This is a genomic window from Synechococcus sp. WH 8109, assembly GCF_000161795.2.
Classification (GTDB): domain Bacteria; phylum Cyanobacteriota; class Cyanobacteriia; order PCC-6307; family Cyanobiaceae; genus Parasynechococcus.
Genome location: NZ_CP006882.1, coordinates 393,577 through 831,126, shown reverse-complemented (window position 1 = coordinate 831,126; position 437,550 = coordinate 393,577). Strand labels below are relative to the sequence as shown.

The window sequence follows — 437,550 nt, the reverse complement described above, 5'->3', positions numbered from 1 at the left end:
ATGGCGTCAGAATGTTGCTCCCGGCGAAGCAGCATGGAATGCAGCTGCAAGTTACGTTGCTGACGGCAACGAAGGTGCTGATTCCAGCTCCAAGAAAGGTATGTTCGGTGAGGACACCGACGGCCTGTTCCTGAGCCAAGTTGGTTATGGAAACAGGAAGTGGTACATCTCCGGCCTCTATGCCCACAAACATGGCAGTGGTGGATCTGATCCCGCGGAAGGTTACTCAACTCCTGCCGTTAACAAGGATGATGCCGCTCTGAATGCCTTTGGTGTCCGAGGCTATTGGTCACCGGAGGAAACCGGCATCGTACCGACAATCAGTGCAGGTATTGACTTCGGCTTCAATGACGCAAAAGCCGATGGTCAAGTTGAGGAAAGTTTCGGCTGGATGGTCGGCCTTAACTGGAAGAACGCTTTCGTTGACGGCAACAAGCTTGGGGTGGGCTTCGGTTCATATTCAAGCTACGCAACATCAATGAAAGGTGACAGCAGCCCCGATGACGAGAACTTCGCTTTCGAGGCTTATTACGATTACCAGGTCAGTGACAACGTTACGGTAACTCCCGCAGTGTTCTGGGTTCAGGATGCTGATGGAAATGCATCAGTGGATGGATCTGACACACTTGGCGCATTGGTTAAAACCACCTTCAAGTTCTGATCAACTACTGGTCAAAACAAAAGCGCCCCTCGGGGCGCTTTTTTCTTGGATAAAGAGAGGGGATTGCCCCCTAGAATTGAAACAGCAATAGTTACCAGCAGTTCTCACCTTCCCCAATAGGAACACAGATATCCTCTTGCTCTGCCTTTTTCTTCAAGGCAGCGGCGTCAGAATCCAATACACTTTCCTCATCAACACCTTGATCTGTGGTCCATTCCTTAAGGCCACCCGCATCCTGGGCGTGCAGAGCTGGTGCAGATGCAACAAGAAGCGACGTCGCAGCAACGAAAACTGAGATAGCAGAAGGCTTTGTCATTTGGATGAAGCTCAACTAATCCAATTGTAATGAAGATACAGCCACAAAATACCAGCGGTGACCATATCAAAAGCTACAAATCAGTTCGACAAGCGTCGGACAGCGTTCGTATAGCTTTGAAAGATCAGATCAAGTTCATCCGATCGGCCATGGCGAGCCAATAAACCACGAGCGCCAGCATCGATATTGAATAGAATTGAGCGGTCTTCTGGCGCCTTGACATAGCTTTCGATCCAGCCGACACATACATATCGAACACCGCTGACAACGGGTTTAACACAATGAAGGGTGGAAGAAGGATAGAGAACAATTTGCCCAGGTGGCAATCGAAATTCCTTCGTTTCCTCACCGCCTGTTTGGGTCAATAAAGATCCACCCTCGTAGGTATCTTCATCGCTCAGAAAGCAGGTGAAAGACAAATCACGGCGACCATGGCGGGAAAAAGGATTATCAACATGCCATCCATAAGAATCTCCGACATTGGACCTAGAAATCAACAAACTGTGAACCTTCCGTACAAGTGAAAAACTCTTGACCAAGGGATCACTCGTTAATGCTTTAGTGATGCAGTTGGTAATCAAAATAGTGAGCTCAGCATTTGGATCGAGCTGATGATTAGTCTTCACCAATGCAGCCTGATCCCCGGCAGTCAATCGGCCATCTCGCCAGGGTAGGTCGCGAGCACAGAGGCGTTGCTGAAAGTCGCGAACTACAGGAAGAGGCAAAAGAGAATGCGTCAGAAAGTCCATCGATCAGGGAATTTCAAGAACAAAAAGCCTTCACCAAATGCTACAGAATGGTACGTCAAAAGCAGATGAAGACTGGAGTCACTGGAGTAATATAAGAGGAATTATATCTAGAAGCATGTGTAGGTTCTTTGCAGCGATGGGTATGGTGGCAACAATTGCTGTCCTGCCTTCAGTGGAGGCAAAGGAAGTAAGGGTGTACTCAGGCCGGCATTACAACACTGATCGTGCTGCCTACAAACAATTCAGTGAAGAAACTGGAATCAAAGTAAGACTTATTGAGGCCACAGGGATATCGCTAGTTGAACGTCTAAAACGAGAGGGAGAAAATTCAAAAGCTGATGTGATCATTTTGGTTGATGCAGCGAGGATAAACAATGCTGCAGAAGCTGGTCTTCTGCAGCCCGTGTCCTCGCAGGAACTCCAGTCGAATGTTCCTTCACGCTATCGGGATCCATCAAATCGATGGTTTGGTTTCACGAGGCGCGTAAGATCGATCATTGTAAATCCCAATATCGTTAATCCAAATACGATTAAGACCTATTCCGATCTTGCAAATCCAGTTCTTAAAGGAAAACTCTGTCTGCGTAAAAGGAAAAACGTCTACAGCCAGTCACTTGTAGCCGACCAAATCATAATGAATGGTCAAACTGCTGCTTCGGCTTGGGTTGAAGGGATGGTCGATAATGTAAGCCAGCCGTATTTCGGTGGTGATGTATCACTAATTCGTGCGGTTGGACAAGGCAAATGTGGTGTTGGACTTGTCAATCATTATTATCTAGCACGAATGCAGGCAGGTGCGAGCGGAAAGAACGATCAGAAAGTAACATCGAACATTAAATTAGTTATGCCAAATCCAGCCCATGTGAACATAAGTGCCGCAGGAGTCGCAAAGTCGGCCAAAAATAAAACAGAGGCGATCCAATTTATTGAGTTCATTTCGTCACCAAAAGGTAGTCGACTCATTGCAGGCCCAACCTTCGAATATCCACTGAAAAATCTTGGTACATCGAAAGAATTAAAAGCATTTGGAAAATTTACCCCAGACAATGTTTCTATTAGTGCTTTAGGCGCAACTCAGAAAACCGCAATCAAAGTGATGGCAGATGCTGGATGGCGTTAAACCAAAGAACTCAACAAACGACCGAAAAAATTCAAGATTTCAGATGCTTTTGATAATGACTCTCATTTAACTTGGTGCAAATAACACACCTTGCGAGCAATTTGACTTGCATATGCGTATCATTTGGACATCAACAAGTAAAAAATGCTGAGCACAAACAATTCGATCTCCGCTTCATCTATCGCTTGCGGACCATCAGGTCGTGCAATTGCAGAAGCGATTGACTCTGATCTTCTAAGCGCGATCCAAGCCCACCTCAACATGGAGAGGCAAGCCCATGCCTCTTATTTCGCTGCAGCAATCTGGTTTGCCGAACGAGAGTTGAGGGGATTTTCCCGATTCTTCCGAGACGAATCCAACAGCGAGCATGAGCATGCTGCAAAATTCGCGGAATACATCATTGCTCGAGGGCAAAGCGTTGCACTACAAGTGGTCGATGCTCCCTTGCAGAACTGGGCATCCCCTGTAGATGTGATGGCAACCGCATTTCAAATGGAGGTTGACGTCACAGCTTCGTTGCAACAGCTGTATTCAATGGCAGAGAGAGTGAGCGATACGCGTACCACGGTGTTTCTCGACCCGATGGTGGAAATGCAAACCCAGTCAGAACACGAATTTGCGCACCTTCTTGGACGGGTGAAGTTTGCAGATAATCAAGCAGCGGCTTTATTGCTCATCGACAACGAGCTAGACCAAGGAAATAACAAACCTGCATCTCTTCAGGGTTAATTCACTCACGACAAGAACGTTGATTAACACACATCAACTTTCTGATGTCACATATTTAGCCCTTGTGGGTCGATTACGAAACATTTTATATCCCGCATTAACGATTTCGGCGACACTTCCAAGTATTCAGAAATAAGCCGATGCGACCAGCCTTGGCTTCTTAATGCCATTGCAATCTTCAGTCGTTTTTTACGCCAACCATTCGGAGATCCTAAATAGTGTGAAACTCTTGAGGGTAAGTTTGAATTCATGGCATAAGCCCTTACTTTGAGGGGTAATATAAATTAAAGCACGCAGGTCAGTTCAACAACAATTGAATGTTGCCAGCTAACATTATATAAGTAAGACTGGTAAATAGCTAACATCAATCTGGAACGTATCCAATGATGCGCAAGCGAGATACATATACGAGCAGAGGAGACTAATTGAAGTTATTGTATGATTTTAATTGGAGTGATGACCTCATTCAAGGTCGAATTAAGAATGCCGGATGGAGTCAAACACTTCGAATGTCCTGATGATGAATACGTTCTAGAGGCAGCAGAGCAGGCTGGAATTGATATGAGTTATTCATGCAGAGCTGGAGCATGCAGCACTTGTGTAGGGAAGATCATCGAAGGAACAGTTGATCAATCTGATCAAAGTTTTCTCGATGATGAACAAATTGAAGACGGCTACTCACTTCTATGCGTAGCTTATGCAACATCAAATTTGATCGTAAAGACTGACTGCGAAGAAGAGCTTTGGTGAGAATAGTAAAAAGAAAGAAACGTCTCAAAATGAATACGCAAAGAGGAAGAGAAATTGATCTGGTTGATCAGTATCTAAATGCGTCCTGTTTCAACAAAATAAGCGACAGAACCTATCAGAACATGCTGAGTTACGAGTCAAAGGCCGATCCAATCGAAAAAAAATTGATTAAAAGGATCAAAGAACAAGTAAGGCACGGAAAGGTTGTGCTTTCTTCTGAATCAAAGGTGAAAGCTTGATCAGCCTGGATGTGATAAAGAATACAGCCAGTCGTCTTCTCTGAGAGAAAACATAATCAAAAGCATCAGAAAATAAGAAAAATAAAATCAGATGAGCACCAGTCAGATACTTTGGATTGATCTCCAGCCATCACTGTATTGCCTTTTCAAGCGAACAGCGCAAAGCTTGGGTCAACATTTTGAAGTCAAAAGATGGTCATTCGAACATGATCTTGATGAATCATGTGATGTTGAAGTCGTCCACAGCCTAATGAGACACACGATAGAAAACTCTTTAAATCCAGTTCATCTTGTAGGCCACGGTATAAGCGGTACAATTGCATATTTATTTGCTCAAAAATATCCCAACAACATATCATCAGTTTCCGTGCTATCAGTAGATACTCACTCGACAAATCAATGGACTAGTCATTATCAGAGTATGCGGAGACAATTACCCTGCTCAAGATTTCATATTTTAAGTCATCTAGGCCGACTATTGGTCGATAGAAATACTGAAAAAGTGGTCAATATCATGGCGCGACTGTTAGCAAAATGTTTGGACAATGATTTAGTATATGGATCTATTGTCAATAGCCAACCAATCACGAATCTAAACAAAGCTGAGGTTCCAATACTGGTGATTAATGGTGAAAAAGACTTTGTTGTTGATGAGCAGAGTGATATCAGATGGAGACACTGCCTAAAACCTGGAGACTGCTACCAAAAAATTTCTAACGGACGCCATTTCTTCCCATTTACAGAGTGGGGTCTAACTGCAAAAATGATCGAATCATTTGTCAGGATGGTACCTGAGCAACATCAGAACCAATTCCCTAATAGCTGCAAAAATCTGAGTATTAGTAAATACTAACTCATGAATCAAATGAATATCTTTGACGTCATCATCATTGGTGGAGGACCAGCGGGTTGTTCTTGTGCATTGTATACAGCAAGGTCAAATCTATCGACAATTATCCTTGACAAAAATCCAGCTGTTGGTGCACTTGCTATCACTCACAAAATTGCAAACTATCCGGGTGTAGAAGGAGACACATCAGGTGAGGAATTATTAAAAACAATGAGAGTTCAAGCAATTAACTATGGAGCGGAATACAAGCAGGCTCAAGTTTATGGAATCAGCATGACTGATTCAGAGAAGACTGTATATACACCAGAGGGAACATTTGTAGGCAAAACATTGGTTCTTGCAACAGGTGCAATGGGTAGAGCATCAACACTTCCCGGTGAGAACGAGTTTCTTGGTAAAGGGGTCAGTTATTGTGCAACTTGTGATGGAGCTTTTTATAAAAATCAAGAAGTAGCTGTCTATGGATCAAATCATGAAGCCATTGATGAGGCACTTGTACTCACAAAATTTGCATCAATAGTACATTGGATTACCAATAATAAGCCAAACGCAAATTCTCCGGCAGTAGAAATCCTTCTCAATTCTAAAAATGTGAAGCACTGGAAGCGCACTAGGCTCACCTCCATACAAGGAGATGACCAGGGAGTAAATGCTATCAAAGTTCAATCATCTGGAGGTCGTGAAGAGCAGATAATCCAAGTTCAAGGTGCTTTCGTCTACTCCACAGGTTCTCTGCCCATCACCGATTATCTACAAGCACAGGTACCGGTCAACCCAAATGGTGGAGTTCGAGTGTCCAGCGACATGATGACAAATCTCGAAGGAGTCTGGGCAATCGGCGATATCCGCAATACACCCTTTAAACAGGCTGTTGTTGCTTGCTCTGATGGATGCATTGCAGCGATGGCAATTGACAAGTATTTGAATCAACGGAAGGACGTCCGGGTGGATTGGGTGCATCGATAAAAAAAGCGCCCTCTCGGGCGCCTACAGTTCAGTAATAAATTACGTTCAGGCCTCAGCGTTTATTTGCTGAACCCAGGCCTGCAAACGTTGATCTGTCAATTCAGACTCATTGTCTTCATCGATTGCAAGTCCGCAGAACTTACCATCAATAATGCTCTTTGAGTCATCATAGGTATACCCTTCTGTGGAAACCTTACCAATCAACTTGGCACCAGATTGAAGAAAAGCCGTATACAGTTCCTCCATGGCATCACAGAAAAAATCCGAATAACCGGAGGAGTCACCAAGGCCTACGATTGCGACTGATTTACCGGCAAAATCCTTGTCAGGAATTTCCTGAACCAGATCATCCCAGGCTGTTCCTGACCGTGCTTCATCAGCGCCTGTATTCCAGGTTGGAACACAACAAATTAACGACTCAGCTGCAACCAACTCATCAATTGAGTCGATGTTGTCAACATCCTTCGCTTCTGTTCCAGGAAGAAGCTCCTTGAGTCGATCAGCCACATCCTCAGTTTTACCAGTAGATGTGGCAAAAAAAATAGTGAAAGTCATGCAAAAGAAATCACCAATCAAGAATCGCAAATCATCGCTCTCCCGAATTAACGCTTGTTTCAACTGCAGGTGAAATCAGTTACATCCAGACACCTCATCCACCTCGTTCTGCCAGACAAATTCTTATCTAAGACTGTCTAAGGCGATTCAAAGACTCACGATACTCCGATAATGCCTGATCAAATCCTGTCTCACGGATACGTTTGAGCCAACGGAGACGAACCAAGTCATCCTGTTCAATATGGTCAATGAATTCTTCGAGTATGGCTGATCCAACAAGCATGTCGAACATTGAAGACCAATGCCAAACTTTAAATAATATTTTGAACGGCGATCAGTCAAATGATTCTTTTGACTCGATCTTAAGCAAGACTGCATTAAAGCAAATAAAAGCAAAAATGATACACTCTCGGAAAATTCATCAAAAGAAATCCTCATTCGATTCTTTTTGAGAAGAAAGCTAACAAATCAACAAGATCATCAAAAGATACGCAACAATGAATGACAAAAAACTTTCCAAACTACGTACACTCTAGGCAATAAATATTCTATTGGACAACCGTTAAGGCAGCCTAGAAACACTAGAGAATCAGTTCAAGAAAGGTGATATGTGAGTTGAGCTGTTAACAGGCAACGAGACAGTAATTCTTCCAGCAAACATTTCTGTGTGGACTGAGAATCAAGAGAATGACTAATCACAACCAAAGAGTCTTTCATAGCCAAACATCTCGTACGGTAAAAAGATATTTCTGCAACGAGGCGGTCTTTAAGCTGAGGATGCTGACAATGCTGTATTGAACGACTCGCACATTGAATTCGCATCCGCATCCATTCAGCCTCTCTGCAGAGATCGCCAAGAACACCAAAGGAATTCACGATCTTCAAAATTGGAGTGGTGAAGAGTTGATGAGGTCAGGTGCAATACGCATCGTGACATCACCAGACGACATGGCGATCATGTCGGCTTGACGCCATTTCGAGAGAAGACGGGTTGTCGTCACCCGGGTAGCACCAATCAACTCACCAAAACGATCATGGGTAAGACGGAAGGGAAGCTGATAGGCATCGCTGCAACGAAGTCCAAGCCGGTTGACCAGGAGGGCCAGAAGAGCGTGAAGCCGCTGTTCAGCCTGACCCAAATGACGGACTCTTAGGAGCTGCAAGGTCCACTCATTGACTGCGTCAATGCCGAATTCGTCCGTGGAGACGGAATCACGACGAAACTTAAGCGCCGTGAGTGCCTCAACACAGGCCCCGTCACTGCACATGCGATCAGTGCGAAGCCTGTCGCCTGACTGCAAAAACGCCAAGGTCATTCCCTCGGTTTCCTCACAAGGGCAATACACCCGGCAGACACCCTCCAACACTTCCAGAACGGTGGCCTGGTCTCGACCGGCAGGGTCCAGCAGAACGGTTTGAAGCCTTGGCATCGACAAAGGTGCCGCTGGATCATCCGGCAAGAAACGGTAGGCAGACGTCGTCACGAACTATCGCGATTGAGAATTACTCGCAACAGTACAGACTCCTTGTCGATATTGCAAGTCATTCTCAATAAGACCCTCAAATTGAGATTCTTTCTCAATACGCTGCAGGCCAACTCCATCCGTACTCAGAAGAAGTGAGCGGAGCAGCTGAGCATCGCCCTGAATTCGAAGCATCGGCTCGATGTGGATATGGCCCAGTACACCTCGCTAACTGAGTGACCAATGGATCGCTTACAACGCTGAGGCGTTCTTATTGAGCGTTTCCGCTGTATTTCCTTATCAAAACACAAGGAACGCAGCTTTTGTTGTGATCAGCCTCCCCCGGCTGCTGCAATGGGAAAAAGCTCAGCATTTGGACGGTACAGATAAAAGCAAGTCAAGGAACGGCTGATGCTGCTGGGGTCCACGAAGGAGAGCCACCTCTTGGCTATTCGAGAGTCATCAGGTGTATGAACAGCACACTGGTCAATCCCATCAACGAACCAACCCATAACCACTACTGAATTGCCCTCAGAAAAGAGGGGTGGGTGGTGTCACCAACCGCTACCTTGCCACCTCTCAGAGGGTCGCCATCATCTCCTCATCAACACAGCGATCAGCCAATCACAAGTGAAATCATTGTCACGGAACCTCGAGTACCCCACTAAGTGGTTCCTCCATTGACCGTTGGGCGCTTGTTCAGGGTCTGAATGCTCTTCACAAGCGGGGGGCTCGATCAGCGATTTGGCTTGCGACAACATTCGGGTGACTCATTTAGCCATTGCCACCAACTCATCTGTATCGCGTCTCATTCCCAACAGGGGTGATTGTGTCTAAGGAGTCCCCAAACCTCCATCCAATGGCTTTAACCCTTGCCATTGGGCGCTGGAGCGACCTGACTCCCTCTCTGGCGAGCGGGGAGTCAGTTCAGCGTTTGACGGGTGACTTGAACACGCAAAACAAAATCTCGGAGTTGCTGGAATTGGTCGCCGCGATTGTCGGCACAGCAGGGCTGGTTGCCGGAAACCTTTTGCTGTATTCACCTTTGCAGGTGGACAACCGGATAAAGCTCTAGGCCCTCCAACTCAACCTGGGACAGCAGCTCGTCCAGTGTTCTTGTGAACAGTTGTGGACGTTGGCGAGGCTCATTTGATCACTGCCAAACGCTCTTAAGAGCAGTCAGTAGCAATGGACGGTGAGATTGTGGTTTCGGAGGCTCACCTCCATCCAATGGCAACTGCATGACCATTGGGCGCTGATAACCGTACTGACTCTCCCTTTCGCAACCGGGGGAGTCAGTTCAGCGTTTTGACTTCCCAAAACATTGTGACGACTCATTTGGCACTGCTATCGCCTCATCTGTATCGCGGTGTGCACCCGACGCGGTGATTCTGTCTTAGGAGTCCACAAGACCTCCATCCCATGGTTTTTGTAGGGACCATTGGGCGCTGTCCAGAAAAGCTGACTCCCTTTCTTGGCTGACGGGGAGTCAGTTCAGCGTTTGACGGGTGACTTGACCTCGCAAAACAAAACCACTGAGATGCTTGAAGTAGTTGCTGCGATTGTTGTCACAGCAGGGCTGGTTGCCGGAAACCTTCTGCTGTTTTCGCCTTTGCGGATAGACAACAGGATTAAAGCTCCAGCCCCGGAAGATCAACCAGTGAACACAACTCGTCCAGTGTTTTGGTCAACAACTGTGCACATTTGCGCGGCTCATAGGATCCCAGCTATCTGTTCTTAAGAACAAGCAGTAGCCATGGTCGGTGAGATTGTCACTTTGGAGGACCTCCACCATCCAATGGAGTGATGACCATTGGGCGATAAGTGTCAGCTGACTCTTCTTCTCAACCGGGGGAGTCAGAACAGCATTTCTACCGTCTAGACAGAGAGCAACCGGCTGACATTTCTTTTGAGGGGAACGAGTCGGTTCAACATTTTGCCCCCAACAACCTTCCAAAGGCTCATTTGATTCACCGGTCAGCATCATCTTGATCAGCAGAATCCATATATCAATCCATAGTGATCGTGGATTTTCCGTCGCAGGAAACCTCCAACCAATGGTGGGGGCAATCACCATTGGGCGCTGATAACACCACTGACTCCCTCTCTGACGATGCGGGGAGCCAGATCAGCGTTATTTCATTCCAAAAATGTCAAAGCTGATTTGACAGGCAAATTAACATCATCTGGCGTGAGCCGTGAAATGGATTGAGACTAGTCAGACAAATCCACGCATAACATCTGCATGAATGGTTGTATCCAGAGCTATCTCAGTCTGTTCACACTACTGACTCCTCTCCTATAAGTGGACAGGCGGCGAGACTAAAGGCACAGAGGAGAAGAAACCAATCATCGATTCATTTGACGGGTGAAATTAGATGGTTTGTACGCGCACTCTGAGAAAACCCAGCCAATATGCATTTGAAGGTTCTCGCGAGGCACCTTCATCCGATGACTAATCCGGGTCATCGCACTGGGGTTACAACTGGCTCCTCTACTCAACCAGGGGGGTCAGTCCAGTTGCTTGCTCCTAGAAATGGAATGAAACATTATGGCCAAAAGCAAAGGCGTTCGCATCGTTGTCACACTGGAATGCACCGAATGCAGAACAGCGACTGCTGCTGAAAAACGCAGCCCTGGAGTCTCTCGCTATACAACAACTAAAAACCGAAGAAACAATCCTGAAAGGCTCGAATTGATGAAATTCTGCCCTCAACTCAACAGGATGACACTTCATCGCGAGATAAAATAAGAGATAAATATTTAATACTCAAAGACGTTGCTCAACAAATGAGACCGCTTCAAAAGCAAAATTTAGTTATCTAAAATGTTAGATCTAAACATGCTCAAGTCCATTACTTGAGAAAATCATTTTATGCCAGAAATACCAAAAGCAAGAACCAGATGTAGAGCAACGAACGAAACAGATCACTGAGGCATCACAAATCAATCAATACCAACATCGATCAGTAGAATTTGGGGCAGAAATTGATCCCAGCAGTAGCTAGCTTACACAAAGCAGCAATCTATTCGTGACCAACATTGAGGCCTTCGCGCACATCATTGACCTCGCCAACAGAACGACTGACACTACCACTTACGAGTATTTAATGAGAGAAGCGCAGGAAATAATGCTCGACAAAAACACGAAAGATATAGATTATTGTGATTTCAGACAATTGGTGAAAGAGCGGCTCGAGAATCAAATACTTAAAGCAAAAGAGCAAGGCCACAAATAAGTAGAAAAGAGCAAACATTCATTAGCACTATCTTGCGACCGATGAATACGGTGACATAGTCAGAAAGCACACTTTTACGGGATAATCAAGGTACTGTAATGCTATAGATCGTCATCTTCCCATTAATTACAAACTTTAGACTTTTTCAAAAATAGCATCACTTACACGGGTGTGCATCAATTAAAACGTGCTACTGCAGCATGTGAAAGACAAGAGCCAGTTCACAACGCGATAATTAGATAGGACAGTTCACTTCAGCCGGAGCTGTTCAAACAATGATTCTGATGATGTCAGTTTCATTGGGCGTCATCTGACTCTTCTTCCCTCCAGGTTCAAGAGCCAGAGTCTCGCTTTAACCAAACCAGAACAGTTGATTGGTCTTATCTTTGCCCATCAATAACTGGCGTTGATGTTTTCTACTTCTCACCATCAACACAATGTCTCAAAAAACATCCCGGTTTTCAAAACTTGATGCATCGGTATTAGAAGCACAAATCCGCTGCGGAACGGAATGGCCGATAGGCCTTGTTGATGCAATTGCAGAAGCCCATCGGACCACAGTTCAAAATGTCATTGAGCGTCAACGTGTTTTAAGGTCAACGTAACCACACGATCATAAATTAAACGTTTATTTTTGAGATTGTTTAGTTTTCCCATGTCCTTATCAGGATTCGAAATTTCTGTAGGTGGAATCACATCAATTCCACTAACAAGCAGCTTGATTCTGCTTCTCTACAAAGCATTTGGCGAAAAACGACTGGATGCGAGCAAACTCAAACCAAAAAAGTAGCAACCAAAGCAATGCCTTCAACTCCTGAAAAAGAAAAAGGTGTCGACAAAACTATAGATTCACTGAAAGACAAATAAGCATCTCAACCACCGATCTCGTGCCTAAAATTCTTATTTCATTGTTCACTGGATTACTTTTGAGTGCATGCAGTCTGAATGGAGAAACTGGTTCCTCCTCCAATGGTGGTCAGGCTGAAAACCCAGCGGACCAAAACACTAAAACACAAGTCATTGGCCTAACTTCAGAACCGAGTAGTGAGAAATCAATGTTGCTGGATTCCATCAAGGATGGAGGCTATGTCATTTATTTTCGTCATGCAACCACGGAGAGGGATTACGCAGACCAAGCTGATCCTCTGATGAGCCTCGATGATTGTAGTTCTCAGAGAAAGCTGAGCACTCAGGGCATCAAAGAGTCCCACGAAATTGGCGTGGCGTTTGCTTCAAAAGGAATCCCAATCGGTGAAATTATTGTTAGTGAGTATTGCAGGTCATGGAAAACAGCAAACCTCGCATTTGGGGAATGGACCCAAAAAGACTCCCGATTAAATTTTTTACCTTATAAAGATTACACCGAAGATCACATTGCACTGATGAAAAAGAATGCCATGCCTTTATTAACACGCCCACCTCTACCAGGAACCAACACAATCATTATCGGACATGATGATCCTTTTGAGGCCGCAACAGGAATTTATCCTGAACCGCAAGGAATCGCATTTATCCTCCAGCCCGATGGGGGAAAAAGCTTCAAGATCATCGGTAGTGTGTTGCCTTCTGAGTGGGCAACACACTGAGGAAGACAGCCACTCTGATCCTTGATCATTTGACTTGAAAGATGTTCAGGATCTAACATTCGCTTGCTAAGTTTCCAACACTCAAGGGAATACACAGCAGGATAATTGAATTGTCGACCTTGGACGGGTTTCGACAAAATCAAAGTGATCTATTTCTCGTTAGGAATTTCGGGAGGTAGATTTTTTTTGACAGTAGATCTTTAAAGAACTAGAGATGTGTAGCTGAAGCATGTCTTGCCCAAACCTGCAAATCATGCAAACTCAAGCACAATCTAGAGAGCACTGCATTGCTTAGGCGGGTATATTTGATACAACTTCTGCGCTCAATTGGCTGCAATCAGACATCAAATTGGCCAGCTTGCCAGAGCAAAGAATTTTTATCAAGCAGCTCATAGCTTTCAATCCAAAGAATCAAATGTTCCAAATTAATTACCCAAAAGATTGAACAAAAAATTCTTAAATCAAATGACTCTTTGAACGGTTAAATATGACTTACCCCTGCAAAGCTATGTAAAAGCAGATTTATTCGATAGACAGCACTCATTATGTTTTTCATGCCGCATCCTTTTGAAAATGCAGTCTTACGGAAGTTCATCAGTCAGTTATGACTGGTGGGCTGGAAATGCAGGAGTCGCGAAGCGCAGCGGTTCTTTCATTGCAGCCCACGCTGCCCATGCAGGTTTAATCATGTTTTGGGCAGGTGCATTCACCTTGTTTGAGTTGGCCCGTTATGACGGAACACTGCCAATGGGAGAACAAGGGCTGATTTTGATTCCACATCTCGCCGGCCTTGGCTTCGGCGTAGGGGAAAGCTCTGTAATCGTTGACCAACAACCCCTCATCGCGATCGCAGCATTCCATCTGGTTTCATCCGCTGTTCTTGGAGCAGCTGGAATCTGGCATACACTTCGAGCGCCCAAGGACCTTTCAGAAGCTGAAGGCCGCGCCCAAAAGTTTCACTTTGAATGGAGTGATAGCAAAAAGCTCACGTTCATCCTGGGGCATCACCTGATTTTTCTTGGCCTCGGAGCCATTGCCTTCGTTGAATGGGCAAAGCGCCATGGAATTTACGACAGCGCCATCGGAGCTGTTCGACGGGTTGAACCAAATATTGACCTCAGCATGGTGTGGGGTTATCAGGCTAATTTTCTCTCTATCAGTAGTCTTGAAGACGTGATGGGTGGCCATGCTGTTTTGGCTTTCATTCTCACGATTGGTGGTGTTTGGCATATCATCTCCAGCCCTTTCGGACCCTTCAAAAAGATCTTGATCTACAACGGCGAATCGATCCTGTCTTACTCGCTTGCTGGTGTAGCTCTGATGGGATTTGTGACCGCCATTTGGTGTGCTCAAAACACAACAATTTACCCCGTTGAGTTGTATGGCGATCCATTGAAATTGAACTTCGGCTTCTCTCCCTACTTCAGCGACACAACTGCTCTTGAAGGTAGTGACCACTCAGCCCGAGCTTGGCTGGCCAATACGCACTTCTACCTTGCATTCTTTTTCCTTCAAGGACATTTTTGGCATGCCTTACGCGGTATGGGCTTTAACTTCAAGCGTGTTTCTGAAGCGCTTGAAAACATGGGAAATTCCAAGGTCAGTGCCTGATTAATCTGCCTTTTCTGATTTACCCCTCATCTCATTGAGATGGGGGGTTTCTTTATTGGTTTCGTCATTAAGGCAAATATCCACCACAGCAGCCCCACGCATGAAAACGGTAAGAGGGCGCAGATCAACAAACCGATGGCAGGAGTCAGCCTCGGTTGACCTCGAATCAAGCGAAAGACCCCTCGGATCAGAACACAAATATCGTTTTGATCAGGCCGCCCAGTTGCTGGAAGGTTGAACCCTCCGGTGTGAGCTCACCCATCGGTCGCGACAGATAGAACAGCGCCGGGGTGATGCTGATGTTGTCGGTCACTTGGAACTGATACCACCACTCCCAGATGAACTGACCATCAGCAGGGGTGTCGCCACCACGAAGATCGGTCGCAAAAACGGGCTGGCCCACAGCCATTCCGGCGTTGTTCCCCGCCGCCAACACATCGTTCCACTGCAGCCCAGCCCTCCAGGACTGACTGGTTCTCACCTGGCCTTTGCGCTGGGTGTCGGACTGATTGATGCCCCAACCGAGCGACAGCGATGGAAGCCAGCCGCTCTCCAGTGGCTGCCAGAAAGCACCCAGGGCATAGGCGTGAGTCACGCCCAGATCACTGAAGCGATCCCTCACGAAGGGCGAGACATACACGATCAGGTCTTTACCGTTCTGGACTTTGGAATACAGGGCAGCAACACCCCAGTTCTCACCCTCCCAACCCAACTGGAGGGTGCCGGTGCCGCCCGCCTCGTCGGTGTCGAAGCCACCGAGGCGGGTGTCGCTTGATGCACCATTGGCTGCCACATAGTTGGCCGACGCGCGGGCTCCGCTTTCCGCTGCCCAGCTGATGCCAACGCCCGCACCTTTGTTTTTGTTGTATGCCCCCGGCGCTCCATTCACCGTGAGCACATCGAGGATCGGATCACTGGGATAGACGCTCGGCCAGATCGCGAGCATGTCTTCCTGGCCAACAATCGGGCCGGTGGTGATGGTGATCTCATCCCCCAACGGGAAGGAATAGAAAAGTTTGTCGATCACCAGTTGATTCGGTTCCTCACCCTCCTGGAACGCGGTTTCCAGGGTGGCCAGACCCGACCGCCCTCCACTGCCGAATACATTGTCGTCACCGTCGAAGTTGCCAGCACGCAGAACGGTGGTCAGCTGATCTTTACCACTGAAGGAGGTCTCCAGAGCCAACTGCAGGTCGACATTGAAAACAGTTCCACCGAACTCGGCATTGCTATCTGCGCGAAGTGGGTTCGCTGAACCCTTGAAGCGATTCGCTCCGACAACAAAAGTCGCCAAGCCAGAGAGCTTGGTGGTGGTGGAGAACTGGATTGCTTCCAGTTCTCCAACGCGGGCCTCGAGGCCGTCAACACGACCCTTAAGGATGGCCAGCTCGGTTTCGAACTCAGCCATCAGGCGACGCAGCTCGTCGGTCACTTCGGTGACGCGGTCGAGGCAAGCGTTCAGCAGGGCAGCCGCTTCGTAGCGGGTCATGGCCCGGTTGCCACGGAAGGTGCCGTTGGGGTAACCGGCCACGCAGCCGTAGGTCTCAACCAAACCAGCCAGTGCCTGATAGGCCCAGTCGGTGGGGTAGACGTCAGAGAATTGGGTGACACTGGTGACCTGATCAACGGAAGCCGCGTAATCAGAAACGCCGTTGATGTTCAGCTCGGCGGCATTAGCTGCTGGGCTTTTGACAACAGCCAAAGGGGCTATCAGGCCAAGGGTTGCGGGAGCCACCAGCAGTTGCTGGACAAACTTCATGACTGTGAAGAGAAAAAAAACCCAGAGGTGATCCCTGGGGTCAGAAGCTGTGAAAAGGCGTGCTCGTGATCAGTCGATCAGGGCTACCCAAACAAAGGCCATACCGATGCCCATCCAGATGCCGGCACCAAGCCGTTGCCCCTGGGAGCCGAGGCGCTCAACCAGGGTCTTGGACCAGTTGCTCACAACCACCAGCAGCGCGCCTTGGCCAATCAGCAGACCCAGGAAATAGGTGAACAGCGGGGTGGGTTCCGCTCCAACAATGGTGCTGCCGAGCAGAAAACCGTGCAGGGCCACCAGCGGCAGCAACCAACGGGTGGAAGCCACGGTGAGAGCCATCAAACCCTCCACCACCAGGCTGAGGGAGACCATGGCCTCCGCCCAGGGAGCCATGGTCTCCGGCAGGGGGATGAACTGCGACAGAACACTGCCGCCCAGGCCAGCAGCCAACAGAGGAATCACCCAGGCGCGAGGTCTTTGCAGGCCGATGAAGGCGATGGCCATTAGAAACAGAAGATGGTCAGGACCCAACAGCGGGTGACCAATTCCACTGAGCAATCCCTGCAGTGGGCTGAGAGCAGCGCTGTCGCCCATGCCAAAAGGATGGTGGGCGAACGCCGGACTGGCCAGAAGAAGAACCGCCAGAAACGAAGGGCCTGCGATCTGAAGAGGCCTGCGCAGGGCCAGTGGCAAAGAATTCAAAAGTCGATCCTCGTCGGTTTGATCTGGCGGGCGTTCTGACTGACGTAGGCGGAGGGCCGACGTTTCACAGCTGCGGGACAGCGGCAGATTTTCACTGCTCTTTCCCCGTTTCCTCCAGCGGCTGCTCCCCGCTGAAACCAGCACACCACCCTACCGGCGCCTACTCAAAGCGTCAGTTCGAGGCTTACTCGGCCTGTGGCGGTGCATCGGCAAGGTCGGTGGAGTGAAAATTCCAACGATCTCCATCCTCAAGCCAGAGCTCCCAGGCCAGGCGGCGGCCGCTCCGTTTCAGTCGCAGCTGGCCGCCAAAACCAGCCGGAGACGGCTGATAGAGCTCGGTGATGTCGTCAACAGGGGCTCCATCCCGGGTGAACACCTGCTCCACCTGCTCACCAAGCCGGGCCGTCAGATCGCTGCGCAGCTCATCAACTGTCACGCCTGCTGACTCGAGAAATCGAGGACAAGATCGCCGACGTCATCGCGGCTGATCTGAAATCCGAAGCCATCAACGGTGCCGGTCCACAGGCCTGCATCGAGATCCGCTTCGATCCCCTCCAGCTGCTCCACCCTGTGATCGAAGAGCAAGCCGAAGCAATGGGCGGCGACCTGCGCGGCCTGGGATGCATCCATTTCATCGAGTTCGTGGGCTTCCACTGGACATCCATCGAGCAGCTCGGCATCGATGACGTTGCCGGACCCGACGTCCTCCACAAGAGCTTGCAATCCAGCCAAATCGTTCATTGCCTTCGCTGTTAAAGCAACACACCTATCACCATCATCCCTGGGCCAGAGCGGTGGTGAGAGCCGTGTCGACGCTCAAGGTGCGTGATCCCAGATGCACGGGCTGGGCGATTACCGCCTGGGCCAACTCCAGTTCAAACGGCACAAAACCGCCCTCCGGCCCCACCATCACTACGGCAGCCCCAGCAGGGGTTTCGCGCAACGGGAGGGCGGCCCCCATCTGGGCCATCCAGCAGGGCCGTCCGGCACAGAGATCCTTGAGTTGGTCTTCGACAAAGGGTCGAAAGCGCCAGTGCTGATGCACCCGGGGCGCCACCGTGTCGCTGGCGCGCTCCATCCCAGCAAGCAGCGCATCGTTTACCTTCTCGGGTGCGAGCAAAGGCGACTGCCAATAGCTCTTTTCAACCCGGGCGCAGTTGATTAGGTGAAGGTTGGCCACGCCGTACTCGGCCACGGTGCGGAACAGACGGCGCAGCACCTTGGGCCTCGGCAAGGCCAGAACAATGTCGAACCGATGGCGGGGCGGCGGTGGCTGGTTGAGGTCCACCTCCAGCACCACGGCATCTTCATCCAGCACGCAGATGCGGCCCTGGCCCAGATCGCCATTCAGCTCACCGACCCGGATGTTGTCGCCCACTGCTGCACGAAGCACTGAACGGATGTGATCCGCCCGGCGATCCACAAGACGAACCTTCCGCTCATCCAGCCAATCCGAACGGTTGAGAACGACGATGTTCATGGCTGGATCTCTGGGATCAACAGCACTCCGCCACTAATAGATCCGTCAGTTCAGCACAACCATCCCCGCGGCCCACAATCCTCAGCAGTGTTCGAACACCCCTGGGATCAACTCCCGCTCGCGGCGAGCCTGAAACTCAGCGTCGGCAGCACGCAGCGCCGCGGGATCATCCTGGAACCAGCAGCCATAGAGAAGATTCAGGATCCGATCAACATCGAGATCACGATCAGCCACGTCCTGCCAGAGGCGTTGGCTTAATTCGGCATCAGCCAGCTTAAATTGAGCCTGGGCCAGACGCCTGGCTGCGTCGAAGTGGACCTGTTGCAACTGCCGCGACGGTGAGTCGTACTGAAGCAACCGTCCCTGGATCGTTTGAAGCAAACCCATGCCATCAGCTTTGCTGCATTCAGATTGAATCCGCAGATGCCGATCGACAATGGGTCGTCATGCTGGTTTTCAAACAGCAGCACCAAAGCCGATCACTAGAAAGGGATCAACACTGATCAAATCCCAAGAGGATCTTGTCCTGCAAGCCAGCGTGATTGAGGCCAGGACGGTGCAATTGCAGGGCCGGAAGAAGATCGAGCACAAAATTGTTGGCCCGGCGGGATTCAACGCAAACTCCAACGCGATCCCCCACGGAACGGGCCAGACGGATCTGATCCATCACCAGCTGCAACTGGAACACCCGCTGGTCGAGGCTTCTGGCATGGGCAGCCCAGTTGAGGCTGCAGCCCAGCAGCACGCTCAACCACCAACCCTGTGATCGCATCGGCATCACACCACCTGAAGGCATCCCCCCTCAACGTCCCATGCCGCCTCCCCCTGGGGTGAGCATGCGAATGGCCTCGCCCGCCTGAAGCTCCAGCTGCACAGCACCGGGTAGGGGATGGGCCACCCCCTCACGATCCAGCCGCAAGTTCTCGCCACAGGCACCACTGGCCCCACCGTTGAGACCGAACGGGGCAACCTGCCGCGAGCCACTGATCAGCGACACACTCATCGGCTCGAGGAAACGGATCGTGCGCTCCAAGCCGTCGCCCCCGGGCCACCGACCCTGGCCGCCACTGCCGGAGCGCACCGCAAAGGATTCCAAGCGCACCGGATAACGGCTCTCCAGCACCTCGGGATCCGTCAGCCTTGAATTGGTCATGTGCAATTGCAGCCCCACCGATCCGGCAAAGCCCTCACCAGCGCCGCCACCACCGGCCACTGTTTCGTAGTACTGGCAACGGCCATTGCCGAAGCTGACGTTGTTCATCGTTCCCTGGCCGGCCGCCTGCGCGCCGAAGGCCGCAAACAACAGATTGCAGAGGGCCTGAGACACCTCCACGTTGCCGGCCACCACAGCGGCGGGGGGCTGCGGATTCAAAAGACAGCCCTCCGGGACCACCAGATCGAGCGGCGCGAAACAGCCCTCGTTCAAGGGGATGTCGCTATCGAGGAGACAACGGATCACGTACAGCACAGCCGCCCGCGTCACCGCCAGGGGGGCATTGAAATTGCCCGGTCGTTGCGGAGATGTTCCGCTGAAATCCAAACGCAACCGTTGGCGGTTGGAATCAAGGCACACCTGCACCACCAGGTAGGAGCCGTCATCCAGGGCCAACTGATGTCGGGCGTCCGTCAAGCGCAACAGCAGCCGTTGAACACTGCGGGCTGCGTCCTGCTGCAGCAGGGTCATCTGCCGTTGCACCAGGGCCTGACCCTCTCGCTCAACGAGGGATTGCAGCGCCACAACTCCCGCCTGATTGGCCGCCACCTGCGCCTGCAGGTCGGCCAGCAGTTCCGGAGGGTTGCGGGGCGGCGTCGCCATGCCGCTCCACACCGCTTCCAAATCAGCGGCATGAACCCGGCCATGGCGCACGAACAGCTGGTTACGCAGCAGCAGCCCCTCATCGGCAATGGTGCGACTGAAGGACGGCATCGACCCGGGAGCAATGCCACCCACATCGGCGTGATGGCCACGGCTGGCAACAAAGAAGCTGGGCTGATCCCCATTGCAGAACACCGGCGAGATGGCAGTGATGTCGGGCAAGTGGGTGCCGCCATGGAAAGGGTCGTTGCTGAGCAGCGTGTCGTCGGGCTGCAGCGGTGCGACATCACCATTCGCCACCTGGGCCAACAGGTCGCGAACGCTGTCACCCATCGATCCGAGGTGCACCGGAATGTGGGGGGCATTGGCCACCAGGGCACCCGTGGCATCGAACAACGCACAGGAGAAATCCAGGCGCTCGCGGATGTTCACGGAGCGACTGCTCTGCCGCAGCCGTTCACCCATCTGTTCAGCGATCGCCATGAAGCGGTGGCGAAACAGTTCCGCCTGCAATGGGTCATGGTCACTGGCCTGTGCCAGCAGCGGTGATCCGTCTGCGGGATGCGAGCGCTCCAGCAACAGCGTGCCCCCCTCCGCCACCCGGGCCTGCCAGCCCGGCTCCAGCACAGTGCAGCCAGTGGCTTCGGCGATCAGGGCCGGACCTGCAATCCGCTGATCCGGCGCCAGGGCACTGCGGTTTAGCAACTGCACCTGCGTCCAGCCGCTCGACTCCAGGTGCATCGACACCTGCGGCGATGTCTGCACCTCTCGCGTTGGTTCGGCCATCTCAGCTGCGGCTGTTGCTTTAGCTGCGGTTGTGGCATCGAACTGTTGGGGTGCTGTGACCTCAACATTGAGCTGTTCGACGATCAAAGCCTGATCGGCATCAATGCAGTAGCCGTAGCGTTGCTGATGGCTCGCCTTGAAAGCCGAGATCACGGCATCAACGCCTTGCTGGGCGAACCAGGTGAGCACCAGGGTCTGCTCGGTAGAGGGATAACGCAGGGCAAGGCTGACCCAGACCTCCGGCTCCCCCGCATCGGCATCAGCGCGATCCCCCTGGCGACGCAAGGTCTCCTGCGCTTCACCCTTCAGCCGCTCAACTTGATCCTGCAAAGCCACCAACAGATCAGGCGAGAGGGCAGCACCGAGATGCACCTGCCGCCGGCAGCGCTGGCGGGCCTGACCCATTCCAAAGGCGGAGAGAACGCCGGCCATGGGATGCAACAACACTGTGTTCAGCGCAAGTTCATCTGCCAGGCGACAGGCGTGCTGACCACCAGCTCCCCCGTAGGCCACCAACACCCCGCCGCGAATGTCCTCACCGCGATGCAGCGACACCCGTCGGATCGCAGCAGCCATGGTTTCCACCGCCAGTTGCAACGCCCCAGATGCCACCCGCTCCGGGGTCTGCCCCAGAGCTGCCGCAAGCTCGGCGAAGCAATGCCGCACCACCTCAACATCCGGTGGAAGATCCCCGGACGGGCCGAACACCGCCGGGAAGCGGTCCACCTGAAGCCTCCCCAGCAGCAGGTTGGCGTCGGTGATGGTGAGCGGTCCGCCGGCGCGATAACAGGCCGGGCCCGGTTGTGCTCCGGCGGAGCGGGGCCCCACCCGCAGCCGCTCCCCCTGCAGCTCCAGCACTGATCCGCCACCGGCCGCCACGGTTTCAATCGGCAGGCGAGGGGCCAGCAACTGCAGGCCTGCGATCTCGGTCTGCTCCTTCACTTGCCGCAAGGCCTGTGCATCGGCGCAAGCCACGCAGAACACATCCGTCGACGTGCCCCCCATGTCGAAGCCCAGCACCGGCACCCCGTCAAAGCCAGCCATCCGCGCCGCGGCGATCGCACCAACCATCCCCGCCGCCGGACCCGAAAGGATGGTGTCTTTGGCCTGCAGCCTGTCTGGAGCCTGCAAAGCTCCGCTGGAGGTCATCACCCGCAGTGGTGTGGCGGCACCCAACGCCCCCTGCACCTGCTGCAGGTAGCCATCAAGCACCGGACGCACGGCGCCTTCCACCAAGGATGTCTGCCCCCGCGGCACCAGGCGGGGCATCACACTCACCTGATGGGAGCAGACCACGGTGCGAAAACCAAGTTCCCGCAGCAATGCAGCGCAGCGCTGCTCATGGGCTGGGTTGCGCTGGGCATGCAACAACGCCACCACGGCGACGTCCAGGCCGGAACAGCGCAGCTCCTCGAGACGCCGCCGCAGCAGCTGATCCAGCACCAGGGGCTCAACCTCCTCACCCCGGGCATCGAGCCGACCGGCCAGCTCCAGCACCGTTTGCGCCAGAAAGGGGCGCTGGGGCTGCTCAAGAGCGAACAGATCTTCGCGATGTTGATCGCCGATCCACAGCTGATCCCTCAGCCCGGCATTGGTGAGCAACAGCAGCGGAGCACCAGCCCCCTCCAGCAACGCATTGGTGGCCACGGTGGTGCCGAGGCGCACGTCGTCGACGTCCCCCAGCTCCACGGGTGGAGAAGCCGACGCCAACATCGCTTCCATGGCCGACACCGCAGGGTCTCCAGCACCGGCCTGCTCCGAGAGCACCTTGCGCACGTGCAGCTGGCCTTCTGAATCACGACCGATCAGATCGGTGAAGGTGCCACCGCGATCAATCCAGAAGCACCACCCCATCTCAGGCCCTGGCCAACGTCATCCCAGCCTGCCGCGCAAGCCGATCAACAAACCATGTCAACGCCCCCCGATGGGCAAGCTGAACTGAGAACGTTGAAAGGCAACTGCCGCCCGAACGCTTGGACAAGCTCGCCACGGCCTGGGCGATCTTTCAGGGGTTACTGCTGGAAGCCGTTCCATTTCTGCTGCTCGGCGTTGCCATCGCAGGGCTGGCCCGATGGGTGGTGCCACCGGGTGCCTGGATCGAGCGGCTCCCGAAGAATCCTTTGCTGGCTCCGATCATCGGGGCACTGATGGGCTTTGCCCTTCCGGCCTGCGAATGCGGCAACGTTCCCGTCGCCCGCCGTCTGCTGGCCAGCGGTGCACCGATGGGTACGGCGTTCGGCTTTCTGTTTGCAGCTCCGGTGCTGAATCCCATCGTCCTGGCCAGCACCTGGGCCGCGTTTCCTGATCAGCCCTGGCTGCTGGTGGCCCGGCCGCTGGGGGCCTTCCTGCTGGCGATTCTGCTGAGTTTGTCGCTGGTGCAACTGCCCGAAACGCAGCTCCTGGCCACTGCGCTTCTGGAGGAACGCCGCATGAGCCAGCCCCTCAGCAACCTGGGGCTGCTGCAGCGCAGCAGTGGTGTGATCGGCGGATCACCCAGCAGCCCACGATCCCTGAGCAGCCGGCGCCTCAAGGCCTGGCAGGTGCTGGACCAGAGCTGCCGCGAATTTCTCGATCTGCTGGCTCTGCTGGTGCTTGGGTGTGTGATTGCGGCCCTGGTGCAGACCTGGCTGCCGCGCAGTTGGCTTTTGGCCGTGGGGGGGTGCGCCGACAGCATCGATCCTGGCCTTGATGCTGCTGGCGGTGGTGTTATCGGTCTGCTCCAGCGTGGATGCCTTTCTTGCGCTGGGGTTTGCCGCTCAGATCACCCCAGGAGCCCTGCTGGCCTTCCTCTTGCTGGGGCCCGTTGTGGATCTCAAACTCGCAGGCCTGTTCACCGTGCTGATGCGGCCAAGGGCGATCCTGATCACGGCGATAGGTGCCAGTCTTGGCGTGCTGCTAATCGGTCAGTGGATCAACCTGTGGCTGCTGTGAGGGGCCGGTCGTGTTGAAGCGCGGAACACTGCTGCTGCTCTGGGGCCTGACGTTGTTGTGGAGCTTCCACAGCGGACGCCTCGATCTGCTGCTACGCGGTGTCTTCCATGGCCTGGTGGGGGTCACCGGCCTGGTCTTGCTGATGCTGGGCGTGGCCCTTCTGCTGAAAAAAGAGAAGCAAAACGAACGCTGGCACCGGCCCTGGCTGCTCAGCGGCGTGATGGCTGCGCTGGTGCTGGTCCTTCCGCCGAGTCCCTCCTTCAGCGATCTGGCCAGCAACCGCCCCCAGGGCCTGCCCGATCCACCGGAGTTGGCCTTTGTTCTGCCCCCCGAACAACGCAGCCTGACGGAATGGGTGCGCTGGCTGCGCAGCCAGCCCGATCCCGACCTTGTAGCCGGCAATCCTGTTCGCATCAGCGGTTTTGTCTGGAGGCAACCCCAGGGCCCACCGCTAATCGCCCGGCTCACAGTGCGCTGTTGCCTGGCCGACGCCACGCCCGCTGGCCTGGCCGTGGAGTGGCCGGAGTCGTTCATCCCCCAAACCAACCAGTGGTTGGCCATCGAGGGAACGATGAGCGTGCAGACGCGGAACGAACGACGCATCCCCGTCGTGATTCCTCAAAACATCACGCCGATTGCGAGGCCCGAGCGGCCCCTGGAACCATGACACGGCGGCCCTTGCTGCTGATGCTGATGGCCTGCGCCGCAGTTCTGGCGCAGCAACAACTGCTGTTGCGAAAGCCTCCGCGGCTGCTGCGCCTGGTGCCCCAGCAGGTGCAAAGCGGCAGCGCGGCCCTGGATCTGCAGTTCAGTCGCCCAATGGATCGGCCCCAGGTCAACGAGGCCACCAGAATCACCCCAGCCGTGCCCCATCAGTGGCTGGGGGAGACGACAGCACTGCGGATTGTGATCGATGCGGATGCCGTGCTCACGGCTCCGCTCGAGCTATCGATCGCAGGGGACGACCAACGCGGGCTGCAGCTGGGGCAGCAGCAATGGTGGTGGGATCCGAGACCCTGGCTGATCGCAACACGGCCTGTGCAGGAAGGCGAACAAGTTCAACTACAGACGCGATCGGGAGAGTGGATGCCGATCAGTCGGCTATGGCCCGCCATCCCCAGCGTCGTCCCCCTGGGAAATGGTCGGGGTATTGCCCTGGTGGGACGCGATCAGAACGGCACCGAACAGGTGTGGTGGGGCCAACTGACACCCCGCAGCACCGCCAACCGCCTGGCGGGCTTGGGGCCACCAACGCTGAGCCGCACGGAACCCCTGTTGAAAGGGGAGGTGCTCTTTGCCCATCTCAGCAGCAATCTCAATGGTGATCTGCTGATTCAGAGCGGTGGGTTCCAACCGGGCAGCGACCAGGCCCTTTTGCTGCAGGCCGATGGCAAACGCAAGGCTCTGGCACTGAAGCCCTCCGGGCCGATGCAGTTGCTGCCGGCTGGAGGGGGCGTGGTGATGCCCAACAGCAACGGCCTGAGCCTCCGGCCCCTGCAAGCAACCGAGCAAAAGCAACAGATGCTGCCGGGCAGCAGGGAGCTGGGGGCCTTCTGCGGTGCCTCAGGACGGGCCGTGCTGATCCGGCACTGGCCGGATTACAGGCGCTCAATCGAGCTAGTGATTCCAGGGCAGGCACCGAAGCAAGTGCACCTCGGTAATCAGGCGGTGCTGGGGGTGGCCTGCGACAACCGCGGAAAACGGATCTGGGCTGTTCTGGGGCGATGGGAGCAGCAACGGGGCAATCACGAACTGATGCTGATCAGCGACGCGGGAGAGGTGACACAACGCAGGGCCCTGGAACCGTGGACGCTCAAGGCGGGCAGCCCCATCCAGTGGAACCCAGTGACGAATCAATTGCTGATGACGCTGACGCGGCCTATGCAAACCCATGCCCGTGCCGGCCTGATCGATGGCGACAGCCTGAATCTCATCAAGGTGATCAACACACCCATTAGTGAAGCTCAGTGGCTTCATGCAGGCTGAGCAAAATACTTAACACCTTTAAAAATCAAACAATAAAAAGCCCCGCCAATAAATTGGCGGGGCATACTCAAAAACCTTAACTCACAACTTATATGTAATACCGGTTCCAACATGATGTTGATACCCACGACCCCATCCTTCCGTCTTATCCCAAGAATAAACTACTTTCCAGTGCGCAAAAAATTCAATATCTTCATTGACTGGTCGGGAGATGATGATCTCGCCTGCAAAGTCAGTACGGGAATCAAGATCGCTGGCATAGCTACCAGGAGTGTAATACCGAGGACCGGCTTCTACCTGGAAAGATGTTTCGCCGTAATTAAAACCAACTCCGAGACGAGGATCAGTGTAATTTCCAATAAAAACTCCATCCACACCCCAACCTTGCCGATGATCAACTGATACATATGCACCATCGATCAGGTCAGAGACAGAATCTCCAAGACCGAAGTCAACATCTCCATCGCCGAATGCATACTTAACCTTTGCACCCAACTCATTCTTAATACCCTTGGATTCAAATTTCTCCCATTCATTTTCCTCAGCATGGAATTCTAGTTCGTCACTTGTAACTAGATATGGGTTCCAATAAGCCTGCAAACTAAGTCTATCCGAATGCTTGTAATTAGCCTCCAGATAAGCCTTAAAATCAACCCTTGAGCGAGTCGGATGAGCCTCATGCTCTTCCTCACTATGATCCTCTGCGTGGATTTCACCGTAGAAGTGCTCTGCTCCACCTCTGACCAAAGCAGGTCCCACGAAAGCACTTAGAGAAAACTGCTTAGCATTACCAAGACCCCAAGCAAATTCGCCACCTATTAAAAAGTCGGCTGCAATGTGCTTTTCTGGAATTTCAAGATTATCATCAAATCCAACATGACCCTCAACGGTCAAAAGGGGAGTGAAATCAAATTCACCAGCTTCCAATTCTGTACCGCCTCCATGTGAACCATGTGCATAGGCTGGAGACATGGAAGCAAAGGGACTCAAAAGTAGAGCCAGGAGAAGAAGACGAGTACGGATCATGGAATAGAAAGAGTGGAAATGGAAGTTGAATAGAGAGATGGTCAACGAATAGAAGACCATTCAGCATTTAATGTATTGGCACTTGTGATATCGCAAGAACCACCCTGACCATTAACAATCGTGCAGGCATTCATAGTCGCAGTTGAAACAGCATTACGACCTGCAGCAATTCCTTCTCCGTAGAGCGGAGTTTTCGAGATAGGCAAACCAGTACTCTTGCTGATGCGCTTTAGGGTTTTATTCGGGGATGCAGCAGGAGAAAAGATTGTTTTTGCACCAGAAGACTTCACCTCCTCAGTAATTTTTTTGAGACTGGAGGGACGCAAGACTCCACCTGTTGTGTGGCTGTCCAACATCGCAATCTCCACAATTCCAAAGCGATCGGCGAGATGGCTGTAGGTCTTGTGATCGGTCACTATGACCCGCTGCGCCGAGGGCAAAGAACTGAACTGCTTTTCTTGCCATATCTGAAGAGCCTTGAATACAGCTACAGCCTTAGCTGTTCGTTGCCGCAAAGCCGAACGATCGCTGTCCTGCAAAAGAGGCTCTAAAGAACCAGAGACAACCCGAATCATCCCAGCAGAATGTGCAGGATCGTGCCAGATGTGAGGGTCACTACCGCGATACGACGGGAGGGCGATTTCACCCACAGCCACAACCATTCCTGGTGAATTGAGCTTGGTGGCAGAAGGTGTGAGCCCAAAACCGATATGGAAAATGAGATCGCTCTTTGCGATCACTGCACGGTCACTAGGCTTTAATCGATAGGAGTGTGGATCACCACCCGGGGGGATCAGACAAGTCACCGAAGCAGCATCTGCAGCCAAAGTCTTGGTGAGATCGCACAGCGTGCCGTCGACGGCAACCACCACAGGTTGAGCCGCATTGGCCGGAACAACGGAAGCGCCTATTGCCAGAGCAACACACACCCCTGCAGATTGAGCCAGGGAAGGACGCATGGCCAACCAAGTGAGAATGATTATCATTCTGTCGATCGCCAGATCGGTTGCCACCATGGGGTGTGCAAAACAACAAGAGGCCCAAGTCAGACCACCAAGGGGTTGATGAACGATTCGCTTTCTGTGCTGAGCACAACCGAACTGAGCTTCAGCTACGGGGGCCGCAACACCGTCGACAGAGTCAACCTGGAACTTCAAGCGGGAACTCTTACAGCGCTGGTAGGTCCCAACGGAGCCGGCAAGTCAACGCTGTTGCACTTGCTGGAGGGGCGACTGACACCCAGCCAGGGAACGGTCAACTCCAGCAAGCCAATTGGCCTTATGCCCCAGCGGGCAGCCATTGACTGGTCGTTTCCGATCACCGCTCGCGACATGGTTCAGCTGGGGGCGCCCAAAAAGGGCAAAGCCACAACAAAGAACCACTGCGAACAGCTGCTGGAACGCGTCGGCATGGGAGCCACTGGATCACGACGCCTCAACCAGCTCTCCGGCGGCCAGCAACAACGCGTTCTGCTGGCCAGAGCTTTGATGCAGCAGACCGAGATCCTGCTGCTGGACGAACCCTGCAGCGCAATCGATCCACCTACGCGAGACCATCTGCTCAAAGTGATGCGGGATCAGGCGGAAGCAGGCCAGACGCTGCTGGTGAGTAGCCACGATTGGGGCAGCGCCCTCGACAGCTACGACCAGGTTGTTGTTATGGACGGCCAGATCCTGGCCAACGGATCACCCAACAGCGTTCGCGAAAAATTAAGCGACCTGACTTGCATGATGGGGAGCCATTGCTGTGGTTGAACCCGATATCTGGTGGCTTCTACCACTGACGATTTCGTTATTGATCGGCGCCATCTGTCCAGCCACTGGAGCGTTGTTGATCACTCAACGCCGGGTGTTGCTGGCCAACCTGATGGCCCATTCCGTTCTGCCCGGCTTGGTGGTCGCCCTGGCCATCGGCATCGACCCAAGCATCGGCGGCCTAATCAGTGGACTGCTTGGCGCACTGGTGGCTGAAAGCCTGAACCGGCGCTTCAAGGACAGGGAAGTAGGCGCCATGAACACCGTTCTGGCCGGCTTCACGGCCCTGGGCGTGCTGTTGGTTCCCCTGCTGGACGCCCGGGTAGACCTGGAAACGATTCTGTTCGGCGACTTGCTTGCCGCCAACACAACAGATCTGCTGCGAACTGCTTTTGCAGCCGTAACCCTATTGGCGATGTTGATTTGGGGCTACCGCGACCTGGTTTTCGTTGGCATCGACCCTGAGGGGGCAGCCATCGCCAAACGACCGGTGCTCTTGATTCGGCTGATCTGCAGCCTGATCACCGCCCTGGTGGTGATCAGCGCCATCACTGCCGTGGGTGTGATTCTGGTGATTGGCCTGCTTTGCGCTCCGGTTCTGATGCACGTGGAAAACAGCCGAAGCCTGAAGGAGCTCATGCTCCGCAGCGCAAGCACGGGGCTGCTTCTGTGTGGTGGCGGAATGATGCTGGCGATTGCTGTTGACCTACCCCCGGGCCCGCTGATCGGAACATTGTGCTTGGCTCTTCTGTTCACTTACAGGACCAAGACCGCAGAGCAACAGTGATGGGGAAGCCTTTTTTATGGCTTTTGCTTCAGGAACATCCGATCAAGGCGGCGGCGCATTCTCCGCATCAAAGTGCGTTCCTGCTCCAGGCGGAAGGTGCGGCGAAAGGCAAAGAACAACACAGTTAGCGTTGAGGCCATCCCCAAGCTGAACAGGGCGATCAGGCTTGCATCGCGCATGGCTCCATTCACCCCGCTACTGAACAACGGCGAACCAACCACCAGCCAAAGCTGCAATCAAGCCGCATGCGACCGCTTGGAGCACAAATTGGCCTGAATCTTTCTTGTCCCAACGATCAATGGCCTTCGATGCCGTCACAAACGGTTCTTTGTTCCTGATCAACTTATCGATGTACTGCTCGATGAAGTGATCATCGAGATCGAGCCGCCGCAGCTTGGAACGAAGCTGGTTAAGTTCAAACTGATTCATTGCTCAAAATTCCGAAGTGTTGCAAACTATTCATCATTGGAGATATATTTTAAGAGGCCTAATATTTAATGATACAGTACCTTAGCGAGGCTGCTCCCTCAACGTGACCCTTCCGTAAAAAAAGATAACTGCGGTTAGCTGAATCGAACCCAAGCCGATCAATTAACAGCACATTGAACAAAACGTCTAAAAGCCTTTGGCACTGCTTCGTCGCTTCGGTTGCATCACCTCAATTATTTTTGGGCGTGTCTTACTGAAATACCAAACGTGTTGCGCTTCTTCGTAGCTCTCGACATCCTTGAACGACCCATCACACAACCAAACGCGGTAGTGGTGACGTTCATAGGGTTTGGAACTTGTTTCGGTGAACTGTTTCATGAAGCTAAATAAAGATCGTGACGAGTCAGGCCTGCTGGTCAATCAGATCCAATCCTGGTGAATGCAGCGCGACGAGGATCTCGATACCGCTCCGCCACATGCTTGCCCCATAACCCTTCCCAGTAGAAGAAAATCACGCCATGACCGCGTTGGCGTGCCAGGCGGACCTTTTGCTCCAGAACGGCCATCGAGGTGGTGCGTTTGCCGAATCCCGCCAACACGCCAATCTGCGTGGGGATGCCCCAGCTGCGGGCTTTGCGCAGCGCCGGCTGATCCAGGTCTTTGGCAAATCCTCGAACCGAATAGGCATAGTTCTGAACCACCAACTCTTCAATCAGCCCGCCCAAAGACCAGAGCTCCCAGTCCTGCAGCCAGAGGTTGTAGGCCGAACGGAAGGGGCCAGGAGACAGGCTGATTTTTGTGGAGAGGCGCTCCTGCTTGAGACGTTGCCGTAGCTCACGCAAGAGAGAGGTGAGTTGATTGCGGCGCCATTTCATCCACTGCCGATTGCTGTGATCCCGAGGAGGTGCCAGTCCCGTTTCCTGCCGGTACAGAGCCACGGTCGTGGGGTCATAACCGAACTGCACCGGCCAGGCGAAGTGGTCGTCCAGTTGAAGGCCATCCATCGGACAGCGCTTCAAGGTTTCCACCACCAAGCCGATGAAGCGGGCACGAACCTCCGGATGGGCTGGATTGAGCCAGGCCATCCGATGGTTGCCATGCATCGCCATCCAACGCTGGCCATTGGCTTTGGCCAACACCCAGCTTGGGTTGTTGCTCACAACGGAAGAATCGGCCGGCTCCATCAGGCCGTACTCAAACCAGGGCATCACCTTGATGCCGCGGCGCCGACCTTCCGCCGCAAGGGTGCAAATGGGATCAAGAGCAATCCCAGCCTTCTGCAGCGGCGGCTCCACTGGAGCGAAGCGGCTGCGATGAAACGTGGTGCCGCGGCTCCAGACGTTGGGCACAACGCGATTGAACCCCGCATCCTGCAGCTGCTTCATTGCAGTGCTGATGAGCTTCCGGTCGTAATAGAGCTGACTGGGGCTATTGGTCAGCCACACCCCCATGATGCTGCGGTTTCGGAGCAAACGGTCCAGTCGGGACTCGGCCATCAGAGGTGACGGAAGCCACGCCATCAGACTGGCCAGAGCGACACCAAACTGAGGCCTCCACCGCTGAGCCAACGCCGTTGCAGCACCGGGCTTCAAGGATGGCGCGGATCAACCGTGATCAAGCCGAACCAAGCCCGCTCATCCAACAGTCCATGGCCCGCAAGCCAACGATCAGCGGAACATCGAGCTCACGGAGCTCTCTTCGTGGATGCGCCAGATGGCTTCGCCCAGCATGTTGGCTACGGAGAGCACCTTCAGCTGAGGGAAGACCCGATCCTGCGGAATCGGAATGCTGTTGGTCACCACCACCTGCTCAAACAGGCCTTCAACGGACAGACGTTCGCTGGCGGGGGGAGAGAAGACGGCATGGGTGGCGCAGGCCAGCACCCGCTTGGCCCCTTGCTCCCGCAGCAACCGTGCCCCCGCACAGATCGTGCCGCCGGTGTCGATCATGTCGTCGATCAGGATCGCAGTCCGCCCCGCCACATCACCAATCACAGTGAGGCTTTCGGCCATGTTGTGGCCGGTACGGCGCTTGTCGATGATCGCCAGCGGAGCATCATTCATCTGCTTGGCAAAGGCCCGGGCCCGCGCCACGCCCCCAACGTCAGGAGACACCACAACCACATCTCCCAGATCCTGCGTGGTGAGGTAATCAACCAGCACGGGAGATCCGTAGATGTGATCGCAGGGAATATCGAAATAACCCTGAATCTGGGCTGAGTGAAGGTCCATCGCCAGCACGCGATCAACGCCCGACGTCACCAGCAGGTTGGCCGTGAGCTTGGCGGTGATCGATTCACGACCAGCGGTCTTGCGGTCGGCTCGGGCGTAGCCGTAGTAAGGCACAACGGCGGTGATCTGCCGTGCGGAAGCCCGTCTGCAGGCGTCCACCATGATCAGCAGCTCCATCAGGTGGTCGTTCACCGGTGCGCAGGTGGGCTGTATCAGGAACACATCGCAGCCACGGATCGACTCCTGGATCTGCACGTAGAGCTCACCGTCGGCAAAACGCTTGCAGACGCGAGGACCATCTGGGACTCCAAGATAGGCGGAAATCTCCTTGGCCAGAGCGGGATTCGAGGTACCGCTGAACAGACGCAGACGGCGACTGTCAGGTGTCATCTGCTCCTGTTCGGCACGGGCTGCTGTCAGGAAACTTGTCACGGCGCCCGCGGAACGAATTCTGCTGTAATCCGATGGTAGAGGTGAGCAGTGCCCCCATGTCCACAGGTTTCCCACTGCTGGTGGGTGCGGGTCCGCTTCCTGAGCTCAAAATGCGTCAGGCCTGCGAAGCCCTGGCACGGGCTTGCCGATGCCCTCTCACCACGGTGGCCAGTGGTGCACCACCAGCTGAGGTACTGCAGACCAACCCGGCGGCAACAGGGCTGGTGCGGCTCAGCGGCGACGCAGCCCGGCCGACCCCGCAGGGTGATATCAGCTGGCTCCAAGCCCTGGCCGACTGGCGTCAGCCGGTGCTGCTGCTGACCACTGCAGAACAGGACGGTTCAATCTCTGGCGCCGCCGCGGCCTACGCAGCGCTCTGCCGGGAACTGCAGGTGCCGCTGCTCGGCCTGGTGCAGCTCCAGGGCCCCTGGAACGGCCCAGCGCGACGCCGGGACGGCCTCAGCTGGCTGGGCTGGATTCCCGATGAACAGCATCCGGATCAGACGGAATGCGTCGACGCCCTTGCCCGGAGGCTGCAACTCCGCAGCCCCGCCTAGCGCTGGGGCCACAGGGGAAGGCTGACGCCGGCGTCGATCTGGCGCAAGGTCTGCTCACCGGCCCGCTCGGCCAGGGGGAGGCGGCTGATCCGTACGGGTTCAGGGCTAGCGATGATCGCCGCGGCCAGGCTCAACTGCTCCGAACGACTGAGGTTGGTCTCCACCTCAGTGTTCAGTTGGTTCACCAAACCAGGGATCACTTCGATGCCACTGGGGGCCTGTACCTTTTCGATGAGCCCCTCAACAAGGATGTTTTGGCGCTGGCGACGCTGGGGGACAGCCTTGGGATCGGGCAGATGGCGCACCAGCTGTTCCGCCTGGGCACCGTTGAGACGCTGTCGTCCGGCCTGGAGCATGACGGTGTAGTTCTGCGTCTTGTCCTGGCGTTTGTAGGAGTCGCTCAACACCACCTCCACCTCGCCCAGACCATCCACCAGGCGGCGTAGGGCGGCACGGGGCATCACCACATAGCGCTTCGGATCACCCTGCTGAAGACCAACAATGTCGCGGATGGCATCGCTGAGGAGACTGACGCCACCCCGTCGCCACAACTGCGCCAAGCGACCCGGATTCTCTTCACCAGGGAGTTGAACACCGAGCTCCGTGGGGATCTGGAGCACCTGAAGCGGCTCCTGGGCGGCAATGCGAAGCAGCAGCAGCGCATCGGCATTGGGAGGGCCCTTGGGCGCGGCCTGATTGGAGGCGGCACCCAGCCGATCCGCATCAACACCGATCACCAACACCGTAACCGGGACCTCCGGGAAGGGGGCCAGAGTTTCAGGTTGATTAGCACTTAGCGGAGCGCCCGCGGCAACACGATCGGGTTTTGGCCAGAGGGTTGCCATCAACCACCCGGTCACACCAATCCCCATCACGGCAGCACTTACACACAGCGCACCACGAACTCGGGGTGGCGACAACCAGTTCATTTCGCTGGACGAACCGCAACGGCGCTTAGTTTCGCCCAGATCTCCAGTTCCTAGCCTGGGCCCCGTGAAGCCGTCATCGATGTCCCTCCGCCACGACTACCGCAGCCGACCACCCGAACAGGTGCGCGTGGTGGTGTTCGGAGCCACGGGCTACATCGGCCGCTTTGTGGTGAAAGAACTGGTGGAACGGGGCTACCAGGTGATCGCCTTCGCCCGCGAGCGCAGCGGCATCGGTGGTTGCCAGAGCAGGGACGAGGTGATCGCCGATTTCCCTGGAGCTGAGGTGCGCTTCGGGGATGTCACCGATCCAGCCTCGATCGCAGCCGAGGCATTCGATCAACCCACGGATGTGGTGGTGAGTTGCCTGGCGTCCCGCACCGGCGGCCGCAAGGATTCCTGGGCGATTGACTACGCAGCCACCCTCAACACCTATGAGCAGGGACGGGCGGCCGGGGTGGCCCATTACGTGCTGCTCTCGGCCATCTGTGTGCAGAAACCGCTGCTGGAATTTCAGAAGGCGAAGCTGGCCTTCGAAGCCGTGTTGCAGGCGGATGAGGCGATGAGCCACTCCATCGTTCGCCCCACCGCCTTTTTCAAAAGCCTGGGCGGACAGGTGGAAAGCTGCCGCAAGGGCGGCCCCTACGTAATGTTTGGAGGTGGAACCCTGGCCAGCTGCAAGCCGATCAGCGAAGACGATCTGGCCCGATTCATGGCGGACTGCATCCATGACGAGTCCAAACGCAACCAGGTGCTGCCCATTGGGGGGCCAGGTCCGGCACTGAGCGCCCGTGAGCAGGGAGAGATGCTCTTCCGGGCTTTGAACAAACCCGAACGGATGCTCTCGGTGCCAATTGCCCTCATGGATGCGCCGATCGCCTTGTTGGACGCCCTGGCTCAACTGTTCCCAGGAATCAACGACACGGCGGAATTTGGTCGAATCGGCCGCTACTACGCCAGCGAATCGATGCTCGTTTGGGACGAGCAGAAGGAGTGCTACGACGCGGATGCAACTCCGTCCTATGGAACCGACACGCTGGAGCAGTTCTTTGAGCGCGTGGCCCGGGAGGGCATGGCCGGGCAAGATCTGGGGGATGCGGCGCTGTTCTGAAGCCGCCATCCTTGGGTTACCAAGGCCCCCCCATGGATCAGTCCACCGTTGACCCGGCGAAGGCCGGGAGGGGGCGCAGCACCGGGGTGCTGCTGCATCCCACCACCCTGCCGGGCAGCCCCGTCTGCGGCAGCTTTGGAGAGCCCTGCCGCCGTTGGCTCCAGCTGCTGGCCGATCACGATATCGGCGTCTGGCAGATGCTGCCCCTGGCCCCGCCGGATCCCACAGGCTCGCCCTACAGCTCTCCCTCCTGCAATGCCCTGAACCCCTGGTTCCTCGACGGCCAGGACCTGGCCAACGAGGGGTTCATCGACGCTGACAGCCTCAGGAGCGCGCCAGGAGCTAATGCACCGCTGGAGGGTGCGGAGCGTGTGGAGTTCAACCTGGCCCAGCAACGGGCCAGTGCCCTAGGGGATGCCCTGCTTGACGCCTGGCCTGAGCAGGATCCAGTGCGACATGCCGCCTTCAAGCGCTGGGCACAACGGCAGCGCAGCTGGCTGCAGGAACATGCCCGTTTCCAGGTTCTGCACGATCAACACAAGACCGCTTGGTGGGAGTGGCCTCTGCCGCTGGCCCGGCATGACAACAAAGCCCTCAAGGCCTGGGCGAAGCAACACAAGGTCGCGTTGCTGCGGGAACAGCTGATCCAATGGCAACTCGACCGGCAGTGGCAGGCGATCCGCCACCAGGCGACCAACCTGGGCATCCAGCTGTTTGGCGATCTGCCCTTCTATGTGAGCAGTGACAGCACCGATGTCTGGAGCAACCGTTCGCTCTTCACCGTCAAGGAGAACGGCCAGCTCACCACCCAGAGCGGTGTTCCGCCCGATTACTTCTCGGTAACCGGACAGCTGTGGGGCTCACCGGTATACCGCTGGGGACAGCATCGGATCACGCGCTTCCGCTGGTGGCGGCAAAGAATTGCACGCCAGCGGGAGATGGTGGATCTGCTGCGCCTGGATCACTTCCGGGCCCTTGCGGCCTTCTGGGCTGTCCCCGGTGGTGACAGCACCGCAGAGAACGGACAGTGGCAACCCTCCCCGGGTCACGCCCTGCTGCGCCAACTGCGCAGGGATGCCGGTGGCTCCCTCCCCTTGATTGCCGAGGATCTCGGCGTGATCACACAGGATGTGGAGAAACTCCGCGACGCCTTCCGGTTGCCGGGCATGAAAGTGCTGCAGTTCGCGTTCGACGGCGCATCCGACAACCCCTATCTGCCAGAAAACACTAATGGGCATCGCTGGGTCGTCTACACCGGCACCCACGACAACCCCACAACGCTGGGCTGGTGGAACGCGTTGGATGCTGACAGCCGGGGCCGCATCGCCACGCGGGTGAATGGTGAGATCAGTGCCCCGGCCTGGCATCTGCTCGACATGGCCTTTGCCACAACCGCAGGCCTGGTGATCGCCCCATTGCAGGACCTGATGCACCTCGACGACCGGGCCAGGTTCAACACCCCCGGCACCTGCGAAGGCAACTGGAGCTGGAGGCTTGGCAGCTTCGATACCGCGCTGAGGAATGCCTTGGGCGGCTACGGAAGCAGGGGAGCGGTCTGGGGACGGTCGCTCTCGGGAGCAGGCAATTTGTTAACCCGATAGATCCCCGGCCGCTCTTGATCCACAAGCAGAGGCTCTCCATTCCAGAGCACCTGATCCTCAGCACCAGCCGGGGGGTCCAGGCGCACCTCGATCGGGGCCTGCAACTGCAGAGCCAGCGTGCCGGCGCTCGTTGCGAATTGAACCCGATCTCCCCCACCGCTGGAGAGCTGCAGCTCTCTTGGCTCAGCCACAACAACCTCCAGCACCCCCTGGGACTGCGGCAGGGCACCCCGCACCAGATCAAGCCACTGCTGAGGCGTGCGTTTCTGAACCTGTTCCAGGGGGCGCAGGGCCGCGATGCCTTCGTCTGAACCCACCGGGTTCGAGCCACGGGTGATCGCCTCCACATCAGCACGCACGGGCTCGAGGCTGAGGCTGTTGCGGAGTGCCAGGTCCTGTTGTTGACGGTTGATGGCCAGCAGGCTGATGGCGATCACCGCGGCGTAAACGACCGTTCCCTGCCAGGTAGTGAACACATCGATGTTGCCCAGGGTGAAGCGACCCAGACCCGCTTTGGCGGGTCCGCGGCGCATCAACACCGGCGGGGGAAGCAGGGGGTCGAGGCATCCACCGGGCAGGGCCAGGCGACGCTCGATCTGAGGAAGCATCGAACCGAGATAGGCCCGCTCGGGCAGGCGATCACGCCAGCCCCGCTCCAGGGCCTCGATCACTGGGGTGGTGATCCGGGTCTCATTGGCCAGATCACGAAGCGAGAGGCCCAGCTCCTCGCGGCGCCGTCGCAGCAGCAGTCCCAGATCCTGACGTTGCTGCTCCTGGGCCTCAACCGTTCCGGCATCAGGGCTGGAGCCCTTGCACGGACGTCGCCACCAAAGTCCTGGACGCTTTAGACGCATGGGCTGTTGGGCCAATCCATCGGGTCAGCCCGCTCGAGCAAGGGCTCCCATTCTCCCTCGCTCAACCAGATCCAGCACCCCTCGGCCAGATCACCGAGCGGCAACCCAGCTATGGCCGTGCGCTGCAGGTCCAGCACCGGATGGCCCAGGGCTTCTGCCATTCGGCGGATCTGTCGGTTGCGCCCTTCCCGCAGCTCAATCTCCAGTAGCGAGCGGTCACCCCAGGTCCGCAACCGGCGAACCCGAGCGGGGCGGGTCAAGCACCCATCCAGGGGCAGACCCCGACGCCAGCGATCGAGGACCGGCTCCGGTGGCACACCCTTCACCCACACCCGGTAAGTCTTGGCGTGGCTGTAACGGGGGTGGGTGAGTTTCAAGGTGAGCTCACCCAGATCGGTGAGCAGAAGCGCGCCATGGCTGTCGGCATCCAGACGTCCAACGGGGTGAAGACCAGCCCGATGCTCCGGGGGCAGCAGGTCAAGCACCGTGCGGCGACCCTGCGGGTCATCGCAGCTGCAGATCACACCCACCGGCTTGTTCATCAACAGCACCCGCGCGACACCACGAGACGGCAATGGCTGACCATCCACATGAATCGTCTGCTGCTGCGGATCGGCCTGGTCGCCAACGCTGGCGACCAGGCCGTCTACCGTCACGCGGCCGGCCTGCAGCCATTCCTCAGCCCGGCGCCTAGAGCAGAGGCCGGCAGCAGCGATCAGTTTCTGCAGGCGCTGGCGCGTCATTGCAGGGGCTCCCGGGGCAGGAGCAAATCCATGCAGGCACCACCGGCGGGATGGTTGCGGGCTTCAGTGCGGCCGCCATGGTTGACGGCGATCTGCTGCACGATGGCTAGTCCCAGGCCACTGCCGCTGCGATTGGAGCGGGTGCGGGAGGGATCCCCCCGATAGAAGCGTTGAAACATGCGCGTGAGATCGGCCTCACTCAAGCCAGGGCCATGGTCACGAATGCTGAGCAACCACCAGCCGCCGCTCTGGCGCACGGACACTTCGATGCTGCTCTCATCAGGGGAGTAGCGCAGGGCATTGTCGAGAAGGTTGAGCACCGCACGGTGCAATCGAAGCTGGTCACCATTCAGGGGGCCGGATTCGCTGCGATCCAGCTGCAGCGTCACCCGCCGTTCCTCCGCGATCGGGCTAATGGATCCCCAGGCGCTGTCCACCAGATCCTCCAGGGTGAGGGGCACATGCTCGCTGTCGTCATGAGGCAGACTGTTCTCCAACCGCGACAGCTCCAGCAAGTCTTCCACCAGCAGCTGAAGACGCCGGAGTTCCTTTTGCAGCCGTTGCACCAGAGCCGCGTCGTGTTCCTTGACGGCCAGTTCCAGCCGATCGCTCACCAGCATCAGGGCGGTGAGGGGGGTCTTGAGCTCATGGGCCACATCACTCACCCAGCGTTCCTGTTGCTGCTGCTGGGCTTCGAGGGACTGACGGCTCTGGATCAGCACCAGCCAGCATTCGTCACTGCCCGGCAGAACAACCGCCTCCAGCGGGGTCCCCTGTTGATCCCATTCACATCGTTGGGAACGCAGCTGATAGGGGGTGCTGAAGATCAACTCCTCCAAAACAGGAATATCGAGGACATCCCGGAGCTTCATGCCACGAACCAGGCGATTGGAGGGGATGCGCAGCAGCCGTTCGGCCCGGTCGTTGATGTAAGCGATGGAGTGGTCCGGGGCCAGGATCATCCAGCCCTGGGTGGCCGCATCAATCCAGGCCAGCAGCTGGGGAGCGTTTAAGACGATGGAGCGCTCCTTGGGCTTTCGCTTGGACGCCAGAACATGGCGTCGACGCTGCAGCAGAAGCGTGATCCCGATGCCAGCTGCAAAGCCGAGTGCGGCAGAGATCACCACAACGCCCTCAGCCGAAGCGATACCCGAAACCGCGAACCGTAAGGATCAACTGAGGCGATGAAGGCTCCTGCTCAACCTTTTCCCGCAGCCAGCGGATGTGAACATCCACGGTTTTGGTGTCACCGATGAAGTCAACACCCCAGATTTTCTCCAGCAGCTGATCGCGACTCCAGACGCGCTTGGGGTTCTGAATGAACAGCTCGAGGATCTTGTATTCCTTGGGGGAAAGGGTCAGATCCATGCCATCCCTGGTGACCCTGCATTCACTGGGAAACAGGCACAGGTTGGCGTGAGTGAAGGAATGCGGTTGAGGGGCCGACGTCTCCGATTGACTAGATCGCCGCAGCAAAGCCCTACAACGTGCCACCAGCTCGCGCAGCCCAAAGGGTTTGACCAGGTAATCGTCGGCGCCCACCTCCAGCCCGAGCACCCGATCGGTCTCACTGTCACGGGCACTGATCACCAGGATCGGGGTGGTGTTGTTGATGCGACGGAGCTCGCGGCAAAGGTCAAGCCCTCCCAAGCCCGGGAGCATCAGATCGAGCACGATCAGATCCACCGGATCTGAAGTTTCAGCGGTGATCAGATTGAGGGCTGAAGCGCCATCGGCGCAAGTTTGGACCTCGAAACCTTCCGCGCGCAGTACCTCTCCGACTGTTTCCCGGATGCTGTCGTCGTCTTCAACCACGAGGAGACTACGGGTGGAGATAGCCGCAGACAGGGTTGTCACATCCATATGGCGGGAGCAAATCCATTCTGCCCGGGGTCGCATACCGACTAAGCAGATCAGCGGCTTCGCTTAAGGGCCCAGATCACTGATGAAGAGGCCAGGCAAAACAAGGCTCAGAAGAATTCGTCGAAGTTGTCGAAATCAACCGCTTTGAACTTGCCCGCTTCCACCTGCTGCATCAGGCGCTCCAGCTGAGAGAACAAAGCTCCACCGGTCAGCAGCGAGAGCAGCAGGGCCACCAGCAGGGCAGCGCCTGAGGCAAACCCGAAGATCTGAAGGCAGCAGCCGATGAACAGGGTCACCCCAATAAGGGTGCCGGCGTAGCTGAGGTTGATCTCGGCAGTCCCCAGGGGCATCAGGGGGAGCCGGTCCTGTTTCCAGCCATCCAGTTTGTTCTGTACCTGACGGCCGAAGGTAAGGCCGCAGAGCACACCCATCAACAAACCGATGCCTGCCAGCAGGTAGGGGGGCTGGGGCAGAGTCATCATCTGGAGCAGCTGCTCAAGCTCCTGGGCGCTGATCTCCTCAGGCATCGACGCCGATCTCAAAGAGCTGAGACCTTAGCGGTGGGTTCGACAATCTCGCTGGAGTCGTGATCTCATGATCACGCTGCCGCTAACGGGTTGAGACGCTGCAACAGGCCGCCGGCCAGACGCCCAGGGCCGAAGTTGCGTCCGAGCAAGCCGACTAGGGCACGCACGTCGTCGGTGTGCAGACGATCGTCACGGATCAGCGTCATCAGCAGACGCTTGCGCAGTTCAGCACCATCTCGGCTGAGCAGCAGCCGCAGGCCCGCTCCGGCCACAGGGATCAGTTCCTTGCCCGGAGCGGGAGCGTCCTGACCCACCACATCCAGCAAATTTTCCAGCCGATCCAGGCGCAGGCGACCTGATTCATCAAAGATCACCTCCAGCAGCTTTTCGCGCATCTCGCTGGTGTCTCCCGCCAACAGTCGACGGGCCACGTACGGATAGGCCACAGCAATGATCCGGAAGTTCGGATCCAGCCGCAAGGCAAGACCTTCCTGGCTGACGACGGCCCGAATGATCAGAGCGAAGCGCGCCGGCACCCGGAAGGGGTAATCGAACATCAGCTCCGAAAAGCGGTCGGTGATCGCCTTGAAGTTGAACGATCCAACCGAGTCGCCAAGGCTGCCGCCGAGCACCTCTTCTAGGGCAGGAATGATCGGCGTAAGATCGGCCGTGGGGCTGAGAAACCCGAGGGATTGGAAGTCCTTGGCCAACCCGGAGAAATCACGGTTGATCAGGTGCACCACAGCACCGGTGAGGGTGAGCCGGTCGCTGTCGCTGATGGAGTCCATCATGCCGAAGTCGACATACCCCACATGGCCGAGATCGCCGGTGCGACCCGGTAGGGCGAAGAGGTTGCCGGGGTGGGGGTCGGCGTGGAAGTAGCCGAACTCCAAGAGTTGCTGCAGACCGCAGATCACGCCGGTGCGGATCAACGCCGTTGGGTCAAGACGCTGGGAACGCAGCTGTTCGCTGTCGCGCATCTTGGCGCCATCGATCCATGTGGTGGTCAGCACCCGGGTGGAACTGAGCATCCGCTCCACCTTGGGGATGTAGACAGCGTCATTGTCCGCGAAAAGCGCCGAAAACCGCTCGGCATTGTCCGCTTCTAGAGCGTAATCGATCTCCTCGAACAGGCTGCGGCCGAACTCATCAATGATTCCGCCCAGCCCGAAACCAAGGTTGAGCGGCAGCAGCGGCGCCGTCATCACCCCCATAGCTCGGATCAACACCAGATCACGCCGCAGGATGAAGGTGAGATTGGGCCGCTGCACCTTCACCGCAACCCAGTGCTGACCCTGCAGACGGGCTTTATATACCTGGCCCAGGCTGGCGGCTGCGATCGGCGTGTCGGGAAACTCCTCAAACAACTCCTCGGCCGGAGCACCGAGTTCCTCGAGGATGCAAGCCAGGGCTATGGCATGGGGAAAGGCCGGCAGATCGTCCTGAAGGCGTGTCAGTTCCTCCAGCCAGTCCCGACGCACCAGATCAGGTCGGGTGGAGAGGGCCTGTCCCAGTTTGATGAAGCAGGGCCCCAGACCCGTCAGGGCGTTGAGAATGCGACGCGCCAGCCCCTGCTGAACGGCTGGGTCATTGCTGCCTCCACGCAGCAGCAGCACCAGCACCAGCCCCGCCAAGGACCACAGCACCTGAACAAGGCGCGGAATGGCGACCCAGGGACGCAACAGCAGCCAGCCGAGATCCCGCCCGGGGTCGTAACGCATCGCATCGCGCTTAGTACAGAGAGAGACTTTAAGGAGATCAGGGGGATTTGATGGCTCTTCTGCCCCAACTCACCCGTCGCCTCGGTCAGCCCCTCTTTCTGCCGGCCCACGGACGGGGGGCTGCCCTTCCGGATGGACTGCGTCAATTGCTGCGACGCCGCGCCGGCGTCTGGGACCTGCCGGAACTGCCAGCCCTTGGCGGTCCGCTGGAGGCGGACGGCGCCATCGCGGACAGCCAACGCTCCGCCGCGGCAGAGATGGGGGTGGCGCGCTGCTGGTACGGGGTGAACGGGGCCACGGGGTTGCTGCAGGCCGCACTGCTGGCCATGGTCCGGCCCGGAGAGCGGGTGCTACTGCCCCGCAACGTCCATCGCAGCCTGATTCAGGCCTGCGTTCTTGGGGACCTGCGCCCGGTGCTGTTCGATCTCCCCTTTCAAAGCGACCGGGGCCAGCCGGCACCGGCGGATTCGGCCTGGATCGAACGGGTGCTTCAGGCCCTGCCCCGCGATGGAGCACCCATCCGTGCTGCGGTTCTGGTGCATCCCACCTACCAGGGCTATGCCAATGACCCAACGGCGGTGATTCAACGGCTGCAGCAACAGGGCTGTTGCGTGCTGGTGGATGAAGCCCACGGCTGCCATTTCGCCGCTGGGGTGGACCATCCCCTACCCCCCAGCGCCCTGCACTGCGGCGCTGATCTGGTGGTGCATTCCCTGCAGAAGTCGGCTGCAGCACTGGCGCAAACGGCGGTGCTCTGGCTGCAGGGGGAGCGTCTGGATCCCGTGCGCGTGGAACGCAGCCTGGGCCTGCTGCAAACCACCAGCCCCAGCGCGCTGCTACTGGCCTCCTGCGAAGAAGCCCTTCAACACTGGCAACGACGCAAGGGACGCCGTCAATTGCTGCAGCGTTTGCAGGAGGCTGCAGCTCTCGCCGATGGCCTGCGTCACAGCGGCGTGCCTCTGCTGAGCAACCAGGATCCGCTGCGCCTGATCCTGCACACGGGGCAGGCGGGCATCACCGGCCTAGATGCCGACGATTGGTTCCTCCCCCGCGGGTTGATGGGCGAATTGCCGGAACCAGCCAGCCTCACCTTCTGCCTGGGGCTGGCATGCCACCGAGGGCTGAAACGACAGATGCGAAACCACTGGCAGAACCTGCTGCGGCACTTCCCCGATCGCCCTCCCTTGCCGGCGTTCGAAGCCCCACCGCTTCCGCTGGTCACCTCCACAGCCCAGTCACCGACCCAGGCCTGGACGGCGGAGCATCAGCTGGTGGGGTTGAAGGATGCGGAGGGGTGCATCGCGGCTGAATTGCTGTGCCCTTACCCACCGGGCATCCCCCTGCTAATTCCGGGCGAACGCCTCGATCGCCAGCGGCAGCGCTGGCTTGAACGCCAGCAGCTGTTCTGGGGAGACCAGATCCCCGACGCACTGTCTGTGGTGAGCGGGGGCTGATCTGGGACGGCAAAGGTGTCCTCAAGCCTCGAGATCACGACCAACAGCGATTGATAGTGTGAACCCAGGACGCCTCCAATCAGCGTGATCCGTGAGGTTGTCCTCGAACAGAGCCAAGCCCCAGCAGCCCGAGCAGCCCTGCGCAAGCGGTTGATCAGTGGCCTCGGTGTGGGCGGTTTTGGCCTGCTTGTCGTGAGCCTGGGGGGGTGGTGGTTCACCGCCGCGCTGGGGGGAATGGTGCACCTTGGCCTGCTGGAGTTCTTCCGGATGGCGCAATTCAAGGGAATTCGCCCCGCCACCAAAACCACCCTGGTGGCCTGCCAACTGCTTCTATTCACCACCCAGTGGGCGATCCAGGGCGGGCTGCCAGCTGATGTAGCCCATGCTGTTCTGCCCCTCTCTGGAGCCGCCATCTGCGGTTGGCTGCTGCTGCAACCGGTGACGGGTTCCATCGCCGACATTGCGGCATCGATCTTCGGGCTGTTCTACCTCGGGTTTTTGCCCAGCCACTGGCTGAGTCTGCGCGGTTTGGAAAACGGTCTGGAGATCACGCTGTCGGCCTGTCTGATGATCGTGGCCACCGACATCGGCTCCTGGGCAGTGGGACGGCGCTACGGGAGACGGCCCCTCTCACCGATCTCCCCCGGGAAAACCATCGAGGGGGCGATCGGGGGATTCATCTCGGCCATGCTGATCGGCCTGGTCTGCGGCCAGCTGATGGGCTGGGCGCTGCATGGCCTGCCGGGCCTGCTGCTGGGGGCACTAATCGCTCTTTTTGCCCTGGTGGGAGACCTGACGGAATCGATGATGAAACGCGATGCAGGCGTGAAGGATTCCGGTGACGTACTGCCCGGCCATGGCGGGATCCTGGACCGGATCGACAGCTATTTGTTCACCCCTGCTGTGGTCTTTTACGCGATCGCTCTGTGCCAACCGCTGTTAGCCCCATAAGCAGCGCTAAGGGGTGACGCTGGCCTGGCCTTTGAGAGCCAGCTGGCCACCCGCCAGCTGCACCTGCTCGATTCGAATGGCGGGGTCCATCGGCAGCAAGATGCGCGGTTCATCGGAGGTCTCCGGCCGGAAGCACAACGTTCCCTTCTCAGCATTGAGGCGGAAGCGACGGCAAACAGGGTCTTGATGGGCAGCGACGGGCACCTGTAATTCGAGCAGAGCCACGTCAATGCGAAGAGCCCCCAACGGGCTGAGCCCCATCAGCTGCTCAGCCATCCAGTCTCCGAGCCAGCGCCAGGGTTCGGCCAGCAAAGCGCTGTTGAGCTGAGGGCCGTTGAAGCTCACCTCGCCCGCCACCTGGAACGGCTGCTTCAGAGCCAGCATCTGACCGGGACTGAGCAGCTTCATGTCCACCGCAATCGGACCGCTGCGCAACTCAACGTGCTTCAAGGGCAGCCCCTGGAAACAGGCATCCCTCGCCGTGAGGGTCACACCATCCAGACGCCCCCGCAGCAAAGACCAGCTGGAGCCGTTCAGGGCCAGTTCGAGGCTGCCGATGGTGTCGCATTGGCTGCGAATCCACAGGCGCAGGGCCCCTGCCAGCAGATTGAGAACGGGATCAGCCATGGGTCAACAGCGCCTGACACCGTTCAGCCACCTTGCTGGGCTGATCGATATGGGGGAGATGGCCGCAGGAGGGGAAGGTCTCCACAGGCTGATCCAGCAAGGCCTGAAGCGCCTGCTTCTGCGGAGCACGCAAAATCCGATCCTTATCACCCCAGATCACGTGCAGAGATTGGGAGGGCAGGGGAGTCCCACATCCAGCGAAACCACCGCTGCGGGCGAAGGCCGCCAAGGCCTCAGCCCAGCCGGGGCATTGCAGGTGCAACGAGGCGATTTGCTCTTCCGGAGCACCCACATCCGCATCGGGATCAGCGAATGCCTGGCGACACAGCCCCCGCCGCACGCCAGGACGCCCCAGGAACCAGGCCCCAAAACGATCCAGCAAGGGGGGAACAGGCATCGGACGCCCTGTGAGACCGGCAGGAGCCAGCAGCAGCAGAGAAGCCACACGCTCGGGATGACGCCGGGCCAACTCAACGGCCACGGAGCCTCCCATTGAGGCCCCGATCAGGCCCAGGGGAGCATCGGTGGGAAGCCGCTCCAGCAGGGCATCAAGATGCCGCAACACAGCCTCTGGCCCGTAGGAGAGGCCCTGGGGACGCGGCGAAAAACCAAAACCAAACAGGTCGGGGATGAACAGCTGAAAGCGATCTGCCAGGAGGGGAGCCAGGCGCCGGTATTCGAGAAAACTGCTGTCGAAACCATGCAGCAGCAACAACGGAGAGCCCTGGCCGAGCATCGCCACCGGGAACGGATCGTCCACACCCAGAGCCGGCAACTTCAACCACTGCACCTCAGCGGACAGAGACTCGGCCTGCGGGTCAAGCAGAGCCGGCCGCAATTGATCCAGAAGCGTCTTCAAAGGCTGCTGGGGCTGAATTCCGCAGCACCCACAAGGGCTTCCAGCAAAGCACCAGGCGTCACAGCGAAGGGCAAATGATGCAGATCGGAACCATCACGGCAGGCGAAGCGACACACCTCCTGCAACTCACTGAGACTGGCCTGCGCCAGACCCAGATCATCAAGGCTGACAGGCAAACCAAGCTGCCGCAGCAATGGCAACAGCTGGCGGTGCGACTGGCCTGCAAGCCGGTTGCCGCCCAGACGTTCCTCCAAGCGAAGCTGCACAAGAATTCCGAAGCCCACCTTCTCGCCATGCAGAACGTGGTGACAGGCCTGCATCTGGGAGAGGCCGTTGTGAACGGCATGGGCCGCAACAGTGCGGCAACGGGCACCGCCCAGTCCTCCCATCACCCCAGCGGTGAGAGCACAGGCTTCGGCGATGCGCACCCAGGCTTCACTGTCTGGATCCTTCAGCGCCGTGAGGCTGTCGATCAGCAGTTGATCCCGCAGCACCCGTGCCATCTGTACTGCCTGCTGCACCAAACCATCGCTGCTGTCGCCGCTGCTCACCGAGGCTTCGTACCACTTCGCTAGGGCATCAGCGACTCCACTGGCCAGCGTGCGGGGTGGGGCTTGGCGCACCAGGCCGTGATCGAAGACAAGAAGATCAGGGCAGCGATCGAGGGCCACATCCCCTTCGAAAGCACCCTGAGGGGAATAGATGTTGGAGAGAGCCGTCCAGCCGGCACAGGTGGAGGCGCTCAGTGGAACGGTGATGCAGGGCAGGGAAAGGCGATGGGCAAGCAACTTGCCGGCGTCCAGTACTTTTCCGCCCCCTGCGGCCAAAACGGCGTCACAGCCCTGGGCTTCCGCAGCCACCCTCTGGAGATCCTGCTCACAGCAGTCGAACTGAAGCTGAGCCTGGAAAGTTTTAAGCCCCTGGGCCAGAAGATCCGACACTAAGCGCTGTCGCTGAACCGCAGTGGAAGCACTGCGACCCAGCACGAGCGGACGTGAGCAGAGAGATTTGATTTGAGGCAAGGACTCATCCCAAGCTCCATCCCCCCGCAAAACTCTGGCGGGGGCAATGGAGTGGGACGAGATGGATCGACCCATCAGACGCTGGCACCGGCGAGTTGCGGTGCCGTGTCCACCTGACCTTTGTGGCGGACCACCACCTTCTTGTTCTCATCAACATCTACTTCAGCGTGGTCGCCGTCCTTGATCCGACCCGACAGCACCTCTTCGGCGAGGGAATCCTCGAGAAGACGCATGACGGCCCGACGCAGCGGACGTGCGCCATATGCAGGGTTGTAGCCCTCCTCCACCAGGCGCTCCTTGAACGCATCGGACACGGTGAGGGTGATGCCCTTCTCGCCCATGCGGCCAAAGACCTCTTTGAGCATGATCTCGGCGATCTCCTTCACCTCGTCGCGGTTGAGCTGACGGAAGACGATGATTTCGTCGAGACGGTTGAGGAATTCAGGCCGGAAGTACTGCTTAAGCTCCTCATTCACCAGGGAACGGATACGGGTGTACTGAGACTCCTCAGCGCTTTCACCGGAGAACTCGAAGCCGAGGCCGCCGCCACCCTTCTCGATCACCTTCGAACCGATGTTCGAGGTCATGATGATCAGGGTGTTCTTGAAGTCGACCGTGCGGCCCTTGGAATCGGTCAGACGGCCGTCTTCCAGAAGCTGCAGCAACAGGTTGAACACATCGGGGTGTGCCTTTTCGATTTCGTCGAAGAGCACCACGGTGTAAGGCCGGCGACGCACCGCCTCGGTGAGCTGACCGCCTTCGTTGAAACCTACGTAGCCCGGAGGCGAGCCGATCAGCTTGCTGACCGTGTGGCGCTCCATGAATTCCGACATGTCGAGGCGGATCATCGCCTCCTCGCTGCCGAAGAAATAGGTCGCCAGAGCTTTGGTGAGCTCGGTTTTGCCCACACCGGTGGGGCCGGAGAAGATGAAGCTGGCGATCGGGCGGTTGGGGTTCTTCAAGCCGACACGAGCACGGCGGATGGCCTTGGACACCGCCTTAACGGCTTCGTCCTGACCAATCAGACGCTTGTGGAGGGTTTCCTCCATGTTGAGCAGCTTGACCGACTCGCTCTCGGTGAGCTTCTGCACCGGAACACCGGTCCAGGAGGCAACGATCTGGGCGATGTCCTCTTCGTTCACCATCGGTGAGCTGTCTGAAGCAGACGATTCGGCTGAAACTGTTTCACCGGATCCAGAGGTTGCGTCAGCCTTAACCTCATCCTTGTTGGCCTGAAGCAGAGAGCGGATCTGCTCCCGCAGTTCCACTTCCTTCTCGCGCAGTTCACCGGCCTTGGTGAAGTCCTGATCGCGGACGGCATCCTCCTTTTGCTTCTGGACCGAACGCAATTCCTTGTCCACTTCCTTAGCTGCGGGGGGCAACTTCGAATTGAGCAGACGCACGCGGGAACCTGCTTCATCGATTAGGTCGATGGCCTTATCGGGCAGGAAGCGATCCGATATATAGCGATCGCCAAGGGTTGCGGCCGCAACAAGGGCGTCGTCGGTGATCTTGAGGCGGTGGTGTTGCTCGTAACGCTCGCGCAGGCCGCGAAGAATTTCGATGGTGTCGTCGATGGACGGCTCACCCACATTCACCGGCTGGAAACGGCGCTCCAGGGCGGCATCCCGTTCGATGTGCTTGCGGTACTCGTCCAGGGTGGTGGCGCCGATGCACTGCAATTCACCGCGGGCGAGGGCCGGCTTGAGGATGTTGGCCGCGTCAATCGCCCCCTCAGCAGCGCCGGCACCGATCAGGGTATGCACCTCGTCGATCACGAGGATGACATTTCCGGCCGCCTTGATCTCCTCCATGATCTTCTTGAGGCGCTCTTCGAACTCACCTCGGTACTTGGTGCCGGCCACCAACAAACCAATATCCAGGGTCAGTACGCGCTTGTCTTCAAGGATGTCGGGAATGTCGCCCTGCTGAATGCGCTGGGCCAGGCCCTCAGCGATGGCGGTCTTACCGACACCCGGCTCGCCGATCAGAACGGGGTTGTTTTTGGTGCGGCGACCCAGGATTTGGATGACTCGGTCGATTTCGTTGTGACGCCCCACCACCGGATCAAGCTTCGCTTCGGTGGCGAGCTGGGTGAGGTTGTTGCCAAACTCGTCGAGGGTAGGGGTTTTGGTGGATCCCTTGGCACCACCGCCACCTCCACCGGCGGTGACTTCAGCGGTTTCACCCAGCATCCGAATCACTTGTGTGCGCACCTTGGCCAGATCGACACCGAGGTTCTCCAGCACGCGGGCAGCAACACCTTCACCCTCACGGATCAGACCGAGCAGTAGGTGTTCAGTACCGATGTAGTTGTGACCAAGCTGACGGGCCTCTTCCAGAGACAGCTCAAGAACACGCTTGGCGCGGGGAGTGAAGGGGATCTCAACAGCGACAAAGCCGGATCCACGTCCGATGATTTTCTCAACTTCAACCCGGGCATCCTTGAGGTTGACGCCCATTGACTTGAGGACCTTGGCGGCAACCCCTGTTCCCTCGCCGATCAGGCCGAGGAGGATTTGTTCGGTACCAACGAAGTTGTGACCAAGTCTGCGAGCCTCTTCCTGGGCCAGCATGATCACCTTGATGGCCTTCTCGGTGAAGCGTTCAAACATCGCTGGGCCAATGCAGTGATGTGACCAAGCTATCAGGGTTGAGGGACTGCTGCGAGTGTTCGGTTTGTTCGGTCACTTTCCAGTCTGAGACTGGCCTGACGCGCAAGAAAAATAACAATGAATCCCACAAGATTCACCGTTTTTTTTGTCTCCCAGGGACGGGAAACCGAACAACTTCAAACCGCCGACGTGGGCGACGGCGCTGACGAGATGCGACACCACTGAATAAGTGCGTCGCGACCATCGGAGTAGTACTCGGAACGGGTGCCTGCGGTGCGGAAACCGGCTTTGGCATAAAGCGCCAGAGCGGCAACGTTGTCGCTGGCCACTTCGAGGGTGGCGTGCACGGCACCCTGCTGTCGTGCCCGTTGCAACAGTGCTTTCAAAAGCACACCTCCATGGCCGCTGCGACGCCTGTCGGGATCCACAGCCACCGCAGTGATGTGCAGTTCATCGGCCACCATCCAGCCGCAGGCCACCCCCAACAGGGCTTCTGGCTGCACCAGACCGATGCAGAGGCGCCGGGGGTCGTCCAGCTCACGCCGCCATTGCTCTGCGGTCCAGAGGCCGTTGAGCGCCCGTTGATCGAGTGCCAGACAGGCTTGCTGCCAGGACGGGTCTAGACGCAGGATCTGCGCTGTCGGTATGCCCCCTGCAGGGTCGATTCCTAGATTGCCTTTCGACGCCGCCACTCCGTGACCCAAACCATCACCAGTCAACGGCCCTTCGAGGCCAACCGGGATGCGGAGAGCCCCAATCGCAACCTGACCCCGATCACCACAGAACTCGACGGCACCGACCGTCTTGTTGTAGGCGGGTGTCGTCTCAGCGATCTGGCCGAGCGATACGGCACACCGTTGTATGTGCTGGACGAAGCCACCGTTCGGGCCACGTGCCGGGCCTACCGCCAGGCCCTGGAAAAGCATTACGCCGGGCCATCCCTACCGATCTACGCCTCCAAGGCCAACAGCTCCCTGGTGATGAGCAGCCTTGCGGCCTCTGAGGGGCTGGGTCTAGATGCGGTGTCAGCCGGTGAACTGCTGACCGCACTGCATGGGGGAATGCCCGGGGAGCGCATGGTGCTGCACGGCAACAACAAATCCGACGAGGAGCTGCTGCTCGCCTACGCCAACAAGGTGACGATCGTTGTGGACAACCAGCACGATCTCGATCGCCTCGCCGAACTGGTGCCCGCTGGAGCCGAACCGGCTCGCCTGATGCTGCGCTTCACCCCCGGCATCGAGTGCCACACGCACGAATACATCCGCACCGGTCACCTGGACAGCAAGTTCGGCTTCGATCCTGACCAGGTGGAACCCGTACTCCGCAGCCTGGTGGGACAGCCCTGGTCTCAACTCACCGGGTTGCACGCCCACATCGGATCCCAGATTTTTGAACTCGAGCCCCACCAGGATCTGGCGGCGGTCATGGCCGACAAGCTGAAGCTGGCCCGTGACCTGGGGCATCCCGTGAGCGACCTCAATGTGGGCGGTGGCCTGGGCATTCGCTACGTGGAGTCAGACGACCCCCCGAGCATTGAGCAGTGGATCCAGGTGGTGGCCGAAGCCGTTACCAGCGCTTGTCAGGAACGGGGACTCGAGCTGCCGCGGTTGATGTGCGAACCGGGCCGTTCCCTGGTGGCGACCGCCGGCGTGACCCTGTATTCGGTGGGCTCGCGTAAAACGATCCCGAATGTGCGCACCTACGTGGCCATTGACGGTGGCATGAGCGACAACCCTCGCCCGATCACCTACCAGTCGCTCTACACCTGTTGCCTGGCCGATCGCCCCCTGGCCAAGCCAGACGAAAGCGTGAACCTGGTGGGAAAGCACTGCGAATCCGGCGATGTGTTGCTGAAGAACCTGGCCCTGCCTACCACTGAGAGCGGTGACATCGTCGCCGTGTTTGCCACCGGCGCCTACAACGCCTCGATGAGTTCGAACTACAACCGGATCCCGAGGCCCGCTGCCGTTCTGGTGCACGACGGAGCAGCTGAACTGGTGCAGAAGAGGGAGCAGCCGGATGACCTGCTGCGCTATGACGTTTTGCCAGAACGATTCAACGCGTTACGTTGACAGTAGTGATTAAAAGGGCGGAGTGAACGTGTTGGCGGTGGTGGATCCGCTCCTGGTGCTCGACGTTCTCTTTGCCTCTTCCATCGGCTTTCTGCTTTTTTCCCGCGTCAACGAGCAACGCACCCTCTGGCTGCTTCGGGGTTGGTTGTTTTTAGTGGCGATGGCCTGGTTCGTCCAGCGCTTCGCCAACCTTCCCCTCACCACAAAGCTGGTAGACGCGCTTGTCATGGCCTGTTCGCTCTCCTTGGCCATCCTTTGGCAGGGGGAGCTGCGGCGCCTGATGGAGCTGCTCGGGACCGGTCGTCTGGCCGTGTTGCTGGGCAATCCCCAGAAAGAGTTCAGCGCTTCGGCAGGCACCGTCAGCCAGATCACCGAGGCAGCAGGCCGGCTGTCGCAGTTGCGGCGTGGGGCCCTGATTGTGGTGGACCTGGGAAGCGACCTGAGGCCTGAAGACTTTCTCAATCCCGGCATCCCTATTGGTGCTGTGTTGAGTCGCGAGCTGATGCTCAACCTGTTTGCCGCCGACACCCCCCTCCACGACGGTGCCGTGCTGGTGCGGGGCAATCGCATCGAGTCGGCGGGGGTGATTCTTCCCCTTTCGAGGGACAGCGTGAGCCGTTTCGGCACCCGCCATCTGGCGGCCCTCGGGATTACCGAACGCTTCGATCGCTGCATCTGCATTGTTGTGTCGGAAGAAACTGGAACGCTGTCTCTGGCGAACCAGGGCAAGCTGGAACGACCGATCACCAGTTCTCGCCTCCAGGAACTGCTCAGGGAGCTGTTCAGCACCGCCGAATCGATGCCGCCAGCACGGCGTACGGTGGGTAGCGCTCCGTCCGAATCGCTGTCTTGAGCCGCCCTCCGGCCACCAGCACTGACACGGCCGATCGTTCGCTTCTGCCTGCGGACCTCGACCCGGGTCGGCTCCCGCAGCACGTGGCCTTGATCATGGATGGCAATGGTCGCTGGGCGAAATCCCGCGGTTTGCCCCGCGTGATGGGGCATCGGGCTGGGGTTGAAGCGCTGAAAGCCACCCTGCGACTGTGCAGCGACTGGGGGATCCAAGCCCTCACGGCCTACGCTTTCTCCACAGAGAACTGGTCGCGCCCAGGGGAGGAAGTGAACTTCCTGATGACCCTGTTCGAACGGGTGCTGCAGGCCGAACTGCAGGCGCTCGAGGCCGAACAGGTGCGGATTCGCTTTCTCGGCGATCTGAAGGCCCTGCCCCAGAAACTGCAGGAGCTGATTGCCGATGCCACGGCCAGGACGGCGGGCAACAACGGCATTCACTTCAACGTGTGCACCAACTACGGCGGACGACGGGAGCTGGTGCAAGCCGCTCAGCGTCTGGCCCAACGCGCTGCTGCCGGGGAGCTGGACCCCGACAACATCGACGAGAACAGCATCGCCGCCGAACTGTTCACGGCTGGCGAACAGGATCCCGATCTGTTGATCCGCACCAGCGGCGAACACCGGATCAGCAATTTCCTGCTCTGGCAACTGGCCTACGCCGAGATTCACGTCACCGATGTGCTCTGGCCTGACTTCAATGCCGATGCACTGAAAGCCGCCCTGCTCGATTTCCAACGTCGCCACCGCCGCTTCGGCGGTCTTGATCCGATCCGCCCATGACCCTCAGCATCCGCCACGACTGGACCACCGAGGAGATCCAGACCCTGCTGGAACTTCCGTTGATGGAGCTGCTCTGGCAGGCCCAAACCGTGCATCGGGAAGCCAACCCGGGCTACCGGGTGCAGCTGGCCTCATTGCTGAGCGTGAAAACGGGGGGCTGCGAAGAAGACTGTGCCTACTGCTCTCAGTCGATCCACAACAGCAGTGACGTGACGGCCTTTGAAGCCCAGATGCAGGTAGAGCCGGTGCTTCAGCGGGCCCGGGCCGCCAAGGAAGCCGGAGCTGATCGCTTCTGCATGGGCTGGGCCTGGCGGGAGATCCGCGATGGCGCTCCCTTTGAGGCGATGCTCGAGATGGTGCGGGGGGTGCGCGGCATGGGGATGGAAGCCTGCGTGACCGCGGGGATGCTCACCGACCAGCAGGCGGAACGTTTGGCCGAGGCCGGCCTCACGGCCTACAACCACAACCTCGACACCAGCCCCGAGCACTACGACCGGATCATCTCCACACGCACCTATCAGGAGCGACTGGAAACCCTGCAACGGGTGCGCAAGGCCGGCGTCACCCTCTGCTGCGGCGGCATCATCGGTATGGGCGAAACCCTGCGGGACCGCGCCTCCATGCTGCAGGTGCTGGCCAGCATGAACCCCCATCCCGAAAGCGTTCCGGTGAACGGTCTGGTGGCGGTGGAAGGCACCCCCTTGGAAGAGCAGGCTCCCTTCGAACCGCTAGAGCTGGTGCGGATGGTGGCAACAGCAAGGATCCTGATGCCCCATGCCCGGGTGCGGTTGAGCGCCGGCCGTGAATCGATGAGCCGGGAAGCGCAGATCCTCTGCCTCCAGGCGGGGGCCGATTCGATCTTCTACGGCGATGTTCTGCTCACCACCGGCAACCCGGACGTGGAGGCCGACCGCCAACTACTCGCCGATGCGGGGGTGACCGCCAACTGGCAGGAGGGCGCGGCGGCTCCGGCCAGCTGCTCCCCCCGCTGATCAGCCGCATCCATGTAACGATCGCCCCACTGGCACACAGGCTGAGTGGGCGCAGGGCTAGACCAGAAACAGCCCTTCGATGAGGCGCCGTGATTGATCCCGTCGTCATCCCCTCGCTGCTGGGTTTGTTTGTTCTCTCAGTGATTCTTGAAGCGATCAAGGACGACAAGCAGCGTCACCAACATCACCGCTATTGAGATCCAGCCGGACAGGTCCTGCGCGGACCATCCCGACTGTCACCAACCGGAAACACTGCACAAAACACTCATTGTGGGTGGCATCCCGGTTGAGCTACACCGTGCTGGTCTGTGGCTCAGCCATGAAGATCGACAGCGCCAACGCTCAACCCATGGGAAGCCTGATCTTTGAAGGAGGGCACAAGCCCTTCCATGCCCTGGCCTGTCCCCTGAAGCCGGCTTCGGTGCGCATCAGCAAGAAGGCTTGACGACGAACCACCGGGGGCAGGTCCCGGCCTGATGCAGGCTGGAGGACTGTTGAACCGATAACAGCGTGAACCCGAGCGACCTGGAGCCTGGGCTGGCGAACGACAGCCGACTCTTGGTGGCGGCGTTTTATGCCTTCACGCCCCTGGATGACGAGCGTCGGGAGACATTGCTGAGCAGCTTGCCGACCCTGGCCCGCAATGGCAGCGTGCTCGGCTCGGTGTTGGTGGCCCATGAAGGGGTGAACGGCACGATCAGTGGACCGGAATCAGCTGTTGATGCGGTGCTGGATCATCTGCGCGCTTCCCTGGTGCTGGGTGACGACCACTACGCACGGCTCGAGGTGAAGCGCAGCTGGGCCAACAAACCGGTGTTCCGCCGCTTCAAAGCCCGGCGCAAAAAGGAGATCGTGACCATCGGCGTGGCCAGCGTGGACCCCAGCGCCAGCGTGGGTACCTATGTGGAGCCCGAACACTGGAATGCCCTGATGGATGATCCCGACACCCTGGTGATCGACACCCGCAACAGCTACGAAACGGCGATTGGCACGTTTGAGGGGGCCATCGACCCCAGCACCGAGAGTTTCCGTGAATTCCCGCAATGGGCAGAGTCCACGCTGCGGCCCCTGATCGAACAGCAGGGCAGCAAGCGCATCGCCATGTTCTGCACCGGTGGGATCCGCTGCGAAAAAGCCAGCAGCTACCTGCAGCAAAAGGGTTTCGGGGAGGTGCACCACCTGCGCGGCGGCATCCTCAAGTACCTCGAGCAGGTGCCAGAGGCCGAGAGCCGCTGGCAAGGGGAGTGCTTTGTTTTTGATCAACGGGTGGCGTTGAACCATCGGCTGGAACCTGGAGAGCACAGCCTTTGCCACGCCTGCGGTCTGCCGGTGTCACCCCAGCAACGTGAACTGCCGAGCTACATCAAAGGGGTGCAGTGCGTGCACTGCGTGGTTCGCTTCAGCGATGCCGACCGGGAACGCTTCGCCATGCGGCAACGCCAGATCGACCAACACAACATCGACCAGCAGCAGGCCTGAGCAGTCAGTCCGCATCGGACAATCCCTGCCAGGGACCACCCCGATGCCGTGCTGCCGATCCTTTACAGCTTTCGACGCTGCCCCTACGCCATGCGCGCCCGCTGGGCGCTGCTGGAGGCAGGACTGTTGGTTCAGTGGCGGGAAATCGCACTGAAGGCCAAACCGGCTGAGATGTTGGCGGTCTCCCCTAAGGGCACCGTGCCCGTGTTGGTGCTGCCGGATGGCCGCGTGATTGAGGAAAGCCTGGCGGTCATGCACTGGGTCCTGGATCAGGCGGACCCTCGCGAGCTACGCAACGCCGGCGATGCCTCAGCGCTGATCCAGCAGAACGACGGCACGTTCAAACATCATCTCGACCGGTTCAAATACACCGACCGCTACCCCGGCACCAATAAAGAGGAACAACGCGCCGCCGGGCTGGCCATCCTTCAAAACTGGAACCTGAGGATCGCTGATCAGGGTTGGCTGCTGGGCGAGCGCTGCTCGCTGGCGGATGCCTCGCTCTGGCCGTTCGTGCGGCAGTGGCGCATCGCCGATCCCGAGGGATTCGACAACGACAACAGCCTGGAGGCGCTCCGCCACTGGCTACAGCGTTTCCTCGAGGATCCCCGCTTTGAGCGGCTGATGCAGCGGGCCGACCCCTGGAGTGCCGGGGGGCAACAACACCACTTCCCCGCCGATGCCGTGGCGGTGCCCCTGGATCAGCCCCTTTTTCACCTGGCCCTCAAGGCCGACTGGCAGGCCGCCCAGGCCAGCGACAGCTACCGCATCTCCACCCGGGGAATGAGCTTGGAGCAGGTGGGCTTCATCCACTGCTCCTGGCAGGAGCAGTGGCAGGCCACCTTTGAGCGGTTCTACGCCGACGCCGGCGAGGTGCTGCTGCTGGAGATTGATCCCGCCGCCGTGAACGCTCCCCTGCGGGCCGATGCCATCCCCACCGGCGAACTGTTCCCCCATCTCTACGGGCCGCTGCCTTTGAAGGCTGTGCGCTCGGTCGGCACCGTGCCCGCGGCAGCATGACTTGACGACCATGACCATGGCCAGATCCCGATAGATGCTTGAGCAACTGGAAGCCGAAGCCCGCGAACGGGACCTGCTGCTGAGGTTGCAGGTGGGCCGCCCCCTGGGGCTGTGGAGCCTGCGGCTGGTGGTGGCCCAGCAAGCCTCCAGCAGCAGCCTGCTGCTGCTGGGGGAAATGAAGGGATGGGCCTATCCATCCGCCACGGGCCTGCAGCTCGACACGATGCGGGTGATGCCGAAGACGCCTGCCGGCGTGGGTGATCTGATCTGGGCGGCAACCATGGCCTGGGCCCAAGAGGCCACCCCCTGCTCACGGGCCAGGTTGCTGGCCATCCGAGACGACGAGCAGCAGCACCGCCGGCTGGTGCGCTACTTCCGCCAACGCGGTTTCAGCAAAACTCGCGATGTGGAAGCGGCGCTCTGGGATCTGCCCCTGCGCATGGTCTGGGGCGGCGCCGGGGCCCTGATGAGCGGTGATCTGGGCACCGTGCTGGAGCGCAGCCTGCGGGGCTGGCGTCAGTCGGCGGCGTGATAACTGCTGCGCACCAGCGGACCACTGCGCACCTGGGCAAAGCCCAGCTCACGGGCCACCTCCGCCAGCTCATCGAACTCCTGGGGCTTCCAGTAACGGGCCACCGGAATGTGAACCAGCGAGGGGCGCAGGTACTGCCCCAGGGTGATCCGTTGGCAATCCACGGCACGGAGGTCGTGGAGGGTGGCGATCACCTCCTCGCGGCTTTCGCCCAAGCCGAGCATCAGGCCACTTTTGGTGGGGATCTCCGGTGCCAGCTCACGGGCGGCCGCTAGTAAACCGAGCGACCGCGCATAGGTGGCACCGCGACGCACCTCCCCCTGCAACCGCTGCACCGTTTCCAGGTTGTGGTTGAAGCACACCGGTTGGGCAGCGAGCACCGTGGCCAGCCGCTCCCGTTGAGCCGCCAACGCCTGATCGTGATTCGCCACGCCCCCCCAGAAATCGGGGGTGAGCACCTCAAGGGCGATCAGCGGATTGCGGGCTCGGATCGCCGCCATGGTGCTGGTGAACAGGCTGGCGCCGTGATCGGCGAGATCATCGCGGGCCACCGCCGTGAGCACCACATAACGGAGCTGCATCGCCTCCACGGCATCGGCCACCCGCTCGGCTTCAGCGGCATCCACCGGCATCGGGGCCTGGCCCTTGTCCACCTGGCAGAAGGAACAGCTGCGGGTGCAGATCGAGCCACCCAACAGGAACGTCGCAGTTCCGGCGGCGTAGCACTCGCCGCGGTTGGGGCAGCGCCCCTCCTCACAGATGGTGTGGAGGCGGTTCTGCTTCACCAACCCCTGCACCCGCTCCAGTTCAGAGGCATTGCCGATCGGCCGCCGCAGCCAGTCCGGCAGTCGCTCGGCAGGGGGGATGGCGCTGTACTTGCTCATACCGGCCGGCGCCCTTCCAAGGCCCTGCTCAGGGTGACCTCATCGGCGTATTCCAGTTCACTGCCCATCGGCAGGCCGTAGGCGATCCGGCTCACCGAGCAGAAGGGCTTGAGCAACCGCCCCAGATACAAGCTGGTGGTGTCCCCTTCCACGCTGGGGGTGAGGGCCAGGATTACCTCACTGATCTCCTCGTTGGTGATGCGCTGCACCAATTCGGTGACGTGCAGCAGCTCCGGGCCGATGCCGTCCATGGGTGAAATCAGACCTCCGAGCACGTGGTAGCGCCCCTGAAATTCGCGGGTGCGCTCCAGCGCCAACAGATCGCGGGAATCGGCCACCACGCAGATCACGCCGTTGCGGCGCTCGGGATTGCGGCAGATCTCACATTCGGGATCCGCGGAGAGGTGGAAGCAGGTCTGGCACTGGCCCACCTGGGTGCGGGCTGCCAACAGGGCATCAGCGAACTGATGGATCTGCTCCTGCGGTTGATTCAGCAGGTGCAACGCGAGCCGCTGGGCCGTGCGCGGGCCGATGCCAGGCAGACGCTCGAACTGATCAATCAGCCGAGCCAACGGTTTGGTGAAGCCGCTCAGGGATCTGCCGCCGATGCAGGAAATGTAGGAGTTGCAGAGATCATCTGCCGCAACAGTGGTCACAACCCTCAGGCCACAACGGCAGAATGGCCCGTGGATTGATCGCCCCGCTGATGCAGCTCCTCCAGTCTCTGAGTCGCGTGATCCTTTGCGGCGTTCTGGCACTGGTGCTGGGGGCCTGCGCGGCGGGACCAACGGCAGGGCTGCAGTCGTACCAGAGCCCGGATGGCCGTTTCGCCTTCCTCTATCCAACGGGTTGGACCGAGGTGCAGGTAAGCAACGGACCCCGGGTGGTGTTTCACGACCTCATCCACAGCGATGAAACCGTGAGCCTGATGATCAATAAGGTGAACGAAGACGACGAGCTGAGTGAACTGGGCAGCGCCGTTGCCGTAGGAGAGCGCCTGCGGCGTGAAGTGATCGCCACAGCCGGCAGCGGCCGCACCGCTGAGCTGGTGGAAGCGCAGGAGCGTGAAGTGAATGGCCACACTTTCTACGACCTTGAATACGCCGTGCACCTGGAAGACCGCGACCGCCACGAGTTGGCGACCGTCGTGGTGGACCGCGGCCGGCTCTACACCCTGGCCACTAGCGTCAACGAAGACCGCTGGGACAAGGTGGGTGACCTCTGCGGCCGGGTGGTGCGCTCACTGACCCTGCTGATCTGATCAGAACAGGAAGCGGAAACGCCGGCCGTTGGGGTCATCTGAATCGGCGCCAGTGCTCGAGTGCGCCGGCCACTCCGTATCCAGATAGCTGATGCCGTCGGCATCGAACGGAACCGCCCTCAGGCTGGTGGCCTTCAGCTCGGTGGTGCCCATGGCGGTGACCAACCCGCCCAGTTCCATTGGCCCCAGATCCGTCTCCAACGCCTGCCCCGCCGCAGTGATCAAGGCCGGCAGGCGGATCAGATTCTGCGGTTGTTTCATCTGCTCAAACAGCCCCTTCAGCGCCAGCTGCTGCCGTTCCAGCCGGCCGAAATCGCCGCGGCCGTCGTTGCGCCAACGCAGAAAACCCTCCAGATCCTTGCCTTTCAACAGCTGGGGTCCTGGCTGCAGATCGATCAACAGGTTCTGACTGCGATCGACGTAGTACAGGCGCTTGGGAACATCCACTTCGATGCCCCCCACCAGGTTGGCCAGGGTTTCAATCGCATCCAGGCGCACCACGATGTGATGACGGATCGGGCGGTTCATCAGGCGCGACAACTCCCGCTCCACCGCCTCCACACCGCCGTAGGCCATCAGCGCATTGAGCTTGATGCCGCCGAAGCCCTCGGCATCGATGTAGCTGTCGCGGGGGATCTGGGTGATCGACGTGGTGGTGCCATCCACCCGCACCGTGAAGATCACATCGGTGTTGCTGCCGGTGCGGTCCCGGCCCAGCACCACCACCTCCCTGGCCCCGAAGCCGGTCCACCCGGTAAACGGGTTGGCCAGCGGCGCGGGCTGAGGCAGGGCGAAGGGTTGATCTGCCGTGCTGGATGGCGCCGTGATCAACCGGCTCAGCGGAACCGAAAGAATCAGACCACCGCTGAGACCCGCCACCACAGCAGCAACCACCGGCCAATTGATGGCCTCAGATGACGCCTTAGCAGGGGGGGCTTGTGGCATGGAACACGTGCTATGCAGCATCTTGGCGTGCTCGTCCCATCTCGGGTAGAGGGGCAGACCTCTGTTAAACCAACGGATCGCTGATCACCATCGAGGCGCAGGGGAGCTGACGGATCAATTTGCTGGTGCGATCACTGCCGGGAATCGGCAGACCGGCAACCCGCCTGCGCTGGGTGCGCAGGATCACCAGATCGTGTTCGCGACTGAGGCGATGAATGGCCCCGTCGATGCCGGGCCCCCGCACGATCACGATGTGGAACCGCTCCTCCGGAATCCCCGGTGGGCGCCAGCGGATCAGCTGCTGTTCCATCCAATGACGGTCCTGGCCGCTGAAGCGGGGGTCGTGTACATGCAGCAGGGTGATCCGCACGCGCTGATCCTCCGGGGCTGAGTTGATCACCCGCAGCGCCAGTTCGAACTGCTCGCGGGCACTGGCGGAGAGATCTTTGATCGGAACGAGGATCCGGCCCAGGCCGTTATCGGTCTCACGGCCCAGATTCACCACCACCACCGGACAGTGGGCCGTGCGGCAGACCCCATCAACGATGTCGCCCATCAGCCAGGCCCGGAGCTGATCGCTGCGGGCTGCACCGATCAGCAACAGATCCGCAGCCTGCTCCAAGGCTGTGCGGCTCATGCCGCCGGCGATGTCTTCATCCAGCCGCAGCAGGCTGCGGGTGGGCACAGCCAACTGGGCGCCGATGCTCTCCGCCGTGCTGAGGCGTCCGCGCGCTGCCGCAACGGCCCGGTTCAAGCCACCGCGCATCTCCTCGAGGCTGGGATTCACCATCGCCAGGGGCAGCAGCACACCTTCAGCCCCCGATGAGCCCTGCACCAGACGAGCCGCCATGCTCAGCAACCCTTTCTCGGTGCTGGGGTTGGCCACCGGCACCACGATGCGCAGGGGGCGCTGCACCACCTCATTAACGCCATCCAGCACCGCCGCTTCTTCACCGAAGCTGACCGGCACCGCATCGGGGCTGGGATCCTTGAGCCGGGTCACCGACTGCTCGGTGAGGATCGGTCCCAGGGTGGCCGTCACCACCATCACCGCCAGCACGCTGTTGAGCACGGTCTGATTGAGCAGGCCCGCCTGATAGCCAATGAAAGCGGTGGCCAGGGTCGCCGCCACCTTGGGCATCGTCAGCGACCACATCATCAGGATCTGGGCGCGGCGATAACCGAACAGCCGACCGCTGAACCACGACGCCAGGCCCTTGCCGCCGATGGCGCCCACCAGCATCAGCGCGGTGAACTGAAAGTTGCCCAGGCTTTCGCCAAGGCTGCCCAGATCCAGCAGCAAGCCCAGATCGATGAAGAAGATCGGGATGAACAGCACGCCACCCACAAAAATCACCTGCTCCTTCACCCGGCCCTCGGGCAACACGGAATTCACCGCCAGACCAGCCAGGAAGGCGCCGACGATCTTCTCGACGCCGGCCAGCTCAGCCCCGAGGGAGGCCAAGAACAGGGCCACCAGAACAGCGAGCACCATCCTGTTTTCATCGCTGATGCCCCTCAGCACCAGGCGCCGGCCCAGCCAGCGGATGCCGATCACCACCACCAGAGCGAAGCCACCGATCTTTAGCAGCAGCAGGCCCAGCCCCAGTCCGCTGAGGCTGCCCTGGCCCAGCCCCAGCCCCACCGCCAGCAGCAGCAGAGCCACGATGTCGGTGAAGATCGTGCTGCCCACGCTCACCACCACCGACTCATCCTTCTGAGCGCCATAACTGCGCACGATCGGGTAACCCAAGGGGGTGTGGGTGGCCATCAGGGCGCCGAGCAACAGGCACGACACCGAGGCGAAGCCCGCCATCAGGCCGATCGACACTCCCGTGCCCACACCGATTAACAGGATCAGCAGGCCATAGATGAACGAGCGGCGTTTGACCCGGTTGAACTCCTCGAGGTCGATCTCCAGCCCCATGGTGAACAGCAGATACACCGCCCCGAGATCGGAAAGCAGCCGCACCGTTTCGCTGCTGCTGTCGACCCAGTTCAAGGCATGGGGGCCCACCACCACACCAGCCGCCAGCAACCCCACCAGGTCGGGCAGACCCAACCGCCGAATCAAAGGCGGCACAGCCGCACTGATCGCCACCAACATCGAGAACACCCCGAGGGGGTGATGCATGACGTGGCTGATCGAGGCCTGCATGGCCATGGCTGCACCGCCGGCTTGCGGACCCAGCATGGTCGCGGGATCTGCCGGCAACAACAGCTGCTTCAGGAAGCGATAAGCCCTTCGCCGGCCTGGACCTGCCAGAGGTTGGTGTAGATCCCGCCCTGGTCCACAAGGCTGTCGTGGCTGCCCTGCTCCACAATCCGGCCCTGGTCCATCACCACAATCCAATCGGCATGGCGCACAGTGCTGAGCCGGTGGGCGATTACCACGGTGGTGCGGTGCTGAGTGATCTGTGCCAAGGAGCGCTGGATGGCGGCTTCGGTGTCGTTGTCCACAGCAGCGGTGGCTTCATCGAGCACCAGCACCGGCGCATCCTTAAGGATGGCGCGGGCCAAAGCGATGCGCTGACGCTGTCCGCCGGAGAGCCGCTGCCCCCGCTCCCCCACCAGGGTGTCGTAACCCTGGGGCAAGGCGTCGATGAAGCCAGCGGCTTCCGCCAGGCGAGCGGCCTGCTCAATAGCCACCGGATTGGGATCTGCTACGCCATAGGCGATGTTTTCGGCCACAGTGCCATGGAAGAGGTAAACGTCCTGACTCACCAGGGCGATGCAGCGGCGCAGGTCCTGCAGTTGCAGGGTGTCGATGGGGACTCCATCCAGACAGATGCGTCCGCCATTGCGCTCATACAGCCGCAACAACAGCTTCACCACGGTGCTCTTGCCAGACCCCGTCGCCCCCACGATGCCGAGGGTCGATCCCGCTGGCACGGTGAGATCGAAGCCCTGCAGAAGCGTTGATCGGCCGGCATAGGCGAAATCCACCGCTTCAAAGCGAATCTCGCCCAGGAGCCGCTGCGGATCCACCGGCACCGTTCCTCCCTGGATTACCACCGGCGTATCGATCAGATCAAGCACCCGTTGCGTGGAGGCCATCGAGCGCTGGTACTCATCGAGGGTGCGGCCAATGGCGGTTAACGGCCAGAGAAGCCGCTGGGTGATGAACACCAGAACGCTGTAGGTGGCCACAGGCAGTTCCCCGGCCAGGGCCTTGAACCCACCGATTAACAGAATCGCCAGGAAGGCGAACAGAATCGCGAAGCGAATCAAGGGAATGAAGGCCGCCGAGAGACGAATCGCCCGGGCATTGCTCTGGCGGTAGGCCAGGCTTTCCGCCCGCAGCCGCTCCAGTTCCAGACCCTCAGCGGTGAAGCTCTTGATCGTGAGCATCCCCCCCAGATTGTTGGCGAGCCTGGAGGCGAGGTCGCCAGCCCGGGCCCGCACCTCCCGATAGCGCGGCGCCAGCTGGCGCTGGAAATGCAGCGATCCCCAGAGAATCACCGGAATCGGCAAATAGGCGAACAGGGCCACCTCCGGCGCCACCATCGCCATGCCGATGCCCACCACCAGCACGGTGGTGATCAACTGCAGGATCTGGTTGGCACCCCGATCCAGGAACCGTTCGAGCTGGTTGATGTCGTCATTGAGCACCGCCATCAGGCGACCGGTGCTGTCCTGCTCGAAAAAGGCCAGCTCCAGCTTCTGCAGATGGTCATAGGCCTCGAGCCTGAGGCTGTGCTGGGTGGTTTGCGCCAGGTTGCGCCAGAGCACGTCGTAGAGGTATTCGAACAGCGACTCCGCCGCCCAAATCAAAAAGGTGAGCAGGGCCAGACCCCACAGTTGCTGGCCGGCGGTCCTCAGACCGAAACCCGCCAGCACAGATTGCTCCTTGAGTAACACCACATCAACGGCCAGGCCAATCAAGATCGGTGGGGCCAGATCGAACAGCTTGTTGAGCAGGGAGCAGATCACCGCTGCAACCACCAGGCGGCGCTGCGGCGCCAGATGGCGCAACAACCGCATCAAGGGGGAGCGATTTGCTGAAGCTTTCCTGAGGGTTCGTTCCGACACGGTTTTCACCCCTGAAGACGCACTACAACGGAACCACAATTGAAGGAGGTGCCATGAGCCGATCAAGGTCGTTCAACCGCTTTCACCGCTACCTGGCGCGGCAGAAACGCCGTGGACTGCGGGCTGTCTTGCCCCAGTTCCAGGACGCCCGTGAGCATCAGGAAAGCCCAGCCAACAGCAGCGATGGTGTGCTGCGTCGGCTGAGCTTGCGTGAAATGGAATTGGACCTGATGGAGGCCGAGGCCTGAGCCTCAGCCGCGGTAACCGCCGCCGCCACCACGGGGGCCGCCGGAGCGCTCCCGAGGGGTGGCTTTGCTCACGCGGATCATGCAGCCCATCCACTCCACGTCCTGAAGGTCATCGATGGCTTTCTGCTCATCGGCATCGTTGACCATTTCGACGAAGGCGAAACCGCGTTTGCGGCCGGTCTCACGATCCAGGGGCAGGCTGCAGTTCTTGACCTCGCCGTACTCACTAAAGAGATCGAAGAGGTGCTCCTGCTCCGCCTGGAACGAAAGATTGCCGATGTAGATGGTCATGGACCGTGGAACCGTTGAACGTGCTCAGTCGCTTGAGCTGGTTCCGAAAGCTCGGAAAGGGCCAGTGCTCAAGCTTGAACCCGATGACGTTACAGGGCAGTCGCACGAATCAACACAAAAAAAAGAAGCAATTGCGAAGACTCGCCAGCAACCGAGCCATTCACTCCATTGTCAGAAGTCCCTGACGCAGGAGAGAGATGACATTCGACAGCCTTTGTTTCCAGGTTCTGAGCTGGACCGCCGATGGAGAGCTGGATCCAGTGGACAAACTTGTGCTGCTCAACAACTTGATCCGGCAGGGCACGCCGAGCGAGCAGATCGAGTTGATTCAGGTGGTGGAGAAATTGGCGCTGCTTCAGCCCGAGGCCACCGTTCAGGTGAGCTATCTCTGACGGTTTTTGATCCCCGGGGATCAGAGACCGTAGGTCTCGGCAGCCTTGGCCTTGCAGGTGGCCTGGGCCGTCTGGATCCCCGCCCCGTTCTGCACTTCGGCGAGAAAACAACGGCAGGTGTGATCCACCATTCCCTCCGGAGGAACGGTCCCAGCCCTATGAAGCTCGGCCTTGACGGCCGTCTTGCAGAACTGGGTGATCAGGCTGTTGTCCGTGGCTGAAGCAGCCAGGGGAGCCGACATCAGACCAACGGCCAACAGCGCACGCATCAAGCGGCCTTGCTGATTTGCAGTTCGCGGTTCATCACGCGCAGGCGTTGAAGGCTGTTGAACACATCTTCCGGCATGCCCTTCGGAAGATCCACCAGGCTGTGATTGTCAAAAATCTGAATGCGACCGATCATCCTGCCCTGCAGACCGGTCTCGCCGGCGATGGCACCCACCAGGTTGCCCGGCTTGACCCGATCGCGGTGACCTACCTCAACTCGGTAGCGCTGCATGTTCTCCTCAGGAGCCCGGGCCGGACGCTCGCGCCGCTCACGGCGGTCCCCTGAATGGCGATCGCGGTCGCGGTCATTGCGACGGGTGTTCTGAATCCAGTCGTCGTCGCCCTTACGCAACAGCGCATCGGGGCCGATGGCCAGGTTGAGTGCCGCCATGGCCAGCTGGTCGGGGGTGAGCTCAAGTTCCGTGGCCACCCGCTGCATCAATTCCTGGAGCAAGGCCGCTTCATCGGCGTCAGGGCGTTGGGATTGAGCCGCATCACTCAAACGCTTGCGCAGGCGGTCCAGCCGTCCCTGGTTGATGGCTGTGTTGCCGGGCACCTCCATCGCTTCAATCGGTTGGCCCGTGGCCCGCTCGAGGTTGCGGATGAAACGGCGTTCCCGTGGAGTCACGAACAGAACCGCTTCTCCGGTGCGTCCAGCCCGGCCCGTCCGGCCGATGCGGTGCACGTAGGCCTCGCTGTCGAACGGCATGTCGTAGTTGATCACCAGGCCGATGCGCTCCACATCGAGACCCCGTGCTGCAACGTCGGTGGCCACAAGGATGTCGACCGATCCACTGCGCAGCCTCTCCACGGTGCGCTCCCGTTGGTTCTGGGGAACGTCGCCATTGAGCACCGCCACCTGATGGCCACCGGCCTCAAGGGTTTCGGCCACGGTCAGGGTGATCGCCTTGGTTCGAGCAAAGATGATCACACCCTCACCCCCACAGGCGTCGAGAACCCGCTGCAGGGCCTCAAGCTTGTGCGGCATCGGCACCGTGATCGAACGCTGGCGGATCCGCTTGCCTTCCTGATCCTTGGTGCGGATCGTGACCTCGGCCGGATCCTTGAGATAACGCTTGGACAGGCGACGGATCTCAGGAGGCATCGTCGCGGAGAACAGCACCACCTGTCGCTGCTCCGGAAGCTGGTCGAGAATCCACTCCACATCATCGATGAAGCCCATGCGGAGCATTTCGTCCGCTTCATCGAGCACCAGGCTGCGCAGACCGCTGGTGTCGAGTGTGCCCTGACGCATGTGGTCCATCACCCGGCCGGGGGTCCCCACCACCACATCAACTCCGCGCCTGAGGGCACTGATCTGAGAGCGGAAATCCGTGCCGCCGTACACCGCCAGCACCTTCAGATGGGGATGGCCGGCGGAATAGGCCTTGAACGATTCGGCCACCTGCATCGCCAGCTCCCGTGTGGGGGCGAGCACGAGGGCCTGGGGTGTTTTCTGGCCGCTCTCGAGGCGCTCGAGCAACGGAAGGGCAAACGCTGCTGTTTTGCCGGTGCCGGTCTGGGCCTGACCCACCAGATCGCGGCCGAGCATCAGCTCGGGGAAGGCCGCCTTCTGAATGGGGGAAGGTTCGCTGTATCCCTTGTCCGCCAGGGTGCGGAGCAGAGCCTCACTGAAACCAAAACCGGCGAAACCTGATTCCGGCTCAGCCGATGTGATGGTGGTGGTGAACACCTCAGCATTGGAGTTGGATGCCGGCAGGTCGGATGCAGAAAGATCCACTGCGCAGGCGGAATCGTCGCGCTGCTGTTGCTGTTCAGTCATGAAAGGTGGCTTCGCCTGATTGATCTCTGAAATCAGGCTCACAACCTCCCTGCAACGTAAGAGTTGCGCTCTGGTTGTGTTGCCTACGCTTCAAAGGTTGATTATCAATTTATCACCCGGCCGTAATCATCCTGCAGCCGTTCGATGTCGTCTTCCCGCAGATCATCACCGTGCTGAACTTCCAGAATCAGTAGATCTGAACCGTCTGCACGGGCGCGATGCACAGCGCCGCAGGGGATCGAGAGCATGACGCCCGCGCTGGCGGGATGCCAGGTGTCGCCGCAGTGCAGAGCCCCCGAGCCGGACACCACGGTCCAACTTTCGCTGCGATGACGATGCCGCTGCAGCGACAACTGCTGCCCGGCACGAACCAGCAGCCGTTTGACCAAATAGTTGTCCCCCTGGGTCAGCGTTTCGTACCAGCCCCAGGGACGCTCAACCCGCATCAGTCCGCCCGCGTCAGATCAGCGTCACCAGGTCAAGGCTGGCACGGGCACGGGTGATGGCTGTGTACAGCAATCGGCGTTGGTGTTCTGCAGCCGGGCCATCCTCAAGGGGATCTGGCCAGAGCACGATCACCCGATCCGCCTCACTGCCCTGGGCCCGATGGATGGTGAGCGCAACCGCCGGCTCCAGACGCCGCAAACGGGCTGGATGCAAACGGCGCACCTCGAGCCGGCCTTCAGGGTCCACCACCTGGAACAACAGACGTCGTTCAGAGCCTGCCCCGATCACCACCCCGAGGTCACCATTGGCCAAGCCCAGTTCGGGTTGATTGCTGCCGCAGATCACCGGCAAGCCGATCGGCCAACGCTCGACCTTGCCGGCGGCATTGGCCCCCAGCAGCGTGCAGTGCACATCATCAAGACTCCACGGCCCCCGGCGACGTGGACAGAGCAACAGCTCCTGCTCGAGCAGCGCAAACAAAGGCCGGGATGCCGCCATCAGCTTCTGCTCGGTGCAGCGGTCGAGATCAACCGTCAGTGCCTGCAACTGCTGGAGGCGCTGAATCCAGCGCTGCCGCACCAAGGCAGGGAAACGACGCAGGGGCCAGGGATGCACCTGAAGATTGGCCTGCTCAGGCAGGGCGGCCAGATCCGCTGCAAAGGCCTCCAGATTCCCCTGGCGCAGCTGTTGCGCCAACTGCGCCAGGGCACCGCGGTTGCGGTAGGTGCGCTCCAGATGCACGGCGCCGGCACCGAAACGACCGCGCACGTCCGACTGCTGCAGCCGATGCCAAACCGCTCCACTCCCCACAGGCGGCAACTGAGCTGGATCCCCCACCAACAGCAGCCGGCAACCACTGGGCAACGCCTCCAACAGCGCCTGGGTCAAGGCCAGATCTAGCATCGACATCTCGTCGATCACCAGCAGATCCAGCTCCAGGGGACGCTGGCGGTGCCTGCCGAAGCCACGGCTTCCGGCCTCCAACCAGCGGTGGAGGGTGCTGCAGGGCAACGGAGCCCGCTGCGCCATCACCGCCTCCCCCAGGCGCCGGGCCGCCTTGCCGGTGGGGGCCGCCAAACCGATGCGCAGGCCGGGATGGCGGGCTTCCGCCCGGGCCAGAATCTCCACCACCGTGCTGGTTTTGCCCGTGCCCGGACCACCGCTGAGCAGCACAACCGAGGCCTGATCCAGGGCGCGCACGGCGGCGCACTGGTCAGCGTTGAGACGATCCGACAGCTCGGGATCGGCAGCCTCGACGGGTTTAGGAAGCGGAGCATGGGCCCGCTCCACCAGCTCGGCCACCACCTGCTCCATGGCCTGCGACCAGCGGCGCCAGCCCAGCCGATCACCCTGGAGCAGCAGGGGGGAGGCATCCCCCTCCAGCCATCCACTGGCTTGGGCAGCGGCCAGCCGCTCCGGCGTCAGCGCCACAGTCAACACCCCCTGCTCCAAGGCCAGCACCAGATCGCGGCTGAGCTCCTCCAAGGCGGGACCATCAGCCTTGGGCGGGATCCGTCGCCTCAGGGCGGCATGGAGTCCGGCCGTGAAGCTGGAGGGCCAGGTGCTGGTTCCCTGGGGCAGCAGCTCCGTCACGCCAGCACCTCCCCCAGGGCTCGATCCAGGGCCGCGATGCGATTGAGCGGCACGGGTTCAACGATGCGCCCCGGCCCAACAGCATTTTCCGGAGAGGCAATCACCGCTCCGGGCATCCCCCGCAGGAAGCAGTAGACGTAGCCCCCCAGATGCTGTTCCGGGTCGTAATCCGGCAGCCGCCAACGCAGATGGCGATGCAGAGCCACCAGGTAGAGGTGGGCCTGCAGGGGGTAGTGGTGGTGCAACATCTGCTCCTCCATCGCCTCCTGGGAGTAGTGATGCGGACCGCAAAGCCCCGGCTCAGCACCGGTGCGCCGTTCACCGATCCAGTTGCTCTTCCAGTCGAGAACCCACCAGCGTTGGTGCCGGGGGTCCTGGAACACCAGATCGATGGAACCGGTGAGAAACCCGCGGCTGTTGATCGAGAGCGATGCCAGCGCCGGGCTATAGGTGCGGCCAAAACGGGCCTCGGCATCACAACCGAAGGCGGCCACCAGATCGGCCGTGCGCACGTGCTGCACCGGCAGATCAAAACTGAGTTCGGGCAGGCGCTGGTGCGGCCCTAGCCGATCCAGCGATAACGCACCCAGCGCCCCCCCCAGGGGGGTCTGCAACACCTGCTCCAACCCCGTCAACACATCGTTCTGTAGATCGGGATCAAGCCCGGCCCGGCGCAACTCGGCGGCGATCAGCTCGAGCCGTTGGCGGGGCTCAGAGGCCTCCGCCGCAGAGAAAGGGAACTGTTCGAGGATCCGGTGCAGGCAATCACCGGCCCCGGCCCCACGCGGGAAGGCCGTCAGCGGCCCCGTCTCGGACCATGCCGGTTCTGCCCTCGCCGCCGTCGATTTCAACGTCAATTCCTCGGCGCCGGGATCGCGATCACGACCCTGTTCATGCAGCTGAACGTCGTCGGATGAGGCAATCCAGGCCGAGTAACTGGCCCGGCCCCAGCTCCGGTCGATCCGCTTGGGGATGGAACCAAGGGCCAACGGCTCGGCCAGCAGCGGAGACCGCCATCGCTTGCCGCTGGGCAGGCTCTCGACCAGGCCATCGATGCTGATCGCAACCTGTCGCTCCGCCAGGGCTTGGCTCAGCCGCTCATCGGTGAGGCTGTCGATCGCATCCCCAGCGGCCTCAGCACCGAACAACCAGGCGGGCAAGGGGGAATCCTCCTGGCCGTTGGCCCTGGCCCAAATCAGAACCAACTGGGATTGGGCTCGGGTCACCGCCACATAGGCCAGCCGCTCGGCCTCGGCCGCAGCCTCCCTCTGCGCCTGTTGCGCCGCCTGCCAGCCCTCCCCCCAGTGGACATCCAGCCGCACCAGGCACTCTCCGGAGCGGGGGTCACGCCAGAGCGGACCGGACACGGCTGGGGGGGCCTGCCAGAGGTAGGGGCAGATCACCACCGGATATTCCAGACCCTTGCTGCGGTGGACCGTAACCACGGCGATGGCGCTGTCGGCCTGATCGCTGTGGGGCTGGCGAGCCTCAGGCACCGGCTGGCTGGGGTGCAACCGCTCCCTCCGCAACCAATCCGCCGCGGTTGCCACATCAAGCCCCTGGCGGTGCATCGCCTCCTGCACCAGCCGCGCCGCCTGCTGCAGATCCCCCAGCATCCGGCCCCGTTCCGACAGCCCCGCCATCTGTTCACCCCTTAGCAGATCAGCCAGCGCCCCGAGCAGGCCCAGCCGCGGCATCGCCTCAGCCAAACCGCGCAACTGCAGCGCCAGCTGATCCAACAGGGCCGGCTCCAGGGCATCGGGCGCGATGGTCATTAGTCCCGAGCAGGCCAGCAGACGCAAGCGAGCGTCATCGCCCGGTTCCGCCAGGGCATCGAGAAACCACTGCAACAGCAAGGCAGCCTCACTTTCGAGCACATCCCCCTGAGTCACCAGGCGGGTGGGGAGTCCGCAGACCCCAAGGGCGCGGCGCAGGTCTTCCGCCTGTTGATGACGACTCACCAGCACGCAGAGATCTGCGGGGGTGAGGTCGTCCCGTTGCTGCAGTTGCTCCAGCACCATCGCGGCGAGCCGCTGGGGCAGCTCTGCTTCCAGGGCACTACGGCTGGAGGGCGCCTCGGTGGAGAGCAGCAGCAGTTGCAACGCCGGGGCATCCTGCGGTGGAGCGGCGGAGCTGCGGGGCTGCACCGCGGGCACAGGCAGTTCAGATCGAGGGAGACCCGGAGCCATCAAACGGTTCAACCCCTCCATCAGCGGTGCCGTTGTACGGAAGTTGTCGAGCAGGTGATCGATCCGCTCCACCTGATCCCGCGCTGCCATGTAGGTGGCCAGATCACCACCCCGGAAGCGGTAGATCGCCTGCTTGGGATCCCCAACCATCAGCAGAAGGTGGCGTTCACCACCACCGAAGGCGCGTTGCAACAGGCGCCACTGCACGGGGTCTGTGTCCTGAAACTCATCCACCATCACAGCCCGGTAGCGCTGTTGCAGAGGGGCAAGCCAGGCAACGTCGCCATCGCCGGGGTCCATGGCAGCCAACAAACCACCAAAGGTGATCACCCCACGGCGGCGACGGCGGCGGTCCAGCTCCTGCAAGCCCCGTTCGAGCAGGTACTGCCAGGTGCGCTCAATCGGTGCATCCCAAAGCGCCGCAACAGCGGCCTGCAGAGCCGGCGTCACCAGGCTGGGGTCGGTCTCACCGCACTTGCGCGCGACCTTGCACCAACTGCCTGGGTGGAAGTACTCCTTCAGCGGCTTTTCATGGGCGGCAATCTCCAGCAGTGAAGGAACTGTGGTCTGCCCATGCAGCCACTGGTTGATCTGCGCGCAGCGATCGCTCTTGGGCTTGGCCGAATAAGGGGTGGTAGCTCCACAGCCCTGAGCTTTCCACTGCTCGGCCGCCTGACGGAACCCAGCATCCAGGGCGGCATGGTCCCGCTTCCAGAGCGGCACGAAGTCGTCCCAAAGCTGCGCCAGCCAGTGCTCCAGCTGTGGGGCGAGGGGCTGGTGGAGATCAATCGCCCCATCAACGGCCCTGAACCGCGGCTGCTGTTCACCATCGAGTTGCGCCAACCCCCTGCGCAGGGTCTGGGGCGAGAGGCCGCGTTGACGCAACGCCTTGAACTGATCCGGCGGCAGGCTGAGCAGCTCCTGCTGCCACAGGTCCTGAACCACCTCGGCTTGGAGCGCGGAGGCGTCGGTGTCCAGCTGAGGCTCCATCGCCGCAGCGTTGCTCAGGGCCAGACGGCGCAGGCTGCGGCGGCAGAAGCCGTGGATGGTGGTGATGTCGGCCCGGTCCAGCTGCTCGAGGGCCACCAGCAAGCGCCGAATCCACCGCTGACGTGCCTCCCCTGGCTCAGAACCCGACAGCCAGTCCGCCAGGACGGTGTCTGGAGCGGAAGCCTCCATCCCCTGCTCCAGCCGCTCGAGGCCCTGCAACGACTGTTGCAGCCGTTGGCCGATACGGGAGCGCAGCTCTTCGGCCGCCGCATCGGTGAAGGTCACAACCAACAACGCTTCGAGGGCGTAGTCGGCCTCCGTGATCAGCCGCAGGCAGAGATGCGCCAGGGCGAAGGTTTTGCCGGTGCCAGCGCTGGCCTCAAGCAGGCGGACCCCAGGGCCGAGGGGGTAAGTGTTGGCATCGAAGCGCTGGGCCATGGATGGAGTCTGCTCAACTTCGACCTCAAAACCAGTGTTAACTTCCATGAAGCAGCCGGCGAAAGCTGCGAACTGGACTGGGAGTAGTCACATCCCAGAACAGAAGACGACCTGAGCGGGGGCCTGAAGAACCCTCGCTTTTTTATGGGCTTGTGAACGGATGCAACCCAACCCTTGAGAGAACAGGGGCTTGTGCGGGTGCGGTTCCATCAGGCCAACACGTTGGTGAAAGCCACCGGCCTGTTGTGTCCCCCGAACGTCGTCAGAAATTGGCCCAGCTGCTGGTGCGCAAAGCCGCAGCTGTTGAAAGCATCAACCAGGAACATCGGGCCTACTTTTTCCGCCGTCAGGCCGGCGAGCCCATGGTGATTTCCAACGAACGCATGCGCGAAATGCTCGACGAGCTGTTCGACTAACGCAGCTGGGCCAGAAGCGGGCCGTACAGCAGCTGACAGGCCTCCTGGAATCCGGCCTGATCCATCAATTGCTCCGCAGCGATCTCAGTGCCGAAGCAGAGCTGCATCACCGGGGTGGCCCCTTCGTCCTGCCAGGTCTTGCGGAAATCCTGAGGCCCCTCCCCCGGTTTGCGCCGGTCTTTGGACACCATCTGCCAGCCGCTCTTCGGGGGGACCGGCCAGCACCGCTCCAGCCCCTGTTGCGCCAGCCGCGCCAGCTGCTGCAGCTGGTCCTCGGCTGCAGCAGTCGGCAACGCCGACCAGCGCAAGTGCACCTCGGCGCCGGCAACCCGGGTGCTGCGGGCCACCACCGCTGAGCCGGCACCAGGAGCCAACCCCTCAGCGCACAGCAACAGGTGCTGCAACCAGCCGCGCATCACCGCCGCGGCCGTGAGCATGCCGGGCTGCACCACCACCTGGGTGTCACCGGCGTAGAGCAGGGGCATCGGCAGGCCGGCGAGCACAGGCACCTCCCGGCGGCAGGGACCAAGCGATGCCAGCTGCCGTTGCAGGGCCTTCCAACGCTGCTGCAATTCCTCCTGCTCAAGGGCCGCACCAGCCCCCGCCGGCAGCACACCCTGGCCCGCCAGCGACGCCGTCCAATCCGGAGCCGATCCAAGAATGAAGTGCTCCTCAAGCTCGTGGTTGAGCAGCAGATAGCGCTGCAGGCCCTCCAACTCGAGCGCCTCGAGATCCTCCACCGCCTCAATGCCTTCCCCAGGCCGCAACCCCCGTGCCTGCAACCAGGCCTTCTGGGGCTGCTGCATCCAGGCCAGCAACGCTTCAGGGTCCAAGGCCAGGTCGTCTCGGTCACGTCCCTCGGCCTCGTAATGGGTCAGGTCTTGCTGCCAGAGCGATACCCAGGCCAGCCCCTCGTCCTGGGCCGATGCCGTTGCACGATCCAGGCAGCGCCTGGCATCCAGCTGGCGGCGATCACAGCTGAGCGGCGCCTCGGGCCGGAAGTTCTCTCGGGAGAGGGGGTTAGCCGCCGGCGTGATCAACAACCCCTCCGTGGAGGCACCGGCCCGTTGCAACTGCTCCTGCAGCACGGCAAGCCACTGTTCCACCGGCGCAGCAGGCGGCTGGGACTCACCGGTGCGCTCCAGCCGCCCGCACCAGCTGATCAGCAGATGACGGCGTGCCGACATCAAGGCCTCCAGCAGCACATAGCGGTCCTGGTCGCTGCTGCGGGGATCCCCCAGGCGCCGTTGCTGCTCGAGTAGATGAAAGCCAGGGCGGCGGCTCGGGCGAGGAAAGTCGGCGCTATCAAGGCCCATCAAAACCACCACCTTGTGGGGGATCGCCCGCATCGGCTCCAGGGCACTGATGGTGAGGGCGCCACTGCGGTGACCGAAGCGACCGCTGTCCACCGACAAGGCCTCCTGCAGCACCTCCAGGGCCACAGCTGCATCAAGGTCCAGGGGGCAGTCATGAGCCCGCAATCGCCACTCCTCAAGGGCCGCCGCCCAGCTCTGCGACTCATCGGCCCAGGCCCCACCCTCAGCGAACAGCTCCTGCAACAGGGACCGCAGCAGCTGCACCCAGGCATGGCACGGCCGGGGCTGTCGCAGGCGATCGAACATCCGCGCCAAACGGTCCAGCAGCGTCCACCAGCGCACCAGGCGATCGGGATCCAGCTCCTGCTGGAACGGAGCCGCCCCTGCTGGAGCCAGGCCCGGCTCCACCGGCAGCACCAGGCCCAGCAGCCAACGGTCGAGACACCAACGCAGGCTGTGCACCTCGTCCCCACCCCGCTCGCGGCCATCCAAGCCCCAGCGAAAACCGCTGCGTTGCAGCGTATGGGTGATCAGCACCGCCTCCTCCGGCGTGAGTCCCTGCTGGCCCTGCAGGGCCGGATTGGCCAGCAGACGTTCCAGCCCCGTGGCGGTGAGGCGTGTGGCAGCCAGCTCCAGCAGCGTGAACATCGCCATCGACAACCCCGGACTGCCCTGCTGACTGCGATCGGTGAGGCGCCAGGGCAAATCGACACCGATGGCCGCCGTGTCGTTGAACACGGAGCTGAGCAGCGGTGCATAGCGCTCAATCTGCGGCGTCATCACCAGCACGTCACGGGGCGCAAGATCGGGATCGGCCGCCAGCCACTGCAGGATGCGATCACGCACCAGTTGCACCTCCCGCCAAGGCCCCGGTGCCGCTTGAAACAGCAGCGACTGATCGGCTGAGGAACGTTCCAGTGCGGGAACACTGTCGGCATCCACCAGCTGCTGCTGAAGCTGATCGAGCAGGGTGGGCTGGCGCTCTTCCGCTGCGGCAATCTGCAGGGAACCTGCAAACAGATCCCCCTCGCTTCGCTCCCCCAGCTGCGCTTCACCGGAGCCCTCCAGCAACTGCTGAAATTCGGCACCCATCCGCCCAAGAACGGCCTCCAGGCGCGGCGCCTCCGACAACCACCCCCCGTCTGGCGGAACCAGCCAGTCATCCCCGAGCGAGGCACGCCGACTGCCGCAGCGCTGCCACAGATCCGGACACGGGGTGAGCAGGTAGATCTCCACCTCCAGCAGGCCGGACAAAGCCTGAATCAGATCCACCTGCACCGGTGCCAGGGCACTGATACCAAACAGCCGCAGCCGCTGCGGCAGCAGGGCTGGATCAACGTCTCCTCGCCGGAGACGATCGACGGCCTCACGCACCTGCAGGCCAAAGGGAGCCCGGGGAAGCCTTTGGGCCAGAAGTCGCCAGAGCACGGGCTGCCAGTCGTCATCGGGCCGGGCCCGTTTCCACTGCTCCAGTTGATCGGGGCGGTAGAGGGCGTAATCGTCCATGGCGTCGGCGATGGTGCGTGCCAACTGCCAACGGTCCCGCGTCAACCCTGAGGCGGTTCCTTCACGCTGGGTGAGCCAGATCCGTAGCGGGTGGGCGACGGGCTGCTCCAACAGCTCCGGCAGCAGCTCGAGCACAGCCCACACCAGCTGGCCCGCCCGCCAGGGATCGTCCTCCTGCGCGGGGAGATGCAGCACCTGGCGCACCAGCTGCCGCAGGTGACTGCCCGGGAAGGGGAACCGCACCAGGGAACTGATGCCGTTGGCCGTGGCCAGCTGTTCCCCCAACCATCGGCTGGTGGGCCAGGTGTTGACCATCACCTCCACCGTCTCAAGGGGTCCCGGCTGCTGCTCGATCAACTGACGGGAGAGCAAGCGAGCTAGAAATTCAGCCCTGTTGCTTCGGTAAACCGTCAGCAAGGGCCAACTCCAGCCAGCACGGCATCGGTTGCAGCTCCTTCAACCTGAACGATCGCATCCGTTTGTGGGCAGTAGGCCGATAAACAACCGCCGTAGACCGCACCGGTGTCGATCAGAACGATCGCGCCAAGACGTTCCACCTGGGGACGTGGCGTATGGCCTACAACAACCTGGCCAAAACGGCCGTCATAGGACGCCCAGAAGGGATCACGAATGGAGAGATCTGGTTGGCCTGCTGCGTCGAACCCGGCATGGGTGGCGCACCAACCGTCACCGCGATAAACCAGCGGAAGCTGTTGCAGGTGCGGCAACCATTGGTGAGCGCTGCTGTCGCCCAACTGGGCATAGGTGGCGTGTTGACTCAGGCCGTCCTGGGATTCCAGGGCATCAATGAGGTCTTGCTCATGGTTCCCGCGCAGCCAAGTGGCACGGCCGGCCTGGACCAGATCCCAGACCAGATTCATCGTTGCGGGAATGGCCTCACCACGGTTGATCACATCCCCGCAGAAGACCAGATGGTCGTTCGGCGGCAGGGTGGCGAGCAGATGGCAAAGGGGCTGATGGCAGCCATGCACATCTCCAATCACCCAGTGCCGGCGGCTGTGCAGGTTCAAAGCAACAACCTGGAGATGCGTCAATTCTGATGCTCAGCCAAGCAGCGCCAAGAATCCGTAATGCAGATCAGAACAAACCAAGAAAGCGCTTGCGTTCCTTGGGTTGGCTCGGGTCTGACTTGGGCTTTTCGGGGGTTTCGCGACGGTAGCGGGGCTTGGCATCACCAACGGTGACCAGGGGGTCGTTGTTCTTGAACCAGATCCAGTCGCGAATCGGCGGCGTCTCCGTGAGATCCCGGCGGGTCAGCCCCAACCCCAGCTTGGCCGAAGCCCCCAGCAGGATGTCCACCATCGCGTCCCCGTCGGGACAGGTGGCCAAGGCCTTGTTGGTTTTCTCCGCACCGTCTAGAGCTTGTACCAGAAGTGCAATGCGCTGCTGAACGGGAAGGGAACTGGGATTCATCAGACGGCACCGGCAAGGGCATCGGGAACCTCTGCGGACGGTGCTTCAAAGGTCCCCACAGCCACGTACTCCAAACGCAGTTTGAGGAAGGTGATGAAGGTGGGATCAGTGGACACCACAGCGGCAGCGGGCTGGGGAATGGTTGCCTTGAGCTCAGCCAGCTCAAGAGAAGAGAGGAAAGCCGGTTGCTTCACCAGCCAGAAATCGATGGTCTTGCCGGTTTCGGCGTAGTTGCGTTGGCGCTCCCGGAGCACTTCCTCCAACGGCTCCTCCACGGTGAGGAAGCGCTCGCTGGCTGCAACGAAGTGATAAGTGGTCATCCGGGCGCCTGTCCGAAAAGGGGATCAAAGCGGGGATTCTGAACCAAGACCTTCATATCCCGCACAGCCTGTTGCAGTCCTACGGCGACAGAGCGGGCCACGATCGTGTGGCCGATGTTGAGTTCTTCCATCCCAGGGATGGCCGCGATGGGCTCAACGTTCTGGTATGTGAGGCCATGGCCTGCATTGACCCGCAGACCGAGCTGCCGGGCGATGGCCGTGCCCTCCTGCAAGCGCGCCAGCTCCTGGGGCTGGGTGCTCCAATCGGCATCGGCATAGCTCCCCGTGTGCAATTCCACCCAGCAGGCCCCCGTTGCTTTGCAGGCCTGGAGCTGGGTGGCCTCCGGATCCACAAACAGGCTCACCGGAATCCCGGCGGACTGAAGGGTCTGCACCATGCCCCCCAGGGAAGCCTCTTGTCCGGCCACATCCAGGCCCCCCTCTGTGGTGACCTCCTCCCGCCGTTCCGGCACCAGGGTGACCATGTCGGGCTTGATCCGCAGCGCAATCGCCACCATCTCCTCGATGGCGGCCATTTCCAGATTGAGGCGGGAGCGCACGGTCTGGCGAAGCAACTCCACATCCCGATCCTGAATGTGACGCCGGTCTTCCCTCAGATGCACGGTGATCCCATCGGCCCCACCGAGTTCGGCCAGCAGGGCCATTGACACCGGGTCTGGCTCGACGGTCCGCCGCGCTTCACGGATGTTGGCGATGTGGTCGATATTGACGCCGAGGCTGGCCATGACGGGGCAGTCGTTAGCCGGATCCTATGCAGCTTTGCCTGAGGGATTTAGGTTCTCAGGCATCGAATTCGATCCGCCCGTTGCAAGCGGCCCTGGCGACCCGAGAAAACAGCCTGCGTGTCGGCATCGACAGCTTTTGGGCCCCCCTGGCGATGTTCACCACCCAGGATCTGGCGCTGCGCTTTCAATTCCGTGAGCGGCTGGTGCTGAACCCAGAGCATCTCCCCCATCAGGGCCCTGTTCTTCTGGCACCGACGCACCGCGCCCGCTGGGATGCCCTGATGCTGCCGATGGCCGCTGGCCGTCGGGTCAGTGGCCGCGACTGCCGCTTCATGGTGACCACCACCGAAATGCGGGGGCTGCAGGGCTGGTTTCTGCAACGTCTCGACTGCTTCCCGGTGGACCAGGGACGACCCTCGATGACCACCCTGCGTCTGGCCATCGACCTATTAGCTGACGGACAGCAAGTTGTGATGTTCCCCGAAGGCAAGATTCACCGGCAGGACGCGGCGCTTGAACTGCGCCCCGGCCTGGTGCGTCTGGCCCAACTGGCCCAGAGCCGCGGCGTGACCGTTCCGGTGGTTCCCGTTGGCTTGGGCTACAGCCAGGCCCCACCACGGCCCTTCAGCCGGGCAGCGCTCTGTTTCGGAGCACCGCTCAGCGTGCCAGCCAAGGGAGATCGAGAAGCGACCCGGCAGTTCAACAGCGAACTCGCTGCGGCGATGCATACGGCTGAAGAAGCGGCCCGTGCTGCCGTTGGCCGACCGCTCCAAAGCTTCTAAAGTTCGCCCACGTTTTTATGCTGGTCTCATGGGTTGTCGCGCATTGCTGACGACTGCTGCACTGGTGGCAACCCTGGGCGTCACCACAGCTCCCGGCATCACCCAAACATCATTCGAGAACCGCGTTCTGGCTCAGAGCCAGGGTGGATTCAACCCGACGGCCGTTCGGTCAATACTGGCTAAGGGCGACGCAGCTGCCAGCCGGGGAGACCTGGCCGAGGCGCGGGCTGATTACGACAAAGCCCGCAAAGCCTCCAAGCAACTGCTGGCGTTCTATCGCGACCTAAGTGGTGCCTTCCGAGGTCTTGATGCTCGGATCCCGCGTGAGATGGACACCAAGGGCCGTGATGCCCTGGAACTGCTGGCGGAAACCAACCTCCGCCTGGCAGCCCTGTTCCGCCGTCAGAACCAGCCCGAAGTTGCTGTTCCTGTGCTGGTCGAGGTGGTGAAGTTGATGACACCGGCCACACCCCAGTTCCAGAAGGCCTATCAGAGCCTCCTGGAACTGGGCTTCGTTGAAACCGAATTCCGGGGTGCATCGGCTGCCGGCCAATGAGCCAGTCTGTCAGCATCTGAGCCAGTCCCCTTTTGCACAACCGCCGCCATGGTGCAGCCGGATGCCGTTGAAGCCGCGATCCAACACGTCATTCCCGACGCCAACGTCACCGTTGAAGACCTCACCGGTGGCGGTGATCACCTCCAGGTGACGGTTGTGTCGTCTGCTTTTGCAGGCCTTTCGCGCATCCGTCAGCATCAAATGGTGTACGGCGCTCTGCAGCAGGAATTGGCCAGCGAAGCGATTCACGCCCTTGCCCTCAACACCTCAATCCCTTCGGACGCTGCGTCCGCTTAACGCCAACTCACGCTCAACGATGGACCCCTCCACAAAAGCTCGCATCGAAACCCTGGTCGCTTCAAGCCCGATCTTCGTGTTCATGAAGGGCTCCAAGCTGATGCCCCAATGCGGTTTCTCAAACAATGTGGTGCAGATCCTGCACTCCCTCGGTGTGGCATTCGAGACATTTGACGTTCTCTCTGATCCAGAGATTCGCCAGGGAATCAAAGAGTTTTCAAGCTGGCCCACCATCCCCCAGGTGTATGTAAAAGGGGAATTCATCGGCGGCTCCGACATCCTGATCGAGATGTACAACTCCGGCGAACTTCGCGAAAAGCTTGAAATCGCCCTAGCCAGTTAACTCAATAGCCCTGGGGATGGTGCATGTACAAGGTGCTCACATCCCCGTCAGGGCCTATAAAGCTGGATGGGTCCAGGATCCAGCGATCGATCAATTGTTCGAGGCGATGCTGAGAGCGGGGGTCAAGAGACCCTGACTTCCGCAAAGCATGCAGGCAGCCGTCGGAATACAGCCGCAACTCAGACGGGGTGTGATATCTCGTTGTCAGCTCCTGACAGGCATCACAGAGCGATTGAAAATGACGGATGGCTTCAGGGTCGTCGAGTGATGTCATGAGATACAACAGCAGCCCCTGCTACCAGCCTGCCAGGAATTTCGGCTTAGCGTAGGCGTGCCCGGGCCGATCCAGTGACCTCCACTCCCCACGACCTCACGGCGGAAGCATCTGCAACCAGCTCCGATCCGGTGGTGATGCCAAGCGCAAGCACAGGTCAGGAACCTTCGCGAGTGTTGGTGGTCGAACCGCACCCAACCCTGCGCACTGTGCTGGTGCAGCGGCTGCGTCAGGACGGTCACCTCACCGCAGCAGTGGCCAATGCCGCTGAAGCTTTGGAGGTCTGTCAGGAACAGTCACCCGATCTCCTGGTGAGCGCGGAACTGCTGGAGCGCAGCTCCGCCCTGCGCTTGGCTGAACAGCTGCGTTGCCCTGTGATTGTGCTGACCGCACGGGCCGGAGCCGAGCCGGTGGTGGGCCTGCTGGATGACGGTGCCGATGATGTACTTCGCAAACCCTTTGGCCTCGAGGAACTGGCCGCCCGCTGCCGCACCCTGCTCAAGCGGGGGCACAGCGGCCTGCAGGAGCGGGTCACCGTTGGTCCTCTGGAGGTTCATCTGCTTCTCCGCCAGGTGACGCTACGGGAGCAGCCGGTGGAGCTCAGCCCCCGCGAATTTGCCTTGCTATGTGCGCTGTTGATGCCGCCTGGGCTGGTGCGCAGCCGACAGGAACTGCTGCGGATGGCCTGGCCTCCCTTCAGCGGTGGCCCCCGTTCGGTGGACACTCAGGTGCTGACCCTGCGCCGCAAGCTGGAGCAGGCCGGTCTTGGCGAGGGCGGTGGAATCACCACCGTGCGTCAGCGGGGCTATCGCTTCAGCCTGGACAATCTGCCGGCCAGCTGAGTCAAGTGAATTCATTCCAGTCAGCGACTGGAATTGTGGGGTTAGCGCCAATCAAAGTCCACCCCCACCCAAGCCATTGCCTCGAGCCCTTTGAAGAGGTCTTAATTTGTCTTGTGGTGACGAAGAGCCTTCTTCAGTTGCTCTTCTTTTGGCGGGACCAGATGGTGCGAGGTCACCCAACCCAATTCACAAAGGTGATTCGAGCAGACTTTGAGCTGAACCGTTCCGCAGGGGAGGTTGGTGAGTTCGGTTGTCATCCGATCGGAACAACTGGGTCGATTCCAACGCCTGAACGACAGATGGCAACGCCAGACATCTGGACAAAATCAAGAGTTGTCCAGAGAGCCGTCCTCATTGCTTGATCAGGGCAAGCCGGTCAAGATGGCTCTGTCGACACCCGGGAGCCCCCGCCGTGATCGGATTAACCAGGCTGTATTGCAACCAGGGAGATAGATTTCTCCTCATCGATGTTGCTTCTGAAGAGGCTTCGAAACGGGCCGAAGAGCTGCTCAACGACGGCTGGGAGATCGAAGCGGCAATACCGGTCTAAATGTCCCGGACATCCACCTACTTCCTGGCATCTCAATGGAGCAACGGAGCCTTTCGGTCGTATGCCCTCACGAATGGAAGCCCAAAATGATCTAGCCCTAGACGTTCCACACTTAAGGAACATAGACAAGAAGCCTTGATAAAACTGGTTTGATTCAGCCTGGATAACCCGCCGGCAAACTGATCCAGCCCTGAGCCAGCGCCAGAGACGTGACCAGTTCGCCGGCGATCATCACAACGGCCAATCCAGCCAAGAGCTGATATGTCCAGGGCGGGGTCAGTCGCCCGATGCCCTTGGTCGACACAGGGGTGTTGGCTGCCAGCAGCTCGAGGAATCGATCAAAGCGCTCGATGCGTTGCGGCAAGAGCTGGTGGCGCAGATCGGCTGCCTTCACGTAATACACCGTTCCCCCCTGACTGGTGCCAACGGGAATCAGAGCACGAATGTCCTTCCAACGCATGGACCAGCCGCGCCGCAGCAACCAGCTGATCCAGGCGGGGTAACGCACCTGAATGCCTTCTGCATCGATCTCCAATCGTTCACTCAATAGACCGATCACCAACACCAACCCCAACAGCAGCCCTGCCACCATCAGCCAGCGCGACTCCGCAGGGGCAAGCAATGGCAAGGGAAGCACCAAGGCCCCATAAAGGCTGAGCAGGGTGAAGCGGATCAGGGGCGATAACCCGAAACGTTCGATGCCATTCATCGGTCGTCTGGTGAACCGGGCAGCGGTTCAATCAGTTCAGACGGTTGGTAAGTGCCAACAAAGACCTCCTGTTCACGCCCCTTCCAGAACTGACCGAGCCGAATGAGATCGGCATGGGCCTCCTGCACCTTCTCGAGGTACAACTGAGGATCCATCGAGTCCTTGGCTTCCTTGATCTTCTTGAGCCGCAGCATCTGCAGATTCCAGGGCTTGGTCAGCTCGCCCCTCTGCTCGAGGTAGCGGGCCAGATCGTCCGACGACGGCTGAAACTCAGGCGGCATCCCAACTCCTATGGATGATCACGCTAGGAAGAAGATCAGGCCGGCAGCGCCCAGGGGTTCAGGCCGAGGTCGGCCCCAACCCGATGGGCACAGGCAAACCCACTGAAGGCAACAGCGTTGAGTCCCTGGCCGGGGAAACAGGAATCACCCACGCAGTAGAGGTTTTTCAATCCCGTGCGGTTGAACGGCATCGGCAGCAGTCCTGGCAGTTGCATCGCCGGAATCGGGCCGTAACTGCCCTGAAAGCGACCCAGAAAACGCCGGTGGCTGCGGGGCGTACCGATCTCCTTGTGGGTGATGGCATCGGCGAGGCCGGGAAGGATCGACTCCAGGCGCTGGATCAACCGTGCCGCATCCGCCTCCTTTTTCTCGCGGTACTGGCTGGGGGTCAGTCCTTGCCAGGCCTCCATCGATGAGGGCGTGAAGGTGTGAACGATGTGATGCCCCGCCGGGGCCAGATCCGGATCCAGCAGCGAGGGCATCGACACGAAGATCACCCCCTGTTCGTCCTCCATCCGGTTCCAGTCTTCGAGCAGAAGGTGATGGCAGTGGGTGCCGGCCGGAATCAGGTCAGCCCGAACCCCCAAATGCAGCGACAGGAACGAGGGGGAAGGCACATAACGCTTCCGCCAGAACTGCTCTTTGCCCGGCGTGTGGGCAGCATCCACCAGGGCCTGGCCGGAGCGGCGCTGATCATCACCCACTCCCGAGAAGGTGTCCCAGCGGGTTGCATTGGAGATCACACGCTTGGCGCGAATGACCTCGCCATCGGCCAGCTTCACGCCAACCGCCTGATCATTCTCGATCAACACCTCGGTGACTCGGGCCTTGTAGCGAATGGCGCCGCCGTGACGCTCCAATCCCTTCACAAGCTTTTCAGCGATCACGCCGACGCCTCCCTTGGGGTAGTTGATCCCGCCCGCATGCCGATCGGAAAACACCATGCCGGCATTGATCATCGGCGTGCGGTCCGCCGGCATCACCGACCAGCAGAAACACTCGATGTCAATGAACTTGAGCAGCTGCTCGTCCTTGATGTGCTCGCGGGCCACCGCACCGACGTTGAACGGCAGCCAGCGAGCCAGCCCCAGACAGGCCAGTGGTGCCTTGAAGAACACCTTGGTGAGATAAGCCGGATCCTCCAGTGAGAGAAGCGGCATTGCATCGAGGCAATTGAAAACTTGCCAGCAGGTGTCATAGAAGCGGCGAATACCCTTCGCCTCATGGGGAAACCGCGCCGTGAGATCGGCGATGAACTGCTCGTAGTCGCGATCCACGGCGATGCGCAGCCCACCGGGCATGTGGTACTCGAGCTGGGCGGGGTCAGGGATGGTGTCGCAGTGCTCCCCCACATCAGTAAGGGCCCGGGTAAGCAGGTTGGTGAAACCTTTCTTGCCGAAGCCGAAGATCATCGAGGCCCCCACATCAAAGGTGTAGCCCTCGCGTTTGAAGGCACCACCACTGCCGCCGGGGATCAGATAGCGCTCCAAGACGAGAGTCTTGGCTCCCTTGGCCGCCAACTGACTGGCGGTGACCAAACCACCGATGCCGGAACCGATCACAACGGCATCCCACTGCTGGTTCTCGCTCATGGCATCGCTTCTTTGGGGGTGACGCTAAGGGGCCGTCTGCGGCCTTGGATCCTGGCGGTGAATCGGCGGCATCACCGTGAGGATCACCTCAGAGCGCACCGGACGTCCGAGTTCGGCACTGCAGCGGGCATCGATGTGATGGCGCAACCCATCAATCACCCGACTTTCCTGGGGCTGCAGCGGATTGATGTAGACCACGACAAAGGCCGTGCGGCCCAGCTGCTGCACCGTGAAATCCATCATCTGCAGCTGAAGCCCCACCAGCTCCTGCATCAACACCAATCGCGTGCGCTGGAGCACATCCGGGTCGGCGGCACAGCCCGCCGCCTGGGTCATGGCATCCCGAAGCGCCGCCAGCGGTTCACGCAGCAAGGCCAGGCTCACCGCCAGCACCAGCAGGGCATCGGTGATCGGCGCAAGGGCAGACAAGGGCGTTGCCAAGAGCAGCGGCGACGCCAGCAGGGCCAGACCGGTGGCCAAGGTGATCACAGCATCGATCCGGGCATTGCGGGCCTCTGTGAATAGCAGCAGCGACACCCGACCCGTGCGGCGCCAATCCCTGCGGTGCCGCCAGGCCAGCAGTCCACAGAGCGCTGTCATCAAAGCGGTGTAGAGCGCCACCGGCTCCAGATGCAGCGGCGCAATGCTTATTCCCCGCCACCAATCGATCAAGGTGGAGCAGGAGCTGCCGACGCCAAAGCCGATCACCCCGAGCAGCACCAGGGAGCGAAACAGCACGTACAGGGCTTCCTGGCCCTCGTAGCCGTAGGGCCAGGCTCGATCCGGCGGCCGGACCACGTTGAGGCTGATGCGACTGGCAATCAAGGACGACCCCACCAACACAGCGGAATAAAGGCCGTCCAAGAGCAGGGCCGAGGATCCGGTGAGCACATGGGCGGAAAACCCAGCCAAGGCCATCACTGCGTTGGCTCCAACCCCGAGGCGCAGAGAGCGCTGTTCGATCCGGCGAGCCTCCGCAGGGGTTGTCATGCCGTCACTGTCTGGGGTTGGAGAGCCCGCATCGGCTCAAGATCCTGGAGGGCACGATCCCGGTAGGCGCCATAGCGCGCTCGCTTGTCGCGAATACGTTCTGGCAGCTCGGGCAACAAACCGAAATTGGGGGGCATCGGCTGGAACTTGGCCGTTGGTGCCTCGCTGACGAAATGAGTGAGGGCTCCACTCATGGAGGTGGCCGGCAGATCAATTGGCTCCAGGCCCAGGGCCAACCGAGCCGCATTGGTGCCGGCCAACCAGCCACCGGCCACGGCGGCGGCATAGCCCTCGGTGCCTGTGATCTGGCCTGCTGCCAGGAGGTTGGGGCGCTGGAGGAACTGCAGGGTGGGCTGCAGCAGCTGCGGCGACTCCAGGAAGGTGTTGCGGTGCATCACCCCAAAGCGCACGAATTCCGCCTGGCCTAGCCCAGGAATCATCTGCAGAACTCGCTTCTGCTCACCCCATTTGAGATTCGTCTGGAAACCCACCAGATTCCAGAGGCGCCCGTCCTTGTCTTCCTGCCGCAGCTGCACCACGGCGTAGGCGCGCTTGGCCCGGCGCACATCGCGATCGTTCACATCACCCCAACGGGGATCCCAGAGCCCGATCGGCTTCAGGGGGCCATAACGCATGGTGTCTTCACCACGACGTGCCAACTCCTCAATCGGCAAGCAACCCTCAAAAAAGGTGGCATCGTTTTTGTCGAAGTCTTTGAGTTCAGCCTGTTCCGCCTCCAGCAGGGCCTGGCGGAAGGCCAGGTACTGCTCCTTGTCCATCGGACAGTTGATGTAGTCCGCATCCCCCTTGTCGTAGCGGCTGGCGAGGAAGGCCACCGACAGATCGATGCTGTCCCCATGCACGATCGGACTTGCCGCATCAAAAAAGTGGCAGTCGGCACGACCGGTGAACTGGCGCAGATCCTCCGCCAACGATTCACTCGTGAGCGGCCCCGTCGCCAGAACGGTGATCACATGCTCCGGCGGTAGAGCTTGCTGCTCCCGTCGTTCAATCGTGACCAGGGGATGCTGGTCGAGAGCCTCGGTGAGGGCAGCGCTGTAGCGACCGCGATCAACGGCCAAGGCTCCGCCGGCAGGCACAGCGTGGGTATCGGCCGTGCCGATCACCAAAGAGCCAAGCCTGCGGAGCTCCTCTTGCAATAAGCCAGCAGCACGGTCGCTGCTCAGAGCGCCAAAGCTGTTGCTGCAGACGAGTTCAGCAAAGTCACTGCTGTGGTGTGCAGGGGAGCGTCGAATCGGACGCATCTCCACCAGGGTGACCGCAACCCCTGCACGGGCGATCTGCCAAGCCGCCTCAGTGCCGGCAAGACCGGCACCAAGAACGGTGACATGGGGAGATTGAGACAACCAGCTTTATAAGCAGCCTTCAGCTTACGAAGCTCGCTTGCCTTGATTAGGCGCGGCTGCGCTTCAGCATCAGCTGCAGCTGGCCCACAGCCGCACGGCCGATGTTGAAAGCAGCCCAGCTGACAGCAGCGAGGATCGGGGCAACCACAAGGAACAGGCGGGCATCGATACCCAGAACCTGGCCCGTGGTGATCACGCTGAAGGCCGAGTAACCGACGATCACCAGGATGAGGACCAGACCGATGGCAACTCGGACCATTCTTGAAAACGGAAATCTGTGTCGCCGATCTTACGGACTTCTTCGTTGATCCCACGACCTTCCTTGAAAGCTGATCGAATTCGCAGCAATCAAGGAGTGCGTTCAAGGCCTGAACTGGGCTTGGGATGCCGCCAATTGCGCGTAGCGCCGAGCATGGCAGCGCTGTTCATCAATCGCCTCAGGCGACAACTCCCGCTTCACCGAAGCTGGCATGCCCATCACCAGGGTTCCGGGAGGCACATCCTTGGTGACAACAGATCCAGCAGCCACCAGAGCGCCTGCACCGACGGTGACGCCATTGAGAACGATGGCCCCAATTCCCACCAGGCATCCATCCTCGAGCGTGGCGCCATGGATGACAGCCCTGTGCCCCAAGGTGACATCGGCACCGAGGCGAACCGGCTGTCCCGGATCCCCATGGAGCACGGCACCGTCTTGAACATTGCTGCCTGCACCGATGCTGATCTGCTCGAGATCACCGCGCGCAACGGCCATGGGCCAGAGGCTGCTGCCCGCTGCCATCTGCACATTTCCAATCACGACGGCGGATTCAGCAACCCAGGCGTTGGCATCGATCTGGGGATCGGGCCAGGGCTTGGAGCCAGTCATGGCCATGGTTCAGCAGCCACCAGTCTCCTCGGCGACCTGAGTGATAACCTCACTTGGTGCCGAAACGGCATGCCCAAGCGGGCACGGGTCGCTAGCTCAGCGGTAGAGCATCCGGCTTTTAACCGGCTGGTCCTGAGTTCGAATCTCAGGCGACCCATATCTTCAATTAATGTCGTCTCGTGACTCAACAGAGCCGACGACCGAGCGGCTGTTAGAAAGCCTGGAATCTCTGATCAGGCCAACAGTTCAGATGGCGTATTTCGCATTCTTTGGCGTAACGATTCTTCTGGCATTGCTAGGTGGTTTGTTTTCTCGAGTGGCCGCAGAGCGCTATTGGATGTGATCCGCGACAGACGCTTCAGCGAAGGTGGCTGAGGTTGATCTCGCCGTTATCGGTGCAGGACTGGCTGGCTGCAGCCTGATTGGCCGGCTCCAGCAGCTGGGATCTGATCTCAACATCGCTGTGATTGAAGCCGGCAGGGGGCCAGGTGGACGCATGGCAACCCGCAGGAGACGCGATCAAAGCGTCTGGCTGCTCAACCATGGAGCACCGGGCTTGACTCTCAGTGAATCCATACCAGATGAAATGAACGCGCTGCTGGAGCCGTTGCGGGCAGCGAGTGTTCTTCAGCGGGACAAGCGAGCTGTGCTCTCGCTCGACGCCCAATCAGGGTTATCACCCGCCAACAGCCCCGACGCCTGGCCAAATGGTGGCTGGTGGCATGGTGTTCCCAGCATGGCCAGCATCTGCGAGGCGCTGCTCGAGACTGCTGGCTTCGCGCAACTGAGCCGTCAGTTCGAAACGCGTGTGCGCTGGTTGGAGCGACGCCGGGACCATTGGCTACTTGAGAACGAGGATCGAAGCTGGAGCCTCAGGGCCAAGCGCCTTGTGCTCAGTGGAACCCTGCTGGCCCATCCCCGCTCACTGAAGATGCTGGCCTGGGATGACGTCCCCCTGCGCACAGCCGTTGCAGAGGGCGTGGATGAAGACCTCGACAAGGCACTGAGCCTGCTGCAACACAGCCAAGCCGAGGTGCGCTGGAACCTGATGGTGGATCTGGGCGTACTCGCACTCAACGCTGAGGAGCTGCCTGCTCAGATCTGGTTGAACGACGCCGCCAAAGCGCGCTGGAAAGTGGAACGCCTCGTGCTGCAGCCGCAAAGCGATGGTCGCTGGGGGCTTGTGGTGCATGGCTTGGATTCCGGGCAAGCAATCACGCCCGAAAGCCAGCGGTGCCTGCTGGCACAGGAGCAACAGCGTCTGTTGGAGCTGTTGCCCGAACTGCTGCAAGCCCTGCCGGTTGTTTCAGCTACGTTGAACCAAGCGACCCCGTTGGGTGTGATGCGCTGGGGCGCCTCACGGCCTCTCAACAACCCCTTGCCACAAGAGCTGCAGTGGTGCCCCACCAGCGCCGTGGGGTTTTGTGGCGACTGGATCGCAGGGCCCGGCTTCGGCAGAGCGGAGGGAGCGATCAGCAGCGGCGTCAACCTCGCTGAACAGCTGCACGCTGACCGCTAATCTTTGTTTGCGCCGGGGAGTGGCGCAGTTTGGTAGCGCGCTTGCTTTGGGAGCAAGATGCCGCAGGTTCGAATCCTGTCTCCCCGACTGCAATCTGAGCGATTCCCAAACCGCTCATGCCAACCCGGTGCCAAGCGGCATCGGGTTTTTTCATGCCTTCGGCACGACACCGCCTGCGCAAAGTCCCAATCAAGGCGACGAGTGGTGGACCCCCAAAGAAAGCAACAGGTTCAGCACCTCAAGAAGCGCTGCAATCTCTGGGCACCCACCTGTCAGAAGGAAGTGGGTTGGGCTCCTGAAGCGGGTTGAGCCTGCGAGTTGCACCTAGTCATCAACCCCAAGTGGCCAAATCACAGCCTGGTCGCAAGACTTTGTGAACTTGAGGTCGTCGAGAAGAGCTGCACCCCTGCTTTTTTCGGAAGGTTTTTGCATAGCCTTAACCCTATTCGTCTAAAAGCTTTGGTTGGGTTATTCACAGTTAACTCCTCTTACGCTATGCGAATAGAATCTTCATGAGACTCTATATACCTCTCTGAGATTAATTTACCTCATAGTAACGCAATCGAATGGGTCTAAAGCGCGAATAAATGACAAATCCAATCCATTGAGCAATTGTCCAAAACGTTCCAAAGAAAAAACTGAGAAAGAATGCAAGACCAATCGCAGTTATAAAAGCAGTGAATCCATGCACATATTGATCATTGATAGAGACGATATCAGCACCTGAGATCCATGCGTAACTCCCCACAACAAAGCCTATAAGCATCATGCCAACCGAGACGACAATGCAGTTCAACTTCCAAAGAGATCTGAAGCAGAGACGGTTAATAACAATTGATAGAGAAGACATGTAGGCAGCTCTTGAATTAATTTCTATCTCTAGAGACGCCTCTACTAATAGCAACCTATTCAACTTATTTCTTAATTTCTAGGCGCGGTGGATCAGCTGCCAATCCTCCAGGGCTTATCGCTGCAGCAGGGGAACTGAGCCCGTAGGGCTTCGAGGGATAACTCTTCTCCCAGCAGCTCATCAATTTCTTGTTGGGCGGACTTGTATGCCGCCTGAGCGGGAACGGGGCCGCATAGGGCCTGAAGGCGACGAGTTTCTGCAGCGTTGCCATCGCGTGCAGCACGGTTCAAAGCTGCGATGAGAGATGACTGATCCATCAGCGACTCCAGGCGCATGATGTGCGTACTTCCGGTAAATGTCGGCATGGCCGGTGGAGACCAGCTGCTGCTGGACGTTCGAGCCATCGACGAACAACTCGGCAACGGTGCGACCGTATCGATCAGTGGTGATGCGGCGGATGCCAAACGTGCGACCGACGACCAGTGATCGGAGATGGTCGCGTGGACATCGGCGTTATCAACTGGATCAACGCTGACCTGGTCACCCACATCTCTCCAAGGGTCTGAATTGAAATTCCGCCTGTTAAGCCATCCAAGGATTTGTAACCATTGGAACCCTTTGTCTCGATTTGCCTAGTCGGGACTCATTTTGCTGCCTATCTGTTGGATGAGCAGCGATCAAGAACATGAAAGGAACCAATACCAGACTCACCACCGCTCCAGAGGGCTTCGAGTACTACAGGGTTTGCGACCAAGAAGGTGTCTGCCAGGTCGTCAGAGGCATGTGGGCAGCACAGCACCTCACAAAAGACATACGCGAGCTGAGCGCAACCAAGACAAAGTATTCAGATGATTGGGTTTAGGGCTCTGAACTACCACCCTTTTGTCCCCATCCAAGGGCGTTGGCACACGCCAAAAAGAGGAGATTGATCAAGTCGAAAGATCACTGCCAGCTCTGACGACCACCAAGGAAAGGTCCAGAACTGATCTACAGAGATTTCATCTTCGTGACGAAATCATCCCTGGTGCCGTCACTCTCCAGGTTTTTTCTGGCTCATGCCAGTAATGAAACCCGCGCCGTTGGTGGCTCAGATGATCTCTTTACGGCCAGCCTTGATCTTGGCTTTAGCTGAAACAAGACCAAAAATCAGCAGGATCAGAAGGCCCGCGATCACACTAACGAAAAACATTGTGTCCATGACTTCAAGATGGCTTTGCTCGTCATAGGGACATCAAGCACAACAGCCCATCGGTCAAAAGACTCATTCAGCCCCGAAGACAAATGAAGCCTTGGACTGAACTTGGGAGATCTGGCGAGACCAGCTACAGCTGCCAATCGCCATTGCCATCGACATCAGCGCAGTCCTTCCCCTGCAGCTGTTGCAGACGCGCCAAGAGCTCTGGATCACCCACAATTTGCCGGCGACATCCGTCTTCACCCATGTAAGTCAGATGCCCATCGGCATCGATGATCAGAGCGGTCATGGGGGTAACTGAAGACGTCTCGTCGATGGCGATGCACTCCACGTTCAGATTCACCCAGTCTGCGTCCTCTCAGCGAAAAAGCCCGAAGCCATGACCAAACAGAACAAGGGTGGCCACCTGCAAGGGCCGCGTTCCTCTATGAAAGGTGCGATGGACTGGATCATTTCCGAACCCATGACTGATCAACAAGGCAAAGACAGGGCCTACTGGATTGATGAGATCGCCTTCCTGGAAGCACGCTTGAACGGCAGTCAGGGTGATATCGACAGCGAAGACCGAGCTGCTTGCGAGGAAGCCCTGAAAGCAGCGAAAGCGAACTTGGCAGCCTCTCGGTGAACCCGGGGCTGACGGAGGCCCGAGCCACAACTAGGGTTTGAAGGTGAGAGGGAGACCTCTTCGGGCGTGGTTGCTTGATTTGGTGGGTGGTGTCACGACCTACTGCCTCTCTCACACCTCTTGGTTAAGGCTGAACCAGGCCCCTTTCCTTGGCATAACTCTTGTAGTGATTGGGAAATTCATCGGCAAGCCGAGCAAGTACGTCACTTGACGATCCCATTTGCTCGTTCACTTCATCAAAAACCGAGGCAAAACAGCTCTCACACCTGATTTCAAGACAAAGCTCTACCCAGGTCGTTCCTTGTTGATTAAAACTAGCCACAAGCTCTTTAAAGGTCACGATTAACAAACTGTTCTGGTTCGGACAAGCTTAGAGGCAATTGCATCAACCAATTTGATGCCAAATGAAATCGGGATTGCCATAGCCTTATGGCTCAAGGCTTTGATGAGCCAACATTGAAGGATGAAACGATTGCTGCAACTGCTTCGGCGATGGGCTGGCAAACGGGAGAAACCCCCGTTGCATACACCCGAAGAGTTGGAGTGCTTTAAAACAGATGCGATAGACAATCGCGGCAAGCACTACTGATGCAGGGGGCAACTGAACTGGCACTACTCGCCCTGGCGTTTGTAGGGCTCCAGCTCTGGTGGCTCAGCAAGGTCTTTTTGAATCGACCCCGGCAGCCAAGGCCGCTGGGCAAACCCATGCGGGCAAATTCGCTTCAAAACGAGCGAACTGCCCTGCAAAAGATCTTTGATCAGTCCTGATCACCGCCAACCTTTGGGATCGGACTAGGGACAAACACCGATGCCTGATGCGATCTGAACAATCAGCTTGGTGCATCAGCAACAACAGCCATGGCACTGATTTGTTGTGCGCACTGTGGTCACATGCACTCGAGCCTGAGAGGGGACTGCCCCCAGTGCCATAAACAGAGGCGTCTACGGTCTCCCCAGGCGTTGTCAGAACGGATCAAGCCAACGCCGACAAAACCAAGGAGTGACCACCATGGCCTTTGAAGCCCCCCCAGCAGAGGGGCGTCAGTGCATCAGCTGCGGTGAAATCAAGCCTCTGAATTTCTTTGGTTTGGATCAACAGGAGTGCCGGAACTGTGAATCAAGACGACGCCAACAGGCAATCAAACAAAACGCCAATGATTCAGTCGAGGAGGCTTGAATCAAACGGAGCCTCAATAAGCATATGCACCAATGTTCAATTGATATCCATGGGCTATCACATGGGTAGCATTGCAAAGAGGTGTCATGGGCAAGGTTCTTTCAGCAGCAAAGTGGTCGTTCGAACTACTTGGCCAACGCATCACCTCACTTCGTCTTAAAAAGAGCTTTTCAGAATCAAGGATTTACAGCGACTGGGCTTATGACGAATCACAGATGAAAGAAGCCAATTCTGGCAAGCGTGAGCAGAAATCTCATCTCGAATACGATTGCTGAAGTCACAAGCTGGTTCATCAAAACCAAAGCCAGCGGCTTAACAGGCATCTAACCAAGGCATTCAATGGCGGACTGACCAGCCTGAGATGAAGGTTGGCAATTTGAGTCCAAGTCCCCTAGAACGCTGTTCAGCATCTTTGTTGTGATGGCCTTGATTCCACGCTGGCAGTACATGACTGACAGCAACAAAGCCATGGTGAAGCGATCTGCGATCACACTTGTGGTAGTCCTGATTGGATTAACACTGCTGCGCGCAATCTTTCCCTCGATCCTGCTCGGCCTTGCCCTCTATGGTGCCTGGTGCCTATTGAACCGGAAATAACCGATGAGCGAAGACTTAACCCAAGCCAGACGCACGCTCTATCTCTGGGCTCTTGGCCTCAACGTTGTCGCTTGGAGCGGATACCTCGTTCTAACCAAAGTGATGGGTATCGATTTTGAATCGATTCGGCAAGCCAGATTGGCTGGTTGAGGTCCCATCCCCCCAAGATCGATCTCACTGGTTCGACCACTGCGTTATTCCGAGATGCCCGCGTGACCGGATAAGAATCCTGATTCCCCCAGCACAAATCCACGAGATCGCTTCATAACCTCTTCCTAAGGAGAAGGCTGCTTCGTGAAGCGCTCCGTAACGCACGGCTTCGAGGCTGATCCGTCCCCAGAAAAGAGGCGATCCGAGAGCTTGACCAGAGAAAAAAACGGTGCAGCGGATCTGCCGCCAGGCCCTCGTGTGGTTTGGAATAGCTGTTCACGGGGTCTCTCTTTATTAATTCACCAGCACTTTTTGGCTTGATGCTTCCCCTTGGCCTGAGTTGCAACGTGATAGAGCTGGCTTGATCTTGGTCGCGGCAGGACGATTTTTTCGAAACTCAACATTCATAACAAAACTGCTGTCAGAAAATAATCCTTCAGCACGCGCACGACGCGCCTTTCTCATGCTCACCCTTACATCATTCGTCATCGGCTGCATTGCTTTACTAAAACTTGCTGTTCAGGACATTTATCGCTACAAACGCCTGCTTGGCGAAAGAGGAATTCTGGAGTATTCACAAGCTTTGATTCTTTTTATATCCGCGTGGATAGGGTGGCTCTTCTCCAAAGATTTCCTGAAGCGCTTGTCCATGCGCCTGCATTCAGTGGTTTACGCGAATTGCTTTCGTCATGCTGTTGGTTGGCCTGGAAGAGATTGCCTGGGGGCAAATCCTGTTCGGCTGGACAACACCTGAGAAAATCGCTGCAGTCAACGCCCAAAACCAGATAACTCTCCACAACCTTGAGTTCTTCCAGAATTAGCTCGACCTCAATCTTTTCCTGGTTTCGGTCTTGCTTTTGGTGTTGGTGCTGTGGCGACCTTCAATCCGATTGATGCGCACAACGATCCTGGATGGAAGTCCGATTCCCAACAGCAACTTTAATTACCGCGATACTTCTGGCCCCTCTTCTTCTGTGCGGCATTTCTGTCTTACTTTGTGGCGAAAGAGTCGGGAACAGAACTTGTTATCAATATCGATCAGGAGTGGGCAGAATTTTTCCTCTATCTAGCTGCTGTTCTTAACTTCTTGAGAGCCTACATCCTTCTTGGCCACGAACAACCACAAACTACCCATTAAACAACTGCTCAATTCGCCCGGCCTCCGCCTTGAAACTCTCCAAGTAAGGGTCACAGGTGCAGACGCACAGCTGACCTGATCCAGCCTCAGCGGACTTGATCCACGGGTCACCAAGGGTATAAATCGTACGGTGCAGAAAAAAAAACCGCTCCATCCCTAGAGCGGCTCAATAGCCAAGGCAATCCCCATCACCCGGCGATCTGCACCAATCTTGATGCAATAAAAAAATAATACTCACCAAACACCAGATGTAGTGGATGTCAACACTCACTTAAGACTCTGGTGAACATGCTTGAAGAGGCCAGACCATGCAACAGCAGCACTGCATCTAGTGCCGGGGAGACTGCTTTTGGGAGACACTAAATCTAGAGCAGGAGGCTTTAACCCCTAGGAATTACGATGCTTCATGCTGAAGACATCCTTAAAGGAGAAGCCATGATTTCTGGCCCATCCTGCCCATTGCGGTTGGGAGTTCTCGACAGTCCCGACTATTGGACTGATGACGCACTCATTTCTGCAGTGCGTCCATTGAATCCAGAGGAACTTCACCACCTGGCCGTTGGATCCCAACAACGAAGGAATCAACAACGTGGTCCTCGCTACACCCGTTAATTCAATTCCGCCGGCTGAACGCAGCCAAGAGTTGATGAAGCGGCGCGAACAGCCTGTCGACCAAGGCGTCTGAGCGTCGACCAGCAGGCCTCTGCAACGCCGAGGAATGCAACATCGGCCCGTTGGAGCCATACCCCTCAAAAGCAATCAAGGCGTCTTGGGCTCCCTGCAGCTCCTGGTCGATTCGACGGGAGGAGAAGCGACTGTGGGCTCGGTTTCGAGATGTTGACATGACTGTATGGAATGCGCCTACATCCGGTCTGGCTACGGACCGAACCGCTTGGCAGCAGTTGGTGATGCTTCTTAGGGAGCCGAAGCGCCACCCATTTACAAACCGTTACAGAGGCCTTAACATTTCGCAACTAATCATTCACTGATGGCCTCTTCAACTTCAAACGACGAATGGTTCCAAAGCGCCGCAGCAGCTCAAATTCGCAGTGAGCGTTTCGAGCGAGCAGAGCTCCTCAATGGCCGTGTTGCCATGATCGGTTTTGTGGTGGGCGTGCTGACGGAAGCCCTGACGGGACATGGGATCGCCAGCCAGATCACTTTTGGCGTGTTTGGCTGCAACTGAATCGATCAGCGGCCAATGGGGCAGGCAGTGCAATTGAGACACTGCACTCCTCAACCATTTGGCCGACGCCAAGCTCTGACAAATCCCCTGTTTCAGTTGAAACGCTTGATGTTGCAGGCGTTCTGCGATAGAAGGTTATGAATCGGTTATGGAGAGATGAAGACAAGCACCGCCCACTCACGCCTCGAGTCCCTCCAGCTCGCCGCTGAGGAGTGCCTGACCCGCGATGAGGCTCAGAAGATTCTGGAGAAGGCAGACAAGGCCCACGCCAAGCTCGAGTCTTCCGCAGCCCCCTTCCACCGCCCCAAGAACTAATAGGCAATTCAAGCCTGCAACAGACAAAGGAATAAACCCTCTTAGTCATTGGCTGGAGTGTGTCCATCCACTCCGACGCCCCTCAAATCAACTCAGGATGGCTTGGCTCCCCTCTATTGGTTCTTTGATTCATGTGCTGGGTTGGAGTCAGTCCTTCCCATCAACAGGACGGTTGCCATCCTGTTGATGGGTGGAGCTGCCGGGCAAAAAGACTGAAGGGTGCAGATCGATCGTGGGCGATCTGCTGCCATGCCATCCAGTTCTCGCCAGAACCGGACACCAGCTCAATCAAAGAAGACGGAGATGGCTCGAAACCTTTGCAACGGGTCTCATCGCCTACCCGATGTCGAGCAGATAGTGCATGACGGCAACCCGATGGGACACAGCAATGCCTTCGGGGGAGTCGGGGCCGATCAACGCCTCGGGAACACGATGGCCAGACAGGCAGCGAAATTGTCGGACAAAAGCACATTGATCCGTTCACGAACATCACGTTCGTCAATACCGGGAACCATGTCCTCGCGAGGTGTTTCACCCGTCAATTGCCAGCAGCGAATGGTAACCGCGTCGTGTTGGCTCACTTTCTGCGGGTGAGATCACCGAAATCATCGTCGTTGGGCTGGAGAAACTGCCAAACGACAGGAACTGTTAGGGCGACCGTCAGGCCAATGGTGACCCAGATCGCTGTCGTGTAGTCACCCATGCCATGACCCCATTCCTGCAGACCTTAACCAGTCCAGGGTGAAGAAGCAGCGAACACGCCAGTCACACCTGGACACGCCCTCACCAGAACCTGGTCATCCTTTACAAGGCCGCTGCCATCACACTTCATTCGGGGAATGAGACACCCCTCACACACGGACCAGGGCTGCCGGATGCTCCGGCAGCCCTTTTCAAGACCCCACAATGGGTCCAGCACGCCTCATCGTGAGATAATGAAGTAATCCTTAAGGGCTGCCCAATGGGTCACTTCTCTAAGCAGCTCAGCGCGCAGGAGATAAAGCAGGGCTATGCACTGCTCAACCTGATGGAACATCTCGACCGCGAGATGGACCTGCTCAATCAGCAGCGAATCCGCGTCGGGCCAACAACCCAGGAAGGACAGCGACTCACCCAGATCAAGCAGAGCCATCTGCGCAAACTGCAGAGCTGCATCAGCGAACTGAACACCAGTGGCTTCAACGACTGGTTGCTGCACCAGCAGCCTGCCTGACCCTTGAATGGGGCTGAGCAATCCCGGTTGAGACAACCCTTTGCCGCTTCCGGTCGTTTACCACCCGCACTACTCCGCGCCGCTGCCGAGCACCCATCGCTTTCCGATGGTTCTAGAAGTTATAAATCCCGTCATTGCAGTCGATCTTAGAGAAGTGTCCTTCGAGAAATCACAACGCAAACAACAACACACTCGGACAGCTCACACCTTGAACAAGGGGAGAGGGGCTCCACATGAGGTGGCATGGGGACTTTCAGGTTCATGCCTGTACGAAAGGTCTCAGAAATTTCTGCTGGCAATTGCAGCTCTTCCGGAGCGCAATGCCGCATTGAACTGGAAGCTTGCAAGCTCTTGGCACTGAGCCGTCAGGAAGAGATGGGTTGGGCACCTGTAGTGGGGTGCGGGATCAAGCGGACCGAAAGGAAGAAAGCCTCGCCAATTGTGTTGAGTCCCTAACAAGATTTGTGTTTTTTTGATCCCGCAATGGAAAAACAACGCCAATGTCAGTTGACCCAATACGGAGGGTCACATGTCTGTCGGACCAAGAAAACCTCTCGATTGCACCCTGAACACCTGCATGAAGTGGGGTGGCGATGGCAGCCTTTCACCTCACGATCAAGAAGGCTTGATGCGCCACCTTTGCTCTACCGATCCAACATTGGCTGAGAGCGAGGCTTGCAAGCTTTACAAAAACGACAGCTAGGCGCCCAAGGCCCTCATGCGCGCTCCCCTGCCAAGGCAGGGGTTTCTTTTCACCTGTGAGTCCGCCGACGCGGCCAAAGATCCGAGGTCGCTGACAATAGATATCTCTGCTCGGTGGTCTGCCGCCTGTGGCTCCTTATGGTTCGCCAGTCTTCTGATCTGTAGGCCCCCTTTCGACAGCACTAGGCCCTGAGCCTCTCGCTGTTGGAAACGCCAATCGATGACTGACCACACCCTCAGGATCTACGTCGCTCTGCGTGAAGCGCAGCTACAGCGTCTAGAGGCTTCTCTGGCTTCAAAGTCAGCAGCCAAACCTCAGCCTCAGGCGGAGGCACCCAACGACAAGCACGAACCAGTTCGCGACTGACCGTTAACGGTCGCTCTTTAGCCCTTGATCAGCACGCCATATTTAGGACATCCAGCTCCGGCTGATGTTCTCTGAAGACTTGTTGTGGAGGCGCTTGTCTCGATAGCTCTGGGCGTCTTGCTCGCCTGGTTCAGCACCCGGCTGATTATTTGGTTTTTCAGCCCTGATCGGTATCGGCGTGATCGCAGTTCAGAAGACTGAATCGCTTAAGAAGCAACGGCTACCAATCGTCCCCAATGGGTGAATTGAGTCGATAGGGACGCCTTCTATTAGGTCTATCTCTCTTGAACCGTCATCCGAACATTGCCTTCTTCGGTGGCACCGTGATCATCTCAAGCATGGTTATGGCTGCTTTCGCCAACGTCGCTAACGCTGGCGGTTGCTCTTACAGCAAGTCCAAATCAGCTGAAGCAACCACTGAAGAAGTCAAAGAGACGGTCGACAAAAAGGCTGAAATTGAAGCTTGAACGACTACTCGACAGCGATCACCGCTCTGGTCATCGTCACCGTAGTTATCTCTGCGGCTGTCGTTTACGTCCTGGCTCAGCCCACCGACCTGCCGATATACAGGGAGAACGATCCGAGATCTAAGGAAAATGACAGCTGAACTTTCAATACGTTTGGCGGCCCATGGCTCTGACAGCTTCTTCTATCGGTTGGGCTAACAGCCGCTTAGCGATATAGGTGAGAAGAGCTGCGGAACCGCGAGGAGAGCACCCTCTCCCCGAGCGATGCGGTATCCGCTTGAACAAGTTCGTCGCCATACAAGACCTTGGTGCAAATGCACTAACTCTTTTCAGAGACCTGAAGAGCGCAGAAAGCTCTCCATGACAATCGCTCGTGCCATGGAGGCTCTGCCAGATACCAGGTCGCTCTCCCGGTGCTGCCTAGACAGTGACGTATTGGCTGTCTGGACACTAAATATGAGGGCAAGCTTCGATTTTGGCAGCGGTTTGTCCAGGATTTCTCAGTTCCCGGAAATCTCAGTTTGAAATTAGCTGCTTTATGTCGCTGACACCCGACGAGACGCCTACCAGCCTGCGCGCAAGGGCCACAAACGTCGATCACGTCAGGAATGCGGTACAGCCTCACCCAGCTCTACGGGCGGGAAATCACACAGGGAAATGGACGGGGCTCCCCAGCCAATGGAAGTTGTCGCGATTCATGATCCCTGACTAATGGTGAAGATGAGACGAGTCGGCCAGATGTGGGGCGGACTTGGCTCGGGTGAACCGCACAGAGCGAACACGCGGATCACCCTGCCTGCGATTCGGTAGTAAGTGACTCGCCTTAGCCGTGATCAGGAGGGTTACGACTGAGTAGCTTCGGCTCCGGGCAAAGGAAACGAGGCGGCGGAGCCACACCCCATGCAACCGTGGCTCCGCTTGTCTCGAAATAGTTACGGGGCTGGCGCTCAGCCATCACGAAGGCAGCAGAAAGCCAGTCAAAACGGCCTAAGTCACTGAGTAAGAAGCAGATACAGCAACAGCAGTAGTCGCGAATAAAAAGAGGCGGGCCCCTCAGCCCACCCCAAACAGTTGCATTAGAAGCAGCTCTGCCTCCAGAACAACAATATCAATTGCTAGGCATTACTACTTAGCGGGAATCATTCTCGCTTGAGTCATAGTTCGGCTGACGCGAGCAGCTCTGCAAACGCGTTGGGAGATGGAAGTGCATGCAGCGGGTTTCCCTCGACCCGCTTCTCCCTCATTTTTCATCGCACAAGCGGAGGGCAGCGTCTCCAGCCAATGATCTAGTCGGGATTCATGATCCGTGGCTAGGGGTAGAAGTGAGACGAGATGGCCTTGGAGAGTTGGCGGTCTTGGCTCGGGTGATCTGTCCGACGGCTGGCCGGATCACCCTGTCTGCGATTTGGTGGCAGTTCACACACTTCAGGCTTGATCAGGACGGTTACGACTGAATTGCACACCGCAAGTGAGAGAGCTGCGTGTGCGGCGGAGCCACCATCGCTCGGGGCTCCGCTCAAACCCAAATGGTGTAGGGCCCCGTTCTCAGCCATCACAAAAGCAGCAGCAAACCAGTCAAAACGACCTGAATCGCTAAGTCAGCAGCAGATGGAGCAACAGCAGTAGTCAGAGGCAAACTGACTGAATTCTTGATTCGCTGATGGAGCTGAAAATTAATGGGCTACGACCTCATCTGATCAGCGCACAGGCGGGGGGCAGAGCCTCCACCCCGTCTTCTGCATCGTCTGCCAAACCTCAATGGCGTTGTGCCGCAGCATCCGCCGACGAGTCACTGGCTCAGGCGGGCGGGGCGGAACGTAGCTGTACGTCCTGAGAGCTACTTGACCGTCGCCGTGTTGAGCTTGCAGCAACAGAGCTTCTGCTGCTGCACCGTCCCTTGGAGCACTTCTGTCGTGATCCTGGTCGGGATTCGTTCACTGCATCAGTAGCTAGTGAACTGTTCATTTCTAAAGTCCGATCAGAACAACCAGACCCCCAACAGCACACCTGTTACCAGACCTTTAAGCCAGAGCAACGCAGCCATCTGGTAGTCAGAGAGACCGAGCTTGTCCTTGATCCAGAAAAAGACCTTTTTATCTGCGAAGAGAAGAGTGTGGACCGGTTTCCACGGAGCAAGGCCATGTCGAAACCAGTTCATCAGCCATAGACAGCAGATACGACTTGTCTAGCAGCGTTCCTCACAAATTCTCGACTTGGAAAAGACAGGAACCTCCTTTTGATCGAACGAAGCCACCATCTGCACGTAGGTGACTCCGCTGCCCTGGCCGATGCAAATCACCAAGGGCACCTTCGTCGTAACTCTGTCGAGGAAGCTGGCGACGCATTACTGGCTACCCATTCCTCGATGCATGTCCTGAAATGATCAAAAGAAGATACACAACCGCTATACGTATCTACTTTTTGGCTTCAAAGCAAGAATCAAGCTCGGCATGTATTTCGTCGAACGCCGAGGGGTTGGCCGTCAATGGATCAGGGAACTGAACTATAAAAATGAGCTCAAGGCTTGGATAGGCGCTCGTCGCAAGGCAATTGCAACCTTGGATACATACCGTGTAGTCCATGAACTCTTTCCAGATGAAGTGGTCTACTGCGTTGAGGGATCTGAACTGGTCAAGGACTAGTCAATAGGGATTGTGGTGTGGCCTACTCCCGACTTGTCGCTTGCCGCTCGTGTTTCAGCACTGCTGGCTTTAACGGACAAGCCAGTGCACGAAAAGGCTTGTGTCGACCATCAAGGATGAGTTCACCGAGTGATTGAGCGTGGTGAAGATGAATCTCCATCAGATCTCCTACCAACATCCTTGGTGTAACCAGACAGCGACAATGGTCAAGTGATATTTGATGCCTTTTCGCCATTACTTCGGGTTTCCTCTTATCGAAAGTGGTCGATATGTTCCTCAAAGGCCCATGTCACTCAATCTCGATCCCCCTCAAGCTCTCATATGCGATGAGAATGCAAGCGGCTGGACGTTTACGCGGGGAAATCAGCAAACTGTGAGCTTCGTTACACCATGACTCCCTTGACCGAGGCCATAACCAAGAAGTGTTCTCAAAAACAAAGTGGCATCAGTAGAGCTGATTACTCAAACTCCACGTGGCTCATCCATACAAAGAGTCGAAAGCGGCAAGTTTTTGGTTTGCGATAGCGAGCAATCGTGTTTCGTCGCATGCAGCCTCTACTTGGCTGAAGAGCAGCTTGAGGAAATGGAGCATGGATACAGCTTTCCCTACTCAACAGGCTTCCGCATAGCCCGGACAGACTGAAAGGCTTGTGCGGCTAGGCAACAGAGCCCTGCTGAACGGCATAAAAACCTATTGATTTTGTATCGGTTACTACTAAAATATGCGCAGATGTCGAAGTGATCTATGGCGACGCTGCAGTCAGTAGGAAGAAAAATCCTGACCTACATTTCGCCGAGCGCGAAGGAGCAATCTGCTTATTTTAAAATTACGAGGGATATTTCCGAAGCGCAATTCTATCTTGGAAATAGATTCCAGGAAATTTATCTATGGCAAGAGGTTGCAGATCGCGACATGGACGTCTCTCGAATAGAGAATCTCTTATATGGATGCTCTTTCCATGATGACGAAGTAGCCATGACCGAAGCCGATGATGACTTTATGAGCAAAAAGTAAAATCACCCAGGCAAGCATCACCAGGATTTCTGCTGCTTATTTTAGCCGTTTAGCCGAGTTGGGAAAGATTAGCGCTTAAGCAAATACGCCGCCCAGCAAAAAGTGCAGCAATATACAGAAAACAGCTCCGATTGAAATTGCAGGTATAGTAAATAGCATTTCTAACTTTTTTCTTGAACTTCTACATGCTAATGGATGTTTCGCGAGCCTTTGTTATATTAAATACACAAAAATCACTAAGAGCATTTATACGCACTACTAGGTATTTGCAGTAGTAAATACTCAATGCCGAGATTTGGTGATACTTGGTACATAGTCTTCATGGCAGTCAAAAGCATGCTGTCCGCAGCAAGAAGTTGAATTATTCATGGACGACCAAAAGAACGAATGTCAACAGCTGAACAAACAGCTTTCTGTCTATCGCGCATTTAATAATCAGAGTGCAATAGCAGCAATTCTGAGGCAGATGGCTGTTTCACATTGCTCCATCGCTGCATCTCAGCCTGAGTAAAAGGACAAAGACGGATAAATCAAAGCAGGAATTCTTGGGATATGGAACATCTCGACCGCGAGATGGACCTGCTCAATCAGCAGCGAATCCGCGTCGGGCCAACAACCCAGGAAGGACAGCGACTCACCCAGATCAAGCAGAGCCATCTGCGCAAACTGCAGAGCTGCATCAGCGAACTGAACACCAGTGGCTTCAACGACTGGTTGCTGCACCAGCAGCCTGCCTGACCCTTGAATGGGGCTGAGCAATCCCGGTTGAGACAACCCTTTGCCGCTTCCGGTCGTTTACCACCCGCACTACTCCGCGCCGCTGCCGAGCACCCATCGCTTTCCGATGGCGAAGTTCCGGCTGCTGCATCAACTCCTGCTAGAGCAGGGGGTCGTCCAGGCCGACGAGGTGCATCGGCCCCTGAGCATCGCCCGCAGAGATCTGGAGAGCGTTCATCCCCGCAGATATCACGAAGCCTTCAGCCGTGATCGCCTGACCCGACCGGAGCAACGTCGCATCGGGCTTCCGGCCACACGGCCTTTGGTGCAGCGCACCTGGCTTGCCGTGGGCGGCACCCTGTTGACGGCACGACTGGCTCTCAAGCGGGGCTTGGCCTCACATCTGGCGGGCGGCACCCACCACGCCCACCCAGGCTTCGGGAGTGGTTTCTGCATCTTCAACGACTGCGCTGTCGCCGCACGGGTGTTGCTGGGAACAGGAGAGGTGAGGCGGATTCTGATCGTGGATCTCGATGTGCACCAAGGGGATGGTTCGGCAGCCTGCTTTCAACACGACCCCAGGGTGACCACCCTTTCGGTGCACGCCGCCAGCAATTTCCCCTTGCGCAAAGTGGACGGGGATATCGATATCCCCCTCGCCGACGGCACCAACGACGACGACTATCTCGCTGCCATTGCCGACCGGTTGCCCGATGCCTTGGACACCATCGCGCCGGACTTGGTGCTCTACAACGCGGGCGTCGACCCCCATCGCGATGATCGGCTCGGCCGGCTCGACCTCAGCGATGCGGGATTAAACATGCGCGATCGACTCGTACTCGATGCCTGCCTGCGCCGCAGGATTCCAACCGCAACGGTGATTGGCGGCGGCTACGACGCCCTCGCCCCCCTGGTGCAGCGCCACGCCATCGTGGTGCGTGCTGCTGCCGAGCAGGCTCGCTTGTTCGACCTTCCATGACTGAGGGAATCACTGGTGCCATCACTGAGGCCATCCCCCCCTGGAGACCTCTGCTGCGCGCAGCCATGCAGCGGGAGGGACGCTCCGTTGCCGCCCGCTGGGTGCAATTGGCCACAACAGGACGCGATGGCGCACCCCGGGTGCGAACCCTGGTGTTCCGCGGCTGGGCCGGTGCAGACCAGCTCGAACTATTCAGCGATCAGCGCAGCGAGAAAGTGACGGAACTCGCCAACGATGGAGCAACTGAACTGTGCTGGTTGTTCCCCAAAGCCCGCCAGCAGTACCGCCTACGGGGAAAAGTGAAGTTGATCACAGCCACTGAACAACCTGAGCTCTGCCAACAGCGCTGGCAAAAGCTCTCCAACACAGGACGGGCCGTCTGGGGCTGGCCTACCCCGGCATATCCGCTGGACTCCACGGCGGCGTTCCCCGATCAACTGGCTGAAACTGCACCGCTACCTGAGCATTTCGTGGTGCTGAGGCTGCAGGTGATCAGCGTTGAGCGACTCAACCTTGGCCCCCATCCCCATCAACGCACGCGTTGGAACGCGGACACGCTCTGGCAAGAGCAACCGCTGAACCCCTGATCACCACCAGCGCTCAACGCGACCAACGGAGGGCCGGCCCGGTTCACTGGGCACCGTCACCACCGACAGCCGCTGCAGAGCTCGGCGGTAATCAAAGCGGCAGAAGCCAACGCCGATGCCAGAACAGGCCGAAAGGCTTTCGAGAGCAACAGAGGCCCAGCGCCGCTCCTCCGGCGTTGGCCTTTTTCCCGGAGCAGGACGCCAGCCATCAGCAATCAAGTGGCGATTCGCCTCAAGGATGGTTTGCCTGGCGCTGAGCTGCGGCTCAGGTCTGGCCAAAACAGACCCGCCCACCAACCAAGGCAGCAACATCGACAAGACAACACAACGTGCCATGGAGAGGCCCATCCCTCTCTGACCTAGCCATGAATTCGAGCACTGACCACAGGGGTCAGCCTGCGGTGAGCTGAGCGAGGGGCTGAATGCTGAGGGCGATCACCACACTCACCACAAAACCAACGGCGGCTTTCCAGAGATCCGTGCCAATGACCTTGGCCAGACTGCCCCCCTCCCGATTGATGAACACGACGTCTGATGTGTGTTGCTTAATCCGCAAGGCCAACTCACGGCCGCCGATCAGGCCTAGAAACACCCAGGTGGTGCTGAGGGGGAAGCTGGAGAGGAAGGCCTTGTAGAGCAGGCAAAGACCGAACAACAGATCGATCAGCGTGGCCGAGTGCAAATCAGAACTGTTTGTCTTGGTGCGAAGCACGGCCTGGATCGGCCCACCCCCGGTGGCCACCAGTACACAAAGGCCCACGCAGAGCACCATCGTGCAGATGAGCATCGAAACGATGTCCAACTGGCGCGGCAGGAACACGAAAATGTTGGCCAGGTCCTGTACTAGCCAGATGCACCATAGAAAGCCTGTGGTGAACCACTGCAGGCCGTACCAGACCTTGCTGGGGTCTTTGCCGTCCTGGGAACGACAGAACACCCAGCGCTCCAGCGACCACAACCCCAGGCCATAGGCGGCCAGACCCACGCCGAAGGCGAGGCCATACCCCGTCAGCGAGCTGCTGAGCAGCGTGCCGATGTTGGCTGGCATGAACGATGACAACACCAGAAACGAGGTGCTCACCGGTGCTCCCCACTGGGTCAAACCCACAACAACGAGCGGTGGAAGCACGTAGATCCAGGTGAACGGCTCGGGCCAAGGAAACTCCTTGCCAGGCACACTGAGGCGGCCCCAGGTGGGATCACCGTTGTTGAGGAACCAGCCCAACAGCAACACTCCACAGGTGAACGTGCAGATGAACAGCATCTGCACCGGCTTCGGCGTGCGTTTCCGGTTAGAGGAGAGATAGGTGCCGAGGGTCTGGAGCGAGTCGTTCGCCACCACGGAATAGGCCGCCAGCAGGAATCCGACGAGCATCCAGATGCTGACGTCGATGAATCCGATCAAGCCGATGGTTTGCCTTCCTTATATGGAGCTCTAGGGAACGTCGGTGCTCCAGGCCACTCGGACGTATCGTGGTCGAGGAATGTTGTGTGGTCGACGGTGATGCACCACCGGAGCGATTCGACCACAAATGCACGTTGACGGACGAATCGGTATTTAGGGATACACACCCAAATGTCTTAAGAACGAACGGATTTGACCTCAGCACCAGCCGAAGCCAAATCACAGTTCTCGTCGGGCATCGCTCGACCCGGCTTCCAAGCCCCTTAGCGACTTGGCTCAAGCATCATGAGCCGAAAAGAACGAGATTGCAGGGCTGTCGGCGACGATTTTTCGACATTCACAAATTCCGTTCGAGACCGAATTTGGGACTGCTGCACGTCAAGGCTGTCCCATCAGTTCACCACCTTCAGACTGCGAATCCCAGTTGCCTTGACCCAACTGGCGAGCGCATCGATATCAGCCCGCTCGGGAATGCATATGCAACCGGTGCCGGGATAACAGCGGTGAATGCCCAGAGCACTTCGGGTGGTGTCGAAGCGAGGGGTCAGGTCAAACCACAGATCAATCCCCCACGGTTCCGGACGCCCCAGGCTGTACTCACCAGCGGGCAAAGGGGCTGCATTGCCGGGGCTCCAGCGGCGATCAGCACTCTGGCGCCGGGCGACACCGCTGGCCGCTGGCCAGCTGGCCAGCAAGCGCAGGCCGCTATGCAGTTCAACCTTCCAGATGCGGTTGCCGTCCGGAAACAGTTCGGCCGTACGACGGGTGCTGAGCTGCAGTGGGCCGCCCTGCAGCAACGCTGTTGTTGGACCTTGTTGCCCAGGGAGATCAGCGGCCGTTGCAGCAACGCAGCTCCCCAGCAGCACAGGCAACAGGAAAGCGTGGCGCAGCATCTGGATCGTCATGAACGGCGCACCCACTTTGGGGCTGCCACGATGGCCTGCAACAGCCCAAGCCTTGGTGGACGTTCTCGATCTGTTTCCCCGATCCATCCTTCGAGGCACCCTTCCGGATCCTCTGCTCCAACAGCTGACTGCGCTGAGCGAAAGCGTTCTCGCCCATCCCGAGTCCAGCCCCGATGCCTCCGCGAAGCTGGCGGGTCAATTGCGTCAGCAGCGCGAATTGAGGCCTGATCAACCCGGCGTGCAGGAGCTCAGCCACAACCATCTACTGCCGGCCTGTGATCGTTGGATCCGCCATGTGATGGACCGTCAGCCTCCCCAGGGTCGCGGCCCCTGGGTTCCCGGTCGCTACCGCCTGCAGATGATTGATCTCTGGCTCAATTGCCAGACCGCTGGGGACTACAACCCCACCCATACCCATGGCGGCAGCTTCTCCGGAGTAATCTTTCTGAAGGTGCCACCGCAGATCAACGCCAACGGTTTTGATGGCCAACTCTGCTTCCACGGCCCGGAAGATTGGCACATTCAGTCGTTCCGCACCGGCATGGCGCACTACGTGCTGCCTGTACCCGGTGAGTTCTATGTTTTCCCGGCCTGGCAACCCCATTCGGTGATGCCCTTCCGCGGGGACGGGGAGCGCTGGTCGCTGGCGTTCAATGTGGTGGCGGCCCCCGGTGTTCCACCCACAGCAATGCAGCAGCCCGCCCCCCAGCAACAACCTCTGGGCAACGTCTCGCTCTCGAGTCAGCGACCCACGGCCAAAGGATTCTGAGGAGAACTGTCAGAGTCTTCCGATTGCATCTGTTCAGGATTCATGGGTGACTCCGAGCCGCTCCAGCAGGCCAAAGAGATCGCATCGGCGCTGGAGCAGTTGGCAGACCAGCTGCGCCCTGAGGTGATTCGTGCGGCACGGCTAGATGACGACGGGCGCCGCGATCTCGACCGGATCGAATACGCCCTTGGGACCATCGGCAAGGCCTTGATCCTGACGGACTATTCCATCGACGAAGAAAAGGACATCGACAAACTCAAGGCCTTCCGCGAGTCGCAAAAGGGAATGGGCTGAATTCAGACGCTGCTCCAGCGCAGCACGCGGTGATGAACGGCTCCATCAGGCCTCAGATCGAGCAGCCTGCCTCCCGGATCATCGGCGCAACCCAGGGGGCAGAGCTGCACCGCTTTGAAACTGCAGAGCGTGGATGGGCATCCGAGAAGCAGCACGTCAGGCCGCGTGGCCCAGGCCCCCTGCCAATGCTGATGGATGTGTCCAAACAGCACCGCCCGCAGGGCCCGATGGGGACGCAACAGCTCCTCCAGACCTGCCTCATCAAGGAGCCTGATCGCATCCATGCCGGCATCACCTATGGCGATCGGTGGATGGTGAAGGGCGACCACCAGGGGCAGATCACGGCGCTCCGAGCACTGCAGGCGCTGCGCCAGCCAGTGGAGCTGAAGCGAGCCAAGGGCACCGGCAGCTGAACCCACCCGATGGCTGCTCAGCAGCAGCACTCTCACGCCTTGCACGAACAAATCAGCTGGAGCCGTCGTCCAGCGTCTCCCCAGCACCGCATCGAGCAGCATCGGGTGATCATGGTTGCCGGGCAGCAGAGCCACCGAGCAGCGCACGTGTTGGCTCAGGGCTCGCCGCAGCCGGGCATAGCCACCCCAGCTTTCGTCCTGGCAAAGGTCCCCCGTCACCAGCACCAGATCGGGGTTCAAGGCCCCACCAAGCTGGAGAGCTCGCTCGAAGTGAGCTAGGGCAGGCCGGCCGCGCACCATCCCCTGATCAGCGGCCACCAGGTGTGGATCACTGAGTTGAAGAATCCTCATCTCTCTCCGGAATGGACTGCCATCCGCTGCTCCAGCGGGTTGGATCCTTGAGCTCACTCCAGAGCACCCGCTCGCGATGCGACGGAGCCAGCACAGCCGCCAACTCAACCCATCGCAGCGGACCACGCCCGCCTTGCGTGATCAGCTCGAAATGGCGGTAACCGGCCACCGGGCGCTGGCTGGTCCAGGCCCGGGCAGGACGCCAAGCCATCAGCTGGCGACGAACACCTGACTCACGGTGCTCTCAATCACGTGCCCCGAAGCCGCGATCACGTCGGTGTTGTCGGCGATGAATTGCTCCATCACCCCGGGAGAAGCTTGCATCACCGCGCAGACCTTGCTGGGGTCGTCCTTGCTGACACCCCGGTAGAGCGAGGTGATGCCAGCAATTTTCTGAAGCGGCAGGGATGCGTCATAGGTAGCGACCCATTCGGCAAATGACTTGGTGATGGTGAAGGTGAGGACGTGGGTTTCCATCGACCAGAACAACAGCGTCGGCGGACGCTATCACCAACTTTCATCGTCCTCATCGGCAACCGATGTGATCCGATGAGGGGCCTGATCCTGAGGGCGAGACATCACTCTCATTAAGGCCTACTCTTGAGAATAAGCGAGGAGAAGCTGTGACATCGTCCTCCGCGCCTGCCGCAACGGACATCACCCTTCAGCAGGGGCTGCATCAGGACGGGCGCCGTCTGACCCCGCAGCGCAAACGGGTTCTTGAGCTGTTCGAGCGCTGTGGGTCCGGCTGCCACCTCAGTGCCGAGGAGGTGCACCAGCAGCTGGCGGCACTTGAGATGAAAGTGTCCTTAGCAACGGTGTATCGCACCCTGCGCCTGCTGGCCGATATGGGTCTGCTCCAAGAACTGGAGCTCAGTGAAGGGGGTCGACGCTTCGAGCTTGCCGTTGACGATCACCGCCAACATCACCATGTGGTGTGCATCCGCTGCGGCCGCACCGAGGAATTCGAAAGTGAACCCGTGCTTGCAGCAGGAGCTGCCGCCGCCGCCCATGTTGGTTTTCAGTTGATTGAATCGAGCCTGAACGTGCGTGCGATCTGCCCCAAATGTCAGGGATAGATCGCAACACCTGAATCATTCGGCGCGAAATTCCTTGTCGTAGAGATCAGCCACCAGAAGCTCAATCAGCTGGACAGACACCAGTTCCTTTTCGCGTCTCAAGGTGTTCAGCAAGATCTGAACCTGGCGGTGATGCATCAATGACACTTCACCCATCTCCAACCATCGGGCACTGAGCAGGGTTTGAAGACGTTGGCGTGGCGACGATGGTGACATCAGATGCGCCCTGTTTCGCACACTGAAGCCAGCAGCACAGCCACTGAAAAGGCGTGAGCAACAGAAGTCTTCCGAAGCTTTTGTGAAGCTGACGCGCGGGCTGCTTGCTGAGGATGCTCGTTGCAGGGCATCCAGTAGCGATCGCCCATGCGATGCACACCCTCACAACCCAATTGGCGCGCCTGTTCCTCCGCCTCTTCGCGACTGGGATAGGCCAGATAGCGGGGATTGGTGGTGGAGCGGATCTGAATCAAGCCCATGCTCATCGGGCCGGCCGTAATCACCCCCATGGTGTTCACACCAACCGCCACCAATCCCATCCCAACGATGGCGGCATTGATCACGCCCATCGCCACTACACCAATCGAAACCACACCCATCGGCACCACACCGATGCAGATCACTCCCATCGGCACGATGCCGATGGAGATGGTGCCGAGGGGAGCCACGCCGATCGCGATCCGCTTCGGCTTGCTGCCGCAATGCCCGCCTTCAGTCATGGATCAGTGGGCTCCCTGGTGATCCGCATCACCGTGCTTATCGCAGACCATCCACATCTCGCCCATCTGGTGAGCCCCAGTGCAGCCAAAAATTGGGGCCGCCGCCTCAGCTTCAGCCTGCGTTTTGAACATCGCTTGCTTGGGCTTGCCGTGGGATCCGGCCATGGCCGTTGTAACCGTGAGCATCAACGCGGCGATAGCAAAACAGATGCGTTGCAACGGGATGGCCTGTCAAGAGATCAACCCATTATGCCCATAACGCGCTGATCAGCCCTGAAGCGCCCCGCCACAACTTGAGCCGGCGCCAGCCGTGCAGCCAAAACAATGCGGGGCCGTGTGGATGGACTGATCAAGCGGAACGGCCTCAAGGTGGATCAGATCACGAAGGTGACGCACCTCACCTGGGCAGGGCAGGCCGAGCTGCTGATTGAAATCACAGTCGTAGAGATGGCCCTGCCAATCCACACTGATCAGCTGTCGGCACATCACAGCCCCCAGATTGTCCGGATTGTGCGAATCCTCAAGAAGGGCCTGATAGCGCTGCAAGTCGCCACTGCGTTCCAGTTGCTTGGCGAAACGTTGGATGGGCATGTTCGCCAACGTGAGCAGACGATCAAAGCGAATCCCCAACCCGCCCAACACGTCCTTGTAATCCGCCTCCAAGGCTTGCTGGGGAGGAGGCAGAACCGGACCCAGCGGGTTGTAAACGAGATCCAGCTGCCGGTTTGGATCGCCCGTTCCGTATCCAAGGGCATTGAGCTGGCGAAGTCCGCTGATGCTGCGCTCAAACACGCCATCGCCCCTCTGTTGGTCAACGTTCTCGGCGCTGTAGCAGGGCAAGGAGGCGGTGATGCAAACGCCCTGCTCCGCCAGGAATTCAGCCAGATCGTCCTGGCCGGGTTCACTGAGGATCGTGAGATTGCAGCGGTCAATCACTGTGGTGCCGCGTGAGCGTGCCTGGCGCACCAAAGCGCGAAAACCCGGGTGCAACTCCGGTGCTCCCCCCGTGAGATCGAGGCAGGGAATGGAATGCCGTTCAAGGATCTGCGGAACCAACGCCAGCAGATCCGTACTCATCATCTCGGTGCGCGTGGGCCCTGCATTGACATGGCAGTGGGCACAGCTCTGGTTGCAGATGTAACCGAGATTGACCTGCAATGTTGTGAGTTGTCCGCGCTTCAGGGGCGGGAAAACGGTCTCAACAACAGCCACCGGCTCCATGCGGATAGGGCTGATTCTTCCAGACAGAACGTATCCAGGCGGGAGAAACGGATGCTCCCACTGCTGCGCAGCTGATCAACCCACCCGGCGACGTTCGGAGAGCTTTCGGAACCAGGCGATGTACTGCTCCGGGCCATCGGGCATGAGCGCGTCAATCCGCAGGGGATCCTGCGGATTGGTGATGCCCTGCAAGTTGCCATCGGCATGGCTGGGGCGATCCACTTCTCCATGGCTGCTGTCGACTAGGACAACGCGATTGGATTGACCGCACCAGGCACCGAGGTCCTGCAGCAGGTTGAGGAAACCGCGATCACTCCCACCCCGCAACCAGCCCGTGCCATCAGCCGATGCAGTGGATGTGACCGTGTCTCCCACACCCACCAGCAACGGCATCCGCTGCGCGGGAATGCGCTGCTGCACCAACGCCAACAGCGCTTCGGGATCGTGGGGAGCCGTTCGCACATTGAACGTCTCACCCAAGGGAGATTCACCCCAACGGCGCTGGATGTGATGATTAAGCAGTACCAGAAGGCCGGCCTCCTTGATGGACCCGGTGAGCATGAATTGAATGTCGGTGGTGCCCACATCACCTGCAGCAGCGGGCTTGATCCGTTCCTGACCTTGCGCATCACGGCCCAGGTTGGGAGCCACATGCAGGAAGAACGATTCCTCCAGGCCCTGGTCGGCAGCCTCAGCAAGCAACTGATGCATCAGCTCCGAGAGCATCGTCTGCAGGGCCTGCTGGGTGGTGACATCAGCAGGGACAAGTTCAAAAATCCCGTTGAGATTGATGGTGGGTGAAACCTGGGTGTCCAATACCGCGGCTTTGGCCACCTCGGCCAGATAATCCACACCCACCTGCGGCAGCAGGCCCGGCAATCGCTCCATCAGAAGAGCTTCCATTCGGATGGGGGCTGCAGCGAGGAAAGCCATTTCCGCCGGCGAGACCCCGGGATGGCTCAGGTCGCCAAAGCGATCCTGCAGCTGCACCCCTCCAGCCGCCAGGCCTGGCAGATAACGACCCTCACATCTGGGGAGATCGGAATCCCCCAGGGCCTGCTCCACGAGGCGGTTCACCCCGCGCCGCCCTTCGTGCTCACCATTGGTCAAGACAGCGAATTCACCATCCAGAGCGGCGACCGCATCCACATAGGACGGGTCTATGCGCCGCGTCAGTGGATCCTTGACCAGTTGCATGCAGACGCCGTCCAGGTCCTGCACGATCAGTAGATCTTCAGCACAGGTGAGCTCTTGCAGCAACTGATCGGGCGTCAAACGGGACATTGAGGTTCAGAGAAGTCGCTGCAACCGACGGAACAGCGGTGCACTTTCGTCGCGCAACTCCTTAGTGCCAAACCCGTAAGAAGTCCAGTGGGGGGGAGGCAGTCAGAAGCACGGATTACAAACGAAACAGCGCAGCCAAGCCATCCGGCCAGCGAACATGACGGCCTTGATGCTCCTGCCATGCACCCCACCTGGACAGAACAGTGGTGGCCGATCAGCTATGTGCAGGACCTCGACCCCAATCAGCCGAGCCGCTTCACACTGCTGGAGAGGGATCTAGTGATCTGGTGGGATCGCGCCGCATCGAGCTGGCGGGTCTTCCCGGACGTCTGCCCCCATCGTTTGGTGCCCCTCAGCGAAGGGCGGATCAACGAGGAAGGGCTGCTGGAATGCCCTTATCACGGCTGGAGTTTCGACGGCGGCGGCCAGTGCCAGCGTGTGCCGCAGGCTCTCGACAACACACAGCCCAACAACCGTCGATCCCGCTGCGCCAGCCTTCCCACAGCCACGGGGCAGGGGCTGCTGTTCGTCTGGATGGGGGCCCCGGATGCCGCAGACCCCAGTCAGCTCCCCCTTGTGCCAGCCCTGGAGGACAACCCCGACAGCTGGACGGTGCAAGACACCTTCCGGGACCTGCCGATGGATGCAGTGACCCTGCTGGAGAACGTGCTGGATGTGAGCCACGTTCCCTTCACCCACCACAGGACCGTCGGCAAACGGAAGAATGCCGCGCCGGTGGAAGCTTCAATTACTGGGGAAGACGCCAGCGGCTTCACGGCCTACTGGGAGGAGGGGCCGCGTCGGGGCAAACTCGGCGCCCAATCCACCACCTTTAATGCCCCGCAGCTGATGTGGCATGACCTCACCGCCAAGGGCTTCGGGCGAATTCTCACTGTGGTCTACGCCGTTCCGATTCGCCGCGGTGAGTGCCGCCTCTTCGCCCGCTTCCCCTTTCAGTTTCAATCCGCCGTCCCCCGGCTGCTGATCGGATTAAGGCCCCGCTGGTTGCAACACATCGGCAATCACAAGGTGCTGGAAGACGATCAGGTGTTCCTGCACTGGCAGGAGCGGGTACTGGAGCGAGCAGGCGGCAGCTCCGCCGTGGAACGCAGTTTTTTCATGCCCACAACGGCAGACGTCTACGTCGCGGCTCTGCATCGCTGGTTGAACGCCAACGGCGGCGAGCCCTTCGCAGGACAACCCTTACCTCCACGGCAAACCACCACGGCGCTGATGGATCGACACAACAGCCACACCATCCATTGCCGCAGCTGCTCGTCGGTGCTGAGGAGAATTCGTGCGGCACGCCCCTGGGCCTGGGCCCTAATCTGGGGGTCAGCCGTGCTTATAGGAATCCAGCAGGGCAGCGGCTGGAGCAGCACCGGCTTGGTCACCGCCGCACTGTCGGCACTAGCACTGCGGCAACTCAACCGCTGGGAGCAGGGGCTGACCATTGGCAGCGGCGAGGCCCCCCGCAACCGCTGATCAGAGCCCCGGCACGGAAAGCAAGGTCGGCTTCACCTTGACCTGGATCTCGACCTGGCCGCCGATGGTGACTTTGTTGTCGACAGACACGTCTGCCGTACCGCAAGCGGGTCTTCAGCTGTGACGGACAAAGCTCCTTCAACCGCCAGGGGCGCAGCTCCACCAATAGTGACCTGCTCCTGCACCACGACCGGCAAAGGGGTGTTGGAGCGGATGGTGACACTGGGCGGAAGCACCAACTTGTTGACCTGCAATCCGCCTTAATCGCGATGAGGATGGGCCGACTCAACAGTTTGGCGGCCGTGACCGCCAGAACCAGGCTGGACAACACAATCGCCGCAGGCCAGCGGTACGCCATCCAGATAACTGCTGGTCACAGGCCTCTGGTCAATGGTTTGAGCGCACTACAGCATGTTTGAACCGGTCCTGCCCGTGATGACACCCGCACAGCCAGATCAGGCCGCTATCGACCGGATATTTTTGCTTTCACGCCGACGCAACAGATTGACACGTCACATTTCCAGCACAACTAGATCCCGATCAGTGCATCCAACATTGACATCAAACCTGACCAAAGCTTGCACCACGCAACGACACTAGTTCATCCCAATGGATAGATTGGAGAAAGTTAAAAGTCAGTGATGACGCTTTATCTCTACGGCGGCCCCAAGACCCGCGTTTCAATGCCGAAATGGTACTTGGCAGAAAAAGAAATTCCCTACGAATACGTCAACATTGACCTGGCATCTCGCCATAATCTCGCTGCGAGCTATCTGGAGATAAATCCTTTCGGAAAACTGCCTGCCATCAAAGATGATAGCAATGGTTTGGTGCTGTTTGAGTCGGGCGCCATTCTTCAGTATTTGTCTGAGAATTACGCCAACGAAGTTCATGACGCCTCAGCACGCGCCTCGATCAGCCAGTGGATTCTTTTCGCCAACTCCACACTGGCAATCGCTTTGTTCGTTCCCTCCAATAAGGAGCGGGAGTTCCCCAGGCTGATGGCAACTCTGAATGACATCTACACCAAGAAACAATTTCTGGTGGGGGATTGCTGGACCGCAGCAGACTGTGCAGTCAGTGCATACCTTGGCTATCTCCCCATTTTCTATCCCAACGAAGACCTCTCCGCTTATCCCGAAATCCAAGCTCTCAATGAGCGAACACGCTCCAACCCGAATTACAGAACAATCATGGAACTTTGAATGATTCAATTGCCATTGAACTTTCACGTCTTTCTTTCATTCAATTTTCCGCCCTGCTCGGTGCTTCCCACTCAGCCAAAACAGTCTGCATCAATCAAGACCGATTGAATTGGGTCAACACAGAGCACGCTTCTTGACGAAACTCCGCATCACCCAAGGGACTTGCGTCTGTCTGCCGTGAGCAGTCCCATCGGAAACGCTGCTTAGTCTTGCCGGCATGCGCAATTCCTTCTTCGATCAGAGCCTCGACGCCGGCGCAATTCGCCGGCGCGTGAAGGAGCTCTCGACCGGCAAGTTGGGGTTCTACAGCGTCGGGCTTTATCCCGCCTCGCTGGCCTACAACTGCGCCATGCAGAACGCCAAAGGGCGTCTGCTGCTTGCCCCTCGCCCTGGCCGGGACCTCCTGGGAGCCTTCCCCCAGAAGACTATTGCAACAATGGACGATGAGCACGTGGAGACCATGCTCAACATGGGCGGTCACCGCATCGGAGGTGAGCTGGTTGCCAACACCCTGAGCGATCTGATCCAGCGCTGCGAGCTTGTGGTGCTCAGCGCCAACAGCAACCACATCGAAGAAGACCTCCAGGAAGCCTGCCGCCTGCGCAAGGAGCTCCATCGGGAGCAGGTGGTGCTGGCCTGCCTGGCGGGATCCTTCAGCCATGACCCGATCAGCAACAGCGCGTATGTGCTGTGCGAACAACAGCCTGAGCTCGCCTTCTTCTCCGGCTTCCACCGTCATGGGGCTCTACGTAACCCCTTCGACAGCTTCACCGCCAACTTCTGCCATCCCAATGCCCTGACGGCCATGTTGGGGGCTCAACTGATGGATCAACTGTCCCCGAACATCCAGGTCTCCGCCGGTGTTCACAACGTGGAGGGGCAGTTCATCAAGGCCGCCAAAAACATGGCCTCGGTGTTCGCCGGCTTCGGCTATGGCTTCCATCAGGACAACCCCGGGGTGTTGCCAACGCTGCTGACCCTGCTGCTGAACCAGTGCCTGGACCAGGCGGCCACCGTGTCGATGGCACGCCCCGACCGTCAACGGCTGTACCACCGGCAGCCCTTTCCCCTAACGGAACTGGGCTACGCCGTCCCCAGGATTGAATCCACCCTGGTGCGCGATGGCGACTTTGAGCGGGTGCGGGACCACACCTTCAGCCAACTCACGGCGATGGTGGCCGATGTGCGCGGCAGCATGATGCTGCCGGTCTCCGGCAGCCCCACCCGCAACTTCCAGGCCGGGCAAGTGATGGCCGAAGCGATGCGCGATCAAGGCCGCTGCCCCCATTCCATGGAGGAATTGGAGCAGTGGTGTGAAGCCGCAGGCCTGCGCAAAGGTGGACTGGAGGGGCTCAAATCCCTGCGGTACTGGCCTCAGATCGCCCGCAAGTACGCCATCCCAGCCAACGACGCCTCGATGGTGAACCTGCTGTACATGGCTATTTACGGGCGGGCAGGCGTGAAGGAGACCGCCTACCGGGTGATGACGGAAAGCCGTGAGCTCTCCAGTTACTGCCAGGAATCCGTGCGGCCCAGCCACAGCCGACGCTACGCCGAGGCACTTCAGAACCTCGATGTTCCCAAAGCCCTCGAGCTGGTGGTGAACGCCGTGATTGCCGACAACGCCAATCAGGCCATGGGCAGCAAGATGGCCCTGGACGAGAACGGTGAGACCGGGGTACCGGCCTACCTGGAGCTCATGGATGTGATTGAAAGCCAGCTCGACGCCTAGTCGGCTGTAGTTCTGCACACCTGAACGGGGAAGAGCACCGGAAGAACGGCAAGGTGCCATGTGAGACCCATGCGACCGTTCATGAACGAGGCCCTGGAAGCCATCGCCGATCGCTTCCATCCTCGCGAGGGGATCAAAGCCATCCGTTCCCTTGGTTCGGGCAACGTCAACGAAACATTCCTCGTGACCCACGATGGACAGGACGGCGCCTTCGTCATGCAACGCCTGAACACAAACGTGTTCGATCGGCCTGACCTGGTGATGCAGAACCTGCAGGCCCTGGGCGACCACATGGAACGCCGTCTCGCCTCTCCACCCCCACAACTTAAGGGGAGGCGCTGGGAAGTGCCCAGGGTGGTTCCCTGTCGGCGAGAGGCCTCCCCATGGATCGAACAGAACGGAGAGTTCTGGCGCTCTATCACCTACATCGGCGCAGCGACCACCAGCGATGTCATCCGGGACAGTGCCCACGCCCAGGAAGTGGGGTACGGGCTGGGAATGTTCCATCACCTGATCAGCGATCTGCCCATCAATCAACTGGCGGACACACTCGAGAGTTTCCATGTCACGCCGGCCTACCTCCAACACTTCGATGCGGTCGCCAAAGCCACAGACCGCCTGGGGCCTGCCGAACGTGACGCCTGCGAGTTCATCGAGGCACGTCGTCAGGGCGTCGATGTACTGGAAGCAGCGCTCAGCCGCGGTGAACTCCATCACCGCCCCATCCATGGAGACCCCAAGATCAACAACGTGATGATCGATGAGGCCAGCGGCCAGGCGATCGGTCTGATCGATCTGGACACCGTCAAACCAGGGCTCGTTCACTACGACATCGGCGACTGTGTGCGCTCCTGCTGCAATCCAGCCGGTGAGGAAACCCTCTGCCTCGACGATGTGAGCTTCGATATGGAGCTCTGTGAGGCGATCCTTACTGGCTACCTCTCCGTTGCTGGTGGGTTCCTGAGTGACTGGGACCTGCACTATCTGCCCCACTGCATCCGCCTGATCCCCCTGGAGCTTGGCCTGCGCTTTCTCACGGATCACTTGGAGGGCGATGTTTATTTCCGCTGCGATCGACCTGGGCACAACCTGCAACGGGCCCTGGTGCAGTTCCGACTCACCGCAGCGGTGGAGCAGCAGTTCAACGCCCTGGAGCAACTGGTTGCGCAGCTGAAGCAGCAGCCAAGTCCAAGCCTCTGAGATGGCGCGTTCAGCCGTGATGCTGCGTCAGGCCTGCCGCCTGATTCCCTTTGAACGGTCCATTCCAGCGGGGGTCCAGATCAGCGCTGAAGTGGTGTGGAGGCGCGAGGGTTGGCTGGAACTCAGCTACGGGGTTCTAGCCCGCGCGGCCAAGGGCATTGGCGTCCTGAAGCTGCCGGCGGGGCTGAACGATGGGGCCCAACAGGGGCAGCGCAAAGATGAGCTCTGGACCACAACCTGCTTCGAGGCATTCATCGCTGCCCCCGGAGAGCAGCATTATTGGGAAGTGAATCTGGCTGCCAATGGCGATTGGGCGCTCTATCGCTTCGATGGCTACCGCAGTGGACAAACGCAACAGGAGCTGAGCACACCCCCAACGGTGCGGCTGCTACGCGGGTTGCACCAACTGCGGCTCGACGCCCGGATTGCATTGGAGCCCTGGTGGACACCAGACGTCTGCCCAGACCTAGCACTGGCGGCCGTGATTGACCGTGGAAAGGAGGGGCTGAGCCATTGGGCCCTCTGCCACGGCTCTAAGGCCGACTTTCACGACCGCAGCACCTTTCTTGCCGCCTGAATCGCACCGTTAGGGTCAATACAGCGTCCCTGCCCAACCATGCGCAGCCGCAATGTGCTTGTTGTCTCGGCCATCACAGCAAGCCTGCTGACAGGGCTGTGGCTGAGACCAAAACAGCCGCAGGCCGCAGCCGAAGCGGTTGTTTCCAAGCAAGCTGTTTCCAAGCCAGTGGTGACTGAGCCAATGGTGAGGGCGCCTGTGCTGCTTCCTGCCCAGGCCAGCCAACCGAGAACCAAAGACGGCCGGCAGTATCCCCTTGTGCCAGCTGAGCCAGCCGAGCTGGCAACACTGCTGGCGGCCATTGAACAGGCACTGAGGGATCCCGCCACAGCGGCCGAGGCCATGCCCGATCTCGGCCATCAACAACAGGTGATCTACCGGGTCTTGTCGACGGACCAACCCAGATCTCAGCAGGTCATCAAGGCTCTACCTCCGCGCTGGCGCAGCGTGGCGGAACGCCACCTGGCAGCACGGCGTGAATTCGTTCGCATGAGCCGCGGCCGCGGACCGACGATGCTCCCCGCCTGGCGGATCATTCAGCCCGAACCAGCGGCGAATCTGCTCAGCTATTACCGCAAGGCCGAGGCAGCGACAGGGATCGAATGGGAGGTTCTGGCGGCCGTGAACCTCGTGGAAACCGGAATGGGACGCATCGATGGCATCTCCGTGGCCAATGCCCAGGGCCCGATGCAGTTCCTGCCCACCACCTGGGCCGAACCCGGAATAGGCACCGGGAACATCCGCGATCCCCACGACGCCATCCAGGCAGCAGCGCGTTACCTAGTAAGGCGGGGCGGACTGCAGGACATACGCCGCGGCCTCTGGGGCTACAACAACAGCGATTACTACGGCAGCGCCGTGCTGCTCTATGCCTCACTGATGAAGGAGGACCCCGCGGCCTACACCGGCTTATATCACTGGGAGATCCACTTCAATGCAGCGGCCGGTGATCTTTGGCTGCCGGTGGGCTACAACCAAGCGCAGCGCATCACGGTTGAGCAGCATCTGCAGGCCAATCCCGCCAGCAGATCACCAAACGGGTGAGCATCGACACCTACGCTGAGACCTACGTGATCCAAGAAGCGGGTGTCTAAGGAAACCTCCCATCGCGGTGATGAACTAAAGGGTCTCGGCTGGTCCGAGGCTGATGTAGCTCGCTACGTCGAGCTGTGGGAATACCGGCAGCGCTGGGGGGCCATGAATTTGGAACGGGAGGATCGCCTATTCCTGCGCAAAGCCGAAAAAGCTCTGCCGGCGATTGTGACCGGACGGGCCGCCGCCAAGAAATCAATCAAAGACAAGACCTACTACCGCTGGCTGCGCTTCAATCTTGATGCGATGACCGAAGCCGAGGCGGGGATGGACCTTGGCGACGGTGAGCGCGGAGCATGGCCGGTGCTGCTGGAGGCTGAACTCCGCCTGCTCGACCATTACGAGCCCGTTCTCGGCTTGCCCGACACGTTGAAGGCCAAAGCCCTCAGCCCTGTGCGTGAAAAGCTCACGGCCAAAGTGGCTGCTCTTGGCAACACCAAGGCCTACGACTTCCAGGCGCCCCTGATTGCGCTGAAAGCAGAAGACAGCAGCAACCGCTGGAAACACCTGCGCGAGGTGGATGCTAGTGATCGCACCTATCCCCTGCTCAAAGCCGATGGCGTGGCTGAATTCCGCAGCGAGGCGCACCGCGACATTCAGGCGGTGATCCGCAGCACGTTCCCTTCTTTGGCGGAAACCGACAAACCCGAGCTCTCTGACGACTAGAACTGGGGCAGTGGCCCCGCCGAAGACCATGTCTCACCGCTTCGAGACCCTGCAGCTGCACGCCGGGCAGTCCCCGGATAGTGCAACCAACGCGCGGGCGGTTCCCATCTATCAGACCAGCTCCTACGTCTTCAATGACGCCGAACACGGAGCCAACCTCTTCGGTCTGAAGGAGTTCGGGAACATCTACACCCGCCTGATGAACCCCACCACTGACGTGTTTGAAAAACGCGTCGCAGCCCTTGAAGGCGGGGTGGCCGCACTGGCGACAGCCTCAGGCCAGTCGGCTCAGTTCCTGGCGATCACCAACTGCATGCAGGCGGGAGACAACTTCGTTTCAACGTCTTATCTGTACGGCGGCACCTACAACCAGTTCAAGGTGCAGTTCCCGCGCTTGGGGATCGACGTGCGCTTTGCCGAAGGCGACGACGTCGCGAGCTTTGCAGCACAAGTCGACGTCAACACCAAGGCGCTCTACGTGGAAGCGATGGGAAATCCCCGCTTCAACATTCCCGACTTTGAGGGTCTTGCAGCGCTCGCCAAAGAGAAAGGGATCCCCTTGATCGTCGACAACACCCTGGGAGCCTGTGGAGCTTTGCTGCGACCAATTGACCACGGCGCCGATGTGGTCGTTGAAAGTGCGACTAAGTGGATCGGGGGCCACGGCACCAGCCTGGGGGGAGTGATCGTGGACGCCGGCACCTTCAACTGGGGCAATGGCAAGTTCCCGTTGATGAGCCAGCCCAGCGCGGCGTATCACGGCTTGGTGCACTGGGATGCTTTTGGCTTCGGCAGTGACGTCTGCAAAATGCTGGGCCTGCCGGATGATCGCAACATCGCCTTCGCCCTGCGGGCCCGGGTGGAGGGCCTGCGGGATTGGGGGCCGGCAGTCAGTCCGTTCAACAGCTTCCTGCTGCTGCAGGGCCTGGAAACCTTGAGCCTGCGCGTTGAGCGCCACACCGAAAACGCCATGGCCCTGGCCACCTGGCTGCAGGACCATCCCGCCATCGCCCATGTGAGCTATCCAGGTTTGGCCAGTGATCCTTACAACGATGCCGCGAAGAAATACCTGACAGGCCGTGGCATGGGATGCATGCTGATGTTCTCCCTCAACGGTGGCTACGACGATGCGGTTCGCTTCATCGACAGCCTCAAGCTGGCCAGCCACCTTGCCAACGTGGGCGATGCCAAAACGCTGGTGATCCACCCCGCGTCCACGACCCACCAACAACTCAGTGAGGCGGAACAAGCCTCGGCTGGCGTGACCCCCACGATGGTGCGGGTCTCCGTCGGACTCGAGCACATCGACGACATCAAGGCCGACTTCGAACAGGCCCTCGCCGTTCTCAGCTGAATGACGTCCCAGCTCCCATGGCGCTGATCCTTCCTGGCAGTTACCACAAAATCGCCGAGGTTGAACGCAACCGGATCTCCTGGATTGAGCCTGAACAGGCTGAACGCCAGGACATCCGGCCCCTGCGTATCGGCATCTTGAACATCATGCCGCTGGGCAAGCAGTACGAGTTCAACCTGCTGCATCCGCTGGGCCTATCGGTGCTGCAGATCGAACCGATTTGGATTCGCCTCAACTCCCACGCCTACAAGAGTTGGGATCAGAACCATCTCGACCAGCTCTATGTGAGCTGGGATGAGGCCTTGTCCCAGGGTCCTCTGGATGGGTTGATCATCACCGGTGCCCCCGTCGAACACCTGCCCTTTGAACAAGTCAGTTACTGGAACGAACTGGTCCAGTTGATCGAGGAAGCGCGCAGCACCTGTGCCAGCACCCTCGGACTGTGCTGGGCCGGTTTCGCCCTCGCCTACCTTGCGGGCGTCGACAAGGTGGCCTTCCAGCAGAAGCTGTTCGGGATCTACCCGATGCGCAGCCTTGTGCCGGGCCATCCATTGATGGGAACCCAGGACGACCATTTCGTCTGCCCCCAAAGCCGTCATGCCGGACTGTCGGATGCCGCGATGGAAGCCGCCGAACGGGACGGACGTCTTCGTTTGCTTGCCCATGGCGAACAGGTGGGGTACACCATTTTCGAGACACCGGATCAGCGGCAGCTGATGCACCTTGGCCATCCCGAATACAACGTGGGACGGATCCTCGGAGAAATGGAACGCGACCGAGCCCGCGGAGATGTTCCTCCACCCGAAAATTTCGATGCGGCCCAACCCCAGACCCTCTGGCGCTCCCACCGGAACCTTCTGTTCCAGCAGTGGCTCTGGTTTTGCTATCAGCGGGTCAGCCTGAAGGCCTGATCAGGCTTGGCTGCAGCAGCACCCCTTAACCTTGTCGTCTCGGAGTGGGTTCCAGATTGGGCGAGGGCTCCTGAGCGACGGCATCTGGACGCTCAGCGGATTTGCGATTGAGTTCCCGCTCCAACGAGGCGATGCGTCTTTCGCGAAGGCAATGACGGCATCCACCCAGGGTTTGAAGATGCTTTTCCGGTGTGATCGTGATCGGTTGAACCGGATGGTCGTTGCAACGGATCTGAACCGGACTCTTGTAACTGCGCCAACGGATCAAGCTGTAGTCGAATTGATCACCAAAGCGCTGCACGGCGCGCTTGAGGAATTCGTCTTGGGTGATTCTGGCTCCCATGCAACCGAATGTATGGGACAGTCTCGAGATCGAACCGACCTCGTCATCCGACGTCACGAATGACCATCCATCCAGCTGCAGCTGAAACGGACTGGTCCCTGCATGAGGGTTGGCTGAAGCCAGATCTTGCCAGGCACTGGCAAACACAGCTTGAACACCAGCTCCAGTGGGAGCAGCCCGTCGTTCAGGTCTATGGCAAGCGCCACCCGATCCCCCGAATGACGGTGTTTCTTGCCGATGAAGGAATTCACTACCGCTACAGCGGTGCCATTCACACTGGTGATGGCTGGCCTGCATGGTTCAAGCCATTGCTGCACCAGGTGAATGAAGCCTGTGAGACCATCTTCAACGGATGCCTGCTCAATTGGTATCGCCATGGCGATGACCGCATGGGTTGGCACGCCGATGACGAACCGGAAATTGATCAGCGGGCTCCGATTGCCTCCCTTTCACTCGGAGCAACGCGGGATTTTCAGCTCCGCCACCGCAAAACTGCACACCTAAAAAGGTCTCTGCCGTTGGCCGATGGTGACCTTCTGGTGATGCACCCGGGCTGTCAGACCCGATGGATGCACAGTGTTCCTCAGCGGCGCAAAGTGCAGAGCACCCGAATCAACCTCACCTTTCGCCGTTTTCAAAACTGAGATTGCAGCAGCACACCCCATGCAGGTGCTGTGATTAAGGCCAGCAACGTGCTCCAAAACACCAGCCCTGCAGCCTGCTCCTGATAAGCACCAACAGATTCTGCGATGAGCAAAAGAGAGATTGCCGTCGGCGCGGCTCCTTGCAGAGCAACCGCCTGAACCATCAAAGGCTTGAACTGCAGCAGAGACGCCAGAAGCCAAAGCAGCAACGGGTAGAGCAGCAGCTTGGCCACCAGTGGCTTAAGCAGCTGCAGAGGACGTGCCTCCGGCGCAATGCCCTGGCGATGGATGCTGCCCAGGCGCATGCCCACCACCATCAGAGCAAGCAGAATCACGCAGCGTGAAGGCCACCAAAGTGCATCGGCCACCGACGCAGACCATGGGGTCGCCTGAACCAGCAAAGCGCCGGTGAGCCCTCGGGTTGCCGGACTCCCAGCAACGCTGCTGAGCAACCCTCGCAACCGTTGGGAACCATCCACCTGCCCCCCGATCAGCAGCGGTCCCAGGCTCCAGACCAGCAGAGTCGCCCCGAGGTCGTAGCCAATGCTGATGGGCAGAGCCTCATCGGGCAGGAAAGCCAGGGCGAGAGGAACCCCGAAATAGGCCGTGTTTCCGGTGCAGCTGCCCAGCCGCAGCGTGGGAGACGCCAGCTCAGCCAATCCCGGCAAGCGCGCGGCCGCCACCAGAACAAGGCCAATGGCAAGCACCGCAAGACCTGCGGCCTGCAACATGTCGCCGCTGAGGCCACCTTTCAACAGCAGGCCCATCACACTGATCGGCACACCGAACCGCACCAGCGGTGCGGCCAAGTGGGTGGACAGGGTTTCCTGGCGTCGACCAGCCCAGAACCCAATCAGAAGGGAGGGCACCAGCTCCAGCAAGAACCGAAGAATGGACACCTCCATCAGATCAATCGACCCTAGAAAGCTGTGGTGACTGATGCCTCAGTCCCAGGCTTAATCTGACTTTTGATTGGCCGCGTGGATCCAGCTGATGCAACCAGCTTCACGCCATCGCATCGTGCGAAGTGATCAATCAGAAGATCTGCTGACACGGCAGCGCTTTGACAGCTACAACGCTGCCTACGATGAACTCGAGCGTTACTACGGGGATTTTTGCTGCTCTGATGATGATCGTGTCGAGTACACGATCATTTCTGAACCCTCAGACAGTGCTGAGGTTTAAACCACTGAGGACGCCTCAACATCAGCCCGCAAGCTTCATCTCAGGAGAGCAGTCTCAAAATTCAGACCACAGAGACGCATCCCTAGATACCAACCTTTCAAAGCACTGAGCCTTGGCAATATCGGCTCGATTGATTGACATCCAGCCAGCCAACCAGTTATGAACTATGTATCCATTGAGACGCATTTAAAATGCTGACCGGTTCCGAGCTGCTTGCCAAGGTCAAAGAACTTGGAGATGTTTCCAAATCCGATCTTGTGAGAGCTTGCGGGTACGTCTCTGACAAGAAAGATGGTGGCGATCGCCTCAATTTCACAGCGTTCTACGAGGCCCTGCTCGAGGCCAAGGGCGTGAATCTGAGCAGCGGTGGTGCTGCGATTGGCAAAGGTGGTCGCAAACTGAGCTACATCGCCAAAGTTCAGGGCAATGGCAATCTGCTGATCGGCAAGGCTTATACCGCCATGCTGAACCTGGAACCCGGTGACGAATTTGAGATCAAGCTTGGCAAGAAAGCCATCCGTCTGATCCCCACGGGTGCAGCTGCGGAGCACAGCGAAGCTGCCGACCAGGTTGACGAGTGATCAACCGATCCATCACCACAAGCTGAATCCCCTACAGCCCCTCCCCTACCTGGAGGGGCTTTTTTGCGCAACGAAGCAACCCAGGCCTTGACGCAACCCCAATGGGGCTGGCATCACAATTATTGCTCGGTAATGTGATCAGGATTGGCGCGACAAAGTTGAAATCCTTCAGGGCAACCGTCGCTTCGCTCCTGAGCAATTCGTTTCTGTTGGGGGGCTCAGTCGCCCTATCCATCCATATCGTGCTGACCTTTTTTCGGATGCACGGACTGGCGCTGACCCTTGCTTTTGTGGCATTTTGGCTGATCTGCGTGACGGCCTACTTCCGTTGGCAGGACAAGCAGTGGATGCCTCGGACGGTCAGAAAAAATTCAATGCAGGAAAAGCACAGCCGAAAGCCCACTGAGGCTTGGAGAGAACGACAATCGGCCTGAAGTACTTCACGAGGTTGTGCAAACCGTTTAATGCTGCATCTGATTGAGGAACCTGCGGCTGCGTGCCTCCCTGGCATTGCTGAAAAAGGTCTCTGGATCTGAGGTCTCCACCACCTGGCCCCGATCCATGAACATCACCCGATCCGCTACCTCACGGGCAAAGCCCAGTTCGTGGGTGACCACCACCATCGTCATGCCGCCTTTTGCCAACTGGCGCATCGCATCCAACACCTCCTTCACCCGCTCCGGGTCCAAGGCACTGGTGGGCTCGTCGAACAGCATCACCTCAGGATCCAGAGCCAGAGCCCGAGCGATCGCCACCCGCTGCTGCTGACCACCGCTGAGCTGCGCCGGGTACTTGTAGGCCTGCTCGCGAATGCCCATCTGGTCAAGGAGATCCATTGCCCGCTGCTCGGCAGCCGCCTTGGCACGCTGTTGCACCTTGATCGGGGCAAGGGTGATGTTGTCGAGGATGGAAAGGTGAGGAAAGAGGTTGAACTGCTGAAACACCATCCCCACGCGCTTGCGGATCTCCCGCACCTGACGTTCTTCATGGGTGGCGTCCAAGCGAACCCCAAGCACATCCAAGGCGCCGCCATCCAGCGACTCCAGACCGTTAAACGTACGGATCAGCGTGCTCTTGCCGGAGCCGGAAGGCCCCATCACCACCAGCACTTCGCCGCTGTTCACCTCAAGGGTGACGCCATCGAGAGCTCGAACCCCTTGGGAATAGCTCTTGACCAGATCAGTGGCACGAATGGCGACAGTCATGAAGCGGAGCGAGCAGGGTCAAGCTGAACTTCCAGGTGGCGGGCCAGCAACGCCATGGCTGTACACGCCAGCCAGTAAACCGCAGCAAGCCAGAGGTAGACCTCCAGATAACGGCCGATGAAAGCCGGATTCGCCAACAGGCTGCGGCTGATGCCCAGCAATTCCACCAAACCGAGAATGGCCATCAGGCTTGTGTTTTGCAGCAGACCCACCGCCTGGTTGGTGAGCGATGGAAGTGCAACCCGCAGCGCCTGCGGCAGCACCACCAATTGCAACACTTGGCGTGGCGACAGCCCCAGCACGGCTGCAGCTTCCCGCTGGGTGGGCGGAATCGCCTGGAGGCCACCGCGCACATCCTCTGCGATGTAGGCCGCTGCAAACAATGCGAAGGCCACAACCGCCCGCAGAACCCGATTGATCTCAAGCCCTGGCGGCAGGAACAACGGGATCAGCAGTTGTCCAAAGAACAGAACCGCAATCAACGGCACAGCCCGCATCAACTCGATGTAGGCGGCGCTGCTCCAACGCAACACCGGTAGCTCACTGCGCCGGCCGAGGGCCAGGAGGATCCCCAACGGAAGCGCCAAAGCTCCACTACCTCCCGTGAGCAGCAGCGTGAGCGTCAGACCACCCCAACTGCGTGTTCCCACCGGCAGCAGGCCCAAACCTCCGGCCAACAGCCAGAGCCCCAGCGGTGCCATCGCGATCCAGACCAACGGCAACCAACGGCGAACCCAGCCACGCTTCGGACCAACGAGGGTCAGCGGCATCAGCGTAATGAGTGCTGCCATCCACAGCAGCGGACGCCAGCGTTGATCCGCAGGGAAACTGCCCACCGCATACAGCGGGAGATTGGTGGTCACCACAGACCAGTCGGCTGCAACCAGCAGCCAATGCAGCATTGACCAGCCAGCCCATCCGAGCAGAGCCAGCAGCAGCAGGGTGATCCCAAGATCCAACCAACGGTTCATCAGCGGCTCCTGTTCAGACGACCCAGCACGGCACGGTTCAAGGCAGCCATGCCTCCGCTGATCAACAAATTCAGCAGCAAAAAGCTGAGCAACAGCAGCAGGAAGCCCTCAATGGCGCGGCCGGTTTGGGTGATGGTGGTGTCACTGACGGCGTAGAGATCGGCGTAGCCCACGGCAATGGCCAGGGTGCTGTTCTTGGCGAGATTGAGGTACTGGCTCGTGAGTGCAGGAAGAATCGCCGGCAGGGCCTGCGGCAACACAATCCGACGCAGCCCAAGCCCTTCTCCAAGCCCAAGGCTGCGGAAGGCCTCCCACTGGCCCCGTGGCACCGCGTTGATGCCACCACGCACGATCTCTGCAATCGACGCACCCGTGAACACAGTGAGCCCCACAAGAACCGCACAAAATTCAACGCTGAGGTTCAGGCCCAACAGCTGAATGCCCTGATTCGAAAGCCGGATCAACCCACCGATCGGCATCGACGGAAGGCCAAGGAAGGCAACGAAATACCAGAACAGCAACTGCAGGAGCAGAGGAACCTGACGAATCAAGGCCACATAGCCCCCGGCCAGGCTGCGCAGCAGACGGTTGTTACCACCGCGGGCTGCACCGGCAGCCACACCAAGGCCGGTGGCCAGCACAAGGCCAGCCGCGATCACCTTGAGGCTGTTCAGCCAACCGATGGTCAGGGCCCAGAGATAGCTATCGGATGGGGCATAGGGGAGAGCTGTTTCCGCTAGAGCAAAACCAGCGGGTCGGCCCAGCCAGCCAAAACCCAGTCCCAAGCCCGTTCGAATCAGGTTGACCGCCAGATTGTTGACCAGCAGAGCCAGAAAGCCCAGCAGTACGGCGGCGACACCAACCTGAACCAGGAGACGACGCTGCCGCATCAGGTGAACGGTGGGGAAATCATCAAACCACCTTCACCGGCCAGCCGGTTCGCCCCCCGTGGAATCGCCACGGCACTGTCCGGTCCGAGATGGCGGTTGTAGATCTCGCCGTAATTGCCGGTGGCACGGATCACCTGAACGACAAAGTCATCGGCGAGTCCGAGTTTGCGACCCAAGCCTGGATCCACACCCAAGAAACGCCGCAGAGCGGTCTGGGAGGAGTCGGCTGCGGCTTGCTTCACCACCGCATCAACATTCGCTTGGGTGATGCCCCGTTCCTCGGCTTCGATCAGGCCGTTGATCACCCAGGTCATGGCATCACCCATAGGCTGATCCCCCCCCACCACAGCTGGAGATAGGGGCTCCTTGCTGATCCGGTCGTCGAGAATCTGATGCGCCTCGGGATCACTGAACCCTGAGCGTGCAGCCGCCAGTTGCGAGCGATCAGACGTCATGGCTGCGCAGCGCCCCTGGAGGTAGCCGCCCACCACCTGATTGAGATCTTGATATTTGATTGGTATGTAGGGAAGACCCTTGGAGGCGAAGGCGTCGTTGAGGTTTTGCTCGGTTGTGGTGCCCGATCCCACGCAAATGGACTTGCCGCTTAAGTCAGCCAGCGAACGCACTCCGCTGGCAGCATTCACCATCAAGCCCTGTCCGTCGTGGAACACCACAGGCCCAAAGCGCAGCCCATTGCCCCCCACCGCATCGCGGCTGAGGGTGTGGGTGGTGTTGCGAGACAACAGATCGATCTCGCCCGATCGCAAGGCCGTGAACCGCTCGGGCGCGGTTAAAGGCCGGTATTGAACCTTCTCAGCATCACCAACGAAAGCAGCAGCCATGGCACGGCAGATGTCGACATCCAGGCCGGTGTAACGCCCGTCAGAACTGAGAAAACTGAAGCCTGGAATCTTGCCGCTCACCCCGCAAAGCAACTCGCCTCGCGCTTTGACCAGATCCAGACGCGAGCCAGCTGCACTATCCAGTGACGCGCAGGACGCCAGGAACGAGGACAACCCGGCCAACGCAACGATCAGAACACGTGAACTGGATCGGAACATCAGCGTTGGTACGGATCGGGTGGGATTGTCCCAGATCCCCAGCACATACCTCACATCCGACCTACTTTCACGGCAATCAGCCTGGCTGCAATGAAGGTCTGGGCCTGCCTTTTGGCCGGACTGATCGCTGGAAGTACGACTCCCGGTGCTGTCGCGCGGGACGAGCACGACCGTGGTGCTTACAACAACAAGATGGCGCTGTTGGGCTTTCTTCTAGAGAGTGCTCAGCAACGGGCCGGACGTGATGTTCAAACCCTTTGCCTGTTGATGAGCATCAGCAACGACGTCACCGAGCGGTACGTGGCAACCAATCCTGGAGACATGCAGGTTCAGCAGCGGCTCATGGCGATGCGCCAAGACCTCAGGGCCTGTCTTGCCAACCAAGCAGAGGCTCATGCATGGGCTGATTCCTGACCGCCGATCCGCTCAAACAGATCAAGGCTTTCCTCGTTCAGGCCAATCACGCTGACAGCAGATCCACCGCTGCGATATTTCCGGATGACTTGATCCAGGGCAGCCACGCCGCTCTGGTCCCAGATATGGGCCTGGGAGAGGTCAATCGTGATGCGCTCGGGATGGTCGTGAAGATCAAATCCTTGGAGGAAATACACCTTGCTGACAAAAAACAGCTGCCCCCTAACGCGGTACATCCGCTCATGATTGCTGATCTCAACGGCCTCCACCTGAATCACCTTGGCCACCTTGCGGCTGAACAGAATTCCTGCCAGCGCAACGCCAGCCAACACGCCAAGGGCGAGGTTGTGAGGGGTGGTGAGCATCGTGATGGCAAAGGTCATCAGCATCACCGAGGTATCGCTCTTGGGGATGCGACTCAGGTTGCGCAGACCATTAATGTCAGCGGTGCTGACAGCGATGCTGATCATCACGGCCACCAGGGCAGCCATCGGAATCTGCTTGATCAAGGGGCCGGCCAGAAGGATCATCGCCAGCAAGCTGACGCCGGAGAACAGAGTGGACATCCGAGTGCGTCCACCATTGTCGATATTCATCACTGATTGCCCCACAAGGGCACAGCCGGCCATGCCGCCGAACAAAGAGGAGACGATATTGGCAATGCCCTGACCCCTGGCTTCAACGTTCTTGTCAGTGCTGGTGTCGGTCTTGTCATCCAGGATGTCCTGGGTGAGGAAGGTTTCCATGAGGCCCACCAGCGATATCGCCAGAGCGGTGGGAAGAACTAAACCGAGCGTGTCGAGGCTGAAGGGCACGCCCCCTTCACCGAAGGGAAGGCTGAAGCTCGGCAATCCTGCAGGCAGCGTCCCCAAGCTACTGACGGTGGGGATGTCAAAGCCGAAGCCGACTCTGAAGCTGAGCCATCCGTCAGGCGACGTCCCCAGGGTGCTGAAAATGGGGATGTCAAAGCTGAAGCCGCTGATCAGTGTCAGCACAACGATGGCGATCAGCTGAGAGGGCACGACACGCGTCAGCCGAGGCAAGCCGTAGATGATCGCCAGACCCAGCAGGACAAGACCCCAAACGATTGGAATCTGGCCACCGTGGGGCAGCAGCGAGGTTCCTTCGCTGTGATGAAGGTCTAGACCCAGTTGCGGAAGCTGTGCCTGAAAGATCAACAAAGCCAGAGCATTGACGAAGCCGCTCAACACCCCTTGCGGAACAAAGCGCATCTGATGAGCAAGACGTAGATACCCCCAGAGGATCTGCAGCAGTCCCGTCACCAGCCCCGCCACCATTAGGTACTGGACGCCCAGCCCTGGCCCCCGGGCTTCACCGGATGCTACGAGACCTGTCATCAACAGGGCCGTGGAGCCCGTGGCTGAGGTGATCATTGCCATGCGACCACCCACGACGGCGATGGTCAGCGACAGGCAGAAAGCTCCGAACAGGCCCACTTTGGGATCCACCCCAGCAATCCCCGAGAAGGCAATGGCCTCGGGAATCATCGCGAAAGCCACCACCAGACCCGAGAGCAGATCTTTGCTGGGGTTGGCCAACCACTGATTCACCAGGGTTGGGCTGGATCGTTTGGCCATCAAAGGATGCCGGTTAGGAGCGACCGTAAATCAGAGCGTCGGCAGGATGCCTGCTGGATCCAAGCGCTGTTTCAGCTTTCGCAACTCTGGCAACCAGGGGCCGAATGCTGCCTCCAACTCCTTGTGATGAAAGGGCAAATGGTCATGAAACTGCGCCAGATGCACACCAGGACAAATCGACTGAAGGACCTGCCAGACCTCCTCCAACCAAGCAAGACTGCGCCTCTGGCCCGGGACATCCCCAGGAGTCCAGGCGGCGGTGATCCACGGTTTCCACTCGGCAGTGCGGTGCACGAACGAGCTGGCCTCCACGGCAGCCTTTTGCGTCGCCGCCCCCAGCTGCTGACAGGCCAGGCTGCAGAACGGATGAGGACGATGCTGCAGCAAACGGCATAAATCCGGCATCACGGCCCCCCAGAGCTCAGCAGCTGCCGGCCCCAGCAAGCCAACCACCTCAGCGTGAGATCGCGAAGGCATCGGAGCCGATCCCCGCAAAGGAGGGAGCTGGTGCAGCCCTTCGATCTTCTGCGCACCGGCCCAAGGGGCATCGGCAATCCGGAGCAACTGCACCGCGTCAGCCCTCTCCCAATGCCACTGCAGGCTGGTGCTGGCGTTTGACGCTTCCGCCTGGAGCATGAGCTGAGGCAGTTGATCCGGAGACACCACGCATTGCTCCACCCACAGCGGCAGAAGCGGCTGGGTGGCCATGCGCAGCGCGCTCACCACCCCCAGAAACGGGGCTGCACCGCAGAGGCCCCTCCACTCCAGCGAACCGGCATCGTCAGCCCGAGACAGGGCAAAGGGGCTGCCATCACCCCAGACCCCATGGATCTCGCGCACTTGATCCACAGCAAGCCCCACCTGCCGGCTCAGTGGCCCCATGCCCCCCGTGAGCACATAGCCAAGCCCAGGCAGACCCGACAAACCAGCTGCCACGGTTCGGCCGTAGGGACGCATGGCCTCCAGCACGTCTCCCATGCGGCAGCCCGCTCCAATCCAGACCGACTGATCCGCGGGCTGCCACTCCACACGTTGGAAATGGGTTTGCAGGTCCAGGGTCCAGTGGTCGGCCACGGCGGCCCGAGATGTGGTGCCCCCGCCACAGAGACGCAGCGGCCTGGGACCGGACCAGTTCTGAACCAAAGCCGCCAACTCCGCTGGTCGAGGGGAGACCAGACCGGATCGCCTCGCATCAGCCGCCTGCGCATTAAAGAAAACGGGACGGTCTGAATCCATTGCGATGCGACCGATATCGTCAAACCATTGGAACAGCAGAGCGACCTTTTGGCCGAACAGCACGCGGAAACCGGCAACGAGCGTCTTGGCGTTCTGATCTGCGGCCACGGGAGTCGCAACCGACTGGCCGTTGAAGAGTTCGCCCAGATGGTGGATGGCCTGCGGCCTCGGCTCGCCCCGATGCCGGTGGAACACGGCTACCTGGAATTTGCCCGCCCCATCCTTCGGGATGGTCTTGAAGCACTCCGCGAGAAAGGCGTCACCAAGGTGCTGGCCATTCCAGCCATGCTTTTTGCAGCGGGGCATGCCAAGAACGACATCCCCTCTGTTCTGAACACGTACACGGCCGAAACGGGTTTACCGATCGATTACGGCCGGGAGCTGGGGGTGGACCGATTGATGGTGTCAGCCGCCGGGGCTCGCGTTCGGGAGTGCCTTGATGCGGCGAAGGACGACGTTCCATTGGCCAAAACCCTCCTGGTGGTGGTAGGTCGAGGCTCCTCGGATCCAGACGCCAACTCCAACGTGGCCAAGGTGACGCGGCTGCTGGTGGAAGGATTTGGTTTCGGCTGGGGAGAAACGGTGTATTCGGGCGTGACCTTCCCCCTAGTGGAACCGGGTCTGCGTCACGCCGTGAAACTGGGCTTCCGTCGGGTGGTGGTGGTGCCCTATTTCCTCTTTTCAGGGGTTCTAGTGAGCCGAATCCGCCAACACACCGAGCTGGTGGCTGCCGATCATCCCGAGGTGGAGTTTCTCTCTGCGGGCTATCTGGGCGACCACACCCTGGTGGTGGACACCTTCAAAGAACGGGTCGAGGAGGTGTTGCGGGGGGACACCGCCATGAACTGCTCGCTCTGCAAATACCGCGCCCAGGTGCTGGGCTTCGAACAGGACGTGGGACGCGCCCAGGAAAGCCACCACCACCATGTGGAAGGCCTTGCGGAAAGCTGCACGCTTTGCGAACTGGAGTGCACGGGTGCCTGCCAACCCGACGGCATCCCGATTGGTCATGGCCACAACCATGGGTCAGACCACAGCCATGACCACCATCACCCCCCTTATCCCCACGCCGACCATCCCCTGGGCCCTACCACGCTGAAGCGCAACAACAGCGCGGCTAAGGATTGATTCCATGGATCCAAAGAGAACCTGCTGATGGCTTGTCGCCAATGACACGGTTCTCGAAAGCGACAGCAGCGACGAAACAAATATCAGGTTTTCTTATCAAAATTGCTTCGCCAAGGTTCACCCCCTTTTTCCACACAAAAAAAACGTCGTTTTCCACAGGCTGAAGTTGGCTCGCCGGCTGTGACGGTCAACCTGTGAATTTCCGAGGGAATCGCACAACCGGGTTGACAGACCGTCTATTCGGCCTAGAGCAACCGCACCTCGTCAATTCCCGTACTCTCAAACCCAGTCACAGACTTCTGTCTCATCTCGTCTCAGCCGCAATTCAACAAATGTCGACGGCTTTGACGCAAGCGCCGGTTGTGTGGCTTTCTTGGTGAGCGTTGGACAGGGAAAAGCTGGACGGAATGGACCGAAATCACCTCGAGCGATGCCACGACATGGGAACCACGGAGCGCGGGACTGCTTCAAAAGCCAGCTACGTGAGTCTTGAGACGGAAATCCCAGAGGTGCTCTATCGAGGCATGAAGGATTTCATCGGAGAGCACCCCAACTGGGACCAATACCGCGTGATGAGTTCTGCTCTTGCCCACTTCCTGTTTCAGAACGGCTGTGTCGACCGCTCCGTGACCGAGCGCTATCTCGACGATCTGTTCATCCGCCCCGATCACTGAGGGCCAGCAGGCAGGCCCGACGGCTCAGAGCCATCATCGTCAGCGTTGGGCTCTGCCAGGCCGACGTTGGCCAACAGGCGCCATCCACCACAAGAACGTTGGGAGCGCGCCAAAGACGGTTGGAGGAATCAACGACGCTGCTGGTCTCGCTTCCCCCCATCGCAGCCCCTCCCACCTCATGGATGTAATACCCCGGGGGGGCTGCACCTTCAGACAGAGCAACAGCTCCCTCCAGGAAAGGTTCAACCAAGGGGAGGTGAAAGAGGTCTTTGATCGATTTGGCATCGCCTCCGGCGGCAGCGATGCAGGCCTGGATCGAGGCGCGCATGTGCCTAACCATGGCCAGTTCATTGCTACTCCAACTGCAGGCAATCGAGGGAACACGCACGCCCCAGCGATCCGTGCGCTCACTCAGGGTCACCCTGTTGTCAGCCCTGGGAAGAACTTCGCCGTGACCAATCAGGAACCCGGTGATGCTTGAAGGGCGACGCCGTAACCATCGCGGCGGATCAAACCGTCCAATGCCACCCCAAAGGCCATAGCCGCCCTGAAAATCAGCCGATGGCAGGTGTCGGCCAAACGGAACGAAAAAACTTCCAGCGCCCGTGAGCATGGGCTGTTCCCCCTGAACAGGCTCGGGGAAGGCAAAAAACTGCGATGTGGAGACATGGTCCATCAAGCGTGTGCCCAGTCGTCCTGAAGGGTCGTCCAAACCGTTGCTCTGTTCGCCACGACATGAGCGCAACAGGATGGAGACGGTCTGAATCGTGGAAGCAGCCAGGACCACGAGATCCGCCCTCAACTCCCTGCGGTTGCCATTGGATTGGTCAACGGCAACCACACCAATGGCTTTATCTCCACCGGCATCCATCAAGAGATGCTCCACCAAATGCGCAGAGAGCAGCTGGGCGCGTCCTGTGGCCATGGCGCGAGGAAGGCTGCTGCCGCGACTGCTGGAGCGAGGCCAAGCGGGATCCTCTCCCTGCGGCGCCGGACCAAACCCCCTTGAGGGGATCACGGGATACCCCAACCGTTGCCGCACAGCTTCAGCAAAACGCTCTTCCGCCGGTGTCGCCGCCAGAGGCGGTTGTGTTTCACCGTCCGGCAGATGATCCAAACCATCGCGCCCACCATGAACGCCCAGCCAGCGCTCCAGTTCGGCGTAGTGAGGTGTCAGCTCACCGCTGCGCAACGGCCACTTGACCTGTTCACCCTCCACATCTACACCGCCCAGATCCTCATCCGAAAGACGCAGAGTGATGCCACCCCAGGTGAGGCTGCGGCCGCCAACCTGCAGGCCTCGCGTCCACAGAAACGGCTGATCCGCCGGGTGCTCATAGGGATGCAGACGCTCGTCGGCATACAGAAGAGGGTTGCCTTTCCAGTAGCCGGGATGCTGGGACTGCTGGCGATGGCTGCCGCTGGTCAGGCCCACGATCCGACGCAGCAGATTTCCCGGTTCAGCCCCGAAGGCTTGCGTGCTGTTGAGGCCAGGTCCTGCCTCCACCACAAGCACCCGAGCTCCTGCTTCAGCCAGGGTCATGGCGGCCACTCCGCCACTCGCTCCCGAGCCAACAACAATGGCGTCCCAGGGGCCATCGCAGTTCATGGAGCGACTGCTCATGGAGGTACGACAGACAAAAAAAAATCTCCCGAGAGGGAGATTGTTGATTCAATCAGAGTTGGTGGCGGGGGGGAGATTTGAACTCCCGACCTTCGGGTTATGAGCCCGACGAGCTACCAGACTGCTCTACCCCGCGTTGACCCAAAAATCATACATGTCGGTGTCGCAGGCGACAGCAAAGTCAGGACTGCAAGGCACCGGACACGCTGAGCTTGACACTCGGGTTCACGACCAGCACCTGCTCATCGAGCTCGTCAAGCCCCATGGGTGTGAGCCACTCGAGTTGACGCAACAGATGCAGAGCAACCGCTTGCTTGGCACGACGGGAGCCGTCTTCCACCTTGATGGCTACCCCAAGACCTTCACCAACGCGGCTGAGGCATTGAATGCCCTCTGCACCGCCCTTGCTCAAGACCTGACCGTGGCTGCGCCGCATCAGCTCGGTGTCGAAACGACCCTCACCGGCCACAAGGTCGGAGTGACTCAGCATCGCCCGACTGATCTGCTCGAGTTCGGCATGTTGTGAGGCACCGAGGTGGGCATAGAGCAAGGCCATCTGAGCCAACTGCAACACCAGGGTGGGAGCGCCACAGTCATCCCGTTCGGAAACCAATTCCTCAGCAGGCAAGCCGATCAGTTCAGCGACCCTGCGGTTCACTTCGACATGCAGAGGGTGGTCCTGCTCGAGATAGGTCTCGATCGGCCAGCCCATCTTTCGGCTGGTGGCCAGGAAGGCAGCATGCTTGCCGGAACAATTGTGCTGAAGCGGACTATCAGCCCCATTCGGCACAGGGCATTGAAGTGATGAGCTATCTAACTCCGCTTTCCAGAGCAACCGGAAGGCTTCCCGGGCGTGGGCATTGGTGCCCGCATGGGACGCACAGCTGATGGCGATGCCCCGTTCATCAACATCCAGCTGGTCGGCGGTTCCACTGCTGAGAAACGGCAGGGCCTGAAAGGGCTTCAGAGCCGAACGAATGAAACTTTCAAAGCCGGGGTTTCCTGCCGACATCAACACCCGTCCTCGGCCATCACAGACCACGGCATGAACGCGATGCACCGATTCCGTGATCGATCCGCGCCGCAAGCGGACCTCAAGGGGGGATGACCCGGACCGGGCTGCAGGGCTGAAGCCCGAGGGCAAAGTCATCGGAACCCCGATTGGTTCAGAGAGCCTGACAGAGACTGGCACCGGCCAGCATCAAACCCGCTGAGGTGGCCATGGCCCGTCCCAAACGACCCAGGATCGGACGAACCTCATGCCGGGCCACCAACAGGTCGCGCTCCCGCCAGGACAGAGGCTTTTCCCAGGTCTGCCCGTCGTACCAACCGGATTCTTCGTAGTCGACGGACTCACACAGAAGCCGCTGCATGACGTAGGTCCAGCCCAGCCATTGCCGCACCAGCAACAGCAGGGGGAGCACAAGAGCGGCCACAGCGGCTGCGGCCAGGAGACGGGGCGGATCCTGCTTCAGGGTCCAGCTCCCACTTGCGATCAGGCTGCACACCGGCAGCATTAGCAGCCAGAAGCCTGCAAGACGTTTGCTCAGGCGAGGTTCCTGACCCGCTGGCCAGGAGAAGAACCATGACTCGCAGAGCTGTTGAAACTCCTCAAGAGGTCGCTGCTCCGGTGGAACGGGGCAGGACACCGCTTCTGGCATGGATCAAGCGGCTACTGGACTGACGGTAAGAAGGTTCGGCTTTCGCCGTGACTCCAGAACGCCTCAAGGTCGTAGTAGCCGCGCTCATCGGGCATAAGCACGTGAACGATCACATCGCCGTAATCAAGAAGCGCCCAGCGCCCCTCGTTCAGCCCTTCCTTGCGCAAGGGAAGCAGATCTGCCTCAGTCTCCAGGCGGTCTTCAACAGACCGGGCAATTGCACGCACCTGAACATCGGACTGACCGCCTGCGATCACCATCCAATCCGCCAGGCTGGACACCTCATCGACACGGATCAGACGGATGTCGGTGGCCTTGCGATCATCGCAGGCATCGGCCACCAGTTCAGCAAGCTTTTCGCTATCCATAAACGTTCTCGCTGGTAACGGAGCTGCTTGAGCCCTCCTGTTGGGCCATTTCAGCTCTGGCCTTGCTGGCACTCTTGCGGAGCGCCTCAAGCCGGTCTTCGTAGTAGCTGCGACGGCGCTTCTTGCGGGTATTTTCGACCAGCTCCTTCAACGCGCCCCCAAGACTGCGATAAGCGTTCGGCACGCTGTAACCAAATCGGCAGGCAAGATCGATCGCACGCTCATCGGCACTGATGGCGTCCTGCAGGCGTTTTTCGGAATTGTTCTTCAGATAAAGCCGATACCCCGCAAAGCCGGATAGGCCGAGGGCCATCAACAGCAGCAGCCCGTCCTGAACCCACAATTCACCGATGGCACCGCCAAGACCGATGGCCAGAGCAGCCATCTCCCAACCGTCCCGGGGAATCGTGTCGTTCTGGATCCGACCAACTTCATGCCAGAACAGCAAATTGCGGTGATCCAACGCGAGGGCATCCCATTCGTCGAGATTCACTTGGATCTCCACTTCATCCCGGCCGATTTCCTCAAGGGTGATCAATGGAGGATCGACTGCAGCAGCTGATTCCACAAACACCCAGCTCTGCATTTCCGGTGGCAGCAGCCCCTTCAGGCGCTGGAGCTCACTCATTGCAACTCTGGTGCTGATCTCCCTTCACCGTAGCGAGGCCAAGTCCCCCGGTTGTGGCAAGGCCGCGTGAGAGGCTTGAACTGTTTGGCCAAGGACGATTTCCCATGCCGAGGCGGTCTGATCTGCGTCGCATTCTCCTGCTGGGATCTGGTCCGATCGTGATCGGCCAGGCCTGTGAGTTCGATTACTCCGGAACACAGGCCATCAAGGCCCTCAGAGCCGAGGGATTCGAAGTCATCCTGATCAACTCCAATCCGGCGTCGATCATGACCGACCCGGAGATGGCGGATCGCACCTACATCGAGCCGCTTACTCCGGACGTCGTGACCCGTGTGATCGAAAAAGAGCGGCCGGATGCTCTGCTGCCGACCATGGGCGGACAGACCGCGCTCAACCTGGCGGTCACCCTGGCGGAAAACGGCACCCTCGAACGCTTTGGCGTTGAGTTAATCGGTGCCGACCTTAAAGCAATCCAAAAGGCGGAAGATCGTCTGCTGTTCAAGCAGGCCATGGAGCGCATCGGGGTGAAGGTCTGCCCTTCGGGCATTGCCTCATCTCAAGAAGAAGCCGAAGCCGTCGGGGCCGCGATCGGAAGTTTCCCCCGGATCATCCGGCCCGCCTTCACCCTGGGGGGAAGTGGCGGGGGCATTGCCTATAACCCCGAGGAATACGCAGCAATCTGCAAGAGCGGGCTTGAGGCAAGTCCGGTGTCTCAGATTCTGATCGAGCAATCGCTCCTGGGCTGGAAGGAATTCGAGCTCGAGGTGATGCGTGATCTGGCGGACAACGTTGTGATCGTCTGCAGCATCGAAAACCTCGACCCCATGGGGGTGCACACGGGGGATTCGATCACGGTGGCTCCGGCCCAGACCCTCACAGACCGGGAATACCAGCGGTTGCGCGACCAATCGATCGCCATCATTCGGGAGATCGGTGTCGCGACGGGCGGCAGCAACATCCAGTTCGCGATCAATCCCGACAACGGCGACGTTGTGGTGATCGAGATGAATCCCAGGGTGAGCCGATCGTCGGCCTTGGCCAGCAAGGCCACCGGCTTCCCAATCGCCAAGATCGCCGCACGCCTCGCCGTCGGTTACACCCTCGACGAAATCCTCAACGACATCACCGGCAAGACGCCTGCCTGCTTCGAGCCGACGATCGATTACGTCGTCACCAAAATTCCGCGCTTCGCCTTCGAAAAATTCCGAGGCAGTCCGGCGGTGCTCACCACCTCAATGAAATCGGTGGGCGAAGCAATGGCCATCGGCCGTTGTTTCGAAGAGTCGTTCCAGAAAGCCATGCGTTCCCTGGAAACCGGGTTCTCGGGCTGGGGAGGCGACCGGGAGGAACCGGAGCTCACGGATGGTGAGCTGGATCGTCAGCTGAGGACCCCCTCTCCGGAGCGCATCCTCAGCGTTCGAACGGCGATGGTGCGCGGACGCAGCGATGAGGAGATTCATCGGATCAGCAGGATTGACCCCTGGTTCCTGGCCAAACTGCGACGGATCATTGAGGCGGAGGCAAGGCTGATCAAGGGCAAAAGCCTGGATCAGCTGGATGCAGACAGCTTGCTTGAAGCCAAGCAGCTGGGTTTTTCAGACCGACAGATCGCCTGGCACACCAAAAGCGACGAATTGTCGGTGCGTCAGCGGCGCCATCAGCTCGATGTTCGCGCCGTCTTCAAAACAGTCGACACCTGCGCAGCGGAGTTCGCTTCCTCCACTCCTTATCACTACTCGACCTACGAGCGTCCCTTGCAGACCCTGCAGGCCGACGGGTCCCTCAAGCCCCTTCCCGCCTCATCCGAGGTGAGTCGTCGTGACGACGGCCGCAAGATGATGATCCTCGGTGGTGGACCCAACCGAATCGGGCAAGGCATCGAATTCGACTACTGCTGCTGCCATGCCTCCTTTGCAGGGCAGGATCAAGGGATCACCACGGTGATGGTGAACAGCAATCCGGAAACGGTGTCCACCGATTACGACACCAGCGACAGCCTCTACTTCGAACCGCTCACCCTGGAGGATGTTCTCAATGTGATCGAAGCTGAGGTTCCGGATGGCGTGGTGGTCCAATTCGGTGGACAAACTCCTCTAAAACTCGCGATTCCACTCCTGCGCTGGCTGGACAGCGATGAGGGGCGCGCCACGGGCACCAGCATCTGGGGCACCTCCCCTGAATCGATCGACCAGGCTGAAGACCGCGAGCAGTTCGAAGCCATCCTCCGCAATCTGAACATCCGCCAACCCCGCAACGGCTTGGCACGCAGCGAAGAGGAAGCACGGGCCGTGGCCACAAGAGTGGGCTACCCGGTCGTTGTGCGTCCCTCCTACGTCCTGGGCGGACGGGCCATGGAAGTGGTGTTCGACGAAGAGGAACTCAACCGCTACATGCGCGAAGCCGTGCAGGTGGAGCCCGACCATCCGGTGCTGATTGACCAGTACCTCGAAAATGCTGTTGAGGTGGACGTGGACGCCCTCTGCGATCACACCGGTGCTGTGATCGTCGGTGGTCTGATGGAGCACATCGAACCGGCGGGGATCCATTCCGGAGACTCAGCCTGCTGCTTGCCCGCGGTTTCCCTCGGCGAGGCGGCACTGAACACGATTCGTGATTGGAGTCGCTCCCTGGCGCAAACGCTCGAGGTGCGGGGTCTGATCAACCTCCAGTTCGCCGTGCAGCGCAACACCGATGGCTCGGAAGTCGTCTACATCATCGAAGCCAACCCCCGCGCCTCCAGGACGGTCCCCTTCGTAGCCAAGGCCACAGGTCAACCTCTCGCTCGCCTGGCAACCCGACTGATGGCGGGCGAAACCCTGACCGACATCGGCATGACCAGCGAGCCGAAGCCGCCGCTTCAGTCGATCAAGGAGGCGGTGCTGCCGTTCCGGCGCTTCCCGGGGGCCGACACGGTGCTGGGGCCAGAAATGCGCTCCACGGGAGAGGTGATGGGATCTGCCGACAGTTTCGGCATGGCCTACGCCAAGGCTGAACTCGGCGCTGGAGAAGCGCTGCCCACCCAGGGGACGGTGTTCCTCTCCACCCACGACCGCGACAAACAGGCTCTGGTGCCCATCGCCGCTCGGCTGATCGAACTCGGGTTCGATGTGACGGCCACATCAGGCACCGCTCAGGCGCTCGCCAACGCGGGATTGAAGGTGCAATCGGTGCTCAAGGTGCACGAAGGGCGCCCCAACATCGAGGATCAGATCCGCTCCAATCAGGTGCAATTGGTGATCAACACACCGATTGGCCGCCAAGCTGCCCATGACGACAAGTATCTGCGTCGGGCAGCGCTCGATTACGCCGTTCCAACGGTGACGACCCTCGCGGGAGCACGGGCGGCGGTGGAGGCGATCTCTGCACTCCAGCAACAGCCGAGGCTCAGTATCCATGCCCTCCAGGACGTTCACGCCATGCAGCGTTAGGCCACCGGTAGGGTTGCGGAAGCCACCTCAACGCTTTGACAGCCTCCGTTCCCGTTAAGCCTGGAAGCGACGTGCGTGATGACTTCCGTCGCGCCTACGAGAACCGCTACACCTGGGCGCCTGGATTCTCCGGCTATCGCGGACGCTGCATCTGGCAACAGGGCGATCAACGGGTCGAGGGCACGTTTGAGATTGGTGCCGATCTCAAAGCCAAGGTGGAAGGCATTGAAAACGAAGAGATCCTCAAGGCGGTGAATTCCCAGCTCTGGGAAGTCGCGATCCATCGCGTGCGTCGCAGCTTCGAGCAAACCCACGGTGAAAACACCTTCACCGCTGGTGACACCAACGAGGTGGGAACCGAAGTGCTCGTCGGTGGCAAGGGAGCCGGGGATAAATACCGCATCAAGGATGACGTGGTGACCATGGTTCACCGCCACATCCACGGCACCGTCGTGACGATCTACACCACCGATGTCACCGACACAGGTGCGGGCTACCTCAGCCACACCTACACCAGTCAGTACGCCGACCCGGCAACGGGAGAAGCCCGTGGCGGCCGCAGCAGCTTCAAAGACAGCTTCGCTGCTCTTCCTGGAGATGGAGCCTGGGTGCTGACCGAGCGGGTCGTGACCATCGAAGCCCATGGCGATACCCCCGCCGGAAGCCAGACCTTCCGTTTTGAAGATCTCGAATCGCTCTGAGTTGATTGCCGGTACAAGCCGGCTATGAGACCATCCGCCCAAACCTGTTGAAAGGCATGGGCGGAGTCGAGTCGACCATTCAGGCCATCAATGGCCCAATCAACAGCATCGTCTGGGGATGGCCCACCGTCCTTTTGATTGCAGCGACGGGCATTCTTCTGATGGTGGGCCTGCGGTTCATGCCGCTGCAACGGCTGAGCTATGGCATCTCGATGATGCTTCGGCCGGCTGCATCACAAACGGAAGGGGAGATCACCCCCTTCCAAGCGTTGATGACGTCGTTGTCGGCCACGATCGGCACGGGGAACATCGCCGGTGTTGCGGGGGCCATCGCCGTTGGTGGACCTGGTGCTGTCTTTTGGATGTGGATCATCGCGATCTTCGGCATCGCAACCAAATACGCCGAAGCGGTGCTCGCGGTTCAGTTCCGCGAAACCGATGGAGACGGCAACCACGTGGGTGGGCCCATGTACTACATCCGCAACGGACTCGGAAGCGGCTGGAACTGGATGGCGGGCCTGTTTGCCCTCTTCGGCATGTTGGCGGGCTTCGGAATCGGCAATGGGGTTCAGTCCTTTGAGGTGTCGTCTGCCTTGAGCCTGATCGGCGTCCCGAAACTGGCGACCGGAGTCGTTTTGGCAGCCCTGGTTTTCGCTGTCGTGATCGGGGGCATCAAACGCATTGCCCAGGCGGCCTCAGCCATCGTTCCGTTGATGTCGATTCTCTACGTCGCTGCATGCCTTCTGGTGTTGCTGGCCAATCTGGGCAGCGTGCCTGAAGCCTTCGCCACGATTTTCTCCAACGCCTTCTCCGGCCAAGCCGCAGCCGGTGGTGCCCTCGGTCAGGTGGTGCTGATGGGCTTCAAACGGGGCATTTTCTCCAATGAAGCGGGCCTGGGCAGCGCTCCGATCGCCCACGCCGCTGCCAAAACCGATGATCCCGTGCGCCAGGGCACGGTGGCCATGCTGGGCACCTTCATCGACACCCTGATCATCTGCACGATGACTGCCCTGGTGATCATCACCACCAAAGCCAATCTGATCCTGGATGCAGCCGGCGACAAGCTCAGCGGCGCAGACCTCTCCATCGCTGCCTTCAACACCGGCATCGCCGGCAGCGGCATGGTGGTCACCCTGGGATTGGTAGTCTTCGCCTTCACCACCATTCTCGGTTGGAGTTTCTACGGCGAACGCTGCACCACCTACCTGTTCGGTGATTCCGCCGTGCTGCCCTTTCGTCTGACTTGGGTGGCTGTTGTCGTAATTGGTGCTGTCGCCGGCGACCGTGGAGTGATCTGGTCGATTGCCGACACTCTCAACGGCCTGATGGCTCTCCCCAACCTCGTGGCCTTGATCCTGCTGTCCGGAACCGTGTTCAAACTCACCAGGGCCTACAGCTTCAGCGACTGAGCAGAGCGGCGAGCAATAAAAGGCGAGCAATAAAAAGAGGGGGCTGTTGAGCCCCCTCTTTTTATTGGCAGGCAATCAACCCTGATCGGGCAACGGAGTCACGGACTTGAGCTTTTCATTGAGCTCTGTGGCCAGGCTCTGACGGCCCACCGCCAGAACCTTGAGGGTGTCTTCATGCATCCGCAGCTGAGCGTCGGCAACCTGCATGCCACGCACAAGCTCCTTGAGCTCATTGGGAAGCGTATTGAGGTCGTAGCGCTTGCCCTCAAAGGTCAAGACAGGGTTCTGGGCTGCAGAGTCAGTCATCGTTCATCGCCGGGATGGCGGTGTACCGGCGGCCAGATCGTAGAGGGATTCAGGACTTTTGCCGATCTCGAATGAACTGTCGTTCGCACAGTTCGCGGTAACGCCCACCACGCTGCATCAAGTCGTCGTGGGTTCCTCGATCGACAACGGCTCCTTGTTCCAGAACCACAATGCGATCGGCCTCCTGCACCGTGGCCAGACGATGGGCGATCACCAACACCGTTCGTCCCTTCATCGCCTGCTTCAGACCGAGTTGGACCGCAGCCTCGGCTTCAGCATCGAGGGCACTGGTGGCTTCATCCAGTAGCAACAGCGCTGGATTGCCAAGCACCGCGCGGGCAATGGCGATCCGCTGCAGTTGTCCACCGGAGACATTGGTTCCCCGCTCCTCGAGCTGGGTCTCATACCCATGGGGCAAAGCACGGATGAAATCATCCGCATTGGCCAACCGAGCTGCGTCGCGAACCTCGTCATCCGTCGCGCGACGCCCGAACCGAATCGCTTCGGCAATGGTTCCGGAAAATACGGTTGTGCGCTGCGGAACCAGGGCCACCTGCTGACGCAGCTCACGGGCGCGCATCAAGCTGATGTCGGTGCCATCGAGACGGATCTCGCCCTGTTGCACCGTTTTGAAACGGAGCAGGAGCGATAGCAGGGTACTTTTACCCGCACCGGAGGGGCCAACAATGGCCAGCACCTGGCCCGCATCCACTCGCAGATTCAGCTGATGCAGCACCGGCTGGGCTGGGTCATAGCCAAAGCTCACCTGATCAAAGACCAGATCACCACGGAGAGCACCGATGGATTGCGCCTCGGCTGGATCAGCAGCCTCCTGAGGCTCTCGCTCGATCTCCCGCAAGCGTCGCAGCGACGCTTGACCCTGTTGGAATTCGTTGAAGTTGTTGGTGATGTGGGCAATGGGATCGATCAGCACGATCAGCCCCGTCAGGTAACTGCTCAGCCCGGCAATGCTCAGATCACCGCTCTGAATCCGCCAGGCTCCGAGGGCCAGCACGGCAAACAGACCAACCACCTCGATGATGCCCACCACCGGATGCTGCAGCGCCACGAGGCTGTAAGTGCGGTGGCGGGCCTGCCGGTGCTGATCGATTTCTGTCTCGAAGCGGTCCTGCAACCAGGGCTCAGCAGCGAACGCACGCACGAGGGGCAAACCTTCAATGGCCTCACCCAGCAGACCGGCCAGTTCACTCACCTTTTTCTGACTGCGTTCCGTGGCGGCCATCACGCGCGCACCAAACAGACTGATCAGCCAGACGATCACCGGGGCCAGCAGCAGGATGGCCAGCGTCAGTTTCCAGTCGAGCCAGAGCATCATCCCCAGCACCGCGACAAGCTGCAGCACGCTGGGAACCGTGTCGTGGATGGTTTTGTACAGCACCTCGCTGACGCGATCGGCGTCTTCGGTGAAGCGGTAGGTGAGATCACCGGCCGAGAGCTTCTCCAGCGCCCCTAGCTCCACGGTCTGCAAACGGCGGAACAGATCACGCCGTAGGTCCTGGCTCACCAGCAATGCAGGCCCTGCAAGAAGCGAGTCCTGACCGAACTGGGCGATTTTCTGAACAGCAAAGATCAGCAATGCCAGCCCGATCAGCTGAAGCACGCGAGCCAGATCACCCGATCCCAGCGCGGGGAACAAGTCTCCGGCCAGCTGCACGAGCAACGGATAGCTGCCCACGTAAATCACCATGCAGCACCCCCCCCATAGCAGTTCCCGCAGGTGGGGGCGAAGCAATGGCAGCAGCCGGCGAAAACCGGCCTTGGATGGGGTCAGCATCGCGGCACAGTATCAATGGTGAGCTCAAAACTCTGCCCAATGAAGCTGGATCAGTTCCTGAAATGGAAGGGTTGGGTCTCCACCGGCGGTGAGGCGAAGCAACGCATCCAGATGGGAGAAGTGGAGGTCAATGGGAGCGTTGAAACCCGACGGGGACGTCAGCTTTCCCCGGGAGATCGGGTTGTGCTTGCTGGGGAGGAGTCCGTTGTCGGCAGCGAAAACGCGACCGGGCCGTAAGTTAGCTCCCACATTCCATGGGGAAGCAAGGCGTGCGCAGACCGGTGATCGCTGGCAACTGGAAGATGCACATGACCTGTGCCCAGTCGCGGGAGTTCATGGAAGCCTTCCTGCCATTGCTTGCTGACACCCCAGACGACCGCGACCTGGTGCTGGCACCACCCTTCACGGCGCTATCGACCATGGCGGAACTCAGCCAGAACTCCCGCGTCTGCCTGTCGAGCCAGAACGTGCACTGGGAAGGCCAGGGAGCCTTCACCGGGGAGATCTCCCCAGCCATGCTCAAGGAGCACGGGGTGACCCACACGATCGTGGGCCACAGCGAACCGCGGAAATACTTCAGTGAAAGCGACGAGCAGATCAACCACCGGGCCCGCTCCTCACAATCCAACGGTCTGATTCCGATCGTTTGCGTTGGAGAAAGCGATGAACAGCGCGAGCGGGGCGAAGCTGAACGGGTGATCCGCCGTCAGATCGAGCAGGGCCTGGAGGGTCTCGATGCCGAGAAACTGGTGGTGGCTTACGAACCGATCTGGGCGATTGGCACAGGCAAGACCTGCGCAGCCGAAGAAGCCAACCGCATCTGTGGTCTGATCCGAAGCTGGGTGGGCTCCCCCGATCTGGTGATTCAGTACGGCGGCTCCGTCAAACCCAGCAACATTGATGAGTTGATGGGCATGAGCGATATCGACGGGGTGCTGGTGGGAGGTGCTTCCTTGGAGCCCGAAAGCTTTGGACGGATTGCCAACTACCAAACGGCTTGATTCAGGCTGCTGGCCCCAGGGTTGGGGCCAACGCACAGCCGTGATGGGGGTGATCAACGTCACCCCGGATTCCTTCAGCGACGGAGGGAGATTTCTGGCGAGTGAACGGGCCCTTGCTGAAGCTCAGCGGCAGCTGAGCCGTGGTGCGGACGTATTGGATCTCGGGGCGCAAAGCACCCGACCTGGAGCGGAGGAGGTGGGCTCCGAAGAGGAGTTGCGGCGGCTCCTACCAGCGCTGAAGAGCATCCGGGAGCGCTGCCCAGAGACGCTCATCTCCATCGACACGTTTCTGGCGCCGGTGGCCGCCAAAGCACTGGAAGCAGGGGCCAACTGGATCAATGATGTGAGCGGTGGCCGGCGGGATCCCGATTTGCTCCGGGTGGTCGCCGATGCGGGCTGTCCGGTGGTGCTGATGCACAGCCGCGGTGACAGCAAAACCATGGATCAGCTCACGACCTATGCCGATGTCGTGGCAGATGTGAAAGAGGCGTTACTGGAGCGCAGTGAAGCTGCGATTCAAGCCGGCGTTGATGAAAGCCAAATCATCTGGGATCCGGGTCTCGGCTTCGCCAAGACTCACGAGCAGAACCTGCAGCTGCTGCGGGATCTGGAACAACTCACTGCAGGACCGCGACCGGTGCTGATCGGCCCTTCACGCAAACGCTTCATCGGCGACGTGCTCGATGAGCCCAGGCCCAAAGCTCGTCTCTGGGGAACAGCTGCCGTGGCCTGCCGCTGCGCCCAGGCGGGTGCTGCCGTGCTGCGGGTGCACGATGTAGGCCCCATCAGCCAGACGCTGCGAATGGCGGCTGCACTCTGGTGAGCTCCACGATCTTTGTTCAGATCGCGGCTTACCGGGATCCGGATCTCCCGGCCACACTGCACAACCTGATCGAGCGGGCGGCCCAGCCCGAGCGGCTGCGCTTCGGCATCTGCCTGCAACTGGCCGCTGATGACCCGCCCCACTGGGGAACAAGCGCGTTTCCGGATCATCTTCAACTGAAGAGCATCAGATTCGATGCAACTGAAAGCCGCGGAGCCTGCTGGGCCCGACGACAGGCTCAGGGTGTCTACGGCGGGGAAGACTTTCTGCTGCAGATCGACAGCCACATGCGGGCTGTGGAGCACTGGGATGACCTGTTGCTGACGACCTGGAAGGAATGCAGCGATGAGCGTGCCGTTCTCAGTGTTTACCCGAACGGCTTTCAACAGCCGTGCCGTTTGCAGACATCAACCCTGCCTGTGATGGCAGCCGCCGGTTTCGATGCCTACGGCATCCTCAAGCTGCGAGGCATCAGCCGTTTCCAACTTCCAGAAGAACAACCTGATCGACCCATCCCCGGGGCGTTTATCGCCGGAGGCTTCCTGTTCGGCCCGGGCTCAATCGTGAGCGAAGCGCCCTACGACCCCGAGCTCTACTTCTATGGAGAAGAGATTGCCATGTCGGCACGGCTGTGGACTTCGGGTTTCAACATTTACGCCCCGAATCGCCTACTGCTGTTTCATCTTTACAAGACAGATCATATAGATCAAGAGCATGCAGCCACCCATTGGGGCGATCACAGCAATTGGCATCATTACAACCTTCGCGCAATCAAACATGTACACACACTGCTCGGCAGTCTTAACAACGCACCGGCATCAATCCGCTGCTTGAATGATGCGCATGGCGAACTTAAACCCTTTGGATTAGGGAGAAAACGTAGCCTGCCTCTGTATCAACAGTGGGCTGGAATTGATTTCAAAACGGCAGAGATCAGCCAAGCCGCAAGACATGCAGAATTCAAGACTCTGAAAGCCTGAGTTGCACAGCATTCATCGCCAATAAAAAAGCCAGAGTCCGTCAGGGACTCTGGCTTTGATGTTCAACGTTCGGTCGACGATCAGTCGGTGACAACACCCTCAATACGATCCTCAACCTCCTGATACAGCTCCTGCAGCTGCTCGATGTTTTCATCCGAGGTCTCCCAGTATCCGCGGCCATGCACCTCAAGCAGAGTGCCCACGATCTGGCGGAAGCTGTTGGGGTTGAGTTCCAGCAGACGCTTGCGCATCTCTGGGTCGTTAATAAAGGTTTCGTTGGCTTCTTCGTAGACGAAGTTGTCAACGGCACCGCTGGTGGCACTCCAACCCAGCGTGAAGTTGAGGCGCTTGGCCACCTCACGCACACCCTCGTAGCCGGAGTCGAGCATGCCTTCGTACCACTTGGGATTCAGCAGCTTGGTGCGTGAATCCAGGCGGATCGTTTCACTCAGCGAACGCACCTGCGCGTTGGCCGTGGTGGTATCGGCGATGTAGCTGGTGGGAGCTTTGCCGTCATCACGCAAACCAGCGATCAACTTGGTGGGGTCGGAGTCGAAATAGTGGCTGACATCTGTGAGGGAGATCTCAGCCGAATCGAGGTTCTGGAAGGTGACATCCGCCGTCTTCATCACGTTCTCGAACACCTCCCGCTTCTGATTCATCTCACCTGGATTGTCGGCATTGAAGGCGAAGGTCTTGCGGGAGAGGTACATCTCCTGCAGCTCACCTTCTTCCTCCCAGGTGCTGTTCTCGACCGCGAGGTTCACGTTGGAGCTGTAGCTGCCGCTGGCGTTGGAGAAAACACGGCATGCCGCATCCCTCAAGCTCGTGCCTTCTTTCTCCGCCTGTTCAAGGGCGTGCTTGCGAACGAAGTTCTGCTCTAGAGGCTCGTCTGCCTCAGCAGCCATCTTCACGGCCTGATCGATCAGCGCCATCTGGTTGATGAACAGATCGCGGAAGACACCGGAGCAGTTCACCACCACATCAACGCGGGGTCGGCCGAGTTCCTTCAGAGGGATCAGCTCAAGCTTGTTCACCCGACCGACGGAGTCAGGCATCGGCTTGACGCCAACGAACCAGAGGATCTGAGCCAGAGATTCACCGTAGGTCTTGATGTTGTCGGTTCCCCAGAGCACGCAGGCGATGGTTTCGGGCCAGGTGCCCTGCTCCTCGCGCTGACGCTCAATCAACTTGTCGACAACACTCTTGGCTGCAGCCACCGCGGCACGGGTGGGAATCGCCTGCGGGTCGAGGGCGTGAATGTTCTTGCCGCTGGGCAGCACACCAGGATTCCGAATCGGATCACCACCGGGGCCTGGAAGGATGTATTCACCATCAAGAGCCTTGAGCAGACTCTCCATCTCCATGTCTGCACACACCTGCTCAAGGCAGAAGCGCAGATAGGCAAAGAGCTTGTCGAGCTCGGTGGCATCGACCTGCACGAAGCCGGCACTGCAGCAGGCCCGCAGCCAAGGAGAGGGAAGCTTGAAGCCAAACTTGGCCAGCAGGTCGTAGAACCAACCGAAGCTGTTTCGCAGGCTGACACGACCATCACGGCCGGTAAGCGTACGAACCATGGCGCCAATGGCAGCACGGGATGTCTCCGTGATAGTGCGGTTGAGCTCTACATCGGCGAGTACGCCCTCGTCGTTTCCTTTGTAGATGTCTTCGATCGAGCGGCCCATAGCCTCAGCCAGCAGGCCGGGGAGTGAGCGCAGCCCATCCTCCTCACGCTCGAGAGCAGCGATGTTGACCAAGGTGGCAACGGCTTCCTCTGCGGTGGGAGGCTTGCCAATGGTGTGCAGGCCACAGGGAAGGAGACGGCTTTCGATCTCCATCAACTGGCGGTAGACGGCACCCACTAGGGCATCACGTCCCTCAAGTTGGAGGGTCGAGGCGTCCTCCTCAGGAAGGTCGACATCCTTATCGAGGTTGCACTGACGTGCCGTCTCAATGATCGTGTTGACGATCTGAATTCCGCGGCCACCCTCACGCAGCTGCTGGTAGGAGCCCACCAGCTCACCCAGTTCCTTCAGGCCCTTGTAAAGGCCGGCATTCTCAGCCGGAGGAGTGAGGTAGCTGATGGTGGAGGCATACCCCCGCCGCTTGGCGATGGTGGCCTCGGAGGGGTTATTGGCGGCGTAGTAGTAGAGGTTGGGGAGCGCACCGATCAGTGAATCGGGATAGCAGGTTTCGCTCATGCCCATCTGCTTGCCAGGCATGAACTCGAGAGAGCCGTGGGTGCCGAAGTGCAGCACCGCATCAGCCTTCCAGATCTTCTGGAGATAGGTGTAGTAAGCGGCGAAGCCGTGGTGGGGGCTGGCGCTGCGGGAATAGAGCAGGCGCATCGGATCACCCTCGTAGCCGAAGGTGGGCTGAACGCCAACGAAAACGTTGCCGAAGTGGCGACCGAAAACCAGCAAGTTCTGGCCATCGCTGTTGAGGTTGCCGGGGGGCTTGCCCCAGTTCTCTTCAAGCCGATCGGAATAAGGCGTCAGACGCTCGTACTCCTCAACGCTCATCCGATGGGCGATCGACAGCTCAGGAGAGCCCTGCATGGCATCGGCGTCGTTGATGACAGCCTCCAGCAGCTCTCGAGGTGTGGAAGGCAGGTCCTGCACGTCGTAGCCCTTCGCCTTCATCTCCTGCATCACCCGATGGATGGAGCCGAAGACGTCGAGGTAAGCCGCCGTACCGACATTGCCTTTGTCGGGAGGGAAGCTGAACACGGTGATCGCCAGCTTCTTCTCGCTACGGGGCTTGATCCGCAGCGATGACCAGCGGATGGCCCGCTCAGCAATGGCATCAACCCGGTCTTGAAGAGTGTGAGCCTTGCCAGTTGCATCGTCGCGACCCGAAAGAACGATGGGCTCAATGGCGCCATCCAGTTCCGGAATGGCAATTTGCAAGGCCACCTGCACCGGGTGCAGGCCAAGGTCGCTTTGTTCCCACTCCTGGGTGGTCTGGAAGACGAGGGGAAGCGCCACCATGTAGGGGCGATTGAGCTTCTTCAGCGACTCAATCGCCTTGGGGTGGTCCTGACGGGCCGGGCCTCCGACCAGCGCAAAACCGGTAAGGGAGACGATGCCGTCTACCAGGGGCTGCTCGGGATTGAGAGGGTCATAGAAGAAAGCGTTGACCGGCTTGGAGAAGTCGAGACCGCCGCAAAAGATCGGAATCACCCGAGCGCCACGAAACTCCAGCTCTTGGATGGTGGCCACGTAATGGGCATCGTCACCGGTAACGATGTGGCTGCGCTGAAGCACCAAACCGATCACCGGCCCTTTGCGGGCTTCCTCGGAGAGGTCGGTGCGGCTGGAGGTCCAGTTCAGGTACTCCTTGAGATCCTCGAACATCGAGGGAGCCAGGGGGTGCCAGATGCCGAGGTCGGGGAACACTTCTGGCTCCGCCACCTCCATTGCTGGACGTTGCTCCCCTTCTGCAGCTGGGAAGACGTACTTGTCCGCCAGCATCAACAGGAAGTTGCGCAGGTTGTCAGGGGTTCCACCTAGCCAGTACTGGAAGCTGAGCATGAAGCTGCGTGCATCCTGCGCCTTCTCAACCGGCAAATACTTGAGAACGGTGGGCAGCGTGTTTAGCAGCTTGAGCATCGCGTCCTGGAAGCCAGCACCTCCGGCTTCCTTCCGCTTCTTCATGAAGCCTGCGATGGCGCTCTTGCTCTGACCGAGCTGGGCCATCGAGAAGCTGCCCAGCTTGTTCAGCCGCATCACTTCAGGCATGGACGGGAAGACCACAGCCGCCTTGAGTCGATCGCGGTGCGGGGCTACGGCGTCCACAACCTTCTGCGCCAGATCTTCGATGAAGATCAAGGAGGCAACGAAGACATCAGCCTCAGCCACGTCGGCGCAGAAGCCAGCGTAGTTGTCGTCGTCGCGGAGTTCTTCAATCAGATAGCCGCTCAGCTCGATCCCAAGATCGCCACCCGATGCATTGAGAGCCGTCGCTGCCTGGGTAAGGGCGTTTTGGTACTGGGGCTCCAGAACTACATAAACCGCCTTCATGACGGACTTATGGTTCTGGCCCTCCACAGGAGCAACGCGGCGATCGGCGGAGCGGACCTGTGTGAACATCAGCGCGCTTTGAGCAGTGTGAAGAACCTTACGGCGACTGGCCCTTAGGGCGCGAGGATTTCTGATTGGCCGTTACACGAACCGACCCATAGGCTTTAAAACGTCTGCTGCGCTTTCATGACCGCTCCGATTCCCGTCGTTGTTGCCGGTGCACTGGGGCGCATGGGCGCCGAGGTGATCAAAGCTGTGGTGGGAGCCGAAGACTGCAGCCTGGTTGGAGCCATCGACAACACTCCTGGCAAAGAGGGGGCAGACGTGGGTCTGGAGCTGGGCCTGGGAGAGCTGGAGGTGGCCGTGACGGCTGATTTCGAAGGCTGTCTCTGCGCCGTTAGCCAATCCGTGCGGGACGGCGGCAGCGGCGCCGTGTTGGTGGATTTCACCCACCCTTCGGTTGTTTATGAGCACACCCGTGCAGCGATCGCCTACGGCGTTCACCCCGTGATCGGAACGACAGGGCTCTCGCCTGAACAACTCAACAACCTCACCGAGTTTTCGGCCAAAGCTTCCGTGGGTGGGGCCGTAATCCCCAATTTTTCTGTTGGCATGGTGCTATTGCAACAAGCCGCAGCAGCAGCGGCGCGGTTCTACGACCACGCGGAACTGACGGAGTTACACCACAACCGCAAGGCGGACGCCCCCAGCGGCACCTGCATCAAAACCGCTGAGCTGATGGAGGAGCTGGGCAAGAGCTTCAATCCCGAAGAAGTGGACGAGCACGAATCCCTGGCAGGTTGCCGCGGCGGCCAGCGGGACAGCGGCCTGCGGCTGCACTCCGTGCGGCTACCGGGCCTGGTGGCTCACCAGGAAGTGATGTTCGGTGCCCCCGGGGAGAGCTACACCCTCAGTCACAACACCATTGATCGCTCCGCTTACATGCCCGGTGTGCTGATCACGGTGCGCAAGGTGGGCAGCCTCGGCAGCCTTGTGTATGGCCTTGAGCGGCTGATTTGAAGGCGACACCATGCTCATTCCCCTCCGCCCCGGTGAACTGCAGCGGCTGATCCCCGCCGTTGCCACCGGCAACCAGTTCCGTGTCGCCCTTGGCAACCCCCAGGAAGTGTTGCAGCGCCTGATGATCGCCGCCATCGGTGGGGTGATCACGTTCCTGATCTACAACCAGGCGCAGCTCGGCAGCCGCTGGGGCCCGGTATGGCTGGTGATCAGCGTTGTGTTCTTCCTGTATGTGCTTTGGGGCCCGATCGTTCAGGCCGGCCAACGCAATGCCACCTTGCGGCGTTATCCCGCGGCTGCCTTGTTTGAGGGCGAGGTGGCGGACGTGATCACGCGAGAGCGGGTGGAAAACCGGCACGAACAGGCCGACAGCCGCGGGCGGCTGGAACTCGTGGAAAACCGACGCACCTGGATGCTTCTCGAACTCGAAGACGAGGAGGGTTATCTCGGCAGGGTGGCCTTTCCGGTGGAGAAAAAGCACCAGTCGATCCGCCGCGGCAGCCTGATCCGCTGCTTGGTGCTGAGCGAGCGCAAGGATTTCTCAAAGATCGGAGCCCTCAGCGATGCCTGGCTGCCGGGCATGCGGATGTGGGTTGGTGAGTACCCGTTCCTGCTCCGTCCCGCCTTTGAGGAGCTCTGCCAACTCCGCCTGAACAGCAGGCGCTGAAAAGCAACTACTGAACATTTCTTAAACCTGGTTTACACTTCTTAGCAATCAAGCGGCAGCATCTATGTCCCAGTCCTCTCCCACCACCCCTGTCGTGCGCGGTGCACAGGTCACCACGGAAGACGGCGGCCGCCTCAACGCCTTCGCCACGGAACCCCGCATGGAAGTGGTTGAAGCAAGCCAGGGTTGGGGTTTCCACGACCGCGCCGAAAAACTGAACGGCCGCATGGCCATGCTCGGTTTTATTGCGCTTCTGGCTACTGAGTTGGCACTGGGCGGCGAATCCTTCGTTCACGGGCTGCTCGGCCTGGGCTGATGGCCTCGCGCTGGATCGGGATGGCTGGCCAGACTCCCTGAATGGTTCCATCCCCTCCAGAGATTCATGTTTTGGGCGCTGGTCCCACCGGCGCCCTCACAGCTCTTGCCCTCGGCCACCGTGGTCAGCGCGTGGTCCTGTTTGACCCGCTGACGGCATCGGAACTCCAAGCCAGAAGCCGGGCGTACGCCATCACCCACTCCAGCCGCAGGTTGTTGACAAATCTGGGCCTGTGGCACGACCTGCGCGATGCCTTGGTGCCTTTCCGAGACCTGGATTTGCGGGACGTGGCCACCAACGCCCGCGTTCTTTTCGGTCTGGAAGACCTGACATCAGCCAATCGACACCATGACGGCATTGGCTGGATCCTCGATCACCGTCCCTTGATGAAGCTGTTGCTGGCTCGGCTGATGGCCAACGGCAACGTGGCCATGCACCTGGCCGAACCATCCCCTAATCCAAGTCCTGACGCCCTGATCGTGGCGGCTGATGGACCACGCTCCCCCACACGAGAGGCCTGGGGCATCCGTCACTGGGGCATCCGCTATCGCCAGGGGTGCCTCACCGCCAAAGTTGCCCTGCGGGGACTCCCCCACGACAGGGCCTGCGAGTTGTTTCGCCCAGAAGGCCCTCTCGCTGTTCTGCCCTTGGGGCAGGGCACTTTCCAGGTGGTGTGGAGTGCACCGTGGCAGCGTTGCCAGCAGCGCAGCACGCTGCAGCGCGGTGCGTTTCTCGATCAGCTGGCCGCTGTTCTGCCGGAGGGGATTGAACCGGATTTCCTTCTGGATCAACCCCGAGCCTTCCCACAGCAATGGCTCCTGGCTCGCCGCTTCCATCACGGAAGGGGCTTGCTGATCGGCGAAGCGGGCCACCGCTGCCATCCCGTGGGAGGCCAGGGGCTCAATCTCTGCTGGCGTGATGTGGATGGTTTGCTGCGCGCCGTGGAGCGGGGCGGCAGCGCCGCAACAATCGCTCGGCGCTATGGGATGAGCCGCTGGCTTGATGTGCTCCAGGTGGGTGTGGCGACGGATCTTCTGGTGCGGGTGTTCTCCAACCGCGAACCGCTGTTGCTTCCCCTACGGCGCTTGGCCTTGCTTCTGTTGAAACAGTTCTCTGGGCTGCGCCAACTCAGCTTGCAGGCCATGAGTGACGGTCCCATGCAGCTCTGGCGGACCTTGCCAAACTGAGCCAAGCGCGGGTAGCGACCATGGTCATGTCTAGCCAGCGGCAACCCCCAGCTACGGAAGCGCTGCTGCAGTTTCTTCAGCGGCGTTTGGGGTTGAGTCCAAGCGCCCTGGAGCTGGGGCAACGCCAGGCGGAACTGGAACAAGCCCCCCTTCCGATCGTGCTGTGGAGCTTTGGATTGTTGAGTTTGCAGCAGTTGGAAGACGTCTTCGACTGGCAGAACAGTCAGCCGTAGCGCAGCAACACTTCTACGGGTCGACCGGCAGGCAAGGCCTGACGGCCTCCGAGCCCCTCCAGCTCGATCACAAAGGCAAAACCCACCAAGCAACCACCGGCCTGCTCCACCAATTGTCCTGTCGCTGCAGCTGTTCCACCGGTGGCCAGCAGATCGTCCACCACCAGCACACGGGGTGAATTCTCAAACGCGTCGGCTTGAATCTCGAGCCGATCGTTGCCGTACTCCAGGGCGTAATCCAGACCCACCACCTCACCGGGCAGCTTTCCAGGCTTCCGCACAGGCACGAAGCCAAGCTGTCGATCGCTGGCCAAGGGTGCTCCAAAAATGAATCCCCGGGATTCGATCCCCACGATCAGATCAGGCTCCACCTGGTCACACACCTGACCCAGCTGGCAGATCACCTCGGCCATGGCGTCGGGCGACCGCAGGAGAGGGTTGATATCTCGAAACAGAATTCCAGGCTTGGGAAAATCTGGAATTGAACGAATGTGCGACTGAAGATCCAAATCCAGGTGACGCAATGGCGGTGCCCCTGGCATCATCGCAGCCATGAGGTTTGTCAGGGCTTAATGCGTTGCAAACACAGGGTCATGACTGGGTTCTAGGGGAGTATTACCACAAGGTTCAACGAGAGTTAAACGACAGCAGAACTGTGAAGGGGGGTATGGGGGCTGCAGCGTCTTTCTTACTTAAAAGGGCTTCAGAAATTTCTGTGAAATCTGAGTAGGAGGTTCGGTTCACACAGCCGTGACAGGTCGGGTTCGCCTATTGATTGAGAAGAGGCAAGAGGAGCAAATGGTTGGCGACTTCATTCTTGACCTGGCATTGATCCAGCTGGGTGCTGCAACTTCAATCACAGCTGATTTCGTAGGCACTTTGTTTTTGATCTATCTGTAGGCTGCCGATCAGAGCCCTGAAAATTGCTGTGGTGTCGAAAAGTAGCCCCAGGCAAGGGAAGAAGCTGCAGAAGAGATGCAGATCAAGTTGATTGGAGTAGAAGGTCTTGCTGCGTATGCAGCAAGCACATCAGTCGAGACTGGAATAGCCGTGGAGAGAGCACGGAGATAGAACTAACGAGTAGAAACCCTGGCATCCAAAGCCGAAGACGACTACAAAGCGGTTTGATACTAGAACGCCTCGATGGCTTGGGACAAGCAGGAAACAATGACGAACGAAAGTCAGCTCATGGTCAAGAGGGCAAAAATCAACACCACAGATTCAACAAAATGAGGGCCTGGACAATTCCAATCTTTTTTTTGGTTGCTGCCACAATGCAGGGAATCAGCATCCGATCAATAAATGCTCAACCATCAAGAGCAGATCAGATACCACTAAAAATCACTGTCGAAAAAGTCAAAATCACTGACAAAGACATTGACCAAGCAGCAAAGTTTTGCTTAATCAAAGAAGGCAGACTGAAAAAAGGATCAACAATTAATGAGAGACCAACACCAGCACAAACAGTTGTGATGACAAATATGTGTCCATAGCATAAAAATTAGCCGGCAAACAGCCGTAAAGAATAATTACGCAAGGTTGCGCACCACAAACCGGCTTTTACTGTCTGCGAAGCATATCAAGCAAGCCATGAGTGGATCGGTGTCATTCAAACTTGCTTTTAGCCTCATCGCTTCAGGCCTAACACTCCAGTGCCTGCCAGCTAGCGCGGAATCAACCCAGAAGAATTTCACTGAGCGTGGTAGCCATAGTCTTTACAGCTCTCACAGCAAGGGTATTTGGCATGAATCTCCATTGGCAAGTCGGGTAATCGACAAGCTTTTGATACGCAATTGGACGTCATTAAATAATAAAAATGGAATTGAGTGGAGCAATCAGATCTCAAATCTCGCGCTTAACTTGGCCTCCAATAAGTTATCTGATTATGCAACAAAGACAATTCAAAAATACCCCTTCGTCTTGGGGGCTTCCGTTAATTTTGACATAAGGACTGAAGGAGCTACTAATATTGGGGGTGATGTTCTTTTCAAAATCGCAGACTTTGGACTAAAAGATGATGAAAGTCGAGATGGAATTGCCTTTCTCCACACAAAATACACCGGCAGTCTCTCAAACGACTCCACGTGGAATGCAGGATTGGGTCTTCGTCACTTAATCGGGGAAGAGTTGCTGGCTGGCGTTAACGGTTACTGGGATTACAGAACTACCAACTACAGCACCTCGCACAGTCGTTTTGGCTTAGGTGGAGAGCTGTTTTGGAAAACACTGAGCCTTACCAACAATTGGTACATCGCTGGTACAGGAACAAAAACCATCAGTACTAACAACACCGATTACTACGAAAGGGTTGTTCCTGGCTGGGATTTTGAACTCGGCTACCGTCTTCCTTCCAATCCAAATATTGCATTTTTTGCACGAGGATTTCGCTGGGACTACCGAAATCGTAATGACAACACCGGCTTTCAAGGAAAAGTTACTTATCAGATGACGCCACACGTGCGATTGGATTCCTGGATATCCAACGAAGTACCTGCAAATCAAACTCAAACCAATGGGGAATTGGATAATAACGACATCACTATTGGATTGAATTTCACCCTGACCGCAAACCCAGTAACTTACAAAACAAATAATATCAAACAAATACTTCAACAGGAAATGGTGAAGCCAGTTCGTCGTCGCTACGACGTGTTGCTTGAGCGCTGGGCTAAAACAAATACATTTACAAATAGCGTGGGAGGAGCTTAATGCTACGGAATCAAAATTACTCACACAAACCATTCTATTTTTCTAAAATGCTCAAAATTTCATCCGCTTTAGTTTCCGCAGCTCTCACCATTTCTGGTATTGCATTAGCGGAAGGATTCAATCCAAATTTTGTATCAGCACAAGCATGTGATGCTTCTTTGTGGGATGATAAAGATGATTGGGGTTCTAACCAGGGATTCTGCAGCGGCACTCCGAGCACGTACGGAGTTACCGTACATAAGATGGGATTTTGTACTAAAAACCCATTTACATCAGCTGGAGTCGCAGTCAATTACTCATCTTGCACAATTACTTACGAAAGTTCTGCCGGAGCACCAATGTCTTTTGCTGCAGGTACAACTCTCTCACTTCCGAGAGAAGGAACTTCAATACCAGCAATAGGCGACTACAGATTTGCCGTTATCGAACTTGGTAAAACTTTTACCATTGCCGCAGAAATGGGACCCTTTAAAGATGGGACTACTTACTACTCAACCAATTCGTGGACAAGTTCAGGATCCCCTGGGAAAACAACGGGATCAGCTGAGGAATTTGATGCAGAAATGACATCTTTTGATCCGAACACTTCATGTCAGGCTAAAAGTGATCCAGTAGCTATTAAAGGCGCGACATTAACAGGCTACTTGATAGGCAGCAGCGCAGCACTAATTGCAGATAACACGTCGGTCCTAAACTGTTCAGGTGTTAATAAAATTGTTGGAGTAGCGCGATTAGATTCCAACGTAACTATCACGACCGCAACTACAGGCCTGACCGCGACCTTCACAGTCACTAATAATGGTTCATCTGTTTACTGTGATAATAGCGGACCAGGTTGCAGTAATGTCATGTTTGACTCAGGACCGTTCAATGTCTCATTCACTGTTGTAGAATAATAATAGTTACCGTAAAATAATAATAGCCTTTACCTGTGAATAGTTGAGCAAACAGCACCCTTAAGCCAATCCCATACCTTTGCATGTATATATACAAATAGCAATCATTGATTTCTTCTTTACATATAAACACTCCTTTAACCAGGACTCACTTCTCTTTGGACAAGCTCAGATCACATGCAACGCAGTGGTTTTCAAAGAGAACACCAGAAAGCTTTAGTCATACCCTTAGTCACGGAATTTGGTCTCCATGATCGACCGATCAAACCCCGAGCCATGGCACTCATGAGGCTTGTCAAGGCCTAAAGCGTTGCAAACACAGGGCTGACACTGAACTATCCAGGTGTATTGCGACAGTGTTCTACGAGAGTTAAACGACAGGCTGGGACCAGGGCAGGGACCAACCAAGACGGTGCGGGGGAACTAACAACCAGCTCATAAGCCTGGCTGGTCTGACTGCACTCTCAGCGGGTGCCGCTGTCGAAGCAGGCTTGGCGGTGTAGAAATCGCGCTCAGTGGACTAAGAAGCACTTCTCCGCTCCCCAAGGCCCGTATCCACGTGTGCAGGGACGCTGCAGAGCAGCTGTGGAAGGAGTTGCGCTGTACGCTAGGCAGCCCGTGGATCCTTGCTGGGTAGCCTCTGCAGAGACGTAGAGCTGCAGGGAGGGACTATGGGGGAGTTAGTGCCGTGATTGGTATGGAATTAGGGCTAGGAAATTTCCGTTGGAATTTCTGATTCAGTGCAACCTCAGGCAAAAGCAGCTGCAGAACGGTAGGCACCTAAAGAATTGCTGCAAGCTATGGGCACTACGTGACAGAAAGAAGTGGGTTGGGTGCCCGAGGCTGACTAGCTCTCAATTTGGAAGGGGTGATAGCGATAACTGAGGCTGCTAAATCAATCGACAACTTCTATTTGTAGTAAATCAATAGGAGGAACAACGAATGCAGCTAGTACTACTGCCATGGACGTCGCGAAGCACATAATTAAGATAAATGCATAGACATTCAGATTTTGTCCCTGCTGTATTTAGTTAAATGGCCATATCTATTCCAGATTCCGATATATCCTTGGCCAGATATTGCGTCAGCAATAGGTCGTATACCCGCCCAAAACAATACAGAAAAGGAGGCACTCAATAGAAAGGCTCCTTGCACCAGTTATCCCTTTGATGCAAGCATTGTCGTCTTTGCCTATAGTAGTGAAAAGACAAAGCCTGTGGCTATTAATTCGGGGTTCATCAGCTCACCGCTGACACGTCTATTTTTAGCTCATGCTGGCATAACCGCAAGAGTGCTTTGCTTAAAAATCGAATATCTATAGGGATTTAAAGCTGCCTAAATGAGTCATTGATATCTGAGTAAATTTTGTATGTTTGATCGTTGTCATATCCGCTCACTGAGTACGTAGCCGTGCCGTCGCCGCTGCTGCACTTAATTACAATTGAAATCTCACCAGTTTTGTGAGTAGCGTACAGAGTTTTAAGCTTTCCATCGTTGTATTTTGTAAGCTATTGGCCATAAGTGAATTGGTGCTTCCTGGCAATTGTGTAAGCGTCGTCGACACACTCTGACATTGAATATTTAAGTATCCAGCTTGCTACATACACATGAGGTGCACTTTGAACGGGAATTGCGATCGCAAACTGCGCCACAAATAAGCAGAGTAAAACTTTAATTGAGTCTTTGGTCATAATTCCCATCAAGCACTCAATTACTTCTAACAGCCTAGGCTTTGCCTTGTTTTTTGCGGTACCTGGAGCGACTTGCATCGTGCCGCGCTCCAAATCGAAGTCCTCACGCTTCCGCTTTCTGACCTCACTAATCCGCGTACCGCAATAGACCTGAATCAAGACAGGGATGAGCTGTCTATCGAGGAGCTTCGGCAAAAGACCCGACAGATCGCGGTAGTCCCGTTCGATTGCTGTGTAGATGTGGTCGACCTCCCCAGCGCTGTAGTCGGCAGCATCGAAAGGGTTCATCGCCATCCCGTGCAGCAACCCAGACTTCATGCACTTGGAGGCCAGCGACGAGAGCAGTGAGCACTCGCTGTTGATGGTCAGACCACTAAGTCCTGAGTCCTGCATTTGATCGATCCACTCCCTGATTGCTTCTGGAGTGGCTTCAGCCAGTTCGAAAGGACAGTGCGTAAGGGCGATACCCACGTTTCGGTGCCAGCTGGCTGACAGGGGCGACTGGTCCTTCCTTTTGCGGATCCGCTCCACCTCACGAATCAAATCGTTCCAGACGACCGGAACCTGCCTCTCGTAGAGCGCCTTAGCAAGTGCATGGAGTTCTGGTCCAAGTAATCCCTGTCGCCTCGTCTCGCTCCTGCTGGCCCGTGTATCCCTCTGCGGTAGTTGGGATGTCGACAACATCCGCCAGATCAAGCAGGTGCGCGAACTCCTTGGATTCTCTCCACCTGGTCGCGCCTTGCTGCCGGGCCTTGTGCTCAGCCTCGAGTTCTGCCATTGCTTGGCCTGCTCGGAGGTGAGCGACATCAATGTCTTCGGTCTGCAAAGAACGCATCACACGCCTGCCATCCAGGTGCAGCTGAACGCAATACACTCCGTTCGACCTTCTCTGTATTGGCTTCTTCGGTCTGCCCATGGCATCAGTACTGCGAGCGTTCTGCGACAGAGAACTGCGAGAGAGTCGTAAAACCCTCGAGACATCCTGTCTCCGACTGACTTCATTGTCATCGCAGCCATGACTGAAGCTCCGGCCCCCAGCGCACCCACAGACGGCGCGCGTCTCAGCCGGCGGGGCGTTGAGCGTCTCGACCTGTTGCTACTGACCATTGAGGCTTTGGATCTCAATGGTGGCGAGGCGATGGTCTGGACCAGCCAGCAGATGGGCCTCCAAGCGCAATTCCCCAACCGGGTTGAACTCTGGAAGCGGCGCTGTCATAACCCGCTTCGGCGCACCACACGGCGGGACCAGCTCGACCCGGTGGACGCCGAATCCCTGATCTGTCTGGTGTGTGCCATGGCAAATCGGCTCTACCCCATGCTCCACCAACTCCTCTCGAGCCGCGAACCGGAACAGCTCACCCAACAACGTTGGCAGTTGTTCCATGAGCGCCTGCGGGACCTCATCGAAGAGCGGATGAATCAGCGCCGGGAAGCCGTTGTTCGTCTGCTCACCATGGAGCCGGCGGGCCCTGTGCACCGTCAGCTGATCAGCACCCTGGCGTTCTGCGCAGGCCCAGGTGGCATCGATCGACTCCGCGCAACCCTGCTCGACCCCACGCCCTAGGCCGACCATGTTGAAAACAACGTACCAATACGAACAGACCGCAGCACGGCTGGTGGTGGAAGGCTTTCCCGACCTCTCCGCCGGACAGTCCAATGAGGCGATCGGCATCCTGTCGTCCTGGCGGCTGCAATTGATCGGAGCACCGGAACTGGAAGGAACCCGAGATCATCTCGAGGCTCTGATGGCAGCGGTGATGCCCTACGCCAGACATCGCTTGTCCGGCGTGCAACGCAGGTTTGGTCAGGAAAGCGGTTTTGTGAGCATCGCGCCGGATCAGTCCAACCATCGGCTGGAACTGCGCAGCAGCCGAGAGGGCGTTGAGCCGTTGCAGCTCAAGCTCGATGACGCCGAACTGGCCGATCTGGTGCGTTGCCTCGATCGCTTGCGGCTCGACAACCGGGTCAAGCTGACCTGGACGTTCCCCGAGGACCGCCCTTTGAAGCGTCATGAGATCGTCGATCGCATTCCTCTGCAGAAACGCCTGGGACCACCCCTTCTGGCTGGGGTTGCTCTGGCGTGCAGCATCTCCGCCGCATGGCTTGTTCCTCTGCCTCAGGAGACCAAGGAGACATCGCCGGCAGCGGCACCAGTGGACAAGACTGAAACTCAGTCCGACCGTTGACGTTCAGGAAACACGCTTCAGAATCGCCGCAGTAACGGCACCCTGATCACACCGATGCCATGAGGAAGGCGCGCCGGAGCAGCAAACGAGATCAACGACGGGTCTTCCGCCCCCGTCGTCGCTTCCCCTATGGCTCCGTCCTGCGTCAATTGACGTTCGTCGCGCTGATGCTGGCTGCTGCCGCAGGGATCGCTTTACTGCTGAGTCAGCTGCCCCAGCAGGTGGACATCATGCTGCTGCTGAGCAAGGCCATTGATGACCTGATTGGCGGCGTTCAGCAACTGCTGGAAGCCATGCTCGGGCTCGCCGCCATCGTGCTAATCGCTGCCATAGCGCTCCTAGCGGGCATCCTCTTGCTTGGTGCGCTCTGGAGGTTGATTCGTATCATCCGCCTGGTGGTCTCTCCACCCACTCAAGGCAGGCGCTGAGGGGGCGACAGCGAGCGCTTGAATTGCCTGCGCCACATTCTCAGCAGGGTGCCCTATGAAGACATGACACCGCCACCCATCAAGATGCCGAAGCACCCGAAGCAAGGAAGCTACAAACGGCCTCCCCTCGACGAGCAATTCTTTGTACCCAACAACTACCCCTACAAGGGCTAAGAAACCACTCCAAAAAAAGGAAAAAGCAAGACTTCAGATCAACTCTTGACTTTGGCTGCTTCAATCAAGCAACCCTTTTTCATACAAAAATAATGATTATTTTGACGTTCATTCCCTCAATAAAAAGATAGCCGACACGTAAAAATAACCTTGCTTGGCTTGAGTCCAGACAGCAGCACGCTTTAAGGTGGTCGACCATCAAGTTCTGCAGACTTTGCTCGGTTCCTGGCAAGTCCTAATGCGGTGTATCGCCAGCGCACTGTTCCTGGTGGCCCATGGCCTGCTGGTGCTAGAGCACATCACCATTGGAACGGCACTGCATGGGATTGCGGAGTTGTTCCTTGCCCCCTGGGCCATCCGCCACAAAGCTTGGGACATCATCGTGATCGGACTGATTTTCTGCGTCTTCGACCTGTGGGGAACGCTGCGTCTGACAGGCGTGTTGGTCTAAAGACCTTCAACCACTCAGCCGCTGGGACCAAAAACCAAATAGCTGCCACGACGACCAAAGGAACATCCCGAGGAAGACCCAGTTCAGCCAAGCCGGACGTCGGTCGTTTTCAAACATCTCTCAAGACAGCGAAAGGCGACACCTGACCTTATCGGTGTCAACCCAATCACTTCGCCGAAGAACTCCAATCGGCGGAACGAAACGACACATTGGCGCCACCACTGCGTTTCAGGTCGTGCATGCCCTCCAGCTGGTTGTACACCGACAAAAGCTGCCGGCGCATGTGGTCGGTATGGGGCAGGTCAGAGATCAAACGCAGCACATCCTCCAGGGATCGCTTGGCATCGATCACCAAACGACAATCGGGGCTGCCAGGCTCGTCACGCATGGAATCACAATCGATTTCATCCATTCAGCAGAAAATCTTGGCTCGAGGGTGTCTGAATCCATACCAACGCGGCGATATTCAGCAGAAATTCAGAGTTTGGCCCCAACCGGCAGTCTGAGGCTGCTGAACCACGACAACAACACCAGCAGGGATGAAGCCCAGAGACAAGCCTGCATGCCCGCGGATTCGGTTCGGCCGAGCATGAACACTGCCCCCGACAGCAACGTGCCCACCAACCGTCCGGCAGCGTTGGCCATGTAATAGAAGCCCACATTGAGGCTGACGCTCTCCGCATCGGTGTAAGCCAGCACCATGAAGGAGTGGATCGACGAATTCATCGCGAACACCACCCCAAAGGCGGCAAGGCCTGCGGTGATGGCGACCGCCACATCCACCTGGCGCCACAGCGCCACCGCGATCAGGGAGGGAATGGCGGTGAGCAGAGCACTCCAGAACTGCACAGCAGATGCTCCCGGGGATGTGGTCTGCCCCCAGAGCCGTCTCAGAACAGGCGCTGATCCCTGAACGATGCCGTAGCCAATCACCCATAGCCCCAGGAAGCCACCGATCTCCCAGAAACTCCAGCCCAGGGAGGCCTCAAGGAACACGGGCAAGGCCACGACGAACCAAACATCCCTGGCACCAAACAAAAAGAAGCGCGCCAGCGACAGCACGTTGATGCCCTGGGATTTGGAGAACAGCGACGAGAGGGCCGGCTTGGCCTTCATCTTTCCGATCTCCCTGGGCAGCACCAGCGTGAGCAGGAAGGCCAGGGCAAGACCTGCCGCCATCCAGCCCACGGCAGCATTGAAGCCAAAGGCGGTGAGCAGCACCCCACCAAGAAAGAAACCCACACCCTTGAGGGCGTTCTTAGAGCCCGTGAGGATCGCCACCCACTTGAACAGCTGCTGCTGCCCCTGCTGCTGATCCTCCGGAGTTTCCGATACCACCGTCTTGATGGCGCTCTTGGCGCTCATCTTGTTGAGATCTTTGGCAATACCGCTAATGGCTTGGGCGGTCATCACATAGATCACGCTCAACAGTTTCGGCCAACTGGCGGCGACGGGCATCAGCATCAACAACGCAACAATCTGCAGCAGCGTCCCCACCCAGAGGGTGAGCCGAAGCCCGTAGCGGGCACCGATCCAACCGCCGTACAGGTTGGTGAGCACCCCAAACAACTCATAAAAGAGAAACAGGAACGCGATCTCGAGGGTGGTGTAGCCGAGTTGATGGAAGTGGAACACCACCAACATCCGCAGGGCCCCATCGGTGAGCGTGAAGGCCCAGTAGTTGGCGGTGACGATGCCGTACTGATGCAGAGGGGAAAGCGTCATGCGTCCAGCCCAACCACGTGGCAGGTGAGATCGGCCATGCGGCAGCTGTAGCCCCATTCGTTGTCGTACCAGGCAAACACCTTCAGCTGGTTGCCATCGACAACCATCGTCGAGAGGGCATCGACAATCGAGCTGCGGTTGTCGTTGGTGTAATCGCAGGACACCAACGGGCGTTCCTCGTAACCCAGGATTCCCTTCAGAGGTCCTTCCGCAGCAGCTTTGAACGCAGCATTCACCTGCTCCACCGTGACGCTCTGCTTGAGCTCGAACACCGCATCGGTGAGCGATCCATTCAGCAGGGGAACACGAACGGCATGACCGTTGAGCTTGCCCTTCAGCTCAGGGAAGATCATCGCGATCGCCTTGGCCGAGCCGGTGGTGGTGGGGATGAGTGAGGTGAGCCCGGAGCGCGCCCGGCGCAAGTCGCTTTTGAAGGAATCGATCGGCACCTGGGTGTTTGTCATGTCGTGAATGGTGGTGATCAGGCCGTGCTCGATGCCGAAGCTCTCGTGCACCACCTTCACCACAGGCGCCAGGCAGTTGGTGGTGCAGGAGGCGGCCGTCACCAACTTGTGGCGCGCCGGTTCATAGAGGTGGTGATTAATCCCATAAACGATGTTGAGCGCGTCCTCACCGCCAACCACACCCTTCACGGGACAGGCCACCACTACCCGTTTGAGGCCCAGCTGATCGAGATAGGGATTGAGCGTCTCCGGGGTTTTGATCTTGCCGCTTGCTTCAAGCACCATCTCCACCCCCCGATCGCTCCAGGGCACGGCGGCGGGGTCTTTCTCGCTGGACCAGGTGAGTGCGGATCCCTCCACGCTGAATCCATTAGCACTGCTGCTGATTCCTCGATCCCAGCGACCATGCACAGAATCGAACTCCAGCAGGTGGGCCGCCGTTGCTGCATCGCCAGCGGGATCATTGACATGCACCAGTTCGATACCAGGCCGTCCCCAGAGGGCCCGGAACACCAGGCGACCAATCCGTCCAAAGCCATTGATGCCGATCCGCATGCCAGCTCCCTTAATTAATCAAATTATGTTGATCCAAACAGAACGGGGGACGCTGCTCTTGTGATCCAGAACACCCTGAACAGGGAGCAGTCGAGGCAACTGCTCAAAGCACTGGCCGAACCGATCCGTCTCGACGTGATCCATGCGCTGGCGCAGGGCGAACGATGCGTCTGTGACCTCACCGGTGATCTCAACCTCTCCCAGTCGAAGCTCTCGTTCCATCTCAGGGTGCTGCGAGAGGCGGGGCTGCTGACGGATCGGCAGAACGGCCGCTGGATCTACTACCGCCTGCAACCGGATGCCCTGGCAGCACTGGAAGCCTGGCTGGCCGAACTGCGCCGACACTGCAGCAAGAGCGCTACCCACTGCCCGAGCTGACGATGGACCAACGGCTTTTCTTCCCGGCCACGGAACGGAACCGCGGCCCGATAGGAGATCTGCTGAAGCAACTGTTGCCTGCCTCAGGAACCGTGCTGGAACTGGCCAGCGGCAGTGGTGAGCACGCCGTCTACTTTCAGCAGCGCTTTCCCCATCTGCGCTGGCAGGCCAGCGATCCGAATCCTGACCATCGCGCCAGCATCAACGCCTGGATCCAGCACCAGGGTCTGAGCCAGGTGATGCCAGCAGCCCTCAACCTAGATGTTGAACACCGCCCCTGGCCCCTGCCCCAGAACCTCCAAGGGGCCGTGAAGGCTGTTGTTTGCATCAACCTGCTGCACATCAGTCCAGCCTGCTGCACGGATGCCGTGCTCGAGGAATCCGCCCTGTTGCTGCCCAACGGCACCCCCTTCATCATTTATGGCCCATTCAGGCGCAATGGTGCTCACACGAGTGCAAGCAATGCCGCCTTCGACCAATCCCTAAGGGAACGCAACCACCAATGGGGGTTGAGGGAGCTGAATCAAGTGACAGCCATCGCCGCCAAGGCTGGCTTCAAAACCGAAAACGTGGTCTCCATGCCCGCCAACAATCTGATTTTGGTGTTTCAGCGCGCTTAAGACCCACCTCGCTTGCCAGCTTCTGGAAGGCCACCGACAATCACGCGGTATCTCCGGTGTGAGCGATGGATCTGACTGATTTCATAGCGAAGCTACTGATCGGTTCAGCCATCACCCTGACCCTGTCGTTCCTGTGCAAGACAGTTTTTCCTCGGTTCACGAAGCGAAGCAAAACCGACTTCGACGACTTTGTGCTCAACGCCTTCGCCGCTTCGGTGGTGCCTTTCGGCTTAGTGGTCACCCTTTTCCTTGCTCAGGACGATTTGGGCTTGCCCAACAACATTGCAAGGGCCTACGACACATCGCTGCGCGTTGTTGGCACGATCATTCTGATTCGGTTGGTCAACCGAATCGGAGCGCGATTCCTTTTCAGCTTGGTGCGCCGTGCAAGCGCGGATGATCTTCAACAACTCCTCGAAAGCCTGCTCCCGCTGCTGAAAACCGTGGTGTGGGCTATCGGCTCCTTGGTGCTACTGCAGAGCCTGGGCGTGAAGATGACGGTGATCTGGGGTTTGCTCAGTGCCGGCGGCATCGGCATTGGCTTGGCCCTGAAAGAACCGGCCCAGGAATTGTTCGCCTACCTGATGATTCTTCTGGACAAGCCTTTCACCGTTGGGCAATTCATCACAGTGGGCTCCACCTCAGCAACGGTAGAACGCATCGGTGTTCGCTCCACCCATCTGCGCAGCCTGCGCGGCGAACAAGTGGTGATGAGCAACTCATCCCTTACAGGATCCACCATCCTCAACTTCGCTGAAATGGCGCAACGCCGGATGATCTATTCGATTGGCGTGACTTACAGCACATCGGTCGAGCAGATGAAGGCAATCCCGACGATGGTTCAGGCCGTGATCGACGCTCAGGCCCACAGCACCTTCAACCGCTGCCACTTCACCGAATTTGCTGATTCAAGCTTGAATTTTGAACTGGTTTATTACATCGATACTCGAGATTTCACGGTCGCTCTGAACGAACAGCAAGCCATCAACCTCGGAATCATGGAGGCCTTCGCCCAAAAAGGAATCGACTTTGCCTTCCCGAGCAGGACGCTCTACTTGGAGGGAGATTCACTCGCCGGCAAAGCCTCCTGAGCTGTCGGCACAGCAGAGCGCCAAACAGCACCACCGATCAACAGGGCCAAGGCCGCCACAGCGGCGGTGAAGGGAATCAGGCGACGACGATCAGGACTAGGAGCAAGGGCGATCTGGCCGGAGATGTTGTCGCGTCGTGACGCCAGAAATGCCCCCTGCCGGCAGCGGGTGCACACCGTGTTGGTGACGCCTGCACTCTTCAACTTGAAGCCGTAACGACCAGGGATCTCAACGGGTGTTCCACAGCTGGAACAAGGGAGAGAAAAAACTGCCATTGGGTATCTGCCCTCAATTCAGATCTATCACCCCGATTTCACTCCAATGGAACGTCACCCGTGGCACAAACAGAACCCCAACAGACGCTGTGGTCCGCCGTCCAGAAGGGTTGCACCTCCCGCCAGTCCTCGCCCTCACCAACCCGCATCATCATCTGGCCGCTGACGTCATGGACAAATTCGACGCGCTGCTGATTCCAGGTCAACACCCAGCGATCTCTAGGACTGGAGGCCACCATCCGACAGGGACTCCAGGCCTGCTGCGCGATCCTGCAACGCATCGAAGCCGCTGCTGCTGAGCTTCCTATCTGCAGAGCTGCCAATCAGCAGCAGAACAGCGGTCCAGATCTGAATGCGAAACACAGTCACTGACTTGGCAGCACGGTGGCGACAGGCCTCCTTTTCACCATGGGGCCGGGCGATGGTCACGCCATTGAGGCGCACCGGATCTCTTCAGGGTTTGGTGTCTGTCAGGATTTGATCAGACCAGTTGCTGATCGTGCCGCGTTTTCAAGCCCGCGTCCTTGTGCGTCTGCGCCCCTCCGTACTCGATCCAGCCGGAGAAGCCGCGCGTGGTGCAGCTGAACGACTTGGGGTGGAAGGCCTCAGCAAGCTGCGGATCGGTAAAGCCGTGGAAATGGAGCTGGAGGCTCCTGATGAGGCCGAGGCCCGCCGCAGGTTGGAATTGCTCAGTGATCGCTTGCTGGCCAACCCGGTGATCGAAGACTGGAGCCTGGAGCTGGAGCAGTCATGAGCATCGGGGTCATCGTTTTTCCCGGCTCCAACTGCGACCGGGATGTGCAATGGGCAACCGAGGGTTGCCTTGGAATGAGCACGCGTCGGGTCTGGCATGAGGAAACCGACCTCAGCGGCTTTGACGCCATCGTTCTGCCGGGCGGTTTCAGCTACGGCGACTACCTGCGTTGCGGCGCAATTGCCCGCTTCGCACCAGCTCTGCAGTCCTTGATCGACTTTGCAGCCAAGGGCGGTCGAGTGCTAGGCATCTGCAACGGATTTCAGGTGCTTACAGAACTGGGCCTGCTCCCCGGTGCCCTCACCCGGAACCGGGATCTGCACTTCATCTGTGAAGACGCACCCCTCAAGGTGGTGAGCCAGCGCACGGCCTGGATGCAGGGGTACAACGACGGGGCCCTGACCCTGCCGATCGCCCACGGTGAAGGCCGCTACCAGTGCAGCGATGACACGCTCAAGCAGCTTCAGGACGACGACGCCATCGCCCTGAGCTACGGCAACAACCCCAACGGGTCGCTGTCCAACATCGCAGGCATCACCAATGCAAGCGGCAGCGTTCTGGGCCTGATGCCCCACCCCGAGCGGGCCTGTGATCCGGCCACGGGAGGAACCGACGGCCGCCGCATGCTGGAAGCCCTGCTGGGCTGATGCCAACCCGCCGGACGCTGCTGATTTCAGGGGCATCCACGATCATCACGGCCCTGCTCTCCTCCAGGGCCATGGCGGCCCAGCGCAGGCTGAAACCCTTGAAGCCTGGATCACGCATCCGCGCCGTGAACCCCGGCACCTGGATGGATCCGGACACGGATCTCGAAACCTTGCGCGAACGCTGTGATCAACAGCAGTGGCATCTGGAGATTCCCGCAGCCGTCACCCGTCAATGGCACTACTTCTCGGGAACCGACCAGGAACGGGTTGAGGACCTGAGATCAGCCTGGAACGATCCAACGGTGGATGCCGTGGTGACCCTTGGCGGGGGCTGGGGGGCCGCCCGCGTTCTCGAAGCCGGTTTTCGTTTTCCGCGCCATCCCAAATGGAGCCTGGGGTTCTCCGACACCAGCTGCCTGCTACTGGCCCAGTGGGCCGCTGGCCTGCCGGGGGCCATCCATGGATCCAGCGGCGGCACAGAGGCGCAATGGCAACGCACGGTGGACTTGCTCTGCGGACGTCCTGTGGCGCCCCTGCTGGGCGAGCCACGACGGCGGGGAATCGCGCGCGGACCCTTGGTGGTCACCAACCTGACTGTGGCGACCCACCTGATCGGCACAACCTGGCTTCCATCCCTGAAGGGGGCCATCCTGGTGCTGGAAGACGTGGGCGAAGCGCCCTACAGGGTTGATCGGATGCTGACCCAGTGGCGCAGCGCAGGCCTGTTGCAGCAGCTGGCGGGGGTGGCCTGCGGCCGCTTCAGCTGGGCTGAAGACGACATCCTTCCAAACGATTTCACGATGGAGGAGATCTTGGAAGAACGCCTTGGCGATCTGGGCATTCCACTGGTGCTGAATCTGCCGCTGGGCCATGGACGGCCCAACCAGGCCTTGCCCCTGGGAGCGCAGGCACAACTGAACGGCAAGCACGGCCTGCTCAGCCTGATGGCCTGATCGGAGAGGGACGCTGCTCACCGATCGAGAAGCCCCACAAAAAAGGGGCCTTTCGGCCCCCGGGGATGGATCAATTGATCGTGAGGATCAGGCAGTAACGGCAGCCTTGGGGTCAAGAGCACCCTTGGCGTAGAGGCCGGCGTAGTAGGTGATGCTCTGCTGCTGGATCTTGCTGGCGTTGCCGGCAGCCCAGAACTGCTGGTAACGGTCCAGGCAGACCTGCTTCATGTACTTGCGAGCCGGCTTGTTGAAGTGGCGGGGGTCGAAGTTGGAAGGATCGGCCATGGCAGCTTCGCGCACAGCAGCGGTGAAGGCGAGACGATTGTCGGTGTCGATATTCACCTTACGCACACCGTTGCGAATGCCTTCCTGGATTTCCTCGACGGGAACGCCGTAGGTCTCGGGGATGGCACCACCGTGCTTGTTGATCATCTCCAGCCACTCCTGGGGAACGGAGGAGGAGCCGTGCATCACCAGGTGGGTGTTGGGGATGGCTTTGTGGATCTCAGCGATGCGGCTGATAGCCAGCACTTCACCCGTGGGCTTGCGGGTGAACTTGTAAGCGCCGTGGCTGGTACCGATGGCGATGGCCAGGGCGTCGCACTTGGTCTTGGCAACGAAGTCGGCAGCCTCTGCGGGATCGGTGAGGAGCATGTCCTTGGACAGCTCGCCCTCAAAACCGTGGCCGTCTTCTGCTTCACCCTTGCCGGTTTCCAGGGAGCCCAGGCAACCCAGCTCACCCTCAACGCTCACACCCACGGAGTGGGCGAAGTCCACCACCTGCTTGGTGACGTTGACGTTGTAGTCGTAGCTGGCGGGAGTCTTGGCGTCGGCTTCCAGGGAGCCGTCCATCATCACGGAGGTAAAGCCGTTGATGGCAGCGGAATAGCAGGTGTCAGGGGCGTTGCCGTGGTCCTGGTGCATCACCACAGGGATGTGGGGATAGGTCTCGGTCGCGGCCAGGATCAGGTGACGCAGGAAGATCTCACCGGCGTAGCTGCGGGCGCCGCGGGAGGCCTGGAGGATCACAGGGCTGTCGGTCTCGTCAGCCGCTTCCATGATGGCCTGGACCTGCTCCAGATTGTTCACGTTGAACGCAGGAATGCCGTAGCCGTTCTCAGCGGCGTGGTCGAGCAGGAGCCGAAGCGGAACGAGCGCCATGGATAAATCCTCGGAGGGTTTGGGTCGTCAAAGACGAATCGCCGGCAATTTTACCGCGTGTTACGCAAGATCCAATGTGCCGCCTGCTGCTTGATCGCAGGCCACACGACTGGCCACGCCCTCGGCCAGTCCAGGCAGCATCGGTTGCCCACTGCGAATGCTCTCGGCCCACCAGCCCAGCACCCGCACCACAGGGGCGATGCGGCCATCCGACCAGGTTTGCGGGAAGGCGAGGTCGGCATCGGGCTCCACCGCGCGGAAGGGCTCACCGAGCGGGGCGTGCTGCAGCTCAAAGCCATGGACGTAGTCCTTCTGATTAGTGCTGCTGAGCAGCAGCGATCCGGAGGACCCCACCACATCCAGGCAGAACCCGCGACCGTTGCGCGATACGGAACTGAGGCTGACCTGAGCCGGCACCTTCAGATCCTGCCTGCCCTGCCAATGGGCAACGGTCTGCAGCAGCGACACATCGGGGGCATCCACAGCGGCCAGACCACCATCGGGGTGGGGGCGTTGCTTGATCGAAACGCTGTTCAGGGCCTGGACGGCCCCAAGGGGACCGATCAGCCAGCCCAGCATGTCCATGGCATGGGTTGCGAGGGCTCCGATCACGCCGCCTCCCTGATCCGCCTGGGCATACCAGTTCCAGCCGCGCTGGGGATCGGCACGGCTGCCCATCAACCAGTCGAGCTTCACCAACCAGGGGGTGCCTACAGCACCGGCCTGCAGAAGGCGTGCGGCCTGCATGAACAGTGGAACGGCTCGGTACTCGTAATCCACAGCCACCGACAGTCCCCGTGCCAGGGCCAGCCGCTGCAGCTCCCGGGCTTGATCGGCATGCAGCGCGATGGGCTTCTCCAGCAGCAGGTGCTTGCCCGCCTCCAGGGCCCGGCGTGCCAGGTCAAAGCGGGGTGCCGGGGGGGTGGCGATGATCACCGCGTCCACCGCGGGATCGGCCAGCACAGCGTCCCAGTCGCTGAATCCCTTCAAACCATGGGCGGCCGTGGCGGCATCCAAGCGCTCCTGGCGCGGGTGCCAAAGCGCCACTGCCTCAAGCTCAGTCGCTGCCGCAAGGGCTGGCAGGTGCACCTTCTCCCCAAAACCGAGACCGGCTACAGCAACACCAATGGGTTGTGGGGACATCTCAGCTGGAGAGGGGTTCGGTGCAGACAGCCTCAATCACGGAGGTGATAAGCCCGTCATCCCCGGCAGGCTGCCATTGGGCACGAAAACGCGGCAAACCATTCACCTGTTTGTCGCGATACAGCTCCTGGGAGCAGTCCAGCTGCATCACATAGAGCTCGCCGGAGGGCTGATCTCCATCTTCAGTGGCCGCTGGGGCGAACCGGCTGAGCACGGTTCGGTATCCGTCCCGATCGATGCGCACACTGCCGCGGTCCCACCACTGCTGGCCCGCGTCGGTGGCAGGCACCTCAATCCATTCCACGGGGCCCGCCAGCACGGGAGCGACCCAAATGACCAAGGCCAGGATCAGAACACAACCAGCTCGGATCATGCTCTGGTGAGCTCCATCGGTTTGCAGCCGTGCAGGCGCAGGAGATTGGCCAGGGTGGAGCGCAGCTGGGTGCGGGGAACGATCGTGTCCACGAAGCCGTGCTCCTGCAGATATTCAGCCGTCTGGAAATTGTCAGGCAGCTTCTCCCGCAGGGTCTGCTCGATCACCCGGCGCCCAGCAAAACCAATCAAAGCCTTCGGTTCCGCCAGGATCAGATCGCCCAGCATGGCGAAACTGGCGGTCACACCTCCCGTGGTGGGGTGGGTGAGCAAGGGCATGTAGAGCAGCTCAGCTTCGCGGTGGCGTTCCAGCGCGCCGGAGATCTTCGCCATCTGCATCAGGCTGAGCATCCCCTCCTGCATCCGGGCACCGCCGGAGGCACAAACGATCAGCAGAGGCAGCTTGCGGGCGGTGGACTCCTCGATCAGACGGGTGATCTTCTCCCCAACCACCGAGCCCATCGATCCACCCATGAAGCGGAAGTCCATCGCTGCAAGGCCCATGGGGATGCCTTCCACCCGGCAGAGCCCGGTGACCACACCATCCCGCAGCCCCGTCGAGGCCTGACTTTCCCGCAGCCGGTCGGCATAGGCGCGCCGGTCTTTGAATCCGAGGGGATCCACCGGTGACAGATCCGCATTCAGCACCTGGAAGCTGTCGGGGTCCGCAATCAGTGCGATGCGTTCAGCACTGTCGATCCGGTGGTGATGGCCGCAGTTGGCGCAAACACTGGCATTGAGTTTCAGGTCTTTGAGATAGACGACCTGACCACACTCCGGGCATTTGCTCCACAGCCCATCACCTTCATCGGGTTCCTGCTTGACGTTGGCGACGTACTGACCCTTACGGCGATCAGCAAACCAATCGAACAGAGACACACAGGGCCGTCAGCTCACACCATTAAAAGCCGGCCCGGTGAAAGACGCTGGGGAATCAAGCGCCCAACAGCATCAACCAGGTGCTCCACCAGCACTGCGGACCGGTCAACCAGACCAGCCAAATGCCCAGTGCAATGAAGGGACCGAAGGGGAACCGTTCCCTGGGGCCCAACCAGCCACTGAGGCGAGCGGTGCTTCCGACCACGGCTCCCGAGACAACCGCAAGGGCCATCGCCGATGCGATGCCTCCGTGGCCCAGCCATGCCCCACCCAGCGCCGCCAACTTGGCATCGCCAAGGCCCAGCGCAGGCTGTCCCAACAACCCTTCGGCCAGTGCACTGAGACCTTCCAACAGCAGCAAGGCCAGCACCGCAACGATCAAATGGCTAGCCAGAACAGGAATGCCAGCAGCCGTGCTGACGAGCAAGCCCAGCACCACTCCACAGCGGCACAGGGGCTCCGGCAACCAAAGGTGATCCAGATCGATCAACACCAGCGGCAACAGCAGCGCAATCAGGGGAAGTCCAGCCCAGGGGAGCCAGAGATCAGGCAGCCCCCCCCACCAGCACAAGGCCGCACTTACAGCGCCGAGATCCAGAGGCCGGCACTCAGGGCCTCCACGGCGGGGGAACGCCAGCTGATCGCTGCATCACAGTCGCGGCAGCGGCCCCTCAGCAGCAGCCAACCCAGCAACGGGAGATTGTCATGCCAGCGGATGGCATGGCCGAATTTTGGGCAGTGGCTGCCGGAAAACCACCGATTCCTGGCGGGGCAAGCGCCAGGCCACCACGTTGGTAAAGCTGCCGAGGCCGGCTCCCAGCAGGCCGGTCCAAGCCAGGATCAACCCTTCCATCGCGTCCGACCACGGCTCGTGCGCCCCCGGATCAGATCGATGGCAATGAACTCTTCGTCCGGCAGAAGAACAGGGGTCTCGAAGACCACGCGGCCATCGGGCTCCTTCGGATCAACCACCACACCGAGAGGCTCCTGCCCCGCAGGGGTGCTGGAGAGATAGGCGAAATAAATGCGTCGTGCCTGGGCGATCAGCGAGCGGCTGTCAATGCGGTCCCAGCGGGGAGACGAGGGCACCCCCGAGGCTCCGCGGATTTCAAAGGAGGGCGTTGACAACGAATTAGAGCCCACCTGATCACTCAGATGAGCCCATTGTAGAGACGATTGTTGGTAGGGGAAGCGATCAGCTGAGCTTGTTCTTCTCTTCGATCATGCGGTGAATGATCGGAGTGAGGATCAGTTCCATGGCGAAGCCCATCTTGCCGCCATTCACCACGATGCTGGTGGGGCTGGACATGAAGGAATCGTGGATCATGCTCAGCAGGTAACCGAAGTCGATCCCCCACTTCTCACGAGCACCCTTGCGGAAGTGGATGATCACGAAGCTTTCATCCGGGGTCGGGATGTTCCGGCAGATGAATGGGTTGGAGGTGTCCACGGTGGGAACCCTCTGGAAGTTGATGTCTGTCTGGCTGAACTGCGGGCAGATGTGATTGATGTAATCGGGCATCCGGCGCAGGATCGTGTCAACGATCGCCTCAGCGGAATAACCACGCTCAGCGTTGTCGCGGTGGATCTTCTGAATCCACTCGAGGTTGGTGATCGGCACCACACCCACCAGCAGGTCGGCCAGGGCAGCCACGTCGTAGCCCTCGCCCTTCACACCGCCGTGGAGGCCTTCGTAGAACAGCACGTCAGTGCCTGAAGGGATGTCTTCCCAAGGCGTGAACTGACCCGGCTCGAGGTTGACGCCAAGACGGGCGTTGTGCTCAGCCGCTTCTTCGACGCTGTGGAGGTAGTAGCGCTTCTGACCAGCACCGGTTTCGCCGTAGGTGCGGAACAGTTCCTCGAGCTTGTCGAAGAGGTTGGCCTCAGGGCCGAAGTGGGAGAAGTTCTCACCCTTAGCCAGGGCATCAGCCATGGCCTGTTTCATGGGCATCCGCTCGTAGCGGTGGTAGCTGTCGCCTTCCACCACTGCAGGGGTAATGCCTTCCCTCGCAAAGATGTGCTCGAAGGCGCGCTTGACGGTGCTGGTTCCAGCTCCGGAAGAACCGGTAACAGCGACAACCGGATGACGCTTCGACATCGACGCAGGGACTACGGGCTCGGCGATCCTGCCAGATCAGGGCCCGATTGCACCAATCTCTGGCTCACAGAGCTTTGAGCAATTGCTCACCCATTGCGCGACATCCCAGCTGGGTGCAGCCTTCTGCCATCAGATCACCGGTGCGGTAGCCACTGGCCAGAACGGCATCCACAGCGGCCTCAAGATCATCGGCAGCCGCGGCCTGTTTCAGGCCGATGCGCAGCATCATTGCGGCCGACAGCACCATGGCCATGGGATTGGCCTTGTCCTGACCGGCGATGTCGGGGGCTGAACCATGCACAGGCTCAAACAGACCAGGACCCTCACTGCCAAGGGAGGCCGAGGGCAGCATGCCGATGGAGCCGGTAAGCATCGCCGCCTCATCGCTGAGGATGTCGCCGAAGAGGTTGCCGGTGAGCAGCACATCGAACTGGCGGGGATCACGCACCAGTTGCATCGCCGCGTTGTCCACATACATGTGGCTCACCTCCACACCGCCATAGCTGGGCGCCATGACATCAACACGATCCCGCCAGAGCTGGCTCACATCAAGCACATTGGCCTTATCCACCGAGCAGAGCTGGCCCCGCCGCTCCTGGGCGAGCTCAAAGGCCACCTTCGCGATCCGATCCACCTCCGAGGCGGAGTAGGTCATGGTGTTGAAGCCGCGCTCGTCTCCCTCGGTCTCGATGCGTCCCTTGGGTTGACCGAAATAGATCCCCCCGGTGAGTTCCCGCACCACCATCAGGTCCACCCCCTCGATGACCTCACACTTGAGGCTGCTGGCAGCGATGAGGGCCGGAACAATCTTCACCGGCCGCAGATTGGCAAACAGCTCCATGCCGGCGCGCAAACCAAGCAGGCCGGTTTCCGGCCGTTTCTCGCGAGGAAGGCTGTCGAAACGGGGGCTGCCGATGGCGGCCAGCAACACCGCATCGGCTGACTTACAGGCTTCGAGGGTGCTGGCGGGCAACGGCTCACCGGTGGCATCGATGGCGCTGCCGCCGATGGGCTGCTCCTCAAAGCTCAGTGAAAAGCCATGGCGCTGGCTCACTACCTCCAGCAGCTGACGGGCAACAGCGGTGATCTCGGGGCCGATGCCATCACCGGGCAGGAGAACAACGCGGTGCTGAGCCATGACGATGCAGTGCGGCAGGTCGACCGCTGAGGTTACTGAGGGGTGTCCCGTTTGAGCTCCCGCAGGGTCTTGGCCATCTCCGGCAGCTTGCTGAAGGTGGCGGCACATCGCAGCCAGAGACGATTCGGAATTGCGGGAAAACCACTCACCACCTCGCCGGGATCCACATCACCGTGAATACCGGTCTTGGAGCTGGCGATGACGCGGTCTCCCACCACAACACGATTGCCAACCCCCACCTGGCCCGCAAGGATGACCCCCTGACCGATCCGGGCACCGCCGGCGATGCCCACCTGTGCCGCGAAGGCACAGCCACGCCCGGTGCTGACCCCATGGCCGATCTGCACAAGGTTGTCGATCTTGGTGCCGGCACCAATACGGGTCTCCCCAACGGAAGGGCGGTCGATGGTGGTACCGCTACCCACCTCAACGCCGTCTTCAAGAACCACCTGGCCGGTCTGCGGCATTTTTCGCCATCCCTTGGCCGTCGGCACGAAGCCGAACCCTTCGGAGCCGACAACGGCATTGGAGTTCACCACACAGCCACGACCGAGACGGGTGCCGGGGTGGAGTACGGCATTGGCGTGCAGCTCGCACCCATCACCCACCACCACGTTGTCGTAAATCACCACCCCTGGATGAACGATGCAGTCGGCACCAAGACAGCTTCCTTCCCCAATGCAGACCCGCGGGCCCACCGCCGTGCCGGGGCCCACCACAGCCCGTTCATCGATCACCGCCGAGGGGTGAATCTCCGCCAAGGGCCGGCGGCGAGGATGCAATTGATCGAGAGCTTCAGCAAAGGCCAGACGCGGATCAGCGAAGACCGCAAAGGCGATGCCACGCTGCGATGCCAGATCAATGAGATCCTGTTGGTCTGGCAGCAACAGGGCACCCACGCCACTGGTGCCCAAAGCCGCCATCAGGGCGTTGCCCTTCTCCAGAAAGCTGAGCTGCGCGGCTGAGGCCTGATCGAGTGAAGCGGCACCCTCAAGCGATGGGTCCAAGCCCGGCTGGCTCCATCGCAGGCCTGCATCACCGGTCTGCAGAACCTTGATCAGGGTGCTGAAACGCATGGAGGCCAGGGCAGTCCGGCGGATCGTAGACGTGGTTAACGGCTGCGAAGCACAAGACCATCGCGATGCACCACCACCGGGGATGACTCCCCCGGTGGTGGGTCATTCATCGCGGCCCGCAGCTGGTCGCTGGCCATCGAACAGAGGCCACGACCCAGATCCTCTCCATCGGGGTCCAGCAACTGAACGGGTTGATTGGCGGCGAAGTCACCCCGCACCGCCGTCACACCCACCAGCAGCAGAGACGCACCACGATGCTGAAGCGCAGCACAGGCCCCTGCATCCAGCTGCAGTTCACCCTCGGGCCGAAGCACGTGGGCTAGCCAACTGCGTCGATTGCCCAGGGGTTCGGGGTGAGGATGGAACACCGTCCCCCCCCGTTCCCCCTGCAACAAAGCCTCGAGACGAGCGGGGTCGCGACCATCAGCGAGCTGCACGGTGATGCCACTGGCGGTGGCAATGCGGGCTGCCGCCAGCTTCGTGGTCATGCCCCCGGTGCCCCAGCGCCCCCCGTCGCCGGCCCCCTGTTCCAACGAGTCCAGCTCCCGGGGGTGGCAAACATCCGAGATCGGTTCGGCGTTGGCATTAACCCGCGGATCCGAGGAATAGAGGCGATCAACATCCGTGAGCAGGATCAGTTGCTGCGCTTCAACGGCGGCGGCCACCAACGCCGAGAGGGTGTCGTTGTCGCCGAAGCGCAACTCCGCCGGCGAGAGGGCATCGTTCTCATTGATCACCGGCAGCACCCCCCAGCTCAGCAGCTGCCGCAAGGTGCCCGAAGCGTTCTGATAACGACGGCGATCGGCCAGGTCGGAGCGGGTCAGCAGCACCTGCGCCACGGAACGACCATGGCGTTCCATGGCCCGTTCATACAGCGCCATCAGCGCGCCCTGGCCGATGGCCGCAGCTGCCTGCAGGGCCACCACCGTGTCGGGTCGGTTGGTGAGGGCCAACTTCTGGCAGCCCAGCCCGACGGCACCACTGGTGACCAGCAACACCTGGTCACCGCGGGCCATGGCCCCTGCGAAGCAGCGGGCGTAGCCATCAATCGTGGTGGTGGTCTCCCCCCGAAGCAGGCTGGTGCCGATTTTCACGACCCACAGGGTCATGCTGAAGGCGCCCCCATCACGCGGGCCATGGCACGTTCAAACCGCTGCACCCGGTCATGGCGGCAGGGCTTGCCGTCGTCTCGAACCGGTCGAACCAACACCGTGTAAAGCCCCATTCGGTTGCCGCAGAGCACATCCGTGAACAGGCGGTCGCCGATCATCGCGATCGCCTCCGGGGGCAGTGCGAGATCACGAACCACGCTGCGCAGGGCGCCACGGCGGGGCTTACCGGCAGCAAAGGTGAAGCTGACCTGCAGCTGGTCAGCCACGGCAGCAATCCGGTCGCGGGAGGGGTTATTGCTGAACAGATGCAATTGCAAGCGACGGCCGGCATCCACCAGCCAGTCGCGCACCGGGCCTGGCAGGGTCACGTCACGACCGGGCAGAAGGGTGCGGTCGACATCTATCACGGCAGCCTGCAGGCCGTGGGCCGTGAGGTGGGGCAGCGAAAGCTGGGCAATGGTGAGGTGGGGATCCCAATCGGGGGTCAACCATTGCTGTGCCGTCAATCCGGCCATTCACGCTCCTCCAGTTCCGCCTCAATCAGTGGTTGAACGCGGTCGAGCTCATCGTCGCTCAGCAGCACCGCCTGGCCATCCACCATCCGTACCAAGACCAGGAACGGGTCGAGGGGGATGTAGAGGCCGTATTCCTCCGCGTCGACCATGAAGCTCACCAGCAGTTCAAAGGTCTCGGCGTCCTCATCAACGTCGTCGTCTTCCAGCTCATCGAGCTCATCCTGATCCGGCTCCTCCAATTCACCACTAACGGTGAGGGTGATCGCCGATCGCACCAGGACCAGGTCGTGCTCCTGGAGCACCACATCAGCCACCGAGAGAATCGGCTCGCTGCTGGCAACTTCCGTGATGGGCACCGGCTCTGCATCGTCGTTGAGCCGAAACAGCGACACCGGTGTGTCGACCGGCGAAAGCAGGGCGTAGTCCTGCCCCTCGATGGGGATCAGATGCTCGAGGAAGCACAGCAGATCGTGGCCCTCGCGGTCGCAGACCAGCAGGGTGGGGTGATCGCTGCTCTTACCGGGGCCCGACTCAGACATCGACGCGGCTCTGACTGGGCTCAGGATCCACCATCGCCCGCCCCGGCGCCCGACCTTGACGCACTCTGTTGGGCCGGTTTGAGCTCCGGACCCTCCGCCAGCCATTGCTCCAGCAGCAGGGCAGCGGCTGCACTGTCCAGACGTCCGCTGCGATCACCCGTCAGCCCGAACTGTTCACCGGCCGCCCAGGTGCTGCTGTGCTCATTCACCCAGGCCAGGGGCAGATCGAGGGCGGCAGCCAGCCGCAGGCCGTAACGCTGGCAATGCTCCGCTTGGGCCGTGGGCTGACCCGCGTCATCCAGGGGGAATCCCACCACAAGCCCCTGCACCGACCGTTCACGGCAGTGGGCCCGCAGAACGACCAGATCCGCATCAAAGCGACCACGACGCAGGGCAGCGAGGGGCGTAACGCTGATGCCCAGGGCATCGCAGCCAGCCAGACCGATGCGCCGCCGGCCCACATCGAGGCTGAGGATCGAACAGGGACGCGGCCGCATCAGTGCCGATCACCCAGACATGGTGTGGGCAAGGGTGTGCCCTGAGGCCGCAATCGGCCCAGCACCTGATCGAGCGATCGGGTCAGCTGCAGGTTGCGCTGGGGTGACTGACGCCGCCACATGCTGCGTCCGAACAGCAGCTGCTCGTCGCCGCGGGTCCAGCCCTCCGCCTCCAGGATCCGGCTGAGGGGGGCATCGTCAAAGGCCGTGAGCAGCCCGCGAGGGCGGCCGCGCTGAAGGATCCCGTTCAAAACCTGGGGAAGGGCCTGATCCAGCCTGGGATCCCAGGTGACGTCGCGCATCAGTTCCAGGAACCCAGCCTCTCCGGCATCGGGAAGGCGGATGCATCCTGCCAACACAGCATCTCCAGCCATGAGCACGCCGCAGCCGAGGCCGTTGCGGTCCAGCAGATCCAGCCAATGGCGGTCGGTGATCTGACGCAGGTGGCTGTGGCTGCCGCCCTGCTCGATCGGCCAGAGCAACTGCGCGGTGCGGCGGTTCAAGGCCGCCCAGCGCAGACCCCCTGGCAATGGATCGCTGCTTGGTGGCTCAACCCCGGGGCCTGGTGGACACCAACATTGATACGGACGAAGCGGTTGAAAGCCCAGCTCCCGCAGCAGGGCAATGGCATCGGCATCGGTGGCCGGACAGCGGATCACCCAGCTGCAGATCTGGGCGGTCCAGGACTGCAGAGCCTGCTGAAGCAAGGACTGCTGAATGGCGCGATGGCTGTGATCGTCCAGCGGGCCCAACAGCTCCGGCAAATGAAGGATCCAGCAGCTGCCGCGGCGGTTGAACGGCCGGGCCACCACACTGGCCACTGGGCGATCTCCCACGAGGGCCATCAGGCAACGGGGCGAGCGGCTGGGGAGCAGATCGGGGAAGCGTTGCTCAACTCTCGAGAACCATTCACCGATCAGAAAGCCCTGAAAACGTGAGAGCTGATCAAGCGGCGCGTCCTGAACCCACTTCGCCAGGTGGGCTGGATTGAGGGGCTCAATGCGGATGGTGGTGGTCTTGGGTTCTGTCACCGGACACCCTCCATCCCCAACTATTCACAATGTATCGCTCATTCCAGGCCTGGCCGCACCAGGACCAGAGGGGTGCGCTCATTGGCATTGCCAGCAGGATTGGGACGCAGAGCCCGGCCCAGCAAGCCCTCATCACAGCCGGGGCTGGAAGCCAGCACCTTCACACGGCCGAGGTCGTTGACGTCGACGATGGCAATGTCGACCCCGAGTTCGGCAGAGGCATCACGACAGAACTGTTCAGCCCGGGATGGCCCCAAAACAATGGTCTGGTCGTAGGGCGGTGTGGTGCCGGTGATGTCGTCGATCAAGCGGGCCTGGTCACCGGCGAGGCGATAGAAGCCACCGGGGATGCCCACCAGCTTCATCAGCAGACCCCCCAGCCAGGCGGCAAGAACCCTGGTGGGCCCCACCAGATCGATCAAGGTCTGCATGCCGCAGGCCGTGGCCAGGCTGCTGGTGGGGTGAAACACACGGCAGGCCAGGCGCGCCACCATGCCGGGTTCCACCTCACTTGGATGGCGATATCGACCCTGGATCACAGCCACGGGGGTTTCGCCGATGGTGAGGATGTCGCCGGGCTCCACCAGATCGGCGGCGTAGGTGCGCAGGACGTCAATGCAGTCATCCAGGGGGCCGAGCAGGTGGGTGCGCAGCGGCAAAACGCGGCAGCTTTCCCCCTGGCGGAAAGGGGCTTGATCGGGCTGCAGGGGTTGAGGACGGCTCAAGGGAACCAGCACGCCCTGACGACGCTGCAGGCGACCGAAGGGTCCATAATTCACCCAGTGGGTATCCACCCAGAGGCTGTCGACCCGAGCCGATGTCATCGGGCCAGTGATCTCGATCGAGACAAGGGCACGCGTGGTTTTGCGTCCTTTGACGATGTAGGCCGCCCAGTAGCCGTCTGCGCGGGTCTCCTCGTCGGGATGGTCGGCAATGATCCGCGTTTTCACTTCCAGGCCGGCGGGATCAGAGGACCCCAGCAGCACGGGCTCGACCCGCAGCTCCGGCACAAAAACCTCCATGCGGGGGTGGGGGTTGCTGATCTCCAGCACACCCTCGATATGGAGCCGCCCGCCCAAATCATTAACGCGCCAGTCGCGAGGGGTCATCCGCAACGGTGAGGCGGGTCTGAGGCGATGGCGGAGCTCCAGCCAAGCCACAGCAAGTCCAAGGCCGAGCGGAGCAAGCAGCAGCGACACAGCGGATCCGGCTCAGCGACCGGGACAACTGGCCGGCAGCGTAGGCGCCATGGCGGTTAGCGTCTCAGTTGGCGGTGACTTCGATGTTGACTTCGTTGAAACTGCCTCCCTGATCAATGCGTCCCAGATCTGGAGCGGGAAGACCGGTGGAGGCGCTGATGGCGTCGTTGATCGCCACGAGTGGAACCTGACCGTTCTGATCAAGCACAATCCGGCCATCGGTGCCGATCACCACCACCTGCGGAATGGTTCCAGACCAATAGGTGGCTGGATCACCGGCCCCCAGCGCTTCACGGCCCTGCAGCGGATCGGTGGAAAGCGGCAGCAGATCGATGCTGCGGCCCCAAAGCCGTTGCAGTTCCGACACCACCGGAGCGAAGCGTTTGCTCACGGCGCTGTCATCCAGGTAATAGACGATCACGGCTGTGCGTCCCTCAGCGAGGGACTCCTCCAGGGTGCTGGCGGGAGGCACCAACGACCCATTGCCAGCGTAGAGGGCATAGATGTTGCCGTCGTAGCTGTCGCTGTTCAACACAGCGGCGGCTGGTGCGACATGGAGCAGCAGCGCGATCGAAACGGTGATCAGACAGCGCACCAAAGCAAGCATCAAGCCGAAGCAGCGGATCGCCATTGTGGACCCAGGGGCCTAACCGCGGCCGAAGCTGCGTCCCATGCCCTGGGCAATGCCCCGCCCCACCAGACCGATGGCGCGCCCCAACACCTGGGTGAGCAGGATCACAGCAAGGTCGCCGATGCGGCGAACCAGTGCCTGCACCTGGGGTGCGAGGGCATCCCGGGCTTCCAGGAGCAAGGCCACCTGCCGCTGCCACCAACCCAGCTGATTGAGCTCCTTGTCGCGGGGCTCAGTCAGCAGCATCGGTTCGATGCGACCAGAACGCAATTGAAACAGGGTGCGCTGGCTTTCGTAGAGCTGAATGGGGCGCTCCACCCAATCCGCCCAGCGAAGCTGTGTATTCAAGCGGTTCCTGAGCCGGTCGAGTTCCCGGGTCGCCAGGAGGGGGTCCCGCAGCAGGTAACGGCGCAGCTCCGGCCAGTCACCACAGGCATCAAGCAATTCGGCACCAATCAGTTCCGCCGTCCTCACCAGCCAATTGCTGACCAGGGTTTCCAGTTGCAGGAAGGCCCTGGGGTCATCGGCCGGCAGCAGCAGGCCGTTCACCAGCATCGGTTGATCGGCCACCAGCGGCGCCAGCATTCCGATTGGATCGGGCAGCTCTACGTCTGCACCGGTGAGATCAGCACGGCTGAGCAGCGAAGCCACCACCGGCTGCAGCTCGCCGTCGCAGGGGATCTGGACATAACTGCCGGCCAGGGCAGTGAGGGCCTGCTGACGCAACTCTGGCTGCAACGAATCCCAGGCCTGGGCCATCGCAGTGCCGTCCTGGCGGCGGCGCAGGCGCTGCAAGACCTGATCAAGCTGTTGCAACAGGGCCAGCAGCAACTCCCGGCGGCGATCCGGGTGCAGACCCTCAATTGCCAGCAGACGGCCGGTGGAATTGGTCAATCCAGACTGAACTGATGAATCGATGCGGTCGCGGATGGCATCCCATACGGCAACGGCATTGCGTTCGCGCAGGCTGATCGCCGTAGTGGTGGGTGATCCATCGCTGGACACGGAGGGGGCCAGGGGTTCTGCATGTTCGAGGCCCAGGTGCAACGGCCCCCAGAGCCAGAGCAGAAAGCCCTTGGCGAAGCGCAATTCGCGGCGGCGCCCCTGCAGCAGCAGAAACAGCAACGGCTGTTCCGGGGGTGGATTGAGCAGGGCCTCCACCCGTTGCAGGTCGCGGCTCACCTGCTGCAGGCCACTCACAAGCAACCACTGTCCCAGGCCCATGGTCTGCTCCTGGCTTTGCGTCTCCGACGCAGCCTCCAGGCGAATGTCCCTGCCGCCCTGCAGCAGGGTTTCGATAGCGTTCTGAAGCCCCTGGGCATCGACGTTTTGAAGTAGGCCGGCCGCCGGCAGCTCCAGCAGTTGTTCCCGCGAAAGATGTAGCTCGCTGGGCAGCAGCAGCAGCACAGGGGCGGGCTGCCAGCGCTCCTGCAGGGCGAATAGCTCCTGCTGAAGCGACGCCAATGAGGCCAAGGTGTCGATCGACCAGATCACCAACGCCGGGGCACCCGTCAGGCGCTCAGGGCGAAGCACCACCTCCCAATCGTCCCGGGCGGAGGTGAGTTTCAGCGCCAGCGACTCCCCGAGAAGATCCGGAGCGAGCAGCAACATCCGCACCGGCGAAGGGGAGACCAAGGGTTGAACCCGAAACAGTTGGGCTCAAGGTAACGACCTTCTGCTCAGTTCTCCAGGGTGCGCCTGCCGTTCAATTGCAAGGTGTACGACTCGATGCGGAAGCCGGTGCGCTGTTCGATCTCACGCAACAGGTCGTCAGGAAGAACAACGTCGATGTCATCGATCGAACCGCTGTCCATACAGGTGAGATGGCTGTGAGGATCACTGCGGTAGCCGTAGAGGCGACCACTGGCGCGATCGAGACACTCAATCACCCCAGCCGACTGCAGGGCTTCGAGGTTCTGATACACCGAGGTGTGGCCGATGCTGCGACCCCTCAGATTCAGCTGTTCAAAGATGTCGCGAGCGCTGAGGTGGCTCTTCTCGCTCCAGAGCAGGTCAAGAACCATGCGCCGCTGACGGCCGAGACGCATGCCCAGCCGCCGGTACTGCTCAAACACCTCCTGCAAACTGCCCGCGGGGGACTGCGTGCTGCTCTTTCCAGCGGCTGCTATTACCACAGAAGGTGCCTGCTTCTTCAACCATAAGTCCCTAGGCCAGCTCAGGCGATGTCTGCCGCCACGGCGGTGACGTCTTGAAGCCTTGCCTCACCCAACGCAGCGATGGCCTCCGCCAGGTCGACACGGCCGTCGTAGAGGGCTCGGCCAACGATCACTCCCGTCACACCAAGGGGCTCCAAGGGCAGGAGTGAGAGGAGGTCGGCCATGCAGCCAATGCCTCCGGAGGCGATCACCGGAACAGCGCAGCACTGCGCCATGGTTCGCAGCGCCTCCAGGTTGGGGCCGGCGAGGGTGCCATCGGTGGCGATATCGGTGGTGATTATCGCCGCGATGCCGGCGACACTGAACTGCTTGGCCAGATCGGTGGCCAGAACATCGCTCTGCTCGATCCAGCCCCGGGTGGCCACCCGGCCATCGTTGGCATCAATGCCCACCACGATGCGGCCGGGATGGCGTTGGGCCAACTCCTGAACCAACTCCGGCTGTTCAATCGCCACCGTGCCGAGAATTACCCGATCCAGGCCACAGGCGATCAACTCTTCGGCGCGCTCGAGCGAGCGCACACCACCACCGAGCTGAACAGGGATGTCGAGGGCGGCGGTGATGGCCCGCACCGCTGCGTCATTGATCGGCTCACCCCGTTTGGCGCCATCGAGATCCACCAGGTGCAGACGGGTTGCCCCCTGGCTCTGCCAGCTGAGGGCCTGCGCCACAGGATCCTCACTGAATCGGGTCACCTGGTCGTAATCCCCCTGGTGAAGCCGGACGCAGGCTCCATCGAGCAAATCAATGGCGGGAATGATCTCCATCAGGGTCGGACCAGAGACCCTCCATCCTGCAGCGCCACGCTTCAATAGCTGCGCTTTTCGGGCCCAAGTGCATGAAGATCCTGGTGATGGGGGGAACCCGCTTCGTGGGCCGGCCCTTGGTGGCCCGCCTGCAGGCCCAGGGCCATGCACTCACCCTGTTCACCCGCGGTAAGAACCCCGTCCCCGCTGGCGTGGAACACCTTTGTGGCGATCGCAGCAGCGATGAAGGCCTTAGCGCGCTGCAGGGCCGCAGCTTCGATGTGATCGTCGACAGCTCGGGACGCAAGCAAGAGGACAGCAGCCGCGTGGTGGCCATCACCGGGTCCCCCAGCCATCGCTTTGTGTACGTGAGTTCAGCCGGGGTGTACGCCGATTCGGAGCTGTGGCCCATGGATGAATCCAGCCCCACCGATCCGCAGAGCCGTCACGCCGGCAAGGCCGACACCGAGGCCTGGCTGCGCAAGGAGGGTATCCCCTTCACCAGCTTCCGGCCCACCTACATCTATGGCCCTGGCAACTACAACCCGGTGGAACGCTGGTTCTTCGATCGCATCGTTCACAACCGCCCGATTCCGCTGCCCGGTGACGGCAGCACGATCACCCAACTGGGCCATGTGGAAGATCTGGCGGAAGCAATGGCCCGTTGCATCGACGTGGATGCTGCAGCAAATCGCATTTACAACTGCTCCGGCAAGCAGGGCATCAGCTTCCGGGGCCTGATCCGCGCCGCAGCCGTAGCCTGCGGCCGCGATCCCGATGGCCTAGAGCTGCGCAGCTTCAACCCCAGGGATCTGGACCCCAAAGCCCGCAAGGCCTTCCCGCTGCGGCTCAATCACTTCCTCACCGACATCACCCGGGTGGAACGCGAACTGGCCTGGCAACCCAGCTTCGACCTGGCCAAGGGCCTGGCCGACAGCCACAGCAACGACTACGCCCTGAACCCAACCGCAGCGCCAGACTTCAGTTCTGACGAGGCACTGATCGGGGCGTGATGTAGCCCAGAGCTGAGCTCAGAGCCAGGGCGAGGGAGGGCCAGAACATCCACCATCCCAGGCTCTGGAGCCCGGCAGCAGCGATCCAGCCGGAGGGCCAGAGCATCAGCAACAGGCTGAGGAACTGAAGGATCGTCTTTGCTTTGCCCGACAGCGAAGCCGGCCCGCCATCACTGGCCTGGGATCGCCAGCCCGATATCAGCAATTCACGGACCAGCAACAACCAGACCGCCCAGAGCGGCAGCACAGCCGACGACGCCAGCCAGAGCAACGGTGCCGCGATCAGCACTTTGTCGGTGAGGGGGTCAATGCGAGCGCCCCAGCTGCTGCCACCCCCGGCGCGCCGGGCCAGCCAGCCATCGGCCGCATCACTGAGCCCGGCCAGCAGCAGCAAACACCAGGCCCAGCCCTGCCAGCCGAACTGCAGGGCAAGGATCAGCGGGAAACCGGCAACGGCTCGCGCCACGGTGAGTCCGTTGGCAATCGAACGCAAAGACAGAAACAACGCTCAGAATGCGAGGAGCTGAATCTCGATCATGGTCCTGCAGCTGACGGTGGCTGATGTGATGACCCAGCCGGTGCTGACGGTCACGCCCGACACCCCGTTGCAGCAGGCCGTGCAGATGATCAGCGACCACCACGTGAGTGGTTTGCCGGTGGTGAATGTAGAGGGTCGTCTGATCGGCGAGCTGACGGAGCAGGATCTGATGGTGCGGGAGAGCGGTGTTGATGCCGGCCCCTACGTGATGCTGCTGGACAGCGTGATCTACCTGCGCAATCCCTTGAACTGGGACAAGCAGGTGCACCAGGTGCTCGGCACTAAGGTGAGCGATCTGATGCGCAAGGACTCCCACAGCTGCAGGACGGAGTTAGCGCTGCCCAAGGCGGCATCCCAGCTGCATGAGCGGGGCACGCAACGCCTGTTCGTGCTGGATAGCAACCAATGTCCTGTCGGCGTGATCACCCGAGGCGACGTGGTGCGTGCCCTGGCCTCCCATCAAGCCGGCTGATTCAACTGATCGTTCGTTCTCCCTTTCCAGGCCAATGCTGCGCTCCTTGATGGTTGCCTGTGTGCAGGCGGTTGTTCCCCTGCTTGGGCATGCCAACCCCACGGCCGAGACCGAGACCGAGGGAATGGATTTCCTTGACCTGGTGGATGGCGAGGGCAACGTGCTGATTCAGGCCCACGGTGTTGATGCCGTTAACGCCGAAGCCCGGGCCCAAATCCTGGCCTTTCCTGCCCTGGGGTACTGGTCTGATGAGGGTCACTGCTTTGTGAAACCTGCTCCAGGCGACTGCAACGGCATGTTCAAGAGCTAGGGGCATTCCGCCGTTTGCGATGCCGGAGCAGGCTGCATGAGGCGGTTGTCCACGCGCAACGGCGAAAACAGCACGAGGTTTCCTGCCACCAAGCCCGCGGTGACAACAACAGCCGCGAGAACCTCTAAGCCTTCCGATGTTTTGGCTTGCATGGCTCGAGCATGCGCCGGTGGGTTGCCAACGGCGAGGCCTTGTTTGGCTTTCAACGTGTGGGAAGAAACGGAGTCAGTTGATACTTCAACCATCAAACCGAGAGAGTTACGAAAGAGCAGTTGATGCGCCCAGCCCTGTGTCGCTCATCTCACGATTTCACGACGACATGGGTGATGTGCCTCCGATCAAGTTCGAGACCGGACATCAGGGGAAGGAGGCAGATCGCCTGACTCGATTCATCTGGAATCAAGTGATTCAACTGCTGTTGGCCGGCAAGGAGTTAGAAGCCAACTCGCTGTTGGAAGAATTTGATGAACCACCCCTTTGGGACGACCCACTCGACTGAAAGGGCATGGGAACGCCACTCACGCAATGGCTTCAGCTGGTGGGCTGGGTGCTGCTCGCCACAACCCTGATTTGCCTAAGCGCAACCGGGGTTTTCTGAGATGAACGGTTGAACCAACCCCCCTCAGCAGCAATCAATCTGACCAACAAAATCAGTGATCAATAACATCAAAATCAATCCGGTATGACTTGCCACATCGATCCCGAAGTCTTCCTTGAATGCATCAGCAGCAGCATCCAATTTGATTTTTGATTGATGCGTGCATTGATTAAACCAATGGCTTCGTATCAAATCACGATCACCACATCGGAAGGCTCCTCCAGCTTTGCCTGTGCCGACGATCAGTACATCCTTGATGCTGCAGAGGAAGCTGGTGCTGATCTGCCCTATTCATGCCGAGCTGGTGCCTGCTCCACCTGTGCAGGCAAGCTCTCGAGTGGCTCTCTGGATCAGTCGGATCAGAGCTTCCTGGATGACGAACAAATCGCCAAAGGCTTTGCCCTGCTTTGCGTGGCTTACCCGACAAGTGATTGCCAGATCAAAGGAGAAGCAGAAGAAGACCTCTAAAAACTGCTCTGGCTCTGCCCAGCGAAGCGGCCCGTGTAGTGCTCTTCACCATCCATGCACTGGAAGATGAACTGACAGATCAGAGTGCCCGGCACCACCGCCAGTGGAGCCGGGCCGAAGTTGCTCATTTCCAGAACCTGCTGACTGTCGATCCCTGGCCCCATGAACGGTGCACTGATATGCACCATCAGCCCCAGGCGAGCAAAGCGGCTGCGGCCCTCAAGCCAACCGCAAAGGCCTGGCCCGAGCCTGACGCGTTCACTGGTGATCCCCAGCACGGTCTCCCCCGGCATGATCAGGATGTACCCGCCCTCTGGGATCTCCAGCTTGTCAGTGAATTCGCGGTAGTCGGTGTGATCGCGAACCTCGATCACTTCATGCACTTTGCGGAACACCCGAAACGTGGTGCCAAGGGTCAGATCCACCGATGCAGGCCCAACATGGTCGGCATTGAAGGGTGTAATTGCGATCAGGCCGTTATCAACCGCCTGAAGAATGGCCTGACGTCCGAGCACCGCCATGGGTCAATCCCTCGCTGGGCCATGAGTATGGACGCCTCAGACGCCTGGGTGCTCAAACAAAACCGTCGACAGTACTGACTCGCTCAGCTCGGCAGTGTCTTGCTTCTGAGGCTGCTTAAGCGGTGGAGCGTCGGGAAGCCGGAAGGTTTTTTCGAGGTCTGTCTCGCTGGCATCAAAGGGGCAGGTCATAAAAGAGAGGACTGCCCACAGGGCCGTCGCAACGACTTAACAACGCATCACTGCGATTCCGTTACATTATTCAACAACGCTTTGTAACGAGAGTTTTGACTTTTACTACCCAAGACCTGCTCATCGCGTTCGGCAGCTTCGGCATGGCCCTGTTCGCCTTGAACCTCTACAAACTGACCAAGCCCGCCAACGGCTGATTAAACCGGACACTTGAAAACCCTGAGTAGGCGCCCCTCATCCGTGTGAACGTGCCCTGATTGGACGCAACCTAGCTCTGCTGGAGGTAGCCGAGAACCAATGTGGGTTGTGAAACGCTCGGTGCTCTTAACCCCAGTCGCTATCACCAAGGCGAAAGCCGCGAGCGAGAGAAGAGCCCTGAAATACACTCGCATTCGTAGGCAGCAGAAGTATTCAAGTCTGATAGGAAGAACCCGTCGGTGGTGGTCCTCGAAGCAGAAACCCCTTCTTAGGCTTGGCGAGGGAGAGCTAGCCAATGGACAACACCAGAGAGCCGGTTAGTCATCTCAGATCGATCATCGGGATCGGCCTCTTGCTCATTGGCCTCGTTGTCTTTGGAGTGGTCCAACAAAAGGCCTCAAGCCATCAAACGGAACTCACCCAAAGCTTCAAGGCATGCATTGAAAGCGCACCCTTCAAACAGTCTCTAAGGGTGCCGAGGCCAGAGACTGTGCTCACTGACGAGCAACTTCAAAACCACTTTGACGCCTTTGATCAGATGCTCAAAGAGACAGGTTTACCGCCAATCTGGAATGGCAAAACCTTGGTGCCCTGGAAGGAGTACCACAAAAACTCGATTAAATTTGCAAGGCAATGCCATGGCCAGCTGAGGATCGATGAGCCTCAACGACAACTGAAGGGCACCTACGCCAAACCCGTCTGGGATCCCAACTCTCCCATCTGGCGGAAGGCTGATTGATGAGCACGCGTCGGTTCAAAGGGCTCTACCTGCAAGCCACCGGTGATCCCTACTGCTTTTCATTTGTAACCTATACACCACAAACTATAGAACAAATGCTGGCTTGTGGAGACCTAAATGCAAGCGAAGAATATTTCAATCCAGTGATTTTTGATTTTCTGTTGTTCGCATCAGAAGCTGCTCTTGGAGCACCAGCCGGCGACTCATTCCCCATCACCTACGACGACGTCTTGATCATCACATCACGACAAAGAGGATCAGGCATTCAGCACGAATACCTGATCAGGCTCTCAGTCCACGACTGGAATAATGCAAAGCAGCTTGCGGCTGATCAACTCCAAGACGTGTTATCGAGTGAGCGATGGAATGGAGCTCGGCTGACGGATTTGCGCGATTGAAACAGCATCAAACCGCCGACAGACAGCCGAGTCCTTTAGCTTGCCGGCTTCAACAGTCCTTCCCATGATCCCAGAGCCCCACGAGCCCTTTGATATCAATCGAAAGGACGACTCGATCTTCCTGTTGGGTTCAATGTTCACTGTGTTCTTCCTCTTCCTTCTTTAAAAGAGAAAGGTCCGATCCTCAGAATCAACCTCTAAGCATCTGTTCAAGACGAACAGGTGCTTTTTCGCTATTAATTTGATATCAAAGAACCGTTGGTTAGCAGTTAAACCTCAGCGGCGCGGGAGGCTGACTTGATACATCGTGTCTTCAGCAGGTTTCCACTGCACAAGATGAAGCCGGTCGATCTTGTTATTGTCCAAACAATCCCAGATTGTAGTTCCAGACAGTGTTGCCATCGACCACACATCGCCCTGACTCATCATCTGCTTGCGATTGCGATCTTTCCATTCCGTCCAGTTGATTTTTGGGTATGAGCCAACCTGCTCACTCAGAATCACTACCGTGAATTCCACCGAACGCGAACCAAAACCGGCCGAAACTCTAAGTTGTTGAACCGCAATTGCCTGTTTCAGGCCACGGGTTTGCGCCAGATCCGCCACACCAGCCAGCCCGTCACCCCGAGCCAGAGGAACGCCACAGCCGAAAGGATCGGAACGGCGATCAGATAGCTCCACACCCCCAGGGCCACCCAGGCGAGCAGAGACGTGATCAACGACTTCTGAAAGTTGTTGGCCTTGGCGAGACGTTGCTGAAAAAGAGATCTCACGCTGTTGCTCGATGCTCCGTCCCTTCCTCTAGCCACGGATGCCCTCAGCGACCGCAACGCTGAAGCCCTCCTGGGTCCAGAGGTAGAGGGAATAACGCGAACCATGCAGCCATGCCGCGGCCCCGTCTGGAGCAATGGTCACGTTCGCCAGTCCGCCGCCCAGCCCTAAACCCGCTGCCTTCAATACAGCCTCCTTCGCCGTCCAGGCCTGAATCAGCGTCCAATGCTCCAGGCAGTCCGTCGCTTCAGCGGCTGAAGCAAACATGCGCCGCTTCAGTAGTTCAGACGCCAAGCGCAACGGCCGGTCCAGCACTTCCACATCAATGCCAATCGGATCTGGCCCCACCACTCCGATACTGAGGGATCCGGTATTGGAAATGCTGTGGTGCAGCGGGGAATTGCGCAGCTGCGGCTTGCCGTAGATCGTGCGGCCGATGTCATCAGCAGTAACCATCTGGCCTGCATCGGCGAACATCCGGCAGGTGAGACTGTCGCTCAAGGCCCGCTGGTCAGCACGCGTCGGGGGTTGAGTGATATGGGCCACCAACACCCGACGTTGCGTGCTGGGGATCGACCACCAGGACCAAACGGCGTCCAAAGCTCAACCCTGAATAGGCGGCACGGGCACCGGCTGCAGAGGCGGCAGAGCTGGCGGTGGCATCACCGATGAGGCTGGCTCATCCAGCAGAACCTCGGCGGGGTTGAGCATCGGCTCATCGAGCACAATCGGCGGCGGCAGATCGGGGGGCAACGGCACAAACGGCTGCGGCTCTGTCCAGCTGTCATCGGAATCGAGTTCAGCTGGCTCCGGCTCCCGGATCACAGCCGATGGCTCGCGCAACACCAAAGGATCCGCCGTGATCGGGGGTTCCCTCAGGGGTGCACGGTCCAGATCGACGCTGCGGTCGTCGGCATCCGCGGGCAAACCCGGCTTGGTGAGGTTGTTGGAGGGCCCCCAGATCATCCGGGCCAGGGGTTCCACGCCCTGTTCCATTACCCGGTTCAAGCCCACCAGAGCGCGATCGGCGAGCTGATTGCTTAAAGAGGACACACATTCGAGCGGGCCATCGCAACCCTTATCCAGCACCAGCTTGGGCGTCAGCGCGGCGATCAAATTGCCCTGCAGGGGGATCTGGCGGGGGCTCAACCGCAACAGATAAGGCACATGCACAAAGCTGGTGGCACCGCCGCTGATCCAGTTGGCGTCTTCTTCAGTGAAGCCCTTCACCCCAGGGATAATCAAACGACTCTTCGAGGCATGGTCGGGCATGTAGGCCGCCAGATAGCCCCGGCGACGGGCGAGGTCTTTGGTCTGCTCGAGGGTCAGGCCATCTCGGCTCATCAGCACCTCCATCTGGCCGTCCTGACGCAGGCCCATCACCATGCGGATCCGCGGCAGGTAGTAGCGGATGCGCTGGCCCATGCTGATGCTGTAGGCCCCCTTGTAGCTCTCCGGCGGAGCCTCGATGTCGTTGTAGAGGCTGTGCAGGCCGCCGATGAAGGTGTCGTAGGCGCGGCTGCGCTCATCAGTCAGCTCCCCGTAGCCGAAATCAATGCTGCCGTTGTGGCGGATGCCTACGAAGGCCCGTTGGCGTGAAGCCGAGCGATTACGACCGCGCCAGACCTGCTTGCCGAATTTGAGATCCCCCAGGGGGACCGTGATCTCGCGGCCATCGTCGTCCACATGGCGCTCGTACATCGGGCCGGACACGTAGGCCAGGGCAGAGCTGTCCTGGTAGGCGTCCTGTTCTCGATCCCAACCCTCCAGCAGCCCGAAACGCACCCGCCGTGGATCGAGCTCCAACGCGTACACCTCATCGTCGGGGATGTAGCGGAACGGCTTGGCATCCCGGCCGCGGAGCTGGGGCGAAAGAACAGCTTGATCATGCAGCTCGGAGCGCTCAGGAGCCACAGGCGCCAAGGCGACCAAGCCGCCGAACACCACAAACGGCATAGCCAGCAAGAGCCAGCGCTTGCGCAGACGGATCCTGCGCTTGGGTCGGGGCCTGGGTCGCGGCACAGCAGGCTGAGTCACGCGACCTTTCGCTCTCGGTTGTTGGGGTTTGTATCGAACCAAGGAACGATGGAGCCTTCGGCCACCAGCCATTGCTGGTAACGCTCGCCGCAGTCATGGCCTCCCGTCAACTGCCCGAACGAAGGAATAACCAGACGCGGCCCCTCCGGATCAAAGGCGAAGCAGGGCAAACGCAACTGATCGGAACGGCTGCGAATCCGGGTGGTGGGGTGCAGGTGACCGCACACGTTCAACAACCCCGGCTCCGGCACCCGTTCGGGCATGTGGCTCAACCAGAGATTGCCCAGACGTTGAGAAGGCTGCTGGGGCAAGCCTTCAATCCAGCTGTCCTGGTCGTGGTTGCCACCGATCAGCACCACCGGGCAACCACAGAGATCGGGCAGCGCCAGCAGGGTTTCGCGCAGGGGAGCGGTGATGCCGATCCGGGCATGCACGAGATCACCCATCAAAAACAAGCGCTGAGGTGACCAGGCATGGCAGAGCTCCAGCAGCGGATTCAGGGTTCCTTGATCCCCATCGCTGGGAATGGGGATGCCATGGGCCTGGAACACCTCGGCCTTGCCGAGATGCAGATCGGCAACAAACAACTCCCGCCCCTCAAGCCGCCACAGCGCTCGCTGGGGCAGGAACGTGAGTGGGCTGTCGCCCCAGGACCACTCCAAAACGGTCATGAACGGTGCAGATCGCAGATCTGTAGCGCTGGCTGCATTGGATGGCTGACGTCGTGCCGCAAGCTTCAGGGGGCCCCAGAAGACTCATTGTGGCGCGGAGCAATGGCCTCCACCAGGTCGCTAGTTCAACCCTGCACACGCTCGAACAACGCCTGAGCGTGCTGGAAGACGAAGGCCGTTTCGAATGTGCCTACGCCCTGAGAATGGAAGTGGCCGACTGGCTGCTCGGGGTGAGGGATGCCAACCTGGACGCACCGCTGACCTGACCCTCCATGACCATTGCCCTGCTTATAGCGCTGGCGGGTTCCCTGGCGGCAATGGCCGTGATCGTGCGTCGTCTGGAACACCGCTGATGCAAAGGGTCCAGCGCTGGTCCGTCGTCCTCGCGCTCGCCTGCTTCGGCAGCACACTGCCCCTGCAGGCCAATCAACTGAAGGTGGGGATCAGTGGATCGGCCCCCTTCGTGATCAAGAACGGCGATCAGCTCAGCGGCATCAGCCTCAACATTTGGCGCCGCGTCGCCGAAGACAACAATCTCAGCTACGAACTGGTTGAGCAGCCATCCCCCAAAGCCGGGATTGAGGCGGTGGATGACGGTGAGATCGACGTGCTGGTGGGCCCGATCAGCATCACCTCACGCCGGCTGGCCATCCCGGGCATTGACTTCACCCAGCCCTACTACCTGGGCAAATCTGGGGTGTTGCTGCCGATGCGCCCACCGTCAATCCTAAGCCGCGTTCAGGTGTTCTTCGGCTGGGCGGTGATCTCCTCGGTGCTTGTGCTGATCAGCGTTCTGCTGGTGGTGGGCAGCCTGATCTGGCTGGCGGAACGCAACCGCAACAGTGAGCAGTTTCCGCAGAACTGGCTACCGGGCATCAGCAGCGGCATGTGGTTCGCCCTGGTGACCTTGACCACGGTGGGCTACGGCGACAAGGCTCCGATCACACGAACCGGCCGGGGCATCACCGGTGCCTGGATGGTGATCTCCCTGATCGCAGTGTCGTCCCTCACAGCCAGCCTGGCCTCGGCGTTCACTCTGTTCCTCTCCGGTGCAACAGAAACGGCCATCAGCGCTCCTGAGCAACTGAACGGACGTCGAGTTGCTGTGGTGGAGGGCACCAGTGGCATGGAGCTGGCCCAACGCGGCGACATGCGGATCGTTAGCGCCACTAACCTCAGGAGCGCAGTTCAACTGTTGGTTAATCAGCAGGTCGATGCCTTGATCTTTGATCGACCGGCCATTCGCTACCACCTCAAAAACAATCCCGACCTCGCCCTGCGCCTCGCCTCCTTCACCCTGTCGGAAGAGACCTACGGCTTTGTGATCAAACCGGACAGCCCAATGCGCACGCCCATGGACGTCTCCATCCTCAAATTGCAACGGCAGGGAAAGGTGGCAGCCATTGCCAACCGGCTACTGAATTGAAACTGAAGCCTCAACCCACTCAGCCCAGAGGGCGATGGCGGCGCAGGGCCTCCTCCAACAGATAGGCGGCCAGATTGCCGCAACTGCGCCCTTCAGTGAGGGCATGACGCTTGAGGTCATCCATCACGCCGCGGGGCAGGGTGACGTTGATGCGCTCGGAACCAGCCGCATCCGCCACCGCAGCCGTGCTGGGAGCCGCGGCCTGGCCTTCAATCCGCTGCTGCAACTCTTGAACCAGATCCTGGAGGAGAGACACGATTTCGTGAGAATATGCTTACGTTGAATAAACGATATCGTGCTAAACAAGATTGCGTAATGTTGGACACACTTTTTGAGGCGCCATGCAACCTCTGCCGCTGAAGCTTGCTCCCGGCAGCGATCTACGCCTCAGCCTCGAAGAACTGGCTCAGCGGGACGGCATCAGCGGCTTTGTTCTCGGCGTTGTCGGCAACCTGACCAAGGCGTCGTTCCAGTGCCCCGGCCAGGCGGAGCCAACCGTGCTGGAGGGCGATCTTGAGGTGATCACCCTCAATGGAACCTTTTCCCCTGAGGGCGTGCACCTGCACCTGAGCCTCTCGGATGGGGCCTGTCAGGTGTGGGGAGGCCACCTTGAGCCCGGCACGATCGTGCAGAAGGGCGTCGATCTCCTGGTTGGCGTGCTGGAGCAACGCGAAGGCCGCCCCGCGCGTCAGACCGCAGCAGCAGCACCAAGGATCGAGATCGCCGTGCTGCCGGGATGCCCCTGGTGCAGCCGCGCCCTGCGCATCCTGAGAACCCTGGATCTGCCCCACAACGTCACCACCGTCAACGACGACGCAGCCTTCCAGGCTGTGCAGCAGCGCAGTGAGATGACCACCTTCCCCCAGGTGTTCATCGACGGATCAGTGATTGGTGGCTACGACGATCTCGCCGCCATGCACGCAGCTGGTGAACTCGACGCCCTCCGCTAAACCGCCGGAGCAGCCACCGTTCTGGTCGCTGAAACCCTGGTGGTGCCAGCCCTGGTCCATCATCTGCACGGGAGTGCTGATGGTCAGCGGGTCCTGGACGCTGCTGCACCGGCTCTGGATCAGCCTTCCCCTGGCCATAGGCGTACTGGCCTGGTGGCTGATGTTTCTGGTGCTCGTGCCCGCCGTCTACCGGTCGGCAGCGGAGCCGAATCCATGACGTCCTCGCCCTTTCGCTGGATCGCACCGCCCGTCGATCATCCTTCGGCCAACTTGATGTCCCGCAAACGGGCATCAATCGATGCGAGGAGTTGCACTGCGAACATCGGCGTCTCCTGAACCGCAAACAGGAACTTGTCGCGGTTCATGGCAATCAAACGGCAATCACTGGTGGCCATGGCGGTGCTCAATCGCTGATGGTCCTCCATCACCAAGGCCCCCGCGCCGAACACATGACCCACAGGGATGTCCTCATGTCCCTCATGGCCTGCTGAGTCGATCCAGGTGAGCCGCACCGATCCCTCCAGCAGGCCATACATGCAGGTGCCGGTTTCGCCCGTACGAAACAGCAAGTCACCCTGGTTGAGGTGAATCACTTCGGCCTTGCTGGCCAAAGCACGCATGGTGTCGAGCGCATGCATGGAACCAGCTCAACTCAGACAGAGGTCAGAGTCAGAGCTGCGCCAAAGCCTTGGCGCACGTCCTCCTGAGAGATCAGACCGTCGTGGTCCTGATCGAGGGCATCAAAGATGGCATCACTGCCGAGCCATTCATCACGGGTGATCGAGCCATCGCCGTTCATGTCGTTGAGCATGAAGATCTCAGAAACGGCGTGGCGGAAGGCGGATCCACCCTCCAGTTCAGCCAAACGATGGGCCAGTTGATGCTCCAGCGTTTCAATGGCCTTGCTGAAGCCCTTAATACCCTCAGTGAGTTTGTCGCTGGCCATCCGATCGTCCTGCATCTGTGCATCAAAGGTGGCGCGATCGACGTGGATCTTGGCTTCGCCATCGGTGGGATGGGTGGCATCCAATTTCTGGGTCAGCACAGCTTCAGTCTCACGGAGCTGATCCAACAACTTCGGTGAAATCGTGAGCAGATCGCAACCGGCCAACTCCGTGATCTCATCGATGTTGCGGAAGCTCGCCCCCATCACCTCCGTGCCGTAGCCGTGGGTCTTGTAGTAGTTGAAGATCTTGGTCACCGAAATCACACCCGGGTCCTGAGGTCCGGGGTAAGAGTCGCGACCGGTTTCAGCCTTGTACCAATCCAGGATGCGCCCCACGAAAGGGGAGATCAGAGTGACGCCGGCTTCAGCACAGGCAACGGCCTGACCGAAACCAAACAGGAGGGTGAGGTTGCAGTGAATCCCCTCTTTCTCCAGCACCTCGGCGGCTTTGATGCCTTCCCAGGTGGAGGCAATTTTGATCAGAACGCGATCGTTGCTGATGCCGGCATCGTTGTACAGACGAATCAGCTTGCGCCCTTTTTCAATCGTGGCGTCGGTGTCAAAACTCAAACGAGCATCCACCTCCGTTGACACACGACGGGGAACAATCTTGAGAATCTCCTTACCGAAGATCACACTGATCTCATCGAGAGCTTCCCGCACCACGTCTTCCACCGCTGCGTCGCTGCCCATCAACTTGCGCGATGACCGCAAAGCCTCATCAATCAGGCTCTGGTAGGCCGGAATCTGTGCAGCAGCCAGGATCAACGACGGGTTGGTGGTCGCATCCCGAGGGGTGAACTTGCGGATCGCCTCCAGATCACCCGTGTCGGCGACGACCACGGTCATTTGTGAAAGCTGATCGAGCAAGCTGGCCATGATGTAAGACGGCTCAATACTCGTAACGTAGCCGCGCTTTTTGATGCGTCAGCTGTTCAAAAGCTTGTTCAATTCAGCAGGTTTTGAAGGGGCGATACGCTCCACAACCAACAAGGCATCAATGATCTGCTTGGCGACAGGAACGGCCACGGTGGAGCCATAGGCGTGTTCACCCTGGGGCTCATCCACCACCACAAAAACCACATAACGGGGATCCTCAATCGGCAAGGTCGCTATAAAGCTGCAGATCTTTGCTCCTGGGAGATAGGTCCCATTCAGGGCCTTCTGCGCCGTCCCTGTTTTGCCACCAATTCGGTAGCCGGGTGTTTTCACCCCCTTGCCACTGCCCTGATCCACCACAGATTCCATCCACTGGAGCACCGTGCGCGTGACCTCCGGGTTCAGCAACTGCTGACCACTGGGTGCCGCCGCCGGAGCCAAGGCATCACCCGAGCGAAAGCCACGGGTGATGTGGGGACTGATCAACTTGCCACCGTTGGCCAGCATTCCGTGCAGCTGCACCAGCTTGAGCGGTGTGAGCGAAAACCCCTGACCAAAGGCCGTCGTCGCCGGCTCGATCGGCTGACTGGTGAACTGCTTCTTGCTCTTGAGCTGACCAGCCACCGCTCCAGGGAGGTCGGTGTCAGGACGCTGATTGATGCCAAGACGCTCCATCCAGTTCCAGTAGGCGTCGTCGTCAAGACGGCGCATGGCCTGGACCATGCCGACGTTGCTTGACACCTGCAGAACGGTGGCGAAATCCACCAAACCATGGGCTTTTTTGTCGTGGTTATTGATCGGCCAACCACCGACCATCAGCTTGCCCACATCATTGACCCGATCCGTGGCCTGAATGGCGCCGTCCTGGAGGGCCAGAGCCAGGTTGATCGGCTTGAACGTCGAGCCTGGTTCATAGAGATCCTGAACGGACCATTCACGAAAGCGCCCCGTGGGGAAGTCCCAGTAGCGGTTGGGGTCATAGGTAGGTGTTGATGCCAGCACCAACAACTCACCGTTAGTGGCATCCATCACGATTGCGGCGCCCTTCTGGGCTTTCCACTTGGCAACCTGCTCAGCAAGAGCTTTGAGTGCCACCTGCTGGAGCCTGGAATCCAACGTCAGCTGCAGGCGCAAATCATCGCCATAGAAGGCTCCCGGGGCGAGGTTGGCAGGCAATGGCGTGCCATCAGCACCCCGGCGGAGGTATCGGGTTTGCTCATGGCGAGCCAGGTCCCCATCCCGGCTCTGCTCAAGACCCGCTTGAGGTTGTCGCTCCGCATTGAGAAAGCCCACCACATTGGCGAACAACGACGCCTGGGGGTACACCCGCTGGGGATAGGCCTCCAGATCCAGGCCGCTGATTCCAAGTGCCCGGATGCGATCGGCCGTTTCCGGATCCAGCTCCTCAGCCAATTTGATTCCCGAGGCCTGGGTTCCCATGGCCTTCAGCAGAGCAGGCGCAGGACGAGCCAAGGGATCTGCTAACACCGCCGCCACATCGTCGGCAGGGCGGACGAGGTTGGGGGAATCTCCCGGCATGTTGAAGTACCGGGGATGAGCCCAGAGCCGGAAACGCTTTTCATCCATCGCGACCAAACGGCCGGTGCGATCGACGATCGGACGGCGTTGCCCCAAGGGTTGGGTGCGCTGAGTTTGCAGCTGACGGGCACGCTGCTCCAAGTCGGGGGCTTGCACCAACTGCAGCCATGCCATGCGACCCACCAGCCCCAGCAAGCCTGCCGCCAGGATCCAGAAAGTGATCCAGAGCCGCTTGGGGGGAACCTGGATCAGGGGAACGACCCGCGTGCGGGAGCGGCGCGAACGGATGGGTCGATGCCCTGACACCCGCGTCATCAGTACCCCGCGCGGATGGGCTGATTCCCCAGGGCCTGGAGCGATGCCACGGGAGACGAGGCGGAGGCTTGCAACGAGCCCAAATCAGGGCGATCAAGATGCACCAGATTGGCCACCTGCGTTGGCACCAGGCGGTTGGGCTGCTGAGAACGCAGCAACAGATGCTGTTCCATCACTGCGGTTGATTCCGTCAACCGGTGCGCCTGGGTGCGAGTTGCCTCCAGCAGGCGGAAGGCCACAGTCCAGCGATGCTGCCAGTGCAGCGTGAGACCAGCAAGAACGGCAACCGCCGCAATCAATCCCAGCAGCGTGCCATCCATCAGGCGATGGAGCCCCCCAAGGAGAGGAGAGCGTCGTGCAATGCGTCCGGAGGACAGTGACCCTTGAATCAGCTCGAAAGCCGTGGTCGATGCACGCTGTTCCGGAGCGGCAACCACCGGTATCACAGGCGAATAAGCCAGTGAACCATCTGCAGAAAGGCGGGGCAAGGTTCAGAGCAGCAGCAGGTTCAGGAACGTCACGGCGTTCCAGAGCCCATGCATCAGTACCGAGGGCCACAGGCGTCCGCTGCGCAGCCGCACCAAACCAAGCCCAATTCCCAACATCGTGAGCGGCGCCAACTCGCCAACACTGATGTGGGCCATGGCAAACAACAGGCCACTGAGCAGGACCCCCGGGATGGGACCGAGTCGGGTCGCCAACACCGGCAGCAAGGCACCGCGGAAAATCGTCTCCTCGAACAGCGGGGCCAGCACAACCGCAGTGAGCGCAAGCAAGGCCAGGGCAAGCGGATCACGGCTGCCGAGCACCAACTCCAACAGCGGGTTGCTGCCCCCGGGATCACCGACCAGGCGCACGAGCAACCACCCCGTAAGCATCACCACCGGCGTCACCATCAACCAGCCCGCCAGTGCATCCCGCAGAGCTGAAAGCAGCGGACGCAATCGCCACTGCATCCACCCCCCCAGCGGTGCCCTCTCCCTGGGCAACGAACGGAGTTGCCGCCACAGGATCAGCAGGCTCGGCAGGGCCATCACGCCGTAGTTGATCACCACACTCACGGCTTCACGACGAGGACTGCCCAGCCCAGCCGTCAGTGCACCCACCAACGGAAACGCCACCAGCGGAACGCCAACGGCACTGATCACCACAAAGCCACCGGCCACCAGCAGGGCCATATCAACAAGGGTCAGCTCCGGCCCCTGAACATCGGGCGAGGCCATCAGCCGACCGCGCAGCAGACGCCAGGCCTGACCGAGCAGCAACAGTCCACCGAGCAGGGCCGTCACCAGTGGCAGCACCGTGCTGAGGACCAAACGGAACGCCGCTTGCCCTGCGGCTGCAGCATCGATGCAGAGCGTCGGATCAGAGGCGCCCGCTTCGCAATACAGCTGCTGGAGCAATGGGTCGTCGTCAAGGCGTTCGAGCTCCGCTAATGCGGAACCTTGGCCCTGCAACAACAGGAACATTTGTTGCTGACGCTCATTGCGCTCCTCTGGGCTGATTCCCTCCAGGGCCTTTAGCAGCGCATCCCGCGGCGACTCCCCCAGGAGAGCGTCCCGCAACGGGGGCGGCACCGCTGGTTCAGCAAGAAGCGTCAGATCCTGCTGCTGAAGGCTCAGGGCCGGTGCCACCGAAGGTCGCGAGAGGCTGTCCATCAAGCCCGACAACCAGATAAAACCGGCCAAAGCGAGGGACAAGGCCGCTAGAAGTCCCTTCCAGCGCGGGGAAACCGGGTGAGGGGAACTGGGCACCAGCGGGCTTCAACTGCCCACGATTGTCCCCCCGAACGGCCGCTTCCATACGATGGCCGCGCCCTGACGCTGAACCGTGCCCCTTCGTCTACTTCTGGTCCGCCACGGTCTCAGCAGTTTCAACAAGGAACGGCGGATCCAGGGCCGCGATGATCTCTCGAACCTCAGCGAGGAGGGGCATGAGCAGGCCCGGGCCCTGGGCCGCTCGCTTCAGGACGTGCGCATCCAAGCCATCTACAGCTCTCCTTTACAGCGGGCGGCCGCGACGACGGCGAGCCTGCTGGAGACCCAAGGCGGCCAGACCCCAGATCCCGACTTTGATGACGGACTACTGGAAGTGGATCTTGAGCCCTGGTCCGGCCAGACCATCGACGAGCTGATGCAAGGCTCAACGGAGGCCTACAAGATCTGGAAGCAGCGGCCCATGGAGCTGGAGCTCCAGCGTCGTGATGGTTCGAGCTACAAGCCACTGCCTGAGCTGATGGAACAGGCGCGGGGCTTCATCAGCAAGCTGTTGGAGCGCCATCCCGCCAACGGCAACGACACGGTGCTGGTGGTGGCCCACAACGCCATCCTGCGCTGCCTGATGCTGGTGTTGCTAGGGGAACCCAACCAAGGCTTCCGGCGTCTCCGCGTAGACAACACCTCCCTTTCGGTCTTCAACATCCGGCCAGGAGACAACGGCCCCCAGGTGCAGATCGAATGCCTGAACAGCACCACCCACCTGCAACCGCTGCCGGAGAAGAGCAAAAACGCCAGACTGATTTTGGTGCGACACGGCGAAACCGACTGGAACAAAGCCGGGCGCTTCCAAGGGCAAATCGATATCCCGCTGAATGAGAACGGTCGCCGTCAAGCCGTGGCTGCCCGCGATTTCCTCAAAGACATCTCCATTAATCGGGCCTGGAGCAGCACGCTGTCGCGTCCAACCGAAACGGCCCAAATCATTCTGGAGGCGCATCCCGATGTGCCCCTGACCCAGATCGACGGACTGGTGGAGATCGGACACGGAGTCTGGGAAGGCAAGCTCGAATCCGAAATCAGAGAGGACTGGTCGGAGCTGCTGGACACCTGGAAACGGGCTCCGGAAACCGTGCAGATGCCCGAGGGGGAAACCATCCAGGACGTGTGGGCCCGTTCCGTCCGGAGCTGGGGGGAGATCGCTGACGAGCTGAAGCCTGAGGAAACGGTGCTGGTGGTGGCCCACGACGCCGTCAACAAAACGATCCTCTGCGATCTGTTGGGGCTGACCCCGGCCGACATCTGGGCCGTCAAACAAGGCAACGGTGGTGTCACGGTGGTCGACATCGCCGCCGATCCAGGCCAGCCTGCAGTGGTGACCTGCCTCAACCTCACCTCCCATTTCGGAAGCGTGATTGACCGCACGGCAGCAGGCGCTCTCTGACGTCATGAACGACACCTTGCTGCTGGATCCGGTGCGCGTCCTGCGTGGCCCCGGACATTCAATACAGCTCGGTGCAGTCCTGATCAACCAGGGGGTGCTCGTCGGCTTTGACGACGAGGCCCGGCAGCAGGCCCTCGGCCTGGGCATCAAGGCCAGCCCAGCACCGGATCAACTGGTCGCCCCCTGCCTGGTGGATCCCCATTCCATCCTTGAGACCCCCTTCAGCGGGGATCAAGAAACAGCTGTGAGCCTGCGCCACTGTGCCGCCGCAGGGGGCTATGGCCAGATTGGTCTGCTTCCCCGCAGCAGCAGCTGGCGCGATTGTCCGGAGCGGCTTCAGGGATTCAGCCTCGATCAGGATCAGATGGCATCGGTTCGTCTGCACCTTTGGGCAGGCTTCAGCCGCGGCGGCAAGGCGGATGAACTCGCCCCCCACGGCGATCTTCTCGAACACGGTGCCATCGGACTGGCGGATGATGACGCCATGGTTCCAACCCCGTTGCTGGAACGGGGACTGCTGCTCGGAGAGATGGGGGGATGCCCAGTGCTCGTGGCACCCCGGGATCCCGCGCTGCAGGGGGAGGGGCTGGTGCGGGAAGGCGTGGAGACGCTGCGGGCCGGGTGGCCAGCGGATCCGATCACCAGCGAGACCGTTCCCCTCAGCCAGTTGCTGCTGCTGCATCAACGCCATCCGGAACGACAGCTGCGGCTGATGAACCTCTCCACAGCAGCAGCGGTGCAGCAGATTTCAGGCTGCGAATTCCCGCCCCTGAGCAGCGTGAGCTGGTGGCATCTTCTGACCGACCGCAGCATGCTGGCCAGCAGCGATCCGGGCTCGCGCGTATGCCCCTCCCTCGGTGGCCCAGATGATCGCGAGCAGTTGATCCAGGCCGTTCAGCAGCGAACGATCACCGCCGTGGCTGTGCATGCTGTTCCTCTGGATGCGGAGGACATGCTGTTGCCGGGTGACCAGCGCCCCGCAGGCCTCAGCGGCCACCATGTGGTGCTTGCTGCGCTGTGGAATGCCATGGTGCGGCCGGGCCGCTGGACCGCGGAAGATCTTTGGCAGGCCCTCAGCTTTGGGCCGTCGGCCCTGATCGACCAGCCCCCTGAACAGCTTGAGCAGGGCAGCCGGCGCTGGTTGCTGTTCGATCCCGATCAACGCTGGACCATCAGCAGCAACACCCCCGGCGCACCGCGTGCCGCCAACATTCCCTGGCTGGGCCGTGAGCTTCATGGACGCGTTGTGGCCTGTGGCCTCAGTTGCTGAGCGAACCGATGCGCGAAGGGGGCCAGAAGCGGAAGACGGCACGGCCAATGATCTGACCGTCTGGCAAAAACGGGCCGCCTGGCCAACGACGGGCGTCCTGGCTGTTGCGGCGGTTGTCGCCCAGGACAACAACGTTGCCTTCGGGGACCACGGCATAGAGGCCCTTGCAGCCAATCATTCCGTCGCGATCAGAGCAGAAGTTGGTGACGTAAGGCTCGTTAAAGGCCGTGCCGTTGATGCTCACGGCACCACGGCTGTTCACCTCCACGACATCACCAGGGACACCCACCACCCGTTTGATCCAGGCCTCACATTCGGGATAACGCTGCAACAGCACACGATCCACAACCCAGCTGATGCCCGGGAAGGTGACGAAGCCGCACTTCAGTGGATTGGGTTGCCCCCCCTCCAATTTCCAGATGGGATCAAAGGCACTGGGGGAATTAAACACAACGATCTCTCCCCGCTGAGGAGGTCGGGAGCGGTAGGACAGCTTCTCGACGATCAACTTGTCGCCCACCTGAAGACCCGGCAGCATTGATCCCGAAGGGATGTAGCGGGCTTCAAAAGCGAACTGCCGAAGCAGGAGATAAAGCGAAACCGTGAACAGAAAAGGGGCCCAGAACTCCCAGATCGCGCTAACTCTGCCCTTCACATCGGAAGGTTCTCTCTCCGAGTTCAATGTGGGCAGGCTCAATCTTTCGACCCACGATAGGGGGAGCCTGCAGGCCCCATGATCCGTCCACGCTGGCAAGCCCTCAAGCCCCAACACGGCCTGTTCAGCTGGCGCCGGTGGGACCAGGCCATTGCTGTTATCGCCGCAGTCAATCTCACCTGGGTCGCCATCGACCTCACCTACATCCCCCTGCGCAACTTCTGGCTGCAACGCAATCTTTATCCGGTGCCATCGCTTCCCCTGGTGGTTCCCCTGCCCTGGCTGCCGGACATCACCCCATGGCTGGATCCCCTCAAAGGCATCGAACCCCATCGCGACACCGAGACTTACCTCAAGGCCTACACCGCCCTGGATCGGGCCCTGCAGCAAAACGGCTCGCGCACGGCTGAAAGCACCGATCTACTGCAGCACCAGGTGGTACTCACCACAGCGCTGATGGACAGCAACCCGTTCATCAGTTCAGGCCAAACCGGCGCGCTTGAAAAATTCAAGAACCGACTGCGCGCTCGCACCGGCCTGGAATCAGCCCGTGACTCCGCCAACCTTCTCCTGAGCCCCGAGCATCTGGAACGCTCCCCCTGGAGCCAGGAGCGTCAGTTCTGGAGCCAGCAGATCCTTCCGCTGGTGGAAAGCAACTACTGGCGAAGCATCGATGAAAACGGGCGCCCCAGCGATTTGAGCTGGCGCATCGACACGCCATTTCAACTGCTGTTTCTGCTCGACATTCTTCTGCGTGCCTGGCGCCTGAAACAGCGCTATCCGGCGATCTTCTGGCGCGATGCCCTGTTACGCCGCTGGATCGACCTGCCCCTGCTGCTGCCGTTTGCGCGCTGGCTCAGGGTGGTTCCGATCACAGAAAGGCTTTGCGGAGCCGGCCTACTGCAACTCGAACCGCTTCGTGCCGTGATCAGCCGCGGCGTGGTGGCCCTGTTGGCTGTGGAGCTGTTTGAAGTGATTGCCGTCAGGGTTGTCGATGCTCTGCAGCAACTGATCCGATCACCACAGCTGCCGGAGAGGGTTCGCGGACTCTGCAGCTACCAGAGCAGTGATCTGAACGATGAGCGGGAGGTGATCGAGCTGCTGCGGTTGTGGCTTCCCCTTCTGCTCACCCGCATTGGCCCGGCCATGCGACCGCAACTGCAAGCCGTCATCAGCCATCTGGTGCAGCAGAGCTTGGACCGGAACGTGGTGCCGGATGCCCTGCGGCGGCTTCCTGGACTGCAAAATGCCGAATCGGAATTCAGCCGCCAGCTGGCTGAAAGCATGGTGACTTCCGTGCTCGACCTGTCCAAGGGAGCCGGAAACCGCATCGGTCAGCGGGACTCTGTTCTGGAATCGCTTGGATCCGAGGCTTTGGATCGGCTCTGGGAGGAGCTGGCTCACACCCTGGAACAGGGGCCTGTCCTGAGCCGCAGCCAGGATCTGCTGGTTGCCCTCCTGGAAGAGATCAAACGCTCAAGCTTCCGTCAGATCCGCGACCAAGACGATGTGGACGCCCTGATCAGCGAATTAGATGGCTTGAACTTCAACCCTGGAATGCCGACTCCCAAAGATCAGGCTTGAAGCCGGTGAGGTAAGTGGAGGAATTTACCTCCACGAACGGACGTTTGATCAATTTCCCATCGGCGGCCAAGGCCTCGAGAGCCTCGTCATCCGTAAGAGCCTTCACTGCCTCCGCGCCCATGGCTCGATAGCTTTGGCCGCTGGTGTTAAACAACAGCTTCCTGTCACCGAGAGATTGGTGAGCGGCCACCAACATCTCCTTTGACGGTGGAGTCAAGGTGATGTCGTGCACTTTATGGGCAATACCTCGCTCATTGAGCCACGCCAAAGCCTTTCGACAGGTACCGCAGCGGTTGTAGCTGTATACCGCGAGAGTTCCGGCCAAGATTCAGCGGCCGAAAAGGGATTTGATCGCACCAACGAGGCTGTTGGAGCCGCGGCCCACGCCTTCAGCGGGACGGGTGCGAACGGTGACATCGCCATTCACGGTGGTGCGGCAGCTCAGGCGGAAGTTTGCAGGTCGGTCGGCAAGATAGACCTCTTCAACGTCGCTGCGGGGGGAAAGATTGGCCTGCCCTTCCAGCACCTCCATCACGCAGGTGCCGCATTGACCAACACCGCTGCAGTTGTTGAGGTTGTTGAGACTCTTGTAGGGATTGACGCCTGCGTCAAGTGCAGCCTTACGCAGATTTGCGCCCTCGATGCAACCAACCTGCTGGCCTTCCTGCTCGAATCGGATGGTGGGCACGGGTTCCGCAAATCTCAGTGCGCACCAACTTACAAGCATCCGGCCTGATCAAGGGGCGCTTTCCTGAGATCAATCGGCTGCATTGATGCAGGAATCAAGCAACGGCTGAACCGCATCGAGGTCGCGCCATCCATCAATCGATACGACGCTGCCCTGCAACGTGCGGTAAGTCCTGAAGAATTCCGCGACATCCTCCAGCTGGGATGCAGCGATCTGACGAATGCTGCGGATCTCGTCCTGACGGGGGTCTGCGTCTGGAACGCAAAGAATCTTCCCGTCGTAAACATCCCGGTCGTAGAGGTCCAACACGCCGATGGGGCGAGCCTTGATCAGGCAACCAGCGAACGTGGGTTCAGCCATGATCACCATGGCGTCGAGAGGAGATCCATCCTCCGCCAGCGTGTTGGGGATGAAGCCGTAATCGAACGGGTAACGTCCCGAGGAGTGCATCACCCGATCGAGAACCATCACGCCGACTTCGGCGGAGTACTCGTATTTATTTCTGCTTCTGCGGAATCTCAACGATGAGATTCACCAAACCTGGCGAAGGTGACGGGGGGAGCTGATGGAGATCCATGCCGATCCGAGGCGGTGGGGATCAGTCGCGGAGAAGGGAAGGTTCGGTCCGTGATCACAGCCACAAGGGGAGCGCTGAAGCTGACAACAGCAATCAGCAGTCCTTTGATGGCCGTCAACGAGGCGCGACGACTGAACGGCTCATCCGCCTCAGAAGACGCGATGGCGTCGTCGTGAGACGGGTGGAGAACATCTGAGGCCATAAAACGGGGAGTTCAAAAGGCTCCCTCTTTCGATCAAAACGTTGTTCAACCCATTCTGTCACTGCCAAAAGCAGGACGCACCAATCATTAAGCGGCTGGCCGCTCCTGCTCGAGACGTGCACTCAGATCAGAGGGTGATGCCCCACTCCCCTCAAGATGGGTTCGGATAAGTCGGAGCTCCTCAAGGATCGATCCCAGGATTTGCTGCGTCGCCGTTGAAGGAGAGTTCAGAACCTCAACAGTGACTTCTTTGATGCGGAGAACATCTTTGGCGAAACGCGCCACCTCATTGGGGTGGAACATCAGCGGATCTTTCTGATCGCTGCGGTACTCCGAATTCAGCTTGCGGGGGTTGAACGGAGGGTTGAGGTTGCGGGGGTCTGTGTTGGTGTAGCGATAAACCGAAGCGCGGGAGCGGTTCAGGGATTTCTGAACATCGTCGATTCCCACCAGGGCCTCAGCCTGGGCTGATGCATGGGCCGGATCTATCGAAAGTTCGGTCACTTGTTGAACGCTTGTCGCCACAGATTCAACAGACCGAGGAAACATGAGACGGGCCTAGGACAGTCTGGATTGAGTTGGACGGTAGCAGCCGAGACTCAGGGCGCACAGAGGAATTCCGGCAAAACAGACACTTCCGCGATCGGCATGCATCCGAAGCGGTGATAACTTCCGAATTCCGTTTTGTTGCGATTGATGCGCGTCTCCCGCCTGCTGCTGGTGACGCTTCGGGATATTCCCGCCGAAGCGGAGATCACTTCGCATCAGTTGCTTCTCAGAGCCGGGTATATCCGTCGTGTTGGATCGGGGATCTACGCCTACCTCCCCTTGATGTGGAGGGTGCTGCAAAAGATCACCGCCGTGGTCCGCGAGGAGATGAACCGCGCAGGCGCTCAGGAAACCCTGCTGCCGCAGCTGCACCCTGCTGAGCTCTGGCAGAAAAGCGGGCGTTGGCAGGGCTACACCGCTGGCGAGGGGATCATGTTCCACCTCGAAGACCGCCAGGGCAGAGAACTGGGGATTGGTCCAACCCATGAAGAGGTGATCACGAGCCTGGCGGGCGAGCTGCTGAGGTCATACCGGCAGCTCCCGGTGAACCTTTATCAGATCCAGACCAAATTTCGCGACGAGATCCGTCCCCGCTTTGGCCTGATGCGAGGCCGCGAATTCATCATGAAGGACGCGTACTCCTTCCATGCCAGCGAAGCGGATCTTCGCGAGACCTACGGCGCCATGGATCAGGCCTACCGCCGCATATTTGAACGTTGTGGCCTGGATGCCGTCCCTGTCGATGCCGATAGCGGAGCGATCGGCGGCGCCGCCTCCCAAGAGTTCATGGTGACAGCAGATGCCGGTGAAGACCTGATCCTGATCAGCGATGACGGCCAATACGCCGCCAACCAAGAGAAGGCTGTTTCGATCCCATCCGCCGCATCTCCTCTTCCCGACGGCCCGGAGGAATCGATTCCAACCCCTGGCTTGGGCAGCATCGAAAGCCTCTGCAACGCCAAAGGCTGGGATCCGAGCCAGGTAGTGAAGGTGCTGCTCTTCGTGGCGACCCTGGACGATGAGACCCTCCAACCGCTTTTGGTGAGCCTCCGTGGTGACCAGGAGCTCAATCCCACCAAGGTCGTGAACGCGGTCAGCCAAACCCTCAACAAGGGTGTTCTCGATTGCAGCCCGATCACACCACAGGACAACAACCGCCAGCAGATTGATCCGCTCCCCTTTGGATCGATCGGGCCCGACCTCTCCGATGACGTCCTGCAGGGAGCCAAGACCTGGGAGCCAACATTCCTGCGTCTGGCTGATGCAACCGCCAGCGAACTCGGCAGCTTCATCTGTGGCGCCAACAAGCCCGATCTGCACCGTTTCAATACCAGCTGGACCGCCATTGGGCAGAAGCCGACCAGGCTGGATCTGCGTAATGCACGGGCAGGCGACGTCTGCCAACACAACCCGAAATCACGACTGACGGAAAAAAGAGGCATCGAAGTCGGCCACATTTTTCAGCTGGGCCGGAAATATTCCCAGGCCATGGAGAGCCGTTTCACCAACGAGAACGGCAAGACCGAACCGTTCTGGATGGGTTGCTACGGAATCGGCGTTTCCAGGCTGGCGCAGGCGGCTGTCGAACAGCACCACGACGACAGCGGCATCTGCTGGCCGACCGCCATCGCCCCTTTTGAAGCCATCGTGGTTGTTGCCAACATTCAAGATGACATCCAGGCCCAGCTAGGGGAAGCGCTCTACGCGGAGCTTCAAGCTGCAGGCGTCGATGTGCTCCTCGACGACCGCAAGGAACGCGCCGGCGTCAAATTCAAAGACGCGGATCTGATCGGCATCCCTTGGCGGATCGTGGTGGGACGCGACGCCAGCGAGGGCACCGTTGAACTGGTGTGCCGCAGCAGCCGCGAGGTGCAAAAGCTTCCCCACGCTGAGGCTGTGACCTGCCTGATCAAGGCACTCCACCCCTAGAGTTGAATGACACTGAAGGGTTTCATGCTCTCCGCACTGACACGCCTGCTTCGCCCCCTCAGCCGGGCCGCCGTAGCCCTTGGACTCGGGTTATGCCTTCTCCTGACGGCCTGCAGTGGGGACGCTGAAGCTCGTCTGAGCGGTGACTACGTGGAAGACACCGTGGCGGTCTCCCGCACTCTGCTGACGGTGATCGACCTGCCTCAGGACGATCCCACCCACGCCGAAGTTGAAGCCGACGCCCGGGCCCTGATCAACGACTACATGTCCCGTTATCGGCCCCAGCCCCGTGTGAACGGACTCAGCTCCTTCACCACGATGCAGACCGCACTGAATTCGCTGGCTGGTCATTACGCCTCCTATGCCAATCGCCCCCTGCCGGAAGCGCTGCATGACCGCATCGCCAAGGAACTCAACAAGGCCGAGAAATCAGTGGTCCGGGGCAGCTGAGCCTCCCGAAATAGGCTCGGTTTTGACGAGGCCACCCGAGATCTGAGATACTCGCGGATTGTGCAGATCTGCGGCTTCGGGCCGCCGTGTTCTTGGCCAACGTTGTCGTCATCGGAGCGCAGTGGGGTGACGAGGGAAAGGGAAAGATCACCGATCTCCTAAGCCGCTCCGCCGATGTGGTGGTCCGCTATCAGGGTGGTGTGAATGCAGGCCACACGATTGTTGTTGACGATCGTGTGCTCAAGCTGCACCTGATTCCCTCTGGAATCCTCTATCCCGACACGATCTGTCTGATCGGATCCGGCACGGTGGTGGATCCCAAGGTGATGCTCGGTGAGCTGGACATGCTCATCGCCAACGATATTGATATTTCAGGGCTTCGCCTGGCATCAACTGCCCACGTGACGATGCCTTACCACCGCCTGCTCGACCAGGCCATGGAGAAGCAGCGGGGAGCACGACGGATCGGAACCACAGGCCGTGGAATCGGCCCCACCTACGCCGACAAGTCGCAGCGCAGTGGCATCCGTGTCATCGACCTGCTGGACGAACAGCGGCTGAGGGATCGCCTTGAAGGCCCACTTCAGGAGAAGAACGAACTTCTTCAAACCATTTACGGCGTTGCGCCCCTGAACGCCGAAGACGTCATCCAGGAGTATCTGAGATACGGCAAGCGCCTCGCCCCCCACGTGGTGGAGTGCACCCAGACGATTCATCAGGCAGCGCGAGATCGCAAGAACATCCTGTTCGAAGGTGCCCAGGGCACGCTGTTGGACCTGGACCACGGCACCTACCCCTACGTCACTTCCTCCAATCCCGTTTCCGGCGGGGCCTGCATCGGTGCAGGCGTCGGCCCAACCCTGATTGACCGCGTCATCGGCGTTGCCAAGGCCTACACCACCCGCGTGGGGGAAGGCCCCTTCCCCACTGAGCTGAGCGGAAGCCTGAATGACCAGCTCACGGAGCGGGGGGGTGAATTCGGTACCACCACTGGCCGCCAGAGGCGCTGTGGCTGGTTTGACGGCGTGATCGGTCGCTACGCCGTGCAGGTCAACGGCTTGGACTGTCTGGCCGTGACCAAGCTGGATGTGCTGGACGAACTGGACGAAATTCAGGTCTGCGTGGCCTATGAACTCAACGGCGAGCGAATCGAGCACTTCCCAAGCAGTGCCGATGACTTCGCCCAGTGCAAACCCATCTTCGAAACACTGCCTGGCTGGCAATGCTCCACCGAGGAATGCCGGAGCCTTAAGGATCTCCCCAAGCCAGCCATGGATTACCTGCGCTTCCTCGCCGATCTGATGGAAGTGCCGATCGCCATTGTCTCCCTGGGGGCCAGCCGTGATCAGACCATCGTTGTCGAAGATCCGATCCATGGCCCCAAGCGGGCCCTGTTGAGCGCCTGAGCCGCTGACGTTCATACTTCGGGGCTGCTTCCACGCCCCGATGTCATCAGAGACCCGTTTCCCCAGCGACTGCAGTCTCGATGTCGTTGGCATCGGCAACGCCATCGTTGATGTTCTGGTGCAGACGGACGACGGTTTCATCGCTGAACACGGCCTCCAGAAAGGGGGCATGGCGCTAATCGATGAACAACAAGCCGAAGCTCTCTACAAGGCCAGTGGAACGGGCCTCGAGACCTCCGGTGGATCGGTCGCCAACACGATGGTGGGCATCGCGCAGCTCGGCGGTCGCGCTGGTTTCATCGGCCGCGTCCGGGACGACCAGCTCGGCAACATTTTCAGCCACGACATCCGGGCCGTTGGGGCATGCTTTGAGACCCCAGCAGCCACCAGTGGAGCCACAACAGCGCGCTGCCTGATTTACGTCACGCCCGATGCCGAGCGCACCATGTGCACCTTCCTGGGAGCTTCCACACAACTGGAGCCCGAGGATCTCGACCTCTCCATGGTCAAGCAGGCCAAGGTGCTTTACCTGGAGGGCTACCTCTGGGACAGTCCAGCCGCCAAACGTGCCTTCATCGCCGCCGCCGAAGCCTGCCGTGAAGCAGGCGGAAAGGTGGCTCTTTCCCTCTCCGATGGCTTCTGTGTGGATCGGCACAGAGCGAGTTTTCTCGAGCTAGTGAATGGCCACGTCGACGTGCTGTTCGCCAATGACGTTGAAATTCAGTCGCTCTACGAGACCGACGATTTCGACCAGGCCCTCGAGCGGGTGCGCGGCTGCTGCTCAGTGATTGCGATCACCCGTGGTGCCAAGGGGTCCGTTGTGCTGAGTGGAGACCAGCGCTGGGATATCGGCATCTTTGGCCTGGGAGATCTGGTGGACACCACGGGAGCAGGCGACCTCTATGCCGGGGGATTTCTGCATGGCTTCACCCAGGGCGAGTCACTGGACCGCTGTGGCGAGCTCGGAGCCCTCTGCGCCGGCCAGATTGTTACCCAATTGGGGGCCCGCTCCCAGGCCTCCCTCAAGCTGCTGGCGGAGACGCATCTGAACTGAGCTCAGCGATTGCCCAGGCCGCATAGGCCGATGATCCCGTCACCGGCCAGCACAACCACTCGGGGGTGTCGTAGCTGTGCAGCTCTGAGACGGCCGAGCGCAGGGCGTCCACATGCTGAGCCGAGGTCTTCATCAGCAGTTGGACCTCATGGGACGCCTGCAACACCCCCTCCCAGTGATAAAACGACTGAACGGGGTGGATGGACACACAGGCCACGAGATGGAGCTCCAGCAAGGCCTCTGCCAGCTCTTGGGCGCGCTCAGCATTCGCTTCCGTGGTGAGGGCCAGCACGAGCCCACTCGCTTCAATCACGCTCAAGCCGATTCATCAGGCTGCAGACATCCTCGACACAATCCATCCCGTCGGGGGGGGAGGGACGCTGCAACAGCAGCAAGCTCAGCCCGAGATCTGTGGTGAGTTGATGCCAGAGCTGTTCCGTCACACCACCGGACTGGCGGCAGAGCACCACCCCAATGCCCCAGCGACGGCAAAGAGACCGCTCGATCGCCCCCAGCACCTCCCCTTGCAGAGGGCGCACCACGGCCAGGTGATCCGGGGGCAGACCTGCCCGCAAGGCTGCGCGCAATCCATCGACAGCCGGAAGCGCACGGCCATAGGGGATGGCTCCGGCGCGGCGCACAGCAGCAGTCAAGGCCGGTAAATGACGACCTCCAATGGCCAGCAACAGGCGTTGGCCCTGGAGTGATTGGGCCGCCAATGCATCGGCATCAGCCAGGAGAGAGGCCGCTCCCAGCGGTTCAAGGAGACGCTCATAACGCAGCAGCGGTTGGCCGAGATCCGCACAGGCCGTGACTAGGTCATGGCTGATTCGAGCCGCAAAAGGATGCGTGGCATCCACCACCCAACGGAAAGGGCCGGCCTGATGAAGAGCTGCCTTGATTCCGCCAATGCCCAGCAGAGCACCAATTGAGATGCGCTCCACAGGCAATCCCGCGTAGGCCTTCGCTGCAGTTGCCGTCACCACACTCACGCTCACACGCCAATTGCGGCGGGAGAGCTCCTTCACCAAGCGCGGCCCATCACCGGTTCCAGCCAGCAGCAGGACGCGACGCTGGTCATTCGCGGGGCCTTGCATCAGGATGTGCGCCGACACCAGCTGAAGCCATGAACCATTGCGTGCTCGAAGTGGAGGTGATCGACGCACCGACGGTTCGATACACCCAGGACAACCAGACTCCCATTGCGGAGATGGCCGTGCGCTTTGACCCCCTTCGGGAGGGTGATCCGCCAGGTGAATTGAAAGTGGTGGGCTGGGGCAACCTGGCCCAGGAACTGCAGAACCGTGTGCAGACCGGGCAGCGGCTGCTGATCGAAGGACGGCTGCGGATGAACACCATGCCCCGGGGCGATGGCATGAAGGAAAAACGGGCTGAATTCACCCTGGCTCGGCTTCATCCGATCGGCGCGGCAGCCACGGGTGCAGCTCCTTCCGGCAACCCCTCAGCCCCGGCCCCCAGCCGCCAGGCCCCCGCGGCTGCGCCGACCAAGGTGGCAAAAGAGCCTGAACCTGCCAGCTGGAATGCTGCGCCTCTCGTGCCCGACACCGACGACATCCCCTTCTGAATCACCGGACACGCACGATTCGTAGCCGCTTAACGACCCGCTTCGTCCTGCAGCTCTGAAGCTCGGGTGATTAGTTGCCCGAGTTCCCGTTCAAGGGCGGCAAGATCCAGCCGCAGCTCGGGCCAGCGACCCCCGTCAATCTGCTGCAGCAACCAGCTGCGATCACGGTCGAGCTGCTGGAGCAGATCATCCATGCCGGACGACGATGGATCAGGCATCTAGCTCGAGGCAGTGGATCACCATCCTGATGGCCTAGAGGTCAAAATGACGATCAAGCCAAGGCCTTCATGAAGGATTTCTTCTCCCCAGGCAGCCTCGTCACCATCGCCGGAGGCGTGCTGACCGTGGTGGGTGCCACCGCTTACGCCACCGGAAGCGCCAACCTCAGCCTGCCCACGATTTTCTACGGAATCCCGATCTTATTGGGGGGGCTGGCCCTGAAATCGTCGGAGCTGCCACCAGCAATCCGGGTGACACCGATCAAGACTTTTCAGAAGGAACGCGAAGCTGCGCCCCCAGAACTGGGCAAATTGCTCGGCGATGTGACGCGCTGGCGCTACGGCCAGAAAGCCCACCTGGAGTCGTCGCTGGAAGCGCTCAAACTCTGGGATGAAGACACCCCACCGCAGTTGGAAGAGATCGAAGAGCTGCATTCCGACAATGGCTATGGCCTGCGGATGCGTTTCCTGCTGGGAGCCGTTCCCCTCGAACGCTGGCAAGAGCGGCAGGAGCGGCTGGGGCGCTTCTTCGCCAAGGGGATGCGAGCGGAACTCAAGGAACTAGATGAACAACGGCTGGACGTTGTTCTGCTTCCGGCCGGTGAGGCCTAAGCCATGGCCCAATCCACTCAGAACAACGATGACGCCCTCAGGGTGTCGGTGCTCAGCGAAGCCCTCCCCTACATCCAGCGCTTCGCCGGTCGGCGCATCGTGATTAAGTACGGCGGGGCCGCCATGGCCCATGCCAAGCTGCGGGCTGCCGTCTTTCGCGACCTGGCTTTGCTGGCCTGCGTCGGCGTCCAACCCGTGGTGGTTCATGGCGGCGGGCCCGAAATCAACCAGTGGCTTCAACGCCTGGAAATCCCCGCCGAATTCCGCGACGGACTGCGCGTCACCGACGCCGACACCATGGACGTGGTGGAGATGGTGCTGGTGGGCCGCGTCAACAAGCAGATCGTGAATGGCCTCAATCAGCTCGGCACCCGTGCGGTTGGCTTGAGCGGAAGTGACGGCAGTCTTGTGGAAGCACGCCCCTGGGGGAATGGCAGCCATGGGCTGGTGGGGGATGTTGCCCGCGTCAACCCCGATGTGCTCGAACCGCTGCTGGAGAAGGGGTATGTGCCCGTCATTTCCAGCGTTGCCGCAACCCCCGATGACGGGCGAGCCCACAACATCAATGCCGACACGGTGGCGGGAGAGCTGGCGGCGGCCCTGGAAGCCGAAAAACTGATACTGCTGACCGACACCCCCGGCATCCTTGAAGATCGCGATGACCCCGACTCGCTGATCCGCAAACTGCGCCTCTCGGAGGCGCGACAACTGATCGGAGACGGCGTGGTCGCGGGGGGCATGACCCCCAAAACAGAATGTTGCATCCGCGCCCTGGCTCAGGGCGTTTCAGCCGCCCACATCATTGATGGCAGGGTTCCCCATGCCCTCTTGCTCGAAGTCTTCACCGACGCCGGCATCGGCACCATGGTGGTGGGACGCGGCTAGAGGGTGAGCGAGCAGGACGCAGCACTGGACCTCTCTGAAGCGGAGGCAGCCCTGGAGCGCGGGGACTATGGCCAGGGCCTGGAGCTGCTTCTCCCCCTAGTGGAGCAACACCCGCTCAATAGTCCGGAGGGGCCGGGCCTTCGGCTCCTGATGATCACCGCCTGGATGGGCCAGGGGCAGGACGACAAAGCCATCGCCACATGCAGGCTGTTGAGTCGCTGCCGCAATCCCAAGTTGCGCCAGCAAGCCAAACAACTGCTCGGGGTTCTTGAAGCCCCAAGCCTGGATCGTCCGGAACGCTGGTCGATGCGGATGCCGCAACTGGAGCTGAATGGCTCCGGCAGCGGGCAGACCTCCACCATGCGACGGCGGCGGTCGCGGCGCCCAGAGCCCCCGCCCCCACCACCCACGGGGCCAACGCGTTCACCGGCGGCGGGTTTCGCCGTACTGGTGATGGCGGTTCTGCTGGGGATCACGCTGTTGCTGAGTGGTTGCGTCCGAATCGACGCTGATCTTGACGTTCGCGGCCCGGATCGACTGGCCCTCACCTGGGACGTGCGGAGCACCCAGGAACGCCCGCTGCCCTGGCAGGAGCAATTTGGGCGAGACCTGCAACGGGAGGTGCCCGGGGTGAAGATCGAACAAACAGGCCCAGGACGCCAACAGATCAGCAGCCGTGTTGCCTCATCGCACGAGCTGGCGCAACAGATGGCGGCGGTGGTTGCCGTGGCTGGTCGTGCGGCTGGAGTCTCACTCCCGGCACCGACGCTCAAGCTCGAAGAACGCAACTGGCTGCTGGGGGTGCAGCAGCACGTGCAGCTGATGGTGGACCTCAGCGATCTCCCCGAGATCCCTGGGCTCGACGTTCATCTGAGCCTCAACCACGGGCGGGTGAAGCGCAAGGCTCTTTCCGGCACCACCACCGAAGTCAGCTGGCAGGGCTGGCGCTGGAATCCGCTTGGCCTTGGGGGAGTGGTGATCCTGATGCTGCTGATCAGCAGCATGGTGCTGCAGGTGGTGCGGCGGAAGCTGGGCTTTGGCTTCCCGGAACTGCCCTCCTGATCAAAGCTGCTGCGGGTCGGGATCCACAGTTAGTGCCACACCCTTGGGCAAGCCATCCCAAAGGGCCTGCCCTGGAGGCAGAGGCAGCGGAGAGCCGACCGGACCATGCAACAACAGCTGCCATCGGCTTCGGCCAGCAACCCGGGCCACAGGTGCCGGAGCAGGACCCAACAACCACCAGCTCTGGCGCTGACAAATCGGCCGGATTCGCTCCGCCAGCACCGCTGCAGCCGTTGCTGTTTTGCTAGCGGAATCTCCAGATAGTCGCAGCAAACAGGCGCGACTGAAGGGCACCAGACCAGCTTCCTTGCGGAGGGCCACTTCCTGGGATAGGAACGCTTCATACCGACCATCCACCAGGTGTTGAATCACCGGGTGCTCTGGGGTGTAGGTCTGCACCAACACCTGCCCCGGTCGCTCACCCCGCCCGGCACGGCCCGCCAACTGCAACAGCAACTGCAGGGCCTGCTCTCCTGCGCGGAGATCGGGGCGATGCAGAAGCCCATCCGCCGCGAGCACTGCCGCCAGGGTGACCCGCGGCAGATCCATGCCCTTGGCCAGCATCTGCGTGCCGATCAAGACGTCGGCTTCTCCGGCAGCAAAACGGTCCAACAGGCGTCGATGGCCATCACGCCCCCCGGTGGAATCGCGGTCAAAGCGGAGCAAACGAAGGCCTTCGAGCTCCTGAGAGAGCAGTTCCAACACCTTCTGCGTCCCAGCCCCAAAGGGTTTGAAAGCCGTGGAACCACAGTGACTGCAACGGTTCTCCAGGTCTTCACGATGGTCACACCAATGGCAGCGCAGCCACTGACGTCCGGCCTGACCGCGGTGAACGGTGAGCGCCACATCACAGTGGGGGCACATCACCACCTCGCCGCAGCTGCGGCAGCTCAAAAAGGGGCTGTACCCACGACGAGGCACCAAAACCACTGCCTGTTCGCCCTGCTCCGGCAGCGCCGCAAGACGATCCATCAAGGCGCGACTGACCAGACGCTTATGTCCTTCGGCCAGCTCATGGCGCATGTCGATCACATGCACAGGAGGTAGGGACTGCCGGGAAATCCGCTCGGTCAGGCGCACCAAGGTCAAGGCACCTTCCGGGCCCGATTGAATCCAGCTCTCGAGCGACGGCGTAGCGCTACCCAGCACAAGCCGTGCCTGTTGCATCACAACCCGGTCCAAAGCCAGGTCCCGGGCGTGATAACAGGGCATGGGTGCGTCTTGCTTGTAAGAGCTGTCGTGCTCCTCATCCAGAACGACCAGCCCCAGCGGCTTCAAAGGCACGAACACAGCGGAGCGGGTTCCCACCACCACCAACGCCTGTTCGGCAGCAAGACAGCGGCGCCAGGTTCGAACCCGTTCGGCGTCACCACAACCGCTGTGGTATTCCACGACGCGCGAGCCGAAGCGTTTGCGGCAACGGTCAACGAGTTGGGGGATCAATCCGATCTCGGGGGTGAGCAGCAGGACGTGCCGGCCCCGCTCCAGCTCCTGTGCAGCCAGTTGGAGGTACACCTCGGTCTTGCCGGAGCCGGTGATTCCCCAAAGCAGTAGTCCTCTCCCCGGAGAAAGGTGTTGGTAGGCCTTAACCACGTCCTGCTGCTCAGCGGTCAAGGCCTGGGGAAGCTCCTTGGGGCCAGAACCAGCTGAGGAAACCTTGTCCTCACAACGACGCTGCTCACGCACCAGGTAGCCCTGCCGGATCAGGGGCGGCAGCAATTGCGCCCCAAACCCACTGGCAACCAGGTCCCGTTGCCAAGCGCCTTCCCCCTGGCCCTCCAACCAACCCAAAAGCTCCTGCTGACGAGGGGTGGGTGGGTCCACAGCATCAGGAGGGACCTGGGCCTGGATCCACCACATCTGACGCCCGCCTGCCAGGGAACGCTGGCCGGCCTGGCCAATCCAGCCCGACGGCAGAGCCGCCTTCAAGGTGCGGAAGACACTGAGATAGCAACGGTCCGCCACCCGCTCCAGCCAGCTGTACCAATCCGAATCGACAGCAGCTCGCTGCAGGAGCGATTCCACCGGTTGCAGCTCCTGAGGATCCTGCTCAGCCCACTCCCGCTCCGCCACCACCAGTCCATGCATGGCTCGACCCCGGAGGCGCACTCGCACCAGATCTCCCGGCATCAATCCCATGCTGGGATCTGCGGCATAACTGAAGGAGCGTCCTTCCCGCCCAGCCTCCAGCCAGACCTCAACGCGTCGCCGCGAATGCGACAGGACCTTGCAAACTTCGGAAGACTTCATTAACGTGGACAGGTTGGACAGTTTCTGCCAACCCTGCGCTCGATCCAGAGGGAAGACACAGAGTCTGAAGTCAAGGTCTTGTTCCTTGCCACTTTGACCGGTCTGAGACCACCCCGGACAGCACAGACACAATCAGTCCAAGCGTTTCGTCGACTCGCGGACACCACCATCAGCCCATGTACTCCGTCTCAGCGAAAGCTGCGTCGTTCTCTTCGTTTGAGCGGAAGTTCTTGGTTTCGGCCATTGCCGTTGATGCGTTGCTGCCGCTGTTGCTTTCCCCCTTATCCGACTTCGACTAACACCATGACCCCTGCTGCCACCAAAGCTGCCAAGCCGGACATCGTTCTTCTGGCCAATGCTGACGGCAAGGTGAAGGAAGTCGCCAAGGGTTCCGACGAAGAGGCCAAGAAAACCCCTGCACGCCGACGAACCAGCAAGGCGAGCGCCAAAGACCTCAGCGCCGCAGCCGACGAACTTCTCGCCGCTGCAGATCAAGCCAAAGCTTCGGGAACCACCAAAAAGGCTGCAGCGAAAACAACCAAGACCAAAACCACAACGAAAAAGTCCACCACAACCAAGAAGGCAGCCACCGCCAAGAAGAGCGCCACCAAGGCATCAACAGCCAAAGCAGCAGCAGCGAAACCAACCGCCGAGGAGAAAGCCAAAACAGCAGCCGCTGAGAAGGAAGCCAAGGCAAAAGCCCTGGCCAGCATCAAGATCGGCCCCAAAGGCGTTTACACCGAAGACTCCATCCGGGTTTATCTGCAGGAAATCGGTCGGATCCGCCTGCTGCGTCCCGACGAAGAGATCGAACTGGCCCGCAAAATTGCCGATCTTCTTTATCTCGAGGAACTGGCCGCTCAATTTGAAAGCGACAACGGGCGGGAACCCGACAACAAGGAGTGGGCGGCCCTGGTGGAAATGCCGCTCATCCGCTTCCGCCGGCGCTTGATGCTGGGCAGACGGGCCAAGGAAAAAATGGTGCAATCCAACTTGCGCCTGGTGGTCTCGATTGCCAAGAAGTACATGAATCGGGGCCTGAGCTTCCAAGACCTGATTCAGGAAGGAAGCCTTGGCCTGATTCGTGCAGCCGAGAAGTTCGACCACGAAAAGGGCTACAAGTTCTCCACCTACGCCACATGGTGGATTCGCCAGGCCATCACACGCGCCATCGCCGACCAGAGCCGCACCATCCGCCTGCCAGTCCACCTCTACGAAACTATCTCCAGGATCAAGAAGACCACCAAGGTTCTCTCCCAGGAATTCGGCCGCAAGCCAACGGAAGAGGAAATCGCGGAATCGATGGAAATGACCATCGAAAAACTGCGCTTCATCGCCAAGAGTGCCCAGCTGCCGATCTCCCTGGAGACCCCCATCGGCAAGGAAGAGGATTCCCGCCTGGGCGATTTCATCGAAGCCGACATCGAGAATCCCGAGCAGGACGTCGCCAAAAACCTGCTTCGTGAAGACCTGGAAGGAGTTTTGGCCACCCTCAGCCCCCGCGAGCGCGATGTGCTGCGCCTGCGCTACGGCTTGGACGACGGGCGGATGAAGACCCTCGAGGAAATTGGTCAGATTTTTGATGTGACCCGTGAACGGATCCGTCAGATCGAAGCCAAGGCCCTGCGCAAATTGCGCCACCCCAACCGCAATGGGGTCCTCAAGGAATACATCAAGTAAGCCCGCACTGGGCCCGTCACCAAATGGTCACGGGAGTAATACATAAGTACATTCCCCCTAGCTGAATGGAGTGAAGCGCTCCTATAAGAGAGCTTGAGGGAATTGAGACGCCCTCCTCACACGGAAGAGATCGAACCCCAGTCATAGACTGGGGTTTTCCTTTAGTAAAAGAAACTGTGTGACAGGTTCAAGGGTTTCCCTCAAAGGTCTCCGTGAATTCCTGAAAAGCACGCTTCAAGCGCTCCACCGGAGTTTCCTCCAAAGGACACTCCTGGCGTGTTTCAAGCGCATAGGCCTGAAGCAGGCGAGCATCCGGTTCAAGCACTGAAGCAACCGCCCCCTTGAAAAGCACCAGATTGTGCTGCGACGTCAGCCCCTCCAGGTAAGGCTGAAGCACCCAACTGGGCTGAGCATCTTGTGAGGCATCTGCCGCTGAACGCACCAGACGGGGCCTCAGCAGTTGATAAGCATGATCTCCATCGCGATCGGTGGTGTGGCGCAGCCGCGCCATCAGGACATCGCCACTGCACAACAGGATGAGACGGATGGAACCCTCAGCCACCAAGGGGAGCATCGCCTCCTGCTCTTGGGAGTCGGGGGTAACAGAGCCAATTGCTCCGGCCTGACGAACGCCATTGACGACGGGTCCGGGCATGACTGTGCTGCGATACTCGCAAATGTTAAGCGTTCTTCATAAAGAGATCTTCCCTTTCGAAGCTTCACAACCTCGTGAAGGCGAACCAAAGAATCCAAGGCCAAAAGCGTAGGCTGGGCGGCTGATTCGCCCTTTCCATGGCCCTCACCGAACTGCGCATCGCCTCACGACGCAGCCAGCTGGCCATGGTGCAAACCAACTGGGTGAAAGCGGAACTGGAGAAGGCCCATCCCGGCCTGAAGATCACTGTGGAAGCCATGGCCACCCAGGGCGACAAGATCCTGGACGTTGCCCTGGCGAAGATCGGCGACAAAGGCCTGTTCACCAAGGAACTGGAAGCCCAGATGCTGGTGGACCGTGCGGACATCGCCGTCCACTCTCTGAAAGACCTGCCCACCAACCTTCCCGAGGGGCTGATGCTCGGCTGCATCACCGAACGGGAAGACCCGGCCGATGCGCTGGTGGTGAATACCAAGAACCATGCCTACAAGCTCGACACCCTTCCCGAAGGCTCTGTGGTGGGGACGAGTTCACTGCGCCGTCTGGCTCAGCTTCGTCACCACTACCCCCACCTGATCTTCAAGGACGTTCGGGGGAACGTGATTACACGGCTTGAGAAATTGGATAACGGTGATTACGACTGCCTGATCCTGGCTGCGGCAGGCCTGGGCCGGCTTGGCTTTGGCGATCGGATCCACCAGCTGATCCCCGGCGACATCTCTCTGCACGCCGTTGGCCAGGGCGCCCTGGGGATTGAATGCGTGGAGGGCAAGCCCGAAGTGCTTGAGGCGATCAAAGTGCTAGAGCACACCCCCACCTCCCAGCGCTGCCTGGCCGAACGCGCTTTCCTGCGGGAACTGGAAGGTGGCTGCCAGGTACCCATCGGCGTGAACACCCGCTTTGAAGGTGATCAACTGATCCTCACCGGGATGGTGGCCAGCCTTGATGGCAAACGTCTGATCCGCGACCAGGCCAGTGGCGCAGCAAGCGACGCCGAAGCCATCGGCATCGCTCTCGCCAACACCCTCAAGGGTCAGGGTGCTGGCGAGATCCTCAAAGAGATTTTCGACACAGTCCGCCCAGAAGCCTGATCAACTGCGAATTTCAAGGCGCGTTCCCACATCCACAGCGTCAAACAGCTGCCGGATGTGTCTGTTGAGCATGCGCACGCAGCCCAGGCTGGTGGCCGCGCGAATCTGAACCCACTGCGGCCACGCCGTTCCATGAATCCCAAACTCGCCGCGGCCATTGCGGTGAAAAGCCATGTAGCGATCACCAATCGGGCTGCTAGGTCCGCGCAGCTCCAGCCGCTGACCCGACTTGTGGGTCACATAGGTCGGATTGACCTTGTTATTGAGCATGGCGAATTCCCCTTTTGGGGTGCGGGTTTTGGGATCTCCGATCGCCACAGGCCAGGCGCCAAGCTGCTGCTCGCCCCGCATGCGGGTGGTCTGTCTCTCGCTGAGGTCAAGAACAATGCGCGACTGACGAGCGGGTTTCCGCAAGGCCAGCTCAACAAGTTCAGAACCAAGACATGGAGAAACGGCCCCCCAACACGCCAGCCAACAGCGCAGGCATCAATGACCACTTCATGAGACGCACAAGACTTACTGGTCTCAGCGCATTCATTGCTGCGAGAAAAAAACAGCAGCAGCCTCGGAGCTGAATTCTTCAGAATCTCTTTGATCTCATTGTTGAGACGACATGGCTGACTTTGTCCTCCTTCAGCTCTGTTGTCTCGCTAGAGGTCTCCTTCCCAATCAAAGGATGTTCGATGCTGCTGAGCTGGACTCTGAGCCGTGACAAAGGCGGGGGACAGTCCCCCGCCTGATCAGCAGTCGATCGCAGACGCATTCAGTCAACCAACTTCGGATCAATCTCAGCCATGTAGCGAGCCTCGCAGCTCTTGATGATCTCAACGGCCTTTTCAGTGCCGAAGAAACCGTTCACCGAGCAGGTGCCAGGCTTCTTCAGATCCTTGTAGTGCTCCCAGTAGTAGGTGGTCTCTTTCTTCCAGTGCTCACCGAGATTTTCCCAGCTCTTGATGTGATCCATGCGCTTGTCGTCGGCAAGTACAGCGATCACCTTGTCGTCGACTTCACCACCATCATCAAAAGTCATCACTCCGATGATGCGGGCTTCCACAATCGAACCGGGAATCAGGGGCTCGGTGACACCAACGATTTCGATGTCGAGGGGATCCCCATCTTCATCCCAGGTGCGGGGGATGCATCCGTAGGCGAAGGGGTAAGCCAGCGAGGAGTAACCAACGCGGTCCAGCTTGAGATGGCCGGTTTCCGTGATCAGCTCGTACTTGTTGATCGTGTTGGAGTTGAGCTCCACGATCGTGTTGAGACGAAGTTCGGCTTCATCAGCGAAGGCCGGCAGCACGTGCAGCAGATTGGGCATGCTGCGGCTGGGTGCCTGATCGAGGTTGGCCATAAACGGCGATGGACAGCGCGGCGCATCCTACGGGCCTCCTCAGCCCGTCGAGTTGCACGCGGCTAGGTGGCCGGTTGCAGCCGATCAAGCTTGTTCTCCAGATAGTCGAGGAAGGCATCGGTACTCAGGGGCCGACCGGTGACCCTCTCCACCAGTTGATCGGCATTCACACTGCGTCCGAGCGGGTGAACGTGCTCACGCAGCCAAGCCAGCAAGAACGTGACATCGCCGCGCTCCACATGCTCTTCAGGAGACCCGATGGCCTCCGACATCGCTTCGCTCAACTGTGCACTGATCAAGTGCCCCAACAGATACGAGGGGAAATAGCCAAACAGGCCTTCACTCCAGTGCACATCTTGAAGGCATCCCTCGGCATCGTTCATCGGCCGCACCCCCAGGAGCTCCTGATAGCGCCGGTTCCATTCGTAAGGGAGATCCTTCACCGCCAAACCCTGCTCCAGCAGAGCAATCTCGAGATCCGTGCGGATCAGGATGTGCAAGCCATAGCTGAGTTCATCGGCCTCAACCCGATTCAAACCAGGCGCCATCGGATTCATCGCCTGCCACATGTCCTGGGTGCCGCTGAAGGGAGCCCCCACCTGCGCAAAACGCTTCCACCACTGCTCTGCGAAAGGACGGCTCCGGGCAACACGGTTCTCCCAGAACAGCGACTGACTTTCATGCACCGCCATCGAGGTGGCCTGGCCTAACGGCCAGGCAAACCATTGATGGCTCTGGTCGGGCAACCCCTGTTCGTAAAGGGAATGGCCCCATTCATGGGCGGTGGCGAGGAAACACGACAACGGCTGCCCTGTCACAACACGCGTGGTGATGCGGTAATCCGCCGGTCCCAGCGTGATCGAAAAGGGGTGAGGCGAGCGTGCCATGCAGGTGATAGCGGGATTGCGGCCCCATGCACCGAGCAGCTCATCACAGAGATCTTGCTGGCTGGACTCCTCGAGATCCCAGTCCGCTGATCGTGGGCGTGGCCGGGTGGATGCCTGAGCGACCAATTGCGGCAACCGTTGCCGCAAAGGAGCAAACAAGGCCTCGAGACGCTCCAGGCGAAGATCCGGTTCGAAGGGTTGTGCCAGGGTCTCCCAACAAGAGCGCGGCTCATCCAGCTGTTTGGCCTGCTCCTGACGCAAGTCAATCAGGGTCTGAAGCGCCGGTGCAAAGAGGCTGAAATCAGAGGCCGATCGAGCCTGCTGCCACCGGTTGTAACCCTCGGCCTTGGCCTTGGCCAAGGCGGCGACGAGGGCTGGATCGAGGGACTGCTGCCGCTGCAGGTCCTGTTCCAGCAGATCCAGGTTGCGGCCTTGCTCAGGGCATCGCTCAGCGGAGTTCCAGTGCTGACGCGCTGCGGCCAGCAGATCCGCATAGGCCGCAGAGCTCTGACGAGCATGAAGCTGGGTTGCCAGCAGCGTGAGCTGCTCACCCCGCCAGGACGCCCCGGCAGAGGGCATACGGGTGTTCTGGTCCCAGTACAAGGTGCTCTGAATCGAACCAAGCAGCTGCGTCTCTCTTAGATGGGCTCCCAGCTGCCCCCAAGCCGTTGCGGCAGAAGCCATCTTGATCCCTTTTCCATCACCTTAACGACACCTGGAGTGGCATCGAAGCAGCGATGCAGGCCATGGTGAAGCGGTTCAGACGTTCTGGGCCCATGCGCCGATTGATGCTGCAGGTGACCCTGGGGATCGCCCTGCCCATTGCTCTCTGGCCGCTGAAGCTGATCTACCGACAACCTCAGACCGTTCGATAGGAACCTTTCAGTTCATCTCACAGCGGCCTTGGCACAGGGTCTCAAGGTCGGCGCGCCCGGTGATCTGAAGCCGCCGGACGGCCCAAATCCCATAGACCCAATCGACCACGCTGCCGATCAAGGGCCAGCGGGTCGGTGCGTAAAGCCACCCCAGACCAATCAGGCGATACGCCTCACGGAAGACGGCCACATCACGCAGCACCTCCCCGGAGCCTGTGATGGCATGAATGCGGCCCATGGCCACCCTGTAACTGATGCCGGCATGGGCCGCTTCGTCGTAATCAGAGGCGTCGATGTCGACAAAAGCCAGCCGGGCCTGACGGTTACGCCGCTGCAGAAACCGAACTTCGCGCACACACAACGGACAACCCCCGTCAAACAGCAGGGTCAGATCGGGGGCAGATGGGCTGGCCATGGACTCAGACGGTGCTGCAGAACGCAAAGTAAGGAAAGAACGCTGGAGAGCGGTGGGCGTGCAGCAGATCCTGCATCAGATCACAGTTCCAACCCCGGGAAGGGGCTTCACCCGGTTGAACGGGCGGTTGAACACCTGGATCCGCAGCACGGGTATGGACCAGGGCGTTCTGCATCTCACCTGTCTGCACACCAGCGCCAGCCTCACCATCAACGAGAACGCTGATCCACGGGTACTGCAGGACCTGGATGCATGGATGGCCGATGCCGTTCCAGAACACCGCCGTTATCTCCATGACGACGAAGGAGCTGATGACATGCCGGCCCACATCCGAACCGCGCTCACCAGCCAAACCCTGAACCTGAGCGTCAGCAGGGGGCAACTGCTGCTGGGAACCTGGCAAGCCGTTTACCTCTGGGAGCACCGGAGCGCTGCTCACACCAGAACGATCGCCTGCCACCTGTTCGGTGAATCCTCCAGCCGCTCCACCCCTGAGAGCACCACGCTGAACACTTCAGCCACGCCGCAAACCCTGTTGAGCCTGCGAAATGGCGAACGGATCAATCAAGCCATTCAGGCCCGCCACAACCCCAACGCCTGGGAAACCGATGACGGCATCGATACCGACACCGATCTGATGATTGATCGATTGCATGACCTGAGCGACTGACGACCGGCTCCAGCCACGATGGAGGGGTGATTCAGGGCTTCCATGCCAGTTGAACGTCTCGATGCCGCCCAGAAGTCGGCACTCAGCACAACCCTTCCCAATTGGGTTGTTAACGGAGACAGGCTGCACCGCGATCTGCAGTTCAACAGCTTCGTAGAGGCCTTTGGATTCATGGCACAGGTGGCCTTGCTGGCCGAATCCAAAAATCACCACCCGAACTGGAGCAACGTCTACAACCGCGTTTCAATCGAACTGACCACCCATGATCTCGGCGGCCTCAGCAGCCTGGATGTAGAGCTGGCCAGCGCCATTGACGCTCTGCTGCCAGCATGAGTCGAGTGGGTCCTTGCGCATGACCACCGCACCAGTCACCGCCAACATCCCCGTCACCATTCTCAGCGGCTTTCTCGGAGCGGGAAAAACCACGCTGCTGAATCACATCCTGAGCAATCAGCAGGGGGTGAAGACCGCGGTGCTGGTGAATGAGTTCGGTGAAATCGGAATCGACAACGATCTGGTCGTCACCACCGATGAAGACATGGTGGAGCTGAGCAACGGTTGCATCTGCTGCTCAATCAACGACGAGCTGATGGAGGCGGTGGAACGGGTGATTGAACGCCCAGAACCACTCGATTACATCGTCGTCGAAACCACCGGTCTGGCCGATCCCCTGCCAGTTGCGATGACCTTCCTTGGCAGTGAGCTGCGGGACCAAACCCGCCTCGATTCGATCATCACCTTGATCGATGCAGAAAACTTCGACGACGTCGTTCTGGACACGGAAGTTGGCCGGGCCCAGGTTATTTATGGCGACATCCTGCTGCTGAACAAGTGCGACCTCGTCTCAGAGGAGCGGCTTGAGAGCGTCGAACAGCAACTCAGAGCCGTCAAGAACGATGCGCGGATCCTGCGGTCGGTGAAAGGGGAGGTGCCTCTTGCCCTGTTGCTCAGCGTTGGACTGTTCGAATCCGACAAGGTGAGTTCTCCCGCCGACGATCCGAGCCTGGATCACAGCGACTGCGACCACGACCATGGCCACTGCAGCCATGACCATGAGCACGATCACAGCCATGGGCACGGTCACGGCCACAGCCATGGGGACGGTCATGACCACGGACATCATCACCACAGCCATGAGCACGGTGACCATCAGGACATCGAGGGATTCACCTCCGTGTCCTTCCAAAGTGATGGCCCCTTCTCCCTACGCAAGTTCCAGAACTTCCTCGACAACCAGATGCCCCAGGAGGTGTTCCGGGCCAAGGGAATCCTCTGGTTCAACGAAAGCGAACGCCGCCATGTGTTCCATCTGGCAGGCAAACGCTTTTCCATCGACGACACCGACTGGACCGGTGATCGGAAAAATCAATTGGTGCTGATCGGCCGCGACATCGACCACACCACACTGCGGAAGCAACTCCAAGCGTGTGTGGCACCGGATGCAGGAAAAGGTTTCAGCTGATTCAGCAGAACCACGGAATGGTGCTTATTGTGCGTGCCATGGGAGAAACCTCAATGGTCGAACCACTGCTGCTCGGAACGGTTTTTATTCTCGCCAGCCTGCTGCTGTGGCTTCTGGCTGATTCCGATGATGACAACGGCGGTGGTGGCTTACGCCAGCCGGTCCTTGTGCCGATCCCGGTGCGTCATCACCAACGCTGAAGAATTCAACTCTTTTTCCTCAATCCTCCGCTGCGGCGGAGGATTTTTTATGCCGACGCCTGGCCAAGCGGAAGCAGCGTGACTCTGGCCCCATCCCTGAAGCTGAGGCGACAACGGGTGTGGGGAGGATGCTCCAGTTCGATCGGACAGTGGGCCCGCACCAGCACATCCGCGACACGGATTCGGTACTCCCATGCATCCCCCAGAAATTCACGGCCCAGGACGCTGGCCTCTCCTTCGGCATCGGCGACGACATTGATGTCGTGCGGATCCACCAGCAAACAACAGTCACCGGAGGCCTCGCGGTCCGCCTGAACCCATGAGGCGGAAGCATCCAGGTCTCCCAGCAGACAGGACAGATGGCCTTGGCCATGGGTCTGAACCGGAATCAAATTGCGCTGGAGCGCAAAGGATCCAACAAAAGGCGTCGCCGGTGACCTCACGATCTCGGGAGGCGATGCACATTGATGCAGCACGCCATCCCGCATGACGGCAACGCGATCGCAAATCGCCAGAGCTTCTCCGGGGTCATGGGTGACGATCACGCCGCTCGCACCGCAGGCATCGAGCACGGAGGCGAGCTCGCTGCGCAGGCGGAGCCTCACCTCCACATCCAGACTTGAAAAAGGCTCATCCAGCAGAACCACCCTGGGTGCTGGAGCCAAAGCGCGTGCCAACGCCAGCCGCTGCCGCTGGCCACCCGAGAGCTGGTGCGGGTAGCGCTGCTCGAGCCCCTTCAGCCCCAGCAACGCAAACAACCAGGCCACGCGCTCACGGTTGGGATTCCGCCGGGGCAAACCGAAACTGGCGTTCTGCCAAGCGTTTAGGTGAGGGAATAGGGCGTAATCCTGGAACACCATGCCAACGCCCCGACGTTCTGGTTCCATCCAGATCCCATCTCCAGCCACCATGCGCTGATCCAGCTGCACCGTGCCGCGCCGAGGGCGTTCAAAGCCGGCGATCAAGCGAAGCAGAGTGGTCTTGCCACAGCCGGAGGGGCCCAGCAAGCCCAGCAGCTCACCTGGCTCCACCTGGAGATCCACCCCCTTCAGGGTCCACCCGTCAGAGGCATCGCCGTAGCTGTGCCAGACCCCGTCTAAAGCAACCGTTGGCTCCATCGGGAGCAGCTGTTCCACAGATCAGATGAAGCTTGGGAACCGACCGACCTTATGAGTGTGACAAATGATCGAAGCCGGTGTGCGGTTTGCACGCCCTGAATCAGATCCCCATCGTTCATCGCCAGACTCGTTCCATGGCAATGTCGCAACGCCACGTCGCGACAACGGTGTCCGGCCCATCGCTGAAGTGAAGTTGCTGCCCAACCGGAGTGTTGTTCCAAGCCCAAGCCGGCTGGCCCTGATCCTGATCGCCTCCATCACTGGCCTGGTTGCGATCTGGCCGGTGCTGACGCTGGTGAGGGAGGCCCTGACGTCTTTGCACAGCGGCTTCAGCGAACTTGGCCCCGATGGCATGCGCCAGATCGTTGGCACCATCCAGCTGCTGATCGGAACAGCAACGCTGGGCACCTTGCTTGGCACAGCGAACGGTTGGCTGCTGTGCAACTGCCGTTTTCCTGGTCGGCAATGGCTGCGGATCGCCCAGCTGATTCCCCTAGCAACGCCGGCCTATCTCCTCTCGGCGATCCTCGTTGATCTAGGCAGTCGCCACAGCTGGACCATTCACGGCATGGGGTGGGGGATCGCTGTGATGGCCCTGACCACCTACCCCTATGTGTTCCTGCTGAGCACTGAAAGTTTCTCCGTCAGCGGCCAGCGTCAGCTGGAGGCATGCCGGAGCCTGGGGGTCGGTCCCTGGTCAGCCTTCCGGCGTGTGGCCTTACCCATTGCACTGCCCGCGATCGGAGCCGGCGTCGCTCTCATGGGAATGGAAGTGGTCAATGAGCTGGGTGCCGTGCAGCTTCTCGGCATCCCAAGTCTCTCCGCGGGCATCCTGGAAACCTGGCAGTCAAACGGCGATCCCGCAGGCGCCATCAGCTTGGCCTTGATCACGCTGGTGATCGTGTTGACGTTGGTGGTGTGTGAACGCAGCCTGCGCAGGCGCAGTCGGCGCTGGAGCGATGGCGTGGCCGGCGGGGACGCAACCGCTTGGCACCTGCATGGATTCCGTGCGGGGGTGGCGCAACTGCTTGCAGTCATCCCTCCGATCGTGAGCCTGGGCACCCCATTGCTGTGGGCCGCCAGCAACTTGGATCAGCTCCAAAGCAGCTGGAACGACGATCTGATCAGCCTGAGCGGCCGCAGTCTTTTGCTGGCGCTAGTCGCTGCTGTTTTGGCGGTAACGGCAGCGCTGGTGCTGGCCATCGCCAAACGCTGGTCCAGCGCCCCATGGCTGAAAAGCCTCACCTTCCTGGCCGGAACGGGCTACGCCATCCCCGGTACGGTGCTAGCTCTGGCGCTTTTGCTCACTGGCGCCCCATGGCAGGTCGCCCCATTGCTCCTGCTGCTGTGGGGCTACAGCGATCGTTTTCTGGCGGTGGCGAAAGGAGGCCTGGACGCAGCCCTGGAACGGATCAGCCCGAGCCTCGATGAGGCGGCGACGGGGATGGGATCACCGTGGCAGCGCGTGCTCCAACGGGTGCATCTGCCTCTGTTGCGCGGACCGATCACCGTCGGACTACTGCTGGTGTTCGTGGACACGGTGAAAGAGCTTCCCCTCACCTTCGCTCTGCGGCCTTTTGACTTCGACACGCTCTCGGTGCGCGTGTTCCAGTACGCCGGCGATGAACGATTGGCCGAAGCGATGTTGCCGGCCCTGATGATCCTCGTTCTGGGGCTGATCGCCGCCATGGCCTTGGTGCCAACGCTGGATCACGCCTCCAGACGAGAGGGCTCGTCATCCCCGCAGCAACCGCTCTGATGCATTGCGCTGGAGCAAGCCAGCACGGGTGTTGAGACGGAGCGGGAGTGTTGACCAGGAGAGCGGCCGTCCTGGGAACACGGCGTAGGTGGTCTCTCGGAGGGTGCCCCTGCCCCCATCGATCTCCAACAAGGTGAAGGTCTGCTGTGCTGGCGCTTCACCATGCAACAGCCGCCGGGGGCCGCTGCCCAAGGCGCCGAGCTGGATCAGATCAAGCTGGCCACGACGGCTGGAAAACCAGGTGTGGTGATGACCACTGATGTAGGCCTGCACGCCGGCGGCATCCATCAAGGCCTCAAGCGCACGTCCTCGCTCCAACACCTCACCGGGGCGATCCTTGCCCAGACCAACCCCAGCCAAGGGGAGATGACCCACCACAAACCGAGCACGAGCCTTTTGTGCCTCGGTGCTGGCCAACTGCTGTTGTGCCCAGAGCAGCTGATCCTCAGGAACACGGGCTGAGCTGGCATCCCAGACCAGCCAGAAGATCCCGTCCTGCAGCACCGAATAGCGAAACGGGAACTGTGAGGCATCCACAAAGGCCAATCCCATCCGTGAACGGATCGGTGTCCAGAACCGACGCACAGCGGCACGATCCGCGGGGAACCCCAGTGAACCGTCATGGTTCCCGATCGCTGGCAGCAGTGGAATGTTCGCCGCCTGAAGCCGTTGCAGAACAGACGTTTCAAAGCCCCGCCACATGGCATCCAGCTGCTGACCACTAAGGCCTCGCATCTGACCAGCGACCATGTCGCCAGCACACACCACCAGATCCGGCTGCAGGCCAATGAGCTGATCCAGCCCCTGATCAACGGCAGGGATGTAGCGGATGGAGCCATAGCTGCTGTTGAGATCGCTGATCAACCCAACCCGTTGAACAACTCGCCTGGCGGCGCTCAAGGGCAGGGCCGCTGCCGTAAGACCGGTGCCAATCACCAACTGCAGCATCCGGCGACGACTCAGCAACACAACAGCACGGGGGTCAGCGGTGGCGTTTCAAACGTTGGCCCAGCATCCGATCGGCCACCAGTGCCCCGCTGGCAACAACATCGGCCAGGGTGGAGAGGAGTCGGTAGCTGAGAACAACCGCGAGCAACTGCGCCTCTGGCACGGCAGCACCCAAACGCAGCAGCAGGGTGGCCTCAAACACCCCGAGCCCCCCGGGGGCACCAGGCACCACCAGCCCAACGGCGTAGGCCAGACCAAAGGCCGCAAGCCAGGTAAACGGTGCCGGACTTTGAATGCCAAAGGCCTGCACGCTGCACCAGAACCCGGCAAAGCGGCAGAGCACAAAAAGCAGCTGAAGGCTGAGGGGCCGCCAGGGATAGCCGCCGCGGCAGGTTCCCTCACTTTCCAGGGGCCCACTGCCAACCGACTGCAATTGCGCCGCCTTGGAACGCTCGAGTCGACGCAGAAGGGGCTCGCGCCAGCGGGAAATCATCAACAGCGCGGGCCATGGAGCCAGCAGGGCAAGGCCCTGCTGCCATCCACCAGCAACCACAACAAGAACGGACGCCGCCACGATCAGGAGCGGATCAAGGATCGCCCCGGCCAGGGCAGGGCCGCCGCCAATCGCCGGACGCAGCACCCGGACCCGCTCCACCAGATGCCAGATCCCTCCCGGCAGGTACTTGAGCAGGTTGCTCCGCACAAACAACGGCACTACGGCAACCCCCTGGGGAGGATGTCTCAACCAGATCAGAAGATCGCGCCAGGCCAGACCATTGATCAGGATGCTGAGCCAGGTGAGCCCCAGCCCCAGCACCAGCCACCAACAACCGTTGGCCACCAAGCTCAGCTGGCGAAGTTGGCCCGCCTGCTGGGCCAGAGCCACAGCGATGAAGATCACGCTGGCCAGCGTGATCCAGAGCTTAGGTTGACGGAGAACCTTGCCCATCAGGCCCAATCCTCCGAGCTGACGAACGGCGCTAATGCAACAGCAGCCCGAAGCTCATCAAAAGAACACCCGGTGCTGGCCTGAAGAGCCTCAAGGGCATCCGCCTCGGCTTTGACGGTGGAGCGGCCATCGGGGCGACGCACCTGTTTGGCCGCGACGGGACCCCAGGGCGTTTCGAGCACACCCTGCCGCCTCGGCAACACCCAGCGTCCCTGGCGCCGCTCCCGCAGGCCGATGCTGCTGCCAGCACTGAGCCAGAGGCTGCGGAGCTGGTCGGCATCCCCATCCCGCACCAGCGCCGTCAGCAACTGGCCACTGCGGCCCTTTTTCATCAGCAACGGCTGCACCGCCACATCGATCGCTCCCGCATCACGCAAGCGATTCGTCAACACCGCAACCTCCTCTGGAGTGGCGTCATCGATCCAGGCTTCCTGCACCACCAACGACTCCCAACGGGGACCTGCCTCCGCAGTAACGGCTGGGGTGTGCAGCACCAGGCGCACCAGGTTGGGGCGATCCAGTTGGCGGTGGCCGAGGCCAACACCCACCTTTTCAGCCACCAAACGTTCAGGAGCGACAAACTGATCTGCCAGAACCGACACCAGGGCGAGGCCCGTGGGTGTCACCAACTCTCCTGTGGGCAGATCTCCGCCCTGAAGCAGAGGAATGCGGTGACGTCGTGCCAGTTCAAGCACGGCGGGAGCGGGCACGGGCAACAGGCCATGGGCGGTTGCCACCGTTCCGCTCCCCGCAGGCAACGGGGAACAGACGACACTGGCTGGATTGAGGTCGTCAATCGCCGCACAGACACCCACCACATCCACGAGGGCATCGATGGCTCCAACCTCATGGAAGTGAACGGACTCCATGGGAGTTCCATGCACGGTGGCTTCGGCTTCCGCCAGACGGGTGAAAACGGCGAGCACACGTTGCTTCAGCGATGGCGCCAGAGCAGCTGCATTGATCTGATCACGGATCCCCGACCAATGGCGGTGGGGCGGCTGATCCTCAAGACCCTCCACATCAATGCGTACCCCTCGGAGACCAGCACTGCGCGCCTCGTGCCGGGTGAGGCGATAGCGCCCCGCCAAACCGAGGGCCGCCAGAGGCGACTCCACCACGGCCTGGTCCACACCCAGATCAAGCAGTGCGGCCAGGAGCATGTCTCCTGCCAACCCTGTTGGTGCATCAATCCAAAGAGCGCTCATCTCCCAAGACGCGGAGCCGCCTCCAACAGAACACCGGCCTGCTGGTCAAGCACCTCACGCTGCTGACGCAACTTCTGCTCAATCTCCCGCCGGGCGCGTCGCTGCTCCCGCTGGGCGGTGGCCACGTCATGGCCTGACATTCCCCAAAGCCGTCCCAGCAAAGCGCGGTCATCGGCCCCTCCACGGGCCTTGCCAAAGACCACGGTCTCAGCGGCGATACCGGCCTGAAGCACCCGGCTCCAACGGCGTAGATCCTCAAGCGGCATGCGGACGCTGTCCGGCACGGCGAACTCCGTGGCGCCGCTGCTGCGCAGTCCTGCACGCACACAGGCCAGAGTTCCCACCAGCACCTGCTGAACCGGAAGTTGTTCCGCTTCCGCGATCAGAACATGGCCCGCCTCATGCACCGCAATCCGACGCAGACGCTCCTGCCCACCGGGCAAAGCTTCGGCAAGGATGTGCCCCCCCCTGCCTTCCCAGGTGGCGGCATCAACGCTGAGGGTGACCAGGGCACCCCCAACCGCCACCACGATCCAGGCAGCAGACAGCCCCAGGGCAGGACCAAAAGCGCCGAGGGCGGTGATGCCGGCAACGGCAACGCCGGCCCGAAGTGCCCCCGTGGAGCCCTGCCCCCTCTCGGCCATCAGCTGCGAGCGCGGGAGGTGGCACGGCCACGACCTCCCTTGGATTTGCCGCCACGCGTCGGCATAGGAGCAATCACTTCGTGATTTTCGAGGTGCAGTTCCTGGCCCTGACGGCGCAGGTCAAGACTGACGAAGTGACGCAGGTTTTCGAGGGGGAGCTCTCCCTTGATCTGGAGTTTGAAGGGAAGCGGACGGTGGCCGTCGGCACGAGCCTGCTGCCGCACCTTCACCACCATTTCGCCGGTTTCAGGCTTGGTGAAGATCAATTCGCCTCGAACGGAGAAGAAGTCGTCCCCCTCCGGCAGGGTGTCGGAGGCATCGGCTTGGTCTGGAGCCAGGGTGCTGGGTTCCCAGACCCCAGCGATCTGGAGATGCAGATGATCACTTTCACGGCTTCTGGGGTACACGACCCAGAGGTGGGGTTGATCCAGGGGCAGATGCCGCCGCATCAGGGTGAGCACCCGACCGAGCACGACGGTTTCCAGGGGAACCCCATTGGCATCGGTCAAGGTGCCACGGGTGAGTTGCTCGAGGTCGGTTGGGGCGTAAGTGCCGCGCACAAGACCGATGGCCCGGTACTGCAACGGCTCTGTAACCGGGGGAATCGGATGGGCGCGCATTGATGCTGATCCGGGCGGAGTCAAAAGCCCTTGTAAAGACTGTAGCCAGCCCACTGCAATCTCCTCAGACTGAAGTGGCTGATTCGAGATCGGATGCCCAGCCCGCGCCGGATTCTGTTGCTGCTGGCGTCCATGGTGGGTGCTGCACTGGTCGGTTGAATCGCCGCGGCCTCCATGGCCCCGGAAACGCGAGCGCGCAGCAGTCGCCAGGCTGAAGATCTGCAGGTTGAGCTGCTGATGCAGCAGCTCCAGGACCAGGACGAACTCAGCGAAGCAGAACCGGGCCTGCTACCGGAACGCTTGGTGACACTGGACCGCCTGCAAGAGGCCGAAGTGGTGCTGCAACCGTGGCTGTCTGGCCGCTCCACGCCGCGCGAACTCACCCTGTTTAAAGCCGATCTGCAACGTCGGAATGGCCAGCCCGAGGCCGCCCGGCGCAGCCTCCAACATCTGCTGCGGCTGCATCCGAATGATCTGCAGGCTCTGCAACAGCTGGTGCTCCTGGACCAAGAGCAGGGACGTCAGCGTCAGGTGACAGCAGAGCTCACTGCCCGGTTCAAGGGCCTGGAGCCTGGCCAGAGTTTGGAGATCGGTTTGCCTTTGGCTGATCTGCTGCGACAAAATGGGTTCGATCAGATCGCGATGAGGTTCTACGGCCAGCTGGCCACAGAGAACAAAGCTGATGCAAGGCCCCTGCTGGCCTTGGCCCTATTGCGGCAAGAGCGAGGTGATTCGGAGTCGGTTCACACCCTGCTCAAGCAGGCCCGACAACGACGGGACGCCAACGGGAGGATCAACCCCCTGATCGAGGTTGTAGCAGCACAACTGGGATTGAGCGCAGCCCGCAGAACCAGATCAGAACCCTCCAGCGCTACTGCGTCGCCGGAGGGTTCTGGTAGGCCTTGAGGGCCGCATCAATGGCATCGGAGGGTGGCGTTGCGTCATCCATGGCCGTCGCCCGACGGATCTGGTTCAAAAAATCCATGGGGTTGGCGGCATCCAGAATTGAGCCGCTGCCATTGGTGTTGCCGTAGATCTCGCGTTCCTCACGGTTCTGAAAGGGAGCTTCAACCTGGGCCTCTACACCCATGGGAATGGCCGTCGCCACCAGGAAAGACAGCACAACCTGAGCGATAGCCGCAAGCCGGCGAGACATCAGCGGAACCCGGAGTTCTCTGATGCTAAGGGTCTTTGACGCCACTGGATCAGCCGTGCAGATCGCCACCTGGAACGTGAACTCGGTCCGCACGCGATTGGATCAGGTGCTCAGCTGGCTGGAGAGCGAGCAACCGGATCTGCTCTGTCTGCAGGAAACCAAGGTGGATGACCCCCTGTTCCCGCTGGAAGCCTTCAAATCTGCTGGTTGGCACGTGCACATCCATGGCCAGAAGGCCTACAACGGCGTTGCCCTGATCAGCCGCGAGCCCTTGGAGGATGTGCGCTGCGGCTTTGCTGGGGAGCTCCCGAATGATGCGGAAGCGAACGATCTCGGCGCACAGAAGCGCGTGATCAGCGCAATGCTGAATGGCGTTCGCGTGCTCAACCTCTATGTCCCGAATGGATCGAGCCTGAAGTCGGAGAAATACCCCTACAAATTGGCCTGGCTCGGCTGCCTGAAGCGTTATCTCGATGCTCAAGAGCAACGCGGCGAGCCGCTCTGCATGGTCGGCGACTTCAACATCGGCCTTGAAGCACGCGATCTTCCTGACCCCGACCGCCAGACCGGCGGAATCATGGCAAGCGATGCCGAACGCCAGGCCCTTCGTGACGCACTCGGTGAACGGCTTCAGGACGTGTTCCGCGTGTTCGAACCAGACTCCGGTCACTGGAGCTGGTGGGACTACCGCAGCGGTGCCTGGGATCGGGACCGAGGTTGGCGCATCGACCACGTCTATTTGTGCGACGAGCTGTTGGGACTCGCCCGCAGCTGCGTCATCCACAAACGCATGCGCGGCAACCAACAACCCAGCGACCACGCCCCTGTCAGCGTCGTCGTCGACTGGCCTCCAACCGACGACGACGAAGGGGATGAACCGTTCTTCTGATCCTTTTCAGTAGACATCGACGCTGACGGGGAGCGTCACCATCCGTTTCGCCGATTCACCGCAGGTGCGCGGCGTGGGCAGCACCTTGCCGGGATTGGCACGGTTGTCTGGATCAAAAGCAGACCGCAACAGCCCCATCGTTTCCAGGTCGTCGGGGGTGAACATCCAGTCGAGATAGCAGCGCTTGTCGGCGCCGACGCCGTGCTCTCCACTGATGCTGCCACCGGCATCAAGACACACCCGCAGGATGGCAGCACCGAGCTCCTTCACGCTCCGCTCCACGTTGGGCTGGTCCAGTGAATACAGGATCAGCGGATGGAGGTTGCCATCGCCGGCATGGAAAACATTGGCCACAGGCAGGCCGTGCTCTTGGCTGAGCCGTTCAATCGCCGCAAGCACCGACGGAAGGCTGCTGCGGGGAACGACACCGTCTTGAACGTAATAGGTCGGCGTGATTTTTCCCACCGCTGAAAACGCAGATTTGCGGCCTTTCCAGAGCACCGCGCATTCCGTGGGGTCTTGGGCCCGACGCAGCCCACGGGTACCTGCCGCGCGACAAAGCGCCTCGGCCCGCTCAGAAGAGGCCTGAACCTCAGCCTCTTGCCCATCAATCTCAATAAGAAGGACAGCCGCGGCATCACGGGGGTACTCGTCGTAGCCGAAGAAATCATTGACGGCGTTGATGGTGACGTTATCCATGATTTCCATCCCCGCCGGCAGGAGGCCGCTCGCGGTGACCGATCGCACCGCTTCCCCTGCCGCTTCCATCGTGGCGAAATCCGCCAAGAGCACGTTCACGCACTCTGGAGCCCGAAGCAGGCGAAGGGTGATGGCCGTCGCGATGCCCAGCGTTCCTTCGCTGCCGATGAACGCACCACGTAGGTCCAGTTCGGAGGATTCGGCCAGCCCGTTGCCCAACTGCGTGATGGTTCCGTCGGGCAGGACCACCTCAAGCCCCAGAACGTGATTGCTGGTCACGCCGTATTTGAGGCAGTGCACCCCGCCGGAATTTTCCGCCACATTGCCGCCGATGCTGCAAACCACCTGGCTGGAGGGATCCGGGGCGTAATAGAACCCCTCTCCTGCAACGGCGCGCGTCACCCAGCTGTTGATGACCCCGGGCTGCACCGTGACCCGCTGATTGGCAAGATCAAGGTCGAGCACACGACGCATGCGACTGGTCACCACCAGAAGCGCCTGCTGATCCACCAACGCTCCCCCCGAGAGGCCGGTGCCGCTTCCACGAGCCACAAACGGCACACCGTGTTGATGGCAGCACTGCAACACCGCAGCGACCTGTTCGGTGGTCTCCGGCAGCACCGCCAGGGGCGGACAGTGGCGCTCAAGCGTCAGTCCGTCACAGTCGTAACTGAGCAGTTCCTGACGCTTCGCCACGATGGCCCGAGGGGGCAGACATCGGCGCAGATCCCTCTCCAGCACTGACCAGTCGTGGGCCACATCGATCTCGATCTGATCAAAGACTACGCATCAAAATGCGTGCGAAGTGGGCAATTAAGAAACACAGCAAACGGAACCGGTCGTTCCTGAGTCAGGATGTTGCACGGTTTGCATCAGCCCTTTGGCGTCGGTTCCAGTGACAGCTCCCGCGTTGAACACCAGCCACTCCCAGGCCATCTTCGGCGCAGCACAGGCCCTGATGCCCGGAGGTGTCAGCTCCCCTGTGCGGGCGTTCAAGTCGGTTGGCGGTCAGCCGATCGTGTTCGATCGGGTGAAGGGTCCCTATGCCTGGGACGTGGATGGCAATAAGTACATCGACTACATCGGCAGCTGGGGACCGGCCATCTGCGGCCACGCCCACCCCGAGGTGATCGCAGCACTGCAGGAAGCGATCGAGAAGGGCACCAGCTTCGGAGCACCTTGTGCCCTGGAAAACACCCTGGCCGAAATGGTGATCGACGCTGTACCCAGCGTTGAGATGGTGCGCTTCGTCAACAGCGGTACCGAAGCCTGCATGGCTGTGTTGCGCCTGATCCGTGCTTACACGGGCCGCGACAAGGTGATCAAGTTCGAGGGCTGCTATCACGGCCATGCGGACATGTTCCTGGTGAAAGCCGGTTCCGGTGTGGCCACACTCGGCCTGCCCGACTCCCCCGGTGTCCCGCGCAGCACCACGGCCAACACCCTCACGGCGCCTTACAACGACCTCGAAGCCGTTAAGGCCCTGTTCGCCGAGAACCCCGACGCCATCGCGGGCGTAATCCTCGAGCCGATCGTCGGCAACGCCGGCTTCATTCAACCCGAACCCGGCTTCCTTGAGGGTCTGCGGGAACTCACCAAAGAGCACGGCGCTCTGCTGGTGTTTGACGAGGTGATGACCGGCTTCCGGATCAGTTACGGCGGTGCCCAGGCACATTTCGGGGTCACCCCAGATCTCACGACCATGGGCAAGGTGATCGGTGGCGGACTTCCCGTCGGCGCCTACGGCGGCCGCGCCGACATCATGGGAATGGTGGCCCCCGCTGGCCCGATGTATCAGGCCGGGACTCTCAGTGGCAACCCCCTGGCGATGACCGCCGGCATCAAGACCCTGGAACTGCTCAAGCAGCCCGGCACCTACGAGAAGCTGACGGCAACAACCCAGAAGCTTGTGGCGGGCATCAAGGACGCCGCCCAATCCGCTGGCATGCCGATCACCGCGGCCAGCGTCAGCGCCATGTTCGGCTTCTTCCTCTGCGAGGGCCCCGTGCGCAATTTTGAAGAAGCCAAGAGCACGGATTCAGAACGCTTCGGCAAACTGCATCGGGCCATGCTCGAGCGGGGCATCTACCTCGCACCGTCAGCCTTCGAAGCCGGTTTTACGTCCCTGGCTCACTCCGACGCCGACATCGAAGCCACGATCAACGCCTTCCGCGAAAGCTTCGCGGCTGTGGCCTGATCATTCCGTGCTGGCCTCAGCACCTCCTCTACATCCACTGGTCTGCACCATTCAGAGAGTGGAGGCTCGGTGGTCTGGCCGCCCGATTGCAGGTATCCGACAGCTCGAGCAGCAGCAGTTTCGGGTTGAGCGGGGTGAGAACCCTGCTATTGAACCGGAGACGGTGATCGACAGCAGACTCACCCCCCTGGTGGAGCTCTTCAGCAGTTCCGGTGTCAAGCAGATCGCGGGTTCTCGCATGACCTATCACTGGTCCCATAAAGCCTCATTAGGAGCGCTGGCATTCAATGACTCGGGCAACTCCAGCAGAACTGCCCAGGAGACTCGTGTCGCTGACAGCGGAGATCTGGTCATTGATGTTCAAAAGGGATTTGAACTCAGCCAGCAATCCCGGCTGACCCAATCGGCTGGGACGAAAACCCTGAGCAGTCTTTTTGAAACGGCCCATGGCTCCTGCCGAGAACAACGCTGAGTCTTTACTGGTTCGAGCGCGCCAGGCCGCCGAACGTGCCCATTGCCCCTACTCGAACTTCCACGTGGGGGCCGCAGTGCGGTGTGATGACGGCAGTGTGATCGAAGGCTGCAATGTGGAAAGTGCCAGTTATGGCCTGAGCATCTGTGCAGAGAGGGTCGCCCTTTTCTCGGCGATCAGCCAGGGCAAAAAACCGCTTGAACTGGCCGTGAGCTGCATCGATACCCAGAGCGATGCAGTCCCAGGGTCCCGCATGCCATGTGGCGCCTGCCGTCAGGTGATGCAGGAACTTCTGCCAAGCAAGGCCAAGGTGAGCATCGATGGTGTGGGCACAAAGCAACTCGAACAACTCCTTCCTGCTCCCTTTGAGCTGACACAACCAAACATCGACTGATCGTCACCATCACAACCCTGAAGCACTCATCCAAGAGCGAGCAGCATCAACAGACCACGATTCACCCGAACATCAGGATCGCGCCCAACAAGCCAAGGCTTTGTCGGGATCATTGATGTCAGAGACATCGCTGTAGACGTACTTCTGCCATTCCCTTTCAGGGAGACCGGCAAACACCATCAAGTTGAGCGGATACTGCTCGGAATCGGTGCACCTGCGGAAATCATCCCGAAACAGGAAGGTGGGTTTACCCAGGGCAATGGCGGCACCAAGCTCCACCATGACCCCCTCATCGGGAGGCGTTCCATTCACGATGGCGAACAGCGCATCAGCATCACGCACATCCTGCAGGTCCCGCTGCGCGACGCGATAGGCCCATCCCGGTTCCGCCAGATTCACCTGACCGTTGCGCGCAAAGGGCTCCCAGACCTCCAACCCGAGGGCTTCCAATGCCGCGATGAACTCCGGCAACAACAGCCGCTTCCACTGCTCAGAAAAGCCGTACGGAGACGCCAGATAAATGGTGCGTGCACTGTTGTACATCACAGGCATCGGGAGGCGCGATACTCCTGCTCATCGGCACGGGCCAGCTCCAGGTTTTCCCAAGGAAACACCAGCCATTCCGACGACTCAGCAACCTCGACTGCCACCCACCAATCAGGATGCCCCTTGCTGACCCAAACCGCAAAGGACGCCTGCGGCACCTCAGCTTTCAATGCCTGCAAGGTGCGTCCCGTTTCATAGACATCATCCACAATCAGGGCTGATGGCTCGGGTGCTGAGAGCAAGGGGCGATCGATGGCATGGCTGAGGGCTACGGCAAGGCACAGGCCCCCACGGGGGACCCCATAAACGCCGGTCACCGCAGAACCGGCAAAGCGTGAAGCCAACTGCTGCACCGCCTGATCGAATTGGGCCCAGCTCAGTACCCGCATAGCCGGAGAATGACACATCCACGCTGTGATGCCCCTTGAGCCGAGATATCCCGCCCCAAGAACAAAATCGCAAATGGTTTCGCAGCCATCTGCTCAACCGCGAACTGGAATTACAGGAGCTCTATGACCTGCCGCAGGGAGAGCTGGATTTAGTAATGGCAGAGACCGCTGAGATCCGTTCGGACCCTGAAAACCGATCCCGCAGTCATGGGCGCTGGTGCACCGCCGGCTATGTGCTGGAACTGGCAAAGATCATCGATGCCCGACGAGCCCGGGACCTGAGTGCTTAAACGTCGCCCCTCAGCAAAAAAAACGTCCCAACCATGATCGACGAGACTGAACATCCTGCCGGAGCAATTTCAAAACTCGTTGTTGATCACCGACCAGTCTTTCTTTTAATCAGCGATAGTTCTCAAACTGCAGAGGAACATCAAGGTCATCCTCCTTACTCTTGACGAGCTGAATCGCGGCTTGCAAGTCATCTTTGCTCTTACCCGTGATCCGCACACTTTCACCCTGAATCGCCACCGTCACCTTTTTGAGCTCATCGCGCACCATCTTGCTCAACTTCTTCGCAATCTCCTGACTGAGGCCCTTACGCAGCTTCACCACCTGCTTCACCCGATTACCTCCGACGGTTTCAGGTGTTTGAAAATCGAAAATCTTGAGGGAGAGGTTGCGTTTGGTCGCTTTGGTTCGCAGCACATCCTCCACCGCCTGAAGCGTCATATCACTGGCCGTGGTGATCACCAGCTCCGTTTCCTCAAGATCGATCTCGGTGCCGGAATCCTTGAGGTCATAACGGTTGCCAACATCACGACGAACCTGATCAAGAGTGTTCACCAGCTCCTGACGATCAAAGTCAGAGACCACATCGAAGGAATAAGTGCTAGCCATGTCGCAAACCTGTCGATCCTCCAGTTTAGAAACCCATCGATCACCAGCAGGGTGTGGTCCACCCGAGCCCGTTAGGGTCCCGGGGATTTATTGGATGTCATGACTCCTGCGTTTGCCTGGGCCCTTTGCCTGATGGGAGCCGTCGTCATGGTGAGCATCGTGCTCACCGGGGCCGGACGGGCCAAAGCCGACTTCACCATGGCGGATCTTCAGGCGCCTCGGGCGATGTTTGAACGGCTGCCCGCCTTCGGGCAGCGCGCCGTGTGGGCACAGGAGAACAGCTGGGAAGCACTGACCCTGGGGGCACCGGCCATGCTGTTGTGTCTGATCAGCGGAGTCAGCAGCCCCACGGCCATCGCAGCAGCGTGGATCTGGCCAGGCATCCGATTTATCTATCTGTTTGCCTATCTCGGCAACATCCCACCCCTGAGGGGACTTTGTTGGGCTACGGGGGTGACTGCCGTTGGCATCTGCTACGTGGAGGGACTGCGGGCCGTGATCAGCGCCGCCGGCTGATCAGTCGAAATACAAAAGGCTCACCACCTTCCCCATGTCCTCAGCAGTTCGTGCACTCGCCAGCAGGGTTTCACTGTCGTGAAATGCGAGACAGATCAACTGATCACAGCGGTTGATGATCTCTTGGTTGCACAAACTGCTGGCCATCGGCAAGGGCAGGTCGTCCTGCTCGGGCTTGTCCACAAGGTGCAACACCCGATCCAAGAGATCTCGGATTTCAGGCACCTGTCGATCGAGGCTCTGGGGCAAAAGCACGGTGAGCTTGGAGGGATCCACCTCAAGACACCCGCGAATCACTGCAGCATTCACCCCCTGAGATCCGGATGTGATCAGAGAATGGCCTTCCTGCACCAGTGAGCGAGCCACCAATTCGATCAGGTGAACCGCCACAACAGGCACATGGCGGCTACCGAGAATGGCAATCCTTCGTTGGCTTTTGTCCTGCAAAAGAGCGAGTTCCTGCGCAAGCGTGTCAACCCGATCAAGAGCCGGCAGATCCAGTGACTGACCCAAGGAAAACTTGCCGCCTGATTTCATCGGAAGTTAGCAACCATCAGGCGTGCTGAACCGTCAGATTCAATGCATTGAAGAGCTGATCAAGCTTGCAATGCTCCTCCACAAGACGGAAGGCGTAGGTTGCCTTCACGGCTTCATGCAGGCGCACATGGCCGAAGGCCTGCTCAATCACTCCCACCGTGGCCAGGGTGTCGTGCTCCACCTTGAGCAAGGGCACGTCCAATTCTTCCGCGCGATTGATCAATTGAGGTAGAGGTTCCCCAGCCCCAGTGAGAATCAAACATTGGGTTGAAGCCTCGAGGGCGGCAAGCTGGATGTCGGTGCGATCAGCTCCTGTCACAACGGCCATGTTGCGCCGTTTGCGGAAGAACTCCATGGCCGAATTCACATTCATCGCGCCGATGCTCAGGGTTTCCACCAGCAGTTCCTGCCGTTCCTGGCAGCAGATCACCCGGGCATTGAGGCGCCGCACCAACTCGCCGACCGTGACGCTGCGCAGTAAAGGGGATCGGGGCATGACGCCAAACACCTGCAAGCCCAGGCCCTGCAAGGCAGGAACCACCTGTCGCTCCAAGCTGTCGACCTCTTCGGGAGTGACGGCATTCAGCACCACTCCAACCAGACGGTCACCCAGGGTCTGCTTGGCCGACAGCAGCGCATCCACACTGCGGCTGTCCTGCCAAAGGTGCACCAAAACGACCTTGGCATCGAGACCTGTGGCCAGCTGCGGAAGGCTGAGGCCGTACAGCAATCCCTCCTGGAGGCTTCCCGCACATTCCAAGAGAGTGAGTCCGTCATCAGAGTGAATGCGCTGACGCAACTCCGCGAAACCTTGGCCAGCGTCCAACTCGCCTTGGCCAAGACGCTGGGCAGCTGTTGTCGACGACAGCAGATGCATCGAAGGAATCAAACACTCAGGCGGCAGATTGAGAGTTTCACCAACAAAGCGAACGTCGTCGTCGATGAGTGGTTGGGGCAACGGACCCTGGTTCGGATCCCAATCCAGGCTTGTGGCCAGGGGCTTTCCGAACCTGATCTGCTGTCCGGCACGGGCAAGCTGCTGGGCAATTCCAAGAACAAGGGCCGACTTCCCGCTGAACGGCTCACACGATCCGATCAACAGTGTCGTTCCCATGGAGGTGATGCCTGACACCACTGAATCTAGGCCTGTTCAGGAGCATCTCCGCGCTCGATCAACAACCATTGCCAGAACCCATTGGGCAAATCGGTCTCCGTTGGCTGCAGATGGGAACAATCCATCAACCAGACCCCCAGCTGATGGGGGGTGACGGCCAAATCAAGATCTACCTCGGGATGACAGGGAAAACCAAGCTGACAGTCCAGCCTCTCCATCGCTGCAGCAACCTCATTCCAGCGGAGTTCGTAGAGGTGTCCATGGCTTCCGGACACCGGACGCCGCCCCTGCAGTGCGCCACGCACTGCAGTAGAGAGCGAACAGAACCAGTTGGGCGGCATCTGACACGGCTAGTGCTTGATTCGTGCTCCGCTCGTTTCAAGGATGCCCCAAGCTGGCCCCATGGCCCAGTCCCCCTTTCTCGGCAAACGGATCGGCATCACAGGCGCTCGTGGAGCCCTTGGCGCAGCCCTGGCCCGTTGCTTCCGTTCCGCAGGCGCCTACGTCATCGGTTTCACCCACGGATCCATACCTCCAGAGCAAGCGGACGGCCCACACTGTTGGGTGAGCTGGAGCTGTGGAGACGAAGCCAGCTTGGACGCCGATCTGAAGGAGCTCGATGTTCTGGTGCTGAACCACGGGATCAATCCTCAGGGCGGCCAAAGCCCTGAAGTGATCAATCAGGCGCTGGAGATCAACACCTTGAGCAGCTGGAGGCTGATGCAGCGATTTGAGGCCATCAGCAGAGCATCACCGCAGGGTTATCCGAAGGAGGTGTGGATCAACACCTCAGAGGCTGAAATTCAGCCTGCCGTCAGTCCCGTGTATGAACTCACCAAGCGATTGCTGGGGCAACTGGTGAGCATCCGCGGTGCGGCGCTTGATGCCACCGGACGCGAAGCCCTGATACTGCGCAAGCTGGTGCTCGGCCCCTTTCGCTCGTCGCTCAATCCGATTGGGATTATGGGCGCCGATTTCGTCGCCAACCAGGTGCTGCGCCAGGCGAGCTGGGGATTTCGCCTGGTGATCGTGACACCAAACCCATTGACTTATGTCTTGATGCCTCTGACCGAGCTTGGACGGCGGACCTACAGCCGGATCCTCAGTCGCCCCGATCGGTAAGGATCTCGCATCCATCACTGGTCACCAGAACGGTGTGCTCCCACTGCGCCGAGAGAGAGCCGTCGCGGGTGACGACAGTCCACTGATCCCGCAAGGTGCGGCAGGCCTTGCTGCCGGCATTGAGGATGGGCTCAATCGCCAGGGTCATGCCAGGACGCAAGGTGACGTTGGGAAGCTCGTCGGTGCGGAAATTGAATACGGAAGGTTCTTCGTGCAGGTTCCGGCCGACACCATGGCCGGTGTAATCCTCCACAACACTGAAACCGTTGGCCTTGACGTGGTCTTCAACGGCTCCAGCGATATCCAGCAGGGTGTTGCCTGCTTTGACTTGGCTCAGACCAGCCATCAAGGCTTCCTTGGCAACACGGCTCAAGGTCTGTGCTTCCTGGGGCGCATCTCCCACGCAGATCGTGATGCAGCTGTCGCCGTGGTAGCCCTCGAAGTAGGCGCCGGTATCCACCTTCAGCAGATCGCCCTGGCGGATCACACGCTTTGGACTGGGGATGCCATGCACCACTTCGTTGTTGATGCTGGCGCAGATGCTCGCCGGAAAACCGTGATATCCCTTGAAACTTGGGGTCGCCCCCATCTCTCGAATGCGTTTTTCCGCATAGGCATCAATATCTCCCGTCGTCTGGCCGGGCTCCACCATTCCCATCACCTCCCGCAGCACGGTGGCAACGATGTGACTGGCCTGGCGCATGATCTTCACTTCACGGGCTGATTTGATCTCAACACCGCGACGCTTCTGAATGCGAGGGCCCGTCGCCGTCACTTGCCCCTGCGCTGCCTGAGTGGATGCCAGAAGATCAGCAAAGAGATTCATGGCTCAGCCCAATATCCGTCACGCTATCAACAGCAACCGAATTGATGCCGGTCATGTCGCTGCTTGTGCGCTTGCGGGAACTGCATCGAAGCGTTGCACCCTTCGTTCTGACACCCTTGCTGGTGACGGTGTTCTCCGGTGTCTTTTACCGCCTGGCTCGGGACTGGTTCGGAGCCAGCCGGGACCAGGTTCACTGGTTAATGGTGGTGCACGAGGGGGAATGGCTCGGGTCCACCCTGGAACCGGTCGTCGTTCTTCTCAACGCAATCGGCCTGCTGTGGATGCTGATCACAGGCACAGGGCTCCTGGTAGAGCGATGGCGTCGAAAGGTACACTCATAGTTTGGCGATTCAACGCGGAGCTGGGATGGCAGCCGATTCGAAGGACACAGCGGTGACCGACGACAACACCGAAACGGCTGTGGAAACAGCACCTGAGGCCACAGCGGCGAAGTCCAGCAAGGCTTCCGATGCCCCTGCCAAGAAACTGAGCCCTGAAGCTCTGATTCGCTCCTTTGAGTCGTCACAGCAGAAGGATGATCTCCCTGAGATCTACGTGGGCGACACCGTGCGCGTTGGTGTTCGCATCAGCGAGGGCAACAAGGAGCGTGTTCAGCCCTACGAAGGAGTGGTGATTTCCAAGCGCCATGGTGGCCTCAACCAGACCATCACCGTGCGCCGGATTTTCCAGGGCATCGGCGTTGAGCGGGTGTTCATGCTGCATAGCCCTCAGGTGGCTTCCATCAAGGTGGAACGGCGCGGTAAAGTGCGTAGGGCGAAGCTTTTCTATCTGCGGGAACGGGTGGGCAAGGCCACCCGCGTGAAGCAGCGCTTCGATCGCTGAGGTTTCGACCTCGTTCAATCAGTTGCCAACTTCAACGTTGGCTGAGGGGTACATCGCCTTGCGCCGTTAGTTCAGTTGGTAGAACGCAGGTCTCCAAAACCTGATGTCGGGGGTTCGAGTCCTCCACGGCGCGTCCGATGTTCCCCTCGTGCAGTTTCCCGGTTCTGAGCATGGAGTTGGATCTTCAACCTGGTGATGTTGTGAAGGTGTTGGAGTCAGCCGCCCTCGGCTGGGTCCGTGCCCGAGTGATACGCGTCAAGTCAGGCGGCCGTGTGGTCGTTCAGAGCGATCAAGGGCGTGAATTCACAGCCCGCGGCAATCAGGTTCGGCTTATCGAACCTGCAGGATTCCGTCCCTGACTCAGTGAACATTTGGCGTTATGCCGAAGTTTTCCCTTATGTCCCGGCGACTTTGTCGTCGGGATTTTTTGTGGAAACTCCCCGATTACAAAACCAGGCTGATCCATCGCTTAGTTGTTGACGGGGGGCAGGGCGACAGTTGATACTGATCAGGTCGCGCAAGCGACTCAGATCAGATTCTTCGGAGCGCGTCTCGCGAGTTCTGAATCGGATCTGGGACCGTAGTTCAACCGGTTAGAGCACCGCCCTGTCACGGCGGAAGTTGCGGGTTCGAATCCCGTCGGTCCCGTTCTCACCACCAAGAGCCACGATGGTGCGCGTTCGATTGGCCCCAAGCCCGACGGGCACGCTTCATATTGGAACGGCGCGAACCGCTGTTTTCAACTGGCTTTACGCCAAGCACGAGCAAGGAGCATTCTTGCTGCGCATTGAAGACACCGACAAGGAGCGGTCCAAGCCCGAGTACACCCAAAACATTCTCGAAGGCTTGCAGTGGCTCGGGATCAACTGGGACGAGGAACCCGTCATCCAGAGCGAACGGGTGGGTCAGCACCGTCAAGCCATACAGACCCTGCTCGATCGGGGATTGGCCTACCGCTGCTACGCCAGCGAAACGGAACTCACGGCCATGCGCGATGCGCAGAAAGCGGCCAATCAAGCGCCGCGCTACGACAATCGCCACAGGTCTCTGACGCCCGATCAAGAGCAGGAGTTTCAGGCAGAAGGCCGTGAAGCGGTGATTCGCTTTCGCATTGATGACGCTGCCGAAATTCACTGGAATGATTTGGTGCGTGGCGACATGAGCTGGCGGGGCTCAGACCTTGGCGGAGACATGGTGATTGCCCGTCGCGCCCCGGCGGATCAAATCGGCTATCCCCTCTACAACCTTGTTGTGGTGGTGGATGACGCCGCGATGGAAATCACACATGTAATCCGCGGTGAAGATCACATTGCCAACACCGCCAAGCAACTGCTCCTCTACGAAGCGCTGGGCCTGCCCCTGCCGACCTTTGCCCACGCTCCTCTCATCCTCAATGCCGAGGGACGCAAGCTCTCCAAACGGGATGGGGTGACCTCCATCAACGACTTCCGCGCCATGGGCTACACCCCTGACGCCATCGCCAACTACATGACCTTGTTGGGGTGGTCCGTACCGGAGGGCATGGAGGAACGGTTCAGCTTGAGTGAGGCCGCAGCCGTTTTTGGTTTCGACCGCGTCAACAAAGCCGGGGCGCGTTTCGACTGGGACAAGCTCAACTGGCTGAATGCCCAGGTTCTGCACGGCTGGACGGCGGAACATCTTCTGGAGGAACTGACGCAGCTTTGGACCGAACGGGGTTGGACCCCTGCCAGCGACAAGAGCTGGTGCCTGGACCTCTGCGCCTTGCTGGGGCCATCGCTCACCCTGCTCAAAGATGGCGTCGATCAGGCGGAACCGTTCTTTGATCGTCCGGAGCTCCAGGAAGATGCGCTCGAGCAACTCGCGATCGAAGGAGCCAAGGAAGCTATTGCCGACCTGCTTCAGCGGCTCGAGAACAACCCTTGGGACGGCAGCGATGTCGATCAAGCCAAAGCTTGGCTGGGGGACGCCGCCAAAGCAGCCGGTGTGAAGAAAGGGGTTGTGATGAAATCCCTGCGCGCCGCTCTGCTGGGGCGTCTTCAAGGCCCTGATCTGATCACCACCTGGTCATTGCTGGCCCGAATCGGTGAGGACCTGCCGCGTCTGCGCCGCTGCCTCGGCTGAGGCAGGCTCGTCATCATTAGCTTTGACCAGGTCAAGAGCCTGAGCCAACGGCTGGGCAGTGAGGCCCTGGAGACCAACTGTCATCAGGATGGTCAGGAACACCAACCCCTGTAGGCGTCCTGCCCCCAGGATGCCGGCCTGCTCCAAGCGAATCGCGAAGAGAGAGGCCACCGCTGCGGTGACGATGCCTCGCGGAGCGAGCCAACCCAGAAAGAGTCGTTGCTCAAGCTTGTAGGGCAAACCGATGGTGGCCAAACCCACGCCGATCGGACGCACCACAAGCATCAACGACAGCACGCAGAGAATGCCGCCCCAACCCAGCGGACTGAGTTCAGCCCAGGAGACGTCAGCAGCCAGCAGCGGAAACAGCATCGTGATCGCCAACTGCGCGAGTTCCTGAATCAAACCATCCAATTCAGCGGTGTGAGGGCCTGGACGTCGACCCACAACGATGCCCGCCGCCACTGAAGCAGGCAGGGCGGATTCCGGCAGCAGCCACTCACTGACGCCATACATCAGAAATAGCAAACCCAGACTGAGCTGAAGCGGCAGTCCCTTCAACTGATCGGGTTTGAGCCGTCGCAGCAGCTCTGAAAGCAGCCAGCCGACGCTCGCGCCAATCAGCACACCACCGCCCAATCGATACAGCAGGCCGAGCATCACCTCACGCCAGCCGTGCAGGTTGCCAAGGACAAGCTCCAACAGCAGCAGGGCTAAAACGGCACCGATGGGCTCAAGCACCAGTCCCTCAGCCTCCAGGACTTCGCCCAGAGGAGGTGCGAGCCGAATTTGACGCACCAGGGGTGTGACCACCGTTGGCCCCGTGGCCAGCACGATTGCACTGAACACAGCCGCAAGCGACCAGCTGAGGCCCGCAAGCCAATGGGCCGCCAACAGACCGCCTCCCAGGGAGATCAACAGACGCAGAGCTGCGATGCGCTGCACCGTGGCCTTGATCGTGTCTCCAGGCAGACGCAGATTCAGTCCACCGTCGAACAGCACCAGGCTGACAAGAAGACCCACCACGGTTCCAAGCCCGGAGCCGAGATCAAGGGGTTCCACCCAACCCAGACCAGAGCGACCGATCAGCAGACCCGACAGGAGCAGCAACACCACCCCAGGAAATTCCGACTTGGCCGCCAGAAAACGGGCTGCAGCACCCGAGGAAACCGTGACGCCCCAGAGGAGGCCCAGACGCTCAGGCGTCATCGACAGAGGAGAACTGAGGTTCCACGCGCAAGCCGATCACCGCTTGGGGGCGTACGACCAGATACTCGCCCTCCAGATCACTGAGGGGAACGTTGACGAAACCGCCCTGGTTCTCGGCATTGACCACCCCTTGGTACCACACCTGGAAGGTCTCGAGTTTCGGAAAAAACACCCGTTCGGTTTGCCCTCCCACAAGGTGGAGATCGACGGCGTAACGACGGGGCGTAGGGGACATCAGCGCGGAAAGACATCCATCACGGTCCCCACAGGATGACGGATCGGTTCCGGGTCTGCCCAGAGAAAAGGGCGAAGACAGGCGTTACGCGGGGCATAAAGCGGATGGCGCGGTTGCCCCGAGGCCGTCTGCCCCAGCATCAGAGGATGCGGCGAGTCGGGAACGGAGCGTCGGCGTTGCGGCAGCAAACACTGAATGTTTCCAAGAACCAGCTGAGCCCGGTCCCATCGCCCCCCATTGGCCCCCCATCCACACCAGAGATCGACCCCAGATGTTCGGGACCAGTGGTTGAACCAGCGGTTCAAGATCGCGTCGTTCTGCTCACCGATGGGGTCCTTCACCCGCAGCAGCGCCGCTGGAGATGGCGACATCCGAGCGAACAGATTCAGCACCCGCAACTCCCGATATCCCCATTGCCTGGCGAAGCCGATCAAACGGCGCAGGGTCGGATCATCACGCTGGCCATCAGCTCTCGAGGGATTCAGACCCACAAAAAGCAGGCACCCGTCGCCGGCACCCAGGCAGCGCCGCAGCCACCAGCGGTAACAGCAATCGCTGCTGAGGGACGCTTCAGACCCTGAGCTGTCGCCGACAGCACTCAAGGATGCGTTCGCTGGCGTGACCATCGCCAAAGGGGTTAACGGCGCGGGACATCTCTTGATAGGCCGTGGCATCACCGAGCAGCCGCGAGGTCTCCTCCAGGATCACATCGGGATCGGTGCCCACTAGCCGGGCTGTACCCGCATCAACGGCCTCCGGCCGCTCTGTGGTTCGCCGCAGAACCAGCACGGGTTTGCCTAGCGCAGGGGCCTCCTCCTGGAGACCACCGGAATCGGTGAGCAACAGGAAGCAGCCCTTCATAGCTGCGACGAGACGGTCGTAGTCCAGAGGTTCTGTCAGAACGACACGGGGATGGCTTGCAAGCAGAGCCTGCAGCGGTTCACGCACCGTCGGGTTGCGGTGCATCGGCAGAAGAAGCGCCGTGTCGGGGTAGCGCTCAAGCACCTGCAGCATTCCTGCAGCGATGTAGTGCAGCCGCTCACCCCAGTTTTCACGCCGATGCACCGTGGCGAGGATCACCCTCTGTTGATCCCAGTCGAGGCCATCAAAGTGAACATCCGGCGCCGATTCGACCATCAACAACAAGGCATCGATCACGGTGTTACCAGTCACGGCGATCTCCCCGACTACACCGGATGCTCGCAGGTTGGATTCGGCCTTGAGCGTCGGCGCGAAATGAAGGGTTGCGATCTGAGAAAGGAGCCGACGGTTGGCTTCTTCCGGGAAGGGATCAAGAAGATTGTCGGTACGCAGACCGGCCTCCACGTGACCAACCGGGATCTGCTCGTAAAACGCAGCCAAACCAGCGGCAAACGCCGTGGTGGTGTCGCCCTGCACTAGAACCAATTGCGGCGGATAGGCCTGAAAGTCTTCCCGCAGCCCTTGCAACGCAGCACAGGTGACATGCGTCAGGGTCTGACGGGGTGCCATCAGATTGAGATCCTGATCCGCCTGGAGATGGAACAGATCCATCACCTGGCCCACCATTTCTCGGTGCTGACCGGTCAAGACAACACGGATCTGCAATGCATCACAGGCTTGGAACGTCCGGATGACCGGAGCCAGCTTGATCGCCTCGGGACGCGTTCCCAGAACGATCGTGACGCGAGGCTGTTCAGCCATTCCATCCAGACGGACCGCTGGAGTTTACGGGCGTACACCCGGAGAGAACAGTGAGAAATCCTTGCCAGTCCCAGCAGCGAGACGATCCTCACCATGGAGCAGCTGAATCTCCCCAGCGTGCTGGAGAGCCTCGCGGCCCGTCCGATGGGACTGACCCTAGTGACCTCCGGCAAAAGCACAACCCTGGCGGCCATGATCGATTGGATCAACCGCAACGAGGCACGCAACATCCTCACGATCGAGGATCCCGTCGAGTTCGTGCACTAGAGCCGCAAGTCCCTCATCCGGCGCCGGGAAGTGGGGTTGCACACCCTCAGATTCCACAACGCGCTGAAGGCTGCCCTGCGGGAAGACCCCGATGTGATTCTGGTGGGCGAAATCCGGGATCAGGAAACCCTCTCCACGGCCCTCGAAGCGGCCCAGACCGGCCACCTGGTGTTCGAGCCCTGCACACCAATTGCGGTGAAGACCGTGGAACAGGTCCTCGGCATGTATTCGCCTGAAGAGCAGGAGAGTGTGCGCCGTTCGTTGTCCGAGTCGCTGCTGGGGGTGATCGCCCAGGGATTGATCAAGACAACAGATGCAAAACGAACGGCCTATCACGACATCCTGATCAACACCGATGCCTGCAAGGACTACATCCAGCGGGGGGCGCTCGATGAGGTTGAGGAAATCATGTAACGCAAAGGGTTCGATGGGATGGTGACCACCAATCAATCGCTGCTGGCCCTGGTGGAAACGGGTCGCACGGACGGCGATTAAGCGTTGGCCGTCAGCCTTAAACCCAATGACCTGGCTCAGGCCCTGCGGGGCCGAAGCTGATCAGCCACCGCTGAACACACGCACCAAAAGAACTACAGCAATGCCTGCGGAGAGGCCGATCATCGCCAAACGGCCGTTCCAGATTTCGGCCTGTGGAGTGAAGCCACGCTTCCAGGCGTTCAGCTCTTCTGCCTCCACGGGCTCTGGAGCTTCTGATCTGGTTTCCGGTTGGTCCACGACGCAGAGACCGAAGAGCTCCATCAAGCCTAAAAGGCTTTCCTAAAAGGGTGGGTCTGGTGTGTAAAGCGCATTGGCCTGATCCAAGGGCCAGCGGGCGGCAACGCCTGATTCAAGAGAGGTGCAAGCCGTGTTCTGGCCCAGACGCAGCAAGGCCGCAGCTCCGATCATGGCGGCGTTGTCGGTGCAGAAGGCCAGGGGAGCGATAGAGACAGCTATGCCGCGCTGCTTCCCCTGTTCGAGCATGCTTTGGCGCAAACGACGGTTCGCTGCGACGCCGCCGACCATCACCAGTTGCTGAACACCATTGTCTTCAGCACAGCGAAGGCTGCGCTGCACCAGAACATCAGCCACCACCTGTTCGAAACTGGCGGCCAGGTCGGCAAGAGGCAGCGGATCGGGGTTTTGCCGCAGGGTTTCCACGGTTCGGAGCATGGCAGTCTTCAGACCACTGAAGGAGAAGTCGTAGGGATGAAACCCACCGCCCGGCAATGAAATCCGCCCCTTGGGCAGGCTGAAGCGCGTTGCATCACCCGTTTCGGCAACAGCCTGGATGGCAGGACCTCCTGGATATCCCAGACCAAGCAGGCGCGCCACCTTGTCGAAAGCTTCTCCAGCGGCATCGTCATGGCTTCGGCCAAGGCGCGTCATCCCGCCGTCGTCAGCCACCAGGATCAGCTCCGTGTGGCCCCCGCTCACCAGCAAAACTAGATAAGGAGCTTGCGGTGGAGCATCTCCAAGCATCACCGAGGCCAGATGGCCCTCCAGATGATGAACGCCGAGAAAGGGACGCTGATGCAGCGCGGCAAGGGTGCGGCCAGTCACCGAGGCCACCATCAGAGCCCCGGCCAGACCTGGAGTGATCGTGGCCGCGATGGCATCCATTTGCGCCAGAGCGACACCCGCCTCGTGAACAACGGCATCCACAAGCCCCGGCAGGGCCTCGACATGGCGGCGCGAAGCGATTTCGGGCACCACACCACCCCAGCGGGCATGCTCCTCCACCTGAGATGCAATTTGCGACCCCAGAACGTCGATTCGCCCATCCGCGTGACGGCGCAGGACCGCTGCAGCGGACTCGTCACAACTTGTTTCGAGGGCAAGCACTGCATGCATCGAAGCGATGCGCCTCCCCTACTGTCCGACTTGTGACATCTTGCCCTTTCGGGGCACCGTTCAGAGGAATTGTTCCGATGCGTCGTCTCTTCGCCGTCGTGCTTTCAGCACTCCTGGTGTTCGGCTTCGCCCCCGTCGTCAAGGCGGATGTGGCTGGCCTCACACCCTGCTCAGAAAGCGCCCGCTTCCAGCAGCGTGCTGCCGCTGCCACCACGCCTCAGGCCAAAGCCCGCTTCGAGATGTACAGCCAGGCCTCCTGTGGTGAGGATGGCCTTCCCCACCTGATCGTCGATGGCCGCTGGAGCCATGCCGGTGATTTTGTGTATCCCGGGATCATGTTCCTGTACGTCGCCGGCTGCATCGGCTGGGCCGGTCGTGAGTACCTGAAAGCAACTCGCGGCAAGAATGCTGCCCAGTACGAAATCTTTATTGATCGCAGTATCGCCATCAAGAGCCTTCTGGCTGCTGCCACCTGGCCTCTAGCTGCTTTCGGTGAATTCACCAGCGGCAAGCTGCTCGAAGACGACAGCAAGGTGACCGTTTCACCACGCTGATTCAAACGACTTCATCTATTGCTCCCTCAACAATGAACAAGTTTCTGACCGCAGCTCCAGTGGTTGCAGCCATCTGGTTCACCGCCACTGCAGGAATCCTGATCGAGTGGAACCGGTTCTTCCCCGATCTTCTCTTCCACCCGATGTGATTCTGGGTTGATCTTCTAGAGGCAAGGGAACCTTCGGGTTCCCTTTTTTTGTGCCTGCCCCCCGTTGCGAAACTCAGCTCCGAGTCATCTCAGCCCCATCAGCTTCTCCACCTGGTTCAACGCTGATTCGAGATCGTCATTGATCACGACAGCGTCGAATTCCTGTTGGGCCTTGAGTTCCTCGCGAGCGCGAGTCAAGCGGCGCTGAATGGCGTCCTCCGCATCGGTTCCGCGCCCACGGATCCTGCGCTCCAATTCTTCAAAGCTGGGGGGAGCAAGAAAAATCTGAAAACCGTCCGGAAAACTGCGACGGACCTGGCGGGCACCTTCCAACTCAATCTCCAGAAGCACGGGGCGCCCCGCCGCCATCTGTTCTTCAACAGGACCTCGGGGCGTGCCGTAGCAATTCCCCGCGAATTCCGCCCACTCGAGAAAACCTCCCTGCTCCACCAAGGCCTCAAACCCCGCACGGCTTTGGAAGAAGTAGTTGATGCCGTCCTGCTCCCCCTGACGCGGAGAACGGGTGGTGGCCGACACCGACAGCCAAATCTGGGGATGCCGTTCCAGCAGCTGCTTCACCAGCGTTCCCTTGCCGACTCCACTGGGGCCGGTGATCAAGGTGAGCTTTCCACTGGTGGACATCGCGGCGTCTGCGTGGGTCAGCAGAGTAGGAAGCCCCAATGCCCCGCCCGGTGCTCCAGGTGATCGCCTCCACCAGCCTGCAGCCAATGGATCTCACCACGCTTCGCGCGGTGCTCTGGGATCTGCGCCCAAAGCTGGTGCCCAGCCGCTTTGAGAAGGCCCAACAACCGGACCCGGCGACGATTCAACTGGGATGCCGCAGCCTCAAGGGGATGGTGTGGCTGGAACTGAGCTGGCAAGCAGAAGCACCTCGGCTGGTGGAGGTCAACCCTCCCCCTCGTAGCGGCAGCGGCAGCACCTTCGCCCAACAGTTGCAACACAGCCTCCGCCAGCTGGCTCTGGTGGAGCTCCACCAGAGCGGTTTTGAACGGGTGGTGGAATTCCGGTTTGCCCAACGCCCTGGGGAACCGATCCAGCGGGTCCTCGTGCTGGAGCTGATGGGACGGCACAGCAACCTGCTGCTGCTGGATGAGCAGCGCGGGATCATTGCCCTGGGGCGACAGGTCCGGGACCATCAGTCCCGCGTGCGCCCTCTCTCCACCGGTGATTCCTACAGCCCCCCCCCGATGCTGCAGGGGTTGGCACCGGATCCAACGGAGGGCTTTGAACGCTGGAAGGAGCGGCTCTCTCTCGTCCCGATCCCCCTGCGCAAGGCCCTGCAGCAGACCTATCAGGGGATCAGCCCAGCCCTTGCTCTACAGCTCGCCGGTGACCATCTGAACACCCCGGTGGACAGCCTGGATGCACGTCACTGGTGCCACCTCTTTGAGCGCTGGTCACTCTGGTTGGACCAGCTCGAGCGTGAACAGTTCGCACTAGTGGTGGAGAACGACGGTCGTTACCGAGTCTGGGGGTCTCCCCGGGGTGAAGTGCATCCACAGCCCGCTCTGGCGCTCACCCTGGGATCCCTGCACCAACAATGCCAAGAGCAACGGGCCCTGGCACGGGTCAGCCAAGACCTGCGTCAACGCCTGGAGCGTTGGCGGAGCAAAGAACATGCAGCCCAGCAGGACCAACGCCAGCGCCTGAAGGCCACCGACGGGCACGGGGCTCTTCAACGCCAGGCGGATGCCCTCCTCTGCCTTGGCAACCCAAGTCGCGACCAGGTCGATGAAGCCCAGTCGCTCTATCGCCGGGCCAAAAAACTGCGTAGATCGCGCCCGATCCTTGAGCAGCGGCTGGAGCACCATCAGCAACGTCTTGAGCTGATCAGCGCGAGCGAAACCTTCATCGAGGATCAACTGAGCGCAACCTGGCAGGACGGCCCGGCGCGCCTCGCCGCCCTGAATGATCTGCGGGAGGAACTCGATGAGCTGTTGCAGCCCAAGGAACGCCGTCGCAGCATGCGACAGCAGCGTCAACGGGACCAGCCCAAGCCGCTGGAACTGAACACTCCTGGAGGCCTCAAGGTGCAGGTGGGGCGGAATCACCGCCAGAACGACTGGATCTCGCTGCGCCAGGCCCGCAGTGGTGACCTCTGGTTTCACGCCCAGGAATGCCCGGGCAGTCACGTGGTGTTGAAGAGCTCCAACGGGCTAGCCGAGGAATCCGACCTGGCGATGGCAACGGATCTAGCGGCTTATTTCAGCCGCGCTCGGGGCAACACGCGGGTGGCGGTGGTGATGGTGCCCACCGATCAGCTGCAGCGCATTCCCGGTGCCGGCCCGGGAACCGTGCGCCATGGACAAGCTGAAATCCGCTGGGGGGATCCCCAGGGCGCGGAAGAGCGGCTGCTTGCCCCTAGCCTGAGCCCACATTCGGGCTGACCTGTTGCGCCGCCCGCCCTGCGTCCGTGTCTGAGCGCCCCGAAGGTCCCCCAGCTCTGCAACCACCACCACCCATTCGCATTGGGAGGGCACCTGGCGATGCCGATCTGCCCAATGAGGTGGAGATGCCTCTGGTGGATCACCTAGAGGAACTGCGTCAACGTGTTTTGCGCAGCTTGTTGGCCGTTGTTGTTGCAGCGCTGACCTGCCTGCTGGGGGTTAAACCGCTGGTGCGCCTGCTGGAAGCGCCAGCCAGCGGAATTCATTTTCTTCAACTCGCGCCGGGCGAGTTTTTATTCGTCTCGCTGAAGGTGGCCGGCTACGCCGGCCTCACCCTGGCCCTGCCCTACGTGCTGTTTCAGATCCTGGCCTTCGTGCTGCCGGGCCTGACGATCCGCGAACGACGCCTAATTGCCCCTGCCGTCGCCGGCTCAGCGGTTCTGTTCATGGCGGGCCTGGCCTTTGCCTGGTGGGCCCTGGTGCCAGCAGCCCTTCGTTTTTTGGTGAGCTACGGCGCAGATGTGGTGGAGCCGCTCTGGTCAATCGAGCGTTATCTGGATTTTGTTCTGCTACTGATGCTGGCCACCGGGCTGGCGTTTCAGCTCCCTGTTCTGCAACTGCTCCTCGGGGCCCTGGGGCTGGTGCGCTGGAGGCCGATGCTTGGGGCCTGGCGCTGGGTGGTGCTGGGTTCCGCCCTGGCTGGAGCTGTGCTGACGCCATCCACCGATCCGATCACGATGCTGCTGCTAGCTGGAGCGATCACGGCACTATTCCTGATCGGCGTCGGCCTGGTGGCCCTGACCGAATCCTTCAGACCAGAAACTCCTTGATCAGCGTTTCCGCCTCCGGCCCTGTCGCCTCCAGCGGAAGACTCAACGCCTTACCAAGACGGGGTTTGTCACGGGTGGAATCAAGCCATTGGCGCACCTCACTCGCCAAACCAAGACGATTCACAACATCCAGCACTTCACCGAGATGCTGCCGATAGGCCTCAAGGTCCATCGGAAACGACTGTTGCTCGAGATAGGCCCACATCACCTGGAGGTACAAACGACGACGTCGAACCACCAGCTGAAGGTCGTAAGTCGCCCTCCAGCGCTGGCGTAGACAGGCCATCACCTCGTCGACACTGAGCGGCGGCTCGGGCAGGGCATTGGCGATATCAAGCACAGAAGCAGGAGCGGCAGGGGCAGGAAGACGCCTGTCGTTGCAAAGCTTGACAGGCACTTAAGCATCCATAATGGTCGGCAATCCGAGCTGGATGAACGTCCGCCATGACCCAACTCTCCTCGAGCGATGTGCCCGGAATGGGTCGTCGGCAGTTCATGAATCTGCTGACGTTCGGCTCTGTCACCGGGGTGGCCCTGGGGGCTCTCTACCCGGTGGCGAATTACTTCATCCCCCCCAAGGCCGCGGGCAGTGGCGGAGGCACCAGTGCCAAGGATGAGCTGGGCAACCCGATTACAGCCAGCGGTTGGCTCTCCAGCCACCCCGAGGGCGATCGCAGCCTGGTGCAGGGCCTCAAGGGTGATCCCACTTACTTGATCGTCGAAGGTGAAGACGCCATCGGCAGCTACGGCATCAACGCCATCTGCACCCACCTCGGTTGCGTTGTTCCCTGGAACAGCGGCGCCAACAAGTTCATGTGCCCTTGCCATGGCAGTCAGTACGACGCCACCGGCAAAGTGGTCCGTGGCCCTGCACCTCTCTCCCTGGCCCTGGCGAACGTCAGCGTGGAGAACGACAACGTGTTCGTGAGCCAGTGGACCGAGACCGACTTCCGAACTGGCGACAAGCCCTGGTGGGCCTGATCTTTCCCTTCCCTACGCCTGCATCCCCTCACCGTCCCATGCGTCGTCACCTTTCGCTTTTCCTTGGATCGCTGGTCATCGGACTGGCTCTGCTGATCGCTCCGTCTGCCAGCTGGGCATACCCCTTCTGGGCTCAACAGAACTACGACAGCCCACGTGAAGCCACCGGCAAGATTGTATGCGCCAACTGCCACCTAGCCAAAAAGCTGACCCAGGCTGAAGTTCCCCAATCGGTCCTCCCCGACAGCGTCTTCACCGCCAGTGTCAAGGTTCCTTACGAAAAGGACCTTAAGGAGATCGGTGCGGACGGCAGCGATGTGGGTCTGCAGGTGGGCGCTGTTGTGATGCTTCCTGATGGCTTTACCCTGGCTCCTCAGGACCGCTGGACCGAAGAGATCAAGGAAGAAACGGAAGGCGTCTATTTCACGCAGTACAGCGACGACCAGCCCAACATCCTGCTGGTGGGACCGATTCCTGGTGACGAGCACCAAGAGATCGTCTTCCCTGTCCTGTCGCCTGATCCCGCCACCGACAGCAACATCCACTTCGGCAAATACCAAATCCACGTGGGTGGTAACCGCGGCCGTGGCCAGGTGTATCCCACCGGTGAGAAGAGCAACAACACCGTCTACACGGCTCCTGCCAGCGGCACCATTGCCTCCATCGAACCCGGCGACAACGGCGCCAGCGTGGTCAGCATCAAGGCCGCTGACGGCAGCAGCGTGAGTGAGACCATTCCGGTTGGTCCTGAGGTTCTGTTCAGCGTTGGCGACAGCATCGAAGCCGGTGCTGCCCTGACCAACGACCCCAACGTGGGCGGCTTCGGCCAGGTGGACGCAGAGATTGTTCTGCAGAACCCTGTTCGGATCTATGGCCTGCTCGCCTTCTTCGCGGCTGTGGCTCTGGCTCAGATCATGCTGGTGCTGAAGAAGAAGCAGATCGAGAAAGTTCAGGCAGCTGAAGGCAACTTCTGATCGCTATGGCTGTTGAAGCCCTGTTTCCCCTGGCGACCTTCCAGTCGCCAGGGGAATTTTTGCCTCACACCCAAAACTGGTTCCTTCCCCTGCGTTGGTATGGGCTGCTGATTGCAACAGCCGTCTTGATTGGACTGAACCTCTCCAGCCGACTGGCCAAGCTTCGACAGCTTGAGAACGGCCTGATCAGCGATCTCTTGCCCGTGCTCGTGCTGTTTGCCGTGATCGGAGCACGGATTTACTACGTGGCATTCGAGTGGCACAACTACGCCTCCAACCCGCTCAAGGCCCTGGCCATCTGGGAAGGAGGGATTGCCATCCACGGTGCTTTGCTGGCGGGAACAATCACGCTGATCCTGTTCTGCCGCTGGCGCCGGCAACCTTTCTGGGATGTGCTGGATGTGTTGGTTCCCTCCGTGGCCTTGGGACAGGCCATCGGTCGCTGGGGGAATTTCTTCAATTCAGAGGCCTTCGGGGTCCCAACTGACCTGCCATGGAAGCTGTTCATCCCGTTGCAGAGCCGTCCTGTGATGTACAGCACGTCGGAGTTTTTCCACCCGACGTTCCTCTACGAATCGATCTGGAACCTGCTGCTCTTCGGACTGCTGATGCTGCTCTTTCGCCGCGGACTCAAAGCTCCTGGGATGCTCCCATCGGGCGCCATGAGTTGTGTGTATTTGGTGGGATACAGCCTTGGCCGTGTCTGGATCGAAGGTCTGCGCATTGATCCTCTCTGCATCGGTTCGCTTCCACCGGCTTGCGATGGAGGAATCCGCATCGCCCAATTGATGAGTTGCACCCTGGTCGCGCTCGGCGTACTGGGGCTTTGGTGGCTATATCAACGGAAGCGACCCCTGCCTGATCCGTCAGGCCAACGCAGTTGAGTCACGTTGTCAGTTTCGTAGGCGCAGGCCCCGGTGCTCCAGACCTTCTCACTCTTCGCGCGGCTGAACGCCTCAACAAGGCCGAAGTGCTGATCTGGACCGATTCACTCGTATGTCCAGCCATCGCCGATCTGGCGCCGGCGGATTGCGAACGCATCCGTACCAGCATGACCACGCTCGAAGAGCTGATCCCGCTGCTAATCGATCGGCAGCGTCAGGGCAAACGGGTGGTGCGGCTCCACGATGGAGACACTGCGCTGTACAGCGCCATCAATGAACAGATCTGCGCCCTAAGCGACGCCGAAATCCCCGTGGAAGTGATCCCCGGGATCAGCGCTTACCAAGCGGCAGCCGCCGGACTCGCCAGCGAACTCACCCTTCCAGGCGTGGTGCAAACCATTGTTCTCAGTCGCGCTGGAGGTCGCACCGGCGTGCCGGAACGGGAACAGCTGGATCGGCTAGCCGCCCTACGCGCCAGCCTTTGCATCTATCTGAGTGCACGACACGTTGAAGAGGTGCAAACCACCCTTCTGGAGCACTACCCCGCCGACACGCCAGTAGCCATCGGACATCGGGTGAGCTGGCCTGATCAGATGCTCACCGTGGTCCCTCTCAGGGAGATGGCTGCGGTTAGTCGAGAGCGCAAATTTATTCGCACAACGCTATATGTGGTGAGTCCGGCCCTTGCCGGTGGTCCTCAGCGCTCACGGCTTTACTCGCCTGACCACGACCATCTGTTCCGTCCAAAACCCCAATAGGCGGTGGTTTAAGATCAATTTATGCGGGCGATTAGCACAGTGGTAGCGCACTTCCTTCACACGGAAGGGGTCACTGGTTCGAATCCAGTATCGCCCATATTTTTTGGTGGGATTTAATCCTTCGGTATTCATCAGGCGCTGACTGCACTGTGTTATGGCCCTAAGTTCGGTTTTGAACTAGGTCGATTGATCCCTTGATGAACGAGCGGAGTCTTGCGGACGACCAAGGCAAAGCCACGGGCCTGGTTGAAGCAGGGCGACAGTTGGCCGAGTCACGGTCTGCTTCAGGCCTGACCCAGAACCAGCTCGCCAGCCAGCTGCACATGGGCGAGGAGCAGCTGGCAGCATTGGAACGGGGCGATCAAGCCGAACTGCCTGAACCTGTGTTCATCAAGGCCATGGTGCGCCGGATCAGTTCGCATCTGGGTTTGGATGCTGACGCCATGGTTCAGACCCTCGGCCCCCTAACCACGATGCCGCCCAAACGGGCGACTTCCCTGGCAACAACGCGGGGCATCACCCCTCATAAACAGAGAAAATTCAATCCGCTTCCCCTTGTGGCCCTCGCTGGGCTTGCTGGCCTTGGCTTTGTTGTGTGGAGCAACGCCTACGAGCAGACGCGCTTCCCCCAGGGGTTGAAGTCTTCCAATCCAACCCTTGAGCCAAGCGAAACCGATCTGGAGGTGACCAAGGTTGCAGATGAGCGCGATGCCCTCATCGTTCCAGCGCCACCAACCGGAGACCTGGGCCTCACGATCAGCAGCAGCGAACCCAGCTGGATCGCCCTACGGCGTGAGGGAATTGTGGAATTCGAAGGGCTGCTGAACGGTGAGCGCAGGATTGACAATCCCGATCTGGTGGAGATCTACGCCGGTCGGCCTGATCTGGTCCAGCTGAGTTCTCCCAACGCCGAGACACGAACTCTTGGCGCTGTGGATGACATCCGCTGGATCCCTCTCAGCCCTGCACCCTGACGCACAGATTCACGCCAACCGCCTCCTTCACCATCTCAGCGCAGCTTTCCAAACTCCACTGTTCAAGGCTGACGTTCTGGTTGACCCGCTCAGGGACGATCTCCAGATCCAGAGATCCCTTCACCGCATGAATGCGGAGTGCTGAGATCACCGGCTCAGGCCTGCGATCCAGAGCCGCGGCCAAGCGCAGCAGCAGGGCCATCTGATTAACACAACGACGGTTGTCTCGGGAGGCCACAAGCTGCCAGGACTCATGGCGTTTCTTCGGCAGGCTGCGGCGGTGATAACGAGCAATGGCCGCCACCATCAGGTGCTCCGCCTCGGAATAGCCCAGCAGCTCACCATGACGAATCAAGTACCAGGTGTGCTTGTGGTAAGCGCTGATGTTGATGTGCTGGCCACAGGTATGGAGCATGGCGGCAGCCCAAAGCAGTTCGCGCCCTTCGCCACTGTCGTCATGCATCACGCCTCGCGTGGCGTCGTAGAGGCTTAGGGCATGGCTGGCGACCCGTTCAGCCCTGCTCTGGTTCACCGCAAAGCGCTGCACTTGATGAATCACGGTGCGTTGCCTGATGCTGCTTTGGAAGCTGAAGCGGTCTTCCAGAAGACCCTGGCGAAGCATCCAATCAACGATCAAACCTTCCCTGAGCGCCCGCTCACTGAGCAGGAAGTCCTCCACACCCAGCATCTTCATGGTGGTTTGCAGGATCAGCGCACCGGGAACGATGATTTCGGCCCGACGGTCATTGATGGGAGCCAACGCCCGTCGCTGCGCAGGGGTCATCGTGATCAGACGATCAACCACCTTGTTCAGGCGCCGCTGGGTGACGCGGTACCCATGCAATTTGCGGGGTGGGCGCTCCTCCTCACTCGCCGCAAGGGAGCCAATCGCCATTGCCGTACCGCTGGTGGCCACCAAAACAGGGGTTTCACCGGGTTTGATCCTGCGACGCACTTTGTCGACCGCAGGTTCAAGCGACCCCTGAATGAAGGCCTGCAGGAACGATCGACGTTGAGGGGGCATCGGATCATCCCGAACAAAGTCCCGCTGGAGTCGCACAGCCCCCACACGGGTGCTGGTCAGGGCGCGGGCATCACGACCATCGGCAAGGATCAGTTCCGTGGAGCCACCGCCGATGTCGAGCAGAAGATGCGGACGATCTCCAAACGGCATTCCTGAGAGGACGCCCAGATAGATCAGCCGGGCCTCCTCGGGGCCGCTGACCAAATCCACCTCCATCCCCGGCTCTTCGAGGATGGCCTGGAGGAAATCGCGACCATTGGGTGCTTCACGAACGGCACTCGTCGCCGCTGTGACGATCTGCTCAACCCGGTTACTGGCGGCGAGATCTCTGAACTGGCGGAGGGTTTCCAGCCCCCGTTGCATCGCCGCCTCGGTCAGCTCACCGGTCTCAGGATCACGCTCCCCCAAACGCGTGGTGGCCTTTTCGGCCTGGATGATCCGAAACGTGCGCAGCTTCGGATCAACGGCTGCCACCAGAAGATGAAAGGAATTGGTCCCGATATCGATGGCGGCGATCCGACGCAGATCAGCGTCCACTGCCTGCAACACGCCGTTGTTCTGTTCCGTTGGCTGGGCCGGGGCCTTGGCATCCAGCATCAACGTCAGAGCGGCAATGAAATCCACTCTGCCACTGACGGCCGAGGCCATCAGACCCTGACTAGGGTTCTTCAAATCCCGTTGATTGTGATCAGCAGCTCTGCCCGTCTTCAGCCCTGGATCGAACTGCTCCGCTGGAACAAACCAACCGGCCGGCTGATACTGCTGATTCCAGCAGGCTGGGCCCTCTGGCTGAATCCAAGCGCTCCCCCCAGTGTTGTGCTGATCCTGCAGATCCTGCTGGGAGGCCTGGCGGTGAGCGGAGCAGGCTGCATCGCCAATGACCTGTGGGACCAGCGCTTCGACTGCCAGGTGGAACGCACACAACATCGGCCTCTGGCCAGAGGTGCACTGCAGCGAGGGCCAGCCTTCGCTTTGCTGCTGATCTTGCTGGGCCTCAGCCTGGCTGTTGTGCTGAGTCTGCCGGCCGACAGCCTCAGGCTCTGTCTCGCCTTGGCCTGCACGGCCGTGCTGCCGATCCTCGGCTATCCATCGGCAAAGCGGTGGTTCGCCTTCCCCCAGGCGATCCTGGCGCTGTGCTGGGGCTTCGCAGTGCTGATCCCCTGGGCCGCGGCAACGGCCTCCTTGAGTTGGAGTCCTGCCCTGGTCTGCAGTTGGCTGACAACCGTGGTCTGGACGTTTGGCTTCGACACGGTCTATGCCATGGCCGACCGACGTGACGATGCCAGCCTCGGCCTGCGCAGCAGCGCCCTGAGCCTCGGATCCCGCGTGGTTCCTGTGGTGCGGGGCTGCTACCTCGCGACAGCCATCACCCTTGCCATGGCGGCCTGGTCGGCTCAGATCCCAGCACCGTTCTGGCCTCTCTGGTTGCTTGCTGCCGTTTTCATGCAGCTCAGCTGCAACCCCTTGAACCAACAGGATGCCTCCATGGGCACCTACGGGAAGCACTTTGCCCAGCAGGTGCAGGCAGGGACGCTGCTCTGGCTCGGCCTGGTTCTGGCCAGGGGATGGGGAGCCTGATGCGCATCACCCCGGCTCCTCCGCTCCGAACAGGAGACCGTGTGGCCTGTGTGGCCGCCAGTTCAGCCCTGCAGAACGACATCAAGCTGCAAGAGGGCATTGCTGTCCTGCAGAGCTGGGGCCTCGATGTTCAACCCCAGACCTTGGCCAGCCGACGTTGGGGCTACTTCGCAGGACGCGATGACACGCGCCATGCTGATCTGCATCCGGCCGAACCCGCAGCGCTGCTCGCCTGTGCCCGCGGTGGATGGGGGGCTGCTCGGCTGCTGGAGCAGCCCATCCGCTGGCAAAGCGGCTGGCTGCTGGGCTTTTCCGACGTGACAGCTCTGCTGTGGGCCCGCCAGGCAGCAGGGTTTGCAGGGGGCATCCATGGCCCCTTGCTCACAACACTTGCGGAGGAGCCGCAATGGAGCCGTGACCGCTTGCGCAACCTGCTCTTCGGCAACACCGTCCCTGACCTGCAAGGTCGGGGTGGTGGCGGCGGGGTGGGGAGTGGTCCCCTGCTCGTGGCCAATCTGACCGTGGCCACACACCTATTGGGAAGCCATTTCGTGCCCCCCCTCAAGGGAGCCGTTCTGGTGCTTGAGGACGTAGGTGAAGCGCCTTACCGAATTGATCGGATGCTGACTCAGTGGAGGCTGAATGGCAGCTTGCAAGGCCTAGCGGGTCTGGCATTTGGCAATTTTGAAGGGTGCGCCGACGAAACCAGAGATGCCTCCGAAAGCTTCAACCTTGAGCAGGTTCTTGAAGAGCGCACAGCCGATCTCGGCATTCCCAGAGTAATGAACCTGCCCATTGGTCACCGATCCGGCAACGCAGCCCTTCCCATGGGGGCGATGGCACGCATCGACGGCCAAAGCGGCCGGCTCAGCCTGCTGACCTGAGGGCGAGCACCGCCTCCGCCACGGTGAGGTCAAACGGCGTTGTGACCTTGATATTGGCGGGGCCGGCATCCAAGACCTGTACAGGCCACCCCAAACGCTCGTACAACGACGCATCGTCGGTGACCGTCCAGCCCTGGGCAACCGCCTCTGCGTGGCCGCGACGCAGCTGATCAACGGCAAAGCCCTGCGGCGTCTGCGCAGCCCAAAGCTCCGATCGATCCGGCGTATCGCGAATCACACCATCAGATCCCACACGCTTGATCGTATCGCTCACCGGCGTTGCAGCAATCAGCGCCGTGCCAGCCTCCACCACAGCTGCACAGCGATCAAACAACTCCGGTTCAGCCAAACAGCGGGCGCCGTCATGAATCAAGACGTGCCGAGCCTGCTCCGGCAACCCCGCCAGACCACAAAGCACCGACTCCTGCCGTGTGCTGCCCCCCTGGATCCAGTGCACCGGCTTGCTGGGTGCGTCCAGCACCGCAAGGATGTCCTCTCGATCGAACTCCTGGCCGACGATCCCGATCCATTCGATCCGCTCGGAACGCAGGGCCGCCTCCAGGGTCCAGGCAATGACGGGGCGTCCGGCCAACGGCAGCAGCAGCTTGTTGCGATCCGCACCCATGCGCCGACCGCTTCCCGCCGCAGCAATCAACAGATGCACAATCGACTCCTGCCCCAGACAGGCGTAAACGACCTCCATACAATCAGCTCGCACCATGGATGGCGGCGCTGCATGCGAGTTCTTGCCCTGAGCCCGGGTTCGCTCGAAGACCAGCTTGACCGTCTACCGGCTCTGGCCGACATCTGCCAGAAGCTCAACGCCAGCCTGCAGGTGGCCTGCGACCCCCAGCAGGCAGCTCCATGGAAGCTTCTGCCGTGCCTGGAAAAGCTGTTGCCGTTCAGCTTCGAGGCCAACCCAACCCTTGCGGACTGGGCCAACCTGCTCGGTTGTGTGCGCGAACCCGACTTTCAGATCTGCATCAACCTCGCTGAAGGGCAGCAGGTGAACCTGATGCTGTCGATGAGCCATATTCCCAAACGGTTGGCGATTGAGGGATTTGCCTGCACCGATCAGGTCAACGTCGGTCCCGGCTGGACGGCGCAGCGTCTTAACCCCTTCCTTCAAGCCCTGGGCCTTGATCTCGAGGCCGATCAGTTCCGGCTGCCCCTGGCGGCAGAGGCTCTTGAGGAAGCCCGTGAAGCACTGCCCAGCGGCGACGGCCCCCTGCTGCTGCTGTCTCCATCCGGCCAGGGGGATGACTGGCCTGCAGCGGAATGGCACCAGCTGCCTGAAACGATCAAAAGCCGCCTACCGGCGCTGCGCAGCATGGTGCTGCCAGCCGAGCTCAGCCTGACCAAACGGGCGGCCTTGGTGGCCAATGCCGATGTCGTTCTCAGCAGCTGCCCGGTGTCCCAGCGCCTGGCGACCTATTGCGGCACCCCCCTGGTTGCCCTCGGAGCCGAGGCCGCAGACCTTCCCGAGCGCCAGGAGATCCGCTGCCTCAGCCGCCCGCAGGAGCTCACCAAGCTGCAGAGCAGTGATGTACTGACGGCCCTCGGTTTCTGAGGAGACGTCCTATGAGGCGGCGCCGAGCCAGGGGACAGCTGAAGTTGATCACGGCTCCATGGCGGGGGCCCATAAGTGCCCTCAGTGCTGTGATCTTCGCGGGTGCCCTCGGTTATCGGATCACGGAGGGCTGGGACTGGGGCGATTGCCTCTGGATGGTGCTGATCACCATCAGCACCATCGGTTTTGGAGAAGTCGCCCCGCTTTCACCTCCAGGCCGCCTGGTCACCGTCTTGATCGTGGTGGGTGGCTTGGTGGTTGTGCAACTGGCCATTCAGCGCGTTCTCGGGCTGAAGGAGTCGGGATATTTCCGCAGACTGCGGGAGTTCCGCTTTCTCCGCATGCTGGAAGGCCTTCACGACCACGTGATTCTTTGCGGCTACGGCCGGATCGGGCAGGAGATTGCAGCCCAACTGCAACGGGACGAGGTGCCCCTCGTGGTGATCGAAACCGATCCAGAACGACGCGCAGTGGCAGACGAAAATGGCATTTGGGTTCTTCAGGCCGATGCAACCCTCGATGAAACCCTGCTGGACGCAGGTCTGGAACGCTGCTGCAGCCTCGTGGCCGCCCTACCCAGCGATGCCTCCAATCTGTACGTGATCCTCAGCGCCAAGGACCTACGACCGGATTGCCGCTTGATTGCCCGCGCCAACAGCGATGAAGCCGCCTCAAAGCTGCGGCTGGCGGGCGCCACTGTGGTGGTCAGTCCCTATGTAGCCGGCGGTCGGGTCATGGCCGCTTCGGCGCTGCGACCGCTGGCCCTCAACTTCATGGAGCTGTTGGCGGGCTCCGACTATGAAATCGAGGAATTCCAGCTGAGTCACGACCCTCGGCACCTGATGGAGATCCGCGGGCGGAGCCTGGCGGAACTGGAGCTGGGCCGTCGCAGTGGGGCCATGGTGCTGGCGATCCGGGAGAACGGAAAGCTGATCGCCAATCCAGGCGGCGACACCCAGATGGCACCGGGGCAACTCCTGATCGTGCTTGGGAGCAAAACCCAGCTCGCCACCTTTCAGTCGTTACTTGGGGAGGCCGTCGACACGATTGAAACCATGCCGGGTTGAGCTAGATGACGACGGCTCCGTACGATCCTCCGATCAACGGTGCCTCCATGTCTCCCAGCGCTTCTCTTGCCGGACAGACCGCCCTGGTGACGGGAGGAGGTCGCGGCATCGGCCGGGCCATCGCCCTGGCCCTTGGCGCAGCCGGTGCAGAGGTGGTTGTGAACTACTCCAGTTCAGCTACAGCAGCCGATGAAGTTGTCGCTGCCATCACCACAGCAGGGGGCAAGGCCTATGCCCTGCAAGCCAATGTTTCGGTTGAGGCAGAGGTGGATGGCCTGATCAAGACGGTGCTGGAACGCAGCGGCCGTTTGGATGTGTTGGTAAACAACGCCGGCATCACGCGGGACGGCCTGCTGATGCGAATGAAAACCGACGATTGGCAATCGGTGATCGACCTCAACCTCAGTGGAGTGTTCCTCTGCACGCGAGCCGTGGCACGCCCAATGCTGAAGCAGAAGAGTGGTCGGATCATCAATATCACCTCCGTTGTGGGGCTGATGGGCAACGCGGGACAGGCCAACTACGCCGCCGCCAAAGCGGGCGTCATCGGTCTCACCCGCAGCACCGCCAAAGAGCTCGCCAGCCGTGGCATCACCGTGAACGCCGTGGCTCCGGGTTTCATTGCTACAGACATGACCAAGGGCCTCGATGCGGAGGCCATTCTCAAAGACATCCCCTTGGGAACCTTTGGCACCCAAGAGCAGGTGGCCGGTGCCGTGAGCTTCCTTGCCGCCGACCCGGCCGCGGCCTACATCACAGGCCAGGTGCTGCAGGTGGATGGCGGCATGGTGATGGCCTGACCCTCGGTATCAGGAATCAAGGGGTTGAGCCAACTCATCCCGCAGGCGGCGGATGCGCTGGAGCAGGCGTAACCGACGACTTCGGGCGGTAGCTGTGAGAAAGATGCGCAAGGGCACGTAAACCAGGGCCATCGAACCGGCCAGCCCCGCCATCAGAACAAAAAACAGCGCTCCGGATTCACCCATGATCGGACCCTAATCAGTTCATTTGAGAGCGGCATCTGGGCAGCCCCCAACCATTCGGCTTTCCCCACCACAACCCCTCTCCACGAGGGCCACATCGCTGTGGGACAGTGACCAACGGCGTGCCCGCGACTATGGCCAAACTCCTTTCCTTCTCTGACGAATCCCGCAGCGCCCTGGAGCGGGGTGTGGATGCACTCGCCGATGCGGTGCGCGTCACGATCGGCCCCCGCGGTCGCAACGTTGTGCTCGAGAAGAAATTCGGCGCACCAGACATCGTCAACGACGGCGACTCAATCGCCCGTGAAATCGAACTGGACGACCCTTTCGAAAACCTTGGCGCCAAGCTGATGCAGCAGGTGTCCTCAAAGACCAAGGACAAGGCCGGTGACGGCACCACGACCGCAACCGTGTTAGCTCAGGCCATGGTGCGGGAAGGTCTGCGCAACACCGCTGCTGGCGCAAGCCCTGTGGAACTCCGCCGAGGCATGGAGAAGGCAGCTGCACAGGTCGTGGCTGGACTGGGCGAGCGGAGCCAGGCTATCGCCGGCGATGCCATTCGTCAGGTGGCCACGGTGAGCTCCGGGGGTGACGACGAAGTCGGTCGGATGATCGCGGAGGCGATGGACAAGGTGAGCACCGATGGGGTGATCACGGTTGAGGAATCGAAGTCTCTGGCAACGGAACTGGAAATCACCGAAGGCATGGCCTTCGACCGGGGCTACAGCTCCCCCTACTTCGTTACAGATGCTGACCGACAGGTCTGTGAATTTGAAAACCCCCTGATTCTGCTGACGGATCGCAAGATCAGCACGATCACGGATCTAGTCCCCGTGCTGGAAACCGTTCAGAAGAGTGGTTCTCCACTGCTCATCCTGTCTGAGGAAGTGGAAGGCGAAGCCCTTGCAACCCTGGTGATGAACAAGAGCCGTGGTGTTCTGCAGGTGGCCGCTGTTCGGGCACCCTCCTTTGGCGAACGCCGCAAGGCAGCTCTGGCCGATATCGCCATCCTCACGGGCGGAACGCTGATCAGCGAAGACAAGGCGATGACCCTCGACAAAGTGACCCTCGAGGATCTCGGCAAAGCACGCCGCGTCACCATCAGCAAGGAGAACACCACGATCGTCGCCACCGACGACCATCGCCAGGCGGTAAGCGAGCGCGTCGGCGCGATCCGACGTGAACTGGAGGCCACCGAATCCGACTACGACCGCGAAAAGCTCCAGGAGCGGATCGCCAAGCTGGCCGGCGGCGTGGCTGTAATCAAAGTCGGTGCACCGACGGAAACGGAACTGAAGAACCGCAAACTGCGGATCGAGGATGCCCTGAATGCCACCCGTGCCGCCATCGAGGAGGGCATCGTTGCCGGAGGCGGCAGCACTTTGCTGCAACTCTCCGACAGCCTGGATGCATTAGCTGCATCCCTGAATGGCGACCAGCGAACCGGAGTGGAGATCGTGCAGCGGGCACTGACGGCGCCGATTCATCAGATCGCCACCAATGCCGGTCAGAACGGTGACGTTGTGATCGCGGGCATGCGCAGCAGCGGCCAGGGATTCAATGCCCTAAGTGGTGCCTACGAAGACCTGATGGCTGCTGGCATCGTTGATGCCGCCAAGGTGGTGCGCTTGGCCGTGCAGGATTCGATTTCGATCGCTTCTCTGCTGATCACCACTGAAGTTGTGATTGCCGACAAACCGGAACCCCCTGCACCGGCTCCCAGCGGAGACGGAGACCCCATGGGTGGCATGGGCGGAATGGGTGGCATGGGCATGCCCGGGATGGGCGGAATGGGCATGCCCGGGATGATGTGATCAGCTGATCATTCCCTGGCGATAGGCGATCACCTGGAGGTCCACTCCGGTGATCGCCGTCCCCACAACAACGGTGTCGGCTCCGGCCTGCAATGCCAACCGTGCATCCGCTGGAGAAGCAATTCCCCCCTCACAGATCAGACGAACCGAGCTGGGAAGTTCAGCTCGAAGTTGGGGGAGCAGATCAAACGCAGGGGGGCGCTGCTGTGCCGTGTCTTCCGTGTAGCCGTAGAGCGTGGTCCCAACCCAGTCACAGCCCAATTCGGCTGCGCGCAAACCATTCTCCAGCGAATCCACATCAGCCATCAGCGGGGCCCTCAACTCATCACGGCTGCGCTGAATCAACGCGGCCAGGTCTTGCCCTGCAGGCCGCGGACGGGCTGTGGCATCAATCGAGATCACATCGGCCCCCGCAGACCAGACGGCCTGAATTTCTTTCCAGCCCGGAGTGATGTACACCGAGCTGTCCGGGAACGTGCATTTCCATAAACCAATGATCAAGGCATCCGGACAGCGTCGACGCACAGCACCGATGTGTTCAGGGCTTTCCAAGCGCACACCCACAGCCCCATTGCGTAGGGCGGCATCCGCCATGGCAGCGATCACGTCGGGATCGCGCATCGGCGAACCCTGGGGTGCCTGCACCGAAACGATCAGCCCCTGATCCAGGGATTCAGGGTTCGGAATCATGGGGTTCAGGACGCCTTGGGGAACGCGTCATCCTCTTGGCGGGGAAGCCAACGCCGCAGCGAACGGGGCGTGCTGATCGGTGGGGCCGGCACAGGAGCAGCCGGGAAGCTTTGTTGAAGCAGCGTTTCTTCAGTCGCAATCTCTTCCTTTTCGGCAATCGTTTCTTCTTCAGCGATCGTCCCGTTCTCAATCACCTCGTCCTCCAGCAGCAGGTCGTCTTCAGCAGCAATCTGCTCCTCCTCTTCAACGACCATTTCCTCCTCCACGACGGCCTCGGTTTCAACCAAAACGTCATCTTCAGGGGCCATCTCGTCTTCAGCAGACATCTCGTCCTCTGCGACAGGCATCGGCGCAGAACTGAACTCATGCTTCGAAGCTGAAGGCTCCGGCAAGCTCAGATCAAGCTCAGCTGCTCCGTCAAAGCCGTAACGGTGAACCCACTGACTGATCAGACCCGCCAGCAAGGAGTCATCACCTGAGGTTCTGGCCTCCTGGATCTGAAGGGCCAGAGCGTTCTGTCGAGGTGACGGCTGCTGGAAGGGAGAAGAAAGCACGGATTCAGGAAAGTTTGCGGTTGAGCAGAGGGCGAATCGCAAGAAACAGCCCGATGGTGAGTAGCAGAAGGATCAGCAGACAACTGGTGCCGGTGAGATCCCCATAGGGGGCTTCCAGCAGAACGGCCGAAAGGTCCAGAGGACCCTGGTAAGCCGCTCGAATGGGTTCTATCGCGAAGGTAAGGGGATTCAAGGCCGCAAGCCAGCCCAGCCAGGTCGGCATGAACGACAACGGGGCCAACGCCGTGCTGGCAAACAGCAACGGCAAGTTGGCCACAAAAATCACAGCGATCAACTCGATGTGGCCTGGCAATGCGAAGGCCAGTCCGAGACTGAGGGCCGTCACAGCAAAAACCAGAAGCAGCAGCGTCACCAGCACCAGGGCGAGGCCGCTGAGACCGGGCCATCCGTAACCGAGCACAGCTGCCGTTCCCATGATCGCCAGACTCTGCAACAGGCTCAGTGCCGTGATGTAGATAACCGACGCCAGCACAATGGAACTGCGGCTTCGCAGCGGTGCCACCAGCAGCCGATTGAGGAAACCGAATTCGCGGTCAAACATCACCGGCAGGCCGGCATTCAAAGCACCGCTGAAGGCTGTGAAGACAATCACTCCGGCACCCAGAAAACGGCCGTAGCTCATGCCTCCTGGCAACAGACCCTCAGGGGCATTGGCGAAAAGTGCACCGAAGAGAATCAGCCAGATCAGGGGTTGCAAGACCCCGGCAATCAAGGTTGAAGGGCGACGGGTCAACTGAAGAAACAAGCGCCGGGTGAGGGCCAACGTTTCCTGGCTCAGCTCAGCGAGGGCTCCGGATTGCTGCTGCTGGATAGCAACAGATGCTGTTGGGGAAGTCATCGTTGGGAGTCAACGCATGGATTGACGCTTTTCCTGTTTGACGTCGCGCTGGCCTGCGATGGCCAGTTCAGCGTCCATCAGGGTGCGTCCTGTGGCCTGAAGGTAGACATCATCGAGGCTGGGACGGCTCTGGGCCAGAGCAAACACAGGTAAACCTGCAGCCTCAAGGGTCTGACGCAGCTGATCGATCACGGCCCCACCCTCGATCACCAAGTTGAGGGAAAACCCCTGGGAGCGGTTCACCACCACCTGACGCACCCCATCCAAGGGTTCCAGCAGTGCACGCACTTGCGTGGCCTCATCGGCAGTGCTGAACTCTCGGATTCGCAGAGTCACGCGATCACCCCCAAGCCGTTGTTTGAGCTGGTCTGGGCTGCCTTCGGCAATCACACGACCGGCATCGATGATCGCCAACTGATCCGCCAAAGCCTCCACTTCTTCGAGGTAGTGACTGCTCAGGAGAACAGTGGTGCCCTCATCAACCAACTGACGCAGCAGCTGCCAGATGGCACTGCGGCTCTCGATATCCAGTCCAACGGTCGGTTCATCGAGCACGAGCAAGCGGGGGCGGTGCAGCAGACCAGCCGCCAGGTCCAAACGCCGGCGCATGCCGCCGGAATAGGTACCGCAGCGGCGACCAATCCAGTCGCCCATCGCGAGGCGGTCAATCAGATCGGCGATGCGGCTTTCGCGAACGTTCCGGGGCAGGTGGTAGAGATCGCCTTGCAACTGCAGCAGTTCCCGACCACTCAGGATCTTGTCGATAGCCACCTCCTGGGCCACATAGCCCATGAGCTGGCGCACCTCACGTGGCTGCGCCAGACCATCAACACCCCCAACAATGACTGAGCCGCTGTCGGGAGCGAGCAAGGTGGCGAGGATGCGCATGGCCGTTGTTTTGCCGGCACCGTTCGGGCCAAGCAACCCGTAAAGGCATCCTTCAGGAACGGTGAGATCAAGCTCACGCAGAGCCGGTACCGAGCCGTAGGCCTTTGAGATCTTGCGCAGTTCAATCAACGCCATCAGGCACCGTCAGGGACTTTCTCGGCCAATTCAGGGAATCTAGAGAGTGCTCATTGCACTGCCGTTGGCAGGGAGAGAAGTTGCATCACCTGGTGGGCAAAGCCTGAGGCCAAATCCGTCCGACTGAGAATGAGCAGCAGGCACAGACCGAACAGATAGAGGATCGACCAACGGAACAGGGCCTTGGCATTCACGAGACTGTCGGGATCCAGAGACAGCCGATCGACGAGCTGCAGCAATCGACCGTTGTAAGGCAGCAGCATCACGCCATAGAAAGCGCCACCTGAAGGCAAAGCAAACACGCCCAAACCGCTAAGCAGGACAGTGATCCAGCCGTAGGTCTTGATCGCCCTTGCCGTCACCACAGGCCCCTTCACCACGGGCAGCATGGGGATCCCGACAGCGCGATAGTCCTCACGCAACAGCAGGGCTAAAGCCCAGAAATGGGCTGGCGTCCAGACCATCACCAGAGCGAACAGCCACCAGCCCCCTAAGCCAACATGGCCCGTGGCGGCCGCCGCCCCCACAAGGGGCGGAATAGCCCCGGCGACCCCACCGATGACGATGTTCTGGGACGTGCGCGGCTTGAGCAAGGCTGTGTAGAGCAGCACGTAACTGCAGAGGCCGAGCAGGGACAACCCAGCAGCGAGACAGTTCACACCGCTCACCAGAAGCATCGCCGCCGCCAGGGTGCAGGCGATGGCGCCGATGAATGCACTGGTGGACGACAGCCGACCAGAGGGAAGTGCGCGACCGCTGGTGCGGGCCATCCGACCATCGAGATCCTGCTCCCATAAGCAGTTCAGAACCCCTGCAGCAGCGGAGGCAAGCGCCCCTCCCCCCAGAGTGCAGACGAGCCGAGGTGATGAGAGTGGCCAGCCTTCACTGAGAGCCATTCCACCCAGGGTGGTGGCCAGCAGAAGAGGGATCAGGCGGGGTTTGGCAACTTCCAGCCAGGCCGGAAGTTTCACCCGCTTGCGGGAGGGGACCACCTCCTCACGGGTCGGACGAACGGTTGCAGTGATTTCAGCCATGACAGGCCTCCAACGAGGTGTCGTCGAGGACGACGGAACGGGACGGTGAGGGGAGGTCCGGAGATCGGACCAGAAGCGCCGCCAACAAAGCGATCAGCAGGGCAGCCACGAGCTGATGCGCAACGGTCACTGCCGGTTGCGACAAACCAAGACGAAGGGTGAGAACGCCAAGAGCCACCTGAACCAGCACCAGGAGCACGGCCCCACCAAGCCAGGGCCACTGCTGGCGAGCCCAACCACCCGCCAGGACTGCTGCCCCGGCGAAGCCGAGCACAACAACGACCACCGGCATCGCCGTCACGCGATGGGAGAGAACCAGCTGGCAGGCCTCTCCTCCAGCAAGGCAACGCTGCCCTGCCCAAGCGGTGGCCATGCGACCACCGAGCAGGCACTGCACAAAGACCGACATCAGGCCAAGCAATGCCCCGATGCGCCACCACAGAGGAGCGACGACAACAGTGGGATGAAGCAAGCGTTGGGTCAGCCCACTCAGAAGCGCCACAAGGGTGAGAGCGAGTGCCAGGTGGGCTGTCACCACACCGGAAGGGAGCAGCTGGGTCACCGTCAGCGCACCCAAACCTCCCTGCATCGCCACAAGAACCATCAGGCCAGCGGCAAGCCACGGCAGCCATCGCGGGAGTTGGCGCCGCCGAAGCGTCGTCGCCACAGCCATCACCACCAGGGCAACGCCGATGACGAAAGCATCGAGGCGGTGAAACCACTCAAGAAACACCTGAACGTTCATCTGGCGACCCGGCAAAAACGAGCCGAAGCACAGGGGCCAGTCCGGGCAGGCCAAGCCGGCCTCCATCACCCGGGTTGCTCCACCGATGACAACCAAGGCGATCACAGCAACCACAAGGTGAGCCGACAACAATCCAAGACGTCGACGCAATGTCGACAATGAGGAAAGCATCATCGAACAAGCTCCATCCGATGCACCCAAAAGGGATTGCTTTGACCGTAGCGATGCAGAAGATGACGTCACGCTGTGTGGACGTCTGCAACACAAACGAGGAAAAATCATCCCCTTTTCCTGACAGAAATAAGGCCTTAACAATCACTTCATGGAGAACCGCAGCCAGCCCCATACGCTGTTGAAAACCTGGGATTGATCAGGTGCAGATCCCATCCGCCATTCTCACGTTGGTGATCGGGATGGTCCTTGCTCTGGGCGGCCTTTGGATCGGCCAGAACATCAACCTCCTCCCCATCGATGCGAGCGCAAACGCGCCGATTTACGACGAGCTTTTTAAGGTTCTATTCACAATTGGCAGCATTCTATTTATTGGAATCGTTGGCCTTCTCGTCTTCAGCTTGATTCGCTTTCGGCGACGCAGCGGCCAGCTCGGCGACGGCCTGGCCATCGAGGGAAATCTGCCACTTGAAATTTTCTGGACAGCAGTTCCTGCTGTTGTGGTGCTTTTTGTTGGTCTGTACAGCTACGACATTTACGACCGGATGGGTGGCATGGTGCCTCTGGCCCATGACCACATGGGCGGATCCCACGAAGAACAGATCTGGGGAGGCATCAGTTCAGGCTCGATTGAATCAGCGGCAGCAACAAATGTTTTACCCGTTGAGGTAACAGCCATGCAATTTGCCTTCCTCTTTCATTACCCAGAGGGAGACATCACATCAGGTGAGCTTCATGTTCCAGCCGACCGGCCGATCACACTGCGGATGGAAGCAAAAGACGTGATTCACGCCTTCTGGGTTCCTGAATTTCGCTTGAAGCAGGACGTCATTCCTGGCCAACCTACCCAGCTGAGTTTCACGCCCACACGTACCGGTCGTTATCCAATTGTGTGCGCCGAACTCTGTGGGCCCTACCACGGTGGAATGCGCTCCACCGTGGTGGTGGAAAGTCCGGAGGACTGGGACAGCTGGTACAGGGACAACGCAAAAACCGCACCTGAAGACGAAATGCCCCCCATCGCAAACGCCTGACATGACCATCAGCTTGCCCCCGGAAACATCCAGTCCTCCACGGCTTCAACCCAGCGGCTGGTTGCGGTATTTCAGCTTCAGCGTTGATCACAAGGTGATCGGGCTGCAGTACCTCGTCTGCGGCTTTGTTTTTTATCTGATTGGCGGTGCCCTTGCCGGCGCCATTCGCACAGAACTCACCAGTCCCGTGTCCGACTTCATGGCACGTGATGTCTACAACCAGGTGCTGACACTCCACGGCACGGTGATGATCTTTCTCTGGATTGTCCCCGTGGTGAATGGTGCTTTTGGGAACTATTTGATCCCTTTTTATGTGGGTGCAAGGGATATGGCCTTCCCGCGCCTGAATGCCGTGGCGTTCTGGCTGATTCCTCCAGCAGGTTTGATGCTGATCACCAGCTATTTCCTCACTGGTGCTGCACAATCGGGCTGGACGGCCTATCCACCCCTCAGCATCACCACACCAGCAACTGGCCAAATCATCTGGATCCTGAGCGTGTTACTCCTGGGCGGAAGTTCGATCTTCGGAGGCATCAACTTCATCGCCACCATTCTCAAACTGCGACGCCCCAGCTTGAAATTGATGCAGCTCCCCATGTATTGCTGGGCGATGCTGGGCACCAGCATTCTTGTGGTTCTCTCAACACCGGTTCTGGCGGGAACATTGGTGTTACTGAGTTTCGACATCGTTGCCCATACAGGCTTCTTCAACCCCACCCTTGGGGGCAATGTTGTGGTTTACCAGCATCTGTTCTGGTTTTATTCCCACCCAGCCGTTTACATCATGGTCTTGCCGGCCTTCGGCTTGGTAAGCGAAATCCTGCCAGTTCATGCCCGCAAGCCGCTGTTCGGCTACGTGACGATGGTGTATTCGATCATGGCAATCGTTGTGTTGGGCCTGATTGTGTGGGCGCACCACATGTTCACCAGCGGTACACCTCCCTGGATGCGCCTGTTCTTCACCATTGCAACCGCATTCATCGCCGTACCCACCGGCATCAAATTCTTCAACTGGTTAGCAACACTCTGGGGCGGTCGCATCAGCCTCAACAGCGCCATGCTGTTTTCCTGCGGCTTCATTGTGAACTTCGTGCTCGGAGGCATCACAGGTGTCGCTCTGGCGCAGGTGCCATTCGACATTCATGTGCACGACACCTACTTCGTTGTCGCCCACTTCCACTACATCGTCTTCGGTGGATCGGTGTTCGTGATCTTCGCCTCGATTTACCACTGGTATCCCAAGTTCACCGGCCGGATGCTCAACGAAGATCTCGGCCGCCTGCACTGTGCCCTCACCTTCATCGGCTTCAACCTGTGCTTCGGCCCTCAGCACTGGCTGGGCCTCAATGGGATGCCGCGACGCGTGGCTGAATACGACCCCCAATTCACTCTGATCAATCAGATCAGCTCCGTCGGAGCTCTGCTGATGGCCATCAGCACCCTGCCCTTCCTGTGGAATGTGATCCACAGCGCCCTCAGCGGTCCTGTCGCAGGCGACAACCCCTGGAGAGCACTAACGCCCGAATGGCTGACCAGTTCACCGCCGCCGGTCGAAAACTGGATTGGGGAGGCCCCTCTGGTGGAAGAGCCCTACGGCTACGGAGTCCCACCGGACGAGCTGGACCTGACCGCAACCAGCGGTCGTGACCTCTGGAGCAGCGGCAAATGACCACAACAGTTCCCACGAAGGATCAGGACCACAGCCATGGGGGGCATGCCGAGCATCCCGATCACCGCATGTTCGGCCTGGCCACGTTTCTCGTAGCGGACGCCATGACCTTCGCCGGATTCTTTGCGGCCTACCTCACCTTTAAAGCGGTTAACCCCCTACCAGATGGAGCCATCTATGAACTGGAGCTGCCCCTACCCATCCTCAACACCGTTCTGCTCCTGGTGAGCAGTGCCACCTTCCACAAGGCCGGTCAGGCGATCCGACAGGACGACCACGGCCGCTGTCGACGCTGGCTGCTGATCACCGCAGGCCTCGGTCTGGCCTTTCTGGTGAGCCAGATGGTGGAGTACTTCACACTCCCCTTCGGCCTGACCGACAACCTTTACGCCAGCACCTTCTTCGCCGCCACGGGATTTCATGGTCTCCATGTGACCCTCGGCGCCCTGATGATCCTGATCGTCTGGTGGCAAGCGAGGCAGCCGCAGGGCCGTGTGACTGCAGCCGACCACTTCCCCCTGGAAGCAGCGGAGTTGTACTGGCACTTTGTTGATGGGATCTGGGTGATTCTTTTCGTGATCCTTTATCTGCTCTGATCCCTTGCCTTGATTGGCGAGCGTGGCCAGAATTCAGTTGAATTAACTCCTGAAATGCTGGTCGGCAAGGAACTGCTGGACAAGGCCAGATCGCTCAGCAATCGGCCGGAAGATGACATCGCCCGCGGGTGCGGCTACGTCGGCCCAAGCGGACGACTGCTGAAAAAGAGTTTTTATCGGGCCCTGGTGGAGGCCAAAGCTGCAGCCCAGGGATGGCAATTGCCGAAAAGCAGCAGCAGTTCCTCGGGCGGAAGCCGGGGTCGTCAGGCCGATTTCCGCACCCGTGTGCATGGCAACGGCAACCTGCTGATTGGCCACGCCTACACCCGTCGGCTCGGCCTCGAACCCGGCCAGGAGTTCAAGATCGAGCTCCAGCGTGACTCCGGAATGATCGTTCTTCAGCAGATGGATCAAGACCAGCCGTGATCGGCCAGCCAGTTGGCTGACAGATCATCAGTCTTGACTTGGCCATCGGCGTTTCCGGCATCGGCAGCAGTGGCATGCAACAGCCGCTCGGCGTAACGGACCAGTTGATCGGCCTCCAGGTTCACGGTGTCCCCGACAGCTAGGTGTTTAAGGGTCGTCGCCTCCCAGGTGTGGGGGATGACGGCGAGGCTGAACGTCGTTCCATCGGCTGAACATTCGGCCACCGTGAGGCTGATCCCATCCACCGCGATGCTGGCCTTCTCACAGACATAACGGCCGAATCGGGGATCCGACCAGCGGATCGACAGGGCCCAGGAGTGGGGGAGGGTCTCCACGCAGGTGACTTCACCGGTGGCATCCACATGACCACTCACCAGATGACCACCAAGGCGGTCGCTCAGCCGAAGCGCCGGCTCGAGGTTCACCGCTCCACCACGATCCGCCTTGCGTCCCAACGTGGTGCGGCGCAGGGTTTCCTCACTCACATCGGCCCGGAAACCATCCGCCATCACCTCTGCCGCTGTGAGGCAAACGCCATCCACAGCCACGCTGTCGCCAAGGGCCAACGGGGAAAAAGGAGCGCAGCCCGAAACCACCACTGCCCCGGCACGTCGCTCGATCCTTCCAACTGACTGCACCAGCCCAGTGAACATCGCTCCCAGCGGCTCTCTAGCCATAATCGGATAGAGCTGCGCCTCCGACATGGTCGAAATGAGCGTCGCCGGAATCGCCCTCGATGCCGCCAGCCGCACACCCATGGTGCTGCTGAGGGATCCAAGTGGCCGACGTCAGGTGCCGATCTGGATCGATCAGGCACAAGCCCACAACATCATGGCCGGATTGCAGGAGGGATCACCGCCACGACCCCTCAGCCATGACCTGATGGCAGCACTGTTGGTGGCTGGGGGTCTCGAACTGGAGCGCGTGATCGTCCATGCGATTGAAGACAGCACCTTTCATGCTGTCTTGAAGCTGCGACCTGATCTGGACGAAGCGGAGTTGGCTGAAAACGAAGTGCTGGAACTGATCGAAGTGGATGCCCGACCCAGCGACGCCATTGCTCTCGCGATCCGCACGGGTAGCGGCATCTGGATGCTGGAAGAGGTGGTAGCGGAAGCCTCGATTCCGGTGGATGCGGAGGCGGATGCTGAAGATCAAAGTGCCTTCAGCCGTTTCGTCGACGACCTCAGCCCTGCAGCCTTGGTGCGCCATTTGCGCAACCAAGACAGCGAGACGCCCTCGGAGGAGTGAACACCCGCGCCTTCGGCAGCGGCCGCCCCGTCAGCCTGTTCACCCTCGGCACGATGCGTGGCCTGAACTCGGCGGCCCAGATGGCCGAGGTGCTTGACGCGGCAGCAGCAGCTGGGATCAACCATCTGGAAACCGCCCCGGCCTACGGACCTGCGGAACGTTTTCTGGGAGAGGCCCTTCGCCAGAACAGCCACAGAGCATCTGACCACTGGGTGATCACCAGCAAACTTCTGCCAGGGGTGAGCTTCGAGGAAGGACAACGCCGCCTTGATCAAATTATGGAGCGCCTGGGCTGTCCACAGCTCGACAACCTCGCCATCCATGGCATCAACCGGGAGGAGCATCTGGACTGGGCCCTGGTGGGTGATGGGTCCAAGCTTCTGGACTGGGCCGTCAGCAGTGGCCGCGTCAGCCAGGTGGGCTTCAGTAGCCATGGCAGCAACCCGCTGATCGATCGGGCGCTGCGCAGCCAGCGCTTCAGTTTCTGCAGCCTGCACCTGCATTGGCTGGATCCCCAGCGCCTGCACCTGGCTCGTTGGGCCCTGGCGCACGGCCTCGGTGTGATGGCGATCTCCCCTGCCGACAAAGGTGGTCGCCTCCAGGCCCCCAGCCCAAAACTGGTGGAGGACTGCACCCCCTTTGCCCCCCTCGAGCTGGCCTACCGATTCCTGCTGGCACAGGGCATCAGCACCCTGACCGTTGGGGCCTCAGCTGCAGGGGATCTTCAACTCGCCGCAACCATGGCGCAGGGGGATGGGCCCCTCAGCCAGGCCGAGCAAAAGGCTCTGGTCACGGCAGAAAGGCGGCAGCAGGAACGGCTTGGCCAGGAGCATTGCAAGCAGTGCCAGGCCTGCCTTCCCTGTCCGAAGGAGGTTCCGATCCCCGAACTCTTGCGACTGCGCAATCTGGCCATTGGCCATGGGCTCACCGAATTTGCGCAGGAGCGTTACAACCTCATCGGCCGTGCCGGTCACTGGTGGGAAGAGCACGACGCCTCCGCCTGTGAACGCTGTGGGGAGTGCCTACCCCGTTGCCCGCATCACTTGCCCATTCCTGATCTGCTAGCGGACACCCACCAACGCTTGAAAGCTTCACCGCGAAGGCGGCTCTGGAGCTGACTCACGCCAGCGCTCTTCCAAGGCACTCCGGTCTTCGGGCAACAGCGGTGGCAGCGACCAGCAGCGCGACCAGGTGTCTGAGGATGGAAAGAGCAGAGGCCGCAGACGCGCCGATAGGGCGTTCTGGTCCACCATCAGCCCTGGCGATGCAATCGGAGCCCGCCATCCCTGCTGCACCAATCGGCGACGCAGGGGATCCCGCCATCCCTGCTCGACCCAGCGCTGGGGAACCGGTTCACGACTGGCCTCCGGCCTGAGCAGAACAGTCCAGTGCAAGGGGGCACCGGAGGCAGGCAGGATCGCGCGAAGACGAGGATCCCGCCCCAACAAAGCGATGCAGCGGCTCAGTGGAAGAACCACCACCTTGGCCTCACCCTTGAGCAGCCAGTTGGTGGCGTGACGATCGTCATAGGTGAGGGGCTGGCGACGCAGCGCAGGCAAAGCCTGGCTTCCGCCCAAATGGTCCGCCAGGCTCATAACCAAGCGGGGGCTGGCGGGAAGCACCACACGCCCTGCCATGGCGGAATCCAGCAGGAGGGGCCACCCCTCCTGGGTCATGGCCGGGTCATCCCGCAGCAGCATCACCCAGGGGCTGACGGCCAGCGGCAACACCCGATCCTGCAGAGCACCGAGGCTGGCCAGCAGAGCCTTGGCCTGAGCATCCAACTGGCTAAGGAGCGGTTCAGAGGCAATGGGCTGGAGCGAGTCCGCTGGATGGGCATCAAGCCACCCATCACCGATCACCAACAGATCGGCAAGCGCCTGATCCGCCGGCCTCCAGTCCAGCTGGGCTGGAGCCAGCGTCAGGCGCCAGAGCTTGGGCAAGGCATCAGCCCACGCTTTCGGCAAAACCCCAGCGGGAGCCATCAGGGTTGGCGCGGATTTCGCCGGACGACAGCCCGCCAGCAGCACGGTTCCCGTCGCCCCGATCATCTGGAGCACTTGGCGCCGGCGCAGGGGACCCAACCGCTCTCTCCAGAAGTTCATGGGCTTGACGTTACGGGGCGGCTGAGCAGCTGCTCCAGGGCGTGCTCACAATCCAGCACCAGATCGGCACAAGAACATCCACGCAGCTGGGCGAGCAGCAAAAGAGCGCCGGCCCCCACCCCTTCTTTCACATAGCCCCGTTCGAAGTCCCGCAAGGGTTGATGGGTGCTGCTGTGAAAACGCACGCCGCAGGCCAGAACGGAGAGGGCGGCAGCCAGGTGGCTCGCGGTGGCATCCACCAGCCCGCCGAAGGGGGACTGATCTGCAGCATCCGCACCCTCATCAGCGAGCCAACCGGTGGTGCCGATCAGCACCTGGGCCGCCAGATGGTCCCGCTGACGGGCGGGCAAAGCATGCATTGCCAAAGCCAGAACAGCCAGCATCTGGCAACCGCCGCCCAGCAACAACGGTTGTCCCGCGGACACCGCACCCACCAACACCCCTGCAGTGAAGGCCTGAAAAGGGTCACCAACAGCAGCCAGGATCTGCTCGGCCGAAGGATGCTCACCAAGCGAAGCCCGCTGAAGCCCTCGGACAACGAGATCTTTCTTGAGTTGCTGCGGCGGATGAAGAGCACTACCGCTGATCAGATGGGCAACCTCCACGCCGAGGGCCGTCAACACCGCTTGAGCGGTTGTGGTGCCCCCTGGAACACACTCCGCCACCACCAAGGGGCGTTGCAACCGCCGCCCCAGCAGCTCTCCCTGTCGCCACAAATGCTGCACCCGCGGCAATGGCATCGCCGCACCACTGGACAGACAGGCCGAGGGGCCTTGGTCCAGTGGCTCGATGTTCAGGTGAGGAAAATCGGGTTGCTGGGCCAAGCCGAGGGCCGCCACCTGCGGCCTCAACTTCAAGCGTCGCGTCGCAATATGGCTGAGCAGGGCGGGGGAGACGCCAGCGGGCAGCGGCGGCAGAGGCCAACGGCGCTGCCGCGCCGGTCCGTGGATCAGAAGCTCCGCATCAGCCAGGGCGGTGTAGCGCCGCGAAGCCACGGTGGAGCCAGCGGCGGAAATCCCTTCATGCTCAGCCGTTTGCGTAGCCGCTAGAACAAGCAAAAAATCCAGCGCTTGATCTTTGGAGGTCCAGGGACGAAGTGCCGCTGCGTCCAACGTGCTTGCGCCGATACCTCCCAGCTGCTGGCAGCCCTCAGGCAACACCGAGGGTTCAGAGGGGATCGAGGGCAATGAGTCCATGTAGCAGCCTCGGGGGCTCCGGAATCGGTGATTTCAGGCGGGGAAAGATCCAGTACGCCAGAGCATGAAGGGACAGCACATAGATGACCTCCTGAACCACCACCAACAGCAACGCCATCAACTGCACCTGGATGAGATCCGGTGCGATCGGCAGATGCAGTACCGCGATCAAGCGCTCAAGCAGAGCGGAACCGGCCCGGGTGATCACGACCCAGAGGTTTTCTCCCACCAGCAACGACAGCACCAGAACTCGCACCAAAAACCCTGCTGTTCCAAGAACAACGCCTCCCGACCAGCTCAGCCACCAGCTGATCCCGCGGCACCAGCTCCAGCCCAGCCAGAGCGACAAAAGCCCGTAGGGAAACAGCAGCAGCGGTCCACGCAAAGGACCCATCAAGGCGGTGAGCAGAAGCACAGAGAGCAGCAGACCCTCTGCACCGGAACGGTTGCCACGACGCAACTGCAGCAGGATCAGGGGCAAGGGAAGGGCCAGACGGAACAGCGCACCACCCACCGGCAAGTAGTACAAAGCCAACCAGATCAGCCCAGTCGCGGCCGCGAGATATGCCCCCTCAACCAGCCTCAGAGCCTGCTGGCGGCTCAACCGGGGGGTCGCGTCGGTCATGGTTCAACCCGCTCAATCCGTTCCACCGCAAAGCCAACATCCGCCTCACGCAGGGCGCGGGTGACGGCTTCAGCAGGAGCGGCAGGGTCGGCTCCGGCCAAACGGATGGTGATTCGGTAGGGCGCCTGGGGCAGACGTTGGGATGACACCGTCCGCGGTTTTGGCTGCGGAACAGGATCAGGAGCATCCGTTGCCTCAGGCAGGGAAACAGCCTCGGCCGTCGGCGTGGAGGGGCCCTCAGCAGTCGGGCTCATAACCGTTGGGCTGGTCTTCGCAACCGGTACAGGCGCAGCTGCCTGGGCCGGCCTGGCTTGAGGCACCGTGAAGGATCGCTCCAACTGCTCGGCGACCGGTGTGCCGGCACAGGCCTGCAGGAGACCCACAGGCAGCAGCCAAAGCAGACGGGCCATCAATTGTCAGCCGGCTTGATCACCCGCACCGCACTGGCCCTGAGCCGACCGGTCTTGGTGGTGGCAGGGGGTTTCTTGGCGGCTGGTTTTTTGGCGGCTGACTTCTTGGCCGCCGTTTTTTTCGCGGCGGTTTTACGACCGCCCTTCTTCGATGCTGCCTTGGCGGCAAGCAGTTCCACCGCCTCCTCAAGGGTCATATCGTCAGCGCCCTTGCCTTCCGGCAGCGAGGCATTCACCTTGCCCTGTTTGACGTAAAGGCCATAGGGGCCGTCATAGACCTGAATCGTTTCATCACTACCCTCCGGCTTGCCGAGGTCCTTGAGGGCGGTGCGTCCACCCCGGCCCCGTTTGGGCATCGCCAGCAGCTCAAGGGCACGGCTCAGCCCCACCGCCAGAACATCGTCACCCCCCTTGAGAGAACGGTAATCCTTTTCACCCTTTCCCTTGTCCCAGACGACATAGGGGCCAAAGCGGCCCAGCCCCGCCTGGATGCGCCCACCATCGGGATGTTCACCGAGAAGACGCGGCAAGCGGAGCAGTCCGAGGGCATCCTCCAGGGTGAGATCTTCCGGCTTCTGCCCCTTGGGCAGAGACGCGCGTTTGGGCTTGGGATTCTCATCACTCACCTGGCCCCGCTGCACGTAAGGGCCGTACTGACCGAAGAGCAGGTAGACCAAATCCCCTGTTTCCGGATCCTCGCCAATGGCTTCGGGGCCGTCGGCCTTCTGTTTGAGGATCAGTTCGGCCTGCTCTTCATCCAGATCAGCCGGAGTGATCTCCTGGGGCAAGGTGGCCTTGATCAGCTCTTCCTCACCGTCGTCGCTGACCCGTTTGGCCTCTAGGTAGGCGCCAAAACGGCCAATGCGAACCACGGAGGACAAGCCCTCTAAGTCGATGGTGCGGGATGCACCGGGGTCAATGTCCCCTTCCCGCTGCTGCACCTGGTTTTCCAGGCCCTCGTCACCCTTGTAGAAGCCCTCCAGGTAAGGCAACCACTGCACCTTGCCGTGGGAGATCTCATCGAGGGTGTTCTCCATCCGAGCAGTGAAGCTGGTGTCCACCAGTTCAGGGAAATGCTCCTCGAGCAGCGCCGTCACAGCGAAGGCAGTGAAGCTGGGGGTAAGAGCATTGCCCAAAAGCGTGGCGTAGCCGCGATCCACGATCGTTCCAATGATCGAGGCGTAGGTCGACGGCCGGCCGATGCCCTCCTTTTCCAGCATCTTCACCAGCGATGCCTCGCTGAAGCGTGCCGGCGGCTGGGTCTGATGGCCGAGGGGCTCAACGGTCTTCGGCTCCGGTGCATCGCCAACGCTCAATGCCGGCAGCAACACTTCCTGACCCTCAATGGCCGCATCGGGATCATCACTGCCCTCCACGTAGGCGCGGAAGAAACCGGGAAAGTCGATGCGCTTGCCGCTAGCCCGGAAACTGGCCTCACCTGAGCTGAGATCCACCGAGAGCATCGTGAGCCTGGCTTCAGCCATCTGGCTGGCCACAGTGCGCTTCCAGATCAGCTCATACACCGCCAGATCTCGCCCATCCAGACCGGTCTCACCGGGGGTTCGGAAGCTTTCGCCCGATGGACGAATCGCTTCATGGGCCTCCTGGGCATTGCGGGCTTTGGTGCTGAACTGCCGCGGCCCTTTGCTCAGATACTCCTTGCCGTAAAGGCTCTCCACGCAGTTGCGGGATGCGTTGATTGCCTGATCCGACAAGTGAACCGAGTCAGTCCGCATGTAGGTGATGAAACCGCGTTCATAGAGACCCTGGGCACAGCGCATGGTTTCCCGGGCTGAAAGGCGCAGCTTGCGATTCGCCTCTTGTTGGAGGGTGCTGGTGGTGAAGGGAGGCACCGGCTTGCGCACGGTGGGCTTCTGCTCCACCGCATCCACAGTCCAGGCACTGGATCGCACGGATTCAGCCAACGTCTTGGCCTCGCTCTCGCTGAGCAGCCGCACGGCACTGCCCGCCTTCAGCCCTCCGGTGCTCTCGTCGAAGTCGTTGCCGGTGGCGATCCGCTGGCCACCTACGTGAATGAGCTTGGCCTCAAAGGCACTGCCCGACTGCTCAAGCTGAGCCTTGAGGTCCCAGTAACTACCGCTGCGAAAAGCGCGGCGGGCCCGTTCCCGTTGAACCAGGAGCCGAACCGCAACGGACTGCACCCGCCCGGCGGAGAGTCCCCAGGCCACCTTTTTCCAGAGGAGAGGGGACAGGGTGTATCCCACAAGGCGATCCAAAATGCGCCGGGTTTCCTGGGCATGGACCAACTCCATATCCAGGTCGCGGGTCTGATCCAGGGCCTTGCCGATGGCCTCCTTGGTGATCTCGTGAAACACCATGCGCTTCACCGGCACCTTCGGCGCCAGCAGTTGAAGCAGATGCCAACTGATGCTTTCACCTTCCCGGTCTTCGTCAGTAGCCAGCAGCAACTGATCAGCACCCTTGAGGGCGTCCTTGAGTTCGCGAACCGTCTTCTTCTTGTCCTTCGGGACCACGTACAGAGGCTCGAAATCCGCGTCGGTGTTCACACCGAGGTTGGCCCATTTCTGCCCCTTGGCCGATGCCGGAATCTCGCTGGCGTTGTTGGGAAGGTCGCGGACATGACCCATGGAGGCTTCAACTTTGAATCCCTTGGGAAGGAAACCACGGATGGTCTTGGCCTTCGTGGGGCTCTCAACGATGACGAGGGTGTGCGCCACTAGCGGCAGGTAAACCGTTCCCCTTCTTTATCGCACCGAGCAACGCTCTGCATGACCGTCGGCGCGTCAAGCGCCGCTACAGTCGCCACAGCGCAACGGTTCCAGGCTGTCATGCCCGACATGGGTGCTTTCCTTCTCGCCACCCAGGCCATGGCTGCCCCTGGTGAGCTGCTGAATCTCTCTCTCAACGCCTCCGCTGTACTGCCCGAGGCTGCAGTCCTGCTGGCGATGATCGCCACCCTCTTGGTGGACCTGGCCGGCGAAAAGGTCGCCACACGTTGGGTGCCGCCGATTTGCTATGTGGGCTTGGGGACCTCCCTGGTGCTACTTGCCCTGCAGTGGAACGCACCGCTGGAGCCCTCGTTCCTTGGAGCCTTCCTCGCCGACAACCTGGCGGTGGCGTTCCGGGCTGTGATTGCCTTGTCAACGCTTCTTTCGCTGCTGATCAGCTGGCGTTACGCAGAGAAAAGCGGCACGCCCGTTGGCGAGTACGCCGCCATCCTTCTAGCCGCCACCCTCGGCGCCATGCTCCTTTGCGGGGCAACGGATCTGGTGAGTGTGTTCATCTCGCTAGAAACGCTCTCCGTCGCCAGCTATCTGCTGTCGGGCTACATGAAGAGGGATGCCCGCAGCTCGGAAGCAGCACTCAAATATCTGCTCGTGGGATCTGCAGCCGCTGCTGTTTTCCTCTACGGCTCCTCCCTGCTGTACGGCCTGAGCGGCAGCACCAGCCTCGACACCATCGGCCTGGCTCTGCAAACCAGCACCACACCTCTGGCTGCTTTGGCTCTGGTTTTCGTCTTGGCAACCGTTGCATTCAAGATCGCAGCTGTTCCCTTCCACCAGTGGACGCCGGACGTCTACGAAGGCTCACCAACCCCTGTTGTGGCATTCCTTTCCGTAGGTTCCAAAGCAGCCGGATTCGCCCTTGCTCTTCGCATCCTGGTGGGTTGCTTTGGTGCCTTCGACGATCAATGGAAATTGCTCTTCACCGTTTTGGCGGTGTTGAGCATGACCCTGGGCAACGTTGTTGCCCTCGCCCAGACCTCGATGAAGCGAATGCTGGCCTACAGCTCGATCGGCCAGGCCGGCTTCGTGATGATCGGCATGGTCTGCGGCACCGAAGACGGTTTCGCGGCCATGGTCCTGTATATGGCGGCCTACCTGTTCATGAACCTGGGGGCCTTCGCCTGCATCATCCTCTTCTCGATCCGCACAGGAAGCGATCGAATTTCTGATTACGCGGGGCTTTACCAGAAGGATCCCCTGATCACCCTCGGCCTGAGTCTTTGCCTGCTTTCTCTGGGTGGCATTCCGCCAATGCTGGGTTTCTTCGGAAAGATCTATCTGTTCTTTGCCGGTTGGGCGAACCACGAATATCTACTGGTGGTGGTTGGCCTGGTCACCTCAGTGGTGTCGATCTACTACTACATCTCTGTCATCAAAATGATGGTGGTTAAGGAGCCTCAAGAGGCCTCCGATGTGGTCAAGGCTTACCCAGACGTGAATTGGTCCTTGATGGGGATGCAGCCGCTTCGGGTTGCCCTGATTGGATGTGTGGCGATCACCGCCGTTGGCGGAATCCTCTCCAATCCCCTGTTCCAGTGGGCCAATACAGCGGTTGCAGGTACGCCATTGCTTCAGCAGGCCATCGCACTGTCCAGCCTGAAGGGTCTTGGCTGAGGCTGTGCAGCAGCCGGTTGCTGAGCTCAGGGGGATCAGCAAGGTCTATGGATCTGGTGATCTCGAAGTCAAAGCCCTTGATCAACTGAATCTCACCGTCCAGGAGGGGGATTACCTGGCGGTGATGGGGGCCAGCGGCTCAGGCAAGAGCACGGCAATGAACATCCTTGGCTGCCTCGACCGGCCCACCAGGGGGACTTACCGACTCAATGGCATGGCCGTTGAACAGTTGGAGGACGATGCGTTAGCCGACGTTCGCAACCGCTCGCTCGGATTTGTCTTTCAGCAGTTCCATCTGCTCGGCCACGCCAGCGCCATGGAGAACGTGATGCTCCCGATGATCTATGCGGGAGTGCCCAGGGAGGAACGGATCGAGCGTGCTCAATCGGCCCTGCGCCGCGTTGGTCTGGCGCAGCGTTTGGAGAACAAGCCCAATCAGCTCTCCGGAGGGCAGCAACAACGAGTGGCCATCGCCCGGGCCATCATCAACCGCCCCAGTCTGCTGCTGGCGGACGAACCCACAGGGGCTCTGGACTCCAGCACCACCGCAGAGGTGCTGGAACTTTTTGATGAACTCCACCAACAGGGCATCACCCTGGTGATGGTGACCCATGAAGACGATGTGGCGGCCCGAGCACAACGCATTGCACGCTTCCAAGATGGTCGGGCGCTCACAGGATGCCCACAGTGAGTGCAGTGCCCCTGCGCTAATTGAGGAGCCCCCCCCAAAGGGCTCTTCATGTTGCAGTCGTGGAGGTTGACCCGCGCATCCACCAGCTGATCAGTGCTGAAATCACCGATGAGGGGCACGTCTGCATCTGCTTCGGATCCGCAGAAGACTTTCTCGCCGAAGCCGGCTCTGATCGTTTCGATCTGCTGCTGGACTTGATGCTGCCGGGCATGGACGGCTTGGCTTGCCTGAAACAGCTGCAGCTCCAGGCTGCGTTGAGGGTGGTGATCGTGACGGCACTGAATGACGCCGACAAGAAACACGAAGCTCTGGCGAACGGAGCGGAGGCCTACGTGCTCAAGCCGGATCTGTTCCAACAGCTGCCGCAACTGCTTCAGACGCGTTCGATGGTCTGAGCTTCAGAAGCAAGAGATCGATCGTAATGGTTACTTGCGATGCGGGCTGCTGGTGGTGCTCAAGCATTCCTCAACACCCCCTGACCAGTTCGCGCGCTAAGGCGAGCCCATGCTGAGGCCGGTGCCCCCGGCGGACGCCTGGCCACCCCGGAAGCGCAGTCCTGCCGGGACAGAGCACCGGTGCGACAGGGTTCTTCAAAACGGCTTCGTTCCATGGGAAGCGCCGAGCCACCGCCCCGGAGCAGCTTGCGCTCTTGGGACGTGATCACCCGTTGGCGAACCAGACCATCGAGCGACTGATCAAAACCCTGCGCAGCCGCGACTGGAACCAACATCCAGATCAGCGCGAACCAATCCAGCAAGAAACAAGAAAACTGTGCCAAGAAATCCTATGGATGGGACACCAACTCAGGGCCAGCGGCGCCAGGTTTCAGTCCTTGAACCCTGACGCAACCGCAGCCCTCCATCGCGTTCAAGGCCAGCAATGCTCCAAATCTGACCGTCTTGGGGATGGACGAGCTGATCGGACCAGAGCCTGGCCTGAACGCCATCGAGGCACCAGGCCCCATCGCCTCCAACGCCGTGACAGTGATCGAAGGCCAGCAAAATCTCCGCCGTCCACCGGATCGGATCCGCAGCCTGCTGCCCTTCAAGCCTTCTCAGGGCAATGGCATGGCCAGGAACTGCATTCCGCACATTCAGGCCCAAGCCGATCCGCAGCAAGCGCAGCTGGGAGCCCCGCTGCACCACCCCAGGTAGAAGGCCCGCCAATTTGCGGCCGTTCACGAACAGGTCGTTAGGCCATTTGATCTGAACCGAAAGGCCCCGCTGCTCAAGCCGTTGCACCACCGACATGGCCAGCGCCAAGCCAAGCAAGCCGGCCTGAGCGGACCCTTGGCTCCGCCAAGGCAAGGCAGCACTGATCCAGACACCACCTGGCGGAGAAACCCAGGCGCGCCCCCATTGGCCGACTCCCCGGCGCTGGTGGGTGGCAATGACGGCGCGAGGTCCTATCAATGAAGGCTGATCGCGCAACCAGGTCCCCAGCAGCTCCTCCGTGCTGCTGCACACAGGCACATGACGGATGGACCAGTGGCGTGCCGAGGCACCAGCGAGGCGGCGATACGTCGCCATCAACCGGCCACCACCGAAGTGTGGGAATCGATGTTGCGGCATGCGTGAATCAGTCATCCATCGCATCCGCGAGACGCGATGCGGCGTCCACCAACTCATTCACTGGCCGCACAAGCGCCATGCGCAGCCACTGGCGACCGCCGCTACCAAACCCAGACCCAGGGGTTAAGGCGACACCACTGCGCTGAAGCAGTTCCCTCGCGGCATCTTCATCACTCCACCCCCGACGATGGGCCGCATCAGGCAAGGGGAACCAGAGGTACATCGCCATCTCTGGACAGGGGACCGACCAACCGCGTGCCCTGAGAGTCTCGACCACACGATCCCGTCGTTCGCGATAAGTCGGATGCAGTTGCCGCGGCCAATCGGGGAAGCTTTGCAAGGCCTGAATCGCACCCTGCTGCAGAGCCAGGCTCTGGTTGAAATCGATGACGGCCTTGGCGCGACGCAGGGCGGCAATCAGCGGTGCAGCACCAACTGCAAAACCGAGTCTGAATCCGCCAAGGCACCAACCCTTCGAAAGGGAGAAAAATTCAATGCCGCACTCCCTCCAGTTCGGAGCCTGCAAAAGCGAGGGAGGCTCTCCATCCAGGGCAAGATCCACATAGGGATTGTCGTGGGCGATCACCACGTCGTGCCGAGCTGCGATCGCCGTGATGCGATTGAGATCCTCCTGATCCCCCACCCGGGCTGAAGGGTTGTGGGGATACCCCAAAACGAACAACTTCAGTTGCTTCCAAAGCTGTGGACTGATGGTCTTCAGATCCGGCCGCCAGTCGTTTTCAGGGGAAAGGGCCAGGGCCTTGGTCCGGGCTCCCGCCAGGTGCAATCCACCGATATGGGACGGATAACAGGGGTCCAGATGCAGGGCGGCGTCACCCGGATCAAGCACCGCCAGCGGCAGATGGGCGGTTCCTTCCTGGGATCCCACCAACAACTGGACCTCATGATCAGGATCCACGGCAACGTCGAAGCGATGCCGACACCAGTCCGCGACGGCGGCATGAAAAGGCCTCAGTCCGGCTTGAAGGCAATAGGAGCTGCTGCTGGACTCCATGACCGCTGAGGCCATGGAGTCCAACAACGCCGTGGGAGGCCGAAGATCAGAGGATCCGATGGAGAGATCCACCAGATCCGGACGTACCGAAGAAGACGCCCCAAGCCGATAAGCCTCTTTGGCGGCATCAACACGGGCAAAAACAGCGCTGCCCAGCGAGGCAAGCCGCTTAGAGGTTGGCATCCAGGAAGGACTGCAGCTGCGGTTTGGCGATGGCACCTTCATGCCGCGCCACCACTTCACCGTTGCGGAAGAGGATCAGTGTGGGGATGCCCTGAACCTGATAAGCGTCACGGGTCTGGGGATTGGCATCTACCTCGAGCTTGCCGACACTGACGCAATCGCCGTAGTCGCTCGCCACCCAATCCATTAACGGAGCGATCAGTCGGCAGGGGCCGCACCAGGCAGCCCAGAAATCGACGAGGACCGTGCCGGAAGCCTTGAGGACTTCACGTTCAAAACCAGCGTCGGTGAAATCGGCAACAGCTCCAGCCAAGGCACTCAAATGACTGAACTGATCCTATGGAAAGCCGGACGACTTTCCTGGGTTGATCAGAGCTTGTCGATGGATCGTTTCAAGTCTTCGAGTTCAGCATCCACCTCTTCCACCTGCACGGGCTTCACGGCCTCGGAGGTCTCAGACGCGGGAAGAGCAACGGCTTCCGGGCCTCCCTTCAGCTGAGCGCGCAACGCCTCGAGATCGTCATCAACGCCGCCACCGCTTTCCAAAGCCGCGAACTGACTCTCCAGATCAGATCCAGCCAGCTCAGCCGCAGCCTGGCCGGTGGCCTCCATGGCCTCCACCTTTTCCTCCATCCGCTCGAAGGCCGCCATGGCGGAATCGGTGCCGATGCTGCCGACGGCACTTTGCAACTGCTGCTGGGCCTTGGCTGCCTGGGCCCTGGCCTTGAGCATGTCCTTCTTAGTCTTGGCCTCAGCGATCTTTCCTTCGAGGGCAACCAGGCTCTTCTTGAGAGATTCCACCTGGCCGTCTTGGGCCTGCACCTGAGCTGTCAGAGAAGTCGCCGTCTCCTGGAACGTCTTGCGACGGGTCAATGCTTCCCGAGCCAGGGATTCCTCACCCTTTTTCAACGCCAGCTCAGCACGCTCGTACCAGGTCTTGGATTGAGCTGCAGCCTGCTCAGCCTGACTGGTCAGCCGCTTCTGACTCGCGATCGCCAGGGCGACGGCCTGACGCAACTTGACCAGATCCGCCTGCATGTCGGCGACGGATTGATCGAGAATCTTGGCCGGGTCCTCCATGCTGCTGACGGCAGCGTTGGCGTTAGCACGAACCAGCCTGCTTAGCCGATCAAAGAAACCCATCACTTGGCCTCAGACGCGCTGAGATTAGCGAGGTTCTTGCAGCAATTCTGCCTAGAATCAATCTATGGCGGTTGCACCTGAATCTCAACGTCGTCGCCTTCCGGGCCTGGAGCTTCTCCAGTCAGCTCCGCCAGAGCCGGCGGAACCCTTGAAAACCTGCCTGAGAGCACTTCAGAGGGAGTGGCGCAAGGACGATCATTTGGCAGCGCTATGGCAGGACTGGCCGAGAGTTGCTGGAGCGCAACTGGCACCGCACTGCCGCCCCTTATCGCTGCAACGCGGAGTGCTGACGGTGGGAGCCAGCCATCCCCAATGGCGCCAGGCTCTCCTTTACAACAAGCCCCAACTGATCAGCGCCCTGCACCAAGCCGGCCACGCGGTGCGTGATCTGCGCATTCAGCAACACCATTCCCTCCAATCCCCAGTACTGGAGAGCGAGGCCAGCATTTGGGCCAAGCATCCGAGCCGCACCGATGTCCATGGCATGGGGACATGCCCGGAGTGCGGCCGACCAGCACCCAACGGAGAAGTCAAGCTCTGGGGGCACTGCGGTTTTTGCCATCGCCAGACTTTGTCACCCTCTTAAGGCTCCACAACTCAATACCGCTCCGGCCGCGGCTCCCGCCAGTCGGCATCGATGCCGTCGGCCTTCAGGGTTTGTGCCCGTCGCTCAAGACGACTGCGGTCCAGACGCCACACGTCGTAGATCCCGATCTGTCCCAGCAGCCCAGGCTGCAGGTCGCTCCAATGATCCCGTTCTGCCGTGCCGCGATCGATCAGCAGCAGCACGGTGCTGGATGCAGCCGGGCTCCCGAGGGGATATCCACTCCAGCCGCGTCGCTGTTCATGGGCCAGGCGATCAGCAATGTTGACCAACGCCCTATCGGATTGGCCTTCGTAGAGGATCACCTGACCTGTGTAGAAGTGCAGTGAAGGCTTCATGACGCCAACCATGACCATGGGCTCTCCACTGCGCTGCTGCGACAACATCAGTGAAGCCGCGTCACGCACGGGCTGCTGACGCAGACGATCGGCGAGCTCGGCGATGGGAACCAGAGCCGTGAGATGAAATCCGAGCAGACAGCCCTGCATGGCCAGCAAGGCCTGAGCGGCAGCACGACACTGAAGCAACAGACCAGCTCCAAGCACGGCTGCAGCGCTGATCCAGACCGCAGCCCACTTCAACAGACCGCTGGCGAGCAAATCCACCGACAGCGTCGGCATCTCCGGATCCTTGATAAAGGGAACCCAGAGCGATCCCAGCCAGAACCCAGCGGCCAGGACGGCGATCAAGGCCAGGCAAGTTCCCCAGGCCATCCGTTGCCAGCGCGATGAGCCCACCGTGGCCTGGGCCACTAACAGGGCCGCCGCCGGAGTGGCGGGCAACCAATAACTGGGGAGCTTGGTGGCTGCGGTGGTGAACAGCAGAAGCACCGCCAACAGCCAGCACGCTGCGAATTGATGCAACGAATGCTCCGGAGCGATCCGCGATCGGGGCACCCGCGCTAGCCCAATCAGCAGGTAGGGCGTGAAGGGCAGGGCAGCCACGAGCATCACCGGGCCGAAAAACCACCAGGGCTGAAGGTGATCATTCGCCACGGATGTGAAGCGTTGAAGGTTGTGATAGCCGAAAAAGCTGTCCCAGAAGGGCTGTCCTTCCACCAGCAACTCCAGGACGTACCAGGGAAGGCCGATCAGAGCGGTGAGCAGCAACCCGGGCAGCGGGCGCAGCCGTCGCCAGGGTTGAACAAGATCCCGTCGCAACGCTCCGAACATCAACAGAGCGAGACCTGACAGCACCACAGCGACAGGCCCCTTGGCCAGCACTGCGAATCCGAGGATCACCCAGGCTGGCCACCAGGCCACCTCTTGGGGGGCGGCAAAACGCCTCCACTGCAGCAACAGGCTGAGACCGAGCAGGCCACACAGCAGGGCATCACTCACCGCGGTGCGGCTCCAGACGAGCACCAGCGGCGAGAAAGCAAACGCCAGCGGGGCAATCAAAGCCGTCAAACGCGGACGCGCATCGCCGGAAAACGGCCAGCGCAGCACCGTATCGGCGAGGCCAAGCATCAGCCCGACCGTGGCCAAGGCGGAAGGAAGCCGTGCCGCCCAACTGCCGAGAGGATCCCAAACCTCGCGTCCGGGCCAGGCATAGCCAAACCCCATCAGCCAATACACCAAGGGCGGCTTGTCGTAACGGGGCAAGCCGTTCACCCGAGGCGTCAGCCAGTCGCCGGTGTCAGCCATGGCCCGTCCAGCTGCGGCAAACAACGGCGGAGTTTCATCCACAACGCCGGTGGATCCCAGCCGCCAAAAGGTGATGACGAGTCCCAGGATCAGCACAAGTGCCAGAACCTGGCGTCGCTGGCGTCCTGAAACATTGACCGACAAGGGACCCTCAGCTCCTGCGGTTGATGCTGACATCCCCCATCAGTCCTGTTCGAACCCACGATTCAACACGCTGACTGAAGACCTCACAGGAGGCATGCTCTTCTGCCCAGCTGCGGCAGAGGGAGCGCTCGATGCTGTCGACGCGCCGAAGAGCCTCCGTGAGGGCAGCGACATCGTCGGGGGGCACCAACCAGCCTGTGCGACCCGAACAGATCAGCTCCCCCGGTCCACCACGGTCATAGGCGACGACCGGAACACCACAGGCCAGGGCTTCCACCACAACATTGCCGTAGGCCTCATTCCATTTCGGTGTGTTGATCAGAGCGCGGCAGTTGCCCATCTCTTGCTGCAGCTCCCGGGTCGATCGAAATCCACGCCAGTCGATCGTGCCCTTGGGAACACTCAACTCCACCTGCCGCGCATAGGCGTCGTCCTCACGCAACCCCCAAACCAGAAGATGCTCACCCAGGGCAGCAGCGGCAGCAGCAGCATCCTCCAGCCCCTTTTCCGGAGCGATGCGGCCCGCCCAACCCAGGGGGCCATTGGTCTGCCCTTGAAAGGTGTAGTTGCTGAGATCAAATCCGTTGCCCACAACATTGGGCGGAGAAGGCAGCCGGAAATCAGCGGCCTGGCGGTAGGTGTGAAAAGAAAGGCGACGGGAATCCCAGGCGGCGACGGCTTCGATCACATCGCGCATCACCGCAGCCACATTCCCCATGCTCACGAGATGAAAGAGCCTGGCGCTGACCCGTTGCGTCAGCCACAGCGGCAGCCAGTCGTAGCCACCGTTGATCACCGCGTCGGCGGACTGACCCACATCGAGCGCGGCCTCCCAGAGAGCCGGCAGAAGACCGTTGCGGGGAATTTCGACCGGCGCATGCTCGGCGGCGTGCTGCCAGCTGGACTGGTTCACACCCTCCACCTCCAGCAACTCAACTCCGCTGCAGTCTGCGGGGAGCGTGGAGCCCTTGGCGGCCACAACCGTGAGCCTGTGGCCGCGCCGCACCAACCCCTGCACCAAGGATCGGAGGGTGAGCTCCACACCACCACCCTCGCCACTGCCGAGGGCCCCGATGGGCGTGTTGACGATTACGAGGTGAAGCGGCGACACCATCATGAGGAGGGGTCCTCAAGCGGAAGCGGCTCCCAGAACCGGCGACGTTGACTCACAAATATCACCGACACGAGCACCATCACAACACCGATCCACTGGAGCAGATCAAGGCGCTCTCCCAGCAACCACCCACCGGTGGCTAAGGCAAACACAGGGGTGAGAAATCCGAGGCTGCTGAAACTCGTGAGATCGCGCTGATTGGCGAACCAGAAGAACAATCCGTAGGCGAGGGCGCTTCCGAGCAGACTTGCGTATCCCATGCGCGCCCAGTCCGTTGCCGTCCAGGCCAAGCCGGCATCCGCGCGCTGCAGGGCATGAACCCCTAGCAAGGGAAGTCCCCCCAGCACCATGTGCCAGGCCGTGACGCTGACCGGATCGCTGTGGCGTGAGGCAAAGCGAATCAACACCGTCCCAGCTGCCATGGCGACGGCCGCCAGCAACATCCAGCCCTCCCCGGGCTGAAACAACTGCTGCACCACCGGCGGGTCAGCCAGCAACCACCAATGTCCCAACAGCTCAGCCGGCAGGCCGATGCAGACGATTCCAGCCAAACCAATGGCCAGCCCCATCCAGCCGATGGGATTGATTGACTCCATGAACAACGCGCGTGCCATCAGGGCCACCAACAGAGGTTGGCAATCAATCAGGACGGAACCGAGACCCGCGCCTGTGCCCTCCAATCCCCGCGCCAACAGGCCTTGAAACAAGGTGGCATCCACCAGGGTAAATAGGAGGAACCAAGGCCGATCACGGGAATCGATCGCTAGGCCTCGGCCGGTGAACTGCCCCCAGAGCAGAAGAGCCAAACCGGCGGGCACAAGGCGCAAGCCAGCAACCAGCCAAGGCCCTGCGCTGGCGAGCAATGGCGCCATGGCGGTCATCGCCGTTCCCCAGAGCGCGAAGGGCAACACCATCAGAAACCAGAGTCGCAAAGACGGCATGGATGGGCGCTTGGGTGCTCTTTTTAAGATCTGGAGCGATGCAGATGCGCAACATGATCTGGCCCTGGCGGCGAAAATCCCGACGACGGATGGCGCGCATCGTTGTTGATGGCCCCATCACCGGTGACACGCGGAAGCGGGTGCTCAAAGCGCTGCGTGAGGTGAAGCGAAGGGAATTTCCAGCACTGCTGCTGCGCATTGACAGCCCCGGCGGCACGGTTGGTGACAGCCAGGAAATTCATGCAGCCCTGCTTCGGCTCCGGGAACAGGGCTGTCGCGTGGTGGCGAGCTTCGGCAACATCTCCGCCTCCGGCGGCGTCTACATCGGTGTGGCTGCGGAGAAAATCGTCGCCAATCCCGGCACGATCACCGGTTCCATCGGGGTGATCCTGCGGGGCAACGACCTCTCGCGGGTGTTCGAAAAGATCGGGATTCGCTTCGACACGGTGAAGAGCGGTCCGTTCAAGGACATCCTTTCCCCGGATCGTCCGCTGAGCGATGCCGAACGTGCATTGCTTCAGGAGCTGATCGACAGCAGCTATGGCCAGTTCGTTGGTGTTGTGGCGCGGGGGCGAAACCTTGAGCTGGAGACGGTGAAGTGCTTCGCCGATGGACGAGTGTTCAGCGGAGAACAGGCACAGGCGCTGGGCTTGGTGGATGAACTCGGCGACGAAGACCATGCCCGTCGCCTCGCGGCGCAACTGGCCGATCTCGACGCAGACGACATTCGCCCCGTCACTCTGGGCAAGCAACGCCGCAAACTCAGTGGCTTGCTACCGGGATCCCAACTCCTGCATCAACTGCAGCAGCGACTCTCGATTGAATTGATGGGGAGCGGTCAGGTGCTTTGGCTGTACCGCCCATGACCAGCTCACCCCTTGTTCTAAGAGGCCTGCGCGGGGCCACCACCTGCACGGAGAACAGCACGGAGGCCATCCATTTAGCGGTCAGCGCCTTGATGGACGCCCTTGTCGATCGCAATGGTCTGACCCCCGACCAACTGGTGTCGGTGACCTTCTCGGTCACCGCCGATCTCGACGCCTGTTTCCCGGCGGCCATTGCACGACGGCGGCCCGGCTGGGACACGGTGGCTTTGCTGGATTGCCAGCAAATGGCTGTTAATGGCGACCTCCCCCGCTGCATCCGTGTTCTGGCCCACGCCTGGATCCCACAAGACCAGCAACCCGTGCACCCTTATCAGGGCGACGCGCAGCGGCTCCGTCCAGATAGATCTGGTCACAACTGACAGATCAGCCTCCGACCCCTGAGATCACCGCCCCGTGGTTGGACTCAGGAGAATCCCATCAACAAGATTCTTCCTATGGCCCGTTCCACCATCAGACGCTTGCTTGCTGGAGCCGGCACCGCTGCAGCTCTATTAATGGGCTCAGCACTCACTGGAGCTCCCGAGCAGATCGCCCACGCCCAGGGCACACCGGGGTTGATGGAATTCCGCTGGGACAACGACCGTGACTACCGGAAGCTGTACTACTACCAAAGCTCCAGCATCGAAAACGACCGCTCAGAGTGGTATCTCACACTGCGCGAAAAGGACCGCAAGACCGCGATTCTCAAACTCACCGTCACCGTTCCGGACTACTTCGACTCCAAGCTCAAGCCCCACCGCATGCGCATTTGCCGCACCAGCGTTGGCAGCATGACGAGTCGCAGCAAATGCCTCGAAGAGATCCCGGCGGTGATCGAGGTCAACAAAGACCAAACAGAAATCGTGGTCTTCCCCGACACGCCGCTGCCTTCAGACGGGGACTACTCACTTCACATCAAGCTGTTCAATCCCCAGGGGAAGCGCATGTATCAGTTCAACGCTCTGGTGCAGGCCCCAGGCGATGTGCCGATGTCCGGCTACCGCGGCAGCTGGCTGATCGATGTGGACTGACTGATAAAATCCCAGATTCAGATCGGCCGGTAGCCAGGAGACGTCCATGACCAAGCGCACCCTCGGGGGAACAAACCGCAAGAGGAAGCGCGTCTCGGGTTTCCGTGTACGGATGCGCTCACACACCGGCCGCCGTGTGATCCGCACGCGTCGCAAGCGCGGCCGCGCCCGCCTCGCCGCTTGATGGCGTGGGATGAATCCAGAGGATTCATCCCAGCCTCGACATCCCTAAACAGGATTGGTTGATGGTCCTTCCCGCCTCCATGCGATTGCGCGGGCATCGATGCTTCAACCGTTTGCACCGGTCCTCCAAGCGCCAACACGGAACCTTGATGGTTCTGCGCGTTGCTGCAGGTGATTCCAACTTGCTTCGCCGGGAGTTGCGGGGCATCCAGGAAAAAACCTGCCGCTGCGCCCTGGTGATCAGCAACAAGGTGAGCAAGCGTTCCGTCAAGCGGAACCGGCTCAGGCGACTTCTGCATGACCACCTGCGTCAACGTTTTGAAGAGCGAAACGATTTGGCGGGCCTGTGGTTGCTGATCAGCCTTCGCCCCGAAGCCGCGGAAGCCGAACCCACACAGTTGCTCGAAGAATGCGACAGTCTTCTGAGAAGCGCCGGACTGGATCCATGACCAGCATTCAGGAAGATATCCACTACGACGGTGGACCAGCCCGCGGGGATCTGATCTTCAACATCCTGCTTGGCTTCACGCTGATCGGCCTTCCCTTCACCATCGGAGCCGTTGTTCGGGCCCTTTGGCTGCGCTTCCGCATCACCAGTCGCCGCATCTCGGTGACGGGGGGCTGGATGGGCAAAGACAAAACCCAGGTGGTGTATTCACAGATCAGCGAAGTGCGCACCGTGCCCCGGGGCTTCGGTGCCTGGGGAGACATGGTGTTGGTGCTCAAGGACGGCGCCAGGCTCGAACTGCGCTCGATGCCCCGATTCCGGGAAGTTGAGGCTTACATCCTCGAACGCATCAGCAGCCGTGCGGCGAAAGCCCAAGAGAAAACCACTGAAGGTTTCGCCGCCTGAGTGCAGCTGTTCATGCACACTGGCCTCACAACGTCCCGCCCCCCCCGTTTCTTCAACGTGATCGGATACATCTCCGACAACCTGCTGATTCCAATCCTGGACTTCTTCTATGGGTTGGTTCCGAGCTATGGCCTGGCCATCGTCGCCCTCACCCTTGTGATCCGGATCGCGCTCTACCCCCTGAGCGCAGGATCGATTCGCAGCGCTCGGCGCATGCGCATCGCCCAACCGGTGATTCAGAAACGTCAGGCTGAGATCAAAAGCCGGTACGCCAACAATCCTCAGAAACAGCAGGAGGAACTGGGCAATGTGATGAAGGAATTCGGCAGCCCCCTGGCGGGATGCCTGCCGCTGCTGGTGCAGATGCCGATCCTTTTTGCATTGTTTGCAACCCTGCGTGGATCACCGTTCGCCGACGTCCCTTACACCTTGAACATGAAGGTGTTGCCGGCAGACCAGATCGCTGCCGTTGAACCCAAACCGTTCAACAGCGCCAGCCATTCCATCTTCATCGGCGAAACCGACCATGTGCCGGTGATCGCCAGCCTCCCGCGGGGCACCAAGATCGGAGTTGGCGACAGCGCCACCGTGAACCTTCATACGAAGGACGGCCGCGCCTTCAACGACGTACTCACGGATGTTGAGAACCCTGGACGCTTCGCCCCCACATGGGCAGTGACCAAAGGCGATGACATCGTCAGCGTCAGTGAGGACGGCACGATCACGGCCCTCGCCGCCGGTGATGCCACCGTTGAAGCGAAGATTCCGGGCCTGGCAGCCCGCAGCGGCTTCCTGTTCATCAAAGCCCTGGGCCAGGTCGGCTTCTATGCCGACGGTGCTATCAACTGGGACATCGCAATTCTCGTTGCCGGCTTCGGCATCACCCTGTTCATCTCCCAACTCCTGTCGGGCATGGGCATGCCTGCCAACCCTCAGCAGGCCACGGCCAACAAAATCACTCCGGTGATGATCACGGGGATGTTCTTGTTCTTCCCACTCCCCGCCGGCGTTCTGCTCTACATGCTGATCGCCAACATCTTCCAAGGCCTGCAGACCTTCATCCTCACCAAAGAGGCACTGCCCGACAACCTGCAGAAAATTCTGGATCAGCAAATGGCCCAGAAAACAGTGACGGTCTCTGCTACCTCAGCCGGCTCACGCCTGCCCTTTGAACCGAAGGGCAAGTGATAGAGGCACTGGAGCCTGTTCCCCTCCAGGAGCTCCGGGCCCTCGGCACCGCGAAATTCTGGGAGGTTGAGGGTGAGCTCGATGAGCTCCCCTCGCTCACACCAGTGCGAGGCCATGTTTCCGCAGAGCACCGCGGCAACGTCCTGGCTGTTAAGGGGAAACTCAACACGATCGTGACGCTCTGCTGCGATCGCTGCCTGAATCAGTTCAACCAGAAGCTCAGCTGCACGCCTTCTGAACTGATCTGGCTGGGAGACGAGCAACCGACGGCAGACGAGCTGGAGCTTTCCGGAGAGGTCGCCGAAATGGAAGGTCTGGTGGATGTTCTCGATCCACGCGGTCAATTTGACCCCCAGCAATGGGCCTTCGAACAGCTCAACCTGCTGTTGCCGGTCGTCAACCACTGCGGTGACCACTGCCCAGGGCCACCAGGCCTCCAGCAGCAGCCCGTGATCCCAGACACCAAGGCAAAGGCTGTGGATCCCCGCTGGCAGGCCCTGCAGCAGCTTCAGCAGCAGATCGATCAACCATGAGCAGTGCCACCTGGGGACATCAGATCGACCTTCTGGTGCGCGCGCGCACACCCCTGATCTGGGTGCGGAGCAATGAGGAAGCCCGGGTGGAGAGCCTGCTGGGAGAGGCTGCTCAACGGCTTGCACGCCAGCTGGTCTGCTGGAATTTCATCGATGGGATCAGTGGGCCGGTGAATACCGATGGCCAGGGGAGCCGTCAACCAATGGCCATGCTGCAGTGGCTTCAGCAACGGGATGCGGGCAGCCCAACCCTTCTGCTCGCCAAGGATTTTCATCGTTTCTGCGATGACCCCGGCGTTGCCCGAATGCTGCGCAATCTCGAAGCATCCCTGCGCAGCACCCCGCACAACCTGGTGCTGTGCTGCGGGCAATGGACACCGCCCGGTGATCTGGAAGAGAGCCTCACGCTTCTCGATCTCCCCCTTCCCGACAACAACGACCTGCGCCGGCTGATCAGCAGCATCGGCACCAGCAGCGGCAGCCCCCTGCCAGCTCCTGTCCTGGATGAGCTTGCTCAGGCCTGCAGCGGGCTCAGCGAGATGCGTGTTCGCCAGGTGGCCGCCCGAGCCCTGGCCCGCCGCGGCCAGTTGGGATCTGAGGATCTGCAGGACGTTTTGGACGAAAAACGCCAGACGATTGCCCGCAGTGAGGTGCTTGAGTTCTGTCGCAGCGATGCGGGCACCGAAGCCATCGGAGGCCTCGATGGTCTCAAGACCTGGCTGAACCAACGGCACCGGGCGTTCTCGGAAGATGCACGGCGTTTCGGACTGCCTCTGCCTCGTGGCGTCTTGCTCGTGGGTCCTCAAGGCACAGGCAAATCACTCACGGCCAAGGCCATCGCCCGCAGTTGGTCGATGCCACTGTTGCGGCTGGATGTGGGGCGGCTGTTCGCGGGCTTGGTGGGGGCCAGCGAGGCACGCACCCGCGAGATGATCCAACGGGCTGAAGCCATGGCACCCTGCGTGCTCTGGATCGATGAGATCGATAAGGGCTTCGGCGGGGATGGCCGCAGTGACGGCGGCACAACCCAGCGGGTTCTGGCCAATGTGCTCACCTGGATGGCTGAGAAACAGTCACCGGTATTCGTGGTGGCCACCGCCAACGGCGTTGAGAAGCTGCCACCGGAGCTGCTGCGCAAGGGACGTTTTGATGAGATCTTCATGCTCGATCTGCCCAGCAGCGCTGAGCGCAACAGCATTCTTGAGCTGCATCTGGAACGGAGACGCCCGGGGCTGAAGCTTCCCCTGGACACGGTGGTGAGCAGAAGTGAGGGCTTCTCCGGTGCCGAGCTGGAGCAGACCGTGATCGAAGCGATGCACTTGGCCTTTGCCGACAACCGTGAGTTGACGGAGCCGGATCTGATTGGAGCGGCCTCCCAGCTCATCCCCCTCTCCTGCACCGCCAGCGAACAGCTCGAGCGGCTGAAGCAATGGGCTGCCGGCGGCCGTGCCCGCCCCGCCTCTGTTGCTGCAGGTAACGAAGCCTGACGCGGCGTAACGAACGCCAGCCTTGAGTAAGGCGCTGGCCGGCGCGCTCCCTACGGTCTTCACAACAGCAGGACCACCGTGGAGAGCCGCAACGACATCGCCACTCAGCTCTGCGTGGCCTGCCTTGGTGCCGGCGTAATCACGACCATGGCCGTCGCTCAGGGGCAAAGCCCCCTCACCGCCCTTGGCATCACCCTGTTCTCGGGCATCGCAGCGGTGATGGTCGGCCAGGTGCTCTGAAACGGACTGCCATAGGCTGCCGGCGCTGACGCCCCTGAAACCGTGCTCGATCAGCGCCTTGTGCGTGACAACCCCGAAACGATCGCCCAGCAACTGGGGCGTCGAGGTAAGGCTGTTGATCTCACCAAACTGCAGCTGATTGCCCAGCAGCAGCGCGATCTGGAGCAACAACGCAGCAACCTGCAGGCGGAAGGAAACCGGATCGGCAAGGAAGTCGGCCAACTCATCAAGTCGGGCGCTGATCCCAAAGGCGACGAAGTCGCCGGACTCCGCCAACAGGGGAATGCCATCAAGCAGAAGGTGGCGGTGCTGGAGGAGGAGGAGAAGAAGCTCTCCAGTGAGCTCAAGCAGCAGCTGCTGGGGTTCCCCAACCTCCCTTCAGAGACCTGCCCTGATGGACGCAGCGAAGATGACAACGTTGAAGTGCGTCGCTGGGGAACCCCCCGGGTTGATGACAACCTCGACGAGCACTGGCAGATCGCTGAGCGGTTACAGCTGTTCGACACCGAACGCTCCGTCCGCATCGCGCAGAGCCGTTTCGTCACGCTGATGGGCCAGGGGGCACGGCTGGAGCGTGGCCTGATCAATTTCATGCTCGACCTCCACACGAGCAAGGGCTACCGCGAAGTGCTGCCCCCGGTGCTGGTGAACAGCGCCAGCCTCACCGGATCAGGACAACTGCCCAAGTTTGCCGAGGAAAGCTTCCGTTGCGCTGAGGACGACCTCTGGCTGACACCGACCGCTGAGGTGCCCGTGACCTCCCTGCACCGGGACGAAATCATCCCGGCAGATCAACTGCCCCTGCGCTACGCCGCCTACAGCCCCTGCTTCCGCCGTGAGGCCGGCAGCTACGGCCGCGACACCCGTGGCCTGATCCGCCTGCACCAATTCAACAAGGTGGAGCTGTACTGGTTTGTGCACCCCGATCAGTCCGAAGAGGCGCACCAACAGATCACTGCCGATGCAGAGGCCGTGCTTCAGGCGCTGGAGCTGCCCTATCGGGTCTTGGACCTCTGCACAGCCGACCTCGGCTTTTCCGCCCGCCGGACCTACGACCTTGAGGTGTGGCTGCCGGGAGCAGGGGCCTACCGGGAAATCTCCAGTTGCAGCGTCTGTGGTGATTTCCAGGCGCGACGGTCCTCCATCCGCACCAAGGAAGGCAAGGCCACGAAGTTGGTTCACACCCTGAATGGCAGTGGCCTGGCCGTCGGCAGAACCATGGCGGCCCTGTTGGAGAACGGCCAACAGCCCGACGGCAGCGTCCTGATGCCTAAAGCGCTGGTGCCCTACGTCGGCCGCGAGCGACTCCAGCCAGAATGATCCGACTGGATTCCTGACGGACATATGAACGTGTTGGCCGCCCTTCTGGTCCTCGCCCTGCTGATCGTGGTGCATGAGGCCGGCCATTTCCTCGCTGCCACGTTCCAGGGCATCCGCGTCAGCGGTTTTTCCATTGGCTTTGGCCCGGCCCTGATCAAGAGGCAAAGGCGTGGGGTGACCTACGCCCTGCGGCTGCTGCCCCTGGGTGGTTTCGTCGCCTTCCCTGACGACAATGAGGAGAGCACGATCCCCGCTGATGATCCGGATCTGCTGCGCAACCGGCCCATCCCCCAGCAAGCCCTGGTGGTGGCTGCAGGGGTATTGGCCAACCTGACCTTGGCACTGGTGGTGCTTTTCGCTCAGGCAGCGTTTGTCGGCGTTCCCGCCGCGCCGGATCCGGGGGTCCTGGTGGTGCAGGTGCAACCGGGTGGTGCTGCCGCCCGCTCCGGGCTTCGTGCCGGTGACCAGATCATCAGCCTGAATACCCAACCCCTTGCCGCAGGACAACGGGGCGTTGAAGCGATGGTTCGGGATGTGAAAGCAGCACCCGAGCGAGCCATTCGTGTAGAGCGAAAGCGGGGAGAAGATACGTCCACCCTTGAACTCATCCCCGACGATCAACAGGGCACAGGGAAAATCGGCGCCCAGCTGCAAGCCAACATCAGTGGGGAGATGCGCGCCGTACGCAGTCCCGGTGAACTGGTGCTCACCACAGGCTCGCAATTCAGCCAAATGCTGCAACAAACCGTGCGTGGCTACGCCGGCCTCCTGACCAACTTCCGCGTCACGGCGGGGCAGGTGAGTGGCCCCGTCAAGATCGTTGAGATGGGAGCTCAGCTCAGCCAGCAGGGGGGATCAGGGTTGGTGCTCTTCTCAGCCCTGATCTCAATCAATTTGGCGGTGCTCAATTCACTGCCGCTGCCGCTGCTCGATGGCTGGCAGATGATGATGCTGGCGATTCAATCCGTTCGGGGTCGCCCGGTGTCCGAACGGATCCAAATGGCCTTCGTGCAATCCGGTTTTCTTCTGCTGGTGGGGCTCACGCTTGTGCTGATCGTGCGTGACACCAGCCAGCTGCCGGTGGTCCAGCAATTGATGGGTCGCTAGGAGGGTGATGGCGCCAATGTATCGTTGACGATTCGTTCACTCGCTGTCCTCAGCTGCATGGCCAAGAAGTCGATGATCGCTCGCGATGTGAAGCGCAAGAAAACGGTTGAGCGCTATGCGGCCAAGCGCGCAGCACTGATGGCAGCCTTCAACGCAGCCGAAGATCCGATGGATCGCCTGGAGATCCATCGCAAGATTCAGGCTCTGCCCCGCAACAGCGCACGCATCCGTGTGCGCAACCGCTGCTGGGCCACTGGCAAGCCCCGCGGCGTTTATCGCGATTTCGGTCTCTGCCGTAACCAGCTGCGTGAGCGTGCCCACAAAGGTGAACTGCCCGGCGTGGTCAAGTCCAGCTGGTGATCAGCTTGTCGCCATGGCGTCGTGAGGGGGAGGCTTGACCTCCCCTTTCTTGTGAAGAGCAGCCATGAAATGTCAGACTTGGGATTGACAAAAGGACATAAGACGTCGTGCAAGGACAAACCCAGTCGATCTCCTTTGATGGACGCGAGATTCGACTGACCACCGGGCGCTTCGCCCCTCAGGCGGGAGGATCCGTCTTGGTGGAGTGTGGCGACACCGCCGTGCTTGTGACCGCAACCCGTTCGGGCGGCCGAGATGGCATTGATTTCTTGCCGCTGATCTGCGATTACGAGGAGCGGCTTTATGCAGCTGGCCGCATTCCCGGCAGCTACATGCGTCGTGAGAGCCGCCCCCCCGAACGCGCCACGCTCACGGCCCGACTGATTGACCGCCCGATGCGGCCACTGTTCCCCAGCTGGCTGCGCGACGACCTGCAGGTGGTGGCCACCTGCCTATCCCTTGATGAGCGGGTCCCCGCCGATGTTCTGGCGGTGACGGGCGCATCGATTGCCACGCTGCTCGCTGGCATCCCCTTCAACGGCCCTATGGCAGCCGTGCGGGTGGGTCTGCTTGGGGATGACTTCGTGCTCAACCCGAGTTACCGGGAGATCGAACGGGGTGACCTGGACCTGGTGGTCGCCGGCACACCTGACGGCGTGGTGATGGTCGAGGCCGGCGCCAACCAGCTGCCCGAGCAAGACGTGATCGAGGCGATTGATTTCGGCTACGAAGCGATCTGCGAACTGATCAAGGCACAGGAACAGCTGCTGAAGGATCTGGGCATCACCCAGGTGAAGCCGGAGCAGCCGGACGAAGACAGCACCGTTCCTGCCTATCTGGAGAAGCAGTGCACCAAGGCGATCAGCGCTGTCCTCAGTAAATTTGATCAGAGCAAGGACGAGCGGGACACAGCCCTGGAAACCGTGAAGGGCGAGGTGTCCGAGACCATCGCAGGTCTGAAGGAAGACCATGCCGTTCGCCAAGCCCTGGCAAGCAGCCCGAAACTGCTCGGCAACAGCTTCAAGGCGCTGACCAAGAAGTTGATGCGTCAGCAGATTCTCAAAGACGGCAAGCGTGTGGATGGACGCGGCCTCGACGAGGTTCGCCAGATCAGCGCCATGGCCGGCGTCCTGCCACGCCGGGTGCATGGTTCTGGTCTGTTCCAGCGCGGACTCACCCAGGTGCTCTCAACCGCAACACTGGGCACCCCCAGCGATGCCCAGGAGATGGACGACCTCCATCCCAACACCGAGAAGCTGTACCTGCACCACTACAACTTCCCTCCCTACTCCGTCGGGGAAACGCGGCCAATGCGTTCTCCCGGTCGTCGTGAGATCGGCCATGGCGCCCTGGCCGAACGCGCCATTCTTCCGGTGCTTCCCGAGAAGGACACCTTCCCCTACGTGGTGCGTGTGGTGAGCGAAGTGCTCAGCTCCAATGGCTCCACCTCGATGGGTTCCGTCTGCGGCAGCACCCTGTCGCTGATGGATGCCGGTGTGCCGCTGAAGGCTCCGGTGAGTGGAGCAGCCATGGGTCTGATCAAAGAGGGCGATGAGGTGCGGATCCTCACCGACATCCAAGGCATCGAGGACTTCCTCGGAGACATGGACTTCAAGGTGGCTGGCAGCGAGAAAGGCATCACAGCCCTGCAGATGGACATGAAGATCACCGGCCTCTCGGTGAAGACGGTGGCCGAAGCCGTCAACCAGGCACGTCCGGCAAGGCTCCACATCCTCGAGAAGATGCTCGAGGCGATCGACACCCCTCGGGACAACCTGTCTCCCCATGCCCCACGTCTGCTCAGCTTCCGGATTGATCCTGAGCTGATCGGAACCGTGATTGGCCCCGGTGGACGCACGATCAAGGGCATCACCGAGCGCACCAATACCAAGATCGACATCGAGGACGGCGGCATCGTGACCATCGCTTCCCACGATGGTGCTGCGGCTGAAGAGGCCCAGAAGATCATCGAAGGCCTGACCCGCAAGGTGAACGAGGGCGAGGTGTTCTCCGGTTCGATCACCCGGATCATCCCGATCGGCGCCTTCGTGGAAATCCTTCCTGGCAAGGAAGGCATGATCCACATTTCGCAGCTCTCAGAAGCTCGCGTCGAGAAGGTTGAAGACGTGGTGAAGGTGGGCGACGAGGTGACCGTGCGGGTGCGCGAAATCGACAACCGCGGCCGCATCAATCTCACCCTGCGGGGCGTGCCCCAAGCCGGCGACGCCGCCGAAGTGGAGCCTCAGCCCACCCCGGTGGCACCGCTCAGCTGATCAGGTCTCAGACCTGAAAGCCGGGATCAATCTCGGCCATGGCCCGCGTCGCACGCTCTCCGAGCTCGGCGTGGGCTTTTCCATGGCTGGCGATCAGACAGCCGGCCTGACGCACATCGCCGGTGTTGTAACTGAGGTCGGTCTGATCGGCATGGGTGAAACGACCACCGGCCGCGAGCAGCACCGCCTCCGGAGCAGCCATGTCCCAATCCTTGGGAGCGCTCTTGCCGGAGAGGGAAACGTAGAGGTCGGTTTCGCCTCTCAAGATCGTGGCCACCTTGAAGCCAACGCTGCCCACGGCTTTGGAACCGCCGAGATTGAGGGAATCAATGAGCTTGACCAAACGGTCGTCGCGGTGGCTGCGGCTGGCCACCAGGATCAGATCTGAAACCTCAGTTCTGTGGCTGAAGCGAACCGGCGACCGCTCACCCTGACGGTCTTCACACCAGGCACCCTCACCAACGATGCCGATCCAAAGTTCATTGGCTTCCGGCAGAAGCACAACTCCGATCACCGGCCGCTTGTCGCGCACCAGGGCCAGATGAACGGCGTATTCGCCTGTGTCCTGCAGGAAATCCTTGGTGCCATCCAGGGGATCGAGAATCCACAGCCATTCCGCCGGCAGCGGTTGGCCTTCCGTTAGCTGCTCCTTGGCGGTCTCCTCGCTGAGCAGCGTCCAGTCGGCCTTGGGGAACGCGGCAGATAGCCCATCCAGCAACCACTTGTTCACGGACAGATCAGCCGCAGATACGGGACCCTCTCCGCCTTCATCGACACTCAAAGCCTTGGGGAAACCATGCGGAGGCTGCTCGCCGCGGGCGTAGGCCCGCAGGATGTCGGCGGCACCCCAACTCAAGCGACGCAGTTCCGTCAGTAGAGCCTCCTTGTCAACGCCAGCGGGGAGGTCGGCAGAGCTGGGCATCATGATCATCAGAGGCGCTCGCCATTTTGATGCAGCGGGATGAACCAAGCGGCGGCAGCCTTTATCTGGTGGGCACTCCCATTGGTCATCTGGGGGACCTGTCACCACGAGCCCGCGACTTGCTCCGCAGCGTGGATGTGATCGCCTGTGAAGACACCCGGCACAGCGGACAGCTGCTCAGCAGCCTTGGAGCGGGCGGCCGCAAGCTGTCCTTTCATCAGCACAACACCCGCACCCGCGTGCCACAACTGCTGGATCTGCTGGCGGAGGGTCAAAGCCTGGCGGTGATCAGTGATGCCGGGCTGCCGGGCATCAGCGACCCCGGTGAAGAGCTGGTGGCAGCAGCGCACCAGGCCGGACATCCAGTGATCTGCATCCCTGGCCCCTGTGCAGCCACCACTGCTCTAGTGAGCAGCGGCCTGCCCAGCGGACGATTCTGCTTCGAAGGATTTCTGCCGGCCAAAGGCAAGGAACGGCGGACCCGCCTGGACGCCATCAGCCATGAACCCCGCACAACGGTGCTGTACGAAGCGCCGCACCGCCTAATCACGTTACTCGAGGAACTCCAGCACCACTGCGGAGGAGACCGTCCTCTGCAGGTGGCACGGGAACTGACCAAACGCCATGAAGAGCAGGTGGGGGCGACGGTGGATAGTGCCCTGATGCACTTTCAGCAGCACCCGCCTCAAGGGGAATGCACGGTTGTGCTGGGGGGAGCACCATCGCAGGACGTGGAAGAACCCAACGACGAGGATCTACTCAGGCAGCTGCAAGCGTTGCAGGAAAATGGGGCAAGCCCCAGCGACGCTGCCCGGCAACTGGCCCAGACCACAGGTCTGTCCAGACGACGCCTGTATGCCCTCTTGCACCAGGGCACGTCAAACTGAGCCCGTCGACGGTTGTGCTGTGTTGATTCGCCTGCGTCTTCTGCTAATCAGCTTTGGCGGTGGCCTGTTGCTGCTGCTGCTGCTCTGCCTTGGAGCCCAGAACCTTCAGGATCGCCAGACGCTCCAACTTGGGGGGCAGCGATCGGTGCCTCTTCCCACGGGTTTTCTCGTGGGGATTGCGATGGTGATCGGCGTAATCAGCGGCGGAACCGCGACGGCCATTTTGCTTCCCGATCAGCGCGATCGCTTCGATTGAAGCAATCAACTGCGGGGCTCAGGCATCCAGCGCAATTAAGGTTCCGTCCAACACCAGTCGTGTAATGCCCCGGGCCAGCAGGTAACTGCTAGTGCGCTGAAACACAGCCGTGTCGGGAACCTTGATCACCCGCTGACTCCGCCCGCACTGGCGCTTGGCCGCGCGGGGGCTGGCAAACAGGCACAACCCCTGCCGTTCCTGCTCGACATCGTCGAGGAGGCCCAACTCAGGGAACTCCTTGAGGGGGCGCGCATCCAGCTCGACCACCTTGTCGACCAACAGGTAAGCGCTGTCCGGCAGCAGGTCAACACTGAACGGTTGTGCTTGATTCAGTGGGCGATCACTGAGATTTCCCACCCCAAGCAGGGGAACAAGCTCCGTGAACGTTTCAACACTGCCGTTGTCATCGTCTTCGGAGAGCTCTTCCTCAGGGTCCTCACAGAAGTCATCCGCGTCATCCAGGGCCAGGCTGCTGTCGTCCTTCTGAAGGGAGTCAGCCTCTGGTTCTTCCGCCTGAGTGACGGTTGGCGGGGGAGGGGTGGCCAACCCTTTTTGCCTGCTGGCCTTCAGCGCGGCATAAGCATCAGCTGGCAACAGTGCTTTCACCGTGCGACTTACGGTGTTGGGGCTGCAGCCAAAGGCCTCAGCCAAAGCTGATGTTGACTCGCCGGCCTTGTAACGACCGACCAGATCCTGTTTCTCGCTGTCGCTAAGACGACGCGGGGCCATGGATGCCGATCAAGAGCCCAACACTTTAGGTGGCGCAAGGCTTCCAAATCCAGCCTGCCTCGAAGCAGCCTGCCAAGATGTGGGCGCTTGCTCCCTTAGCTCAGCTGGATAGAGCAACTGCCTTCTAAGCAGTCGGTCGATGGTTCGAATCCATCAGGGGGCGTCCAGTTTTAACAAGGGTTCTCAGGGTTTCCTGGGGCCCTTTTTCGCTAATTGATACTCAGCGTGCGCATAAACGTGCGCAAAAGTCTGAGCGTTAAAAAGCTCAAAAGCTGGCTGGTCCAGCGGCTTTCACTGGTTGATGGGCCATGGCAAGAGCCACGTCAGCAGAGTCCGCCGAGCGAGTCGACCAGCTCCAGGGAATGATCCTGGCGGGGCAGGCCAACACCGCTTGTCTCACCTATGCGCGACAAACATGGGGGGTGTCCCGGTCTCAGGGCTACCGGCTACTGAAGAAGGCGTGGGTCCAGATCAAGGACGACATCGATGAGAGCGGCATCGACCGGCAGGAGCTGCTGTCGTGGTCAATCCAAACGCTGATGGCCGCAGCTGGGCAGGCAATGCAGCAGAAGAACCCGGGCGCTGTGGTGTCCTGCATCCGCCAGCTCGACCACATGACCGGCACCGGATACACCTCCCACCGCGGCCACCTACGGCGCTAAATCGAATGATGGCCCTGGGCGCTGACCAGAAAGGATTCCGCGGTCACTCGAACCACCAGTACCGACGCCTCTGACTCAATACACCACACACGCTTGGAGTTGCTCCCGCAGTGTGGTGTGGTCGATGTCGCGGCCGATCAGCACCAATTGATTTTTCCGATCACCGGTCCAGTCGGTGTCGTCGATGGAAAAGCGTTTGCCTGCCAGATGGAACACATGGCGGCGTTCGCTTTCGTTGAACCAGAGGATTCCCTTGGCCCGGAACACCTCCTGGGGCATCTGGTTGTCGAGGAAGTTCTGGAACTTGCGTAGGGAGAAGGGGCCATCACTTTGGAAGGACACGGAGGTGAATCCCTCGATGTCCTGATGGTCACCGTGCTCATGGCTGTGGTGATGATGTCCGTGGTCATGACCGTCCCCATGGCTGTGGCCGTGACCGTGCCCATGGCTGTGATCGTGCTCATGGTCATGGCTGCAGTGGCCATGGTCGTGGTCGCAGTCGCTGTGATCCAGGCTCGGATCGTCGGCGGGAGAACTCACCTTGTCGGATTCGAACAGTCCAACGCTGAGCAACAGGGCAAGAGGCACCTCCCCTTTCACCGACCGCAGGATCCGCGCATCGTTCTTGACGGCTCTGAGTTGCTGTTCGACGCTCTCAAGCCGCTCCTCTGAGACGAGGTCGCACTTGTTCAGCAGCAGGATGTCGCCATAAATAACCTGGGCCCGGCCAACTTCCGTGTCCAGAACGACGTCGTCGAAGTTTTCTGCATCGATCAAGGTGATGATCGAATCGAGGCGGGTTTGGTCCCGCAGCTCACTGCCAAGGAAGGTCATCGCAACTGGCAGGGGATCGGCCAGACCGGTGGTTTCGACGACGATGTAATCGAGTGGTTCTGGGCGTTCAATCACCCGTTCCACCGCCTCCATCAGCTCGTCGTTGATTGAGCAGCAGATGCAACCGTTGCTCAGCTCCACCATGTCTTCATCGGTGGTGACGACCAGATCGTTGTCGATTCCGATTTCACCGAACTCATTCACCAGCACCGCGGTCTTCACCCCCTGCTGATTGCTCAGGATGTGATTCAGCAGCGTGGTTTTTCCCGCTCCGAGAAAGCCGCTGAGAATGGTGACGGGGACGTTGGCAGTGGCGGGTGTAGTGGTCATTGGGTCAGAAAAAATACAGAGGTGATTTCTGAGATCAAAGGTTGTGAAATGACTTTTTCGTGATCAGGAGAGCAACTCACTCAGCAGTTGTTGCGACTAAACATCTCGAGACATGGCTGTCAGCCAAAGCCCCGCCCCGAAGCGTTGGAAGGTTCTCCCGCAATTCGAAACTCGATGTGATCTGTGGCGGGGTCATAGAGGGTGTAGTGCTTCCCTCCGCCAATGCCGATCACGCTTCGCTTGGGAACAGCCTGCTCACTTTGCTGTTCACCGGCATGGTCTTTGACGTGGGATTGGATGGACCCACCGGAAAGCTCCAGTCGGAACTGACGACGACACCGCGCTGTAAACAGACGGTTCACGTCTAGCCGTGTCAGCCGATCCAGCAGCACCAGGGCTGAAGTGTCTTCCGTCAGCCGGTCGCCGACGTCAGCAGAGCTGCCATGAATCAAAGCGCAGTCGAGTTCGATGAAGCCGAACTGCAGCGATGCCAGCCAGTTGAGATGGTCGGGGTCCACCGCAGCAAGAAGCTCGCCAACCGCCGCCTCGCCCTGCTCGGCTCTGAGGCCTTCAGCCTTCCGTTCGCCGCGGTAACCACACTCCGCCAGAAGTTGCTCTTCCCACCAGCCATAGATGCAGTCGGGCTGAAGATCACCGCGTTTCGGCTGCCTCAAACGCTCGAGCAGTGCATTGCACTTGGGTTGTGATCCGATCAGATCGCCGAGAACGAAGAGATTGGCAACACCCCGTTGTTGCTTCAACTCCTTCTGAATCTGCTCGTACAGATCCAGGTCTCCTTGGAGACCACTCACCAGGGCCCAGCGTTCCATCAGCGCTCACACACGTGGCTGGCGTCTTCAGCCCGCTCGGCATATTCAAAGCCGTGGCTGAGCCTCCAGGCAAACACTTCCGGTAAGCCCGCATCAACGATCGCTCGACAGGTTTTGGCGACGTCGTAGTCGATCTCTCGAATCGTCACCTCTCCGGTGTTGTCGTTATGGATGACGTAAGTGGCTTTAGTGCTTCCATGACGCGGTTCCCCAACGGAACCTGCGTTAACAATCCGCCGCATCGGTAGTTCCATCTCCTGTTCTGTTGGTGCGCCTTGATCGCGTTGTTGCACCTTCACCCGAATGGACCCCTGCCGTAGTTCGCGCACATAGGGCTGATGGGTGTGGCCGCAGAACAACGTTTCCGCCCCTGCTGTTTCCACCCGCTCAAGGGCAGCAAAAGCATTCATGTCGGGTAACAGATATTCGTGCTGACTGTTCGGACTGCCATGCACAAACAGCAGCTTGTCGCGCCGCAGTGTCATTGGAAGTTCAGCCAGAAAGGCCTTGTTCTCCTCCGTCAGCAGATCGGCTGTCCAGTGATGGGCGCGATGGCCTCGTCGTTCCGCCAGCTGGGAGGGATAGCTGCATTCACAGGCATTCAGACCGTCAATGATGTCCTCGTCCCAGCAGCCCTGGCAGGTGGGAATCTCGCGCTGACGCACCAGTTCCACCACTTCATTGGGCTGGGGTCCGTAGCCCACAAGATCGCCGAGGCAGGTAATGGTTTGGATGCCCTGGGAGTCGATGTCGTCGAGCACGGCCTCCACGGCGGCAAGGTTGGCGTGCAAACAGGAGATGACGGCGTGGTTCATGTCAATCAGCCTTGCGATGTGGGTTGTTGTTGCTGGAGCTGTTGTTGCTGCATGGCGAGCACGTCATCCGCGAGCAAGCAGTCGTTGATGGTGGCTTGAATGCCTTCAGGGTTGAGTGCCTTGCCTTGAACAACAAGCTCTGAGGTTCGACTGGGGCGACCCTGCGGCGGTGCCGTGGCATCCAGGGGAAGGAACTGGGATGACTCCTGGCTCACCATCCAATTGCAGAAAAATGCCCGCCCGTCAGGAAGATTCATTAGGCCTTTGGCGCGGTACACATCGCCGTAGGCACCGTTGACGAGTTCAAACCAAAAGCTGCTCAAGCTGTTGGGATCCCAGACAGAACCGGCAAGTGAGGTGTGCCAGGCCTCGAGCTTGCTGAACTCCAGGGTGTCCTTTGCAGGCAATTCAGGGTCTCGCCCGAAGTGCAGGAGTTGGTCGGGGTGCAGCTGCAAGGCCTCCAGCTTGGAACGAACGTCGTCTCCGAGCCCTTCAACTCCTTCCTTGCTGGGGGGATGGAACTGCTGCACTTCGATCAGGGTCAGCGCATCGTTGTCCTGCTTCAGATCCGTTGCGTTGGATGTTGCCGGTTCCTCAAGCCTTGGCACCTGGTCCTTGAGCCAGGTCAGGTCGATTCCGCTGTCTTCTCCCTGTTCAAGCCCCGCTGCCTTCTCTCCCTCCAGCCGCAGGTAGGCGCAGGGGCCTTGATGCTGCTGAAGCCTTTGGAGCGCCCAAGTTGTTTTCCCGCACCCCGGAGGGCCTGAAATCAGGCACACCTGGCCCATCGCGACCTCCTCGACATCCGAGAATCATTCTCATTATTAGCCTCCGTCGCTGCCCTGTCTCGTCCCCATAGAAGTTTGGTGTCGCTTGCTATGAGCGTTGCTTGCATCTTCCGCTAGGTGTTCTGTCTCAGCAAGTTGGTCAGTTCTCAGAACGAGCAATCGAGGTTGAGCGGGTGGTCAGGGAGAACCTGAACACGGCCAACAACGTCCTGGCCAACTCAGCGCCACGGCTGGCGCAGGAGCTGCTGTCCTGGTCAATCCAAACGTTGATAGCCGCAGCTGGGCAGGCAATGCAGCAGAAGAACCCCGGCGCTCTGGTGGCCTGCATCCGGCAGCTCGATCACATGACCGGCACCGGATACAACTACCACCGCGGTTACGGCATCAACACGCATGCCGAAACCAAGATCACCGGCAGCCCCGAAGTGTTCCGCTTCTGAATCTTTCTGGAATCTCTTCCTAGAGGGCATGGTCAGGGAGCTTCGATAGTCAGGCGAATTGGATCAACCCAGTTTTTACTGGGTTAATGCCATCAACTAGCACTTGAGTTGCTCGAACTGCTTCGAGATGCTGCTGTGTGTTGACGATCGAGTGACGCACCCTTTTTTGGGTTCGGAGTACGTGTTGGAGCAGCTCGCGCCAACGGCCCTGATCTCTTCAAGCTATGGCTATAGATACATTGCTTTTTGGCGCATCACCATTTGCTTTTTCTAAGCTTGTTAAATAAGTCGTCAGTACTGTCAATAGACTTCCCATAATGAGAGAGCATTATGGTCGTTTCCTTGTCATTATAATTGCAAACAATCACCGCTATTGTCTTGAAGTCTTTGGTCCAGCCGTTCACAAAGCCATAAGTTCCCTTGTCATTCATATCACTACCCATGTCTGAGGATAATCCGTTCTTGATGAGAACTGAATTAGCATTTAGCATGCACTTATTTACTGTTTTAGAGCCAAATGTGTAATTATATTCCGACCACCTAATCCATGGCGCGTCCTGATGGTGGGCAAGTCCTGGGCTAATACCCCTCAGGAGTACAAGTCCAAGTGCGAGAAGAAAGCCACGCATATTTTGACAAAGCAACAGCACATGCAATATGCCCACAAATCCAGTTTTCGGCCATAGCCGATAGTGGCGCTGATCTCTAAAAGCGGTTGTTGAGACCACAAAGACATATCGATTTTTTGGGGCTGAACCATGGCCAGAACTAGCAGAGCTGAACGCCACAGAAGCCATGAATCAGCGGTGGCTCTAGTCAGCCAGGGAAAGGGGTTCAGCGATGTCGTGACCGCACAGATGTCTCAATGTGAGTGCTCACGTTCATCTGCCCAGCGGGACTGTCGTTGGGCGCATGATCAGCTGCAACTGAGCATTGATTCACACGATGCTCAGCATCTGATGGTCCACATGGCGACAAGCCTTCAACGTATTTCTCTCAAGGCTGAGGAGGGCAAGAGGGCTATTTATTTGGAGGCGGACCCCTATGGGTTGACGTCTCTGCGTGAGCACGTCCAAAAACACAGGGCGTGTCGGTTTGATTCACCATTGTGGCAAGCGCCGTCGTGGACTGAAGCTGCGAATGGATATTTGGACCTGCCGCAGTGAGGACCACCTCTGTGGAGCGCACTCCAGTGGACAACGCTGCGGAACATCATTGAGCTGGCTGAGGACAGTTAACCAGATGGGGGGAGAAAACTCGTCCCAAAAATCCCTCGGCTGGGGGAGTTGAGACTCCCAGCTGGAAAGGAGATGCTCAAGCAGACTATGTTTTTTTTTGAAAATAATAGATAAACTTATGCAATGAATAGACTTCAGCTGCAACCAACAACATGAATTTCCACTTCTTTGCCACCGTCCATCACTGGTCATGGAGTCGCTTCAAAAAAGGAAACTTCGTCGAAGATGAAAGCTATGAGTGGAGAGACGCAGTTCTGGACCGTAGGCTGGGGGTAAGAATACGCGAAACAAAATACTTCATTTTCTTTAGAGAGATTCGATACAAACAAAGAGAGCATAATTATTGGATCGAAAAGGCTGGTGGATGGAGAATTAAAATACCTTTTTGCAAAACATATGAGCAGACAAGGATTGGCAACTGGATGCTGCTTGATTTGCCTTTATTGATATTTGCTATTTGGCTTATGTTTTCATATTCCTGATCTCTGAGCCCCCTCCAACCAGATAGATGCCGCAATAACCAAAAGCAGGAGAAGGTTTTTCATTTGCTTCTTAGCGGAACTCCCAGGTCACAAGGATTGCCATAGAGGTGAGCACAAGGAAAACGAACCAGTTCCCACCGGCCCCGAAAGCGAAGATCGCCGCGATGACCGTCGCACTAAGAGCGACCTTTAGGCGGTCATCCATCCTCTGAACTGCGATCTCGCCGATACCGATCAGGGCTGAAAAACCAAATGATCAGCCGGGTGGTGAACCAGGCGAGCAAGAAGCCCAAAACTATCGGGACAAACGCCTCCACAACAAGTATTCAGAGAACATCAGCAGGAGCTGGATGCCCTCAATATGCCGTGCTGATCAAGGGCTGAAGAGCGACCGTTAACGGTCAGTCGCGAACTGATTCGTCCTTGTCGTTGGGGGCCTCGACTTGGGGCTCAGGCTTGGCTGCTGACTTTGAAGCCAGAGAAGCCTCAAGACGCTGCAGCTGCGCTTCACGCAGTGCGGCGGAGATGCTGAGGGTGTGGTCAGTCATCGATTGGCGTTTCCAAAAGCGGAGGCGCTGGACCTGATGCTGCTGAAAGGGGGCCTACAGATCTGAGAACTCGTAAAACATAGGGAACCCTCCGCAGCTGACCAGAGAGCATTAATACCTAGGGTCAGCAACCCCTGACTGCTCAAACTCTTGGACAGATGTGGGGGTGACGCCGCCCCCTGAGTCAATGCGCCAGTCAGCTCATGTATTCAGCTAGACAGTTGAGCCAGAACTGAGTCACTTCGGGAGGGGCCAAGTCCAGCTTCAGAACGACTTGATTTGCGTCGAGGCCGGGTTGCGGGGGGAACTGCACCCGGCTTTTTCATGCCGCGACAGCGGGACCTGTTTCCATTTGGTGCACTGGCTTCCAGTTGAGGCAGCCGTGAGTGAGGTGTTGACCTTGCTCCAGCAACGCCTCCATCAGGGCGCAGCCAACGCAGGTGTGGCAGTGAGCATCGATTCCGTAGGAGGACCACGCGCACGACATGCAGACCTTCTCGCTGTACTGCCGCTGGATCACACGGTCGTCAGCGTGGCCCCCTTCCTCCATTGATTCCATGACGCGAACTTGAGTACACCTGGATTATTTCTGGTGAGTTGGTGTCGTCGATAGAAGCTCTGGCGCACTGATGAGTGCACAACAGCGGTGTCTGCCGTTGCTTGTTGCAGCTGTGGTTTCTGTTTTGGGCTGTATGACTAACTGCACGAGTAGCAGGGGGTCAGGAGTTCGAGTCTCCTTGGCTCCATTCTTCAAAAAAACTAGTCCAGCACTAGTATTTAAGCGATCCACATGGGCCGCCTTTTTGATACCAGAACGCTAAGTATCACTTTTGATGCGTAAAGTGATGCGCAAAATCTTGGAGTGAGGACGTTGAGCGGTGCTAGTGCCAAAAATGCGGTTGAGGTCCATGGAGATCCTGGTCCGACTGATCACCGTCTGAGCGCAAACGCCAGTCACATAGTCGAGATAATACGGCGATTGCGTGTTATGACGGGGAGAGCCTCAAGAATCAAAGTCCGCAAGAATGACGAATCTTCTTTTGGCTAAAAGCTTTACTATTGTAGCTTTATTTCTAAGTCTTGCGGAAACAAGATCTGGATACGCGGGTGCCAACCGACTGGCCTTGAATTGCGAAGAACAACAAGCAATAAAATTAGAATATAGCGCCAAGTGGGACAAGGCAGGTAAAAAAGCTACACTTAAAATAATTGAGAAAGAACAAGAATTTTCCGCCCCATTTAGCCTTCTCGTTGACTTCAAACGCAAACAAGCGCTGTATTCAGAAGAGGGTGCATATTTCGTGATGGACATCGCAGCTAGCAACGCCAACCAAATAAACTTATTCTTTTCCAAGAATGACGAATTAGGCTCAGAATTAATGCACGTAGACCTGAACAGAAACACGCTAAGCTTTAAAAGCAAATACATTCTTGACTGGGATACAATTAGCGCTTGGGATCGCAAAGGTCAATGCCGTAGCGTAAGTGAGTCCGAAATGAATTATCAGAAAAGGGTATTTCCTGAAATTGACTAACGCCTATACAATCATTTTTCAAGTTAAAGTCAGACACAATCTAGGACTTCGCTGTCAATACTTAACATGCTCATTAATTTCCATCTGGCGCTCACCCTCAGGCATGCCGACGTACCACCATCAACAGTGTCCGCTTGACTGAACTTCTGGGAGCTACTGATGGAGGCCAATGCCATGCGCAAGCTGCGCTCTGACGGCTACGCCTGATCCCAATGGCATGGGAAGCACTCTCAAGTAAGCCTGCAACCGCCCTGAACTCAGTTGAGCTTCAGCACATGGTGGGTTGGCTACGTAATATCAACTCCTGGCGGCCAAAGCTGAACGCGATGGTCAGTACATGGCAGCCTGCGGATGCTTCAATTCCTTAAGGGTGATGTTGCTGCAACCGCAGCTTGACCGGCAATTTGAAGCGCACTTCCGTGGTCGCTGAGTTGAAGTGGTCAAAATATTTCTTGCACTAATTAGAAATATATATGCCACTATTATTCAATTTAAAGAGCAAATTACTGCAAGCATTAAACCCAAAAAACTTTTCGACAAGGTCGCAGACTAATACCACGGCTGGCAGCAACATACCCGCTACTGAAAAAGCAAGGATTGCAAGAATAAGAACAATTAGAAGTGATCGTAAAAGCCTTTTCAATAAGCGTTTTGGCATCATAATATGTTAGAGATAGTTTCAACTATTACTCATTGTAGCCCTTAACTTCTCTTTGTCTACAAAGCCAATGGCATGCCCTGGACTTCTTCGGCCAAAAAAGCGTTGCCGGAATTGCCTGCCCTAATAGGTCAGGCGAATGCAGCAGCCGCAACTGAATGCTCAGTTCACTGTTCACTTCCGTGGCCGCGACATAACCACAGGCTGCCCTAAGACAAGAACCTTAAAGATAGCGATTAACGCTAGATATTTTCACCGCTTCCATTCAATCCAAAAGACTTCAACAGTCATCAAACTTCTTCTTATTTTGCTCTGCCATACTTGGGTTTGCCTCGGCCTAGGCCTTCATCGCAGGATTTGAGTCAAGATATGTACTCCAGCAATTGCCTTTAGGCTCTGCAGCCACTTGTGGAGTGCCAAGCGCGGATTCAGCCTGAGCATCACCTTCGAGAGTTCCAAATGACGCTGGACCTCCCATGGCCTCTGCAGCCATTATTTCTTTTATAGTCCTAGTCTGATCCATGCCTAGCCTGGTCAACATTTGCATTTCATTTATAAATCTCTTGACTGACTTATCATTCTTAAATCAAACATTTAAAGTCGTTTTCTTGCCATTATTGTCATAGCCATTCACTATGAAATTAAAGTCATGGTTTTTAGCCATGAAGCCAAGCAGTCCAAGCGGGTCAAACAGGATGGTTGTTGCAACTCCAGTTCCCACAGACATTTTGCTATCGCCGCCTCCGCCCCAATCAGTAACTCTTAGGGGCTAAATTGAGCCAAATGGCAACCTTGTTTCAGAAGCGCTGAGATACACCATGCACTTGGTTCCTCCGCACAAAGCTTCATAGGTTCCGGCAACTGCAGAGGCACCAGACGCGACAACAACGCCAGCTGCGATGGATGTTAAAAGTATTTATTCATAGAAAACAAGCCTCTAGTTATGATCTTATTATGGCGGGAGCTGCATACGTGCAGGGACTGTCTTCCCAGTCATTCACACCTGGTACAAGTGATGGCGCCCAGGTGCACAAGGCGCCGCCATGTCTGACCACCGCCTCATCGACCCAGCCTGCGCTGAAGCTCAAGCCAACGCTCGGGTGTGGGCTCATAACGGCTGGGCCGTTGTTGTCCGTTTGTGTAGCTGCCTGAGACACAGTTGGTTCCCATTGCGTTGCGTGGCTAGTGATGGATTGAGCGAGATGGCCGAGGGAACGGCGGTCTTGGCTCGGGGGATCTACTGACGGCTGACTAGATCCCCTATCTGGAATTCGGTATTAGGTGAGTCGCTTTAGCCGTGATGAGGGCGGTTACGACTGAATTGCACACCGGTAGTGAGAGAGCTGCGTGTGCGGCGGAGCCACCATCGCTCGGGGCTCCGCTCATCTCCGCATAGGGCGGGGAGAGGAGCCGAGGCGGCAGAGCCACACCCCATGCACCCGTGGCTCCGCTTGTCTCGAAATAGTGGGGGGGTCTCCAGGGCGCAGGGCTAGAAGCTCGTAAGGAGGGCCTGGTCTCAGATCAAGGACAACATCGACGAGACGGGCATTGATCGGCAGGAGCTGCTGAGCTGGTGAATTCAGACGTTGATGGCTGCGGCTGGGCAGGCGATACAACAGTGGAACCCGGGAGCCGTGGTCAGCGCCCTCCGCTAGCTAGATCAAATGACTGGCACTGGGTACAACTCCCACCGCGGTGATGGCGTACGCCGTTGATGTGCGTCACTTATCAAGCTGACGACAGAACGGAGTGCAACAGAAGAAGTCCAAGCTTTTAGAGCCGATGCCGAGGGGAGGTGATGGGCTGTAACAGTCGCGGCCTCTTCGTACTTTTCGGCCCATGAAACTCAGCCAAAACCACTCATAATTCGACGCAAGGATTGATAGTTGCCTCACAGGGTGTCGCTGGACGATCGGCTCTATCAAAGTTGGTTGCTCCAACTGCAGACCTGGGCAGCAGATGGGCGCCTCTTCTCAGCAGGCGTTGATGCCCTACGGCTGAAGCCAGGCCAAGCGACGGACCAGCTGAAGCGCATCGCCACTCGGCTCGCGAAGGGCGAAACGCAAGATCTTCCGCCTGTTGAGCTGCTACCGGGCAGCGCCATGCCTGGCGCCGCTGGAGCTTTTGCGCATGCGACTGGGACGATTTACGTCAATCAGGACTGGCTTCAGGCAAGTAATCCCAAGGACATCGCCAATCTCCTCACGGAAGAATATGGTCATTATTTAGACAACCAGCTCAACAAAACTGATACAGCAGGCGATGAAGGCGCTGCATTCGCGGAACAACTTCTTGGCGCTGCCAACAATAGCTTGCAAAGCTACAAAAACAATCATTTTCATAAAGAAGACGACCATGGCTATATCAATATTAACGGAAATCAACTTGAAGCAGAATTTCAAAATTTCTATGGCACAGATGGTGCCGATAATTTCAACGGAACAGGGTCCTCTGACACCATGTATGGGTATGGTGGCGCCGATTTCCTAAAAGGTGGAGGAGGTTCAGATTACATCTACGGCGGTGGTGGTGCTGACAAGATCCGTGGCAAATGGTCAGGGGATTTAGAAGAAGGTAGCGGCGCCTTCAATTACTTATTTGGCGGCGAAGGAGACGACATTATCTGGGGAGCCAGCAAAAAAGATATTATGCGTGGCGATGGTAATCAAAGCGGTCAAGAATCCTCAGACAACGAAGGCAATGACGTTCTCAAGGGAAATGGCGGAAATGATTTACTAACAGGTGGCAAAGGCCACGATCGCCTTGATGGCGGAGGCGGCAAAAATATATTTGATGGGGGACCAGGGGCAGACATTATTTGGGGAGGAGGATATAGCAGAGAAGACGTATATCAACATGATGGCGACTCAGTCATCTGGACAGACGCAGGAAACCTGGGCAGCAGCGCGACGCTAATCAACGACGAAACAATAACTTTTGGGAACGGCGTAGATGTTATTTATAACTTTAGCCATACATATTACAACCTTTATCTACCCAACAATTCGTTCAACTTATTAAGCAGCGGAGACGCCTTAACTGGCCTAACCATTGGCCAAAACTATTTCATTCAAGGCAGCTGGTCTAAATCTGGATTCTCAAATCACAGCTCGAGCTATGACTCTAATGATTACTCTGGCTCATTTACCACCGGAGAAAGCACAAGTTCAGATCAAGACTACAGCTTTTTAGCCCTTTATAACGCACAGTCAACAGACTTTTTCAACACAAACAACACCAACTTTCTTGTTCTCAAATTCAATTACAACCGAGCCCATCCAACCGACATGGTTGCAGATATTGGCAGCACCAATCCTCTGAATGGGCAAAAAATACTGATCAATGGGCCCAACGGCAATGCAGGTGATAGCAGCACATCCTTTTCCTTAGCTGAAAACAATTCGGCTGTACATACATTCTCCAATACCGGCAGTGTTCCTGGCACAAAATCGATTTTTTGGTCACTAGCAGGAGGTGCAGATAAATCACTCTTTTCAATCAATGAATCGACTGGGGCACTTTCATTTGACACAGCTCCCATATATGGAAACAACACCGATGCCAACTCTGACGGGACTTACGAGGTTGACGTTATGGCAACTCTCGGCAACACCGGCTCTACTACGAGTGAACGTTCAATCGAACTGGGTAGCGTTAATACGTGGCAGTCCGTTTCCATCACGATTACTGATGCCACCGCTCCAACCGTTCAATCCGTCAGCAGTTCCACCGCTGATGGCACCTACAAAGCCGGCGACGTCATCAACATCAACGTCCTCTTCTCTGAGGCCGTCACCGTCAACACCACTGGCGGCACTCCACAACTCACCCTTGAAACCGGTTCTACAGACCAGACCGTCTCCTATTCCTCTGGCTCCGGCACCAACACACTCGCTTTCTCCTACACCGTCCAAAACGGCGATACCTCCGCCGACCTCAACTACAAAGCCACCTCCTCTCTCGCACTCAACGGCGCCACCATCCGAGACGCCGCTGGCAACAACGCCACCCTCACACTCCCCGCCCTTGCCAGCAGCGATTCCCTCGCCGGCAACAGCGCACTCGTTATCGACGGCTCTGCTCCAACCGTTCAATCCGTCAGCAGTTCCACCGCTGATGGCACCTACAAAGCCGGCGACGTCATCAACATCAACGTCCTCTTCTCTGAGGCCGTCACCGTCAACACCACTGGCGGCACTCCACAACTCACCCTTGAAACCGGTTCTACAGACCAGACCGTCTCCTATTCCTCTGGCTCCGGCACCAACACACTCGCTTTCTCCTACACCGTCCAAAACGGCGATACCTCCGCCGACCTCAACTACAAAGCCACCTCCTCTCTCGCACTCAACGGCGCCACCATCCGAGACGCCGCTGGCAACAACGCCACCCTCACACTCCCCGCCCTTGCCAGCAGCGATTCCCTCGCCGGCAACAGCGCACTCGTTATCGACGGCTCTGCTCCAACCATTGCCGTTAGCTCTGATGTTTCCTCTTTAAGAGCTGGCGAAACCGCTTCCCTCACCTTCACCCTTTCAGACGCTGCCACAGATTTCGTAGAGACCGATATCGCCGTTTCCGGTGGATCACTCTCCAATTGGACCGCTGTTTCCAGCACCGTCTACACCGCCACCTTCACACCTACTGACAACAGCACCGCAGATGGTGTGATCTCTGTCGCCAGTACAAAGTTTTCTGATTCAGCCGGCAATACCAACAATGACGGCTCCGATGCCAACAATTCCGTCACTTTTAGCGTCGACAGCGTCAGACCCACCATCGCTGTCAGCTCTGATGTTTCCTCTTTAAGAGCTGGCGAAACCGCTTCCCTCACCTTCACCCTTTCAGACGCTGCCACAGATTTCGTAGAGACCGATATCGCCGTTTCCGGTGGATCACTCTCCAATTGGACCGCTGTTTCCAGCACCGTCTACACCGCCACCTTCACACCTACTGACAACAGCACCGCAGATGGTGTGATCTCTGTCGCCAGTACAAAGTTTTCTGATTCAGCCGGCAATACCAACAATGACGGCTCCGATGCCAACAATTCCGTCACTTTTAGCGTCGACAGCGTCAGACCCACCATCGCTGTCAGCTCTGATGTTTCCTCTTTAAGAGCTGGCGAAACCGCTTCCCTCACCTTCACCCTTTCAGACGCTGCCACAGATTTCGTAGAGACCGATATCGCCGTTTCCGGTGGATCACTCTCCAATTGGACCGCTGTTTCCAGCACCGTCTACACCGCCACCTTCACACCTACTGACAACAGCACCGCAGATGGTGTGATCTCTGTCGCCAGTACAAAGTTTTCTGATTCAGCCGGCAATACCAACAATGACGGCTCCGATGCCAACAATTCCGTCACTTTTAGCGTCGACAGCGTCAGACCCACCATCGCTGTCAGCTCTGATGTTTCCTCTTTAAGAGCTGGCGAAACCGCTTCCCTCACCTTCACCCTTTCAGACGCTGCCACAGATTTCGTAGAGACCGATATCGCCGTTTCCGGTGGATCACTCTCCAATTGGACCGCTGTTTCCAGCACCGTCTACACCGCCACCTTCACACCTACTGACAACAGCACCGCAGATGGTGTGATCTCTGTCGCCAGTACAAAGTTTTCTGATTCAGCCGGCAATACCAACAATGACGGCTCCGATGCCAACAATTCCGTTACCTTCACTGTTGATACAACAACAGCTGATACCACCCCTCCCACCATCGCCATAACTCATGACGATGCCGACAACTCCCTGGGCGCAGGCGATACATCCACCCTCACCTTCACCCTTTCAGACGCTGCCACAGATTTCGTAGAGACCGATATCGCCGTTTCCGGTGGATCACTCTCCAATTGGACCGCTGTTTCCAGCACCGTCTACACCGCCACCTTCACACCTACTGACAACAGCACCGCAGATGGTGTGATCTCTGTCGCCAGTACAAAGTTTTCTGATTCAGCCGGCAATACCAACAATGACGGCTCCGATGCCAACAATTCCGTCACTTTTAGCGTCGACAGCGTCAGACCCACCATCGCTGTCAGCTCTGATGTTTCCTCTTTAAGAGCTGGCGAAACCGCTTCCCTCACCTTCACCCTTTCAGACGCTGCCACAGATTTCGTAGAGACCGATATCGCCGTTTCCGGTGGATCACTCTCCAATTGGACCGCTGTTTCCAGCACCGTCTACACCGCCACCTTCACACCTACTGACAACAGCACCGCAGATGGTGTGATCTCTGTCGCCAGTACAAAGTTTTCTGATTCAGCCGGCAATACCAACAATGACGGCTCCGATGCCAACAATTCCGTCACTTTTAGCGTCGACAGCGTCAGACCCACCATCGCTGTCAGCTCTGATGTTTCCTCTTTAAGAGCTGGCGAAACCGCTTCCCTCACCTTCACCCTTTCAGACGCTGCCACAGATTTCGTAGAGACCGATATCGCCGTTTCCGGTGGATCACTCTCCAATTGGACCGCTGTTTCCAGCACCGTCTACACCGCCACCTTCACACCTACTGACAACAGCACCGCAGATGGTGTGATCTCTGTCGCCAGTACAAAGTTTTCTGATTCAGCCGGCAATACCAACAATGACGGCTCCGATGCCAACAATTCCGTCACTTTTAGCGTCGACAGCGTCAGACCCACCATCGCTGTCAGCTCTGATGTTTCCTCTTTAAGAGCTGGCGAAACCGCTTCCCTCACCTTCACCCTTTCAGACGCTGCCACAGATTTCGTAGAGACCGATATCGCCGTTTCCGGTGGATCACTCTCCAATTGGACCGCTGTTTCCAGCACCGTCTACACCGCCACCTTCACACCTACTGACAACAGCACCGCAGATGGTGTGATCTCTGTCGCCAGTACAAAGTTTTCTGATTCAGCCGGCAATACCAACAATGACGGCTCCGATGCCAACAATTCCGTCACTTTTAGCGTCGACAGCGTCAGACCCACCATCGCTGTCAGCTCTGATGTTTCCTCTTTAAGAGCTGGCGAAACCGCTTCCCTCACCTTCACCCTTTCAGACGCTGCCACAGATTTCGTAGAGGCTGATGTCTCCATAACGGGCGGCAGCCTCTCCAACTTCTACGGTACCGGCAGCTCCTATTCCGCTACGTTTACGCCAAAAGCAGACAGCAGAATAGAGGCTGTCATTGCCGTTGCATCTGGAGCCTTCTCTAATTCAATCGGCAACAGCAACGCCGATGGCAGCGATAGCAATAATTCCGTGACAATCGGTGTCGACACTTTTTTGACTGTTTCGAGGCTATTTAACCCTAAATCAAATTGCCACCTTTCTTCGGCAAATCAATACGAAATCGATAAGCTAACAAGCGAACAGTGGATAAACGAAGGAATTTACTCCACCTCACCGTCAGAAAAAAGCGAAAACATATATAGGTTTTTTAATCCGCACAAGGGCAGCCATTTGTACACCTCCTCGGACTTTGAAAAAGATTCAATCATTGCCTCTAGTGAAGGCGAGTACATTTACGAAGGAGTCGCATTCAAGGCTTACTCACTCGAATACGGAGCAGCAAATGAGAAACTTGAGGTGATTCGCTTCTTCAATACACAGTCAAACACACACATGTATTCATCTTCAGAGGATGAGTGTGAATTACTAAATGAATCGGACCTCTTTGTAAACGAAGGAATTGCTTGGTACACCGACTTTATTTAACAAGCTACATGGGCGGCAACTACAAGAAAGCCTATAAGGTGTTTTCTATGCTCATCCATGAGCAATCATTGATCGGGAACTAAAAACAAAGAAGTGGCATGAGTCACAACAGGAAGCAAGCATTCGAAGCACAGACATGCAAAATAAAAAGAAATTATCCCTCACCAGCAATACTTTTATCGGTTCTTTTAAAGAAAAATAATAACTTGGGGCCAATAGTCGATATATTTATTAATTCCCATCCTTGCGATCCTAAGTGATCTAAACTTTTTTGGAGCTGAACCTCCATCGGCTCACCCTGGCGAACCTCCTTGTATTCCTCTGGAAACTGATCTTGTATAAAGGAAGGACTAAGTGTGCCTTTCAGTTTTTTACTTGCCTCTTCTGGATTTGGCGGCGAAGGGGCGGACTCGATATTGATATTTAGAACAAAATAATTCCATTTTTGATGACTTGATTGACTCATTTTCGAGCTTTTGATTTGTTTTCATTATGCATATGTTTACCCAATATAAGGGGTTCGGGCCACGGCATAGGTCACGACAACCGGTGCCATGGCGATTGAGATCAGTGTTGGGATTGGATCTACGGGCATCGACCATCTGCACATGGAGCAGTTGGTCAGGCCGGTCGGGGGGCCCAGTGAGGGTCTTCCTCCCCAGAACCCCGGGGTTGATGCCTCATGGGGAGTAATTGCGGCTGATGCCCCGTGCTGCAACGGGTCTGCTGACTTCCCGATGGTTTTCCCGTGGGAACTTCGTCGGGAACTTCAGAAACCTCTCTCTCTGACTGAGATCTCTCTGAATTACTTCCCACCAGATAATCAGCCTCTAAGCATTGAATCAGCGCAGGTGCGAGGCCGTAATGACCGCGGCGAGGCTTCACGGGCTGACGGTTGCCCACCATCACTCCAAGCGTGTTGTCGCAGGACATGGCTGCCCAGCAACATCGGGCGGACTTACTACCAGAAACAAGCAGAGACCTACATCGATTCGTTGGCCACGAAGATCGCCAAGCTCCAAAAAGAGATCGAAGACAGAGCCGGTGGCTTGCTTGATGAACGCGATTGTCTGATTCAGCAGCGCCTCTGGCTCAGAAACGAACTCGACACCGCGGGTGCTGGGTGATGACTAATCCATCAGCCAATCAGAATCGTCCACCCAGACTCGATCCCTTCCGCTATTTCGCCTGCGTTTCTTCGGCTTGGCTGGTTCTAAGAGCAAGGGAGGTGGCGGCAGCAAGAACGGCAGGACCGGTATCTCTTGGCTTCTCACTTGATACGGAATCACCTGCAGCCGAATGGGTTCTGCGGCGTGCACTGGCACTGATATCAGCACCAACAACGCCAGCAACGCACTACGCACGTGTCATCTGAACAATGGCCCTCATTCTCGATCACGTCCGCCAGCCCCCTCTCCTCGAAGGTATTCAGGACTGGCCTCGGAGCTGCAGCCGGGAGGAATGGTTTCGCATCAACAGAGCCATCGTTGCCGGTGTCATCGCCGATATGGCTGAGGACCTTGACGACGCAGACCTATCCCTGGTCGAGGAGCACTTCATCTCAGCGGGGTTGCTGTGATGTCACTTGAGCTTGGGGTAGAGGTCTGTTGGCTCCGAAGTCTCGGATGCTTGCTCTGCCTTTCCGAAGGCGTCCTGCGGAACACCTTGTTTTTCAGCCATCAGCCGGATGTAGCGCCGCAGTTTGCGGTCACTGAGAGCGGCTACAGCCACCACGCCAAGGGGGCCAAAAACAAGCCACCAAAGAACCAAGCCACACCGCTATGTCCTTTGTCGTGAGCAATGGCTCCGCAAAAGACGGCGCACGGTATCCAAAGAAAGGCGAAAGAAATCACAGACAGCCCAATCCATCACCAGTCAGTCGTCGCCACCCAGAGGTAGCCATGACCACCCGGACCGAAAACAAGATCCGCGTCCGCAAGGCAGCTGGATGGATCCTGCAGGGGCACTCCGTCAGCCACGTTGTGGCCAGACTGGCCGATCCGAGGGGGTCAGTAGACGTACAGCCCGGCGGATCGCAAGCAAGGCAATGGATCTGGTCCACAAGGACCTTGAGGCAACGAACGTAGAGAACCCTCAAATGGCCATGGTTTTGATCCACAACCTGCAGGAGTGCATGGCCTGCGGGGTGAAATCGAACAACATTGGTGCCGCTGTTGCCACTGCTCGTGAGCTGAGAGCGATGTTGGGCATCGGGGTGCACAACCGGCGTGCACCGCACCACCAATACCGGCGCTAAGGGAGTGGCCTTTTCGTAGGTTGTAGAGCTACGACTGACAACAGGGTTGAAGGCATCACCGCTTGGTCAAGAAGCTCCCCTGCACAGTGTGCGGCAAGACGATCGAACTCTCTGAGGTTGCAGCGAAACACGCGGCTGGCTCAGCTGTTCACGCAGATTGCGTTCCCAAGCTCAAGGCCACTGGTAATGGCTGGTCCTTTAAAGCGATTACTCGCTTTCTGGATCGTGTCCTGAACTAAACCGCCCTCAGAGAATTGAGCGCGATAGTCGGCATCGGGAAGCACAACATGCGCTCGCCTGTTCACGGGAGCCACTACTACCGGCGCTAGCCCAGCCAGGGAGGGCAGCTCAGCCTGAAGTATTCCGTCCCTAGAAGGCGACTGTCCGCATATTCCTTATGCATCCGCTTCTCAACGGCGTGACAGTCATTGAAGAACTGCGCCTTGATCAGGTTGGCTGACACACCAACTCCCAGTTCCTTCAGCCTGCGATCAAAATCTTTTGTCCGGCCAATTTTGCACATGCCGGTGTACACGGCTTGGATGACGTAGACGTAGCCAGCCTTGCTCACATCAGTGTCACTGAAAGGTCGCCAAGGGTCACTGCCGAAACCCTTTCGTTTTCTGGGTGGTAGTGAACTCCCCCAGGGATCGGAAATGTTTGGCACGATCTAAACGGGTTATTGAGCCCCCCGGAGTGTCGAGGGGCATCGCTCCCATCAGGCGATCAGCTGTAGGCCTTCGCGATGAGGGGGCCAGCTTGCTCATCTGAAAGAACTGGGGTGACCTCCCAGTCAAGGCACTCGGCCCACTCCGCGGCATGCTCGTAACAGGCATCGGCGTTGTCTGCCTCCACGAGGATCCAGCCTTCAACAGAGCCAGGTGCATGCCAACGCTTCCAAGACATGCACTCGGGGAAAGGCGCACCCGTTGCCAGGAACTTCTTGGCAGCTATTTCGTGGTAGCCGGTCTTGAAAGACCAGTGCATCAAAAAGGTCATGAAAGGTGTTGAAGCTAACCAACATTCCCACGGGCCATACAGCTTGTCTGTGAGAGCGAACACGGAGGGATGGAACGCTACAAGCCCTTCCCTCAATCGTCATCAGCAGTCGTCTTGCATCCAGCGTCATGCGCGGTTACATGGGAGCCAAGCAGCCAGATGGCGGAATGACGGAGCTTCTCAAGCGTCAGATTGACCGCCTGGAAACCACCATTGACCTTTCGACGGACTGGCTTGAAATTCAATACCTGATGGTTGAGCTCGATCAGCTCAAGGCTCTGTATGAGGAGGCGGAATCAGATGCTGCTTAAGCGGATTTTGACCTCAGCCTCAGAGCACAACCCCATCGGGTTCAGCAACACATCAGGCCAGCTTGTTCGGCGTTATTGATCCAACCCTGCCAGCGTGGGTAATAACTGACGTTCCATGGCATGAATAACGAACAGCAGGCGGAACTTGAACGCCTCGAGCGTGTGCTTGCGGTGGCCAAGCGGAACGGGAACGAGCTGTTCATTCAGAACATCCAACGGGAGATCAGCGCCGTTCAGCGGGGTGAACACTCCCCCCTCATTGAGGAATACCTCACAGAGGAAGAACGGACATCAAGGGGCGTCGACAACCAGACCGAGATCTGATCAGATCGCATGCTCCCGGGTCCACGCGAGATCAAGACCAGGCTTCAGGCAACGGACAGGCACGCCACCTCAACAATCGATCGTTCAGGCCCTCAAGACAATGCGCCTTAATGCTGATGACTTTGTGCTCTGCAGGCACAAAACTATGGGCATCGAGATCGGAGGAGCCCATGACGGACGACACTCCACCCCAGCAGACCGAAGAAGCAGACTGACTTTCTGGCCCCTGCTCCAACAGTCTCAACAATGACCTGGGTTGGTCCTTTGGTGGGCACGCAATGGTCCGCCACGCCAATCGACGCTCCACTTGCACCGTCTCAGGTGCCCTCGGAGAAAACGACCCAACACCTCGAGCCCATGGCCCCAGGGCGCCTCGAGCCAGACGCTTCGACCCTTTCTTTCCCTAGCTGAAGTGATGGGTTGAACGATGCACAAACGAGCGAGTTAGGCCGTCTTTCCACCGGGAAGGGCGGCCTTCCTCTTTGGCTGATCACCCATGAAACAGGTGCAACCCGATCTCATCTCGGGCTCACGTTTAAACAGTTAAGGGAAGAGCCATACAGACAAGCATCAAGCGTCTGCATCCTCCACATCGGCCCCAGAACCAACACCTTCAGCCACAGGATCCTGCCCAGGCCGCCAACCACTCTCCCAGATTTCACGCGTCTTAAGGTTCAACTCGTCGCGCGAAAGTCCCCATAGCGTGAGACATTTCTGCAGATCATCACGAATATCTTCAGCGCCAGGAAAATCCGCATATCGCGAAAATAACGCGGCAATCGTTGTCAACTGCTGCGGGCCTGGTTCGCCCTCGTGACCCAACACAGCATCGATCTGGTCGCGATCGATGGCGTAAAGCGGATGGGTTTGCTGCATATCGTCGGTCATCCACCGATCATGCCTGAACAGGGCAGCCAGAGCAGCAGATTAGTCGAGCTCCCAGCACTCAGACCCACGACTGGTGAGCAGGCAGACAACGTGCTTTTCCTCGCTGATCAGGCGATACGTGTGCCCATCAGCATCACTACGGGCACGGGCATGCCAGAAGGCATTGTCTTTGGAAGCGTGTTCGGCGCGATTGGACCAGCCGTCAACTGTTAGCTCTTGTACCGCAAACATGCGCCGGACTCGTAATGAACAAATGCTCGAGGGGCACGCGCTCTCTGTGCGGGATCAACAGAAACTCGTTGGGATCGCTTGATCAGCTGTTGTAATCAGCGCAAAGCCGAGATTTTGTCGACACTTGAACCAACTTCCTCAATCGAAAGACGCTCAGCTGTGGCGTCATTTTGAAGACGAAAGAGAAAGCCATTTACCCAAGCTGTCTCTTTATTGTTGACCTCATGGCCACGGTCGACGAATCCGGGCTGCTGCTGGAACAGATGCAAAAGAATGGTCAGAACGTCCTGCGGCGAAAGATTGTCAGGGTCAATCGATGGCAGTTGATCCCTTACATCCAGATACGACATTGATCCGGTGGTCGCAACATCAAAGGCCACTGTCGACTTGCAGACACGATCAGTCCATCCAAACAAAAAGCCCCACCGAAGTGGGGCTTCATCCCTTGAATGAAACAGGGGTCAGAGCCAATTGGCACGCATTGCCTCGTAGGTCACTCCTCGGTATTTCAACTGAGTGGGAGCAACCTTCTCTTTCGCCAGCTTGACGGGAGAGAGATGTGCAGAGGTGTAGTCGCCGGATTCAGATCCGCGAGCCAGGACCTTTTTGGAGCTGTTGCGGAGCTGCACGCGCAGCTCACGCTCCTTCAGAAGCTGAAGAGCATTCATGGTGTTCCTCGTAGAAAGCTCAGGCCCCGTTCCATGCCCTGAGTCGAACTGCGCTTCGCCATGTAGCGAAGTGAACGTTTGTAGCAGTTGCTACAAAAAAAATATAGAGCACCCAAGCCCGGTTGCGCTGTTCATCCCGTTACAGCCAGAGGAAATTAAATCAAGTTCAACCGCAAAAGCTGTGCCAATGTGAGCGAGTTGTGGTCGTCTTCGTTGGTGGTTCTCAATTCAAGGTTGAAAAAAAGCGCTGATTGCTCCTGAACAAAAGGGCCTGCATGCCACGTTCCCGGATGCAGCTTGAAGGCTTCACCGGCCTTAAACTTGACCAGAACGATCGAGGATGCGGGGGGCGGACAGCCGGAATCCGTGGAAGGGGCCATGGCCATCCACCAGGGCTGTGCATCGGCAGATCCCAGACACTGACTCACGCGACGGTGCCGCGTCATCGACTTGAGCACAGGAGGCCGGCGGCGGATCCGCATCACGTAAAAGCGCGGTTGACCATCTACAGCGAAGTACAGATCTGCGTCCGCTGAACCGAACAATGCAGGATCGTTCTGCGGACGCAACAGGGTGCCACAGCGCTCCAACCAGAGCGAGTCCGATGCAATCGGCGTCAGGCTCTGGGTTTCCTCATGATCCATCACGTCAGGATATGAAAACCAGGCCATGCACCCGTGCAACAAATGGTGCCTTGGGCCACTGAAGGCAAGGTCGGAACTCCCTATCACCTGAAAAAGGTGAACCGATCATGCTGACCACATCGACACGCTTGAAACTGCAAAACATCTGCAGCCGCCTGGCTCAGGGTGAGTTCGTGTCACTCCAGGAACGCGTCTACCTTCAAAAATTTGCCGAACGCGATCGCAGCGTGAGCACGTGGGTGAGCAGAGCGCAACGTTTTCAACGGGAAGGCACACAACAAGGCCTCGACGGCTTGATGGCCGATCTCGACTTAGGGCGACGTTATCCAGACGACCCGGAGCATCCAGAAGATGATCTCGGCGACTGGTTCAGCAATGCTTCGCCTTGGCTGCGTCGCGACTGACGCGCCTTAGCTGGGATCGTCGAGGGGGCCGAAATGGTTGACGGCAACAGCCTGCAACGTCTTCAACGATTCCAGAACAGCCAGGCGTTGCTGAGCTTGAGCAAGCATCGGCTTGCCATGGGGGACGCATGATTCGATCAGAGATGCCGCCTCAGAGGCTTCAGCCTTCACCCAGCTCGTGCATCGCTCCAAGCGGGTGGTGAGATCACCATCACGCAATGCGCCCGAGTAGTTCGGCCCCGCGAAAACCTCGAGAAGTGTCGCCAGTGCGTCCCTGGCCTGTTCTCGGTTCACCGACATAGACCTTGTGGAATACGGGTCCACACTGGCAGCCCAGGCACAAAAAGCCGCCACAAATGGGCGGCCGGGTGATGGGGATATCCACAGCTTACCCGAACGATCCAGTGATTGCAGGCCTTTTGAAGAAACGGCGACAACACGGACTGCCAAAGTTTTCCACCTTCCTGTGGAAAAGCTGCAGCCAAGCGGTGTTTTGTGAAATTCAATCCACCACATCTGGTGGATCAGCTGCACAAACTTGACGAGAAGCACTACACTTATTGAAAAGCCGGGTGATGGGGATTACTTGGCTTATTCCTCCGTTCAACGGAGGTTTTTTATGACTTCTTCATGACAAGTCAGTCCTGTCTGCAGAGCTCACATGGCCAAGGAGCATGTCCATGTAGAGGAGGTAAGCCACATCTGCACAACTTTGTTCACGGATCTGACTCATCTCAGTGAACTGGAGACTGCTTCAGGGTCTGACCCAGGCCAGTGAAATCAAAAAAACAACTTTGTCAGACAAGAGTCAGACCCACGCCATAGGCTCCGTGCAGCAACACAAGATCTCGACCAGATGCGTGCCCTGAACCGATTGCTGCTGCTAGCGATTGCTCTGAGCATGCTCCCGTCTGCAGCAAGCACTCTGGAGCTAGGTCCTTGTGAACCTGCCAAAGCGGTGAAGATCATCGACACCAGCCTGGGCAAAGGAAATACGCTTCAGCAAGCCATGCAGATGATGATTCAAGCGAACGTCTTCGACGGATCCAAAGCGTGCATCACCTTCATCCGCGAGACCTCGATGACCCTGCGGGATTCATACCCAAGAGCCTTTAAGTCGCTTTGGTTGAACTAGGCATTCGCTAGATCCAGTTGATGTCGGTTTGGCGGAGAACCCGGCCATAAGCCAACAGCGCACGAGCAAACCCGACATCATCAACTCAGGATCACGGCGCATCATGCAAACCCCACGACGGATCAACGATCCCGCAAGTAGTCTCGCCGTCGTGGTTGCCGTCATTCTCAGCGCGCTGTTGTTGTTGGGGCAGGCTCTGTTTATCGTTCCGGCCGGCAAAGTTGCCGTGCTCACCACCTTGGGCAAGGTGAGCGGAGGATCAAGACTCCCCGGCCTCAATCTCAAGATTCCGTTCATTCAATCGGTGTATCCCTTTGATGTGCGCACCCAGGTCAAACCGGAGGAATTCGCCACCCTCACAAAGGACCTCCAGGTGATCGAAGCCACCGCAACCGTGAAATACGCCGTTCGCCCCAACGAAGCCGGACGGATCTACAGGACGATTGCCGGCAACGACCGCGAGATCTACCCCCGCATCATTCAGCCGTCTTTGCTGAAAGCCCTAAAGTCGGTTTTCTCCCAGTACGAGCTCGTCACCATTGCCACCGAATGGAACGACATCTCCTCCCTGGTGGAGCGCACTGTCGCCGAAGAACTCGACAAATTTGATTACGTGGAAGTGCGCGGTCTTGACCTCACGGGCTTGCAGATCGCTGAGGAATATCGCGCTGCCATTGAACAGAAACAGATCGCAGAGCAGCAACTGCTCCGCGCCCAGACCGAAGTAAAAATCGCTGAGCAGGAAGCCCTGCGCTACGACACCCTCAACCGGAGCCTTGACGATCAGGTCCTCTACAAGCTTTTCCTCGACAAATGGGATGGGCAAACGGAGGTGGTGCCGGCCCTTCCGGGCAGCAACGCGAGCACACCTCCAGTAATTGTGGGGCGACGCAGCTGAACCAACGCCAGCCGTGGTTGTTGATTAACAATCGCTTTTCGAAGACAAAGATCGTCACGAAGAACTGCACCGCAGTTACGACGCTGAAACACGGCTGAACGAATCATTCATCCTTCTGACGGTTGGCGCCAGCGTGGGTCAAGTCGCCGAAAACAATGCTGTAATTATCGGTGCCATGGTTGTGGCGCCGTGAATCTTGCCGCTGCGTGTGGCGATGTTCGCGATCCTGATCGAGCAGGCCAGGCTGTTGTCACGATCACTGATCACCCTTGTCGTCGGAGCAGGGATCACCTTGATCCTGTCGATCGGATTGGGCCTAATCGCACGCAGTCAGGGATTGCTTGTGGTCGAGGACTTGCCAGAACAGATCGTCGCCCGACTTGAGCCCAACATGTTTGATTCAGGCATCGCCCTGGCGGCAGGTGATATCGCGACCTACGCCAAGCTCAACCCCAGTGCCGTGAGTTCAATGGTCGGCACGGAGATTGCCGTGGCCTCGCTTCCACACTGCTGAATCGACGTAAAGCGTTGCTGAGGGGTTGGCAGCCTCCACATCGCACTGAGTTGTGCAGAGAGAACCTCAGATGGCTCCTCGCTATTGATGGTTGATTGGAGCTCAATTCTGAAAGCACAACAAAAAGCCCCCTCCGAGGAGGGGGCTTTCCGATTCAGTTGATCTGAATCGTTTGTTGATTCCAGATCAACCGATGGCAGGAGCCTGCAGAGCCACAGGAGTGGACTCAGCAGCAGCCAGGTCGAGGGGGAAGTTGTGAGCGTTGCGCTCGTGCATCACTTCCATGCCGAGGCCGGCACGGTTCAGCACATCAGCCCAGGTGTTCAGGACGCGGCCCTGACCATCAAGGATGGACTGGTTGAAGTTGAAGCCGTTCAGGTTGAAGGCCATGGTTGACACGCCGAGGGCGGTGAACCAGATGCCGACAACAGGCCAAGCAGCCAGGAAGAAGTGAAGGCTACGGCTGTTGTTGAAGGAGGCGTATTGGAAGATCAGGCGACCGAAGTAACCGTGGGCAGCCACGATGTTGTAGGTCTCTTCCTCTTGGCCGAACTTGTAGCCGTAGTTCTGGGACTCGCTCTCGGTGGTTTCACGCACCAGGGAGGAGGTCACCAGGGAGCCGTGCATGGCGGAGAACAGGCTGCCGCCGAAAACACCTGCGACGCCCAGCATGTGGAAGGGGTGCATCAGGATGTTGTGCTCGGCCTGGAACACCAACATGTAGTTGAAGGTGCCAGAGATGCCCAGGGGCATTGCGTCAGAGAAGGAACCCTGACCGAAGGGGTAAACCAGGAAGACAGCAGAAGCTGCAGCGACAGGTGCGCTGTAGGCAACGCAGATCCAGGGGCGCATGCCCAGGCGGTAGGAAAGTTCCCACTCACGACCCATGTAGGCGTAGATGCCGATGAGGAAGTGGAAAACAACCAGCTGGAAGGGGCCGCCGTTGTACAGCCACTCATCGAGGGAAGCAGCTTCCCAGATGGGGTAGAAGTGCAGGCCGATGGCGTTGCTGGAAGGAACAACAGCACCAGAGATGATGTTGTTGCCGTAGATCAGGGAGCCAGCGACGGGCTCGCGGATGCCATCGATGTCGACCGGGGGAGCGGCGACGAAAGCGATGACGAAGCAGATGGTGGCAGCCAGCAGTGTGGGGATCATCAGCACACCGAACCAACCGACATAGAGACGGTTGTTGGTGGAGGTGACCCACTCACAGAAGGCCTGCCAGCTGGAAGCGCCGGAGCGCTGCTGGAGGGTGGTGGTCATGAGAACGGAAAGAAATGTTCCCGAAGGAACGGTTTAAGGAAGGGCAGGAGAGCCCTGCCTGATCGGGATTGTAAAGGAAGTTTGCGCTGTGTGTCCACAGATTGCGAAACCAACGCTCAGGAGCCCCAGGCATGAAGAGCGACGCTTTCGAAAGACTTAAGATTCATGAGACTCACGAAGGCGCTTTTGGTTCTGATCCGCTGGATGCAAGCCGGCCACCGCTTGGAGGAAACCGTTCCTCTGACCCAGGCCCGCCACAGGCGACTGGAGCTGGAGGCTCAAGGTGCAACCGTCTATTGGAGTGAACGTCTGGCCCAGGGCCAGTTCTGCTGAGAGGCTGGGGCCAATCAGGACAGGCCCATGAAGCGTTTGATTCCTCTGATTTGTCTTGGGCTGACGTCGGTTGGTCTCACCAGCTGTGGACTGGTGACCTCAAGCGGCGACAAACCAAACGCAAGCGCTTCTATCGAACAGCTGGAACAACGCATCAACCAGCTGGAGCAGGAACTGCAACACCTCAAGTCTCCCGGCGGCGATGCAGACAGCAAGACCCCGGCCGGCCCTCTGCGATCCCTCACCCTGCGGATCGGCACCGAGGACGACCGATTGCGGATGTACTGGGCCAATGGTCAGACCAGCAATCTGATCTGCTCTCAAGAAGGTAAAGGTGTATGGGCCTGCGGTTAAGCCGCAGAGAGCAGCTGCTGCAAGGCCGGCAGCCAGGTGGGATCCACGGGCAACACCTCCCGGCGCGTGAGGGAGAAAGCAATGCTTTTCTCTGCGTAAGCCGCTTCATTCACAAACACCGGAATCTCCCCATCAACCCATGCTTGACCACGATCGGTCCCATCCGCAGCACGAAACATGGCCTGGGTTGAGCTGATGTCCTGCCAATCGCGGCCCTGCAGTTCGGGATGCACAAGGGCCTGAGGCTCTCCGTTCTCCGCCTTTGGAAGATCCCTACTCCCCAAGTGACGGTGAACCACCAGAGCATCCGGCAGCCGGGCCAACCCCTGATTTGCCTGATCCATCGCCCTCAGGCAGGTTTCCAAGCCAAGACGTGTCTGTTCAACTACCCGAGCATTGAGCAGACCTTGCGGCACAGGGCCCACCTCGATCACCAGGCCGCAGGGCCAGGATTCAACAAGAAAGCCGGTCTGCTGAGCATCGGCTTCGTGCAGATAAATCGGAAGGCCGAGCGCTCCCTGTACCAAAGCCGCGAGGGCCAGATCAGCGGGACGCCTGCCGTACACCACCAGGGAATTGCCCATGGCCGCTGTGGTGCTGTGCAGATCGATGGCCACAGCACAAGGCTGCTCGCCGCTCGGGCCGTGCAACCGCAGGAGTTCCCCTGCACGCTGAAACTCCAAGCCGGGGGCCTCCTGCTCTAACTGTTCCGGGAGGAAGCAGCGGTTGAGGTCACGATCGACGTAACGGCAGCGGCGGCGCAACGCTTCCGGGTTACCGATCACCTTCTGTACCGCCAAACCAGCAACGTCGATCAAATCAGGGTTGGCCTGCCACTGCTGCAGCAACCAAGGGGCATTGACCTCATTGCCGTGGGTGCCGGCCACCACAAGAACGCCACAGCTGCTCATGGACCACAGCGAACCAAGTTCTGACTGAAGCACGAGTCACAGCGAGGATGAAAGCGATCCAAACCGCGCCATGTCGATCCCACCTTTCGTTGTCACGGCCGCCCGTCGCAGTTGGCGATGGCAATGGCAACGGCTCATGGGTGGGCTGGGCCCAGCCGATGCGGCCGGCAATTACACGCGCCCCAACAGCGATCCGCTCACCCGGCCGGCTTTAAACCCCGAAGACCTGCTCCAGCGCAGCGCAGGCCAACGACCAATCCTGGTGATCGGGCGCAGTTGCCCCTGGGCCCATCGCACCTGGCTGGTGCATCGGCTGCGCCATCTGCACAACAGCGTCACCCTCGTGATGGCACAGGCGGATCACAACGCTGGACGCTGGGCCCTCAATCCAGCCTGGGAGGGGTGCGACACGCTGCTGGAGTTGTATCAGCACTGCGGCGCGCCCCCCAGCTACCGGGCCACCGTTCCTGTGCTGGTGGATCCCAAGACGCGCACCCTGCTGGGCAATGACAGTGCACCACTGGTGGACCTGTTGAACCGCTGGCCCCATCAAGACGCGGTTTTAGACCTGGCACCGGCTGAAGCCACCGACAGGATCCATGCCTGGCAGCAGCGACTGCAACCGGCCATCAACGATGGGGTGTACCGCTGCGGTTTCGCCCGCAACCAAGCGGCCTACGACCGCGCTGAAGCCGATCTCTTCGCCGCCCTTGCTGCGGTGGAGAAGAGTCTCGAAACCAATGGTCCATGGCTGTGCGGCACAACACTGACCCTGGCGGACGTGCGGTTGTTCCCCACCTTGATCCGCTGGGAGCTGGTCTATGCGCCCCTGTTCGGCTGCACTCGGCAGCCGCTCTGGCACTACCCACACCTCTGGGCATGGCGACAACGCTTTTACGCCTTGCCGGGCGTGGCGGACACCTGCGACGGCAACGCCTGGCGAAACGACTACTTCGGTGCCTTGTTCCCCCTCAATCCCGGCGGCATCGTTCCAGCCGGTCCTGACCTGAGCACACTGGTTAACAGCACAGCAGCGTCGGGATGACCAGCGCAGATCCAACCTTTGAAGGTGTCTACGGCCCTTACTCCATCACCGCTGCCGATCGCCAGGAGGTGCGTTCCTATCGGATCGCCCTGTTGATCACCGGCCTCAGCCTCGCTGCAGGAGTGCTGCAGTGGTGGCAGACCGATAGCCCCTGGGCATGGCTCTGGGTGCTGCCGATGGCCACGGCCCTGGGCCTGGCACTGCGCTGGATCCACATCTACCTCCGCCCCTTGCACCGCGCCCTTCAACTGTTCTGGCTCAGTGGTTGCATCGGTTGGGGGGCCCTGCTGCTGCAGGCCGGCCCCACCGAAGCGCTCGCCGCCCTCCGGGAACAGCCACTGTGGATCCTGGCCATAGGGCCGCTGTTTGCCGCCTTGGCGGGCATCGGCTTCAAGGAGTTTTTCTGCTTCCAACGGCCCGAAGCCATCGGCCTCACCTTGCTGCTGCCGGCAGCGCTGCTGGGGCATCTGGTGGGCTTGATCAATGGCCCCTTCTGCCTGGCTTTACTGGAAAGTGCAGCGTTGCTGCTGGTGCTGCTGGCCCTGCGCAAATTCGGCATGGAAGCAGCAGCGGATGTGGGCGACAAAAGCGTGTTTGCTTATCTGGACGGTCAACTGCCCGCTGGCACGCCGTGAGTCTGATCAGCCTGGTGGGTGCGGCCAAGGATTTCGGCATCCGCACCCTCTTTTCCGCTCTCGATCTCCACATCGGTGAAGGAGAGCGGCTGGGACTGATCGGTCCCAATGGCGCCGGCAAATCCACCCTGTTGAAGGTGCTTGCGGGGAAAGAACCGCTTGGTGAAGGGGAACGCCGCTGCTCACCCCGGCTTCGGGTGGAGCTGGTGGGTCAGGAGAGCCGGATCACTCCAGGGCTCACGGTGCTGGAGCAGGTGCTGGAGGGCTGTGGTGCCAAACGGGATCTGCTGGTGCGCTTCAGCGCCCTCAGCGACGCCATCGCGAGAGACCCCAGCAATGAAGCACTGATGGCGGAGCTGGGTCAGCTCAGCCAACGGATGGATGAAGAGGACGCCTGGAGCCTGGAGCAGCAATGCCGGGAAGTGCTGCAGAAATTGGGCATCAGCGATCTCCAGCGCCTGGTCGACGACCTCTCCGGCGGATACCGCAAACGGGTGGGTCTGGCGTCAGCCCTGGTGGCCTGCCCCGATGTGCTGCTGCTGGATGAGCCCACCAACCATCTCGACGCCGCTGCCGTGGAATGGCTGCAGAGCTGGCTGGATCGCTATCCCGGTGCTCTGGTGCTGGTCACCCATGACCGCTATGTGCTCGATCGGGTGACGCGGCGGATGGTGGAGGTGGACCGAGGCCAGGCCCGCACCTATCAGGGGAACTACAGCACCTTTCTGCAGCACAAAGCAGAAGAAGAGGCCTCTGAAGCGGCCTCAGCAGCCAAGTTCAAAAGCGTGCTTCGCCGCGAGTTGGCCTGGCTACGCCAGGGCCCCAAGGCGCGCAGTACCAAACAGAAGGCTCGACTGCAACGCATCGAAGCGATGCGCGAGCAGAAACCCAATCAGGCCAAAGCAAAGCTGGAGATGAGCGGCATCAGCCGGCGCATCGGCAAACAGGTGATTGAAGCGGAAGCCGTTGGGGTCACAGCCGATGGCAGCGCGGGCGGTCGCCCACTCCTCGATGGCTTCAGCTACAGCTTCAGCCCTGAAGACCGAATCGGCATCATCGGCCCCAACGGCAGCGGCAAATCCACCCTGCTCGATCTCATCGCCGGACGGCGCGAGCCAACCCAAGGCAGGCTGCTGCTTGGGGAGACCGTTCACATCGGTTATCTGGACCAGCACACCGAAGCCTTCAACGAAGGCAAGGGTCTCGATCGCAAAGTGATCGAGTTCGTGGAAGAAGCCGCCAGCCGGATCGATCTGGGGGGTCAGCAAGTCACCGCATCCCAGCTTCTGGAACGCTTTTTGTTTCCACCGGCCCAGCAGCACAGCCCCTTGGCCAAGCTCTCGGGAGGCGAGCGGCGCCGCCTCACCCTCTGCCGAATGCTGATCCAGGCGCCCAACGTGTTGCTGTTGGACGAACCCACCAACGATCTAGATGTTCAGACCCTCAGCGTTCTGGAGGATTTTCTTGAGGACTTCCGAGGTTGCGTGATCGTTGTTTCCCACGACCGTTACTTCCTGGATCGCACGGTTGATCGTCTGTTCTGTTTCGACCAAGGACGGCTCAATCGGTTTGAAGGGAACTACAGCGCGTTTCTGGAGCAGCAACGCCAGGAGGAACGCAGCCAAAGCCAGGCGAGCAAACCCTCCATACCAAAACCAGAGCGCAGCGGCCAGACCAAGCGCGATGGTCTGCGGCGTCGCAACTTCAAGGAAAACGAGGAGCTTGCGGCGCTTGATCAACAGCTGCCTGAACTGGAGCTGAAGAAAGAGGAGCTGGAACAGCAGATGACCCAGGAAGGCGCTGACATGGCCAAGCTGAGTCTCGATCTGGCTGAGCTCATCACCCGCATTGAACAGGCGGAAGAACGCTGGCTGGAACTCAGCGAATTGGCGCCCTGATCAACGATCTTGAGCCGTTGTTGTAGCCAGGGCTACCACCACTTCAGATCAACGTTGTCGGATGGTCATGGGGTGGGATTCCACCCCTCCAAAACCGATGAATCGCCGTAATGTGCACCCAGGCCACGGTCTGAATTCATGAAGTCCATCGACGAACACATCCAGAAGGATCAATCGGAAATCGAAGCTGCCAAGGCAGCTGGTGACGAGGCCAAGGTTCGTCACCTCACCGATGAGCTGAAGTCGCTGGAGGAATACAAGGAGCACCACCCCGACGACAGCCACGACCCCACCTCGCTCGAGCTGCATTGCGAGGCCAATCCCGATGCAGACGAGTGCCGCGTCTATGACGACTGAGTCAACCTGCGACGGAGATCCAACGAGGGCTCAGTAGTCCTCGTTGTAGTCAGAGGGGCTGCCGGTCAGGCTGCAGACGACAGCCTCCTCTTTACGCATCGCCTTCACTTCAGCGATCGGGCGTCCCATGCGTTGAAGCACAGCAACATCTTCTTTCGTTTGGCACCGGGCAATCACGTCGCCTTTCTTGTCCAGACAGGTGTAAAAGGTCATGTCATGGGAGAGACATTCCCGTTATGGCTCTCCCGTGTTCAGGCCACAAGCATTGGTGTGGCTGATCACATGAAGATTGTCTTGAGCATCAACTCACACCCCGAGCTCGGCCCAGGTTTCGGCCAACAGCTGATCGAGGTTGGTTCCCATGGCGGCTGAAATGCACAGCACAGGACGACCACTCGCCGCTTCGAGGTCTTGCCGCAACGTCGGGAGATCCTCTTCTGTCACCAACTCCTGCTTGTTGATCACCAACAGACGTGGCCGATCAACCAGACCATGGCCATAGGCCTCCAGCTCCTGCTGGACGACGTTCAGGTCAGCCACGGGATCCTCGGATCCTGCGTCCACGAGGTGGATCAGCAGACGGGTGCGTTCGATGTGACGCAGAAAGTCGTGGCCAAGACCAGCGCCCTGGGCGGCCCCCTCAATCAAGCCTGGAATATCCGCGAACACGGTTCCATCTCCACTGGGGCGGCGCACCACACCAAGGTTGGGAACCAAAGTGGTGAAGGGGTAATCGGCAATCTTGGGTCGTGCTGCCGACAGCACGGCGATCAAGGTGCTTTTGCCGGCATTGGGAAGACCAATGATGCCCACCTCAGCCAGCAACTTGAGTTCCAGCTGGAGGGGCCATTCCTCACCCTCACGGCCCTCGGTGAATTTCTCCGGAGCGCGGTTGCGATTGCTCAGGTAATGGGCATTGCCCAAACCACCTCGCCCACCGAAGGCAACAGTGAGACGATCACCCGGGGTGGTGAGGTCGCCGAGAAGAATGCCGGTGCGCAGATGGCGCACCTCCGTGCCGCAAGGCACCTTGATCACCAGGTCTTTCCCTGATGCGCCGGTGCATTTGTTCGGACCACCGCGTCGCCCATCGTCAGCAGCGAACAGGCGTTTGTATTTGAAATCGAGCAGGGTTTGCAGGTTGCTGTCGGCCTCGAGAACCACTGGAGCCCCACACCCGCCGTCACCTCCGGAGGGGCCTCCAGCGGGCACATACTTTTCACGGCGAAATGCAGCGATGCCATCACCGCCGCGCCCGCCTCGGACCGTGATCCGTGCCTGATCGATGAACTGCACGGTGCTGCCGGCTCAATCCAATCCATAACCCTAAGATTCAGCCGCTGCAGCTCTGTCGTTGGCCGGCGTCCGTTTCGAAGACCTCAGCAAGACCTTCCCAGGACGCGGCGGCAGTGATCCCGTTGAGGTGATTCGTCAGTTGGATCTGACGATCAACGATGGCGAGTTTTTGGTGCTAGTCGGTCCCTCGGGGTGCGGGAAAAGCACCTTGCTGCGACTGCTCGCTGGTCTCGACAGCCCCACCAGCGGCGAAATCAAAATCGGTTCCCGGCCCATCAGCGATGTGCCGCCAGCGCGCCGCAACGTCGCCATGGTGTTCCAGAGCTATGCGCTCTACCCGCATCTCAGCGTGCGGGACAACCTCAGTTTTGGACTGCGCAGAAGCCAGGCGAAATCAATAGTCCAGCGCATCCAAGATCAAGCCTTTCAAGCCACGCGCGCCTTACCCAAACCACTGAGGGTGCGGTCGGTCAGAGAAGACCGAATCGAAGCCCGGGTGAACACCATTGCCAGATCTCTTGAACTCACAGAATTGCTGGATCGAAGGCCGAAGGAACTGTCCGGCGGACAGAAACAACGGGTCGCCCTCGGACGCGCCATGGCGCGCAATCCTGAGGTGTTTTTGATGGATGAACCGCTGAGCAATCTCGACGCCAAACTCAGAACGAGCACGCGCCAAAGAATCGTCGAGCTGCAGCGTGAACTGGGAACAACGACGGTTTATGTGACCCACGACCAGGTGGAAGCGATGACCATGGGGAACCGCATCGCTGTGTTGAACCAAGGGCGCCTGCAGCAACTCGGGACCCCCATGGAGTTGTACAGATGGCCCTCCAACATCTTCGTGGCCCAGTTCATTGGCAGCCCAGCGATGAGCCTGTTGCCCGTCACGGTGGGACCCAACGCAACTCTGATTCTGGGGAACAAGCGCATTCAGGTTGAAGGCGCAATGGTCGCGCCTTTACTTCAACGAGAAGGCCAAAACCTCACCGCAGGATTGAGGCCTGAACACTGGCATCTGGCACCGGCAACGAACCGGAACCTCCAAGCCGAGGTGAGCCATTGCGAGCGTCTGGGCAATGAGCAGATCCTCACCTGTCGGCTCCTGGATGGTGATCAACTGATCCAGGTCAGAGGTTCAACGGAGATCAACATCACTGCCGGCGATGCCATCCACCTCGACCCTGACCCCACAGGCTGGCGGTTGTTCGATGCGGATGGTGAAGCGATCCGTTAGCCACTGAAACGGCTGAACCAGCTCAGCGCACCCAAACAACGCTGCAGCCCGGTCCGCCATCCCCCTGCTCGGCATCCGTCACCCGTTCCACGTAGGGCACAGTGTCCAGCCAGGCGCGCAGGCCGCGCTTGAGCTTGCCCGTGCCGATGCCATGGATCACCCAAACCGGACCATCGGCACAGCGCAAGCATTCCTCAACCGCCGCTTCAGCCTCATGCACCCGCATGCCACGCACATCAAGGGTGTTGCGACTGGTGCGCACCTGTGCACCGCCGCCACCGACTGAACGGGCTTGCACCTTCACCACTGGCTTTGGAGGCGGCTCCGGCTTACGCCCATCCAGGCTTTCCACCGCCGCCAGATCCACCGTGGTGCGCATCACCCCACAACGAACCGTCAGCTGAAGGCCGTCATCGGTGATGGCCAACACATCTGCGGCCTTGCCGAGGGCGAGCAAGCGCACGCGATCCCCCACAGACGGACGCCAGCCCGGCTTGGGTGCACGCCGTTCAGGGGTTGGGCGGTGATGGTCTTCCAAGCTGCGTAACCGTTGCCCGGCCTTTCGCGCGGTTTCGCCATCCGCGCGCTCATCACGCAGCCGGCGAATCAGGGTGCGAACCTCCTTCTGGCCCTGACGGATCGACTGCTCCAAGCGTTGACGGCCCTGCTCCTGGCGTTGCGCGGTCTGCTGCTTTTGCTTCTGCCAGCGCTGCAGCAACTCCTCGTGCAGCAGCTCCGTGCGGGCCAGGAGTGCTGCAGCGTCTTCTGCCGCGGCCTGCTGGCGCTGCCGTTGCTCCTCCAAGCCACGGATCACACTGTTCACCTCACCATCACCGCCTGGAGCCAGAAGCTGCTGGGCCTGGTGAAGCACATCCGAATCGAGCCCCAGGCGCGTCGCGATCGCCAGTGCATTGCTGCGTCCCGGAATTCCCCACAGCAATTCATAGGTGGGGGACAAGGTCTCAGGATTGAAGGCAACAGAGGCATTCTCAAAACGAGCATCGTCATATTTGAGGGCCTTGAGTTCACCGAAGTGGGTGGTGGCAATCGTGAGCCGAGCCCGATCCGCAAGAGCCTTGAGCAGAGCCGTGGCCAGGGCCGTTCCCTCGCTGGGATCCGTTCCAGCACCCACCTCATCCAGCAGTACCAGGGCAGGAGAACCACCGCGGTGCAGCGCCTCAAGAATGCGCCCGATGCGCTTCACATGGCCACTGAAGGTGGACAAGCTCTGCTGAAGGGATTGCTCATCTCCGATGTCCGCCAGCACCTGGGCACACCAGGGCAGGGAGGGTTGCCCCGAACAGGGCAAAAGCATGCCGGCGCGTGCCATAAGTGCAGCGAGGCCAATGCTTTTCAGGGTGACCGTTTTGCCACCGGTGTTCGGCCCGGTGATCGCCACCACCCGCAGCTCCGGCGACACCTCCAGCGAGATGGGAACCACGGGCGGCCCGTCCGCCCGTTTGTGCTGCCACACCAACAGTGGGTGCCGCAGACCTGAAAAGCGAAACGGAGCCTCCGATGCCGCCTCAAGCTGAGGCTCAACGCCACCAAGCCAGCGGCCATAACGCCCACGGGCCAGTGCAAGATCAAGCGCGCGCAGCACGGCTACCACCTGGTTGAGGACGGACGCCTCTTCAGCCACCAGAGCACTCAGCTCCGCCAACACCTTGCGTTCCTCATCCCTGATGCGGGACTCCAGCTCCACCAGCTTGTTGCCCATGGTGAGCACCGACCGGGGTTCGACAAAGAGGGTGCTGCCTGAGGCCGAACTGTCGTGAACCTGCCCCGGCACCTGGCTCACCGCACCGGCCTTCACAGCCAAAACCGGACGGCCATGACGCTCGGCGATGACACTGTCCTGCAGGGATGGGGCCAGACGCCGCAGCAGCTCCTGAAGTTTGTCGCGACGTTCCTGGCGCAGACCGTTCCATTGATGCCGCAACGCCGACAACGCCGAGCTGGCGCGATCAGCAACGCGGCCGCCCTCTTCGAGCGCAAATTTGAGCCGCTGCTCCAACTCCGGCAGCGTCACCATCGTTTCGATCAACGCGGTGCACACCGGGCGCAGCTCGGGGTCGTCGGTCTGACGGCGCAGGCGACGGGCCGCTGCCAACGTTTCCGCCACGGCCAGCAGCTCTTCACCGGAGGCCACGCCTCCCTTGCTGCAGCGCAGCACAACGGGCTCGAGATTCTGCACACCGCGGAAGCTGAGCCCCCCCTCAGTGAGGTCATCGAGCACCGCCATTTCAACCGTCTCGGCCAGGCGCTGTTTCGACTCCTCCAGGCTGGCGGGCAGCGGTTGAACCCGAGCCGCATCACGACCCATGCCGGTGCTGGCAAAGCCACTGAGATGGTCACAGACCCGATGCCACTCCAGCAGTTCAAGGGTTTCCTGCTGAGCCCGGTCCACCCCTTGACTCAAGTCAGTTGCAGTTGGAGGGGATGCCACCGGGGGGTTCATAAAGCATTTCGAGCCAGTTGCCTTCCGGGTCTTTCAGATAAAAAGACGCCGTGCCGTCGCGGTGGTCATGGACGGCACCAACGTGCACACCCTGCGCTTTGAGACGATCGTGAATCACATCCACCTCCGCACGATCGCGGAAATGGAAGGCGAAATGTGGGCCAGCAGCTTTGTAATCCGGGCCTAACAGGGCGAGTCCATCGCGACCTTCCCCGGCTTCCAGATAGCACCAGTCGTTGGCACGCCAGACCAGACGCATGCCCAGATCGGTGTAGAAGGCAACAGCCCGATCGACGTTCTCAACACGGATCGCAACGTGACCGAGACGATCCACACCCTTGGGTTGATCGGCTGCTGCCATCGGATCAAGCCTCCTTCAACCAAGCCGCTGCATCGCAGGCGTGGTAGGTGAGGATCAGATCAGCACCGGCGCGCTTGAAGCTCAGCAACGTCTCCAGCACAACGGCTTTTTCATCGATCCAGCCCCGCTCCGCCGCGGCCTTCACCATCGAATACTCACCACTAACGTTGTAGGCAGCGATGGGGAGTTCCGACTCCTCGCGCAGACGGTGGATGATGTCGAGATAAGCCAAACCAGGCTTAACCATCATGATGTCGGCACCCTCCTGCTCGTCGAGCTGTGCTTCTGTGATGGCTTCCCGAGCATTGGCGGGATCCATCTGATACGTGTCTTTGTTTTTGGGGATCGGCTTGCTGCCGGCGGCACGCGGAGCGGAATCGAGGGCCTCACGGAAGGGGCCGTAGTACGCGGAGGAGTACTTCGCCGTGTAACTGATGATGCCCACATGTTCAAAGCCTTCGTCGTCGAGGGCTTCCCGGATGGCACCGACCCGGCCATCCATCATGTCGCTGGGACCGATCAGATCAGCGCCCGCTTCAGCCTGCACAACGGCCTGCTTGCAGAGCAGTTCAATCGTCTCGTCGTTGAGGACCACGCCGTCCTGGCTGACGATCCCGTCATGACCATCGCAGGAATAGGGATCGAGGGCGACGTCGGTCATGATCGCCATCTCGGGGATGGCTTCCTTGATCTGGCGGATCGCCCGTGGAATGAGGCCATTGGCGTTGAAGCACTCAGCCCCGTCTTCGGTCTTCAGTCCCTCAGACACCTTGGGGAAGAGAACGATGCAACGAACCCCAAGGTCGTAGGCACGCTGCACTTCGCCGGTGAGGGCCGAAAGGCTCCAACGGCTGGCACCAGGCATGGCAGCGATTGGCTCCACCTCAGCGCCTTCATGCACAAAGAGGGGATAAATGAAGTCTGCAGCCGAGAGGCTGTGCTCACGCACCATGGCGCGTAGGGCGGGCGTACGCCGAAGGCGACGGGGGCGGTAGGTGAGCTCCATCAGACCCAAACACAAGGTGTGATCGTAAGGGTCACCCGATCAGAGGGCCGCCGAACGAAGCCACTCTTGACGTGGATGGTCCGTGCGCTTGGCACGCAGTTGCTCCAACAATCGACGCTCCTCCTCACTCCACGAGGCAGGCATGGCCAGCGTCAGCGTGAGCAGGAGATCACCGCGACCGGTCTTCGACGGCCAGCCTTTGCCCTTCAACCGCAGACTGCGGCCCGGGGCGGTGCCGGGCGGAATGCTCACCTGGGCCTCACCATCGGGCGTGATCACCGAGACCATGCCTCCAAGGGCCAGTTCATCGAGGCTGACGGGGAGATCGGCCCGCAGCTGATCCGACTCCAGGCGCCAGATCGGGTGGTCCTGAATCTTGAGGTTGAGGTAGAGATCGCCCCGACGTCCGGTTCCCGGTTGCAGGTTGCCCTTGCCCTTCAACCGAAGCCGTGAGCCGTTCTTCACTCCAGCAGGAATGCGCACCTGAACGCGCTCGTTGTTCACCGAGAGGCTGCGTTCACCACCGCGAAAGGCCTCTGAAAAAGTCACATTCACCGATGCTTCGGCATCCAGATTCACCGGAGGGCGTGAAGCCTGGGCACCACGCGGGAAACCGCCCCCTGCGAATCCTCCTCCGGGGAATCCACCGCCCTGGAAACCACCGCCGGCCGGTCCACCGAAACGGCCCAACAGGTCGTTGATGAAATCGTCGAAATTGCCGTAGCGACCGAAGTCAACATCCATCCCGGGCGCGGCTCCCCCGCCCATACCGCCGGCCTGATTCCAGTACTGGCCGAATTGCTCATAACGACGCCGTTTATCGGGATCGGAGAGCACTTCGTAGGCCTCACTGATCTCTTTGAACCGCGCTTCAGCCTGGGCATCACCGGGGTTGACGTCAGGGTGGTATTGGCGGGCCAGGCTGCGAAAGGCTTTCTTGATGGTGTTGGCATCGGCGCTGCGATCAACACCGAGCACCTGGAAATAATCCTTGTATCCGCTGCCTGCCATACCCGTCCAGTGGTGGTCCCAGTTTCACCGCAACAGGGCTTGCGTTGTTGCTTCCGCATGGAGGGAAGCCCGAACGCCTTAATGCGACCTAGCTTCAGACCAACCACTGCATCAGCATGAGGAGCATGGCTTCATCCCTGCTGACATCCGTGCTGGTCGCAGCTGGCGGAGCTGTTGGTGGCCCACCTGGTTCGGCCGCTCCCTCGGCCCGCACGATCGGAGAGCCCCTGCACGACTCAAGTCCCCAAGCCCTCGAACTGACGAAGCATCTGAAGGCGATTGGGGTCAAGTTTTATGGCGCCTGGACCTGCCCGGCCTGTTTCAAGCAGATGAACCTGTTCGGCAAACAGGCCGGAGCGAACCTGACCTATGTGGAATGCCGCAAGCCGAAGCAGCTGCCGGAGCAAGCCGAAGCCTGCAACGCCGCAAAGATCAGGGCTTATCCCACCTGGGTTCTCCCCGATGGGCGCCGAAAAGTGGGAGTTCAGTCCCTGGAAGCCCTGAGCCGCTGGAGTGGTCTGAACTGAGATGGCACTGATTCACGGCCTGCATCAACGCAACATCCGAGGCGACCTTCTCGGAGGATTGACGGCCGCCGTGGTTGCGCTGCCACTTGCCCTGGCCTTCGGCAATGCCGCCCTGGGACCAGGCGGCGCCATTTACGGCCTGTATGGCGCCATCGTGACCGGATTCCTGGCGGCCTTGCTCGGGGGAACTCCCGCCCAGGTGAGCGGACCCACCGGACCCATGAGCGTCACCGTGGCAGGGATCGTCTCCAGCCTGGCCGCCATCGGCATCGGTCGTGATCTCGATGCCGGCGAGATGCTGCCGTTGGTGATGGCCGCTGTGGTGATCGGTGGTGTGTTCGAAACCCTGCTCGGGGTGCTGCGGCTGGGGCGCTTCATCACCCTGGTGCCCTACTCGGTGGTCTCCGGCTTCATGTCGGGGATCGGTTTCATCATCCTTGTGCTGCAACTTGGACCCTTCATCGGGGTGAGCACCGGGGGCGGCGTGGTTGCGTCCCTGAGTTCGCTGATCGAGGCCCCCAGCTGGAATCCAGCTGCGCTCGCAGTTGGATTGATGACACTCGCCGTGGTGTTTTTGACCCCCCTGCGGATACGCCAATGGGTGCCAACGCCTCTGCTGGCGCTGCTGATTGTGACGCCGTTGTCGCTGCTGCTGTTCAACGACAACCGACTGCTGGAGCTGGGCCTTGAACCCATCGCCCGGATCGGAGCCATCCCGGAGGGGGGCTTGCAACTGGTGGTTCCCGATTTCAGTCAGCACCTGCCAGAGCTGGTGAAAGCCGGCATGGTTCTCGCCCTGCTCGGGGCGATCGACTCGTTGCTCACCTCCCTGGTGGCCGACAACATCACCCAGACCAACCACGACTCCAACCGTGAGCTGATCGGCCAGGGCATCGCCAACACTGCGGCCGGGTTTCTCTCAGGCCTTCCCGGTGCCGGAGCCACGATGCGAACAGTGATCAACATCAAATCCGGTGGTCAGACGCCCTGGTCGGGCATGACCCATTCCCTGGTGCTGCTGCTTGTACTGCTGGGGGCAGGCCCCCTTGCGGCACAGATCCCCACGGCGCTGTTGGCGGGAATCCTGATCAAAGTCGGCCTCGACATCATCGATTGGGGCTTTCTGCTCCGCGCCCATCGCCTGTCGGCGAAAACAGCTGCGCTGATGTACGCCGTGCTGTTGATGACGGTGTTCTGGGATCTGATCTGGGGCGTTTTGGTGGGGATGTTCGTGGCCAACCTGTTGACCGTTGATGCGATCACGCGGTCCCAACTGGAAGGGATGGAAGAGGACAACCCCTCCGATGCCAGCGATGCACTTCACGCCAATCTTTCCCCGGAGGAGGAAGCCCTGATCCTGCGCTGCGGCAAGGCCTTGATGCTGTTTCGTCTTCGCGGCCCTCTGAGTTTTGGCGCCGCCAAAGGCATCAGTGCCCGAATGGGATTGATCCAGAGTTACAGGGTCCTGATCCTTGACCTCACTGATGTGCCCCGCATCGGTGTCACCGCAACCCTGGCCATCGAACGCATGGTGGAGGAAGCACGATCGGCGGGCCGCATTCTGTTCATCGCCGGAGCCAACGACACCCTCGAACAAAGGCTGCGGCAATTTGGCGTGGAGGGGGTGCTTCGGCCATCCAGGCTGGAAGCCTTGCAGGAGGCGGCTCAGCTGATCTGACTGCTGATCTGTGTGCCATCCACACCACAGGAATGCATCCGCACGTCTTCAGGGCGTGCCAACTCCCCTTCCAGCGCTTTCACTTCGGCGAGGGCCAGCACTTCGAGTCTCTCAACGATCAGCTCCCGCGGATAGCGCTGCTCACACAACACCCAATACAGGCCGAAATGGCGGGCTTCACTCGCCAAGAGCTCGCTGTAAAGCTCCCTCAACTGAGGATCCGGGCTGTGCTCCGCCAGCAGGGCCATGCGCTCATGGCTACGGGCTTCGATCAGACCCGCCACCAGAAAGGAGTCGAGCATTCTCTGCGGCTCACCTTTACGGATCTGCCGGGCTAGATCAGCGCCATAGCCCGGGGAAGGCAGCGGTTCCAGGTAGCGCCCCCGGGCCTTGATCAACGCCAGCACCTGCTCAAAGTGCTCCAGCTCTTCCCGCGCCAGAGGGCTGAGGGCTTCACCCAGACCCGGTTCGCAGAGGTAGCGGAACATCATCTGCACAGCAGCCCCGGCAGCCTTGCGTTCGCAGTGGGCGTGATCGATCAGCACCTCCATCGGCCTGGCGTTGGCCTGCTCCACCCAGCTCCAGCTGGTGGGCGCAGCCAACCAGCGGATCGACGCCACTGTCTTGGAGGGAACAGCTTTTGCTGGAACAGTGGTGGTCACGCGTTCCGGCGCAGGTGGCTGAGCAATCCGTTCAGGGCAAGGCTGTAACTGGCGGGTCCGAAACCGCAGATCACACCCACAGCGCGCTCAGCCAGAAACGAGTGATGGCGGAAGTTTTCCCGGGCATGGGTGTTGCTGAGATGCAGTTCCACATAGGGGATCGCGACACCAGCCAAGGCATCACGGATGGCGATGGACGTGTGGGTGTAAGCCCCGGCGTTGATCAAGATTCCATCGCATCGGCCCACGGCCTGGTGAATCCGATCCACCAAGGCACCTTCGAAATTGCTTTGAAAGCAGTCCAGCTGCACGGATTCCTGCTCCGCCTCTCGGGTCAGCGCCGCTTCGATATCCGTCAGAGAGGAATGGCCATAGATCCCAGGCTCACGCTGGCCCAGCAAGTTCAGATTCGGACCGTTCAACAGCAGAACATGCATGGCTGGCGATCGGTTCAGCTCGGCAGATCGTATCGAGATCGTGGGGGAGGACACATCGACTGGTAAGTTCTTGCGGTGTGGTTCGGGTCGGTGCCCGAGTGGTTAATGGGGGCGGACTGTAAATCCGCTGGCTCTGCCTACGTTGGTTCAAATCCAACCCGGCCCATCCTCCACATGCCCTTGTAGCTCAGCGGTAGAGCACTCCCTTGGTAAGGGAGAGGTCTCGAGTTCAAGTCTCGACAAGGGCTTTCTTGCTCCCCTCGGCACCAGGGGAGAGGGGATACGACCCCAGAACGGCCGCAGATTGCGGTCCAACACCTCGGCTGTCGATAGTTCCCAGCGTCCAAACACAGGAACATCCCGGCTCGATGGTTAGGGGAACAGGGTTGAAGCGACTGCGGTTAATCACGACCCGCAGACCATCCGCAACGCCCTCCAGCACGTCCGCCCCTGGGGCTGACCAGCGCAGACCGTCCCTACGCAAGACCCCATGGGCAAAGCGAAGTTCTGCGAGGGAATGAATGAAAGGGCGTAGATCAGCGCTCCAGGGAAGATCCCAGGGAAAGGCCTCCCGGCAGGCAGGTCCAGGACCGCTGGAGGGGCCCGGTTCAGGGCCACCCGCCAGAGCAGCTTCGGTCCCGTAGTAGATGCAGGGCGCTCCCGGATGGAGAAAGAGAAGCAGCAGGGCCAACTTCAGGGACTCCAAGTCGTTGTTGAGGCTGTGAAGGGCCCGGGGCACGTCATGGCTGTCAAGCAGGTTCATCTGGGCCCGGTTCACCACCTCCCGGTAGGAACGTGTTGTTCTCGTCCAAATGGTCAATAAAGCCTGCCCATCCAGGGGATCGAGGGGGTAATCGGAATTGCGATAGTCCCGCCGCAACGCTTCACCGGCGGCCCAGCAAATGCTGCTCCAACCAAGCCGGTAATTCATCACGCCATCGAAGTGCTCGCCCTGCAGCCAAGTGGTCGCATCACCCCACACCTCTCCGACAATCCAGGCCTCCGGGTTGGTGGACCGCACCATCTGCCGAAACTCCACCCAGAAGTCGGCCGGCACCTCGGCAGGGACGTCAAGACGCCAGCCGTCAATCCCCTGCTCAAGCCAGTGACGGCCCACCGCCAGCAGGTGCTCCCGAACCCCTGGATTGGCATGGTTGAACTTGGGCAGATCCGGCAAGGCCCACCAGCCGTCGTAGCCACAATCCTCGCCAGGGGCGGGATAGGGCTGAAGGGGCCAACGGTGCAGATGGAACCAATCCCGGTATGGCGAATCCGCACCGTTCTCCACCACATGATGAAAGGCCCAAAAGCCGCGGCCGCAGTGGTTGAACACCCCATCCAGAACCAACCTCATGCCGCGCCGATGCACGGCATCGATCAGGTCCGTGAGTGCTGCATTGCCCCCCAGCAGGGGATCCACCTCGAAGTAGTCGTAGGCGTGGTAACGATGGTTGGCGGCTGAGCTGAAGATCGGCGTGAGATACAGGCAGGTGATGCCCATGGCTTGGAGCCCATCAAGAGCATCGATGACGCCGTAGAGATCCCCGCCCTGAAATCCCTCCTCGCGAGGATCCGCTCCCCACGGCTTCAGAGCGAGATGACGCTGCGCAGCGACGCGGCCACTGCGGCGAAAACGGTCGGGAAAAATTTGATAGATCACCGCATCCGCCACCCAGACGGGGGGATCGCGAAACGGTGTGGTCGCTGCCAAAACCTTTGCAGTCAGCCATCTCCTGGCTAGCAGGAGAGAAAGACATTGGCCATGGCTGAACAGCCTCTCCTTCTGGCCCTCGATCAGGGCACCAGCAGCTCCAGAGCCGCGCTGTTCAGCAGCTCAGGGGATCTGGTGGTCAGCGCCAGTGCACCGCTGCCGATTTCCTACCCCGCCGATGGATGGGTGGAACAGGACCCGATGGCGATCTGGACCAGCCAACGCCAGGCCCTGGTGCAGCTCGATTCGAAGCTCAGTGAAGGGCAGCGCAAGGCAGTGGTGAGCTGCGGCATCACCAACCAACGGGAAACCACCGTGCTCTGGCGCCGCAGCAGTGGCCTCCCCTGCGGACCGGCCCTTGTTTGGCAGGACGGCCGCACCGCCGCCATCTGCGAGGCCTGGAAGCAGCAGGGACTGGAGCAGGAGTGGTGCCGGCGCACGGGCTTGCTGCTTGACCCCTACTTCAGTGCCAGCAAGATCCGCTGGATGCTCGACCACTACGACGACGCCCAGGCTGCCGCGGCCAGCGATGACCTCTGTTTCGGCACGGTGGAAAGCTGGCTGCTCTGGCAACTCACCGGCGGCCAGCGCCACGGCAGTGATATGAGCAATGCCAGCCGAACGCTGCTGATGGACCTGGAGCAGCAGCACTGGGTGGATGACTTCCGAGAGCCCACAGGGCTCCCCGCCAGCGCTCTGCCCGAACTGCTGCCATGCCGCGGAGAATTCGGGCGCATGGCTGCGGACCTTCCCTTTGCAGGTTTGCCGATCCAGGCCATGCTCGGCGACCAACAGGCCGCCACCCTGGGCCAGCTCTGTCTGCAGCCCGGAGAAGGGAAGTGCACTTACGGCACGGGGGCTTTTCTGGTGATCAACACCGGCAACATCATCCGCCGCTCAGATGCGGGGCTGCTCAGCACCCTCGGCTGGACAGATGCCGCTGGAACACCCAGCTTCTGCCTTGAGGGAAGTCTGTTCAACGCCGGCACTGTTATCCAGTGGCTCCGGGATGGGCTGCAGATCATTGATCAAGCGCCCCAGGTGAACGAACTGGCGCGTTCGGTACCGGATTCAGGAGGGGTGATGCTCGTGCCCGCTTTCACCGGCTGGGGAACACCGCACTGGGATCCCCAGGCACGCGGTGTTCTGGTGGGCCTCACCCGTGACAGCGGACGCGGTCACATCGCCCGCGCTGCACTTGAGGGGATCGCCCTGTCAGTAGCGACATTGGTGGAGCTGGCCGAACAGGCCCTCGGGACCGGCTTGGGTGAACTGGCGGTGGATGGTGGCGCCGCGGCCTCCGATCCTCTGCTGCAGGCGCAGGCAGATTGCACCGGTCTGACGGTGCGGCGACCCGCAAGCCTCGAGAGCACCGCCCGGGGAGTGGCACTGTTCGCAGGCCTCCAGGCTGGGGTGATCAGCGACCTGGAGCAGCTCGCGACCGCACGGAGGGACGGAGCGGAACTGTTCCAACCCCAGATGGATGCATCCCAGCGCGACCGCTGGCGCACACGCTGGCAAGACGCCGTCTCCAGAAGTCTGGGGTGGCATGGCTGATCACCAGGTGGACCTGCTGGTCATCGGCGCCGGTGCCAGCGGGGCCAGCGTGGCCTACGAGGCAACACGGCGGGGGCTGAGCGTGGCCCTGCTCGAGGCCGGAGACATCGGCGGTGGCACCAGTTGCCGCAGCACGAAGCTGCTCCATGGCGGGGTGCGCTACCTGGAGCTGGCCTTTAAAACTCTGGACATAGCCCAGCTGAGGCTGGTGCGGGAAGCCCTGCTCGAACGGAGCCACTGGTTGGCCCAGGCACCTTTCCTGGCCCAACGACTCGAGCTGGCCCTGCCAACACAACAGCTCTGTGGACAGGCCTACTACCGACTTGGTCTGGGGATGTACGACGCCCTGGCCGGTCAGCGAAGCATCGGCCATAGCCGACTGCTATCCAAGCAGCAGATGCGTCAGGCCCTGCCTCTGCTGAAGCCGTGTCAAGGGGGCGTCGCCTACAGCGACGGGCAGTTCGACGATGCACGCCTCAACCTGCTGTTGGCCCTCACCGCCGAGCAACGGGGGGCAACCCTGCGCACCCGTTGCCGGGTGGTGGAGCTAGAGACCGACGGCACGGGCCAGCTCAAGGGCGCCATCAGTGAATCCGCCACGGGCCAACGGGAACGTTGGTGCGCCTCAGCATTTGTGAATGCCACGGGCATCCGGGCGGATGAGATCCGCCAGATGGCAGAGGCTGATGCCACCCCAAGGATGCTCACCAGCCGTGGGGCCCACATCGTGCTGGAGCAGAACCTCTGCCCGGAAGGGCTTGGGCTTCTGGTGCCATCCACCGCGGATGGACGCGTGCTGTTCATGCTCCCCTTCCACGGCCGCACCCTGGTGGGGACGACGGATGAAGCCTGCACAAAGGAGAACGCCACATCCCCTTCTCCAGAGGAGGAGGCCTACCTGCTCAACTACGTGCGTGATTGGTTTCCCCAGCTCCAGCATCCGCAGGTGAGCAGCCGATGGGCGGGGGGGCGACCGTTGCTGAAGCCAGCAGACCAGGGCATGGACAGCAGCCGTGTGGTGCGAGAGCACGAGGTGGAGACCCTGGCCTGTGGCCTGGTGAGTGTGATGGGGGGCAAATGGACCACCTGCCGGCCCATGGCTGAAGACACCCTGACCGCGGTGGAATGCCAGCTTGGAAAGGCGCTGCCCACCCCTGAAGCGATGCCCTTGCGGGGTGCAGCGAAGTCGCTGGAGGCCACCCAGCGCGGCCTCGAATACCAGAAACACCAACTCGCCGCCCTGCTTCCCGACACCGCCCTCAAAGCTGCGCAAATCGCCCATCTCCAAAGCACCTATGGCTTGGAGGCCGTGGCCTTGATCGAGCCCGCGGAGCCCAGCCGACGCGAACCCCTCAGCCCGGTGATCCCCCTCTGCGGCGCAGAACTGGACCATTCCATTCAGCGGGAACATGCGCAAAGCAGCAGTGATGTGCTGGCCCGCCGCTGCCGTCTGGCCATGGTGGATTTGAACGAGGCCGAACGACTCCGGCCACAGGTGGAGGAGCTGCTGGATCAGGCGGGCGTGCCAGCGGGCTCCACCTCTCCGATCAACCACCAGTTGAATCCATAGGGCGGAAGGTTCACGAACCATTCCGCCGCAGCGGGCGGGAATTCACAGCCCCACATCACCTCACGGGTTCGCTCGCCGGACCACTCCGACAAATCCAAACTGAGGGACGCCCCGGCGGCGGTGACATTGGCGGCCACGAGCACCGTCATCGCCTCTGTGCAGCGTAGGTACACCAACACCCCGGGGTGGGGGCTATGGAGCAAGCGGAAGCTTCCATGCCGCAGGGCTGGCAGCAGCCGGCGGCAGGTGAGCATGCGACGGTGCCAGTTCAGCAGCGATCCCGGCAGCTGCTTCTGCACCTCCACATTCACCACGCGGTAGTCGTAGCCGGGAGCGGTGATCGGTGGCAACACCAGTAGCGGGTCGGGGGCGGTGGAAAAGCCACCATTACGGGCCGGCGTCCAAGCCATCGGCGTGCGGTTGGGATCGCGGTCTCGCAGACCGGGCCAGTCGCCCATGCCCAGTTCATCGCCGTAGTACAGGCAAGGCATCCCCGGAAGGCTGTAAAGGAGACCATGCAGCAACCGGTTGGAGCGCGGATCACCATTCAGAAGCGAGGCCAGGCGTCTGTTGATGCCCCAGTTCAACCAGTGCCCCTGCCCCTGGGGCAGACCCACTCGGATGGTCTGAATCACCTCATCGCTGATGAGATGCCCATCCCCCAGCCAGAGTTCGTCGTGGTTGCGTAGCGGCAAGGCCCAGCGAGGACCAGACACCGCCTGCTCGGCCTGAATCAGGCACTCCCCGAGCTGCTGGGTGCGGCCACTGGCGATGGCGGCGAACAAATGGGCCGTGAGCACGAAGTTGAACGCGCCATGCAACTCGTCATCCGCCAGATATGGAGCTGCCTCCTCTACCGGCTGAATCGCCTCTCCCAGCAACAGCACCTCTCGCCCATGGCCATCGACCCGTTCCCGTAACCGCCTGAGGAAAGCATGGGTCTCCGGCAACCCCTCGCAGCGGCTGCCCTCTGATTCGAACAGGAACGGAACCGCATCCAGGCGGAACCCATCCACGCCGCGGTCCAGCCAGAAGTCAACCACCTCCAGCATCGTGTCCTGCACCCAGGGGTTCTCGTAATTGAGATCGGGCTGATGGCGCAGGAAGCGGTGCAGGTAGTACTGCTCGGCCACCGGATCCCACTCCCAGTTCGAGGCCTCGAAGTGCCGGAACAGAACCGGTGCCTCGGCATAGCGCTTGGGGTCGTCACTCCAGACGTACACATCCCGTTCCGGACTGCCCTTGGGAGCCCAGCGGGCCCGCTGGAACCAGGGGTGCAGGTCACTGGTGTGATTGAGGACCAGGTCCAAAATCACGCGCATTCCCTGGCTATGGGCCGCCGTCAGGAACCGATGAAAGGAGGCGAGATCGCCCAGATCTGGGTGGATCCCGGTGAAATCGGTGATGTCATAACCCCCATCCCGTAGGGGGGACGGGTAGATCGGGGTCAGCCAGAGGGTGTTGACCCCCAGCCAGCGCAGATAGGGCAACCGCGCCGCCAGACCCTTGAAATCACCGGTGCCATCGCCATTCCCATCGGAATAGCTGCGAACGATCAGCTGATAGATAACCGTCCCTGACCACCACGGAAGCTCTGGGGTCATCCCCCGGTTGCAGATTCACCACTGCTAGACCCGACTGGCCTGAACGTCAGCCCTGTGGCCCTCACCCAAACGCAACTGAGCCGGATGCAGGAGCTCGTGGGAGCTGGGCTGACCCGTCCAATGGCCTGGCGCCGAGAGCAATTGCAAAGGCTCTCCGCCCTGGTGGAGGAGCATGAATCGGAGGTGCTCGAGGCCCTCGCCGCCGACCTCGGCAAACCACCCACCGAAGCCTTTTTTGAGCTGGTGGCCCTGCGGCAGGAGCTCAAGCTCACCGGCCGGCAGTTGGAGCGATGGATGCGCCCGCGCCGTGTGGCCGTCCCTCTCTCCCTGCGCCCCGGCCAGGCCAAGGTTGTGCCTGAACCACTCGGGTGCGTTCTGGTGATCGGACCCTGGAACTATCCCTTTCAACTGACGCTGCGGCCCTTGATCAGTGCTTTGGCTGCTGGCAACACCGCCGTGCTCAAGCCTTCTGAACACGCGAGTGCCATCGCGGATCTGATCGCACGGCTAATCCCTCAGCACTTCGAGCCTGAGGTGGTGCAGGTGGTTCAGGGAGATGGTGCCGTCGCGGCCAACCTGGTGGCGATGCCCTTCGACCACATCTTTTTCACCGGTGGCGGCAGCATCGGCCGGAAGGTGCTGGAGGGGGCCGCGGCACACCTGACGCCGGTGACCCTGGAACTCGGTGGCAAGAGCCCCGCCCTCGTTCTTGAGGGGGCCGACCTCGCGGTGGGAGCGCGTCGCTTGATCTGGGGCAAAGGGATCAATGCCGGGCAGACTTGCATCGCTCCAGACCATCTGCTGGTGCCACCAGCACTGCGTTCACCGCTGCTGAAGGCGATGGAAGAGGCCCGAACGGAGATGTATGGCACCGATCCCCTCAACTCGAATCAGCTGGGGCAGATCATCAATGAGCGCCAGTTCACTCGACTGGAGCAACTGCTGGAGTCCGCCAGAGCGGATGGGCGCATCCTGATCGGAGGCGAAATCAACCGCGAGCAGCGGCGCATTGCCCCCACCGTGATTCGCGTGGATGACCGCAATGATCCGCTGATGGCCGAGGAACTGTTCGGCCCTCTCCTGCCTGTGCTGGTGCTCGAGGACCTCACCACAGCCCTTCAGGAGATCCGCCAAGGACCCAAACCGTTGGCGCTATATCTATTCGGCGGTGATGAGGCCCAGCAAAAGCAGGTGCTCACCACCACCAGCTCAGGCGGTGTCTGCCTGAACGATGTTGTGATGCAGGCCGGAGTGCCACAACTGCCCTTCGGCGGCGTCGGCGCCAGCGGTATGGGCAGCTACCACGGTCAAAGCGGCTTCGATACGTTCAGCCACAACAAAGCGGTGCTCAAGCGCCCCTTCCGGTTTGATTTCAAGCTGCGCTACCCGCCCTACAAGGTGGATCTCAACCTGCTGAAGCGGCTGGCGGGATAAGCCGCACGCATCACCAGCACATCCCTTCTGCAGCAAGTGCTCTGGAGGGCTGGCACATTACCCCAGGCACCGTATGTTGCGGGCATCTGCCGGAGACGAATGCGCCGTACCGCTCTTGCCGCCCTGCTGCTAACGGCCTGGTTCCCCCTGTCAGCCACGGCTGCCTCGGTGACGGTGCGGTCCGGCGAAACACTTTCAGATATCGCTAACCGTTATGGGGTAAGCGTCGGCACGCTGATGCGGATGAATGAGATCCGCAATCCAGACCTTGTTCAAGCCGGAAGACGTCTGCAGGTGCCAGGCCCCACCGTGACTGCAGGCTCGGGCCGCCATCGCGTAAACAGCGGTGAAACCCTCAGCATCATTGCCAGGCGATACCAGGTCCGAAGTCGCGACCTGATGGCCCTCAACAACCTGCGCAATGCCAACCACGTTGAGATCGGCCAGACCCTGCGACTTCCCAGCAATGCCGTGATGCCCCGTCCGGCCTTCAAGCCGGTGGCTGTAACACCGATCCCGGGAGCCACGGAACACACCGTTGCCAAAGGGCAGACCCTCACGCAGATCGCCAAGGCCTACAAGCTGCCGGTGGCCAGCCTGATCAGCATCAACCAGCTGAGTGACCCCAACAAAGTGGAGGTAGGCACGCGCCTCTACCTGACCGATCCCTCCTTCCAGACACCCACTACCACCCAGGCGCAGGCGGCAAAAACGAAACCGGTTCAAGCCAAGGCCAAGCCCGTCCAAACCATGGCAGTGCAAACGAAACCGGTTCAGGCCAAAAAACCGGTGGTCAAGGCCAAGCCGGTCCAGGCCGCCAAGCCCAAGCAGACCCTGGCAAAATCGGCTGATTGGCGCACCTATGGCCCGCTCCAGGTGGACTGGGGCAACTGGCAAGCCATGGGTGGCAGTCAAGTGGTGCCTACGCTCAATGCCCAGGGGCAGGCTCTTTACCTGGCTGTGAACTGTTCCGCCAAAAAGATCAATGCCACTGGTGCCGATGGGAGCTGGAAAACCTGGGAAGCACCGAAGAACCGCTTCGAAAAAGACCTGGTGAAGGACCGTTGTCAGGTCAAGGCCTGATCTGAATCAGGCGGCGTAATCGAGCGGCCAGGGGGAATCCAGGAATCTCCGGCCGCTTTCGCGGAGATAAAGCCTCTGAGCACCGTCGTTGCTTTCCTGGATCAACTCTTCTTGCACGAGCCGACGCGCCAACCAGGTCCAGCGGTCGTGGCGTCCGGGTTCATGCAGAGCCAGGTGCTCTCCAAGGCGACGCATCTCCGTGCCGTCCTGCTCGGCCAGATGGGCCAGGAGCGTTTCCACCTGAGCTGACCAGTCGCGTCGTTTGGGGGATTCCACGCAGCGATCGCAGCGACCACAGGGACCCACCAACTCGCCTACAGCCAGCAGCAACGCCTGTTCACGGCACATTTCACCCTCAGCGACGGCCTCCATGCGACGCAGCTGCTGCTGTGCCAGGTCTAGGCGGCGACGGTCCTCCAGGGAATTGCTGCCCCGGGTCGAGGCCCGCATGGCCCAGCCTAGGCTGGTGCGATCACCCGGCGAAAACAGCACCTGGCAATGGGCCGGCTTGCCGTCTCTGCCGGCGCGGCCCGATTCCTGCAGATAGCCCTCAGGTGTAGCGGGCAGATCTAGATGAAGCACCAGGCCCACATCGCCACGGTCAACGCCCATGCCGAAGGCCACCGTCGCCACCAGAACGGGCCGCTCGTGCCCAAGAAACAGCTTCAGAGCCTGCTGGCGGGTCTCCGGATCCAGACCGGCGTGATACGGCGTTGCGGCAACCCCTTGATCAGTGAGACGTTCCGCCCACTGATCCACCGAACGACGGGTGCGGGCATAGATCAGCGCAGCACCACGAGACATCTCCAGTGCCTCCAACACTTGCAGCATGGGGTCCCTGGGGCGCCGCTTCATCGTGTAGTGCAGGTTGTCCCGGCGGGCCGAACTCACCTGCACGAGCGGGCGACGCAGATCTAGCAGGCGAATGATGTCGGCCCGCACCCTTGGGGCTGCCGTCGCGCTGAGGGCCAGCATCGGCACTCCCGGGCAGAGGCTGCGGATCTGACCCAGGCGGCGGTAATCGGGGCGGAAGTCATGCCCCCAGGCACTGATGCAATGGGCTTCATCCACCGCCAGGGCCACCAGTCGGCCCTCCCTGGCATGACCTTCCAGCATCAGCCGGGTCTGCTCACCCTGAAGTCGTTCCGGCGCGATGTAGAGAAGACGCAGCGTGGCGTCCTGCAGCTGCTCCAGGGCCTGCTGTCGTCGAGCTTGCTCGAGTCCGGCATGCAGGCAGGCCGCAGCGATTCCCCGTCGCTGCAGGGCCATCACCTGGTCCTCCATCAGCGCCACCAACGGTGAGATCACCACCACCAAGCCCTCGCGCACCAGGGCCGGCAGCTGATAACAGAGCGACTTACCTCCACCGGTGGGCAGCACCGCCAGCGCGTCCCTGCCAGCCAGCACAGCATCCACCACAGGTCGTTGCCCGGGGCGGAAGCCATCCCAGCCGAAGTGGGTCTGCAGTGAACGCTCGAGCGAAGCCAGAACACACCAGATGTGGAGGCTTCACATTATCGAGCACAAGATCTGGTGTCAGGCCAGCGGTGGCGGATCCAATTGATCGGGGGACTCCTCCACCAGCTGGAGCCGCACCCGCTTGCCACCCGCGAGCTCTCCCAACGACACCCGCAAGGTGGCGCCGCTGAGGGTCTGCAGAGCATTCAGCACATCGCGCAGATAGGGCGTGCTGCTTCCGCTTTCAACCCAGAGCCGCTCCTGAAGCCCCCCCAAGCGCCGCCAGGAGGTATGCAGCTTCAGCACAGCCGACTCAAGGGCCTGGGCCTGGCCCACCGCATCGGCCAGCAGACCAAGGGCATCCAGGCGCTGGGCCTCCTGCATAGCGCGGTCCAGGTCCAGTTCCCCCTGCTGGAAAGCCCGCACGGCAACACCCGACTCGGTTGCCTTGGTGATCCAGCGCGCTGTGCTGGTGACGTCCTTGATCCGATCGAGTTCGGGCTCATCTCGGAGCACCTTGCGCAGGTCTTCCTGCTGCAGCTCAGGAAGCTTGGCCAATTCCCGCACCAGAGGGGCCACCGCACGGGGTGGCAGAAGGTTCTCCTGAGTGCGCTGACGAATTTCCTCCGGCAGCAAAGGGCTGGTGGCCGCCGTGAATTCATCTGTGAGGCGGCGCACCTGCTTGCGGGTGATTTCCTGCCCCTCGTTGGCGGCTTCGGAAATCATCAGCTGCACTTCGGGAACCGCCTGAGCGGTTTCCATGAAGGCCCGCTTGGAGAACTGATTGACGCTGCTCTCTTCCAGGGTGCCGTCGCTGAGCATGCTGTCGGCGGATTCCGCCAGTTGAATCAAGCCGTAGGCGCGGGTCTTGCTGATTTCCCGCTCCCGCAGCCACTGCAGAAATCCTGCGCCCCGGGCTTCACCGCCTCGCTTTTCCTTATCCCGCACAGCGCGGAGGATGCGACCGCGCCAGATCTCGGTCTGGAGATCAAAGCGGTCGCAGACGGCCCAGGCCTGTTCCAGCCGAGCCAGAAATTCCATCGTGCTGATGTCGTCCTGCTCCGGGTCCGGCAAATCCAGCTGAAACAGCGACGGATCTGGATCTAGGGCGATGGAACTGGTCAAAGGGACGCCGACGACGAAGGGACGACATTCTGTGACGCAGAGGTCATCACCATCCATTCCACGAGATACGCTCCGATTGCATCTCCTTATGCCTAGCGATGGCGATCACCCGCGGCGCCAAGGTGCGCATCAAGCGTCCTGAGTCCTACTGGTTCAACGAAGTTGGCACCGTTGCCTCCATCGACACCTCGGGAATCCGCTACCCCGTTGTCGTTCGCTTCGAAAAGGTCAACTACAGCGGCCTGCAAGGCGTTGACGGTGGCATCAACACCAACAATTTCGCTGAAGCGGAACTCGAGCCGGCCTGAGGCCGTTGCCTGAACTCCCTGAAGTCGAGACGGTCCGTCGGGGACTGGCGGACCGTCTTGTTGATTTCAAAATTGCCCAAGTTGAAGTCTGCAGATCAAGGGCCATTGCCAGCCCTGGAGGTCCCGAGGCCTTTGTTGCGGGCCTCTGCGGAATGACAGTGGGTCAGTGGCAGCGCAGAGGAAAATATCTGATGGCAGCCCTTGAGCCTGAAGGCGGTGTTTGGGGTGTTCATCTGCGCATGACCGGCCAATTCCAATGGCATGAGCAGCCCTCAGAACCGTGCAAACACACCCGTGTTCGCCTCTGGAACTCGAAAGAGCAGGAGTTGCGCTTTGTGGATGTGCGCAGCTTCGGGGAAATGTGGTGGGTGCCTCCAGGCCAGGCGATTGAAGAGGTGATCACAGGTTTAACGCGACTCGGGCCTGAACCCTTCAGCACCGACTTCTCCGCCAGTTATCTGAAGCAGAAACTCAAGGGCAGCAGCCGACCGATCAAAACAGCGCTGTTGGATCAAGCCCTGGTGGCTGGAGCAGGCAACATCTACGCAGATGAATCCCTTTTCGCATCTGGCATAGCGCCCTACACTCCCGCAGGGCAGCTGGAGCTCAAACAACTAGAGAGGTTGCGGGATGCCCTGGTGAATGTTCTGACCATCAGCATTGGAGCCGGTGGCACCACCTTCAGTGATTTCCGCGATCTCGAGGGGGTGAATGGCAACTACGGCGGCCAGGCCTGGGTCTACCGACGTGGAGGAGACCCCTGCCGCAGCTGTGGAACGCCAATTCAAAGGGAGAAGCTGTCGGGCCGAAGCACCCACTGGTGCCCGACCTGTCAAAGCTGATTGGGCAGCGGAAGCGCAGAGAGAACCTCCCGATAGGGAGGACGAAGAACGCCGAATTCGGTGATGAAACCCGTCACCAGATGAGCCGGAGTGATGTCGAAGGCAGGGTTCCAGGCCTGGGCTCCAGGAGCCGCGACTTCCACTCCACTTACGTGAGTGATCTCCTCTGCATCGCGTTGCTCAATGGTGATCGCATCCCCATCAGCCGTCGCTCGATCAATGCTGCTGGCAGGGGCGCAGACATAAAAGGGGATGCCATGGGCTCGAGCCACGAGTGCCAGGTTGTAAGTGCCGATCTTGTTGGCAAAATCGCCATTGGCAGCAACACGATCACAGCCCACCATCACGGCATCCACCTCACCCCGGCGCATCAGCAATCCACTGGCTCCATCAACAAGCACGGTGCAGGGAACCCCGAGACAACCCAATTCCCAGGCAGAGAGAGCAGCCCCTTGAAAGCGGGGACGCGTTTCATCCAGCCAAGCGTGGCGAAGCAGACCACGGTCATGGGCGGCTGCAATCACCCCGAGGGCGGTTCCAACGCCTCCCGTAGCGATCGCTCCCGTGTGGCAATGATGCAAGACCCGGCTGCCCTGAGCCAACAGGGAAACGCCATGATCCACCAGCCGCTGGGTCAGGAAACGATCCTCATGCTGAAGCGCAGCGGCCACACCTGCGAGCGCTTCAACATCAACCGGAACGGCGGAACCAATGGCAGCCTGCATCCGATTGAGGGCCCAGCCAAGGTTGACGGCGGTTGGCCGTGATGCACGCAGGCCTCGGATGGCAGTGGGGAGGTCATCACCGGAGCGTGCAGCCAGAACAACCCCCCAGGCCGCCGCGATGCCTATCGCGGGTGCACCGCGCACAGCCATGGAGGCAATCGCCTCAGCAACCTCCTGCCATCGGTGCAATTGCATGAAGACCAAAGCACCGGGAAGTTGTCGCTGGTCCAGCAACTCCAGGTGATCACCGCTCCAGCGGCAACTGGGGGGAAGCGTCAATGCACGTGGGCCTCTGTGTCCTGTATAGAAGACGAAGGGATAAGCGGATCGTGAACGCAAACCAAACACAGCGCGAACGATTGACTGAGGTGATGCAAGGCATCCACCGACGCGGCTGGTGCGATGGCACCGGAGGGAACTTCAGCATGGTGCTGCAGCATCAGCCCCTGCAGTTACTCATGGCACCCAGTGGTATGGACAAGGGGCAGGTACCTAGCGATCAGCTGATTGTTGTGGATGGGCAAGGAAAGGTTTTAACGGGCAAGGGAAAAGCCAGTGCCGAAACGGCGCTGCATCTAAGAATTATTGAAGCGACAAAGGCAGGAGCTGTACTGCACACCCATTCCGTCCCCGGAACAGTGTTGTCCCGCCATTACGAAAACACAGGAGGGATTGCCTTGGAGGGCTGGGAAATGCTGAAAGGCCTAGTCGGAATCAACACCCACGCCAGCAGCATCACCATCCCTGTGATCAGCAACAGTCAGTCGATGCATGAGCTGGGCGAGGCCGTCGCACCCTTTTTGGAAACCTCGCCCTGCGGATTTCTCGTGGCCGGGCACGGCCTTTACGCGTGGGGGGCTGACCTGGATGCGAGCAAACGACACCTGGAAATCCTGGAATTTCTCTTGAAGGTGAGATTGACACAAATACAGATTGGAGATCAATTATGAATCAACAACATCTTCTGCTGGACATCGAAGGAACGACATGCCCAGTGAGCTTTGTCAGCGAAGTTTTATTCCCCTTCGCCAAACACGAACTAAGCAATTACATCAAACAACACTGGAACAAGAGCCCTCACAACAAGCCAATCCAAGCGGCCAAGAGGGAATGGCTGGATGACCAATCTCCCGAAAGCAACCAGATGAAACAGCAGGTTTTGAAGGGAGAGATAGAGGAAATAGACGGATTAACTAAATACCTCAAACACTTGATTGCCATCGACAAAAAGTCGACAGCACTCAAAGATCTACAGGGAAGAATCTGGGAAAACGGGTACAACGTCGGAGAGCTCAAATCTCAACTGTTTCCAGAAACTTCTGAATGCCTGCGTGAATGGCACGAGCAAGGATTAACGTTATCCGTCTATTCTTCGGGCAGCATTCAAGCTCAAAAACTGCTTTACAGGCACAGCCCTGCGGGTGACCTTGAAAAACTTTTCAGCCACTGGTTTGACACCCATACGGGCCCTAAAAAATCCACGGAGAGCTACACAACAATCGCTGAGCAGCTCCACAGCTCGCCCAACAAGATTTGGTTTGTGAGTGACAACAGAGCTGAATGCGATTCCGCTCGTTCGGCAGGGATGCACTCTCTCTTCAGCCTTCGCGACGGCAACCCTGACCGTGACCCACGGGATCACACGGTGGTTCAATCACTCCGCGAGGTAAGTGCTCACCTAACAGCAGAACAATAGCCAACAAAAAAGCCACCTCATGATGAGGTGGCTTCTTCGCGGGTGGCGCGATGGTGATTGCTTCAGCAATCAGCACATCATCAACCTATTCAGAGAATGTTTTACCTGGCATCGAGCTATTTTCTCAGGGGGCTACCCCCCAAATATCGTCGCCGCTGATGCGTTTCACAACCGAGTTCGGGATGGATCGGAGTGGGACCACACCGCCATGGACACCAGGATAGATAAACATTCTCAAGGGGTGAACCCTGAGAACTGCATAGGATCTGCAGCTAACGCTGCACGTCTGAATCAAACAAAGAAATTAGTCTTCAGGCAAGAACCAAAATGTTGGTCAAGCCCTCGGTCTATTAGTACTCCTCCGCTGCATCCATTACTGGACTTCCACGTAGAGCCTATCAACGGGTGTTCTTCCCGTGACCTTACTGGGTTACCCCATGGGAACACTCATCTTGAGGTGGGCTTCCCACTTAGATGCTTTCAGCGGTTATCCACTCCGCACATGGCTACCCAGCGTTTACCGTTGGCACGATAACTGGTACACCAGAGGTGCGTTCCTCCCGGTCCTCTCGTACTAGGGAGAAATCCTCTCAATGTTCCTGCGCGTACACCGGATATGGACCGAACTGTCTCACGACGTTCTGAACCCAGCTCGCGTACCGCTTTAATGGGCGAACAGCCCAACCCTTGGGACCGACTTCAGCCCCAGGTTGCGATGAGCCGACATCGAGGTGCCAAACCTCCCCGTCGATGTGAACTCTTGGGGGAGATCAGCCTGTTATCCCTAGAGTAACTTTTATCCGTTGAGCGACGGCCCTTCCACTCAGAACCGTCGGATCACTAAAACCGACTTTCGTCCCTGTTCGACTTGTAGGTCTCACAGTCAAGCTTCCTTCTGCTTTTGCACTCGTCAGCTGATTTCCAACCAGCCTGAGGAAACCTTTGTGCGCCTCCGTTACCTTTTAGGAGGCGACCGCCCCAGTCAAACTGCCCACCTGATACTGTCCGCTCCCCGGATAACGGGTGAACGTTAGAACCCTAGCTCTGAAAGAGTGGTATCTCACCAGTGACTAACTCATACCCGCAAGCATGAGATCAACGTCTCCCACCTATCCTGCGCATTCAGAGCCCGGGCACAATACCAAGCTACAGTAAAGCTTCATAGGGTCTTTCTGTCCAGGTGTACGTAGTCCGCATCTTCACAGACAATTCTATTTCGCCGAGCCTCTCTCCGAGACAGCGCCCTGATCGTTACGCCTTTCGTGCGGGTCGGAACTTACCCGACAAGGAATTTCGCTACCTTAGGACCGTTATAGTTACGGCCGCCGTTCACCGGGGCTTCAGTCGCCAGCTTCGCTTACGCTGACCGGCTTCCTTAACCTTCCCGCACTGGGCAGCGTCAGCCCCCATACATCGTCTTGCGACTTAGCGGAGACCTGTGTTTTTGGTAACAGTCGCCAGGGCCTCTTCACTGCGACCACCTTGCGGTGGCACCCCTTCTCCCGAAGTTACGGGGCCATTTTGCCGAGTTCCTTAGAGAGAGTTACCTCGCGCACCTCGGTATTCTCTACCACCCCACCTGTGTCGGTTTCGGGTACTGGCAGTCATGCCTTAACGGGTATAGAGCTTTTCTTGGAAGCTTGACGTCACCAACTTCGCTGCCGTAGCAGCTCGTACTCACGCCTCAGCTCGGAACGTTTTCACCGCTCCTCAACGCCTCGAACGCTTGAACCAGTAACCAACATCTGGCTTGGCTAGCCTTCTCCGTCCCTCTTCCCAAAACATGACCGGTACAGGAATGTTGACCTGTTATCCATCGACTACGCCTTTCGGCCTCGCCTTAGGTCCAGACTAACCCTCCGCGGACGAGCCTGCCGGAGGAACCCTTAGGGTTTCGGTGCATGGGATTCTCACCCATGTTTTCGCTACTCAAGCCGACATTCTCACTTCTATGCAGTCCACGCCCGCTCACGCTAACGCTTCGCCCCACATAGAACGCTCCCCTACCATAAAAATCCGCAGCTTCGGTACAACACTTAGCCCCGTTCATTTTCGGCGCAGGATCGCTCGACCAGTGAGCTATTACGCACTCCTTTGAGGATGGCTGCTTCTAGGCAAACCTCCTGGTTGTCTATGCAATCCCACCTCCTTTATCACTTAGTGTTGATTTGGGGACCTTAGCTGGCGGTCTGGGCTGTTTCCCTCTCGACCATGGAGCTTATCCCCCACAGTCTGACTGCCTCGCTACACACAGGGTATTCAGAGTTCATCTCGATTTGGTACCGCTCTCGCAGCCCGCACCGAAATGGTGGCTTTACCCCCCTGCTGGAGCACGAGACGCTACGCCTCAACGTATTTCGGGGAGAACCAGCTAGCTCCGGGTTCGATTGGCATTTCACCCCTAACCACAGCTCATCCGCTGACTTTTCAACGTCAGTCGGTTCGGACCTCCACTTGGTATCACCCAAGCTTCATCCTGGCCATGGTTAGATCACCCGGGTTCGGGTCTATAAACACTGACAAACGCCCTATTCAGACTCGCTTTCGCTATGGCTCCACCATTTCCGGTTTAACCCGCCAGTGCCTATAAGTCGCCGGCTCATTCTTCAACAGGCACACGGTCACCCTATAAGTAGGGCTCCCATTGCTTGTAGGCTCACGGTTTCATGTTCTATTTCACTCCCCTCCCGGGGTTCTTTTCACCTTTCCCTCGCGGTACTGTTTCGCTATCGGTCACACAGTAGTACTTAGCCTTACGAGGTGGTCCTCGCGGATTCACACGGAATTTCACGTGCTCCGTGCTACTCGGGATACAGCTAGCTCAGTTCAGTTTTCGGTTACGGGGCTTTCACCCTCTGTGGCGTGCCATTCAAGCACTTCTCCTAACATTCCTGATACACGTTGCTGTCCCACAACCCCGATACTCGAAAGTATCGGTTTAGGCTCTTCCCCGTTCGCTCGCCGCTACTTAGGGAGTCGTTTTTACTTTCCTTTCCTCCAGCTACTAAGATGTTTCAGTTCGCTGGGTTGGCTCGTGCCAGCCTATGGATTCAGCTGGCCGTATTAAGGGTTGCCCCATTCGGAAATTCTCGGATCAAAGCGTGCTTCCAGCTCCCCGAGACTTATCGCAGGTAACCACGTCCTTCATCGCCTCTGTGTGCCAAGGTATCCGCCGTGAGCCCTTTGTAGCTTGACCAATTAACCTCCTGAACGCTTACCGCCGTTGAAAGCAGATTCTCAAGTTTTTATTGCTAAAAACAAGATCAAACTCTGATTCGCTCGACACGAATCAAAGAACATTCAAGAGTCTCGGCTCTTGCTCAAAAGAATTTTCATTGTTCTAGATCCAATCTCCCTTTCAGAAGATCAGATTCAAAACAATGCATCTGTAAGATGCTTTGTTTTTTCCAGACTCACCTATGCAGTTGTCAAGGTTCTGCTAGAACTTCAAATCAAATCATCAATTTCTTGATTATTTGATCCGAGCCCAGCATCTTATCAACCAAATTCAAGGCTTTAACCTAAAACTTGGAATGACAGGAAGCTGGGGTCATCCAGCGGACACATCTAAATCACACTCCAATCGAGCTCAACTCCAAAAGAATTGGAGATGGGAATCAAGTTCGGTCAGTGGAGGTTAGGAGACTCGAACTCCTGACATCCTGCTTGCAAAGCAGGCGCTCTACCAACTGAGCTAAACCCCCAACACCGAATGGGCCATCCTGGACTTGAACCAGGGACCTCACCCTTATCAGGGGTGCGCTCTAACCACCTGAGCTAATGGCCCAGGAGTCTCATCCCTTTTGGGGTGTGACCTAGACAAAGTTTAGGAACTGAAAATCTCCATTAAGCAATCAACATTTCTGCTGATTCTTAACTTCAAAGCTGAGGTACCGATCGACCTAAGGTGACAGGATTTCGGCCTAAGAATAAAAACACTCAGGCATCAAAATCATTGTGTTGTCTCCCTGTTAGGAGGTGATCCATCCGCACCTTCCGGTACGGATACCTTGTTACGACTTCACCCCAGTCATCAGCCCCACCTTCGACGTCCTCCTCCACAAGGGTTGGAGTAACGGCTTCGGGCGTGGCCAACTTCCATGGTGTGACGGGCGGTGTGTACAAGGCCCGGGAACGTATTCACCGCAGTATGCTGACCTGCGATTACTAGCGATTCCGCCTTCACGTAGGCGAGTTGCAGCCTACGATCTGAACTGAGCCACGGTTTATGGGATTTGCTTGTCCTCGCGAACTTGCAGCCCTTTGTCCGTAGCATTGTAGTACGTGTGTAGCCCAGGATGTAAGGGGCATGATGACTTGACGTCATCCACACCTTCCTCCGGTTTATCACCGGCAGTCTCTCTAGAGTGCCCAACTAAATGCTGGCAACTAAAGACGTGGGTTGCGCTCGTTGCGGGACTTAACCCAACATCTCACGACACGAGCTGACGACAGCCATGCACCACCTGTCACTGCGTTCCCGAAGGCACTCTCCTGTTTCCAAGAGATTCGCAGGATGTCAAACCCTGGTAAGGTTCTTCGCGTTGCATCGAATTAAACCACATACTCCACCGCTTGTGCGGGCCCCCGTCAATTCCTTTGAGTTTCACACTTGCGTGCGTACTCCCCAGGCGGAACACTTAACGCGTTGGCTACGACACCGAGGGGGTCGATTCCCCCGACACCTAGTGTTCATCGTTTACGGCCAGGACTACAGGGGTATCTAATCCCTTTCGCTCCCCTGGCTTTCGTCCATGAGCGTCAGTGATGGCCCAGCAGAGCGCCTTCGCCACTGGTGTTCTTCCCGATATCTACGCATTTCACCGCTACACCGGGAATTCCCTCTGCCCCTACCACACTCAAGCCCAACAGTTTCCACTGCCATGATGGAGTTAAGCTCCACTTTTTAACAGCAGACTTGAAGGGCCGCCTGCGGACGCTTTACGCCCAATAATTCCGGATAACGCTTGCCACTCCCGTATTACCGCGGCTGCTGGCACGGAATTAGCCGTGGCTTATTCATCAAGTACCGTCAGATCTTCTTCCTTGATAAAAGAGGTTTACAGCCCAGAGGCCTTCATCCCTCACGCGGCGTTGCTCCGTCAGGCTTTCGCCCATTGCGGAAAATTCCCCACTGCTGCCTCCCGTAGGAGTCTGGGCCGTGTCTCAGTCCCAGTGTGGCTGATCATCCTCTCAGACCAGCTACTGATCGATGCCTTGGTGAGCCATTACCTACACCAACTAGCTAATCAGACGCGAGCTCATCCTCAGGCGAAATTCATTTCACCTCGCGGCATATGGGGTATTAGCAGCCGTTTCCAGCTGTTGTCCCCCTCCTGAGGGCAGATTCTCACGCGTTACTCACCCGTCCGCCACTAACCCGAAGGTTCGTTCGACTTGCATGTGTTAAGCACGCCGCCAGCGTTCATCCTGAGCCAGGATCAAACTCTCCGTTGTAGATCATTTCCTCTTAGAAACTTTCGCTTCCTCAAAATGATTTGCGTCACCCATCGCTCAGTGAAAACTGGCAACAGTTGAGGCCTCCTTTCGCTGACACAAAAGGGTTCTTAAGAGTGCATCTCTAGATTTCTCTGTCAATGACTTTCCGGGATCTCAGATCCGGTTGTTGCTCCACAATTCGCACACCGACAACAAGAGAGTTCGTGAAAACTCTCCCGTTGCAGCGAATTGCTTCAGCGCAACGAAATTTTTTGACGGGACCTCACACCTTCATCGCTCTTTCATTCAGCTCCTCACCTCACCTCTCGGTTCGGCTCAGAACTAAACGCGATGAAAGCGTCAGTTCCTAAACTTTTCAATTGTCCAGGTGCGACCAAACTTTTCCTCACTCCCTCTCAGGAGATCGGTTGGTTGGTCAGCGCGGCCTCTCGCGACCGCTTGAAGAACTTACAACACCGTGGGATCGCTCCCTCTTGGTCTCGTAAGTCGCCTCAGACACATCAAGACTTTCGCCTCAAGCGCTTCGGCTTGCGCAACAGCCTCTCGGCTCCCGCGCAAGACAAAACCATAACACCACATCCCCCGCTGTCGCAATGGGCAAGCCCCCTGAAGATCTGAAGGGTTGCTTCCACTGGCGAAACCCATTGCCAGAACTACGTTTCAGTTGGAGGTCACCGAGATGCCAACGCGTTTCACCGAACAAAGCCAGCGTTTCCGCCCCAACTCAAACGAAGAGCAGGTGCTGCAAAAAGCACGGGAACACTTCGAAGCCACGCTGATTGGCGTACAGGGGGAACTCGCCGGCAGCGTTGCCGCAATGGAACATCGCCGCGCTGACGACGCCCTCAACTACGGCGAGATCTTCCTGCGGGACAACGTTCCCGTGATGATCTACCTGATGCTGGAAGGCCGCTTCGCCATCGTGAAGCAGTTTTTGAGCGTCAGCCTTCAGCTCCAAAGCACCAACGTTCAAACCCGCGGTGTCTTCCCCACCAGCTTTGTGGAGGAAGACGGAGAACTGGTTGCGGACTATGGCCAACGCTCAATCGGTCGCATCACCTCAGTGGATGCAAGCCTCTGGTGGCCGATTCTCTGCTGGATCTACGTCAAACGCAGTGGGGACATCGACTTCGGTCGCAGTCCGGAAGTGCAACGCGGTTTGCAACTGCTGCTCGATCTCGTTCTTCACCCCAGCTTCGAAGGCACACCGGTGCTGTTCGTTCCCGACTGCGCATTCATGATCGATCGCCCCATGGACGTGTGGGGCGCTCCACTGGAAGTGGAGGTGCTGCTCTTCGCAGCACTGCGCAGCTGCGTTGGGCTAATGGAACTCTGCCAACGACACGAGAACAGCGTTCTTCTGGAGGAACGGTTACGGCTGAGCCGGCAATGGACCCATGACTTGCGGCAGTTCCTGCTGAAGCACTACTGGGTGACCAGCAAAACGATGCAAGTGCTTCGGCGACGGCCTACAGAGCAGTACGGCGCAAACCAGCACCACAACGAATTCAACGTTCAACCCCAGGTCATACCCGACTGGTTGCAGGACTGGCTCGAGAACCGTGGCGGTTACATGATCGGGAACATGCGGACCGGACGACCGGATTTCCGCTTCTACTCCTTAGGAAATTCCCTGGCATCGCTGTTCGGGTTGCTGACCGCGCCACAGCAACGGGCCCTGTTCCGACTGGTGCTGCACAATCGTGACCACCTCATGGCCCAGATGCCGATGCGCATCTGTCATCCCCCCATGGAGGACGTGGAATGGGAGAACAAAACGGGCTCCGACCCCAAGAACTGGCCCTGGAGTTATCACAACGGTGGCCACTGGCCGAGCCTGCTCTGGTTTTTTGGAGCGTCCATCCTTCTGCACGAACGGCTGAATCCCCAGGCCGATGTATTGCTGATGGGGCAAATGAAAACACTGTTGGACGAGTGCTACTGGAGCCATCTCAACCAACTGCCCCGTCAGCAGTGGGCTGAATATTTCGATGGCCCCACAGGAACCTGGGTTGGACAGCAATCACGCACGTATCAGACCTGGACCATCGTTGGTTTTCTGCTGATGCACCACTTTCTCCACGTCAACCCAGACGACGTGCTGATGCTCAACCTCGACGAATCGATGGGTCACTGACGAACCCCCGAAGCCATCACAAAAAAACCCCGACTCGACGAGCCGGGGTCCATGAGCTGAGCTAAAACAATTGATTAGAACAGTCCCAGAGTGAGGGACTTATCGATCGGGAGTGCTGCACCAATACCGAGGTAGATGGTGACAAGGGTTCCTGTCAGGAAGACAGTCATAGCCACCGGACGGCGGAAAGGATTCTGAAATTTGTTGAAGCTTTCGATGAAAGGAACAAGCATCAGACCCAGGGGAACCAGGGTTTGCAGAGCAATACCCAGAAGCTTGTTGGGAACAACCCGCAGAATCTGGAACACGGGATAGAGGTACCACTCAGGAAGAATTTCCAGAGGGGTGGCGAAGGGATCAGCCTTGTCGGCGAGCATCGCTGGATCCAGCACGGCCAGACCAACCACACAAGCGATGGTGCCGAGAATCACCACCGGAAAGATGTAGAGGAGATCGTTGGGCCAGGCAGGCTCGCCGTAATAGTTGTGGCCCATGCCTTTGGCGAGCTTGGCCCGCATCTTGGGATCGGAGAGATCAGGCTTCTTAAGAATGTGCATCGTTTAGTCCAGGTGTTGAGGGAACAGTAGGAACGCAGATCACAAGGGACCAGAAATGCCCTGCTTCCGGATCATCAGGAAGTGCATGAGCATGAACACCGCCAGCAGCCAGGGCATCACGAAGGTGTGAAGGCTGTAGAAACGCGTGAGAGTGGCCTGCCCAACGCTTTCGCCACCACGAAGTAGTTCCACCATGAAATCGCCAACAACAGGAATGGCAGCAGGAACTCCAGAAACAATTTTCACTGCCCAGTAACCAACCTGGTCCCAGGGCAAGGAGTAACCGGTCACACCGAAGGACACGGTGATCACTGCCATGGTCACGCCGGTGACCCAGGTGAGCTCACGGGGACGCTTGAAGCCACCGGTGAGGTACACGCGGAACACGTGAAGGATGAGCATCAACACCATCATTGATGCGCTCCAGCGGTGCACAGAGCGGATCAGCCAACCAAAGCTGACGTCGGTCATCAGGTATTCGACCGACTTGTAAGCCTCAGCAACGGTGGGCTTGTAATAGAAGGTCATCGCGAACCCAGTCGCGAACTGGATCAGGAAGCACACCAACGTGATGCCCCCCAGGCAATAAAAGATGTTGACGTGGGGAGGCACGTACTTGGAACCAATGTCGTCAGCAATGTCCTGGATTTCCAGACGTTCCTGGAACCAGTCGTAAACCGGTGATGAGTTCGCCATGCACAAGCGGGCTCGAGTTGCGAAAGTCTACTGAGCACGCTTCTGCCACTGAGGCGAACCCACCGCGATGTATCCAACTGTTAACGATCTTTCAGACTGGCTGCGGCGCAGAGGTTTTCGAGCGCTGAGCCAACTGATCACAGCGTCTCTTTGCTGCTTTTTGGTGCTGGGCAGCGCCTGCACAGCCGTTGCACTTAGCGACACACAACAGCTCGTGGTGGACAGCTGGCGGCTTGTGAACCAGGGCTTTTGGAACCCAGAGCAACTTGATGCGGTGCGTTGGAAGCGTCAACGGCAGAAGGCCATGGAACGCAGCATCGAGAGCAGCAACGATGCCTACGCAGCCATCGAATCGATGCTGGCCCAGCTGGGCGACCCCTACACGCGGCTGCTTCGTCCAGAGGACTACACGGCGCTGAAGAACAGCACCAACGGCAGCCTCAGCGGTGTGGGCTTGCAACTCGGTCCGGATGAAAGCAGCAATGGTGTTGTGGTGATTTCTGCCCTGGAGGGCTCACCCGCCGGCGAGGCGGAGATCACCAGTGGAACGCAGTTGCTGTCTGTTGATGGCCGGGACGTGGTGGATCTGGGTCTGGAAGGAACAGTGGCAGCGCTGCGCGGAGACGTGGGTTCGCAAGTAGTGCTGACGCTGGACAACGGCAGCGGGGAATCAAACGAGCTGACCCTGGAACGCCGCAGCGTGGACCTCAGGCCGGTGCGCACAAGGCGCTTGCGCAGCAGCAGTCACACCCTTGGCTATCTGCGGATTACCCAGTTCAGCGAAGGAGTCCCCGAACAAGTGAAAGAAGCCCTCACAGAGTTACAGAACAAGGAGATAGAAGGATTAGTGCTCGACCTCCGCAACAACTCAGGCGGATTGGTGAGCGCTGGATTGGCGGTCGCCGACGACTTCCTTTCCGGTGGCGCCATCGTTGAAACCCGCAACCGCGATGGCATCAATGACACGATCCAGGCCAGTCTCCAGACGGTGTACGACGGACCGATGGTCACGCTCGTGAATGGAGGAACAGCCAGTGCGAGTGAAATCCTGGCTGGAGCCCTCCAGGACAACGAACGCGCCACCCTTCTCGGAGGACAGACCTTCGGCAAAGGGCTGATTCAAACGCTGACCAACCTCAGTGATGGCAGCGGCCTCGCCGTGACCGTTGCTGGCTACGTGACACCGAGTGGACGGGACATCCAAGGGGAAGGCATCGCTCCAGATCGTGGGTTGTCAGATCCGGAACCCCTGAACCCCGGCGGTGAAGGTGATCGCTGGCTCTCGGAAGCAGAGCAATGGATGGAGGCCCTGCTGGAACAACCCGTTGACGAGACCGAGGCATGAGCCAGCGGACTTATCACGACCCTCTGCATCGCGGCATTGGACTTGACCGCCAAGCCCCAGCGGAGGGGATGGTGATGGACCTGGTGGACACGGCGCCGTTCCAGCGCCTGCGGCGCATCCGCCAGCTGGGTCCGGCCTACCTCACCTTTCACAGCGCTGAATCCAGCCGATTCACCCACTCGCTGGGGGTCTTTCATCTGGCGCGCCGTGCGTTTGAGCGGATGCTGCCGTTGGCACCCGAGTTGGAGACTTACCGGGGGCTGCTCTATGGGGCTGCTTTGCTTCATGACATCGGCCATGGCCCCCTCAGCCACACCGGTGAAGAGATGTTTGGCCTGCGCCATGAAGCGTGGTCAGCGCGGGTGATCCGGCATCACCCAGAGATCCATGACTACCTGGAGAGCCATGCATCCGGCACGGCTGAGGCGGTGGCGAACCTGCTGGAGCATGGACACAGCCCTCACCCCCTGATCAAACACCTGGTCAGCAGTCAGCTGGATTGCGACCGACTGGATTACCTCCTGCGCGACAGCTACAGCACCGGAACGCGCTACGGGCAACTGGATCTCGACCGCATCCTGGGAGCACTGACCCTGGCCCCTGACGGGGACATGGCCATTCATCCCAAGGGTCTGATGGCTGTGGAGCACTACCTAGTGGTGAGGAACCTCATGTACAGAAGTGTCTACAACCACCGGTTGAATGTGGTGTGCAACTGGCTGCTGGAAAAACTGATCCTGACAGCACGACAACTGGGTCCTGAGCAGGTGTGGGCTGATGAGGTGATGGCCAACTGGCTCTGGCAACCAGACCAGATCCGCTTGGAGGACTTCCTCGCCAACGATGACCAACGCACCGGCTACCACCTCCAGCGATGGCAAGCCGAAGCGCCAGCAACCCTGGCTGAACTGAGTGGGCGTTTTCTGAATCGACGCCTGCTCAAAGCAACGGCCGTTGAACATCTTCCCCCGGCGGATCAACTGCAATTGCTCGCAACAGCCAGGCGCATGGCCGATCGTCATGGCCACGACCCTGAACTCTGCTGCGGATTGCGTCATCAACAGCTGCGCGGGTACCACCCCTATCGAGGCGGTTTGCGCCTCTGGGACGGGCAGCAGCTCCAAGCCCTGGAGAAAGCCTCCCGCCTGGTCGAAAGTCTGGCGACCCCGGCGGCAACCTCCTGGTTGATTCACCCACGCGACATCAGCAATGAGCTCAGGCAGGCGATGGACGTTGAATGGCCCCGAGCAGAAGCAGCGTGAAGCAGCCATGACCTTGAGGCTTCCCGACCAGCGCCTTGATCACTGGAGGGATCGTTTGCCTGATCTGCTGAGCAGGTGTTCCGAACCGATTATTGATCTCGATTGCGGGGACTGGGTCCTGAACTGCAGCGACCTCGCTGATTTGTGCGCCGCCGTGAGCGAGGCAGGCCATCAACTCGGACGCATCACCGGCCGGGCAGCCGAGACCGTTGTGAGTGCTTCAGCCTTGGGACTGGACGCACGCCGGTCCAACACGCCTTCCAGCCGTGAACTCCAACCCAATCCTGTGACGACGGCCCCTTCCGAGCTGTTGTTTCACCACGGCACCCTGCGCTCCGGCGACCATCTCCAAAGCGAGCGCACCATCCTTCTCTATGGCGATGTGAATCCCGGAGCGCGGATCAGTTCAACCGCTGATGTTTTGGTATGGGGTCGCCTGCGGGGCGTGGCCCATGCCGGATGTGAGGGGTCAACAACCGCGAAAATCGTTGCCCTGCAGCTACGGCCACTGCAACTGAGAATTGCTGATGTTGTCGCACGAGGCCCCGAGGATCTGCCCCAGGCGGGTTTGGCCGAACAGGCCGAGCTAAAGGATGGCGTAATCGCCATTGAACCCGCCGTCATCCAGAGCTTTCAAAAACGCTGACGTCGTTGTCACGTTGTCAGGCCCAAAAGCCAGATTATTCTGGCCGCACAAAGCAGAACCCTGGTGTCGACGACCCGAACCATCCTCATCTGTTCTGGCAAGGGCGGTGTCGGAAAAACAACGACCACGGCGAACCTTGGGATCGCCCTTGCCCGCCAAGGTGCCAAGACCGTGGTTCTGGACGCGGACTTCGGCCTGAGGAACCTTGATCTGCTCTTGGGCCTGGAAAATCGCATCGTCTACACCGCTCAGGAGGTGCTAGCCGAGACCTGCCGGCTGGAGCAAGCCCTGGTGAAGCACAAGCAGGAGCCCAATCTGGCCCTGCTCCCTGCGGGCAACCCACGGATGCTCGAGTGGCTCAAGCCCAAGGACATGCAGGCCATCGTTGCTCTGTTGGAACGCCAGTTCGATTACGTGTTGATCGACTGCCCGGCAGGCATCGAAGACGGATTCAAAAATGCCGCGGCCGCAGCTCGAGAAGCTGTGGTGATCACCACCCCGGAAGTGGCCGCTGTGCGGGACGCTGATCGAGTGATCGGGCTTCTGAACACCCAGGGCGTGCAGCCGGTGCAGCTCGTGCTCAACAGGGTGCGGCCGAAGATGATGTCGAACCAGGAAATGCTTTCGGTGGATGACGTCACCGACATCCTGGCGTTACCTCTTCTGGGTCTTGTTTTTGAAGACGAACAGGTGATCGTGAGCACCAACCGCGGTGAACCCTTGACCCTGAGTGATTCGTCGTCCCCAGCGGCCCAGGCCTACGGCAACATCGCTCAACGGCTTCAGGGTGAAGACATTCCTCTGATGGACCCCTCCCAGGCCCGCCGCGGCCTCCGCGCCAGGATGCGCAAGCTGATGCAAACCCGGATTTTCTGAGGCGATGACACTCAAGGAATTCATCGACAAACTCCTGCGCCGTCAGCCCGCCAGTGCAGAAACAGCCAAAGAGCGGCTCCAGTTGGTGCTGGCCCACGATCGCAGCGACCTCAATCCTGAGCTGCTCGAACAAATGCGCCGCGAGATCCTCGAAGTGGTGGCCCGATACGTGGAGATCGACCTAGCAGAAGGTGATGTGAGCCTCGAGACGGAAGATCGCGTCACCGCCCTGGTGGCCAACCTGCCGATCCGTCGCCCGATCGCCCAACCCGCGAAGGTAGAACCCTCTGAGCAGCAACCTGCTCAAGCTTGAAACCTCGAATCCCGAACCTCCTCACCCCCGCTGAACAGCGGGTGGTGATTTTGTTGCTTGAAGGGCTCAACAACCGAGCCATCGCCCAGCGGTTGGTGATCAGTCATCGCACCGTTGAGTGCCACATCAGCAGGGCACTCCGGAAAAGCGGATGTCGAAATCGACTCGAGCTGGTGCTTTGACCGATCAGCGATCAAGACCCCGTCTTGAATCGCCTGGCAGCCGGTACGATGCAACTCATGCCGGCTTAGCTCAGCGGTAGAGCAGCGCTTTTGTAAAGCGAAGGCCATCGGTTCAAATCCGTTAGCCGGCTTGATCTGGATCAGTTCGACGTGGTGCGGTCTGATTCGCCCGCCAGCAGCCAGATAAAGAACAACCCCAACAGCCAGGGCAGAAGATTCAGTTGAAGCGTCCAGGTGAAGACAGCTTCAAGGGGTTCCAGCACCCAATGAAGCAAGGCCATCACCAGCAGGCAGAGCCCAACAAGCGAGATCACTCGAGCACCTCAACCCCTGCTGGAATCACAGCACCCCGGCGCACCAGGCGCCAGCGTCCTTCCTCGACCCAGACCAACACCGTGCTGGCCTGGCCCGAGGGTTGAGGCCAGGGCTGCGGACCTAGCTGCGCGACATCAGGGAAAACCAGAGCCGCCTCTGCTGCGGTCATGCTGGCGGGTTCACCGGAGCGATTGGCACTGGTAGTGGCCAACGGCCCGCTGATCTGAAGCAGCGCGCGGGTCTGCTCCCAGGCCGGAATGCGGCAGCCCAGCGTTGTGCCACCTGGGTTGAGATACCGGCCCGCACCGCCATCACGGGCAGGCAACACCAGGGTGAGCGCTCCAGGCCAATAGCGCTCAGCCAACGCTGCAACCTCCCGATGGCACGGAACTGCCACGTCGTGGAGCAAATCTTTGACTGATGCTCCCATCAGAATGAGGGGCTTATCGGCTGGTCGACGTTTCAAGCGCCAGAGGGTCTGGGCTTGATCGGGACGGACCGCCAGTCCCGGCAGCGTATCGGTGGGAATAATGGCGGCTTCACCGGCACGAAGCCGCAGCGCCAGGTCGGAGGCGGCCAGAACCGGAGCAGGCATGAATCCTTCCTTCATCGCAGGAGTTGCATCAGCTTGATGCGGCAGGTTTGCGAGCAAGCGCGAAGCGAAGGGTCCCTTCAAGATCAGCGGCCGCTCTGACTTCCACCAAGCCGGCATCCTGCAGCAGCTGGATCACCTGAACGCTCTGGTCGTAGTGGTGTTCGAGCAGAAGCCAGCCCCCAGGCGACAGCCCCGTTGGTGCTCCATCCACCACCGTTCGGATCGCATCCAAGCCATCCGCTCCTCCAAGCAACGCCAAGTGAGGTTCGTGGTCACGAACCACAGCCTCAAGACCGTCAACCACAGCACAGGGGATGTATGGAGGATTGCTGACCACCAAATCCAGGCTTCCCCACCAGCTCTTGAGGGGAGACCACCACGAACCGAGGTGCAGCGAACAGTTGTGATGCGGGGCGCAACCCTGAAGATTGTGTTCTGCCAACTGCAAGGCATCGGGACTGAGGTCGACGCCATGCCCTGGTGCCGTCGGCCAGGCACGGGCCAGAGCCACAGCGATGGCCCCTGAACCAGTGCCGAGGTCAGCCCAACGAGCGGGAGGGGTGGTTTTGAACTGGCTCATGGCCAGATCCACCAGCAGTTCCGTTTCCTGACGGGGAATCAATGCGGCAGGCGACGACTCAAGCAGCACATCCCGCCAGGGACAGAGCCCAACCAGGTGCTGGAGGGGAACATTCCCGTGAAGGTGACGCTCCCACAGCTCAGAGAGCACCTCAAGGGACTGCTCCAGGGCGACGGTGCGCGTGGGGTCCAGCAACAGCCGTTGCAGGCTGGCCCAACGAAGACCACCGGCCAGATCAAGCAACCAATCCAGATCAGCCGAGGTGCCACCCCGGGCGAGTTGTTGGCGCCGCCACTGCAACACATCAGTGCCGACAACGGTTGTGCAGTCTCTCAAGGCCGAGGCTTGCGCCAATGCAATCCAGAATCACACAGCAGTTCGCGCCGACACTCAAGGGCCAAAAGCTGGGGGTCAGCTCAGCAGGGGAACCCTGCAAACGAAGCACCAGCTGATCAAAGGTCGCACCGAGCCAATGGCCTCCATTAACCGTTAATGCTTGCCGCGTGACTGCTCTGACCTCAAAGGGCCCGCGCCAATGGAAGCGAGCAGATCCTTAGCGTGAACCAAGGCAGTCGCACCATCCCGAAGCAGGGCATTGCTGCCCCGACAGGACCAACGGCGGGCATCCCCCGGAACCACCCACACGGGGCACTACATCCGGTTCGCCAAGCGGGCCGAAATCAGTGCCCCGCTTCGTTGCGGACACTCCACCACCACGAGCGCTTGGGCAAAGGCCACCAACCAACGCTTCCGCGCCGCCAAGTGCCCTGGGCGCACACGGCAGCCGGACCGACTCGGACTGATCAACAGCCCTTGCCTGCCGACCTGCTGTTGCAACGATCTGTGGTGGGCTGGATAGACACTGTCCAAGGGTGTCCCCAACACCGCGATGGGTGCACCGTTTCTGGCCAACAGCAGCGATGGCCTGCAGCATCAATCCCTTAAGCAAGAACACTAAGGACGGGCCAACCCGCTTTGGTCAGAACACGGCCCAGTTCTTCAGCTATGGCAAGACCATGATCCGAGGCGGAACGCGTGCCCACCATCGCAATGGCTGTACGGGCATGGATGTGCCGAAGCAGCGATCGATCCCCTTCGACGTAGAGCCCGGAAGAGGGTGAGTGCACATCATCCAAGCAACGAGGCCAATCAGGATCACCCGGCAAAAGGGCACAAGCAGGCACGTCAAGCTTCGGAGCAGACCCGTGCTCGACCCTGTAAAGCTCAACGTCACTCAAACAGTACGCCGGCTAAGCCAGCTCCTGGCTTAAGCGTTCGATCGGCCAACCCCAGAGCTGATCAGGGCCGATGGCTTGATCGCGGCAAAGCTTGCGCAGATCGGCTATTCGTGCGTTGCCCAAGCCAGGGCAACAGGTCCAGAGCGACCACCACCCCCGCACCAGTTCCGAATAAGTACATGCGCACTAAAACGGCAGCGGCATCTCAGGGGTCGATTCAGGGCGCTTGGCGCACCAGCTGATCCATCACCTCCTGCAGCTGCGCCGGCACGCGCCTGAGCACGCGCCCCTCACGCACCATCACCAGATTTACCGACGCCTCCGCAACCACAGTGTTTCTGCAGACAAAGCGAGAGACCCATGGCCAGCGCACCCCCTGCTGACCAGGGCATCGGCTTTCAACACACACTTCGTCGCCGTGCCGCAGCGGATGGCGGTAATCCAGGTGAAGGGACACCACCGGCATATCGACACCCATCGCGGTCATGGCGGCATAGCCAAGGCCCGCAGCCTGGAGGGCCTCAACCCTGGCCTCCTCAAGCCACTGCACATAGGCCCCATGCCACATCACACCGGCGTAATCGGTGTGATGCGGGAGCACACACTTGGTCAGGGTGTACATGATCCGCGTAACGCTGTGACATCAGCTTCTCTCCACGGAGGCAACCACCCATAGGCTTCCGCAGAGGCTGCTTCATCTCCCTGTGTTCAGGAACCTTCTGATTGCCGACTCGGGCAAGGGTCACGTCGAGGAAATGATCCGGATGCTCCAGGACATTCCCAGCTTGAAGGCCGCAAAAATCAATTTGCTGCATGTGGTCTCGGAACAAAGCAAGTCGCAATCCGACGGCCATCGCGACGAAGCAGAAAACCTCTTGAACAGCGCAATCACACGCATGGGACTCAGCCCATCAAGCGTGAGCACCTTGATTCGCGAGGGCGACACCAAGCAGACCGTGCTCAAGGTTGCCGATGACGTTCAGGCCGACCTGATCGTGATGGGATCCCGCGGACTGGGACGCCTTCAATCGATCCTGGCCAACAGCACCAGCCAATACGTCTTTCAGCTGTCCACGCGGCCGATGCTGCTCGTGCGGGATGACCTCTACGTCAAGCATGTCAACCGCGTGATGGTGACGATCGACGGAACAGGCGTTGGGGACGACGCTCTGCGGACGGCCTGCGAACTGGTGCGTGAAATCCCTGGCGGAACACTCACCGGTGTTCATGTCGTACGCCAGGAGTCAGCACCCTCCCGGGGAGGCCGCACAAAAGCAGACGAGGTCCTTGACGCCGCTGTTCAGCGGGCCAGGGGTTTCGGTGTTGACATGAAAGCCATCCACACCGAAGGGAAGGACATCGGTCGCAGCGTTTGCTTGGCTGCATCGGAATGCAACGCCGACCTCGTGGTCATCGCCTCTCAGGACCGACGTCCTCTTGTCGCCAGAGGGCTGGTGGATTTGGACAAGCTTCTGGGCGGATCAGTCAGCGACTACATCCGAGTGCACGCACCAGCCCCTGTGCTGCTGGTGCGTGAGCCTGAACAGGGCTGAATCAGGCCTCGTTGTTCTGCGTGCCGATGTAGAGCACGATCAGGAAGATCGCCGGAACCAGGATGAACAGGAGGCTGGCGACGAATCCGAGATCGTTGGTTTCCATGGCCGTTGGAGGGGTCCACGCGAAGGTATCACCGACAAGAGGCCTGGCGAGCGTCTGCCTTAGGCCTCGTCACCGGCGGTAGCAGCCTTGGCATCTCGGCCGTCCTCATCGACCGCATCCTGGTCCTCCTCATCGAGCTCACTTACCGGAGGCGCTGGCCATGCCGTGGGACCCGCCGGCAGCGGCGCCTGCCTGGCCGCAGCCAGTCTCGAATCGGCATTGGCGAGCCTCACCTGAGGCCGGGTGAGAACCATGACGGACTTTTCCACCAGGGCCTGGCATGCCAGACGCCACTCCTGGGGTCTGCGGCGCAACTTGCTGTCTTCGACGGCAGTGCGTGCCGTCAGCGCATCTGCGTTGTCTTCGTCGACCACGGAGACGAAGCAGGTGATGCATTGTCCACACCCTCCGCAGTTGCCCAGCTGCCCCTTAAGTCCGTAGAGCTCGATGCCCTCGCGCCGGGCTACCTCACGCAGATTCTCGCCGGGGTAACACTCCACATCACGCCCTTCGCGAACGAACCTGATAACGGGCATGAGCTCACAAGCAACCAACCCCCATCATGGGACGAAGCATTGCGTTTTGTGAACGTCAGGGCACTGACTTTCATGTCACTGACCGTTGCGGGCAGATCACTTTTCCCCCGCCCCATGGACTGAAGCCCTTACGATCGCCCATGTCTGACTGCTTATGCAGTCTTGTCCCCCGAACCTGACCCATGGGATTGCCCTGGTATCGGGTGCACACCGTTGTCATTAATGACCCGGGCCGCCTTCTGGCTGTGCACCTCATGCATACAGCCCTCGTAGCCGGCTGGGCCGGCTCCATGGCTCTCTACGAGCTGGCCATTTTCGATCCGTCTGATCCTGTCCTGAACCCAATGTGGCGTCAGGGCATGTTCGTGATGCCCTTCATGTCCCGCCTTGGCGTGACAGGCAGCTGGGGTGGATGGAGCATCACCGGCGAAACGGGTGTTGATCCCGGTTTCTGGAGTTTCGAGGGCGTCGCTGCCGCTCACATCGTTTTCTCCGGCCTAATGATGCTGGCCGCCATCTGGCACTGGACTTACTGGGATCTTGAGATTTGGCAAGATCCCCGCACCGGCGAACCCGCTCTAGATCTGCCAAAGATCTTTGGCATCCACCTGCTTCTCGCTGGACTCGGCTGCTTCGGTTTCGGTGCTTTCCACCTCACTGGCGTATTCGGGCCAGGCATGTGGATCTCTGATCCATATGCATTAACCGGTCATCTCGAGGCGGTTCAACCGTCATGGGGACCCGAAGGCTTCAATCCCTTCAACCCTGGCGGCATTGTTGCTCACCACATTGCTGCTGGCATCGTGGGGATCATCGCCGGCATTTTCCACATCACCACTCGTCCGCCCGAGCGCCTCTACAAAGCGCTTCGGATGGGCAACATCGAAACAGTTCTGGCCAGTGCCATCGCAGCCGTGTTCTTCGCCGCCTTCATCGTGGCTGGAACCATGTGGTACGGCTCTGCTGCAACCCCCGTCGAACTGTTTGGCCCCACTCGTTATCAGTGGGATCAGAGTTACTTCAAAACTGAAATCAACCGTCGCGTTCAAACCGCGATTGACGACGGCGCCACCCAGGAAGAAGCCTTCGAGGCCATCCCTGAGAAGCTCGCCTTCTATGACTACGTCGGTAATAGCCCTGCCAAGGGCGGTCTGTTCCGCGTGGGTCCGATGGTGAACGGCGATGGTCTGGCAACCGCTTGGGTTGGTCACATCGCATTCAGCGACAGCGAAGGTCGCAATCTCGAGGTACGTCGCCTTCCGAATTTCTTCGAGAACTTCCCTGTCGTTCTTGAGGATGAGCAGGGCATCGTCCGTGCCGACATTCCTTACCGTCGTGCGGAAGCCAAGTTCTCCTTCGAACAACAGGGCGTGATCGCCAAGGTGTTCGGTGGCGCACTGGATGGCCAGACCTTCACTGACCCTGCCGACGTGAAGCGCCTAGCACGTAAGGCTCAGCTGGGTGAAGCCTTCGACTTCGACCGTGAGACCTACAACTCTGACGGTACGTTCCGCAGCTCGCCACGCGGCTGGTTCACCTTTGGCCACGCCACCTTCGCGCTGTTGTTCTTCTTCGGCCACATCTGGCACGGTGCCCGCACCCTGTACCGCGACGTGTTTGCTGGAATTGATCCCGACCTCGGAGATCAGGTGGAGTTTGGCCTCTTCGCCAAGCTCGGTGACAAAACCACCCGTCGCCTGCCCGAGGGCTACGTTCCCCCCGCTGGAACTCCCCTCAACTGATCGCCCTCTAGGAACAACACGATGGAAAGCTTCGCTTACGTCCTCATCCTTACCCTTGCGATTGCAACCCTCTTCTTCGCAATCGCCTTCCGCGATCCGCCGAAAATCGGTAAGTGATTTGATCTCCCAAAACCCCGCCTCGGCGGGGTTTTTTCATGCTTTCCATCACCCACCGTCGCAAGCCGGTCTCGTCCGCGCGAGCGGTTCACAGCAGTCTCACGTCAGCAACAGCTGTCGACGGAATACTCAAATGAGACTGATGTCCACGAGGCCCTTCTCAAGTCTCAAATCACTGTCTACAGTTGGTGTAACTAATTGATGCCCTCGGGGATGCAGTGTCCCTCCTGCCAAAACACAGATAGTCGCGTTCTCGAATCCAGGGCAGCGGATGGTGGACGCAGCGTGAGACGACGGCGTGAATGCCTCAACTGTGAATTTCGCTTCACCACCTACGAACGGGTGGAGACCGTTCCGATCACGGTGATCAAACGCAACGGCAACCGGGAAATCTTCAGTCGCAGCAAATTGCTGCATGGCTTGAATCGAGCTTGCGAGAAAACGGGCTTGGACACCTCTCGGCTCGAATCCCTCGTGGAAGAACTCGAACTGAAACTCCAGCAACGCACCGGCAAAGAAGTCAGCAGCACTGAGATCGGTGAATTCGTGCTGAGTGATCTCAAGCAGATCAGCGAAGTCGCCTACATCCGGTTCGCATCCGTCTACCGCCAGTTCCGTGGCATTGACGATTTCGTGTCGACCCTGGAAACACTGAACGCCGATCAGGAACAGAACCATCTGGCCACCGTGCGTTGAATCGGTTCGTTGAACCCGTGCACAGCATCGCTGCGCAAAAAAAGCCGTCGGTCGTGTCTGTAAAGTCGGTAGTTCTCCGTGAAACGTCGGCGGGCGTTCCATGCGATTTTCTCGAACTACCCACCTGAGGTAGACCGCCAGCCCCCCATGTCTGCGACTCCGACAGAAGATCAGATCCAGGATCAGGTTCAGGACGCGAACGCCACAGAAGCCTCTGCAGAAACCGCCGCCGCCGAACAGGCGTTTGAGGCTGAGGACCTCAGCATTCCTGAAGACGTCCCCACCGCGGATGATCCAAGCAGCCGCGCAGCTAGCCGCAGCCTGGACGACGCCGGATTCACCCTGGATGAGTTCGCGGCTCTCCTCAGCAAGTACGACTACAACTTCAAGCCTGGCGACATCGTCAACGGCACGGTCTTCGCCCTGGAATCGAAGGGCGCCATGATCGACATCGGCGCCAAGACGGCTGCCTTCATGCCTCTGCAAGAGGTGTCGATCAACCGGGTCGAAGGTCTGAGCGACGTGCTCCAGCCCGGCGAGATCCGTGAGTTCTTCATCATGAGTGAGGAGAACGAAGATGGTCAGCTGGCGCTGTCGATCCGTCGGATCGAATACCAGCGGGCATGGGAGCGGGTCCGCCAGCTCCAGAAGGAAGACGCCACCATCTACTCCGAAGTGTTTGCCACCAACCGTGGTGGTGCCTTGGTGCGCGTGGAAGGTCTTCGGGGCTTCATCCCCGGATCCCACATCAGCACCCGCAAGCCGAAGGAAGAACTGGTTGCCGACTTCCTGCCTCTGAAGTTCCTCGAGGTGGACGAAGAGCGCAACCGCCTGGTGCTCAGCCACCGCCGCGCCCTGGTGGAGCGGAAGATGAATCGCCTGGAAGTGGGCGAAGTTGTGGTGGGTACCGTCCGCGGCATCAAGCCCTACGGCGCCTTCATCGACATCGGTGGTGTCAGCGGTCTGCTGCACATTTCTGAGATCAGCCACGAGCACATCGAGACTCCCCACTCGGTGCTGAACGTGAATGATCAGATGAAAGTGATGATTATCGATCTGGATGCCGAGCGCGGCCGGATTTCGTTGTCCACGAAGGCTCTCGAGCCAGAACCCGGCGACATGCTCACAGACCCCCAGAAGGTGTTCGAAAAGGCCGAGGAAATGGCTGCTCGCTACAAGCAGATGCTGATGGAGCAGGCCGAAGAGGGCGAAGATCCGATCAGCTCCATGATGATCTGAGCCTGATGGCCCAACTTCTGCTGAAGGGACATCCCATTGGCAATTTCCAAGGGGTGCTGTTCGATAAGGACGGCACCCTTTCCCATAGCGAGCCGCATCTGCTGGCCTTGGCAGACGCACGGATCAACAAAGCCGTCAATATTGCTCAGGAACAGGCCCCTGCGCTGAAATCCTCTGAGCTGATCAACACCCTGCGCAGAACATTTGGTGTTGATCAAGGCATGCTCGATCCCGGCGGCACACTGGCGGTTGCTTCCAGGCAGGACAACATCGCCTCGACTGCAACGGTGTTCTGCCTGTTGGGCTGCTCATGGCCCCAGGCTCTCTACCTGGCCCACACCTGCTTCGACGCGGTTGACCAGGACGGCATGATCAACAGCACGCAAAGCCCATTGATCATCGGTGCTAGGCACCTGCTGCAGGACCTGCACCAGCAGGGCGTCACCGCTGCTGTGATCAGCAATGACACCCGATCCGGGATTGCAGACTTCCTGGCTCACCATCAGCTCAGCGGAGGCTTCGCCGGCATCTGGAGTGCTGATGACCATCCGCGCAAACCGGATCCACAGGCCGTTCTGGAGCTGTGCGGCAGGCTTGGCCTACCACCCCAAAGATGTGCATTGGTTGGCGATGCGGAGACCGACCTTCAGATGGCCCTCGAGGCCGGTATCGGCGGCGTGATCGGCTTCACCGGTGGCTGGAAACGTGCTCCGGAACTGCCATCAGCACAGCATCTTCTCCACAGCTGGACCGACCTCGCCCTCTGCACAGCCACGTAAAGTCGCGCGATCTGGAGCACCGAATGAGCCGATACGTCTTTACGTCCGAGTCCGTCACGGAAGGGCATCCCGACAAGATCTGCGACCAAGTAAGCGACGCTGTTCTCGATGCTCTGCTAGCCCAGGATCCCGCCAGCCGTGTGGCCTGCGAGACCGTTGTGAACACGGGGCTCTGCATGATCACCGGTGAGGTGACCTCCAAGGCGCAGGTGGATTTCATCCACCTGGTGCGCAACGTGATTAAGGAGATCGGTTACAGCGGAGCCCGGGCCGGTGGATTCGATGCCAACAGCTGTGCGGTGCTGGTGGCTCTCGACCAACAGTCCCCCGACATTGCCCAGGGCGTGAACGAGGCCGACGACCACGCCGGTGATCCCCTTGATCTAGTGGGTGCCGGCGACCAGGGAATCATGTTCGGCTACGCCTGCAACGAGACCCCCGAGCTGATGCCGTTGCCAATCAGCCTGGCCCACAGACTGTCGCGCCGCCTGGCGGAAGCGCGCCACAACGGAACCCTGGGTTACCTGCTTCCCGATGGCAAAACCCAGGTGAGCGTCGTCTACGAAAACGACAAGCCCGTCTCGATCGACACGATCCTGATCTCCACCCAGCACACCGCTGAAGTTGACGGGATCAGTGATGAGCAGGGCATCCGCGAGCGCATCACCGAAGACCTCTGGACCCATGTGGTGGAGCCGGCGACCGCCGATCTGGCCCTCAAACCCTCCCGCGAGGCCACCAAGTATCTGGTGAACCCCACCGGCAAGTTCGTTGTGGGCGGCCCTCAGGGCGATGCCGGTCTCACAGGCCGCAAGATCATCGTGGACACCTACGGCGGCTATGCCCGCCACGGCGGTGGTGCTTTCTCTGGCAAGGACCCCACCAAGGTGGACCGTTCGGCCGCCTACGCCGCGCGCTACGTAGCCAAGTGCCTTGTGGCCGCAGGGCTCGCCGAACGGGCCGAAGTGCAGCTGAGCTACGCCATCGGCGTGGCTCAGCCCGTGTCGATCCTGGTGGAATCCTTCGGCACCAGCGCACTCGCCAATGATGCCCTTACCGCCTTGGTGCAGGAGCACTTCGATCTGCGCCCCGGCGCCATCATCGAGACCTTCGGTCTGCGCAACCTTCCCCAGCAACGGGGCGGCCGTTTCTATCAGGACACTGCTGCTTACGGCCATTTCGGACGCAACGACCTCAACGCTCCCTGGGAAGACGTGACAGCGAAAAGCCTGGAGCTGAAGCAGGTCGCCGCGGCCTGAAGCCATGACGGATTCACCGCTGGTGCTCGGAATCGACCTGGGCACCAGCGGCATCCGCACAGCCGTTGTGGCCGCTAACGGCGCGGTTCTCGACAGCAGATCCCAGGCCTACGGCGGAGACTTCGCCAACCCCCATAGCTGGCGCGAAGGCTGTGGGAACCTAATCAGGGCAATCCCAGCCCAGCTGAGATGCCTGCTGAAAGCACTTGCCGTGGATGGCACCTCCGGCACACTGCTGGCCTGTGATCGCGATGGGTCCCCACTGGGAAAAGCACTGGCCTACTCCCAGAGCTGCCCTGAGCTGCAGTCAGCTCTGCAGCCTTTGGTGGATCCCAGCAGTCCGGCGGCCAGCTGCAGCGGCAGCCTGGCCCGAGCCTTGCGTCTGCTCAACTGCCATGGCGAGGCGATCCTGCTGCGGCATCAAGCCGACTGGATCAGCGGATGGCTGCTGAACGATTGGCGCTGGGGGGAAGAAGGCAACAATCTGCGTCTGGGTTGGGATCTGATCACGAACAGCTGGCCAGCCCGTTTTGCCGAACAGCCCTGGAGGCAGTCACTGCCTGAGATCCGTCCCAGCGGCAGCATTCTCGGGACGATCGCACCGGAGCAGGCCAAGGCCTTGGGCCTGGCGAACGATCTGATCGTCGTTGCCGGCACAACGGATTCCAATGCCGCCGTGCTCGCCGCCGATCCGGGGCCCGGAGATGGGATCACCGTACTGGGAACCACGCTGGTGATGAAGTGCTTCACCGAAAAGCCCCTCCACGCCCCGGGCGTCACCAGCCATCGCGTGGGTGGACGCTGGCTCTGTGGAGGCGCCTCCAATGCAGGGGCCGGTGTGCTGCGGCGTTTTTACAGCGACGACCAACTCAGCGAACTGAGCCGCCAGATCAACCCAGACACCGACAGCGGACTCCGCCTGCGGCCACTTCCCGCTCCAGGAGAACGCTTCCCTGTGGATGATCCAGAACTAGTGCCGGTGCTTGAGCCGCGTCCGGTGAGCGATGCCCTCTACCTCCATGGACTGCTGGAGGGTCTCGCCGAGATCGAAGTGCAGGGGTGGCACCGCCTGAATGAGCTGGGTGCTGCCGCACCCCAAAGAATCATCAGCATCGGCGGTGGAGCATGCAATCCCCAATGGCGACGGCTGCGAGAGCGCCGTCTCGGCTGCTTTGTAACGAGTTGCCAAACACCCCCCGCTGCAGGGGTGGCACGACTGGCCCAACAGGCCCTGGCCGGGTGAGAATCCCGGCATCACGCCCAACCCCCATGCCCAGCAATCTCCGCGATGTTCTGGCCATCGGCCTTTTCGTCGTGCTGGCCGGATATGTGGGCTTCAGTGGCATTCACCTCGGTCTTTTGTTGATCGAGCGCTTCGCTTGAGCCGATCACTGCAAAGATTGCACTCACATGTTTGATCCCAATGCCTGCAGACCCCCTTACTGATGCCGTCAGCACACGGATCTGCAAACACATGAACGACGACCATGCCGAAGCGGTGCTGGCCTACGCCAAGCACTACGGCGGCGTCAGCAATCCCGCTGCAGCACGCATGGTGTCTGTGAAAGCAGAAACAATGGAACTGGAGGTGGATGGCGCCAGCGTCAGCATTGCCTTCGATCACGCCCTCACTGACAGCGAAGACGCCCACCGCACCTTGGTGGCGATGCTGCGGGCGATGCCCAAAGAAGGCGCCTGATCTCGGAGCGATTCAATCCAATAGTGGAACGCTCGTTGCAGCGACCGACCTGATTTGTATCGCGCGCTCCTGAGCTTTGCCCAAACCCTTCTGATCGAGCCCCGCTGCCCGATCTGCGATGGACCTTGGGACAGCCAACTGCTGCCGACGACACCCTGCACCACGTGCCTTATGCACTTGCTCTCCCTTGTCAGGGACTGGGGCTTGCTGCCCTTGCCTTGGTGTGCTCTCGGGCCTTACGCAGGCCCGCTGCGCCTGCTGCTGCTGAAACTGCGTCAACCACGCCAAGGCAAAGCGCTTGGGGCCTTGGTTCAGCTGTTGTCTGAGTGCTTTGCCTTGCCTGAAACAGCAGTGCTGGTGCCGATTCCATGCTGGAAGCGGCAACGCTACACCCCCCTGCCGCAGCGCATCGCCCTGGGATTGGGCCGGCCGACGGCAGATCTGCTGCACGGCATCCGTCCCGGGGTAAGCCAGCACTATCTGAACAGACGCCAACGCCAAACCAACCTGAGGGGTGCCTTCCAAGCCAGCCCCCTCAAAAACAAGGTGCCCTCAGCTCGGTCTGGCTCGTGGACGACATCCTCACGACCGGGTCCACCGCTTTGACTGCCCGTCAGGCCCTTGAAGCTGCCGGCCACCACATGGCTGGATTGATCTGCCTTGGACGAATCCCCGCTAGGGAGCGCAGGCGGTGATTTAAGATTCCGGTGTCGCTTCGGCGGCGCGCCGGGATAGCTCAGTTGGTAGAGCAGGCGACTGAAAATCGCCGTGTCCCCAGTTCAAATCTGGGTCCTGGCATCTCCCGAAACGCCTCAAAAGGCACGTGAAAGCACCATATCTGGTGTTGTTACGTGCCTTTTTAGTACTTCAAGCACCTAATTGACTTTTGCCGAACCGGTAGGGGAGCAGTAGGGGAGCACGCCCTGTTGGTCAGACGGGAAAGGTCCCCAGATTTCCCCTACCCACAAGAAAAAAGACCCCTGAGGTATTCCCACCCTCAGGGGTCAATCCCCTCGATTACTCGACCCATTCACCTTCCTCCAGGCGTGCTCCTGTGAGGAGTAGGGGATCCGACAGTTTTGGTAGTGCGTGCCGATCAGGTTCGTATGCCCCAGGAAATAAAAAAGGCGGGAGGGAGTGCCGCCAGAAACAAGGGGACGAACGCGTCGAAAACGCTGGGGTACCAGCGACACCACCCTCTTCAGGCAGTCAGTGGTGTCGTGGGTGCCGTTAACGAACTGCCAAAAAAAAGGAGCGGTCCCACCCGCTCCCAGTTCGACGCATCGTCCCCTCACCGAAGGGAACATCAGCAGGGTGACCGAAGAAATACTTACTGGTCGTCGCCATTACGACCAAACGACTACTTAGGTGAGCAACCCAAAAAAAAGCAGAGGTCCCACCCTCTGCTGTGTTCGACGCATTCATCTCTTACGGATGATGCTCTTTTATGTTCGCTCCGCTACAAACACTTCCACCATCGGTAGAACCGCTCATTAAGAAGGGGGATGAGCAGACATCCCCCCCCTGAAGGTCGTTGAGACCTGGTTTCCGACCTGTTCGGTCTCTGACCTCATCCCTGTTTTAAGGCGGGTCAGAGCAGTGAGGCATGAGCGGAACTACCGCTTTCTGTATCGACGGAGCACAAAAAAGGAGCGGTCCCACCCGCTCCCCTCATGACGCATCCTTCCCCCTATTACGAGGGATGAACAGATATTCGCGACGCAACAGACGCGCCGCCATCCGTAAAAGCGCCCATTAAGAAGGGGGGCAAGCGGCGCCCCCCTAAAGGTCATTGAGACCTGGTTACTGCTTCAGCGGTCTCTGACCTCATTTCCGTTCTAAGGCGCTTCAGAGCACCAGGGCATGAGCTGAACTACTGCTTAGTTTCCGCCGTTGCAGAAGCGAACTGCTGCAGCGTTGGTCTTGCCCTCAGCGATGACCTCTTGAACGCAACCGTTAAATGCTTTGCTCTCCTGCTTCACAGCGCAGAGACCAAGCGCGATTGCTGCCAAGGAGATGGCGGAAACGACGGTGGCGGAGATTTGGATGACTCCATAGGCGAGCATCGCTTTGTTCTTGCCGCCGCACTTGCTGGAGTTTTCCTTGCTGGCGTTCTCTTCTGTCATGGATAAGAAATGACTGGGAAAACGCTATGGACTCTGAATGTGCCTTGAAGACACATTGCTGATGGGATAACCGCCCTACAGGGGTCCTCAATAAAAACCCCTGGAGTGCCCACACCCCAGGGGTCCCGTCCTCTCGTTCTGACGCCCCATCACCTTCCTCGTGGCGTTCTCCCGTGTGGAGTAGGAGAACCTTCAAAACAGTTAGTGGCGACCGTTCCGTGTTCGGTTGCCCACAGGCAATAAAAAAGGCGGCAGGGAATGCCGCCAACGAAGGGAGGTAATGCGTCGAACCAAGGGAGTAGGTCCGTAGACAGCATCACCGCTCCAAAGGCAAAGGCGAGAGCACTCTTTACGAAACGGCAAAAAAAAGAGGGGTCCCACCCCCTCCCAGTTCGACGCATTGCCCCTTCATCGAAGAAGCAACCGAAGGATCACTCGGGGTTCACCTACTGGTCGTCGCCATTACGACCAAACGAATACTGGGGTCAACAACCCAAGAAAAAGCAGAGGTCCCACCCTCTGCCTGTGTTCGACGCATTGCACCCTCTTACGGAGGGTTGACCTAATACTCGCTATCCACGCCTTTGCCGCCATCCGTAGAAGCGCCCATTGAGAAGGGGGGCGTTGCGCCCCCCCTGAAGATCCTTGAGACCTGGTTGTGTAGTTCCTATCGGTCTCTGACCTCATTCCCGTTCTAAGGCGCTTCAGAGCACCAGGGCATGAGCGGAACTGCTCACCCGTTTGTATCCCAAAGGCACAAAAAAAGGAGCGGTATCCCTATCGCTCCTTCGGAAACTGAAAGTGCCGCTGGGCGGGACGACGCCCAGCGATGACCACCATCACCGATGAGGAGGGACTGCCGTGGGTGCCGTGAGCGTTTTCCAAGAAAAGACCCAGGAGTGTTTGCCCTCCTGGGTTCCTCGCTCTCATGCGATACGACAGTTCTAACACCACCTAATAAGCATTTGTGCTTACGGGTTGCCGAACCGCTGGGGCGTCCAGTGCTCGCATCTGAAGAAATGAGAGCGCCAGGCAGGAACTATGTGCTGCCACACACGACAAATCCCATTGAAACCAGGTTCTCCCTGGAAGTTCTTGCAGTTGACGCACCTAGAAGGCATTCAAAGAGGGTGACGATCTTCCAACTGTCTAATCCCGGAGAAAGCAACTCGTCAGACGCTGCTTCAAGGTTCTTCAGCAGAAATGCCCCAGTCAGGCGTCTTCAGAGGTTTCCAACCCTGCCTCTAAAGATGCCTACCCATGAAGAAGGGCGGGAGTTACCCGCCCCTTGGCACCTAACCCCGTCCTAATGAAGTGCGGTTCCGTAGGTGTCGTGTTCTCTTTCTAGAGATTCAGGGAAGGCACGCCATCCGCAGAAAGACCTGATCAGGGTTCGGCAGTTGCGCCCCAAAGCGGTCTCGTCTTCTTCCACCCCTGCGTCTGAAGAGACCTCCACAACTGCTCTGCGGCGTCTTTCCTCAGATATCGACGCTCCTTGAGCAGCGGCGGACCTTCGGGCATCTGACGCCCTCGGTCGATAAAGACCTTCGGATCTTTTACCCAGGCGGAGTTGTCCCGGTGAAACCGCCAGACCCAATGGTCATTGGCATCGATCAACCATCCCTCTTGCATCACGCCACCTCCGGGCACCAACCCATTTCCGTCTCCCTGCGGACCATCCAGTTGCGGCACCTCTTCGTCAGATGCTCGCCGTGTGGAACCTGACGACGCTGAAGACCACAGGTCAGCAACGTGTGGCAGTGCTGGTCACAGACATAGGAGAAGTGCTGGCACGTCATGCAGACACATGAGGACCTGCTCTGCTTCAGACCATCCACAAAGCCCCATTCCTCTTCCGACATCGAACCCTCCTTGCAAGTAGTTCATACGTTCTACTCCTAGCTCGCAGGGATTGGCCAAGGGCGAAAACGGAAGAAAGTGCCGCTGGTGGCGCTGAACGATGAGCACGAACAAGATGAGTGCGGGCAAAGTCCAGTCGTCGTGCGAACTTTCCGAGAAACACTCTTCCACTGGCTGAACTCTGAGGGCGAGCAGGAGGTGGCGCGATGAGGACACTTCTCCTGTTGCTGCTTCTGCCTCTCATGCCTGCGAAGGCAGAGGAACGAGAGATCCAGTGCCCTGGTCTGACGACCTACGAAATGAGGTTCTGTGCCTCACAGAGTTGGGAACGGTCGAACCAAGCACTGAAGGATCAACTACCCCAAGCGACCCTGGAGAAGTGGAAAGCAGCAACACAGGAGGCCTGTGCCGCTGCCTATGCCCCATACCGACAAGGGACGATCTATCCCCAGATGGTTGTCGGATGCGATGACCGCCTGAACCGAGTTCTATTGGAAGAACTCAAGGGTCTTGGCGGATGAGAGCACTGCTCCTTGCACTTCTACTAATCGGAGGACCAGCAATGCCATGCACCTGGAAATGGGAAATCACCCTCTATTCAGGCGGCAAGACCTGGAAGGAGGAGATAATCGCCAGCAATAGGCAAGAAGCTGAAAGAGCAGCGATGGCAAGGAACCCTCACACCAAGATCATTAGTCGGAATCCTGCTTGCCGTTAGTTCTTCGGTGGAGCAATCACTCTTCCTCATCAAGGATTCCTTGTAGAGCAAACAACTTGTCCTGCTCCTCCTCCCCAACAATCACATGGACTGCTGTGCCATCCGGAAGGGAGTAGTCCTGAGTAAGAACAGAATCAGGATGGACTCCCAAAGAGACCTTCTGACCTTCCAAAAGCATGTAGCAGTAAAGGGTCATGCCTGGAAGGGAAGTTCCTCCACATGCTTGAGGGGAGTGGGGAAAGGAGCACTAAAAGCACAAACAACTTTACAGATTTTGGTTCAACTCGGCACACACAATCTCCTGCAGTCAACATTTCTGAGCGGATATTTTTTCAGAAAGTGGATCGGAATACCACTCTTGCCAAGCACTACCTGTGCAGTTTGAAAGGACCTAACGATTAAGTGCAAAGGACTTATCATATCTATCTCAATGATCAGATCCATAGGTAAAACTCCCTTTATCCTGATTTACTTGCGTTCCTGTTCTCAGCAGATACTCTTCCGTGAAATCAGAAAGGCGTTTATGTCTGGAGGATCAGGGTTCAACCCCTCGCCTGAACAACTCCAAGCAATTATCGACACTGGAATTTGGTGGAATCACAAGGTCCAAGAACTCAGAGATGCTGAGCGGTTCGAAGATGCGTACGCTCTACTTCAAGAGTTTGATGTAATTACATCTCGATCACTGGAAGGTGGTCATTAAAAAGGCACCACCGGAAAGGGAAGTAGCAGTTATGGAGATACGCAAGAGAGGAGGTGGATACGGCAAAATCGCATCGGCGATGGGGATGACAACATCGATGGTTCGTCGGATCATTTAGCAACAGGTGAAGGTGCCGTGCTGAGAGTTCTGCTGGGTATTGCCATTGGGGTCTTCATCTACGCCAACCCAGAGGCAAGACAGATCACTGCTGATCTACTCAGAGCGACAGGAGACGCGCTTGCCCCCGCCTTGGAGGAGAAGACGCTCGAAAATCGGATCAACGAAGTCTTGGTAGGCGACTAAGGGGATGGCAGGGAATCAGTTCCAAATCCAAGAACTGAACCCCTTTTTGGAATGGCACCTCCACGCGAGAGCAGCGTCATTAGAGGTCGCCTCTGAAGAAGCAAAGAGGATCGCCAAGATGATCGGCAGGAAAACCCGAGTGCTGAGCGAAGACGGAGAAGTCCTAACTGAGGTGAATCCATGAGAATGCCGTGTTTGATGAGGGACGAATGAGGGCATTACTCCTTCTGCTTCTGTCAGCAATGCCTGCGAGTGCAGTCCCACTGCCCTTGGTCTGCGAAGTAACCAGTGAAGAGGTCCCCACCATTTCCATTCGCTTGGAAGAGCGAACTCCTATGGCACTTCGAGGGGTTCTGATCCAGGAGGACAAACGACTTGGAATATTTATGTCCAGTAAACCCAAGCAATACCGCCAAACCACTTGGTCCTTCTTCACCAAGGACGCCGCTAATTCAGGAACTGCTCTGCTATTTGAGAACGACCTTGTATGGAACCCGCACAAGCGAGTCCCCAAATCCCAGGACGTCAATCGAGTGATTTTTGTTGGGCTGGACAGTGCGCTCCTTTTTTGGCGAACAGAGGAGTTCGCTCCAAATCGAGAACTCCTGAAAGCAGCGGCGGGGTTCTGGAGCATCTCTGAGCAATGCCTGGGTGGTCGGATTGTGCGTGGTTAAAACCACTCCCAACCAGTTCGGTATCGCAAAGGCACTCAATTCAGCATTTCTTCCATGAATCTTCGGGGAGCATTGCCGCAACAGCGATCTCAACGTCCGTAGGTTGCGCAGATACATGCCTTACCCCCTCATGTGCCCGCCTGATCTTTCCAGTCTCAAGTGGGGCGATGACGGTGATTTGTCCCCTCACGACACCCTGAACCTGGTGGAGAGATTGACCAGAGCAGAACAGGAGTCAAAAGGGTCAGACGGAACGACTCTGAACTCCAGTCCCCTGCCGCAGGATTCAGACTCCGGGGATATTCCCTGACGCCCGAGGGACCAATGGACGCAGCGCAAACCGAAGAAACCATCCGCTCTCTCCTAACCGACTTGAAGGAGGACAAGGTTGAGTCACTCCTAGTTCAGTGCGCTGACTGGGGGATCAACGTGCGGATGTTCCTGAACGGTGACGTCGTCGAACTGGATTTAATGAAGAACTACGAGGGATATGAAGTGACCTTTGTTGATGACAGAGACAAACAACCTGCTCAGATCGACGAATTACCGGATCTAATCCAACTCCTTCAGGTCTCTTAAATTTAATAGTTCAGTGAAACAAAAACCTCTCACCTCTTCTTTTTAAAGACGATATTACAATTGACGCGGATGTATTCCTCCACCAAGTCCTGCTGGGTTGCCCGAAATTTCTTGGCGAGTTCCTTCAGCATCGTTTCGTGAACGCTGTCTATTAATACTTTTGTGGACATATCTTCCTCAAATCAACAACAAGGTGGATTGCTGACGGCGATTCCAGAACTCTTTAATTACCGTCTTATGGAGTTCAGAGCGATCAAGCCCCAGTTCAGAACAAAGTTTGTGCTCAATGGGAACCAAGATTGGCGCTTCTCTCTTGGTATAGGTCATGTTAAATCTTTGACTATTTGGCTTCCTCAACGTGTTTGATTAGGGGGGAGGTATAGGGGGTTTGGTTGGTGGTTAATTTAATGGGACTTCCTAGTGGTGGGCTGGCTTTCTCGCTCTCTTGCGGTCTTAAGCGAAGAAGACACCTATGTTTTTTGGAACGATTAAAATATAATCCACTTCGTGGATTGATCCCTTCGGGATCTGATTCTGTTGTTTTTCATCCCTTTAGAACCTACTTAGACACACCCTTAAGATCAAAGGTCACAAACCTAGTTATGCATTTCAGGAGTTTGACTAACGTATTACGCAACAATTGAGACACAAAGAATATAAGAACCTGGAAATTCTTCGCCAACCTCCACAAAGGCAATTCTACAGTTTAATCAATATCTAGTCAAGTTTTAATTAACATCAGAGCATAATCAAATCAATTGCTCTTAATTCTTCGTTCTGCTTATTAGTGACCACTTCCCTGGAGTGGTTGCTGCCCGCGCCTTTGCTGCTGTCTTCTCACGCTGGATAAAGCGCAAATAACGCTCCTCCAACATCTTTGGCGACGTATGACCGTTGTCTGCAAAATCCCGGATGTATTGCGTGGTCCCAAGTTCTGGGTAGTCCTCCAAGGTCAAGCGGAACGCGGTATGGCGACAGGTGGTCCAATCAATCCCTTTGGTTGAGATTCCTGCCTTCTCACATGCCTTCTTGAGAAGGAAGTTGATTGTCTCTCCAACGTTGCTCTCGTTTTCGTTGCCTTCCGTTCTCTTGATGTGGGGAAAGTTCAACCACCCCTGTGGTTTCCTCTTAAGAATGCGGCGGACGTTCTCCAACGCATCTGGTCGGTAGGCATAGGTGTCGTGCTTTTCCCTGTCACCCTTTGTTTTCTCAAGGAAACAGATGACCTGTGGTTCTCCCGCATCGGTCAGTTGATCGCTGAACCACTCACTTCTCAACCGAGGAGCATCCTCACTTCGGAGGTAATAGAACCACTCCATGTGGAGCGCGTCATACAAATCAACCCAGTTGCGTGAGTTCTGACGGTTCGTCGGGGTCCAAGGCAGTTCCCGGTATTCCTCCTCCGTCAGAGAGCGGCGAGCAGCACCACCAGACAGTTCGGAGGCAATGCGAACCAATTGATCCCACTCCTGATGGGTGAAGTGCCTCTTCTGAAGCACGCTCTTTTTTATCGCAGGAAACTCAGGGCAGGACAGAGCGGGGAAATCTGCCTTCGCCTCTTTGAACAGGTTGCGGATAAGAGTCTTGTATTGCCTTCTGGTCTCTTCTCCTGAGTTGCCCTTCGCTTCACAGTTCTCCCTGACGAGACGGAAGAACTCCAAAAAGTCGTTGCTCGTGATCGCCTGAATGCTTTTGACAGTCGCCCAGGGCTGAACGCCTATGCCTGTGGTCCCGTTCCAAAGATTCCGCTTGTCGCTCAACCAACGACTTCGGTTGTTCCGTGGTTCCAGTTCCCCTTTGGCATACCAACGCTCCCAATAGACCGACAGAGCGTGTTGCTTCTCCACTTCCCGCACTTGGGACTGTGAAAGGAGGTCCTGCCACTTCTTTTGAGAGGCAGCAACCGCGACCTTTGCTGCTTCCCAGGGGTCGGTGGTCCCGCAAGTCCCTTCTATATAGATGCGCTTTCCCCGCCCCCGATTGGTTTTGCCAGCAAACGGACGAGGGTCATCTGCTTTCTCCGGCAGGAAGCGCCACTGGAGGTTCTTGGTCTTTCTGCTGTTCGCGCTGGGTTTCTGACGGACGACCGATAGAGAGGTGTGGGGGATGTTCCCTTTGCCCCCCAGGTCGCGCACCACGTTGAGGGTGTGAAGGGTGCCGTCTATCCATTCCTGTGGCAGCGACCGTCCCATAGAGTTCCCCTACCGAAACACCTTCCAGGAGTGGTTCGGACCTACCGCAAATCATCCCGATGGTATGGGAGCGGTATGGGAGCAGCAAGCAAAAACGCCCAAAAAGGGCATTTTTGTATCAACGCTATACAGATTGAGCGCTTAAAGGGGCAAATTGTCGCAACGTCCCCAGTTCAAATCTGGGTCCTGGTATCACATTGATTCCAAAACTGCCGTGTCATTCATCTCCCCAGATGCAGGCACAGATCGGGTTTTCGACAACGCGGACAGCTTTGCCATGGTGTTCGACCGCACCTGGAAGCAACTCCGAAGCAGCAGCAAGGCTGAACTCAGTCAAGAGGAGCATCTCGAAGCCGTAATCGAGGCGATGGCCGATCACCCCTTTCTGATCAGTTCCCCGGAGATGGCACGCCAGGTGGCCGCATTCCGGATCAGGCTGCTGGAGCTGGCCTGATCAGGCGGAGAGCAGATCGATCTGGGGATCATCCACGTATTCCATGTCATCGCTGAGGGGCTCATCACCGAAGGCCTCGTCCTCGACTCGGTCGTCGTCCATTTCCATTTCCATTTCCATTTCAGGAGCTTCTGAGATTTCGTGATCGTGCGCTGCTGAAGCCTCCTCGGCGTGAGAATCAGCATGAAGCTCGACGACCTCGCCTGGGCTCAGACGATCCCGAAGCATCCGCACCTTCTCTTCGCTGGCCAGGAGCAGTTCACCGGCGTCATCACTGACCGCCGCGATCTCTGCATCCACCAGCTGCTGGCCCTCAACGGCGGCCAACCGCGTTTCCAGTTCCATCAACCGATCCGCCAGCGTTTCCACGACTTCACTGAGGCTGAGCAGGTGGGTGCACAGCTGTTGCTCGAACGTGGTGCGCGGGGAGGTGGTGGTCACCGGGCTGGCCTCGTGTTGAGAAATTTCGCTGATGGTATCGATGCTGAGCATCCTGTCCACGGCCCTGGGGAAAGCCACGACTGGCCTACATTCCCCAGGGCTAACGAACGATTGAAGAGATGTCCAGGCTGAAGACAGGGCTGAAGGTCAGCGCCTGGGTCGCTGTCTTCATTGTTGCCGTCGTTTATTTGCAGCGATATGGCATTGCTCCGCTGCAAAGCGCCGTGAACGACATGGGCATCTGGGCCCCACTCGGCCTGTTCCTACTGCGAGGGGTCAGCATCATCCTGCCGGCACTGCCAAGTTCGGTGTATTCCCTGCTGGCCGGCTCGCTGCTGGGCTTCAAAGCGGGTTATCTCACGATCATCCTGTCGGACCTGGTGTTCTGCAGTGCGGCCTTCTCCATCGCCCGCCGCTGGGGACGCGGACCGGTGAGCCGCCTGGTGGGGGCCAGCGCAATGAAACGCATCGATGGCTTCAGCAAGAACCAGCTGGAGGGCAACTTCTTTTTGATGACCGGCCTGCTGATGACCGGACTGTTTGATTTCCTCAGCTATGCCATCGGGATCAGCCGCACCCACTGGCGTCTGTTCGCTCCGGCCCTGCTGATCAGTGTGCTGATCAGCGATTCGATCCTCGTTGCCGTAGGAGCAGGAGCCGCTCAGGGCGCCAGCCTCACCCTGGGATTGGCTCTGCTGGCCATGTTTGCTCTTGCCACCATCACCGGTGTGCTGAAAAAGAAATCCTCAGAGGCGCCCTCCGACAACCACTCCTGACAGGATCTTTCGGGGATGACGGCCGATCCATGTCGATTCCCACGAACCGCTGCCGGGGTCGAGGAAATTCCTGGACACTAGATACATTCGAGTTGATCGGCGTTTCTCGATGAGCGCACTGGCAGATCCGAGAATTGCTGTTCTGCAGAACCAGGCCGGTAGCAGCGGTGAGCTTGATCTACCTGTGGGAGACGGCTGTTTTCGGATCAACCTCCGTGATGAAAACATCGCGCTCTGGCAGGAGACATTTGATCAACACACCACGGCGGCCAACCTTCTGCTGGCTTGCGAAGGAAGCAATGGTGATCTCAAGGACACCCGCCTGACCTGGGTGGTGGGATCTGCAATCCGTACAGCGACGGCCTCAAGCCCAGACGCCGTCGGCTGGCTGTTGTCGCAGTTGGGGGTACCAACAGAACTCACGGAAGCAGCCATCACCCGTTGCCCTGGGTTGGGGGATGACCTGGTGTGGGCCTTCTACCTGGAACGCCACGGCTGGCTGATCGCCACGCCTGTGGCCAGCATCAACCCTTGAACTTTCAAAACACCGACTTCAAGACCCTGGTGCAGACCGCACAGGTTCAAGGATTGAGCCTCAACCAGGAGTTGCCGCAGGCCACGCGAAGCATTCTTGAGCGTGCTGACCAAGCCCAACGCCAGCTCTCGAGCGATGAGCTCACAACGATCTGCCAGGTCTCCGGCATTGATGGATCGATCGCCGACAACCTGATCCAACGATCGGATCAATTGGTGAACCAGGCACGGGCACATCTCATTGAAACCCAGCCGCATTTGGTGCAACCGGGCGGGGCTCTTCACCCGGAAGACAGAGCGGATGCCTGCTGGCGCGACTGTTGGAACTTTCTTCGCGTGATCACGTATGCGGTGGCCTGCAACCAGAGCTGCTTTACAAACCCGAGTGGCATGGCTGCCCTACGGGAGCTGTACAGACGAATGAACGTGCCCATCGAGGGGATGAACATCGCCCTCGGTCAGCTCAAAGAGAATGCCCTGGAGGGGGTCTCGCGATCGAACGACCGGCAGTTAATCCGCGACTGCTTCCAGCACCTACACGCCGAGCTCAACAAATCTGCAGTTAAGAGCTGATAAGCACAACCACCAAAACCTTTTGATCAAGAGAGGATCACACCCAAGTATTTCTACTCACGGAGCCCCTAATGGCCATCCCGCTTCTTGGGTACCCGCTCAACACCCAAAACGGCCGCGTTAGCAATCTCGCAGGCGACAACAGCACCATCAAGCCCCAAACCTATGCCTCCTCTGCAGCAGGCGATGACAGCGCCAGAACAGAGATGGACAGCTTGATCGAACAGGCATATCGCCAGGTCTTCTTCCATGCGATGCGAAGTGATCGCGAACCATTCCTGGAATCACAGCTCCGGAGCGGCAACATCACGGTTCGGGATTTCATACGTGGTCTGCTGCTGTCAGAACGCTTCCAGCAGGGCTACTACCAGTGCAACTCGAACTACCGGATGGTGGATCAGGTGGTGGGACGCGTGCTTGGGCGCCCGACCCATGGCGACGCCGAACGCCGGGCCTGGTCGATCGTGATCGGCGAAAAGGGCTTTACCACCTTCGTCGACGCCCTGCTCGACAGCCAGGAATACATGAACTGCTTCGGGTACGACCTGGTTCCTCAGCAACGTTCACGAGTTCTGCCCGGGCGGCCCCTTGGGGAAATCCCGATCTACCAACAATTCCCGCGCTACGGAACCGACTGGCGCGACGCCCTTCAAGATCGGGCGCCTATCCATCAAGGTGCGCAGTCAGAGCGACTGGAGGTTGCTACCACTTGGGTCAACGAGGAACCCCCTGCTTTCGCTCTTAAGCTCTGGCTCGGCCTGTTTGCCGTCGGTGGATTCGAAATCGCGCGGGTGCTCCTTACCATCGTTGTCGCGATGCTGCGAAACTGAGATGTCGATGCCCAAATCTGGGGCTCTAAATCTGCGTGAGTGGACGGCACCGGAAACGTGCGGCGCAACAAGCTCAGCCACAAATCCAGTCGATGCTCGGGGGGCTGACTGGAGCGGTAAGGACTTGGGGGAACTCGACCTAAGAGACGCCAAGCTCTGTCGCTGTGATCTGCGCGGCACAAACCTCAGCCAGTGCCAACTCGAAGGCGCTGATCTACGCCTGGCCCGTTACGACCAGACCACCCTGGTGCCTGAGGGCTTTGCACTGAACACAAGCGGTGCCGTTGGCCCCGGGGCGAAGCTGAATGGGGCATTTCTCAACAGCACAGATCTGCGCGGGATGGATCTCAGGGGGAGCGTGTTGATGGGCGCCTATCTGAGTGGTTCAGATCTGAGTGGAGCTTTGCTCGATGGCGTTTCTCTAGCAGGTGCTGACCTGCGATCAGCCACGTTTCGCGGAGCCATGTGCCGGGGGACCCGCTTCGGAACCTGCGAGATGGACATGGCCGATCTTCGCGGCGCCAACCTTGAGGGAGCAGCTCTCGAAACCGTTACGTCGATTCGCGGGGCGGACTTTTCGCTCTGCACCGGACTGGAGGATCAAATTGGCGCTCTTCTCAGTCGATCCGTCCAGGAACTCGACTGCTGGAATCCGATGACACGCTCCACGACAAGAGCGAGCCTTGAGTCCCTGATCAAGGGGCAAGGGCAGGACGCTTAAAGCGAGCCATTTGCATCCAAACTTTTCCTACAGAACCCGCCGAGATCGCCGTCACGGCGTAGGAATCAGGCCGTGACGCAACAGTCGGACACAATTGATTGAGGTTTATAAAGAATGCTCTTCGGGCGTGAGCTTCTGAAGGACTATTAGTCGAACCAATGCGTGTGAATTCATGCCTTTCGGTCCAGCCTCGCTTCTGGGGGTCGAACGCTTCTCTGAGGAGAGTGAAGCCCCTCTCGAGCTGATCCCAGGCGATGAGGACGCCAGGAAAGAACAGATCATCCGTGCTGTGTACAAGCAAGTGCTTGGCAACGCTTACGTGATGGACAGCGAGCGGCAGATCGTCGAAGAGTCACAGTTCAAGCTCGGTGAAATCAGCGTCCGTGAGCTGGTGGGCCGCATTGCCAAAAGCGACCTGTACCGCAGCCGCTTCTTTGATAGCTGCGCGCGATACCGCTACATCGAGCTGGCCTTCCGCCATCTTCTCGGGAGAGCACCTGCTGACTACGCGGAAATGCGTGAGCACGCCGATCGCCTGGACAGCCAAGGGTATGAGGCTGATATCGACAGCTTCCTGAACAGCGCGGAATACCAAAACACCTTCGGCGAATGGACCGTGCCCTATCAGCGGGGCTGGAAGACCGAAAGCTGTGCCACCTTGCAGGAATTCACCTGGAGCTTCCAGCTGCTGCGAGGCAACAGCAGCAGCAGCCTCAAGGGTGATCTTGCAGGCAACAAGAGCAAGCTGGGTGGTTCGGCTTATCTGAACCGAGCCATCGCAGTGGTTCCCCCATCCTCCAAAGAGACCGCTGGCTGGAGTTTCCGTCCCTCTACCAACCTTCAGGACGCACCCACACGTCTTGGGGTTGGCGCAGGCGATCAAGGCATCACGTATCGGGTCGAGGTCACGGCCTACAAAGCCAACAATGTCAGGCGGATTTCCCGCTACACCCGAAGCAACCGCATCTTCTACGTGCCGTTCGACAAGCTCTCAGAGCAGTTCAAACGCATCCATAACGAAGGCGGCAAAATCGCCAGCATTACGCCGGTGACCTAAACGCTTCATCCGCTCTTATCTCGACGCACACGACCCCATCTCCCCTCACAAAACAATGGCCAGCACACAATCTTCTCTTGGCTTCGGCACAACCACCAAGTGGAGTGATCCCGTTCGCTTCCAGCGCAAGGGGGTAGCCAAAACCGCTGCCCTCACCATTGGTGAGTTCCTGAAGCAGTCGTGTGATCAGATGGCGAATGGGGTTGGTCCACGCACTCATGAGGACTGCCCCCATCGCGTCACGAGCGAGTGCTATAGCCCAGAAGATGTGGCGTCACTGGAAACGGTAATCAGTGCGTCATATCGACAGGTTTTTGGCAACGCCCACGTGATGGATTTCGAGCGTTGCTCGGAATTGGAAGCTCAGCTTCGGGACGGTCGTTTGACCGTGCGTGAATTCGTTCGTGGTCTGGCCAAGTCCAGTTTCTACAAGGACCGTTTCTTCAGAAGCGTGGCCCCACAGCGGGGTGTCGAGCTGACGTTCAAGCACCTGTTGGGCCGAGCACCTGAAACACAGGCCGAGATCTCAGCGAAAATCGCCCTGCAGGCAGAACACGGTCACAACGGCTTGGTAGACAGCATCGTTGACTCCGCGGAGTACCTCGAAGTCTTCGGTAGCGACGTGGTGCCCTATGCGCGTTCATGGAGTTCGCCAGCAGACCTATCAACAGCAGCCTTCCCAATGCTGGCCGCTCTTCAAAAGAGTTTTGCCGGCAGTGATAGTGCCCGCGGCGGAAGTCCTGCGCTGACGCGCAGCCTCGCGAATGGAGTGGCTCCAAGGATCAGCCTGCCAAGTCAGCCCATCGGTCTGCGTCCCTCCTCTGGAAGTTTCACGGCCACGCAGTTCAGCAGCAAGGCACCTGGTATCACCTCAGGCAAAGACTCTGCGCCCATGCGTGGTGATGTGTATGTCACCTTCGGCCTCGGCCAGAGAGAGCAAGAAACTTTCCAACGTTGCCCTGGTGACGGCCCGGATCAGCTCGCCGCGCTGATTCGTTCCACCTACAAACAGGTGATGGGCAATCCCCATCTGATGGAATTCGAGCGGGTTATCTCTGCGGAAAGCAAATTCATCGATGGCTATCTGAGCACACGTGAATTCGTTCGTGCTGTGGGCCTTTCAGCCGAATACAAGCGTCGTTTCTTCGAAACCAGCGCGCCGTATCGATTCATCGAACTGAACTTCAAACATTTCCTGGGAAGAGCGCCACGGTCCCAAGCCGAAATCAGCGAACACACCAAGATCCTTGCCGAAGGTGGGTATGAGGCTGAAATCTCCAGCTATGTCGATAGCGCTGAATATCAGAACACCTTTGGTGAAGACACAGTTCCGTTCGCTCGAATCCTCACCGAAAGCGGCCGCTCTCAAGTTGACTTCAACCGTCAACTGAGCCTGGCAGAAGGGTATGCCGCAAGCGATACGGTTCTCGGCACCTCCGCTTTGGTGAGTTCGGTTGCGACAGGGCTCGCGCCCAGTGGCTGGAGCAAAACCACCAGCCGGGCAAACCGAACTGGCACTCAATCTGGCGCACCTGATCCCACCAAGAAGCGTTTCCGCATTGTTGTTGCTTCTCAGGCTGCTCGTTCGCGTCAACGCACGGCTGGTAACAGCTACGTCGTGTCCGGAAAAGACATGAGCAGCCAAATGAAGTACATCCATGCACGCGGGGGCAAGATCGTTTCCATCACTGAGGTGATGTAAAAGCATTCGATTGCTGCACTAGGGAGCCACTTCATGAAGAGGTGGCTCACTCACATCACCCTCCAATCAGAACAAAATGACTGAGCCAACAACCCTTTCCTCAGCCGCCAACGTTGACACGTCACATGCTGCAGATGTGATTCGCCAAACGTACCGACAGGTGTTTGGTAATAGACACCTGATGGAACTCGATGTGAACCCCTCAATTGAGGCGTTGTTCATCAATGGGGATCTGACAGTTCAGGGATTGGTGACAGCTCTCGCCCAGTCTGAAACCTATAAAAAGCTTTTTCTGGAAAACAACAGCCCCTACCGCTTTGTTGAACTGAATTTCAAACATCTTCTGGGCCGCCCACCCCGTGACCAAGCCGAGTTGATGGGCCATGTTCGGCTGCTGCAGGAAGAGGGATACGAAGCAGAAATCGCAAGTTACACATACAGCGATGAATACCTGTCTGCCTTTGGCATCGACCAAGTTCCGTACAATCGTGCCACTCAGACCCTGGTTGGTGGAAGCACGCTTTTCTTCACACGGGCAAAAGCTTTGGATGCCGGTTTTGCCGGATACGACAATGCAGAAACTGATTCAAAACTCTTGAATAGTCTCTGCACTGATAGTTCACCAGAGGCCCAAGACCGTAGAGGCGTTGGCAACGCCAAATCGTTGACCATCAACTGGACATCACGCCGCCAGGTAGGCGCCAACCGGCGCGCTGTGCAGAAATCGGTGGTAACCCAAACGTCGATGTCAGCCACGATCAAGTCAATCCTCTCGCAAGGCGGCCAGATCCTTTCTATTGCGAAGGCTAACTCCTTTTGAAAATCTCGGAATTTCTTCTAGCTCATCAGTGATGATGGAGGGAATTCAAATTTGATCGTTTCAGCGATTCGGCTTAAAAATCGCGTCAAACAAACCTTCTAACGATGCCTATCCTTCGACCGCCATCCAGCGAAAAACCAAACAGGAACAACACATTCCTCCAGTCAGTTGCATCAACGCCCATGGCTATGTCCATGATGGTCGACTCCATGGTTAACATGATGCACATCAACTCTCCTTCGCTGGATGAGCTCAGCTCAGAAAACAACCAAAGCCTGCATGACGATTGAGCAATTTGTTGCTCAAAGTTCAGGCAAATGGCGCTCAATGCGTTCGGGTCATTCTTTGGCCTTCCAACAGTTTGAAGAGGTTCTGAGCGAAGTTACAATCGAAGAGGTCAGCAAAGATGATTCTGCCGTTAAACAGTTGCTTGAATCATCCCTAGCCAATAAACATAATTTAGATACGATTTCGTCTCCATTCAAAATGGAATGGTGCGCAGAAAGTGACTGGGAACCTGATGACCCATCAGAAGTGTCATCTGGATCTTGCATTATTATTCCTTTTGTCAAAGATATTTCTTCGGGGACGTTGATCAGAAGTATTGGATATGCAGAAGCTCAGGCGGCAATCTCAGAATACAACTTTTCTAACGACGGTACATTCACGCTCACAACAAACTACGAGCAGTCAATTACTGAAGAAAAAATTTGGTTTGTCTCAGAGAATGTACGCTGTAGATCATCAGTTCTAAGAACTTCAGCTGGATCAGGCGTGCTCCAAACATCGTTTGCCTCAGAAGTTAGACGAATTAATGCATAGTCACTAAAGATGAACAAGAATTTAGCCATAGCCGAGTTTGCAAAAACTCTTGCAGGCGTCTACGACAACATCGAACAGTCACAAAAAGACCCGAAAGATTTTGCACGGATCAATATCTTCTTTCGACCATTACCCTGGCATATTTTCGAAGGTCCTGGTTTTTATTCAGAACAATGTTATGACTATGCACCATGGGATCCCTATCGACAGGGTATTCACCGATTAACTACGCATGAAGATACTTTTGTGGTTGAGAACTATGGGTTCACAAACCCCAGAAGATTAGCGGGAGCTGGTCGAGATCCCCAAATCATGAATGCAATCAAATCCACAACCCTAACAGAACGTTGTGGGTGTGCCATGCACTTTCATTGTAAAGAAAAAGGGCATTACATCGGAAAAGTTGAGCCAGGGAAAAACTGCTTGGTTCCACGAGACGGAAAACTCACTTATCTGGTAAGTGAAGTTGAAGTGGACCAAGAAAATTGGATAAGTCGAGATAGAGGCTTTGATCCAAGCACAGACGAACAGATTTGGGGCTCTGAACACGGCCTTCTCAGATTCAAAAGGATCCAAAGCTTCTCAGAAGAAGTCAACGATGAGTGGCTGAAATCGAAGATCTAGAATGGAAGACGTCAAAAAACAAATGAAGTCTTGGATACGCTCACAGCATTTAATATGTGTTGGTACAGACTTTATCTTCGAAACAGTCGATCAAACTCAACTCGATAAGTTTGAGGCTTCTGTACAGGCTATTGGGGGAAGAATAAGGACAGTCAAAGCAATTGGAAATTGGCCGATGGGACCAAGACGGTCGTTCAAAATACTGCAGGCCACAGCAAGCGTACCAAGACCAGGAGGGGAAGATCTTGTCACTTATTGGGCAAAAAAAGGTAGTAAAACAACAAGATATTCAGAAATTAATTCTTGAATAAAAATTCATTCTTCAAACCAACCCATCCAGGTGTCTTGACTGAAATCAGTATGTTTACTCCATTTTCTTAAAATAGCGGAGGAATCGATATCGAAACCATTAGAAGCTGCGATCTCAATGACTTGATCCTGATTAAGGGCAGCCTTAATTTGAGCTTTTAGATCTGGCTTTTGTCGAACTAAAGAGATAAAAGCCTCTAAGACTTGATCTTGATTGGCGCTAAGAGCAGAACCGGTCATCAAAGGCCATGGAATCACAAGGCAATTCTAAACGAAACTTCCATCAGCAGACCGTAAAACTAGGCACCATCCATCAACAGAGCTCTCCATGGGGCGATTTTACGGAATGCCCATGACCAGTGATCGTTTGCGATGGCTTGCATCCCCAAGACTTCAGATTCAGATAAACAAGCTGAATCTGATTCAACATACTGAAGCCAAGCCGCAATTGAAAAAAAATAATCGCGGGAAGCCGCAAAATCAACGATGTCTTGATCTGTCTTGCAAGACTTCAATCCAGTTGCAACAGAATGATCATAAATGACCATCTGGACAAAATCATCAATAGCAGAATCAGACATCATTAGCAGCTTTCAATCCAAAGCGCAAAATTCACCTTCTCACATATCATCTGCAGAACCAAAGGACCACCCGGGCAACGCAACAACCGCCATGGAATATTTTTTTCTAAAATACCTGAATCGATGGTAATTTTTGGAGGGCTCGTCGCCTGTTCATAGGGAATCAATGCCGAGCCAGTTAATGAAGGTGCAACATCATTAACGATTGCTTTTAATTGCTCCAAGTCAGAAACGAGATTCAATTGATCTTGGACATCTGCTGACTTCTGGACAGCTTCAACAAATCTAGAAAGAGCCTGTTCGAGCTCGGGAGAGACTGGCATGATACAAAAACCCTCCTCTTACGATAACAGACGGCGAGAACGTATTCATAAAAAGACGGCGCAAATCAGAGAAGACAATCAACCAGTCATAAATCATCACTGATATTCAGACGTGGATGCTATGGTCAAAGAGAAGATGGAATTTCAACGTCACTGCAGATTCAACAGAATCAGGTCAGCTGCTCTAACAGTGCAGCCAAACACCCGCTGACAGAAAATCCAGAAATTTCATTGATGACGCGTTAAACATGGCCGAGCGATTCGACAACTTGGTTGAAGGCTTGACAGAAGAGCAGGCCATGGCAGTGATTTTGGCTGATCCAGACTCACTCGAGAGGCCCGTTGATAAATACATGGCAGCCACAAGGCTTGGAGCGAGTAACAGCGAAGAATCACTTGATGTGCTGATTCAGGCCGCAGCGCTGGATCCAGAGCATCTTTTTAATCGAATCACGCGACGCAAGGCGATTGACGCCCTTGGCAGACGAAAAAGTCCAAAGGCCCTACCTTCTCTGTTTCGAGCCTTAAAATGTAGCGATGAAGCTGCGGTAATTAATTCTGTAGAAGCGATAACAAAAATTGGAGCACCGTTAACAGAAGCAGATCATGAAAAATTATTGGAAGCCCTTGAGGGTGAGGATATTCAAAAGCGAGCTGTCATACAAGCATTTTGTCGTTTAGGGGTCCCCTCTGTCATCAATAGCATCAGCCCCCTCCGGAATGATTCCAATCCCTTGGTGGCTGGTGCGGCAAGGGCATACATGTCGAAAGTTGCTCAACAGCCAGAGGGCCTTGATGTCCTCATCCCGCAACTTGTTGATCCAATCGCGGGACGGAGGCGCTCTGCCGTAATTGATTTGGGCGATGCAGGTGACGTTTCAAGGCTGGAAGCTCTTGTCACAGCTCCTGTGTCGATGTCTTTGCGGGCTAGAAGTGCATTTCAGTTGGTCGATCCTGATAAGACATGCCAGATACCGGAAGAATATGCTGAGCTAATAACACAACTCTTGCAAGATAACCCTCAACAACTCAAACTTAGGAAAGAGTGGGTTTGTAAAATTGAACCTACAGAGATCGAAAACAACCTTCAACATCGCGACGAAGCACGACAATACGGTGGTGCCTCAAGCTTGATGGCCATGCCTAAAGCAGAGAGAATGATTTTAATTAACGAAATTAAAGAAAAATTATGGAGTGATTACGTTACGCACTATTACCTAACCGCCGTCGTCAGTCTTCAGGGTTTGGAAGAACGAAGCGATCTAATCAGGCTTGCCTTAGCCGAAACAATCCCTCAATACACCAAGTCCCGGATCGCTGCTGCATGGGGGTGCCTCCGCTTGGGCCTTGTGGACCAAAAGCCACTCCTGGAGGAGCTTTCAGCCAGTGCCTTCTGGTTACCACTGAAATGGACCTGCCAACGCGTCCTTAAACAGTTGTCATAAAAAAACGAACCATAAATAAGGTGAACTGTCGGACATTGGTTGAAGACACGGCCTTACTGATTTCGCCTTTGTCAACTTGTGTGTCCTGACGTCCTCCTTCAGTAAGACGGCCTGGGAAGCAGGGGTAGTGTCATTCGTGATGCGGAATGCATCTCCCCAAACAACGTATTCCACAACCCCATGCTCGACGCATTCTCCCGGGCTGCTGTCTCGGCCGATTCCAGCGGCTCCTTCATTGGTGGCGGCGAACTGGCTTCCCTGAAGTCCTTCATTGCTGATGGCAACAAGCGCTTGGACGCTGTGAACGCCATCACCTCTAACGCCAGCTGCATCGTGTCTGACGCCGTCGCCGGCATCTGCTGCGAGAACACCGGCCTGACCGCCCCCAACGGTGGTGTGTACACCAACCGCAAGATGGCTGCTTGCCTGCGTGATGGCGAGATCGTTCTGCGTTACGTCTCCTACGCACTGCTCGCCGGCGACGCTTCCGTGCTGCAGGACCGCTGCCTGAACGGTCTCCGCGAGACCTATGCCGCTCTGGGCGTTCCCACCGGATCCGCCGCACGTGCTGTTGCCATCATGAAGGCCGCTGCTAGCGCCCTCATCACCAACACCAACAGCCAGCCCAAGAAGATGGCTCTCACCTCTGGTGATTGCGCCAGCCTGTCTGGTGAAGCTGCTAGCTACTTCGACATGGTGATCAGCGCCATCAGCTGAGCCAGGTATCGATTTTCTGCACACCTGAACACCCTTCTTCTTAATCATGAAGTCCGTTATCACCACCGTCGTCGGCGCAGCCGACAGCGCATCCCGCTTCCCCACAGCCTCCGACATGGAGTCCGTCCAGGGCTCCATCCAACGCGCCTCTGCTCGTTTGGAAGCTGCTGAAAAGCTGGCCAGCAACTACGACCAAGTTGCACAGGAAGCTGTTGATGCTGTCTACGCCCAGTACCCCAACGGTGCCACCGGCCGTCAGCCCCGTAAGTGCGCCACCGAAGGCAAAGAGAAGTGCAAGCGTGACTTCGTTCACTACCTGCGTCTGATCAACTACTGCCTGGTCACCGGCGGCACCGGCCCTCTGGATGAGCTGGCCATCAACGGTCAGAAAGAGGTCTACAAGGCCCTCAGCATCGACGCTGGCACCTACGTGGCTGGTTTCTCCCACCTGCGTTCCCGCGGTTGCGCCCCTCGCGACATGAGCGCTCAGGCTCTGACCGCCTACAACCAGCTGCTCGACTATGTGATCAACTCCCTCGGCTGATCAACAGTCAACCTGAGTGATTTTTTGATCTAACCAAGGGGTGGGCCAAAAGCCCACCCCTTTTTGTTTTAAAAGTCAAAAAACAAACTTCTTGAAAATCGAGAGTAAACAATTCTGGAATAACCCAGGAAAATTGGGGCTATTCAACAAAAAATTTAGCCACAATGACAGACGCAATGTTTACTCAAGGTGACATTGAGTGAACCATGAGAGCAAAATTAATGCTCACAGTTCACAAAAAGCCTCTATTAAGCCTATGAGCAACAACAATTTGTTGCTTTAAGCATGTAGGGAATAGTCACCGCAATTCACCTCCCCTCACTAACCCCATGCTCAGTACACAAACGAGCCCGGCTGGAATGGCTGCTGCTAGCCGCACCAAACCAGCGTCTTACGCGATATCCAGCAAAGCTGGCAAAAACACCGTCCATCGGACTGTTGCTGGAGCCATCGCTGAATTTAAGCGCAACACCTGTTCCCAAATGGGACTTGGCATTGGCCCAAGGCTGCATAGTGAATGTCCCTTCGCAGTGACTTTCGACGAGTATCACCCAAGCAGCAGTGAAGCACTAGAGCGGACAATCATTTCCGCCTACAGGCAGGTCTACGGAAACCTACCTCCCACTGAAAACGAGCGTTGCACATCCCTTGAGGCTCGCTTGATGAACGGAGAAATTACAGTTCGCGACTTTGTGAACGGCCTAGCAAAATCTCCTTTCTACAAGGAAAATTATTTCCATAGTGTCGCCCCTCAACGGGGGATTGAACTGAACTTCAAACACCTGCTTGGACGGGCACCCCTCACTCAAGAAGAAGTTCAAAACAGCATCAAACTTCAAGCAGAAGAGGGATTTGATGCTCTGATTGACAGCCTCACAGATTGCGCAGAATATGCCGAGGTGTTTGGATCAGACATCGTTCCTTACATGCGAGCAGGCGATTCCTACGCAGGAATGATGACCAGCTCCTTCAACATGATGCGCGAGCTTGCCGGCACAAAGGTTGCCGTTAGTGACAACGCACAAGGACGTCGGAGTCGCACCACGATGCAACTGGCTGCAGCAGCGATCAGCATGATGAAGCCGATCTTTAAGGGCGCACCAACGCTGCCCCAACAAAAGTACGGAGGACATCAGCCTCCCAGGAGAACCGGCGCTGCTCCCTTCCGTCCCTTCGGCGTTAAGCCACTGCCATTTTGATGAAGATGGGTTAGGCACCGAAGTGCCATCACTTCTGCCCCCTTTCCAGGAAGGGGGCATTTTTGTGTCCTGCGGTGACACTGCAAAGCACCACAAGCCGGTAGGCGCCTGATGAGAGTCGCTTAGATTGCGACTCAACGAAGTTGGACATCCACCGTGCTCCAGGATTTCACCGATATCTCATCAATCAGCGAAAGCCAACTCACGGAAGAAGAAGCTCTCCAACTCGCTGATGAACTCAGTGCAAAATTAAGCGAAGGTGAGATCCCAAGATCTGACGCCGAGTCACTCAAACGTATGGTCGCCGGACTTGGGGATGCGAGAGGCGCTTTACGACTCACCTTTGCAAAAAGTCTTGGGGCGGTAGGTAACGAAGCTCTACCCATTCTTTGTAAAGCACTTCGCCAGCACCAGAATGTGATCGTAAGAAGAGCATCAGCCAAAACACTGAATTTGATTGGCAACAAGGACGCGTTGCCTTATCTGCTTGAAGCCTTTTTAGAAGATAGTGATCCAGTTGTACTCGGGTCGTCTGCTGGAGCGATGGCAACCATTGGCCCCGACGCAATGGATTCGTTGCTTGGAATCCTCAAAAATCCAGATTGCACACCATTCCAGGTTGGTTTGATCAACCTTGCTCTGAGTTTCATCGGCGCAAAAGCACCGGAAGCATTGCTCGAGGCTGCCAGTTCAGACGTGGCAGAAGTTCGAGTTGCTGCAATTTCAGCCTTGGGAGATCAAATACAGAAGAGTGATGATCTGCGGGCACAAAACAGAGTCTTTCAAGCGCTCAATGACATCTCAGCAGAGGTGAGAGCAGAAGCGGTAACTCTCATAGGAAAATCATGTGATGCCGAAGATGTTGAACAAATGCTTATCAAAAAATTAATCGACACAGACACTCAGGTACGCAAAAATACAGCAATGGCACTCATGAAGCTCGAGGCAATTAACAGCATCAAAAGCATAGAAAAAGCGAAATCGAAAGAATCAGATGAGTCAGTCCAAGCAGTATTCAATGCAGCAATTAATATACTAAGCCGAGATTTATAAGCGCAACTAAAAACATAGAATGCCAAGAAAAGAATTAAAAAGCAAGCTACCACTCTGGACACAATCAAGTGGATAACACAAGCAGAGACAATATCTACTAAATTGATAAGAAGTGGATACGAATAAGAGAAAAAAGCAATCTCTCAGCAAAACATTAAGCGTTCCACACGCAAGTCCAGGAAAACAATAGAGTACATAAATACGCGGAAGAAGTTTGCGAAAAAAACGATCGCGAAATTATGTGTTTTCGGATACGCTCGAGATGGAGGAATTTTGCAAAGCACATTTCGAGGAATATCACTCAACATCCAGCTTCGGATGCAATGTAACTCAACTAAGCACCGGCCTTCTCGAAACGAAGACCACTTGCTCACCTATTCAAGATGTACATCTTGAAATTTTTAAATCGAACCAAACTCTGCTCTACGAGGAAGAAGCCAACACAAAATCAGTATCATTCTGCTGGCTAGACACATTACCGACAAACGATACGGAGGCACAGACAATCATTAGCGGCCACCAAATGACAAAAGATAGCATTGCTGGCTTCAACCGGATAAACAAAACAGGAGGAAATATCTGGGACATTGTAGGAGCAAACGAAGAGCTTTGCTGCATGAGCCTGAAATGGAATAAATTACAAGAGAGAATCAACAAATTGAACGCATTTAATGCCTATGCGAGGCTTGAGGAATGCATTGGAATTGACTCGCATGATCATGCATGTGCTCAGCTCAAAAAATTATTTAGCGGACATTTTAATGGCCAGCCATCAACGAAACCAAATTCATTTTACGATCTAGCAATTATATTCCTAGACAACGAAAATAATGAATCAACCTATGACGCACATCGATGCGAGTCAACGGATCTAATAGAAGACATGGTTAGACTAATTCACGAAGATAGGGCTGGCATGCCACCAATAACACTTGACGAAATTACTGAATACTTGAATTCAAATACAGAGTCTCTCAATACTATATGCCGAAAAAACTTTAATATGGATGTGATTGAGCTTGTAAGAAGAGTACGCCTAGAACAGACTCGCAAGGCTTTTTTAACTCCACATTCCTCAACAGGTCTCAAAGATTTTACAAAAAAGAGAACAGCACTTTACTACGGTTTTACGAACTGGAAAAAATTCGAAGCCTCCTACTCCACATACTTTGGGGAATCACCCAGCCAAACAATAGATCGATCCAATAAAAATTTGTATTCATTTAGTGCATGGCAGGGAGAGTAATACATGAAAACATCTATTGAATATCGTGATCCACTGGAGCTCTCTGAAGAGCTTGCAAAACTCGGTCAGCTTACAAAAATAACGCAACTGGAAGGTGGCAGTGGTTTCTATACTATGCAAGCAGCAAATACTAATAAAGTCGCACTTGCAGAAATATCTGCCAACAAAACATTATTGTACGAGGGGTGGGGGAATGGTATAACTATTGATTTCAATTGGATTACGCCAAAAGCTAATACTCAAGGAGTCTTTGGCTGTTGTGATGGATTTAAAATGACAAAAAATAGCCTGGCTGGATTTGGCACGATTAATTCAGTACCAGGAAACGCATGGGGAAAATATAACAACGAATGTTCTAGTACTGGTTGCATGCTAGAAAAGCAGCTCCTATTTGAATTACTCGAAAATTGCAAAGCATATGATGGACTTGAACGACTCACGAGTGATCAGGGGATTTATTGCAATAATACAGCTCTAAACCAACTTAAGAGATTAGCTGCCAGAGAAGTATCTGCGGGAATTCAGAACCCAGAAAAATATTTTGATCTTGCAATCGCATGTCTAGAAGAGCCAATGACTGAGCAAAATAGTCAAGATCCAAAACATATCGATCAATTAAGAGAAATCATTGATCTTGCACATAGTGAGAAGACGATGGAATCCCCTCTATCATTGCTTGAAGTATGCAAATATATAAATACAAGCCAAGCATCATTATATCGCATATGTCAGGAGTACTTTGGAATGGGAATCATTGAATTGATGACACAAATTAGACTTGAAGAATCCAGAAGAATTATGCTTAACCAAGACGCTCGTCGAAAACTAAATCTATATTCAATTCGAGATATTGCAATTAAATATGGGTTTAAGCATCAAGGGAGATATGCACGGCGCTATTACACTGCATTCGGAGAACTCCCAAGTCAGACTATCGAAAAGTCGAGAAGATATAGATTGCCAATATAGGTGCATTGCATCCAGAAATAATTTTCTATAGTTCACGCAAGACTTCCGCGCATGTCCATCGTAGGGGCTCCCAAGTGGATTTTAAAAGTAGATTTTCAATATCACTACGACATTCCATTAAACCTAAAGTTAAACATCCCCAAGTCGCAGCTATTTTTGATTTTGCATACTGCGGAGCCGGCTCCAATAATGATTCCTTTATTATGTAAGACAACTCTTTTAAGCCGAGTTGAGACACCAAGCAATTTACTTGATAGTGAACACCATAATCAGATCCATGATGGTCCCAAATAGACTTAATTGCGTCAGTTACAGTTGAAGCTGGCCAACTCAATACGGTCTTAGCACCAAAGTACTGGTGCTCTTCATCTCTATGCTTAAGGAAATCGCAAACTTTTTCTAAATCATTTGGTGCATCAAATTTCTGCGTAAAATACAAATGTCGAGAATCATCCTTCAACATTTGATTGATTAATGTTCTTTGTGATTTAGTTTTAATTTTAGAAGTCATCTTGAACGCACTTTTAGCTCTCAACGGCATTGACACCGCTGCTTTCGAAATACTTGACAAAAGAGAAGGGTCTCCAGCGTCACCAATATCAATGACGGACGAACGTCTATGTATGACATTCAAATCGTTGAGATGATTTTCAAGAATATGCAATTTATGCTTGTCATCTTCAACCCTTATTGAATAAGCGATTGATGCGCCATTAACCAATATATTTGGATTACTCTCTTGCTCATGAATAATACCATTACACTCATGCATCTCCAAACGAGTGAAGCATTGAATGGCAACACGCTTGAGTATATCGGAGCCATTTTGAATAATCTTCAAAAGAGATGATTTAAACTGAGCATCAAGAGGTATGCCAAAATGAATTAGCGTATCTACTGAATTCACAATCGTCTGCTCATCACTACTATGCATAGCTTCATAAATGGTTGGCAGAGTACTAAGGTCGCGACGACGCCCTAGCGCTTCAATGGACTTACGACGCGTAATGGAATCGAAAATATTATCTCTATCCCCGGTAGCCGCTGCGACTAATGCATCCAAAGAATCTCGTGAAGAACAAGCTCCCAACCGTGTTGCAGCTATATATTTAATGCCAGGATTATCAAGAGTACTAACGTTTTGCGAAAGCAACTCAATTGCTTGCTGTTCACCCATCCATGAAAAAAGATTATCAAATCGCTGTGAACTTGGCACAATGCAACATGCGTATATTCAATTTTTACAGCAAAATTGATCGGCAAATCCGATTTGGTAAGAAGTGACCCGCACGGCAGAGGGATTGATAATTAGTGGACATATACTTTAAGAAGAATAAATTAGTATGTTCGGCGCATAAAGCAGAGACAATTTGCCTACAAAGGCAAAACACTAGAGAATTCCTAGTCGTCTAAATAGATCTGCATGAACTTTTTCGTCAAGGAAAAGACATTTCATAAGAAAGTTATATTGGCATCAAGATTGTTTAACAGGATGCTGAGCGGTCAATAAGCAAAACAACCCTGATAAGAACCGGACACTTGCTGATAAGATCTGGATATTCCGATGATGCATCATGTCTCGTGCTGAGTTTATCCGCTTTCTTCAGGTTCTAGAAGAAGACCTATCGTTCAGATCCCTTTTCAAAGAAGCTGAGCCCGAGGAGATCCTCAAGCTCGCTAATCAACATGGATTTATCTTTTCTGATGAAATAAAAGGACGTTTTCTTAATCGATGGGCAGGGGTGTACTTCTGCCCATTTGCCAATGATGTTGGGAGGCTGTGCCCCAAGATGGTGCCCGAAGGGTTTAATACTCTGCTGCACTATTCACAGACAACATGCGCAAAAGAAGACAAAGTAGAACGTTTTGATTTCCGCGCTGGAGGCTACTACAAAGGTGTAGAAACTGTAGCTCGATAAAAAGCAATCTAACGCTTTGAATTGAGCAGATTCTGAAGTCGTGCCAATGCAGACTGTGCAGCCTCCTGTATCAAGGGATCATCATTATTGTTCTGCAATGAACGTAAAGCATCTTCTGCCAAAGGATTGGGAATATCGGCAAGAGCCTGAGATGCACTGAAAATCAAAGCAACATTTTGGCTGCTGAGAGACTTGGCCAAAATTTGGATTGCCTCTTCAGACTTAAATTGTTGCTTACCGATCTGACCAAGACACATCAGTGCACCCTGCACGACAACCATATCGGAATCATCTATCCCTTGTTCCAGCATTTCCATGACTGAATCAGGAAACGGCTGATCTGGGAAGTTTTTGAACACCTGCACAAAGGCCTTAGGGCAGCAACGCCTTGCAGTTTGATTCTCTGTTGTTGCATAAAGTTCGATCAAGGGAGCAAACGCAGAGCTCCCAAAAAAGCCAACACCTTTAACAGCCGCTCTGTAGACTTTAGGATCATGATGACAGAAGAGATCCAATAATGTTGGCAATGCCTCTTCCCGATAGTTCTCAGAAAGAATTAAACAAGCTTCTTCTTGAATCCTAGGGTTGGGATGCATTAGATCTTCAAACAATGCATCAACTGAAGGAATGTTCGAATCGCCACTCATTTAAAAGCCTTAATCATTATCTTTCAATACTAGCATTTCAAGTCATGGGACATGAAGAATTGCCACTTAGTTCTCAACCACGATCCAGAATGCTCTGTGCTTTTAGTCGCAGCAAACTGTCGCCATCAGACTCGACAAGCTGTTGTAGTTGACGTTGAAATCGAAGTTGAAGATGCTCGGTTTGATCAGATTGAATCAAGAGGAGGCCTGCGTAACGCATATCCCAACTAAGATTATTTTCTAAATACAAACAATTATCCAGAAAACTATCGTATTGGCCAGGAAATAGTATGGCGAATGACAGCAAAGCAGCTGGGGGTGATTTTCTAAATTGAGGACGCTTATCTGCAATAGCATCTGAGAGAATTTTGCGAATATCAAGTAATGCTTCGTCTGTCCAACCTTCAGCAAGGCCAAACAAACGCATCAAAAAATAGTGTGCACCATAGTCATTGTGGGCTTTATCTTGCCAGCAATTCTCAATAGCACTCCAAATCTCTTGAGCATCACGTTTTATTAGTGCCTGCATAGCAAGATAACAACGACTAAAATCGGGATGGAACAAGCCATCAATCAGTAGCTCTGTAGGCAAAGGATCGCCGTAATGATGTAGGACAGTGATCAAACGAGGATCGTCAAACAAAACTTGATCTACCGCTGATAGTAAATCATGGTCTGAGAGTTTGTTTGACGGGTTATTCAAGAGAGATCTTACAGCTCGCATCCGAAATGCAGGCGATATTGGTGCTTGCATCAAATCAGACAAAAGCTCAACAGCATTCGCATCGATCACATCCTGAACG

Annotated in this window: 489 protein-coding genes, 13 tRNA genes, 3 rRNA genes, 6 pseudogenes and 1 riboswitch (2 of these 512 cut by a window edge); of the genes and pseudogenes, 258 read left to right on the top strand and 253 right to left on the bottom strand. The window is 59.0% G+C overall.

The annotated features are described in order from the left end of the window. Positions 1 to 661, top strand: the final stretch of a protein-coding gene (locus Syncc8109_RS04420) for an iron uptake porin (RefSeq protein WP_006851132.1). The gene continues 869 nt to the left of window position 1, outside the view; the window shows 661 of its 1,530 coding nt (coding positions 870–1,530); the start codon falls outside the window, past its left edge; its stop codon occupies positions 659 to 661. Positions 662 to 752: 91 nt separating this feature from the next. Here the strand turns inward: Syncc8109_RS04420 and Syncc8109_RS04415 are convergent, their stop codons facing one another. Both Syncc8109_RS04415 and Syncc8109_RS11665 read right to left on the bottom strand, forming a co-directional pair. Next, positions 753 to 977 (bottom strand): hypothetical protein, encoded by a 225-nt coding sequence (locus Syncc8109_RS04415; protein WP_006850018.1) that lies wholly within the window; start codon positions 975 to 977, stop codon positions 753 to 755. Positions 978 to 1,057: 80 nt separating this feature from the next. Beyond that, positions 1,058 to 1,726 (bottom strand): Fe2+-dependent dioxygenase, encoded by a 669-nt coding sequence (locus tag Syncc8109_RS11665; RefSeq protein ID WP_006851612.1) that lies wholly within the window; start codon positions 1,724 to 1,726, stop codon positions 1,058 to 1,060. A gap of 136 nt (positions 1,727 to 1,862) precedes the next feature. On the opposite strand from Syncc8109_RS11665, the gene Syncc8109_RS11660 reads away from it, so the two are divergent. The 5 genes from Syncc8109_RS11660 to Syncc8109_RS11640 all read left to right on the top strand — a co-directional run bounded on the left by Syncc8109_RS11660 (position 1,863) and on the right by Syncc8109_RS11640 (position 6,380). Then, positions 1,863 to 2,846 carry an extracellular solute-binding protein gene (locus tag Syncc8109_RS11660; RefSeq protein WP_232202463.1) on the top strand — a complete coding sequence of 328 codons (984 nt, stop codon included), beginning with the start codon at positions 1,863 to 1,865 and terminating at the stop codon, positions 2,844 to 2,846. 144 nt (positions 2,847 to 2,990) lie between these two features. Then, a complete protein-coding gene (locus Syncc8109_RS04405; RefSeq protein ID WP_006850507.1) occupies positions 2,991 to 3,575 on the top strand; it encodes a ferritin in 585 nt (194 codons plus the stop codon). A 456-nt stretch (positions 3,576 to 4,031) separates the two neighbouring features. After that, on the top strand, positions 4,032 to 4,325 hold the full coding sequence (locus Syncc8109_RS11655; protein ID WP_071823105.1) for a 2Fe-2S iron-sulfur cluster-binding protein: 294 nt from the start codon (positions 4,032 to 4,034) through the stop codon (positions 4,323 to 4,325). A gap of 330 nt (positions 4,326 to 4,655) precedes the next feature. Next, complete coding sequence (locus Syncc8109_RS11645; RefSeq protein WP_071823052.1) at positions 4,656 to 5,417, top strand: alpha/beta fold hydrolase; 762 nt, start codon at positions 4,656 to 4,658, stop codon at positions 5,415 to 5,417. A gap of 12 nt (positions 5,418 to 5,429) precedes the next feature. Next, positions 5,430 to 6,380, top strand: coding sequence for an NAD(P)/FAD-dependent oxidoreductase (locus tag Syncc8109_RS11640; RefSeq protein ID WP_156915485.1), 951 nt, complete (start codon positions 5,430 to 5,432; stop codon positions 6,378 to 6,380). A 45-nt stretch (positions 6,381 to 6,425) separates the two neighbouring features. Here Syncc8109_RS11640 and fldA read toward each other — a convergent pair whose 3' ends face one another. Both fldA and Syncc8109_RS04395 read right to left on the bottom strand, forming a co-directional pair. Further along, positions 6,426 to 6,935, bottom strand: coding sequence for a flavodoxin FldA (fldA, locus tag Syncc8109_RS04400; RefSeq protein WP_025362216.1), 510 nt, complete (start codon positions 6,933 to 6,935; stop codon positions 6,426 to 6,428). An 881-nt stretch (positions 6,936 to 7,816) separates the two neighbouring features. Continuing rightward, a complete protein-coding gene (locus Syncc8109_RS04395; protein ID WP_006851719.1) occupies positions 7,817 to 8,365 on the bottom strand; it encodes a Crp/Fnr family transcriptional regulator in 549 nt (182 codons plus the stop codon). A gap of 892 nt (positions 8,366 to 9,257) precedes the next feature. On the opposite strand from Syncc8109_RS04395, the gene Syncc8109_RS04390 reads away from it, so the two are divergent. The 4 genes from Syncc8109_RS04390 to Syncc8109_RS04375 all read left to right on the top strand — a co-directional run bounded on the left by Syncc8109_RS04390 (position 9,258) and on the right by Syncc8109_RS04375 (position 14,834). Continuing rightward, positions 9,258 to 9,473: a hypothetical protein gene (locus Syncc8109_RS04390; protein WP_025362215.1), complete on the top strand. Its 216-nt coding sequence runs from the start codon at positions 9,258 to 9,260 to the stop codon at positions 9,471 to 9,473. 1,476 nt (positions 9,474 to 10,949) lie between these two features. Continuing rightward, on the top strand, positions 10,950 to 11,150 hold the full coding sequence (gene rpmG, locus Syncc8109_RS11635; RefSeq protein ID WP_071823051.1) for a 50S ribosomal protein L33: 201 nt from the start codon (positions 10,950 to 10,952) through the stop codon (positions 11,148 to 11,150). A 1,374-nt stretch (positions 11,151 to 12,524) separates the two neighbouring features. After that, the gene (locus tag Syncc8109_RS04380; RefSeq protein ID WP_006850006.1) at positions 12,525 to 13,223 is read left to right on the top strand and encodes a histidine phosphatase family protein; all 699 of its coding nucleotides are present in this window, start codon (positions 12,525 to 12,527) and stop codon (positions 13,221 to 13,223) included. Positions 13,224 to 13,796: 573 nt separating this feature from the next. Beyond that, positions 13,797 to 14,834, top strand: coding sequence for a chlorophyll a/b binding light-harvesting protein (locus Syncc8109_RS04375; RefSeq protein WP_025362214.1), 1,038 nt, complete (start codon positions 13,797 to 13,799; stop codon positions 14,832 to 14,834). 187 nt (positions 14,835 to 15,021) lie between these two features. Here the strand turns inward: Syncc8109_RS04375 and Syncc8109_RS04370 are convergent, their stop codons facing one another. From Syncc8109_RS04370 to Syncc8109_RS04335, 8 genes are all read right to left on the bottom strand, one after another. Then, the gene (locus Syncc8109_RS04370) at positions 15,022 to 16,593 is read right to left on the bottom strand and encodes an iron uptake porin (protein ID WP_006850395.1); all 1,572 of its coding nucleotides are present in this window, start codon (positions 16,591 to 16,593) and stop codon (positions 15,022 to 15,024) included. Positions 16,594 to 16,662: 69 nt separating this feature from the next. Beyond that, positions 16,663 to 17,295, bottom strand: a complete 633-nt coding sequence (locus Syncc8109_RS04365; RefSeq protein WP_025362213.1) for a HupE/UreJ family protein — start codon at positions 17,293 to 17,295, stop codon at positions 16,663 to 16,665. Between the two features lie 7 nt (positions 17,296 to 17,302). Beyond that, positions 17,303 to 17,452, bottom strand: a riboswitch (cobalamin riboswitch). 27 nt (positions 17,453 to 17,479) lie between these two features. Further along, positions 17,480 to 17,731, bottom strand: a complete 252-nt coding sequence (locus Syncc8109_RS04360) for a hypothetical protein (protein WP_006849746.1) — start codon at positions 17,729 to 17,731, stop codon at positions 17,480 to 17,482. Further along, on the bottom strand, positions 17,728 to 18,036 hold the full coding sequence (locus tag Syncc8109_RS04355; protein ID WP_006852071.1) for a hypothetical protein: 309 nt from the start codon (positions 18,034 to 18,036) through the stop codon (positions 17,728 to 17,730). Before Syncc8109_RS04355 ends, Syncc8109_RS04360 begins: the two co-directional genes overlap by 4 nt. Positions 18,037 to 18,070: 34 nt before the next feature. After that, positions 18,071 to 18,775 carry a 16S rRNA (uracil(1498)-N(3))-methyltransferase gene (locus Syncc8109_RS04350; protein WP_006850855.1) on the bottom strand — a complete coding sequence of 235 codons (705 nt, stop codon included), beginning with the start codon at positions 18,773 to 18,775 and terminating at the stop codon, positions 18,071 to 18,073. Positions 18,776 to 18,856: 81 nt separating this feature from the next. After that, entirely contained in the window at positions 18,857 to 19,162 is a 306-nt protein-coding gene (locus tag Syncc8109_RS04345; protein ID WP_025362212.1) for a hypothetical protein, read from the bottom strand. A 106-nt stretch (positions 19,163 to 19,268) separates the two neighbouring features. Continuing rightward, entirely contained in the window at positions 19,269 to 19,553 is a 285-nt protein-coding gene (locus Syncc8109_RS04340; RefSeq protein ID WP_232202462.1) for a hypothetical protein, read from the bottom strand. A 24-nt stretch (positions 19,554 to 19,577) separates the two neighbouring features. Then, positions 19,578 to 23,231 carry a hydantoinase B/oxoprolinase family protein gene (locus Syncc8109_RS04335; protein ID WP_006850778.1) on the bottom strand — a complete coding sequence of 1,218 codons (3,654 nt, stop codon included), beginning with the start codon at positions 23,229 to 23,231 and terminating at the stop codon, positions 19,578 to 19,580. A gap of 119 nt (positions 23,232 to 23,350) precedes the next feature. Here Syncc8109_RS04335 and Syncc8109_RS04330 point away from each other — a divergent pair. From Syncc8109_RS04330 to Syncc8109_RS04320, 3 genes and pseudogenes are all read left to right on the top strand, one after another. After that, positions 23,351 to 24,308, top strand: a pseudogene (locus tag Syncc8109_RS04330) (permease). Positions 24,309 to 24,321: 13 nt separating this feature from the next. Further along, on the top strand, positions 24,322 to 24,975 hold the full coding sequence (locus Syncc8109_RS04325; protein ID WP_025362211.1) for a TIGR03943 family protein: 654 nt from the start codon (positions 24,322 to 24,324) through the stop codon (positions 24,973 to 24,975). Further along, a complete protein-coding gene (locus Syncc8109_RS04320) occupies positions 24,972 to 26,294 on the top strand; it encodes a hypothetical protein (protein ID WP_006851353.1) in 1,323 nt (440 codons plus the stop codon). Before Syncc8109_RS04325 ends, Syncc8109_RS04320 begins: the two co-directional genes overlap by 4 nt. An 81-nt stretch (positions 26,295 to 26,375) precedes the next feature. Here the strand turns inward: Syncc8109_RS04320 and Syncc8109_RS11630 are convergent, their stop codons facing one another. Both Syncc8109_RS11630 and Syncc8109_RS11625 read right to left on the bottom strand, forming a co-directional pair. Further along, positions 26,376 to 27,266, bottom strand: coding sequence for a hypothetical protein (locus Syncc8109_RS11630; RefSeq protein WP_232202461.1), 891 nt, complete (start codon positions 27,264 to 27,266; stop codon positions 26,376 to 26,378). Positions 27,267 to 27,361: 95 nt separating this feature from the next. Further along, positions 27,362 to 28,336 carry a metal ABC transporter substrate-binding protein gene (locus Syncc8109_RS11625; protein WP_232202460.1) on the bottom strand — a complete coding sequence of 325 codons (975 nt, stop codon included), beginning with the start codon at positions 28,334 to 28,336 and terminating at the stop codon, positions 27,362 to 27,364. A 48-nt stretch (positions 28,337 to 28,384) separates the two neighbouring features. Here Syncc8109_RS11625 and Syncc8109_RS04315 point away from each other — a divergent pair, with 48 nt between their 5' ends. Beyond that, positions 28,385 to 29,074, top strand: a complete 690-nt coding sequence (locus Syncc8109_RS04315) for a metal ABC transporter ATP-binding protein (RefSeq protein ID WP_006849875.1) — start codon at positions 28,385 to 28,387, stop codon at positions 29,072 to 29,074. Then, positions 29,067 to 29,861 (top strand): metal ABC transporter permease, encoded by a 795-nt coding sequence (locus Syncc8109_RS04310; protein WP_006849647.1) that lies wholly within the window; start codon positions 29,067 to 29,069, stop codon positions 29,859 to 29,861. Before Syncc8109_RS04315 ends, Syncc8109_RS04310 begins: the two co-directional genes overlap by 8 nt. A gap of 14 nt (positions 29,862 to 29,875) precedes the next feature. Here the strand turns inward: Syncc8109_RS04310 and Syncc8109_RS12190 are convergent, their stop codons facing one another. The 3 genes from Syncc8109_RS12190 to Syncc8109_RS04290 form a co-directional block, all read right to left on the bottom strand. Beyond that, the gene (locus tag Syncc8109_RS12190) at positions 29,876 to 30,082 is read right to left on the bottom strand and encodes a hypothetical protein (protein ID WP_232202459.1); all 207 of its coding nucleotides are present in this window, start codon (positions 30,080 to 30,082) and stop codon (positions 29,876 to 29,878) included. 624 nt (positions 30,083 to 30,706) lie between these two features. After that, a complete protein-coding gene (locus Syncc8109_RS04295) occupies positions 30,707 to 31,810 on the bottom strand; it encodes a family 10 glycosylhydrolase (protein ID WP_045172899.1) in 1,104 nt (367 codons plus the stop codon). A 147-nt stretch (positions 31,811 to 31,957) separates the two neighbouring features. Next, the gene (locus Syncc8109_RS04290; RefSeq protein ID WP_025362210.1) at positions 31,958 to 32,953 is read right to left on the bottom strand and encodes a ribose-phosphate pyrophosphokinase; all 996 of its coding nucleotides are present in this window, start codon (positions 32,951 to 32,953) and stop codon (positions 31,958 to 31,960) included. A gap of 56 nt (positions 32,954 to 33,009) precedes the next feature. Between Syncc8109_RS04290 and Syncc8109_RS04285 the strand changes: the two genes are divergently transcribed. Further along, on the top strand, positions 33,010 to 33,510 hold the full coding sequence (locus Syncc8109_RS04285; protein WP_006849588.1) for a hypothetical protein: 501 nt from the start codon (positions 33,010 to 33,012) through the stop codon (positions 33,508 to 33,510). Here the strand turns inward: Syncc8109_RS04285 and Syncc8109_RS04280 are convergent. After that, on the bottom strand, positions 33,507 to 34,439 hold the full coding sequence (locus Syncc8109_RS04280; RefSeq protein ID WP_006850112.1) for an LCP family protein: 933 nt from the start codon (positions 34,437 to 34,439) through the stop codon (positions 33,507 to 33,509). The two genes, Syncc8109_RS04285 and Syncc8109_RS04280, sit on opposite strands and share 4 nt — an antisense overlap. Positions 34,440 to 34,518: 79 nt before the next feature. Between Syncc8109_RS04280 and Syncc8109_RS04275 the strand changes: the two genes are divergently transcribed. Beyond that, the gene (locus Syncc8109_RS04275) at positions 34,519 to 35,547 is read left to right on the top strand and encodes an NAD(P)-dependent oxidoreductase (protein WP_006851588.1); all 1,029 of its coding nucleotides are present in this window, start codon (positions 34,519 to 34,521) and stop codon (positions 35,545 to 35,547) included. A gap of 32 nt (positions 35,548 to 35,579) precedes the next feature. Then, positions 35,580 to 37,148 (top strand): 4-alpha-glucanotransferase, encoded by a 1,569-nt coding sequence (gene malQ, locus Syncc8109_RS04270; protein WP_006851315.1) that lies wholly within the window; start codon positions 35,580 to 35,582, stop codon positions 37,146 to 37,148. Here malQ and Syncc8109_RS04265 read toward each other — a convergent pair. The 6 genes from Syncc8109_RS04265 to Syncc8109_RS04240 all read right to left on the bottom strand — a co-directional run bounded on the left by Syncc8109_RS04265 (position 37,082) and on the right by Syncc8109_RS04240 (position 42,856). After that, complete coding sequence (locus Syncc8109_RS04265) at positions 37,082 to 38,002, bottom strand: helix-turn-helix domain-containing protein (RefSeq protein ID WP_025362209.1); 921 nt, start codon at positions 38,000 to 38,002, stop codon at positions 37,082 to 37,084. The two genes, malQ and Syncc8109_RS04265, sit on opposite strands and share 67 nt — an antisense overlap. Continuing rightward, complete coding sequence (locus tag Syncc8109_RS04260; RefSeq protein ID WP_006850346.1) at positions 37,993 to 38,745, bottom strand: pseudouridine synthase; 753 nt, start codon at positions 38,743 to 38,745, stop codon at positions 37,993 to 37,995. Before Syncc8109_RS04260 ends, Syncc8109_RS04265 begins: the two co-directional genes overlap by 10 nt. Next, on the bottom strand, positions 38,742 to 39,872 hold the full coding sequence (locus Syncc8109_RS04255) for a cell wall metabolism sensor histidine kinase WalK (RefSeq protein ID WP_006851445.1): 1,131 nt from the start codon (positions 39,870 to 39,872) through the stop codon (positions 38,742 to 38,744). The genes Syncc8109_RS04260 and Syncc8109_RS04255 overlap by 4 nt, the downstream gene beginning before the upstream one ends. 7 nt (positions 39,873 to 39,879) lie before the next feature. Then, the gene (locus Syncc8109_RS04250; protein WP_006852042.1) at positions 39,880 to 40,608 is read right to left on the bottom strand and encodes a response regulator transcription factor; all 729 of its coding nucleotides are present in this window, start codon (positions 40,606 to 40,608) and stop codon (positions 39,880 to 39,882) included. Between the two features lie 107 nt (positions 40,609 to 40,715). After that, the gene (locus Syncc8109_RS04245) at positions 40,716 to 41,135 is read right to left on the bottom strand and encodes a hypothetical protein (protein ID WP_006850033.1); all 420 of its coding nucleotides are present in this window, start codon (positions 41,133 to 41,135) and stop codon (positions 40,716 to 40,718) included. Between the two features lie 71 nt (positions 41,136 to 41,206). Beyond that, a complete protein-coding gene (locus Syncc8109_RS04240) occupies positions 41,207 to 42,856 on the bottom strand; it encodes an AarF/ABC1/UbiB kinase family protein (RefSeq protein WP_006850630.1) in 1,650 nt (549 codons plus the stop codon). A gap of 50 nt (positions 42,857 to 42,906) precedes the next feature. Here Syncc8109_RS04240 and Syncc8109_RS04235 point away from each other — a divergent pair, with 50 nt between their 5' ends. Beyond that, positions 42,907 to 44,310 (top strand): aminotransferase class I/II-fold pyridoxal phosphate-dependent enzyme, encoded by a 1,404-nt coding sequence (locus Syncc8109_RS04235; protein WP_006850023.1) that lies wholly within the window; start codon positions 42,907 to 42,909, stop codon positions 44,308 to 44,310. Between the two features lie 84 nt (positions 44,311 to 44,394). After that, positions 44,395 to 45,261, top strand: coding sequence for a phosphatidate cytidylyltransferase (locus tag Syncc8109_RS04230; RefSeq protein ID WP_006850167.1), 867 nt, complete (start codon positions 44,395 to 44,397; stop codon positions 45,259 to 45,261). 6 nt (positions 45,262 to 45,267) lie between these two features. Here the strand turns inward: Syncc8109_RS04230 and Syncc8109_RS04225 are convergent, their stop codons facing one another. The 5 genes from Syncc8109_RS04225 to rimI all read right to left on the bottom strand — a co-directional run bounded on the left by Syncc8109_RS04225 (position 45,268) and on the right by rimI (position 51,076). After that, positions 45,268 to 45,888 (bottom strand): DUF2993 domain-containing protein, encoded by a 621-nt coding sequence (locus tag Syncc8109_RS04225; RefSeq protein WP_006850272.1) that lies wholly within the window; start codon positions 45,886 to 45,888, stop codon positions 45,268 to 45,270. Then, positions 45,881 to 46,747, bottom strand: coding sequence for an alpha/beta fold hydrolase (locus Syncc8109_RS04220; protein WP_006851005.1), 867 nt, complete (start codon positions 46,745 to 46,747; stop codon positions 45,881 to 45,883). The genes Syncc8109_RS04225 and Syncc8109_RS04220 overlap by 8 nt, the downstream gene beginning before the upstream one ends. Beyond that, entirely contained in the window at positions 46,744 to 47,844 is a 1,101-nt protein-coding gene (locus tag Syncc8109_RS04215) for an iron-containing alcohol dehydrogenase family protein (protein WP_006851424.1), read from the bottom strand. Before Syncc8109_RS04215 ends, Syncc8109_RS04220 begins: the two co-directional genes overlap by 4 nt. Continuing rightward, positions 47,844 to 50,384, bottom strand: a complete 2,541-nt coding sequence (locus tag Syncc8109_RS04210; RefSeq protein ID WP_006850860.1) for an ATP-dependent Clp protease ATP-binding subunit — start codon at positions 50,382 to 50,384, stop codon at positions 47,844 to 47,846. Before Syncc8109_RS04210 ends, Syncc8109_RS04215 begins: the two co-directional genes overlap by 1 nt. A 176-nt stretch (positions 50,385 to 50,560) precedes the next feature. Beyond that, positions 50,561 to 51,076 (bottom strand): ribosomal protein S18-alanine N-acetyltransferase, encoded by a 516-nt coding sequence (rimI, locus tag Syncc8109_RS04205; protein ID WP_006851611.1) that lies wholly within the window; start codon positions 51,074 to 51,076, stop codon positions 50,561 to 50,563. A gap of 3 nt (positions 51,077 to 51,079) precedes the next feature. On the opposite strand from rimI, the gene lysA reads away from it, so the two are divergent. The 8 genes from lysA (at position 51,080) to Syncc8109_RS04170 (ending at position 58,114) form a co-directional block, all read left to right on the top strand. Next, positions 51,080 to 52,459, top strand: coding sequence for a diaminopimelate decarboxylase (gene lysA, locus Syncc8109_RS04200; RefSeq protein WP_006850656.1), 1,380 nt, complete (start codon positions 51,080 to 51,082; stop codon positions 52,457 to 52,459). A 22-nt stretch (positions 52,460 to 52,481) separates the two neighbouring features. Continuing rightward, complete coding sequence (cdaA, locus tag Syncc8109_RS04195; protein WP_006850432.1) at positions 52,482 to 53,312, top strand: diadenylate cyclase CdaA; 831 nt, start codon at positions 52,482 to 52,484, stop codon at positions 53,310 to 53,312. After that, positions 53,309 to 54,091: an isoprenyl transferase gene (locus Syncc8109_RS04190; RefSeq protein WP_006850016.1), complete on the top strand. Its 783-nt coding sequence runs from the start codon at positions 53,309 to 53,311 to the stop codon at positions 54,089 to 54,091. Before cdaA ends, Syncc8109_RS04190 begins: the two co-directional genes overlap by 4 nt. Next, positions 54,088 to 55,083 (top strand): biotin synthase BioB, encoded by a 996-nt coding sequence (gene bioB / locus Syncc8109_RS04185; RefSeq protein ID WP_006850579.1) that lies wholly within the window; start codon positions 54,088 to 54,090, stop codon positions 55,081 to 55,083. Before Syncc8109_RS04190 ends, bioB begins: the two co-directional genes overlap by 4 nt. A gap of 274 nt (positions 55,084 to 55,357) precedes the next feature. After that, complete coding sequence (locus Syncc8109_RS12185; protein ID WP_006851366.1) at positions 55,358 to 55,528, top strand: hypothetical protein; 171 nt, start codon at positions 55,358 to 55,360, stop codon at positions 55,526 to 55,528. Positions 55,529 to 55,593: 65 nt separating this feature from the next. After that, positions 55,594 to 56,562, top strand: coding sequence for a rhodanese-related sulfurtransferase (locus tag Syncc8109_RS04180; RefSeq protein ID WP_006851749.1), 969 nt, complete (start codon positions 55,594 to 55,596; stop codon positions 56,560 to 56,562). Positions 56,563 to 56,610: 48 nt separating this feature from the next. Then, positions 56,611 to 57,582 carry a DUF952 domain-containing protein gene (locus tag Syncc8109_RS04175; RefSeq protein ID WP_006851792.1) on the top strand — a complete coding sequence of 324 codons (972 nt, stop codon included), beginning with the start codon at positions 56,611 to 56,613 and terminating at the stop codon, positions 57,580 to 57,582. A gap of 34 nt (positions 57,583 to 57,616) precedes the next feature. After that, entirely contained in the window at positions 57,617 to 58,114 is a 498-nt protein-coding gene (locus Syncc8109_RS04170; RefSeq protein WP_006849907.1) for a hypothetical protein, read from the top strand. Here the strand turns inward: Syncc8109_RS04170 and lipA are convergent. Both lipA and recR read right to left on the bottom strand, forming a co-directional pair. After that, the gene (gene lipA / locus Syncc8109_RS04165) at positions 58,099 to 58,998 is read right to left on the bottom strand and encodes a lipoyl synthase (protein ID WP_006849632.1); all 900 of its coding nucleotides are present in this window, start codon (positions 58,996 to 58,998) and stop codon (positions 58,099 to 58,101) included. The two genes, Syncc8109_RS04170 and lipA, sit on opposite strands and share 16 nt — an antisense overlap. Continuing rightward, on the bottom strand, positions 58,995 to 59,570 hold the full coding sequence (gene recR / locus Syncc8109_RS04160) for a recombination mediator RecR (RefSeq protein ID WP_025362207.1): 576 nt from the start codon (positions 59,568 to 59,570) through the stop codon (positions 58,995 to 58,997). The genes lipA and recR overlap by 4 nt, the downstream gene beginning before the upstream one ends. 107 nt (positions 59,571 to 59,677) lie before the next feature. On the opposite strand from recR, the gene psbP reads away from it, so the two are divergent. Next, the gene (gene psbP / locus Syncc8109_RS04155; RefSeq protein ID WP_006851063.1) at positions 59,678 to 60,259 is read left to right on the top strand and encodes a photosystem II reaction center PsbP; all 582 of its coding nucleotides are present in this window, start codon (positions 59,678 to 59,680) and stop codon (positions 60,257 to 60,259) included. Here the strand turns inward: psbP and Syncc8109_RS04150 are convergent, their stop codons facing one another. The 3 genes from Syncc8109_RS04150 to Syncc8109_RS04140 all read right to left on the bottom strand — a co-directional run bounded on the left by Syncc8109_RS04150 (position 60,260) and on the right by Syncc8109_RS04140 (position 65,188). Further along, positions 60,260 to 61,204 carry an LCP family protein gene (locus tag Syncc8109_RS04150; protein ID WP_025362206.1) on the bottom strand — a complete coding sequence of 315 codons (945 nt, stop codon included), beginning with the start codon at positions 61,202 to 61,204 and terminating at the stop codon, positions 60,260 to 60,262. A gap of 64 nt (positions 61,205 to 61,268) precedes the next feature. Next, positions 61,269 to 63,368 (bottom strand): cation:proton antiporter, encoded by a 2,100-nt coding sequence (locus Syncc8109_RS04145; RefSeq protein WP_025362205.1) that lies wholly within the window; start codon positions 63,366 to 63,368, stop codon positions 61,269 to 61,271. A gap of 62 nt (positions 63,369 to 63,430) precedes the next feature. Further along, positions 63,431 to 65,188 carry an ABC transporter ATP-binding protein gene (locus Syncc8109_RS04140; RefSeq protein WP_045172712.1) on the bottom strand — a complete coding sequence of 586 codons (1,758 nt, stop codon included), beginning with the start codon at positions 65,186 to 65,188 and terminating at the stop codon, positions 63,431 to 63,433. A 101-nt stretch (positions 65,189 to 65,289) separates the two neighbouring features. On the opposite strand from Syncc8109_RS04140, the gene Syncc8109_RS04135 reads away from it, so the two are divergent. Then, the gene (locus Syncc8109_RS04135) at positions 65,290 to 65,484 is read left to right on the top strand and encodes a hypothetical protein (RefSeq protein ID WP_006849594.1); all 195 of its coding nucleotides are present in this window, start codon (positions 65,290 to 65,292) and stop codon (positions 65,482 to 65,484) included. Between the two features lie 3 nt (positions 65,485 to 65,487). On the opposite strand, the gene Syncc8109_RS04130 is transcribed toward Syncc8109_RS04135, so the two are convergent. Further along, positions 65,488 to 65,775, bottom strand: coding sequence for an RNA-binding protein (locus tag Syncc8109_RS04130; protein WP_006850280.1), 288 nt, complete (start codon positions 65,773 to 65,775; stop codon positions 65,488 to 65,490). 197 nt (positions 65,776 to 65,972) lie between these two features. Here Syncc8109_RS04130 and Syncc8109_RS04125 point away from each other — a divergent pair, with 197 nt between their 5' ends. Continuing rightward, the gene (locus Syncc8109_RS04125; RefSeq protein WP_006850621.1) at positions 65,973 to 66,167 is read left to right on the top strand and encodes a hypothetical protein; all 195 of its coding nucleotides are present in this window, start codon (positions 65,973 to 65,975) and stop codon (positions 66,165 to 66,167) included. 20 nt (positions 66,168 to 66,187) lie between these two features. On the opposite strand, the gene Syncc8109_RS04120 is transcribed toward Syncc8109_RS04125, so the two are convergent. The 5 genes from Syncc8109_RS04120 to Syncc8109_RS04100 all read right to left on the bottom strand — a co-directional run bounded on the left by Syncc8109_RS04120 (position 66,188) and on the right by Syncc8109_RS04100 (position 73,922). After that, positions 66,188 to 66,436 (bottom strand): hypothetical protein, encoded by a 249-nt coding sequence (locus Syncc8109_RS04120; RefSeq protein ID WP_006851922.1) that lies wholly within the window; start codon positions 66,434 to 66,436, stop codon positions 66,188 to 66,190. After that, complete coding sequence (locus Syncc8109_RS04115; RefSeq protein WP_025362204.1) at positions 66,436 to 68,217, bottom strand: DEAD/DEAH box helicase; 1,782 nt, start codon at positions 68,215 to 68,217, stop codon at positions 66,436 to 66,438. Before Syncc8109_RS04115 ends, Syncc8109_RS04120 begins: the two co-directional genes overlap by 1 nt. A 104-nt stretch (positions 68,218 to 68,321) precedes the next feature. Then, a complete protein-coding gene (locus Syncc8109_RS04110) occupies positions 68,322 to 68,663 on the bottom strand; it encodes a phosphomannose isomerase type II C-terminal cupin domain (protein WP_006850044.1) in 342 nt (113 codons plus the stop codon). Positions 68,664 to 68,676: 13 nt separating this feature from the next. Beyond that, a complete protein-coding gene (locus tag Syncc8109_RS04105) occupies positions 68,677 to 70,257 on the bottom strand; it encodes an ATP-dependent RecD-like DNA helicase (RefSeq protein ID WP_006851085.1) in 1,581 nt (526 codons plus the stop codon). Next, complete coding sequence (locus tag Syncc8109_RS04100; protein WP_156915484.1) at positions 70,254 to 73,922, bottom strand: UvrD-helicase domain-containing protein; 3,669 nt, start codon at positions 73,920 to 73,922, stop codon at positions 70,254 to 70,256. Before Syncc8109_RS04100 ends, Syncc8109_RS04105 begins: the two co-directional genes overlap by 4 nt. A 197-nt stretch (positions 73,923 to 74,119) precedes the next feature. Between Syncc8109_RS04100 and Syncc8109_RS12840 the strand changes: the two genes are divergently transcribed. Next, a complete protein-coding gene (locus Syncc8109_RS12840) occupies positions 74,120 to 74,290 on the top strand; it encodes a hypothetical protein (RefSeq protein WP_006851171.1) in 171 nt (56 codons plus the stop codon). Here the strand turns inward: Syncc8109_RS12840 and Syncc8109_RS04090 are convergent. The 5 genes from Syncc8109_RS04090 to Syncc8109_RS04070 form a co-directional block, all read right to left on the bottom strand. Then, a complete protein-coding gene (locus tag Syncc8109_RS04090; RefSeq protein ID WP_006850238.1) occupies positions 74,287 to 77,529 on the bottom strand; it encodes an exodeoxyribonuclease V subunit gamma in 3,243 nt (1,080 codons plus the stop codon). The two genes, Syncc8109_RS12840 and Syncc8109_RS04090, sit on opposite strands and share 4 nt — an antisense overlap. Beyond that, positions 77,523 to 78,143, bottom strand: coding sequence for a metallophosphoesterase (locus Syncc8109_RS04085; RefSeq protein ID WP_006852027.1), 621 nt, complete (start codon positions 78,141 to 78,143; stop codon positions 77,523 to 77,525). The genes Syncc8109_RS04090 and Syncc8109_RS04085 overlap by 7 nt, the downstream gene beginning before the upstream one ends. A gap of 67 nt (positions 78,144 to 78,210) precedes the next feature. Beyond that, positions 78,211 to 78,546 (bottom strand): hypothetical protein, encoded by a 336-nt coding sequence (locus Syncc8109_RS04080; RefSeq protein ID WP_006849697.1) that lies wholly within the window; start codon positions 78,544 to 78,546, stop codon positions 78,211 to 78,213. Further along, entirely contained in the window at positions 78,546 to 78,866 is a 321-nt protein-coding gene (locus Syncc8109_RS04075; protein ID WP_006850197.1) for an MgPME-cyclase complex family protein, read from the bottom strand. The genes Syncc8109_RS04080 and Syncc8109_RS04075 overlap by 1 nt, the downstream gene beginning before the upstream one ends. Next, positions 78,863 to 79,612 (bottom strand): pyridoxine 5'-phosphate synthase, encoded by a 750-nt coding sequence (locus tag Syncc8109_RS04070; RefSeq protein WP_006851994.1) that lies wholly within the window; start codon positions 79,610 to 79,612, stop codon positions 78,863 to 78,865. Before Syncc8109_RS04070 ends, Syncc8109_RS04075 begins: the two co-directional genes overlap by 4 nt. A gap of 80 nt (positions 79,613 to 79,692) precedes the next feature. Here Syncc8109_RS04070 and Syncc8109_RS04065 point away from each other — a divergent pair, with 80 nt between their 5' ends. From Syncc8109_RS04065 to grxD, 4 genes are read left to right on the top strand one after another with little or no spacing between them, the layout of a single operon-like run. Next, positions 79,693 to 80,394 carry a 1-acyl-sn-glycerol-3-phosphate acyltransferase gene (locus Syncc8109_RS04065; RefSeq protein WP_006852029.1) on the top strand — a complete coding sequence of 234 codons (702 nt, stop codon included), beginning with the start codon at positions 79,693 to 79,695 and terminating at the stop codon, positions 80,392 to 80,394. A 28-nt stretch (positions 80,395 to 80,422) separates the two neighbouring features. Beyond that, positions 80,423 to 80,950, top strand: coding sequence for a hypothetical protein (locus Syncc8109_RS04060; RefSeq protein ID WP_025362203.1), 528 nt, complete (start codon positions 80,423 to 80,425; stop codon positions 80,948 to 80,950). Between the two features lie 48 nt (positions 80,951 to 80,998). Continuing rightward, on the top strand, positions 80,999 to 81,247 hold the full coding sequence (locus tag Syncc8109_RS04055; RefSeq protein WP_006849838.1) for a BolA/IbaG family iron-sulfur metabolism protein: 249 nt from the start codon (positions 80,999 to 81,001) through the stop codon (positions 81,245 to 81,247). A 19-nt stretch (positions 81,248 to 81,266) separates the two neighbouring features. Then, on the top strand, positions 81,267 to 81,590 hold the full coding sequence (gene grxD, locus Syncc8109_RS04050) for a Grx4 family monothiol glutaredoxin (RefSeq protein WP_006851683.1): 324 nt from the start codon (positions 81,267 to 81,269) through the stop codon (positions 81,588 to 81,590). Between the two features lies 1 nt (position 81,591). Here grxD and Syncc8109_RS11615 read toward each other — a convergent pair whose 3' ends face one another. After that, positions 81,592 to 81,864, bottom strand: coding sequence for a DUF6761 family protein (locus Syncc8109_RS11615; protein WP_006851975.1), 273 nt, complete (start codon positions 81,862 to 81,864; stop codon positions 81,592 to 81,594). Between the two features lie 74 nt (positions 81,865 to 81,938). Between Syncc8109_RS11615 and Syncc8109_RS04045 the strand changes: the two genes are divergently transcribed. Next, positions 81,939 to 82,706, top strand: a complete 768-nt coding sequence (locus Syncc8109_RS04045) for a response regulator transcription factor (RefSeq protein WP_006849768.1) — start codon at positions 81,939 to 81,941, stop codon at positions 82,704 to 82,706. A gap of 704 nt (positions 82,707 to 83,410) precedes the next feature. On the opposite strand, the gene Syncc8109_RS04040 is transcribed toward Syncc8109_RS04045, so the two are convergent. From Syncc8109_RS04040 to Syncc8109_RS04010, 7 genes are all read right to left on the bottom strand, one after another. Then, positions 83,411 to 83,965, bottom strand: coding sequence for a hypothetical protein (locus tag Syncc8109_RS04040; protein ID WP_006850883.1), 555 nt, complete (start codon positions 83,963 to 83,965; stop codon positions 83,411 to 83,413). After that, entirely contained in the window at positions 83,962 to 84,246 is a 285-nt protein-coding gene (locus tag Syncc8109_RS04035) for a hypothetical protein (protein WP_006850863.1), read from the bottom strand. Before Syncc8109_RS04035 ends, Syncc8109_RS04040 begins: the two co-directional genes overlap by 4 nt. A gap of 35 nt (positions 84,247 to 84,281) precedes the next feature. Continuing rightward, positions 84,282 to 85,838 carry a carotenoid isomerase gene (crtH, locus tag Syncc8109_RS04030; RefSeq protein ID WP_006851078.1) on the bottom strand — a complete coding sequence of 519 codons (1,557 nt, stop codon included), beginning with the start codon at positions 85,836 to 85,838 and terminating at the stop codon, positions 84,282 to 84,284. Positions 85,839 to 85,862: 24 nt separating this feature from the next. Further along, on the bottom strand, positions 85,863 to 86,828 hold the full coding sequence (locus Syncc8109_RS04025) for a cation transporter (protein ID WP_006851243.1): 966 nt from the start codon (positions 86,826 to 86,828) through the stop codon (positions 85,863 to 85,865). Beyond that, positions 86,825 to 88,195, bottom strand: a complete 1,371-nt coding sequence (gene trmFO, locus Syncc8109_RS04020; RefSeq protein ID WP_006850804.1) for an FADH(2)-oxidizing methylenetetrahydrofolate--tRNA-(uracil(54)-C(5))-methyltransferase TrmFO — start codon at positions 88,193 to 88,195, stop codon at positions 86,825 to 86,827. The genes Syncc8109_RS04025 and trmFO overlap by 4 nt, the downstream gene beginning before the upstream one ends. A gap of 46 nt (positions 88,196 to 88,241) precedes the next feature. Further along, positions 88,242 to 88,364, bottom strand: coding sequence for a photosystem II protein Y (locus Syncc8109_RS12520; protein ID WP_025362202.1), 123 nt, complete (start codon positions 88,362 to 88,364; stop codon positions 88,242 to 88,244). 192 nt (positions 88,365 to 88,556) lie between these two features. Continuing rightward, positions 88,557 to 89,063 (bottom strand): gamma carbonic anhydrase family protein, encoded by a 507-nt coding sequence (locus Syncc8109_RS04010; protein WP_006851670.1) that lies wholly within the window; start codon positions 89,061 to 89,063, stop codon positions 88,557 to 88,559. Between the two features lie 85 nt (positions 89,064 to 89,148). Between Syncc8109_RS04010 and Syncc8109_RS04005 the strand changes: the two genes are divergently transcribed. The 3 genes from Syncc8109_RS04005 to Syncc8109_RS03995 all read left to right on the top strand — a co-directional run bounded on the left by Syncc8109_RS04005 (position 89,149) and on the right by Syncc8109_RS03995 (position 90,669). Then, a tRNA-Lys gene (locus Syncc8109_RS04005) sits at positions 89,149 to 89,220 on the top strand. Positions 89,221 to 89,430: 210 nt separating this feature from the next. After that, positions 89,431 to 90,582 (top strand): NAD(P)-binding protein, encoded by a 1,152-nt coding sequence (locus Syncc8109_RS04000; RefSeq protein WP_006849750.1) that lies wholly within the window; start codon positions 89,431 to 89,433, stop codon positions 90,580 to 90,582. Between the two features lie 13 nt (positions 90,583 to 90,595). Further along, a tRNA-Pro gene (locus Syncc8109_RS03995) sits at positions 90,596 to 90,669 on the top strand. 855 nt (positions 90,670 to 91,524) lie between these two features. On the opposite strand, the gene Syncc8109_RS12835 is transcribed toward Syncc8109_RS03995, so the two are convergent. The 3 genes and pseudogenes from Syncc8109_RS12835 to Syncc8109_RS12515 all read right to left on the bottom strand — a co-directional run bounded on the left by Syncc8109_RS12835 (position 91,525) and on the right by Syncc8109_RS12515 (position 92,916). Further along, positions 91,525 to 91,749: a hypothetical protein gene (locus Syncc8109_RS12835; RefSeq protein ID WP_232202458.1), complete on the bottom strand. Its 225-nt coding sequence runs from the start codon at positions 91,747 to 91,749 to the stop codon at positions 91,525 to 91,527. Between the two features lie 79 nt (positions 91,750 to 91,828). Beyond that, positions 91,829 to 91,882, bottom strand: a pseudogene (locus Syncc8109_RS12830) (nuclease); the annotation flags it as partial. Between the two features lie 872 nt (positions 91,883 to 92,754). Continuing rightward, positions 92,755 to 92,916, bottom strand: a complete 162-nt coding sequence (locus Syncc8109_RS12515) for a hypothetical protein (protein WP_198015269.1) — start codon at positions 92,914 to 92,916, stop codon at positions 92,755 to 92,757. Positions 92,917 to 93,090: 174 nt separating this feature from the next. Here Syncc8109_RS12515 and Syncc8109_RS03980 point away from each other — a divergent pair, with 174 nt between their 5' ends. From Syncc8109_RS03980 to Syncc8109_RS12510, 5 genes are all read left to right on the top strand, one after another. After that, entirely contained in the window at positions 93,091 to 93,252 is a 162-nt protein-coding gene (locus Syncc8109_RS03980; protein WP_232202457.1) for a hypothetical protein, read from the top strand. A gap of 1,263 nt (positions 93,253 to 94,515) precedes the next feature. Further along, the gene (locus tag Syncc8109_RS12175) at positions 94,516 to 94,704 is read left to right on the top strand and encodes a hypothetical protein (RefSeq protein WP_006851929.1); all 189 of its coding nucleotides are present in this window, start codon (positions 94,516 to 94,518) and stop codon (positions 94,702 to 94,704) included. A gap of 839 nt (positions 94,705 to 95,543) precedes the next feature. After that, positions 95,544 to 95,930, top strand: coding sequence for a hypothetical protein (locus Syncc8109_RS12170; RefSeq protein ID WP_156915483.1), 387 nt, complete (start codon positions 95,544 to 95,546; stop codon positions 95,928 to 95,930). A gap of 1,372 nt (positions 95,931 to 97,302) precedes the next feature. Beyond that, positions 97,303 to 97,500: a chlorophyll a/b-binding protein gene (locus Syncc8109_RS03970; RefSeq protein WP_006850898.1), complete on the top strand. Its 198-nt coding sequence runs from the start codon at positions 97,303 to 97,305 to the stop codon at positions 97,498 to 97,500. A gap of 156 nt (positions 97,501 to 97,656) precedes the next feature. Beyond that, positions 97,657 to 97,815 carry a hypothetical protein gene (locus Syncc8109_RS12510; RefSeq protein ID WP_006850534.1) on the top strand — a complete coding sequence of 53 codons (159 nt, stop codon included), beginning with the start codon at positions 97,657 to 97,659 and terminating at the stop codon, positions 97,813 to 97,815. 413 nt (positions 97,816 to 98,228) lie between these two features. Here the strand turns inward: Syncc8109_RS12510 and Syncc8109_RS12825 are convergent, their stop codons facing one another. Together Syncc8109_RS12825 and Syncc8109_RS13030 are read right to left on the bottom strand one after the other, a co-directional pair. Next, positions 98,229 to 98,396 (bottom strand): hypothetical protein, encoded by a 168-nt coding sequence (locus Syncc8109_RS12825; protein ID WP_006850920.1) that lies wholly within the window; start codon positions 98,394 to 98,396, stop codon positions 98,229 to 98,231. Further along, positions 98,393 to 98,518, bottom strand: coding sequence for a hypothetical protein (locus tag Syncc8109_RS13030; RefSeq protein ID WP_006850800.1), 126 nt, complete (start codon positions 98,516 to 98,518; stop codon positions 98,393 to 98,395). Before Syncc8109_RS13030 ends, Syncc8109_RS12825 begins: the two co-directional genes overlap by 4 nt. Positions 98,519 to 98,776: 258 nt before the next feature. Here Syncc8109_RS13030 and Syncc8109_RS03965 point away from each other — a divergent pair, with 258 nt between their 5' ends. Further along, a complete protein-coding gene (locus tag Syncc8109_RS03965; RefSeq protein ID WP_006850115.1) occupies positions 98,777 to 99,028 on the top strand; it encodes a hypothetical protein in 252 nt (83 codons plus the stop codon). Positions 99,029 to 100,381: 1,353 nt separating this feature from the next. After that, on the top strand, positions 100,382 to 100,564 hold the full coding sequence (locus Syncc8109_RS03960; RefSeq protein WP_006851099.1) for a hypothetical protein: 183 nt from the start codon (positions 100,382 to 100,384) through the stop codon (positions 100,562 to 100,564). Between the two features lie 1,697 nt (positions 100,565 to 102,261). Here the strand turns inward: Syncc8109_RS03960 and Syncc8109_RS12820 are convergent. Beyond that, positions 102,262 to 102,342 carry a DUF1651 domain-containing protein gene (locus Syncc8109_RS12820; RefSeq protein ID WP_232202486.1) on the bottom strand — a complete coding sequence of 27 codons (81 nt, stop codon included), beginning with the start codon at positions 102,340 to 102,342 and terminating at the stop codon, positions 102,262 to 102,264. Between the two features lie 200 nt (positions 102,343 to 102,542). Further along, a complete protein-coding gene (locus Syncc8109_RS03955; protein WP_006852068.1) occupies positions 102,543 to 102,722 on the bottom strand; it encodes a hypothetical protein in 180 nt (59 codons plus the stop codon). A 1,229-nt stretch (positions 102,723 to 103,951) separates the two neighbouring features. Between Syncc8109_RS03955 and Syncc8109_RS03945 the strand changes: the two genes are divergently transcribed. From Syncc8109_RS03945 to Syncc8109_RS03930, 4 genes are all read left to right on the top strand, one after another. Continuing rightward, a complete protein-coding gene (locus tag Syncc8109_RS03945) occupies positions 103,952 to 104,221 on the top strand; it encodes a hypothetical protein (RefSeq protein WP_025362198.1) in 270 nt (89 codons plus the stop codon). Between the two features lie 552 nt (positions 104,222 to 104,773). Then, complete coding sequence (locus tag Syncc8109_RS03940; RefSeq protein WP_006850724.1) at positions 104,774 to 104,959, top strand: hypothetical protein; 186 nt, start codon at positions 104,774 to 104,776, stop codon at positions 104,957 to 104,959. A 40-nt stretch (positions 104,960 to 104,999) separates the two neighbouring features. After that, positions 105,000 to 105,917 (top strand): histone deacetylase, encoded by a 918-nt coding sequence (locus Syncc8109_RS03935; RefSeq protein ID WP_006849953.1) that lies wholly within the window; start codon positions 105,000 to 105,002, stop codon positions 105,915 to 105,917. Then, a complete protein-coding gene (locus Syncc8109_RS03930) occupies positions 105,914 to 106,504 on the top strand; it encodes a pyridoxamine 5'-phosphate oxidase family protein (RefSeq protein ID WP_006850350.1) in 591 nt (196 codons plus the stop codon). Before Syncc8109_RS03935 ends, Syncc8109_RS03930 begins: the two co-directional genes overlap by 4 nt. Here the strand turns inward: Syncc8109_RS03930 and Syncc8109_RS03925 are convergent, their stop codons facing one another. The 3 genes from Syncc8109_RS03925 to Syncc8109_RS03915 all read right to left on the bottom strand — a co-directional run bounded on the left by Syncc8109_RS03925 (position 106,505) and on the right by Syncc8109_RS03915 (position 108,814). Continuing rightward, entirely contained in the window at positions 106,505 to 106,840 is a 336-nt protein-coding gene (locus Syncc8109_RS03925; protein WP_025362197.1) for a hypothetical protein, read from the bottom strand. A gap of 55 nt (positions 106,841 to 106,895) precedes the next feature. Then, on the bottom strand, positions 106,896 to 107,879 hold the full coding sequence (locus tag Syncc8109_RS03920; RefSeq protein WP_045172889.1) for a hypothetical protein: 984 nt from the start codon (positions 107,877 to 107,879) through the stop codon (positions 106,896 to 106,898). Between the two features lie 422 nt (positions 107,880 to 108,301). Beyond that, positions 108,302 to 108,814: a hypothetical protein gene (locus Syncc8109_RS03915; protein WP_232202456.1), complete on the bottom strand. Its 513-nt coding sequence runs from the start codon at positions 108,812 to 108,814 to the stop codon at positions 108,302 to 108,304. Between Syncc8109_RS03915 and Syncc8109_RS03910 the strand changes: the two genes are divergently transcribed. Together Syncc8109_RS03910 and Syncc8109_RS03905 are read left to right on the top strand one after the other, a co-directional pair. Then, positions 108,813 to 109,583, top strand: coding sequence for a putative 2OG-Fe(II) oxygenase (locus Syncc8109_RS03910; protein ID WP_369792017.1), 771 nt, complete (start codon positions 108,813 to 108,815; stop codon positions 109,581 to 109,583). The two genes, Syncc8109_RS03915 and Syncc8109_RS03910, sit on opposite strands and share 2 nt — an antisense overlap. 42 nt (positions 109,584 to 109,625) lie before the next feature. Next, the gene (locus tag Syncc8109_RS03905) at positions 109,626 to 109,877 is read left to right on the top strand and encodes a hypothetical protein (RefSeq protein WP_006851999.1); all 252 of its coding nucleotides are present in this window, start codon (positions 109,626 to 109,628) and stop codon (positions 109,875 to 109,877) included. Between the two features lie 2 nt (positions 109,878 to 109,879). On the opposite strand, the gene Syncc8109_RS03900 is transcribed toward Syncc8109_RS03905, so the two are convergent. From Syncc8109_RS03900 to Syncc8109_RS03890, 3 genes are read right to left on the bottom strand one after another with little or no spacing between them, the layout of a single operon-like run. Beyond that, positions 109,880 to 110,641: a metallophosphoesterase gene (locus tag Syncc8109_RS03900; protein WP_006851161.1), complete on the bottom strand. Its 762-nt coding sequence runs from the start codon at positions 110,639 to 110,641 to the stop codon at positions 109,880 to 109,882. After that, positions 110,619 to 110,852: a TIGR02450 family Trp-rich protein gene (locus Syncc8109_RS03895; RefSeq protein ID WP_006850593.1), complete on the bottom strand. Its 234-nt coding sequence runs from the start codon at positions 110,850 to 110,852 to the stop codon at positions 110,619 to 110,621. Before Syncc8109_RS03895 ends, Syncc8109_RS03900 begins: the two co-directional genes overlap by 23 nt. Further along, entirely contained in the window at positions 110,852 to 111,118 is a 267-nt protein-coding gene (locus Syncc8109_RS03890) for a DUF3764 family protein (RefSeq protein WP_006850918.1), read from the bottom strand. Before Syncc8109_RS03890 ends, Syncc8109_RS03895 begins: the two co-directional genes overlap by 1 nt. 146 nt (positions 111,119 to 111,264) lie before the next feature. On the opposite strand from Syncc8109_RS03890, the gene Syncc8109_RS03885 reads away from it, so the two are divergent. Beyond that, positions 111,265 to 111,720: a Fur family transcriptional regulator gene (locus tag Syncc8109_RS03885; protein ID WP_006851655.1), complete on the top strand. Its 456-nt coding sequence runs from the start codon at positions 111,265 to 111,267 to the stop codon at positions 111,718 to 111,720. Positions 111,721 to 111,735: 15 nt separating this feature from the next. Here the strand turns inward: Syncc8109_RS03885 and Syncc8109_RS03880 are convergent, their stop codons facing one another. The 5 genes from Syncc8109_RS03880 to stpA form a co-directional block, all read right to left on the bottom strand. Further along, positions 111,736 to 111,936, bottom strand: coding sequence for a hypothetical protein (locus Syncc8109_RS03880; RefSeq protein ID WP_006850862.1), 201 nt, complete (start codon positions 111,934 to 111,936; stop codon positions 111,736 to 111,738). After that, positions 111,936 to 112,436, bottom strand: coding sequence for a hypothetical protein (locus Syncc8109_RS03875; RefSeq protein WP_006851629.1), 501 nt, complete (start codon positions 112,434 to 112,436; stop codon positions 111,936 to 111,938). Before Syncc8109_RS03875 ends, Syncc8109_RS03880 begins: the two co-directional genes overlap by 1 nt. A gap of 3 nt (positions 112,437 to 112,439) precedes the next feature. Continuing rightward, positions 112,440 to 112,655 (bottom strand): DUF3721 domain-containing protein, encoded by a 216-nt coding sequence (locus tag Syncc8109_RS11580; protein ID WP_232202455.1) that lies wholly within the window; start codon positions 112,653 to 112,655, stop codon positions 112,440 to 112,442. Positions 112,656 to 112,703: 48 nt separating this feature from the next. After that, positions 112,704 to 113,657 (bottom strand): arsenosugar biosynthesis radical SAM (seleno)protein ArsS, encoded by a 954-nt coding sequence (gene arsS / locus Syncc8109_RS03865; RefSeq protein WP_006850837.1) that lies wholly within the window; start codon positions 113,655 to 113,657, stop codon positions 112,704 to 112,706. A gap of 75 nt (positions 113,658 to 113,732) precedes the next feature. Further along, positions 113,733 to 114,941 (bottom strand): glucosylglycerol 3-phosphatase, encoded by a 1,209-nt coding sequence (gene stpA, locus Syncc8109_RS03860; RefSeq protein ID WP_006851216.1) that lies wholly within the window; start codon positions 114,939 to 114,941, stop codon positions 113,733 to 113,735. 180 nt (positions 114,942 to 115,121) lie between these two features. Here stpA and Syncc8109_RS03855 point away from each other — a divergent pair, with 180 nt between their 5' ends. The 9 genes from Syncc8109_RS03855 to Syncc8109_RS03815 all read left to right on the top strand — a co-directional run bounded on the left by Syncc8109_RS03855 (position 115,122) and on the right by Syncc8109_RS03815 (position 125,163). Then, a complete protein-coding gene (locus Syncc8109_RS03855) occupies positions 115,122 to 116,426 on the top strand; it encodes a Rieske 2Fe-2S domain-containing protein (protein ID WP_025362193.1) in 1,305 nt (434 codons plus the stop codon). Positions 116,427 to 117,067: 641 nt separating this feature from the next. After that, positions 117,068 to 117,631, top strand: coding sequence for a glutathione S-transferase family protein (locus Syncc8109_RS03850; protein WP_006850419.1), 564 nt, complete (start codon positions 117,068 to 117,070; stop codon positions 117,629 to 117,631). 217 nt (positions 117,632 to 117,848) lie between these two features. Then, positions 117,849 to 119,363, top strand: coding sequence for a hypothetical protein (locus Syncc8109_RS03845; RefSeq protein ID WP_006850061.1), 1,515 nt, complete (start codon positions 117,849 to 117,851; stop codon positions 119,361 to 119,363). Between the two features lie 69 nt (positions 119,364 to 119,432). After that, entirely contained in the window at positions 119,433 to 120,563 is a 1,131-nt protein-coding gene (locus Syncc8109_RS03840) for a phosphotransferase enzyme family protein (RefSeq protein ID WP_006851638.1), read from the top strand. Between the two features lies 1 nt (position 120,564). Continuing rightward, positions 120,565 to 121,140 carry a DOMON-like domain-containing protein gene (locus Syncc8109_RS03835; protein WP_006850323.1) on the top strand — a complete coding sequence of 192 codons (576 nt, stop codon included), beginning with the start codon at positions 120,565 to 120,567 and terminating at the stop codon, positions 121,138 to 121,140. A gap of 39 nt (positions 121,141 to 121,179) precedes the next feature. Continuing rightward, positions 121,180 to 122,184: a lytic transglycosylase domain-containing protein gene (locus Syncc8109_RS03830; RefSeq protein WP_006849618.1), complete on the top strand. Its 1,005-nt coding sequence runs from the start codon at positions 121,180 to 121,182 to the stop codon at positions 122,182 to 122,184. Positions 122,185 to 122,226: 42 nt separating this feature from the next. Further along, positions 122,227 to 122,898, top strand: coding sequence for a hypothetical protein (locus Syncc8109_RS03825; protein WP_006851697.1), 672 nt, complete (start codon positions 122,227 to 122,229; stop codon positions 122,896 to 122,898). A gap of 28 nt (positions 122,899 to 122,926) precedes the next feature. Next, the gene (locus Syncc8109_RS03820) at positions 122,927 to 124,252 is read left to right on the top strand and encodes an O-acetylhomoserine aminocarboxypropyltransferase/cysteine synthase family protein (protein ID WP_025362191.1); all 1,326 of its coding nucleotides are present in this window, start codon (positions 122,927 to 122,929) and stop codon (positions 124,250 to 124,252) included. A 17-nt stretch (positions 124,253 to 124,269) separates the two neighbouring features. After that, positions 124,270 to 125,163, top strand: a complete 894-nt coding sequence (locus Syncc8109_RS03815; protein WP_006850642.1) for a homoserine O-succinyltransferase — start codon at positions 124,270 to 124,272, stop codon at positions 125,161 to 125,163. A 25-nt stretch (positions 125,164 to 125,188) separates the two neighbouring features. Here Syncc8109_RS03815 and Syncc8109_RS03810 read toward each other — a convergent pair whose 3' ends face one another. Next, positions 125,189 to 125,506, bottom strand: a complete 318-nt coding sequence (locus Syncc8109_RS03810) for a hypothetical protein (protein WP_006849924.1) — start codon at positions 125,504 to 125,506, stop codon at positions 125,189 to 125,191. Between the two features lie 59 nt (positions 125,507 to 125,565). On the opposite strand from Syncc8109_RS03810, the gene Syncc8109_RS03805 reads away from it, so the two are divergent. Then, entirely contained in the window at positions 125,566 to 126,150 is a 585-nt protein-coding gene (locus tag Syncc8109_RS03805) for an alpha-ketoglutarate-dependent dioxygenase AlkB (RefSeq protein WP_006850907.1), read from the top strand. Here the strand turns inward: Syncc8109_RS03805 and Syncc8109_RS03800 are convergent. Continuing rightward, on the bottom strand, positions 126,141 to 127,055 hold the full coding sequence (locus Syncc8109_RS03800; protein WP_052328025.1) for an AEC family transporter: 915 nt from the start codon (positions 127,053 to 127,055) through the stop codon (positions 126,141 to 126,143). The genes Syncc8109_RS03805 and Syncc8109_RS03800 overlap by 10 nt on opposite strands. An 88-nt stretch (positions 127,056 to 127,143) precedes the next feature. Here Syncc8109_RS03800 and Syncc8109_RS03795 point away from each other — a divergent pair, with 88 nt between their 5' ends. The 3 genes from Syncc8109_RS03795 to Syncc8109_RS03785 all read left to right on the top strand — a co-directional run bounded on the left by Syncc8109_RS03795 (position 127,144) and on the right by Syncc8109_RS03785 (position 128,350). Then, complete coding sequence (locus Syncc8109_RS03795; RefSeq protein WP_006852109.1) at positions 127,144 to 127,335, top strand: hypothetical protein; 192 nt, start codon at positions 127,144 to 127,146, stop codon at positions 127,333 to 127,335. Positions 127,336 to 127,526: 191 nt separating this feature from the next. Continuing rightward, entirely contained in the window at positions 127,527 to 127,916 is a 390-nt protein-coding gene (locus tag Syncc8109_RS03790) for an AbrB family transcriptional regulator (RefSeq protein ID WP_006849603.1), read from the top strand. A 101-nt stretch (positions 127,917 to 128,017) separates the two neighbouring features. Further along, positions 128,018 to 128,350 carry a hypothetical protein gene (locus Syncc8109_RS03785; protein ID WP_025362190.1) on the top strand — a complete coding sequence of 111 codons (333 nt, stop codon included), beginning with the start codon at positions 128,018 to 128,020 and terminating at the stop codon, positions 128,348 to 128,350. 27 nt (positions 128,351 to 128,377) lie between these two features. On the opposite strand, the gene Syncc8109_RS03780 is transcribed toward Syncc8109_RS03785, so the two are convergent. The 4 genes from Syncc8109_RS03780 to Syncc8109_RS03765 are packed head-to-tail and all read right to left on the bottom strand — an operon-like array spanning position 128,378 to position 132,043. Further along, positions 128,378 to 129,121, bottom strand: a complete 744-nt coding sequence (locus tag Syncc8109_RS03780) for an amino acid ABC transporter ATP-binding protein (protein WP_006850686.1) — start codon at positions 129,119 to 129,121, stop codon at positions 128,378 to 128,380. After that, positions 129,118 to 130,092: an amino acid ABC transporter permease gene (locus tag Syncc8109_RS03775; protein ID WP_006850313.1), complete on the bottom strand. Its 975-nt coding sequence runs from the start codon at positions 130,090 to 130,092 to the stop codon at positions 129,118 to 129,120. The genes Syncc8109_RS03780 and Syncc8109_RS03775 overlap by 4 nt, the downstream gene beginning before the upstream one ends. After that, on the bottom strand, positions 130,092 to 130,982 hold the full coding sequence (locus Syncc8109_RS03770) for an ABC transporter permease subunit (RefSeq protein ID WP_006851069.1): 891 nt from the start codon (positions 130,980 to 130,982) through the stop codon (positions 130,092 to 130,094). Before Syncc8109_RS03770 ends, Syncc8109_RS03775 begins: the two co-directional genes overlap by 1 nt. Next, positions 130,982 to 132,043, bottom strand: coding sequence for an amino acid ABC transporter substrate-binding protein (locus tag Syncc8109_RS03765; protein WP_025362188.1), 1,062 nt, complete (start codon positions 132,041 to 132,043; stop codon positions 130,982 to 130,984). The genes Syncc8109_RS03770 and Syncc8109_RS03765 overlap by 1 nt, the downstream gene beginning before the upstream one ends. A gap of 90 nt (positions 132,044 to 132,133) precedes the next feature. Between Syncc8109_RS03765 and Syncc8109_RS03760 the strand changes: the two genes are divergently transcribed. Next, complete coding sequence (locus tag Syncc8109_RS03760; RefSeq protein ID WP_006851387.1) at positions 132,134 to 132,457, top strand: hypothetical protein; 324 nt, start codon at positions 132,134 to 132,136, stop codon at positions 132,455 to 132,457. Here the strand turns inward: Syncc8109_RS03760 and Syncc8109_RS03755 are convergent. Continuing rightward, the gene (locus tag Syncc8109_RS03755; protein WP_006850283.1) at positions 132,436 to 134,055 is read right to left on the bottom strand and encodes a SulP family inorganic anion transporter; all 1,620 of its coding nucleotides are present in this window, start codon (positions 134,053 to 134,055) and stop codon (positions 132,436 to 132,438) included. The genes Syncc8109_RS03760 and Syncc8109_RS03755 overlap by 22 nt on opposite strands. Positions 134,056 to 134,085: 30 nt before the next feature. Beyond that, positions 134,086 to 135,399: an FAD-binding oxidoreductase gene (locus Syncc8109_RS03750; protein ID WP_232202454.1), complete on the bottom strand. Its 1,314-nt coding sequence runs from the start codon at positions 135,397 to 135,399 to the stop codon at positions 134,086 to 134,088. Here Syncc8109_RS03750 and Syncc8109_RS03745 point away from each other — a divergent pair. Continuing rightward, positions 135,340 to 136,419: a sirohydrochlorin chelatase gene (locus tag Syncc8109_RS03745; protein WP_025362186.1), complete on the top strand. Its 1,080-nt coding sequence runs from the start codon at positions 135,340 to 135,342 to the stop codon at positions 136,417 to 136,419. The genes Syncc8109_RS03750 and Syncc8109_RS03745 overlap by 60 nt on opposite strands. Before the next feature lie 407 nt (positions 136,420 to 136,826). Then, on the top strand, positions 136,827 to 137,093 hold the full coding sequence (locus Syncc8109_RS03740; RefSeq protein ID WP_025362185.1) for a DUF2811 domain-containing protein: 267 nt from the start codon (positions 136,827 to 136,829) through the stop codon (positions 137,091 to 137,093). Here Syncc8109_RS03740 and Syncc8109_RS03735 read toward each other — a convergent pair. The 6 genes from Syncc8109_RS03735 to Syncc8109_RS03710 form a co-directional block, all read right to left on the bottom strand. Continuing rightward, positions 137,074 to 138,717 carry a GMC oxidoreductase gene (locus tag Syncc8109_RS03735; RefSeq protein WP_045172707.1) on the bottom strand — a complete coding sequence of 548 codons (1,644 nt, stop codon included), beginning with the start codon at positions 138,715 to 138,717 and terminating at the stop codon, positions 137,074 to 137,076. The two genes, Syncc8109_RS03740 and Syncc8109_RS03735, sit on opposite strands and share 20 nt — an antisense overlap. A gap of 59 nt (positions 138,718 to 138,776) precedes the next feature. After that, positions 138,777 to 138,853 (bottom strand) — tRNA-Met (locus tag Syncc8109_RS03730). A 45-nt stretch (positions 138,854 to 138,898) separates the two neighbouring features. Beyond that, positions 138,899 to 139,867: an asparaginase gene (locus tag Syncc8109_RS03725; RefSeq protein ID WP_025362184.1), complete on the bottom strand. Its 969-nt coding sequence runs from the start codon at positions 139,865 to 139,867 to the stop codon at positions 138,899 to 138,901. Positions 139,868 to 139,883: 16 nt separating this feature from the next. Further along, positions 139,884 to 140,378, bottom strand: coding sequence for a CGLD27 family protein (locus Syncc8109_RS03720; protein ID WP_006849931.1), 495 nt, complete (start codon positions 140,376 to 140,378; stop codon positions 139,884 to 139,886). A gap of 11 nt (positions 140,379 to 140,389) precedes the next feature. Continuing rightward, entirely contained in the window at positions 140,390 to 140,746 is a 357-nt protein-coding gene (gene rsfS, locus Syncc8109_RS03715; RefSeq protein ID WP_006850633.1) for a ribosome silencing factor, read from the bottom strand. After that, positions 140,739 to 141,374, bottom strand: a complete 636-nt coding sequence (locus Syncc8109_RS03710; protein WP_006849643.1) for a DUF3318 domain-containing protein — start codon at positions 141,372 to 141,374, stop codon at positions 140,739 to 140,741. Before Syncc8109_RS03710 ends, rsfS begins: the two co-directional genes overlap by 8 nt. Before the next feature lie 104 nt (positions 141,375 to 141,478). On the opposite strand from Syncc8109_RS03710, the gene carB reads away from it, so the two are divergent. Genes carB through Syncc8109_RS03695 form a run of 3 tightly spaced genes read left to right on the top strand, consistent with a single transcriptional unit; the run spans position 141,479 to position 146,912 of the window. Next, positions 141,479 to 144,802 (top strand): carbamoyl-phosphate synthase large subunit, encoded by a 3,324-nt coding sequence (carB, locus tag Syncc8109_RS03705; protein WP_006851777.1) that lies wholly within the window; start codon positions 141,479 to 141,481, stop codon positions 144,800 to 144,802. A 35-nt stretch (positions 144,803 to 144,837) separates the two neighbouring features. Further along, positions 144,838 to 145,503, top strand: coding sequence for a DUF3386 domain-containing protein (locus Syncc8109_RS03700; protein WP_025362183.1), 666 nt, complete (start codon positions 144,838 to 144,840; stop codon positions 145,501 to 145,503). A gap of 56 nt (positions 145,504 to 145,559) precedes the next feature. Further along, on the top strand, positions 145,560 to 146,912 hold the full coding sequence (locus Syncc8109_RS03695; RefSeq protein WP_025362182.1) for a sodium:alanine symporter family protein: 1,353 nt from the start codon (positions 145,560 to 145,562) through the stop codon (positions 146,910 to 146,912). A 75-nt stretch (positions 146,913 to 146,987) separates the two neighbouring features. On the opposite strand, the gene Syncc8109_RS03690 is transcribed toward Syncc8109_RS03695, so the two are convergent. After that, entirely contained in the window at positions 146,988 to 147,218 is a 231-nt protein-coding gene (locus Syncc8109_RS03690) for a DUF6447 family protein (RefSeq protein WP_006850098.1), read from the bottom strand. Positions 147,219 to 147,267: 49 nt separating this feature from the next. Beyond that, entirely contained in the window at positions 147,268 to 149,013 is a 1,746-nt protein-coding gene (locus Syncc8109_RS03685; RefSeq protein WP_006852017.1) for an ABC transporter ATP-binding protein, read from the bottom strand. A 39-nt stretch (positions 149,014 to 149,052) separates the two neighbouring features. Here Syncc8109_RS03685 and Syncc8109_RS03680 point away from each other — a divergent pair, with 39 nt between their 5' ends. Genes Syncc8109_RS03680 through Syncc8109_RS03665 form a run of 4 tightly spaced genes read left to right on the top strand, consistent with a single transcriptional unit; the run spans position 149,053 to position 151,817 of the window. Then, positions 149,053 to 149,250: an RNA-binding S4 domain-containing protein gene (locus tag Syncc8109_RS03680; RefSeq protein ID WP_006851620.1), complete on the top strand. Its 198-nt coding sequence runs from the start codon at positions 149,053 to 149,055 to the stop codon at positions 149,248 to 149,250. A 32-nt stretch (positions 149,251 to 149,282) separates the two neighbouring features. Next, positions 149,283 to 150,014 (top strand): triose-phosphate isomerase, encoded by a 732-nt coding sequence (gene tpiA / locus Syncc8109_RS03675; protein ID WP_025362181.1) that lies wholly within the window; start codon positions 149,283 to 149,285, stop codon positions 150,012 to 150,014. After that, positions 149,992 to 150,837 carry a dihydropteroate synthase gene (gene folP / locus Syncc8109_RS03670; RefSeq protein WP_156915542.1) on the top strand — a complete coding sequence of 282 codons (846 nt, stop codon included), beginning with the start codon at positions 149,992 to 149,994 and terminating at the stop codon, positions 150,835 to 150,837. The genes tpiA and folP overlap by 23 nt, the downstream gene beginning before the upstream one ends. Continuing rightward, positions 150,834 to 151,817: a GlcNAc-transferase family protein gene (locus Syncc8109_RS03665; protein ID WP_006851778.1), complete on the top strand. Its 984-nt coding sequence runs from the start codon at positions 150,834 to 150,836 to the stop codon at positions 151,815 to 151,817. Before folP ends, Syncc8109_RS03665 begins: the two co-directional genes overlap by 4 nt. 80 nt (positions 151,818 to 151,897) lie before the next feature. Here the strand turns inward: Syncc8109_RS03665 and Syncc8109_RS03660 are convergent, their stop codons facing one another. Further along, positions 151,898 to 155,908: a magnesium chelatase subunit H gene (locus Syncc8109_RS03660; protein ID WP_006851049.1), complete on the bottom strand. Its 4,011-nt coding sequence runs from the start codon at positions 155,906 to 155,908 to the stop codon at positions 151,898 to 151,900. Between the two features lie 117 nt (positions 155,909 to 156,025). On the opposite strand from Syncc8109_RS03660, the gene dapB reads away from it, so the two are divergent. The 5 genes from dapB to Syncc8109_RS03635 all read left to right on the top strand — a co-directional run bounded on the left by dapB (position 156,026) and on the right by Syncc8109_RS03635 (position 159,262). Next, complete coding sequence (dapB, locus tag Syncc8109_RS03655; protein ID WP_006850674.1) at positions 156,026 to 156,859, top strand: 4-hydroxy-tetrahydrodipicolinate reductase; 834 nt, start codon at positions 156,026 to 156,028, stop codon at positions 156,857 to 156,859. A 10-nt stretch (positions 156,860 to 156,869) separates the two neighbouring features. After that, positions 156,870 to 157,526 carry a hypothetical protein gene (locus tag Syncc8109_RS03650; protein WP_006851129.1) on the top strand — a complete coding sequence of 219 codons (657 nt, stop codon included), beginning with the start codon at positions 156,870 to 156,872 and terminating at the stop codon, positions 157,524 to 157,526. Between the two features lie 64 nt (positions 157,527 to 157,590). Continuing rightward, positions 157,591 to 157,842: a hypothetical protein gene (locus Syncc8109_RS03645; RefSeq protein WP_006851676.1), complete on the top strand. Its 252-nt coding sequence runs from the start codon at positions 157,591 to 157,593 to the stop codon at positions 157,840 to 157,842. A 41-nt stretch (positions 157,843 to 157,883) separates the two neighbouring features. Next, a complete protein-coding gene (locus Syncc8109_RS03640; protein WP_006850007.1) occupies positions 157,884 to 159,029 on the top strand; it encodes an FAD-dependent monooxygenase in 1,146 nt (381 codons plus the stop codon). Positions 159,030 to 159,049: 20 nt separating this feature from the next. Continuing rightward, positions 159,050 to 159,262, top strand: coding sequence for a DUF2949 domain-containing protein (locus tag Syncc8109_RS03635; protein WP_006851116.1), 213 nt, complete (start codon positions 159,050 to 159,052; stop codon positions 159,260 to 159,262). Here Syncc8109_RS03635 and Syncc8109_RS03630 read toward each other — a convergent pair. Continuing rightward, positions 159,253 to 159,807, bottom strand: coding sequence for an adenine phosphoribosyltransferase (locus tag Syncc8109_RS03630; protein WP_006850562.1), 555 nt, complete (start codon positions 159,805 to 159,807; stop codon positions 159,253 to 159,255). The two genes, Syncc8109_RS03635 and Syncc8109_RS03630, sit on opposite strands and share 10 nt — an antisense overlap. 603 nt (positions 159,808 to 160,410) lie before the next feature. On the opposite strand from Syncc8109_RS03630, the gene Syncc8109_RS12160 reads away from it, so the two are divergent. From Syncc8109_RS12160 to Syncc8109_RS12155, 3 genes are read left to right on the top strand one after another with little or no spacing between them, the layout of a single operon-like run. Beyond that, the gene (locus tag Syncc8109_RS12160) at positions 160,411 to 160,755 is read left to right on the top strand and encodes a hypothetical protein (RefSeq protein WP_006849958.1); all 345 of its coding nucleotides are present in this window, start codon (positions 160,411 to 160,413) and stop codon (positions 160,753 to 160,755) included. Positions 160,756 to 160,801: 46 nt separating this feature from the next. After that, on the top strand, positions 160,802 to 161,971 hold the full coding sequence (locus tag Syncc8109_RS11570; protein WP_006850823.1) for an inverse autotransporter beta-barrel domain-containing protein: 1,170 nt from the start codon (positions 160,802 to 160,804) through the stop codon (positions 161,969 to 161,971). 47 nt (positions 161,972 to 162,018) lie between these two features. Continuing rightward, entirely contained in the window at positions 162,019 to 162,867 is an 849-nt protein-coding gene (locus tag Syncc8109_RS12155; protein WP_232202452.1) for a hypothetical protein, read from the top strand. 1,508 nt (positions 162,868 to 164,375) lie between these two features. Here the strand turns inward: Syncc8109_RS12155 and Syncc8109_RS03620 are convergent. Further along, positions 164,376 to 165,029: a hypothetical protein gene (locus Syncc8109_RS03620; protein ID WP_232202451.1), complete on the bottom strand. Its 654-nt coding sequence runs from the start codon at positions 165,027 to 165,029 to the stop codon at positions 164,376 to 164,378. 544 nt (positions 165,030 to 165,573) lie between these two features. Here Syncc8109_RS03620 and Syncc8109_RS03610 point away from each other — a divergent pair. The 5 genes and pseudogenes from Syncc8109_RS03610 (at position 165,574) to Syncc8109_RS03595 (ending at position 167,797) form a co-directional block, all read left to right on the top strand. Continuing rightward, entirely contained in the window at positions 165,574 to 166,122 is a 549-nt protein-coding gene (locus Syncc8109_RS03610; protein WP_025362175.1) for a DUF3038 domain-containing protein, read from the top strand. A gap of 7 nt (positions 166,123 to 166,129) precedes the next feature. Further along, entirely contained in the window at positions 166,130 to 166,744 is a 615-nt protein-coding gene (locus Syncc8109_RS03605) for a DUF4335 domain-containing protein (RefSeq protein ID WP_006850484.1), read from the top strand. 59 nt (positions 166,745 to 166,803) lie between these two features. Beyond that, the gene (locus tag Syncc8109_RS03600) at positions 166,804 to 167,172 is read left to right on the top strand and encodes a hypothetical protein (RefSeq protein ID WP_006851443.1); all 369 of its coding nucleotides are present in this window, start codon (positions 166,804 to 166,806) and stop codon (positions 167,170 to 167,172) included. A gap of 15 nt (positions 167,173 to 167,187) precedes the next feature. Then, positions 167,188 to 167,346 (top strand): annotated as a pseudogene (locus tag Syncc8109_RS12815) (polyphosphate kinase 2); the annotation flags it as partial. A gap of 238 nt (positions 167,347 to 167,584) precedes the next feature. Beyond that, complete coding sequence (locus Syncc8109_RS03595; RefSeq protein ID WP_011364797.1) at positions 167,585 to 167,797, top strand: hypothetical protein; 213 nt, start codon at positions 167,585 to 167,587, stop codon at positions 167,795 to 167,797. 166 nt (positions 167,798 to 167,963) lie between these two features. Here the strand turns inward: Syncc8109_RS03595 and Syncc8109_RS03590 are convergent, their stop codons facing one another. The 3 genes from Syncc8109_RS03590 to Syncc8109_RS03580 all read right to left on the bottom strand — a co-directional run bounded on the left by Syncc8109_RS03590 (position 167,964) and on the right by Syncc8109_RS03580 (position 170,541). Further along, the gene (locus tag Syncc8109_RS03590) at positions 167,964 to 168,185 is read right to left on the bottom strand and encodes a hypothetical protein (protein ID WP_025362173.1); all 222 of its coding nucleotides are present in this window, start codon (positions 168,183 to 168,185) and stop codon (positions 167,964 to 167,966) included. 89 nt (positions 168,186 to 168,274) lie between these two features. Continuing rightward, positions 168,275 to 169,522, bottom strand: a complete 1,248-nt coding sequence (gene arsJ, locus Syncc8109_RS03585) for an organoarsenical effux MFS transporter ArsJ (protein ID WP_006850886.1) — start codon at positions 169,520 to 169,522, stop codon at positions 168,275 to 168,277. Beyond that, positions 169,519 to 170,541 (bottom strand): ArsJ-associated glyceraldehyde-3-phosphate dehydrogenase, encoded by a 1,023-nt coding sequence (locus tag Syncc8109_RS03580; protein ID WP_006851641.1) that lies wholly within the window; start codon positions 170,539 to 170,541, stop codon positions 169,519 to 169,521. Before Syncc8109_RS03580 ends, arsJ begins: the two co-directional genes overlap by 4 nt. Before the next feature lie 60 nt (positions 170,542 to 170,601). Here Syncc8109_RS03580 and Syncc8109_RS03575 point away from each other — a divergent pair, with 60 nt between their 5' ends. The 3 genes from Syncc8109_RS03575 (at position 170,602) to Syncc8109_RS03565 (ending at position 172,630) form a co-directional block, all read left to right on the top strand. Then, positions 170,602 to 170,919, top strand: a complete 318-nt coding sequence (locus Syncc8109_RS03575; protein WP_006849753.1) for a metalloregulator ArsR/SmtB family transcription factor — start codon at positions 170,602 to 170,604, stop codon at positions 170,917 to 170,919. A gap of 2 nt (positions 170,920 to 170,921) precedes the next feature. Further along, entirely contained in the window at positions 170,922 to 171,539 is a 618-nt protein-coding gene (locus Syncc8109_RS03570) for a DUF938 domain-containing protein (RefSeq protein ID WP_006850388.1), read from the top strand. A 65-nt stretch (positions 171,540 to 171,604) separates the two neighbouring features. Beyond that, on the top strand, positions 171,605 to 172,630 hold the full coding sequence (locus tag Syncc8109_RS03565; RefSeq protein WP_006851554.1) for a mechanosensitive ion channel family protein: 1,026 nt from the start codon (positions 171,605 to 171,607) through the stop codon (positions 172,628 to 172,630). Here Syncc8109_RS03565 and Syncc8109_RS03560 read toward each other — a convergent pair. Genes Syncc8109_RS03560 through Syncc8109_RS03550 form a run of 3 tightly spaced genes read right to left on the bottom strand, consistent with a single transcriptional unit; the run spans position 172,591 to position 173,334 of the window. Further along, on the bottom strand, positions 172,591 to 172,905 hold the full coding sequence (locus tag Syncc8109_RS03560; RefSeq protein WP_006850996.1) for a hypothetical protein: 315 nt from the start codon (positions 172,903 to 172,905) through the stop codon (positions 172,591 to 172,593). The genes Syncc8109_RS03565 and Syncc8109_RS03560 overlap by 40 nt on opposite strands. Positions 172,906 to 172,943: 38 nt before the next feature. Continuing rightward, on the bottom strand, positions 172,944 to 173,144 hold the full coding sequence (locus tag Syncc8109_RS03555) for a hypothetical protein (RefSeq protein WP_025362172.1): 201 nt from the start codon (positions 173,142 to 173,144) through the stop codon (positions 172,944 to 172,946). Next, positions 173,125 to 173,334, bottom strand: a complete 210-nt coding sequence (locus Syncc8109_RS03550) for a hypothetical protein (RefSeq protein WP_156915479.1) — start codon at positions 173,332 to 173,334, stop codon at positions 173,125 to 173,127. Before Syncc8109_RS03550 ends, Syncc8109_RS03555 begins: the two co-directional genes overlap by 20 nt. A gap of 70 nt (positions 173,335 to 173,404) precedes the next feature. Here Syncc8109_RS03550 and purS point away from each other — a divergent pair, with 70 nt between their 5' ends. From purS to Syncc8109_RS03535, 3 genes are read left to right on the top strand one after another with little or no spacing between them, the layout of a single operon-like run. Continuing rightward, positions 173,405 to 173,659: a phosphoribosylformylglycinamidine synthase subunit PurS gene (purS, locus tag Syncc8109_RS03545; protein WP_011364806.1), complete on the top strand. Its 255-nt coding sequence runs from the start codon at positions 173,405 to 173,407 to the stop codon at positions 173,657 to 173,659. Beyond that, positions 173,656 to 174,306 carry a phosphoribosylformylglycinamidine synthase subunit PurQ gene (gene purQ / locus Syncc8109_RS03540; RefSeq protein ID WP_006850239.1) on the top strand — a complete coding sequence of 217 codons (651 nt, stop codon included), beginning with the start codon at positions 173,656 to 173,658 and terminating at the stop codon, positions 174,304 to 174,306. The genes purS and purQ overlap by 4 nt, the downstream gene beginning before the upstream one ends. Further along, positions 174,306 to 175,259, top strand: a complete 954-nt coding sequence (locus Syncc8109_RS03535) for an LD-carboxypeptidase (RefSeq protein ID WP_006851184.1) — start codon at positions 174,306 to 174,308, stop codon at positions 175,257 to 175,259. The genes purQ and Syncc8109_RS03535 overlap by 1 nt, the downstream gene beginning before the upstream one ends. Positions 175,260 to 175,346: 87 nt before the next feature. Here the strand turns inward: Syncc8109_RS03535 and fba are convergent, their stop codons facing one another. The 21 genes from fba to hisA form a co-directional block, all read right to left on the bottom strand. Then, entirely contained in the window at positions 175,347 to 176,420 is a 1,074-nt protein-coding gene (gene fba, locus Syncc8109_RS03530) for a class II fructose-bisphosphate aldolase (protein ID WP_006851756.1), read from the bottom strand. A gap of 60 nt (positions 176,421 to 176,480) precedes the next feature. Next, positions 176,481 to 177,563, bottom strand: coding sequence for a Gfo/Idh/MocA family protein (locus Syncc8109_RS03525; protein WP_006850704.1), 1,083 nt, complete (start codon positions 177,561 to 177,563; stop codon positions 176,481 to 176,483). 1 nt (position 177,564) lies between these two features. Beyond that, positions 177,565 to 177,936: a hypothetical protein gene (locus tag Syncc8109_RS03520; protein ID WP_006850644.1), complete on the bottom strand. Its 372-nt coding sequence runs from the start codon at positions 177,934 to 177,936 to the stop codon at positions 177,565 to 177,567. Continuing rightward, the gene (gene accD / locus Syncc8109_RS03515) at positions 177,933 to 178,814 is read right to left on the bottom strand and encodes an acetyl-CoA carboxylase, carboxyltransferase subunit beta (protein ID WP_006851199.1); all 882 of its coding nucleotides are present in this window, start codon (positions 178,812 to 178,814) and stop codon (positions 177,933 to 177,935) included. Before accD ends, Syncc8109_RS03520 begins: the two co-directional genes overlap by 4 nt. Before the next feature lie 55 nt (positions 178,815 to 178,869). Continuing rightward, positions 178,870 to 179,385 (bottom strand): A24 family peptidase, encoded by a 516-nt coding sequence (locus tag Syncc8109_RS12810; RefSeq protein WP_006852036.1) that lies wholly within the window; start codon positions 179,383 to 179,385, stop codon positions 178,870 to 178,872. An 8-nt stretch (positions 179,386 to 179,393) separates the two neighbouring features. Next, a complete protein-coding gene (locus tag Syncc8109_RS12805) occupies positions 179,394 to 179,531 on the bottom strand; it encodes a prepilin peptidase (protein WP_232202485.1) in 138 nt (45 codons plus the stop codon). After that, a complete protein-coding gene (locus Syncc8109_RS12800; RefSeq protein WP_006852001.1) occupies positions 179,518 to 179,667 on the bottom strand; it encodes a prepilin peptidase in 150 nt (49 codons plus the stop codon). Before Syncc8109_RS12800 ends, Syncc8109_RS12805 begins: the two co-directional genes overlap by 14 nt. Beyond that, on the bottom strand, positions 179,655 to 179,942 hold the full coding sequence (locus tag Syncc8109_RS03505) for a hypothetical protein (protein WP_025362170.1): 288 nt from the start codon (positions 179,940 to 179,942) through the stop codon (positions 179,655 to 179,657). Before Syncc8109_RS03505 ends, Syncc8109_RS12800 begins: the two co-directional genes overlap by 13 nt. Positions 179,943 to 180,009: 67 nt before the next feature. Further along, the gene (locus tag Syncc8109_RS03500; RefSeq protein ID WP_006851954.1) at positions 180,010 to 180,912 is read right to left on the bottom strand and encodes a phosphoribulokinase; all 903 of its coding nucleotides are present in this window, start codon (positions 180,910 to 180,912) and stop codon (positions 180,010 to 180,012) included. A 64-nt stretch (positions 180,913 to 180,976) separates the two neighbouring features. Then, positions 180,977 to 182,050: a 3-isopropylmalate dehydrogenase gene (gene leuB / locus Syncc8109_RS03495; protein WP_006851714.1), complete on the bottom strand. Its 1,074-nt coding sequence runs from the start codon at positions 182,048 to 182,050 to the stop codon at positions 180,977 to 180,979. Positions 182,051 to 182,082: 32 nt separating this feature from the next. Next, the gene (lpxD, locus tag Syncc8109_RS03490) at positions 182,083 to 183,126 is read right to left on the bottom strand and encodes a UDP-3-O-(3-hydroxymyristoyl)glucosamine N-acyltransferase (RefSeq protein WP_006849853.1); all 1,044 of its coding nucleotides are present in this window, start codon (positions 183,124 to 183,126) and stop codon (positions 182,083 to 182,085) included. Between the two features lie 35 nt (positions 183,127 to 183,161). Beyond that, entirely contained in the window at positions 183,162 to 184,235 is a 1,074-nt protein-coding gene (proB, locus tag Syncc8109_RS03485; protein WP_006850326.1) for a glutamate 5-kinase, read from the bottom strand. Continuing rightward, entirely contained in the window at positions 184,232 to 184,753 is a 522-nt protein-coding gene (locus Syncc8109_RS03480; RefSeq protein WP_006850797.1) for a YqeG family HAD IIIA-type phosphatase, read from the bottom strand. Before Syncc8109_RS03480 ends, proB begins: the two co-directional genes overlap by 4 nt. Beyond that, entirely contained in the window at positions 184,741 to 185,292 is a 552-nt protein-coding gene (locus Syncc8109_RS03475) for a DUF3727 domain-containing protein (protein WP_006851685.1), read from the bottom strand. The genes Syncc8109_RS03480 and Syncc8109_RS03475 overlap by 13 nt, the downstream gene beginning before the upstream one ends. 20 nt (positions 185,293 to 185,312) lie before the next feature. After that, entirely contained in the window at positions 185,313 to 185,789 is a 477-nt protein-coding gene (gene ruvX / locus Syncc8109_RS03470; RefSeq protein ID WP_006851924.1) for a Holliday junction resolvase RuvX, read from the bottom strand. Continuing rightward, positions 185,789 to 186,820: a hypothetical protein gene (locus Syncc8109_RS03465; RefSeq protein WP_006851770.1), complete on the bottom strand. Its 1,032-nt coding sequence runs from the start codon at positions 186,818 to 186,820 to the stop codon at positions 185,789 to 185,791. The genes ruvX and Syncc8109_RS03465 overlap by 1 nt, the downstream gene beginning before the upstream one ends. A 38-nt stretch (positions 186,821 to 186,858) precedes the next feature. After that, positions 186,859 to 188,019 (bottom strand): hypothetical protein, encoded by a 1,161-nt coding sequence (locus Syncc8109_RS03460; protein ID WP_006851027.1) that lies wholly within the window; start codon positions 188,017 to 188,019, stop codon positions 186,859 to 186,861. Positions 188,020 to 188,083: 64 nt separating this feature from the next. After that, positions 188,084 to 188,650, bottom strand: coding sequence for a thylakoid membrane photosystem I accumulation factor (locus tag Syncc8109_RS03455; protein WP_006850342.1), 567 nt, complete (start codon positions 188,648 to 188,650; stop codon positions 188,084 to 188,086). A gap of 15 nt (positions 188,651 to 188,665) precedes the next feature. After that, positions 188,666 to 190,261, bottom strand: coding sequence for a DUF3685 domain-containing protein (locus Syncc8109_RS03450; RefSeq protein ID WP_006849633.1), 1,596 nt, complete (start codon positions 190,259 to 190,261; stop codon positions 188,666 to 188,668). A 68-nt stretch (positions 190,262 to 190,329) separates the two neighbouring features. Further along, a complete protein-coding gene (locus tag Syncc8109_RS03445) occupies positions 190,330 to 190,698 on the bottom strand; it encodes a transcriptional repressor (RefSeq protein WP_232202484.1) in 369 nt (122 codons plus the stop codon). A gap of 128 nt (positions 190,699 to 190,826) precedes the next feature. Next, complete coding sequence (gene hisA / locus Syncc8109_RS03440) at positions 190,827 to 191,594, bottom strand: 1-(5-phosphoribosyl)-5-[(5-phosphoribosylamino)methylideneamino]imidazole-4-carboxamide isomerase (protein ID WP_006851252.1); 768 nt, start codon at positions 191,592 to 191,594, stop codon at positions 190,827 to 190,829. Between the two features lie 71 nt (positions 191,595 to 191,665). On the opposite strand from hisA, the gene Syncc8109_RS03435 reads away from it, so the two are divergent. Beyond that, on the top strand, positions 191,666 to 192,586 hold the full coding sequence (locus Syncc8109_RS03435) for an NAD-dependent epimerase/dehydratase family protein (protein WP_006851090.1): 921 nt from the start codon (positions 191,666 to 191,668) through the stop codon (positions 192,584 to 192,586). Here Syncc8109_RS03435 and Syncc8109_RS03430 read toward each other — a convergent pair. Then, positions 192,555 to 193,091 carry a CDP-alcohol phosphatidyltransferase family protein gene (locus Syncc8109_RS03430; protein WP_025362167.1) on the bottom strand — a complete coding sequence of 179 codons (537 nt, stop codon included), beginning with the start codon at positions 193,089 to 193,091 and terminating at the stop codon, positions 192,555 to 192,557. The genes Syncc8109_RS03435 and Syncc8109_RS03430 overlap by 32 nt on opposite strands. A gap of 31 nt (positions 193,092 to 193,122) precedes the next feature. On the opposite strand from Syncc8109_RS03430, the gene Syncc8109_RS03425 reads away from it, so the two are divergent. Both Syncc8109_RS03425 and Syncc8109_RS12505 read left to right on the top strand, forming a co-directional pair. Next, complete coding sequence (locus tag Syncc8109_RS03425) at positions 193,123 to 193,596, top strand: CBS domain-containing protein (protein WP_006850697.1); 474 nt, start codon at positions 193,123 to 193,125, stop codon at positions 193,594 to 193,596. A 34-nt stretch (positions 193,597 to 193,630) separates the two neighbouring features. Beyond that, positions 193,631 to 193,906, top strand: coding sequence for a hypothetical protein (locus Syncc8109_RS12505; protein ID WP_006849970.1), 276 nt, complete (start codon positions 193,631 to 193,633; stop codon positions 193,904 to 193,906). On the opposite strand, the gene Syncc8109_RS12795 is transcribed toward Syncc8109_RS12505, so the two are convergent. Further along, positions 193,903 to 194,112, bottom strand: coding sequence for a hypothetical protein (locus Syncc8109_RS12795; protein ID WP_025362166.1), 210 nt, complete (start codon positions 194,110 to 194,112; stop codon positions 193,903 to 193,905). The genes Syncc8109_RS12505 and Syncc8109_RS12795 overlap by 4 nt on opposite strands. An 83-nt stretch (positions 194,113 to 194,195) precedes the next feature. On the opposite strand from Syncc8109_RS12795, the gene Syncc8109_RS03410 reads away from it, so the two are divergent. Further along, positions 194,196 to 194,405: a hypothetical protein gene (locus Syncc8109_RS03410; RefSeq protein WP_156915478.1), complete on the top strand. Its 210-nt coding sequence runs from the start codon at positions 194,196 to 194,198 to the stop codon at positions 194,403 to 194,405. Positions 194,406 to 194,681: 276 nt separating this feature from the next. Next, the gene (locus tag Syncc8109_RS03405) at positions 194,682 to 194,972 is read left to right on the top strand and encodes a 2Fe-2S iron-sulfur cluster-binding protein (RefSeq protein ID WP_025362165.1); all 291 of its coding nucleotides are present in this window, start codon (positions 194,682 to 194,684) and stop codon (positions 194,970 to 194,972) included. On the opposite strand, the gene dcd is transcribed toward Syncc8109_RS03405, so the two are convergent. Then, on the bottom strand, positions 194,969 to 195,493 hold the full coding sequence (dcd, locus tag Syncc8109_RS03400) for a dCTP deaminase (protein ID WP_006849619.1): 525 nt from the start codon (positions 195,491 to 195,493) through the stop codon (positions 194,969 to 194,971). The two genes, Syncc8109_RS03405 and dcd, sit on opposite strands and share 4 nt — an antisense overlap. 682 nt (positions 195,494 to 196,175) lie before the next feature. Between dcd and Syncc8109_RS03395 the strand changes: the two genes are divergently transcribed. Both Syncc8109_RS03395 and Syncc8109_RS03390 read left to right on the top strand, forming a co-directional pair. Then, entirely contained in the window at positions 196,176 to 196,619 is a 444-nt protein-coding gene (locus tag Syncc8109_RS03395) for a hypothetical protein (protein ID WP_025362164.1), read from the top strand. Further along, positions 196,619 to 197,017 (top strand): hypothetical protein, encoded by a 399-nt coding sequence (locus Syncc8109_RS03390; RefSeq protein WP_006850327.1) that lies wholly within the window; start codon positions 196,619 to 196,621, stop codon positions 197,015 to 197,017. The genes Syncc8109_RS03395 and Syncc8109_RS03390 overlap by 1 nt, the downstream gene beginning before the upstream one ends. Before the next feature lie 276 nt (positions 197,018 to 197,293). Here Syncc8109_RS03390 and Syncc8109_RS03385 read toward each other — a convergent pair whose 3' ends face one another. The 5 genes from Syncc8109_RS03385 to pdeM all read right to left on the bottom strand — a co-directional run bounded on the left by Syncc8109_RS03385 (position 197,294) and on the right by pdeM (position 200,496). Beyond that, positions 197,294 to 197,623, bottom strand: a complete 330-nt coding sequence (locus Syncc8109_RS03385) for a hypothetical protein (protein ID WP_232202450.1) — start codon at positions 197,621 to 197,623, stop codon at positions 197,294 to 197,296. Then, entirely contained in the window at positions 197,593 to 197,790 is a 198-nt protein-coding gene (locus Syncc8109_RS03380) for a hypothetical protein (RefSeq protein WP_006851796.1), read from the bottom strand. The genes Syncc8109_RS03385 and Syncc8109_RS03380 overlap by 31 nt, the downstream gene beginning before the upstream one ends. 28 nt (positions 197,791 to 197,818) lie before the next feature. After that, positions 197,819 to 198,388, bottom strand: coding sequence for a 4'-phosphopantetheinyl transferase superfamily protein (locus tag Syncc8109_RS03375; RefSeq protein WP_025362162.1), 570 nt, complete (start codon positions 198,386 to 198,388; stop codon positions 197,819 to 197,821). Positions 198,389 to 198,391: 3 nt separating this feature from the next. Next, complete coding sequence (locus Syncc8109_RS03370; protein WP_369792021.1) at positions 198,392 to 199,744, bottom strand: hypothetical protein; 1,353 nt, start codon at positions 199,742 to 199,744, stop codon at positions 198,392 to 198,394. Between the two features lie 77 nt (positions 199,745 to 199,821). Beyond that, positions 199,822 to 200,496 (bottom strand): ligase-associated DNA damage response endonuclease PdeM, encoded by a 675-nt coding sequence (pdeM, locus tag Syncc8109_RS03365; RefSeq protein WP_006849926.1) that lies wholly within the window; start codon positions 200,494 to 200,496, stop codon positions 199,822 to 199,824. An 89-nt stretch (positions 200,497 to 200,585) separates the two neighbouring features. Here pdeM and Syncc8109_RS12150 point away from each other — a divergent pair, with 89 nt between their 5' ends. Beyond that, on the top strand, positions 200,586 to 200,762 hold the full coding sequence (locus tag Syncc8109_RS12150; RefSeq protein ID WP_006851525.1) for a hypothetical protein: 177 nt from the start codon (positions 200,586 to 200,588) through the stop codon (positions 200,760 to 200,762). A gap of 86 nt (positions 200,763 to 200,848) precedes the next feature. Next, a complete protein-coding gene (locus Syncc8109_RS03355; protein ID WP_006849766.1) occupies positions 200,849 to 201,922 on the top strand; it encodes a transporter substrate-binding domain-containing protein in 1,074 nt (357 codons plus the stop codon). 19 nt (positions 201,923 to 201,941) lie between these two features. On the opposite strand, the gene Syncc8109_RS03350 is transcribed toward Syncc8109_RS03355, so the two are convergent. Beyond that, on the bottom strand, positions 201,942 to 202,178 hold the full coding sequence (locus tag Syncc8109_RS03350; RefSeq protein WP_006851866.1) for a CopG family transcriptional regulator: 237 nt from the start codon (positions 202,176 to 202,178) through the stop codon (positions 201,942 to 201,944). Between the two features lie 85 nt (positions 202,179 to 202,263). On the opposite strand from Syncc8109_RS03350, the gene Syncc8109_RS03345 reads away from it, so the two are divergent. Then, complete coding sequence (locus Syncc8109_RS03345; protein WP_006851484.1) at positions 202,264 to 202,872, top strand: PCC domain-containing protein; 609 nt, start codon at positions 202,264 to 202,266, stop codon at positions 202,870 to 202,872. Beyond that, positions 202,850 to 203,089 carry a DUF6737 family protein gene (locus Syncc8109_RS03340; RefSeq protein ID WP_025362160.1) on the top strand — a complete coding sequence of 80 codons (240 nt, stop codon included), beginning with the start codon at positions 202,850 to 202,852 and terminating at the stop codon, positions 203,087 to 203,089. Before Syncc8109_RS03345 ends, Syncc8109_RS03340 begins: the two co-directional genes overlap by 23 nt. A gap of 37 nt (positions 203,090 to 203,126) precedes the next feature. On the opposite strand, the gene Syncc8109_RS03335 is transcribed toward Syncc8109_RS03340, so the two are convergent. The 5 genes from Syncc8109_RS03335 to Syncc8109_RS03315 are packed head-to-tail and all read right to left on the bottom strand — an operon-like array spanning position 203,127 to position 208,305. Beyond that, the gene (locus tag Syncc8109_RS03335; RefSeq protein ID WP_006851553.1) at positions 203,127 to 203,510 is read right to left on the bottom strand and encodes a cyclic nucleotide-binding domain-containing protein; all 384 of its coding nucleotides are present in this window, start codon (positions 203,508 to 203,510) and stop codon (positions 203,127 to 203,129) included. Between the two features lie 14 nt (positions 203,511 to 203,524). Beyond that, the gene (locus Syncc8109_RS03330; RefSeq protein ID WP_006851003.1) at positions 203,525 to 204,697 is read right to left on the bottom strand and encodes a transaldolase; all 1,173 of its coding nucleotides are present in this window, start codon (positions 204,695 to 204,697) and stop codon (positions 203,525 to 203,527) included. A 48-nt stretch (positions 204,698 to 204,745) separates the two neighbouring features. Further along, positions 204,746 to 206,551, bottom strand: a complete 1,806-nt coding sequence (locus Syncc8109_RS03325; protein ID WP_025362159.1) for a penicillin-binding protein 2 — start codon at positions 206,549 to 206,551, stop codon at positions 204,746 to 204,748. Further along, positions 206,551 to 206,988 carry a hypothetical protein gene (locus Syncc8109_RS03320; protein ID WP_025362158.1) on the bottom strand — a complete coding sequence of 146 codons (438 nt, stop codon included), beginning with the start codon at positions 206,986 to 206,988 and terminating at the stop codon, positions 206,551 to 206,553. Before Syncc8109_RS03320 ends, Syncc8109_RS03325 begins: the two co-directional genes overlap by 1 nt. A 54-nt stretch (positions 206,989 to 207,042) precedes the next feature. Beyond that, the gene (locus tag Syncc8109_RS03315) at positions 207,043 to 208,305 is read right to left on the bottom strand and encodes a CPBP family intramembrane glutamic endopeptidase (RefSeq protein WP_025362157.1); all 1,263 of its coding nucleotides are present in this window, start codon (positions 208,303 to 208,305) and stop codon (positions 207,043 to 207,045) included. A gap of 76 nt (positions 208,306 to 208,381) precedes the next feature. On the opposite strand from Syncc8109_RS03315, the gene Syncc8109_RS03310 reads away from it, so the two are divergent. Both Syncc8109_RS03310 and Syncc8109_RS03305 read left to right on the top strand, forming a co-directional pair. Beyond that, a complete protein-coding gene (locus tag Syncc8109_RS03310; protein ID WP_006850540.1) occupies positions 208,382 to 209,710 on the top strand; it encodes a histidine phosphatase family protein in 1,329 nt (442 codons plus the stop codon). A 4-nt stretch (positions 209,711 to 209,714) separates the two neighbouring features. Then, a complete protein-coding gene (locus tag Syncc8109_RS03305; RefSeq protein ID WP_006851669.1) occupies positions 209,715 to 210,980 on the top strand; it encodes a hypothetical protein in 1,266 nt (421 codons plus the stop codon). On the opposite strand, the gene lepB is transcribed toward Syncc8109_RS03305, so the two are convergent. Further along, on the bottom strand, positions 210,970 to 211,635 hold the full coding sequence (gene lepB, locus Syncc8109_RS03300; protein WP_006850623.1) for a signal peptidase I: 666 nt from the start codon (positions 211,633 to 211,635) through the stop codon (positions 210,970 to 210,972). The genes Syncc8109_RS03305 and lepB overlap by 11 nt on opposite strands. Positions 211,636 to 211,713: 78 nt before the next feature. On the opposite strand from lepB, the gene Syncc8109_RS03295 reads away from it, so the two are divergent. Then, positions 211,714 to 213,219: a hypothetical protein gene (locus Syncc8109_RS03295; RefSeq protein ID WP_006850319.1), complete on the top strand. Its 1,506-nt coding sequence runs from the start codon at positions 211,714 to 211,716 to the stop codon at positions 213,217 to 213,219. Here the strand turns inward: Syncc8109_RS03295 and Syncc8109_RS03290 are convergent. From Syncc8109_RS03290 to Syncc8109_RS03275, 5 genes and pseudogenes are all read right to left on the bottom strand, one after another. Then, complete coding sequence (locus Syncc8109_RS03290) at positions 213,182 to 213,544, bottom strand: arsenate reductase family protein (RefSeq protein WP_006849583.1); 363 nt, start codon at positions 213,542 to 213,544, stop codon at positions 213,182 to 213,184. The genes Syncc8109_RS03295 and Syncc8109_RS03290 overlap by 38 nt on opposite strands. A gap of 3 nt (positions 213,545 to 213,547) precedes the next feature. Continuing rightward, complete coding sequence (locus Syncc8109_RS03285) at positions 213,548 to 213,907, bottom strand: 2Fe-2S iron-sulfur cluster-binding protein (RefSeq protein ID WP_025362156.1); 360 nt, start codon at positions 213,905 to 213,907, stop codon at positions 213,548 to 213,550. Between the two features lie 69 nt (positions 213,908 to 213,976). Next, positions 213,977 to 214,484 (bottom strand): annotated as a pseudogene (locus tag Syncc8109_RS03280) (inorganic diphosphatase). Then, positions 214,426 to 214,686 carry a hypothetical protein gene (locus tag Syncc8109_RS12145; RefSeq protein WP_006850414.1) on the bottom strand — a complete coding sequence of 87 codons (261 nt, stop codon included), beginning with the start codon at positions 214,684 to 214,686 and terminating at the stop codon, positions 214,426 to 214,428. Before Syncc8109_RS12145 ends, Syncc8109_RS03280 begins: the two are co-directional and overlap by 59 nt. Before the next feature lie 87 nt (positions 214,687 to 214,773). Beyond that, the gene (locus Syncc8109_RS03275; protein ID WP_025362155.1) at positions 214,774 to 215,235 is read right to left on the bottom strand and encodes a hypothetical protein; all 462 of its coding nucleotides are present in this window, start codon (positions 215,233 to 215,235) and stop codon (positions 214,774 to 214,776) included. A gap of 147 nt (positions 215,236 to 215,382) precedes the next feature. Between Syncc8109_RS03275 and Syncc8109_RS03270 the strand changes: the two genes are divergently transcribed. From Syncc8109_RS03270 to Syncc8109_RS03255, 4 genes are all read left to right on the top strand, one after another. Further along, positions 215,383 to 217,164, top strand: a complete 1,782-nt coding sequence (locus tag Syncc8109_RS03270; protein WP_025362154.1) for a proline--tRNA ligase — start codon at positions 215,383 to 215,385, stop codon at positions 217,162 to 217,164. 24 nt (positions 217,165 to 217,188) lie between these two features. Next, complete coding sequence (gene psb27, locus Syncc8109_RS03265) at positions 217,189 to 217,614, top strand: photosystem II protein Psb27 (RefSeq protein ID WP_025362153.1); 426 nt, start codon at positions 217,189 to 217,191, stop codon at positions 217,612 to 217,614. Between the two features lie 86 nt (positions 217,615 to 217,700). Next, positions 217,701 to 219,020: an adenylosuccinate synthase gene (locus Syncc8109_RS03260; protein ID WP_006852022.1), complete on the top strand. Its 1,320-nt coding sequence runs from the start codon at positions 217,701 to 217,703 to the stop codon at positions 219,018 to 219,020. Positions 219,021 to 219,060: 40 nt separating this feature from the next. Next, positions 219,061 to 220,074, top strand: a complete 1,014-nt coding sequence (locus Syncc8109_RS03255; RefSeq protein ID WP_006850544.1) for an adenosine kinase — start codon at positions 219,061 to 219,063, stop codon at positions 220,072 to 220,074. On the opposite strand, the gene cutA is transcribed toward Syncc8109_RS03255, so the two are convergent. Then, positions 220,043 to 220,387, bottom strand: a complete 345-nt coding sequence (cutA, locus tag Syncc8109_RS03250) for a divalent-cation tolerance protein CutA (RefSeq protein ID WP_025362151.1) — start codon at positions 220,385 to 220,387, stop codon at positions 220,043 to 220,045. The two genes, Syncc8109_RS03255 and cutA, sit on opposite strands and share 32 nt — an antisense overlap. Further along, positions 220,380 to 221,171, bottom strand: coding sequence for a precorrin-6A/cobalt-precorrin-6A reductase (locus tag Syncc8109_RS03245; RefSeq protein WP_006851126.1), 792 nt, complete (start codon positions 221,169 to 221,171; stop codon positions 220,380 to 220,382). Before Syncc8109_RS03245 ends, cutA begins: the two co-directional genes overlap by 8 nt. 29 nt (positions 221,172 to 221,200) lie before the next feature. On the opposite strand from Syncc8109_RS03245, the gene Syncc8109_RS03240 reads away from it, so the two are divergent. Beyond that, a complete protein-coding gene (locus Syncc8109_RS03240) occupies positions 221,201 to 221,659 on the top strand; it encodes a single-stranded DNA-binding protein (protein WP_025362150.1) in 459 nt (152 codons plus the stop codon). Positions 221,660 to 221,688: 29 nt separating this feature from the next. Here Syncc8109_RS03240 and Syncc8109_RS03235 read toward each other — a convergent pair whose 3' ends face one another. Further along, the gene (locus Syncc8109_RS03235) at positions 221,689 to 221,877 is read right to left on the bottom strand and encodes a hypothetical protein (RefSeq protein ID WP_025362149.1); all 189 of its coding nucleotides are present in this window, start codon (positions 221,875 to 221,877) and stop codon (positions 221,689 to 221,691) included. Positions 221,878 to 221,946: 69 nt separating this feature from the next. Here Syncc8109_RS03235 and Syncc8109_RS03230 point away from each other — a divergent pair, with 69 nt between their 5' ends. From Syncc8109_RS03230 to Syncc8109_RS03220, 3 genes are read left to right on the top strand one after another with little or no spacing between them, the layout of a single operon-like run. After that, positions 221,947 to 222,489, top strand: coding sequence for a DUF2854 domain-containing protein (locus tag Syncc8109_RS03230; RefSeq protein WP_006850407.1), 543 nt, complete (start codon positions 221,947 to 221,949; stop codon positions 222,487 to 222,489). A 3-nt stretch (positions 222,490 to 222,492) separates the two neighbouring features. Beyond that, positions 222,493 to 223,374, top strand: coding sequence for an acetylglutamate kinase (gene argB, locus Syncc8109_RS03225; protein ID WP_006852128.1), 882 nt, complete (start codon positions 222,493 to 222,495; stop codon positions 223,372 to 223,374). Positions 223,375 to 223,377: 3 nt separating this feature from the next. Further along, positions 223,378 to 224,436, top strand: a complete 1,059-nt coding sequence (locus Syncc8109_RS03220; RefSeq protein ID WP_006849895.1) for a DUF3153 domain-containing protein — start codon at positions 223,378 to 223,380, stop codon at positions 224,434 to 224,436. Here the strand turns inward: Syncc8109_RS03220 and priA are convergent, their stop codons facing one another. Further along, the gene (gene priA / locus Syncc8109_RS03215) at positions 224,437 to 226,686 is read right to left on the bottom strand and encodes a primosomal protein N' (RefSeq protein WP_045172701.1); all 2,250 of its coding nucleotides are present in this window, start codon (positions 226,684 to 226,686) and stop codon (positions 224,437 to 224,439) included. Between the two features lie 303 nt (positions 226,687 to 226,989). On the opposite strand from priA, the gene rpoD reads away from it, so the two are divergent. Then, positions 226,990 to 228,366, top strand: coding sequence for an RNA polymerase sigma factor RpoD (rpoD, locus tag Syncc8109_RS03210; RefSeq protein ID WP_006850475.1), 1,377 nt, complete (start codon positions 226,990 to 226,992; stop codon positions 228,364 to 228,366). 187 nt (positions 228,367 to 228,553) lie between these two features. Here rpoD and Syncc8109_RS03205 read toward each other — a convergent pair whose 3' ends face one another. Next, positions 228,554 to 229,021, bottom strand: a complete 468-nt coding sequence (locus Syncc8109_RS03205; RefSeq protein WP_006849832.1) for a hypothetical protein — start codon at positions 229,019 to 229,021, stop codon at positions 228,554 to 228,556. 137 nt (positions 229,022 to 229,158) lie between these two features. Between Syncc8109_RS03205 and hemC the strand changes: the two genes are divergently transcribed. Next, positions 229,159 to 230,112 (top strand): hydroxymethylbilane synthase, encoded by a 954-nt coding sequence (hemC, locus tag Syncc8109_RS03200; protein ID WP_006851202.1) that lies wholly within the window; start codon positions 229,159 to 229,161, stop codon positions 230,110 to 230,112. On the opposite strand, the gene Syncc8109_RS03195 is transcribed toward hemC, so the two are convergent. From Syncc8109_RS03195 to Syncc8109_RS03180, 4 genes are all read right to left on the bottom strand, one after another. After that, positions 230,113 to 230,526 (bottom strand): L,D-transpeptidase, encoded by a 414-nt coding sequence (locus Syncc8109_RS03195; protein ID WP_006850765.1) that lies wholly within the window; start codon positions 230,524 to 230,526, stop codon positions 230,113 to 230,115. Positions 230,527 to 230,875: 349 nt separating this feature from the next. Then, complete coding sequence (locus tag Syncc8109_RS03190) at positions 230,876 to 231,463, bottom strand: inorganic diphosphatase (RefSeq protein WP_006850060.1); 588 nt, start codon at positions 231,461 to 231,463, stop codon at positions 230,876 to 230,878. Positions 231,464 to 231,525: 62 nt separating this feature from the next. After that, positions 231,526 to 233,034 (bottom strand): carboxypeptidase M32, encoded by a 1,509-nt coding sequence (locus tag Syncc8109_RS03185; protein ID WP_006852059.1) that lies wholly within the window; start codon positions 233,032 to 233,034, stop codon positions 231,526 to 231,528. A gap of 198 nt (positions 233,035 to 233,232) precedes the next feature. After that, entirely contained in the window at positions 233,233 to 233,640 is a 408-nt protein-coding gene (locus tag Syncc8109_RS03180; protein WP_006850427.1) for a thiol-disulfide oxidoreductase DCC family protein, read from the bottom strand. Here Syncc8109_RS03180 and Syncc8109_RS03175 point away from each other — a divergent pair. Genes Syncc8109_RS03175 through Syncc8109_RS12500 form a run of 4 tightly spaced genes read left to right on the top strand, consistent with a single transcriptional unit; the run spans position 233,639 to position 235,972 of the window. Next, on the top strand, positions 233,639 to 234,310 hold the full coding sequence (locus tag Syncc8109_RS03175; protein ID WP_006849884.1) for a secondary thiamine-phosphate synthase enzyme YjbQ: 672 nt from the start codon (positions 233,639 to 233,641) through the stop codon (positions 234,308 to 234,310). The genes Syncc8109_RS03180 and Syncc8109_RS03175 overlap by 2 nt on opposite strands. Positions 234,311 to 234,352: 42 nt before the next feature. Further along, positions 234,353 to 234,643, top strand: coding sequence for a 4a-hydroxytetrahydrobiopterin dehydratase (locus Syncc8109_RS03170; protein WP_006850424.1), 291 nt, complete (start codon positions 234,353 to 234,355; stop codon positions 234,641 to 234,643). 19 nt (positions 234,644 to 234,662) lie between these two features. Then, positions 234,663 to 235,772, top strand: a complete 1,110-nt coding sequence (locus Syncc8109_RS03165) for a GTP-binding protein (RefSeq protein WP_006850172.1) — start codon at positions 234,663 to 234,665, stop codon at positions 235,770 to 235,772. Between the two features lie 17 nt (positions 235,773 to 235,789). After that, complete coding sequence (locus tag Syncc8109_RS12500; RefSeq protein ID WP_006851871.1) at positions 235,790 to 235,972, top strand: hypothetical protein; 183 nt, start codon at positions 235,790 to 235,792, stop codon at positions 235,970 to 235,972. A 47-nt stretch (positions 235,973 to 236,019) separates the two neighbouring features. On the opposite strand, the gene Syncc8109_RS03155 is transcribed toward Syncc8109_RS12500, so the two are convergent. Further along, positions 236,020 to 237,090: an ABC transporter ATP-binding protein gene (locus Syncc8109_RS03155; RefSeq protein WP_025362146.1), complete on the bottom strand. Its 1,071-nt coding sequence runs from the start codon at positions 237,088 to 237,090 to the stop codon at positions 236,020 to 236,022. Between the two features lie 64 nt (positions 237,091 to 237,154). On the opposite strand from Syncc8109_RS03155, the gene Syncc8109_RS03150 reads away from it, so the two are divergent. After that, the gene (locus tag Syncc8109_RS03150) at positions 237,155 to 238,849 is read left to right on the top strand and encodes an iron ABC transporter permease (RefSeq protein ID WP_006850235.1); all 1,695 of its coding nucleotides are present in this window, start codon (positions 237,155 to 237,157) and stop codon (positions 238,847 to 238,849) included. On the opposite strand, the gene Syncc8109_RS03145 is transcribed toward Syncc8109_RS03150, so the two are convergent. The 5 genes from Syncc8109_RS03145 to Syncc8109_RS03125 are packed head-to-tail and all read right to left on the bottom strand — an operon-like array spanning position 238,826 to position 243,218. After that, the gene (locus tag Syncc8109_RS03145) at positions 238,826 to 239,797 is read right to left on the bottom strand and encodes a metallophosphoesterase (protein WP_006850811.1); all 972 of its coding nucleotides are present in this window, start codon (positions 239,795 to 239,797) and stop codon (positions 238,826 to 238,828) included. The genes Syncc8109_RS03150 and Syncc8109_RS03145 overlap by 24 nt on opposite strands. Positions 239,798 to 239,831: 34 nt before the next feature. Continuing rightward, entirely contained in the window at positions 239,832 to 240,746 is a 915-nt protein-coding gene (locus tag Syncc8109_RS03140; RefSeq protein ID WP_025362145.1) for a lysylphosphatidylglycerol synthase domain-containing protein, read from the bottom strand. Further along, the gene (gene larC / locus Syncc8109_RS03135; protein ID WP_006851701.1) at positions 240,746 to 241,954 is read right to left on the bottom strand and encodes a nickel pincer cofactor biosynthesis protein LarC; all 1,209 of its coding nucleotides are present in this window, start codon (positions 241,952 to 241,954) and stop codon (positions 240,746 to 240,748) included. The genes Syncc8109_RS03140 and larC overlap by 1 nt, the downstream gene beginning before the upstream one ends. Then, the gene (locus Syncc8109_RS03130; protein WP_006851134.1) at positions 241,951 to 242,598 is read right to left on the bottom strand and encodes a hypothetical protein; all 648 of its coding nucleotides are present in this window, start codon (positions 242,596 to 242,598) and stop codon (positions 241,951 to 241,953) included. The genes larC and Syncc8109_RS03130 overlap by 4 nt, the downstream gene beginning before the upstream one ends. After that, positions 242,598 to 243,218 carry a hypothetical protein gene (locus tag Syncc8109_RS03125; protein ID WP_006850348.1) on the bottom strand — a complete coding sequence of 207 codons (621 nt, stop codon included), beginning with the start codon at positions 243,216 to 243,218 and terminating at the stop codon, positions 242,598 to 242,600. The genes Syncc8109_RS03130 and Syncc8109_RS03125 overlap by 1 nt, the downstream gene beginning before the upstream one ends. 174 nt (positions 243,219 to 243,392) lie before the next feature. Between Syncc8109_RS03125 and Syncc8109_RS03120 the strand changes: the two genes are divergently transcribed. After that, positions 243,393 to 244,124: a hypothetical protein gene (locus tag Syncc8109_RS03120; protein ID WP_006850045.1), complete on the top strand. Its 732-nt coding sequence runs from the start codon at positions 243,393 to 243,395 to the stop codon at positions 244,122 to 244,124. Here Syncc8109_RS03120 and Syncc8109_RS03115 read toward each other — a convergent pair. Continuing rightward, complete coding sequence (locus Syncc8109_RS03115; protein WP_006851974.1) at positions 244,090 to 244,374, bottom strand: hypothetical protein; 285 nt, start codon at positions 244,372 to 244,374, stop codon at positions 244,090 to 244,092. The two genes, Syncc8109_RS03120 and Syncc8109_RS03115, sit on opposite strands and share 35 nt — an antisense overlap. A gap of 22 nt (positions 244,375 to 244,396) precedes the next feature. Between Syncc8109_RS03115 and xth the strand changes: the two genes are divergently transcribed. Continuing rightward, entirely contained in the window at positions 244,397 to 245,263 is an 867-nt protein-coding gene (xth, locus tag Syncc8109_RS03110; protein WP_006851359.1) for an exodeoxyribonuclease III, read from the top strand. A 6-nt stretch (positions 245,264 to 245,269) separates the two neighbouring features. Here xth and Syncc8109_RS03105 read toward each other — a convergent pair whose 3' ends face one another. Further along, entirely contained in the window at positions 245,270 to 246,721 is a 1,452-nt protein-coding gene (locus Syncc8109_RS03105) for an FAD-linked oxidase C-terminal domain-containing protein (protein WP_006851600.1), read from the bottom strand. A 136-nt stretch (positions 246,722 to 246,857) separates the two neighbouring features. Here Syncc8109_RS03105 and hemL point away from each other — a divergent pair, with 136 nt between their 5' ends. Genes hemL through Syncc8109_RS03090 form a run of 3 tightly spaced genes read left to right on the top strand, consistent with a single transcriptional unit; the run spans position 246,858 to position 249,025 of the window. Continuing rightward, on the top strand, positions 246,858 to 248,159 hold the full coding sequence (hemL, locus tag Syncc8109_RS03100; RefSeq protein WP_071823045.1) for a glutamate-1-semialdehyde 2,1-aminomutase: 1,302 nt from the start codon (positions 246,858 to 246,860) through the stop codon (positions 248,157 to 248,159). A 58-nt stretch (positions 248,160 to 248,217) separates the two neighbouring features. Continuing rightward, positions 248,218 to 248,631, top strand: a complete 414-nt coding sequence (locus Syncc8109_RS03095; protein ID WP_006850993.1) for a hypothetical protein — start codon at positions 248,218 to 248,220, stop codon at positions 248,629 to 248,631. Beyond that, positions 248,606 to 249,025, top strand: coding sequence for a cytidine deaminase (locus tag Syncc8109_RS03090; protein WP_045172699.1), 420 nt, complete (start codon positions 248,606 to 248,608; stop codon positions 249,023 to 249,025). The genes Syncc8109_RS03095 and Syncc8109_RS03090 overlap by 26 nt, the downstream gene beginning before the upstream one ends. 72 nt (positions 249,026 to 249,097) lie before the next feature. On the opposite strand, the gene Syncc8109_RS03085 is transcribed toward Syncc8109_RS03090, so the two are convergent. Next, positions 249,098 to 249,568 (bottom strand): nucleoside 2-deoxyribosyltransferase, encoded by a 471-nt coding sequence (locus Syncc8109_RS03085; RefSeq protein WP_006851855.1) that lies wholly within the window; start codon positions 249,566 to 249,568, stop codon positions 249,098 to 249,100. Next, positions 249,568 to 249,978 (bottom strand): phosphoribosyltransferase, encoded by a 411-nt coding sequence (locus Syncc8109_RS03080; protein ID WP_156915477.1) that lies wholly within the window; start codon positions 249,976 to 249,978, stop codon positions 249,568 to 249,570. The genes Syncc8109_RS03085 and Syncc8109_RS03080 overlap by 1 nt, the downstream gene beginning before the upstream one ends. A 17-nt stretch (positions 249,979 to 249,995) precedes the next feature. Here Syncc8109_RS03080 and Syncc8109_RS03075 point away from each other — a divergent pair, with 17 nt between their 5' ends. Beyond that, positions 249,996 to 250,250, top strand: a complete 255-nt coding sequence (locus Syncc8109_RS03075; RefSeq protein ID WP_006849734.1) for a hypothetical protein — start codon at positions 249,996 to 249,998, stop codon at positions 250,248 to 250,250. Between the two features lie 109 nt (positions 250,251 to 250,359). On the opposite strand, the gene Syncc8109_RS03070 is transcribed toward Syncc8109_RS03075, so the two are convergent. Further along, complete coding sequence (locus Syncc8109_RS03070; protein WP_006850457.1) at positions 250,360 to 250,857, bottom strand: YajQ family cyclic di-GMP-binding protein; 498 nt, start codon at positions 250,855 to 250,857, stop codon at positions 250,360 to 250,362. 99 nt (positions 250,858 to 250,956) lie between these two features. Here Syncc8109_RS03070 and Syncc8109_RS03065 point away from each other — a divergent pair, with 99 nt between their 5' ends. Beyond that, the gene (locus Syncc8109_RS03065; protein ID WP_198015266.1) at positions 250,957 to 251,373 is read left to right on the top strand and encodes an MAPEG family protein; all 417 of its coding nucleotides are present in this window, start codon (positions 250,957 to 250,959) and stop codon (positions 251,371 to 251,373) included. Here the strand turns inward: Syncc8109_RS03065 and Syncc8109_RS03060 are convergent, their stop codons facing one another. The 3 genes from Syncc8109_RS03060 to ebsA are packed head-to-tail and all read right to left on the bottom strand — an operon-like array spanning position 251,374 to position 253,365. Continuing rightward, positions 251,374 to 251,910 (bottom strand): hypothetical protein, encoded by a 537-nt coding sequence (locus Syncc8109_RS03060; protein ID WP_006851763.1) that lies wholly within the window; start codon positions 251,908 to 251,910, stop codon positions 251,374 to 251,376. Positions 251,911 to 251,926: 16 nt separating this feature from the next. After that, on the bottom strand, positions 251,927 to 253,024 hold the full coding sequence (locus Syncc8109_RS03055; protein ID WP_025362140.1) for a phosphotransacetylase family protein: 1,098 nt from the start codon (positions 253,022 to 253,024) through the stop codon (positions 251,927 to 251,929). Between the two features lie 26 nt (positions 253,025 to 253,050). Next, positions 253,051 to 253,365, bottom strand: a complete 315-nt coding sequence (gene ebsA, locus Syncc8109_RS03050; protein WP_025362139.1) for a type IV pilus biogenesis protein EbsA — start codon at positions 253,363 to 253,365, stop codon at positions 253,051 to 253,053. A gap of 43 nt (positions 253,366 to 253,408) precedes the next feature. Between ebsA and Syncc8109_RS03045 the strand changes: the two genes are divergently transcribed. Next, positions 253,409 to 254,146: an SDR family oxidoreductase gene (locus Syncc8109_RS03045; protein ID WP_025362138.1), complete on the top strand. Its 738-nt coding sequence runs from the start codon at positions 253,409 to 253,411 to the stop codon at positions 254,144 to 254,146. Here the strand turns inward: Syncc8109_RS03045 and map are convergent. Beyond that, complete coding sequence (gene map / locus Syncc8109_RS03040; protein WP_006851506.1) at positions 254,127 to 254,972, bottom strand: type I methionyl aminopeptidase; 846 nt, start codon at positions 254,970 to 254,972, stop codon at positions 254,127 to 254,129. The genes Syncc8109_RS03045 and map overlap by 20 nt on opposite strands. Positions 254,973 to 255,025: 53 nt before the next feature. Here map and Syncc8109_RS03035 point away from each other — a divergent pair, with 53 nt between their 5' ends. The 6 genes from Syncc8109_RS03035 to gltX all read left to right on the top strand — a co-directional run bounded on the left by Syncc8109_RS03035 (position 255,026) and on the right by gltX (position 257,918). Continuing rightward, entirely contained in the window at positions 255,026 to 255,313 is a 288-nt protein-coding gene (locus Syncc8109_RS03035) for a hypothetical protein (RefSeq protein WP_025362137.1), read from the top strand. 25 nt (positions 255,314 to 255,338) lie between these two features. Continuing rightward, positions 255,339 to 255,815, top strand: coding sequence for a 50S ribosomal protein L19 (gene rplS / locus Syncc8109_RS03030; RefSeq protein WP_006850237.1), 477 nt, complete (start codon positions 255,339 to 255,341; stop codon positions 255,813 to 255,815). Between the two features lie 60 nt (positions 255,816 to 255,875). Then, positions 255,876 to 255,948, top strand: a tRNA-Trp gene (locus tag Syncc8109_RS03025). Positions 255,949 to 255,985: 37 nt separating this feature from the next. After that, positions 255,986 to 256,174 carry a hyperconserved protein Hcp gene (locus Syncc8109_RS03020; protein ID WP_006043540.1) on the top strand — a complete coding sequence of 63 codons (189 nt, stop codon included), beginning with the start codon at positions 255,986 to 255,988 and terminating at the stop codon, positions 256,172 to 256,174. A gap of 215 nt (positions 256,175 to 256,389) precedes the next feature. After that, positions 256,390 to 256,463, top strand: a tRNA-Asp gene (locus tag Syncc8109_RS03015). Between the two features lie 21 nt (positions 256,464 to 256,484). After that, positions 256,485 to 257,918: a glutamate--tRNA ligase gene (gene gltX, locus Syncc8109_RS03010; protein ID WP_025362136.1), complete on the top strand. Its 1,434-nt coding sequence runs from the start codon at positions 256,485 to 256,487 to the stop codon at positions 257,916 to 257,918. On the opposite strand, the gene Syncc8109_RS03005 is transcribed toward gltX, so the two are convergent. From Syncc8109_RS03005 to wecB, 4 genes are read right to left on the bottom strand one after another with little or no spacing between them, the layout of a single operon-like run. After that, a complete protein-coding gene (locus Syncc8109_RS03005; protein WP_025362135.1) occupies positions 257,862 to 259,127 on the bottom strand; it encodes a sodium:proton antiporter in 1,266 nt (421 codons plus the stop codon). The genes gltX and Syncc8109_RS03005 overlap by 57 nt on opposite strands. Beyond that, the gene (locus Syncc8109_RS03000) at positions 259,117 to 259,362 is read right to left on the bottom strand and encodes a hypothetical protein (RefSeq protein ID WP_025362134.1); all 246 of its coding nucleotides are present in this window, start codon (positions 259,360 to 259,362) and stop codon (positions 259,117 to 259,119) included. The genes Syncc8109_RS03005 and Syncc8109_RS03000 overlap by 11 nt, the downstream gene beginning before the upstream one ends. After that, positions 259,362 to 259,964, bottom strand: a complete 603-nt coding sequence (locus Syncc8109_RS02995) for a DUF1643 domain-containing protein (RefSeq protein ID WP_006849670.1) — start codon at positions 259,962 to 259,964, stop codon at positions 259,362 to 259,364. The genes Syncc8109_RS03000 and Syncc8109_RS02995 overlap by 1 nt, the downstream gene beginning before the upstream one ends. Further along, positions 259,933 to 261,045: a non-hydrolyzing UDP-N-acetylglucosamine 2-epimerase gene (gene wecB / locus Syncc8109_RS02990; protein ID WP_006852047.1), complete on the bottom strand. Its 1,113-nt coding sequence runs from the start codon at positions 261,043 to 261,045 to the stop codon at positions 259,933 to 259,935. The genes Syncc8109_RS02995 and wecB overlap by 32 nt, the downstream gene beginning before the upstream one ends. Before the next feature lie 78 nt (positions 261,046 to 261,123). On the opposite strand from wecB, the pseudogene Syncc8109_RS02985 reads away from it, so the two are divergent. Continuing rightward, positions 261,124 to 261,807, top strand: a pseudogene (locus Syncc8109_RS02985) (type IV pilus twitching motility protein PilT); the annotation flags it as partial. A 60-nt stretch (positions 261,808 to 261,867) separates the two neighbouring features. Here the strand turns inward: Syncc8109_RS02985 and Syncc8109_RS02980 are convergent. Continuing rightward, positions 261,868 to 262,068, bottom strand: a complete 201-nt coding sequence (locus Syncc8109_RS02980) for a hypothetical protein (RefSeq protein WP_006851084.1) — start codon at positions 262,066 to 262,068, stop codon at positions 261,868 to 261,870. 18 nt (positions 262,069 to 262,086) lie between these two features. Then, a complete protein-coding gene (gene tsaD / locus Syncc8109_RS02975; RefSeq protein ID WP_006850321.1) occupies positions 262,087 to 263,160 on the bottom strand; it encodes a tRNA (adenosine(37)-N6)-threonylcarbamoyltransferase complex transferase subunit TsaD in 1,074 nt (357 codons plus the stop codon). Positions 263,161 to 263,237: 77 nt separating this feature from the next. Here tsaD and Syncc8109_RS02970 point away from each other — a divergent pair, with 77 nt between their 5' ends. Then, positions 263,238 to 263,714 (top strand): photosystem I reaction center subunit III, encoded by a 477-nt coding sequence (locus Syncc8109_RS02970; RefSeq protein WP_006851668.1) that lies wholly within the window; start codon positions 263,238 to 263,240, stop codon positions 263,712 to 263,714. A gap of 32 nt (positions 263,715 to 263,746) precedes the next feature. Then, on the top strand, positions 263,747 to 263,863 hold the full coding sequence (gene psaJ / locus Syncc8109_RS02965; RefSeq protein WP_006850741.1) for a photosystem I reaction center subunit IX: 117 nt from the start codon (positions 263,747 to 263,749) through the stop codon (positions 263,861 to 263,863). Between the two features lie 84 nt (positions 263,864 to 263,947). Here the strand turns inward: psaJ and gmk are convergent, their stop codons facing one another. Continuing rightward, the gene (gmk, locus tag Syncc8109_RS02960) at positions 263,948 to 264,505 is read right to left on the bottom strand and encodes a guanylate kinase (RefSeq protein WP_006850513.1); all 558 of its coding nucleotides are present in this window, start codon (positions 264,503 to 264,505) and stop codon (positions 263,948 to 263,950) included. A gap of 38 nt (positions 264,506 to 264,543) precedes the next feature. Here gmk and Syncc8109_RS02955 point away from each other — a divergent pair, with 38 nt between their 5' ends. After that, positions 264,544 to 266,271 carry an NFACT family protein gene (locus Syncc8109_RS02955; protein ID WP_006849612.1) on the top strand — a complete coding sequence of 576 codons (1,728 nt, stop codon included), beginning with the start codon at positions 264,544 to 264,546 and terminating at the stop codon, positions 266,269 to 266,271. Between the two features lie 125 nt (positions 266,272 to 266,396). Continuing rightward, entirely contained in the window at positions 266,397 to 267,101 is a 705-nt protein-coding gene (gene tatC / locus Syncc8109_RS02950) for a twin-arginine translocase subunit TatC (RefSeq protein WP_170950543.1), read from the top strand. Here tatC and Syncc8109_RS02945 read toward each other — a convergent pair. Then, positions 267,082 to 267,498, bottom strand: coding sequence for a DUF3067 family protein (locus Syncc8109_RS02945; RefSeq protein ID WP_006851904.1), 417 nt, complete (start codon positions 267,496 to 267,498; stop codon positions 267,082 to 267,084). The two genes, tatC and Syncc8109_RS02945, sit on opposite strands and share 20 nt — an antisense overlap. A gap of 47 nt (positions 267,499 to 267,545) precedes the next feature. Between Syncc8109_RS02945 and petC the strand changes: the two genes are divergently transcribed. The 6 genes from petC to Syncc8109_RS02915 all read left to right on the top strand — a co-directional run bounded on the left by petC (position 267,546) and on the right by Syncc8109_RS02915 (position 271,672). After that, on the top strand, positions 267,546 to 268,082 hold the full coding sequence (gene petC, locus Syncc8109_RS02940) for a cytochrome b6-f complex iron-sulfur subunit (protein WP_006850760.1): 537 nt from the start codon (positions 267,546 to 267,548) through the stop codon (positions 268,080 to 268,082). Between the two features lie 38 nt (positions 268,083 to 268,120). Continuing rightward, complete coding sequence (petA, locus tag Syncc8109_RS02935) at positions 268,121 to 269,056, top strand: cytochrome f (protein WP_006850204.1); 936 nt, start codon at positions 268,121 to 268,123, stop codon at positions 269,054 to 269,056. 5 nt (positions 269,057 to 269,061) lie between these two features. Further along, a complete protein-coding gene (gene lgt, locus Syncc8109_RS02930) occupies positions 269,062 to 269,940 on the top strand; it encodes a prolipoprotein diacylglyceryl transferase (RefSeq protein ID WP_006850976.1) in 879 nt (292 codons plus the stop codon). Continuing rightward, positions 269,937 to 270,698 carry a precorrin-4 C(11)-methyltransferase gene (cobM, locus tag Syncc8109_RS02925; RefSeq protein WP_006851325.1) on the top strand — a complete coding sequence of 254 codons (762 nt, stop codon included), beginning with the start codon at positions 269,937 to 269,939 and terminating at the stop codon, positions 270,696 to 270,698. Before lgt ends, cobM begins: the two co-directional genes overlap by 4 nt. A gap of 25 nt (positions 270,699 to 270,723) precedes the next feature. Beyond that, a tRNA-Val gene (locus Syncc8109_RS02920) sits at positions 270,724 to 270,795 on the top strand. A 100-nt stretch (positions 270,796 to 270,895) separates the two neighbouring features. Continuing rightward, positions 270,896 to 271,672 (top strand): RodZ family helix-turn-helix domain-containing protein, encoded by a 777-nt coding sequence (locus Syncc8109_RS02915; protein WP_006851759.1) that lies wholly within the window; start codon positions 270,896 to 270,898, stop codon positions 271,670 to 271,672. On the opposite strand, the gene Syncc8109_RS02910 is transcribed toward Syncc8109_RS02915, so the two are convergent. Continuing rightward, positions 271,656 to 273,293 carry a Ppx/GppA phosphatase family protein gene (locus Syncc8109_RS02910; RefSeq protein WP_045172876.1) on the bottom strand — a complete coding sequence of 546 codons (1,638 nt, stop codon included), beginning with the start codon at positions 273,291 to 273,293 and terminating at the stop codon, positions 271,656 to 271,658. The two genes, Syncc8109_RS02915 and Syncc8109_RS02910, sit on opposite strands and share 17 nt — an antisense overlap. Before the next feature lie 87 nt (positions 273,294 to 273,380). On the opposite strand from Syncc8109_RS02910, the gene Syncc8109_RS02905 reads away from it, so the two are divergent. Continuing rightward, positions 273,381 to 274,274 carry a 4-hydroxybenzoate polyprenyltransferase gene (locus Syncc8109_RS02905; protein ID WP_006849742.1) on the top strand — a complete coding sequence of 298 codons (894 nt, stop codon included), beginning with the start codon at positions 273,381 to 273,383 and terminating at the stop codon, positions 274,272 to 274,274. Beyond that, positions 274,274 to 275,158 (top strand): LD-carboxypeptidase, encoded by an 885-nt coding sequence (locus Syncc8109_RS02900; protein ID WP_006850885.1) that lies wholly within the window; start codon positions 274,274 to 274,276, stop codon positions 275,156 to 275,158. Before Syncc8109_RS02905 ends, Syncc8109_RS02900 begins: the two co-directional genes overlap by 1 nt. Here the strand turns inward: Syncc8109_RS02900 and ispD are convergent. Then, a complete protein-coding gene (gene ispD / locus Syncc8109_RS02895; protein WP_025362128.1) occupies positions 275,142 to 275,822 on the bottom strand; it encodes a 2-C-methyl-D-erythritol 4-phosphate cytidylyltransferase in 681 nt (226 codons plus the stop codon). The genes Syncc8109_RS02900 and ispD overlap by 17 nt on opposite strands. A 72-nt stretch (positions 275,823 to 275,894) precedes the next feature. On the opposite strand from ispD, the gene Syncc8109_RS02890 reads away from it, so the two are divergent. The 3 genes from Syncc8109_RS02890 to fabG are packed head-to-tail and all read left to right on the top strand — an operon-like array spanning position 275,895 to position 278,595. Further along, positions 275,895 to 276,728, top strand: coding sequence for an ADP-heptose--LPS heptosyltransferase (locus Syncc8109_RS02890; RefSeq protein ID WP_006852067.1), 834 nt, complete (start codon positions 275,895 to 275,897; stop codon positions 276,726 to 276,728). An 11-nt stretch (positions 276,729 to 276,739) separates the two neighbouring features. Continuing rightward, on the top strand, positions 276,740 to 277,795 hold the full coding sequence (locus Syncc8109_RS02885; RefSeq protein ID WP_006851461.1) for a TrkA family potassium uptake protein: 1,056 nt from the start codon (positions 276,740 to 276,742) through the stop codon (positions 277,793 to 277,795). A 47-nt stretch (positions 277,796 to 277,842) separates the two neighbouring features. Beyond that, positions 277,843 to 278,595 (top strand): 3-oxoacyl-[acyl-carrier-protein] reductase, encoded by a 753-nt coding sequence (gene fabG / locus Syncc8109_RS02880; protein WP_006852012.1) that lies wholly within the window; start codon positions 277,843 to 277,845, stop codon positions 278,593 to 278,595. Positions 278,596 to 278,604: 9 nt separating this feature from the next. Here the strand turns inward: fabG and Syncc8109_RS12140 are convergent, their stop codons facing one another. Next, complete coding sequence (locus tag Syncc8109_RS12140; RefSeq protein ID WP_006850012.1) at positions 278,605 to 278,781, bottom strand: hypothetical protein; 177 nt, start codon at positions 278,779 to 278,781, stop codon at positions 278,605 to 278,607. A gap of 131 nt (positions 278,782 to 278,912) precedes the next feature. On the opposite strand from Syncc8109_RS12140, the gene groL reads away from it, so the two are divergent. Beyond that, positions 278,913 to 280,592: a chaperonin GroEL gene (groL, locus tag Syncc8109_RS02875; RefSeq protein WP_025362127.1), complete on the top strand. Its 1,680-nt coding sequence runs from the start codon at positions 278,913 to 278,915 to the stop codon at positions 280,590 to 280,592. On the opposite strand, the gene Syncc8109_RS02870 is transcribed toward groL, so the two are convergent. From Syncc8109_RS02870 to Syncc8109_RS02845, 6 genes are read right to left on the bottom strand one after another with little or no spacing between them, the layout of a single operon-like run. After that, positions 280,593 to 281,282, bottom strand: coding sequence for an N-acetylmannosamine-6-phosphate 2-epimerase (locus Syncc8109_RS02870; protein ID WP_006849830.1), 690 nt, complete (start codon positions 281,280 to 281,282; stop codon positions 280,593 to 280,595). Positions 281,283 to 281,287: 5 nt separating this feature from the next. Further along, positions 281,288 to 281,836, bottom strand: coding sequence for a hypothetical protein (locus Syncc8109_RS02865; RefSeq protein ID WP_006851516.1), 549 nt, complete (start codon positions 281,834 to 281,836; stop codon positions 281,288 to 281,290). Between the two features lie 4 nt (positions 281,837 to 281,840). Continuing rightward, positions 281,841 to 282,695, bottom strand: coding sequence for an ABC transporter permease (locus Syncc8109_RS02860; protein ID WP_006851998.1), 855 nt, complete (start codon positions 282,693 to 282,695; stop codon positions 281,841 to 281,843). Positions 282,696 to 282,704: 9 nt separating this feature from the next. Continuing rightward, positions 282,705 to 283,718, bottom strand: coding sequence for an ATP-binding cassette domain-containing protein (locus Syncc8109_RS02855; protein ID WP_006851459.1), 1,014 nt, complete (start codon positions 283,716 to 283,718; stop codon positions 282,705 to 282,707). 50 nt (positions 283,719 to 283,768) lie between these two features. Continuing rightward, positions 283,769 to 284,752: a heme o synthase gene (locus Syncc8109_RS02850; protein ID WP_006850558.1), complete on the bottom strand. Its 984-nt coding sequence runs from the start codon at positions 284,750 to 284,752 to the stop codon at positions 283,769 to 283,771. After that, entirely contained in the window at positions 284,745 to 285,671 is a 927-nt protein-coding gene (locus tag Syncc8109_RS02845; protein ID WP_045172874.1) for a heme A synthase, read from the bottom strand. Before Syncc8109_RS02845 ends, Syncc8109_RS02850 begins: the two co-directional genes overlap by 8 nt. 200 nt (positions 285,672 to 285,871) lie before the next feature. On the opposite strand from Syncc8109_RS02845, the gene Syncc8109_RS02840 reads away from it, so the two are divergent. From Syncc8109_RS02840 to Syncc8109_RS02825, 4 genes are read left to right on the top strand one after another with little or no spacing between them, the layout of a single operon-like run. After that, positions 285,872 to 286,702 carry a cytochrome c oxidase subunit II gene (locus Syncc8109_RS02840; protein ID WP_006851721.1) on the top strand — a complete coding sequence of 277 codons (831 nt, stop codon included), beginning with the start codon at positions 285,872 to 285,874 and terminating at the stop codon, positions 286,700 to 286,702. 1 nt (position 286,703) lies between these two features. Further along, positions 286,704 to 288,371, top strand: a complete 1,668-nt coding sequence (gene ctaD, locus Syncc8109_RS02835; RefSeq protein ID WP_006851152.1) for a cytochrome c oxidase subunit I — start codon at positions 286,704 to 286,706, stop codon at positions 288,369 to 288,371. Further along, a complete protein-coding gene (locus Syncc8109_RS02830; protein ID WP_006851688.1) occupies positions 288,368 to 288,967 on the top strand; it encodes a cytochrome c oxidase subunit 3 in 600 nt (199 codons plus the stop codon). The genes ctaD and Syncc8109_RS02830 overlap by 4 nt, the downstream gene beginning before the upstream one ends. A 54-nt stretch (positions 288,968 to 289,021) precedes the next feature. Further along, positions 289,022 to 289,393 carry an AbrB-like transcriptional regulator gene (locus tag Syncc8109_RS02825; protein WP_025362126.1) on the top strand — a complete coding sequence of 124 codons (372 nt, stop codon included), beginning with the start codon at positions 289,022 to 289,024 and terminating at the stop codon, positions 289,391 to 289,393. Here Syncc8109_RS02825 and Syncc8109_RS02820 read toward each other — a convergent pair. Then, positions 289,378 to 290,046 (bottom strand): riboflavin synthase, encoded by a 669-nt coding sequence (locus tag Syncc8109_RS02820; protein ID WP_006851455.1) that lies wholly within the window; start codon positions 290,044 to 290,046, stop codon positions 289,378 to 289,380. The two genes, Syncc8109_RS02825 and Syncc8109_RS02820, sit on opposite strands and share 16 nt — an antisense overlap. Before the next feature lie 49 nt (positions 290,047 to 290,095). Here Syncc8109_RS02820 and Syncc8109_RS02815 point away from each other — a divergent pair, with 49 nt between their 5' ends. Then, entirely contained in the window at positions 290,096 to 290,644 is a 549-nt protein-coding gene (locus Syncc8109_RS02815; protein WP_006851406.1) for a bifunctional nuclease family protein, read from the top strand. Further along, positions 290,641 to 291,762, top strand: a complete 1,122-nt coding sequence (locus tag Syncc8109_RS02810) for an aldo/keto reductase (protein WP_006849845.1) — start codon at positions 290,641 to 290,643, stop codon at positions 291,760 to 291,762. The genes Syncc8109_RS02815 and Syncc8109_RS02810 overlap by 4 nt, the downstream gene beginning before the upstream one ends. On the opposite strand, the gene Syncc8109_RS02805 is transcribed toward Syncc8109_RS02810, so the two are convergent. The 5 genes from Syncc8109_RS02805 to topA are packed head-to-tail and all read right to left on the bottom strand — an operon-like array spanning position 291,736 to position 297,679. Further along, positions 291,736 to 292,749: a hypothetical protein gene (locus tag Syncc8109_RS02805; RefSeq protein WP_006850473.1), complete on the bottom strand. Its 1,014-nt coding sequence runs from the start codon at positions 292,747 to 292,749 to the stop codon at positions 291,736 to 291,738. The two genes, Syncc8109_RS02810 and Syncc8109_RS02805, sit on opposite strands and share 27 nt — an antisense overlap. Continuing rightward, entirely contained in the window at positions 292,746 to 293,945 is a 1,200-nt protein-coding gene (locus Syncc8109_RS02800; RefSeq protein ID WP_025362125.1) for a nicotinate-nucleotide--dimethylbenzimidazole phosphoribosyltransferase, read from the bottom strand. The genes Syncc8109_RS02805 and Syncc8109_RS02800 overlap by 4 nt, the downstream gene beginning before the upstream one ends. After that, positions 293,917 to 294,570: a DUF2232 domain-containing protein gene (locus Syncc8109_RS02795; RefSeq protein WP_006850967.1), complete on the bottom strand. Its 654-nt coding sequence runs from the start codon at positions 294,568 to 294,570 to the stop codon at positions 293,917 to 293,919. Before Syncc8109_RS02795 ends, Syncc8109_RS02800 begins: the two co-directional genes overlap by 29 nt. Then, on the bottom strand, positions 294,567 to 294,980 hold the full coding sequence (locus tag Syncc8109_RS02790) for a hypothetical protein (RefSeq protein WP_006850221.1): 414 nt from the start codon (positions 294,978 to 294,980) through the stop codon (positions 294,567 to 294,569). Before Syncc8109_RS02790 ends, Syncc8109_RS02795 begins: the two co-directional genes overlap by 4 nt. Continuing rightward, positions 294,980 to 297,679 carry a type I DNA topoisomerase gene (topA, locus tag Syncc8109_RS02785; protein ID WP_006852033.1) on the bottom strand — a complete coding sequence of 900 codons (2,700 nt, stop codon included), beginning with the start codon at positions 297,677 to 297,679 and terminating at the stop codon, positions 294,980 to 294,982. The genes Syncc8109_RS02790 and topA overlap by 1 nt, the downstream gene beginning before the upstream one ends. Before the next feature lie 111 nt (positions 297,680 to 297,790). On the opposite strand from topA, the gene Syncc8109_RS02780 reads away from it, so the two are divergent. Genes Syncc8109_RS02780 through Syncc8109_RS02770 form a run of 3 tightly spaced genes read left to right on the top strand, consistent with a single transcriptional unit; the run spans position 297,791 to position 300,448 of the window. Then, positions 297,791 to 299,362 (top strand): NAD(P)H-quinone oxidoreductase subunit N, encoded by a 1,572-nt coding sequence (locus Syncc8109_RS02780; protein WP_006851709.1) that lies wholly within the window; start codon positions 297,791 to 297,793, stop codon positions 299,360 to 299,362. Then, positions 299,355 to 300,053: an ABC transporter ATP-binding protein gene (locus Syncc8109_RS02775; RefSeq protein WP_006851479.1), complete on the top strand. Its 699-nt coding sequence runs from the start codon at positions 299,355 to 299,357 to the stop codon at positions 300,051 to 300,053. The genes Syncc8109_RS02780 and Syncc8109_RS02775 overlap by 8 nt, the downstream gene beginning before the upstream one ends. A gap of 59 nt (positions 300,054 to 300,112) precedes the next feature. Then, on the top strand, positions 300,113 to 300,448 hold the full coding sequence (locus Syncc8109_RS02770; RefSeq protein ID WP_006851625.1) for a response regulator transcription factor: 336 nt from the start codon (positions 300,113 to 300,115) through the stop codon (positions 300,446 to 300,448). 59 nt (positions 300,449 to 300,507) lie between these two features. On the opposite strand, the gene Syncc8109_RS02765 is transcribed toward Syncc8109_RS02770, so the two are convergent. From Syncc8109_RS02765 to Syncc8109_RS02745, 5 genes are read right to left on the bottom strand one after another with little or no spacing between them, the layout of a single operon-like run. Then, on the bottom strand, positions 300,508 to 300,831 hold the full coding sequence (locus Syncc8109_RS02765; RefSeq protein ID WP_006849571.1) for a hypothetical protein: 324 nt from the start codon (positions 300,829 to 300,831) through the stop codon (positions 300,508 to 300,510). A gap of 25 nt (positions 300,832 to 300,856) precedes the next feature. After that, positions 300,857 to 301,624 (bottom strand): biotin--[acetyl-CoA-carboxylase] ligase, encoded by a 768-nt coding sequence (locus tag Syncc8109_RS02760; RefSeq protein WP_006850522.1) that lies wholly within the window; start codon positions 301,622 to 301,624, stop codon positions 300,857 to 300,859. A gap of 7 nt (positions 301,625 to 301,631) precedes the next feature. Then, positions 301,632 to 302,822, bottom strand: coding sequence for an aminotransferase class I/II-fold pyridoxal phosphate-dependent enzyme (locus Syncc8109_RS02755; protein WP_006850914.1), 1,191 nt, complete (start codon positions 302,820 to 302,822; stop codon positions 301,632 to 301,634). Then, complete coding sequence (gene trxA, locus Syncc8109_RS02750; protein WP_025362123.1) at positions 302,809 to 303,135, bottom strand: thioredoxin; 327 nt, start codon at positions 303,133 to 303,135, stop codon at positions 302,809 to 302,811. The genes Syncc8109_RS02755 and trxA overlap by 14 nt, the downstream gene beginning before the upstream one ends. 56 nt (positions 303,136 to 303,191) lie before the next feature. Beyond that, positions 303,192 to 303,965 (bottom strand): PspA/IM30 family protein, encoded by a 774-nt coding sequence (locus Syncc8109_RS02745; protein WP_025362122.1) that lies wholly within the window; start codon positions 303,963 to 303,965, stop codon positions 303,192 to 303,194. A gap of 64 nt (positions 303,966 to 304,029) precedes the next feature. On the opposite strand from Syncc8109_RS02745, the gene Syncc8109_RS11565 reads away from it, so the two are divergent. Continuing rightward, positions 304,030 to 304,551, top strand: coding sequence for a DUF721 domain-containing protein (locus Syncc8109_RS11565; RefSeq protein ID WP_071823043.1), 522 nt, complete (start codon positions 304,030 to 304,032; stop codon positions 304,549 to 304,551). Positions 304,552 to 304,562: 11 nt separating this feature from the next. On the opposite strand, the gene Syncc8109_RS02735 is transcribed toward Syncc8109_RS11565, so the two are convergent. From Syncc8109_RS02735 to Syncc8109_RS02725, 3 genes are read right to left on the bottom strand one after another with little or no spacing between them, the layout of a single operon-like run. After that, the gene (locus Syncc8109_RS02735; RefSeq protein ID WP_006850905.1) at positions 304,563 to 306,392 is read right to left on the bottom strand and encodes a glycosyltransferase family 39 protein; all 1,830 of its coding nucleotides are present in this window, start codon (positions 306,390 to 306,392) and stop codon (positions 304,563 to 304,565) included. Next, the gene (locus Syncc8109_RS02730) at positions 306,367 to 307,476 is read right to left on the bottom strand and encodes a glycosyltransferase (RefSeq protein ID WP_006850152.1); all 1,110 of its coding nucleotides are present in this window, start codon (positions 307,474 to 307,476) and stop codon (positions 306,367 to 306,369) included. Before Syncc8109_RS02730 ends, Syncc8109_RS02735 begins: the two co-directional genes overlap by 26 nt. Then, positions 307,473 to 308,414, bottom strand: a complete 942-nt coding sequence (locus Syncc8109_RS02725; protein WP_025362120.1) for a DMT family transporter — start codon at positions 308,412 to 308,414, stop codon at positions 307,473 to 307,475. Before Syncc8109_RS02725 ends, Syncc8109_RS02730 begins: the two co-directional genes overlap by 4 nt. Positions 308,415 to 308,467: 53 nt before the next feature. Between Syncc8109_RS02725 and sppA the strand changes: the two genes are divergently transcribed. The 14 genes from sppA (at position 308,468) to Syncc8109_RS02665 (ending at position 319,855) form a co-directional block, all read left to right on the top strand. Then, the gene (gene sppA / locus Syncc8109_RS02720) at positions 308,468 to 309,280 is read left to right on the top strand and encodes a signal peptide peptidase SppA (RefSeq protein WP_025362119.1); all 813 of its coding nucleotides are present in this window, start codon (positions 308,468 to 308,470) and stop codon (positions 309,278 to 309,280) included. Continuing rightward, a complete protein-coding gene (gene aroH / locus Syncc8109_RS02715) occupies positions 309,277 to 309,660 on the top strand; it encodes a chorismate mutase (RefSeq protein WP_025362118.1) in 384 nt (127 codons plus the stop codon). The genes sppA and aroH overlap by 4 nt, the downstream gene beginning before the upstream one ends. Before the next feature lie 75 nt (positions 309,661 to 309,735). Next, complete coding sequence (locus Syncc8109_RS02710) at positions 309,736 to 310,311, top strand: DUF2808 domain-containing protein (protein ID WP_006849778.1); 576 nt, start codon at positions 309,736 to 309,738, stop codon at positions 310,309 to 310,311. 46 nt (positions 310,312 to 310,357) lie between these two features. Then, positions 310,358 to 310,495 carry a 50S ribosomal protein L34 gene (gene rpmH, locus Syncc8109_RS11560; RefSeq protein ID WP_011363584.1) on the top strand — a complete coding sequence of 46 codons (138 nt, stop codon included), beginning with the start codon at positions 310,358 to 310,360 and terminating at the stop codon, positions 310,493 to 310,495. A gap of 61 nt (positions 310,496 to 310,556) precedes the next feature. After that, positions 310,557 to 310,943, top strand: coding sequence for a ribonuclease P protein component (locus Syncc8109_RS02705; RefSeq protein WP_025362117.1), 387 nt, complete (start codon positions 310,557 to 310,559; stop codon positions 310,941 to 310,943). Next, the gene (locus tag Syncc8109_RS02700; RefSeq protein WP_006850928.1) at positions 310,940 to 311,347 is read left to right on the top strand and encodes a PH domain-containing protein; all 408 of its coding nucleotides are present in this window, start codon (positions 310,940 to 310,942) and stop codon (positions 311,345 to 311,347) included. Before Syncc8109_RS02705 ends, Syncc8109_RS02700 begins: the two co-directional genes overlap by 4 nt. Positions 311,348 to 311,404: 57 nt before the next feature. Then, positions 311,405 to 312,535, top strand: a complete 1,131-nt coding sequence (gene yidC / locus Syncc8109_RS02695) for a membrane protein insertase YidC (RefSeq protein ID WP_025362116.1) — start codon at positions 311,405 to 311,407, stop codon at positions 312,533 to 312,535. After that, positions 312,532 to 313,068: a DUF177 domain-containing protein gene (locus Syncc8109_RS02690; RefSeq protein WP_006850333.1), complete on the top strand. Its 537-nt coding sequence runs from the start codon at positions 312,532 to 312,534 to the stop codon at positions 313,066 to 313,068. Before yidC ends, Syncc8109_RS02690 begins: the two co-directional genes overlap by 4 nt. Further along, positions 313,065 to 314,555, top strand: a complete 1,491-nt coding sequence (locus Syncc8109_RS02685; protein ID WP_006850001.1) for an AAA family ATPase — start codon at positions 313,065 to 313,067, stop codon at positions 314,553 to 314,555. The genes Syncc8109_RS02690 and Syncc8109_RS02685 overlap by 4 nt, the downstream gene beginning before the upstream one ends. A 78-nt stretch (positions 314,556 to 314,633) precedes the next feature. Next, positions 314,634 to 314,795, top strand: coding sequence for a hypothetical protein (locus Syncc8109_RS12495; protein WP_006852120.1), 162 nt, complete (start codon positions 314,634 to 314,636; stop codon positions 314,793 to 314,795). Between the two features lie 42 nt (positions 314,796 to 314,837). Beyond that, complete coding sequence (gene serS / locus Syncc8109_RS02680; protein WP_006850110.1) at positions 314,838 to 316,115, top strand: serine--tRNA ligase; 1,278 nt, start codon at positions 314,838 to 314,840, stop codon at positions 316,113 to 316,115. A gap of 24 nt (positions 316,116 to 316,139) precedes the next feature. Continuing rightward, a complete protein-coding gene (rseP, locus tag Syncc8109_RS02675) occupies positions 316,140 to 317,222 on the top strand; it encodes an RIP metalloprotease RseP (protein ID WP_006850657.1) in 1,083 nt (360 codons plus the stop codon). A gap of 57 nt (positions 317,223 to 317,279) precedes the next feature. Further along, positions 317,280 to 317,582 carry a 30S ribosomal protein S14 gene (gene rpsN, locus Syncc8109_RS02670; RefSeq protein WP_011363576.1) on the top strand — a complete coding sequence of 101 codons (303 nt, stop codon included), beginning with the start codon at positions 317,280 to 317,282 and terminating at the stop codon, positions 317,580 to 317,582. Between the two features lie 107 nt (positions 317,583 to 317,689). Beyond that, entirely contained in the window at positions 317,690 to 319,855 is a 2,166-nt protein-coding gene (locus Syncc8109_RS02665) for a polyribonucleotide nucleotidyltransferase (RefSeq protein WP_006851840.1), read from the top strand. A gap of 7 nt (positions 319,856 to 319,862) precedes the next feature. Here Syncc8109_RS02665 and Syncc8109_RS02660 read toward each other — a convergent pair whose 3' ends face one another. After that, complete coding sequence (locus Syncc8109_RS02660) at positions 319,863 to 320,780, bottom strand: 3'(2'),5'-bisphosphate nucleotidase CysQ (protein ID WP_025362115.1); 918 nt, start codon at positions 320,778 to 320,780, stop codon at positions 319,863 to 319,865. Between the two features lie 26 nt (positions 320,781 to 320,806). On the opposite strand from Syncc8109_RS02660, the gene rsmI reads away from it, so the two are divergent. Both rsmI and Syncc8109_RS02650 read left to right on the top strand, forming a co-directional pair. Further along, positions 320,807 to 321,664, top strand: coding sequence for a 16S rRNA (cytidine(1402)-2'-O)-methyltransferase (gene rsmI, locus Syncc8109_RS02655; RefSeq protein ID WP_006851023.1), 858 nt, complete (start codon positions 320,807 to 320,809; stop codon positions 321,662 to 321,664). Between the two features lie 19 nt (positions 321,665 to 321,683). Next, the gene (locus Syncc8109_RS02650; protein WP_006851018.1) at positions 321,684 to 321,920 is read left to right on the top strand and encodes a hypothetical protein; all 237 of its coding nucleotides are present in this window, start codon (positions 321,684 to 321,686) and stop codon (positions 321,918 to 321,920) included. Positions 321,921 to 321,938: 18 nt separating this feature from the next. Here the strand turns inward: Syncc8109_RS02650 and Syncc8109_RS02645 are convergent, their stop codons facing one another. After that, positions 321,939 to 322,649 carry a helix-turn-helix domain-containing protein gene (locus tag Syncc8109_RS02645; RefSeq protein WP_006850369.1) on the bottom strand — a complete coding sequence of 237 codons (711 nt, stop codon included), beginning with the start codon at positions 322,647 to 322,649 and terminating at the stop codon, positions 321,939 to 321,941. A gap of 89 nt (positions 322,650 to 322,738) precedes the next feature. Between Syncc8109_RS02645 and Syncc8109_RS02640 the strand changes: the two genes are divergently transcribed. Both Syncc8109_RS02640 and Syncc8109_RS02635 read left to right on the top strand, forming a co-directional pair. Continuing rightward, positions 322,739 to 322,812: transfer RNA gene (locus Syncc8109_RS02640), tRNA-Arg, on the top strand. A gap of 145 nt (positions 322,813 to 322,957) precedes the next feature. Further along, complete coding sequence (locus Syncc8109_RS02635; protein ID WP_025362113.1) at positions 322,958 to 323,311, top strand: hypothetical protein; 354 nt, start codon at positions 322,958 to 322,960, stop codon at positions 323,309 to 323,311. A gap of 75 nt (positions 323,312 to 323,386) precedes the next feature. Here Syncc8109_RS02635 and Syncc8109_RS02630 read toward each other — a convergent pair whose 3' ends face one another. From Syncc8109_RS02630 to Syncc8109_RS02615, 4 genes are all read right to left on the bottom strand, one after another. Further along, the gene (locus Syncc8109_RS02630) at positions 323,387 to 324,475 is read right to left on the bottom strand and encodes a GTP-binding protein (protein WP_006851784.1); all 1,089 of its coding nucleotides are present in this window, start codon (positions 324,473 to 324,475) and stop codon (positions 323,387 to 323,389) included. Positions 324,476 to 324,594: 119 nt separating this feature from the next. Then, positions 324,595 to 325,305, bottom strand: coding sequence for a hypothetical protein (locus Syncc8109_RS02625; RefSeq protein WP_006851431.1), 711 nt, complete (start codon positions 325,303 to 325,305; stop codon positions 324,595 to 324,597). Further along, on the bottom strand, positions 325,305 to 326,120 hold the full coding sequence (locus Syncc8109_RS02620) for a metallophosphoesterase (protein WP_006850263.1): 816 nt from the start codon (positions 326,118 to 326,120) through the stop codon (positions 325,305 to 325,307). Before Syncc8109_RS02620 ends, Syncc8109_RS02625 begins: the two co-directional genes overlap by 1 nt. 5 nt (positions 326,121 to 326,125) lie before the next feature. After that, complete coding sequence (locus Syncc8109_RS02615; protein WP_006851660.1) at positions 326,126 to 326,905, bottom strand: GTP-binding protein; 780 nt, start codon at positions 326,903 to 326,905, stop codon at positions 326,126 to 326,128. Positions 326,906 to 327,078: 173 nt separating this feature from the next. On the opposite strand from Syncc8109_RS02615, the gene Syncc8109_RS02610 reads away from it, so the two are divergent. Continuing rightward, positions 327,079 to 327,345, top strand: coding sequence for a hypothetical protein (locus Syncc8109_RS02610; protein WP_232202446.1), 267 nt, complete (start codon positions 327,079 to 327,081; stop codon positions 327,343 to 327,345). Positions 327,346 to 327,599: 254 nt separating this feature from the next. Here Syncc8109_RS02610 and Syncc8109_RS12135 read toward each other — a convergent pair whose 3' ends face one another. Beyond that, positions 327,600 to 328,142, bottom strand: a complete 543-nt coding sequence (locus Syncc8109_RS12135) for a hypothetical protein (RefSeq protein ID WP_156915475.1) — start codon at positions 328,140 to 328,142, stop codon at positions 327,600 to 327,602. 593 nt (positions 328,143 to 328,735) lie between these two features. Between Syncc8109_RS12135 and Syncc8109_RS02595 the strand changes: the two genes are divergently transcribed. Further along, the gene (locus Syncc8109_RS02595; RefSeq protein WP_025362109.1) at positions 328,736 to 329,065 is read left to right on the top strand and encodes a hypothetical protein; all 330 of its coding nucleotides are present in this window, start codon (positions 328,736 to 328,738) and stop codon (positions 329,063 to 329,065) included. A 401-nt stretch (positions 329,066 to 329,466) separates the two neighbouring features. On the opposite strand, the gene Syncc8109_RS12490 is transcribed toward Syncc8109_RS02595, so the two are convergent. Continuing rightward, positions 329,467 to 329,613, bottom strand: coding sequence for a hypothetical protein (locus tag Syncc8109_RS12490; RefSeq protein WP_006851038.1), 147 nt, complete (start codon positions 329,611 to 329,613; stop codon positions 329,467 to 329,469). Between the two features lie 355 nt (positions 329,614 to 329,968). Here Syncc8109_RS12490 and Syncc8109_RS12130 point away from each other — a divergent pair, with 355 nt between their 5' ends. Together Syncc8109_RS12130 and Syncc8109_RS02585 are read left to right on the top strand one after the other, a co-directional pair. Next, positions 329,969 to 330,166 (top strand): hypothetical protein, encoded by a 198-nt coding sequence (locus Syncc8109_RS12130; RefSeq protein WP_232202445.1) that lies wholly within the window; start codon positions 329,969 to 329,971, stop codon positions 330,164 to 330,166. Between the two features lie 472 nt (positions 330,167 to 330,638). Beyond that, complete coding sequence (locus tag Syncc8109_RS02585; protein WP_025362107.1) at positions 330,639 to 331,148, top strand: hypothetical protein; 510 nt, start codon at positions 330,639 to 330,641, stop codon at positions 331,146 to 331,148. A 2,883-nt stretch (positions 331,149 to 334,031) separates the two neighbouring features. Here the strand turns inward: Syncc8109_RS02585 and Syncc8109_RS13025 are convergent. Then, complete coding sequence (locus tag Syncc8109_RS13025) at positions 334,032 to 334,163, bottom strand: hypothetical protein (protein ID WP_255325700.1); 132 nt, start codon at positions 334,161 to 334,163, stop codon at positions 334,032 to 334,034. Positions 334,164 to 334,265: 102 nt separating this feature from the next. Between Syncc8109_RS13025 and Syncc8109_RS13145 the strand changes: the two are divergent. Next, positions 334,266 to 334,550: pseudogene (locus Syncc8109_RS13145) on the top strand (calcium-binding protein); the annotation flags it as partial. 518 nt (positions 334,551 to 335,068) lie between these two features. Here Syncc8109_RS13145 and Syncc8109_RS12790 read toward each other — a convergent pair. Next, positions 335,069 to 335,371: a hypothetical protein gene (locus tag Syncc8109_RS12790; protein WP_156915473.1), complete on the bottom strand. Its 303-nt coding sequence runs from the start codon at positions 335,369 to 335,371 to the stop codon at positions 335,069 to 335,071. Positions 335,372 to 335,399: 28 nt separating this feature from the next. Here Syncc8109_RS12790 and Syncc8109_RS11320 point away from each other — a divergent pair, with 28 nt between their 5' ends. Next, positions 335,400 to 339,497, top strand: a complete 4,098-nt coding sequence (locus Syncc8109_RS11320) for an Ig-like domain-containing protein (protein WP_156915472.1) — start codon at positions 335,400 to 335,402, stop codon at positions 339,495 to 339,497. A gap of 154 nt (positions 339,498 to 339,651) precedes the next feature. On the opposite strand, the gene Syncc8109_RS12120 is transcribed toward Syncc8109_RS11320, so the two are convergent. Further along, positions 339,652 to 339,963 (bottom strand): hypothetical protein, encoded by a 312-nt coding sequence (locus Syncc8109_RS12120; RefSeq protein ID WP_071823042.1) that lies wholly within the window; start codon positions 339,961 to 339,963, stop codon positions 339,652 to 339,654. A gap of 529 nt (positions 339,964 to 340,492) precedes the next feature. On the opposite strand from Syncc8109_RS12120, the gene Syncc8109_RS13020 reads away from it, so the two are divergent. Together Syncc8109_RS13020 and Syncc8109_RS02575 are read left to right on the top strand one after the other, a co-directional pair. Continuing rightward, positions 340,493 to 340,624: a hypothetical protein gene (locus Syncc8109_RS13020; protein ID WP_006851965.1), complete on the top strand. Its 132-nt coding sequence runs from the start codon at positions 340,493 to 340,495 to the stop codon at positions 340,622 to 340,624. 251 nt (positions 340,625 to 340,875) lie between these two features. Beyond that, positions 340,876 to 341,076 carry a hypothetical protein gene (locus Syncc8109_RS02575; protein ID WP_006850505.1) on the top strand — a complete coding sequence of 67 codons (201 nt, stop codon included), beginning with the start codon at positions 340,876 to 340,878 and terminating at the stop codon, positions 341,074 to 341,076. A gap of 2 nt (positions 341,077 to 341,078) precedes the next feature. On the opposite strand, the gene Syncc8109_RS02570 is transcribed toward Syncc8109_RS02575, so the two are convergent. Beyond that, the gene (locus Syncc8109_RS02570; RefSeq protein WP_006851291.1) at positions 341,079 to 341,267 is read right to left on the bottom strand and encodes a hypothetical protein; all 189 of its coding nucleotides are present in this window, start codon (positions 341,265 to 341,267) and stop codon (positions 341,079 to 341,081) included. Positions 341,268 to 341,595: 328 nt separating this feature from the next. On the opposite strand from Syncc8109_RS02570, the gene Syncc8109_RS02565 reads away from it, so the two are divergent. After that, the gene (locus tag Syncc8109_RS02565; RefSeq protein ID WP_006850711.1) at positions 341,596 to 341,754 is read left to right on the top strand and encodes a hypothetical protein; all 159 of its coding nucleotides are present in this window, start codon (positions 341,596 to 341,598) and stop codon (positions 341,752 to 341,754) included. Between the two features lie 325 nt (positions 341,755 to 342,079). Here the strand turns inward: Syncc8109_RS02565 and Syncc8109_RS02560 are convergent, their stop codons facing one another. After that, entirely contained in the window at positions 342,080 to 342,325 is a 246-nt protein-coding gene (locus Syncc8109_RS02560) for a GIY-YIG nuclease family protein (protein WP_006850146.1), read from the bottom strand. A 155-nt stretch (positions 342,326 to 342,480) separates the two neighbouring features. Continuing rightward, positions 342,481 to 342,753, bottom strand: a complete 273-nt coding sequence (locus tag Syncc8109_RS02555) for a DUF3303 domain-containing protein (RefSeq protein ID WP_006850302.1) — start codon at positions 342,751 to 342,753, stop codon at positions 342,481 to 342,483. Positions 342,754 to 342,881: 128 nt separating this feature from the next. On the opposite strand from Syncc8109_RS02555, the gene Syncc8109_RS02550 reads away from it, so the two are divergent. Continuing rightward, on the top strand, positions 342,882 to 343,064 hold the full coding sequence (locus Syncc8109_RS02550) for a hypothetical protein (RefSeq protein ID WP_006849787.1): 183 nt from the start codon (positions 342,882 to 342,884) through the stop codon (positions 343,062 to 343,064). 120 nt (positions 343,065 to 343,184) lie between these two features. Beyond that, positions 343,185 to 343,388 (top strand): hypothetical protein, encoded by a 204-nt coding sequence (locus Syncc8109_RS02545; RefSeq protein ID WP_006850869.1) that lies wholly within the window; start codon positions 343,185 to 343,187, stop codon positions 343,386 to 343,388. Positions 343,389 to 343,958: 570 nt separating this feature from the next. On the opposite strand, the gene Syncc8109_RS02540 is transcribed toward Syncc8109_RS02545, so the two are convergent. From Syncc8109_RS02540 to Syncc8109_RS02520, 5 genes are all read right to left on the bottom strand, one after another. Continuing rightward, positions 343,959 to 344,276, bottom strand: coding sequence for a DUF3288 family protein (locus Syncc8109_RS02540; protein ID WP_006849876.1), 318 nt, complete (start codon positions 344,274 to 344,276; stop codon positions 343,959 to 343,961). A 39-nt stretch (positions 344,277 to 344,315) separates the two neighbouring features. After that, positions 344,316 to 344,507, bottom strand: coding sequence for a hypothetical protein (locus tag Syncc8109_RS11545; protein WP_006850529.1), 192 nt, complete (start codon positions 344,505 to 344,507; stop codon positions 344,316 to 344,318). Between the two features lie 95 nt (positions 344,508 to 344,602). Then, positions 344,603 to 344,887, bottom strand: a complete 285-nt coding sequence (locus tag Syncc8109_RS02530; RefSeq protein WP_006849776.1) for a hypothetical protein — start codon at positions 344,885 to 344,887, stop codon at positions 344,603 to 344,605. Positions 344,888 to 344,968: 81 nt separating this feature from the next. Continuing rightward, the gene (locus tag Syncc8109_RS02525) at positions 344,969 to 345,175 is read right to left on the bottom strand and encodes a hypothetical protein (protein WP_006851644.1); all 207 of its coding nucleotides are present in this window, start codon (positions 345,173 to 345,175) and stop codon (positions 344,969 to 344,971) included. Positions 345,176 to 345,330: 155 nt separating this feature from the next. Next, the gene (locus Syncc8109_RS02520) at positions 345,331 to 345,819 is read right to left on the bottom strand and encodes a hypothetical protein (RefSeq protein WP_232202444.1); all 489 of its coding nucleotides are present in this window, start codon (positions 345,817 to 345,819) and stop codon (positions 345,331 to 345,333) included. Between the two features lie 107 nt (positions 345,820 to 345,926). On the opposite strand from Syncc8109_RS02520, the gene Syncc8109_RS02515 reads away from it, so the two are divergent. Next, entirely contained in the window at positions 345,927 to 346,223 is a 297-nt protein-coding gene (locus Syncc8109_RS02515) for a hypothetical protein (RefSeq protein ID WP_006852060.1), read from the top strand. A 6-nt stretch (positions 346,224 to 346,229) separates the two neighbouring features. Here the strand turns inward: Syncc8109_RS02515 and Syncc8109_RS02510 are convergent, their stop codons facing one another. Continuing rightward, positions 346,230 to 346,523, bottom strand: a complete 294-nt coding sequence (locus Syncc8109_RS02510; RefSeq protein WP_025362105.1) for a hypothetical protein — start codon at positions 346,521 to 346,523, stop codon at positions 346,230 to 346,232. Between the two features lie 556 nt (positions 346,524 to 347,079). Here Syncc8109_RS02510 and Syncc8109_RS02505 point away from each other — a divergent pair. The 3 genes from Syncc8109_RS02505 (at position 347,080) to Syncc8109_RS02495 (ending at position 348,770) form a co-directional block, all read left to right on the top strand. Beyond that, a complete protein-coding gene (locus Syncc8109_RS02505; RefSeq protein ID WP_006850437.1) occupies positions 347,080 to 347,358 on the top strand; it encodes a hypothetical protein in 279 nt (92 codons plus the stop codon). 103 nt (positions 347,359 to 347,461) lie between these two features. Next, the gene (locus Syncc8109_RS02500) at positions 347,462 to 348,256 is read left to right on the top strand and encodes a prohibitin family protein (RefSeq protein WP_006851674.1); all 795 of its coding nucleotides are present in this window, start codon (positions 347,462 to 347,464) and stop codon (positions 348,254 to 348,256) included. A 214-nt stretch (positions 348,257 to 348,470) separates the two neighbouring features. Further along, positions 348,471 to 348,770 (top strand): DUF389 domain-containing protein, encoded by a 300-nt coding sequence (locus tag Syncc8109_RS02495; protein ID WP_232202443.1) that lies wholly within the window; start codon positions 348,471 to 348,473, stop codon positions 348,768 to 348,770. Positions 348,771 to 348,956: 186 nt separating this feature from the next. On the opposite strand, the gene psbA is transcribed toward Syncc8109_RS02495, so the two are convergent. Further along, positions 348,957 to 350,036 (bottom strand): photosystem II q(b) protein, encoded by a 1,080-nt coding sequence (psbA, locus tag Syncc8109_RS02490; RefSeq protein ID WP_006850357.1) that lies wholly within the window; start codon positions 350,034 to 350,036, stop codon positions 348,957 to 348,959. A gap of 165 nt (positions 350,037 to 350,201) precedes the next feature. Between psbA and Syncc8109_RS12115 the strand changes: the two genes are divergently transcribed. Then, positions 350,202 to 350,369: a hypothetical protein gene (locus Syncc8109_RS12115; RefSeq protein WP_156915471.1), complete on the top strand. Its 168-nt coding sequence runs from the start codon at positions 350,202 to 350,204 to the stop codon at positions 350,367 to 350,369. Between the two features lie 27 nt (positions 350,370 to 350,396). Next, entirely contained in the window at positions 350,397 to 350,723 is a 327-nt protein-coding gene (locus Syncc8109_RS02485) for a hypothetical protein (RefSeq protein WP_006849691.1), read from the top strand. On the opposite strand, the gene Syncc8109_RS02480 is transcribed toward Syncc8109_RS02485, so the two are convergent. Next, positions 350,720 to 351,634: an aspartoacylase gene (locus Syncc8109_RS02480; RefSeq protein WP_025362103.1), complete on the bottom strand. Its 915-nt coding sequence runs from the start codon at positions 351,632 to 351,634 to the stop codon at positions 350,720 to 350,722. The two genes, Syncc8109_RS02485 and Syncc8109_RS02480, sit on opposite strands and share 4 nt — an antisense overlap. 70 nt (positions 351,635 to 351,704) lie before the next feature. Between Syncc8109_RS02480 and Syncc8109_RS02475 the strand changes: the two genes are divergently transcribed. From Syncc8109_RS02475 to Syncc8109_RS02460, 4 genes are all read left to right on the top strand, one after another. Further along, positions 351,705 to 352,679: a glutathione S-transferase C-terminal domain-containing protein gene (locus Syncc8109_RS02475; protein ID WP_006850523.1), complete on the top strand. Its 975-nt coding sequence runs from the start codon at positions 351,705 to 351,707 to the stop codon at positions 352,677 to 352,679. Further along, positions 352,676 to 353,314, top strand: a complete 639-nt coding sequence (locus Syncc8109_RS02470) for a DUF2301 domain-containing membrane protein (RefSeq protein WP_006851369.1) — start codon at positions 352,676 to 352,678, stop codon at positions 353,312 to 353,314. Before Syncc8109_RS02475 ends, Syncc8109_RS02470 begins: the two co-directional genes overlap by 4 nt. After that, positions 353,311 to 355,212 (top strand): ABC-F family ATP-binding cassette domain-containing protein, encoded by a 1,902-nt coding sequence (locus Syncc8109_RS02465; protein WP_006850971.1) that lies wholly within the window; start codon positions 353,311 to 353,313, stop codon positions 355,210 to 355,212. Before Syncc8109_RS02470 ends, Syncc8109_RS02465 begins: the two co-directional genes overlap by 4 nt. A 138-nt stretch (positions 355,213 to 355,350) precedes the next feature. Next, positions 355,351 to 355,569, top strand: coding sequence for a CP12 domain-containing protein (locus Syncc8109_RS02460; protein WP_006849912.1), 219 nt, complete (start codon positions 355,351 to 355,353; stop codon positions 355,567 to 355,569). 30 nt (positions 355,570 to 355,599) lie between these two features. Here Syncc8109_RS02460 and Syncc8109_RS02455 read toward each other — a convergent pair whose 3' ends face one another. Next, positions 355,600 to 355,782 carry a hypothetical protein gene (locus tag Syncc8109_RS02455; RefSeq protein WP_006851127.1) on the bottom strand — a complete coding sequence of 61 codons (183 nt, stop codon included), beginning with the start codon at positions 355,780 to 355,782 and terminating at the stop codon, positions 355,600 to 355,602. Positions 355,783 to 355,875: 93 nt separating this feature from the next. After that, positions 355,876 to 356,865: an Obg family GTPase CgtA gene (gene cgtA / locus Syncc8109_RS02450; protein WP_006851324.1), complete on the bottom strand. Its 990-nt coding sequence runs from the start codon at positions 356,863 to 356,865 to the stop codon at positions 355,876 to 355,878. Positions 356,866 to 356,923: 58 nt separating this feature from the next. On the opposite strand from cgtA, the gene Syncc8109_RS02445 reads away from it, so the two are divergent. Then, positions 356,924 to 358,102, top strand: a complete 1,179-nt coding sequence (locus Syncc8109_RS02445; RefSeq protein WP_006849782.1) for an ABC transporter ATP-binding protein — start codon at positions 356,924 to 356,926, stop codon at positions 358,100 to 358,102. A 22-nt stretch (positions 358,103 to 358,124) separates the two neighbouring features. Here the strand turns inward: Syncc8109_RS02445 and Syncc8109_RS02440 are convergent, their stop codons facing one another. From Syncc8109_RS02440 to Syncc8109_RS02425, 4 genes are read right to left on the bottom strand one after another with little or no spacing between them, the layout of a single operon-like run. After that, on the bottom strand, positions 358,125 to 360,563 hold the full coding sequence (locus Syncc8109_RS02440; RefSeq protein ID WP_232202442.1) for an endonuclease MutS2: 2,439 nt from the start codon (positions 360,561 to 360,563) through the stop codon (positions 358,125 to 358,127). Then, the gene (locus Syncc8109_RS02435) at positions 360,526 to 360,924 is read right to left on the bottom strand and encodes a VOC family protein (protein ID WP_006850248.1); all 399 of its coding nucleotides are present in this window, start codon (positions 360,922 to 360,924) and stop codon (positions 360,526 to 360,528) included. Before Syncc8109_RS02435 ends, Syncc8109_RS02440 begins: the two co-directional genes overlap by 38 nt. 4 nt (positions 360,925 to 360,928) lie before the next feature. Further along, positions 360,929 to 361,930 (bottom strand): porphobilinogen synthase, encoded by a 1,002-nt coding sequence (gene hemB, locus Syncc8109_RS02430; protein ID WP_025362102.1) that lies wholly within the window; start codon positions 361,928 to 361,930, stop codon positions 360,929 to 360,931. Between the two features lie 39 nt (positions 361,931 to 361,969). Then, positions 361,970 to 362,941 (bottom strand): DnaJ C-terminal domain-containing protein, encoded by a 972-nt coding sequence (locus tag Syncc8109_RS02425; protein WP_006851501.1) that lies wholly within the window; start codon positions 362,939 to 362,941, stop codon positions 361,970 to 361,972. Between the two features lie 125 nt (positions 362,942 to 363,066). Here Syncc8109_RS02425 and Syncc8109_RS02420 point away from each other — a divergent pair, with 125 nt between their 5' ends. Next, positions 363,067 to 363,468, top strand: coding sequence for a hypothetical protein (locus Syncc8109_RS02420; protein WP_006851704.1), 402 nt, complete (start codon positions 363,067 to 363,069; stop codon positions 363,466 to 363,468). Position 363,469: 1 nt separating this feature from the next. Continuing rightward, positions 363,470 to 365,146, top strand: coding sequence for a SulP family inorganic anion transporter (locus Syncc8109_RS02415; RefSeq protein WP_006850224.1), 1,677 nt, complete (start codon positions 363,470 to 363,472; stop codon positions 365,144 to 365,146). Here Syncc8109_RS02415 and Syncc8109_RS02410 read toward each other — a convergent pair. Then, on the bottom strand, positions 365,134 to 365,808 hold the full coding sequence (locus Syncc8109_RS02410) for a tRNA-(ms[2]io[6]A)-hydroxylase (RefSeq protein ID WP_006849974.1): 675 nt from the start codon (positions 365,806 to 365,808) through the stop codon (positions 365,134 to 365,136). The two genes, Syncc8109_RS02415 and Syncc8109_RS02410, sit on opposite strands and share 13 nt — an antisense overlap. Next, entirely contained in the window at positions 365,805 to 366,245 is a 441-nt protein-coding gene (gene aroQ / locus Syncc8109_RS02405) for a type II 3-dehydroquinate dehydratase (protein WP_006851581.1), read from the bottom strand. Before aroQ ends, Syncc8109_RS02410 begins: the two co-directional genes overlap by 4 nt. 84 nt (positions 366,246 to 366,329) lie before the next feature. Here aroQ and Syncc8109_RS02400 point away from each other — a divergent pair. Both Syncc8109_RS02400 and Syncc8109_RS02395 read left to right on the top strand, forming a co-directional pair. Beyond that, positions 366,330 to 366,411: transfer RNA gene (locus Syncc8109_RS02400), tRNA-Tyr, on the top strand. Positions 366,412 to 366,421: 10 nt separating this feature from the next. Continuing rightward, positions 366,422 to 366,493, top strand: a tRNA-Thr gene (locus Syncc8109_RS02395). On the opposite strand, the gene Syncc8109_RS11315 is transcribed toward Syncc8109_RS02395, so the two are convergent. Then, a complete protein-coding gene (locus tag Syncc8109_RS11315) occupies positions 366,475 to 367,956 on the bottom strand; it encodes a glycoside hydrolase family 13 protein (protein WP_025362101.1) in 1,482 nt (493 codons plus the stop codon). The two genes, Syncc8109_RS02395 and Syncc8109_RS11315, sit on opposite strands and share 19 nt — an antisense overlap. Before the next feature lie 51 nt (positions 367,957 to 368,007). Between Syncc8109_RS11315 and glpK the strand changes: the two genes are divergently transcribed. Together glpK and Syncc8109_RS02375 are read left to right on the top strand one after the other, a co-directional pair. After that, the gene (gene glpK, locus Syncc8109_RS02380; protein WP_025362100.1) at positions 368,008 to 369,513 is read left to right on the top strand and encodes a glycerol kinase GlpK; all 1,506 of its coding nucleotides are present in this window, start codon (positions 368,008 to 368,010) and stop codon (positions 369,511 to 369,513) included. Beyond that, positions 369,506 to 371,083, top strand: coding sequence for a glycerol-3-phosphate dehydrogenase/oxidase (locus tag Syncc8109_RS02375; protein ID WP_025362099.1), 1,578 nt, complete (start codon positions 369,506 to 369,508; stop codon positions 371,081 to 371,083). Before glpK ends, Syncc8109_RS02375 begins: the two co-directional genes overlap by 8 nt. Here Syncc8109_RS02375 and Syncc8109_RS02370 read toward each other — a convergent pair. After that, positions 371,026 to 372,687, bottom strand: a complete 1,662-nt coding sequence (locus Syncc8109_RS02370) for an alpha-amylase family protein (protein ID WP_006851949.1) — start codon at positions 372,685 to 372,687, stop codon at positions 371,026 to 371,028. The genes Syncc8109_RS02375 and Syncc8109_RS02370 overlap by 58 nt on opposite strands. Before the next feature lie 54 nt (positions 372,688 to 372,741). Here Syncc8109_RS02370 and Syncc8109_RS02365 point away from each other — a divergent pair, with 54 nt between their 5' ends. Then, entirely contained in the window at positions 372,742 to 374,121 is a 1,380-nt protein-coding gene (locus Syncc8109_RS02365) for an aldehyde dehydrogenase family protein (protein WP_006850107.1), read from the top strand. 99 nt (positions 374,122 to 374,220) lie between these two features. Beyond that, positions 374,221 to 375,204 carry a LysM peptidoglycan-binding domain-containing protein gene (locus Syncc8109_RS02360; protein WP_006850714.1) on the top strand — a complete coding sequence of 328 codons (984 nt, stop codon included), beginning with the start codon at positions 374,221 to 374,223 and terminating at the stop codon, positions 375,202 to 375,204. 6 nt (positions 375,205 to 375,210) lie between these two features. Here the strand turns inward: Syncc8109_RS02360 and Syncc8109_RS02355 are convergent, their stop codons facing one another. Next, positions 375,211 to 376,671 carry an ATP-dependent DNA helicase RecQ gene (locus Syncc8109_RS02355; protein WP_071823041.1) on the bottom strand — a complete coding sequence of 487 codons (1,461 nt, stop codon included), beginning with the start codon at positions 376,669 to 376,671 and terminating at the stop codon, positions 375,211 to 375,213. Positions 376,672 to 376,740: 69 nt separating this feature from the next. Continuing rightward, the gene (locus Syncc8109_RS02350) at positions 376,741 to 377,844 is read right to left on the bottom strand and encodes a hypothetical protein (protein ID WP_006851843.1); all 1,104 of its coding nucleotides are present in this window, start codon (positions 377,842 to 377,844) and stop codon (positions 376,741 to 376,743) included. Positions 377,845 to 377,885: 41 nt separating this feature from the next. On the opposite strand from Syncc8109_RS02350, the gene Syncc8109_RS02345 reads away from it, so the two are divergent. Together Syncc8109_RS02345 and Syncc8109_RS02340 are read left to right on the top strand one after the other, a co-directional pair. Beyond that, positions 377,886 to 378,095 carry a photosystem I reaction center subunit IV gene (locus Syncc8109_RS02345; RefSeq protein ID WP_006851563.1) on the top strand — a complete coding sequence of 70 codons (210 nt, stop codon included), beginning with the start codon at positions 377,886 to 377,888 and terminating at the stop codon, positions 378,093 to 378,095. A 5-nt stretch (positions 378,096 to 378,100) separates the two neighbouring features. Beyond that, positions 378,101 to 378,937: a DNA-formamidopyrimidine glycosylase gene (locus Syncc8109_RS02340; protein WP_006851219.1), complete on the top strand. Its 837-nt coding sequence runs from the start codon at positions 378,101 to 378,103 to the stop codon at positions 378,935 to 378,937. Here Syncc8109_RS02340 and mtnA read toward each other — a convergent pair. After that, on the bottom strand, positions 378,928 to 379,941 hold the full coding sequence (mtnA, locus tag Syncc8109_RS02335; RefSeq protein ID WP_006851103.1) for an S-methyl-5-thioribose-1-phosphate isomerase: 1,014 nt from the start codon (positions 379,939 to 379,941) through the stop codon (positions 378,928 to 378,930). The genes Syncc8109_RS02340 and mtnA overlap by 10 nt on opposite strands. Here mtnA and mtnB point away from each other — a divergent pair. Together mtnB and mtnC are read left to right on the top strand one after the other, a co-directional pair. Beyond that, positions 379,941 to 380,612, top strand: a complete 672-nt coding sequence (gene mtnB / locus Syncc8109_RS02330) for a methylthioribulose 1-phosphate dehydratase (protein WP_006851955.1) — start codon at positions 379,941 to 379,943, stop codon at positions 380,610 to 380,612. The two genes, mtnA and mtnB, sit on opposite strands and share 1 nt — an antisense overlap. Beyond that, entirely contained in the window at positions 380,609 to 381,358 is a 750-nt protein-coding gene (gene mtnC, locus Syncc8109_RS02325) for an acireductone synthase (RefSeq protein WP_006851973.1), read from the top strand. Before mtnB ends, mtnC begins: the two co-directional genes overlap by 4 nt. A gap of 103 nt (positions 381,359 to 381,461) precedes the next feature. Here the strand turns inward: mtnC and rrf are convergent. The 5 genes from rrf to Syncc8109_RS02300 form a co-directional block, all read right to left on the bottom strand. Beyond that, a 5S ribosomal RNA gene (gene rrf / locus Syncc8109_RS02320) occupies positions 381,462 to 381,578 on the bottom strand. A gap of 110 nt (positions 381,579 to 381,688) precedes the next feature. Then, a 23S ribosomal RNA gene (locus tag Syncc8109_RS02315) occupies positions 381,689 to 384,554 on the bottom strand. Between the two features lie 435 nt (positions 384,555 to 384,989). Continuing rightward, positions 384,990 to 385,062, bottom strand: a tRNA-Ala gene (locus Syncc8109_RS02310). A gap of 9 nt (positions 385,063 to 385,071) precedes the next feature. Beyond that, a tRNA-Ile gene (locus Syncc8109_RS02305) sits at positions 385,072 to 385,145 on the bottom strand. 184 nt (positions 385,146 to 385,329) lie between these two features. Then, a 16S ribosomal RNA gene (locus Syncc8109_RS02300) occupies positions 385,330 to 386,815 on the bottom strand. The 16S, 23S and 5S rRNA genes sit together here with 2 tRNA genes alongside, the layout of an rRNA operon. Before the next feature lie 682 nt (positions 386,816 to 387,497). Between Syncc8109_RS02300 and Syncc8109_RS02295 the strand changes: the two genes are divergently transcribed. Continuing rightward, positions 387,498 to 388,955, top strand: coding sequence for a glycoside hydrolase 100 family protein (locus Syncc8109_RS02295; protein ID WP_025362095.1), 1,458 nt, complete (start codon positions 387,498 to 387,500; stop codon positions 388,953 to 388,955). A 74-nt stretch (positions 388,956 to 389,029) separates the two neighbouring features. Here the strand turns inward: Syncc8109_RS02295 and petD are convergent, their stop codons facing one another. Together petD and petB are read right to left on the bottom strand one after the other, a co-directional pair. Next, complete coding sequence (gene petD, locus Syncc8109_RS02290) at positions 389,030 to 389,512, bottom strand: cytochrome b6-f complex subunit IV (protein WP_006851144.1); 483 nt, start codon at positions 389,510 to 389,512, stop codon at positions 389,030 to 389,032. Between the two features lie 39 nt (positions 389,513 to 389,551). Beyond that, entirely contained in the window at positions 389,552 to 390,208 is a 657-nt protein-coding gene (petB, locus tag Syncc8109_RS02285) for a cytochrome b6 (RefSeq protein WP_011363493.1), read from the bottom strand. Positions 390,209 to 390,275: 67 nt separating this feature from the next. On the opposite strand from petB, the gene ctpZ reads away from it, so the two are divergent. The 7 genes from ctpZ (at position 390,276) to Syncc8109_RS02250 (ending at position 394,963) form a co-directional block, all read left to right on the top strand. Next, a complete protein-coding gene (gene ctpZ / locus Syncc8109_RS02280) occupies positions 390,276 to 391,553 on the top strand; it encodes a carboxyl-terminal processing protease CtpZ (protein WP_006849723.1) in 1,278 nt (425 codons plus the stop codon). Beyond that, on the top strand, positions 391,550 to 392,815 hold the full coding sequence (locus Syncc8109_RS02275; protein ID WP_025362094.1) for an HD domain-containing protein: 1,266 nt from the start codon (positions 391,550 to 391,552) through the stop codon (positions 392,813 to 392,815). Before ctpZ ends, Syncc8109_RS02275 begins: the two co-directional genes overlap by 4 nt. Positions 392,816 to 392,822: 7 nt before the next feature. Next, a complete protein-coding gene (gene minC / locus Syncc8109_RS02270; RefSeq protein ID WP_045172865.1) occupies positions 392,823 to 393,461 on the top strand; it encodes a septum site-determining protein MinC in 639 nt (212 codons plus the stop codon). 63 nt (positions 393,462 to 393,524) lie between these two features. Next, the gene (minD, locus tag Syncc8109_RS02265) at positions 393,525 to 394,337 is read left to right on the top strand and encodes a septum site-determining protein MinD (protein WP_006849989.1); all 813 of its coding nucleotides are present in this window, start codon (positions 393,525 to 393,527) and stop codon (positions 394,335 to 394,337) included. Positions 394,338 to 394,341: 4 nt separating this feature from the next. After that, complete coding sequence (gene minE / locus Syncc8109_RS02260) at positions 394,342 to 394,650, top strand: cell division topological specificity factor MinE (protein WP_006851856.1); 309 nt, start codon at positions 394,342 to 394,344, stop codon at positions 394,648 to 394,650. Next, a complete protein-coding gene (locus Syncc8109_RS02255; RefSeq protein ID WP_052328011.1) occupies positions 394,647 to 394,832 on the top strand; it encodes a response regulator transcription factor in 186 nt (61 codons plus the stop codon). Before minE ends, Syncc8109_RS02255 begins: the two co-directional genes overlap by 4 nt. 59 nt (positions 394,833 to 394,891) lie before the next feature. Further along, a tRNA-Thr gene (locus Syncc8109_RS02250) sits at positions 394,892 to 394,963 on the top strand. 9 nt (positions 394,964 to 394,972) lie between these two features. Here Syncc8109_RS02250 and Syncc8109_RS12485 read toward each other — a convergent pair. The 6 genes from Syncc8109_RS12485 to Syncc8109_RS02225 all read right to left on the bottom strand — a co-directional run bounded on the left by Syncc8109_RS12485 (position 394,973) and on the right by Syncc8109_RS02225 (position 398,182). After that, positions 394,973 to 395,146 carry a hypothetical protein gene (locus tag Syncc8109_RS12485; RefSeq protein WP_006849747.1) on the bottom strand — a complete coding sequence of 58 codons (174 nt, stop codon included), beginning with the start codon at positions 395,144 to 395,146 and terminating at the stop codon, positions 394,973 to 394,975. Beyond that, positions 395,143 to 395,742, bottom strand: a complete 600-nt coding sequence (locus tag Syncc8109_RS02245; protein ID WP_025362093.1) for an L-threonylcarbamoyladenylate synthase — start codon at positions 395,740 to 395,742, stop codon at positions 395,143 to 395,145. The genes Syncc8109_RS12485 and Syncc8109_RS02245 overlap by 4 nt, the downstream gene beginning before the upstream one ends. Positions 395,743 to 395,770: 28 nt before the next feature. Beyond that, positions 395,771 to 396,676: a peptide chain release factor N(5)-glutamine methyltransferase gene (prmC, locus tag Syncc8109_RS02240; RefSeq protein WP_045172692.1), complete on the bottom strand. Its 906-nt coding sequence runs from the start codon at positions 396,674 to 396,676 to the stop codon at positions 395,771 to 395,773. A gap of 297 nt (positions 396,677 to 396,973) precedes the next feature. Further along, positions 396,974 to 397,207: a DNA-processing protein DprA gene (locus Syncc8109_RS13015; RefSeq protein ID WP_255325702.1), complete on the bottom strand. Its 234-nt coding sequence runs from the start codon at positions 397,205 to 397,207 to the stop codon at positions 396,974 to 396,976. Positions 397,208 to 397,263: 56 nt separating this feature from the next. Continuing rightward, complete coding sequence (locus Syncc8109_RS13010; RefSeq protein WP_255325699.1) at positions 397,264 to 397,449, bottom strand: DNA-processing protein DprA; 186 nt, start codon at positions 397,447 to 397,449, stop codon at positions 397,264 to 397,266. A 328-nt stretch (positions 397,450 to 397,777) separates the two neighbouring features. Further along, positions 397,778 to 398,182 carry a thioesterase family protein gene (locus Syncc8109_RS02225; RefSeq protein ID WP_006851173.1) on the bottom strand — a complete coding sequence of 135 codons (405 nt, stop codon included), beginning with the start codon at positions 398,180 to 398,182 and terminating at the stop codon, positions 397,778 to 397,780. A gap of 82 nt (positions 398,183 to 398,264) precedes the next feature. Here Syncc8109_RS02225 and Syncc8109_RS02220 point away from each other — a divergent pair, with 82 nt between their 5' ends. After that, on the top strand, positions 398,265 to 399,113 hold the full coding sequence (locus tag Syncc8109_RS02220) for a universal stress protein (RefSeq protein ID WP_006851744.1): 849 nt from the start codon (positions 398,265 to 398,267) through the stop codon (positions 399,111 to 399,113). Between the two features lies 1 nt (position 399,114). Here the strand turns inward: Syncc8109_RS02220 and psbM are convergent, their stop codons facing one another. Together psbM and Syncc8109_RS02210 are read right to left on the bottom strand one after the other, a co-directional pair. Continuing rightward, positions 399,115 to 399,219 carry a photosystem II reaction center protein PsbM gene (psbM, locus tag Syncc8109_RS02215; RefSeq protein WP_025362091.1) on the bottom strand — a complete coding sequence of 35 codons (105 nt, stop codon included), beginning with the start codon at positions 399,217 to 399,219 and terminating at the stop codon, positions 399,115 to 399,117. Positions 399,220 to 399,278: 59 nt separating this feature from the next. Continuing rightward, the gene (locus tag Syncc8109_RS02210) at positions 399,279 to 399,755 is read right to left on the bottom strand and encodes a 2Fe-2S iron-sulfur cluster-binding protein (protein ID WP_025362090.1); all 477 of its coding nucleotides are present in this window, start codon (positions 399,753 to 399,755) and stop codon (positions 399,279 to 399,281) included. A gap of 182 nt (positions 399,756 to 399,937) precedes the next feature. Between Syncc8109_RS02210 and psbB the strand changes: the two genes are divergently transcribed. The 10 genes from psbB (at position 399,938) to Syncc8109_RS02160 (ending at position 408,084) form a co-directional block, all read left to right on the top strand. Then, a complete protein-coding gene (gene psbB / locus Syncc8109_RS02205) occupies positions 399,938 to 401,497 on the top strand; it encodes a photosystem II chlorophyll-binding protein CP47 (protein WP_006851483.1) in 1,560 nt (519 codons plus the stop codon). A gap of 21 nt (positions 401,498 to 401,518) precedes the next feature. Beyond that, positions 401,519 to 401,614 (top strand): photosystem II reaction center protein T, encoded by a 96-nt coding sequence (locus tag Syncc8109_RS02200; protein WP_011128841.1) that lies wholly within the window; start codon positions 401,519 to 401,521, stop codon positions 401,612 to 401,614. 213 nt (positions 401,615 to 401,827) lie between these two features. Beyond that, a complete protein-coding gene (gene nrdR / locus Syncc8109_RS02195; RefSeq protein ID WP_025362089.1) occupies positions 401,828 to 402,310 on the top strand; it encodes a transcriptional regulator NrdR in 483 nt (160 codons plus the stop codon). A 147-nt stretch (positions 402,311 to 402,457) separates the two neighbouring features. Beyond that, entirely contained in the window at positions 402,458 to 403,549 is a 1,092-nt protein-coding gene (locus tag Syncc8109_RS02190; RefSeq protein WP_006851518.1) for a 30S ribosomal protein S1, read from the top strand. A 5-nt stretch (positions 403,550 to 403,554) separates the two neighbouring features. Then, the gene (locus tag Syncc8109_RS02185; protein ID WP_006849888.1) at positions 403,555 to 404,328 is read left to right on the top strand and encodes an HAD family hydrolase; all 774 of its coding nucleotides are present in this window, start codon (positions 403,555 to 403,557) and stop codon (positions 404,326 to 404,328) included. 23 nt (positions 404,329 to 404,351) lie between these two features. Further along, on the top strand, positions 404,352 to 405,587 hold the full coding sequence (gene metK / locus Syncc8109_RS02180) for a methionine adenosyltransferase (RefSeq protein ID WP_006850434.1): 1,236 nt from the start codon (positions 404,352 to 404,354) through the stop codon (positions 405,585 to 405,587). Between the two features lie 4 nt (positions 405,588 to 405,591). After that, entirely contained in the window at positions 405,592 to 406,830 is a 1,239-nt protein-coding gene (locus Syncc8109_RS02175) for an FGGY-family carbohydrate kinase (RefSeq protein ID WP_006851322.1), read from the top strand. Between the two features lie 180 nt (positions 406,831 to 407,010). After that, complete coding sequence (locus Syncc8109_RS02170) at positions 407,011 to 407,286, top strand: DUF2470 domain-containing protein (protein ID WP_025362088.1); 276 nt, start codon at positions 407,011 to 407,013, stop codon at positions 407,284 to 407,286. Positions 407,287 to 407,340: 54 nt separating this feature from the next. Further along, positions 407,341 to 407,892, top strand: coding sequence for a ComF family protein (locus Syncc8109_RS02165; RefSeq protein WP_052328008.1), 552 nt, complete (start codon positions 407,341 to 407,343; stop codon positions 407,890 to 407,892). Between the two features lie 119 nt (positions 407,893 to 408,011). Beyond that, positions 408,012 to 408,084 (top strand) — tRNA-Phe (locus Syncc8109_RS02160). A 1,082-nt stretch (positions 408,085 to 409,166) separates the two neighbouring features. On the opposite strand, the gene Syncc8109_RS02155 is transcribed toward Syncc8109_RS02160, so the two are convergent. The 3 genes from Syncc8109_RS02155 to Syncc8109_RS02130 form a co-directional block, all read right to left on the bottom strand. Next, a complete protein-coding gene (locus Syncc8109_RS02155) occupies positions 409,167 to 409,412 on the bottom strand; it encodes a hypothetical protein (protein WP_006850463.1) in 246 nt (81 codons plus the stop codon). A 1,386-nt stretch (positions 409,413 to 410,798) separates the two neighbouring features. After that, positions 410,799 to 411,104: a DUF1651 domain-containing protein gene (locus Syncc8109_RS02150; RefSeq protein ID WP_369792016.1), complete on the bottom strand. Its 306-nt coding sequence runs from the start codon at positions 411,102 to 411,104 to the stop codon at positions 410,799 to 410,801. Positions 411,105 to 412,006: 902 nt separating this feature from the next. Next, positions 412,007 to 412,186 carry a hypothetical protein gene (locus tag Syncc8109_RS02130; protein ID WP_006849761.1) on the bottom strand — a complete coding sequence of 60 codons (180 nt, stop codon included), beginning with the start codon at positions 412,184 to 412,186 and terminating at the stop codon, positions 412,007 to 412,009. 1,808 nt (positions 412,187 to 413,994) lie between these two features. Here Syncc8109_RS02130 and Syncc8109_RS02115 point away from each other — a divergent pair. Then, positions 413,995 to 414,249, top strand: coding sequence for a hypothetical protein (locus Syncc8109_RS02115; protein ID WP_025362083.1), 255 nt, complete (start codon positions 413,995 to 413,997; stop codon positions 414,247 to 414,249). Positions 414,250 to 415,013: 764 nt separating this feature from the next. On the opposite strand, the gene Syncc8109_RS02110 is transcribed toward Syncc8109_RS02115, so the two are convergent. Then, a complete protein-coding gene (locus Syncc8109_RS02110) occupies positions 415,014 to 416,441 on the bottom strand; it encodes a hypothetical protein (protein ID WP_006851659.1) in 1,428 nt (475 codons plus the stop codon). A 214-nt stretch (positions 416,442 to 416,655) separates the two neighbouring features. Between Syncc8109_RS02110 and Syncc8109_RS02105 the strand changes: the two genes are divergently transcribed. Beyond that, on the top strand, positions 416,656 to 416,895 hold the full coding sequence (locus tag Syncc8109_RS02105; RefSeq protein WP_006851289.1) for a hypothetical protein: 240 nt from the start codon (positions 416,656 to 416,658) through the stop codon (positions 416,893 to 416,895). On the opposite strand, the gene Syncc8109_RS02100 is transcribed toward Syncc8109_RS02105, so the two are convergent. Further along, positions 416,896 to 417,387 carry a hypothetical protein gene (locus Syncc8109_RS02100; protein WP_006849854.1) on the bottom strand — a complete coding sequence of 164 codons (492 nt, stop codon included), beginning with the start codon at positions 417,385 to 417,387 and terminating at the stop codon, positions 416,896 to 416,898. Between the two features lie 68 nt (positions 417,388 to 417,455). Here Syncc8109_RS02100 and Syncc8109_RS02095 point away from each other — a divergent pair, with 68 nt between their 5' ends. The 11 genes from Syncc8109_RS02095 (at position 417,456) to Syncc8109_RS11510 (ending at position 426,102) form a co-directional block, all read left to right on the top strand. Further along, entirely contained in the window at positions 417,456 to 418,112 is a 657-nt protein-coding gene (locus Syncc8109_RS02095) for a TVP38/TMEM64 family protein (RefSeq protein ID WP_006849896.1), read from the top strand. Between the two features lie 109 nt (positions 418,113 to 418,221). After that, the gene (locus tag Syncc8109_RS02090) at positions 418,222 to 418,647 is read left to right on the top strand and encodes a hypothetical protein (protein ID WP_006851926.1); all 426 of its coding nucleotides are present in this window, start codon (positions 418,222 to 418,224) and stop codon (positions 418,645 to 418,647) included. Next, complete coding sequence (locus Syncc8109_RS02085; RefSeq protein ID WP_006851375.1) at positions 418,644 to 419,219, top strand: phycobilisome polypeptide; 576 nt, start codon at positions 418,644 to 418,646, stop codon at positions 419,217 to 419,219. Before Syncc8109_RS02090 ends, Syncc8109_RS02085 begins: the two co-directional genes overlap by 4 nt. Positions 419,220 to 419,290: 71 nt before the next feature. Beyond that, the gene (locus Syncc8109_RS02080) at positions 419,291 to 420,049 is read left to right on the top strand and encodes a phycobilisome rod-core linker polypeptide (protein ID WP_006850788.1); all 759 of its coding nucleotides are present in this window, start codon (positions 419,291 to 419,293) and stop codon (positions 420,047 to 420,049) included. A gap of 1 nt (position 420,050) precedes the next feature. Then, positions 420,051 to 420,770, top strand: a complete 720-nt coding sequence (locus Syncc8109_RS02075; protein ID WP_025362081.1) for a pentapeptide repeat-containing protein — start codon at positions 420,051 to 420,053, stop codon at positions 420,768 to 420,770. Positions 420,771 to 420,942: 172 nt separating this feature from the next. Next, complete coding sequence (locus Syncc8109_RS02070; RefSeq protein WP_006851592.1) at positions 420,943 to 421,827, top strand: phycobilisome linker polypeptide; 885 nt, start codon at positions 420,943 to 420,945, stop codon at positions 421,825 to 421,827. A 55-nt stretch (positions 421,828 to 421,882) separates the two neighbouring features. Next, the gene (locus Syncc8109_RS02065) at positions 421,883 to 423,529 is read left to right on the top strand and encodes a phycobilisome rod-core linker polypeptide (protein ID WP_006851967.1); all 1,647 of its coding nucleotides are present in this window, start codon (positions 421,883 to 421,885) and stop codon (positions 423,527 to 423,529) included. A gap of 76 nt (positions 423,530 to 423,605) precedes the next feature. Continuing rightward, positions 423,606 to 424,349, top strand: a complete 744-nt coding sequence (locus tag Syncc8109_RS02060; protein WP_006850447.1) for a phycobilisome rod-core linker polypeptide — start codon at positions 423,606 to 423,608, stop codon at positions 424,347 to 424,349. Positions 424,350 to 424,628: 279 nt separating this feature from the next. Next, a complete protein-coding gene (locus tag Syncc8109_RS11520; protein ID WP_071823039.1) occupies positions 424,629 to 425,171 on the top strand; it encodes a phycobiliprotein lyase in 543 nt (180 codons plus the stop codon). Between the two features lie 9 nt (positions 425,172 to 425,180). Continuing rightward, positions 425,181 to 425,795 carry a chromophore lyase CpcT/CpeT gene (locus Syncc8109_RS11515; protein WP_006851296.1) on the top strand — a complete coding sequence of 205 codons (615 nt, stop codon included), beginning with the start codon at positions 425,181 to 425,183 and terminating at the stop codon, positions 425,793 to 425,795. Between the two features lies 1 nt (position 425,796). After that, positions 425,797 to 426,102, top strand: a complete 306-nt coding sequence (locus Syncc8109_RS11510) for a CpeR family transcriptional regulator (protein ID WP_071823038.1) — start codon at positions 425,797 to 425,799, stop codon at positions 426,100 to 426,102. A gap of 8 nt (positions 426,103 to 426,110) precedes the next feature. Here the strand turns inward: Syncc8109_RS11510 and Syncc8109_RS11505 are convergent, their stop codons facing one another. The 3 genes from Syncc8109_RS11505 to Syncc8109_RS11495 are packed head-to-tail and all read right to left on the bottom strand — an operon-like array spanning position 426,111 to position 427,008. Further along, positions 426,111 to 426,344: a Nif11-like leader peptide family natural product precursor gene (locus Syncc8109_RS11505; RefSeq protein ID WP_071823037.1), complete on the bottom strand. Its 234-nt coding sequence runs from the start codon at positions 426,342 to 426,344 to the stop codon at positions 426,111 to 426,113. Positions 426,345 to 426,403: 59 nt separating this feature from the next. Further along, positions 426,404 to 426,685, bottom strand: coding sequence for a Nif11-like leader peptide family natural product precursor (locus Syncc8109_RS11500; protein ID WP_232202440.1), 282 nt, complete (start codon positions 426,683 to 426,685; stop codon positions 426,404 to 426,406). A 2-nt stretch (positions 426,686 to 426,687) separates the two neighbouring features. Beyond that, positions 426,688 to 427,008, bottom strand: coding sequence for a hypothetical protein (locus tag Syncc8109_RS11495; RefSeq protein ID WP_006851061.1), 321 nt, complete (start codon positions 427,006 to 427,008; stop codon positions 426,688 to 426,690). A gap of 248 nt (positions 427,009 to 427,256) precedes the next feature. On the opposite strand from Syncc8109_RS11495, the gene Syncc8109_RS02050 reads away from it, so the two are divergent. The 7 genes from Syncc8109_RS02050 to Syncc8109_RS11485 all read left to right on the top strand — a co-directional run bounded on the left by Syncc8109_RS02050 (position 427,257) and on the right by Syncc8109_RS11485 (position 434,181). After that, positions 427,257 to 428,453: a HEAT repeat domain-containing protein gene (locus Syncc8109_RS02050; protein WP_006849584.1), complete on the top strand. Its 1,197-nt coding sequence runs from the start codon at positions 427,257 to 427,259 to the stop codon at positions 428,451 to 428,453. A gap of 180 nt (positions 428,454 to 428,633) precedes the next feature. Next, positions 428,634 to 429,170, top strand: a complete 537-nt coding sequence (locus tag Syncc8109_RS02045) for a bleomycin hydrolase (RefSeq protein WP_006850273.1) — start codon at positions 428,634 to 428,636, stop codon at positions 429,168 to 429,170. A 46-nt stretch (positions 429,171 to 429,216) separates the two neighbouring features. Beyond that, positions 429,217 to 429,714: a class 2 C-phycoerythrin subunit alpha gene (gene mpeA, locus Syncc8109_RS02040; protein WP_006850994.1), complete on the top strand. Its 498-nt coding sequence runs from the start codon at positions 429,217 to 429,219 to the stop codon at positions 429,712 to 429,714. Positions 429,715 to 430,043: 329 nt separating this feature from the next. Then, entirely contained in the window at positions 430,044 to 430,913 is an 870-nt protein-coding gene (locus Syncc8109_RS02035) for a phycobilisome rod-core linker polypeptide (RefSeq protein WP_025362078.1), read from the top strand. Between the two features lie 156 nt (positions 430,914 to 431,069). Beyond that, positions 431,070 to 431,966, top strand: coding sequence for a HEAT repeat domain-containing protein (locus tag Syncc8109_RS02030; RefSeq protein WP_006849917.1), 897 nt, complete (start codon positions 431,070 to 431,072; stop codon positions 431,964 to 431,966). 262 nt (positions 431,967 to 432,228) lie between these two features. Beyond that, positions 432,229 to 433,212 carry a helix-turn-helix domain-containing protein gene (locus Syncc8109_RS11490; RefSeq protein WP_232202439.1) on the top strand — a complete coding sequence of 328 codons (984 nt, stop codon included), beginning with the start codon at positions 432,229 to 432,231 and terminating at the stop codon, positions 433,210 to 433,212. A gap of 3 nt (positions 433,213 to 433,215) precedes the next feature. Continuing rightward, positions 433,216 to 434,181: a helix-turn-helix transcriptional regulator gene (locus Syncc8109_RS11485; RefSeq protein WP_006851703.1), complete on the top strand. Its 966-nt coding sequence runs from the start codon at positions 433,216 to 433,218 to the stop codon at positions 434,179 to 434,181. Positions 434,182 to 434,206: 25 nt separating this feature from the next. On the opposite strand, the gene Syncc8109_RS12110 is transcribed toward Syncc8109_RS11485, so the two are convergent. Continuing rightward, positions 434,207 to 435,397, bottom strand: coding sequence for a HEAT repeat domain-containing protein (locus Syncc8109_RS12110; protein ID WP_006851487.1), 1,191 nt, complete (start codon positions 435,395 to 435,397; stop codon positions 434,207 to 434,209). A gap of 358 nt (positions 435,398 to 435,755) precedes the next feature. On the opposite strand from Syncc8109_RS12110, the gene Syncc8109_RS02025 reads away from it, so the two are divergent. After that, the gene (locus Syncc8109_RS02025; protein WP_006850559.1) at positions 435,756 to 436,100 is read left to right on the top strand and encodes a Nif11-like leader peptide family natural product precursor; all 345 of its coding nucleotides are present in this window, start codon (positions 435,756 to 435,758) and stop codon (positions 436,098 to 436,100) included. Positions 436,101 to 436,108: 8 nt separating this feature from the next. On the opposite strand, the gene Syncc8109_RS02020 is transcribed toward Syncc8109_RS02025, so the two are convergent. Together Syncc8109_RS02020 and Syncc8109_RS02015 are read right to left on the bottom strand one after the other, a co-directional pair. Then, entirely contained in the window at positions 436,109 to 436,747 is a 639-nt protein-coding gene (locus Syncc8109_RS02020; protein ID WP_006851226.1) for a HEAT repeat domain-containing protein, read from the bottom strand. Between the two features lie 73 nt (positions 436,748 to 436,820). Further along, on the bottom strand, positions 436,821 to 437,550 hold the 3' portion of the coding sequence (locus tag Syncc8109_RS02015; protein WP_006850799.1) for a HEAT repeat domain-containing protein. Its footprint extends 596 nt past the window's final position; only the last 730 of its 1,326 coding nucleotides appear in the window; the start codon falls outside the window, past its right edge; its stop codon occupies positions 436,821 to 436,823.

What these genes read in the sequence shown, in the direction of transcription:
- Syncc8109_RS04415 (WP_006850018.1), bottom strand. Translation starts at nt 977, where the DNA reads ATGACAAAGCCTTCTGCTATCTCAGTTTTCGTTGCTGCGACGTCGCTT.
- Syncc8109_RS11665 (WP_006851612.1), bottom strand. Translation starts at nt 1,726, where the DNA reads ATGGACTTTCTGACGCATTCTCTTTTGCCTCTTCCTGTAGTTCGCGAC.
- Syncc8109_RS11660 (WP_232202463.1), top strand. Translation starts at nt 1,863, where the DNA reads ATGGGTATGGTGGCAACAATTGCTGTCCTGCCTTCAGTGGAGGCAAAG.
- Syncc8109_RS04405 (WP_006850507.1), top strand. Translation starts at nt 2,991, where the DNA reads ATGCTGAGCACAAACAATTCGATCTCCGCTTCATCTATCGCTTGCGGA.
- Syncc8109_RS11655 (WP_071823105.1), top strand. Translation starts at nt 4,032, where the DNA reads ATGACCTCATTCAAGGTCGAATTAAGAATGCCGGATGGAGTCAAACAC.
- Syncc8109_RS11645 (WP_071823052.1), top strand. Translation starts at nt 4,656, where the DNA reads ATGAGCACCAGTCAGATACTTTGGATTGATCTCCAGCCATCACTGTAT.
- Syncc8109_RS11640 (WP_156915485.1), top strand. Translation starts at nt 5,430, where the DNA reads ATGAATATCTTTGACGTCATCATCATTGGTGGAGGACCAGCGGGTTGT.
- fldA (WP_025362216.1), bottom strand. Translation starts at nt 6,935, where the DNA reads ATGACTTTCACTATTTTTTTTGCCACATCTACTGGTAAAACTGAGGAT.
- Syncc8109_RS04395 (WP_006851719.1), bottom strand. Translation starts at nt 8,365, where the DNA reads ATGCCAAGGCTTCAAACCGTTCTGCTGGACCCTGCCGGTCGAGACCAG.
- Syncc8109_RS04390 (WP_025362215.1), top strand. Translation starts at nt 9,258, where the DNA reads ATGGCTTTAACCCTTGCCATTGGGCGCTGGAGCGACCTGACTCCCTCT.
- rpmG (WP_071823051.1), top strand. Translation starts at nt 10,950, where the DNA reads ATGGCCAAAAGCAAAGGCGTTCGCATCGTTGTCACACTGGAATGCACC.
- Syncc8109_RS04375 (WP_025362214.1), top strand. Translation starts at nt 13,797, where the DNA reads ATGCAGTCTTACGGAAGTTCATCAGTCAGTTATGACTGGTGGGCTGGA.
- Syncc8109_RS04370 (WP_006850395.1), bottom strand. Translation starts at nt 16,593, where the DNA reads ATGAAGTTTGTCCAGCAACTGCTGGTGGCTCCCGCAACCCTTGGCCTG.
- Syncc8109_RS04355 (WP_006852071.1), bottom strand. Translation starts at nt 18,036, where the DNA reads ATGAACGATTTGGCTGGATTGCAAGCTCTTGTGGAGGACGTCGGGTCC.
- Syncc8109_RS04350 (WP_006850855.1), bottom strand. Translation starts at nt 18,775, where the DNA reads ATGAACATCGTCGTTCTCAACCGTTCGGATTGGCTGGATGAGCGGAAG.
- Syncc8109_RS04345 (WP_025362212.1), bottom strand. Translation starts at nt 19,162, where the DNA reads ATGGGTTTGCTTCAAACGATCCAGGGACGGTTGCTTCAGTACGACTCA.
- Syncc8109_RS04340 (WP_232202462.1), bottom strand. Translation starts at nt 19,553, where the DNA reads ATGCCGATGCGATCACAGGGTTGGTGGTTGAGCGTGCTGCTGGGCTGC.
- Syncc8109_RS04335 (WP_006850778.1), bottom strand. Translation starts at nt 23,231, where the DNA reads ATGGGGTGGTGCTTCTGGATTGATCGCGGTGGCACCTTCACCGATCTG.
- Syncc8109_RS04320 (WP_006851353.1), top strand. Translation starts at nt 24,972, where the DNA reads ATGACACGGCGGCCCTTGCTGCTGATGCTGATGGCCTGCGCCGCAGTT.
- Syncc8109_RS11630 (WP_232202461.1), bottom strand. Translation starts at nt 27,266, where the DNA reads ATGTCTCCAGCCTATGCACATGGTTCACATGGAGGCGGTACAGAATTG.
- Syncc8109_RS11625 (WP_232202460.1), bottom strand. Translation starts at nt 28,336, where the DNA reads ATGGTGGCAACCGATCTGGCGATCGACAGAATGATAATCATTCTCACT.
- Syncc8109_RS04315 (WP_006849875.1), top strand. Translation starts at nt 28,385, where the DNA reads ATGAACGATTCGCTTTCTGTGCTGAGCACAACCGAACTGAGCTTCAGC.
- Syncc8109_RS04295 (WP_045172899.1), bottom strand. Translation starts at nt 31,810, where the DNA reads ATGGCGTGGCTTCCGTCACCTCTGATGGCCGAGTCCCGACTGGACCGT.
- Syncc8109_RS04285 (WP_006849588.1), top strand. Translation starts at nt 33,010, where the DNA reads ATGTCCACAGGTTTCCCACTGCTGGTGGGTGCGGGTCCGCTTCCTGAG.
- Syncc8109_RS04280 (WP_006850112.1), bottom strand. Translation starts at nt 34,439, where the DNA reads ATGAACTGGTTGTCGCCACCCCGAGTTCGTGGTGCGCTGTGTGTAAGT.
- Syncc8109_RS04275 (WP_006851588.1), top strand. Translation starts at nt 34,519, where the DNA reads ATGTCCCTCCGCCACGACTACCGCAGCCGACCACCCGAACAGGTGCGC.
- malQ (WP_006851315.1), top strand. Translation starts at nt 35,580, where the DNA reads ATGGATCAGTCCACCGTTGACCCGGCGAAGGCCGGGAGGGGGCGCAGC.
- Syncc8109_RS04265 (WP_025362209.1), bottom strand. Translation starts at nt 38,002, where the DNA reads ATGCGTCTAAAGCGTCCAGGACTTTGGTGGCGACGTCCGTGCAAGGGC.
- Syncc8109_RS04260 (WP_006850346.1), bottom strand. Translation starts at nt 38,745, where the DNA reads ATGACGCGCCAGCGCCTGCAGAAACTGATCGCTGCTGCCGGCCTCTGC.
- Syncc8109_RS04250 (WP_006852042.1), bottom strand. Translation starts at nt 40,608, where the DNA reads ATGGATGTGACAACCCTGTCTGCGGCTATCTCCACCCGTAGTCTCCTC.
- Syncc8109_RS04245 (WP_006850033.1), bottom strand. Translation starts at nt 41,135, where the DNA reads ATGCCTGAGGAGATCAGCGCCCAGGAGCTTGAGCAGCTGCTCCAGATG.
- Syncc8109_RS04240 (WP_006850630.1), bottom strand. Translation starts at nt 42,856, where the DNA reads ATGCGTTACGACCCCGGGCGGGATCTCGGCTGGCTGCTGTTGCGTCCC.
- Syncc8109_RS04235 (WP_006850023.1), top strand. Translation starts at nt 42,907, where the DNA reads ATGGCTCTTCTGCCCCAACTCACCCGTCGCCTCGGTCAGCCCCTCTTT.
- Syncc8109_RS04225 (WP_006850272.1), bottom strand. Translation starts at nt 45,888, where the DNA reads ATGGCTGATCCCGTTCTCAATCTGCTGGCAGGGGCCCTGCGCCTGTGG.
- Syncc8109_RS04215 (WP_006851424.1), bottom strand. Translation starts at nt 47,844, where the DNA reads ATGGGTCGATCCATCTCGTCCCACTCCATTGCCCCCGCCAGAGTTTTG.
- Syncc8109_RS04210 (WP_006850860.1), bottom strand. Translation starts at nt 50,384, where the DNA reads ATGTTTGAACGCTTCACCGAGAAGGCCATCAAGGTGATCATGCTGGCC.
- bioB (WP_006850579.1), top strand. Translation starts at nt 54,088, where the DNA reads ATGACCCTCAGCATCCGCCACGACTGGACCACCGAGGAGATCCAGACC.
- Syncc8109_RS04170 (WP_006849907.1), top strand. Translation starts at nt 57,617, where the DNA reads ATGCTTGAGCAACTGGAAGCCGAAGCCCGCGAACGGGACCTGCTGCTG.
- lipA (WP_006849632.1), bottom strand. Translation starts at nt 58,998, where the DNA reads ATGAGCAAGTACAGCGCCATCCCCCCTGCCGAGCGACTGCCGGACTGG.
- psbP (WP_006851063.1), top strand. Translation starts at nt 59,678, where the DNA reads ATGGCCCGTGGATTGATCGCCCCGCTGATGCAGCTCCTCCAGTCTCTG.
- Syncc8109_RS04150 (WP_025362206.1), bottom strand. Translation starts at nt 61,204, where the DNA reads ATGCCACAAGCCCCCCCTGCTAAGGCGTCATCTGAGGCCATCAATTGG.
- Syncc8109_RS04145 (WP_025362205.1), bottom strand. Translation starts at nt 63,368, where the DNA reads ATGGCCATGCAGGCCTCGATCAGCCACGTCATGCATCACCCCCTCGGG.
- Syncc8109_RS04140 (WP_045172712.1), bottom strand. Translation starts at nt 65,188, where the DNA reads ATGCGGTTGTTGCGCCATCTGGCGCCGCAGCGCCGCCTGGTGGTTGCA.
- Syncc8109_RS04135 (WP_006849594.1), top strand. Translation starts at nt 65,290, where the DNA reads ATGAGCCGATCAAGGTCGTTCAACCGCTTTCACCGCTACCTGGCGCGG.
- Syncc8109_RS04130 (WP_006850280.1), bottom strand. Translation starts at nt 65,775, where the DNA reads ATGACCATCTACATCGGCAATCTTTCGTTCCAGGCGGAGCAGGAGCAC.
- Syncc8109_RS04125 (WP_006850621.1), top strand. Translation starts at nt 65,973, where the DNA reads ATGACATTCGACAGCCTTTGTTTCCAGGTTCTGAGCTGGACCGCCGAT.
- Syncc8109_RS04120 (WP_006851922.1), bottom strand. Translation starts at nt 66,436, where the DNA reads ATGCGTGCGCTGTTGGCCGTTGGTCTGATGTCGGCTCCCCTGGCTGCT.
- Syncc8109_RS04115 (WP_025362204.1), bottom strand. Translation starts at nt 68,217, where the DNA reads ATGACTGAACAGCAACAGCAGCGCGACGATTCCGCCTGCGCAGTGGAT.
- Syncc8109_RS04110 (WP_006850044.1), bottom strand. Translation starts at nt 68,663, where the DNA reads ATGCGGGTTGAGCGTCCCTGGGGCTGGTACGAAACGCTGACCCAGGGG.
- Syncc8109_RS04100 (WP_156915484.1), bottom strand. Translation starts at nt 73,922, where the DNA reads ATGGAAGTTAACACTGGTTTTGAGGTCGAAGTTGAGCAGACTCCATCC.
- Syncc8109_RS04080 (WP_006849697.1), bottom strand. Translation starts at nt 78,546, where the DNA reads ATGAATCCCAGTTCCCTTCCCGTTCAGCAGCGCATTGCACTTCTGGTA.
- Syncc8109_RS04075 (WP_006850197.1), bottom strand. Translation starts at nt 78,866, where the DNA reads ATGACCACTTATCACTTCGTTGCAGCCAGCGAGCGCTTCCTCACCGTG.
- Syncc8109_RS04070 (WP_006851994.1), bottom strand. Translation starts at nt 79,612, where the DNA reads ATGGCCAGCCTCGGCGTCAATATCGACCACATCGCCAACATCCGTGAA.
- Syncc8109_RS04060 (WP_025362203.1), top strand. Translation starts at nt 80,423, where the DNA reads ATGGGTTGTCGCGCATTGCTGACGACTGCTGCACTGGTGGCAACCCTG.
- Syncc8109_RS04055 (WP_006849838.1), top strand. Translation starts at nt 80,999, where the DNA reads ATGGTGCAGCCGGATGCCGTTGAAGCCGCGATCCAACACGTCATTCCC.
- grxD (WP_006851683.1), top strand. Translation starts at nt 81,267, where the DNA reads ATGGACCCCTCCACAAAAGCTCGCATCGAAACCCTGGTCGCTTCAAGC.
- Syncc8109_RS11615 (WP_006851975.1), bottom strand. Translation starts at nt 81,864, where the DNA reads ATGACATCACTCGACGACCCTGAAGCCATCCGTCATTTTCAATCGCTC.
- Syncc8109_RS04040 (WP_006850883.1), bottom strand. Translation starts at nt 83,965, where the DNA reads ATGAATGGCATCGAACGTTTCGGGTTATCGCCCCTGATCCGCTTCACC.
- Syncc8109_RS04035 (WP_006850863.1), bottom strand. Translation starts at nt 84,246, where the DNA reads ATGCCGCCTGAGTTTCAGCCGTCGTCGGACGATCTGGCCCGCTACCTC.
- crtH (WP_006851078.1), bottom strand. Translation starts at nt 85,838, where the DNA reads ATGAGCGAGAACCAGCAGTGGGATGCCGTTGTGATCGGTTCCGGCATC.
- Syncc8109_RS04025 (WP_006851243.1), bottom strand. Translation starts at nt 86,828, where the DNA reads ATGACAACCCCTGCGGAGGCTCGCCGGATCGAACAGCGCTCTCTGCGC.
- Syncc8109_RS04010 (WP_006851670.1), bottom strand. Translation starts at nt 89,063, where the DNA reads ATGACTGGCTCCAAGCCCTGGCCCGATCCCCAGATCGATGCCAACGCC.
- Syncc8109_RS12835 (WP_232202458.1), bottom strand. Translation starts at nt 91,749, where the DNA reads ATGGATCAGTCATCTCTCATCGCAGCTTTGAACCGTGCTGCACGCGAT.
- Syncc8109_RS12515 (WP_198015269.1), bottom strand. Translation starts at nt 92,916, where the DNA reads ATGACCGCTCTGATCATCGATGCCGATGGGCATCTGACTTACATGGGT.
- Syncc8109_RS03980 (WP_232202457.1), top strand. Translation starts at nt 93,091, where the DNA reads ATGACTGATCAACAAGGCAAAGACAGGGCCTACTGGATTGATGAGATC.
- Syncc8109_RS12175 (WP_006851929.1), top strand. Translation starts at nt 94,516, where the DNA reads ATGGGCAAGGTTCTTTCAGCAGCAAAGTGGTCGTTCGAACTACTTGGC.
- Syncc8109_RS03970 (WP_006850898.1), top strand. Translation starts at nt 97,303, where the DNA reads ATGGCCTCTTCAACTTCAAACGACGAATGGTTCCAAAGCGCCGCAGCA.
- Syncc8109_RS12510 (WP_006850534.1), top strand. Translation starts at nt 97,657, where the DNA reads ATGAAGACAAGCACCGCCCACTCACGCCTCGAGTCCCTCCAGCTCGCC.
- Syncc8109_RS13030 (WP_006850800.1), bottom strand. Translation starts at nt 98,518, where the DNA reads ATGGGTGACTACACGACAGCGATCTGGGTCACCATTGGCCTGACGGTC.
- Syncc8109_RS03965 (WP_006850115.1), top strand. Translation starts at nt 98,777, where the DNA reads ATGGGTCACTTCTCTAAGCAGCTCAGCGCGCAGGAGATAAAGCAGGGC.
- Syncc8109_RS12820 (WP_232202486.1), bottom strand. Translation starts at nt 102,342, where the DNA reads ATGCTGCGGCACAACGCCATTGAGGTTTGGCAGACGATGCAGAAGACG.
- Syncc8109_RS03955 (WP_006852068.1), bottom strand. Translation starts at nt 102,722, where the DNA reads ATGAACTGGTTTCGACATGGCCTTGCTCCGTGGAAACCGGTCCACACT.
- Syncc8109_RS03945 (WP_025362198.1), top strand. Translation starts at nt 103,952, where the DNA reads ATGGCGACGCTGCAGTCAGTAGGAAGAAAAATCCTGACCTACATTTCG.
- Syncc8109_RS03940 (WP_006850724.1), top strand. Translation starts at nt 104,774, where the DNA reads ATGGAACATCTCGACCGCGAGATGGACCTGCTCAATCAGCAGCGAATC.
- Syncc8109_RS03930 (WP_006850350.1), top strand. Translation starts at nt 105,914, where the DNA reads ATGACTGAGGGAATCACTGGTGCCATCACTGAGGCCATCCCCCCCTGG.
- Syncc8109_RS03925 (WP_025362197.1), bottom strand. Translation starts at nt 106,840, where the DNA reads ATGGCACGTTGTGTTGTCTTGTCGATGTTGCTGCCTTGGTTGGTGGGC.
- Syncc8109_RS03920 (WP_045172889.1), bottom strand. Translation starts at nt 107,879, where the DNA reads ATGCTCGTCGGATTCCTGCTGGCGGCCTATTCCGTGGTGGCGAACGAC.
- Syncc8109_RS03910 (WP_369792017.1), top strand. Translation starts at nt 108,813, where the DNA reads ATGAACGGCGCACCCACTTTGGGGCTGCCACGATGGCCTGCAACAGCC.
- Syncc8109_RS03915 (WP_232202456.1), bottom strand. Translation starts at nt 108,814, where the DNA reads ATGACGATCCAGATGCTGCGCCACGCTTTCCTGTTGCCTGTGCTGCTG.
- Syncc8109_RS03905 (WP_006851999.1), top strand. Translation starts at nt 109,626, where the DNA reads ATGGGTGACTCCGAGCCGCTCCAGCAGGCCAAAGAGATCGCATCGGCG.
- Syncc8109_RS03900 (WP_006851161.1), bottom strand. Translation starts at nt 110,641, where the DNA reads ATGAGGATTCTTCAACTCAGTGATCCACACCTGGTGGCCGCTGATCAG.
- Syncc8109_RS03895 (WP_006850593.1), bottom strand. Translation starts at nt 110,852, where the DNA reads ATGGCTTGGCGTCCTGCCCGGGCCTGGACCAGCCAGCGCCCGGTGGCC.
- Syncc8109_RS03890 (WP_006850918.1), bottom strand. Translation starts at nt 111,118, where the DNA reads ATGGAAACCCACGTCCTCACCTTCACCATCACCAAGTCATTTGCCGAA.
- Syncc8109_RS03880 (WP_006850862.1), bottom strand. Translation starts at nt 111,936, where the DNA reads ATGTCACCATCGTCGCCACGCCAACGTCTTCAAACCCTGCTCAGTGCC.
- Syncc8109_RS03875 (WP_006851629.1), bottom strand. Translation starts at nt 112,436, where the DNA reads ATGACTGAAGGCGGGCATTGCGGCAGCAAGCCGAAGCGGATCGCGATC.
- arsS (WP_006850837.1), bottom strand. Translation starts at nt 113,657, where the DNA reads ATGGAGCCGGTGGCTGTTGTTGAGACCGTTTTCCCGCCCCTGAAGCGC.
- stpA (WP_006851216.1), bottom strand. Translation starts at nt 114,941, where the DNA reads ATGTCCCGTTTGACGCCCGATCAGTTGCTGCAAGAGCTCACCTGTGCT.
- Syncc8109_RS03855 (WP_025362193.1), top strand. Translation starts at nt 115,122, where the DNA reads ATGCACCCCACCTGGACAGAACAGTGGTGGCCGATCAGCTATGTGCAG.
- Syncc8109_RS03850 (WP_006850419.1), top strand. Translation starts at nt 117,068, where the DNA reads ATGACGCTTTATCTCTACGGCGGCCCCAAGACCCGCGTTTCAATGCCG.
- Syncc8109_RS03845 (WP_006850061.1), top strand. Translation starts at nt 117,849, where the DNA reads ATGCGCAATTCCTTCTTCGATCAGAGCCTCGACGCCGGCGCAATTCGC.
- Syncc8109_RS03840 (WP_006851638.1), top strand. Translation starts at nt 119,433, where the DNA reads ATGCGACCGTTCATGAACGAGGCCCTGGAAGCCATCGCCGATCGCTTC.
- Syncc8109_RS03835 (WP_006850323.1), top strand. Translation starts at nt 120,565, where the DNA reads ATGGCGCGTTCAGCCGTGATGCTGCGTCAGGCCTGCCGCCTGATTCCC.
- Syncc8109_RS03830 (WP_006849618.1), top strand. Translation starts at nt 121,180, where the DNA reads ATGCGCAGCCGCAATGTGCTTGTTGTCTCGGCCATCACAGCAAGCCTG.
- Syncc8109_RS03820 (WP_025362191.1), top strand. Translation starts at nt 122,927, where the DNA reads ATGTCTCACCGCTTCGAGACCCTGCAGCTGCACGCCGGGCAGTCCCCG.
- Syncc8109_RS03815 (WP_006850642.1), top strand. Translation starts at nt 124,270, where the DNA reads ATGGCGCTGATCCTTCCTGGCAGTTACCACAAAATCGCCGAGGTTGAA.
- Syncc8109_RS03810 (WP_006849924.1), bottom strand. Translation starts at nt 125,506, where the DNA reads ATGGGAGCCAGAATCACCCAAGACGAATTCCTCAAGCGCGCCGTGCAG.
- Syncc8109_RS03805 (WP_006850907.1), top strand. Translation starts at nt 125,566, where the DNA reads ATGACCATCCATCCAGCTGCAGCTGAAACGGACTGGTCCCTGCATGAG.
- Syncc8109_RS03800 (WP_052328025.1), bottom strand. Translation starts at nt 127,055, where the DNA reads ATGGAGGTGTCCATTCTTCGGTTCTTGCTGGAGCTGGTGCCCTCCCTT.
- Syncc8109_RS03795 (WP_006852109.1), top strand. Translation starts at nt 127,144, where the DNA reads ATGCAACCAGCTTCACGCCATCGCATCGTGCGAAGTGATCAATCAGAA.
- Syncc8109_RS03790 (WP_006849603.1), top strand. Translation starts at nt 127,527, where the DNA reads ATGCTGACCGGTTCCGAGCTGCTTGCCAAGGTCAAAGAACTTGGAGAT.
- Syncc8109_RS03785 (WP_025362190.1), top strand. Translation starts at nt 128,018, where the DNA reads ATGGGGCTGGCATCACAATTATTGCTCGGTAATGTGATCAGGATTGGC.
- Syncc8109_RS03780 (WP_006850686.1), bottom strand. Translation starts at nt 129,121, where the DNA reads ATGACTGTCGCCATTCGTGCCACTGATCTGGTCAAGAGCTATTCCCAA.
- Syncc8109_RS03775 (WP_006850313.1), bottom strand. Translation starts at nt 130,092, where the DNA reads ATGAACCGTTGGTTGGATCTTGGGATCACCCTGCTGCTGCTGGCTCTG.
- Syncc8109_RS03770 (WP_006851069.1), bottom strand. Translation starts at nt 130,982, where the DNA reads ATGCGGCAGCGTCGTCTCCTGGTTCAGGTTGGTGTCGCCGCCGTACTG.
- Syncc8109_RS03765 (WP_025362188.1), bottom strand. Translation starts at nt 132,043, where the DNA reads ATGTTCCGATCCAGTTCACGTGTTCTGATCGTTGCGTTGGCCGGGTTG.
- Syncc8109_RS03760 (WP_006851387.1), top strand. Translation starts at nt 132,134, where the DNA reads ATGAAGGTCTGGGCCTGCCTTTTGGCCGGACTGATCGCTGGAAGTACG.
- Syncc8109_RS03755 (WP_006850283.1), bottom strand. Translation starts at nt 134,055, where the DNA reads ATGGCCAAACGATCCAGCCCAACCCTGGTGAATCAGTGGTTGGCCAAC.
- Syncc8109_RS03740 (WP_025362185.1), top strand. Translation starts at nt 136,827, where the DNA reads ATGGACCGAAATCACCTCGAGCGATGCCACGACATGGGAACCACGGAG.
- Syncc8109_RS03735 (WP_045172707.1), bottom strand. Translation starts at nt 138,717, where the DNA reads ATGAGCAGTCGCTCCATGAACTGCGATGGCCCCTGGGACGCCATTGTT.
- Syncc8109_RS03725 (WP_025362184.1), bottom strand. Translation starts at nt 139,867, where the DNA reads ATGACTTTGCCCTCGGGCTTCAGCCCTGCAGCCCGGTCCGGGTCATCC.
- Syncc8109_RS03720 (WP_006849931.1), bottom strand. Translation starts at nt 140,378, where the DNA reads ATGCCAGAAGCGGTGTCCTGCCCCGTTCCACCGGAGCAGCGACCTCTT.
- rsfS (WP_006850633.1), bottom strand. Translation starts at nt 140,746, where the DNA reads ATGGATAGCGAAAAGCTTGCTGAACTGGTGGCCGATGCCTGCGATGAT.
- Syncc8109_RS03710 (WP_006849643.1), bottom strand. Translation starts at nt 141,374, where the DNA reads ATGAGTGAGCTCCAGCGCCTGAAGGGGCTGCTGCCACCGGAAATGCAG.
- carB (WP_006851777.1), top strand. Translation starts at nt 141,479, where the DNA reads ATGCCGAGGCGGTCTGATCTGCGTCGCATTCTCCTGCTGGGATCTGGT.
- Syncc8109_RS03695 (WP_025362182.1), top strand. Translation starts at nt 145,560, where the DNA reads ATGGGCGGAGTCGAGTCGACCATTCAGGCCATCAATGGCCCAATCAAC.
- Syncc8109_RS03690 (WP_006850098.1), bottom strand. Translation starts at nt 147,218, where the DNA reads ATGACTGACTCTGCAGCCCAGAACCCTGTCTTGACCTTTGAGGGCAAG.
- Syncc8109_RS03685 (WP_006852017.1), bottom strand. Translation starts at nt 149,013, where the DNA reads ATGCTGACCCCATCCAAGGCCGGTTTTCGCCGGCTGCTGCCATTGCTT.
- Syncc8109_RS03680 (WP_006851620.1), top strand. Translation starts at nt 149,053, where the DNA reads ATGAAGCTGGATCAGTTCCTGAAATGGAAGGGTTGGGTCTCCACCGGC.
- Syncc8109_RS03660 (WP_006851049.1), bottom strand. Translation starts at nt 155,908, where the DNA reads ATGTTCACACAGGTCCGCTCCGCCGATCGCCGCGTTGCTCCTGTGGAG.
- dapB (WP_006850674.1), top strand. Translation starts at nt 156,026, where the DNA reads ATGACCGCTCCGATTCCCGTCGTTGTTGCCGGTGCACTGGGGCGCATG.
- Syncc8109_RS03650 (WP_006851129.1), top strand. Translation starts at nt 156,870, where the DNA reads ATGCTCATTCCCCTCCGCCCCGGTGAACTGCAGCGGCTGATCCCCGCC.
- Syncc8109_RS03645 (WP_006851676.1), top strand. Translation starts at nt 157,591, where the DNA reads ATGTCCCAGTCCTCTCCCACCACCCCTGTCGTGCGCGGTGCACAGGTC.
- Syncc8109_RS03640 (WP_006850007.1), top strand. Translation starts at nt 157,884, where the DNA reads ATGGTTCCATCCCCTCCAGAGATTCATGTTTTGGGCGCTGGTCCCACC.
- Syncc8109_RS03635 (WP_006851116.1), top strand. Translation starts at nt 159,050, where the DNA reads ATGGTCATGTCTAGCCAGCGGCAACCCCCAGCTACGGAAGCGCTGCTG.
- Syncc8109_RS03630 (WP_006850562.1), bottom strand. Translation starts at nt 159,807, where the DNA reads ATGATGCCAGGGGCACCGCCATTGCGTCACCTGGATTTGGATCTTCAG.
- Syncc8109_RS12155 (WP_232202452.1), top strand. Translation starts at nt 162,019, where the DNA reads ATGCTCAAAATTTCATCCGCTTTAGTTTCCGCAGCTCTCACCATTTCT.
- Syncc8109_RS03610 (WP_025362175.1), top strand. Translation starts at nt 165,574, where the DNA reads ATGACTGAAGCTCCGGCCCCCAGCGCACCCACAGACGGCGCGCGTCTC.
- Syncc8109_RS03605 (WP_006850484.1), top strand. Translation starts at nt 166,130, where the DNA reads ATGTTGAAAACAACGTACCAATACGAACAGACCGCAGCACGGCTGGTG.
- Syncc8109_RS03600 (WP_006851443.1), top strand. Translation starts at nt 166,804, where the DNA reads ATGAGGAAGGCGCGCCGGAGCAGCAAACGAGATCAACGACGGGTCTTC.
- Syncc8109_RS03595 (WP_011364797.1), top strand. Translation starts at nt 167,585, where the DNA reads ATGCGGTGTATCGCCAGCGCACTGTTCCTGGTGGCCCATGGCCTGCTG.
- Syncc8109_RS03590 (WP_025362173.1), bottom strand. Translation starts at nt 168,185, where the DNA reads ATGCGTGACGAGCCTGGCAGCCCCGATTGTCGTTTGGTGATCGATGCC.
- arsJ (WP_006850886.1), bottom strand. Translation starts at nt 169,522, where the DNA reads ATGACGCTTTCCCCTCTGCATCAGTACGGCATCGTCACCGCCAACTAC.
- Syncc8109_RS03580 (WP_006851641.1), bottom strand. Translation starts at nt 170,541, where the DNA reads ATGCGGATCGGCATCAATGGCTTTGGACGGATTGGTCGCCTGGTGTTC.
- Syncc8109_RS03570 (WP_006850388.1), top strand. Translation starts at nt 170,922, where the DNA reads ATGGACCAACGGCTTTTCTTCCCGGCCACGGAACGGAACCGCGGCCCG.
- Syncc8109_RS03565 (WP_006851554.1), top strand. Translation starts at nt 171,605, where the DNA reads ATGGATCTGACTGATTTCATAGCGAAGCTACTGATCGGTTCAGCCATC.
- Syncc8109_RS03560 (WP_006850996.1), bottom strand. Translation starts at nt 172,905, where the DNA reads ATGGCAGTTTTTTCTCTCCCTTGTTCCAGCTGTGGAACACCCGTTGAG.
- Syncc8109_RS03555 (WP_025362172.1), bottom strand. Translation starts at nt 173,144, where the DNA reads ATGGTGGCCTCCAGTCCTAGAGATCGCTGGGTGTTGACCTGGAATCAG.
- purQ (WP_006850239.1), top strand. Translation starts at nt 173,656, where the DNA reads ATGAGCATCGGGGTCATCGTTTTTCCCGGCTCCAACTGCGACCGGGAT.
- Syncc8109_RS03535 (WP_006851184.1), top strand. Translation starts at nt 174,306, where the DNA reads ATGCCAACCCGCCGGACGCTGCTGATTTCAGGGGCATCCACGATCATC.
- fba (WP_006851756.1), bottom strand. Translation starts at nt 176,420, where the DNA reads ATGGCGCTCGTTCCGCTTCGGCTCCTGCTCGACCACGCCGCTGAGAAC.
- Syncc8109_RS03525 (WP_006850704.1), bottom strand. Translation starts at nt 177,563, where the DNA reads ATGTCCCCACAACCCATTGGTGTTGCTGTAGCCGGTCTCGGTTTTGGG.
- Syncc8109_RS03520 (WP_006850644.1), bottom strand. Translation starts at nt 177,936, where the DNA reads ATGATCCGAGCTGGTTGTGTTCTGATCCTGGCCTTGGTCATTTGGGTC.
- Syncc8109_RS12800 (WP_006852001.1), bottom strand. Translation starts at nt 179,667, where the DNA reads ATGGAAGGGTTGATCCTGGCTTGGACCGGCCTGCTGGGAGCCGGCCTC.
- Syncc8109_RS03500 (WP_006851954.1), bottom strand. Translation starts at nt 180,912, where the DNA reads ATGTCGAAGCGTCATCCGGTTGTCGCTGTTACCGGTTCTTCCGGAGCT.
- leuB (WP_006851714.1), bottom strand. Translation starts at nt 182,050, where the DNA reads ATGGCTCAGCACCGCGTTGTTCTCCTGCCCGGTGATGGCATCGGCCCC.
- lpxD (WP_006849853.1), bottom strand. Translation starts at nt 183,126, where the DNA reads ATGCGTTTCAGCACCCTGATCAAGGTTCTGCAGACCGGTGATGCAGGC.
- proB (WP_006850326.1), bottom strand. Translation starts at nt 184,235, where the DNA reads ATGACCCTGTGGGTCGTGAAAATCGGCACCAGCCTGCTTCGGGGGGAG.
- Syncc8109_RS03480 (WP_006850797.1), bottom strand. Translation starts at nt 184,753, where the DNA reads ATGGCCGGATTGACGGCACAGCAATGGTTGACCCCCGATTGGGATCCC.
- Syncc8109_RS03475 (WP_006851685.1), bottom strand. Translation starts at nt 185,292, where the DNA reads ATGTCTGAGTCGGGCCCCGGTAAGAGCAGCGATCACCCCACCCTGCTG.
- ruvX (WP_006851924.1), bottom strand. Translation starts at nt 185,789, where the DNA reads ATGCGGCCGCGTCCCTGTTCGATCCTCAGCCTCGATGTGGGCCGGCGG.
- Syncc8109_RS03455 (WP_006850342.1), bottom strand. Translation starts at nt 188,650, where the DNA reads ATGGCGATCCGCTGCTTCGGCTTGATGCTTGCTTTGGTGCGCTGTCTG.
- Syncc8109_RS03450 (WP_006849633.1), bottom strand. Translation starts at nt 190,261, where the DNA reads ATGTTGCTGCTCGCTCCGGATCTTCTCGGGGAGTCGCTGGCGCTGAAA.
- Syncc8109_RS03445 (WP_232202484.1), bottom strand. Translation starts at nt 190,698, where the DNA reads ATGCGTCTCGGCCGTCAGCGGCGCATGGTTCTTGACCTGCTCTGGAGC.
- hisA (WP_006851252.1), bottom strand. Translation starts at nt 191,594, where the DNA reads ATGGAGATCATTCCCGCCATTGATTTGCTCGATGGAGCCTGCGTCCGG.
- Syncc8109_RS03435 (WP_006851090.1), top strand. Translation starts at nt 191,666, where the DNA reads ATGAAGATCCTGGTGATGGGGGGAACCCGCTTCGTGGGCCGGCCCTTG.
- Syncc8109_RS03425 (WP_006850697.1), top strand. Translation starts at nt 193,123, where the DNA reads ATGGTCCTGCAGCTGACGGTGGCTGATGTGATGACCCAGCCGGTGCTG.
- Syncc8109_RS12505 (WP_006849970.1), top strand. Translation starts at nt 193,631, where the DNA reads ATGCTGCGCTCCTTGATGGTTGCCTGTGTGCAGGCGGTTGTTCCCCTG.
- Syncc8109_RS03405 (WP_025362165.1), top strand. Translation starts at nt 194,682, where the DNA reads ATGGCTTCGTATCAAATCACGATCACCACATCGGAAGGCTCCTCCAGC.
- dcd (WP_006849619.1), bottom strand. Translation starts at nt 195,493, where the DNA reads ATGGCGGTGCTCGGACGTCAGGCCATTCTTCAGGCGGTTGATAACGGC.
- Syncc8109_RS03395 (WP_025362164.1), top strand. Translation starts at nt 196,176, where the DNA reads ATGGACAACACCAGAGAGCCGGTTAGTCATCTCAGATCGATCATCGGG.
- Syncc8109_RS03390 (WP_006850327.1), top strand. Translation starts at nt 196,619, where the DNA reads ATGAGCACGCGTCGGTTCAAAGGGCTCTACCTGCAAGCCACCGGTGAT.
- Syncc8109_RS03370 (WP_369792021.1), bottom strand. Translation starts at nt 199,744, where the DNA reads ATGCCGTTTGTGGTGTTCGGCGGCTTGGTCGCCTTGGCGCCTGTGGCT.
- pdeM (WP_006849926.1), bottom strand. Translation starts at nt 200,496, where the DNA reads ATGACCGTTTTGGAGTGGTCCTGGGGCGACAGCCCACTCACGTTCCTG.
- Syncc8109_RS03355 (WP_006849766.1), top strand. Translation starts at nt 200,849, where the DNA reads ATGCAAAGGGTCCAGCGCTGGTCCGTCGTCCTCGCGCTCGCCTGCTTC.
- Syncc8109_RS03345 (WP_006851484.1), top strand. Translation starts at nt 202,264, where the DNA reads ATGCAACCTCTGCCGCTGAAGCTTGCTCCCGGCAGCGATCTACGCCTC.
- Syncc8109_RS03335 (WP_006851553.1), bottom strand. Translation starts at nt 203,510, where the DNA reads ATGCATGCGCTCGACACCATGCGTGCTTTGGCCAGCAAGGCCGAAGTG.
- Syncc8109_RS03330 (WP_006851003.1), bottom strand. Translation starts at nt 204,697, where the DNA reads ATGGCCAGCTTGCTCGATCAGCTTTCACAAATGACCGTGGTCGTCGCC.
- Syncc8109_RS03325 (WP_025362159.1), bottom strand. Translation starts at nt 206,551, where the DNA reads ATGACGCGGGTGTCAGGGCATCGACCCATCCGTTCGCGCCGCTCCCGC.
- Syncc8109_RS03305 (WP_006851669.1), top strand. Translation starts at nt 209,715, where the DNA reads ATGAACGACACCTTGCTGCTGGATCCGGTGCGCGTCCTGCGTGGCCCC.
- Syncc8109_RS03295 (WP_006850319.1), top strand. Translation starts at nt 211,714, where the DNA reads ATGATCCGTCCACGCTGGCAAGCCCTCAAGCCCCAACACGGCCTGTTC.
- Syncc8109_RS12145 (WP_006850414.1), bottom strand. Translation starts at nt 214,686, where the DNA reads ATGGCCTCAGATGTTCTCCACCCGTCTCACGACGACGCCATCGCGTCT.
- Syncc8109_RS03275 (WP_025362155.1), bottom strand. Translation starts at nt 215,235, where the DNA reads ATGTTTCCTCGGTCTGTTGAATCTGTGGCGACAAGCGTTCAACAAGTG.
- Syncc8109_RS03270 (WP_025362154.1), top strand. Translation starts at nt 215,383, where the DNA reads ATGCGCGTCTCCCGCCTGCTGCTGGTGACGCTTCGGGATATTCCCGCC.
- psb27 (WP_025362153.1), top strand. Translation starts at nt 217,189, where the DNA reads ATGCTCTCCGCACTGACACGCCTGCTTCGCCCCCTCAGCCGGGCCGCC.
- Syncc8109_RS03255 (WP_006850544.1), top strand. Translation starts at nt 219,061, where the DNA reads ATGTCATCAGAGACCCGTTTCCCCAGCGACTGCAGTCTCGATGTCGTT.
- Syncc8109_RS03245 (WP_006851126.1), bottom strand. Translation starts at nt 221,171, where the DNA reads ATGCAAGGCCCCGCGAATGACCAGCGTCGCGTCCTGCTGCTGGCTGGA.
- Syncc8109_RS03240 (WP_025362150.1), top strand. Translation starts at nt 221,201, where the DNA reads ATGAACCATTGCGTGCTCGAAGTGGAGGTGATCGACGCACCGACGGTT.
- Syncc8109_RS03235 (WP_025362149.1), bottom strand. Translation starts at nt 221,877, where the DNA reads ATGCCTGATCCATCGTCGTCCGGCATGGATGATCTGCTCCAGCAGCTC.
- Syncc8109_RS03230 (WP_006850407.1), top strand. Translation starts at nt 221,947, where the DNA reads ATGAAGGATTTCTTCTCCCCAGGCAGCCTCGTCACCATCGCCGGAGGC.
- argB (WP_006852128.1), top strand. Translation starts at nt 222,493, where the DNA reads ATGGCCCAATCCACTCAGAACAACGATGACGCCCTCAGGGTGTCGGTG.
- priA (WP_045172701.1), bottom strand. Translation starts at nt 226,686, where the DNA reads ATGAAGTCTTCCGAAGTTTGCAAGGTCCTGTCGCATTCGCGGCGACGC.
- rpoD (WP_006850475.1), top strand. Translation starts at nt 226,990, where the DNA reads ATGACCCCTGCTGCCACCAAAGCTGCCAAGCCGGACATCGTTCTTCTG.
- Syncc8109_RS03205 (WP_006849832.1), bottom strand. Translation starts at nt 229,021, where the DNA reads ATGCCCGGACCCGTCGTCAATGGCGTTCGTCAGGCCGGAGCAATTGGC.
- hemC (WP_006851202.1), top strand. Translation starts at nt 229,159, where the DNA reads ATGGCCCTCACCGAACTGCGCATCGCCTCACGACGCAGCCAGCTGGCC.
- Syncc8109_RS03190 (WP_006850060.1), bottom strand. Translation starts at nt 231,463, where the DNA reads ATGGCCAACCTCGATCAGGCACCCAGCCGCAGCATGCCCAATCTGCTG.
- Syncc8109_RS03185 (WP_006852059.1), bottom strand. Translation starts at nt 233,034, where the DNA reads ATGGCTTCTGCCGCAACGGCTTGGGGGCAGCTGGGAGCCCATCTAAGA.
- Syncc8109_RS03175 (WP_006849884.1), top strand. Translation starts at nt 233,639, where the DNA reads ATGGACTCAGACGGTGCTGCAGAACGCAAAGTAAGGAAAGAACGCTGG.
- Syncc8109_RS03180 (WP_006850427.1), bottom strand. Translation starts at nt 233,640, where the DNA reads ATGGCCAGCCCATCTGCCCCCGATCTGACCCTGCTGTTTGACGGGGGT.
- Syncc8109_RS03170 (WP_006850424.1), top strand. Translation starts at nt 234,353, where the DNA reads ATGCCAGTTGAACGTCTCGATGCCGCCCAGAAGTCGGCACTCAGCACA.
- Syncc8109_RS03165 (WP_006850172.1), top strand. Translation starts at nt 234,663, where the DNA reads ATGACCACCGCACCAGTCACCGCCAACATCCCCGTCACCATTCTCAGC.
- Syncc8109_RS12500 (WP_006851871.1), top strand. Translation starts at nt 235,790, where the DNA reads ATGGTGCTTATTGTGCGTGCCATGGGAGAAACCTCAATGGTCGAACCA.
- Syncc8109_RS03155 (WP_025362146.1), bottom strand. Translation starts at nt 237,090, where the DNA reads ATGGAGCCAACGGTTGCTTTAGACGGGGTCTGGCACAGCTACGGCGAT.
- Syncc8109_RS03150 (WP_006850235.1), top strand. Translation starts at nt 237,155, where the DNA reads ATGATCGAAGCCGGTGTGCGGTTTGCACGCCCTGAATCAGATCCCCAT.
- Syncc8109_RS03145 (WP_006850811.1), bottom strand. Translation starts at nt 239,797, where the DNA reads ATGCTGCAGTTGGTGATTGGCACCGGTCTTACGGCAGCGGCCCTGCCC.
- Syncc8109_RS03140 (WP_025362145.1), bottom strand. Translation starts at nt 240,746, where the DNA reads ATGGGCAAGGTTCTCCGTCAACCTAAGCTCTGGATCACGCTGGCCAGC.
- larC (WP_006851701.1), bottom strand. Translation starts at nt 241,954, where the DNA reads ATGAGCGCTCTTTGGATTGATGCACCAACAGGGTTGGCAGGAGACATG.
- Syncc8109_RS03130 (WP_006851134.1), bottom strand. Translation starts at nt 242,598, where the DNA reads ATGGCCGAGAGGGGGCAGGGCTCCACGGGGGCACTTCGGGCCGGCGTT.
- Syncc8109_RS03125 (WP_006850348.1), bottom strand. Translation starts at nt 243,218, where the DNA reads ATGCGCGCCCATCCGATTCCCCCGGTTACAGAGCCGTTGCAGTACCGG.
- Syncc8109_RS03120 (WP_006850045.1), top strand. Translation starts at nt 243,393, where the DNA reads ATGGCCCCGGAAACGCGAGCGCGCAGCAGTCGCCAGGCTGAAGATCTG.
- Syncc8109_RS03115 (WP_006851974.1), bottom strand. Translation starts at nt 244,374, where the DNA reads ATGTCTCGCCGGCTTGCGGCTATCGCTCAGGTTGTGCTGTCTTTCCTG.
- xth (WP_006851359.1), top strand. Translation starts at nt 244,397, where the DNA reads ATGCTAAGGGTCTTTGACGCCACTGGATCAGCCGTGCAGATCGCCACC.
- Syncc8109_RS03090 (WP_045172699.1), top strand. Translation starts at nt 248,606, where the DNA reads ATGGCTCCTGCCGAGAACAACGCTGAGTCTTTACTGGTTCGAGCGCGC.
- Syncc8109_RS03085 (WP_006851855.1), bottom strand. Translation starts at nt 249,568, where the DNA reads ATGTACAACAGTGCACGCACCATTTATCTGGCGTCTCCGTACGGCTTT.
- Syncc8109_RS03080 (WP_156915477.1), bottom strand. Translation starts at nt 249,978, where the DNA reads ATGTGTCATTCTCCGGCTATGCGGGTACTGAGCTGGGCCCAATTCGAT.
- Syncc8109_RS03070 (WP_006850457.1), bottom strand. Translation starts at nt 250,857, where the DNA reads ATGGCTAGCACTTATTCCTTCGATGTGGTCTCTGACTTTGATCGTCAG.
- Syncc8109_RS03065 (WP_198015266.1), top strand. Translation starts at nt 250,957, where the DNA reads ATGACTCCTGCGTTTGCCTGGGCCCTTTGCCTGATGGGAGCCGTCGTC.
- Syncc8109_RS03060 (WP_006851763.1), bottom strand. Translation starts at nt 251,910, where the DNA reads ATGAAATCAGGCGGCAAGTTTTCCTTGGGTCAGTCACTGGATCTGCCG.
- Syncc8109_RS03055 (WP_025362140.1), bottom strand. Translation starts at nt 253,024, where the DNA reads ATGGGAACGACACTGTTGATCGGATCGTGTGAGCCGTTCAGCGGGAAG.
- ebsA (WP_025362139.1), bottom strand. Translation starts at nt 253,365, where the DNA reads ATGCCGCCCAACTGGTTCTGTTCGCTCTCTACTGCAGTGCGTGGCGCA.
- Syncc8109_RS03045 (WP_025362138.1), top strand. Translation starts at nt 253,409, where the DNA reads ATGCCCCAAGCTGGCCCCATGGCCCAGTCCCCCTTTCTCGGCAAACGG.
- map (WP_006851506.1), bottom strand. Translation starts at nt 254,972, where the DNA reads ATGAATCTCTTTGCTGATCTTCTGGCATCCACTCAGGCAGCGCAGGGG.
- Syncc8109_RS03035 (WP_025362137.1), top strand. Translation starts at nt 255,026, where the DNA reads ATGTCGCTGCTTGTGCGCTTGCGGGAACTGCATCGAAGCGTTGCACCC.
- rplS (WP_006850237.1), top strand. Translation starts at nt 255,339, where the DNA reads ATGGCAGCCGATTCGAAGGACACAGCGGTGACCGACGACAACACCGAA.
- Syncc8109_RS03020 (WP_006043540.1), top strand. Translation starts at nt 255,986, where the DNA reads ATGGAGTTGGATCTTCAACCTGGTGATGTTGTGAAGGTGTTGGAGTCA.
- gltX (WP_025362136.1), top strand. Translation starts at nt 256,485, where the DNA reads ATGGTGCGCGTTCGATTGGCCCCAAGCCCGACGGGCACGCTTCATATT.
- Syncc8109_RS03005 (WP_025362135.1), bottom strand. Translation starts at nt 259,127, where the DNA reads ATGACGCCTGAGCGTCTGGGCCTCCTCTGGGGCGTCACGGTTTCCTCG.
- Syncc8109_RS03000 (WP_025362134.1), bottom strand. Translation starts at nt 259,362, where the DNA reads ATGTCCCCTACGCCCCGTCGTTACGCCGTCGATCTCCACCTTGTGGGA.
- wecB (WP_006852047.1), bottom strand. Translation starts at nt 261,045, where the DNA reads ATGGCTGAACAGCCTCGCGTCACGATCGTTCTGGGAACGCGTCCCGAG.
- Syncc8109_RS02980 (WP_006851084.1), bottom strand. Translation starts at nt 262,068, where the DNA reads ATGGAGCTCTTCGGTCTCTGCGTCGTGGACCAACCGGAAACCAGATCA.
- tsaD (WP_006850321.1), bottom strand. Translation starts at nt 263,160, where the DNA reads ATGCATGCAGTGCTTGCCCTCGAAACAAGTTGTGACGAGTCCGCTGCA.
- Syncc8109_RS02970 (WP_006851668.1), top strand. Translation starts at nt 263,238, where the DNA reads ATGCGTCGTCTCTTCGCCGTCGTGCTTTCAGCACTCCTGGTGTTCGGC.
- psaJ (WP_006850741.1), top strand. Translation starts at nt 263,747, where the DNA reads ATGAACAAGTTTCTGACCGCAGCTCCAGTGGTTGCAGCCATCTGGTTC.
- gmk (WP_006850513.1), bottom strand. Translation starts at nt 264,505, where the DNA reads ATGTCCACCAGTGGAAAGCTCACCTTGATCACCGGCCCCAGTGGAGTC.
- Syncc8109_RS02955 (WP_006849612.1), top strand. Translation starts at nt 264,544, where the DNA reads ATGCCCCGCCCGGTGCTCCAGGTGATCGCCTCCACCAGCCTGCAGCCA.
- tatC (WP_170950543.1), top strand. Translation starts at nt 266,397, where the DNA reads ATGCCTCTGGTGGATCACCTAGAGGAACTGCGTCAACGTGTTTTGCGC.
- petC (WP_006850760.1), top strand. Translation starts at nt 267,546, where the DNA reads ATGACCCAACTCTCCTCGAGCGATGTGCCCGGAATGGGTCGTCGGCAG.
- petA (WP_006850204.1), top strand. Translation starts at nt 268,121, where the DNA reads ATGCGTCGTCACCTTTCGCTTTTCCTTGGATCGCTGGTCATCGGACTG.
- lgt (WP_006850976.1), top strand. Translation starts at nt 269,062, where the DNA reads ATGGCTGTTGAAGCCCTGTTTCCCCTGGCGACCTTCCAGTCGCCAGGG.
- Syncc8109_RS02915 (WP_006851759.1), top strand. Translation starts at nt 270,896, where the DNA reads ATGAACGAGCGGAGTCTTGCGGACGACCAAGGCAAAGCCACGGGCCTG.
- Syncc8109_RS02910 (WP_045172876.1), bottom strand. Translation starts at nt 273,293, where the DNA reads ATGCTGGATGCCAAGGCCCCGGCCCAGCCAACGGAACAGAACAACGGC.
- Syncc8109_RS02900 (WP_006850885.1), top strand. Translation starts at nt 274,274, where the DNA reads ATGCGCATCACCCCGGCTCCTCCGCTCCGAACAGGAGACCGTGTGGCC.
- Syncc8109_RS02890 (WP_006852067.1), top strand. Translation starts at nt 275,895, where the DNA reads ATGCGAGTTCTTGCCCTGAGCCCGGGTTCGCTCGAAGACCAGCTTGAC.
- Syncc8109_RS02885 (WP_006851461.1), top strand. Translation starts at nt 276,740, where the DNA reads ATGAGGCGGCGCCGAGCCAGGGGACAGCTGAAGTTGATCACGGCTCCA.
- fabG (WP_006852012.1), top strand. Translation starts at nt 277,843, where the DNA reads ATGTCTCCCAGCGCTTCTCTTGCCGGACAGACCGCCCTGGTGACGGGA.
- Syncc8109_RS12140 (WP_006850012.1), bottom strand. Translation starts at nt 278,781, where the DNA reads ATGGGTGAATCCGGAGCGCTGTTTTTTGTTCTGATGGCGGGGCTGGCC.
- groL (WP_025362127.1), top strand. Translation starts at nt 278,913, where the DNA reads ATGGCCAAACTCCTTTCCTTCTCTGACGAATCCCGCAGCGCCCTGGAG.
- Syncc8109_RS02870 (WP_006849830.1), bottom strand. Translation starts at nt 281,282, where the DNA reads ATGATTCCGAACCCTGAATCCCTGGATCAGGGGCTGATCGTTTCGGTG.
- Syncc8109_RS02860 (WP_006851998.1), bottom strand. Translation starts at nt 282,695, where the DNA reads ATGACTTCCCCAACAGCATCTGTTGCTATCCAGCAGCAGCAATCCGGA.
- Syncc8109_RS02855 (WP_006851459.1), bottom strand. Translation starts at nt 283,718, where the DNA reads ATGGCGTTGATTGAACTGCGCAAGATCTCAAAGGCCTACGGCTCGGTA.
- Syncc8109_RS02850 (WP_006850558.1), bottom strand. Translation starts at nt 284,752, where the DNA reads ATGGCTGAAATCACTGCAACCGTTCGTCCGACCCGTGAGGAGGTGGTC.
- Syncc8109_RS02845 (WP_045172874.1), bottom strand. Translation starts at nt 285,671, where the DNA reads ATGATGCTTTCCTCATTGTCGACATTGCGTCGACGTCTTGGATTGTTG.
- ctaD (WP_006851152.1), top strand. Translation starts at nt 286,704, where the DNA reads ATGACCATCAGCTTGCCCCCGGAAACATCCAGTCCTCCACGGCTTCAA.
- Syncc8109_RS02830 (WP_006851688.1), top strand. Translation starts at nt 288,368, where the DNA reads ATGACCACAACAGTTCCCACGAAGGATCAGGACCACAGCCATGGGGGG.
- Syncc8109_RS02825 (WP_025362126.1), top strand. Translation starts at nt 289,022, where the DNA reads ATGCTGGTCGGCAAGGAACTGCTGGACAAGGCCAGATCGCTCAGCAAT.
- Syncc8109_RS02820 (WP_006851455.1), bottom strand. Translation starts at nt 290,046, where the DNA reads ATGTTCACTGGGCTGGTGCAGTCAGTTGGAAGGATCGAGCGACGTGCC.
- Syncc8109_RS02815 (WP_006851406.1), top strand. Translation starts at nt 290,096, where the DNA reads ATGGTCGAAATGAGCGTCGCCGGAATCGCCCTCGATGCCGCCAGCCGC.
- Syncc8109_RS02805 (WP_006850473.1), bottom strand. Translation starts at nt 292,749, where the DNA reads ATGAACTTCTGGAGAGAGCGGTTGGGTCCCCTGCGCCGGCGCCAAGTG.
- Syncc8109_RS02800 (WP_025362125.1), bottom strand. Translation starts at nt 293,945, where the DNA reads ATGGACTCATTGCCCTCGATCCCCTCTGAACCCTCGGTGTTGCCTGAG.
- Syncc8109_RS02795 (WP_006850967.1), bottom strand. Translation starts at nt 294,570, where the DNA reads ATGACCGACGCGACCCCCCGGTTGAGCCGCCAGCAGGCTCTGAGGCTG.
- Syncc8109_RS02790 (WP_006850221.1), bottom strand. Translation starts at nt 294,980, where the DNA reads ATGGCCCGTCTGCTTTGGCTGCTGCCTGTGGGTCTCCTGCAGGCCTGT.
- Syncc8109_RS02780 (WP_006851709.1), top strand. Translation starts at nt 297,791, where the DNA reads ATGCCCGACATGGGTGCTTTCCTTCTCGCCACCCAGGCCATGGCTGCC.
- Syncc8109_RS02760 (WP_006850522.1), bottom strand. Translation starts at nt 301,624, where the DNA reads ATGCCGCAACATCGATTCCCACACTTCGGTGGTGGCCGGTTGATGGCG.
- Syncc8109_RS02755 (WP_006850914.1), bottom strand. Translation starts at nt 302,822, where the DNA reads ATGCCAACCTCTAAGCGGCTTGCCTCGCTGGGCAGCGCTGTTTTTGCC.
- Syncc8109_RS02745 (WP_025362122.1), bottom strand. Translation starts at nt 303,965, where the DNA reads ATGGGTTTCTTTGATCGGCTAAGCAGGCTGGTTCGTGCTAACGCCAAC.
- Syncc8109_RS11565 (WP_071823043.1), top strand. Translation starts at nt 304,030, where the DNA reads ATGGCGGTTGCACCTGAATCTCAACGTCGTCGCCTTCCGGGCCTGGAG.
- Syncc8109_RS02735 (WP_006850905.1), bottom strand. Translation starts at nt 306,392, where the DNA reads ATGTCAGCATCAACCGCAGGAGCTGAGGGTCCCTTGTCGGTCAATGTT.
- Syncc8109_RS02730 (WP_006850152.1), bottom strand. Translation starts at nt 307,476, where the DNA reads ATGATGGTGTCGCCGCTTCACCTCGTAATCGTCAACACGCCCATCGGG.
- Syncc8109_RS02725 (WP_025362120.1), bottom strand. Translation starts at nt 308,414, where the DNA reads ATGCCGTCTTTGCGACTCTGGTTTCTGATGGTGTTGCCCTTCGCGCTC.
- sppA (WP_025362119.1), top strand. Translation starts at nt 308,468, where the DNA reads ATGATCTGGCCCTGGCGGCGAAAATCCCGACGACGGATGGCGCGCATC.
- aroH (WP_025362118.1), top strand. Translation starts at nt 309,277, where the DNA reads ATGACCAGCTCACCCCTTGTTCTAAGAGGCCTGCGCGGGGCCACCACC.
- Syncc8109_RS02710 (WP_006849778.1), top strand. Translation starts at nt 309,736, where the DNA reads ATGGCCCGTTCCACCATCAGACGCTTGCTTGCTGGAGCCGGCACCGCT.
- rpmH (WP_011363584.1), top strand. Translation starts at nt 310,358, where the DNA reads ATGACCAAGCGCACCCTCGGGGGAACAAACCGCAAGAGGAAGCGCGTC.
- Syncc8109_RS02705 (WP_025362117.1), top strand. Translation starts at nt 310,557, where the DNA reads ATGGTCCTTCCCGCCTCCATGCGATTGCGCGGGCATCGATGCTTCAAC.
- Syncc8109_RS02700 (WP_006850928.1), top strand. Translation starts at nt 310,940, where the DNA reads ATGACCAGCATTCAGGAAGATATCCACTACGACGGTGGACCAGCCCGC.
- Syncc8109_RS02685 (WP_006850001.1), top strand. Translation starts at nt 313,065, where the DNA reads ATGAGCAGTGCCACCTGGGGACATCAGATCGACCTTCTGGTGCGCGCG.
- rseP (WP_006850657.1), top strand. Translation starts at nt 316,140, where the DNA reads ATGAACGTGTTGGCCGCCCTTCTGGTCCTCGCCCTGCTGATCGTGGTG.
- rpsN (WP_011363576.1), top strand. Translation starts at nt 317,280, where the DNA reads ATGGCCAAGAAGTCGATGATCGCTCGCGATGTGAAGCGCAAGAAAACG.
- Syncc8109_RS02660 (WP_025362115.1), bottom strand. Translation starts at nt 320,780, where the DNA reads ATGATGCCCAGCTCTGCCGACCTCCCCGCTGGCGTTGACAAGGAGGCT.
- rsmI (WP_006851023.1), top strand. Translation starts at nt 320,807, where the DNA reads ATGCAGCGGGATGAACCAAGCGGCGGCAGCCTTTATCTGGTGGGCACT.
- Syncc8109_RS02645 (WP_006850369.1), bottom strand. Translation starts at nt 322,649, where the DNA reads ATGGCCCCGCGTCGTCTTAGCGACAGCGAGAAACAGGATCTGGTCGGT.
- Syncc8109_RS02635 (WP_025362113.1), top strand. Translation starts at nt 322,958, where the DNA reads ATGGCAAGAGCCACGTCAGCAGAGTCCGCCGAGCGAGTCGACCAGCTC.
- Syncc8109_RS02630 (WP_006851784.1), bottom strand. Translation starts at nt 324,475, where the DNA reads ATGACCACTACACCCGCCACTGCCAACGTCCCCGTCACCATTCTCAGC.
- Syncc8109_RS02625 (WP_006851431.1), bottom strand. Translation starts at nt 325,305, where the DNA reads ATGGAACGCTGGGCCCTGGTGAGTGGTCTCCAAGGAGACCTGGATCTG.
- Syncc8109_RS02620 (WP_006850263.1), bottom strand. Translation starts at nt 326,120, where the DNA reads ATGAACCACGCCGTCATCTCCTGTTTGCACGCCAACCTTGCCGCCGTG.
- Syncc8109_RS02615 (WP_006851660.1), bottom strand. Translation starts at nt 326,905, where the DNA reads ATGGGCCAGGTGTGCCTGATTTCAGGCCCTCCGGGGTGCGGGAAAACA.
- Syncc8109_RS12135 (WP_156915475.1), bottom strand. Translation starts at nt 328,142, where the DNA reads ATGGCTTCTGTGGCGTTCAGCTCTGCTAGTTCTGGCCATGGTTCAGCC.
- Syncc8109_RS02595 (WP_025362109.1), top strand. Translation starts at nt 328,736, where the DNA reads ATGAATTTCCACTTCTTTGCCACCGTCCATCACTGGTCATGGAGTCGC.
- Syncc8109_RS12490 (WP_006851038.1), bottom strand. Translation starts at nt 329,613, where the DNA reads ATGACTGACCACACCCTCAGCATCTCCGCCGCACTGCGTGAAGCGCAG.
- Syncc8109_RS02585 (WP_025362107.1), top strand. Translation starts at nt 330,639, where the DNA reads ATGACGAATCTTCTTTTGGCTAAAAGCTTTACTATTGTAGCTTTATTT.
- Syncc8109_RS13025 (WP_255325700.1), bottom strand. Translation starts at nt 334,163, where the DNA reads ATGGTCGTCTTCTTTATGAAAATGATTGTTTTTGTAGCTTTGCAAGCT.
- Syncc8109_RS11320 (WP_156915472.1), top strand. Translation starts at nt 335,400, where the DNA reads ATGGCAACTCTCGGCAACACCGGCTCTACTACGAGTGAACGTTCAATC.
- Syncc8109_RS12120 (WP_071823042.1), bottom strand. Translation starts at nt 339,963, where the DNA reads ATGAGTCAATCAAGTCATCAAAAATGGAATTATTTTGTTCTAAATATC.
- Syncc8109_RS02575 (WP_006850505.1), top strand. Translation starts at nt 340,876, where the DNA reads ATGGCCCTCATTCTCGATCACGTCCGCCAGCCCCCTCTCCTCGAAGGT.
- Syncc8109_RS02565 (WP_006850711.1), top strand. Translation starts at nt 341,596, where the DNA reads ATGGCCATGGTTTTGATCCACAACCTGCAGGAGTGCATGGCCTGCGGG.
- Syncc8109_RS02555 (WP_006850302.1), bottom strand. Translation starts at nt 342,753, where the DNA reads ATGACCTTTTTGATGCACTGGTCTTTCAAGACCGGCTACCACGAAATA.
- Syncc8109_RS02550 (WP_006849787.1), top strand. Translation starts at nt 342,882, where the DNA reads ATGCGCGGTTACATGGGAGCCAAGCAGCCAGATGGCGGAATGACGGAG.
- Syncc8109_RS02545 (WP_006850869.1), top strand. Translation starts at nt 343,185, where the DNA reads ATGAATAACGAACAGCAGGCGGAACTTGAACGCCTCGAGCGTGTGCTT.
- Syncc8109_RS02540 (WP_006849876.1), bottom strand. Translation starts at nt 344,276, where the DNA reads ATGACCGACGATATGCAGCAAACCCATCCGCTTTACGCCATCGATCGC.
- Syncc8109_RS11545 (WP_006850529.1), bottom strand. Translation starts at nt 344,507, where the DNA reads ATGTTTGCGGTACAAGAGCTAACAGTTGACGGCTGGTCCAATCGCGCC.
- Syncc8109_RS02525 (WP_006851644.1), bottom strand. Translation starts at nt 345,175, where the DNA reads ATGAATGCTCTTCAGCTTCTGAAGGAGCGTGAGCTGCGCGTGCAGCTC.
- Syncc8109_RS02520 (WP_232202444.1), bottom strand. Translation starts at nt 345,819, where the DNA reads ATGGATCATGAGGAAACCCAGAGCCTGACGCCGATTGCATCGGACTCG.
- Syncc8109_RS02515 (WP_006852060.1), top strand. Translation starts at nt 345,927, where the DNA reads ATGCTGACCACATCGACACGCTTGAAACTGCAAAACATCTGCAGCCGC.
- Syncc8109_RS02510 (WP_025362105.1), bottom strand. Translation starts at nt 346,523, where the DNA reads ATGTCGGTGAACCGAGAACAGGCCAGGGACGCACTGGCGACACTTCTC.
- Syncc8109_RS02505 (WP_006850437.1), top strand. Translation starts at nt 347,080, where the DNA reads ATGCGTGCCCTGAACCGATTGCTGCTGCTAGCGATTGCTCTGAGCATG.
- Syncc8109_RS02500 (WP_006851674.1), top strand. Translation starts at nt 347,462, where the DNA reads ATGCAAACCCCACGACGGATCAACGATCCCGCAAGTAGTCTCGCCGTC.
- Syncc8109_RS02495 (WP_232202443.1), top strand. Translation starts at nt 348,471, where the DNA reads ATGTTCGCGATCCTGATCGAGCAGGCCAGGCTGTTGTCACGATCACTG.
- psbA (WP_006850357.1), bottom strand. Translation starts at nt 350,036, where the DNA reads ATGACCACCACCCTCCAGCAGCGCTCCGGCGCTTCCAGCTGGCAGGCC.
- Syncc8109_RS12115 (WP_156915471.1), top strand. Translation starts at nt 350,202, where the DNA reads ATGAGACTCACGAAGGCGCTTTTGGTTCTGATCCGCTGGATGCAAGCC.
- Syncc8109_RS02485 (WP_006849691.1), top strand. Translation starts at nt 350,397, where the DNA reads ATGAAGCGTTTGATTCCTCTGATTTGTCTTGGGCTGACGTCGGTTGGT.
- Syncc8109_RS02480 (WP_025362103.1), bottom strand. Translation starts at nt 351,634, where the DNA reads ATGAGCAGCTGTGGCGTTCTTGTGGTGGCCGGCACCCACGGCAATGAG.
- Syncc8109_RS02475 (WP_006850523.1), top strand. Translation starts at nt 351,705, where the DNA reads ATGTCGATCCCACCTTTCGTTGTCACGGCCGCCCGTCGCAGTTGGCGA.
- Syncc8109_RS02470 (WP_006851369.1), top strand. Translation starts at nt 352,676, where the DNA reads ATGACCAGCGCAGATCCAACCTTTGAAGGTGTCTACGGCCCTTACTCC.
- Syncc8109_RS02460 (WP_006849912.1), top strand. Translation starts at nt 355,351, where the DNA reads ATGAAGTCCATCGACGAACACATCCAGAAGGATCAATCGGAAATCGAA.
- Syncc8109_RS02455 (WP_006851127.1), bottom strand. Translation starts at nt 355,782, where the DNA reads ATGACCTTTTACACCTGTCTGGACAAGAAAGGCGACGTGATTGCCCGG.
- Syncc8109_RS02440 (WP_232202442.1), bottom strand. Translation starts at nt 360,563, where the DNA reads ATGAACCCCCCGGTGGCATCCCCTCCAACTGCAACTGACTTGAGTCAA.
- Syncc8109_RS02435 (WP_006850248.1), bottom strand. Translation starts at nt 360,924, where the DNA reads ATGGCAGCAGCCGATCAACCCAAGGGTGTGGATCGTCTCGGTCACGTT.
- hemB (WP_025362102.1), bottom strand. Translation starts at nt 361,930, where the DNA reads ATGGAGCTCACCTACCGCCCCCGTCGCCTTCGGCGTACGCCCGCCCTA.
- Syncc8109_RS02425 (WP_006851501.1), bottom strand. Translation starts at nt 362,941, where the DNA reads ATGGCAGGCAGCGGATACAAGGATTATTTCCAGGTGCTCGGTGTTGAT.
- Syncc8109_RS02420 (WP_006851704.1), top strand. Translation starts at nt 363,067, where the DNA reads ATGGCTTCATCCCTGCTGACATCCGTGCTGGTCGCAGCTGGCGGAGCT.
- Syncc8109_RS02415 (WP_006850224.1), top strand. Translation starts at nt 363,470, where the DNA reads ATGGCACTGATTCACGGCCTGCATCAACGCAACATCCGAGGCGACCTT.
- aroQ (WP_006851581.1), bottom strand. Translation starts at nt 366,245, where the DNA reads ATGCATGTTCTGCTGTTGAACGGTCCGAATCTGAACTTGCTGGGCCAG.
- glpK (WP_025362100.1), top strand. Translation starts at nt 368,008, where the DNA reads ATGGCTGAACAGCCTCTCCTTCTGGCCCTCGATCAGGGCACCAGCAGC.
- Syncc8109_RS02375 (WP_025362099.1), top strand. Translation starts at nt 369,506, where the DNA reads ATGGCTGATCACCAGGTGGACCTGCTGGTCATCGGCGCCGGTGCCAGC.
- Syncc8109_RS02370 (WP_006851949.1), bottom strand. Translation starts at nt 372,687, where the DNA reads ATGACCCCAGAGCTTCCGTGGTGGTCAGGGACGGTTATCTATCAGCTG.
- Syncc8109_RS02360 (WP_006850714.1), top strand. Translation starts at nt 374,221, where the DNA reads ATGCGCCGTACCGCTCTTGCCGCCCTGCTGCTAACGGCCTGGTTCCCC.
- Syncc8109_RS02350 (WP_006851843.1), bottom strand. Translation starts at nt 377,844, where the DNA reads ATGGATGGTGATGACCTCTGCGTCACAGAATGTCGTCCCTTCGTCGTC.
- Syncc8109_RS02345 (WP_006851563.1), top strand. Translation starts at nt 377,886, where the DNA reads ATGGCGATCACCCGCGGCGCCAAGGTGCGCATCAAGCGTCCTGAGTCC.
- mtnB (WP_006851955.1), top strand. Translation starts at nt 379,941, where the DNA reads ATGCACGTGGGCCTCTGTGTCCTGTATAGAAGACGAAGGGATAAGCGG.
- mtnC (WP_006851973.1), top strand. Translation starts at nt 380,609, where the DNA reads ATGAATCAACAACATCTTCTGCTGGACATCGAAGGAACGACATGCCCA.
- Syncc8109_RS02295 (WP_025362095.1), top strand. Translation starts at nt 387,498, where the DNA reads ATGCCAACGCGTTTCACCGAACAAAGCCAGCGTTTCCGCCCCAACTCA.
- petD (WP_006851144.1), bottom strand. Translation starts at nt 389,512, where the DNA reads ATGCACATTCTTAAGAAGCCTGATCTCTCCGATCCCAAGATGCGGGCC.
- petB (WP_011363493.1), bottom strand. Translation starts at nt 390,208, where the DNA reads ATGGCGAACTCATCACCGGTTTACGACTGGTTCCAGGAACGTCTGGAA.
- ctpZ (WP_006849723.1), top strand. Translation starts at nt 390,276, where the DNA reads ATGTATCCAACTGTTAACGATCTTTCAGACTGGCTGCGGCGCAGAGGT.
- Syncc8109_RS02275 (WP_025362094.1), top strand. Translation starts at nt 391,550, where the DNA reads ATGAGCCAGCGGACTTATCACGACCCTCTGCATCGCGGCATTGGACTT.
- minC (WP_045172865.1), top strand. Translation starts at nt 392,823, where the DNA reads ATGACCTTGAGGCTTCCCGACCAGCGCCTTGATCACTGGAGGGATCGT.
- minE (WP_006851856.1), top strand. Translation starts at nt 394,342, where the DNA reads ATGACACTCAAGGAATTCATCGACAAACTCCTGCGCCGTCAGCCCGCC.
- Syncc8109_RS02245 (WP_025362093.1), bottom strand. Translation starts at nt 395,742, where the DNA reads ATGCCTGCTCCGGTTCTGGCCGCCTCCGACCTGGCGCTGCGGCTTCGT.
- Syncc8109_RS02225 (WP_006851173.1), bottom strand. Translation starts at nt 398,182, where the DNA reads ATGTACACCCTGACCAAGTGTGTGCTCCCGCATCACACCGATTACGCC.
- psbM (WP_025362091.1), bottom strand. Translation starts at nt 399,219, where the DNA reads ATGGAAACCAACGATCTCGGATTCGTCGCCAGCCTCCTGTTCATCCTG.
- Syncc8109_RS02210 (WP_025362090.1), bottom strand. Translation starts at nt 399,755, where the DNA reads ATGCCCGTTATCAGGTTCGTTCGCGAAGGGCGTGATGTGGAGTGTTAC.
- psbB (WP_006851483.1), top strand. Translation starts at nt 399,938, where the DNA reads ATGGGATTGCCCTGGTATCGGGTGCACACCGTTGTCATTAATGACCCG.
- Syncc8109_RS02200 (WP_011128841.1), top strand. Translation starts at nt 401,519, where the DNA reads ATGGAAAGCTTCGCTTACGTCCTCATCCTTACCCTTGCGATTGCAACC.
- nrdR (WP_025362089.1), top strand. Translation starts at nt 401,828, where the DNA reads ATGCAGTGTCCCTCCTGCCAAAACACAGATAGTCGCGTTCTCGAATCC.
- Syncc8109_RS02190 (WP_006851518.1), top strand. Translation starts at nt 402,458, where the DNA reads ATGTCTGCGACTCCGACAGAAGATCAGATCCAGGATCAGGTTCAGGAC.
- Syncc8109_RS02185 (WP_006849888.1), top strand. Translation starts at nt 403,555, where the DNA reads ATGGCCCAACTTCTGCTGAAGGGACATCCCATTGGCAATTTCCAAGGG.
- metK (WP_006850434.1), top strand. Translation starts at nt 404,352, where the DNA reads ATGAGCCGATACGTCTTTACGTCCGAGTCCGTCACGGAAGGGCATCCC.
- Syncc8109_RS02175 (WP_006851322.1), top strand. Translation starts at nt 405,592, where the DNA reads ATGACGGATTCACCGCTGGTGCTCGGAATCGACCTGGGCACCAGCGGC.
- Syncc8109_RS02170 (WP_025362088.1), top strand. Translation starts at nt 407,011, where the DNA reads ATGCCTGCAGACCCCCTTACTGATGCCGTCAGCACACGGATCTGCAAA.
- Syncc8109_RS02155 (WP_006850463.1), bottom strand. Translation starts at nt 409,412, where the DNA reads ATGACAGAAGAGAACGCCAGCAAGGAAAACTCCAGCAAGTGCGGCGGC.
- Syncc8109_RS02130 (WP_006849761.1), bottom strand. Translation starts at nt 412,186, where the DNA reads ATGACCCTTTACTGCTACATGCTTTTGGAAGGTCAGAAGGTCTCTTTG.
- Syncc8109_RS02115 (WP_025362083.1), top strand. Translation starts at nt 413,995, where the DNA reads ATGGACGCAGCGCAAACCGAAGAAACCATCCGCTCTCTCCTAACCGAC.
- Syncc8109_RS02110 (WP_006851659.1), bottom strand. Translation starts at nt 416,441, where the DNA reads ATGGGACGGTCGCTGCCACAGGAATGGATAGACGGCACCCTTCACACC.
- Syncc8109_RS02100 (WP_006849854.1), bottom strand. Translation starts at nt 417,387, where the DNA reads ATGCTCAGCATCGATACCATCAGCGAAATTTCTCAACACGAGGCCAGC.
- Syncc8109_RS02095 (WP_006849896.1), top strand. Translation starts at nt 417,456, where the DNA reads ATGTCCAGGCTGAAGACAGGGCTGAAGGTCAGCGCCTGGGTCGCTGTC.
- Syncc8109_RS02090 (WP_006851926.1), top strand. Translation starts at nt 418,222, where the DNA reads ATGAGCGCACTGGCAGATCCGAGAATTGCTGTTCTGCAGAACCAGGCC.
- Syncc8109_RS02080 (WP_006850788.1), top strand. Translation starts at nt 419,291, where the DNA reads ATGGCCATCCCGCTTCTTGGGTACCCGCTCAACACCCAAAACGGCCGC.
- Syncc8109_RS02075 (WP_025362081.1), top strand. Translation starts at nt 420,051, where the DNA reads ATGTCGATGCCCAAATCTGGGGCTCTAAATCTGCGTGAGTGGACGGCA.
- Syncc8109_RS02070 (WP_006851592.1), top strand. Translation starts at nt 420,943, where the DNA reads ATGCCTTTCGGTCCAGCCTCGCTTCTGGGGGTCGAACGCTTCTCTGAG.
- Syncc8109_RS02065 (WP_006851967.1), top strand. Translation starts at nt 421,883, where the DNA reads ATGGCCAGCACACAATCTTCTCTTGGCTTCGGCACAACCACCAAGTGG.
- Syncc8109_RS02060 (WP_006850447.1), top strand. Translation starts at nt 423,606, where the DNA reads ATGACTGAGCCAACAACCCTTTCCTCAGCCGCCAACGTTGACACGTCA.
- Syncc8109_RS11520 (WP_071823039.1), top strand. Translation starts at nt 424,629, where the DNA reads ATGACGATTGAGCAATTTGTTGCTCAAAGTTCAGGCAAATGGCGCTCA.
- Syncc8109_RS11515 (WP_006851296.1), top strand. Translation starts at nt 425,181, where the DNA reads ATGAACAAGAATTTAGCCATAGCCGAGTTTGCAAAAACTCTTGCAGGC.
- Syncc8109_RS11510 (WP_071823038.1), top strand. Translation starts at nt 425,797, where the DNA reads ATGGAAGACGTCAAAAAACAAATGAAGTCTTGGATACGCTCACAGCAT.
- Syncc8109_RS11505 (WP_071823037.1), bottom strand. Translation starts at nt 426,344, where the DNA reads ATGACCGGTTCTGCTCTTAGCGCCAATCAAGATCAAGTCTTAGAGGCT.
- Syncc8109_RS11500 (WP_232202440.1), bottom strand. Translation starts at nt 426,685, where the DNA reads ATGTCTGATTCTGCTATTGATGATTTTGTCCAGATGGTCATTTATGAT.
- Syncc8109_RS11495 (WP_006851061.1), bottom strand. Translation starts at nt 427,008, where the DNA reads ATGCCAGTCTCTCCCGAGCTCGAACAGGCTCTTTCTAGATTTGTTGAA.
- Syncc8109_RS02050 (WP_006849584.1), top strand. Translation starts at nt 427,257, where the DNA reads ATGGCCGAGCGATTCGACAACTTGGTTGAAGGCTTGACAGAAGAGCAG.
- Syncc8109_RS02045 (WP_006850273.1), top strand. Translation starts at nt 428,634, where the DNA reads ATGCTCGACGCATTCTCCCGGGCTGCTGTCTCGGCCGATTCCAGCGGC.
- mpeA (WP_006850994.1), top strand. Translation starts at nt 429,217, where the DNA reads ATGAAGTCCGTTATCACCACCGTCGTCGGCGCAGCCGACAGCGCATCC.
- Syncc8109_RS02035 (WP_025362078.1), top strand. Translation starts at nt 430,044, where the DNA reads ATGCTCAGTACACAAACGAGCCCGGCTGGAATGGCTGCTGCTAGCCGC.
- Syncc8109_RS11490 (WP_232202439.1), top strand. Translation starts at nt 432,229, where the DNA reads ATGGAGGAATTTTGCAAAGCACATTTCGAGGAATATCACTCAACATCC.
- Syncc8109_RS11485 (WP_006851703.1), top strand. Translation starts at nt 433,216, where the DNA reads ATGAAAACATCTATTGAATATCGTGATCCACTGGAGCTCTCTGAAGAG.
- Syncc8109_RS02025 (WP_006850559.1), top strand. Translation starts at nt 435,756, where the DNA reads ATGTCTCGTGCTGAGTTTATCCGCTTTCTTCAGGTTCTAGAAGAAGAC.
- Syncc8109_RS02020 (WP_006851226.1), bottom strand. Translation starts at nt 436,747, where the DNA reads ATGAGTGGCGATTCGAACATTCCTTCAGTTGATGCATTGTTTGAAGAT.